At 58.0% G+C, this 440,000-nt stretch carries 393 protein-coding genes, 4 tRNA genes, 2 rRNA genes, 4 pseudogenes and 2 riboswitches; of the genes and pseudogenes, 186 read left to right on the top strand and 217 right to left on the bottom strand.

Translation table 11 applies throughout. From position 1 onward, the window contains the following. Positions 1-78 precede the first annotated feature (78 nt). From JOE34_RS02010 to rrf, 4 genes are all read left to right on the top strand, one after another. Positions 79-155: transfer RNA gene (locus tag JOE34_RS02010), tRNA-Ile, on the top strand. 54 nt (positions 156-209) lie between these two features. Next, a tRNA-Ala gene (locus JOE34_RS02005) sits at positions 210-285 on the top strand. Positions 286-527: 242 nt separating this feature from the next. Continuing rightward, positions 528-3,420, top strand: a 23S ribosomal RNA gene (locus JOE34_RS02000). A gap of 158 nt (positions 3,421-3,578) precedes the next feature. Next, positions 3,579-3,694, top strand: a 5S ribosomal RNA gene (gene rrf, locus JOE34_RS01995). Positions 3,695-3,826: 132 nt separating this feature from the next. On the opposite strand, the gene JOE34_RS01990 is transcribed toward rrf, so the two are convergent. The 4 genes from JOE34_RS01990 to mksB all read right to left on the bottom strand — a co-directional run bounded on the left by JOE34_RS01990 (position 3,827) and on the right by mksB (position 10,038). Then, complete coding sequence (locus tag JOE34_RS01990; protein ID WP_046267082.1) at positions 3,827-5,074, bottom strand: right-handed parallel beta-helix repeat-containing protein; 1,248 nt, start codon at positions 5,072-5,074, stop codon at positions 3,827-3,829. 173 nt (positions 5,075-5,247) lie between these two features. Continuing rightward, a complete protein-coding gene (gene mksF, locus JOE34_RS01985) occupies positions 5,248-8,067 on the bottom strand; it encodes an Mks condensin complex protein MksF (RefSeq protein WP_003391215.1) in 2,820 nt (939 codons plus the stop codon). Continuing rightward, positions 8,064-8,771, bottom strand: a complete 708-nt coding sequence (gene mksE / locus JOE34_RS01980) for an Mks condensin complex protein MksE (protein ID WP_003319438.1) — start codon at positions 8,769-8,771, stop codon at positions 8,064-8,066. Before mksE ends, mksF begins: the two co-directional genes overlap by 4 nt. After that, positions 8,761-10,038 (bottom strand): Mks condensin complex protein MksB, encoded by a 1,278-nt coding sequence (gene mksB, locus JOE34_RS01975; RefSeq protein ID WP_003404706.1) that lies wholly within the window; start codon positions 10,036-10,038, stop codon positions 8,761-8,763. The genes mksE and mksB overlap by 11 nt, the downstream gene beginning before the upstream one ends. A gap of 144 nt (positions 10,039-10,182) precedes the next feature. Here mksB and JOE34_RS01970 point away from each other — a divergent pair, with 144 nt between their 5' ends. Together JOE34_RS01970 and rimI are read left to right on the top strand one after the other, a co-directional pair. Beyond that, positions 10,183-10,989, top strand: a complete 807-nt coding sequence (locus tag JOE34_RS01970; RefSeq protein ID WP_003391221.1) for a hypothetical protein — start codon at positions 10,183-10,185, stop codon at positions 10,987-10,989. After that, a complete protein-coding gene (gene rimI / locus JOE34_RS01965; protein WP_003345934.1) occupies positions 10,982-11,437 on the top strand; it encodes a ribosomal protein S18-alanine N-acetyltransferase in 456 nt (151 codons plus the stop codon). Before JOE34_RS01970 ends, rimI begins: the two co-directional genes overlap by 8 nt. Positions 11,438-11,446: 9 nt before the next feature. Here rimI and JOE34_RS01960 read toward each other — a convergent pair whose 3' ends face one another. Beyond that, positions 11,447-11,851 (bottom strand): hypothetical protein, encoded by a 405-nt coding sequence (locus JOE34_RS01960; RefSeq protein WP_003345936.1) that lies wholly within the window; start codon positions 11,849-11,851, stop codon positions 11,447-11,449. A gap of 166 nt (positions 11,852-12,017) precedes the next feature. Here JOE34_RS01960 and can point away from each other — a divergent pair, with 166 nt between their 5' ends. After that, positions 12,018-12,656: a carbonate dehydratase gene (gene can, locus JOE34_RS01955; RefSeq protein ID WP_003345939.1), complete on the top strand. Its 639-nt coding sequence runs from the start codon at positions 12,018-12,020 to the stop codon at positions 12,654-12,656. A gap of 57 nt (positions 12,657-12,713) precedes the next feature. Here can and JOE34_RS01950 read toward each other — a convergent pair whose 3' ends face one another. The 3 genes from JOE34_RS01950 to JOE34_RS01940 form a co-directional block, all read right to left on the bottom strand. Next, on the bottom strand, positions 12,714-14,378 hold the full coding sequence (locus tag JOE34_RS01950; protein ID WP_065088317.1) for a methyl-accepting chemotaxis protein: 1,665 nt from the start codon (positions 14,376-14,378) through the stop codon (positions 12,714-12,716). A 119-nt stretch (positions 14,379-14,497) separates the two neighbouring features. Continuing rightward, positions 14,498-15,157 (bottom strand): HD domain-containing protein, encoded by a 660-nt coding sequence (locus JOE34_RS01945; RefSeq protein ID WP_003391228.1) that lies wholly within the window; start codon positions 15,155-15,157, stop codon positions 14,498-14,500. Between the two features lie 64 nt (positions 15,158-15,221). Continuing rightward, complete coding sequence (locus JOE34_RS01940) at positions 15,222-17,243, bottom strand: acyltransferase family protein (protein ID WP_046267085.1); 2,022 nt, start codon at positions 17,241-17,243, stop codon at positions 15,222-15,224. A 258-nt stretch (positions 17,244-17,501) separates the two neighbouring features. Here JOE34_RS01940 and JOE34_RS01935 point away from each other — a divergent pair, with 258 nt between their 5' ends. The 3 genes from JOE34_RS01935 to JOE34_RS01925 all read left to right on the top strand — a co-directional run bounded on the left by JOE34_RS01935 (position 17,502) and on the right by JOE34_RS01925 (position 19,863). Continuing rightward, positions 17,502-17,846: a zinc ribbon domain-containing protein YjdM gene (locus tag JOE34_RS01935; protein WP_032623634.1), complete on the top strand. Its 345-nt coding sequence runs from the start codon at positions 17,502-17,504 to the stop codon at positions 17,844-17,846. 108 nt (positions 17,847-17,954) lie between these two features. Then, positions 17,955-18,386 carry a thiol-disulfide oxidoreductase DCC family protein gene (locus tag JOE34_RS01930; RefSeq protein WP_003414902.1) on the top strand — a complete coding sequence of 144 codons (432 nt, stop codon included), beginning with the start codon at positions 17,955-17,957 and terminating at the stop codon, positions 18,384-18,386. 268 nt (positions 18,387-18,654) lie between these two features. Then, positions 18,655-19,863, top strand: a complete 1,209-nt coding sequence (locus JOE34_RS01925; protein WP_004419231.1) for a sugar transporter — start codon at positions 18,655-18,657, stop codon at positions 19,861-19,863. 65 nt (positions 19,864-19,928) lie between these two features. Here the strand turns inward: JOE34_RS01925 and pcsA are convergent, their stop codons facing one another. After that, positions 19,929-20,648: a phosphatidylcholine synthase gene (pcsA, locus tag JOE34_RS01920; protein WP_003421621.1), complete on the bottom strand. Its 720-nt coding sequence runs from the start codon at positions 20,646-20,648 to the stop codon at positions 19,929-19,931. Between the two features lie 86 nt (positions 20,649-20,734). Next, positions 20,735-22,747, bottom strand: a complete 2,013-nt coding sequence (locus tag JOE34_RS01915; protein ID WP_046267086.1) for an alkaline phosphatase D family protein — start codon at positions 22,745-22,747, stop codon at positions 20,735-20,737. A 256-nt stretch (positions 22,748-23,003) separates the two neighbouring features. Between JOE34_RS01915 and JOE34_RS01910 the strand changes: the two genes are divergently transcribed. Beyond that, the gene (locus JOE34_RS01910; RefSeq protein ID WP_209995071.1) at positions 23,004-24,644 is read left to right on the top strand and encodes a methyl-accepting chemotaxis protein; all 1,641 of its coding nucleotides are present in this window, start codon (positions 23,004-23,006) and stop codon (positions 24,642-24,644) included. Between the two features lie 8 nt (positions 24,645-24,652). Here the strand turns inward: JOE34_RS01910 and JOE34_RS01905 are convergent, their stop codons facing one another. Further along, entirely contained in the window at positions 24,653-25,090 is a 438-nt protein-coding gene (locus JOE34_RS01905) for a GNAT family N-acetyltransferase (protein WP_004402488.1), read from the bottom strand. 81 nt (positions 25,091-25,171) lie between these two features. Continuing rightward, positions 25,172-26,365 (bottom strand): diguanylate cyclase, encoded by a 1,194-nt coding sequence (locus JOE34_RS01900; protein ID WP_016567199.1) that lies wholly within the window; start codon positions 26,363-26,365, stop codon positions 25,172-25,174. A gap of 304 nt (positions 26,366-26,669) precedes the next feature. Here JOE34_RS01900 and JOE34_RS01895 point away from each other — a divergent pair, with 304 nt between their 5' ends. From JOE34_RS01895 to JOE34_RS01865, 7 genes are all read left to right on the top strand, one after another. Continuing rightward, entirely contained in the window at positions 26,670-27,983 is a 1,314-nt protein-coding gene (locus JOE34_RS01895) for a PAS domain-containing methyl-accepting chemotaxis protein (RefSeq protein WP_046267089.1), read from the top strand. 218 nt (positions 27,984-28,201) lie between these two features. After that, positions 28,202-28,603 carry a PAAR domain-containing protein gene (locus JOE34_RS01890; protein ID WP_010424930.1) on the top strand — a complete coding sequence of 134 codons (402 nt, stop codon included), beginning with the start codon at positions 28,202-28,204 and terminating at the stop codon, positions 28,601-28,603. Next, on the top strand, positions 28,603-29,169 hold the full coding sequence (locus JOE34_RS01885; RefSeq protein ID WP_024683507.1) for a PAAR domain-containing protein: 567 nt from the start codon (positions 28,603-28,605) through the stop codon (positions 29,167-29,169). The genes JOE34_RS01890 and JOE34_RS01885 overlap by 1 nt, the downstream gene beginning before the upstream one ends. Further along, positions 29,166-29,891: a VRR-NUC domain-containing protein gene (locus tag JOE34_RS01880; protein ID WP_010424928.1), complete on the top strand. Its 726-nt coding sequence runs from the start codon at positions 29,166-29,168 to the stop codon at positions 29,889-29,891. Before JOE34_RS01885 ends, JOE34_RS01880 begins: the two co-directional genes overlap by 4 nt. Positions 29,892-29,900: 9 nt before the next feature. Further along, positions 29,901-30,977 carry a type VI immunity family protein gene (locus tag JOE34_RS01875; protein WP_209995069.1) on the top strand — a complete coding sequence of 359 codons (1,077 nt, stop codon included), beginning with the start codon at positions 29,901-29,903 and terminating at the stop codon, positions 30,975-30,977. A 46-nt stretch (positions 30,978-31,023) separates the two neighbouring features. After that, entirely contained in the window at positions 31,024-32,103 is a 1,080-nt protein-coding gene (locus JOE34_RS01870) for a type VI immunity family protein (RefSeq protein ID WP_024684232.1), read from the top strand. Between the two features lie 46 nt (positions 32,104-32,149). Next, the gene (locus tag JOE34_RS01865) at positions 32,150-33,226 is read left to right on the top strand and encodes a type VI immunity family protein (RefSeq protein WP_010424922.1); all 1,077 of its coding nucleotides are present in this window, start codon (positions 32,150-32,152) and stop codon (positions 33,224-33,226) included. Positions 33,227-33,448: 222 nt separating this feature from the next. Here JOE34_RS01865 and ycaC read toward each other — a convergent pair whose 3' ends face one another. From ycaC to JOE34_RS01850, 3 genes are all read right to left on the bottom strand, one after another. Further along, entirely contained in the window at positions 33,449-34,075 is a 627-nt protein-coding gene (gene ycaC, locus JOE34_RS01860; RefSeq protein WP_010424920.1) for an isochorismate family cysteine hydrolase YcaC, read from the bottom strand. A gap of 154 nt (positions 34,076-34,229) precedes the next feature. After that, positions 34,230-35,801, bottom strand: coding sequence for an alkaline phosphatase D family protein (locus tag JOE34_RS01855; protein WP_046266955.1), 1,572 nt, complete (start codon positions 35,799-35,801; stop codon positions 34,230-34,232). Beyond that, entirely contained in the window at positions 35,798-36,361 is a 564-nt protein-coding gene (locus JOE34_RS01850) for a GNAT family protein (RefSeq protein ID WP_046266956.1), read from the bottom strand. Before JOE34_RS01850 ends, JOE34_RS01855 begins: the two co-directional genes overlap by 4 nt. Before the next feature lie 201 nt (positions 36,362-36,562). On the opposite strand from JOE34_RS01850, the gene JOE34_RS01845 reads away from it, so the two are divergent. From JOE34_RS01845 to JOE34_RS01810, 8 genes and pseudogenes are all read left to right on the top strand, one after another. Then, positions 36,563-36,970: a biopolymer transporter ExbD gene (locus JOE34_RS01845; protein WP_003345964.1), complete on the top strand. Its 408-nt coding sequence runs from the start codon at positions 36,563-36,565 to the stop codon at positions 36,968-36,970. 2 nt (positions 36,971-36,972) lie between these two features. Continuing rightward, on the top strand, positions 36,973-37,737 hold the full coding sequence (locus JOE34_RS01840) for an energy transducer TonB (protein ID WP_024663321.1): 765 nt from the start codon (positions 36,973-36,975) through the stop codon (positions 37,735-37,737). A 20-nt stretch (positions 37,738-37,757) separates the two neighbouring features. Next, complete coding sequence (locus tag JOE34_RS01835) at positions 37,758-40,040, top strand: TonB-dependent receptor (RefSeq protein WP_209995067.1); 2,283 nt, start codon at positions 37,758-37,760, stop codon at positions 40,038-40,040. A 25-nt stretch (positions 40,041-40,065) separates the two neighbouring features. Continuing rightward, positions 40,066-40,716, top strand: a complete 651-nt coding sequence (locus JOE34_RS01830; RefSeq protein WP_003414938.1) for a MotA/TolQ/ExbB proton channel family protein — start codon at positions 40,066-40,068, stop codon at positions 40,714-40,716. Positions 40,717-40,779: 63 nt separating this feature from the next. Beyond that, positions 40,780-42,021: a phospholipase D-like domain-containing protein gene (locus tag JOE34_RS01825; RefSeq protein WP_209995065.1), complete on the top strand. Its 1,242-nt coding sequence runs from the start codon at positions 40,780-40,782 to the stop codon at positions 42,019-42,021. A gap of 54 nt (positions 42,022-42,075) precedes the next feature. Beyond that, a complete protein-coding gene (locus tag JOE34_RS01820; protein ID WP_010424906.1) occupies positions 42,076-42,561 on the top strand; it encodes a GNAT family N-acetyltransferase in 486 nt (161 codons plus the stop codon). A gap of 250 nt (positions 42,562-42,811) precedes the next feature. After that, positions 42,812-44,023 (top strand): MltA domain-containing protein, encoded by a 1,212-nt coding sequence (locus JOE34_RS01815; protein WP_004419207.1) that lies wholly within the window; start codon positions 42,812-42,814, stop codon positions 44,021-44,023. 118 nt (positions 44,024-44,141) lie between these two features. After that, positions 44,142-44,607 (top strand): annotated as a pseudogene (locus JOE34_RS01810) (cell division protein FtsQ); the annotation flags it as partial. Positions 44,608-44,969: 362 nt separating this feature from the next. Here JOE34_RS01810 and JOE34_RS01805 read toward each other — a convergent pair. The 3 genes from JOE34_RS01805 to JOE34_RS01795 all read right to left on the bottom strand — a co-directional run bounded on the left by JOE34_RS01805 (position 44,970) and on the right by JOE34_RS01795 (position 48,217). After that, the gene (locus JOE34_RS01805; RefSeq protein WP_209995062.1) at positions 44,970-47,006 is read right to left on the bottom strand and encodes an S-type pyocin domain-containing protein; all 2,037 of its coding nucleotides are present in this window, start codon (positions 47,004-47,006) and stop codon (positions 44,970-44,972) included. A 303-nt stretch (positions 47,007-47,309) separates the two neighbouring features. Continuing rightward, complete coding sequence (locus JOE34_RS01800) at positions 47,310-47,771, bottom strand: RES family NAD+ phosphorylase (protein WP_209995061.1); 462 nt, start codon at positions 47,769-47,771, stop codon at positions 47,310-47,312. After that, positions 47,768-48,217 carry a DUF2384 domain-containing protein gene (locus tag JOE34_RS01795; RefSeq protein WP_003345986.1) on the bottom strand — a complete coding sequence of 150 codons (450 nt, stop codon included), beginning with the start codon at positions 48,215-48,217 and terminating at the stop codon, positions 47,768-47,770. The genes JOE34_RS01800 and JOE34_RS01795 overlap by 4 nt, the downstream gene beginning before the upstream one ends. 265 nt (positions 48,218-48,482) lie before the next feature. Here JOE34_RS01795 and JOE34_RS01790 point away from each other — a divergent pair, with 265 nt between their 5' ends. From JOE34_RS01790 to JOE34_RS01780, 3 genes are all read left to right on the top strand, one after another. Then, positions 48,483-49,487, top strand: coding sequence for a response regulator (locus JOE34_RS01790; RefSeq protein ID WP_004419200.1), 1,005 nt, complete (start codon positions 48,483-48,485; stop codon positions 49,485-49,487). 3 nt (positions 49,488-49,490) lie between these two features. Beyond that, entirely contained in the window at positions 49,491-49,973 is a 483-nt protein-coding gene (locus JOE34_RS01785; protein WP_003345989.1) for a PAS domain-containing protein, read from the top strand. Between the two features lie 96 nt (positions 49,974-50,069). Further along, positions 50,070-51,326: a 3-phosphoshikimate 1-carboxyvinyltransferase gene (locus JOE34_RS01780; RefSeq protein WP_004402530.1), complete on the top strand. Its 1,257-nt coding sequence runs from the start codon at positions 50,070-50,072 to the stop codon at positions 51,324-51,326. Between the two features lie 22 nt (positions 51,327-51,348). Here the strand turns inward: JOE34_RS01780 and JOE34_RS01775 are convergent, their stop codons facing one another. The 3 genes from JOE34_RS01775 to JOE34_RS01765 all read right to left on the bottom strand — a co-directional run bounded on the left by JOE34_RS01775 (position 51,349) and on the right by JOE34_RS01765 (position 52,947). Next, a complete protein-coding gene (locus tag JOE34_RS01775) occupies positions 51,349-52,011 on the bottom strand; it encodes a ChrR family anti-sigma-E factor (RefSeq protein WP_003408532.1) in 663 nt (220 codons plus the stop codon). After that, positions 52,011-52,523, bottom strand: a complete 513-nt coding sequence (locus tag JOE34_RS01770; protein ID WP_003345995.1) for a sigma-70 family RNA polymerase sigma factor — start codon at positions 52,521-52,523, stop codon at positions 52,011-52,013. Before JOE34_RS01770 ends, JOE34_RS01775 begins: the two co-directional genes overlap by 1 nt. A 235-nt stretch (positions 52,524-52,758) precedes the next feature. Then, positions 52,759-52,947 carry a hypothetical protein gene (locus tag JOE34_RS01765; RefSeq protein ID WP_024663313.1) on the bottom strand — a complete coding sequence of 63 codons (189 nt, stop codon included), beginning with the start codon at positions 52,945-52,947 and terminating at the stop codon, positions 52,759-52,761. Here JOE34_RS01765 and JOE34_RS01760 point away from each other — a divergent pair. Then, positions 52,946-53,521, top strand: coding sequence for a hypothetical protein (locus JOE34_RS01760; protein ID WP_024663312.1), 576 nt, complete (start codon positions 52,946-52,948; stop codon positions 53,519-53,521). The two genes, JOE34_RS01765 and JOE34_RS01760, sit on opposite strands and share 2 nt — an antisense overlap. 186 nt (positions 53,522-53,707) lie before the next feature. On the opposite strand, the gene vapC is transcribed toward JOE34_RS01760, so the two are convergent. The 11 genes from vapC to JOE34_RS26035 all read right to left on the bottom strand — a co-directional run bounded on the left by vapC (position 53,708) and on the right by JOE34_RS26035 (position 62,799). Then, complete coding sequence (gene vapC / locus JOE34_RS01755) at positions 53,708-54,112, bottom strand: tRNA(fMet)-specific endonuclease VapC (RefSeq protein ID WP_003345997.1); 405 nt, start codon at positions 54,110-54,112, stop codon at positions 53,708-53,710. Further along, on the bottom strand, positions 54,112-54,342 hold the full coding sequence (vapB, locus tag JOE34_RS01750; RefSeq protein ID WP_003421652.1) for a type II toxin-antitoxin system VapB family antitoxin: 231 nt from the start codon (positions 54,340-54,342) through the stop codon (positions 54,112-54,114). The genes vapC and vapB overlap by 1 nt, the downstream gene beginning before the upstream one ends. A 116-nt stretch (positions 54,343-54,458) precedes the next feature. After that, positions 54,459-55,340 carry an aldose 1-epimerase gene (locus JOE34_RS01745; RefSeq protein ID WP_209995058.1) on the bottom strand — a complete coding sequence of 294 codons (882 nt, stop codon included), beginning with the start codon at positions 55,338-55,340 and terminating at the stop codon, positions 54,459-54,461. After that, positions 55,315-56,286: a DMT family transporter gene (locus JOE34_RS01740; RefSeq protein WP_024665468.1), complete on the bottom strand. Its 972-nt coding sequence runs from the start codon at positions 56,284-56,286 to the stop codon at positions 55,315-55,317. The genes JOE34_RS01745 and JOE34_RS01740 overlap by 26 nt, the downstream gene beginning before the upstream one ends. Before the next feature lie 84 nt (positions 56,287-56,370). Continuing rightward, complete coding sequence (locus JOE34_RS01735; RefSeq protein WP_003421655.1) at positions 56,371-57,651, bottom strand: TRAP transporter large permease; 1,281 nt, start codon at positions 57,649-57,651, stop codon at positions 56,371-56,373. Further along, entirely contained in the window at positions 57,652-58,179 is a 528-nt protein-coding gene (locus tag JOE34_RS01730; protein WP_004402549.1) for a TRAP transporter small permease, read from the bottom strand. Between the two features lie 63 nt (positions 58,180-58,242). Beyond that, complete coding sequence (locus tag JOE34_RS01725; RefSeq protein ID WP_096113444.1) at positions 58,243-59,268, bottom strand: TRAP transporter substrate-binding protein; 1,026 nt, start codon at positions 59,266-59,268, stop codon at positions 58,243-58,245. A gap of 57 nt (positions 59,269-59,325) precedes the next feature. Further along, positions 59,326-60,210 carry an SMP-30/gluconolactonase/LRE family protein gene (locus JOE34_RS01720; protein WP_096113443.1) on the bottom strand — a complete coding sequence of 295 codons (885 nt, stop codon included), beginning with the start codon at positions 60,208-60,210 and terminating at the stop codon, positions 59,326-59,328. A gap of 42 nt (positions 60,211-60,252) precedes the next feature. Next, a complete protein-coding gene (locus JOE34_RS01715; protein WP_003346007.1) occupies positions 60,253-61,080 on the bottom strand; it encodes an NAD(P)-dependent oxidoreductase in 828 nt (275 codons plus the stop codon). Between the two features lie 179 nt (positions 61,081-61,259). Next, positions 61,260-62,528, bottom strand: a complete 1,269-nt coding sequence (locus JOE34_RS01710) for an OprD family porin (protein ID WP_046265881.1) — start codon at positions 62,526-62,528, stop codon at positions 61,260-61,262. 142 nt (positions 62,529-62,670) lie between these two features. Further along, positions 62,671-62,799 (bottom strand): hypothetical protein, encoded by a 129-nt coding sequence (locus JOE34_RS26035; RefSeq protein ID WP_269819798.1) that lies wholly within the window; start codon positions 62,797-62,799, stop codon positions 62,671-62,673. A gap of 226 nt (positions 62,800-63,025) precedes the next feature. On the opposite strand from JOE34_RS26035, the gene JOE34_RS01705 reads away from it, so the two are divergent. Continuing rightward, a complete protein-coding gene (locus JOE34_RS01705) occupies positions 63,026-63,790 on the top strand; it encodes an SDR family oxidoreductase (protein ID WP_017277969.1) in 765 nt (254 codons plus the stop codon). A gap of 63 nt (positions 63,791-63,853) precedes the next feature. On the opposite strand, the gene JOE34_RS01700 is transcribed toward JOE34_RS01705, so the two are convergent. Then, positions 63,854-65,776 (bottom strand): methyl-accepting chemotaxis protein, encoded by a 1,923-nt coding sequence (locus tag JOE34_RS01700; RefSeq protein ID WP_017277968.1) that lies wholly within the window; start codon positions 65,774-65,776, stop codon positions 63,854-63,856. A gap of 379 nt (positions 65,777-66,155) precedes the next feature. On the opposite strand from JOE34_RS01700, the gene JOE34_RS01695 reads away from it, so the two are divergent. Beyond that, entirely contained in the window at positions 66,156-68,036 is a 1,881-nt protein-coding gene (locus JOE34_RS01695) for a methyl-accepting chemotaxis protein (RefSeq protein ID WP_024664293.1), read from the top strand. Between the two features lie 165 nt (positions 68,037-68,201). On the opposite strand, the gene JOE34_RS01690 is transcribed toward JOE34_RS01695, so the two are convergent. Beyond that, positions 68,202-68,465 carry a hypothetical protein gene (locus tag JOE34_RS01690; RefSeq protein ID WP_209995056.1) on the bottom strand — a complete coding sequence of 88 codons (264 nt, stop codon included), beginning with the start codon at positions 68,463-68,465 and terminating at the stop codon, positions 68,202-68,204. Between the two features lie 131 nt (positions 68,466-68,596). Further along, positions 68,597-69,739: an FMN-dependent L-lactate dehydrogenase LldD gene (gene lldD / locus JOE34_RS01685; protein WP_010424871.1), complete on the bottom strand. Its 1,143-nt coding sequence runs from the start codon at positions 69,737-69,739 to the stop codon at positions 68,597-68,599. A 130-nt stretch (positions 69,740-69,869) separates the two neighbouring features. On the opposite strand from lldD, the gene JOE34_RS01680 reads away from it, so the two are divergent. Continuing rightward, the gene (locus JOE34_RS01680; protein WP_024662824.1) at positions 69,870-70,766 is read left to right on the top strand and encodes a LysR family transcriptional regulator; all 897 of its coding nucleotides are present in this window, start codon (positions 69,870-69,872) and stop codon (positions 70,764-70,766) included. Between the two features lie 152 nt (positions 70,767-70,918). Here the strand turns inward: JOE34_RS01680 and JOE34_RS01675 are convergent. Then, positions 70,919-70,995, bottom strand: a tRNA-Met gene (locus tag JOE34_RS01675). Between the two features lie 117 nt (positions 70,996-71,112). Next, positions 71,113-72,234, bottom strand: a complete 1,122-nt coding sequence (locus tag JOE34_RS01670) for a molecular chaperone DnaJ (RefSeq protein ID WP_209996824.1) — start codon at positions 72,232-72,234, stop codon at positions 71,113-71,115. A gap of 339 nt (positions 72,235-72,573) precedes the next feature. Here JOE34_RS01670 and JOE34_RS01665 point away from each other — a divergent pair, with 339 nt between their 5' ends. Next, entirely contained in the window at positions 72,574-74,631 is a 2,058-nt protein-coding gene (locus tag JOE34_RS01665) for a methyl-accepting chemotaxis protein (RefSeq protein ID WP_074996648.1), read from the top strand. 63 nt (positions 74,632-74,694) lie between these two features. Here the strand turns inward: JOE34_RS01665 and JOE34_RS01660 are convergent, their stop codons facing one another. The 3 genes from JOE34_RS01660 to gmd form a co-directional block, all read right to left on the bottom strand. Then, entirely contained in the window at positions 74,695-75,807 is a 1,113-nt protein-coding gene (locus JOE34_RS01660; RefSeq protein ID WP_024664697.1) for a glycosyltransferase family 4 protein, read from the bottom strand. A gap of 115 nt (positions 75,808-75,922) precedes the next feature. After that, on the bottom strand, positions 75,923-76,819 hold the full coding sequence (locus JOE34_RS01655; protein WP_016567224.1) for a GDP-mannose 4,6-dehydratase: 897 nt from the start codon (positions 76,817-76,819) through the stop codon (positions 75,923-75,925). Beyond that, a complete protein-coding gene (gene gmd, locus JOE34_RS01650) occupies positions 76,819-77,850 on the bottom strand; it encodes a GDP-mannose 4,6-dehydratase (protein ID WP_003414986.1) in 1,032 nt (343 codons plus the stop codon). The genes JOE34_RS01655 and gmd overlap by 1 nt, the downstream gene beginning before the upstream one ends. A gap of 532 nt (positions 77,851-78,382) precedes the next feature. Between gmd and JOE34_RS01645 the strand changes: the two genes are divergently transcribed. The 8 genes from JOE34_RS01645 to JOE34_RS01610 all read left to right on the top strand — a co-directional run bounded on the left by JOE34_RS01645 (position 78,383) and on the right by JOE34_RS01610 (position 89,480). Then, positions 78,383-79,177, top strand: a complete 795-nt coding sequence (locus JOE34_RS01645; RefSeq protein ID WP_004402601.1) for an ABC transporter permease — start codon at positions 78,383-78,385, stop codon at positions 79,175-79,177. Then, positions 79,174-80,391: an ABC transporter ATP-binding protein gene (locus tag JOE34_RS01640; protein WP_003345312.1), complete on the top strand. Its 1,218-nt coding sequence runs from the start codon at positions 79,174-79,176 to the stop codon at positions 80,389-80,391. Before JOE34_RS01645 ends, JOE34_RS01640 begins: the two co-directional genes overlap by 4 nt. Further along, complete coding sequence (locus JOE34_RS01635) at positions 80,388-82,232, top strand: class I SAM-dependent methyltransferase (RefSeq protein WP_010424861.1); 1,845 nt, start codon at positions 80,388-80,390, stop codon at positions 82,230-82,232. Before JOE34_RS01640 ends, JOE34_RS01635 begins: the two co-directional genes overlap by 4 nt. Then, positions 82,232-84,727, top strand: a complete 2,496-nt coding sequence (locus JOE34_RS01630) for a glycosyltransferase family 1 protein (RefSeq protein WP_024650055.1) — start codon at positions 82,232-82,234, stop codon at positions 84,725-84,727. The genes JOE34_RS01635 and JOE34_RS01630 overlap by 1 nt, the downstream gene beginning before the upstream one ends. Positions 84,728-84,785: 58 nt before the next feature. Continuing rightward, entirely contained in the window at positions 84,786-85,829 is a 1,044-nt protein-coding gene (locus JOE34_RS01625) for a glycosyltransferase family 2 protein (protein ID WP_003317157.1), read from the top strand. Then, on the top strand, positions 85,829-86,167 hold the full coding sequence (locus tag JOE34_RS01620) for a hypothetical protein (RefSeq protein WP_003317156.1): 339 nt from the start codon (positions 85,829-85,831) through the stop codon (positions 86,165-86,167). The genes JOE34_RS01625 and JOE34_RS01620 overlap by 1 nt, the downstream gene beginning before the upstream one ends. 49 nt (positions 86,168-86,216) lie before the next feature. Beyond that, on the top strand, positions 86,217-88,283 hold the full coding sequence (locus JOE34_RS01615; RefSeq protein WP_209995054.1) for a glycosyltransferase family 39 protein: 2,067 nt from the start codon (positions 86,217-86,219) through the stop codon (positions 88,281-88,283). Positions 88,284-88,376: 93 nt separating this feature from the next. Beyond that, positions 88,377-89,480, top strand: coding sequence for an acyltransferase (locus JOE34_RS01610; RefSeq protein WP_209995053.1), 1,104 nt, complete (start codon positions 88,377-88,379; stop codon positions 89,478-89,480). Positions 89,481-89,557: 77 nt separating this feature from the next. Here the strand turns inward: JOE34_RS01610 and rfbA are convergent, their stop codons facing one another. The 9 genes from rfbA to JOE34_RS01565 form a co-directional block, all read right to left on the bottom strand. Continuing rightward, complete coding sequence (gene rfbA, locus JOE34_RS01605; protein WP_003317153.1) at positions 89,558-90,439, bottom strand: glucose-1-phosphate thymidylyltransferase RfbA; 882 nt, start codon at positions 90,437-90,439, stop codon at positions 89,558-89,560. A gap of 8 nt (positions 90,440-90,447) precedes the next feature. After that, entirely contained in the window at positions 90,448-91,353 is a 906-nt protein-coding gene (gene rfbD / locus JOE34_RS01600; protein WP_209995051.1) for a dTDP-4-dehydrorhamnose reductase, read from the bottom strand. Next, on the bottom strand, positions 91,350-92,450 hold the full coding sequence (gene rfbB / locus JOE34_RS01595; protein WP_209995048.1) for a dTDP-glucose 4,6-dehydratase: 1,101 nt from the start codon (positions 92,448-92,450) through the stop codon (positions 91,350-91,352). The genes rfbD and rfbB overlap by 4 nt, the downstream gene beginning before the upstream one ends. A gap of 162 nt (positions 92,451-92,612) precedes the next feature. Then, entirely contained in the window at positions 92,613-93,548 is a 936-nt protein-coding gene (locus JOE34_RS01590) for a class I SAM-dependent methyltransferase (RefSeq protein WP_003345301.1), read from the bottom strand. Then, entirely contained in the window at positions 93,549-96,584 is a 3,036-nt protein-coding gene (locus tag JOE34_RS01585) for a rhamnan synthesis F family protein (protein ID WP_209995046.1), read from the bottom strand. It abuts the gene before it with no gap. 78 nt (positions 96,585-96,662) lie between these two features. Next, positions 96,663-99,053: a glycosyltransferase family 2 protein gene (locus tag JOE34_RS01580; protein WP_209995026.1), complete on the bottom strand. Its 2,391-nt coding sequence runs from the start codon at positions 99,051-99,053 to the stop codon at positions 96,663-96,665. Continuing rightward, entirely contained in the window at positions 99,050-101,497 is a 2,448-nt protein-coding gene (locus JOE34_RS01575) for a glycosyltransferase family 2 protein (RefSeq protein ID WP_017277954.1), read from the bottom strand. The genes JOE34_RS01580 and JOE34_RS01575 overlap by 4 nt, the downstream gene beginning before the upstream one ends. 146 nt (positions 101,498-101,643) lie before the next feature. Further along, on the bottom strand, positions 101,644-103,098 hold the full coding sequence (locus JOE34_RS01570) for a DUF4214 domain-containing protein (RefSeq protein WP_003317138.1): 1,455 nt from the start codon (positions 103,096-103,098) through the stop codon (positions 101,644-101,646). A 17-nt stretch (positions 103,099-103,115) separates the two neighbouring features. Beyond that, the gene (locus JOE34_RS01565; protein WP_010424838.1) at positions 103,116-103,934 is read right to left on the bottom strand and encodes a hypothetical protein; all 819 of its coding nucleotides are present in this window, start codon (positions 103,932-103,934) and stop codon (positions 103,116-103,118) included. An 813-nt stretch (positions 103,935-104,747) separates the two neighbouring features. Between JOE34_RS01565 and JOE34_RS01560 the strand changes: the two genes are divergently transcribed. From JOE34_RS01560 to JOE34_RS01550, 3 genes are read left to right on the top strand one after another with little or no spacing between them, the layout of a single operon-like run. Further along, complete coding sequence (locus tag JOE34_RS01560) at positions 104,748-106,511, top strand: type I secretion system permease/ATPase (RefSeq protein ID WP_029572108.1); 1,764 nt, start codon at positions 104,748-104,750, stop codon at positions 106,509-106,511. Between the two features lie 13 nt (positions 106,512-106,524). Continuing rightward, the gene (locus tag JOE34_RS01555) at positions 106,525-107,847 is read left to right on the top strand and encodes an HlyD family type I secretion periplasmic adaptor subunit (RefSeq protein ID WP_003345288.1); all 1,323 of its coding nucleotides are present in this window, start codon (positions 106,525-106,527) and stop codon (positions 107,845-107,847) included. Then, positions 107,844-109,250: a TolC family outer membrane protein gene (locus tag JOE34_RS01550; protein WP_004402649.1), complete on the top strand. Its 1,407-nt coding sequence runs from the start codon at positions 107,844-107,846 to the stop codon at positions 109,248-109,250. The genes JOE34_RS01555 and JOE34_RS01550 overlap by 4 nt, the downstream gene beginning before the upstream one ends. 43 nt (positions 109,251-109,293) lie before the next feature. Here the strand turns inward: JOE34_RS01550 and JOE34_RS01545 are convergent, their stop codons facing one another. Then, positions 109,294-110,442 (bottom strand): glycosyltransferase family 1 protein, encoded by a 1,149-nt coding sequence (locus JOE34_RS01545; protein WP_209995025.1) that lies wholly within the window; start codon positions 110,440-110,442, stop codon positions 109,294-109,296. Positions 110,443-110,720: 278 nt separating this feature from the next. On the opposite strand from JOE34_RS01545, the gene JOE34_RS01540 reads away from it, so the two are divergent. From JOE34_RS01540 to JOE34_RS01530, 3 genes are all read left to right on the top strand, one after another. After that, positions 110,721-112,139: a mannose-1-phosphate guanylyltransferase/mannose-6-phosphate isomerase gene (locus JOE34_RS01540; RefSeq protein ID WP_063313437.1), complete on the top strand. Its 1,419-nt coding sequence runs from the start codon at positions 110,721-110,723 to the stop codon at positions 112,137-112,139. Positions 112,140-113,193: 1,054 nt separating this feature from the next. Next, a complete protein-coding gene (locus JOE34_RS01535) occupies positions 113,194-115,011 on the top strand; it encodes an RNA-directed DNA polymerase (protein ID WP_192152101.1) in 1,818 nt (605 codons plus the stop codon). Between the two features lie 16 nt (positions 115,012-115,027). Then, positions 115,028-116,557 (top strand): DNA polymerase, encoded by a 1,530-nt coding sequence (locus JOE34_RS01530; RefSeq protein ID WP_245226975.1) that lies wholly within the window; start codon positions 115,028-115,030, stop codon positions 116,555-116,557. Between the two features lie 401 nt (positions 116,558-116,958). On the opposite strand, the gene JOE34_RS01525 is transcribed toward JOE34_RS01530, so the two are convergent. The 3 genes from JOE34_RS01525 to JOE34_RS01515 all read right to left on the bottom strand — a co-directional run bounded on the left by JOE34_RS01525 (position 116,959) and on the right by JOE34_RS01515 (position 120,700). Next, a complete protein-coding gene (locus JOE34_RS01525; protein ID WP_192152099.1) occupies positions 116,959-117,567 on the bottom strand; it encodes a hypothetical protein in 609 nt (202 codons plus the stop codon). 185 nt (positions 117,568-117,752) lie between these two features. Then, on the bottom strand, positions 117,753-118,235 hold the full coding sequence (locus tag JOE34_RS01520) for a hypothetical protein (protein ID WP_192152098.1): 483 nt from the start codon (positions 118,233-118,235) through the stop codon (positions 117,753-117,755). Between the two features lie 14 nt (positions 118,236-118,249). Next, positions 118,250-120,700 carry a DotA/TraY family protein gene (locus JOE34_RS01515; RefSeq protein WP_264381736.1) on the bottom strand — a complete coding sequence of 817 codons (2,451 nt, stop codon included), beginning with the start codon at positions 120,698-120,700 and terminating at the stop codon, positions 118,250-118,252. A 328-nt stretch (positions 120,701-121,028) separates the two neighbouring features. Here JOE34_RS01515 and JOE34_RS01510 point away from each other — a divergent pair, with 328 nt between their 5' ends. Continuing rightward, positions 121,029-121,613 carry a hypothetical protein gene (locus tag JOE34_RS01510; protein WP_054996228.1) on the top strand — a complete coding sequence of 195 codons (585 nt, stop codon included), beginning with the start codon at positions 121,029-121,031 and terminating at the stop codon, positions 121,611-121,613. A 5-nt stretch (positions 121,614-121,618) separates the two neighbouring features. Here the strand turns inward: JOE34_RS01510 and JOE34_RS01505 are convergent, their stop codons facing one another. From JOE34_RS01505 to mobA, 3 genes are read right to left on the bottom strand one after another with little or no spacing between them, the layout of a single operon-like run. Next, positions 121,619-121,996 (bottom strand): hypothetical protein, encoded by a 378-nt coding sequence (locus JOE34_RS01505; RefSeq protein ID WP_192152096.1) that lies wholly within the window; start codon positions 121,994-121,996, stop codon positions 121,619-121,621. 10 nt (positions 121,997-122,006) lie between these two features. Next, complete coding sequence (gene traI / locus JOE34_RS01500) at positions 122,007-124,418, bottom strand: TraI/MobA(P) family conjugative relaxase (RefSeq protein WP_192152095.1); 2,412 nt, start codon at positions 124,416-124,418, stop codon at positions 122,007-122,009. After that, positions 124,408-124,791 (bottom strand): plasmid mobilization protein MobA, encoded by a 384-nt coding sequence (gene mobA, locus JOE34_RS01495; RefSeq protein WP_199868957.1) that lies wholly within the window; start codon positions 124,789-124,791, stop codon positions 124,408-124,410. The genes traI and mobA overlap by 11 nt, the downstream gene beginning before the upstream one ends. Positions 124,792-125,616: 825 nt before the next feature. Between mobA and JOE34_RS01490 the strand changes: the two genes are divergently transcribed. Continuing rightward, a complete protein-coding gene (locus JOE34_RS01490) occupies positions 125,617-126,411 on the top strand; it encodes a hypothetical protein (protein ID WP_192152094.1) in 795 nt (264 codons plus the stop codon). Positions 126,412-127,086: 675 nt separating this feature from the next. On the opposite strand, the pseudogene JOE34_RS01485 reads toward JOE34_RS01490, so the two are convergent. Together JOE34_RS01485 and JOE34_RS01480 are read right to left on the bottom strand one after the other, a co-directional pair. Continuing rightward, a pseudogene (locus JOE34_RS01485) lies at positions 127,087-128,385 on the bottom strand (replication initiation protein); the annotation flags it as partial. Between the two features lie 503 nt (positions 128,386-128,888). After that, positions 128,889-129,089, bottom strand: a complete 201-nt coding sequence (locus tag JOE34_RS01480; RefSeq protein ID WP_192152093.1) for an AlpA family phage regulatory protein — start codon at positions 129,087-129,089, stop codon at positions 128,889-128,891. 640 nt (positions 129,090-129,729) lie between these two features. Between JOE34_RS01480 and JOE34_RS01475 the strand changes: the two genes are divergently transcribed. Then, complete coding sequence (locus JOE34_RS01475; protein WP_056843720.1) at positions 129,730-131,349, top strand: methyl-accepting chemotaxis protein; 1,620 nt, start codon at positions 129,730-129,732, stop codon at positions 131,347-131,349. Between the two features lie 139 nt (positions 131,350-131,488). On the opposite strand, the pseudogene JOE34_RS01470 reads toward JOE34_RS01475, so the two are convergent. After that, positions 131,489-131,824: pseudogene (locus tag JOE34_RS01470) on the bottom strand (DUF1264 domain-containing protein); the annotation flags it as partial. Between the two features lie 92 nt (positions 131,825-131,916). On the opposite strand from JOE34_RS01470, the gene JOE34_RS01465 reads away from it, so the two are divergent. From JOE34_RS01465 to JOE34_RS01425, 9 genes are all read left to right on the top strand, one after another. Then, positions 131,917-132,240 (top strand): DUF190 domain-containing protein, encoded by a 324-nt coding sequence (locus JOE34_RS01465; protein ID WP_192000392.1) that lies wholly within the window; start codon positions 131,917-131,919, stop codon positions 132,238-132,240. A 95-nt stretch (positions 132,241-132,335) separates the two neighbouring features. Continuing rightward, a riboswitch (Fluoride riboswitch) is annotated at positions 132,336-132,408 on the top strand. Positions 132,409-132,487: 79 nt separating this feature from the next. Continuing rightward, positions 132,488-133,834: a voltage-gated chloride channel family protein gene (locus JOE34_RS01460; RefSeq protein ID WP_192000393.1), complete on the top strand. Its 1,347-nt coding sequence runs from the start codon at positions 132,488-132,490 to the stop codon at positions 133,832-133,834. Further along, complete coding sequence (locus JOE34_RS01455) at positions 133,831-134,196, top strand: hypothetical protein (protein WP_056843722.1); 366 nt, start codon at positions 133,831-133,833, stop codon at positions 134,194-134,196. Before JOE34_RS01460 ends, JOE34_RS01455 begins: the two co-directional genes overlap by 4 nt. Before the next feature lie 80 nt (positions 134,197-134,276). Continuing rightward, on the top strand, positions 134,277-134,600 hold the full coding sequence (locus JOE34_RS01450) for a DUF190 domain-containing protein (protein WP_003425060.1): 324 nt from the start codon (positions 134,277-134,279) through the stop codon (positions 134,598-134,600). A 42-nt stretch (positions 134,601-134,642) separates the two neighbouring features. Further along, positions 134,643-134,909 (top strand): hypothetical protein, encoded by a 267-nt coding sequence (locus JOE34_RS01445; RefSeq protein WP_003317536.1) that lies wholly within the window; start codon positions 134,643-134,645, stop codon positions 134,907-134,909. Positions 134,910-135,003: 94 nt separating this feature from the next. Further along, complete coding sequence (locus JOE34_RS01440) at positions 135,004-135,345, top strand: hypothetical protein (protein WP_003317535.1); 342 nt, start codon at positions 135,004-135,006, stop codon at positions 135,343-135,345. Between the two features lie 73 nt (positions 135,346-135,418). After that, entirely contained in the window at positions 135,419-136,702 is a 1,284-nt protein-coding gene (gene eno / locus JOE34_RS01435; RefSeq protein WP_056843725.1) for a phosphopyruvate hydratase, read from the top strand. Positions 136,703-136,817: 115 nt separating this feature from the next. After that, positions 136,818-137,363 carry an inorganic diphosphatase gene (gene ppa, locus JOE34_RS01430; protein ID WP_003317533.1) on the top strand — a complete coding sequence of 182 codons (546 nt, stop codon included), beginning with the start codon at positions 136,818-136,820 and terminating at the stop codon, positions 137,361-137,363. Further along, entirely contained in the window at positions 137,363-137,965 is a 603-nt protein-coding gene (locus JOE34_RS01425) for a uracil-DNA glycosylase (protein ID WP_056843726.1), read from the top strand. Before ppa ends, JOE34_RS01425 begins: the two co-directional genes overlap by 1 nt. 8 nt (positions 137,966-137,973) lie before the next feature. Here JOE34_RS01425 and JOE34_RS01420 read toward each other — a convergent pair whose 3' ends face one another. Next, entirely contained in the window at positions 137,974-139,143 is a 1,170-nt protein-coding gene (locus tag JOE34_RS01420) for a TDT family transporter (protein WP_010428856.1), read from the bottom strand. A 117-nt stretch (positions 139,144-139,260) separates the two neighbouring features. Between JOE34_RS01420 and JOE34_RS01415 the strand changes: the two genes are divergently transcribed. From JOE34_RS01415 to JOE34_RS01400, 4 genes are all read left to right on the top strand, one after another. Further along, entirely contained in the window at positions 139,261-140,157 is an 897-nt protein-coding gene (locus JOE34_RS01415; protein ID WP_056843727.1) for a LysR family transcriptional regulator, read from the top strand. 157 nt (positions 140,158-140,314) lie between these two features. Next, positions 140,315-141,307 carry a YncE family protein gene (locus tag JOE34_RS01410; protein WP_056843728.1) on the top strand — a complete coding sequence of 331 codons (993 nt, stop codon included), beginning with the start codon at positions 140,315-140,317 and terminating at the stop codon, positions 141,305-141,307. A gap of 328 nt (positions 141,308-141,635) precedes the next feature. Next, entirely contained in the window at positions 141,636-142,016 is a 381-nt protein-coding gene (locus JOE34_RS01405) for a hypothetical protein (protein ID WP_010924793.1), read from the top strand. 495 nt (positions 142,017-142,511) lie between these two features. Continuing rightward, positions 142,512-142,703, top strand: coding sequence for a hypothetical protein (locus JOE34_RS01400; RefSeq protein WP_199868956.1), 192 nt, complete (start codon positions 142,512-142,514; stop codon positions 142,701-142,703). 28 nt (positions 142,704-142,731) lie between these two features. Here the strand turns inward: JOE34_RS01400 and JOE34_RS01395 are convergent, their stop codons facing one another. The 11 genes from JOE34_RS01395 to JOE34_RS01345 form a co-directional block, all read right to left on the bottom strand. Then, positions 142,732-143,694: a tyrosine-type recombinase/integrase gene (locus tag JOE34_RS01395; RefSeq protein WP_056843729.1), complete on the bottom strand. Its 963-nt coding sequence runs from the start codon at positions 143,692-143,694 to the stop codon at positions 142,732-142,734. A 511-nt stretch (positions 143,695-144,205) separates the two neighbouring features. Beyond that, the gene (locus tag JOE34_RS01390; RefSeq protein ID WP_209995012.1) at positions 144,206-145,066 is read right to left on the bottom strand and encodes a hypothetical protein; all 861 of its coding nucleotides are present in this window, start codon (positions 145,064-145,066) and stop codon (positions 144,206-144,208) included. Continuing rightward, positions 145,063-146,232: an integrase arm-type DNA-binding domain-containing protein gene (locus tag JOE34_RS01385; protein ID WP_192152089.1), complete on the bottom strand. Its 1,170-nt coding sequence runs from the start codon at positions 146,230-146,232 to the stop codon at positions 145,063-145,065. The genes JOE34_RS01390 and JOE34_RS01385 overlap by 4 nt, the downstream gene beginning before the upstream one ends. Before the next feature lie 212 nt (positions 146,233-146,444). Next, a complete protein-coding gene (gene ychF / locus JOE34_RS01380; protein ID WP_003421685.1) occupies positions 146,445-147,545 on the bottom strand; it encodes a redox-regulated ATPase YchF in 1,101 nt (366 codons plus the stop codon). A gap of 21 nt (positions 147,546-147,566) precedes the next feature. Beyond that, on the bottom strand, positions 147,567-148,151 hold the full coding sequence (pth, locus tag JOE34_RS01375) for an aminoacyl-tRNA hydrolase (RefSeq protein WP_003317127.1): 585 nt from the start codon (positions 148,149-148,151) through the stop codon (positions 147,567-147,569). 164 nt (positions 148,152-148,315) lie between these two features. Further along, on the bottom strand, positions 148,316-148,930 hold the full coding sequence (locus tag JOE34_RS01370) for a 50S ribosomal protein L25/general stress protein Ctc (protein ID WP_003317126.1): 615 nt from the start codon (positions 148,928-148,930) through the stop codon (positions 148,316-148,318). A gap of 124 nt (positions 148,931-149,054) precedes the next feature. Then, positions 149,055-149,996, bottom strand: a complete 942-nt coding sequence (locus tag JOE34_RS01365) for a ribose-phosphate pyrophosphokinase (protein ID WP_003317125.1) — start codon at positions 149,994-149,996, stop codon at positions 149,055-149,057. 45 nt (positions 149,997-150,041) lie between these two features. After that, a tRNA-Gln gene (locus JOE34_RS01360) sits at positions 150,042-150,116 on the bottom strand. Positions 150,117-150,153: 37 nt separating this feature from the next. Next, complete coding sequence (ispE, locus tag JOE34_RS01355; RefSeq protein ID WP_029572612.1) at positions 150,154-151,002, bottom strand: 4-(cytidine 5'-diphospho)-2-C-methyl-D-erythritol kinase; 849 nt, start codon at positions 151,000-151,002, stop codon at positions 150,154-150,156. A 2-nt stretch (positions 151,003-151,004) separates the two neighbouring features. Then, positions 151,005-151,622 carry a lipoprotein insertase outer membrane protein LolB gene (gene lolB / locus JOE34_RS01350; protein ID WP_003345270.1) on the bottom strand — a complete coding sequence of 206 codons (618 nt, stop codon included), beginning with the start codon at positions 151,620-151,622 and terminating at the stop codon, positions 151,005-151,007. 4 nt (positions 151,623-151,626) lie between these two features. After that, positions 151,627-153,354: a tetratricopeptide repeat protein gene (locus JOE34_RS01345; RefSeq protein ID WP_074907579.1), complete on the bottom strand. Its 1,728-nt coding sequence runs from the start codon at positions 153,352-153,354 to the stop codon at positions 151,627-151,629. 226 nt (positions 153,355-153,580) lie between these two features. Between JOE34_RS01345 and hemA the strand changes: the two genes are divergently transcribed. The 6 genes from hemA to JOE34_RS01315 all read left to right on the top strand — a co-directional run bounded on the left by hemA (position 153,581) and on the right by JOE34_RS01315 (position 158,979). Further along, entirely contained in the window at positions 153,581-154,858 is a 1,278-nt protein-coding gene (gene hemA / locus JOE34_RS01340) for a glutamyl-tRNA reductase (protein WP_003317121.1), read from the top strand. Next, positions 154,855-155,937 carry a peptide chain release factor 1 gene (gene prfA, locus JOE34_RS01335; protein ID WP_003317120.1) on the top strand — a complete coding sequence of 361 codons (1,083 nt, stop codon included), beginning with the start codon at positions 154,855-154,857 and terminating at the stop codon, positions 155,935-155,937. Before hemA ends, prfA begins: the two co-directional genes overlap by 4 nt. Then, positions 155,938-156,771, top strand: coding sequence for a peptide chain release factor N(5)-glutamine methyltransferase (prmC, locus tag JOE34_RS01330; RefSeq protein WP_003415040.1), 834 nt, complete (start codon positions 155,938-155,940; stop codon positions 156,769-156,771). It abuts the gene before it with no gap. Next, positions 156,765-157,535, top strand: coding sequence for a molybdopterin-synthase adenylyltransferase MoeB (locus JOE34_RS01325; protein ID WP_183134209.1), 771 nt, complete (start codon positions 156,765-156,767; stop codon positions 157,533-157,535). Before prmC ends, JOE34_RS01325 begins: the two co-directional genes overlap by 7 nt. Beyond that, complete coding sequence (murI, locus tag JOE34_RS01320) at positions 157,528-158,343, top strand: glutamate racemase (RefSeq protein ID WP_003421692.1); 816 nt, start codon at positions 157,528-157,530, stop codon at positions 158,341-158,343. Before JOE34_RS01325 ends, murI begins: the two co-directional genes overlap by 8 nt. Positions 158,344-158,460: 117 nt before the next feature. Beyond that, positions 158,461-158,979: an acyloxyacyl hydrolase gene (locus JOE34_RS01315; RefSeq protein ID WP_002552154.1), complete on the top strand. Its 519-nt coding sequence runs from the start codon at positions 158,461-158,463 to the stop codon at positions 158,977-158,979. A gap of 301 nt (positions 158,980-159,280) precedes the next feature. Here JOE34_RS01315 and JOE34_RS01310 read toward each other — a convergent pair whose 3' ends face one another. The 12 genes from JOE34_RS01310 to JOE34_RS01255 form a co-directional block, all read right to left on the bottom strand. Further along, positions 159,281-159,640 carry a YkgJ family cysteine cluster protein gene (locus JOE34_RS01310; RefSeq protein ID WP_044309893.1) on the bottom strand — a complete coding sequence of 120 codons (360 nt, stop codon included), beginning with the start codon at positions 159,638-159,640 and terminating at the stop codon, positions 159,281-159,283. Beyond that, positions 159,595-160,104, bottom strand: coding sequence for a DUF2878 domain-containing protein (locus tag JOE34_RS01305; protein WP_003318232.1), 510 nt, complete (start codon positions 160,102-160,104; stop codon positions 159,595-159,597). The genes JOE34_RS01310 and JOE34_RS01305 overlap by 46 nt, the downstream gene beginning before the upstream one ends. After that, positions 160,097-161,365, bottom strand: a complete 1,269-nt coding sequence (locus tag JOE34_RS01300) for a cyclopropane-fatty-acyl-phospholipid synthase family protein (RefSeq protein ID WP_003421694.1) — start codon at positions 161,363-161,365, stop codon at positions 160,097-160,099. Before JOE34_RS01300 ends, JOE34_RS01305 begins: the two co-directional genes overlap by 8 nt. After that, the gene (locus JOE34_RS01295) at positions 161,352-162,152 is read right to left on the bottom strand and encodes a DUF1365 domain-containing protein (RefSeq protein WP_209995010.1); all 801 of its coding nucleotides are present in this window, start codon (positions 162,150-162,152) and stop codon (positions 161,352-161,354) included. Before JOE34_RS01295 ends, JOE34_RS01300 begins: the two co-directional genes overlap by 14 nt. Next, complete coding sequence (locus JOE34_RS01290; RefSeq protein ID WP_209995009.1) at positions 162,149-163,396, bottom strand: FAD-dependent oxidoreductase; 1,248 nt, start codon at positions 163,394-163,396, stop codon at positions 162,149-162,151. Before JOE34_RS01290 ends, JOE34_RS01295 begins: the two co-directional genes overlap by 4 nt. Then, positions 163,393-164,181, bottom strand: a complete 789-nt coding sequence (locus tag JOE34_RS01285) for an SDR family NAD(P)-dependent oxidoreductase (RefSeq protein WP_016567262.1) — start codon at positions 164,179-164,181, stop codon at positions 163,393-163,395. Before JOE34_RS01285 ends, JOE34_RS01290 begins: the two co-directional genes overlap by 4 nt. After that, positions 164,178-164,600: a nuclear transport factor 2 family protein gene (locus JOE34_RS01280; RefSeq protein ID WP_003408652.1), complete on the bottom strand. Its 423-nt coding sequence runs from the start codon at positions 164,598-164,600 to the stop codon at positions 164,178-164,180. Before JOE34_RS01280 ends, JOE34_RS01285 begins: the two co-directional genes overlap by 4 nt. Continuing rightward, positions 164,593-166,041, bottom strand: coding sequence for a deoxyribodipyrimidine photo-lyase (gene phrB, locus JOE34_RS01275; protein ID WP_004402670.1), 1,449 nt, complete (start codon positions 166,039-166,041; stop codon positions 164,593-164,595). The genes JOE34_RS01280 and phrB overlap by 8 nt, the downstream gene beginning before the upstream one ends. 9 nt (positions 166,042-166,050) lie before the next feature. Then, positions 166,051-166,953 (bottom strand): MerR family transcriptional regulator, encoded by a 903-nt coding sequence (locus JOE34_RS01270; protein WP_003421700.1) that lies wholly within the window; start codon positions 166,951-166,953, stop codon positions 166,051-166,053. A gap of 3 nt (positions 166,954-166,956) precedes the next feature. After that, positions 166,957-167,919, bottom strand: coding sequence for a DUF523 and DUF1722 domain-containing protein (locus JOE34_RS01265; protein WP_003345239.1), 963 nt, complete (start codon positions 167,917-167,919; stop codon positions 166,957-166,959). A 117-nt stretch (positions 167,920-168,036) separates the two neighbouring features. Next, entirely contained in the window at positions 168,037-168,252 is a 216-nt protein-coding gene (locus JOE34_RS01260) for a TIGR02450 family Trp-rich protein (protein WP_003318221.1), read from the bottom strand. Further along, positions 168,249-169,235: an FAD-dependent oxidoreductase gene (locus JOE34_RS01255; RefSeq protein ID WP_209995007.1), complete on the bottom strand. Its 987-nt coding sequence runs from the start codon at positions 169,233-169,235 to the stop codon at positions 168,249-168,251. Before JOE34_RS01255 ends, JOE34_RS01260 begins: the two co-directional genes overlap by 4 nt. Positions 169,236-169,524: 289 nt before the next feature. Here JOE34_RS01255 and JOE34_RS01250 point away from each other — a divergent pair, with 289 nt between their 5' ends. Together JOE34_RS01250 and hemH are read left to right on the top strand one after the other, a co-directional pair. After that, complete coding sequence (locus tag JOE34_RS01250; RefSeq protein WP_209994999.1) at positions 169,525-170,427, top strand: TIGR01777 family oxidoreductase; 903 nt, start codon at positions 169,525-169,527, stop codon at positions 170,425-170,427. A 27-nt stretch (positions 170,428-170,454) separates the two neighbouring features. Continuing rightward, complete coding sequence (gene hemH / locus JOE34_RS01245) at positions 170,455-171,477, top strand: ferrochelatase (protein ID WP_003408660.1); 1,023 nt, start codon at positions 170,455-170,457, stop codon at positions 171,475-171,477. A 332-nt stretch (positions 171,478-171,809) separates the two neighbouring features. On the opposite strand, the gene JOE34_RS01240 is transcribed toward hemH, so the two are convergent. Continuing rightward, a complete protein-coding gene (locus JOE34_RS01240) occupies positions 171,810-173,087 on the bottom strand; it encodes a uracil-xanthine permease family protein (RefSeq protein WP_209994997.1) in 1,278 nt (425 codons plus the stop codon). A 4-nt stretch (positions 173,088-173,091) separates the two neighbouring features. Continuing rightward, entirely contained in the window at positions 173,092-173,730 is a 639-nt protein-coding gene (gene upp, locus JOE34_RS01235; protein WP_003346127.1) for a uracil phosphoribosyltransferase, read from the bottom strand. Positions 173,731-173,937: 207 nt separating this feature from the next. Between upp and JOE34_RS01230 the strand changes: the two genes are divergently transcribed. From JOE34_RS01230 to JOE34_RS01220, 3 genes are all read left to right on the top strand, one after another. After that, positions 173,938-174,495, top strand: a complete 558-nt coding sequence (locus tag JOE34_RS01230) for a hypoxanthine-guanine phosphoribosyltransferase (RefSeq protein WP_003421702.1) — start codon at positions 173,938-173,940, stop codon at positions 174,493-174,495. A gap of 66 nt (positions 174,496-174,561) precedes the next feature. Further along, positions 174,562-175,065, top strand: coding sequence for a hypothetical protein (locus tag JOE34_RS01225; RefSeq protein ID WP_209994995.1), 504 nt, complete (start codon positions 174,562-174,564; stop codon positions 175,063-175,065). A 66-nt stretch (positions 175,066-175,131) separates the two neighbouring features. Further along, a complete protein-coding gene (locus tag JOE34_RS01220; protein WP_209994994.1) occupies positions 175,132-175,419 on the top strand; it encodes a PA4642 family protein in 288 nt (95 codons plus the stop codon). 310 nt (positions 175,420-175,729) lie between these two features. On the opposite strand, the gene JOE34_RS01215 is transcribed toward JOE34_RS01220, so the two are convergent. Both JOE34_RS01215 and JOE34_RS01210 read right to left on the bottom strand, forming a co-directional pair. Further along, positions 175,730-176,563: an amino acid ABC transporter permease gene (locus JOE34_RS01215; protein ID WP_003318211.1), complete on the bottom strand. Its 834-nt coding sequence runs from the start codon at positions 176,561-176,563 to the stop codon at positions 175,730-175,732. Continuing rightward, on the bottom strand, positions 176,560-177,381 hold the full coding sequence (locus tag JOE34_RS01210; RefSeq protein WP_209994992.1) for an ABC transporter substrate-binding protein: 822 nt from the start codon (positions 177,379-177,381) through the stop codon (positions 176,560-176,562). Before JOE34_RS01210 ends, JOE34_RS01215 begins: the two co-directional genes overlap by 4 nt. A gap of 110 nt (positions 177,382-177,491) precedes the next feature. On the opposite strand from JOE34_RS01210, the gene JOE34_RS01205 reads away from it, so the two are divergent. Then, complete coding sequence (locus tag JOE34_RS01205; protein WP_004402690.1) at positions 177,492-178,388, top strand: homocysteine S-methyltransferase family protein; 897 nt, start codon at positions 177,492-177,494, stop codon at positions 178,386-178,388. An 85-nt stretch (positions 178,389-178,473) separates the two neighbouring features. On the opposite strand, the gene mqo is transcribed toward JOE34_RS01205, so the two are convergent. From mqo to JOE34_RS01190, 3 genes are all read right to left on the bottom strand, one after another. Then, positions 178,474-179,982 (bottom strand): malate dehydrogenase (quinone), encoded by a 1,509-nt coding sequence (mqo, locus tag JOE34_RS01200; protein WP_003346135.1) that lies wholly within the window; start codon positions 179,980-179,982, stop codon positions 178,474-178,476. A 362-nt stretch (positions 179,983-180,344) separates the two neighbouring features. Beyond that, positions 180,345-180,521, bottom strand: coding sequence for a hypothetical protein (locus tag JOE34_RS01195; protein WP_154635513.1), 177 nt, complete (start codon positions 180,519-180,521; stop codon positions 180,345-180,347). A gap of 182 nt (positions 180,522-180,703) precedes the next feature. Beyond that, positions 180,704-180,937, bottom strand: a complete 234-nt coding sequence (locus JOE34_RS01190; protein ID WP_003318207.1) for a hypothetical protein — start codon at positions 180,935-180,937, stop codon at positions 180,704-180,706. Between the two features lie 228 nt (positions 180,938-181,165). On the opposite strand from JOE34_RS01190, the gene JOE34_RS01185 reads away from it, so the two are divergent. Beyond that, a complete protein-coding gene (locus JOE34_RS01185; protein WP_003346137.1) occupies positions 181,166-181,747 on the top strand; it encodes a YajG family lipoprotein in 582 nt (193 codons plus the stop codon). A gap of 68 nt (positions 181,748-181,815) precedes the next feature. On the opposite strand, the gene JOE34_RS01180 is transcribed toward JOE34_RS01185, so the two are convergent. Both JOE34_RS01180 and JOE34_RS01175 read right to left on the bottom strand, forming a co-directional pair. Then, positions 181,816-182,022, bottom strand: a complete 207-nt coding sequence (locus tag JOE34_RS01180) for a hypothetical protein (RefSeq protein ID WP_003346138.1) — start codon at positions 182,020-182,022, stop codon at positions 181,816-181,818. A 298-nt stretch (positions 182,023-182,320) separates the two neighbouring features. After that, the gene (locus JOE34_RS01175; RefSeq protein WP_209996823.1) at positions 182,321-183,484 is read right to left on the bottom strand and encodes a 1-acyl-sn-glycerol-3-phosphate acyltransferase; all 1,164 of its coding nucleotides are present in this window, start codon (positions 183,482-183,484) and stop codon (positions 182,321-182,323) included. Between the two features lie 106 nt (positions 183,485-183,590). Between JOE34_RS01175 and JOE34_RS01170 the strand changes: the two genes are divergently transcribed. From JOE34_RS01170 to JOE34_RS01155, 4 genes are all read left to right on the top strand, one after another. After that, on the top strand, positions 183,591-183,773 hold the full coding sequence (locus JOE34_RS01170; RefSeq protein ID WP_003318204.1) for a CPXCG motif-containing cysteine-rich protein: 183 nt from the start codon (positions 183,591-183,593) through the stop codon (positions 183,771-183,773). Next, positions 183,773-184,033: a DUF2007 domain-containing protein gene (locus JOE34_RS01165; RefSeq protein ID WP_003318203.1), complete on the top strand. Its 261-nt coding sequence runs from the start codon at positions 183,773-183,775 to the stop codon at positions 184,031-184,033. Before JOE34_RS01170 ends, JOE34_RS01165 begins: the two co-directional genes overlap by 1 nt. Before the next feature lie 29 nt (positions 184,034-184,062). Beyond that, positions 184,063-184,692: an SOS response-associated peptidase gene (locus JOE34_RS01160; RefSeq protein ID WP_003365552.1), complete on the top strand. Its 630-nt coding sequence runs from the start codon at positions 184,063-184,065 to the stop codon at positions 184,690-184,692. Between the two features lie 183 nt (positions 184,693-184,875). Next, entirely contained in the window at positions 184,876-185,694 is an 819-nt protein-coding gene (locus tag JOE34_RS01155; protein WP_003346150.1) for a M48 family metallopeptidase, read from the top strand. A 54-nt stretch (positions 185,695-185,748) separates the two neighbouring features. Here JOE34_RS01155 and JOE34_RS01150 read toward each other — a convergent pair whose 3' ends face one another. Continuing rightward, a complete protein-coding gene (locus JOE34_RS01150) occupies positions 185,749-186,333 on the bottom strand; it encodes a TMEM165/GDT1 family protein (RefSeq protein ID WP_003408669.1) in 585 nt (194 codons plus the stop codon). A 22-nt stretch (positions 186,334-186,355) separates the two neighbouring features. Beyond that, positions 186,356-186,540: riboswitch (yybP-ykoY riboswitch) on the bottom strand. 39 nt (positions 186,541-186,579) lie between these two features. After that, positions 186,580-187,578, bottom strand: a complete 999-nt coding sequence (locus JOE34_RS01145; RefSeq protein WP_161421177.1) for a class I SAM-dependent methyltransferase — start codon at positions 187,576-187,578, stop codon at positions 186,580-186,582. 234 nt (positions 187,579-187,812) lie between these two features. Here JOE34_RS01145 and JOE34_RS01140 point away from each other — a divergent pair. The 5 genes and pseudogenes from JOE34_RS01140 to JOE34_RS01120 all read left to right on the top strand — a co-directional run bounded on the left by JOE34_RS01140 (position 187,813) and on the right by JOE34_RS01120 (position 196,870). After that, positions 187,813-188,452, top strand: a pseudogene (locus JOE34_RS01140) (LysE family transporter). Positions 188,453-188,609: 157 nt separating this feature from the next. Beyond that, positions 188,610-190,292, top strand: coding sequence for a fatty acid--CoA ligase (locus tag JOE34_RS01135; RefSeq protein WP_024661840.1), 1,683 nt, complete (start codon positions 188,610-188,612; stop codon positions 190,290-190,292). Positions 190,293-190,600: 308 nt separating this feature from the next. Then, positions 190,601-192,538, top strand: coding sequence for a DUF1302 domain-containing protein (locus JOE34_RS01130; protein WP_004406890.1), 1,938 nt, complete (start codon positions 190,601-190,603; stop codon positions 192,536-192,538). A 28-nt stretch (positions 192,539-192,566) separates the two neighbouring features. Further along, on the top strand, positions 192,567-193,931 hold the full coding sequence (locus tag JOE34_RS01125) for a DUF1329 domain-containing protein (RefSeq protein ID WP_004402712.1): 1,365 nt from the start codon (positions 192,567-192,569) through the stop codon (positions 193,929-193,931). Between the two features lie 209 nt (positions 193,932-194,140). Then, positions 194,141-196,870, top strand: coding sequence for a LuxR C-terminal-related transcriptional regulator (locus JOE34_RS01120; protein WP_209994983.1), 2,730 nt, complete (start codon positions 194,141-194,143; stop codon positions 196,868-196,870). 24 nt (positions 196,871-196,894) lie between these two features. Here JOE34_RS01120 and JOE34_RS01115 read toward each other — a convergent pair whose 3' ends face one another. The 6 genes from JOE34_RS01115 to rutA all read right to left on the bottom strand — a co-directional run bounded on the left by JOE34_RS01115 (position 196,895) and on the right by rutA (position 201,893). Then, the gene (locus JOE34_RS01115) at positions 196,895-198,088 is read right to left on the bottom strand and encodes an HD-GYP domain-containing protein (protein WP_209994981.1); all 1,194 of its coding nucleotides are present in this window, start codon (positions 198,086-198,088) and stop codon (positions 196,895-196,897) included. 220 nt (positions 198,089-198,308) lie between these two features. Beyond that, the gene (gene rutF / locus JOE34_RS01110) at positions 198,309-198,845 is read right to left on the bottom strand and encodes an NADH-dependent FMN reductase RutF (protein ID WP_003346162.1); all 537 of its coding nucleotides are present in this window, start codon (positions 198,843-198,845) and stop codon (positions 198,309-198,311) included. A 13-nt stretch (positions 198,846-198,858) separates the two neighbouring features. Further along, the gene (gene rutD, locus JOE34_RS01105; protein WP_024665529.1) at positions 198,859-199,638 is read right to left on the bottom strand and encodes a pyrimidine utilization protein D; all 780 of its coding nucleotides are present in this window, start codon (positions 199,636-199,638) and stop codon (positions 198,859-198,861) included. A gap of 41 nt (positions 199,639-199,679) precedes the next feature. Then, a complete protein-coding gene (gene rutC, locus JOE34_RS01100) occupies positions 199,680-200,063 on the bottom strand; it encodes a pyrimidine utilization protein C (protein WP_003317005.1) in 384 nt (127 codons plus the stop codon). A gap of 10 nt (positions 200,064-200,073) precedes the next feature. After that, positions 200,074-200,811 carry a pyrimidine utilization protein B gene (rutB, locus tag JOE34_RS01095; protein ID WP_017277829.1) on the bottom strand — a complete coding sequence of 246 codons (738 nt, stop codon included), beginning with the start codon at positions 200,809-200,811 and terminating at the stop codon, positions 200,074-200,076. Next, positions 200,811-201,893 carry a pyrimidine utilization protein A gene (rutA, locus tag JOE34_RS01090; protein WP_004419096.1) on the bottom strand — a complete coding sequence of 361 codons (1,083 nt, stop codon included), beginning with the start codon at positions 201,891-201,893 and terminating at the stop codon, positions 200,811-200,813. Before rutA ends, rutB begins: the two co-directional genes overlap by 1 nt. A 293-nt stretch (positions 201,894-202,186) precedes the next feature. On the opposite strand from rutA, the gene rutR reads away from it, so the two are divergent. The 6 genes from rutR (at position 202,187) to JOE34_RS01060 (ending at position 208,559) form a co-directional block, all read left to right on the top strand. Beyond that, on the top strand, positions 202,187-202,915 hold the full coding sequence (gene rutR, locus JOE34_RS01085) for a pyrimidine utilization regulatory protein R (RefSeq protein WP_024650086.1): 729 nt from the start codon (positions 202,187-202,189) through the stop codon (positions 202,913-202,915). 213 nt (positions 202,916-203,128) lie between these two features. Then, positions 203,129-204,220, top strand: a complete 1,092-nt coding sequence (locus JOE34_RS01080) for a BMP family ABC transporter substrate-binding protein (RefSeq protein ID WP_209994979.1) — start codon at positions 203,129-203,131, stop codon at positions 204,218-204,220. After that, positions 204,217-205,728, top strand: coding sequence for an ABC transporter ATP-binding protein (locus JOE34_RS01075; protein ID WP_209994977.1), 1,512 nt, complete (start codon positions 204,217-204,219; stop codon positions 205,726-205,728). Before JOE34_RS01080 ends, JOE34_RS01075 begins: the two co-directional genes overlap by 4 nt. Then, entirely contained in the window at positions 205,721-206,830 is a 1,110-nt protein-coding gene (locus JOE34_RS01070) for an ABC transporter permease (protein ID WP_024665525.1), read from the top strand. The genes JOE34_RS01075 and JOE34_RS01070 overlap by 8 nt, the downstream gene beginning before the upstream one ends. After that, positions 206,830-207,756, top strand: coding sequence for an ABC transporter permease (locus tag JOE34_RS01065; protein ID WP_003316999.1), 927 nt, complete (start codon positions 206,830-206,832; stop codon positions 207,754-207,756). The genes JOE34_RS01070 and JOE34_RS01065 overlap by 1 nt, the downstream gene beginning before the upstream one ends. 113 nt (positions 207,757-207,869) lie before the next feature. Next, positions 207,870-208,559, top strand: a complete 690-nt coding sequence (locus JOE34_RS01060; protein WP_003319364.1) for an OmpA family protein — start codon at positions 207,870-207,872, stop codon at positions 208,557-208,559. 108 nt (positions 208,560-208,667) lie between these two features. On the opposite strand, the gene JOE34_RS01055 is transcribed toward JOE34_RS01060, so the two are convergent. From JOE34_RS01055 to JOE34_RS01045, 3 genes are all read right to left on the bottom strand, one after another. Then, positions 208,668-209,573: an acyltransferase gene (locus JOE34_RS01055; protein WP_046719906.1), complete on the bottom strand. Its 906-nt coding sequence runs from the start codon at positions 209,571-209,573 to the stop codon at positions 208,668-208,670. Positions 209,574-209,636: 63 nt separating this feature from the next. Then, on the bottom strand, positions 209,637-211,727 hold the full coding sequence (gene pta / locus JOE34_RS01050; RefSeq protein ID WP_003346183.1) for a phosphate acetyltransferase: 2,091 nt from the start codon (positions 211,725-211,727) through the stop codon (positions 209,637-209,639). Positions 211,728-211,805: 78 nt separating this feature from the next. Next, positions 211,806-212,111, bottom strand: coding sequence for a DUF3565 domain-containing protein (locus JOE34_RS01045; RefSeq protein ID WP_003346184.1), 306 nt, complete (start codon positions 212,109-212,111; stop codon positions 211,806-211,808). 14 nt (positions 212,112-212,125) lie between these two features. Between JOE34_RS01045 and JOE34_RS01040 the strand changes: the two genes are divergently transcribed. From JOE34_RS01040 to JOE34_RS01030, 3 genes are all read left to right on the top strand, one after another. Further along, positions 212,126-212,611, top strand: a complete 486-nt coding sequence (locus tag JOE34_RS01040) for a peptidylprolyl isomerase (RefSeq protein ID WP_003346185.1) — start codon at positions 212,126-212,128, stop codon at positions 212,609-212,611. Between the two features lie 131 nt (positions 212,612-212,742). Further along, positions 212,743-213,231 (top strand): glutathione peroxidase, encoded by a 489-nt coding sequence (locus JOE34_RS01035; protein ID WP_003316994.1) that lies wholly within the window; start codon positions 212,743-212,745, stop codon positions 213,229-213,231. A gap of 157 nt (positions 213,232-213,388) precedes the next feature. Beyond that, a complete protein-coding gene (locus tag JOE34_RS01030) occupies positions 213,389-214,492 on the top strand; it encodes an NADH:flavin oxidoreductase (protein WP_209994975.1) in 1,104 nt (367 codons plus the stop codon). Here JOE34_RS01030 and JOE34_RS01025 read toward each other — a convergent pair. Continuing rightward, on the bottom strand, positions 214,461-215,681 hold the full coding sequence (locus tag JOE34_RS01025) for a glycosyltransferase family 1 protein (RefSeq protein WP_004419078.1): 1,221 nt from the start codon (positions 215,679-215,681) through the stop codon (positions 214,461-214,463). The two genes, JOE34_RS01030 and JOE34_RS01025, sit on opposite strands and share 32 nt — an antisense overlap. Positions 215,682-216,024: 343 nt before the next feature. Here JOE34_RS01025 and JOE34_RS01020 point away from each other — a divergent pair, with 343 nt between their 5' ends. Next, a complete protein-coding gene (locus tag JOE34_RS01020; protein WP_229636506.1) occupies positions 216,025-216,447 on the top strand; it encodes a flagellar protein FlhE in 423 nt (140 codons plus the stop codon). Between the two features lie 39 nt (positions 216,448-216,486). Here the strand turns inward: JOE34_RS01020 and JOE34_RS01015 are convergent, their stop codons facing one another. From JOE34_RS01015 to cysZ, 4 genes are all read right to left on the bottom strand, one after another. Beyond that, positions 216,487-216,987, bottom strand: a complete 501-nt coding sequence (locus tag JOE34_RS01015; protein ID WP_032658865.1) for a hypothetical protein — start codon at positions 216,985-216,987, stop codon at positions 216,487-216,489. Continuing rightward, the gene (locus tag JOE34_RS01010; protein ID WP_004402755.1) at positions 216,984-217,280 is read right to left on the bottom strand and encodes a hypothetical protein; all 297 of its coding nucleotides are present in this window, start codon (positions 217,278-217,280) and stop codon (positions 216,984-216,986) included. The genes JOE34_RS01015 and JOE34_RS01010 overlap by 4 nt, the downstream gene beginning before the upstream one ends. A gap of 340 nt (positions 217,281-217,620) precedes the next feature. Continuing rightward, positions 217,621-217,965: a hypothetical protein gene (locus JOE34_RS01005; protein WP_003346191.1), complete on the bottom strand. Its 345-nt coding sequence runs from the start codon at positions 217,963-217,965 to the stop codon at positions 217,621-217,623. Between the two features lie 183 nt (positions 217,966-218,148). Continuing rightward, a complete protein-coding gene (gene cysZ / locus JOE34_RS01000; RefSeq protein WP_010424709.1) occupies positions 218,149-218,910 on the bottom strand; it encodes a sulfate transporter CysZ in 762 nt (253 codons plus the stop codon). A gap of 375 nt (positions 218,911-219,285) precedes the next feature. On the opposite strand from cysZ, the gene trxB reads away from it, so the two are divergent. Next, complete coding sequence (gene trxB, locus JOE34_RS00995) at positions 219,286-220,248, top strand: thioredoxin-disulfide reductase (protein ID WP_003316986.1); 963 nt, start codon at positions 219,286-219,288, stop codon at positions 220,246-220,248. Positions 220,249-220,504: 256 nt separating this feature from the next. On the opposite strand, the gene JOE34_RS00990 is transcribed toward trxB, so the two are convergent. The 7 genes from JOE34_RS00990 to JOE34_RS00960 all read right to left on the bottom strand — a co-directional run bounded on the left by JOE34_RS00990 (position 220,505) and on the right by JOE34_RS00960 (position 224,405). Next, a complete protein-coding gene (locus JOE34_RS00990; protein WP_004402757.1) occupies positions 220,505-220,846 on the bottom strand; it encodes a HopJ type III effector protein in 342 nt (113 codons plus the stop codon). Continuing rightward, on the bottom strand, positions 220,839-221,138 hold the full coding sequence (locus JOE34_RS00985) for a DUF1244 domain-containing protein (protein WP_003346198.1): 300 nt from the start codon (positions 221,136-221,138) through the stop codon (positions 220,839-220,841). The genes JOE34_RS00990 and JOE34_RS00985 overlap by 8 nt, the downstream gene beginning before the upstream one ends. A 43-nt stretch (positions 221,139-221,181) precedes the next feature. Then, on the bottom strand, positions 221,182-221,553 hold the full coding sequence (folX, locus tag JOE34_RS00980; protein ID WP_003316983.1) for a dihydroneopterin triphosphate 2'-epimerase: 372 nt from the start codon (positions 221,551-221,553) through the stop codon (positions 221,182-221,184). Next, the gene (gene folE, locus JOE34_RS00975) at positions 221,553-222,116 is read right to left on the bottom strand and encodes a GTP cyclohydrolase I FolE (protein ID WP_003346200.1); all 564 of its coding nucleotides are present in this window, start codon (positions 222,114-222,116) and stop codon (positions 221,553-221,555) included. The genes folX and folE overlap by 1 nt, the downstream gene beginning before the upstream one ends. 21 nt (positions 222,117-222,137) lie before the next feature. Then, positions 222,138-222,848 carry a dihydromonapterin reductase gene (gene folM, locus JOE34_RS00970; RefSeq protein ID WP_004402761.1) on the bottom strand — a complete coding sequence of 237 codons (711 nt, stop codon included), beginning with the start codon at positions 222,846-222,848 and terminating at the stop codon, positions 222,138-222,140. A gap of 233 nt (positions 222,849-223,081) precedes the next feature. Continuing rightward, positions 223,082-223,648 carry a hypothetical protein gene (locus JOE34_RS00965; RefSeq protein WP_010424701.1) on the bottom strand — a complete coding sequence of 189 codons (567 nt, stop codon included), beginning with the start codon at positions 223,646-223,648 and terminating at the stop codon, positions 223,082-223,084. Between the two features lie 151 nt (positions 223,649-223,799). Continuing rightward, positions 223,800-224,405 (bottom strand): hypothetical protein, encoded by a 606-nt coding sequence (locus JOE34_RS00960; RefSeq protein WP_003421736.1) that lies wholly within the window; start codon positions 224,403-224,405, stop codon positions 223,800-223,802. 207 nt (positions 224,406-224,612) lie between these two features. Between JOE34_RS00960 and JOE34_RS00955 the strand changes: the two genes are divergently transcribed. Next, positions 224,613-225,065: a flavodoxin gene (locus JOE34_RS00955; protein ID WP_010424684.1), complete on the top strand. Its 453-nt coding sequence runs from the start codon at positions 224,613-224,615 to the stop codon at positions 225,063-225,065. A 110-nt stretch (positions 225,066-225,175) separates the two neighbouring features. After that, the gene (locus JOE34_RS00950; RefSeq protein ID WP_010424682.1) at positions 225,176-226,087 is read left to right on the top strand and encodes an SDR family oxidoreductase; all 912 of its coding nucleotides are present in this window, start codon (positions 225,176-225,178) and stop codon (positions 226,085-226,087) included. 522 nt (positions 226,088-226,609) lie between these two features. Here the strand turns inward: JOE34_RS00950 and JOE34_RS00945 are convergent. From JOE34_RS00945 to JOE34_RS00915, 7 genes are all read right to left on the bottom strand, one after another. Continuing rightward, the gene (locus tag JOE34_RS00945; RefSeq protein ID WP_024664531.1) at positions 226,610-227,413 is read right to left on the bottom strand and encodes a transglutaminase family protein; all 804 of its coding nucleotides are present in this window, start codon (positions 227,411-227,413) and stop codon (positions 226,610-226,612) included. Positions 227,414-227,494: 81 nt separating this feature from the next. Then, the gene (locus tag JOE34_RS00940; RefSeq protein ID WP_209994967.1) at positions 227,495-228,367 is read right to left on the bottom strand and encodes a hypothetical protein; all 873 of its coding nucleotides are present in this window, start codon (positions 228,365-228,367) and stop codon (positions 227,495-227,497) included. A gap of 31 nt (positions 228,368-228,398) precedes the next feature. Then, positions 228,399-230,363 carry a tetratricopeptide repeat protein gene (locus JOE34_RS00935; protein WP_209994965.1) on the bottom strand — a complete coding sequence of 655 codons (1,965 nt, stop codon included), beginning with the start codon at positions 230,361-230,363 and terminating at the stop codon, positions 228,399-228,401. Next, a complete protein-coding gene (locus JOE34_RS00930; RefSeq protein WP_003316971.1) occupies positions 230,360-232,480 on the bottom strand; it encodes a glycosyl transferase family protein in 2,121 nt (706 codons plus the stop codon). The genes JOE34_RS00935 and JOE34_RS00930 overlap by 4 nt, the downstream gene beginning before the upstream one ends. Positions 232,481-232,492: 12 nt before the next feature. Beyond that, positions 232,493-234,709 (bottom strand): cellulose biosynthesis cyclic di-GMP-binding regulatory protein BcsB, encoded by a 2,217-nt coding sequence (locus JOE34_RS00925; RefSeq protein WP_209994964.1) that lies wholly within the window; start codon positions 234,707-234,709, stop codon positions 232,493-232,495. Between the two features lie 166 nt (positions 234,710-234,875). Beyond that, entirely contained in the window at positions 234,876-236,126 is a 1,251-nt protein-coding gene (gene wecB, locus JOE34_RS00920) for a UDP-N-acetylglucosamine 2-epimerase (non-hydrolyzing) (protein WP_209994962.1), read from the bottom strand. A 701-nt stretch (positions 236,127-236,827) separates the two neighbouring features. Further along, positions 236,828-237,094: a YebG family protein gene (locus tag JOE34_RS00915; protein ID WP_003341670.1), complete on the bottom strand. Its 267-nt coding sequence runs from the start codon at positions 237,092-237,094 to the stop codon at positions 236,828-236,830. Between the two features lie 410 nt (positions 237,095-237,504). On the opposite strand from JOE34_RS00915, the gene JOE34_RS00910 reads away from it, so the two are divergent. Then, on the top strand, positions 237,505-237,993 hold the full coding sequence (locus JOE34_RS00910) for a phosphate-starvation-inducible PsiE family protein (RefSeq protein ID WP_003316964.1): 489 nt from the start codon (positions 237,505-237,507) through the stop codon (positions 237,991-237,993). Between the two features lie 61 nt (positions 237,994-238,054). Here JOE34_RS00910 and JOE34_RS00905 read toward each other — a convergent pair whose 3' ends face one another. From JOE34_RS00905 to JOE34_RS00880, 6 genes are all read right to left on the bottom strand, one after another. Further along, the gene (locus JOE34_RS00905; protein WP_198701369.1) at positions 238,055-238,387 is read right to left on the bottom strand and encodes a YXWGXW repeat-containing protein; all 333 of its coding nucleotides are present in this window, start codon (positions 238,385-238,387) and stop codon (positions 238,055-238,057) included. A gap of 261 nt (positions 238,388-238,648) precedes the next feature. Continuing rightward, on the bottom strand, positions 238,649-238,981 hold the full coding sequence (locus tag JOE34_RS00900; protein WP_024650108.1) for a DUF3509 domain-containing protein: 333 nt from the start codon (positions 238,979-238,981) through the stop codon (positions 238,649-238,651). Positions 238,982-239,830: 849 nt separating this feature from the next. After that, positions 239,831-240,259, bottom strand: a complete 429-nt coding sequence (locus tag JOE34_RS00895; protein WP_002552231.1) for an HPF/RaiA family ribosome-associated protein — start codon at positions 240,257-240,259, stop codon at positions 239,831-239,833. A gap of 273 nt (positions 240,260-240,532) precedes the next feature. Further along, positions 240,533-242,881: a TonB-dependent Fe(3+) dicitrate receptor FecA gene (gene fecA / locus JOE34_RS00890; RefSeq protein WP_209994960.1), complete on the bottom strand. Its 2,349-nt coding sequence runs from the start codon at positions 242,879-242,881 to the stop codon at positions 240,533-240,535. A gap of 609 nt (positions 242,882-243,490) precedes the next feature. Next, entirely contained in the window at positions 243,491-244,468 is a 978-nt protein-coding gene (locus JOE34_RS00885; RefSeq protein ID WP_209994959.1) for a FecR family protein, read from the bottom strand. Beyond that, on the bottom strand, positions 244,465-244,968 hold the full coding sequence (locus tag JOE34_RS00880; RefSeq protein ID WP_017277814.1) for a sigma-70 family RNA polymerase sigma factor: 504 nt from the start codon (positions 244,966-244,968) through the stop codon (positions 244,465-244,467). Before JOE34_RS00880 ends, JOE34_RS00885 begins: the two co-directional genes overlap by 4 nt. Positions 244,969-245,168: 200 nt before the next feature. Between JOE34_RS00880 and JOE34_RS00875 the strand changes: the two genes are divergently transcribed. The 3 genes from JOE34_RS00875 to JOE34_RS00865 are packed head-to-tail and all read left to right on the top strand — an operon-like array spanning position 245,169 to position 247,407. After that, complete coding sequence (locus JOE34_RS00875) at positions 245,169-245,513, top strand: DUF3649 domain-containing protein (protein ID WP_003316960.1); 345 nt, start codon at positions 245,169-245,171, stop codon at positions 245,511-245,513. Positions 245,514-245,533: 20 nt separating this feature from the next. Beyond that, positions 245,534-247,075: a PepSY-associated TM helix domain-containing protein gene (locus JOE34_RS00870; RefSeq protein WP_209996821.1), complete on the top strand. Its 1,542-nt coding sequence runs from the start codon at positions 245,534-245,536 to the stop codon at positions 247,073-247,075. Continuing rightward, entirely contained in the window at positions 247,075-247,407 is a 333-nt protein-coding gene (locus tag JOE34_RS00865; RefSeq protein ID WP_024959512.1) for a DUF3325 domain-containing protein, read from the top strand. Before JOE34_RS00870 ends, JOE34_RS00865 begins: the two co-directional genes overlap by 1 nt. Here JOE34_RS00865 and JOE34_RS00860 read toward each other — a convergent pair. After that, positions 247,396-248,271: an AraC family transcriptional regulator gene (locus tag JOE34_RS00860; RefSeq protein ID WP_209994957.1), complete on the bottom strand. Its 876-nt coding sequence runs from the start codon at positions 248,269-248,271 to the stop codon at positions 247,396-247,398. The two genes, JOE34_RS00865 and JOE34_RS00860, sit on opposite strands and share 12 nt — an antisense overlap. A 136-nt stretch (positions 248,272-248,407) precedes the next feature. Between JOE34_RS00860 and JOE34_RS00855 the strand changes: the two genes are divergently transcribed. Then, the gene (locus JOE34_RS00855) at positions 248,408-249,310 is read left to right on the top strand and encodes a DMT family transporter (RefSeq protein ID WP_003421755.1); all 903 of its coding nucleotides are present in this window, start codon (positions 248,408-248,410) and stop codon (positions 249,308-249,310) included. Positions 249,311-249,369: 59 nt separating this feature from the next. Here the strand turns inward: JOE34_RS00855 and JOE34_RS00850 are convergent, their stop codons facing one another. Further along, entirely contained in the window at positions 249,370-250,344 is a 975-nt protein-coding gene (locus JOE34_RS00850; protein ID WP_003316953.1) for a D-glycerate dehydrogenase, read from the bottom strand. Positions 250,345-250,431: 87 nt separating this feature from the next. Continuing rightward, positions 250,432-251,379, bottom strand: a complete 948-nt coding sequence (locus JOE34_RS00845; RefSeq protein ID WP_002552240.1) for a LysR family transcriptional regulator — start codon at positions 251,377-251,379, stop codon at positions 250,432-250,434. A gap of 183 nt (positions 251,380-251,562) precedes the next feature. Here JOE34_RS00845 and JOE34_RS00840 point away from each other — a divergent pair, with 183 nt between their 5' ends. Genes JOE34_RS00840 through JOE34_RS00825 form a run of 4 tightly spaced genes read left to right on the top strand, consistent with a single transcriptional unit; the run spans position 251,563 to position 256,321 of the window. Beyond that, positions 251,563-253,059 carry an efflux transporter outer membrane subunit gene (locus JOE34_RS00840; protein WP_096115498.1) on the top strand — a complete coding sequence of 499 codons (1,497 nt, stop codon included), beginning with the start codon at positions 251,563-251,565 and terminating at the stop codon, positions 253,057-253,059. Continuing rightward, positions 253,056-255,245 (top strand): FUSC family protein, encoded by a 2,190-nt coding sequence (locus JOE34_RS00835; protein ID WP_209994956.1) that lies wholly within the window; start codon positions 253,056-253,058, stop codon positions 255,243-255,245. The genes JOE34_RS00840 and JOE34_RS00835 overlap by 4 nt, the downstream gene beginning before the upstream one ends. Then, a complete protein-coding gene (locus JOE34_RS00830) occupies positions 255,232-255,435 on the top strand; it encodes a DUF1656 domain-containing protein (RefSeq protein WP_003316949.1) in 204 nt (67 codons plus the stop codon). The genes JOE34_RS00835 and JOE34_RS00830 overlap by 14 nt, the downstream gene beginning before the upstream one ends. A gap of 25 nt (positions 255,436-255,460) precedes the next feature. Next, complete coding sequence (locus tag JOE34_RS00825) at positions 255,461-256,321, top strand: HlyD family secretion protein (protein ID WP_004402815.1); 861 nt, start codon at positions 255,461-255,463, stop codon at positions 256,319-256,321. 74 nt (positions 256,322-256,395) lie between these two features. Here the strand turns inward: JOE34_RS00825 and JOE34_RS00820 are convergent, their stop codons facing one another. From JOE34_RS00820 to yaaA, 16 genes are all read right to left on the bottom strand, one after another. Beyond that, entirely contained in the window at positions 256,396-257,214 is an 819-nt protein-coding gene (locus JOE34_RS00820) for an SDR family oxidoreductase (RefSeq protein ID WP_032658824.1), read from the bottom strand. Positions 257,215-257,229: 15 nt separating this feature from the next. Beyond that, complete coding sequence (locus tag JOE34_RS00815; protein ID WP_032658821.1) at positions 257,230-257,694, bottom strand: hypothetical protein; 465 nt, start codon at positions 257,692-257,694, stop codon at positions 257,230-257,232. 128 nt (positions 257,695-257,822) lie between these two features. After that, positions 257,823-258,182 (bottom strand): hypothetical protein, encoded by a 360-nt coding sequence (locus JOE34_RS00810; RefSeq protein WP_032658819.1) that lies wholly within the window; start codon positions 258,180-258,182, stop codon positions 257,823-257,825. 312 nt (positions 258,183-258,494) lie between these two features. After that, the gene (locus tag JOE34_RS00805) at positions 258,495-259,946 is read right to left on the bottom strand and encodes a mannose-1-phosphate guanylyltransferase/mannose-6-phosphate isomerase (protein WP_003415201.1); all 1,452 of its coding nucleotides are present in this window, start codon (positions 259,944-259,946) and stop codon (positions 258,495-258,497) included. A gap of 118 nt (positions 259,947-260,064) precedes the next feature. Next, positions 260,065-260,733, bottom strand: a complete 669-nt coding sequence (locus JOE34_RS00800) for an alginate O-acetyltransferase AlgF (protein ID WP_003316943.1) — start codon at positions 260,731-260,733, stop codon at positions 260,065-260,067. 12 nt (positions 260,734-260,745) lie between these two features. Next, positions 260,746-261,921, bottom strand: a complete 1,176-nt coding sequence (locus JOE34_RS00795) for an alginate O-acetyltransferase (RefSeq protein WP_003415203.1) — start codon at positions 261,919-261,921, stop codon at positions 260,746-260,748. A 10-nt stretch (positions 261,922-261,931) separates the two neighbouring features. Continuing rightward, positions 261,932-263,488: an MBOAT family protein gene (locus JOE34_RS00790; RefSeq protein WP_003316941.1), complete on the bottom strand. Its 1,557-nt coding sequence runs from the start codon at positions 263,486-263,488 to the stop codon at positions 261,932-261,934. Positions 263,489-263,673: 185 nt separating this feature from the next. After that, complete coding sequence (locus tag JOE34_RS00785; protein WP_003421766.1) at positions 263,674-264,810, bottom strand: mannuronate-specific alginate lyase; 1,137 nt, start codon at positions 264,808-264,810, stop codon at positions 263,674-263,676. 8 nt (positions 264,811-264,818) lie between these two features. Continuing rightward, the gene (locus JOE34_RS00780) at positions 264,819-266,258 is read right to left on the bottom strand and encodes an alginate biosynthesis protein AlgX (protein ID WP_003408874.1); all 1,440 of its coding nucleotides are present in this window, start codon (positions 266,256-266,258) and stop codon (positions 264,819-264,821) included. 14 nt (positions 266,259-266,272) lie between these two features. Continuing rightward, positions 266,273-267,883: a mannuronan 5-epimerase AlgG gene (gene algG, locus JOE34_RS00775; protein WP_024649717.1), complete on the bottom strand. Its 1,611-nt coding sequence runs from the start codon at positions 267,881-267,883 to the stop codon at positions 266,273-266,275. A gap of 26 nt (positions 267,884-267,909) precedes the next feature. Then, positions 267,910-269,394 (bottom strand): alginate export family protein, encoded by a 1,485-nt coding sequence (locus tag JOE34_RS00770; protein ID WP_003316937.1) that lies wholly within the window; start codon positions 269,392-269,394, stop codon positions 267,910-267,912. Beyond that, positions 269,391-270,803, bottom strand: a complete 1,413-nt coding sequence (gene algK, locus JOE34_RS00765; protein WP_004419028.1) for an alginate biosynthesis TPR repeat lipoprotein AlgK — start codon at positions 270,801-270,803, stop codon at positions 269,391-269,393. Before algK ends, JOE34_RS00770 begins: the two co-directional genes overlap by 4 nt. Before the next feature lie 2 nt (positions 270,804-270,805). Then, positions 270,806-271,978 carry an alginate biosynthesis protein Alg44 gene (locus JOE34_RS00760; RefSeq protein WP_003316934.1) on the bottom strand — a complete coding sequence of 391 codons (1,173 nt, stop codon included), beginning with the start codon at positions 271,976-271,978 and terminating at the stop codon, positions 270,806-270,808. Positions 271,979-272,018: 40 nt separating this feature from the next. Beyond that, positions 272,019-273,503, bottom strand: coding sequence for a mannuronan synthase (alg8, locus tag JOE34_RS00755; protein WP_170846032.1), 1,485 nt, complete (start codon positions 273,501-273,503; stop codon positions 272,019-272,021). A gap of 97 nt (positions 273,504-273,600) precedes the next feature. Beyond that, on the bottom strand, positions 273,601-274,917 hold the full coding sequence (locus tag JOE34_RS00750; protein WP_003316933.1) for a nucleotide sugar dehydrogenase: 1,317 nt from the start codon (positions 274,915-274,917) through the stop codon (positions 273,601-273,603). Positions 274,918-275,732: 815 nt separating this feature from the next. After that, complete coding sequence (gene yaaA / locus JOE34_RS00745) at positions 275,733-276,512, bottom strand: peroxide stress protein YaaA (protein WP_003421769.1); 780 nt, start codon at positions 276,510-276,512, stop codon at positions 275,733-275,735. A gap of 202 nt (positions 276,513-276,714) precedes the next feature. Here yaaA and JOE34_RS00740 point away from each other — a divergent pair, with 202 nt between their 5' ends. The 5 genes from JOE34_RS00740 to moaE all read left to right on the top strand — a co-directional run bounded on the left by JOE34_RS00740 (position 276,715) and on the right by moaE (position 281,105). Further along, positions 276,715-277,893: a polysaccharide deacetylase family protein gene (locus JOE34_RS00740; RefSeq protein ID WP_003316930.1), complete on the top strand. Its 1,179-nt coding sequence runs from the start codon at positions 276,715-276,717 to the stop codon at positions 277,891-277,893. Between the two features lie 294 nt (positions 277,894-278,187). Then, the gene (locus JOE34_RS00735; RefSeq protein ID WP_003341739.1) at positions 278,188-279,582 is read left to right on the top strand and encodes a PhoH family protein; all 1,395 of its coding nucleotides are present in this window, start codon (positions 278,188-278,190) and stop codon (positions 279,580-279,582) included. Positions 279,583-279,925: 343 nt separating this feature from the next. Next, the gene (moaC, locus tag JOE34_RS00730; RefSeq protein ID WP_003341741.1) at positions 279,926-280,411 is read left to right on the top strand and encodes a cyclic pyranopterin monophosphate synthase MoaC; all 486 of its coding nucleotides are present in this window, start codon (positions 279,926-279,928) and stop codon (positions 280,409-280,411) included. Then, positions 280,408-280,653 carry a molybdopterin converting factor subunit 1 gene (gene moaD / locus JOE34_RS00725; RefSeq protein WP_003341743.1) on the top strand — a complete coding sequence of 82 codons (246 nt, stop codon included), beginning with the start codon at positions 280,408-280,410 and terminating at the stop codon, positions 280,651-280,653. The genes moaC and moaD overlap by 4 nt, the downstream gene beginning before the upstream one ends. 2 nt (positions 280,654-280,655) lie before the next feature. After that, the gene (moaE, locus tag JOE34_RS00720) at positions 280,656-281,105 is read left to right on the top strand and encodes a molybdopterin synthase catalytic subunit MoaE (RefSeq protein WP_003316924.1); all 450 of its coding nucleotides are present in this window, start codon (positions 280,656-280,658) and stop codon (positions 281,103-281,105) included. Positions 281,106-281,108: 3 nt separating this feature from the next. Here moaE and rhlB read toward each other — a convergent pair whose 3' ends face one another. Together rhlB and JOE34_RS00710 are read right to left on the bottom strand one after the other, a co-directional pair. Continuing rightward, a complete protein-coding gene (rhlB, locus tag JOE34_RS00715) occupies positions 281,109-282,566 on the bottom strand; it encodes an ATP-dependent RNA helicase RhlB (RefSeq protein ID WP_161420632.1) in 1,458 nt (485 codons plus the stop codon). Between the two features lie 115 nt (positions 282,567-282,681). Beyond that, the gene (locus tag JOE34_RS00710) at positions 282,682-283,341 is read right to left on the bottom strand and encodes an alpha/beta hydrolase (RefSeq protein WP_010424562.1); all 660 of its coding nucleotides are present in this window, start codon (positions 283,339-283,341) and stop codon (positions 282,682-282,684) included. Positions 283,342-283,826: 485 nt separating this feature from the next. Between JOE34_RS00710 and JOE34_RS00705 the strand changes: the two genes are divergently transcribed. The 5 genes from JOE34_RS00705 to JOE34_RS00685 all read left to right on the top strand — a co-directional run bounded on the left by JOE34_RS00705 (position 283,827) and on the right by JOE34_RS00685 (position 289,389). Further along, complete coding sequence (locus JOE34_RS00705) at positions 283,827-284,855, top strand: amino acid ABC transporter substrate-binding protein (RefSeq protein ID WP_003421775.1); 1,029 nt, start codon at positions 283,827-283,829, stop codon at positions 284,853-284,855. 70 nt (positions 284,856-284,925) lie between these two features. Beyond that, the gene (locus tag JOE34_RS00700; protein WP_003421776.1) at positions 284,926-286,107 is read left to right on the top strand and encodes an amino acid ABC transporter permease; all 1,182 of its coding nucleotides are present in this window, start codon (positions 284,926-284,928) and stop codon (positions 286,105-286,107) included. A 10-nt stretch (positions 286,108-286,117) separates the two neighbouring features. Continuing rightward, positions 286,118-287,215 (top strand): amino acid ABC transporter permease, encoded by a 1,098-nt coding sequence (locus tag JOE34_RS00695; RefSeq protein WP_004402865.1) that lies wholly within the window; start codon positions 286,118-286,120, stop codon positions 287,213-287,215. 10 nt (positions 287,216-287,225) lie between these two features. Further along, on the top strand, positions 287,226-287,990 hold the full coding sequence (locus JOE34_RS00690) for an amino acid ABC transporter ATP-binding protein (protein WP_003408905.1): 765 nt from the start codon (positions 287,226-287,228) through the stop codon (positions 287,988-287,990). A 169-nt stretch (positions 287,991-288,159) separates the two neighbouring features. Beyond that, positions 288,160-289,389 (top strand): CynX/NimT family MFS transporter, encoded by a 1,230-nt coding sequence (locus JOE34_RS00685; RefSeq protein WP_192874801.1) that lies wholly within the window; start codon positions 288,160-288,162, stop codon positions 289,387-289,389. Positions 289,390-289,431: 42 nt separating this feature from the next. Here JOE34_RS00685 and JOE34_RS00680 read toward each other — a convergent pair whose 3' ends face one another. Continuing rightward, positions 289,432-290,370 (bottom strand): aromatic alcohol reductase, encoded by a 939-nt coding sequence (locus JOE34_RS00680; protein WP_010424555.1) that lies wholly within the window; start codon positions 290,368-290,370, stop codon positions 289,432-289,434. Positions 290,371-290,418: 48 nt separating this feature from the next. Here JOE34_RS00680 and JOE34_RS00675 point away from each other — a divergent pair, with 48 nt between their 5' ends. The 4 genes from JOE34_RS00675 (at position 290,419) to JOE34_RS00660 (ending at position 292,773) form a co-directional block, all read left to right on the top strand. Further along, on the top strand, positions 290,419-290,862 hold the full coding sequence (locus JOE34_RS00675) for a helix-turn-helix domain-containing protein (protein WP_010424553.1): 444 nt from the start codon (positions 290,419-290,421) through the stop codon (positions 290,860-290,862). Between the two features lie 88 nt (positions 290,863-290,950). Continuing rightward, positions 290,951-291,442: a nuclear transport factor 2 family protein gene (locus JOE34_RS00670; RefSeq protein ID WP_010424552.1), complete on the top strand. Its 492-nt coding sequence runs from the start codon at positions 290,951-290,953 to the stop codon at positions 291,440-291,442. Next, positions 291,435-291,776, top strand: a complete 342-nt coding sequence (locus tag JOE34_RS00665) for a GIY-YIG nuclease family protein (RefSeq protein ID WP_003421784.1) — start codon at positions 291,435-291,437, stop codon at positions 291,774-291,776. Before JOE34_RS00670 ends, JOE34_RS00665 begins: the two co-directional genes overlap by 8 nt. A gap of 64 nt (positions 291,777-291,840) precedes the next feature. After that, entirely contained in the window at positions 291,841-292,773 is a 933-nt protein-coding gene (locus JOE34_RS00660) for a glutathione S-transferase family protein (RefSeq protein WP_010424551.1), read from the top strand. A gap of 61 nt (positions 292,774-292,834) precedes the next feature. Here JOE34_RS00660 and JOE34_RS00655 read toward each other — a convergent pair whose 3' ends face one another. Both JOE34_RS00655 and yejK read right to left on the bottom strand, forming a co-directional pair. Further along, the gene (locus tag JOE34_RS00655) at positions 292,835-293,185 is read right to left on the bottom strand and encodes a glutaredoxin family protein (protein ID WP_003316908.1); all 351 of its coding nucleotides are present in this window, start codon (positions 293,183-293,185) and stop codon (positions 292,835-292,837) included. A 5-nt stretch (positions 293,186-293,190) separates the two neighbouring features. Beyond that, a complete protein-coding gene (gene yejK / locus JOE34_RS00650; protein ID WP_004402875.1) occupies positions 293,191-294,192 on the bottom strand; it encodes a nucleoid-associated protein YejK in 1,002 nt (333 codons plus the stop codon). A 393-nt stretch (positions 294,193-294,585) separates the two neighbouring features. On the opposite strand from yejK, the gene JOE34_RS00645 reads away from it, so the two are divergent. Further along, entirely contained in the window at positions 294,586-294,867 is a 282-nt protein-coding gene (locus JOE34_RS00645) for an HU family DNA-binding protein (RefSeq protein ID WP_002552279.1), read from the top strand. Positions 294,868-295,055: 188 nt separating this feature from the next. Here JOE34_RS00645 and rlmF read toward each other — a convergent pair whose 3' ends face one another. Continuing rightward, entirely contained in the window at positions 295,056-296,042 is a 987-nt protein-coding gene (rlmF, locus tag JOE34_RS00640; protein ID WP_209994954.1) for a 23S rRNA (adenine(1618)-N(6))-methyltransferase RlmF, read from the bottom strand. A 157-nt stretch (positions 296,043-296,199) separates the two neighbouring features. Beyond that, positions 296,200-299,046, bottom strand: coding sequence for a valine--tRNA ligase (locus JOE34_RS00635; RefSeq protein ID WP_209994953.1), 2,847 nt, complete (start codon positions 299,044-299,046; stop codon positions 296,200-296,202). A 187-nt stretch (positions 299,047-299,233) separates the two neighbouring features. Between JOE34_RS00635 and JOE34_RS00630 the strand changes: the two genes are divergently transcribed. Beyond that, positions 299,234-300,346: an RHS repeat-associated core domain-containing protein gene (locus JOE34_RS00630; RefSeq protein ID WP_010424543.1), complete on the top strand. Its 1,113-nt coding sequence runs from the start codon at positions 299,234-299,236 to the stop codon at positions 300,344-300,346. 37 nt (positions 300,347-300,383) lie between these two features. Here JOE34_RS00630 and JOE34_RS00625 read toward each other — a convergent pair whose 3' ends face one another. The 3 genes from JOE34_RS00625 to JOE34_RS00615 are packed head-to-tail and all read right to left on the bottom strand — an operon-like array spanning position 300,384 to position 302,802. Then, positions 300,384-300,818, bottom strand: a complete 435-nt coding sequence (locus JOE34_RS00625; protein WP_198705694.1) for a DNA polymerase III subunit chi — start codon at positions 300,816-300,818, stop codon at positions 300,384-300,386. 7 nt (positions 300,819-300,825) lie between these two features. Continuing rightward, positions 300,826-301,254: a DNA polymerase III subunit chi gene (locus tag JOE34_RS00620; RefSeq protein ID WP_002552284.1), complete on the bottom strand. Its 429-nt coding sequence runs from the start codon at positions 301,252-301,254 to the stop codon at positions 300,826-300,828. 57 nt (positions 301,255-301,311) lie between these two features. Continuing rightward, positions 301,312-302,802, bottom strand: coding sequence for a leucyl aminopeptidase (locus tag JOE34_RS00615; protein ID WP_003316900.1), 1,491 nt, complete (start codon positions 302,800-302,802; stop codon positions 301,312-301,314). A 319-nt stretch (positions 302,803-303,121) separates the two neighbouring features. Between JOE34_RS00615 and lptF the strand changes: the two genes are divergently transcribed. Together lptF and lptG are read left to right on the top strand one after the other, a co-directional pair. Beyond that, complete coding sequence (gene lptF, locus JOE34_RS00610) at positions 303,122-304,249, top strand: LPS export ABC transporter permease LptF (protein WP_003316899.1); 1,128 nt, start codon at positions 303,122-303,124, stop codon at positions 304,247-304,249. After that, on the top strand, positions 304,236-305,297 hold the full coding sequence (gene lptG, locus JOE34_RS00605) for an LPS export ABC transporter permease LptG (protein WP_003316898.1): 1,062 nt from the start codon (positions 304,236-304,238) through the stop codon (positions 305,295-305,297). The genes lptF and lptG overlap by 14 nt, the downstream gene beginning before the upstream one ends. A gap of 139 nt (positions 305,298-305,436) precedes the next feature. On the opposite strand, the gene JOE34_RS00600 is transcribed toward lptG, so the two are convergent. From JOE34_RS00600 to gap, 11 genes are all read right to left on the bottom strand, one after another. Further along, positions 305,437-305,649, bottom strand: coding sequence for a cold-shock protein (locus JOE34_RS00600; protein ID WP_003316897.1), 213 nt, complete (start codon positions 305,647-305,649; stop codon positions 305,437-305,439). Between the two features lie 410 nt (positions 305,650-306,059). Beyond that, a complete protein-coding gene (gene gcvT, locus JOE34_RS00595) occupies positions 306,060-307,184 on the bottom strand; it encodes a glycine cleavage system aminomethyltransferase GcvT (RefSeq protein WP_104723961.1) in 1,125 nt (374 codons plus the stop codon). Between the two features lie 82 nt (positions 307,185-307,266). Further along, the gene (gcvP, locus tag JOE34_RS00590) at positions 307,267-310,131 is read right to left on the bottom strand and encodes an aminomethyl-transferring glycine dehydrogenase (protein WP_209994944.1); all 2,865 of its coding nucleotides are present in this window, start codon (positions 310,129-310,131) and stop codon (positions 307,267-307,269) included. Between the two features lie 10 nt (positions 310,132-310,141). Beyond that, a complete protein-coding gene (gene gcvH / locus JOE34_RS00585; protein WP_003316893.1) occupies positions 310,142-310,525 on the bottom strand; it encodes a glycine cleavage system protein GcvH in 384 nt (127 codons plus the stop codon). Positions 310,526-310,851: 326 nt separating this feature from the next. After that, positions 310,852-312,969, bottom strand: a complete 2,118-nt coding sequence (locus JOE34_RS00580; RefSeq protein WP_198705692.1) for an EAL domain-containing protein — start codon at positions 312,967-312,969, stop codon at positions 310,852-310,854. 9 nt (positions 312,970-312,978) lie between these two features. Beyond that, the gene (locus JOE34_RS00575) at positions 312,979-313,368 is read right to left on the bottom strand and encodes a response regulator (protein WP_003341793.1); all 390 of its coding nucleotides are present in this window, start codon (positions 313,366-313,368) and stop codon (positions 312,979-312,981) included. Beyond that, complete coding sequence (locus JOE34_RS00570) at positions 313,353-315,083, bottom strand: PAS domain-containing sensor histidine kinase (RefSeq protein ID WP_209994937.1); 1,731 nt, start codon at positions 315,081-315,083, stop codon at positions 313,353-313,355. Before JOE34_RS00570 ends, JOE34_RS00575 begins: the two co-directional genes overlap by 16 nt. Positions 315,084-315,253: 170 nt before the next feature. Beyond that, the gene (locus JOE34_RS00565) at positions 315,254-316,762 is read right to left on the bottom strand and encodes a sigma-54-dependent transcriptional regulator (protein WP_004402903.1); all 1,509 of its coding nucleotides are present in this window, start codon (positions 316,760-316,762) and stop codon (positions 315,254-315,256) included. A gap of 258 nt (positions 316,763-317,020) precedes the next feature. After that, entirely contained in the window at positions 317,021-317,377 is a 357-nt protein-coding gene (locus JOE34_RS00560; protein WP_003341799.1) for a DUF5064 family protein, read from the bottom strand. Positions 317,378-317,475: 98 nt separating this feature from the next. After that, the gene (locus tag JOE34_RS00555) at positions 317,476-317,934 is read right to left on the bottom strand and encodes a YbaN family protein (RefSeq protein ID WP_003314041.1); all 459 of its coding nucleotides are present in this window, start codon (positions 317,932-317,934) and stop codon (positions 317,476-317,478) included. 101 nt (positions 317,935-318,035) lie between these two features. Beyond that, positions 318,036-319,037: a type I glyceraldehyde-3-phosphate dehydrogenase gene (gap, locus tag JOE34_RS00550; RefSeq protein WP_003408944.1), complete on the bottom strand. Its 1,002-nt coding sequence runs from the start codon at positions 319,035-319,037 to the stop codon at positions 318,036-318,038. A gap of 219 nt (positions 319,038-319,256) precedes the next feature. On the opposite strand from gap, the gene edd reads away from it, so the two are divergent. From edd to JOE34_RS00500, 10 genes are all read left to right on the top strand, one after another. After that, positions 319,257-321,083, top strand: a complete 1,827-nt coding sequence (edd, locus tag JOE34_RS00545; RefSeq protein ID WP_003314043.1) for a phosphogluconate dehydratase — start codon at positions 319,257-319,259, stop codon at positions 321,081-321,083. Then, complete coding sequence (locus JOE34_RS00540; RefSeq protein ID WP_024664474.1) at positions 321,080-322,045, top strand: glucokinase; 966 nt, start codon at positions 321,080-321,082, stop codon at positions 322,043-322,045. Before edd ends, JOE34_RS00540 begins: the two co-directional genes overlap by 4 nt. A gap of 50 nt (positions 322,046-322,095) precedes the next feature. Continuing rightward, positions 322,096-322,833 carry a response regulator transcription factor gene (locus JOE34_RS00535; RefSeq protein ID WP_003341820.1) on the top strand — a complete coding sequence of 246 codons (738 nt, stop codon included), beginning with the start codon at positions 322,096-322,098 and terminating at the stop codon, positions 322,831-322,833. A gap of 61 nt (positions 322,834-322,894) precedes the next feature. Next, a complete protein-coding gene (locus tag JOE34_RS00530; RefSeq protein WP_003421804.1) occupies positions 322,895-324,301 on the top strand; it encodes an ATP-binding protein in 1,407 nt (468 codons plus the stop codon). 169 nt (positions 324,302-324,470) lie between these two features. Then, positions 324,471-325,757 carry an ABC transporter substrate-binding protein gene (locus tag JOE34_RS00525; RefSeq protein ID WP_024664473.1) on the top strand — a complete coding sequence of 429 codons (1,287 nt, stop codon included), beginning with the start codon at positions 324,471-324,473 and terminating at the stop codon, positions 325,755-325,757. 104 nt (positions 325,758-325,861) lie between these two features. After that, complete coding sequence (locus tag JOE34_RS00520; RefSeq protein ID WP_003314048.1) at positions 325,862-326,770, top strand: sugar ABC transporter permease; 909 nt, start codon at positions 325,862-325,864, stop codon at positions 326,768-326,770. Then, positions 326,763-327,608, top strand: coding sequence for a carbohydrate ABC transporter permease (locus tag JOE34_RS00515; protein WP_003341827.1), 846 nt, complete (start codon positions 326,763-326,765; stop codon positions 327,606-327,608). Before JOE34_RS00520 ends, JOE34_RS00515 begins: the two co-directional genes overlap by 8 nt. Before the next feature lie 2 nt (positions 327,609-327,610). Continuing rightward, complete coding sequence (locus JOE34_RS00510) at positions 327,611-328,780, top strand: ABC transporter ATP-binding protein (RefSeq protein ID WP_024664472.1); 1,170 nt, start codon at positions 327,611-327,613, stop codon at positions 328,778-328,780. 125 nt (positions 328,781-328,905) lie between these two features. Next, a complete protein-coding gene (locus tag JOE34_RS00505; protein WP_003408960.1) occupies positions 328,906-330,267 on the top strand; it encodes a carbohydrate porin in 1,362 nt (453 codons plus the stop codon). 108 nt (positions 330,268-330,375) lie between these two features. Further along, complete coding sequence (locus tag JOE34_RS00500; RefSeq protein WP_004402921.1) at positions 330,376-331,251, top strand: D-hexose-6-phosphate mutarotase; 876 nt, start codon at positions 330,376-330,378, stop codon at positions 331,249-331,251. Positions 331,252-331,297: 46 nt separating this feature from the next. Here the strand turns inward: JOE34_RS00500 and JOE34_RS00495 are convergent, their stop codons facing one another. Beyond that, positions 331,298-332,164, bottom strand: a complete 867-nt coding sequence (locus tag JOE34_RS00495) for a MurR/RpiR family transcriptional regulator (RefSeq protein ID WP_002552324.1) — start codon at positions 332,162-332,164, stop codon at positions 331,298-331,300. Between the two features lie 218 nt (positions 332,165-332,382). On the opposite strand from JOE34_RS00495, the gene zwf reads away from it, so the two are divergent. From zwf to JOE34_RS00480, 3 genes are read left to right on the top strand one after another with little or no spacing between them, the layout of a single operon-like run. After that, entirely contained in the window at positions 332,383-333,852 is a 1,470-nt protein-coding gene (zwf, locus tag JOE34_RS00490; RefSeq protein WP_003408964.1) for a glucose-6-phosphate dehydrogenase, read from the top strand. Then, positions 333,839-334,552, top strand: a complete 714-nt coding sequence (gene pgl / locus JOE34_RS00485) for a 6-phosphogluconolactonase (RefSeq protein ID WP_209994934.1) — start codon at positions 333,839-333,841, stop codon at positions 334,550-334,552. The genes zwf and pgl overlap by 14 nt, the downstream gene beginning before the upstream one ends. A 36-nt stretch (positions 334,553-334,588) precedes the next feature. Then, on the top strand, positions 334,589-335,263 hold the full coding sequence (locus JOE34_RS00480) for a bifunctional 4-hydroxy-2-oxoglutarate aldolase/2-dehydro-3-deoxy-phosphogluconate aldolase (protein WP_209994933.1): 675 nt from the start codon (positions 334,589-334,591) through the stop codon (positions 335,261-335,263). A gap of 126 nt (positions 335,264-335,389) precedes the next feature. Here the strand turns inward: JOE34_RS00480 and JOE34_RS00475 are convergent, their stop codons facing one another. Continuing rightward, on the bottom strand, positions 335,390-335,629 hold the full coding sequence (locus JOE34_RS00475) for a DUF3820 family protein (protein WP_080266311.1): 240 nt from the start codon (positions 335,627-335,629) through the stop codon (positions 335,390-335,392). 217 nt (positions 335,630-335,846) lie between these two features. Here JOE34_RS00475 and JOE34_RS00470 point away from each other — a divergent pair, with 217 nt between their 5' ends. After that, entirely contained in the window at positions 335,847-336,329 is a 483-nt protein-coding gene (locus tag JOE34_RS00470) for a PA2169 family four-helix-bundle protein (RefSeq protein WP_024662147.1), read from the top strand. Positions 336,330-336,387: 58 nt separating this feature from the next. Here JOE34_RS00470 and JOE34_RS00465 read toward each other — a convergent pair whose 3' ends face one another. From JOE34_RS00465 to JOE34_RS00445, 5 genes are all read right to left on the bottom strand, one after another. After that, positions 336,388-337,917, bottom strand: a complete 1,530-nt coding sequence (locus JOE34_RS00465; RefSeq protein ID WP_209994931.1) for a sensor domain-containing diguanylate cyclase — start codon at positions 337,915-337,917, stop codon at positions 336,388-336,390. Between the two features lie 205 nt (positions 337,918-338,122). Beyond that, entirely contained in the window at positions 338,123-339,487 is a 1,365-nt protein-coding gene (locus tag JOE34_RS00460) for a heavy metal sensor histidine kinase (RefSeq protein ID WP_080341388.1), read from the bottom strand. Further along, entirely contained in the window at positions 339,477-340,154 is a 678-nt protein-coding gene (locus tag JOE34_RS00455; RefSeq protein ID WP_003314062.1) for a heavy metal response regulator transcription factor, read from the bottom strand. The genes JOE34_RS00460 and JOE34_RS00455 overlap by 11 nt, the downstream gene beginning before the upstream one ends. A gap of 10 nt (positions 340,155-340,164) precedes the next feature. Next, the gene (locus JOE34_RS00450; RefSeq protein WP_209994929.1) at positions 340,165-343,269 is read right to left on the bottom strand and encodes a multidrug efflux RND transporter permease subunit; all 3,105 of its coding nucleotides are present in this window, start codon (positions 343,267-343,269) and stop codon (positions 340,165-340,167) included. Then, a complete protein-coding gene (locus tag JOE34_RS00445; protein WP_010424471.1) occupies positions 343,266-344,432 on the bottom strand; it encodes an efflux RND transporter periplasmic adaptor subunit in 1,167 nt (388 codons plus the stop codon). Before JOE34_RS00445 ends, JOE34_RS00450 begins: the two co-directional genes overlap by 4 nt. Before the next feature lie 280 nt (positions 344,433-344,712). On the opposite strand from JOE34_RS00445, the gene JOE34_RS00440 reads away from it, so the two are divergent. The 7 genes from JOE34_RS00440 (at position 344,713) to JOE34_RS00410 (ending at position 351,603) form a co-directional block, all read left to right on the top strand. Continuing rightward, entirely contained in the window at positions 344,713-345,105 is a 393-nt protein-coding gene (locus JOE34_RS00440) for a hypothetical protein (RefSeq protein WP_004402938.1), read from the top strand. Positions 345,106-345,437: 332 nt separating this feature from the next. After that, positions 345,438-346,022: a fimbrial protein gene (locus JOE34_RS00435; RefSeq protein ID WP_003314067.1), complete on the top strand. Its 585-nt coding sequence runs from the start codon at positions 345,438-345,440 to the stop codon at positions 346,020-346,022. Between the two features lie 63 nt (positions 346,023-346,085). Beyond that, positions 346,086-346,838: a molecular chaperone gene (locus tag JOE34_RS00430; RefSeq protein ID WP_209994927.1), complete on the top strand. Its 753-nt coding sequence runs from the start codon at positions 346,086-346,088 to the stop codon at positions 346,836-346,838. Positions 346,839-347,040: 202 nt separating this feature from the next. Then, the gene (locus JOE34_RS00425) at positions 347,041-349,503 is read left to right on the top strand and encodes a fimbria/pilus outer membrane usher protein (RefSeq protein ID WP_209996819.1); all 2,463 of its coding nucleotides are present in this window, start codon (positions 347,041-347,043) and stop codon (positions 349,501-349,503) included. Further along, the gene (locus tag JOE34_RS00420) at positions 349,500-350,285 is read left to right on the top strand and encodes a molecular chaperone (protein ID WP_046266792.1); all 786 of its coding nucleotides are present in this window, start codon (positions 349,500-349,502) and stop codon (positions 350,283-350,285) included. Before JOE34_RS00425 ends, JOE34_RS00420 begins: the two co-directional genes overlap by 4 nt. A gap of 1 nt (position 350,286) precedes the next feature. After that, the gene (locus tag JOE34_RS00415; RefSeq protein ID WP_004402946.1) at positions 350,287-351,285 is read left to right on the top strand and encodes a fimbrial protein; all 999 of its coding nucleotides are present in this window, start codon (positions 350,287-350,289) and stop codon (positions 351,283-351,285) included. A 93-nt stretch (positions 351,286-351,378) separates the two neighbouring features. Continuing rightward, positions 351,379-351,603 carry a hypothetical protein gene (locus JOE34_RS00410; RefSeq protein ID WP_003415292.1) on the top strand — a complete coding sequence of 75 codons (225 nt, stop codon included), beginning with the start codon at positions 351,379-351,381 and terminating at the stop codon, positions 351,601-351,603. An 18-nt stretch (positions 351,604-351,621) separates the two neighbouring features. Here JOE34_RS00410 and JOE34_RS00405 read toward each other — a convergent pair whose 3' ends face one another. The 3 genes from JOE34_RS00405 to JOE34_RS00395 form a co-directional block, all read right to left on the bottom strand. Beyond that, entirely contained in the window at positions 351,622-352,377 is a 756-nt protein-coding gene (locus JOE34_RS00405) for a YkgJ family cysteine cluster protein (RefSeq protein ID WP_004402948.1), read from the bottom strand. A 117-nt stretch (positions 352,378-352,494) separates the two neighbouring features. Further along, entirely contained in the window at positions 352,495-352,956 is a 462-nt protein-coding gene (locus tag JOE34_RS00400) for a GNAT family N-acetyltransferase (RefSeq protein WP_024649659.1), read from the bottom strand. A gap of 65 nt (positions 352,957-353,021) precedes the next feature. Next, a complete protein-coding gene (locus JOE34_RS00395) occupies positions 353,022-353,918 on the bottom strand; it encodes a chemotaxis protein (protein ID WP_003408993.1) in 897 nt (298 codons plus the stop codon). Between the two features lie 608 nt (positions 353,919-354,526). Here JOE34_RS00395 and JOE34_RS00390 point away from each other — a divergent pair. The 10 genes from JOE34_RS00390 (at position 354,527) to JOE34_RS00345 (ending at position 363,312) form a co-directional block, all read left to right on the top strand. Further along, complete coding sequence (locus JOE34_RS00390) at positions 354,527-355,036, top strand: disulfide bond formation protein B (protein ID WP_003314076.1); 510 nt, start codon at positions 354,527-354,529, stop codon at positions 355,034-355,036. Positions 355,037-355,287: 251 nt separating this feature from the next. After that, a complete protein-coding gene (locus tag JOE34_RS00385; RefSeq protein ID WP_003314077.1) occupies positions 355,288-355,488 on the top strand; it encodes a hypothetical protein in 201 nt (66 codons plus the stop codon). 10 nt (positions 355,489-355,498) lie between these two features. Next, positions 355,499-356,440, top strand: coding sequence for a ubiquinol oxidase subunit II (gene cyoA / locus JOE34_RS00380; protein ID WP_003421829.1), 942 nt, complete (start codon positions 355,499-355,501; stop codon positions 356,438-356,440). 3 nt (positions 356,441-356,443) lie between these two features. After that, complete coding sequence (gene cyoB, locus JOE34_RS00375) at positions 356,444-358,456, top strand: cytochrome o ubiquinol oxidase subunit I (RefSeq protein ID WP_003341876.1); 2,013 nt, start codon at positions 356,444-356,446, stop codon at positions 358,454-358,456. A gap of 3 nt (positions 358,457-358,459) precedes the next feature. Further along, on the top strand, positions 358,460-359,092 hold the full coding sequence (locus JOE34_RS00370) for a cytochrome o ubiquinol oxidase subunit III (RefSeq protein WP_003421830.1): 633 nt from the start codon (positions 358,460-358,462) through the stop codon (positions 359,090-359,092). Then, a complete protein-coding gene (gene cyoD / locus JOE34_RS00365; RefSeq protein WP_002552345.1) occupies positions 359,092-359,424 on the top strand; it encodes a cytochrome o ubiquinol oxidase subunit IV in 333 nt (110 codons plus the stop codon). The genes JOE34_RS00370 and cyoD overlap by 1 nt, the downstream gene beginning before the upstream one ends. Positions 359,425-359,434: 10 nt before the next feature. Beyond that, positions 359,435-360,322, top strand: a complete 888-nt coding sequence (gene cyoE, locus JOE34_RS00360; protein ID WP_003314082.1) for a heme o synthase — start codon at positions 359,435-359,437, stop codon at positions 360,320-360,322. A 255-nt stretch (positions 360,323-360,577) separates the two neighbouring features. Next, on the top strand, positions 360,578-361,462 hold the full coding sequence (locus JOE34_RS00355) for a glycosyltransferase family 2 protein (RefSeq protein WP_003341880.1): 885 nt from the start codon (positions 360,578-360,580) through the stop codon (positions 361,460-361,462). 37 nt (positions 361,463-361,499) lie between these two features. Next, complete coding sequence (locus tag JOE34_RS00350; RefSeq protein ID WP_046266768.1) at positions 361,500-362,141, top strand: CatB-related O-acetyltransferase; 642 nt, start codon at positions 361,500-361,502, stop codon at positions 362,139-362,141. A 151-nt stretch (positions 362,142-362,292) separates the two neighbouring features. After that, on the top strand, positions 362,293-363,312 hold the full coding sequence (locus JOE34_RS00345; RefSeq protein ID WP_003314085.1) for a branched-chain amino acid aminotransferase: 1,020 nt from the start codon (positions 362,293-362,295) through the stop codon (positions 363,310-363,312). Positions 363,313-363,368: 56 nt separating this feature from the next. Here JOE34_RS00345 and JOE34_RS00340 read toward each other — a convergent pair whose 3' ends face one another. Together JOE34_RS00340 and JOE34_RS00335 are read right to left on the bottom strand one after the other, a co-directional pair. After that, positions 363,369-364,367 carry a hypothetical protein gene (locus tag JOE34_RS00340; protein ID WP_046266767.1) on the bottom strand — a complete coding sequence of 333 codons (999 nt, stop codon included), beginning with the start codon at positions 364,365-364,367 and terminating at the stop codon, positions 363,369-363,371. Between the two features lie 117 nt (positions 364,368-364,484). After that, positions 364,485-365,273 (bottom strand): transporter substrate-binding domain-containing protein, encoded by a 789-nt coding sequence (locus JOE34_RS00335; protein WP_046266766.1) that lies wholly within the window; start codon positions 365,271-365,273, stop codon positions 364,485-364,487. Between the two features lie 146 nt (positions 365,274-365,419). Between JOE34_RS00335 and JOE34_RS00330 the strand changes: the two genes are divergently transcribed. From JOE34_RS00330 to sodC, 3 genes are all read left to right on the top strand, one after another. Beyond that, positions 365,420-365,728 carry a winged helix-turn-helix domain-containing protein gene (locus JOE34_RS00330; protein WP_017277782.1) on the top strand — a complete coding sequence of 103 codons (309 nt, stop codon included), beginning with the start codon at positions 365,420-365,422 and terminating at the stop codon, positions 365,726-365,728. Between the two features lie 63 nt (positions 365,729-365,791). Next, positions 365,792-366,802, top strand: a complete 1,011-nt coding sequence (locus JOE34_RS00325) for an NAD(P)-dependent alcohol dehydrogenase (protein ID WP_003365244.1) — start codon at positions 365,792-365,794, stop codon at positions 366,800-366,802. Between the two features lie 244 nt (positions 366,803-367,046). Next, positions 367,047-367,565, top strand: coding sequence for a superoxide dismutase family protein (gene sodC / locus JOE34_RS00320; RefSeq protein ID WP_010424448.1), 519 nt, complete (start codon positions 367,047-367,049; stop codon positions 367,563-367,565). A gap of 109 nt (positions 367,566-367,674) precedes the next feature. Here sodC and JOE34_RS00315 read toward each other — a convergent pair whose 3' ends face one another. Further along, positions 367,675-367,884, bottom strand: coding sequence for an HVA1 family protein (locus JOE34_RS00315; RefSeq protein ID WP_003320186.1), 210 nt, complete (start codon positions 367,882-367,884; stop codon positions 367,675-367,677). Between the two features lie 152 nt (positions 367,885-368,036). Here JOE34_RS00315 and JOE34_RS00310 point away from each other — a divergent pair, with 152 nt between their 5' ends. Then, positions 368,037-368,474 carry a GNAT family N-acetyltransferase gene (locus JOE34_RS00310; RefSeq protein ID WP_209994925.1) on the top strand — a complete coding sequence of 146 codons (438 nt, stop codon included), beginning with the start codon at positions 368,037-368,039 and terminating at the stop codon, positions 368,472-368,474. A 55-nt stretch (positions 368,475-368,529) separates the two neighbouring features. Here the strand turns inward: JOE34_RS00310 and JOE34_RS00305 are convergent, their stop codons facing one another. Further along, a complete protein-coding gene (locus JOE34_RS00305) occupies positions 368,530-369,492 on the bottom strand; it encodes a DUF6508 domain-containing protein (RefSeq protein ID WP_024683265.1) in 963 nt (320 codons plus the stop codon). Between the two features lie 132 nt (positions 369,493-369,624). On the opposite strand from JOE34_RS00305, the gene JOE34_RS00300 reads away from it, so the two are divergent. After that, positions 369,625-371,364, top strand: a complete 1,740-nt coding sequence (locus JOE34_RS00300) for a dipeptidase (protein ID WP_004402981.1) — start codon at positions 369,625-369,627, stop codon at positions 371,362-371,364. 86 nt (positions 371,365-371,450) lie between these two features. On the opposite strand, the gene JOE34_RS00295 is transcribed toward JOE34_RS00300, so the two are convergent. The 15 genes from JOE34_RS00295 to JOE34_RS00225 all read right to left on the bottom strand — a co-directional run bounded on the left by JOE34_RS00295 (position 371,451) and on the right by JOE34_RS00225 (position 387,373). After that, complete coding sequence (locus JOE34_RS00295) at positions 371,451-372,707, bottom strand: sensor domain-containing diguanylate cyclase (protein ID WP_024664452.1); 1,257 nt, start codon at positions 372,705-372,707, stop codon at positions 371,451-371,453. Positions 372,708-373,025: 318 nt separating this feature from the next. Further along, the gene (locus JOE34_RS00290) at positions 373,026-375,272 is read right to left on the bottom strand and encodes an EAL domain-containing protein (RefSeq protein ID WP_016567340.1); all 2,247 of its coding nucleotides are present in this window, start codon (positions 375,270-375,272) and stop codon (positions 373,026-373,028) included. Between the two features lie 476 nt (positions 375,273-375,748). Next, positions 375,749-376,237, bottom strand: coding sequence for an NUDIX domain-containing protein (locus JOE34_RS00285; RefSeq protein ID WP_080272546.1), 489 nt, complete (start codon positions 376,235-376,237; stop codon positions 375,749-375,751). A 6-nt stretch (positions 376,238-376,243) separates the two neighbouring features. After that, the gene (locus JOE34_RS00280) at positions 376,244-376,930 is read right to left on the bottom strand and encodes a GntR family transcriptional regulator (RefSeq protein WP_024664450.1); all 687 of its coding nucleotides are present in this window, start codon (positions 376,928-376,930) and stop codon (positions 376,244-376,246) included. Then, positions 376,927-377,322, bottom strand: a complete 396-nt coding sequence (gene hpxZ, locus JOE34_RS00275; RefSeq protein ID WP_010424436.1) for an oxalurate catabolism protein HpxZ — start codon at positions 377,320-377,322, stop codon at positions 376,927-376,929. Before hpxZ ends, JOE34_RS00280 begins: the two co-directional genes overlap by 4 nt. Continuing rightward, positions 377,322-377,999 (bottom strand): cysteine hydrolase, encoded by a 678-nt coding sequence (locus tag JOE34_RS00270; RefSeq protein WP_209994920.1) that lies wholly within the window; start codon positions 377,997-377,999, stop codon positions 377,322-377,324. The genes hpxZ and JOE34_RS00270 overlap by 1 nt, the downstream gene beginning before the upstream one ends. After that, on the bottom strand, positions 377,996-379,537 hold the full coding sequence (locus tag JOE34_RS00265; protein ID WP_198700218.1) for an ABC transporter ATP-binding protein: 1,542 nt from the start codon (positions 379,535-379,537) through the stop codon (positions 377,996-377,998). Before JOE34_RS00265 ends, JOE34_RS00270 begins: the two co-directional genes overlap by 4 nt. After that, entirely contained in the window at positions 379,534-380,220 is a 687-nt protein-coding gene (locus tag JOE34_RS00260) for an isochorismatase family cysteine hydrolase (RefSeq protein WP_057406396.1), read from the bottom strand. Before JOE34_RS00260 ends, JOE34_RS00265 begins: the two co-directional genes overlap by 4 nt. A gap of 4 nt (positions 380,221-380,224) precedes the next feature. Next, complete coding sequence (locus tag JOE34_RS00255; RefSeq protein ID WP_046271113.1) at positions 380,225-381,241, bottom strand: formamidase; 1,017 nt, start codon at positions 381,239-381,241, stop codon at positions 380,225-380,227. Between the two features lie 25 nt (positions 381,242-381,266). Then, positions 381,267-382,187, bottom strand: coding sequence for an ABC transporter permease (locus JOE34_RS00250; protein ID WP_003421850.1), 921 nt, complete (start codon positions 382,185-382,187; stop codon positions 381,267-381,269). Continuing rightward, complete coding sequence (locus JOE34_RS00245; protein WP_024662129.1) at positions 382,180-383,289, bottom strand: ABC transporter permease; 1,110 nt, start codon at positions 383,287-383,289, stop codon at positions 382,180-382,182. The genes JOE34_RS00250 and JOE34_RS00245 overlap by 8 nt, the downstream gene beginning before the upstream one ends. 9 nt (positions 383,290-383,298) lie before the next feature. Next, on the bottom strand, positions 383,299-384,408 hold the full coding sequence (locus JOE34_RS00240) for a BMP family ABC transporter substrate-binding protein (protein WP_004403015.1): 1,110 nt from the start codon (positions 384,406-384,408) through the stop codon (positions 383,299-383,301). 15 nt (positions 384,409-384,423) lie between these two features. Continuing rightward, on the bottom strand, positions 384,424-386,229 hold the full coding sequence (gene atzF / locus JOE34_RS00235) for an allophanate hydrolase (RefSeq protein WP_177231890.1): 1,806 nt from the start codon (positions 386,227-386,229) through the stop codon (positions 384,424-384,426). A gap of 222 nt (positions 386,230-386,451) precedes the next feature. Beyond that, complete coding sequence (locus JOE34_RS00230) at positions 386,452-386,832, bottom strand: glyoxalase superfamily protein (protein ID WP_046235019.1); 381 nt, start codon at positions 386,830-386,832, stop codon at positions 386,452-386,454. A 61-nt stretch (positions 386,833-386,893) separates the two neighbouring features. Then, on the bottom strand, positions 386,894-387,373 hold the full coding sequence (locus JOE34_RS00225; protein WP_044311883.1) for an Lrp/AsnC family transcriptional regulator: 480 nt from the start codon (positions 387,371-387,373) through the stop codon (positions 386,894-386,896). A 170-nt stretch (positions 387,374-387,543) separates the two neighbouring features. Here JOE34_RS00225 and JOE34_RS00220 point away from each other — a divergent pair, with 170 nt between their 5' ends. Beyond that, entirely contained in the window at positions 387,544-388,164 is a 621-nt protein-coding gene (locus tag JOE34_RS00220; protein WP_122255568.1) for a LysE family translocator, read from the top strand. Between the two features lie 48 nt (positions 388,165-388,212). Here JOE34_RS00220 and JOE34_RS00215 read toward each other — a convergent pair whose 3' ends face one another. Next, positions 388,213-389,634, bottom strand: coding sequence for a sugar porter family MFS transporter (locus tag JOE34_RS00215; RefSeq protein ID WP_024664442.1), 1,422 nt, complete (start codon positions 389,632-389,634; stop codon positions 388,213-388,215). Positions 389,635-390,013: 379 nt separating this feature from the next. Between JOE34_RS00215 and JOE34_RS00210 the strand changes: the two genes are divergently transcribed. Together JOE34_RS00210 and JOE34_RS00205 are read left to right on the top strand one after the other, a co-directional pair. Next, on the top strand, positions 390,014-390,430 hold the full coding sequence (locus JOE34_RS00210; protein ID WP_003339876.1) for an ester cyclase: 417 nt from the start codon (positions 390,014-390,016) through the stop codon (positions 390,428-390,430). A 96-nt stretch (positions 390,431-390,526) separates the two neighbouring features. Then, positions 390,527-391,153, top strand: coding sequence for a glutathione S-transferase (locus JOE34_RS00205; RefSeq protein ID WP_057406390.1), 627 nt, complete (start codon positions 390,527-390,529; stop codon positions 391,151-391,153). A 98-nt stretch (positions 391,154-391,251) separates the two neighbouring features. On the opposite strand, the gene JOE34_RS00200 is transcribed toward JOE34_RS00205, so the two are convergent. The 9 genes from JOE34_RS00200 to JOE34_RS00160 all read right to left on the bottom strand — a co-directional run bounded on the left by JOE34_RS00200 (position 391,252) and on the right by JOE34_RS00160 (position 399,320). After that, complete coding sequence (locus tag JOE34_RS00200) at positions 391,252-391,413, bottom strand: DUF2986 domain-containing protein (protein ID WP_065087521.1); 162 nt, start codon at positions 391,411-391,413, stop codon at positions 391,252-391,254. 63 nt (positions 391,414-391,476) lie between these two features. Beyond that, a complete protein-coding gene (locus JOE34_RS00195) occupies positions 391,477-393,222 on the bottom strand; it encodes an OPT family oligopeptide transporter (RefSeq protein ID WP_010424392.1) in 1,746 nt (581 codons plus the stop codon). A gap of 218 nt (positions 393,223-393,440) precedes the next feature. After that, a complete protein-coding gene (locus JOE34_RS00190; RefSeq protein ID WP_010424391.1) occupies positions 393,441-393,926 on the bottom strand; it encodes an ATP-binding protein in 486 nt (161 codons plus the stop codon). Positions 393,927-393,954: 28 nt separating this feature from the next. Continuing rightward, the gene (locus JOE34_RS00185) at positions 393,955-394,242 is read right to left on the bottom strand and encodes a YceK/YidQ family lipoprotein (protein WP_003314115.1); all 288 of its coding nucleotides are present in this window, start codon (positions 394,240-394,242) and stop codon (positions 393,955-393,957) included. 41 nt (positions 394,243-394,283) lie between these two features. Then, positions 394,284-395,237, bottom strand: coding sequence for an alpha/beta hydrolase (locus JOE34_RS00180; RefSeq protein ID WP_209994919.1), 954 nt, complete (start codon positions 395,235-395,237; stop codon positions 394,284-394,286). 48 nt (positions 395,238-395,285) lie between these two features. Beyond that, a complete protein-coding gene (locus JOE34_RS00175; protein WP_074952643.1) occupies positions 395,286-396,305 on the bottom strand; it encodes a transketolase family protein in 1,020 nt (339 codons plus the stop codon). Further along, complete coding sequence (locus tag JOE34_RS00170) at positions 396,302-397,150, bottom strand: transketolase (RefSeq protein ID WP_209994918.1); 849 nt, start codon at positions 397,148-397,150, stop codon at positions 396,302-396,304. Before JOE34_RS00170 ends, JOE34_RS00175 begins: the two co-directional genes overlap by 4 nt. Before the next feature lie 18 nt (positions 397,151-397,168). Next, entirely contained in the window at positions 397,169-398,470 is a 1,302-nt protein-coding gene (locus tag JOE34_RS00165) for an MFS transporter (protein WP_003415354.1), read from the bottom strand. Between the two features lie 100 nt (positions 398,471-398,570). Next, a complete protein-coding gene (locus JOE34_RS00160) occupies positions 398,571-399,320 on the bottom strand; it encodes an SDR family NAD(P)-dependent oxidoreductase (protein ID WP_003314121.1) in 750 nt (249 codons plus the stop codon). 187 nt (positions 399,321-399,507) lie between these two features. Here JOE34_RS00160 and JOE34_RS00155 point away from each other — a divergent pair, with 187 nt between their 5' ends. Next, entirely contained in the window at positions 399,508-400,425 is a 918-nt protein-coding gene (locus JOE34_RS00155) for a LysR substrate-binding domain-containing protein (protein WP_003409043.1), read from the top strand. 87 nt (positions 400,426-400,512) lie between these two features. Here the strand turns inward: JOE34_RS00155 and JOE34_RS00150 are convergent, their stop codons facing one another. Then, positions 400,513-401,457 carry a bestrophin family ion channel gene (locus JOE34_RS00150; RefSeq protein ID WP_004403052.1) on the bottom strand — a complete coding sequence of 315 codons (945 nt, stop codon included), beginning with the start codon at positions 401,455-401,457 and terminating at the stop codon, positions 400,513-400,515. A 332-nt stretch (positions 401,458-401,789) separates the two neighbouring features. Here JOE34_RS00150 and JOE34_RS00145 point away from each other — a divergent pair, with 332 nt between their 5' ends. After that, positions 401,790-403,247 carry a hypothetical protein gene (locus tag JOE34_RS00145; RefSeq protein WP_003421866.1) on the top strand — a complete coding sequence of 486 codons (1,458 nt, stop codon included), beginning with the start codon at positions 401,790-401,792 and terminating at the stop codon, positions 403,245-403,247. Between the two features lie 83 nt (positions 403,248-403,330). On the opposite strand, the gene JOE34_RS00140 is transcribed toward JOE34_RS00145, so the two are convergent. Next, on the bottom strand, positions 403,331-404,668 hold the full coding sequence (locus JOE34_RS00140; protein WP_209994917.1) for a pectate lyase: 1,338 nt from the start codon (positions 404,666-404,668) through the stop codon (positions 403,331-403,333). Between the two features lie 304 nt (positions 404,669-404,972). On the opposite strand from JOE34_RS00140, the gene JOE34_RS00135 reads away from it, so the two are divergent. The 3 genes from JOE34_RS00135 to JOE34_RS00125 all read left to right on the top strand — a co-directional run bounded on the left by JOE34_RS00135 (position 404,973) and on the right by JOE34_RS00125 (position 408,123). Next, positions 404,973-405,467, top strand: coding sequence for a CesT family type III secretion system chaperone (locus tag JOE34_RS00135; RefSeq protein WP_004403055.1), 495 nt, complete (start codon positions 404,973-404,975; stop codon positions 405,465-405,467). Further along, entirely contained in the window at positions 405,464-407,623 is a 2,160-nt protein-coding gene (locus JOE34_RS00130; protein ID WP_209994916.1) for a restriction endonuclease, read from the top strand. Before JOE34_RS00135 ends, JOE34_RS00130 begins: the two co-directional genes overlap by 4 nt. A 110-nt stretch (positions 407,624-407,733) precedes the next feature. Next, positions 407,734-408,123 carry a type III secretion system chaperone gene (locus tag JOE34_RS00125; RefSeq protein WP_003314129.1) on the top strand — a complete coding sequence of 130 codons (390 nt, stop codon included), beginning with the start codon at positions 407,734-407,736 and terminating at the stop codon, positions 408,121-408,123. A 60-nt stretch (positions 408,124-408,183) separates the two neighbouring features. Here the strand turns inward: JOE34_RS00125 and JOE34_RS00120 are convergent, their stop codons facing one another. Then, positions 408,184-413,553 (bottom strand): AvrE-family type 3 secretion system effector, encoded by a 5,370-nt coding sequence (locus tag JOE34_RS00120; RefSeq protein WP_209994915.1) that lies wholly within the window; start codon positions 413,551-413,553, stop codon positions 408,184-408,186. A gap of 218 nt (positions 413,554-413,771) precedes the next feature. Between JOE34_RS00120 and JOE34_RS00115 the strand changes: the two genes are divergently transcribed. From JOE34_RS00115 to sctL, 9 genes are all read left to right on the top strand, one after another. After that, positions 413,772-415,295, top strand: coding sequence for a lytic transglycosylase domain-containing protein (locus JOE34_RS00115; protein WP_017277763.1), 1,524 nt, complete (start codon positions 413,772-413,774; stop codon positions 415,293-415,295). Positions 415,296-416,369: 1,074 nt separating this feature from the next. Continuing rightward, positions 416,370-417,314: a transcriptional regulator HrpR gene (gene hrpR, locus JOE34_RS00110; RefSeq protein ID WP_004418833.1), complete on the top strand. Its 945-nt coding sequence runs from the start codon at positions 416,370-416,372 to the stop codon at positions 417,312-417,314. Between the two features lie 45 nt (positions 417,315-417,359). Further along, entirely contained in the window at positions 417,360-418,268 is a 909-nt protein-coding gene (hrpS, locus tag JOE34_RS00105) for a transcriptional regulator HrpS (RefSeq protein WP_003421872.1), read from the top strand. 92 nt (positions 418,269-418,360) lie between these two features. Continuing rightward, on the top strand, positions 418,361-418,687 hold the full coding sequence (locus JOE34_RS00100) for an Hrp pili protein HrpA (protein WP_003314134.1): 327 nt from the start codon (positions 418,361-418,363) through the stop codon (positions 418,685-418,687). A gap of 52 nt (positions 418,688-418,739) precedes the next feature. Continuing rightward, positions 418,740-419,768: a type III secretion system effector HrpZ gene (hrpZ, locus tag JOE34_RS00095; RefSeq protein ID WP_209994914.1), complete on the top strand. Its 1,029-nt coding sequence runs from the start codon at positions 418,740-418,742 to the stop codon at positions 419,766-419,768. A gap of 27 nt (positions 419,769-419,795) precedes the next feature. Continuing rightward, a complete protein-coding gene (sctI, locus tag JOE34_RS00090; RefSeq protein ID WP_003314135.1) occupies positions 419,796-420,170 on the top strand; it encodes a type III secretion system inner rod subunit SctI in 375 nt (124 codons plus the stop codon). An 8-nt stretch (positions 420,171-420,178) separates the two neighbouring features. Next, positions 420,179-420,985, top strand: coding sequence for a type III secretion inner membrane ring lipoprotein SctJ (sctJ, locus tag JOE34_RS00085; protein WP_003314136.1), 807 nt, complete (start codon positions 420,179-420,181; stop codon positions 420,983-420,985). Then, positions 420,985-421,512 carry a type III secretion protein gene (locus tag JOE34_RS00080; protein ID WP_074907448.1) on the top strand — a complete coding sequence of 176 codons (528 nt, stop codon included), beginning with the start codon at positions 420,985-420,987 and terminating at the stop codon, positions 421,510-421,512. Before sctJ ends, JOE34_RS00080 begins: the two co-directional genes overlap by 1 nt. Positions 421,513-421,545: 33 nt before the next feature. Further along, positions 421,546-422,148, top strand: a complete 603-nt coding sequence (sctL, locus tag JOE34_RS00075) for a type III secretion system stator protein SctL (protein WP_209994913.1) — start codon at positions 421,546-421,548, stop codon at positions 422,146-422,148. Positions 422,149-422,556: 408 nt separating this feature from the next. Here the strand turns inward: sctL and JOE34_RS00070 are convergent, their stop codons facing one another. Both JOE34_RS00070 and JOE34_RS00065 read right to left on the bottom strand, forming a co-directional pair. Next, positions 422,557-423,636 (bottom strand): FRG domain-containing protein, encoded by a 1,080-nt coding sequence (locus JOE34_RS00070; protein ID WP_010424330.1) that lies wholly within the window; start codon positions 423,634-423,636, stop codon positions 422,557-422,559. Then, positions 423,623-424,360 carry a hypothetical protein gene (locus tag JOE34_RS00065; protein ID WP_010424328.1) on the bottom strand — a complete coding sequence of 246 codons (738 nt, stop codon included), beginning with the start codon at positions 424,358-424,360 and terminating at the stop codon, positions 423,623-423,625. The genes JOE34_RS00070 and JOE34_RS00065 overlap by 14 nt, the downstream gene beginning before the upstream one ends. A gap of 1,254 nt (positions 424,361-425,614) precedes the next feature. Here JOE34_RS00065 and JOE34_RS26030 point away from each other — a divergent pair. From JOE34_RS26030 to JOE34_RS00055, 3 genes are all read left to right on the top strand, one after another. Beyond that, a complete protein-coding gene (locus tag JOE34_RS26030; RefSeq protein WP_010424327.1) occupies positions 425,615-425,746 on the top strand; it encodes a hypothetical protein in 132 nt (43 codons plus the stop codon). A gap of 462 nt (positions 425,747-426,208) precedes the next feature. Beyond that, positions 426,209-426,886 (top strand): DNA adenine methylase, encoded by a 678-nt coding sequence (locus tag JOE34_RS00060; protein ID WP_010424326.1) that lies wholly within the window; start codon positions 426,209-426,211, stop codon positions 426,884-426,886. After that, a complete protein-coding gene (locus JOE34_RS00055) occupies positions 426,886-427,719 on the top strand; it encodes a hypothetical protein (RefSeq protein WP_010424325.1) in 834 nt (277 codons plus the stop codon). The genes JOE34_RS00060 and JOE34_RS00055 overlap by 1 nt, the downstream gene beginning before the upstream one ends. A gap of 592 nt (positions 427,720-428,311) precedes the next feature. On the opposite strand, the gene JOE34_RS00045 is transcribed toward JOE34_RS00055, so the two are convergent. From JOE34_RS00045 to JOE34_RS00025, 5 genes are all read right to left on the bottom strand, one after another. After that, a complete protein-coding gene (locus JOE34_RS00045) occupies positions 428,312-428,917 on the bottom strand; it encodes a 7-cyano-7-deazaguanine synthase (RefSeq protein ID WP_010424323.1) in 606 nt (201 codons plus the stop codon). Beyond that, a complete protein-coding gene (locus tag JOE34_RS00040) occupies positions 428,914-430,125 on the bottom strand; it encodes a PfkB family carbohydrate kinase (RefSeq protein WP_010424321.1) in 1,212 nt (403 codons plus the stop codon). Before JOE34_RS00040 ends, JOE34_RS00045 begins: the two co-directional genes overlap by 4 nt. Before the next feature lie 20 nt (positions 430,126-430,145). Further along, positions 430,146-430,466: a hypothetical protein gene (locus JOE34_RS00035; protein WP_209994912.1), complete on the bottom strand. Its 321-nt coding sequence runs from the start codon at positions 430,464-430,466 to the stop codon at positions 430,146-430,148. 209 nt (positions 430,467-430,675) lie between these two features. Beyond that, complete coding sequence (locus tag JOE34_RS00030; protein ID WP_209994911.1) at positions 430,676-432,580, bottom strand: ATP-dependent helicase; 1,905 nt, start codon at positions 432,578-432,580, stop codon at positions 430,676-430,678. A 2-nt stretch (positions 432,581-432,582) separates the two neighbouring features. Then, entirely contained in the window at positions 432,583-434,565 is a 1,983-nt protein-coding gene (locus JOE34_RS00025) for an AAA family ATPase (protein ID WP_010424314.1), read from the bottom strand. Positions 434,566-434,851: 286 nt separating this feature from the next. Here JOE34_RS00025 and JOE34_RS00020 point away from each other — a divergent pair, with 286 nt between their 5' ends. From JOE34_RS00020 to JOE34_RS00005, 4 genes are all read left to right on the top strand, one after another. After that, positions 434,852-435,775, top strand: a complete 924-nt coding sequence (locus JOE34_RS00020) for a DUF4238 domain-containing protein (protein WP_010424311.1) — start codon at positions 434,852-434,854, stop codon at positions 435,773-435,775. An 81-nt stretch (positions 435,776-435,856) separates the two neighbouring features. Further along, complete coding sequence (locus tag JOE34_RS00015; RefSeq protein ID WP_209994910.1) at positions 435,857-438,100, top strand: hypothetical protein; 2,244 nt, start codon at positions 435,857-435,859, stop codon at positions 438,098-438,100. Between the two features lie 21 nt (positions 438,101-438,121). Beyond that, positions 438,122-439,060: a hypothetical protein gene (locus JOE34_RS00010; RefSeq protein WP_209994909.1), complete on the top strand. Its 939-nt coding sequence runs from the start codon at positions 438,122-438,124 to the stop codon at positions 439,058-439,060. 163 nt (positions 439,061-439,223) lie between these two features. Beyond that, complete coding sequence (locus JOE34_RS00005; RefSeq protein ID WP_010424307.1) at positions 439,224-439,658, top strand: hypothetical protein; 435 nt, start codon at positions 439,224-439,226, stop codon at positions 439,656-439,658. Positions 439,659-440,000 lie beyond the last annotated feature (342 nt).

Raw genomic sequence — 440,000 nt, 5'->3', positions numbered from 1 at the left:
CGACTCAGCTGCACCATAAGCACCCACACGAATTGCTTGATTCATTGAAGAAGACGATTAGAAGCAGCGCCCGAGTTCGGGTCTGTAGCTCAGTTGGTTAGAGCGCACCCCTGATAAGGGTGAGGTCGGCAGTTCGAATCTGCCCAGACCCACCAGTTTACTGGTGAGATAGCTGGTCAGAGAGACGCCTCCACGGTATGTAGAAATACGGGGCCATAGCTCAGCTGGGAGAGCGCCTGCCTTGCACGCAGGAGGTCAGCGGTTCGATCCCGCTTGGCTCCACCACTTACTGCTTCTGTTTGAAAGCTTAGAAATGAGCATTCCATTGATCTTGATGATCAGTGCCTGAATGTTGATTTCTAGTCTTTGATTAGATCGTTCTTTAAAAATTTGGGTATGTGATAGAAAGAAATATAGACCGGGCACCTCTTTCACTGGTGCGTGTCCGGGCTAAGGTAAAGTTTGTGAAATGCAAACTTTCGGCGAATGTCGTCTTCACAGTATAACCAGATTGCTTGGGGTTATATGGTCAAGTGAAGAAGCGCATACGGTGGATGCCTTGGCAGTCAGAGGCGATGAAAGACGTGGTAGCCTGCGAAAAGCTTCGGGGAGTCGGCAAACAGACTGTGATCCGGAGATGTCTGAATGGGGGAACCCAGCCATCATAAGATGGTTATCTTGTACTGAATACATAGGTGCAAGAGGCGAACCAGGGGAACTGAAACATCTAAGTACCCTGAGGAAAAGAAATCAACCGAGATTCCCTTAGTAGTGGCGAGCGAACGGGGACCAGCCCTTAAGTTGTATTGAGATTAGCGGAACGTTCTGGAAAGGACGGCCATAGTGGGTGATAGCCCTGTACGCGAAAATCCCTTTGCAATGAAATCGAGTAGGACGGGGCACGAGAAACCTTGTCTGAATATGGGGGGACCATCCTCCAAGGCTAAATACTACTGACTGACCGATAGTGAACCAGTACCGTGAGGGAAAGGCGAAAAGAACCGCGGAGAGCGGAGTGAAATAGATCCTGAAACCGTATGCGTACAAGCAGTGGGAGCCCACTTGTTGGGTGACTGCGTACCTTTTGTATAATGGGTCAGCGACTTATTTTCAGTGGCGAGCTTAACCGAATAGGGGAGGCGTAGCGAAAGCGAGTCTTAATAGGGCGTCTAGTCGCTGGGAATAGACCCGAAACCGGGCGATCTATCCATGGGCAGGTTGAAGGTTGGGTAACACTAACTGGAGGACCGAACCGACTACCGTTGAAAAGTTAGCGGATGACCTGTGGATCGGAGTGAAAGGCTAATCAAGCTCGGAGATAGCTGGTTCTCCTCGAAAGCTATTTAGGTAGCGCCTCATGTATCACTGTAGGGGGTAGAGCACTGTTTCGGCTAGGGGGTCATCCCGACTTACCAAACCGATGCAAACTCCGAATACCTACAAGTGCCGAGCATGGGAGACACACGGCGGGTGCTAACGTCCGTCGTGAAAAGGGAAACAACCCAGACCGTCAGCTAAGGTCCCAAAGTCATGGTTAAGTGGGAAACGATGTGGGAAGGCTTAGACAGCTAGGAGGTTGGCTTAGAAGCAGCCACCCTTTAAAGAAAGCGTAATAGCTCACTAGTCGAGTCGGCCTGCGCGGAAGATGTAACGGGGCTCAAACCATGCACCGAAGCTACGGGTATCATCTTTTGATGATGCGGTAGAGGAGCGTTCTGTAAGCCTGTGAAGGTGAGTTGAGAAGCTTGCTGGAGGTATCAGAAGTGCGAATGCTGACATGAGTAACGACAATGGGTGTGAAAAACACCCACGCCGAAAGACCAAGGTTTCCTGCGCAACGTTAATCGACGCAGGGTTAGTCGGTCCCTAAGGCGAGGCTGAAAAGCGTAGTCGATGGAAAACAGGTTAATATTCCTGTACTTCTGGTTATTGCGATGGAGGGACGGAGAAGGCTAGGCCAGCCTGGCGTTGGTTGTCCAGGTTTAAGGTGGTAGGCTGAGATCTTAGGTAAATCCGGGATCTTAAGGCCGAGAGCTGATGACGAGTGTTCTTTTAGAACACGAAGTGGTTGATGCCATGCTTCCAAGAAAAGCTTCTAAGCTTCAGGTAACCAGGAACCGTACCCCAAACCGACACAGGTGGTTGGGTAGAGAATACCAAGGCGCTTGAGAGAACTCGGGTGAAGGAACTAGGCAAAATGGCACCGTAACTTCGGGAGAAGGTGCGCCGGTGGAGGTGAAGCATTTACTGCGTAAGCCCCTGCCGGTCGAAGATACCAGGCCGCTGCGACTGTTTATTAAAAACACAGCACTCTGCAAACACGAAAGTGGACGTATAGGGTGTGACGCCTGCCCGGTGCCGGAAGGTTAATTGATGGGGTTAGCGCAAGCGAAGCTCTTGATCGAAGCCCCGGTAAACGGCGGCCGTAACTATAACGGTCCTAAGGTAGCGAAATTCCTTGTCGGGTAAGTTCCGACCTGCACGAATGGCGTAACGATGGCGGCGCTGTCTCCACCCGAGACTCAGTGAAATTGAAATCGCTGTGAAGATGCAGTGTATCCGCGGCTAGACGGAAAGACCCCGTGAACCTTTACTATAGCTTTGCACTGGACTTTGAATTTGCTTGTGTAGGATAGGTGGGAGGCTTTGAAGCGTGGACGCCAGTCTGCGTGGAGCCAACCTTGAAATACCACCCTGGCAACTTTGAGGTTCTAACTCAGGTCCGTTATCCGGATCGAGGACAGTGTATGGTGGGTAGTTTGACTGGGGCGGTCTCCTCCTAAAGAGTAACGGAGGAGTACGAAGGTGCGCTCAGACCGGTCGGAAATCGGTCGTAGAGTATAAAGGCAAAAGCGCGCTTGACTGCGAGACAGACACGTCGAGCAGGTACGAAAGTAGGTCTTAGTGATCCGGTGGTTCTGTATGGAAGGGCCATCGCTCAACGGATAAAAGGTACTCCGGGGATAACAGGCTGATACCGCCCAAGAGTTCATATCGACGGCGGTGTTTGGCACCTCGATGTCGGCTCATCACATCCTGGGGCTGAAGCCGGTCCCAAGGGTATGGCTGTTCGCCATTTAAAGTGGTACGCGAGCTGGGTTTAGAACGTCGTGAGACAGTTCGGTCCCTATCTGCCGTGGACGTTTGAGATTTGAGAGGGGCTGCTCCTAGTACGAGAGGACCGGAGTGGACGAACCTCTGGTGTTCCGGTTGTCACGCCAGTGGCATTGCCGGGTAGCTATGTTCGGAAAAGATAACCGCTGAAAGCATCTAAGCGGGAAACTTGCCTCAAGATGAGATCTCACTGGAACCTTGAGTTCCCTAAAGGGCCGTCGAAGACTACGACGTTGATAGGTTGGGTGTGTAAGCGCTGTGAGGCGTTGAGCTAACCAATACTAATTGCCCGTGAGGCTTGACCATATAACACCCAAGCAATTTGCGTCGAACGACCAGATTGCGGTGACTGTGAAGATGACACGAACCGAAAGTTTGCGTCACGAACGACACCTGAAACAGCTTGCTATCACATACCCGATTTGCTGAAGCGCGCCGCAGGGCACGATTCGGTACCCGAATTTCTTGACGACCATAGAACATTGGAACCACCTGATCCCATCCCGAACTCAGTAGTGAAACGATGTATCGCCGATGGTAGTGTGGGGTTTCCCCATGTGAGAGTAGGTCATCGTCAAGATTAAATTCCAGAAACCCTCATCGCTTACGCGTTGAGGGTTTTTGTTTGTCTGGGGTTCCAGAAACCTCTGCATTCTCTATCTGGCTCATCTCATTGCAATGCAGCCGCATTGGCGCCAGATACCCCCAAGGTTTAGTGAAACGCCCCCATCCCTGCCAGTCTGCTGCCCGCTCGCAGGTGGAAGCTGCGCAGCACCGGCAGGCTTCCGTCCGGCTGACGTGGCGCATCCCACCCCGTATCCGAGACATCCTCAAAGTCTGCGTCGGTTATCGACGTTGGCAACGTCCATGAGTTGTGTGCCATATCCAGTCCTTCGGTGTTGACGGTCAAGCGTCCCTTGTAAGCGATGTTGTTGGACAGGTTGCCGAGAGGGATCAGCGAACCATCCGGGGCGATACCTGCCATGTTGTAGTTCACGCCATTTGAAAAAGCCGTGTTGTTGATGAAGTCCAGTGCCAGGGTGTGGTGATTGGCATAGAAACCAGCGGACTTATTGTCAAAGGCAACGGAATTACGGACGATATGCTTCACGCCGTCAGGCACATACTTGCCTCCGTAGCCGCCGGCTTTGATGCCATTACCATTGCCTGCTTCAAGTTTTGTGCGCGTGCCAGGCAGGTAACCCTGCTGCCATGCCCACGAGCTCTCGATGGTCACTGGCGAAAAGGCATTGATCAGGTCAAAGCCGTCGTCGGAATTGGCCCACGCTCTGCAACCGCGGAATACATTACCTGGATGGCCTGCCTTGATATGTGCACCGAAGCCGTCTGCACTCTGACCTGCGCCGTTTGAGGTGTAAGGATCGTAGTTGTGGTGAGAGTCGGTATTCAGCACCAGGTTATAACCGCCGTTCTGAATGAACAGGCCGGGTCCCATATTGTGATGCAGATTGAGTTGCTCGAAGGTATTGTGGCTGCCGCTGTTCCAGATCCCCCAGGACTCGTGGTTGAGATGGTTTTCCGGCTGTTGCGGCACGCCTTTCACCTCCAGCCCCTTCAGGTGTAACCAACTACCGGTAACGTTGAAGCCTTTGACGCGACAATCGTCTTTCATGGCCGAGAAATCGAAAACCGGTGTTTCGCCCGGATAGGCCCAGTAGCGTATGGGTTTGTTTTCGCTGCCGCTGTTGTTCAGGGTGATGGCATTCACGGTGTCTGTACGGGTAGCGCAGCGGTTGACGCCTGCTGTGTAGGTATAGACGCCGCCGCGAAAGTACACCGTGTCGCCGGCTTTTGCGGCTTGCTGCGCGCGCATGATGGTGCGCAACGGTGCACCTTTGGTACCCGCAGCGTGATCATCGCCATTGGGGGCCACGTAGTAGTCAGTTGCATGCGCTGTTGCAGCAACGACCAGCAAGACCGTCAGCAATATCGTTCTCATGGGGTCACTCCAAGCTTGCCTGGTGTAATCGTATGCGTGTTCGCTGTACCTCATTATGAATTCGATGAATAAAGAGTCTGTCCGCCGGAGGCCTGCAACAGCGCCTCACCCAATTCAAAGACAATAAAAAAGGCCGCATTCTCATGCGGCCTTCTAACGACAACTTACAGCGCTTACGAGGCCAGTTCAGGAACTTCTGGTTTCACATCGTCACGACGCTGAATGTATTTCCAGTCCGCTTCATCAATGTAGATGCCGTTGGGTCCGCTGCCGCCTTCCAGGTCGATGGCAACGTGAGCCGAGACCTGTGGCTTCACACTGGCCAGAATTGGAACGAAGCCTAGTTGCAGGCTGGTTTCCAGCAGGGCTGCCTGATTCTTCTCGTCGATGTCTGCGGCTTCGTCGAGGTAGTAAGGCAAACGCACCCGACCGGCCTGGTCGCGATCCATCAAGTGCAACAGCAGGTACATGTTAGTCAGTGCCTTGATGGTCATCGTGGTGCCATTGGAGGCCGCGCCATCGATATCGGTGTGGATAACCGGCTGACCGTTGACCTTGGTGATTTCGAATGCCAGCTCGAACAGGTCCTTCAAGCCCAACTGGTTGTGGTTGGCAGCCACAAGCCGGGCCAGATATTCCTTGGCTTCTTCGTTCTTGTTGTCCTGCTCTGCGCTCTGGCTCAGGTCGAAGACCGACAGCGTCTCGCCTTCTTCGTACTGCCCGGCGCTGTGGATGATCTGATCGATGTGCTTGAGCGCTTCCTTGTTAGGGGCGAGCACAATACGGAAGCTTGCCAGGTTCGAGACCTGACGCTTGTTGATCTCGCGGTTGAACAGCGCCAGTTGATGCTCAAGGCTGTCATAGTCGCTACGGATATTGCGCAGGGTACGTGCGATATCCGTCACCGCAGCGCGACGAGCCTTGCCCAGCGTAAGTGCTTCGTCGGTACGGTGCGCGTAGGCATTGATCAATAGCTGCAGGCGACGCTCCATGTCGTCCTCGCTGTCGAACTTGGCCACACCCTTGAGGCGAACCTGTGCGTACAGCGCCTCGATCTGTCCATCGCTGCGCAACAGACCCTGCCAGCTGTCCTGGTAGTCGTTGAGCAGCGGCAACAGGTTATCCATGGAATCGTCGATCGGGTCCATGAACGGTGTGCCGAATGGCAGATCCGCAGGCAGCAACTGACGGCGACGTAGCGCATCGTCCAGCGTACGTTGCTTGGATTCCATATCGCCGATCTGACGTGCGATCAATTGCAGCTTGGCGGACAGTTGCTGAACGCGCTCGGTGAACGCGTCGCTGGAGCGTTTCAGTTCATCCTGAGCGGCTTCCATCTGCGCCAGTTCTTCCAGTTTGGTGGATTCCTCCGCGCTCAAGGTCTGGCAACGGCGGAAGTCTTCAAGCGCCTTTTGAGCATCCAGCACCTGCTGATACAGCGCTTCGGTCTGGGTCTTGCTCGCCGAACGGTCGGCGGCGACAGCCTGCTGGGTTTTCAGTTGTTTGAGTTCTTTCTCCAGTCGCTCTTTCTGATCGCGCAACGCGGCACGATCGGCCAGCGCCTGCAGGGCAGGAGGCTCGATGCTCGACAGGTTGATCGTCAGCCCCGGTACCGCGAACTGATCGCCCTTGAAGCCGTCCAGAATGGTCTCCAGCGATTTGACCCACGCATCGCCATCATCCAGCGCAATGCCTTGCTCACCCAACGGCAGGCTGAACAGCGCGCTGTTGAACAGACGCATCAGACGTTCTACGTCCGGCTGGGAAAACTCTTCACGCAGACGGGCATAGCTGTTGTTGTCCGCATGATCAAGCTGCTGCTTGACCGACTTGAGGCGTTTTTCCAGATCACGCAGACGCTCGTCCAGGTCTTCGGCGCTGAACTGCCGGGACTGGGCCAGCGCACCGGCCAGCTCATCGTGAGCGTCCTTGGCGGCGAGCAGCTGTTGCTCCAGCACCTTGACGTCATCGACCAGCGCAAAACGGTTTTTCAGTACCGACAGCTCGCCGACCCAACGCTGGATGCTGCTGATCTCGCGCTCCAGGCGCATCAGTTCCTGAGTGCTGCTGCGCTGATCGTTCTGCATCTCATCCTGCTGGGCACGGTAATGCTCGGCCTGAATGACCAGCTCTTCCTTGCGCGCACCGGAGTAATCCGACCAGGTGCCGAGCAGTGAATCGAGGATCGGTGACAGACGATGCAGCTTGCCGCGCAACACATCGCGCTGCTTGACGCCAGCGGCCAGCGCCTCGACCAGGGGACCCGCCAGCACCAGCGAGTTGTAGTCCTGTTCCATACGCCGCACATCGCGGAAGGCTTCTTCACAGGCGGCAATATAGTCGACGCTGCCCGAACGCAGGCTGTGCTCGAAAGCATCCAGAAACAGCTGCTTGAGTTTGGCGGCGGTGATTTCACGCATGTGCAGCAGGTTGATGAACAGTGCGCGGAAGGTCTTGAGGCTCTGCTCGCTGGTGGAGCGCAGCGGGATCAAGGTCAGGTCCAGCGGAATCGACGTGTGCCCGCCGACCAGCAGACGGCGCAGTTCGTCAGGCTTGAGCTCGTAGGCTTTCAGGCCTTGGCTTTCCAGGTTGCTGAACAGCTCTTTCTGACGCAGGCAGGTGTCGTTCTTCTGGTAATGACCCAGATCCAGCTCGCCGGCATAGGCGAAGAACTGGTGGCCGAAGCCGCCGCCCGGACCGCGACCCACGACGCCGATGACATGCGGGCCGTGAGGCAGGGAAACTTCCACCAGAATGTAGCTGGTGTCGGAGGCGAAGTAGAAGCGCCGCGATTGTTCCAGACTGTACTTGCCGAAGCTCATGTCCGACATGCGCGCCAGAATCGGGAATTGCAGGGCGTTGATCGAGGCGCTTTTACCGAGGTTGTTCGCGCCGTATACCGACAGCGGATTTTCCAGCGGGAACAGGCCAAGGCTGTAACCGGCAGTGTTCAACAGGGCAAAGCGGCGGATGCCATAACGTTCCTGGCTCATGTGTCCATCTCCTGTCGTTGCTCATCGGCGATTGCCCGGGCCAGCGCCTCTTCCTCGGTCTCTTCGCCGAATTCAGCCAGGTCCAGCGGGTCATCGGTTTCCAGCAGCTTCTCGTCGCTGTCGTCATCGATGAGCACAGGCGTCGGCAGGGGCAGGGCGCTATGCAGGCTGGCGGCCAGATCGCGGTCCTGTTGCACCGACAGGCACACATCGAGAAAACGGTGCATCGGCGGCAGGAAGCGGTAGATACCCACTTCCTCACTGGCAAAGCCCAACTGCGTCATGCGGCGCATGATCTTTTCTTCGAGCTCTTCCGGGGTCTGTACTTCAGCCTGGAGAAACAGGTCGCGGTACTTTTCCAGCATCGAAGGCAGCTCGTCGCGGCCCAGGCTGCCACCGTCGAGCACCGACATGGGGTCACGGCCCTGATCTGCCAGATGTTCAACGAGGATGAAGGTGAACAGCGCCAGGCGCTGGGCGGTCTTGTTGACCTGCGCAGCAGCCAGTTCAGGCACGAAATAATAAAAGCCACGCGTATCGCAGACCAGTTCGAAGCCCAGTGCCTTGAACAGCGTGCGGTACTGGTCCTGGCAATTGGAGAGCTGGGCGTACAGCTCCGGGTCGCGGCGGCTGATGTGATAGCCCTTGAACAGCTCGCGAAAGATCGGCGCGAGCTGGGACATTTCGGATAGATCAAGATGCATGAACGGTGCTCTCGGAATGCTCGGCCTGCTCGTCTTTTGCAGCGAGCAGGGCAAAGGAGCGCAGGCTGACGCGGTGCTCCCGGGTGAAATATTCGCGACGCTCGAGGCGTTCACGGGCGAAGCGCTTGTCCCGCGACAGGCGCGAGAACCAGTAGAGCAGCTCGTCGGTCTCGCCGGTCGGCTCCTGCTCCAGTAACCAGACCATCAGGTCAGGCATCGGCAAGGCGTCTTCACAGCGTTCGAGCATCTCCTTGACCGTACGCGGTGCGCGTGGCGCCTGGCCCTTGCGGGTGCCGCTGGCCTTGGGGAATCTCGCGGGTTTGGGTTCAAAGCGCGCCAGGGCATACACGTAGGCCTCGACCTGGCTGGCACTGCCCAGGAATGTGCTTTGCGGACGGGTGAACATCGGCATGGCAGCCTGAGGCACTGCATCCAGCCCTTTGCGGCGAATGGCAGACAAGGCCAGCGCCGCGCCGCGGGTCACCGCGTTATGGCGCCGCGCTTCCTCACGCAGTGGCAGCAGCAGTTCGCGTGCATGGCGCAAGGTCAGCTGGGCACTGGTCTGCATTTCCAGAATGCGCGCATGGGTACGCAGCAGCATGTCGTCGTCGACCAGATGACCGAGACGTTGTTGCTCGGTCAGCAGGCGCAGCAGGACGTTCTCGACCTTGCGTACGCCCTGTTCGAACGCACCGTCTGCGTTGACCAGTTGAATCATCGGCTCGACGTATTCGTCCCACGTCGCCAGCACTTCGGCATAACGCTGGCGCAACGGGATCTGCCGGTCACTGGTCTTGGCCCGGTCGGCCACGGCGACCAGCGCCTGTTCGTCGTTGGCGAGCTTCTTGAGTACGTCGCGCACGCGCATGTCCAGCAGGCGCAGCTGTCTGGCCAGGTCGTTGGCGTCGCGAACCTCGAACGCGTCTTGAATGTAGCCGGCCAGTCGCTCCAGGTGGCGCAGGTAGGCTTCGATTTCCAGGCACAGGCCCAGACGGTGCTCGCGGCGCAGGTACGACAGGAAGTCATGGATCTGTGCGTTGAGCTCGAAACGGTTCGGGCTTTTCGCGACGGGCACCAGAATGTCCAGACGGATCCACACGTCCAGCAGATTGGTGATGTCTTGCGGAGTGCTGTCCTGCTGCTGAGCGCCCAGTTGCAGGCGCAGCTCGCTCAGGCTCAACGTACCCTGGTCGAAATGTTCGCATAAGGGCTCAAGGAGCGCCCAGTGCTCGGCAAGGGCGCGCAGAACGCGCTTGGGTTCGATCATCGTTAGGCCGACTGTTGGCAAGTGAAAAGCGGCAATTGTACTGCATCAGCCGACTGATATTTCACCTGCGGGCGATATGCTGCAGCGCAAAAAGGCGAACAACGCTAGAATTGCGCGCTTAACTTATCCACAGGTGGCTGACCCTTGCTCAACGAGTCCCGTCGCCGCGCTTATTTGACTGCCATGCAGGTGGTCAACTGGCTGCCGCGCACAGAACTGCCATTCGCCGCGCCGTCGCGTCCACAACTGCTTGTGCCGTTGCCGCCGCCGGTCGAGGTGCAACGTGTCGCGCCTGCTGCTTCGCCAGCGGAGCACGCTGCGCCTGCCGAAACGTCGAATGTCGAGCCGGTTGCCCGCCAGCCCGAGCGCCCGAGGGTCGAGGTGCCTCGCCCTTCATTGGCCAGCACGCGAACAGCCACCCCGGCCGCCGAAGAGGCCGAGCCGGCGCCGCCCAAGGCGCCGGTGGTACCGCCACCGCGCTTTGCCCTGCAATTGTTGCGCGCCGGACGCTGCCTGTTACTGGTCGAACTCACCACGGGTCAGCCGTTTCAGAGCCGTGATCCTTCCTACCTGCTGCTCAAGGACATGCTGCGCGCCGCCGGTCTGCCCGACAGCCCGCAGATCATCGGCGAGCCCGTGCGCTGGCCGTTGCTGGTCCGCGGCCAGATGGACCAGGGCCCGGAGGCCGCGCGTGATTTCGTGCAGGGCTTCGTCGGCGCGCGGCTCGAGGACGAGCCTTGTGCCTGCCTGTGGCTGATCGGTCTGCCGTCGATGAAGTATGCCGGTGAAGCCGATGCCGAGTCTTACCACCGTGAACTGCAGATTGAAGGTCTGGGTACGGCCTGGGCGCTGCCAGGTCTTGAATTACTGATGGACGAGCCTGAGCGCAAGGCGGATGTCTGGAAAGCCATGCGTCGGCTGATGACGCGCTGGAAATCGATCGATGAGTGATGCCGTAACCTTCCGCCGCATGACCGAAGCCGACATGGACGCGGTGCTGAAAATCGAATACGCGGCGTTCAGTCATCCCTGGACACGCGGCATCTTTCTCGACGGGCTCAAGTCCTATGAGATCTGGTTGATGTTCGAGGGCGCGCAGCAGGTCGGACACGGCGTCATTCAGGTCATCATCGACGAAGCGCACCTGCTCAACATTACGGTCAAACCTGAAAATCAGGGGCGGGGTCTTGGCCTGTTACTGCTCGACCACCTGATGAAGCGCGCTTACCAGCTCAATGCACGAGAATGCTTTCTGGAGCTGCGTGACAGCAACCGCCCAGCCTATCGTCTGTATGAAAACTACGGTTTCAACGAGATAGGCCGGCGTCGTGACTACTACCCGGCATCCGACGGCGGCCGTGAAGACGCAGTGGTCATGGCCTGCACGCTGCTGGACTGAGTGTCCGGATCAGCGCTGGTTGCCGTCCAGCGGGTCGATGAGTGCCAGTTCTTCTTCGTCCAGGCCGTTGCCACCGCCAATGTCATCTTCATCGACGACCGTAACATCCAGGTCGGCCGGGAGGTCTTCGCCTGGCTCGTTCGGTGAGCGGGCGCCGTCTTCATGGATCAGGGTTTCCGGAGACAGATCATCGTCGGTCGAATGATGGTCATCGGTGGAAGCCCCCGTGAGGCCTGCTTCGCGCACTCGCTGATCCGGAATTTCATGTTGCAGCTCGCCTTCAGGGATAAGATCGCCGATACGGCCCGGTTCTTCCTCGTCGAAATCGAGTGTTTCCATGGAGCCCATGCGGTCTTCGTTATCGTCGATAGGTTCCGGTTCGGTAGCACCAAACGGGCGGCGTGAATCGTTCATGAGAAATCCTCATTTCAGGTGGTCGTAAAAAGTGGACCGACCATGACTTTGAAGATTCCTTTTTGTTGACGACAGGCATTCGTAACGCGTGGCATCACAGCGTGACTTGAAGGATCGGACACCAGTCCAAGGCTGGGCATCATTATCGAGATCGAGGCGTCAAAGCATGAACGAGCTACAAGACCTGATTGATAACAATGCACGCTGGGCCGATGCGATAAAGCAGGAAGACCCTGAGTTCTTCGCCAAACTGGCCCGCCAGCAAACCCCTGAGTTCCTGTGGATCGGTTGCTCCGACGCACGCGTGCCGGCCAACGAAATCGTCGGCATGCTGCCGGGTGATCTGTTCGTTCACCGCAACGTGGCCAACGTCGTACTGCACACCGACCTTAACTGCCTGTCAGTGATTCAGTACGCAGTGGACGTGTTGAAGGTCAAACACATTCTGGTCACAGGCCACTACGGTTGCGGCGGCGTGCGTGCGTCCATGCAGGACCGCCAGTTCGGCCTGATCGACGGCTGGTTGCGCACGATTCGTGACCTGTATTACGAAAACCGCGAGTTGCTGGCCAAGCTGCCGACCGAGGAAGAGCGCGTCGACCGCCTTTGTGAATTGAATGTGATTCAGCAAGTGGCCAACGTCGGTCACACCAGCATTGTGCAGAACGCCTGGCACCGTGGGCAGAGCCTGTCTGTGCATGGCTGCATCTACGGCATCAAGGATGGCCGCTGGAAAAGCCTCGACGTAACCATCAGCGGCTTCGAGCAACTGCCGCCGCAGTACCGCCTGCGTCCGCAGGACTGATAGCCGTTGTTCGCCAGCCAGCCTCTTGTTGCAGGCTGGCTGGCGAGTTTCAACCCATCACAACACGAAACGCTGCACCATCAGGTTCAGATCATTCGCCAGCATCGACAGTGCGTTACTCGCGACGGTGGTCTGCTGCGCGCCTGAAGCGGTCTGGCTGGACAGCTCGCGAATACTGCTGAGGTTGCGGTCCACTTCAGTCGCCACCTGGGCCTGCTGTTCTGCGGCACTGGCAATCAGCAGGTTGCGGTCGTTGATGGTGGCGGTTGAATGAATGATCACTTGCAGGGCTTCGCCGGTCGAGGCGGCCTGTTCCATCGTCAGGTTGGCCTGCGTCGCCGTGTGGCGCAGCGAGCTGGCGGTTTGCTGGGTGCTTTGCTGCACGCCGCTGATCAGCCCTTCGATTTCCGCGGTGGATGCACTGGTGCGTTGCGCCAGTGAGCGGACTTCATCGGCCACCACGGCAAAACCACGCCCGGCTTCGCCTGCACGAGCCGCTTCGATAGCCGCGTTCAGCGCCAGTAAATTGGTCTGATTGGCAATTGCGCGAATCACATCGAGGATGCTGCTGATGCTCTGGGTGCGTTCGGCCAGCCCTTGCGCCTGATGCGACGAGTCCAGCACATTTTCGGTCAGCTCCTTGATCGACAGAATGGTTGCCGAGAGCTTGTCCTGCCCTTGTGCTGCCGCCCGGGTCGACGCCTCCGATTCGGTCACGGTATTGCTGGCGTTGCCTGCCACCTCGATGGCCGCCTGACTCATCTGATTGACCGCGACAGCGGCCTGTTCGATTTCAGTGTTCTGCAATTGCAGATTGAGCGCACTGGCTTCGGCGATGCTGCCCATCTCCTGAACCGACTGCGACAACTGCGTCGCCGCTGCGTAGATCTGGTCGATCGTACTGTGCAGGTTGGTGCGCATGCGCCCGAGGGTGATCAGCAATTGCGCGGTCTCGTCCTTGCCGTCCGGTATCGGGTGCTCGCTCAGGTCGCCATCGGCAATGGTGCTGGCGATGTGTAAAGCCTGCCGCACCGGGTGGATGATGCTGACGCTCAGGCGCCAGGCCAACAACAGGGTCAGTGCCAGAACCAGGCCAATGGCGCTCAGCGCAATGATCCGCGTTTGCTCGTAGCTGGCACCTGCGGCCTCTACGGCGGCGGACGCACTCTGTTTGTTCAGCTCCCGCAACAGCTGCACCTGCATGTCCATCAGGTCGCCTTGCAGCGAGAGCATGGTGTTGGCCAGCATCCTTGCCTCGTCCAGCTTGTTCTGCTCGATCAGCGCGATCTGATCCTGCAAACCGGGCATGAAGGCCTTGTAGGCATCCTGCAACGCGACAATCGAGTCATGCTCAGTGCCCGACTGGACACGCGCCAGGTATTCCGAGAAGCCTTTCTCGACCTCGTTCCTGAGTTGCTCGACATTGATCTTGCTGTTGATGACGGCGCCCGGATCGTCGGCGTTGGCGATCAGACGGGTGGTTTCGCTGCGCAGCTTGACCAGGCCGATGGCGATGGCATCGGCGGTGGCGATACTGGGCAGGGCGCCGCTCTCGACTGCCTCGCCCTGTGTGCGGATCGCTTGCATCTGCAACAGGCAGAACGCGCCAAGCGCGACCATCAACAGGGAGGTTATGGCAAAGCAGATGACCAGGCGCAGGGTGATTTTGAAGCGGCGCAAGAGTGTTGTCGTTGTGGCTTGCCGGCGTAGGAAACGAGGCATCAATCTTTTCACGGCACACAACCCCTATAAACACGCGGACCTTCTCGGAGAGCCGTTTATAGGGCAATTGTGTGATGTCTTTATGACATCTGCTGAATGATGGATGTGCAGCCAATGACTCATGGCTGCGGGGGAGCAATTTCCTCCATCAGTTCATCCAGAAAGCGCTTGACCCGGTGGTGCCGGGCTTTCGCCAGTTGTGCGCCGGTAGCGGTCTGAAAACCGTCAGCCAGTTGCAGCAGCTTGGTGTGGAAGTGGTCGACGGCGAAATTCAGGTCGTCATAGGGGCGCTGGCTGGCATACGGATCATTCGGGTCGTAGAGCGCTCTGCCGAGGCGCCCTGACACGTAGAAGGTGCGGGCCACACCGATCATGCCCAGCGAGTCCAGACGGTCGGCGTCCTGCAGTATTCTGGCCTCGAGGGTCAAGGGCGTGATCGCCGCCGAGAAACTGTGCGCTTCGATGGCGTGGGCGACGGAGGCGATGCTCTGCTCATCCCACCCCATCTCGGTCAACAATTCGCTGGCCCGCGCCGCCGCCAGTCGCGATGCGCTGGCGCGAAACGGCGAGTCTTTCTCGACCGAAACGCAGTCATGCAGCAGCGTTGCCGCAATCAGCACACGGGCATCGCCGCCTTCACGGTCACGAATGGCGCAGACGTTCTTCCAGACACGCAGCAAGTGCGAGACATCGTGCGAGTCGTCGATTTTCTCTGCGTGGGTGTGGGGTATCAGCAGGTTGGCCAGGTCCTCGAAGGGGGTGAAGCTGGCGGCGGTCATGCGGTGGTCCTCGGAGGCTGGGCAGGCATCAGCATTACAGACAATGCCGCCTGATAAAACCCTGTCACTGGTCAAGAATATGGCTGATCTGGCCGGCAAGCAGCCCCGCACCTCTGGCGTTGAGGTGGTTGAAGTCCTTGTAGTACGAATGCAGGTCGCCGATCAGGCATTGCCTGTCCTTGCAGAAGGCGTCATCCAGCGTGATCAGGCTGATGTGTTTTGACTGGCTGGCACGCAGGAACAACTGGCGGGTGAAACGCTGCAACAGGTCGTGTTTTTCCACCGGCACCGACAGTTCGCTGACCCGCTGCAAGGCTTGCGCATCGTCTTCCGAAGCGTCCCGCGCCAAGCGATAGTAGAGACTTTCAGGGTTGATCATTTGCTGCGGCACCTGCGCGATGATGAACACCTCGGCGCCGATACTGCGGTAGGCCTCGATCGTGTGTTCAAGGGCCTGGCTGAATACCCTGCGCGAGGTTTCGCGACTTTTCTCCGGATCGGCGCGCGAGGTCAGGAAATACGTGCTCATCGTCCTCTCGCTGTAATCGTCGCCGGTATACAGCGTCCAGCGCGCCACCAGCACGACCTTTTTGATCCGCTGCCGCTTCACGTACTCGAATTCCCGATCGGCCAGCGCTTCGCAGACCCCGGCAGCGTAGTTGCCGTTAGCCACGTCCACGCCGAGCAAGGGCAGGCAGCCGCCCAGGCCGATGTGCGCGAGGGTCCTGCCCTGATCCCGAGCGGCGGCGTCGAACGTCGATAACAGCGCTTCGGAATGGCTGTCGCCGAACAGCGCCATGTCCGGTACTGCCTCCTTGTCAGCAAGGCCGAACAGGCAAAAATCGACGTTGCCGCTCTTGCCGTCCAGAGGCTGGTCGCATTTGTCGCGTATCAACGGGTCGGCGAATGCTTGATGCAGCTCCGGGTCGACAGCGAAGCGCTGGGGAAAGCCGTTATTCACATAGCCAACCAGCCCCAGCGTGATAAACAGCGTCGAGGCAGCGCCTGCCGTAGTGAAAATCTGACGGCGATTGAAGGTGCCGGCCTTGCGAAACGGCTGCTCGACGAAACGCCAGCTCAGCCAGGCCAGTGCCAGAGACACAAGGGTAAGCGCCAGCATGAGTGGCAGGCCTGGCTCATTCAGGTTGTACTGGCGGGCAAAGGCAAAGACGGGCTGATGCCACAGGTAAGCGCTGTAGCTGAGCATGCCGATCGCGACGGGCGCACGTGAACTCAGCGCGCTCCCCACCCAGGTCTTGCCATGGGCGAAGACGATGATCAACACCGCACCCAGTACCGGTACCAGCGCATTGAGGCCGGGGAAGGGCGTGCTGCTGTCGAAACCGACCACGGCATAACCGATCAGCAAAATCCCCAGTAAAGTCGCCGCCTGATCGACAACGCTCGCGCGCCCGATGCTGCGCGGTCGCCAGGCAAAGTAGAAGGCGATGAACGAGCCCGCCAGCAATTCCCAGGCACGTGCCGGCAGCAGATAAAACGCGTTGCTGGTGGCTTGATGGGCGCCCAGTTGCGCCAGCGCCAGGCTGGCCAGGGCAGCGACTATCAGTAGCACGATCAGCCACTTGCGGCCCAGGCCCCAGGCCAGCATCAAGAGCAGCGGGAAGAACAGGTAGTACTGTTCTTCCACCGCGAGCGTCCAGGTGTGCAACAACGGTTTGAGTTCTGCCGTGGCGTCGAAATAGCCGCTTTCCAGCCAGAACAGCACGTTGGATGAAAAAGTCGGCACCGCCACCAGACTCTTGGCAAAGTACTTCAGGTCAGATGGATCGAGCGTCAACCACGCGACAGGCAGGCAGATCAGCATCATCACGAACAGCGCAGGCAGGATGCGCCGCGCGCGTCGTTCGTAAAAGTTGATCAGCGAGAACCGGCCTCTGATCTTCTCCGCGATGATGATCGAAGTGATCAGATAGCCGGAGATCACGAAGAAGATATCGACGCCCACGAATCCGCCGCTGAACAGCGGCAAGCCCGCGTGGAACAGAATGACCGGAATGACCGCGAGCGCGCGCAGACCATCGATCTCGGGTCGATAGCCGAGTGCCGGGTTATGAGGGATGCCCATGTGATGTGCTCGATGCAGTAAGTGGCAAGAGACGGTAAATGCACGCTGCAATAGCTACCGCCAACGCGAGGCGCAGGGGTCGTGTAGGGAGAGGACGAAGAGGCGTTGCCGGACAGAGAGTGCTGTATTTTTTAGTTCAGGTCTTCGCTTCTGTCCAATGACGGAGGCAGGTTTATGACGGCAGATCAGTCTCTTCCCACCTGAAACAGGAAAAGCCCTTTATAATGCATGGTTTTACCCCTCCTCGATGCGAGAACCATTGTGAGCTTACCGTCCTGCCCGAAATGCAATTCCGAATACACCTACGAAGACGGCAGCCTGCTGATCTGCCCGGAATGCGCCCATGAATGGTCTGCCGACGCCGTTGGCGCCGATGCGTCCGATGACGTGAAAGTCATCAAGGACTCAACGGGCAATGTGCTGCAGGACGGCGACACCATCACGGTGATCAAGGACTTGAAAGTCAAAGGCTCTTCGCTGGTGGTCAAGGTCGGTACCAAGGTCAAGAACATCCGCCTGGTCGATGGCGACCATGACATCGATTGCAAGATCGACGGCATCGGCGCGATGAAACTGAAGTCGGAGTTCGTCCGCAAGGTTTGATTCTGCCGGGTAATGGCTTTAGCCTGAACGCCTCGCCGGTCCTTTGATTGGCGGGGCGTTCATGTTTCCGGGCGCGCCAGGGCTGTTTTTCCTGAACAGGTGAATACCGTGCCGAACACTCCCGCCCCGTATCTGAAACCTGATGAATGTGTCGTGCTGTTCGATGGCGTCTGCAAGCTGTGCAATGGCGTGGTGAAGTTTCTGATTCGCCATGATCCGCACCGGCGTCTGCGCTTGGCCGCCGTGCAGTCGGAGCAAGGGCAGGCGTTGCTGAAATGGGCCGGGCTGCCGCTCGACGATTTTCATACCATCGCGGTTATCGTCAACAATCGGGTCTTCGTGCGCTCGGACGCCTTTCTGCACATCATGGGGCTGTTGCCCGCACCGTGGCCGCTGCTCAAAGTGCTGGGGATTTTTCCGCGCTTTCTACGCGACTGGGCCTACAACCGTATCGCGCTCAACCGATATCGCCTGTTCGGGCGCTATGATCACTGCCTGTTGCCGTCGCCCGAGCACCGGCAGCGCTTCCTTGACGGCTGACGACCGGCGGTCAATTGCAAAGTCGGTTATGTGCACACGGGTTGTGATCCACTCTGGCGGTCCGTAGAATTCGTGTCATCTGGCTTCACTCCCCATATCCACAATAATCCACTCTGCACACTGCGCCCGATCCTTAAGGTCGAGCGGAGCGTTTTTGCGTTGGTTTTTCAGGGGAGCGAGCCGCGGTTTTCCATACAGGTGTCAGGCGTGCGTGTGCACGCGTGGCGGTCGGCCTTCGGGTCGGAACATTTTCAGGGCGTTGTGATTCTTGATAACTTCACCTCCAAACGAGCAGGCAGGTAGCTGGCTTGGCGTATTCGCGCTGGCCTTGGCGGCCTTCATTTTCAATACCACCGAGTTCGTGCCGATCGGTCTGCTGAGTAACATCGGTCAGAGCTTCGAGATGACCCCGGCCCAGGTCGGGCTGATGCTCACGATCTATGCCTGGGTCGTGTCGCTGATGTCGTTGCCGATGATGCTGGCGACGCGCAACATCGAGCGCCGCAAGCTGCTGATGTTCGTGTTCGGCCTGTTTGTGGTCAGCCACGTCCTATCTGCGATCGCCCCCAGCTTTGCGATCCTGCTGGTGAGCCGGGTCGGTATCGCGTTTGCACATGCGGTGTTCTGGTCGGTTACGGCGTCGCTGGCCGTACGCATCGCACCGCCCGGCAAGCAGGTTCAGGCGCTGGGCCTGCTGGCGACCGGTACGTCGTTGGCGATGGTATTGGGTATTCCGCTGGGCCGCGTGCTGGGTGAAGCCCTGGGCTGGCGGACCACCTTTCTGGGCATCGCCGGCATCGCTGCGCTGGTTGTCTTCCTGCTGGTCCGCGCGCTGCCTTTACTGCCCAGTCAGAACTCCGGTTCGTTGCGCAGCCTGCCGATCCTGTTCAAGCGCCCGCGGCTGATGGCGATCTATCTGCTTACCGCCATTGTGGTGACCGCTCATTTCACCGCCTACAGCTACATCGAACCGTTCACCCAGACCGTGTCACAGCTCAGCGGCGAAATGACCACAATTCTGCTGCTGGTCTTTGGCGGTGCCGGGATCATGGGCTCGATCATCTTCAGCCTGTTCAGCGACCGCTTCCCGAACGGGCTGTTGATCACCGCCATTGGGACGCTGACCCTGTGCCTGCTGATGCTGTTGCCGCTCTCCGGTGATGCCACGACGCTCGGCACGCTGACCATTATCTGGGGCATGGCGATCATGTGCTTCGGCCTGACCTTGCAGGCGCGCGTGCTGTCGCTGGCACCCGATGCGACCGATGTGGCGATGGCGCTGTTCTCGGGCATCTTCAATATCGGTATCGGCGGCGGCGCGCTGCTTGGCAGCGTGGTCAGCAGCCATCTCGGGGTTGCCAATGTCGGCATCGTCGGCGGCCTGCTGGCCCTCGGCGGGTTGGGGCTGTGCTGCTACACAACGCATCACTTCGGCAAGGTCCGGCCTGCTGCCGAGATGCAGGCCGAGAGCAAATAGGACGCGCATAAAAAAGCTCGCTGACGCGCAATGCGTTCAGCGAGCTTTTTGGTCTGGCTTGAGGGTCAGGCTTTAAGCCGACCGAGCCACTCCAGCGACGTTCTCCAGATACAAATCCCCAGGAAATACGCCGACATTGCCAGCCACAGCCCCATGACCACCGGGCCGTTGTGCGGATGGTTGATGATCAGCAGTGCGCTGGACAGCAACCATACGGTGGTCACCGCGATATTGAGCGGCATGAAGCGGCGCACGCGGAACGGGTGCAGGAACTTCATGCGGGTCATGGTCAGCAGCGCCAGGGCGATGATGGTGATGAACGTCAGCCATGGCGCCGGTGACAGAATGTAGAGGCACAGTGCAACGACGTTCCAGGCGGCGGGGAAGCCCTGAAAGTAGTTGTCCTTGCTTTTCATGTCGACGTTGCAGAAACAGAACAGCGACGAAACCAGAATGACCGAGATGCTCAGCAGCAGCGTGTAATCCGGCACCGGTATATAGCGGTAGATGAACAGTGCCGGGATGAACACGTAGGTCAGGTAGTCGATGACCAGATCCAGCACTGAGCCGTCGAAGTGCGGCAGTACCGACGTGGTGTTGACCTTGCGAGCCAGTGAGCCGTCGACTCCATCCACGATCAGGGCCGCGCCCAGCCACAACAGGCAGGCTTTGGGTTCGTTGTTGAACAAGGCAATGGTCGCCAGGAACGCAAGGACTACGCCGGTGGCGGTGAAGCCATGCGCCCCCCATGCGTTGAGTCTGGCTATGCGTTGATTGGTTATCACGGGGGCGCTCTCCAGGAAGTAATGCTTGCCAGGGTGTGCCGCAACCTGACCGGTAGCAACTATCGACCCGGCAATTGCCGATAAGTTTAGCGGTGACTATCCCTTGTTTCCCGGTTGTTTTCCAGAAAGCCACGCTCTTCGTCTGATCGCTGGTCTCTGTATTCTTCCGGTTCGACGAAACAGGTAGGCGCGTCACCGTTGGCATTGAGTTGGTTGATCAGGGTCGGCTGGCCCTGTTCATTGAACAGTACCTGCCCGACACCCGCCGAGTTCCATAAGCGTTCACCGGCCTTGCTGTGCTCGGGCGTGCGCGGAACAACCTTCATCAGGCGGCGCTTGGTGAACCAGTTAAGAGGTGAGCGGGGAGAGTATAACCAGCGATTCAGCCGATCAAAAGTGTCGAGTAGACGACGGGGGAATTCATTCTTGATGCCACTGCTGGTGATTTGCCAGATGTGAGGCCCGCCGCTGCGCTGGCGGATCAGGATTTCGTAGACGAACGAGTAATGCACATCGCCCGACAGGATCACATAATTGCCCGGGGTTCTGGAGTGGCGAAAGATGTTCAGAATCACGTTGGCAGCACCACGGTGCGCCATCCAGTTCTCCGCATCGACCAGCAACGGATAGCCACACCAGCTGAAGATACGTTGTATTGCCTCGATCAACTTGACACCGAAAACGGGGGCAGGTGAGACGATAATCGCCGATTTATGGTCGATCAGCTCCTGTTGCAGCTCACTGAGCGCTTCCCAGTCGAGCAGCCCGGACGGGTGATTGAAGTTCGACTCGCTGCGCCAGCGTCGGGTGCGGGTATCCAGTACCACCAGCGCCGGGCTGGTCGGTAGCACGTAATGCCATTGCTGAAACTTCAACAACTGATCAATCAACTGGTCCTGGGCCTGGCTGTCCAGCCAGTTGTCGTTGGACACGGCCTCGCTGCTCAGGGCATGAGCCTGTTTGACCAGCCCGTTGAGCGCATCCGGGTTATTGCCCCAGCCCTGACACAGCAGATAGGCAAGCAGGGCGTTACCGATGATGCGTTTGGAGAATGGATGGCCGTACGCCGTTTGCTCCCAGTTCGCCGACAGGTTCCAGTCATCGGTGATGTCGTGGTCATCGAAAATCATCATGCACGGCAGATGCGCCATCGCCCGTGCTACGCCGCCCAGGCCCTCGGTAAACACCTCGACCAGATGCTGCTCCCTGGCGTAGCGCTCGACTTCCCCGTCTTCCAGTTGGGGCCTGCCGGGTTCGATCAGGGTCCAGGGCGTCGGTGACCACACCAGCAGGTACATCGCCATGACTTCCGCCAGGGTGACCAGATGGTTATCCGCTGTGCTGCTGGTGAATACCGGCTTACTGGTGCCGCCGAAGAAGCGCTCGCGCAGTGTGTCGTTGCTTTTCAGGGCCGGCAACAGGTCGGCACGCTGGTAATAGCTGGCCGGATGCGCATAAAGACGAGGGCTGTCATCGACGATGGCACCGTCAAGTCGCTCGTCGAACAACCCCAGCCGTTCGATCAATACATGGATGGCGCGCAGCATCGGTCCGGCGACATCGTCGGCGTAGATCTGATCGCCGCTCATCATCAACAGCGCAGGACGTTGCAGCGGCTCCTGGATGTCGGCCAGCAGGCGGTCCACGCAGAGCAGACCTTCGGCCGCGCTGTGGTGCGGCTTGCGGCACGAGCCATGCAGCAGATGATCGATGCTGCTGCGCACCACGAAGTTCGGGTAACGGTGACCCTCGTACAGCAGGTGCGGCGCCCATTCGGCAATACCGCCTTCGCCGTCCACCAGCAGGTCGTAATCGATCCAGGTGTCACGGGGCAGTTCGGCGTCCAGTTGCAGGTCGATCAGGTGAATGAACGCATGGCGCCCAATTGCGATGACCTGACATTGACTGTCGTCGAGTACGTAATCGTTGAAGCCCGCAGTGGGGTCATCAGTAGCGGCATGACGCAGGCGCATTGTCAGGCGCAACGGACGAGACCCCACCAGCCACAACACCAGGCGGTCAGCTTCCTGACGGCGCAACAACGGGCCGGCAAGGATGGACGGCAGCGAAGTGAATGGTTCGATGGAAGAAGCGGACATCCTGACTCACGGCTCTGGGGGACACAGGCCGGGATGGTAACGCAACAGGCCTGGAAAGTTCTTGTTACGCCACGTGACTGCATGTTTCCGGACAGTGCAGGCAACGCGAAACGCCCGGCTCAACCGTGCTCATATGAAGACTTTGTTAACCGCCTGCAGAGTGCGCTGAAAATGCCGATATACACCTATGCAGAGGGCATCAGAATTCCATAAGGTTTTATGGCGTTATGCCATATTTGCTCATGAGGGTTCCGCTATGAAATGGTTTTACAACGCAAAGCTGTCCGCCAAGCTTTTTATGGCTTTTGCGCTGTGCGCGCTTTTCACCCTTGGGGTGGGCGTAATAGGCAGTCGCGGCATCAGTGCCTTGTCCGTCAGCCTTGATAACGTGTTTACCAACAGCCTGCTGTCGGTTACAAAAACAGGCGAGGTCAAGGCCTCGGTCATTGCTCAGAACCGTGATCTCTATCGTTTATTGGCTGCCATGGCAGGCAATGCGCCACAAAGCGTCAAGGACGATATTCTCGCGAGCATGACCGTTAACAGGACTCAGGCTGAAAAAAGCTACGCCACCTACCGGGCTACGCCGCTTGACGATGACGAGCGCGCTGCCGGTGATCAGATGGACAGAGACTGGCCTGGCTATCAGGCACTCATCGAGCAAGCCAAAGGTGTTGCCCTGTCCGGGGATATTGCAGGGGCAAGAGCGATCATCGACGGTGATGTACGCAGCGGTTACCTGAAGGTCATGGATGAGCTGAGCACCATCGTCAATTCCAATAATCGTCAGGCGGGCGAGGCCGCTGTAGCGTCCGACCAGACACAGGACGCTGCGCAACGAAATCTGTACATCGGCATAGGTTTGTCATTCTTTGCCGCGTTTGTGATGGGCCTGTTCATAAGTCGTGCCATCAGCACGCCAATCAACACTGCGGTGACCAATGCCCGGCGAATTGCAAGCGGTGACCTGACCCTGCCGATTGTCAGCCAGTATCACGACGAAGCTGGCATGATGCTGGTTGCCCTGAGCGATATGCAGGACAACCTGAAAAGCACGATCGGGCAAATATCCAGCGCTGCCGACCAGTTGGCCTCGGCTGCTGAAGAGCTGAATGCCGTGACTGAAGAAAGCAGTCGCGGTCTGATACGTCAGAACGATGAGATTCAGCAGGCCGCTACGGCGGTGAACGAGATGACCGCTGCGGTCGAAGAGGTCGCGCGTAATGCCATTTCGACGTCGGAAGCGTCCCGACAGACCAGCACCGACGCGGCTGCCGGTCGTGATCAGGCCCGCGATGCCGTGAATGCGATCAATACCGTCAGTGCCGAGATCAGCAGTTCGACCACCATGGTCGAAGAGCTCGCCGGGCGCGTCCGTGAGATCGGGCAGGTACTGGACGTGATCCGTGGGATCGCCGAGCAGACCAATTTGCTGGCCCTCAACGCCGCCATCGAGGCTGCGCGTGCAGGTGAGCAAGGTCGCGGCTTTGCGGTGGTGGCAGACGAAGTGCGGGCGCTGGCCGCTCGAACCCAGGCGTCCACCGGCGAAATCGAAACCATGATCGGCAGTGTCCAGGCCAGTGCCGATCAGGCCGTGCGGGCCATGGGCAACAGCCGCACCTTGGCCAGCAACACGCAAACCCTGGCTCAAGCCACAGGGCAGTCGCTGGAGCGCATTGCGCAGAGCGTCGCCGAGATCAACGACCGCAACATGCTGATAGCGACGGCCTCTGAAGAGCAGTCCCACGTTGCGCGTGAGGTTGATCGCAACCTGGTCAACATTCAGGATCTCTCCGCCCAGACCGCCGCAGGTGCCAATCAGACCAGTGCTTCAAGCCAGGAACTGTCGCGTCTGGCGATTTCCTTCAACAACCTGGTGGGCAAGTTCAAAGTCTGACGCAAGGCTCAGGCCGTTGTGTTCGGCAGGCGCTTCTGGAAAAAGAAGCGCTTGTTGCCGGGCGGATAGTCGTCAATCTGGCCGAACTCGGTGTAACCGTGGCGGCGATAGAAATCGGGGGCCTGGAAGTCGAAGGTATCCAGCCAGATTCCCGTGCAGCCCTTTTCAACCGCCAGATCCTCGGCCATCTGCATCAAACGCGAGCCCATGCCTTGCCCACGGGCTTGTTCCGGCACGACCAGCAGCTCGATGAACAGCCACTCATAAAAAATGCGAGCGTGCAGCCCGCCGAGTACTTCCCGGGTTTGATCATCGCGAATGAACATCGCCACTTTCTCGGACTTGCCGTCGCCCGCCTGCTCGGCGTTGAAACGTTTCAGTGGTTCCAGAATCGCCAGACGATCCTCTTCCGTAGGGTTGGTATTGACGTCAATGTGAACGCTCATGCGATGGCTCCCAGCCTGGGTGTGCACCGAGATTAAAGTGGCAGGGGCATGGCGTAAAGCAGGATCCTGCGGGATGTCATTTCACGCGAAGCACACGCAATTACGTCCGGCACGCTTGGCTGCATAGAGGGCATTGTCAGCCGCGCCAATCAGGTTCTCGGCACTGGTCATAGGCGCTGTCGCACAGGCCACGCCGAGGCTGACGGTGACCAGCGCGTTTTCGCCGAGCACCGGGTGCGGCAACTTGAGTTCGGCAACCGAGGTCTGCAGGGCCTCGGCCACTTCTCTGGCCTGCACGGGATTGCCGATCATCAACACCAGCACCTCTTCGCCGCCGAACCGGAACGCCACAGCACCATGCTCATGCGCGCTTTGCTGGACTTTCTGACAGAGCAATCTGAGGCAGGTATCCCCTTGCGGGTGCCCGTAGTTGTCGTTGTAGGATTTGAAGTGGTCGATGTCCAACAGGATGATGGCCACGTTCTCCGGTGTATTACGAGCGTGCTCCCAGACTGATGTCATCACTTCGTCCTGGTAGCGTCGGTTGAACAGCCGGGTCAACCCATCGGTACGCGCGAACTCCATCAGTTGCACTTGAAGCAGGCGTCCGCGAAGCGCAAACAGGTAGCTCATACGGCCTGCCCGCTCCAGAAAGTAGGAGGCCATCAGCAGCAATGCCACGGTCGAGACGAACAACACAGCGTTGGCCTGCCAGATCACAAAGTCGGCGAAGCTGGCAATGTAGGTAGTCGCCAACTGGATGATCAGCATGCAGGACATGGCGACAGCGGCATGGCGCAACGGCAATTGCTGGATCATGGTGCAGTAGACCATGATCAACAGCATGCCGAGTTGATAAAAGATTTGATAAGGGCTGTTGCTGTGAATCATCACCAGCAGTGGCATGAGCGAGCACGCTACCGTGGCGAATGCAGCGATGGTTTCCAACGCCCAGCGCGTGGAAACCCGTTGGGCCAGCATCAACAGCGCGATAAACATCGGCGTTATCAGGCACAGACGGCCCACGGCTACATAGAAAAATACATCCCGCAGTATCAGCCAGTCGCTGATCAGGAACAGGTTGTAGATCAGACAGCCGCCAATCCCTACAGCCGTCAGGAATTCGCGCCGCGGCAGCCGGGTTTCTTCCTGGTAGCGTTTCTCAAGAACACGGCTGAAGCGCAACGAGCCGACACCTGAAGTGATCGTCTGCTCGACCTCGGCAAGGAGTTGCGCATCTTCAAGGCTGGGGCGTTCAAGGGCAGAAACGAGCATGTGACACCGGGACATTAACATCGAGAAACATAGGACATCACGGATGATGTCTTAGTGCTATCAATGTATCGTGTGACCAGCCCAAAGTCGACCGGTGGTGGCTAACGGCGTGGCCTGGGTGACAAATGGCCGCGGGCTGTCATCACTGAAAACATCTCGCAGCAATGCGCGAGATGGCTTTTAGAGGGGCGTTTTTTTCGGTCGCAACCGCCCTGTAATTCAATCTGCCACCATCAGACGAAATGCCTTAAACCCGTCTACGCTTGTGTCGATATATACGTACAACCTCACTATGGGTGCCGTCATGTTCAACGCTCGCTTGAAAAAGGAATTACAGGCACAAAAGGCCGAGTTATCCATGTACCGGCAGATGCAGAAAGGGATGGATGCGCAAATGGTCTGTCTGACTCTGGACGCCAACCACCACATCGTCCACGCCAACGAGAACTTTCTCAATACGCTTGGCTACTCGCTCGAGCAATTGCTGGGTAAGGACCTGGACCACTTGGTGCCCACTTACGTCAAACAGCTTGATTGCTATCGCAGTCTCAAAGTGGCGGTGCAGAAGGGTGAGTCGGTCATCGACAGGTACCGTTTTCTGCATGCAGACGGCAGGCTGGTTTGGATTCGCGCCCTCTGGCAGCCGGTGCTGGATGAGCAGGGCAGGCTGATGACGTTGCAATGCTACGGATCGGACATCACCCAGATCGTCGAAACGGCTGCCGAGAACTCTGCGTTTATTCAGGCATTGTTGCGCTCCACCGCCGTGATCGAGTTCAACCTGAGCGGCCAGGTACTGACTGCCAACGATCAGTTCCTGCGCGGCATGGGTTACAGCCTGGCGCAGATCAAGGGTAAGCATCACAGTATATTCTGTGATCCGGCAGAAACCTCTCAAGCGTCGTACCGGGAGTTCTGGGCGATGCTCAACCGTGGCGAGTTCGTGGCCGGACGCTTCAAGCGTATCGATAGCAACGGGCGTGAGGTCTGGCTGGAAGCAACCTACAACCCGGTCCACGATGCTCATGGCAGGCTCTACAAAGTGGTCAAGTTCGCCACAATGGTGACCGACCAGGTGGCCCGCGAAGAAGAAGTCAGTCAGGCCGCCAGCGTAGCGTTTGAAATCTCCCAGCAGACCGACGTCAGCGCCCAGCGCGGCGCGGACGTGGTGCAAAACACTGTAAATACCATGCGCAAGATCTCCGAAGAGATGCAGTCCGCCTCCTCGGGCATCGAAGCGCTTGGCAAACAGTCATTGCTGATCAATTCCATCGTGCAGACCATTGGTGGCATTGCCCAGCAAACCAACCTGCTTGCACTCAACGCCGCCATCGAGGCCGCACGTGCCGGTGAGCAGGGCAGGGGCTTTGCTGTGGTGGCTGACGAAGTCCGCCAACTGGCAGGCCGCACCAGCGCTGCAACCGAAGAAATCGTCAGCGTCGTGCAGCAAAACCAGGCGCTGGCCGATGAGGCGGTACGCGGTATGGCCAACAGCCGCACCCAGGCGGAACAGGGACTGGTACTGGCCAACGAGGCCGGTGCGGTGATCGTCGAGATTCAGGAGGGGGCCAAACAGGTGGTGGGCGCCGTGGGGCGGTTTGCCAATCAGTTGAAGTAGCGCCCTCTGAGCACCGAGACTTCATTTCAATGGTTGCGTATTGAATGGACGAAGAGGCTTTTTCTCCACCCGGCGGAAAAGCCTTTTCCGTTGTGTCGGGATTTTCCTACAGTTATTTCGCTCAGCACGACACGTTCTCATCTGACGCCAAACCGCTGGCGTGATGCCTGTTTGCTTGGCAAAATCCCCTGCACAGACCATAACTGCAGGGAGCAACCATGAACGGCATGGAAGTCGATGGAAAACGCCTGGCCGACGAGTACATAGCGAAAGTCGCAATCAAACCCGTTAAAAAGCGCTTTCCGGTCGCAAGCGAAAGCTCTACCACGCAACGTGGTGGCCGCATCGTCGCCACCAGCAACATGCACACGACGGGCGGGCGCGTGGCGCTGGTGGGAGACCTTGCGCATTACCCCGATGGCAGCCAGTCACGCATTGTGTCTGGTGTTGGCCCTGCAATGCACCATGAAGGTCATCAAGTCGCTTTGGTCGGTAGCGTTTTTGAAAATGGCGACGTCATCACCGGTCCCGATCACAGCGGTATGGTCGTCGTGGAGTATGCCGACGAGTCGGCGGCTCCAGGCCTTCACGATCCTGTTTCGCCAACGGGAGCATGCTGATGCAGCCTCTTATCGTAGTTGGCGATATGACTTCCCACGGTGGCGTCGTTTTATCGGGCGCCCCCACTATGTTGATCGATGGCAAGAATTGCGCGCGTGTGGGCGATATGGTGACGTGCCCGCGTTGTAAAGGCGTGTTCCCGATCGCCGAGGGCGACCCCAGCCTGATCGAAGACGGTAAAGCCATTGCCTATCACGGCTGCCGGACTACCTGTGGCGCGATGCTCTATTCCAGCCAGGTCAGCACCATGACCGACCCTTCCAGCGGCGCGGCGTCGGGTGTCCAGGGCGGCTTGATCGATGGATTTGGCCGCATCAGTCCCGGCCTGATGGCGGGTTATCAGGATGAGCCGCTGGATTCATCCGCGAAGATCTTTCGCGGTCGCTTTCAAGTGCTGGATGCAGCGACTGGCAAGCCCATCAGCGGACAGCCAGTGCGCGTGCGTTCTAGTGACGGCCAGTACCTGACCGGCAGCACCGATGACGAAGGTTACACCCAATGGGTCGAACGCGACGCTGAGGAAGCGCTGGCGTTTGACCTCATTGATGAACCCGGCCAATCATGAGCGATCCTATAAAGCCCGGTGCGCCGTTGGCCAATGGCGCAATGTCCACAGAGGGCACCACCACACCGGTGAAGCTCAGCAAGCCCGAACTGGACTTCGCTGACAAGAAAGTACTGTGCTCGGCAATCTGCAAATGCAAGAGCACGCCCGGCATCGGCAAGGATGGGCGCTCGCTCAAGCAGTCCTGCGTCTCCGGGCAGCTCAAAGCGCTCGACGGCATCCTTCAGCACCGCAGCCCGTACAAGCCGGAGGTCAACTACGACATGACCCGACAACCGCCGGCGCCGATCATGGACCGGAACGTGGAAACCAAGGGGCACGACTGGCTGCCCGGCTGGATAAAAAAATGGTGGGATGCGCCGGATGATCAGGGGACACAACGAGGTTCGTTTAAAGCGGGTAGAGGGCTGATTCGCCGGCCTGATGTGGTTATTGTCAACGATCCAACTAGGCCACCCACTCAAGATAATATAAAGCAGGTCGTCGAGATCAAGTTTCCTCCTGACAAGATGAACGAAGCTCAACGGAAGGCCTACACCCTTATTTCCGGGGACGAGGACAAGCTCGTGGAGCTAGAGCCCAGTCATTGCGACTGTAATCAATCCGAACCTAATCGTTCCAAAATTCCGGTGGAGCACCTCGGCACCGCTGCTCTGGTTACTGGCATTGTGTACATGCTGTTGACTAAACGCCCGCCCCCCGGAATGGTGCCTGCGCTTTAAGGACTCGATATGACCGACTTACCGTTCGACCCTATTCAATTGATGCGCGAACATCCCGAGAAAATGCGTATTCCTGGCGGTCTGCTGACCAGACAAGGCCCGCAGGACTACGTAGGCGGCGTGCCTGCGATCACAGGCACGTTGTTCTTCAATGACGCTCATCTGCCCGAAGTGCGCGAGGCTATCTGTTTATGTTTCGACGAATATGAAGCCCTCGCCAAGGAACACCTGACCTGGTTGTGGCGTGAGGAGCCACCAGAGGGGCCGGACAAGTTTGCCTACTCCAAAGCTCCGGCAATGCGGACCATGATGAAACGCATGCATGAGGACGACTTGGTCAGCTTTACCTACATCAGCGGTAAGCAGGCTCATGACGCCGGTGACTGGGAGTTCAAGGTTTTCGGCATGCGCGGCTGGGAGGCGAAAATGATCGTGCGCGGCACTTCAGCTATGCGCTTCAGCATGCCGTTGCTTTACGTCGAAGAACATCCGGCTGCTTTTCAAGCGATGTTCGTGAGTTTTGCACAGCGCTTGAAGGCTATTCATGGCTATGGCGGTCATGGCCTGGTGCTGTCTGCCGTGCGCATGAGTGACAATCAGCCTTACGAGGCTTTTCTGGCCGAAAAGCTACACGGGCTTGATGTGGGTCATCCTGTTGCCGGGTCTACTCATGCCCACAAAGGCATCAAAACCGTCTCATGGCTGACGGCCTTGAACCATGAACTGGTAGAGAAAATAGGCGGGATAGGTGAAATTCAGGCCGAACTGCCGATGGACTGGTTTGCGCTCTATGACTACGGTTCAGGGCTGGTCATCCAGTCCGGGCCTACACCGGAAGCCGCGCCGACCGATCAACCAAAGCCCGCACGATTGGTATTGCCGAACAGATTATTCAAAGAAATTCGTTCCCCAAAGTTCAGCCTGCACTACGCCTCCAGGGACGGCGAACCGCGCATCGTCGGCTGGGCAGCCGAGCAATGGCTCAAACGCTTCGATATCGAAGAGGATGAGCTGATGGCTTACAAAGCCAGACTGCTGGATGAGCCCAGGCTGACCAAGGCCACTACGTTGCCGGACCGCTTGTGATGTCACCTGCTCATTATTCCTTGGTGCAAGACGGCAAGGACTCGATATGATTGATCTTCTGTCCGACCCGATTCAGTTGATGCGCGAGCATCCCGAAAAGATGCGTGTCCCTGGAGGGTTACTGACCAAACAAGGGCCGCAAGATTACATCGGCAGCGTGCCTGCGATCACCGGTACGTTGTTCTTCAATGATGCTCACCTGCCTGAAGTACGCGAGGCTATCTGTTCATGCTTTGACGAATATGAGGCCCTCGCCAAGGAACATCTACGTTGGCTGTGGCGCGAAGAGCCACCTGAGGGACCGAATAAGATAGCCAAGGCCAAGGCCAAGCCTATGCGCGACATGGTTAAGCGCATGACTGAAAACGATCTTTTCAGTTTTGGTTATACCAGCGGCGAGCAACCACACGACGCTGGCGATTGGGAGTTTCAAGTCTATGGACTGCGTGGCTGGAAAGCCAGGATGGGAACTTGGGGGCTATGCTCTCTACGTTTCAGTATGCCGATGCTCCACGTCGAAAATAACCCAACTTCTTTTCAGGCTATGTTTGTGAGCTTCGCCGCACGATTGAAAGCTGTTCACGGCTACGGCGGACTTGGGCTTGTTCTCTCTCTAGTGCGTAGCGACAACAACGAGCCCTTTGAGGCGTATCTCTCGGAGCGATTAAATGGACTCGATGTTGGAGGACCAATTGATATTTGCCGAGCGGCCGCAAGCGGTATAAAGACCGTATCCTGGCTTACTGCGCTCAACTACAAAATGATTGAAAAAGTGGGCGGGGTAGATGAAATACAGGCCGAGCTACCTATAGACTGGTTCGCGCTTTATGACTATGGCTCGGGATTGGTCATTCAGGCTGGTCCAAAACCTGAAGCAGCGCCCATTGATCAGCCGAAGCCTGCTCGATTGGTTCTCCCAAACATGATGTTTAAAAATGTCAGGATGCCGCAGATAGGTAGTTTGCATCGTAACTCCAGTGTTGGCGAACCGCGCATCACCGGCTGGTCTGCCGAGCAATGGCTAAAACGCTTCGATATCGAAGAGGATGAGCTGATGGCTTACAAAGCCAGACTGTTAGATGAGCCCAGGCTGACCAAGGCCACTACGTTGCCGGATTGCTTGTGATGTCAGTTGCTCTTTATTCCTTGGTGCGAAACAGCAAGGGCTCAACATGATTGATCTACCGTTCGACCAGGCACAGTTGATACGCGAGCATGCCGAGAAAATGCGTGTCCCCGGAGGGCTGCTGACCAAGCAAGGTCCGCAAAATTATGTAGGCAGCGTGCCTGCGATCACAGGCACGTTGTTCTTCAATGACGCTCATCTGCCTGAAGTGCGCGAGGCTATCTGTTCATGCTTTGACGAGTATGAGGCCCTCGCCAAGGAACACCTGACCTGGCTGTGGCGCGAAGAGCCGCCAGAGGGGCCAGACAAATTCGCTTACGCCAAGGCACCGCCCATGCGCAGTATGGTGAAGCGCATGAAGGAAAACGATTTGGTTGCTTTCACCTATATTAGTGGCAAGCAGCCACACGACGCTGGCGATTGGGAGTTTGATGTTTCAGGCATGAGAGGCTGGGAGGCAAAAATGCTTGTGTGCGGTACTTCTGCGCTGCGTTTCAGCATGCCGCGGCTTTACGTCGAAGAACATCCCACCGCTTTTCAAGCAATGTTCGTAAGTTTTGCCAGGCGCTTGAAGGCTATTCATGGCTATAGTGGCCACAGTCTGGTGCTGTCTGCAGTGCGTGTGAGTGACAATCAGCCTTTCGAAGCGTTTCTGGCTGAAAAGCTCCACGGACTTGATGTGGGTCATTCTGTTGCCGGGTCTGCTCATGCTCATGAGGGCATCAAGACCGTCTCATGGCTGACGGCCTTGAGCAACGAATGGATAGAAAAGATAGGCGGGATAGGTGAGATCCAGGCCGAACTACCGATGGACTGGTTTGCACTCTATGACTACGGTTCAGGGCTGGTCATCCAGTCCGGACCGATACCTGAAGCCGCGCCGACCGATCAGCCAAAGCCCGCCCGATTGGTGCTTCCCAACAGGCTGCTCAAGGCAATTCGTGCCCCCAAGGTCAGTCTGCACAACCCTTCCAAGAACGGCGAGCCACGCATCATCGGCTGGGCAGCCGAGCAATGGCTAAAACGCTTCGATATCGAAGAGGATGAGCTGATGGCTTACAAAGCCAGACTGCTTGATGAGCCGAAGTTGACTAAAGCCACCACGTTGCCGGATCGCTTGTGACATCGTCGGGCCAAGTAGGGTAATTATCGTTCCAACGCTCTGCGTAGGAATGCCTTTCGTGACGCTCCGCGTCACACATTTATGACGCGCCGTGCGTTCAAGATCGGACGCAGAGCGTCCTGAACTACATTCCCACGCTGGAGCGTGCGGAACGATAATCCGAACTATCGTGCCGTGGATTCGACATGGCATACCCGCGTCGAACCCCATTAGCGCCAGCCTCTACCGAGCAGTCAGCGCCGAATAGCTGTTCATCAGGTTGCGGTAGTTCGGGATGCGCTCGGAAAGCAGGTTGCCCAGCCCTTCGATATCGTTGCGCCAGTCGCCCTGTAGCTCACAGGCCACCGAGAACCAGTTCATCATTTGCGCACCCGCCTGCGTCATGCGCGACCAGGCGGCTTGTTGAACCGTGGTGTTGAAGGTGCCGGAGGCATCGGTGACCACGAATACTTCAAACCCTTCAGCCAATGCCGAAAGGGTTGGAAAGGTCACGCACACATCGGTCACTACCCCGGCAATGATCAACTGTTTTCGGCCGGTCGCCTTGATGGCCTTTACAAAGTCTTCGTTATCCCACGCGTTGATCTGACCCGGCCGGGCAATGTACGGCGCATCGGGAAACATTGCCTTGAGTTCCGGAACCAGCGGGCCGTTGGGGCCTTGTTCAAAACTGGTGGTGAGAATGGTCGGCAGTTCGAAGAAGCGGGCCAGGTCAGCCAGGGCCAGAACATTGTTCTTGAACTCGTTCGGCGAGAAGTCCTGCACCAGCGAGATCAGGCCTGTCTGATGATCGATCAGCAAAACGATGGCGTCATCTTTGTTCAGGCGGTTGTAGGTGGTGTGGGTCATGGTCAAGTCCTTTCGTTTGGGTAGGTGAGGTCTGGCGTGCAGCATGGGCTCAGGTTAGTAGCTCACCGGAAAGGGAAAAAGCGCCTGAAGCGGGTTTTACTGTCTCTTCACAGTGGACAATTTTGTCCAAAATATGGCCAATCCAAAACGTCGCCTACCCGGCAACAGCCCCCGCCTTGCCAGCCTCCACCACAAAACCCTTGAGCGTCGACACGCTCGCCGCAGGATCCAGCACATCCGACACCACTTGAAAGCGGGTCTGCATGTGCTGCTCGTTAAGGTCGACTGCCACATAGCCGCGTTGACGGCTGTCGAAGAACTTCACGTGTGGGTTGAGGCCGAGAATGCTGTTGAAGGCTTCGAACGGTGGCCCGCTGGAGGTTACCGAAGTGCCGACGAATTCGGTGGCGACGATGGCTGAATCCGGATTGCCCGCGTCGGCGTGCAGGTCGGTGGTCCAGAACGAATGGATATCGCCACCCCAGAACACCGGGTTGCGAGTCTGGTGGCGTTGCAGGGAGGCCAGCACGCGCTCGCGGGTGGTCATGTAGCCGTCCCAGCCGTCGGTCCAGTGGCCCTGCGCCTGTGTCTTGAGATCGCGCTGTTCCAGTGGCGCGACCAGCAAATCCTGGGCAATGACATTCCACTGTCCGGGAGACTCGGCGAAGCTGCGGTCCAGCCAGGCTTCCTGTTCCCAACCGAGCATGGTGCGTTTCGGGTCACGCAGATCCGGGCAGTCGCTGGGCGCGACATGACCTCGACGGCTGCCGTTGGCCTGGATGCAGGGTTGCTCGGAACGGTACTGTCGACCGTCCAGCACGTGAAAACGTGCCAGACGTCCATAGTCGAGGTTGCGGTAAATACGCATTTCCTGTCCTTTGGGCAGGCTGCTGGCGCGCAACGGCATATGTTCGTAAAAGGCCTGATAAGCGGCGGTCCTGCGGCGCAGGAAACTGTCCACCGGCACGTTGGGGTCCTGTGACCACTGGGCGGCGTAGTCATTTTGCACTTCGTGGTCGTCCCAGGTGGCGACGCTCGGCGCACAGGCATGCAGCGCTTGCAGGTCGGGATCGGTCTTGTACTGCGCGTATCGGTTGCGATAGCCCGCCAGGTCCATGGGGTCAGGTGTGGCGTGGTGACGCGGGAACCGAGGGTTTTCCGCGGACACGTTCATCTCATAGATGTAGTCGCCAAGGAAGAACACCAGGTCCGGGCGCTCCGCCGCCAGGTGTCGATAGGCGCTGAAGTATCCGGCCTCCCAGTGCGAGCACGACACGAAGCCGAACCGCGCCGAGACCATCGCGCTTGCCAGCGGTGCAGTACAGGCCTGCCCGACAGCGCTTTGCGCCCCCAGGCTCTCGAACTGATACCAATAAGGACGTCCAGGCTGCAAGCCGCTCACTTCGACATGCACCGAATGGGCAAGGCGCGGGTGGGCGGTGGCCTGTCCTGTGCGGACTACGTGAACCATGGCCGCATCGCTGGCGATCTTCCAGCGCACCTCAACGGGTTTGTTCAGCCCGCCATCGCCCGAGGGCGTCATCACCTTGGGCGCCAGACGTGTCCATATCACGAAGCCGTCCGGCAACGGATCGCCAGATGCCACGCCGAGCGTAAATGGATAATCGACCCCCGCGCTGCGCGCAAACGGGCTGAGGATCGACAGCAATGTTGCACCGGCCACTCCGGTGATGATGCGTCGACGGTCCTGGTTGAAATCGGTCATGACGTGGCCTCCGATGATTCGTATTCGGAGCGCAACAGCCCGAACAGCAACATATTCTTGAACACACCGTTTTTCAGAAATGCCTCTCTGGTACAGCCCTCATACGATAGCCCGCACTTCTCCAGGACCCTGGCGCTGGCCGGGTTGTCGCTGAAGCACTGGCCAGCGATGCGGTTGAGGTTCATGTCCGTGAAGCCATGCTTCAGCAAACCTTTAGCCGCTTCGCAGGCATAACCCTGATTTTGGTATTCCTTTCCTGTCCAGTAACCCAGATTGCCGCTGTGGTGCGACATCGAAAGGCGCAGCGAGACGATCCCGGTCAACTCTCCGGTTGCCTGGATGTGAACCCCGAGGCTCACCGTCTGACCGGCGGCGTATTGGTCGTGGGTCTGTGCGATGAATACCTGCGCATGCTCAAGGGTGTAGGGGCTGGGCAGTGCCGCGGTCATGGCCGCAATGGTCGGCTCGTCGGCCAGGCGTGACAAGGTAAGTGCCTGTTCAGGCTGCAACGCGGCGAGCAGCAGACGCGAGGTTCTGATAGTGGGCAGCGGGCGACTCATCCGTATTTTCCGTCGGGTTGAATGCTCAAACGCTGGCGCGTTGTTATGGCATTTCCGTGACGGCCTGAAGAATCATTTAAGTGCCATGAGATGTACAGGTAACCGCCATGTAACGGTCATGTATCGGTCTTGTAAAACAAGCCGGTCGGTCACGTTCGGTTGCTAGATTCTCGGCCTCTAAGAAGAGAGCGAGAGGCTGGCATGAGAACGTGGGACGAACCTAAAAAGCGCAAGGCGCACATCGAACTGATCCCCATGATCGACGTGATGATGTTCCTGCTGGTCTTTTTCGTATTGGTAAGCCTGAACGTGATTCCGGCGTTGGGGATGAAAACCCAGTTGCCGAGTGCCAGCAGTTCACAGCAGCTCAAGCCGCAGAACAAATCGATCCTGACGCTGGGGCTCAACGGCGAATTACAGCTCGACGGCAAGGCGACCACGGTCGACGCCCTGGTGCCTGCCTTGAAGGCGCTGGAAAAACCCGACAGCAAAACCACGATCATCGTTAACAGTGACAAAGGCGTGGAAGTCGCCCGTCTGGTCGAGATCATGGACACCCTGCGTCTGGGTGGTTTCACGTCGGTCTCCATCGCCACGCGCAAATCCTGATCATGTATTTCCTGTTTCGTGTACGTCAGTGGCTGGGAGGCTTGCCCGCGCTGGTGGCGCTTATCGCAATCGTGATCGGTGTGCAGACGCGTCCGCTGAAAATGGAGCCGGTCTACGACGAGTCGGCCGTGGAGCTGGCGCTGATCGAGCCCGAGCCGCCTGCGCCCGAGCCCGTCGTGCAGCCCGAGGCGCCTGCGGTACAACCTGACGAGCCGCCACCTCCGCCGCCTGTAGTCGAAAGCGAAGAAGCCGAGCCGGCGCCACCACCACCGCCGCCCAAGCCTGTTCCCAAGCCAAAACCCAAGCCGGAGATCAAGCCAGAACCAAGGCCTAAACCCTTGCCGAAACCGGCAGTGGCAAAACCCGTCGAGCCGGTTCAGGCACCCAGCAAGCCGATCGCCAGCGCCCCGGTTGCGCCGCCGTCACCGCCTGCGCCACCCGCAGCGCCGAAGGTCGACACCCAGGGTATGGAAGGTGGCTACCTCAAAGGGCTGCGCAGTGAACTGGACGGTTACAAACAATACCCGACCGGCCGCCAGGCCTCACTGGAGCGCCCGAGTGGCGAGGTTGTGGTGTGGTTATTGGTCGACCGCCAGGGGCGAGTGCTGGACTCCGGCATTCAGACCCAGGCCTCCAGCATGCTGCTCAACCGCGCAGCCGCCAACAGTCTGCGACGCATCAAGCAGGTCAAGCCGTTTCCCGAGCAAGCCTTTGGTGGACGCAGCGAACAGCGCTTCACCGCCACCTTCAACTACAGCGTGCAATAGCACTGACAAGGAACAAAGTGATGAAGTTTTCCAGAATTCACCTTGCGTTGGTCGCCGCGGGCATGAGTCACGGCATGGTTATGGCCGACTCGAGTGCCAGTGACGTCGGCACCATTGGTGTGCAGGGCAGGGCGACGGTTGGCGGTGGCTACATGGTGCAGGAGGAGAGCATCAAGGCGCGCTCCACGGTGACCAAGGAGGCGCTCGACAAGCAGACCGCGACAGGTAACGCGATCGACAAGCTCAAGTACACACCGGGCCTGAATATCTCCAGCGAAGACGCCACCGGTCTTTCTGGTTTCAGGTTCACCATGCGCGGTCTCAACTCCGATCAGGTCGGCATGTCGGTAGACGGCATGCCGATCAACGACTCCGGCAACTACGCGCTGTACTCCAACCTGCTGGGGGACCCGGAAAACATCGATCAGATTTTCGTGACTCAAGGCTCTGCCGAAAGTGACGGCCCGCATATCGGTTCCAGCGGCGGCAACATCGGTATCGTCACCATCCGGCCCACTAAGGAAACCGGCGCATTCGTCAAGCAGGTGGCGGGCAGCAACGGCACTTACAAGACCTTCGCGCGACTCAACACCGGAGAAATCAACGGGCTGAGCAACTGGCTGTCGATGTCTCACACCGAAGGTCAGAAATGGCGCGGCGATGGCGCGGTGCGCGCCGACAAGGTGGAGTGGAACAGCTTCTTCGACATGGGCTCGGGCAATACCGCCAACCTGATCCTCAAGTACCACGAACAGGACAACAACAGTTACAGCCAGCTCACCAAGAGTCAGTTCCAGCAGAACGGGCGCAAGTTTGACCCTTATCCTTCGACGCCAGCGCTGGGCAGCAACGGTAAATTGTCCAGCTACTACGAGCTGGCGCAGAACCCGTTCCAGACGTTCACCGGCGTGCTCAATACCCAATTCAAACTGGCCGACAACCTGTCTCTTTCCGTCATCCCCTATTATTTCTGGGGTAATGGCAGCGGCGTGAACAGTTCTTCCTATGCGCTCAACCGCGGCTCGAATCAGAACGGTGTATTCGACCTGAGCAACCTGCCGACGGCGGCGGCTTATAACGCAGACGGGTCATCGACCACTGGCGTGTATTACCGTCCTTCGCGCACCCAGACCTGGCGTCCGGGGATCACCACCAAGTTGAACTGGGACGTCAACGACGAACACAGCGTACAGGTCGGCTACTGGTATGAACGCGCGCGTCAGTCGCAGACTCAGCCCTTCATCCGCCTGAAGAGCAATGGCAAGCCTGAAAGCATCCAGCCTGATTCGGACTACATGGTCGATGCCAACGGCAATGAGATCCAGGGCCGTGACCGCTATACCGTGACGCCTGCACAAAAAGTCTGGGCTCAGGACACCTGGTATTTCGCCCCGGACTGGACGCTGGTCGGCGGCCTGGCCTTCATGAACGTCGAACGCGAAGGCACCAACCACGGCAGCCTGACCGAGCGGCCGGAAAAACGCGACCAGACTTACAAAAAGCTGTTGCCGAACGTCGGCCTCAAATACCAGCTGGATGAGCGCGACCAGTTGTTCTACAGCCTGTCACGCAACATGCGCGTGCCGCAGAACTACGTTCTGTATGACCCGGGCACCGGCTCCATCGACAGCAAGCCAGAAACCAGCTGGAACCACGAACTGGGCTGGCGCTACACCGAACAGGACATGACGCTGGCGGCCACACTGTTCTACCTGCAGTTCAAGGACCGTCAGGTGTCATCAAAAGACGTCAATGGCGACTTTGCCGACATCAACGCCGGTGCAGTCGACAACAGCGGTCTGGAACTGGAATGGAGTGGCCTGCTGCCGCACCATTTCAATTACTACACCTCGTACACCTACACCCGCGCCAAACAGAAAGATGACCTGACCGTCTTCAATAACGGCACCGCCATCGAGCTGCCGACCAGTGGCAAGCAATTTACCAACGTGCCGAAAAACATGCTGGCCGCCAACATCGGCTACGACGACGGCAGTTATTACGGGACCTTTGGCGCCAAGCTCACCAGCAAGCTGTATGGCGACCTGACCAACGACGAAAGCATTCCGGGGCGCACCATCTTCAATCTGGGCGCAGGGATCTACCTTCCGGTGGACAAGAAAATCGTCAAGGACGCCACCTTGCGTCTGAACGTCGACAACCTGTTCGACAAGGAATACCTGGACGGCGTGTACACCACCAAAACCAACGCGGGCACTTACAGCGGTTTCCGCGATGGCGACCCGGCCTACATCGTCGGGGTCGAGCGTACGGTCACCGTTTCTCTTGAAGCCAATTTCTAATCTTCATTGACCAGAGGGCCTTGCCATGGACATGAATCAGCTCCACGACATCACGTTCTATGTGATGTACGCCGCCATCGCGATAGCGATCTTTGTCGCGATCGAACGAGGCATCTACTTTGCCTACGTGCGTCGCCAGTCACGGGCGCTGCAAACGGCACTCGGTGCCTTGGTACACAGTGAAAAGGATCTGCCGGAGACGCTGACACGGCGGACCAGCCTGCCACTGGAAATGGTCCTGCCGGTGCTTGCGCAAAAAAATGCGCAGGGATCGCGCAGGGATCTGGATGACGTCATCGAAACCCAGTACCTGAGCACTCGCGCACCGCTGGCCCGCAGCCTCTGGCTGATCGAAACCATCACCACCGCTGCGCCACTGTTGGGCTTGTTGGGGACGATTCTGGGCATCATCGACACCTTCAAGGCCCTGGCCAGTGCCGGGGTGTCCGACCCCGGGCAGATTTCCGCCGGTATCGGTACAGCGCTGTTCGCGACCGGGCTGGGTATTGCCATCGCCTTGTTCTGCGTGGTCTTTCACAACTACTTTCAGGACAGCCTGGAACGTATCAACGACCAACTCAAGATCCTGCTGATCCGCGCTTCCAGCGGAGCACGTGTGCATGACGAAGCCGAGCATCCGGTTGCGTCGGCCCAACCGAAATACCGGACGGCCTGATCCAAATAGCGGCGCGTGCTCTGGCATGCGCCATCTTGTCTGTGTCTGGCGATGAGGCTCGCAATGCCCTTTTACCCTTCGTATCGTCGACTGTCCCTGAGCTACCGCGCCGTGATCGCAGCGTTACTGCTGGGCAGTTCGTGCGCGCAAGCAGACGTCGCCATCCCGGGTTTCGAACTGGTACACACCGTGCCGGTCGGGTCGGACCTGCAGACGCCTGACCTGCGAGCGCCCGGCGAGGTCTGGCGCGAGCTGTTTGACGGGGCTCGCCAGCGTATCGACATCGAACAGTTCTATGTCGCCGACCACGCAGGCTCGGTCATGGACAAGGTGCTTGAAAGCCTGACGGCAGCCGGGCAGCGCGGAGTGAAAATCCGTTTTCTGCTGGAAGAAAAAGGGCTGAAACTTTCCGACCCGCAGACCCTTGAGCGACTGCGCGCTATCCCCAACCTCACCTTACGCGTACTGCCCTACGCAAAGCTCACGGGCAGCGGCATCATTCACGCCAAATTCCTGGTCGTGGATGGCCGACAGGCGTTCATCGGCAGTCAGAACTTCGATTGGCGCTCGCTGGAGCATATCCATGAAACCGGCCTGCGCATTGACGAGCCGACCGTCGTACGCCAGACGCAGGCCATATTCGATCAGGACTGGCTTGCCCAGGCTGCCATTACCGAGGGCAAACCGGTTCCTGTACCGCGCCCCGTCGATAGCACTTTGCCCAACGGCAATTACCTGATCGCCAGTCCGCAGCGCTATAACCCGCCGGGGGTCGTCGACTCCCAGACCGAACTGCCTCGTTTGCTGGCGCAAGCCAAAAGCGAGGTTCGTGTCCAGTTGCTGGACTACGCGCCCCTGTCCTACGGGCCCGACAAAACCCGGCCTTACTATGCGGTCATCGATAACGCCCTGCGCAGCGCAGCCGCCCGCGGCGTGTCGATCAAACTCATGGTGTCCGACTGGAACACCGGTATGCCCGAAGTCGTCTACCTCAAGAGTCTGGCCCTGGTGCCCAACGTGCAGGTGCGCATCGTCACATTGCCGATGGCGGCTCAGGGTTTTATCCCCTATGCACGCGTGATCCACAGCAAGACCATGGATATTGATGATCAGGTTGCCTGGGTAGGCACTAGCAACTGGCTGGGCGGCTACCTCGACAACTCGCGCAATCTGGAAGTGGTGATGCACGACGGCTCGATGGCCAAACGCATCGGCCAACTGCACGAGCAGCTTTGGGATGGGCCGTACGCCAAGCCCATCGACATCAATCGCGACTACCCGGAGCCGCATCCGGGTAAGCCTTGACAGTAAGCAGATAGGCAGCCGAAAGGGCAGGGCAGCGTTAGTGAGGGGGCTGAAATGAGCTTGATCGTCCGTGCCATGGCAGACAGTGACTGGTCTTCGCTGGCTGATATGTTTGAACAGCCGGTATTCCGTTGGTGGACGCTTCGTATGCCGCACCAGTCAGCCAACGACATAAAAAAGCTTGTTGAAAGTCGAAGTGCTTCTGGACTGTCCCTGGTTGCCGAGCGGGATGGCATGGTTGTCGGCTGCGCCATGCTCTATCGTTTTCAGGGGCGCAGGCAGCACGTAGCTGATTTCTGGATGGGGGTTGCAGACAGTCATCATCGCCAGGGTATTGGTGACTTGTTATTGAACGAACTCACCGCCACTGCCTCTCGATGGATGAATTTAAAGCGCCTGGAGCTTACTGTTTTCGTTGATAACAAGCCTGCTATCGCACTGTACGAAAAGAATGGCTTTGTCATAGAGGGCACGCACAGGAAATTCGCCTATCGAGATGGCGAGTACATAGACGCTTTCAGCATGGCAGCAGTCTACTGACGTATTTCAAAAGACCCTCGGAATGCAGCCTGGTTGTTATCAGGTACGAAGTCGGGGCCGTGCAGCACCGGCCCAACGCGTACCACTCATGAGCGCTGACTTGCTCGACTCCATCTTTCTCTTACGCCGCGTCTCCACATCATCCAGGTCGACTTTTCAGACAAACCCTAGGCCCCTCTGCCCGCTTCAGCCACAATGACGCCTTTCACCCACCAGCCTGCTGCGGGCTGTAAACGGATTGGTGCTACTGATGATGCTCTCTTTCAAGCCATGGTTGCGGGGTCTGGCGCTGGTTTTGCCACTGGCTGCGTTGCTGACCGCGTGTGACAAGTCCGATAAGTCCGACAAGCCGGTGACGCCGCCTGCGCCGCCGCACACTACGTATAGCCAGGCTGGCTGGGACGCGCTGCCTGCGGTGTCCGACGCGGATTTGCAGGCCGGTTTTGCCTCTTGGCGCAGTGCGTGTGTGCGTTTGAAATCTGATGCGGTGTGGGGGCCGACGTGTGCGGCGGCTGCGAGTCTTGCGGCTGCGCCGGATGCTGCGCAGATCCGCACCTTTTTGCAGGAGCAGCTGCAGGTCTACAGCCTGCGCGCCGACGGGGGCAGTGCCGATGGTTTGATCACCGGCTACTACGAGCCTGTTTATCCGGGCAGCCTGACGCAGACCGCCACGGCCAATGTGCCGGTGTATGGCATTCCGGACGATCTGATCGTGGTCAATCTGGACAGCATTTACCCCGAGCTCAAAGGCAAGCGTCTGCGCGGTCGGCTTGAGGGGCGGGTGCTCAAGCCTTACGACGACGCTGCGACGATCAGCGCGCAAGGCTTGAACGCGCCGGTGATTGCCTGGCTGACTGACCCGATGGATCTGCAGTTCCTGCAGATTCAGGGCTCGGGGCGCGTGAGTCTGGAGGATGGCTCGCAGCTGCGTCTGGGCTATGCCGATCAGAACGGTCGTCCGTATCGCGCGATTGGTCGCTGGCTGGTAGAGCAGGGGCAGTTGAAGAAGGAAGACGTGACCATGGGCAGCATCGCGGCCTGGGCCAAGGCGCATCCGGAGCGGATCAGCGAGCTGCTGGCGAGCAATCCCAGCTACGTGTTTTTTGCCCGTAACCCCGACAGCAACGAAGGCCCGCGCGGCTCGCTGAATGTGCCGCTGACCCCCGGCTACAGCGTGGCCATCGATCGCAAGGTGATTCCGCTGGGCAGTCTGCTCTGGCTCTCCACCACGCGGCCGGATGGCAGCAGCGTGGTGCGTCCGGTCGCTGCCCAGGACACGGGCGGTGCGATTGCCGGTGAAGTACGCGCCGACCTGTTCTGGGGGACCGGCGATGAGGCGGGCAAGCTGGCTGGCGACATGAAGCAGAAAGGTAATATCTGGCTGTTATGGCCCAAGGGCATGCCGTTGCCTCAGTCCGCAGAAACAGTTCCTGCAACAACCTCGGCTGCCGCTAGTCACTGAAATCCCTTCACCTCGATAGCTACCGTCCTGCTCGATGGATAGGTAGCTATCTTCTTCATGCCCTCGTTTTCCTTCCAAATACGCCTGAGATAGCGAAATGCAATGGGGCGAGAGTGCTGCCAACAGCGCCGCCAGAGCCATCGGTTTGCAGGTGAAAAAAGCCGGCATTCAGGCCACTTCACAGCGTCAATTCCAGATTTAGACGTTACCCATTGCCGAGTGCCCCGGCGGACTCGACTGGTTGCCGTCGTCATTACAACCTGCGCCGTAAAGCGTGGCCGCCACGCAGATCACCGAGCTTGCCAATGAATCGACGGAGACAGCAAGCTGCCCAACGTCGCGCTGATCGGCACGTCGTTCTCGCGCAATTCGGGTTTTGTCGGGTTTCTACAGCGCGCACTCGGCGCCCCGATTGGCAACTTTGCCAAGGACTGCGGCGAGCTCTTGGCAACGTTGCCAACCTTTACTTTGACAACCCGGCCTTCCGCCAGACGCCGCCCAAACTGCTCATATGGGAAATTCCCGAGCGGGATCTGCAGACCATTTATGGGAGGATCGACAAGTTAGATGTACCTGTAAAATAAACCTCGGGCATACCCTGTTCGAGACAGGGTTACGATTATCAAGTCTCAGATGGAATAACGCCCGGCTGAAGCCGGGCGTTCTTTAGATAGTGTAACTTTTATTCAAAAGAATATTTTTTTCAGCGATGAAAGCGGGCTCCTTCCAGTTGGGTCCTTTAGACGTGCGACCATTTGCATCTAAAGCCAGAATTCCCTCACGGAAAAGTCGGGTGTAAGTTCCCCAAAGCTCACCGGACTGAAGCGCCTCAAATTTATAAGTGGTGTACAGTCTGTCTATCCGTGGTTGGGACGTAGTTAGAGCCAGGACTGCCAATACATCTGCCACGGTTTCGTTAATGATAATGTCTCTGATGTGGGTCATTTCATTGGCCTCCCAATGCGTCAGCATGATCTTGTTTGTCACCAGCCGATTGAGCCGCTTCGGTGTAAAGAAAATCACGATTTTCGTTAATTCTATAATCCTCAAGGGCTGCCGTATGAGCGTTATTCCATACGTTACCTTGCACGCCATCAGCCACCCCCAGTGCCCTGTAACGTTCTAATTCCCTGAGCTCGTGGGTGTAAAATCTTTTATCAGTATCCGTCACGGCTAACTCGCCGCGCAAAATTCTTTCCAGACGATCAATCATTATAGTATTCGCATCTGATGAGCCGAATCGGCCTGTGTGCAGCTTAACGAGATCAATGCCGTCCTGAGTGACTGAGGCGGTTGTCCAGTCAAGGTTTTGGGTGGGGCCGCCCGCTTTTTCAGGATCGTACATTCGACCGCTATGCTCTCCTTTGGTTGTTGCCCCTTCATAGGGGCTGTTGAACACCACATAGACCGGAGGCAGACCCGAATTTAACGGATAAACGTAAATGGCGTCCCGAATATCCATCTGGCTGGTGCCGGGTAAAGGTTCGGCCTTCACCTCGATAGGCTCCAGTGTAATTCCAGCGTACGCCGGAGTTTCGACTGGTTGCGCCACCGTCGTCGTTGAGCTGTTTCCAGGTGCTGCGATTGGAAACGTCAAGGTGATGGGCGGGGTGTCCGAAGTGGTAAAGGTGTAGGCGTTGGCCACTGGGTCCAGTATCAGAGCCCTCACAGGCACCTTGGGAGAAAATCCGCCTTCGGCTTGTGTTGCCACGACTGAATACTTCGACTGATCGCCGTAAATTCTATAGGGCATATCGACCGTTCCACCCGTTGCCGCCACGTCATTCAAGGCGTCGGGCAGATCAGGCATCAGAACTCTGGCCGGAAGGTCCAGCATTCTTTCCGTTAACTCTCCATTGCCAAGCGAAGGGGAGTACAGCAACGTGCCGATGCCTACGGCTGTGGTAGAGCTGACAGCCGTGCCTGCGAGAGCCGTTAATATTTCGATAGCGGCTTGAATGGTAGCGTCCAGAAAGAGACCGGATCCTGCTGTAACGGAAATGACTCCTGCAACTGCACCCAACTGCGGTGTACCAGCTTCCGGGAGCCTGAGCGTCTTGCCCGCTTCTAGCGCTTGAGCTTCTGCCGTCACGCGCGCGTGCTCGTCAGCGTCACGCTTGGCCTGCGTCTCTGCCTCCATACGAGCTTGTTCAGCCGCTTCGGCAGCTACTCGGCGAGCTTCTGCTTCGGCAGCAAGAAGAGCCTGCTCATCCGCTACTCGCTTGGCTTCAGCCTCCACTGCAACTCGGGCTTGTTCAGCGGTTTCGGCAGCAAGTCGAGCGTGCTCTGCAGCTTCAACGGCAAGCCTCGTCGACTCGGTTTCTGCCGCGATACGTGCGTCCTCCCTGGCCTGCGCTGCAGCAATAGTATGGCTCAGTGATACAGACCTCTCTGTGAGAATCCTGATTTTCTCTTCAAGAATTTTTGCTCTGTAGGCTGCTGTAACTGAGGCTTCCCAGCTTTTATAAACGTCAAGGGGAGAGCCCAGGTCTCTTCTTGTTTGAAAGATATTTAAAAAATCCACAGCGTTTTTTTTAATATCTACCGCCAATGCATGCCTGCCAAAGAAAGCATGAGCGCCTTCTTTGCTGTTGGCTAACTCAGCAGCGCGCTGTGAAATCAGGCTGTCCACCACGTTTTTTTCAATCGTAGACTTTTCTAACTCAGAGAAGGGGTAATCTCCTACGCCGGCAGAAATTTCCGCGTCAACGTCAGCCGGAAGGAGGGGCAAAAAGTCTATGTAAGACTGATGGATATTTTGCTGTGTTGAAGAGACCGTCACGATAATGGATATCGTGTACTGCTCGTTTCTTATACCCCTTTTACTGAAGAATGCATCCATCTCATGGTTTGCAGGAATAGTGCCGTCCCATCGCAGCGGTCTGGCGATTACTCCGGCTCCTGACAGCGGGCTTGATGGCCTGGGCAACGGCTGGCCAGGTGTTACGATTGTGGGTGGAAGAGTAATGACGTTTTGCGGCATGTGCTTATCCTTAAGGTTTAAATCGCCGAATAATATCTCCTTGATATTAGGTAGTATTAATAGTCGCGAAGTGCGGTACATAGGTATAGGTAGTTGTTTTTTTGTTCAGGCTTTCAGGCACGCAATTGAAACGCATGCTGGTGTAGGACTGGTCAGCGGCCGCACGTAGTGTTGCCGGTTTTGTAATCCATCGCAGTGTTAAGGCGTTACTTCTGGTGCTGAATGCATTGGTCGCGGCGTACGTTGCTTTGAACCCATGGGACAGCAAGAGCCCCCCATAATCGAGCTAACCGTTCAGCCAACTCACCCCCAACGCGGATCGACCACAAACTCCAGCTCTTTGGCAGTTGCCACAACCGCCCTGAATTCGGGGTGCTGGACGTTGAGCAGGTAGTTGGGCTCGCGCGGGATGATCACGCTGGGCACTGCCAGCGCCAGGCTCTGAGCGGAGGCCAGCCAGTCGTCGCCGAACGAGGCGGTTGCCGGTGGCGCGGGTTCTTCACGCCAGTCGCGGGGCAGTGTGTCCGGGCGCGCATTGAGGACGTGCTCCTCGGCAATCTGCAGTTCAAGCATCGTGTAGTGCTGAGCCACAGTGGCGTTGTTCAGGTGCACCAGCACTTCCAGCAGGGCCAGTGACTCGCTGCCCGCGCAGTACACGCAGGCGTTGCCCTTGCTGTTCCAGCGTCCGCCGTAGAGCTTGGCGCCTTCACCGTCGAAGGCCTGCGCCAGCCATTTGCGCTTGACCAGTCGATAGACCGCTATCACGCCACGACCCCGTGCTCCAGGCGGCCGATCAGGTCAAGCACTGCCTGAGCCTCGGCCGAGGTCGCGAGCATTTCCAGCGGCCTGCGATTGCCCAGCCCATAGACCGGGTTGGCCAGCCACAGACGAGTCGCTTCGGCGTCGTTTTCGAACAGGTCCAGCGTCGCCTTGTACACCGCCGCCAGGCGGAACAGCCGATCGCTTTCCTCGGCATTGAAGCGGCGTACCTTGAGGCGTCGCTGCAAGGTCGCCGGAGCGATGCCCAGATGTTCGGCCAGGGTCGAGCGGTTCAGGTCGGTGTAATGCGCCAGACGTTCGAAGACTTCATACGGCAAGCCGTCATGCAGCGCCGAGTACAGCCGCGCGCCTCGTGCAGGGATTCCCAGGTGTTGCCAGAAATCGTCCTGCCGGGGCACGGCCGGATGGTAGTCGCTTATGGGCAAAGACATGGCACACCTGCCTATCGAGTGATTACTATTAAATCTATCACTTGATAATAGGCACGTTTCCGACGTCGCGACAGTGATTTACAGCAACGGATAGCGAATAAAACTACAGAAACTCCAAAAATCACCGACTTAGGCTATAGGTTTAGTTTGAATGTTACTGATCTCGCGTTATAGGCTCGATGCCAGTCGCTTCCGATGGTGCCGCTAAACGTATACGTGCTGTCCGCCGTGGTCAGCCTGATTTTCCTGCAGTGAGAACCACACGATGTCCACGCTTGCGCTATTGATATGCGATGACTCGAACATGGCGCGAAAGCAGCTGTTGCGCGCGCTACCTGAAGACTGGGATGTGTCGGTCACGCTGGCCACCCAAGGGCAGGAAGGCCTGGAAGCGATTCGTAAAGGTCAGGGCCAGGTGGTCCTGCTCGACCTGACCATGCCGGTGATGGACGGTTACCAGACGCTGACGGCGATTCGTGCCGAAAACCTCGACGCCAAGGTGATTGTGGTGTCGGGCGACGTGCAGGACGAAGCCGTGCGTCGGGTCATGGAGCTGGGCGCGCTGGCGTTTCTGAAAAAACCTGCCGACCCGGACGAACTGAAAAGCACACTGGAGCGCCTTGGCCTGCTGGGCAAGCCTGCGGCGTCACCGGTTGCACTGCCGGCTCTTAACAACAAGGGCGGGGTGATCAGCTTTCAGGATGCCTTCCGCGAAACCGTCAACGTCGCCATGGGCCGTGCAGCAGCGTTGCTGGCCAAGGTACTGGGTGTGTTCGTGCAGTTGCCGGTGCCCAACGTCAACATGCTTGAAGTTGGCGAGCTGCACATGGCGCTGGCCGATGCGCACAGCGATCAGCGCCTGACTGCGGTGTGTCAGGGCTACATCGGTGGCGGTATTGCAGGTGAGGCGTTGCTGATTTTCCACGACTCGGAAATTTCCGGTATCTCGCAACTGATGGGCGGCGATCACTCCGACAGTTCCGACATGGAGATGCTGCTCGACCTGTCCACGATCCTGATCGGCGCCTGCCTGAGCGGCATTGCCGAACAGATCGACATTGCCTTTTCGCAGGGCCATCCACAGTTGCTGGGTGCGCAGGGCGGCATCGACGAGCTTATCCGCATCAATCAACAGCGCTGGAAAAAGACCCTGGCGGTCGAAATCAGTTACAGCGTGGAAGGCCACAATCTGCATTTCGATCTGCTGATGCTGTTCACCGAAGATTCGGTCGAGCTGCTTACCAAAAAACTCGCCTACATGATGAGCTGACCCATGAGCAACGCTATTGAAATCAACGAGCTTCATTGGTTGCTGGCCGTCACGCAGAACATTGACGTAGGCATCGTGGTGCTGGACCTGAACTACCGCGTGACGGTCTGGAATACCTTCATGGAAAACCGCTCCGGCGTGGTGCCTTACGTGGCAGTCGACAAGACCTTTTTCGAGATTTTTCCGGAGGTCAACGCGAAGTGGTTCAGCAAGAAAATCGACAATGTCGTGACCCTCGGCACGCCGGCGTTCACCATCTGGGAGCAGCGGCCGTATCTGGTGCGTTTCAAGAATTATCAGCCGATTACCGGGCAGGAGGAGTTCATGTATCAGAACACCACACTGTTCCCGCTGCGTTCGACCACCGGGGCGATCAGCCATGTGTGTCTGGTGATCTATGACGTCACCGACGTGGCGGCCAACCGCAATCAGTTGCTGGCGGCCAACGACAAGCTGCAGCAACTGTCGGGCTCAGCGAAAAGCTGACCCGCGCCCGGGCTTGGCGATGAATGAAACCGGCGCTGCGGGCTTGATCCCGCTCGTGCTAGGATCGCGATTTTTCCGCTGACGCTCAGGGACATCATGCGACCTCAAGCCACCCTCACTGTTTTGCCTGTCGAGCGCCCGCTGGTCGGGCGTGTCAGCCCGCCGGGCTCCAAGTCGATCACCAACCGCGCATTGTTGCTGGCCGGGCTGGCCAAAGGCACCAGCCGCCTGACCGGCGCGCTGAAGAGTGACGACACGCGCGTGATGTCCGAAGCCTTGCGTCTGATGGGCGTGCAGGTCGACGAGCCGGATGACAGCACCTTCGTGGTCACCAGCAGTGGGCACTGGCAGGCGCCGCAGCAGGCGCTGTTCCTCGGCAACGCCGGGACTGCGACACGCTTTCTGACCGCGGCACTGGCCAACTTCGAAGGCGACTTCGTGGTCGATGGCGACGAATACATGCGCAAGCGCCCGATCGGGCCGCTGGTCGATGCCTTGCAGCGTATGGGCGTGGAGGTCAGCGCACCCAGCGGTTGCCCGCCGGTGGCGATCAAGGGCAAGGGTGGTCTTGAGGCCGGTCGTATCGAAATCGACGGCAACCTGTCCAGCCAGTATGTGTCGGCACTGCTGATGGCCGGTGCCTGTGGCAAGGGGCCTGTGGAAGTTGCATTGACAGGCAGCGAGATCGGCGCGCGTGGCTACCTCGACCTCACGCTGGCGGCCATGCAGGCGTTCGGTGCCGAGGTTCAGGCCATCGGCGATGCCGCCTGGAAAGTCTCGGCTAGCGGTTATCGCGCTACGGATTTCCACATCGAGCCGGATGCCTCGGCGGCCACTTACCTGTGGGCTGCGCAGGCCCTGACCGAGGGCGCTATCGATCTGGGCGTGGCCAGCGATGCGTTCACTCAGCCCGATGCGCTGGCCAGCCAGATCATCGCCAGCTTCCCGAACATGCCGGCCGTGATCGACGGTTCGCAGATGCAGGACGCGATTCCGACGCTGGCCGTACTGGCCGCCTTCAATCGTCAACCGGTGCGCTTTGTCGGCATCGCCAACCTGCGGGTCAAGGAGTGTGACCGCATCTCGGCACTGTCCCACGGCCTGTGCGCCATCGCACCCGGCCTGGCGGTCGAAGAGGGTGACGATCTGATCGTCAACGCCAACCCGGCGCTGGCAGGCACTACGGTCGATGCCTTGATCGACACCCACTCCGACCATCGTATCGCCATGTGCTTTGCGCTGGCGGGCCTGAAGATCGCCGGCATCCGCATTCTCGACCCTGATTGCGTCGGCAAGACCTACCCAGGCTACTGGGATGCGCTGGCCTCATTGGGCGTCACCGTTCAGCGCTGACCGCAGGCGCAGCGGCCGTTTTTCAAATCCCGAAAAACGGCTGCATCATCCGCGCAAGCAGTCCCTGAAAACGCAGCTTCGATTCAGTGGCCAGTACGCAAATGCATTCCCGGTCAGGGTAGGCGATGGGCTGGTGATGGATATGGCTGTCCAGGTCGGCGACATCGTTGAGTCCGAATTCTCCCTGTACGTCGTAATACGCACCCTTGAGGACCATGGTCATCTCGCCGCTTTCGTGGCTGTGGACCGGCATGCTCACGCCGGGGGCGATCTTCAGCAGCATCAGGTTGCCCTGTTCGATGCCTTCGGCGCGTACTCGTTGTACGCCGGGGATCAGCGTCTTCCACTTCAACGTACTCAGGTGTCGACCAAAATGCGCCTGCATGCAGACCGGCATCAGGTCCGGGTCCTGATTGGCCGCCGGCATCGAGTGCAGGGCGGGCACAAGCCCCGCTTGCTGCTCATCAAGCCGCGCCAGCATGGCCGATCTGCCCTTGAGCGGCACCACACTGCTGGTGTGCTGCTGCATCAACACACCCCCAATCGCCTCGGCCTGCCTGAGCCGCGCCCGGCACTCGGCGCAGCGCTCCAGATGCGCGGCAGTGACTAACGAGATGACCTGCGACAGCGCCCCTGCGGCATAACTGACCAGCGTGGCGTCGTCCGGATGATGTTGTGGACCCATCATGATTCCTCTATCCGCGAGCGCAATTTTTGAAACGCCAGTCGCAGGCAGGACTTCACCGTGCCGAGCGGCATACCCAGGCGTTCGGAAATCTCCCGGTGGCTGAGCGCTTCGAAATACGACATTCGCAACACTCGGGCCTGATCGGCGGGCAGGTTCTGGATGGCGATGTTGAGTTGTTGCTCCTGGCGCTGGCTGTAATCGAGTGTTCGATCTACCGGAGCTTCCAGACGCTCGAGTTGTTCCAGCGAATTCTGCACCTGCACCCAGCCACGGTCCTTGCGCACACTGTCGATGTACAGGTTGCGTGCGATGCGAAACAACCATGTCCCCAGGCTGGCCTTGGCCGGGTCGAACGAATCGGCCTTGTGCCACAGTTTGAGCAGCACCTCCTGCACCAACTCTTCGGCCTGACCTTCTGGCACATTCAGCCCGGTGAGGTAGCGCAACAGGCGCGGAGCGAAGTGATCGTAAATGCGCATGAAGCTGTCGCGGTCCCTCTGGCGGGCCACGGCGGTGACTTCATCGATCCAAAGTCGGGTGATTGTCGATTCGCTGTGAGAGGGGGACAAGTGACAGAAGGTCCTGAGACTGGCAGTTATGCGCATGATCCACCTTCTGATCACCATTGTGTGGGTTTGGTTCGCTATGCAGAGGTGTTACGTAACGGGGTGGGGGGTGGATCATAGGATGTGACGAGCGGCGCATCCGTTCAGGTGCAAGAATCCTTGGACTTGGAAGGTGTGTTTAGCGAGTTGCTCGGTCATCCAGACGAAGACCATCAGTGCGCTGAAATTCTCGCAGGTTGTGGGTGGCAACGATCAGCCCAGGAGAACGGGCCTTACGACCATTAGCTGTCATTTCTGACAGTAGAGTGAAAAATGCTTTTTGCTTAATCTGACTTTTGGAGACCATCAACGTCAGGGAGACAATCATGGATACTCATGTCACGCACGCTTCGTTCTCGCAGGTCCGACTCGCCAGCCTGTTGTTATTGGTCATCGTTTGCACGGGGCTTTTTTTCGCGCCAGAGCGATCACAGGCTGAGGTTGCAAACCTGGCGACTTGTCCGGTAGGAACTCACACCGCAACTTGGTCGCCAGGAGTGACCAATACCGCCAAGACTACCGACGTGGTGACGACAAGCAATTGGGGACCGTGTGTTTTACCTTCATTTCCCCTGGTAGTCAGCGCTTCGTCCATACAAAGTTTTCAGGCCCCTTTATCCTGTCAGTCTTTACTGCTGCAAACGTCCAATGTGGTATGGATCATCACCTGGAGCGATGGGGTGACCAGCACTTACACGTTCAATACGAGTTTCAATACTGTGAACGGTCTGATTACAGCCGTTCTGGGTGTCGGGACAATTACAGATGGCCGTTTCAAGGACGCCACTGCGTTGAGTACATTTGAGCTTGTTAATTTTCAGGCCGCGTTGAATAACAGCTGCGGCACTACGACCGGTGTCACAGGTGTCAGCGGCCTTTCAACGCTGGTCATTACCCCGTAATGACAGACGCCAGGCTCGCACGCATGAGGCCTGCTACAAACTCTTGTCTTGCAGGCCGACCCCCAACCTCATCTACCCCCCATGCCTTAAAAAGGCTCAATCCCGGATGCCTCGACAGGTGATGGGCGTTCACCGGGTGGCTGACGGGCTCAAAACATAAGAGGCGTTGCAGTTATCGTGTTGAGGTCATTGGCTTACCCAGTCTTCTACCCTCAGCCCCTCGACGCGTCGGAATTCACGCTGATTATTAGTGATCACCACCAGGCCTAGAGAGCGGGCGTGTCCTGCAATCATTTGATCGTACGGGCCGATCGGTGTGCCCGATCTAGCCAGTTCGGCTCTGATCATGCCGGTATGAGCCGCAGCGTCGCTGTCGTAAGGGAGCACTTCAAGACGCGCTGTGAAACCCTCTACAACGGCAAGGTTTCTTTCGGGGCTCAAAGACTTTTCTGCGCCGTAGACAAGCTCCATCAACGTGATCGCGCTGATACATAGCTGTCCGTGATGGAGGTTGAAGGCTTCACGCACCGAAGTTGGCTTGTTCTTTATAGTGAAAATGCAAATATTGGTGTCAAGCATGTACTTGAGCATCAGAGCGATTCGCGCTGCTGTTCGGCTGGTTGTCCACGCTCTGCCATGAAATCATCACTGACACTTTCACCATCGAACCAGCTGTTCCACATTTCACCGGCAGGGGAAATAATGCGGGTTCTGCCCACGGCTACGACATCGACACGTTTCACGTCGTCTGGCAAGGCCACCGCTTTTGGCAGTCGGACAGCCTGGCTTCGATTGCTTTTGAAGACTGTGGATTGTTCCATGCGTGATTCATCCTTGGCTGATGTATCGGATGAATAAGAATATGTTTTTTTGGGGATATGTCAACGGGATATCCCGGCCCGTTCTGTAACTTGAAATGAGGCACCAGTACACTTATTCATGACCCCCGCTTCAGGTCTTTGTAACGAAGACTGAACTCCAGCGTCACTGACTCCCCCTCCCGCAACAGCTTCAACCCCGGCCGTCCTGGCAAATGATGGGCGTTGACCGGATGGCTGACCGGCTCGAAACAGAAGAAGCCCAGCCCCGGTGGGCAGAACACCAGAAAGTATTCGCTGCCGGTGGCCTGGCAGTGCAATTCGTAGCCCAGATCCGGCTGGCTGATGATGCTCTGGCCATCCCAGCCGGTGAAACCGTTGTCCAGACGTGTGTCGGGCAACGCGTTGCCGTGACGGAAGTCCCACTCGGCGGGCAGGTCCTGCAAGGCGCGGGGCAAACCGGCTTCGTCGCACAGCCAGACCTGCGCAGCCCTGGCCTGCAAACGAGTGTGGGCCGTGCGTGGCAAGTACGGGTGCAGGCCCAGCCCGTGCCAGATGGCGCGGCTGTCCTGATGGGTGGTGGTCAGTTCGATGCTCAGCGTGCCCCCACGCAGGGTGTAGCGCAGGTGCGCGCGGTAGGCGAAGGGCGTCTGGCTGTCGAGTTGCAGGCAGACCTGCTCTGCGCTCTGTTCGATGACGGTCCATGCCTGCTGCCAGGCGCTGCCATGGATCGGCAGCGGGTCGTTGGCGCTGTTTGGTTCCAGGGCCAGCCAGCCGTCTGGTGTCTCGAAACCGCCGTTGCCGATCCGGTTCGACCACGGCGCCAGCGGGTAGCAGGCCAGCCGACGGGGCGTCCCGGCCGCCAGAGCCTGTTCGTCACTCGGGCGCAGCAGCGGTTGCCCGCTGGCCAGGTCGGTCCAGTTGACGATACCGCCGCCGATGTCGGGGGCCAGTGTCAGACGGGTCAGGCCATCTTCAAGGGTCAGTACGTTCGTGGACATGCTTCAAAGCCTTTCTGGATGATTGAGAGTCAGGCGACTGGGCGCGACGCCAGGTCAGCAGCACGATACCGCTGACGACGATCAGCCCGCCGACCACCTGACCGCTGCTGAGCAATTGATCGAGAATCAGCCAGCCAAACAGCAGGCTGGCCACCGGCTCTATGTTCATCACTGGCGCGTTGCGGGCGATGTCCAGCCGTGCCATGCAAATGAACAGCAGCGAGAAACCTAGCCCGTACAAAACCACCAGGCTGGCCAGTGCGGTCCAGCCGACAGAACTCGTCGGCAGACCCACGCCGCCGGGCAGCACGCCGCTGCTGCCGGCGATGGCCGCGACGACGAACACCACGGCCATGGTCAGCATGCTGCGCACGCTGCCGCGCATGCCCGCCAGTTTGTTATCGGTAATCCACAGCGCAAAGGCGAACACCACCGCAGCAGTCGATGCGTAGGCGACACCTTCCAGCCATTGCGGCTCGCTGCTGCCGGAGTTCGACAGGCGCTGCGGCACGTCCAGCGCCAGCGTCAGGCCAAACAGAATCAGGCCCATCAGGCCTGCGGCACGCCGCGTCGGCCGGGCACCGCCCAGCGCCCAGGTCAGTAACGCCAGCAGGATCGGCGAGACATTGACCACCAGCAAGGCCAAGGCCACCGGAATACGCGCCACCGCCGAGTAGATGCAAAAGCTCTGAGTGGCGATCAGCAACCCCAGAAGCAGCTGCCAGCGCCAGGTGCTGGCGGGCAGACTGAGCCTTTCACGCTGCCAGAGCACCAGACTGGTCAGCACCAGCAAGGTCACACCGGAGCGACAGAGAATAGCCAGCAGCAGGCCGGTGTCATGATCGAAGGCAATGCGTGCCGCGATGTGGTTGCCGGCAAACGAACAGGCCAGCAGCGCGAGGATCAGCACGGCGATGTGGCGCGGAAACAGGGTAGGGGCGGACATACGCAAACCAGCCTCCTTGGCTGGATAACAGAGGTGCATGCCGGAGCGCTTTCAAGCGCTCCGGCAGCCTTGCAACGGGAGACGTCAGAGCACGACGCTCGGCAGCCACAACGAGATGGCAGGAATGTAGGTCACCAGCATCAGCACCAGGAACAGCGCGACATAGAACGGCACCAGTGCTTTTACCGTGGCTTCGATGGTGACTTTACCCACCGCGGCACCGACGAATAGCACCGCGCCCACTGGCGGGGTAATCAGCCCGATCCCCAGATTGACCAGCATGATCATGCCGAAGTGCACCGGGTCGATGCCGACACCGACGATCACCGGTAACAGAATCGGGGTCAGGATCAGAATCAGCGGCGCCATGTCCATGACCGTGCCGAGCAGCAGCAACATCACGTTGATGCACATCAGGATCACGTAGCGGTTGTCCGACAGGGTCAGGAACGCGGTGGTGATCTTCATCGGGATTTCCATCAGCGTCAGGATGTAACCGAAGCTGGCGGCAAAACCGATCAGGATCATCACGATGGAAATGGTGCGTGCCGCCCGGTGCATCAGTTTGGGCAGATCGCGCCATTTGTAATCGCGGTAGATGAACATGGTGACGAAGAACGCCCAGAGCACGGCAATGGCTGCCGACTCGGTGGCCGTGAAAATCCCCGACAGAATGCCGCCGAGAATGATGACCATGGCCATCATGCCCCAAAGCGCTTCACCGGCAATTTTCAGTGCCTGGCGCAGCGGGATCACTTCACCCTTGGGGTAATTGCGCTTGCGCGCGAAGATCATGCACAGGCCCATCATCACTGCGCTGAGCAGCAGGCCCGGGAGGATGCCGGCCATGAACAGCGACGCGATCGACACCGTGCCACCTGCCGCCAGCGAATAGAGCACCGAGTTGTGACTGGGTGGCGTCAGCAGCGCCTGCACCGAGCCGCTGACGGTCACGGCCGTCGAGAAGTCCCGCGGGTAGCCGTTGCGTTCCATTTCCGGGATCAGCACCGAGCCCACCGAGGCCGTGTCGGCCACCGATGAACCCGAAATCGCGCCGAAGAAGGTCGAAGCCACGATATTGACCAGCGACAGGCCGCCACGCACGAAGCCCACTAGCACCGCGGCAAAGGCGACCAGGCGTCGCGACATGCCGCCTTCGGCCATGATCGCTCCGGCCAGCACGAAGAACGGAATCGCCAACAGCGAGAATTTGTTCACGCCACCCGCAATCTGGATCATCAGTGCATCGGCCGGGATGTCGATCCACCAGGCACCGATCAGGGCTGAAAGGCCCAGCGCGTAGGCCACCGGCATGCCGATCAGGATCAACGCGATAAAGCTGCCCAACAGTATAAAAGCGTCCATTTATGCTGCACCTTCGCTTTCTTCAATGACGTCGAAACGCATGACCGCGCGATGACTCTGGTCACCCAGCAACAACCTTTCCAGGACGAAGACCAGGGTTACGAGGCCGCCGAGGGGAATCGGCAGATAAGAGATACCGACACGCAGAAACGGCAGTTCGCCGACGAATTGATTCCAGGTGGTGGCGCACAGCTTGAAGCCCTTGAAGATCATGAACAGGGCGACGATCGCCATCAGAATCTGCACCACCACGCCGGCAACTCTGCGCACCTGTTGCGGCATGCGGTCCACGGCCATCGACACGGCCATGTGCGCACCGGCACGGTAACTGGCCGCTGCGCCGAAGAAGGTAAACACCACCATCAGCAGGATGGCGGTGGGTTCCGGCCAGCTGGAGCCGCTGCCGAGTATGTAGCGGGCAAAGATGCCCCAGGGGATGATCAGGGTCATGATCAACACCGACAGGCCGGCAATGCCGATGCAGACCCGGTAAAGCGTATCGTTGATGCGCAATAGCGTATTTTTCATAAGGCTCACCACTGCGGCGGCGAACGAGTTGGTGCTCGTTCCCGCTGCTTGATCGGGACAGGCTTATTGGGCCGCTTGGGGGGTGCTCGCCGCCAGTGCAGGATTGGTCTGGACCGCTTCGATGCGGCTGATCAGATCCTTGTAAGGCGCGCCGAATTTGTCGCGTACCGGCTGGGTCGCGTCGTAGAAGGCTTTCTTCTGCTCAGGCGTCAGCGTGATGAACTCCACGCCAGCAGCCTTGAGCTTGGTCTCGGCTTCGGCCGACGACTTGTCCCAGAGCACGCGTTCTTCCATCTGCGCTTCACGCGCCAGCTTTTTCACCAGCGCCTGCTGCTCGGGATTGAGCTTTTGCCACGTGGTTTTCGACATCACGATGGGCTCGGGCAGAATCAGGTGTTCGGTCATGGTGAAGAACTTTGCGTTCTGGTAGTGGTTGTGCTGGAAATACGTCGGCGGGTTGTTTTCCGCACCGTCAATGACGCCGGTCTGCAGGGCGCTGAAGATCTCGCCGGTGGCCATGGCGATGCCGTTGCCGCCCATGTCGTTAATGGTTTCGATGAACACCGGGTTGCCCTGAACGCGGATTTTCATGCCTTTGAGGTCGGAAATCTGACGTACCGGCTTCTTGGTGTACAGGTTGCGGGTGCCGCCATCCATCCAGGCCAGGGCGACCATGTTGAATTCGGAGTTGGTGATCTTGTCGAGGATTTCCTGACCGATCTCGCCATCGATGATGGTGCGCATGTGCGCCTGATCACGGAACACGAACGGCAGGTTGAAGACGTTGACGTCCGGCACTACCGGGCCGACGATGCCGAGGCTGACGCGGGTCATCTGCACGGCGCCGCTCTGCACCTGTTCGACGACCTCCTTCTCGGAGCCAAGCACACCGCCCGCGTACATCTTGAAACTGATCTCGCCTTTGGATTGATGTTCGAGTTTCTTGCCCATTTTCTGTTCTGCCACGACCGGCGCATAGCCAGCGGGATGAACCTCGGCGAATTTGATTTTGATGTCAGCGTGGGCCATGCCTGACACACAGAAGGCCAGCGGAAGTGCTGCGATGAGAAGCTTGCGTTTGAAATCCATGGATATCTCCGATTTTGTTATTTTTGGTCGAGCTACGGGATTTTCGGTAGGGCGCTGTCAGCCTTGAAATGTGGGTTCCTCCAGGCCCTGGACGCCAGGTCGCAGTGCGAACACGCCACCGGCCAGTGGCTGATCGCCAATATCGCCACCCGGGCGAATGGACGTCACGAACAGGGTGTCCAGGTTAGGGCCGCCAAAGGCGCACATGGCTGGCTTTTTCACCGGCACGACCAGAGAGTGGTCGAGTTTGCCGGCGGGGGTGAAGCGATGAACCAGGCCTTCGTCGTTGCCACAGATCCAGTAGCAGCCATCGGTGTCGATCGCCGCGCCGTCGGGACGACCCAGGTATTGGTTCATGTCGACGAACAGGCGGCGATTGCGCGGCGTGCCGCTGTCAGTGTCGTAATCGAACGCCCAGATCTGCTGCACGCTGGGGTGCGAGTCGGACAGGTACATGGTCTTGCCGTCGGGGCTGAACGCCATGCCGTTGGGGACGATGAAATCCTTGAGCTGCGCGTCCAGCGTGGTCTGGCTGGCGCTGTAGCGATATAACGCCCCCACCCTCGCACCGGCGGCCATGTCCATGAACATGGTGCCTGCCCAGAAACGACCCTGTCGGTCGCAGCGGCCATCGTTGAAGCGCATGCCAGCCTGCGCGTGTTCGACGCTGGCCAGAAGCGTGCTGATCAGGCTGCCGTCTTCGCAGGGCTGCAAATGAAAGATTCCGTTCTCCATCCCCGCCACCCAGCCGCCCCGGCTATCGGCGGCGATACAGGCAAGCATTTGCGGCGCTTTCCAACTGCGTGTGCTGTTCTGCTTGAAATCCCAGCGATGCAACTCGCCCTTGGGAATATCCACCCAGTACAACGCTTGATCACGCACGCTCCAGACCGGGCTTTCGCCGGTGGCGTTCTGTGCATCGACAATCAGTTCGGCATCCATGACGGTTCGTGTCTCCAGAGTGCTGCGAGAGGAAAGCGCTGCTTATTGGTCGCCGAACGGTCCTGACGCCACAAAGGCTCCGCCCTGGTACAGCATTGCCGGGTCATCGGCTGCCGGCAGCGGCTGGGCTTCGACCTTCTCGCGAAAAACTTCCGAGCTGTCTTTCGGGGTGTAGTCCAGTTTGCTGGCCAGGCGGTTGTCCCACCAGACGGTCTTGTTGTCCGAGACGCCGTAGACCACGGTATGGCCCACGTCTGGCGTGTACAGCGAGCGCTCGATCAACTGGGTCAGGTCAGCAAAGCTCAGCCAGGTGCTCATCATTCGGCGGTTTTGCGGTTCGGCAAACGACGAGCCAATGCGGATGCTCACGGTTTCGATGCCGTAGCGATCGAAGTAGAAGCTGGCCATATCTTCGCCGTAGGACTTGGACAGACCGTAGTAGCTGTCCGGGCGGCGAGGGGAGTGCGCGTCGATGGTCTCGGTCTGCTTATAGAAACCGATCACGTGGTTGGAGCTGGCGAAGATCACGCGTTTCACGCCGTGCCGGCGGGCGGCTTCGTAGATGTGGAACACGCCGCAGATATTGGCGCCGAGGATCTCCTCGAACGGTCGCTCGACCGATACACCGCCGAAATGCACGATCGCGTCGACGCCTTCTACCAACTGGTGTACGGCATCCTTGTCGGCCAGGTCGCAGACCTGAACTTCTTCACGGTCGTCGACAGCGGGCGCCATTTCGGCAATGTCGGAAAGCCGCAGCACGTTTGTGTAAGGGCGCAGTGTTTCGCGCAATACCTTGCCCAGGCCACCTGCCGCGCCGGTCAGCAGGAGGCGATTGAAGGGAGTTTGAGTGGTATGAGCCGATGCCATGAGAGAAGTCCCGATTGTTATTTTTGTCATCTGTTGTCGTATGACTTGCCGGATTATCGGCACCGCATACGCTGATTGTCAACGCGGCCAAGGTCTAAAAACGGGCTGGGCACGCACTTGGCCGGATACATTTGTAACAAGGCAAAACCTGCCGCTGCCGACAGGCTCTGCCACCGGTTTCAGAGCAACGAAATAGGGTAGCTGACGAACACGCGGTTCTCGTCGAATTCGTTGGTGCTGAAATCACGACGCAGGCTGGAGTTGCGCCATTTGACGTTCAGATTCTTCAGCGCACCGCTTTGTACGGTATAGGCCAGTTCAGACTCCCGACCCCACTCCTTGCCGTCAGTGATGTTGCCGGTGTGTACATTGTCGCCGCTGATGTAGCGGTTCATCAGGGTCAGACCGGGTACGCCCAGCGTCGCGAAGTTGTAGTCATGACGCAGCTGCCAGGATTTCTCTTTGGCGTTGTCGTAGCTGGAGTTGTAACTGTCGTTGGCCAGCGTACCGCCACTGGTGCCGTTGACGCGCATCCACGCCGTGTCGCCCGTCAGCTTCTGCAGACCGACATAGAAGGTGCTGCCGCCGTAGCGGGCAGAGAGCAGCGCGTAGGCCGTCTTGTTATCCAGATCGCCGGCCAGTTTGTTGCCGTCTTCCTTGCCGATGAAGTAACCCAGGTTCGCGCCAAGGGTCCAGTCGCCGAGCGGCTGGCTGTGCAGCAGGTTGAAGAATTGCTGTTGGTAGATGTCCTGCAGCTCCGAGTACCAGACGCCTACCTGAGTGCGCTTGTCGTTGAAGACGTACTCGCCGCCGCCGAAGTTGAAGCGGTCCGAAGTGAATGCGCCTCGCCCGTTCAGCGACATGTCTTCCATGCTCGCATCGTTGCGCGGGCTGTTGCCGCGGAATTGCCCGCCGTACAGCGTCAGGCCGTCGATTTCCTTGGAGGTGACCTGGCCGCCGCGGAACGTCTGCGGCAACGAACGACCGTCATCGGAGCGCAGGATCGGCAGCACCGGCATCCACTCGCCGACCTTCAGTTCGGTCTTGGAAATCCGCGCCTTGCCCGCCACGCCCAGACGCCCGAAATCATCGGCTGGACGACCGTCGCTGTGGATCGGCAGCAACTGAGTGCCACCCGTACCCTTGCCGCCATCGAGCTTGAGCGAATACAGGCCCAGCACGTCAACCCCGAAACCCACCACACCCTGGGTGAAGCCCGACTTGGCGTCGAGAATGAAGCTCTGCGTCCATTCCTCGGCCTTGTTCTGTGGGGCCGCACTGTTCGGGAAAGCCGGGTTGGTGAAGTTGCGGTTGAAGTAGGCATTACGCAGGTTGAGCGTGGCCTTGGTGTCGTCGACGAAACCTTCGGCCATGCCAAGCATCGGGAATATCAGCGTCATGCCGCCGACGCCCAGCAGGATGCATGAGCGGGTAGTGTGAGATGTCATTATTGTTGTGCTCCCTTGTTTAGTGAAACCGTCCCCTTTCCTGGCCGCGCGCGAGCGGCGGCCGACACCTTCGAGGATTACGTGATGCCTGTCGCCAGGCATGGCCTCGACCTGCAGGCGGCCGAGTACCGTTCGCTGTGTTTCAGCGAATGTTGTGAATCGAGAAGGGTGTCTGGTCGTGCGAGTTTTCAGTAAACGAGGCGTCACTGATCAAGGCTTCGATGATTGAGCCCTTGCTGATCGAGCGGGCACGCGCGGCGTGAGTGTTCATGATGGACTGGCCTCGGTGTTGTTTTTATTTTTGGCGTTATAGGTTGTCGTACAACTTCGAGGATTATTTGCAGACCGTCGCCGTGTTGTCAACGCACCCATGGTCGAGGTTTAACGATTCACCGGCCATTTAAAGCGCCACTGAAAGCAAAATTAAATGCGAGTGAACGCTGCGGGCGGGTGTGCAGTCCACCCGGTAATCCCGTTCATTTTTTGGAGACTGCCGAATGAATCGTTTCACCCAGAAAGTCATCGTCGTCACAGGTGCCGGTTCCGGAATCGGCGAAGCGACCGCCAAACGTTTTGCCGAGGAAGGCGCAAGCGTCGTGCTGGTCGGCCGCAATCACGACAAGCTGGCCAAAGTAGCCGCCCAACTGAAGGGTGAGGGGCACTTGATCAGAGCCACGGATGTGGCCGACCCGAGCGACGTGGAAGCGCTGTTCAAGGAAGTGGCGACCCGCTTTGGGCGCCTGGATGTGCTGGTCAACAATGCCGGCATCGTCAAGTCCGGCAAAGTGACCGAGCTGGGCATAGAGGACTGGAAAGAGCTGATGTCCGTGGACCTGGACGGCGTGTTCTATTGCACCCGCACCGCCATGCCGGCACTGATCGCCAGCAAAGGCAACATCATCAACGTCTCGTCGGTGTCCGGTCTGGGCGGCGACTGGGGCATGAGCTTCTATAACGCGGCCAAGGGCGCCATCACCAACTTCACCCGTTCGCTGGCCATGGACCATGGTGCTGACGGCGTGCGCGTGAATGCCGTCTGCCCCTCGCTGACCCGCAGCGAGCTGACTGAAGATATGCTGGGTGACAAAGCATTGATGGCCAAATTCATGGAGCGCATCCCACTGGGTCGCCCGGGCGAAGCCGAAGACGTCGGCGACGTGATCGCCTTCCTGGCCAGCGATGACGCGCGCTTCGTGACCGGCGTCAACCTGCCGGTCGACGGTGGCCTGTCGGCGTCCAACGGGCAGCCGCCACAAGCGTGACTGTCAGGAGTGCAGAAACAATCAAGCCCGGTAAAGACCGGGCTTGATGTCAACGCAGGGTGATCAGATCCGGAAGTGGCTGACCATCGTCTGCAACTGCCCGCCCAGGCGCGCCAGCTCGACGCTGGACGCAGCGGTTTCTTCGCTGGCCGAAGCGGTCTGCTCGGACACATCGCGCACGTTGACGATGCTGCGGCTGATTTCCTCAGCGACCGCGCTTTGCTCTTCAGCGGCGGCGGCAATCTGCTGGTTCATCGCCTGAATGCTCGACACCGTTTGCGTGATGCTGCCCAGCGACGTGCCAGCCTTACGGCTGAGGGTCACGCTGCTGACGGTCAGTTCGCGGCTGTTAAGCATGATGCTGGACACCTGGCGCGTACCGCTCTGCAACGCAGCGACCAGTGTTTCGATCTCCACGGTGGATTGCTGCGTACGTTGTGCCAGGCCGCGGACTTCGTCGGCAACCACCGCAAAACCACGTCCGGCTTCACCCGCACGGGCCGCTTCGATGGCGGCGTTGAGCGCCAGCAGGTTGGTCTGTTCGGCCACCGCCTTGATGACGTCCATGACCTTGCCGATCTTGTCGCTTTCCTGCTCCAGCTGAGTCATGGCATCGGCGGAGCGACCCACTTCGTTGGCCAGACGCTCGATCTGGGCGATCGCTTCACCTACCACCTTGTCACCGTCACGCGCTTCGCGGTCAGCGTTGGAGGCGGCCTGCGAGGCCTGTTCGGCGTTGCGCGCCACTTCTGCAACCGTCGCCGACATTTCGTGCATGGCGGTGGCGACCTGATCGGTTTCGACTTTCTGGCTGTTGACGCCAGCGCTGGTCTGTTCGGTAACCGCCGACAGTTCTTCGGCGGCACTGGCGATCTGTACGACGCTGTCGCGAATACCGCCAATCAGCTCGCGCAGGGTGCTGCCCATGCGCTGGATGCCTTGTTGCAGAACGCCGAGCTCATCACGGCGCGTCACGGCCAGGGTCTGAGTCAGGTCACCGGAGGCAATACGGTCGACCACCGCCAGGGTTTCCTGCAGGGGACGGGTAATCTGCCGGGTGATGATCACTGCGGCGATGATGCCCAGAATCATAGCCAGCAATGTGCAGGTGATCTGGGTGGTACGCGCCTGTGCGCTTTCCTGATCGCGGCGATCCAGTTGCAGCTTGTACATGTCCTCGCTGATCTTGACGATATCCTGCCCTTGCGTGGTCATTTCCTTGCGCGCCTGGACAATCGTGCCCGTGGCCGCCTTGAAGTTTTGCAAGGTCGTCCGATAGGCCATCAACGAGGTTTCCAGCTGCCTGAGCTGATCGGCCTGAGTGCCGCTGAAGGTCGTCTTGAGCGCGTCCAGATCCTTGATGGCCGAATCCAGTTTCGAAACAGCTGCCTGCTCGGTCTCGGGCGTGGCATTGGTGGTGTAGCCGCGCACTTCATAGCGCGCGACTCTCAAGTCATCTTTGGCATCGGTGACGAGTCGGTACTGCTCGAATCGGTTGGCGTCAGCCGGGTCCATGTTTCTGACTTCAGTCACGAGTTGCTCGAACACCGCGAGGCTTTTGCTCGCGTGGGTGGTCAGTTCATCGCGTGCAGCGGTGCTGGCCTTATAGCCACTGCGCATGTTGTTGAGGGACTTCTGGTAGTCAGCGATCACGATGCCCAACTGATCGAGCATTTTCAGGTTTTCGGGACTTTTGAACGAGGCCCGCAGTTTTTCCTGATACGCCTTGAAGCTGTCCAGCGAGGTCTGCACGGTTTCGGCAACCTTCTCGTCGCCGTCGGCCACCATGTACTGCAGGCGCGTTACGCGCAGTTTGGTCAACTGTGCATTGAGTGAAGTGATGTCACTCATCCAGTTGCTGCGATTGATCAGCCCGCCCATGCTGGTCCAGCCAGTCAGTGCAAGAATGGCTGTGAAAACAAGTACCAGACCGAAGCCAAGAGCCAGTTTCATATTCACGCTGATGTTTGCAAACCAGCTACTCATTAAATTCTCCAACAACTGCCATTAAAACGGTTTTATCCCTGAAAGGCACGGCATACAGGTCAGGGTGAGGTTAGGTACACAGACACTATCGGCAGGGAATGGCCAAGCTGAAATAAAAAATAAAGAAAGTTCCTACACGCTCCGAATATTTTTCCCCGGGCATATCATTTGCGCCGGCACAGCGTTATAAAGCAACGCGTAAGTCATTGAATTAGAAACGCCGCATTCCAGGAGGAGCGGCACACTGTCGGCTGTGTTTGCGAGATTAAAACCCTATCCGTTGCAGGCTCATTGTGGGTGCAGGGCATGACATTTTTTGTGTCGTAACTTGCTTTGACATTCGAGCCTGCTTCCAGCAGTCCTGTTGAGATGCCTTGTCATGAATTTGAAGTTTCGTCATAAGATTCTGCTGGCCGCGGCCGGTGTAGTGGTGCTGGCGTTTGCCTTGTTCACCTTTTACAACGATTATCTGCAACGCAAGACCATCAACCAGAACCTCGAGTCTTCCGTGGGCCAAGCGGGTCAACTGACTGCCAGCAGCGTCCAGAACTGGCTCAGCGGGCGCATTCTGGTGCTGGAAAATCTCACCCAGAACGTAGCTTTTCAGGGCGTCAATTCCGACCTCAGCGGGCTGGTATCGCAGTCTGCGCTGGTATCGACCTTTCAGTTCACCTATGTCGGTGACAGCAAAGGCGCGTTCACCCAACGGCCCAATGTGGACATGCCTGCGGGTTACGACCCTCGCCAGCGGCCGTGGTACAAGTCCACCGTCGACGCAGGCAAGACCATTCTCAGCGCGCCGTATCTGGCTTCCGTGGGTGGCCTGGTGGTAACGATCGCCAGCCCGGTCAAGGCGGCAGGTCAAGTCACGGGTGTCGTCGGCGGCGACCTGAGCCTCGACACGCTGGTCAAGATCATCAACTCGGTCGAGTTCGGCGGCCTGGGTTACGCCTTTCTGGTCAGTGGCGACGGACAGATCATCGTCAGTCCGGACAAGGAACAGGTAATGAAAAACCTCAAGGACGTCTACCCTGGCCAGACCATTAGCCTGGACGCGCGCCTGCGTGAGGTGACCCTTAATGGTCAGCAAAGGCTGCTGTCATTCACCCCCATCACCGGGCTGCCCTCGGCTGACTGGTACATTGGTCTGTCGATCGACAAGGAAAAGGCCTATGCGCCGTTAAGCCAGTTTCGCAGCTCGGCGATGGTTGCCGTGCTGATTGCAGTCGCCGTGATTGCGTTGCTGTTGAGCCTGCTCATTCGTGCGCTGATGCGCCCGCTGACCGACATGGGCCGTGCGATGCAGGACATCGCCCAGGGCGAGGGTGATTTGACTCGGCGCCTGAGTATTCAGGGCAAGGACGAGTTCGCCGCACTGGGCGGTTCGTTCAATCAGTTCGTGGAGCGCGTGCACGCGTCCATCGTCGAAGTGTCCTCCGCGACGCTTCAGGTGCATGACCTGTCGCAACGGGTGGTCAACTCCTCTAACTCGTCCATCGTCGGTTTCGATGAGCAGAGTGCCCGAACCAACAACGTCGCTGCAGCGATCAACGAGCTGGGTGCTGCAACCCAGGAGATTGCCCGCAACGCATCGGACGCCTCGATCCAGGCCAGTGAGGCCCGCAACCAGGCAGAAGACGGTCAGGTAGTGGTCGAGAAAACGATCCACGCCATGAGCGCGCTGTCGGCCAAGATCAGTGATTCCTGCACGCAGATCGAGCAACTCAACGCCAGCACCGAAAACATCGGCCATATTCTGGATGTCATCAAAGGCATCTCGCAACAGACCAACCTGCTGGCCCTTAACGCCGCCATCGAAGCCGCCCGCGCGGGTGAGGCCGGACGCGGTTTTGCGGTAGTTGCCGACGAGGTACGCAACCTCGCGCATCGTACCCAGACCTCTGCCGACGAGATTCACAAGATGATTGGCGGTCTGCAGACCGGTTCTCAGCATGCAGTGCTCAACATGAATGAAAGCCAGACGTCGAGTCAGGAAAGTGTCGAAGTTGCCAATCAGGCGGGCAGTCGGCTGCGCGAGGTAACACGGCGCATCGGCGATATTGATGGCATGAATCAATCGGTCGCCGCTGCGACAGAAGAGCAGACTGCTGTTGTGGAAACACTCAATATCGATATCAATCAGATCAACACGCTTAATCAACAAGGCGTGGCCAACCTTAATGAAACGCTCAAGGATTGTGCTGCGCTTTCGCAACAGGCCGGGCGTTTGAAACAACTGGTCGACAGTTTCAAGATCTGACCGTATATCCAGTAACAAAGGTCGGGCCACTGACACTTGGTAGTTGGCCCGGTCTTCAAAAGCGAAAGAGTAACAGCACCAGTGCGTGGATGTTTCAGCAGCCCTGCTGGACCGTCCAGCGCAATCCGCCCATGAAAAAAGCCTGCTCGGTGGCAGGCTTTTTGGTCAGAGATCCTTTTTAACCTCTTTATCGATGTGCTTGTCAGCCTTGTGACGCTCTTTGTCGTCATGCTTCGCACCTTTGTCGACTTCGTCGGCGTCGTGCTTCACGCCCTTGTCCACTTCCTTGGCGTCATGATCGACACCTTTATCCAGCTCACGGTTATCGTGCCGGACACCCTTTTCCAGTTCACTCTCTGCAAAGGCGACTGGCGCTACAGCACCTGTCAGGAAGAAGGCGGCAGTCATTGAGAGTACAAGTTTACGCATGCTTTGCTCCGTCATGAGAAATGCTGGCTCGTCTTGAACCATCATTTTCGAGCATAGACCAGACATTCAAAGTGAAAAATGCAGTTCGTCGAAAGGCCGACTCAAGTCACGATCCAGTCCAGCAGCGGCTGTCAAACAGCTGATTTAACCAGAATGCTTTCGTCGATCTGTTCAATCGAAGTCACCCCGGTCAACGTCATCGCCACATGCATTTCCCTGGCGAAAATATCCAGCATATTCTCGACGCCACGCTGCCCATCGGCGCCCAGCGCATAGGCCATCGAACGTCCGAGCAATACGCCCTTGGCGCCGAGGGCGAGCATGCGCACCACATCAAGACCCGAGCGAATGCCGGAGTCGGCCAGCACCGTCAGGTCACTGCCGACCGCCTGAACAATAGGCGGCAAAGCCTTGGCGGTGGACAGCACGCCATCCAGCTGGCGTCCGCCGTGGTTGGATACCACAATGCCGTCCGCGCCAAAACTCAGCGCATCCCTGGCATCCTGCGGATCGAGAATGCCCTTGATGATCATCGGGCCTTGCCAGAACTCACGAATCCACTCCAGATCCTTCCAGCTGATGGACGGGTCGAAGTTGTTCGCCAGCCAGCCCACATAATCTTCCAGGGTGGTGGCCTTGCCCAGGTATCTGGAGATATTGCCCAGATCATGAGGGCGACCGAGCAGGCCGACATTCAGCGCCCAGTCCGGCTTGGTCATGGCTTGCAGAATGCGTCGAGGCGCGGCATAAGGCCCGGACATGCCCGAGTGCGCATCGCGATAACGCGCGCCGGGCGTTGGCATGTCGACGGTAAAGACCAGCGTCGTGACGCCCGCCGCCTTGGCACGCTCCAGAGCGTTTTTCATAAAGCCACGGTCTTTGAGCACGTAGAGCTGAAACCAGATCGCCTGCTTGCTCTGCGACGCTACCTCTTCAATCGAACACACCGACACTGTCGACAGGCAGAATGGAATCCGCTTGTTCGCCGCGGCCTTGGCTGCCTGCACTTCACCCCGGCGCGCATACATTCCGCTCAGGCCCACGGGGCTGAGGACAATCGGCATGGCCAGGGATTCGCCAAACAGCCTGGTTTCAAGACTCACGTTATCGACATTTTTCAGGACGCGCTGGCGCAGGCTGATATCGGCCAGGTCCGAACCATTGGCACGCAGCGTGTGCTCTGCATACGCACCGCCGTCAATGTAATCAAACAGAAAACGCGGGAGTTTGCGTTTGGCCGCTGCACGGTAATCGGATGCCGAAGAAATAATCATGACGTTTTCCTGAGCGAATAAATCTACGAACCAAGGCCGCCAGGGGGGAGCGGCAGGTTCAGATTACGGAAAAACCGACTATGATAAAAACAACTAATACAACTTGAATTCAGTCGGAAATCGAATACTTGTGAACCTTCGAACATTACGCACTTTTGTCGAAGTGGTACGTCAGGGTAGCTTCTCCCAGGCCGCTGACGTGGTATCGCTCACCCAGTCCACCGTCAGCAAGGCCGTCAAGACCCTTGAAGACGAATTGGGCGCGCCGCTGTTGAGCCGTATTGGCCACCGCAGCGAACTGACCGCCGCCGGCGAAATCGTCTACCGCCGCGCCTTGACCCTGTTGGCCGAGCGCAGCGATCTGCTGACCGAGCTCAACGACCTGCGTGGTTTGAAGGGCGGCGTGTTGCGCATCGGTCTGCCACCCGTCGGCAGCGGTGCGCTTTTCGCCGCCATGTTCACTCAATACCGCGCCCGCTATCCGGATATCGATATTCAGCTCACCGAACACGGCGCGAGCAAACTGCATGAGTGCCTGGCTTCGGGAGAAGTAGAGCTGGCAGCACTGTTGAAGATGAACTCGTTCAGTGAAGAGTTCGATTACCAGGATGTGCGTATCGAGCCCGTGGTGGTGGTCATGGCAGCGAACCATCCATTGGCCAAGCGCAAACGAGTCGTCATTGAAGACCTGGCCGAAACGCCGTTTATCCTTTTCGAGGCGGGGTTTGCACTGAACACCATGATTAAACTGGCCTGCGACCGCAAGGGTGTGACGCCCAAAGTGACTGCACGCAGTGGTCAGGTCGACTTTATTGTAGATCTGGTCTCGGCAGGGTTGGGTGTCGCATTCTTGCCGAGAATGCTGGCGCAGAAGCACTATCACGACGGGATTCGATTGGTTGCGCTGAACGAGCCGGATACGGATTGGCATATGGTGTTGGCATGGCGCAAGAACGCGCACTTGTCACCTGCGGCCGAGGCCTGGTTGACCCTCGCCAGGGAAACCCGTCTCCCGACGACGTCCTGAATTTGCGCGGATCATCCAGGAGGCGTGATTGAAGCATGCGCAGGGGGGCATAAGAGTGGTGACAAAACAGGAAGGCCAGAAACAAGAAAGCCCGCACGAGGCGGGCTTCTTGTTGATTCACAGTTATCAGAAGAAAACTGTGAATCGGTACTTGGTGGCTACACAGGGACTTGAACCCCGGACCCCAGCATTATGAATGCTATGCTCTAACCAACTGAGCTATGTAGCCAAGTGGCGCGCATTATTCTCGGAGAACGCATATGTGTCAAGCGTTGTTGTGAAAAATAATTGCGTGCGATCAACCGGTTAGGTCGAAGCCCGGGTTGGAGTCAGGTTTTTCGGGCTTTCAGCGCAACAGGGTCTCCAGCATTTCCAGGTCATCGAATTCTTCTACTCTCTCCAGCATCTCGGCCATCTCTCGTTGATCCCTGAGCCAGGCTTTAAGGCTTTTCGGGTCGGTCAGTAACTGCAGTTTGTCCTGTTCCTCGTCGAGATGCTCCCGTATGGCTTTGACCTGCCTGGCACATTTTGTGTTGGCAGTCTTGGGTTTGAGGTCCTCGTACGGGTCCATCAGGAATTGTTCCCGGATCAGCATCTTGCGATCGTGGATCTCGTCTTCCAGCTCTCTGAGCTGTTCGCTCAGGATCCGGTTGAAATGCTTGAGGCGCTTGTCGGAGATGCTGTCGATGTGGCTCTGATCGATTTGCTCGATCTCCATTTGCATCTGTAGCAGCGCCAGCAGGTTGTCATTTTCATAGGCCTCGTTGACGCGTTGCATGAGCGCCGTTTTTCGCTCGCGCTCATCGGCATCCTGTTCACGATCCGGGTGCAGCGCGCTGGCCAGCTTGCGGTAAATTTCGCGCACTGACTGGCTGCCTTCCGCCTCTTCCTGCTCACGACGCAGTTCGCTGGCCGTCGGTTTTTTCGGCTCCTGTGCGCCTTGCGCCTGCTCGGCCTGATCTCTCAGCTTCTCTTCAATATGCCGGGTCACGTCTTCGAGAGAGTCCAGGTCGACATCGTCGTCCAGTTCCACGCCCAGATCTTCTTCCAGCGATGATTTGAACCGCTGTCTTTGCAGGCGCTCCTCCTCGTCGTAGTCGTTGCCGGTGTATTTGAAGTAGAGATGCTTGAGTTCTTCATCGTGTTCGCCGCCAATGAGCGATGTGGTCAGGTCGCAGATAATATCGAGTAGCGTGGCTCTGTCTTTTTTGGCCAGGCGGAACTGATCGAAAGCTACGTCAAGCAAGCGCAGCTTGTTCATCTCGTTCGCGGCCTGCTCACTGAGCATCGGAACCAGTTCTTCGATCCACAGCTTTTCGCAGGTGGCTGAAATCGAGAGCCACTGCTGCAAAAGCTTGCGCCTGGCTTCGAGCTTTTCCATCAGCGTGTTGAATTTCTTCTGACCGGCGCTCAATTGCGGCCTGGACGGTTGCGCGACGATGCGTGGCGAGGCGGGTGGGGTGGTCATGAAGACCTCCTTGATGGCGAGAGCACTGCTGCGTGGTGGTCGATTGTCGTTCTCCAGTCTACTTTTTTCGACCTTTTTGCGGGATGAATAAATGGCTGCCGTAAAGCACTCTTTTCGTCTGCCGAGCGGTCCGGTTCTTGCTTGGATGTGCCTGATAGCTCGTTTGAGAAGCTTTTTGACGCCAAAAACAATGAATGGCGACACTTTGCGTACCAATCTGAGGCGACGCGTATCGCCATTGAAACAAGAACATGGCATTTTGCTGTTAGTGTTTTTCCAACAAAAGGCATCGCCTCTGTTTTTGCAGATCTGGCAGGTGTTCACCGGGAGTCGCAGGACATGAACAGTCTTTTGTCACCAGGCATGCGCCTGATGGGACATTTTGGTTTTGCTCGCAAGTTTCAGGTCTTGTTCCTGCTGTTCATGTTGCCGCTGGCGGGCAGCGCATGGGTCATCACCAAGGAGTACAGCAACAAGCTCGATGTCATTTCCGGGGAGCAATCCGGCGTGCGTCAGTTGCTGGCGCTCGACGATCTGAACGTCGAGCTGTCCGCCCAACGCGATCATGCCGCACGCTGGAAAGCCGCCGACATCCTGCGCGAGCCGACTCCGGCTGCAAAGGCTGCCATGGCCAGCGTCGATGCAGGTATCCCTCGCATTGCCAAGGCGCTTGAGGGCGTTCAGGCGGTACTGGTCGAAGAAAAAGCACCTGCCGATACCATGAACCGTTTCAAGGCGCTTCAAGCCGCCGTCACCGGTCTGGACACGGCATCATTGCGCACGGTGGGCTGGTGGCCTGATGGCTACGACCGATTCACTACGGTGCTGAACCTGGTGCAGGCACTGCGCGAGCAGATCGCGATGGACAGCGGTTTGATTCTCGATCCCTGGCTTGAAACCTACATGCTCATGCAGCTCTCCACCCAGCAAGTGCCGGACCTGATCGAGCGTATCGGTCGTCTGTCGAGTGTGGGGCAGACGTCGGTGGCATCGGGGCAGTTCAGCTTGCAGAGCCGTCTGCAAATGCGCGACCTGCGTGGTCGCATCGATGATTCCAAGGACCAGATGCAAAAGGCTGCCGGCCTGCTGCTGTCCAAGCTTCCCGAGCAGTTACAGCCTTGGGCCGACAAGTACGCTGCAGTAATGCAAGTGCTGGAAGCACAGCTTAAGGTGATTGATGACGGTGTTTTCGGCGGCAGTATCAAGCTCAAGCCGGAAGAGTTCGAAAAGAGCATCGACACCCTGACCGGCAGCACGACGGAGTTACGCAGGCAGTCGCTTGAGGCGCTCAACGGACGCCTCGATTACTACCATGAGAGCTCCAACACGGAGTTCATCCCGATGGCGTTGGTCTTCTGTGTTCTGGTGATCATGGCGATCTATCTGTTCGCCTGTCTGCAATCCTCGATTCGCAACAGCGCCAGAGGCATCACCACGCTGGCTGAATCCCTGCGTGACGGCAATCTGTGTGTGGAAGTGGCTGTGCAGGGCCGTGACGAGCTGGCTGCCATCAGCCGCGCGCTGAATGTCGCGGTGGTGCAATTGCGCACCAGCCTGCTGGGCGTCAATCAGGAAACCGTTCGCGTCGGCGATGCGGTGCTGACGCTGAATGCCCAGTCCAGTGGAACGCTGAGCGAGGTCGAAGACCAGCAACAACAGATCAGTCAGATCGCCGCCGCAGCCACCGAGCTGGCTGCCACTTCTCAGGGCGTGGCCAGAAGCTGTGAGCAGGCATCGGAAAGCGCCAGGCAGACCCGTCAGATTGCTCAGCAAAGCAGTCAGGACAGCCAGCGCACCACTGACAGCATCCAGCAACTCAATCAGCGGCTGACCGAGACTGCCGCCGCGCTGGGCCGGGTCAGCGAGCAGGGCCAGCAGATCCAGTCGGTGGTGGATGCCATTCGCGGCATCGCCGAACAGACCAACCTGCTGGCCCTCAACGCAGCCATCGAGGCGGCGCGCGCCGGTGAGCAAGGCCGCGGGTTCGCGGTGGTTGCCGATGAAGTGCGCAGCCTGTCCCAGCGCACCCAGGCCTCGACCGCTCAGATCGCCGGAACGGTCGACAGCTTGCGCTCCACCGTGACGCAGGCAGTCAACCTGATGGAGGCGGCCTGTGGACAAGCCGTCAACGATGCGCAGTCGGTGACCGGTCTGGGCGTCCGCCTGGGAGAAATCGCCATAGCAGTGCAGGGTGTGACCGATACGCTGGCGCAGATATCGACCGCCGTGGAAGAACAGGCGACGACCGCCGATGAAGTGAGCAGCAACATCCAGCAGGTCGATCAGGCCGCAGGGCGTTTGCTGGAAGGTGCCCGTGCGGTCAATCAGGCGGCGGATACCTTGAGTCAGGGCAGCCGGGCGCTGAATGACAATACGGCGCGGTTTCGCTTGGGGTGATACGCCAGGTGGTCAGTAAAAAGCCCCAGTGATGGGGCTTTTTTATTCGTCGAGAGACGACATTCATTTCAGCAGGTCGTGATAAACCTGCACCGTCGACGCGCACATTCTTTCTGCGGTGAACACCTCGTGGAAACGTGCCAGCGCGTTCTCGCCGAAGCGGGCCGCTTGCTCCGGGTCTTCCCACAAGCGGCGCATCGCTTCGCGCAACGCCAGCGGATTTTCCGGTGGTACTGCCAGACCGGTTTCTTCGTTGATATTCACGTAGGTAGTGCCGGTGCCGATCTCGCAGGAGATCATCGGCTTGCCATACATCGAGGCTTCAAGCAGCGAGATGCCGAACGCTTCCGAGCGTAGGTGGGAAGGGAAGACCAAGGCATAACACATCTGCAGCAGACACGCCTTGTCTTCATCGTCCAGTCGACCGAGAAACAGCACGTTGCGCAGTTGCAGTTTCTCAGCCTGCTCCTTCAACTCGGCCTCCTGAGGCCCGCCGCCGAGGATCACCACCGGGTAATCAACGCCCTCCAAGGCACTGAGCAGTGTGTGCAGGCCCTTGTAATAGCGCAGCACGCCGACGAACAGAAAGAACTTGCCCGGCACGCGCTGCTGCCATTCTGATCGCTTCTGCGCCGGGACCACCGGATAGGCCGACTGATCCAGCCCGTAGGGCACGACCACGGTCTTGTCGGCGAAGGGCTTCAGGGTCTCGCTGGTCTGCAAATAATTGGGCGAGGCCACCAGAATGCGGTCCATGCGTTGGAGAAACTGGTTCATCAACGGGCTATAGAGCTTCAGCAGTGTGCGCTGCTTGATGATGTCCGAGTGATAACTGAGCACCGTGGGCCGGCCATGGCGGGTGGCGAAATGCACCAGATCCATCAGCGGCCAGGGGAAATGAAAATGAACCAGATCCGCTTCTGCGGCCATCTCTCTGAACTGACTGAAAACGCTGGCAGAAAAGCCCGTGGACGCCAGATTGAAGTTTTCCTTCACGCGCGTGACCTGGTGGTCGGCGACCTGCAGGCGAGCGGGTGAGGGGGATGGGCTAAGCGTCAGCACCTGGCTTTCTACATCCAGCGCACGGCAGCCCTGAGCGAGCTGGAAAATGACCTGCTCTATCCCGCCGGTGGTGTCCGGGTAATAGGTTTTGAAGAAGTGAAGAACCTTGATCATCGTCTGCCTGATTCAGCCATGCGTGCTGAGTCGTTCACCACGGGCTTTAAGGGTGTTTAAAAAGGAAAGGCCTGTCTACCAGGTAGACAGGCCTTATTTTGTAACTGCCCACCAATCAAGCGGAGGGCAACATCCAGCTCAGGGTTTCCCGAAGCGGCGGGGTCTCCCAGTCGTGGACCAACGCGCGCAGGCGAGCGTTGTTGCCGCACAAGGTCTTGACCTCATTGGCCCGGACAAACGCAGGGTTCACCTGAACGTCGATATCCTGGCCCGTGATGTCCCGGCACATGTCGATCACTTCGCGCAGCGAGTGGGTCACGCCAGAGCTGACGTTGATCGTCTGCCCGACCGGGCGGGCTTCCAGCAGACCGCGGTAGGCGCTGACAACAGCGCGCACGTCACTGAAATCACGCCACACATCAAGGTTGCCCAGTTCGATGGTGCTGGCCTTGCGTGCGAAGTGCGAAACGATCTTGGGCAGCAGAAAGTTCTCTGCCTGCCCGACGCCGGTGTAGTTGAACGGCCTGGCGATGACGATGGGCAACTTGGTTTGCCAGAGGCTCGCCATGTATTCCATCGCCAGTTTGCTCACGGCATAGTCGTTGGCCGGTGCGGGCGGAGTCGTTTCATCCAGCATGCCGGATGAAGCATTGCCGTAGACATTGGCGCTGCTCGCCAGCAACACACAGTCAGGCACCTTGCCGCAGGCATCGATCGCTTCGAGCAGGTTGCGGGTGCCGATCAGGTTGACCTGATAGAAAGCATCCGCTGCCCCGTGCCCGACGAACGCCAATGCTGCGAGGTGCACGACGATATCCGGCTGAGTGTCTGCCAGCAGCTTGCGAAGACCTGCCACGTCTGCCAGATCCACCTGGTAGTAGCCTGGACTGTCCGAAGGCTGACTGCCGACGCCAAGGACTTCACAGCCCTGGGCGGCAAGCTCGTTCGCCATGAAACGGCCTGTAAAGCCGTTGATTCCGGTGATCAATGCGCGCTTGCCAGCAATACTCATCAGAACGAAAAGCCTTTTTCATTACGACGCAGATCCGCTTCGACCATCATGCGGCACAGCTCTTCCAGATTGGTCTTTGGTTCCCAGCCCAGGACTTCCTTGGCTTTTGCAGGGTTACCGATCAGCAGCTCGACTTCGGTTGGGCGGTAGAACTTCGGATTGACCGAAACCAGTACCTTGCCAGTGTCTGCACAAATGCCTTTTTCCGACTCGGCTTCGCCTTCCCACTTGATGGTCACGCCAGTGGCCTTGAATGCCATGCTCACGAAGTCGCGTACGGTTTCGGTGCGGTTGGTGGCCAGGACAAAGGTGTCCGGCTCATCAGCCTGCAGCATGCGCCACATGCCTTCGACGTATTCCTTGGCAAAACCCCAGTCGCGCTTGGCGTCCATGTTGCCCAGTTCGAACGACTCGATCAGGCCCAGTTTGATCTTGGCAACCGAATCGGTGATCTTGCGGGTCACGAACTCACGGCCACGCAGTGGCGACTCGTGGTTGAACAGAATGCCGCTGGTGGCGAAGATGTCGTACGACTCACGGTAGTTGATGGTCATCCAGTGCGCGTAGAGCTTGGCGACGCCGTACGGGCTGCGCGGGTAGAACGGAGTGCTTTCTACTTGCGGGATGGCCTGGACCTTGCCGAACATCTCGGAAGTCGATGCCTGGTAGAAACGGATCTTGGTGTTGACGATGCGGATGGCTTCCAGCAGGTTGACTGCGCCGATGCCGGTGATTTCGGCAGTGGTCAACGGCTGTTCGAACGACACGCCCACGAAGCTTTGTGCTGCGAGGTTGTAGACCTCGGTAGCGCCAGTGGTTTGCAGCAAGCGAATGCTGGCAGACAGGTCAGTCAGGTCATACTCGACGAGATGCAGATTAGGGTTGTTCTGGATCCCGAGCTCTTCTATACGCCAGAAATTGACGGAGCTTGTACGGCGATAGGTGCCGTAAACGGTATAGCCTTTTTCGAGCAGCAGCTCAGCCAGGTAAGCGCCGTCTTGACCAGTAATGCCGGTAATGATTGCTTTCATGCTAGATTTTTTAACTCCATCAAAGATCGGGTGCCCCAGCTTGTTCACGGGGGGCTAGTGCTGTATTCGAGGCGTGCCATGATACAGGTTAGCAAGCGTGTAGACGACTGTTGCACCTTGTTGTGTGGCATTTATTATGCCCGTTCGACGGCTCGCCGGCTCGGCTCTCGAGTGACTACCGTGATAGCAGAGGTGGCGAAAGGGTATCATTGCATGTGAGCCGTTCGTAAACGTCCATGACATGGCCGTTAAGCAACGGTTCCGCAATTGCCTGATTTTCAGAAGAATTTCATGATTTTCCGTCTGCTGGGCTCATGAATAATTCGTTTTGAACGTGCCGATTTAAAGACTAAACGGTGACTATTCCAGCGAAGGCGATATAGTGCGCCCCCAGAAACCTTTTTCTGTTTTTTTTGCGTTTCGTAGCTCGGTGAAACCAGCGCTCCGCCCACTGCGGTGGGAGTTGGGTATTAACTGTACGGAACAGGAACACTCAGGGTAAGCACGACTTCACCCTCTTCAGGAGTCACCAATGTTGGAGCTGTTCAGAAGCCTTTGGGGTTACCGGGGATTCGTTTTTTCATCTATACGCAATGAGTTTTCCGCACGATTCGCCCGCAGCCGCCTGGGTGGCCTGTGGATGATCATCAACCCGCTGGCACAGGTTGCGATCTACGCGCTGGTTCTCTCCAACGTTCTGGCTGCCAAACTACCGGGCATCGACAACAAGTATGCGTATGCGGTCTACCTGATGGCCGGTATGCTGGCCTGGAGCTACTTTGCAGAAATCATCGGTCGCTGTCTGACGTTGTTCATTGATCAGGGCAACCTGATGAAAAAGATGCGTTTTCCACGCATCACTTTGCCCGTGATTGTCACAGGTTCATGTCTTCTCAATTATGTTCTGCTGTTTGCCGCGATACTGCTTGTCTTCGCTGCACTGGGCCTTTGGCCGCACTGGCAAATGCTCTGGCTGATCCCCCTGACTCTCGTAGTGACCGCCCTGGCTGTAGGTCTGGGCCTCATCCTTGGTGTATTGAACGTATTTGTGCGCGATGTCGGTCAGGTCATTCCGATTCTGCTGCAGGTGTGGTTCTGGTTCACGCCGATCGTGTACCCGGTCAATATTATTCCCGAGCAATTCAAAAGCGTCATGGGCATCAACCCAATGTTTCCGATCGTCAGTGCCTACCACGACGTTCTGGTTTATGGGCGAGCGCCTGATCTGCAAAGTATGGCCATCACCGCCGCTGTCGCAGCAGGTCTGATGCTGTTGGGCCTATTCATGTTTCGCCGGGCGGCGCCGGAGATGGTGGACGTACTATGAGTCTGTTGAGCGTTAGTAATCTGGGCAAGGCCTATCGTGTCTATGCCTCCGAGTTTCAGCGTATTGGTCGCTGGTTCGGCATACCTACCAAGCCAAGCGAAGAGCACTGGGTCCTTAAGCACATCAGTTTTTCAATCGAGCCAGGTGAGGCGATAGGAATTGTTGGGCAGAACGGCGCGGGTAAGTCGACGCTGCTCAAGATGATAACCGGGACTTTGCAGCCTACTGAAGGGCATGTTCAGGTCAACGGCCGTATCGCCGCTATTCTCGAGCTGGGGATGGGGTTTACTCCCGACCTGACCGGGCGTCAGAACGTCTATCACGCCGCCGGCCTGATGGGGTTCAGTGCTGATCAGATCAACGGTGTTATTGATGAAATCGAGGCATTCGCAGAGATCGGGGAGTATTTCGACGAACCGGTGAGAATGTATTCGAGTGGCATGCAGATGCGTGTTGCGTTTGCGGTTGCCACAGCGATCAGGCCTGAAATACTTATTGTTGATGAAGCGTTATCTGTCGGTGACAGCTACTTCCAGCATAAAAGCTTCGAACGCATACGTCAGTTCCAGGCTCAGGGAACGACATTACTCATCGTGTCTCACGACCGAGGTTCCATTCAGGCGCTTTGCAGCCGAGCGATACTGCTTGAAAAAGGCACGGTGATAAAAGATGGCAAGCCCGAAGAAGTCATGGATTTCTATAATGCCTTGATTGCCGAAAAGGAAAACGCAACGGTACAGCTCCGAGAGCTCGAGGATGGTTCGGTACAGACTCGCTCAGGCAGTGGAGAAGCCACCATCGGCGCTGTCAGTCTGCACAATGCTGCCGGTGAGCGTATTGAGTACGTTTCCGTCGGCGAGCCAGTGTCCTTGCGCATCAATGCTCAGGTTAACAGTGCAATTCCCGAGCTGGTAGTGGGGTATCTCATCAAGGATCGCCTGGGACAGCCTGTTTACGGCACCAACACGCATCATATGGGCTGCAAGGTCGTTGATCTGCAGGCAGGAGAGTCTCTGGATTACTCCTTCAACTTTCCAGCCAACCTGGGGGTGGGCTCGTATTCAGTTGCGGTGGCACTCCACACAACAGATAGTCATTTATCACGCAATTATGAATGGGTGGATTTAACGCTCGTGTTCAATGTAGTCAATATTTCGCAAAGCGAGTTTGTTGGGTTGGCATGGCTGCCGCCTGTTGTGGAGTTCAGTCGATGACCGTTCCCTTCTACCGTGCCTTTGAAGATCGTTATCGCGGCTCGCGCGAATTGATCCATGAACGCCAGCAGGTTTACGTGCCGTTCCTGAAGCCGCTGCACCAGCTTTACCCGGATGGCCAGGCGCTGGATCTTGGCTGTGGTCGAGGCGAGTGGCTGGAAATCTTGATCCAGAATGGCTTTCAGGCGCTCGGTATCGATCTTGATGTGGGCATGCTTGAAGCCTGTACGGCTTTGGGATTGCCGGTCGAAAACGTTGATGCGCTGGAAAAGCTGAGAAGCTTGCCAGATGAAAGCATGACGGTTATCTCAGGTTTTCATATCGCCGAGCATATCCCGTTTGGCGATCTTAAAGTGTTGGTTGCCGAGGCGCTGAGAGTACTAAAACCTGCCGGTCTGCTTATTCTGGAAACGCCCAACTCGGAAAATCTTGTGGTGGGCACGCAGACATTTTATCTGGACCCTACCCATACTTGCCCCATACCGCATTTGCTGCTGAGCTTTCTGACTGAATACTCTCGGTTTAGTCGCTCTCAGCTGCTGCGTCTTCAAGAGCCCGTCGCGCTGTCCGAAGGCGGGCCTGTCGATTTATTCAGCGTGCTGCACGGCGTCAGTCCGGATTACGCGATCGTCGCGCAAAAAGCGGCAGCTCCCGAACAGCTGGAGATATTCGACGCCGTTTTCGGTAAAGAGTACGGCATGTCGCTGGAGTCACTTTCGCGCCGCTATGACTCCCAGGTGGCAGGCTGGGTTGAAAAGAGTGACGCTACATGCGCTGAGCTGCGTGAGCAGTTGAATCAGGTTCAGCAACGCGGTCAGGAACTTGAGCAAATTGTGCGTGCGCTTGAAGAGTCAGGTACTGCGACCGAGACTGAACTGCGTGAGCAGTTGAACCAGGTTCAGCAACGCGGCCAGGAACTTGAGCAAATTGCGCGTACGCTGGAAGAATCGGGTGCTGCGACCCACGCTGAACTGCGTGATCAGCTCTCTCATGTTCAGGAGCAAGGCAAGCACCTCGAGAGCAGTGTGCATGCGCTGCAAAATAACGACGAAGTTGAAGCCAGGATACGTGAGGTGACACTGCGTGCCGAACTGGCTGAGTCGCGCGTTCATAGTTTTCAGTTGGGTCAAGAAGCTGCACAGTTGCGTATGAATGAATCGGAAGCGCGCTTGAATGAAGCGTTTTCTTACCTGAAAGAGCTTCAGGCGCAGGTTACGCAATTGCAGCAGGATACCGGCGTTACTAAAGTGACAGACGCAGTCTCTGCGCAAGCGCGGGTCGATGAGCTCCAGGCCCGTCTCAAGGAATCGTTGGATAATGCGCATCACTGGTGGCTGAAAGCCAACGAGAACCAGGTCGAACAAGCGCAGATGCATGAGATTCAAGCTCAACTGGATCAATCGCTGAACAATGCGCATCATTGGTGGCTTACAGCGACCGCTTATGAGGCACGTATTGCACAGTTTGAAAATAGTAGGTCATGGCGGATAACTCGGCCGCTTCGCACGTCGGCCAGTTTATCCAGCAAAGCGTCCAGAGTACCTTCGAGTCTCTTCAAGCGAGTGGTACGTTCTGTGTTGGCCCGCTCGATACGCTTTGTTTTGAACAGGCCGCGCCTACGCACGCGTCTTGTCAATAAAGCTCAGGCATATCCCAATTTTTTGAATAGCGTCAGGCAATTTGCCTTGCGTCACGGAATTATTCAGCCCCGGCCTCATGAAGTGACTCCTGTTACGGCTGCAACAGAGGCGACTGACGATGGTTTTCCGACAGCAAGCCCAAGGGTGGCGCGTGTTTATTCCGATTTGAAGCTGGCTTTTGAGCGCAAGGAAAACCGTTAATGCGTATTGTCATTGATCTACAGGGCGCTCAGTCCGAAAGTCGTTTTCGCGGTATTGGTCGCTATTCTCTGTCATTGGCTCAGGCCATCGCACGAAATGCCGGGAGCCATGAGATATGGCTGGCCCTGAACAACTGCATGTCGGAAAGCATTCCTGACATAAGGGCTGCCTTTGCTGGTCTTATTCCCGAGAGCCGCATACGTATATTTGACGTGCCGGGTGATGCGAACCCGACTCCTTGGGTGGCGAGAGCATCTGAAGTCATCAGAGAGTCCTTTTTGTCCACGCTGAAACCCGATGCGGTAGTGGTCAGCAGTCTGTTTGAAGGCTATTGGGCGAACGCAGTGACGTCCGTTGGGGCTGTGCCGGCAACGCATCAAACCGCAGTAATCCTCTATGACCTGATTCCGTTCATGAACGAGGATGTCTATCTTCCTACTGCAGAGCTGAAAGACTATTACCACCGTAAAATAGACTGGTTGAAGAAAGCCGATACTTTGCTGGCCATTTCCGATTCCTCGCGTCAGGAAGCGGTGACTCACCTAGGCATTGACCAAGCAAAGATAGCCAATATTTCCGCGGCTATTGGTGAGCAGTTTATTCCGGACGAAGTGAATCTGAGCAAAAGCTCGGCGATACTTGAGCGTCTGGGCGTGAAAAGCGAGTTCATTCTTTATGCGCCGGGCGGCTTTGACCCCAGGAAGAATTTCGCTCGCTTGCTTGAAGCCTATAGCACGCTGCCCAGCGCGCTTAAAGCCAGGCATCAGCTGGTTATCGCCAGCAAGCTGCATGCTCAGCAGCGAATGGAGCTGCTCGCCTTCGCAGAGCAATATGGCGTCAAGACTTCGGAGTTGGTACTGACGGGCTACGTCAATGATGCAGACCTGATTGCCCTCTACTCGTTGACCAAGCTGTTTGTCTTCCCGTCGACCCATGAAGGCTTTGGTCTTCCGGTGCTGGAAGCCATGGCATGTGGCGCTGCTGTTATCGGTTCTAACTGCAGCAGTGTTCCGGAAGTCATAGGGTTCGACGAAGCGCTGTTCGACCCGTTCTCGGTAGGCTCCATCGCTGCGAAAATGCTAGAAGGTCTAGAAAGCGATGGCTTCCGCTCAAGGTTGCTTACCAATGCAGGGGAGCAGTGCAAGAAGTTTTCGTGGGATGAGTCTGCGAAAAAAGCCATAGAAGCTTTGGAGTCGAGGCATTCGTCGGTTGCTGCTGATCAGCCTGACCTACCTGATCCTGGAGCTGCATTGCTGGAGCGACTGATTTCACTCTCGGACACTGCGCCTACTGACATCGAGCTTTTTCAGGTTGCGAAAAGTATCGCATTCGACTTTGCAGGCGCTGATCACAGGCAATTGTTGCTTGATGTATCCAGCATCGTTCACAGTGATGCCAAATCAGGTATTCAACGCGTCGTACGTAGTCTGCTCCACGAGTTCTTGAATGACCAACCAGCAGGCCTGACTGTTCGTCCGATCTACTTTGCGGATGGCCAGTATTATTATGCTAATGCCTTTGCCTCCCGCATCTATGATCAGTTTTCCGAGGCGACAGACGCAATTATCGACTTCGCCCAAGACGATATCTATCTGTCTCTGGACTTGAACATGCACTTGGCAAGTCAACTCTATCCGCTGCACAGTCAGATGCGGCAGATGGGCGTACAGGTCAGTTACATCGTGTACGACTTGCTGCTGTTCCACCGCCCTGACTGGTGGGTGGCGCCGAATGCCGAGTTGTTCAACGACTGGCTGCAGAAAATCAGCATGGTCGCTAGCAGTCTGATTTGCATATCGGGTGCAGTTGCGGATGAATTGAAGCAGTGGCTTGCTGACAATGTGGACAAGTGCGCAGGCAACAAGCCAAGTGTAAAAAGCTTCCACCTGGGGGCCGATATCGACAACAGCCTGCCTTCTGCAGGTCTGCCCGATGATGCAGGGGAGCTGTTGGCACGTCTGGCGCAGAAGCCAAGCTTCCTGATGGTCAGTACCGTAGAACCGCGCAAAGGGCATGCGCAAACGCTCTCTGCTTTTGAAAGTCTATGGGAGCAGGGGCAGGACATTAATCTTGTCATCGTCGGGAAACGGGGCTGGCTTGTGGACGAGCTGGTCGCACGCCTTGAAAACCATCCCGAGAAAGGCAACAGGCTTTTCTGGCTGGAAGGCATCAGTGATGAGTACCTCGAAAAGATTTACTCAGCGTCGACGTGTCTGATAGCGGCATCGGAAGGCGAGGGGTTCGGCCTGCCATTGATCGAAGCAGCTCAATATAATCTTCCAATGATTATTCGTGATCTGCCTGTGTTCAAGGAAATCGCAGGTACCCACGCATTTTATTTCAGCGGCTTGCACCCTACTGACATGAGTGAAGCAATAGCGGCCTGGTTAGAGTTACACAAGGACTCAATGCATCCAGATTCAAGTGACATGCCTTGGCTGACGTGGGAACAGAGCGCCAGGCAGCTGCAGGCAGCACTCATATTGAGCAACTGATTACTGCCGAGTCGCAGACCCACTATCAGAAGATTTGGACCAACAGGTAATTTTATATATGACAATCGGTCAGCAACACCAGGTCAAGCCAGACGTAATCCCTACCGTCGATGTCGAGGGACGTAGCAAGATCGCTGTCTTGATCCCTTCCTATAAAGTGGTCGCGCACATACTGGGTGTGATCGCAGACATTGGACCAGAAGTCGACAGAATTTACGTCGTTGACGACTGCTGCCCGGATCATTCTGGTGCTTACGTCGAACAACACTGTACCGACCCACGTGTGGTTGTTCTGCGTAACCCTCAGAATCAGGGCGTTGGTGGCGCGGTCATGACCGGCTACAAAGCGGCGATTGAAGAAAATATGGACGTTATTGTAAAGATTGATGGCGACGGTCAGATGGACCCTGCGTTGATCATGAACTTCATTAATCCCATCCTTGCCGGTGAAGCGGATTACACGAAAGGCAATCGCTTTTTTGATCTCGAGGAGATCCGGGCAATGCCGCGCGTTCGCTTGTTTGGGAACGCTGTACTGTCTTTCATGACGAAATTTTCGTCGGGCTATTGGGATTTGTTTGATCCCACCAATGGCTATACAGCGATTCATCGAGATGTTGCGAAACATCTGCCTCTGGATAAAATAAGCAGGCGCTATTTTTTTGAGACCGACATTCTTTTTCGACTCAACACGTTGCGTGCTGTCGTTGTAGATATTCCCATGCATGCCAAGTACGGTGATGAAGTCAGCAACCTGAAAGTATCCAAGGTCGTTGGCGAGTTCTTCGTCAAGCACGTTAGAAATTTCGGCAAACGAATATTTTATAACTACTACCTGAGGGACATGTCGCTTGCATCTATTGAACTTCCTGTGGGCCTGACGCTATTGTTGTCCGGTAGTGTGTTCGGTATTTCTCATTGGATCAGCTCAATTTATACCGGTGTCCCTAACTCGGCAGGCACTGTCATGCTTTCCGCGTTGCCTATTATATTGGGCATTCAACTGATATTGGCATTTTTGGGGCAGGATATTGCGTCGGTTCCCAGAAGGCCTTTTCACCTAGCTAAAACCAAAGTCAAGTCCAAGGCAGGGGCAGTGTAATGGTGTATGCGATTGCTGTCCTGTGCGTGCTGGGAATTGCTGCTGGACAGATCATGTTCAAATTAAGCGCTATTTCCTTGCAACGGGCGGGCACTTTTTTTGACATCAAAACTATCATGATACTGGGCTCTGCTTTTGCCCTCTATGGACTGACTACTATCGCATGGGTATGGGTACTTCAGAAAATAGAGCTTGGTAAAGCCTACCCCTTGATGGCAATGGCATTTGTATTAGTGCCTATTGGTAGCCATTTTATTTTGGGCGAGCGCTTTCAGGTTCAGTATTTCGTAGGCGTTCTGTTTATCATGTTTGGTATTGTATTGGCCGTCAAGTCATAGCTGTTTTGCGTATGGCACATGGCATTAAATTTGTAGAGTGGGAAGCGGCATGCAATTTAAAAATGGAATAAAGTTAGGCGCTCCAGCAGCGGTGGCGGGTATCATGGTCATGACCTTGATCGTGCTACTGGTGCGATCCATTGGGCTGTACCCAGGCGTTCTGGGTGATGAGTACACGTACAGCTCGATGGCGAGATTGATGCCTCTGTCTGCCGCCTATATTCCGGATTATCTCTACCTTGCCATCTATAAGTCCACTAACCTGTGCGGCCGCGGGTTTATGGAGTGTTCGAAGCTTTTCAATACGGTGTTCTTCGTCGCTGCTGCGCCGTTTATATACATGACCGCTAGACGCTTTTGTGGCAGTCGGTTGTCCGTGTTGATTGTATTTCTCAGTATGCTGGGGCCGATAAATAGCTACACTGCTTACTTCATGCCTGAACCGTTGTTTTTCCTGTCCTTCTGGGTCGGGATTTCTTACTTCTTGAGTCTAAATGCTCAATCCTCCTTGAAAGAGTGGGCTTTGTTTGGCTTTATCATGGGCTGTTCATCGCTCGTTAAGCCACACGCGATGTTTATGATTCCGGCATTTTGCCTGTGCATAATTTTCTTTGCCTACAAAAGCATGAGTACGTGGCTAGTCACGGGACTCAAAAGCAGTGCTGTGTTTGTAGCGGTGATGCTGGCGACCAAGTTTGTCGTGAGCTTCATCATTGCCGGCACTTCAGGGTTAACGCTTTTTGGTAATTTTTATACCTCGACGTTCGAGTCAAGCGCTTCATCTCTGCAACGATACCTCGATATCTTTTCAACGGCACCACGTATTATTGAGGGCCATCTATTAGCCATTGTTATGATGTTTGGTACTTCAGTGGCAATTATCATATTTGGCTCTATAAAGGCTCTGGCAAAAAAGTCTATTTCGTCGGAAGATAAAGTTGTTTTTTGTACCTTGGCTTTGTTGCTCAATTTGATTGTGATCGTTGGTTTGTTTTCAGCATCGGTTGCAGGCACGAACGTGGTCGAAACGGCGTTCAGGCTTCATATGCGGTATTACGATTTCATGCTGCCGTTGTTATTCATTGCTGCGGCGACTCAAATTAACGCTGTGCACACTGCCTCTTTAAAGTATTGCCGATTTATTATTGCAATTCTTTTATTGGCCATGATCGGCTATGCCGCGATGACACTGATGCATCCATTCACACCCAGCTATGTTGACAGTGCGGAGTTGCGTGGTTATACGCTAAATGTAAACTGGTTTATTGCGTTGGCCGTTTTCTCAGCGATCGCAGTTGTCGTGTGGTGTTTGTCGGCCAGTTCTGGGACTATCGTATTCCTGCTTTTCTACTTGCCGCTTTCTGTGGGAGTTACTGCTGTCCACAGTAATGCAGAGGTCAGACAGAGAATGGTGATCGATGCATACGATAGAGCAGGGCTCTTTGCAAAAAGCTATGTCCCCGCGAATGAGCTGTCTAGTCTTGTTGTGGTTGGCAATAGCGTTGCGGCAACGCTAAGGTCCCTGGTCTACATCGACGACTTGGGCGCTTCACGCGATCTTTCCTTTGTCGAAGGTGTTCCTTATACCGCGGCCCAGACGCCAGCTGACAAAAAGTGGATTTTGGCCGTTGGGGACATCGAATTCGCAAAAGATGAATTTGAAGTGATGAGGTTCAATGGTTTCTCCTTGGCAAAAAAGATGACCAGTGTTTATCCGTTGAATATCAATTTCAGGCATTCCTCATTACCTGATACGGTGATAAAAGCATCAGGGCTTTCGCATCCTGAAAGCTGGGGCGCTTGGTCGGATCGTGGCGATATTGTGTTCAGATTCGCCAAACCTTTACCGTCCAAGTTTCAACTTGTGCTGACGGCCAAGGCATTTGGTCCTAATGTCGATAAGCCGTTTGAGGTGTTGGTAGGTCACCGAAGTTATCCGGTCAAGCTGACTGCAGACAACGCGTCCTACACACTGGATATCGTCAATGTTGATAGCGCCGACGTATTAACCATCAAGGTGCCCCTGCCTACGTCACCTAAGCAGCTCGGTATGAGTAAGGATGATCGCACCCTTGGCATTGGCCTGGATCAGCTTGAGATTCGTAAGGTCGAGTAATGTCTATTGGCTGGCGGGAACTAAAACACCCGCCAGAACTCTGGAATGCTCACTCATTGAGTTGACGGAGCGTAGCTTGAAAAAAAGGACGCCATGAGCGAACAGATCGGCCAGTCAGAACGTATTTACACGCTGGATGTGCTACGTGGTATCGCAGCCTTGTCAGTGGTGTTCTGGCATTGGCAGCATTTTTTTTACGTAGGGGATCAGCCGGCTCTTTTCGAAGTGGCCCGGCAACCCTTTTTCGCTTACCTGACCATGTTATATAAGTACGGCGCGCTGGCAGTCGAGCTTTTTTTCTGTATATCAGGATTTGTATTTTTCTATCTTTTTTTTAATGACATCTCATCGCGTAGAGTCAGTGCTTCTCGATTCTTCATGAATAGGTTCAGTCGATTATACCCCCTGCATATTTTCAGTTTTGCCGCTGTCGCTCTATTTCAATTCATCTATTTTCAGCAGAACGCTGTTTATTTCATATATCAGTTCAATGACGTTTATCACGCAATTCTGAATATCCTGATGATTCCAGCCTGGGGGTTGGAAAAAGGCTGGTCCTTCAACGGCCCTGTGTGGTCCGTGTCGGTTGAAATCTTTTTGTACGGACTGTTTTTTACAGTATGCCTGATGGGACGGTGCCGCTACCTTCTCGTTCCCCTTTTGATCTTCATATCTTGGCTGGCCTACCCCGAATATCATAAACTTTCAGCCGGTGTTTTTTCCTTCTTCAGTGGCGGGTTAGCGTATTTAATCTTTGCCCGTGTCCGTAGCTTGACAGGTCGCAACACAAGCTGCATCGCCGCACTGATCGCAATGCTGGCGGCATGGAGTGCGGTCTGGCTATCGCCGACATTGAATATCTATCTCCTGATGGGCGTCGCTTTTCCTGCGTCTGTGATGTTTATTGCATCCGTATCTTATGTGCAGCCGACGCTGATGAAACGTTTTGGGGTTATCGGTGACGTCAGCTATTCGTCCTACCTGCTGCATTTCCCGCTGCAGATACTCTTTGCGATGGCTTTCGATGCGCTGGGCTATAACCGTGAGATCTTCTATAACACGTGGATGCTGTTATTGTTCATGGCCGTGCTGATTCCGTTAAGCTTTGCCAGTCACCGGCTGTACGAAGTTCCCTTGCAGCATTGGTTACGTCGTCGCTTTAACGTCTGGAGCACTAATCGTCGGGAAATTCCTTAACGCTTGAAAGGAGGCGCTACGGTAAACATTGGTATCGCATCCTTTCGCACGTAGTTAGTCGAGATCCATGGCGCGGATCAGAAAATCTTTTCCTTCAGCACGTTCTTCAAATACTGGCCGTAGCCATTCTTGATCAACGGCTGTGCAAGCTTTTCAAGCTGCGCACCATCAATCCAGCCCGCGCGGTAGCAGATCTCTTCCGGGCAGGCGACCTTCAAGCCCTGGCGCCTTTCCAGCGTGGCGATGTACTGGCCGGCCTCTAACAGGCTGTCATGCGTGCCGGTGTCCAGCCAGGCATAGCCACGGCCCATGATCTCTACGTGCAGCTGTTTCTGCTCCAGGTACAGCGTGTTGAGATCGGTGATCTCCAGCTCGCCGCGTGGGGAGGGCTTCAACTGGCGGGCCAGATCGACCACCTGATTGTCGTAGAAGTACAAGCCGGTGACGGCATAGTTCGACTTGGCTACCTGCGGCTTCTCTTCCAGCGACAGCACTCGGCCGCTGGCATCGAATTCGGCTACGCCATAACGCTCGGGGTCCTGCACGTGATATGCGAAGACTGAGGCACCCGACTCACGGTTGCTGGCATTGAGCAGCAGCGACTGGAAGTCATGCCCGTAGAAAATGTTGTCGCCCAATACCAGTGCCGATGCATCGTTGCCAATGAAGTCCGCGCCTATGGTGAACGCCTGAGCCAGCCCATCCGGGCTTGGCTGTACGGCGTAGGTCAGGTTCAGGCCCCATTGGCTGCCGTCGCCCAGCAACTGCGAGAAGCGCGGCGTGTCCTGCGGTGTGGAGATGATCAGAATGTCACGGATCCCGGCCAGCAACAGCGTGCACAGCGGGTAGTAGATCATCGGCTTGTCGTACACCGGCAACAACTGTTTGGAGACAGAGAGCGTGGCCGGGTGCAAACGGGTACCCGATCCACCAGCCAGAATGATTCCTTTACGAGCCATGAGAGTCCTTAGCGCTGGATTTCGTCCAGCATGCGTTGTGCGCCTTGTTGCCAAGACGGCATCTTCAATTGAAAAGCAGTTTCGAGTTTACTCAAAGCCAGCCGCGAATTGCGCGGGCGCGGTGCCGGCACTGGATACGCTTCTGTGGGGATGGCGCCGATCTGGTCGGGCGCTACCTTCAATGCCACGCCATTACGTGCGGCGTGTTCCAGAACGAACTGTGCAAAGCCGTGCCATGACGTCTCACCGGCAGCAGCCAGGTGATAGATACCTGCCAACGCTGCCGGGTTTTGATCTGCGCGTACTCGATACAGAATCTGCGCAGTGACGTCGGCGATCAGCTCGGCACCGGTGGGGGCGCCATATTGGTCCGCTACCACGTTCAACGAGTCGCGTTCGGTGGCCAGGCGCAGCATGGTCTTGGCAAAGTTATGGCCGCGCGCCGCATACACCCAACTGGTGCGCAGTATCAACGCCTTGGCACCGCTGGCCTGAATCGCCTGCTCGCCCATCAGCTTGCTGCGGCCGTAGACCGACAATGGGCCGGTAGCCGCGTCTTCGCGCCATTGCTGTTCGCCGCTGCCATCAAACACATAGTCAGTCGAGTAGTGAATCAGCCATGCGCCCAGTGCGGTAGCCTCTCTAGCCAAAACGCCCGGAGCTTCGCCATTGATCAACATCGCCAGGTCCGGCTCGCTCTCCGCCTTGTCCACAGCCGTATAGGCCGCTGCGTTGACGATGACGTCAGGCGCCAGCGCACGAACCGTGGCAGCCAGGCGCTCCAGATCTGCCAGATCACCGCACAGGCCATCGGCACCCTGACGATCCAGCGCGATCACCTCGCCCAGCGGTGCCAGAGCGCGCTGCAGTTCCCAACCAACCTGCCCATTCTTGCCCAGCAGCAAAATCTTCATGCGTCGCTGACCTCATACTGTTGCACGATCCAGTCACGGTAACTTCCGTCCATGACACCAGTCACCCATTTCTGATTGGCCAGATACCATTCCACGGTCTTGCGAATGCCGGTCTCAAAGGTTTCTGCAGGCTTCCAGCCCAGCTCGCGTTCAATCTTGCGCGCATCGATCGCGTAGCGGCGGTCATGGCCCGGGCGATCGCTTACATAAGTGATCAGCTCGGCGTAAGCGCTGACCGGCTGACCGGTCTTCTGATTGATGACCTGGCGCGCGGCGGCGGGAGCCAGTTCATCGAGCAGGGCACACAGGGTCTGGACAATATCGATATTGGCCTTCTCGTTCCAGCCGCCAATATTGTAAGTCTCGCCCAGCGCACCGGCTTCCAGAACACGGCGAATACCTGAGCAATGATCTTCGACGTACAACCAGTCGCGGATCTGCTGGCCATCACCGTAGACCGGCAGCGCTTTGCCGGCCAATGCGTTGACGATCATCAGCGGGATCAGCTTTTCCGGAAAGTGGAAAGGCCCGTAGTTGTTCGAACAGTTGGTGGTCAGTACCGGCATGCCGTAGGTGTGATGGTAAGAACGCACCAAGTGATCACTGGCAGCCTTGCTGGCCGAATAGGGGCTATTCGGCTGATACGGCGTGGTCTCGGTAAAAGCCGGATCGTTCGCGCCCAGCGTGCCATAGACCTCGTCTGTAGACACGTGCAGGAAACGGAACTCAGCCTTGACGACCGCCTCCAGACCGTTCCAGTACGCACGAGCCGCTTCAAGCAAACGGAACGTACCCATCACGTTGGTCTCGACGAATGCCTCGGGGCCGGTAATCGAACGATCTACATGCGATTCTGCAGCGAAATGCACCACCGCGCGCGGACGATGCTCGGCAAACAGCCGCTCCAGCAATGCCGCATCACCGATATTGCCGTGGATGAAACGATGCTGCTCGTTGCCTTCCAGCGACTGCAGGTTGGCCAGATTGCCAGCGTAGGTCAGCGCATCCAGGTTCAACACCGGCTCGCCATTACGAGCGCACCACTGCAGAACGAAATTCGAGCCGATGAAGCCGGCTCCGCCTGTGACTAGGATCATAGTGTAGGTCTCAGTCTATAAAGTAGACGTAAATATTATGTACCTAAATCTAGAAATAAAATACGTTGGATCTAAGTACGGTATGCCCGGTTTGCCAAAAAATGAGGAGACTAAAAGTATCCGATATTCAGTGGTCGCAAAACGTGTCATTGCTTGAAAAAGTTAGCCATTTTTGGGCTGGGCTTCGTTAAGCAATCGTTTGAGCTCCGATATTTCTAGGGTCAAGGTCGCGATTTTCTTGTCTTTTTCACTTTCAAAATTCGATGAGCTCTGAACGTGAGATTGTTGAGGCTCTGGAACCAAGAATCCACCATTCGCGAACTTGTTTTTCGCAACCAATTCTTGAGATCCGACCACATGGCGCACACCAAGAACATTGTTCTGAGGTTGATTTTTAGTAACGATACACATGGAGTTGATAAATTCAATAGAATGAATTTCCGATAGAAGACCCTCGGTGTCCACGTCGGCCGGAATGTTGAACTCAGCTAACAGCTGGGATTTATTTATGGGCACTCCCCAATGTTCATAGTTAATGATGTCTGTCAGTGATTTTAAAAAATTCATTGACGAGCTTTTGTTGAACAGCCCACCCTCAAATGATTGCCAGTAGCTGCAGTGGAGGTCTTCAATAATATAAATTCCACCGGTATTCAGTTTAGGAAAAAGCAGGAAGAACGAAGTTATTATGTCGCTGCTGGTGTGCGAACCGTCGTCAATGATGATGTCAAACTCATTTGATATCGCGTCAAGCTGTCGTTGAATGTTCGAATCATTTATGTTGCCGATGAGAAGCTTTATTTTTTCACTTTCGTAGTTAAGTTGCGCACAGTCAGGGTTTATGTCGCAACCCACTATTATTTTGAAGTGAGAGAATAATTTGCTCCAGATTTCAAGTGAGCCTCCATTTTGAATACCTATTTCGAGCAAGCTTACCGCTGAGGTTTCAAGGTTTTTAAATAAACGATCATACGTGTTTAAATAGATATCCCATTTATCAGATACATAGCCCTCATGCCCTGCGTAGATGTCCATTAAAGAGTGTCTGGTTTTCATGAGGACCTCTGTATTTAAAAAGTATTCCTGAAGCTTTTGCATTTACGATGCGCTTTCAGACTCTGGGTGTGTGACGTCGAAGGCACGTTTGCAATTTTCGGAATCCATAAAACGAAAAAAGGCTTTGGTTGACGATTTGTGATTTTTGTACTGCTCTGGGCGAAGCGACTTGATCACTGATTTTATATCAAGGCATTTAGGCCCTGGTATGATTTTCTCGAAAAGGCTGGTAGGTACGTAATGGCCTTTGATAAATTTCTGTGGCATGAAAAATATAGGTGCTCTTTTTTTGTAGTAGGCAAAATCGTAGCCCACGGAGCTGTAATCAGTAATGAGGTATTGTGACGTGTTGAAAATGTGGTTGAACGTAGATGTATCATTGTTGTTCACAAAACGAATGTTGCTACTGTGTGCTCTGAGAATAGCTGCCAGGCACTCTACGTGTTGAGCAGGAATAGAGTTGTGAATGAAATAGTATAGCTCCAGCTTGGGACGGCTCTTGGCGATCGCTTTTACAAGTTCTACAATGGTTGTGACATAATCAGAGCTCAAAAACTCTGCAAGCGTCGCTTCGTAAAGACTTCGCCGCCAGGTGAAAAATATGACCGCAGCGTTAACATCCAGCGGGGCGTCATTGCACCACTTATCCATTCTGGGGTATCCGCCGAGATAGATAGTGTCATGACCAAGAAGCTTAAAGTTTCTTTCTTCATAGGTGGAGCAGGCGAAAATTCCATCATTGCGGTTGCCGTTGTAGGACGCTATTTCATAAGAGTCTTTGTCGCCAGCGGAAACGCCGTGCCACATAAGGTAGAGTTTATATTTGAGCGCGCTGATATGTATGTCTTTGAGTCCGGGAAAAATAATGCCGGGAAAGCCAAAGGAGCAGAAAAGAGATTTTGCATTCAAGAAGAGCTCCTTATGCTGGGCTGAACCTAGAATGGCTAAGTGTTTTTTGATGTGCTCATCCTTTTCACGATCAACCACTTCCTTGCTTGTAATATAAAAACAAGAATCGTCCGACTTCAGCGCGTATTTAAACGCTTCATAGGCATTGTCGCCTGTCAGTGACGCTCGCTCTGAGTAAAGGCTGTACTTGGCTTGTATTTCGTTGTTAATGATCGAGGCGTACAGGGATTTGTCAGTCTGGCTGTAGTTGTTTGAGAGCATTATTGAAATAATGGATTGTTCTTTGTTTTGCAGGTGTAAAGTGTTTTTTTCGATGCGCGGGTAGAGCCCTGAATTTTTGTGATTTAATAGGTTGTAGCACGGGATATCTCCGTAGACGTATTGTAAGTCTACGGGTTTGCCTCGCTCGCTGAATGTCAATCCAGCATTTTTTTCAATGTGCTTTTTATCGAATTCAAATATGAATAGGTGAAGGCCCTGGGTAAGGTAGCTGTCAGCAAGGCCAGTGTAAGTATCTTTGCCTGCTTCTGTACGGCTCGTAGCGGATGTAGATGTAAACTCCGAATCGTTTGATATTATGAGTTCCAGGTTTACATAGCTGTGTTCGGATACAGTCAGCAGGCTAACCATGTTGCCGGACGTAGCGCAGTCTACAATTCTTAGTTTTTTGCTTTTGATGATTGGAGTGTGAGTATTCTGATTGTCGTTTGAAACAATCTTGTTATCTTTTAGCTGGAATGGAAAATTTTTGGATTTGAATATCCCATTCACAATGCCTGCCCTTTCTGGCGACAAACCAGGCAGCATGCTTTTTTTGATAAATAATGCAGTGTTCAATACGTCCATGCATTCACGGGCTGCAGGGTTCAGTCCCGCAATGGATTTGTACATTGAATGAGGTGGGTAGCCATGTGAGCTTAATAGCTTGGACATGCCCATTTCATAGTTGATAATGATATCTGTTTTGTGCTCCTCATGTTTTACAGAGTAGATAAAATCTCGCCAGAACGTGGCATTGAAAACGCTTTTTGCTATAGAGAGAAAGTAGCTCTGTATGTGAGGGGAATACAATGAGTTTCCATGCGACTGGATATTACGGAAGCCAAAATTGTTAATGGTTGTTCCATAGAACTCAGGATTGCCGTCCTCCTCCCTGCACTTGAAAAAGTCATTAATGTCTCCGCATGGACCAACGACAGAGTCATTGCATATGAGAATTTCATCAGCGTTTTTAAGCAGTCCATTTTCGTCTGCGTACGCGAAAGCTCGTTTGTAAGATCCAAAGTCGTATTCGCGATGGCGCACGAAATGTGCGTGACATACAAGGTGTTCTATCTTCCGGAACTCATCGGGCTGGATGCCGCAATCCCCAATCAATACGATCGCATCACACACGGATCTTACTTTTTCCAACAAGAATATAGTCTCGTCAGGTATTGCTCCGTCACCCATGTAACACGCGAATAAACACACGCGTTTGGTGGCGTGGGAAATATTTGAATTGTTTTCATATGTCAAAAATTTTGCAAGCGGATTGCTCAGGCCGGCTGTTCTGTTCTCTTTCTTTCCGTGGAGTTCAAAGTGCAAAAGCGGCATGACGCCATCTTCTTTGACGTCGGGATAGCTCTCTAAGTAAGTATCAGCATCGAAGTGCTCGGATGGATTGCGAAGATTATCTTTGCAGGTAATGTAATCTAAGGCAGAGGCAAGCCTGGAGGTGCTTTTGCCATTGTGGTTTTTTTGATAATAGGCGTCGTCGAAATACGTTGAGTTGTAGATTGCTTCAACAGCATAGGGGATTACATACCTCTTCTCTTTTTTTCCATAGGTCTCATAGTGAAGAAGTGGATTCATATCTATTGTTTTTACATCAGGGTAGGCCGCTAGGTACATATCTCCGCTAAAGCCAAAGGAAGGAGATTTTCCTTGCCGCCATCCGTAGTTAAAATAATGTAATGCAAAATCTATGTTAAGATTTTTTAAGTCTCTGTGGTTGCTTCTGTACCAGGCTTCATCATAGAAATCTGAGTTTCTTATCTTTTCTAAAGCGGCCATGTCCACATCGTTTTTTTCGGCGCTAGCTATTTTAATCGTCGTTGAGCTGGTCGCTGATTCATCAAGGCTTTCATTTTTTTTTGCGCTGTGTTTATTTGTTTTAGGTTTGGTCACAGTATCTTTCTCATAATTTAAATCAAGCTGGGGCGCAACCTGATGGCTACGCCTAAAAGTATTGACTGATGTCTTGAGCTAAGTGCCTACGCGTCGCAACTGCCTGTGTCTTGGCGGCATCGCCAAGCCCCCATAAGGCCCACTCAAATAATCCAGACTCAGCGCCGGGTGATAGTACGGATCGCTTTGGCCCGATTGGGACCAGCGTTCGATAAAGCCTTGCTGTTCGCGCTGGCCGCGGGCTCGCTTTTCCGGAGTCAGGTCTTTGCCGCGGCTGGCCGATTCGGCGTGGATGAGTTCGGCGAATGGCGTCCATATGATGCTCAAGCCTTGTTGTCGAATACGCAGGCACAGATCCACGTCATTGAAGGCCACCGGGAAAGCCTGTTCATCCAGGCCTTGCAGCGTATCGAAGACCGATTTGCGCAGCAGCAGGCATGCCGCCGTAACTGCGCTTTGGCGTCTGGTGATCTGATTCATACCCAGGTAGCCGGGGTCGCGTTGTTCCAAGTGGTTGCCAGTGTGCGCGGCCAGTCCATTGACACCGACCACCACGCCGCCGTGTTGCACCATGCGGTTGGGCCACAGCAGTTTGGCTCCCACTGCGCCGACGTTCGGGCGCAGCAGTTGGCTGACCATTTCCTTTAACCAGTCGGCCGCTATGATTTCGATGTCGTTGTTGACCAGCCCGATCAGTTCACCGGAGGCGTGGGTGGCGGCGTAATTGTTGATGGCCGAATAATTGAAAGGGTGAGGGTAGGGCAGAACCTTCACACCGCGCCCAGACAACTGTTGCAGATAAACCAGGGTGTGCGGGTCGCTGGACTGGTTATCGACAACGATGATTTCCAGGTCAGGATAATCAGTCGCGGTCAGCAGGCCTTCGATACAGGTGCGCAGCAACCCGAGTTGGTCGCGGGTTGGAACGATCAGGCTGACGCGGGGCAGGGTGGCCGGCAAGAGCCACTGCGTACGCAACAGCGCCGGGAATTCCGGCAACTGAGTGACGATGGCACCTGATGCAAGGCTCTCGCTCAGCCAGGCAATCGCTTGCAGGCGTGGCGCAGAAGGTTCGGCTTGCTCCGGGCTGGCGGCTGCTAAATGGCTGCGGTGATAAAGCACGTGCGGCAAATGCGCGACGACGGCCTGGCTGGTCTCAGTCGCAAGGGCGATAGCAGCGGTCAGATGATGCCAATCGAGAGTTTGTTGGCCGTCAGTTGTAGCTATCAGGGCCAGGGCCTTGTCGATGATTGCAATACTGAAGATCGCCCCGGGGGTGAAGATATCGGCCCCCATAAACAGGTCGATGTCCCATACCGGTTTCAACCACGGCAGGCTGCGCTCACCTTGCGTACCATCGCGATCACAATCTGCATAACCCCACGCGCAGCCATCTTCGAGCAGGGTGCTCAGGTGTTCCAGTGCGTGCATTCCCAGATGATCGCCGGCCATCAGCGGGACCACTGCATCGCAGCCGGCTTCAAGTAACTGCTTGAGTGCGGGCAGCAGGTCAGCGGCGCCTGCTTTGACTGACTGATCAGGCGCTGTTCGCTGGGCGTTCAGGCTCGCGAGGCTGATGGCTTCGAGCTGGGTGTCGCCGTCGCTGATCAACAGCACACCGGTCCTGCATTGCTGCGGGTGATCGTCTTTTGGCGCAGCAGGACGGAAGCGTTCAAACCACTCGGCGTAATGATGAAAGCCTGCGCTTTTCGGCAGGCGCATTGCCTGGTCCGCTGCAATCCGGGTCAGCAATGTCAGATTTTGCTCGGTGGGCGTGCGCTCATGCTGCTTGAGCAGACCTTCCAGCCCGTCGTGCCAGCAGCACAGGGTTATCGGGCTGCCGGAAAGCGTATGGCCGAGGTCATTTTCGATGTCCAGCGTATGTGGCTTACCATCAGCCAGTTCCCAGGGCAGATCAAAACTGAAGCCGTGATCGCTGGTGGCGCGATAGACCAGCGCCTGGTGATGAACATTGCACGTAGCCTGGCCCAGTACCCGACTGCCTTCACGCACGGTGATTTGCACATGCCGCTGCGGAGCATCCGGGTCCCAAGACCAGCCGCCGAGCCGCAGGCCACCGCTGTGCCAGACCTGAGACGCGATGGGCGCCGGCTCTGCGCTGGGCGTGGTCGGTAATTGCAGGTCGCCCGCAAGCCAGCAGTCACTGTTGGCCACCCGGGCGCTAATGTGCTTTGCATTATCCAGCCAGCCTTGGCGTAGCTGTACACCAAAGCCATGGAATGGATCATCCGCACCGGCACGGGGATGAAACTGGTCGGCCCGCACCAGTGAAACGCAGGCGCCGTCGACGTAGACCTCGACAACCAGGCGTTCATCCGCATGCAGGGTATCGAGCGCCCAGCCTTGCAGCACGTCACCATACAAACCGGTGATAGCGCCATTGAATCGTGTATTGCCGGGGGGCTGAGCGGTCGGGTCGGAGTTAACCTGTGGGTGTTCTGAGATCATGTCCGACTCAATAAAGTAAGCAGTGTGTTGATCGGTAATGCTCCGGCTTCATGGGCGAGCGGCCCTGGCATCGCGTACAGCGGCAGACCCAGTTCGACGGCAAGATCCGCAGCGCGCCAGCATGCACCCGGGCTGCGCTCCAGGCTCAATGCGGCTGTGCATCCGGCAAGCAGAATGCAGTCGGCCTGGCTCAAGCCTTGCGCAATGGGTAATGCATGAATTGCGCCAGTGGCGAGCAGGGGATTGACCCATGGGCCGTCCTCTGCAACGAGCAGTACCAGAGATTGGTTTTCGTGTGTGATGCGTCTGCCCAGTTCCAGCCACTGTTTGGCGATGTCAGGGTCTGAAAGGTGGTCGGCAATCAGCAGGGTGGTTGGCACAGAATCGTTGTTCGGCAGCGCTTGAGGGGCTGACCGGATCAGAATATCGGCCTGTGGAAGAGCGGCGGCGTAACGCTCGCGCAGGGCCTGCCACGGCAACTCGATGCTCTGCGCCTTGCGTGCGAAATCCGCCGAGTCGAATCGGCTGTCTGGCGTGAGCAGCGCGTCATCGCGGCAAACGATTCGGTAAGGTCTATCCAGTTGCTCGGCCAGTGCGCAGAGCGCTTCAGGGCAATTGGCGAGGTTCTGATAGATCAGTTCGTCCAATGGCAGGTTGCGCAGGTCTTGCAGCAGTTGCTCGGTGTCGGCAGGCAGTTCGTAATCAAGGCTGAACGCCAGCGGCAGCACGTTGGCCTGCAGCGTTGCCTGCGCATGCTGCCCCTTGTTCCGCCACGTGAGGCTTAAAGGCGCTTGCGATCCTGTGCTGTTGGCGATATGCAACTGCCGTAATGCCGGTGTCGACAACTGCTCGGGCAGTTGCGCAAGGCGCGCGCGTTGCAGAGCCTGACGCGCGGGCCTGATGGGGTCGCGCAGGCAGAAGTTTTCATAGCGCGATGACGCGTCCGGGTAGCGACGCTTGAGGATGGCGTTATTGTGCGCCACCCGCAGCGCCTTTTCGGCGCCGAACGAAATCCCGCCCTGATGCGCAACGAACACATTGGGCGCGCCCACATGACGCCAACCCAGGCCGCGTGCCCTCAGGCACCAGTCAGTTTCCTCGCCGTAGCCACGCAACAGTTCGACCTCATCCAGATAACCCACGCTGTCCAGAGCGCTGCGTTTGATGTACAGGCAAAAGCCGCAGCCGGTTTCGAGCTCCATGGCCGGGCTGCCAGTCAGTCGCGCCAGATCGTCCAGGCGGGCCTGTTCTGCTGCGCTGGGCATCGGATGGCTGAAGCGGCTTTCAGGAAAACTCATCAACTCGCCGTTGTTGGTGAACGGGGTGACCGAGGCGCTGGTTTCGTCGGCATAGGCAGTCGTGCGCAGCCGGTCCAGCCAGTCACCCTGCACACGGGTGTCGGCGTTCAACCAGACCACATCCTGCTTCGGGCTCAAAGCCATCGCCCGGTTCATGCTGCGGATGAAGCCCAAGTTGATGGGGTTCTGCACCAAAGTAATTTTGCCTTTGCCCGCGAGAACCTTGAGGGCTTTGCGCAGCGCGGGGACCGGCGTTGCGTCTTCGATCACCACCAGACGATGAGGTGTGCGATTGCGTTTGCGCGCTTCCAGCGCACTGTTGATGCACTCAAGGGTTTCTTCCAGGCCGTCGTAAACAGGGATGAGTACATCCACCGGCTGCTTGTCACCAACCTTCAACGCCGCAGGCGGAGCAATGAAAGTCGGCATTGCTGACAGCGGGCTGCCCAGCAGCGCGGTACCGTTATCGAAGCGCACATGCACGGCAGGGGTGGCGTTGGGTACCTTGATGCGAATACCGCCGTGAGTCGCAGGCAATCCTGCCGCAGTCAGTAACGGGTGCGGGGCGCTGGCAACCATGCTGATCAAGTGACCGTTGGCTTCCAGTTGCAACGACACAGGCGTCTGCACGTTGTGCACGTCGATGGCCCAGCCGTGGATCTCCTGCACATCAGGCAGGTAACGGACCACGCCCAGCGTGCCTGGCAATCCAGTCTGCGCAGCCAGCAGTTTGAGTACCAGAGCGAGTTCGTTGGCAGCGGTAATATCAGGAAGGTGCGCGAGAATAATGCGGCGCAAGTCTTCGGGTGTTTCCGACAGGCTGCGTGCCTGCCACAGCATCATGCGTAGCGAAGCGTCGGCAGGCAGCTTTTGCCAGGCATTACTCATGTAACGGTTGGCCAGTAGCGGCTGACCCTGGGCAATGATGCTGCGCCCGAGCAGGGCGTGAATGTCCGCACGCAAAGGAAACGCGTGCGCGGCGTTGAGCAAATAAATAAAGGCAAGCTTTGGGTCTTGCGGCAGGGCCTCGATACCTTTCCAGACCAGTGCTTCCGGACGGTATTCAGGGGTCTGCAGCGCACACTCGAGTGCCACGGTGGCAAGGTCGTGCTCATCGGCCTGGCGGTGGCGATGAAACATATCCATGAGCGTTTCTCGCCCACGGTCGAGGTGTCTGGACATAAGCTGGCGTGTTCACTTTAAAAATAAAAGAGGGGCGACCCGAAAGTCGCCCCTTTTTGCATACGATCCGGCCTTGCGGCCGGGCGTATTTGTTACAACGACGGGGCTAGTTACACCGCGCCGTGCAGCACGATAACGTTGTCGTTATGTGCTACTGCTTCTACCGAACCAACGATGCCGATAGCGACGTCAGCTTGAGTGCCGCCGTTAGCCAGGATGTCGGTAAAGGTTGCCTTGCCAGCAGTATCAGAAGCACGGCCGGTGGCGGTCAGGTACAGGTTGTCGATGAAATCGCTGTCTGCCTTGAGTGCAGCTTCATCGGAGTTCACGATCGCCTTGGCTACGTCTGCACGAGTAGAGCCGTTGAACAGGTTATTCACCCAGTTATCCAGACCAGCCTGATCAGCATTACGACCCAGTGCGGCGGCGTAAAGATCCTGGACGAACTCAGCGTTTGACTGGTCAAAGCGTTGTGCTTCGGCAGAACCAGCGATGCCTGCAGCTACGTCACCAAGCGTACCGCCATTTGCCAACAGTGTTTGCCAGGTTTGCAAGCCACCACCATCTGCGCCAGTAGTACGGCCCAGCAACTCGTTATAGAGCGTGTTGATAGGAGCCAAAGTCGAGGTGTTGACGAACTCGTCAGAATTCAAGAACTCGTTGGCTATATCGGTCAGCGAAGTTCCTGCATTGACTTGGTTAGCGAAGTTCTGAGCGCCGCCCAGATCCGCATCGCGACCGAGCAGCCCGTCATACAGACGCAGGGCTGAAGCTTCAGCTTCGCTTTGTGCCAATACGACCGTTTCAGTGCCAGCGGTGCCTACGAAGGTCAGGAACTCAGCGCCAGTAATCGCTGCAGTTTGCGCGCCGGTCAGGTTGACGTTGAAGTTGTTGCCAGCGGCGAAGGTGTAGTCAGCAACCGAACCGTCCAGCTGTACAACGTCGTAGCCTGCGCCAGCGTTGACAACGTCTGCATGGTTGGTGCCACTCAGAACAATGGTGTCGTTGCCGCTACCAGTGATCACGTTGTTGTTGCCAGCACCAGCGATAACAGTGTTGTTACCGTTGCCAGTGATGATGGTGTCGTTGCCAGCACCAGCGTCGATGAAGTTGTTCTGATCGCCACTGACGATGATCAGGTCATCGCCCGTACCAGTGGTCAGCACGAACTGAGTGATAGCGGAAGCATCAGCCGAAACAGCGATGCGAGCCTGCGAGGAAACATCGGCAGCGGCGTCGGTAGCAACGGTTGGAGTGATGTTGACGTGCAGGTTGGCCTGGCTGTCCAGAATGATTGCTTTGGCAGCAGCCACATCGGGAGTCACGTTCAGGGAGACCAGATCGCCAGGCGCACCCGCGATGGTGCCAGTGATCACGTCGGTAGTACCGGTTTGGCCAGTAGGAATCTCAAGAGCATTTACACCATCCCAGCTAGCCAGGTTTACGGTGGAAGCGCTGTCCAGAGCCAGCAGAGTGCTGATTGCGGCAGTGGTGCTGTCGGTCAGGCTGGTAGCGGTCAAGAACGAGCTGAACTCGGTTGCTGTTACCGGGGCATCATATTGCATGGGAAATTCCTGTTACTTCAAGCCATCTGGCCTGTGCTGCTAATTTTCTGCGTCAATGCAGAGTTTTCCCACGGAGACTTATAGCGGGCAGCGTTCATCTTCGTAGCGGGTGCGATGCAAATGTGTAACGCCACCAGGGGCTCTGTGCCGGTGGGGCCATACATCATCTGGTTGGCGACAATGACCTGCGGCGCAGCGCCGCGAAAGACAAGGTGGCCAGACAATTCGTAAAAATGCCGATCGGGTCCGACCAGGCTGAAACCTGCTGAAACCAGAGGCAAAGACTTGCCACGGGTACCGGTGAAGGCTCCCGTAGCGACATTAGGGCTAGGGCCGGAGCCGGCGACAGTGGAGGTGTAAACCAGGTCCACGCCTGCCGGCTTGTCGTCCCACAGGATGGAAAACCCTTCAAGGCGCCGGGTGCCGTCAGGTTCACCGGTCCAGCCTTCCGTAGACATCACATCACCTTCGCCTTGCAGATGCGCGACCAGCTTCAGCGCAACGGGCGTGAGAGTCGACGAGATTGCCGCGCTCGGTTCGGCAGTCGCAGCGATCGTGAAATTGCGCATGATGGCGGTGGAGGTGTCGATTCGGTCGATGCGCAAGTCGATAGGGTCGATGACTGCGTCGAACATATGGTATTCGGTGATCAGAACCGTGGTGATGCCGCCCTTGACGCGAGCAACGATGGTATCGCCCAACCGGGTCAGCATGTTCTTGCTGACACCTTCGGCTGGAAAGAAATCAATAGAACCTTTACCCAGTGGGGCTTGCTGCAGTGCGATGCACACAGGCTTGTCTGCGGGTGGCTGCGAGGCATAACGGAATATGTACATTCCTGGCTCGAGCAGCGTCACGCGAGAGCTGATCTTTAATCCATCAAGTTCTGGAGACTGCACCCAACAAGATTCCTTCTTATCCTGAGCGGCTATGCCGTTAGTCCATTAAAGGGCTGTAACACACTACTCGGGTACTGCTACGTATGGTCGATGGCTGTGTTGGCCAGACTGCGAGACTAGTCCATTTGTAGGAAAAGTCAATTCTAATAAGTTCGATTTTAGGCGTGGTCTGTAGGAATTTTCCGATTGGTCAATTTCCCTCTAGAACGTACTTCTCAGGCCTTTGGGTGGCAGAGTGCTATAAATCTTTTTGGTCTTTGCTTATGCGTGTTTGATTGATACAAGATGTTTCGTAGTTGGTTGATCAAATGTGAGTGGGGCCTGTCGCGTCAGCGGTGCCAATCAAGATCGATTCTGAGTAATGTCGAAGTTCTATGTAATGTGGAAGTTCTATGGCTGCGCTGTTTAGGTGCGTTAATCGTTTCAGCAAAAAAAAGGGCGCACCGCGTCGGTGCGTTTGTATGCCGTTCATCTGTAACTCAGCGACGCTTTTGAGGCATTGCCGCTCAAGCTGCCTGTTCTTTATTGCGCTCCTTCATATATTGCACTTTTTAAAAAGTTGAACTTTAAGCCGTTACGTGAATGCTCGGCAGTTCAGCTTCCGTCACCGTTTCCCCCTTGGATGCATAAAAAGTATTCACCTGCACGCGTTCATATTTGCGTGTTTTGATCGTGCTTTGATGCTGTGGTGGGCCAAAAGCAGGTGCTACACTGCCGCGCGTTTACCGATTTCTCATCAGTACGGATTCTATGAGTCGTTCACACGAAAATAATTTGCAGGTAGCCCTTAAGGCTTGCAAAGGCAGCTTTATCTCAGTCGGTTTCTTCAGTCTGTTCGTAAACGCCTTGATGCTGGTCCCCACCCTTTACATGATCCAGGTCTCTGGGCGGGTGGTGCCCAGTAGCAGCACTCCAACACTGATCATGCTTACCCTGATCATGACTGTTCTGATGATCACCATGGGCTCGCTGGAGTGGGTCCGATCCAGAATCATGGTCCGTATCAGCAACAAACTCGACGTTTTGCTAAGTCGCGACGTCTACCAAGCCAGTTTCAGGAAAGCGTTGAGAAGTGGCGGCATGGATGCGTCGGCCCAATCACTCAATGACCTGACTTCACTGCGTCAATTTCTCACGGGCAATGGCCTGTTCGCATTTTTTGACGCACCTTGGCTGCCGATTTACACCGCGGTCATGTTCATATTCCACCCCTGGTTTGGCTGGATGACGGTGGGTTCTGCCATTGTTCTGGTGGTATTGGCTTACTTGAACCACCGTTTTACTGGCAAGGCACTGACCGAGGCTAACCAGCAAAGCCTGACTGCAAACCTTCTGACTACCAAAAACCTGCGCAATGCAGAAGTTATCGAGTCGATGGGCATGCTTGACACCTTGATGGCCCGTTGGGGCAAGCGGCAGCGCAGGGTCCTGGTTCTGCAGTCTGATGCCAGTGACAAAAGCGGGACGATCAGCTCTATTTCAAGAACCTTCAGAAACTGGGCGCAATCAATCATGCTGGCGCTGGGGGCTTATCTGGTGATTACTCATCAGATCAATCCGGGCTTAATGATGGCCGGCTCGCTTTTGTTGGGGCGCGCTCTTTCGCCCGTTGACCAGATAATCAATACCTGGAAAGGTTTTGTTGCTGCCCGCGTGCAGTACAACCGTCTGAACGAGACGCTTGAAAAGCTGCATAACGAACCGGATCGCATGGCTTTGCCTGATCCCGAAGGGCATATTCAGGTCGAAAACCTGGTAGTCACACCGCCGGGTGGCAAGAACCCGGTTATTCGCAACATCAGTTTCGTAACGCCGGCTGGCACCATTGTGGGTATTGTCGGGCCGAGCGCAGCAGGCAAATCGACCCTGGTAAGAGCCCTGTTGGGCATCTGGCCGGCACAACACGGTACGGTGCGTCTGGACGGTGCCGACATCAGTGCCTGGGATAAACAGAAGCTTGGCCCGCACTTGGGCTATCTGCCACAGGACATCGAACTGTTCGAGGGCAGCATCAGCGATAACATCGCTCGATTTGCCAAGGTCGACCCCGATAAAGTCGTTCTGGCGGCGCGCACCGCGGGCGTGCATGAAATGATCCTGCAGTTGCCTGACGGCTACGACACCGTGATTGGCAGTGATGGCGTCAACCTGTCTGGTGGACAGCGGCAACGCATCGGTCTGGCCAGGGCTATTTACGGCAGCCCGCGGTTGATTGTGCTGGATGAACCCAACTCCAATCTCGATGAAGTCGGCGAGCGCGCTCTGAGCGTGGCGCTGCAACTGATAAAGGAGTCAGGTGCCACGGTATTCATCGTCTCTCACCGTCCCAATATTCTGTCGCGGCTTGACCGGGTCATGGTCATGAACGCCGGCACCATCACTTTGTACGGCGCGCGTGATCAGGTCATTGCCGAGCTGGCACAGCAACAGGCGAAGGCGCAGCAGGCTCAGCAGCGGGTGGCTCCGGCAGCCACCGGTGTTGCACCGGCGCAACCTGCGCAACCTGGCGCGTGAAAGGAATTCATGAATGAGCATTAAGACAATATCCACGCTCGAGGCGGATGCAGATGACATGCCCACCTCTGATCGCGGGGTTCGCCGGATCGGTGTGGCGATCGTACTGGTTACCTTCGGTCTTTTCGGCACCTGGGCGGCATTCGCTCCACTGGGCAGTGCGGTGTACGGCTCAGGTGTGGTGATGGTGCAGAGTTATCGCAAGACGGTTCAGCATCTTGAAGGCGGTATCGTCAAGGAGCTGCTTGTCCGTGATGGGGACACCGTTCAAAAGGGTGATCCGCTGATCGTGCTGGACGACTCGCAATTGCGCTCTCAATACGAGTCGACCCGCAACCAGCTGATTTCGACCCAGGCCAGGGAGGCACGACTGCGCGCGGAGCGCGACGAGCTGCCCTCGATTCCGCCACTGACCATCAGTGGTACGGACAGCGTGCGCGCCAAAGAAGCCATAGCAGGCGAGCAACAGGTATTCAGCACCCGGAAAAATTCCCGCCTGACCGAGATATCGGTACAACGCGAACGCATCGGGCAATTGAAGCAGCAGATCAGTGGTCTGCGAGACATGATCCGCACCAAGATCAGCCTTGAAAAATCCTACAGCAGTGAGATCACCGAGCTGAAGGATCTGCTGTCTCAAGGCTTTGTCGACAAGCAGCGCTTGCTTGAGCAGGAGCGCAAGCTGGACATGCTCAAGTCCGAAGTGGCCGATCACGAGTCCACGATTACCAAGACTCAGCTACAGATCAGTGAGACCGAGCTGCAGATCATTCAGTTGAACAAGAACTTCAGCTCTGACGTGGCGAAAGAGTTGAGCGATGTGCAGGCCAAGGTATTCGATTTGCAGGAGACCGCTACCGCGCTGCAGGACCGTCTGTCTCGCGTGGTCATTCGGGCTCCTGAGGACGGTATGGTTCTGGACATGAAAGTTCATACGGTGGGCGGCGTAGTCAGCGCCGGTACGCCATTGCTGGATATCGTGCCGGAATCTTCCGAGCTGGTCGTTGAGGCTCATGTCGCTATCACGGACATTGACCGGATTTCCATCGGCAAGCTGACAGACGTTCGCTTCAGTGCCTTCAACAGTGCTACCACTCCTGTCATCGAGGGGGAGGTGACGCGCATCTCCGCTGACCGTTTGAAAGACGATGCCGGTGAGCCGTATTACCTGGTTCGGGTAAAGCTGACCGAGAAAGGCATGAAACGTCTTGGCGACCACAAGTTGCAGCCGGGCATGCCTGCCGAGGTGCTGATCAATGCTGGAGAACGGACCATGCTCCAATACCTGTTGAAGCCGGCGTCCAATGTGTTTATCAAATCGATGATCGAGGAATGATCGTGCTGCGCTTCGTTCCTGTGTTCCTTTCTCTCGGGCTGGCCAGCGTTCAGGTCCATGCAGACCCTACGCAGCCCGCTGCACCCCAGGTCACCAGCGCTTCGGCATACGCCGTGGATCTGATGAAGCTGTATCGCGAGGCGCGTCTGGAAGATCCGCGCATGCTGTCCGCCTATCTGCGTGCCCAGTCTGCAGTCGACAGCGAGCGCGATGCGTTCGGCGGGCTGTTGCCGCAGGTCACTGCAAACGGCAGTTACAACCGGATCCTGCGCAAGGACGACACGCAGCGCGAGATCTATAACAACTCCAGTTATTCGCTCAACCTGACCCAGTACCTGTACAACAAGCAGGCCTGGGAAACCTACCAGAAGGCCAAGAGCACGACGGAGCAGAAGGGGCATCAGGCCGAAGATGCCCAGGCTGAGGCCACGGTTGATCTGGCCAAACGGTATTTCCAGGCGCTGTCTGCCGACGATGAACTCGAGCTGATCATGGCCGAGCGCCGGGCGACGCAAAAGAGCCTGGATCGGGTCAGTGCGATGTACGAAAAAAAGATGGCCGTGGTCACTGATCTGCTGGACTTGAAGGCGCGTGTCGATTTGCTGGCCGCACAAGAGGTTGATGCCCGCAACCAGATCAGGCTCAGCCGTGCTGCGCTCTCTGAAATTGTCGGCCGGCCGATCACTGAGCCGCTGAGCCGCATCAGAAACGACATTGCGCTGCAGGTGCCGTCCAAATCGATGGACACCTGGGTGGCGCAGGCCATCGACAGCAACCCGTTGCTCAAGGCGCGGGAAAGCAGCCTCGACGTCGCCAACGCGGCGGTACGTGAAGGCAAGGGCGGGCATTATCCGACCCTGACCTTTACTCTGGGTGCCCAGCAAAGTGACGTGGGCTATGACAACACCCTGTCACCGCGCAGCGACAGCTATGTGGCGACGATCGGTGTGCGCGTGCCGATTTACAGCGGCGGCTCGACCTCTGCGCGGGTGCGTGGACTGTACAACGAGCAGCTGGCTACCGAGCAGGATGTGGAAAGCGTGCGCCGTCAGGTGGTCAAGGAAACCACCAACGCCTACCTGACGGCGTTTTCCAGTGTCGAGAAGATCCGCGCCAACAAGAATGCGCTGGCATCGTCAGAGCAATCGAGCATTGCTGCGCAAAAAGCCTTTTCTTATGGTGTCGTTAACGCGGTCGATGTGCTGACCAGCGTGCAGAACGAGTTCAAGGCGCGGCGTGACCTGCTCAAGGCGCAGTACGACTTCATCACCAACCTGTTCATCCTCAATCGATGGGCAGGCCGCCCGCCACAGGAGAGTGTCGACAGCGTCAATGTCTGGCTGGGCGGTACCAATCCGGCAGTCGAGAAGGCTGCGGACTCGGCCTTGAAAAAGACGCCCTGATCGCACCTGCGGCGCGCTTCAAGGCTTGTGCCTGGTGGCTCTTCTAGCGACGAGCCGCCAGCACCTTGCGGTAGATATCCAGCGTGTTCTGCGCACAGGCATCCCAACTGAAATGACGCGCACGCCCAAGCCCTGACTGAACCTTGCGCTCACGTTCTTCAGGCTGTTCCAGGACGGCGAGCATTGCAGTGCTGATGCTTTCTGCACTGTGCGGGTCGACAGCCCATGCTGCATCGCCTGTCACTTCCGGCAGTGAAGAATTATTGGATGCGATCAGCGGGCACTGTGCCGCGAATGCCTCGATGGCCGGCAGGCCGAACCCTTCATACAGCGAAGCAAACACCAGTGCTCCGGCACTTTGCAGCAGCGCCAGCACCTCATTCTGTGGCAGGTAACTTAGCCAACGGCCTTCGCCACGTTGTTGTAGCGCCTCAAGCTGCGGTAACAGTTCTTCGTTGCTCCAACCGTCACGCCCGACAATCACCAACGGATGCTCTTTACGTACCTGTGCGGGCAGTCGCTGGAAGGCTTCAAGCACGCGCTGCAGGTTCTTGCGAGGCTGCAGTGTGCCGACTACCAGAAAGAAACCAGGTTTGAGGCCATGGGTGGCCAGCACGCGGTTGCGCTCGGCAATGTCTATGCGCTCGAAATACACAGGGTCCACGCCCAGGGGTGTGACGCTGATGCGCTCTGGCGCGATGCCCAGGTGGCTAACCATGTCCTGCTTGCTGTATTCGGAGATGGTGATGATGTGATCGGCACGTTGGATGCTAGTGGTAAACAGCCAGCTTTTCAGGCGCTTGAGGTCTTGCTTGATCCATTCCGGATACAGCACCGGAATCACGTCCATGATCGTGGCGACGACAGGTACGCCTTTGATCCGCGGGATGTGATGATCCGTCGCATGAAACAGCTGGACGTCTTTGGCGATGCTTGCCGAGCAGCCTAATGGCAGTTTGAGGACGCCACTGAGCACAGCATGAATACGGTAGTCGCTGGACAACCGTTGCGGCCTACCACACGCCAGCACTGGCAAGTGCTTGCCGAAAGCGTAAGGCTTGACGTGGATATCTTCCGCCTGACTCAACCTGTCCATGCCTTGCCAGAGCGCTCGGGAGTAGATTCCGATACCGTCCAGGTGCCCGGCACGTTCGCCGTTTGCCCAGACCGTGCAGCTCAAGCCTATATCCATGTTCTGTCGTTCTCGATGTCGATCAATTGCATCACTTCTCAATGGCATGCTCAGGCAGCGGATTTGCGCTTGCTTGCTGTGGATACGTAGGGGCAGGTATGGAATCGGGCGCGAAGACTAACATGGGGCAGCTCGGCTCGCACGGCGGGCGGAGCTGTTGCCGCGAGTGAGTTGCTGAATGGTAGGCATATTGTAATGGCCATCCTGTTGCATAGCGACTGGAGCACCCGGATAATGCGGTCTTTGCTACGCCTTCGTGGCCCAAGAATGGAGCGTCTATGTTCACCCCTGTAATTCTGGCTGGCGGTAGTGGTTCGCGGTTGTGGCCTTTATCGCGGCAGAGTTTCCCGAAGCAGTTTCTTGCCCTTGATGGCCAGGATCAGGGAACCATGTTTCAACGCACGCTGGGCCGCCTGAAAGGCCTTGAACACGCGCCTGCGGTTGTTGTGAGCAACGAAAATCACCGCTTCATTGTCGCCGAGCAGCTACGTGTTGCGAAGATGGGCAGTCGTCGTGTCATCCTCGAGCCGCTCGCCCGTAACACTGCGCCGGCCATCGCTCTGGCTGCGCTCGAAGCAACGGCTGATGGCACCGACCCGATTCTGCTGGTACTGGCTGCCGATCACCATATCCACGACGAAGAAGCTTTCCGACAAGCGGTAGCGGTTGCTCAGGTGCACGCCGAGGCGGGCCGTCTGGTGACGTTCGGGATTACCCCGACTCACGCTGAAACCGGTTTTGGCTACATCCACTGTGGTGAATCCATTGCCCAGGGCGGCTTCGCGATTGAGGCCTTCAAGGAAAAGCCTTCGCCGGAAATGGCCTCCGAATACCTGTCCTCGGGTGCTTACCTGTGGAACAGCGGTATGTTCATGTTCCGTGCCTCGGTGTTCCTGGCTGAGCTGAAAAAGCATCGCTCCGACATCTTGTCTGCATGCCGCGTAGCCTTGGCTGACTCCGATGCCGACAGCTACTTCCTGCACGTATCCTCCGAGAAGTTTGCCTTGTGCGCTGATGAGTCAGTGGACTACGCGGTCATGGAGCACACCGATCTCGGTCTGGTCGTACCTTTGGACGCAGGCTGGAACGATCTGGGCAGTTGGGCTGCGATCTGGGACGTGGGCCCGCACGACGAGAACGCCAACCGCCTTGAAGGCGACGTGATGGCCATCGATACGCGCAACTGCCTGGTGCAGTCGCACCATCGACTGGTAGCCACTGTCGGCGTCGAGGACTTGATCGTCATCGAAACCAAGGACGCCGTTCTGGTTGCCAACAAGCACAACAGCCAGCAGGTCAAGGACGTGGTCAAGCGTCTGCAGGCAGAAGAGCGCCCTGAGTTCGTCACTCATCCACTGGTCAACCGCCCGTGGGGCCACTACGACACGATCGATCTCGGCGAGCGTTATCAGGTCAAGCGCATCAGCGTACTGCCAGGCGAGTGCCTGTCGCTGCAGATGCACTACCACCGCGCCGAGCACTGGATCGTTGTATCTGGTACCGCGAAGGTTATCTGTGACGATCAGGAACTTATCCTTTCCGAGAATCAGTCCACTTACATACCGCTGGGCGTCAAGCACTCGCTGGCCAACCCTGGCAAGGTGCCGTTGGAGCTGATCGAAGTGCAGTCCGGCTCGTACCTGGGCGAAGACGACATCGTGCGCTTTGAAGACCGTTACGGTCGTCTGAAGAAGTAATCCGGCATCCGCTGCATGCTGGTCCGAACGCCCCGCAAACCTGTTTGCGGGGCGTTTTTCGTTGGGGAAGGGCCGGTTGTCCTGTCTATGTGCTTGCCGCCTGAGTTGGAGGCGTCCTCAACACCTGCCCATTCGATGACGTTACCCGGAAATATCATCAGGGATGTGACGCCTCCCCAAGTGGAGGGCTGACCGGGGAGGGCGTGAACCTGTCTTGCGATAGAGCTCCAGTGCCTGGGAGTGATGACGTACCGTGAGCGTAGGATGATCGATAATCTGTGGTAGCTATGCGGTAGCTGTCACAGGAGCGCCGCCCCAAAACGATAAAACCGCGCCAGGGCGCGGTTTTATCGAGGTGTGCAGTTCGAAGTGTTTCAGGATGCTCCTGAAACCGGATACTCAAATCAGACGTTAAACCGTCTATATCTGTCTATGTGCTTGTTTATTAACGATTAATTGATAAAAAGACAATTTTGTACTCGATTTTATACTCATCTGCCACTTCTCTGCTTCATTCGGCCACCAGATAGCACCGAATCATTCCCATGTAGTATCGACCGATAACCGCTGATTCGCGTCAGACGAACCATTAGGCGTCCGCACGTCACTCGGTGGTCGACGCGTGGAAGGACAAAGTATCGCTAAAGCACGGTTGACCCTCCCGGTTGTTACTACGGCCTAGTGCAGAGGTTAGCTACGTGACTGAGATGACGGACGCAGATGTGAATGCATTATGGTGCGAAAATGTGGGTTTCCCGGCAAAATCAATTGTTGAGGCATCGGACTGTGGCCATGCGTCGTTTACCGCCTCGTCCTGGAGGCTCAGAACGCACCAGCGGGTCCTCGCCGGTCCAGGGGGACATCCTGGTATAGGGGTGTCCGGAGGCAATTCAGAGGTTCGTGGCCATCATAGCCATCTTTATGGAAGATTTTTAGATGCCTGATTAAACGCGATGCTACTCATCGTCAAAAGCTCTCCTGTCTCGCTTCACTATACGGGCATGGCAGAGACACGGAACGGTCATGACTACGAGATGGAATCAAGGAGATTAAAATGGTCGACCAATCCTCTATTCCAGAAGATGCTAATTCTTTAATCAAAAAAATTGATGACCTGATAAGTTCAATTGCAAATAATGACTCACTTGTCAGAGGAAAGTCTGTTCGCTCGAAGCTCTCAAAACTAGTTGATGAGTGTAACGCTCGACACCTCAGAGCTAAGACAAAAATTGAGAGCTTTGAACTGTTGGCATTTACCATAAATACAGAAGCCGTGCTACAGCATCTGAACCAGGATATGAGAAGTGACTGGTTCGTAGATGCGATCCAGCATCGAGATTTATTTGAGAATAAATCATCGCTTAGTGATACTTTGAGAATGCTGTTGTCAGCTGATAACGGTAGATATTTGGGAGGCGATAGAAAGATTTATGACATACCCAAAAAAGGGCTCGGAATCCGATACTCATTAGAGACGGATTTTTATGATCGATTCATATACCAAGCAATCTGCTCCTATTTGATGCCTTTTTTCGATCCCTTACTCTCCCATCGGGTTTTGAGTCATCGCTATAATAAGCACAGAACATCCGAGCGATACATATTTAAAAGCAGGATTGAGCTTTGGAAAACCTTTGAGGGGGTAACAAAGACGGCGCTAAAAAACAATCAGAGCCTACTGGTCACTGATCTGTTGAATTATTATGAAAATATTACTGTTGCTTCGATAAAAAGCGCATTCGAAGAGCTATTGCCGAAAGTTAACGCGACAGGTCCAGAAAAATCTTTGATACGAAACGCTATACATACGCTGTGTGAGCTTTTAGCTAGATGGAGCTATGATGACCTTCATGGGCTTCCCCAAAATAGAGATGCATCATCCTTCGTCGCTAACATTGTGCTTAATTCTGTTGACCAGGCCATGGTCACAATGGGGCATGACTATTACCGCTATGTGGATGATATTAGAATAATATGCACATCACCGCGCTCCGCGAAAAAAGTTCTAACGGAGCTCATTAGTCAGCTCCGAACGGTCGGTATGAATATCAACTCCGGAAAGACTATAATACTTACTAAGGATAATTCAGACACGGAAATAGCAGAGCACTTTCCCACAACCGATGATCGCACCATGACGATTGATACCATGTGGCGCTCTAGGAGTCGAAGAGTCATCGCTCGCTCTGCAAAATATATTTACGATCTTCTAAAGGAATGTATAGATAATAGGCAGACGCAGTCCCGACAGTTTCGGTTTGCTGTGAACAGACTCATACAATTAGCTGAATCAAACCTGTTTGACGTCCATAACTCTGTAGCTACAGATCTCAAAAAATTGCTAATTGAAACGTTGGAAGAACATGCTGCATCAACAGATCAGTATTGCAGAATACTCGGAGTGTTAGCACTCAATGAGAATGATCTAGATCAGATTTCCCAGCACCTTAGTGATTATGAAAAATCTATACACTCTTGGCAAAATTTCCATCTGTGGTTGCTGCTTTCAAAAAAATTGTATAAGTCTGAAAGCCTGATAGAACTTGCACTTGATCGGATTCGCCTTGACCTACTCCAGCCCGAAATTCCCGCAATATTTATATATCTTCGCTGCGTAGGCAAGAGTGTGTTGCTAGTGCCGCTGATAGAAAGGTTCAGCTCAGCCTGGCCCTATTACCATCAGCGAAATTTTCTACTGGCAACTAGTGACCTAGATAGGGATACCCTTAAGCCACTGATCCCTGAGTTATCCATTAAACTCAAGGGGACAGTTGATCGAGCTCGATCACACTATAATAATGGCTTGCCTCTTCTTGATAGGGAGCCGCGAAGCCCACTAGACCTATATGAAGAAATAACTCCCTATGATTAGAGCAAAGAAAGTGCTTATGTTTGTCCGGGATTATACTGACTCAGGAAATGATAAGTTTTTCTTTTGGGGAGATAGCACGCTGAGTAGTGTTACTATTCAGCAATTGGTGCTCGAAGAAGCTGAAATAGTTTGCCATGATTATTGGCTGATAGCTCCAAGGATATTTGCGTCTGCTCGTAGATTGCCGAAAACTGTAACCGATTTGGAGGAACTTAGAATAATGTCCTCAGGCGTAAAGGGTGATCGTGAAAAACGAGAAAAAATAGATATTTCGAGTGCGCTTCAAGATTTCGCTGATAGCGAGGTGATTAAATCATACATTGATATATTTCAGAAAAAATCTCCAATTGACGAGGTTATATTGCAGACGATTGGGGAAGCTCTATTCAATCTATCGGTGAAGGCAGAATTAGTTGCTAAAGATAATAATGAATGGGCAAGGTATACAACAGTAGAGCGCCCTGTTGCTGACTACCTGATTAGTTCCGCAGCGGCGGGAATTGCAATTGACACGACAAGGCTTCGGATTCATAAAGAGAATATCGAGTTCGATTATTATATGGCTCTGAAGCAGTTCTCCGCAAAATACGACGTACCCCTTGAGCTGCCATCAAATGACGACATAATTCGCCGGCTTGAACCTATGGGTTACGATTTTTTGGGCGTAGATGTTGAGTATGTACTCAACTTTGTTCCGATGAATGATAACTTCGCGATCGATCTCCTAAAATTGAGAAAAATCGCAAAATCTCGAAGTGTTCTCAACGCTATCCCGCTGAGCCAAAAAAGAATTTATCCCATAGTTGATTGCTTCGGCTCCATTACATCGAGAATTTACTTTAAAGATCCGTCTCTGCAAAATCTAGCAAAGCATCATAGAGATATACTTGTTCCCGATGAAGGCCGCGCTTTTTCTTATGTGGACTATGAGCAATATGAAGCGGGAATTATGGCTGCTTTATCCGGCGACGAGAAGTTGTTAGAATTGTATGCGGATGGCGACCTTTATAAGCAGGTGGCCAAGGATATATTTGAAGGTGAGGGCCGGCGAAAAGAAGCCAAACGGCTTTTCCTCTCTTACGCCTATGGTATGAAAAATAGACATCTAATAGATGCAGCTTTCGGGTATGGCGCTGATCGGCGTGCAACCAAAGCCTTTTTCAAGCAATTCTGCAAATTTGAAGAGTGGAAAATTTCCGTCCATGATTCATTTGGTACAGATCAGAGAATCGGCACAGTACTAGGTAATTACCTCAAGCGAGATCGAACGGGTCCTCTAACAGACAAAGAAAAGCGATCTGCTGTGAGCCAGTTAGTGCAAGGTACAGCGTCTTTAATTTTCAAGAAATCCTTGATGAAACTTCGGGACGAGGCGGGGGCAGGCTTAAAAGTTCCTATGCATGATGCTGTCCTATTCGAGCACTCACTAGAATTCAACCCTCAAGTTGTCGCCGATTTATTTTCGAGCACGATGACTGACCACTTTAGTGGCAAGATTATCGGTAAGGCGTCGCTTAGCCCTTTCTCATCTAAATTAAACTCATGATTCTACTTCGGCGTTATCCAGTTTTCGAATAGCTTTAAGGACTGAGCATATCTGTTCTGAGTGAAAGCCGGGTCAAGGGCCGCCGCACCGGCTCGTCGGGCTTGCCCGTCGAACGGAGCGCCGGGGCGAAGCCTTCACCCTTGATGCGGTTGGAACGACCCAAGCCTATGCAAGGAAGGTGATGGGCGCTCTTCCCATCACCTTCCCGCCGCGTCGCAAGGCAGACTTGGGCGTCCAGAGGGGCAAGGCCCCTTTGGCCCGAGCGGAGCGGATGGCATTGTCTCGGCGGGATTTTCGAGACGCGGCCTCACGAGCCAAAAACTGATCGGCAGCGTATTCCAGTGCCGCCCAATAGGCTGAATCTAAGATCACCAGTTCGCCTTGGACAAACTTATGCGCAATCATGCCTCCACCCCTGGAAGCCAAAGCCCACGCTTCACAAACTGCTTGAATGCGCCTTCGACGTACAACGTTCCGGTGAGTACCTGCCAAGCTCGATAGCTCCACTTGATAGCAAGGATCGAGAAAGGCACTGCCATCGACAAGATGCTGATGCAGGTCATCGCCATGCTGCCTGTTGCGAGGCTGTACAAGGCGATCAAAGGACAAAGCGCAGCTAATACCCAAAACATCCGAGATTGTCGTGTGTGTGATTTAATCAAGCCCATCTGCTCTTCTTCACTCATGCCATTGAGGCGGGCACGACCCTTTTTACTAATAAGGGGAATCAGCACCTCATTGATTGAGTTTTGATCGCGCTTGGTAAAAACGCCGAAGCCACAGCCACCCGAACAAGTCCATGGGTAAATCGCATTTTCGTCTGGTTCTGCGTCTTTGTGAACGAACATCACCCCCTTGTCGCACACAGGACAATGCGGGTTCCTGATCGTGTTCACCAAGTCTTTTAAATGTTGGTGGTTCGTTGAAATACTGCGCCACCCAAAGATCGAAAGAGGCATGGAAACGCACATGAATTTTGCAGCCTTCTTTGCAGTTTTCACAATCTTCATTTCAAAGCACCTTACTCGCACGACGGCGACGTTTCACAGAGATATTGGACAGAACTTTTTCAGCTACAGCGATAAGCACCGCCATGATGTCCTGAGAGGGGAGTTCTTCTACCTTGCATCCTTGTTTCATGGTTCCGACTTCCGGGGTCAGTGGTACAAATTACCGGCCCGCAGGGGCCGGATAATTACAGCGACGGATCGCTGTCACCCTTATTATTTGGGGTTGCTGGTTTCGCGGCTTCTACCGTCTGATCCCACCATTTTTTCATGAGCGCTACCGTGTGGGGCGTGAGTTCTTGCAGCACAGGCTCATCAGCCGGCAGCACTCGGATATGTTTACCGCTTAACCAATTTTTAGACAGATCGTAGTAATGCAAAACAAGCTTAGTGATCGTATCTTGTGGAGCATTTTTTAATACTTCCATTGTGCTCATGGAAATAATCGAAAGGCTAGATATTGCATAGTTTGCTTCTTGTATTGTCACCAATAGATTAGCGTTCTCTTTTTGCAATGCGGCATAGCCAGCCTTCCATTTATTGTTTACCTGAATCCATTGGCTATTTGCGTCTTCAAACCCTGCGTCATAACCTTCATTATGCCCCTTTTGATAACCCTGCCTGCGGCCAATAATTACCCCAGTGGTTTCTGCGTTAAAGTCATAAGACATAGTTACAGTCCCCTTTAAGTAATAATCGGCTTGTCATTGTTAACGTTGCCATCTCGGCCACTAGTCTTTGGTGAAGTTTCAGAAGCAAACGATCCGCCACCAAATCCGATAGGCCCATCATCATCAGCCCCGGACGGGGCGACCCCCTGCGGGCCTGAACTAAGTAACTTAGATGCACCGCTCTGGCCACTACGGCCACCACCATCACCATCACCAACTTTATGTTGAAGGCCAGACGTCCCCCCACCGGGAATTGGCTTTTTCCCGCCACCGGTAGAGCCATTGCCCAAGCTGCTTGGCCCAAATTTTTCTGTGTTGCTTCGCATCTCACTAGTGGCCTGTGTCGATCCCATAGAATCGATGCCGATGCCGATCCATTTCAAGACCACATCTGGCAAAGTCTGCGACAACCCAAAGATCATGTAGATAACAGGCAGCAATAGCAGGCCATACATGATTAACCAGTTGCGCCATTGGAAGAACTCAACAAACCAGCCCAAAGATTCCGCACTGGTCACATTGGCCGCGTGCATTGCCCAAAACGCTTTACTGATATACAGCAGGATTGGATTTGCTATTGCCATCGCTGCAAACAAACCGAAAACGATCAGTACAGGTCTAGCAAACAGCGATAACAGCATTAAATAACCTTGTATCTGCGAACCGACAAAAGAACGCTCTGGCGTCATGTGCATCAGCGCCCAAAGTGGCGCAGCCACAACTGCTTGCAGAACACCAAGAACCCACCCGACCACGGCAATAATGAAAATGGTGTAGGGCAGAGATGGCAGAAAAACACCAAAGTAAAATGCTAGTATTCCTACCCAGCTAGCAACTTCAACAAGTGGCTTTAAGAAATTATAGACAACCCATTCAAGCAATGTGTCAGCCAACGGAGTTGCATCAATACTAGTTCCGAAAAATGATACTGACCCAACCCCAGCAGCTACCGCTTTAGCGCCTGATAGCGCAGTATGCACGATGCGATTTGTTGTGATGGCGGATGCCTGCATAAGTGCCAGAACATCACCAGTCGTCTTGATCCGCGCAATTGCATCAACATCACCGTCTGTACCAATTAGCGTGGCCGTAACTCGCTCCATACCCCAGCCGATAAAGTTGCTCATAATGCTGTCGCCACGACTACCCAAGGTATCGATGTTCAAATCATCCAGCGATGCCGGCGCTAAAGCCGCTTTAATGTCTGCTGCATTGGGCGTGACGGGCTGCTTATAGTTTGAGCCATCAAGCGACTTGCTAATGATTGCCTGATATACAGTCTGATAGCTGTTTAACGCTAACTGGCCCCCCGGGCCTCTAGGCAGCATGTTCAGGTTCGGCTGCGTTGCAACCGCAACAGGCTCTGCAAACATAGCTCCCATCTCTTGCCGAATTCCAGAGAGGCGCTGATAAAAACCCCCAGCCATCGCCCAACCGTCTTTAGTCACATCCTCGACGTACTTCGCCATTATTTTTTGTAGCGTCTTATCATTCGTCATTTGCGACGTTAGATTTTGAGTAAGCGTATTTTGGGCTTGATTGATAATGGAGTTAAAGCGGTCACTCTTAACAGCATCCCATCCGGTCTTGGTTATATCCGTGGGCCAGGTGTTAACCCATGCATCAATATCGGCCATCACCTTGTTCATGGCGGCGATCTTGGCGTTAAGCGTGGCATGGCGTACTGCCTGCATCGCGGCCTTGTTGCTGGTAATCGTAGCAGGATCGAAAATTGAACTCGTAGAGGTTGAGGTCGTCACCAGTTCCGCAGGGACGCTAAAGCTATAGACCTTAATCGACCCACAAATTGGGGTGCCACCGCCAAGGTTGGTGGCCGCATTTCTATCTTTGATGAGGTAGATCGCAGCCTGTCGTCCTATGCCGTCCTGTACCTTGGAGTCAGGCTTGGAAAGCGCCTGTACAGCGGTAGGCTGGTCAAGCGACCTATAAATTGCATTGAGGGATCGGGCGCACCAGCTCGACGCCAAATAGGCTTGGCCGAACTGGCGAATGTCGTACAACGGATAGTTGGGGTTCGGCTTCGCGCCACTACCAAATCCAAGCTGGCTACTCACGCTGCTGAGCGAGCCGTTAACAATCCCGTTCTCCACACCGGCTTTGAATACGCCGTTGGCAAAACCAATCCCCCAAAGTCCAATTGTCAGTACGATGATCTGGATAATCGAATAACCGCTTGAAGCGGGCAGTAAGACTCCACCACCGAACACGATGCGCAGCGGAGTCCAAAGCGAACTCCATGCCTTGCCCATCGCTTCGCCCTCATTAGCCGTGTTGGCGACCCCGACAATGGCGATATACGAAACGAATAAAGACGCCAGTATCAGCAGACCAGAGTTGTACTGCACGAACATCGAGGCCAGCACGTTAGAGCTGGTAGTAACAGTTTCAGGGTCATTGCCTTGTGCCAAAGCGTCAATGACCGGCCCAAAGACTGCTTTAAGCACTCCAACACTTGCGTCTGAGCAACTGCTCGCGCCGTCCGTTGTGTCACACGGTGAAAAGGGCATTCCTGCCATCTGGAAAATCTCGCGGGGGAATTCACGAGAGAGTCTATAGGCCCACTGCATCCTTTAAAAGGCAGGCAAAAATGGGACATGGACTATAGTCCATCTATTATGGACAACGCCCTATCAACTCATTGTTTTTAAAATAGAAAATATATTTTTTAGTACTGAAAATATTTCTAATAGGCGATAAATAATAATGTTTATTTAACAAGGTCTGTCACGTAGACTCCAGCATCCCGAAATTTGCCAGCAGATACGGTGAAAAGTGAGATTCAAGCTCAAGTATCAAGACAATAAAACATTAGGTATCCAGTACATTGGCAACCCCGTAGCTTGCGTACGCCTTCTCGATGAAACGACCGAGAGCGGCAACCAAAAGCAAAGCTATGTCTGCACGATCAGCCGATGGGATACCAAGCTGCCAGAACACGCAGTCCAGTTGCTGACAAAGGTTGAAGTCGAGGAGTGGAAGGCATGGAAGGCAGCCCATGATGCTGCGTTCAGACGTAAGCAGCTCGAAGCATCACTGGATGCCTTACCTCTTACGTTGAGCTATGCAGCTACCGCCTTGACTGAGGAAGCGTGTACCGTCGATGAGGCACAGAAAACCGCTATTTGGTTGGCCCTGGACGCATTCAATCGTGCCATGGTGAAAGCTGGAATAGATCGTCCTACAAGGGGGCGCGGTCGGCCATCTTCGACAAAATTGGCTTCCCCAGAAATAGGAATGCCCATAATGCCGAACCTAGAACAACTTGGCTCCCCGCTTGAGTGTGCCTATCGGGGGATAGTGGAACGCTACAAAGCGTTACAGGCACGCTGCGTCGCCGAAAAATCAGATACTGATTAGATGCCTTAGAATCTTTTACCTAAGACAGCAAGCCGCTCTTTCATCAATTGGCCGTCACGCCGCATTTCTGCACGCAGGTCGTCCAGCTCCTCTGGGGTGAGCGAATAATACAGCGACCTCGTGGGTGGTTCTTCAGTTGTGCGCTGCCCATCGACCCCGTCCGGGTCGAACTGCTCTCTATCGAATGTCATACCGCATACCTCTACATATTCAAAATTCGCATGGCACTCACGCCCCCAAGGATCATGCACCCACAAGTCACCAAAACCGTCCCGAACGACGTAATACGCGCCGGGGTCGTTACGAACCACGAGCGGCAAGACATCGTCGAAATCTTGCGTTTCCGGGTTGAACCGCCACACGTACTTCATTCTATCGAGCATGGTGCCACCCTCACATATCCAAATCCGGCGAGTCCCTGTTCAATGAGTTCTGACGCTCACGCTCTTGCTCTTCCTTACGCTGCTGCAACCGCTGAGCTTGGGTCTGCCGTGCTGCTCGCTGATCGTCCTGATTCGGTGCTGTTGGCTCACTATCCACGTGCGTATTCATCAACGTTTGCCTCGCATAATCGCACTTTTCTGTCCAAGCATTTACTGATGAACCATGCGTTTTTAAAGCCTGACTCCAAGCATCGTCTCTTAACTTAATAGCGTCGGGATGATCGCTGTTCAAGTGATCGCGCCGAGCCTCGGATGGTCGCTCTACGTTCTTGCCAAAATCATTGTCCCACTGCATGGCCTTGCCCTTCGCCATGTGTTGGCCAATGAAGCCGACCGCCTTCTCCAGGTCTGGCCGCTCACCCCATGACTCCCGGTATGTGCAATCCAGCCTGGACCGATACTGAGCCACATCAGCCTCGACAGCATCCATCTCAACATAATCACGGACTGGCCGAACCGGTGCTGGCGCTGATAGAGCCTGGTGGGCCTCATCTCGCGCCATAGCGGCCTGCCAGGGCGCTTTGTTGGCATCGTGCTGACGGATAGCATCGAGCTGCTTTTGATCCTCCACGAAGCGCTGACGCTTTTGATCAATGTCTGCCTCTATTGCTTCTTTGCGTTGCTGCTCTAACTCAGGATTGGCAAACCGCACATCCAGCCGTCGCTTCACCGCCGTCGCAAGCACTCGATCCATGAATTCCTGGCCACCGTGTACCGCTACAGCGCCGAACTTTTCTTTCGCCAGCAGCAACCCCATCTCGATACTATCTGCATCGTTTCGACTGTCCTTGTTGAAGGTGATGCGCCGTCCTTCATCACGGAACGCCAGCCGGTCATTTACCGAATAGTTCACCGCACCAGTCGAACGATCAACAGCCCACGTAACGCGCGCCGAAAGCCTTGCAGGCCTAGCCGGGTCAAGATCGCTATCCGAAGTAGTCGTGAAGTAGGGTCGCCGTACGTCCGCGACATCTGGCTCTTGCGGATGTTTGCCTGTGCGTTTTTCTGCGTAGGAAAAGCCTCGAAGTTGCGCTATAGCTGCTGAATCGCCAGCCTCAGCACAATCTGCAACCCATTCCCGATAAGAAGGATGTTGCTCTTTTCGTAAACTGGCATTTTCAGCTTTAAATATGACTTTTAATTCGTCTCGTTTGGCCGCAGCGGTAAACGCTGCGACCGACAGAAGTGCTCTGCGATGGTTGCCGTCTAGCCCACTTCGACGGATGCCTTCGCGTTCTGCCCTAAGTAGATCGGTGAGGGCCTTACGCCGCAACTTCTGGGTGCGGGCTAGCTCAACCTTAGCCGGAGCTTTCATCGCCTTCCACTCAACGACAGAACCTTCATATTTGGCGCGCAACTCTGCGCGTTCTTTGGCGCGCTTCTCGCGGTTGTCGGCACGCTTGGTTGGATCGCGCAATGGGCGATGTTTGCTGTAGGTCTGATTCTCTAACGCTTCCCGGTCAAAATACCTGGTTTTAAGTGGCTCGTATGGGCCAAGCTGCTTTATGAGTTTTCCCCCACCCAACCCCATCTCAGATGCCTTGATCGGAGCCTGGGCGAGATCACTTACCGACGCCACGTAGAAAGCGTTGTTTCGGTCATTTGCTGGTCTCAACTCAAGTCCATGAGTGGCAAGTATCGTATGCAGCTCCTGCCACGAAGCTTTCGCGGATTCCATTAGCGCCTTGGCATCATCTTTGGGCGGTCCTTTGGCATAGCTCGCTAACGACTCATTACCACTGTGAACTTCAAGCTGCCGGGCCTTCTCTGGCAAATCAGCGCGACTCCCTTCCCGTGCCTTGAGCCGGTGTGCCGCACTCGTATAAGTCCAATCTATAGACTTCTTACCGTCAACCTCTTTGACAGAAAAAGGCCCATTGTCGTGTTTCCACCCTTGGTCAATTTCGATCTGCCGCATTGCCTTATCCAATGTGAATTTCGAATACGACATTTTCGGTACTCGGTGTCTATCTGGATGAACCTTATTCACCATGATATGCAAGTGCGCATTGTCGGTATCACGGTGTATGGCCGACAGATACTCATGACCGTTAAGTCCAATAGCAGCGAGCGCAAATTTACCCGCATCAAAAGCTTGATCATCGGTTGGGCAGTCTCCTTCTGACCAGCTCAGAACGAGGTGCATTACCGGATCTTTCGTGCGCTTACTTCGAACCGAAGTACCCCACATTTCAATCCATGCGGTGTCCTCAGAAAGGCAGTTTGTTTGCACTGCCACAGCTCCTTCAGTGACCTCACCGGTCTCAGGATCAATACCATGCCGAAAACTATTTATGTACTTGGATAGACTACGGAAGCTTGTCTTTCCATCGCTTCGTCGGGCAACGATCTTAGCGATCATCGCTATCCACTTCCTCGACGTCAGGCGCTATACGTTTGAGTGCCCTTGTTGCCTCGTCAACGGCATTCTTAAACGCAATCAATAACTCAGATGTTTGCTGTGAATGCGCACCACGGCTGCTATTAAATAAATCTTTTTGCAGTCCACCTAAACTACGAAGCTGAGCTGCAAACGTCTTTATGTCTGCACAGATGATGCGATCTGATTGGTTCCTTATGCGGCGACTCAATCCAGCACAACGAATAAACATCGACAACGATATGCCTGCATCCTCAGCTTTAGCTTTCAATGCATCTGCCTCTTCGGGCAAACAGCGAGTGTGAACGACCACAGTTCGTTTCCTTGTATCCGAACCAGAACGACCATTGACCATAACAAACTCCGACTCTAATGGCCGCACGGCGGCAGGGGCCTCGGGGCGGAGCCCTGAGCAGGGCAGGTTAGGGGGGATGACGAGCGAAGCGAGGAAGAGCTCCGGTGAGATACCAGCACGAAGTGCGCGGTAGCTCAAACCACACCCTGTCCTCGATCATCATGACTTCCACGGAGAAGGTAGCTTGGAGTTTTTATATGGTCAAATACGGCTCGGCGCCTAGAGAAAGTACGTACTTACACAATGTTCGCACCATGATGCCACAGAGTTGCCACAGAGTTGCCACAGAGTTGCCACAGAGTTGCCGCAATATGTACACAATCTTACCATGCAGTTACCACATTGCTACCACATTGCTACCACAATGGTTACAGGCTATAGCCACAGAGTTACCAGCTTGTTAGCACAGTCTTACCATACTAGTACCACTATTTTTTGGCACGATATATGGGTCGAAATTTTTCGGTTTTTTCATAAAATGACTTGGCGCGTTGAGGCGCTATACAAAAAAGCAAAGGGCTTTTTGAAGGGGAAGGTTGATCAGCCTTCAGAACGGGCCGTGGTTTCCGATCCGCCGCATAGGGGCTTTGCCCCTCTGGACTCCCCACACTCGCCCGCGTGGCGTCGGGAGCCTGGGATAGAAGCGCTCCCAGTCACCCTAGCGAAGGCTATTGGCCTCGAACGCGTCAAGGGGCCGAGTCCTCGCCCCTTCGGTGCTGCGGGCCGCACCAACCCCTTGACTCGACCATTAGACTTCAGACATTTTCAAGATATGATGAGCGACGCGTAATGAAAAAGTCAGTATAAAATTAAGAGGGGGTTGCGGTGCAGATTTTGACAGTTTCAGATTTTGAAAAAGTGGCCGTTAGATATTCAACTTTGTTCTATTCAAGATCTCTCAAGGATGGTCCGAAAAATATCGCGTATTGGATATCAGTTTTTTTCTTTGTGCTAACAATATTTTTTATGTTCTACAGTTTGGTTGAGTTAGCGTTAGGGCGGGATGCGAACACAGGCCTAGCAATGATAGCTGTTCTTTTTGAAATCGTCGGTTTGGCAGTTTGGATTGCTTTTTATGAGCCTGCTTACAGATATGACAAGCTAAAAAGGTCAGGCTTAAATATTTCCGATGTGCTTTGTAAAAAACAAGATAGAGAAATTATCAAAGGCATTTGGCGTAAAAAGAATTTATCTGTCCCGCCTGATAAGTATTTTGAGTTGGCCAAGAATTTGTATGAGGTTCAGGGTATGCTCTCCGAGTCTAGAAAGAATAAGCAGCTGGGCGATCGTTTTTTGAGTAGCTTTTTCAGCCTTAAGCCGTTTCAGACCTTGCTTTCAATTCCAGTTATATTGGCTATGATAAATTTCGCATTTAAAATACCTGGCGTGGAATTCAAAGTGTCGAATATTAACCTCTCGGTTTTCATGATAACTGCTGCGAAATATTCGCTCACCCTTTTTCTTATTTCACTAACTCTAGTTTTGATTGTTAGGTTGTTGTTGACGATGTCTATAGGTGTTTTCGAGCTGGTTAGTGAAACCTACAGAGGCAAATGCTCAGATTTGACTAAGAGAAGGTTTGTTAGAGCTTTGCTTGAACGAGCCGACTTGGTGGGGTGAGTGTGGCGTGCTGATGTGATCTATGCTCGTAGTGTCCGAAAACTTACGATGTATGACTTGGCTCACTTTGGTTGATCTAATTTGGCTAATAACAATTAGTTTGTGTTTTGGGTATCTGGATGGTGCATTTTTTGAAGGTTTTCTGTGGAGTTTTCGAGAGCGCCTATCTAAGGTAGGACCCAAGTGAAAAGCGCTCTCTGAATTATTTGTTAGGTATTTAACTCTCTCCGAGTAGCCGATTTGTGAGTGAGTGCAAAAGCAGATTTTGGAGAATTGGCAGTGGATGTGAACTGTTTGACTATCAGGTCGACTACCATCCGCGCATCATGAATCAGTGTTTTTTGCGCAATGGCCTGGACGAGCGCGTTGTGGACGTCGATCCGTTTGCTAGGCGGGGTCTCCGACAAATCGAACGGCGTTGCCCCCTAGTGTCGTGTTTTCTTTTAGTACTTTCTGTTTAGGTTGGTAGTTGGTGTTATCTACAACGCTTCCCGATACGGTATCCATCCCATATTCATCAGGTATCGCAGAGGTATCATCGTCCGAGCGCGGCATAGCCTTGTCTATCCAAGCTTGCTTCTCTCTGTTAGTTAATCGAGAGTTCGAATTAGTGACGAAATCCTCTTTCCACTCGGGCGGAACGTTCATGTATAGGAATTTCAAAATGCCTATGGATGAACCATCCTCATGTTCTCTCTTTAAAGACTCTCCGGCTTGCGGCCCCTGCGGGACCGCAGATATCTGATGTACACCGGATTGCACCCCCAGAGCGCGACTATTTGCAGCCTGGCTCGGAGTGGGTTGTGGGGAAGCTGAATCGACTTGGCCACGTGTCCCAGGCGCAGCCTCGGCAGGCCTGAGAACTCTCACAGTGGCCGGTTGTGATATTTCCCTGAGAATGCGCTTGTAGCTGGCCACCGTTCTCACCGAAACGCCGGCGAGAGTCGCTATCGCAGAACGGACCAGTGCCTTGCCCTGGTCTTGAAGCTGCCTGCAAGCAGCGCGTATTTTGGATTCTGTGGCTTTGTGCCGCAGCTCATTAGTGCGCTGCGCAGCCAGGCTCTGCCGCTCTGTGAGCGACAGGCTGCCATCGAGCTGCATTGCGCCTCGATGGCAACGACGATCACCGGTGTACCGATCCCACGTCCAGCGACCTACGGATTTGACCGTGGAGCGTATCGACGACAGCGGCAGGTTTTCCGAAAAACCCTGTTTGAGAAAGCTGTTGTGGTTGTACGCATACGCATCGAGCGAGCGCATGAACGACTCGAACGACCCCAGCTCACGCTCGCGATTGACGATGCTGTACGCAAAATAGCGCAGTTGCTCGAACAGGATGCAGTGCCGCGAATGGCTGACCTGATCAAGCTTCGGACCTGTGGCCCAGGGTTTGACTGTCAGCTCCACCGCGTTCGCCAGTTCGCCCAGTTCATACACGTGGCTGTGAAATTCGGTCGTCTCCCACCAGGGGTGACCGGGTGTTTTGGCCACCGGGCCACCGTGGTAGTCCATGTCCGCGTCGAGGCGAGCCGCAAACGCGGTATAGATCGCTTTCATGTACTGAATCGGCTTGGCCCGTGCGTTCTCTGTGGTGCACACGGACGGCACGGCATAGAACAACTGGGAATGGCCGCTTTTGCGGTTACGCACCATCAGGTTCGGCGCGGGCAACCCGGCATCGTCCCAGGCCAAGGCGTTGGCATGGTCCAGGTCGAACACCAGCCAGGACACCATGCCGAGGCGATTGACCTGCATATAGGGATAACGCAGCGCGTATTCACGGGGACGAACGCGGGTCGCGGTTTTGTCGTCACTGCACCGCGCCATGTACGGCGCTTCCAGCAATAATCGGTTGAGCGCAGTGCCGTCTTCGAAAACACGCGCCGGAGGCATGTGGGTGCTGGTGGCCAGCGGATCGACCTTGGCCGAGGGTGAGGTCGAGTGGGCAAGACTGATCGCATTGTCGTGGATCATGCTTCACCGCCTTGGCCAGCAGGTTGGCCAACGGCGTGAAAGGGTGTGACACAAGGGGTCAACTGGCGGGGCAGGGTGCTGTCATCAAGGACGCACAGCCGCTGGAGAATTTTTTCCATAAGTCCACCGTTCAGCGGCGAACTGAAGACTTCACTTTTGACGGCTTGAAGATTTCCTGCCTTGTCCGCGCTCGTAGCTTGGGTCTCAATACCTGAGACGGGTTGTGGTGATCCCACCAGACATACACCCAGACGACCATTTTCTGACGGTCAAACCTAGCGAGGTCTGCTTCCTGGAGGCGTACTATTACTTGAAGCGATTGGTCCGCTCTCCAGCCGATTTCTGCTCCAGTAATAAGAGGACGTATTGAGTAGATTCCAGTGATATTGCTCACCGGACCAGCCAGAAGGTGCTGAAGTGCCACCTTATCTTCTGTCGTGCAATTGCAAGGCTTCGGTGAGTGCCAAAAATTTTGATCATTGATCGTGCGCTGTCGGCCCATCTCAGCTTCTCCCTTGCGTGGTATTGCGGGCTGCTGCACGGGCCTCCAGCCAATGATCAATCTCGTGCTCAAGAAAACCGATTACACGTCCGCCTCCGATGCTGATCGGTTGCGGAAAGTCATCTTGTTTGCACAGCCTCCACAAAGATGTCCGGCTGACAGCAATTTTTGAGCAGGTATCTTGGATACGAAGAACTCTCACGGCACACCCCGAAACGTTGTGGAATCGTGGCCATGGTCATTTGATCTGCCGTCTGGAGCACGGACATCATTTGTTCCTTTTTCGATGATTTTTTGTCCGTGCACTGAGAATTTGGCGAACCCTCACCCGGTATATGGCATGCCTACGGTTCGCTATCTCAGGACTGTTGCGATGGCTACTGTGCCGGCGACGCACCGTCCCGATAGCACTTAATATTCGGGTAGGTCGCTGTAGAACGCCGTTCGCACGTTTATGCTGCCGACCTTGGCGGGCCAGGCTCCTCTAATATTCTTAAATCAGAGGGAATATGGCTTCGAGCAACGGGAAGCAGTTGGGTACACGAACAGCAGCTTTGGGTCGAAGCAGCCGCGCGCGCTCAAGGCCTTTTTAAAAGCGCAGCGCCGTGTGCTGGAAGATGCTCGGCGACGCTAGGTTATTCAGGAAAGTAGTGACTCAGTGAGGACATAATTGGTGATAACGTATTTCTTACATTGGTAAGTAACGGCCATAACCGACAATGGTACGCATGCGCCGCCGGGGGACGTGGTGTCAACGAGCTGACGAACAGCCATAATCCTTCACGATTTCTAGCCGATAGCTTCAAGACCAGGCCTCTGGCCATCTTGCAGTGGGAAGTCCTATGCGGCTCAGAAATATAAACCTCGCTCCACGCGCCACCTTGTTTTTTTCGGCCATCATTTTGCTGGTCGTGGTCTTGGGCGTCATCGCCATACTGCAGATGGGCAAGCTTCGCGATACGGAAAAGGATGTCGAACTGAATTGGCTACCCAGTATTCGGCAAACCGCGATGATGAACTCCACCGTCCTTCGCGTCCGGTTGGAGACCCAGCGGGCCGTTGCCGATCCTCAAACCGTTCAGCAGACCATCGTCAAATTTCCTGCCTACCGGAAAGCCATGAAGGATGCGGTCTATAACTATGAGACCCTCATTGCGAGTGACCAGGAGCGACAGTTGTTCTTGGCCGTGAAAAAGTCCTACGACGATTACGCAAGCCAACTGGATCTGCTGGAACCTTTGTTGAAGGCAGGCGACACCGCTTCGATTGTCAAACTCGTCGCTACCGGTATACGTCCCCTCACGAACCAAATGGAAACTCAGGTCGAGGAATTAACACAATTCAATAACAAAGGCGCTGCGCTTGCCGGTGTTCAAGCGACGCAAGTTTATGATTCAGGTCTTTACATCGTCATCGGCCTGATTATCTTCGTCGCGCTCCTGACTCTTTGTTTGGCAACTCTTCTAACCAAAACGATTACGTCGCCCATCGGGAGCGCCCTTAGCGTCGCCGAACGCATTGCCTCAAGCGACCTGACGAAGGAGGTTGAGGTAAGCGGTACCGACGAGGCAGGCAGGCTTTTGAGCGCGTTGGCCACGATGCAGCAGAACCTTCGAAGCACGATCATGCAGATCGCTGACTCCTCATCCCAACTGGCTGCCGCCTCGGAAGAAATGACCGCGGTGACTGAGCAATCCAGCCTTGGCCTAGTGTCGCAGAATGATGAAGTAAATCAGGCTGCAACTGCTGTCACCGAGATGAGCGCTGCAGTGGACGAGGTAGCACGCAATGCCGAATCAGCTTCCGAAGAGTCCAGGAAAGGTCAGGGCTATACGGAGGTTGGTTTGGAGCGTGTATCGCAGACGCTTAAGTCCATCGAAAAGCTGTCGAGCAACGTGCGCGACACCAGCGAGCAGATCACTGGCTTGTCCAATCGTGCACAGAACATTTCCAAAGTGGTTGAGGTGATCAGAGCCATTGCTGAGCAGACCAATCTGCTTGCGCTCAATGCCGCGATCGAGGCCGCTAGGGCGGGTGAACAAGGCCGAGGCTTCGCAGTCGTTGCCGACGAAGTTCGAGCCCTCGCTCACCGCACGCAAGTGTCTACGCAAGAAATTGAGCAGATGATTCAGGCCATTCAGAACGATTCTGACCAGGCCGTGAAGGCGATGGCCACCAGCAGAGAACTGGCTGCAGAATCCCTAAGCGTCGCAGGCGATGCCAGCAGTTCGCTTGACCAGATCGCGACAGCTATTACGGGCATCAACGAGCGTAACATTCTCATCGCCACCGCTTCGGAAGAACAGGCGCACGTCGCCCGGGAAGTCGATCGCAATCTGGTTAGCATTCGCGAGCTGGCCTCCCAAAGTTCTGCAGGTGCAAGCCAGACTGCAAGCGCTTGCAACGAGATGTCGAAGCTTGCGGTTAATCTGAATCAGCTGGTCAATCGTTTCAAGGTTTAAGGTATTCACGTACGTCAGCGGACTCGTCCGATGTCCTTGGATATCGGACCTAGACTGTCTGGCGATATACCGTCCTCCCTGAGCCTGAGCCTGAGCCTGAGCCTGAGCCTGAGCCTGCAGGGATTGCACAGTCTATTGGCTATTGGGTTGATCGGCTGTTTGTGTTTTGTGGGGTGGGTGACGTTGCGGGCCCGTGAAGATGTCCCGTAGGATCATTGATCTGAATTGTCTTCCCATGCTGCCATCCATCCGCACCTGGATCTGCTTTGGGGATCTGAATATCGGCTCGTTGAGCTTTGATTGCCGACTTGACGATTCCCAAGCGTTGGTTGCGTTGTTGCTGCATTGCGGGATCAGCCTGGCCGTCAGCTGTGATCCCCATCATCAGTTGTGGAACACCTAGGGGAAGTGTTTTGTCTTGATCGGTGTGCCAGGTGTGCCACGTCTTGCCATAGGTATGAGCCAGTCGCTCCACCCGGTCAGCAATACACGTCGTGGGCTCGCTGGTAATGACGGCTGCCGGGCTTCTGTCCTATCAAATAATCAGCACGCGCTGAGGAGAGGAATATGAAAGGTTTTCTGGTGACTTTCTTTACTCAACAGAATCGTCGCTATCAGGGAAAGATGCTCGGCGACTGGGTCGTTGATTTGGCGAAAGAAATGGGACTGCGGGGTGCGACCCTGTCCACAGGTATCGAAGGCTTTGGGCATACCGGCCGGCTGCATTCCTCGCATTTTTTTGAACTGGCGGATCAGCCTACCGAAATTCGTATGGCCATTACCGAGGACGAATCTGAACAGTTATTCAAGCGATTGGAGCTTGAACATATCTCGTTGTTTTACATAAAAACCCCAGTCGAGCTGGGCTTCGTCGGAACAGAGGTCACCTAGTTTGGCCCTCTTTCATAAGCGGTGACTCGAAGACGCCTTCGCTTGCCTCGTAATCCGAAACACGATTTTACATTTTGGACAGACCTAGCTAAGCTCGGCGCATTGGAGATGGCATTCCTCCATTAACCAACCGCTGCGCCCGTAGCAGCTGATGATGCCTACAGAAACCTGATCAATCAGGTCTGTAGGCGTTCGCGCTCAGATTCCCTTTTTGGTCAGGCCCACTTACTTTTTTGTGGCTGGCCAAATGTCTAAATTTCGACGACCTGAACAACTCGACTTACTGCCCTATATAGCGAAATGGCTTGCGCTTGCAGGTCTTGTAGCTCTTTTGGCAGGCTCTGCTTCTGCGTTATTCCTCCTTTCCTTGGATCATGCCACCCAGTGGCGAGAAACCCATCCTTTGGTGATCTGGCTCCTGCCAGTGGCTGGCTTTGCTGTGGGACTTGCATATCACTTGATAGGCAAACCCGTTGATGCCGGAAACAACCTGATCATCGATGAAATCCATGATCCTAAGAAGATCGTGCCTTTGCGCATGGTGCCGATGGTGCTGATTGGAACCGTGGTTTCCCACCTTTTTGGTGCATCTGTGGGACGTGAGGGGACGGCGGTGCAAATGGGCGGTGCCCTTGCCGATCAACTGACGCATGTCTTCCGTCTGCGCCGCGAAGACCGTCGGGTGATTCTCATGGCCGGTATCAGTGCTGGCTTTGCGTCCGTCTTCGGCACCCCTCTTGCCGGGGCTTTATTCGGACTTGAAGTATTGGCCATTGGACGTATGCGTTACGACGCGCTTTTCCCTTGCGTGGTTGCGGCAATCGTTGCTGACCAGGTGGGGCAAGCCTGGGGCGTGGTTCACACGCATTACGTCATTGGCGAAGTGGTTCCGGTGCAGCTGTGGAGCGTCATGGCTGTGGTGGCAGCTGGGATTATCTTTGGCCTTACCGGCCTGCTATTCGCGACTGCAACCCACAAGCTCGGAGCCTTCGTTAAGCGGCTTATCACCTATTCACCATTAAGACCCTTCGCCGGCGGCCTGCTGATCGCAGTCTCAGTGTGGGCGCTCAGTAGTAACCATTACATCGACGTTGATAAGTACATCGGGCTAGGCATTCCGAGCATCGTCCAATCCTTTCAAATGCCAATGGCCCCTTGGGATTGGCTTGGAAAGATGGTGTTCACCGTTGTCTCCTTGGGCACTGGATTCAAAGGCGGTGAAGTGACACCGCTGTTTTACATCGGTGCCACCTTGGGGAATGCGCTGGCTCCCGTCTTGCACCTTCCCTTCGGCATGCTGGCTGGTATCGGCTTTGTCGCCGTCTTTGCCGGTGCAGCTAATACGCCACTGGCAACCATCGTTATGGCCATGGAGCTCTTCGGGCCCGAAATTGCTCCGCTTGCAGCCATTGCCTGTATCGCAAGTTACCTCGTATCCGGACACACCGGGATCTATCACGCCCAGCGCGTCGGCCACAGCAAGCATCACCGTCCTCTTCCGGAGGAAATCCGGCTCTCTGATATCAAGCAATTTCATGCTCAAAGTGAATCCGCCAGCGAGCGGAAAGTGACTCTTGCGGGGGAAGAGAAATGATTGAACATCACCAAGATCGCCTGACAGCTTTGCAACTCTATTTTCCTGGCGCTAGCCGGGCTCGCGTGACCAGCTTCTGGCACCACCTAAGCGCACTTGCACTAGCCCAGCACCTCCTTAAAGTTGCTCAAAAAGCAAAAATTGAGCAGGTCATGCTCAAGACGATTTCTGCAGGTTATTTGCCAGGCTATCGCATCTCCCATCATCACCCGGAGCTTGGCGATATGCGTCATCCCCAGTGTCTGGAATTGCTAGATACAGAGGACAAGCTGCGCGCATTCCTGCGCGACCACGCTGACGAGTTACGCAAAGTGCGAGCAGTTCTTCTCTTATGTGAGTTACCGCTCACTGACGCGTCGTAATTCAGTTTGAAAACAGCTCGGAAATGAAGAGGTAAGGCCGACCGAAGCGTCGGTCACTCGCGACATTAGAGGATGTAGCTATGAACGGCTTTCAACTGACGTTTTTCACCGAACAGAGTACCAACTACCAGCACCTTCCACTGGGAGAGTGGTTGGTCGAGTTCGCCAAGCGAGAGGGCGCGTTGGGTGCGACGTTGGTGAGCGGTACAGAGGGGCTAGATCATTTGGGGCATTTGCATACGGCGCATTTCCTCGGCGGTGCCGACCATCCCGTCACGGTGACTATATCCACTGATGAAATTGGGTGCGACAGGTTGCTGGAGGCATTGGCCAAGGAGTCGTTTTCACTGAGCTATATCAAATTGCCCATCGAATACGGTCGAGTGGGCCAGGCGAAAAACTAAAAAACGCACCTTGTTGGACAACCAATAAAAAGGATAAACGCCATGTACCGAGTTTATAACCTACGTCCACAGCCAGCCCCCGCTAACTGGGCTCATGACAACAGGCAGCTCCTCGTAGGACTGGTTTTTTGGTCGCTTTTTCTGGCGGGCATCGCAGACAATCAAAAGATTTCGAGCGAGGGGTGGTACGTCGTCACCCCGCTCGAAGGCGCATTAGTCACGATGCGTATGCCCAGTGAAAAGTCCTGCAAGGCCGACGTAGCCCAGACCTGCGTACCGGGCTACGAGCTGAGAGCACAGCAACATTGAGCGCGATGGCGGTTGGCAATCCAAAGATGAGATCGCGAAATGGAGCTCACCGACGTCGGCTCATCAAAATCATTTTAGAGAATTGGGAGACCACATGAGCGCAGTGACGCTGAGCATCGTATTCGGGCTTGTGATGGGCAGGTTTTTCACAGGATCCGTCTATGAGTTCGCCGCGCTTTTCATCGTAAGCGTTGGAGTGTCCTTGCTGACCTTTCATCTGCTAAATCAAAGGCGCGTCAGGCTACAAGCCCAGACGGCGTATTGCTGCTCTGTAATGGTTGCTTCAAACCAAATGATGGAGCTTTTCCAGATGGCAAAAAGAGGGCAGTTCATGCCCTTGGTGGGAGAGATTCCTGAACTAATTATTGGAGGCTTCTTGGTTCCCGCAATTGCGGTGTCGGCAGTGCAGCTGTTCAGGATACTCATGGAGAGCTGACGTCCGACATAGAGGCCTCTCAACGGATTCAAATGGTTAATGACGCTCCCGAATCGTTACTTGGAGAAGATCAATGAAAACGCAAATCCAGGCCATTCATGCACGTGAAATTCTCGATTCACGCGGTAACCCTACCGTTGAAGTCGACGTCACCTTGGAGTGCGGCGCCATGGGCCGGGCTTCAGTACCGTCCGGTGCCTCTACAGGCGCTCACGAAGCAGTTGAGTTGCGTGACAAAGATACACAGCGGTACTCCGGCAAGGGAGTGTTAAAGGCCGTTAGCAATGTGAATACCGAAATACTTGAGTCTCTGAGGGGCATGAATGCGATTGACCAGGAACAAATTGATCATTTTATGATTAAGCTGGATGGAACCTCTGATAAATCCAGGCTTGGAGGAAACGCGATCTTGGGCGTGAGCCTCGCCGTTGCCAGAGCGGCGGCTTCTGCGCTGAACTTGCCCTTGTTCCAATATCTGGGCGGCGAGCAAGCAGCAAGAATGCCCGTCCCGATGTTCAATATTCTCAATGGAGGTGTCCACGCCAACTGGCAAGGCCCTGACTTTCAGGAATTCATGATTGCACCTACAGGGGCTGGCAGTTTCAAGGAAGCCTTGCGATGGGGCGCCGAGGTGTACCACGAGCTGAAAGCGGTGCTTAAGGACGTCGGCTATTCAACTGCGGTCGGAGATGAGGGCGGCTTTGCGCCGGCACTCAAGAAAAACTCAGACGCCATTGAGCTGATCATCAAGGCAATCGAAAGGGCTGGTTACGCGCCTGGATCTCAGATCGAGATCGCTATCGATCCAGCATCCAGCGGCTTCTATGAAAACAGGCTTTACCATCTGCGCTCTGAGGGTCGTAAGGTCGATGCTCAAGAGCTGATTAGTCTCTATTCCTCCTGGGTCGACAAGTATCCGATTGCGGTACTGGAAGATGGCCTCGCGGAAGACGATTGGTCAGGTTGGAAGCTATTGAATGCTGCTCTGGGTGACCGGATCGAGTTGGTTGGAGATGACCTATTTGTCACCAATGTCGAACGGATTCAGCGAGGCATCACAGAAAACGTCGCCAATGCCGTATTGATCAAACCTAATCAAATCGGAACGCTGACTGAGACCAAAGCCGCCATCGAAATGGCCTATGGGGCAAATTGGGGGGCGATGGTTTCTCATCGTAGCGGGGAGACGGTGGACAGCTCCATCGCTGATCTGACTGTCGCGATGGGGACTGGCCATCTCAAGACAGGAGCTCCATGCCGGGGGGAGCGGGTCGAGAAATACAATCAGTTTCTGCGAATAGAAGAGTATCTTGGCAGCCGTGCGTTTTATGCAGGACATGATGCATTCGTGCGCTGACGGCCTATCGCCGGTAAACCTGTTGGACTGGTGACCGTAAAAAAACGAACCACGTATAGCTGTTGGCAAAAACGTCAGTGGCATTGGCCTTTCCTAGACGCTTGGAGATATGAGCATGAGCTACACGGATATTCCAGCTGGTAACGCGATCCCCGATGACTTCTTCACCGTTATCGAGATTCCTGCAAACCACTCGCCGATCAAGTACGAGGTGGACAAGCCAAGTGGACAGATCTTCGTTGATCGCTTCCTCAGCACGCCGATGTTCTACCCGGCTAACTACGGGTTCATTCCAAATACCTTGAGCGATGACGGCGATCCTTTGGACGTCCTCGTGATTTGCCCTTACCCGGTATCACCTGGCGTTGTCATCCGCAGTCGCCCAGTAGGTGTGATGTACATGACGGACGAAGCTGGTGCGGATGCCAAGGTAATCGCAGTGCCTCATGAAAAACTCAGCTCTATGTACAGCAATGTAAAGGAATGCTCTGACCTCCCTGCGTTACTCCTCGCACAGATTCAGCACTTCTTCGAAAACTACAAAGCGTTAGAGCCGGGTAAGTGGGTGAAAATGGGCCGCTGGGGGAGCGCAGACGAAGCGCGGGAAGATATTCGTAAATCGGTAGCGGCCTATAACCTGAAGAAGGAGGCTTCCAAGTAGTGTTACTCAATCAGAAGAGCGCAGAGCAGGAAATTTCTCTGAAGGCAAGAGAAGACTTTTTGCTGCTGCCGAAAACTGCTGAATTGACGCGCTGGGTAATGGCCCAGTCCACGGGCGAAAGAACATTACCGTATTTCGATCCACTGGATGGCGGCGTCTTCGCAAGGGTATTGATCTTGTTGGAATCGCCCGCTCGAACGGTCAGTCTTCCACGGTATGTCTCAAGAGACAATCCGGGGCCTGCACAACGCAACCTGAAAGGTTTCATTGAGCAGGTTGGACTGGCACGTCACAAAACCGTCCTTTGGAATTTGTACCCTTGGTTACCAGATCTCGATAAGCCCAAGGGTCCGCTCCGCAGAGCGCAAATTGAGGAAGGTATCGAGATGCTGATCACGCTACTGACGCTTTTCCCTGATCTCGTCACTATCGTGTTTGCCGGACGTGTTGCCCAGAAAGCCATACCGCGTGTTCGGCTCGCCTTCCCTAATTTTTCATTGCTGGAAATGCCACACCCAAGTCCCCTTTCTGTTTGCACTCACCCGAATGTTAGGCAGCGCATTTTGTCCACACTGCGTCACGCCAAACAGTCGATCAAGTAGCCAAAGGCTCAGGTTTTGCTCGCCTTGCTCAGCGAGTGGATACACGGCGAGACGAACAAGTTGCCGCGATAGGCACCAGCCAGGGTTTTAGCCGCGACGATCATCCACATGACAGTCAGCATCAACACCAGCACCACGCCAAAGAAGCTAAAGAACGTGAGGTGCAGCATAGAGCCCAATTTGAGGGTTGTTACGGCGTACACTCCCAGCGGAAAGGTGAAGCCCCACCAGCCGAGGTTGAAGGGAATGCCCTCCCTGAAGTAGCGCCCGGTAATTAGCAGCGCCAATACCATCCACCACAATCCCAGCCCCCAGAACAGCACACCACCGATCAAGCCAATGCCCTCGGCTACGCCGCCGATGCTTGCCATTCCATGAGCAGCAAAGATTGCTGGAGCATCGTTGCCCAGCAGCAACATCCCCAAAGCCCCGGTACCGATCGGCCCTAAAGACAGCCAGCTCGATGCTGCCATGCTTTCATGAGGTAGTTTGTGCAGCGCCATGCGCAGTAACAGGATCACCAGTATGCTCAAGGCGACGGGCACCGAGTAGGCCCACAGCACGTAGCTGGTGATGAGCATGGTGAACTGTGCGCTCGCATCAGCGAGGTGCGGAGCCAATAGACCGCCACTGGCGGCAGCCACCTCAGCCGCAACTACTGGCAGCAGCCATACCGCTGTCATCTGATCAATGCTGTGCTGCTGGCGAGTAAACATCATATACGGGATCAGCACCCCGCAGGCCAATGCCATGGTGACATCGATCCACCACAACACTTCGGCTAAAGCGACTACCCCACCCCCCCAGCGTGGCAAACCATAAAGGAGAAAACCGTTGATGATGGTCGCCAATCCCATGGGGATAGTTCCAAAAAACATCGATACAGTGGAGTGGCCGAAGATCTGTTTGGCCTCATCGAAGAACAATACCCAACGGCTCGCGTACATCAGCGTAAACAGGCAAAACAGCACGATATTAAAAAACCACAAGGCTTCCCCTAACGCTTTGGGCCACTGCGCAACAAAGGGCAGTTGGCCCAGAGCCAGCGCCAGAATCCCGGTGCCCATCGTGGCGGCGAACCAGTTGGGTGTGAACTGCCGGATCGCTTCTCGTGGATTGGACAAAGCCGCCAGTGGATGGCTGCCGCCCATTATAGCTGCGAGTCGTGTCTCACTCATTTTCGCGCTCCCGCTTCAGTGTGCCTTCGATATGACATGGTTGAAGTATAGCTTGATGGGAATAGCGGTAAAAACGGATAGTATAGGTTTATATGACCTATTAAGAAGGTAGATTACTTGAAGCTAAGCCTACGCCAGCTACAAATTTTCTGCGCCGTCGCGCAGCACGGTAGCACCACCAGCGCCGCCATTTCGGTGTCACTGTCCCAATCTGCAACCAGCGCCGCACTGAACGAGTTGGAAAGCGCCTTGGATACCAGGCTGTTCGACCGTGTAGGCAAGCGTTTAGTGCTGAACGATAACGGCCATGCCTTACTGCCTCAAGCCAGAAGGATGCTTGAGAATGCACAACAGATAGAGGCCAGTTTCTTACCCGGCCATGCCGGGCTGAAGACACGCTTGCGGGTAGGATGCAGTACCACGATAGGCAATTATGTTCTGCCATTGATTCTCGGTGAGCTACGTCAATCAACACCACATTTGAGGGTCGATGTCGACATGGCCAACAGCATGGCTATCGCAAGAAGAGTCGCTGATTTCGAGATTGATATGGGCCTGATCGAGGGGCCTTGCCACCTGCCCGAACTCAGTGCCGAGCCTTGGCTAATTGATGAGTTGCTTATTGTCGCAGGCCAACGGCACCCCTTGGCACTAAAGCAGCAGGTCACACTTGATGATCTTCGTACCGCTGAATGGCTACTGCGCGAGCCAGGTTCTGGTACCCGTGAAGAAGTCGAACAATTGCTGCTGCGTCATTTGCACGATCTCGCCGAAACGCGCCAGATCGGCAGTTCAGAGGCCATCAAGCATACCCTCGCACAAGGCATCGGCATCAGTTGCCTGTCCCGCTGGGTCGTTCGGGATCTACTGGCCTCTGAAGTCTTGGTTGAACTGCCGCACGCGTTGCCTGCACTGACCCGACGTTTTTTTCTGATCCGCCACCGGGACAAATACATCTCGCCTGGGCTTGAGCGATTCTGGGAAAAATGCAGTCAATTCGTGAGCCAGGAATAGCTGGACCTATTTATAAAACAGGTAAGAGCTACCAAAACAAGTTGTTTCCGGAATTTATCAACGACGCATAAAGTCAACTCATTGCCCTGCAGCGATGAACGAGTTGTATATGCCAAGGCGCGACTGGGTGCCTTGCTTACCCTATGAGGAAATTCTGATGAATGTGATAAAGAAAACCGTCACAGCCCTGACGTTGGGTGTTGCGTTGGCCGCATCGATGAGCGCGTGGGCCGCGCAAGATCGCTGGACGTTTGACGGCGATATTCACAACAACTCGCTGGCCGTCAGCCCTGATGAAACGACGGCGGTGGTCTCTTACAGTCAGCGTCCAGATGTAGTGGTTTATGATTTGAAAACCGGTAAGGTTCGCCAGGTTCTCACCGGCTACGTCACGCCGCGAAATATTGTGTTTTCGCCAACTGGCGATGTGTTCTACCTCTCCGACAGCAGTTTGGGGGTCGTGCGCAAGATTGACACCAAGACTTTAAAAGTGATCGCAAATATTCCGTTGGGCGCAGGTGCTTTTGGTACCACACTCAGCAAGGACGGAAGCCTGCTCTACGTCAACAATGAAGCGGCCAGCACGCTGTCGGTCATTGACCTTGATCACCAGCGGCCAGTAGCTGTGGTACCTGGCTTCTCCCAACCGCGCCAGGGCATCCGAGTAAGTCCTGACGGCAAAACCGTCTATGTCACCAACTTTCTTGGGGACAAAATTACCTTGGTCGACAGCAAGACCAATACGATTGAAGGTGAGATCACTGGCTTCAACAAGTTGCGCGCCATCTCCATATCGGCGGACGGCAATACGCTGTACGCGGCTAACAGCGGCAGTAACAGCATCGCAGTTGTCGACACTCAAAAACGCGCCATCACAACCACCGTCATGGTTGGCAAAGACCCCTACGGCGCAGCCCTCACTCCAGACGGGCTGCACGTCTACTCGGGTAACCTCGGTGACAACAGCCTTTCAGTGATCGACACCAAAACGCTGAAAGTGACCACCACTGTGACCGGTTTGAAGGCACCCCGCCAGGCCATTGTCTTCACCAAAGACAAGTCGAAGGCGTATGTCCTCAATGAGGACTTGAGTATCTCCACAGTCGATCTCGCCAGCAACAAGGTGGTGTCGACGCTCAAGGCCGACTGATTGAACAGCGCAGGCCTTCATGGGGGCCTGCTGATACTCCACGACCAAGTGAATAATAATGAGTGAAAATGATGAGTCCTGGATGATGGATCGCCGTCGCTCATTGAGATGAGCCAGTGATGCGTGACCGTGAGCGTCGCTTTGCTCAATTGAGGAAGGCATAGGGTCCGGGGGGGGGGGAGCCCAGCATTCCAGCAAAAAATGATATCGGGACGTTTTTTCTACGGAATTGAATTAACCTGTTTGTGGCTCGTCTACTGTCTGATCGCTTGCCGTTTCAAAAGCAGGTGGGTCTTTTAAAAATTAAAAATGACCAAAGGAAATACATATGTTCAAAAAGATGATTCTCACCGTCGCTGTTGCCGCCAGCTGCATGTCGGGTTTGGCGCTCGCCGATGCGCCAGTCAAGCTTGCTGAAACGGACAAGGGAAAAGTACTCGTAGACGTGAAAGGAATGACTCTTTATACCTTCGGTAAGGACACCTCGGGCAAGTCGGTCTGCAATGGGCCATGCGCTTCAAACTGGCCACCTTTACCGGTATCCGCAGACGCGAAAGCGGGTCATGATTACTCTGTCGTCACTCGAGACGATGGCACAAAACAATGGGCATACAAAGGCATGCCACTTTACAGCTGGGTCAAAGATACCAAGCCAGGGGATACAACCGGTGACGGCGTCAACCAGGTCTGGCACGTTGCCAAGCCGTAACGTCAAATAATTAATAGGCTGGCTTACGCCACTGGCTTTGTCAGTGGCGCAAACCAGAAGAATACACACCTGATATTTTCGCCAACATGTAGCCGCCGCGCCTCATAAATCTTTGATGGATCATTTCAACGAAAAATGGGGCCGAGGTACGGTACACCTTGGACGTATTCCCGTAACGCCAGCCTGAGGATTTCGTTTGGCCGGGAGTCTGTGACGATGCGCATGGTGGTTCCATCCAGCCGCTAGTGGACCGATATTCTGAGGCAACGCCAATTAGAACGGTAGGGCATCGTAGATATGCGGGCGAAGGTCTGCTTATGGCCGAAAGCTGCCGTTAATAAGCCGACCAACAGGCGTCGCTTTATTGGTTGGTGCGCATAGCTTACAACTCAAACAAGGGTATGGTTTTGGGCGTATCAAACCGGCCCGCACAGCGCTACTTTCAGCATCTAACAAACGTACGCTGAGGAGTCGAAACAGTGGAGACTGAACGAGGTGTTGAGGAATGGAACGGTCGATGGTCGATCGTTGCCGGACGTGCTGTATGCACTGGCTGCATGGAAAGCCAAGCGCTGGAAGACTGCGAAAGCCCCTTTCTACATGCCGACACCTGTCCAGCCAGCGATGTGGAAGGTCATCATCCAAGGGGCAGCGTTGCACCACATCCTCGGCAGTGCGCGTGGGTGAGCTGCCGCTTAGGCCTCGATCACTTCAATTAATACTTCACTTTATAGGTGGGTGAATCCTCCGGCCGGTTCTCCCGCCGATCGTAGATCTTGGTCGTGCTGATGTTGGCATGACCCAGCCAGGCCTGGACCTTGGCGATATCGGCTTCATGCTCCAAGGCGTTGGTGGCTGCCGTTGCTCGGAGTCCATGAACCCCAAGGCCTTCGACCTCAATCCCAGCCATCTTCGCGTAGGCCGCCACCACGGTGTAGATGCCGTTGGCCGTAATGCCGGCACCGGTCAACTTGCCGCGCAGTGGGATGAAGACCGGCACCTTCCTGTCCGCCAAATGATGCCCTGAGCTCTCCAGGTACTGGTGAATGCGTCCAGCCGCCACCGGGTGCAACGGCAGGTAGCGCACCTTGCCGCCCTTGCCATGCACCTTCAAATGCTGAATTCCGCGGCGATCCTGAATGTCGCTCACCTGCAGCAGCGCCGCTTCTTCGCGGCGCAGCCCGTGATAAAGAAGAACAGCCAATAGCGCCCGGTCGCGTTGCCCTTTGAGGGTCGTTTCATCCGGGGCTTCGAGCAGCGCTTTGGCCTGGTGATCGCCCAATGCCGGAGTCTTGCCTTCGTTGCTTTCGATCTTCGGGCGTTTCACGCCGTGCACGGGATTGCCCCCGGCGATCGCATTGCTCTCCAGGAGGTGATCAAAGAGGCTGGCCAGCGCCGCCAATTTGCGCCGGATTGTGGCGCCCGCCAGACCGCGATGCTCGAGCTGAGCGCGCCAAGCCAAAACATGTGATCGGGTGACGACGCGAAATTCATCGGCCGAAGCCAATCCGACAAAACCGCAGAAGTCTTCCAGGTCATTTTGGTAGGCACGTCGTGTCCGAGGATTGTCCAGGTTGGCAAACCACTCGACCGCGGCCGGAACTTGGGCCAGCGTCTGAAATTCGACCGACGTGAGCCGACGCTGATCATTCTGATGGGCACTGGTCAGTTCCTGCATATATTTCTCATCATTGGCTCACCGGCGATCGTTGGCCACGTCTTTGGTCACGAAAGCAACGTCAAGTATGGAAGCCGCCTTCGAAACCGATAAACGGCAATAATTGGTGATAACCCATTTTATCGGCAGTTATCTAGAGCAGTACAGGTTCGCTAAGGTAGTGGTTACCGGTATCTGAAAGAGCTGCTTCTGGCCGCTTTTGTTAAAAAGTCGGCTTTCTCAATTTCAAGAATCTGATAAGTGAAGGACCCAGTTTTGCTTGCTGTTACGTGAAATCTGGGGCCGAATGACCTATGCGATGTTTAAAGATTTCAATCTCATGCGGGTAATCTCCGCTTTGAGAACTGGTTTTGGTGATACACAAATTGCCCTTTTGAGCGGGCCCTCAGGTTGCGCGAGCCATGAGTTCGGATCTGCGCCTGAACGCTATCGCTCACGCATGAGCTATGGTTGGTTCAAATAGGTGAGCTGCCAAGATCTGCAAGTGGGTCTCAGACCGGACGAAGGCCCTTCACTCGCAGGGTGGAGGTAGAGTCTCCTTTGGAATGAAATTGGGTAGCTCCGCAAGCAGCTTTAACGAGTCACTTACGCTTGTCTTGAGCGAAATTTCATAGTGTTCGCACTCCTCATAAGCGTCATCCGCGGTGCCATAGGTATGGACAACAGCATGTTGGGTAATTTTGCGTAATGATCGAAGTGCAGTGTTCGCATGTGTGAACGAGCGTGCCGAAGGTGTTCCCGAAAACTCAAAAATGGCTGCCAAACAGATCACAGCGTCAGATGGCACCGGAAGCCGCCTGTTTTTGCTTTCCGATCCACCATTTGCTACCTGTACGTTGGACCAGCCCATCGAGTGGCATAGGCGGACGAACTCCAGCGATGTCCACCGTTCAGCAGCCTGAGACCGACGGCCACGACTTCGCGCACTGGAAGCGCCATTGGCAGCTTTTTGGATGGCTTCCAACTCTTGGATTTGGAGCCGCTCCATGATCGATAAGTGCGGTGAAGGGGTTAAGCAATGCTGCCGAAGGGTCTCCTCAGTCTCACCGCTTTGGCGATTAGTGATATGTATTAACGCCTCAATTCCATCTGGATCCAGCGTTTGTAGTGCGATCTGAAGGTCTGAGCATGCACGTGCAATATTTTGAAGCGCAGGACCTCTAGCTTGCTTCAACTTCTCATGTTCTTTTAGTCGGGTGTAGTCGGCCGCAAGTTGTAATATTTGCATGCAGAATGGCTGGAGTTGGCAAATGGTGGGCAATCCGGCTTCACGACGTTTGTAGGCGATCCCGGCCACGATATTGATCAACTTAGCCTCTTGCTTGCTCAAGCTGCTGGCAAAACCCTCGGGTAGATATCGCGGCTCGTTCATTCCTTACTCCAGGCGTCAAGGTGATCTGCCCAATCCTGCATCATCGAGCGTCGTTCGTCGAAGTATGTCGCATGGTTATAGGCTCGACGAACGTTGTTCTGGTCAGCGTGAGCAAGTTGAGCTTCGATGGCATCGGGTCTGTATCCGAGCTCATTTAGCCGAGTACTGCCAGTCGTCCGCGTACCATGGGGGCTGTATTTGCCGCTCCACCCTAACACCTTCAAAGCCTGACGCATCGATGCGACGGCCATTGGCATTTGCCGATTATCTCGGCCGGGGAATAAATGCGTCCGGTTGCCAGTGATGCCGTTAAGTACGTTGAGCATTTGGATTGCTTGGTGGGGCAGGGGAACAATGTGTTCCTTTCGTGCTTTCATTCTCCGTGAAGGTACTCGCCAAATCGCTGCTTCAAGATCAAACTCCTCCCATTCGGCTTCGGCTACCTCGCTGGGCCGCCCTAGCGTCCACCACATCAGTCGGATGCAGTAATTGAGCTGGAAGCTGCAACGGTGGTTGTCAAAATCACGTAATAGCTTGCCGATCTGATCCGTGGTTAGGGCAGTCTTATGCTGTGTTTTGTTGGTGGGTAGTGCTTTACGAACCGGCCAGACTGGATCGCTATCGGCTCGGAGCGTGGCGACGGCATATTCAAATACCGCAGACATGGTGCGACGAGCCTCTGCTGCTACGCTCGGAGCGCCGCGCTTGAATGTTGACTGGAGGATGTTAAGTATCTGAGCTGAGGTAACCTCGCGGACAGGAAGTTTTCCAATGTTGGGAAACACCACTCGCTCCAACATATCGAGGCGTCGATTTTTGGTGATGTCCTCCCAGTCTTTGGTCTGCAACCACTCTTTGGCTATGACATCAAACGTATTGGTCGCTTCGTTTGCTTGCCTAACCCGGTCGAGCTGCCTTTGGCGGGCTGGATTTACGCCCTCCTTGACCAGCTTGCGTGCCGCTTCACTTCGTTCTCTTGCTTCTGACAGCCTCACGGTTGGGTAATCGCCTAGTCCGATCATGCTGGACTTGCCATTCAGCGCAAAGCGATACCGCCATGCTTTCACGCCTGTAGGTTTGACCTCAAGGTACAGACCACGTTGGTCATTGAGCCGATATAGCTTTTCCCTCGGCTTGGCGCTGCGGCAGTGGGCATCGGTTAGCAAACTCAGGTCTCCGTGGGCTGAGAACCCACTGTACTCACCGCTTTGGTGCTTGGCAAATTCCTGTACTCAGAAACCTACTCACCTTTTGGATGGAACCGGCAGAAACAAAATGGGACGTTCTGAAACAGTAAAACCGCGCAAAGGCGCGGTTTTACTGGGGGTCGATCAATTTCTCGGTGTTTCAAAAAACACCCTGAAACTTAATATGCCGATCAGACGTTAAACCGGAAATGCATCACATCACCGTCTTTAACGATGTATTCCTTGCCTTCCAGACGCCACTTGCCGGCTTCCTTGGCGCCTGACTCACCCTTGAACTGGATGAAGTCGTCATACGCCACCACTTCGGCGCGGATGAAGCCTTTTTCGAAGTCGGTGTGGATCACGCCTGCGGCTTGTGGTGCGGTGGCACCGACGCGGACGGTCCAGGCGCGGACTTCTTCGACGCCTGCGGTGAAGTAGGTCTGCAGGTGGAGCATTTCGTAGCCAGCGCGAATCACGCGGTTCAGGCCGGGTTCTTCGAGGCCCAGGGCTTCGAGGAACATGTCCTTCTCTTCGCCGTCATCGAGCTCGGCGATTTCGGCTTCGATCTTGTTGCAGACCGGCACCAGCATTGCGCCTTCTTCTTCGGCGATGGCACGAACCACGTCCAGCAGCGGGTTGTTCTCGAAACCGTCTTCGGCGACGTTGGCGATGTACATGACCGGTTTGGTGGTCAGCAGGTGGAAGCCACGGATGGTGGCTTTCTCGTCGTTGCTCATGCTCTTCATCAGGCTGCGTGCAGGCTTGCCTTCGCTGAAGTGTGCAATCAACTGTTCCAGCAGGCCTTTCTGGACCACTGCTTCCTTGTCGCCGCCCTTGGCGTTGCGGGTGACCTTTTGCAGTTGCTTCTCGCAGCTGTCGAGGTCGGCGAAGATCAGTTCCAGATCGATGATCTCGATGTCGCGCTTGGGGTCGACGCTGTTGGAAACGTGAATCACGTTCTCGTCTTCAAAGCAGCGCACCACGTGGGCGATGGCGTCGGTCTCGCGGATGTTGGCGAGAAACTTGTTGCCCAGGCCTTCGCCCTTCGAAGCCCCTGCCACGAGGCCGGCGATGTCGACGAACTCCATGGTGGTCGGCAGGATGCGTTTCGGATTGACGATGGCTGCCAGGGCCGCCAGGCGCGGATCGGGCATCGGCACGATACCGCTGTTCGGTTCGATGGTGCAGAAGGGGAAGTTCTCGGCCGCGATACCAGATTTGGTCAGGGCGTTGAACAGGGTGGACTTGCCGACGTTAGGCAGGCCGACGATGCCGCAATTGAATCCCATGGTGTTTCCCCTCGAGTGATGTCAGGCCTTCTGGCTGTGCAGGTTTTTCATCGCCCGGTTCCATTCACCGGCGAAGATATCCGGCAGCACGCCGAGGGCAAAGTCGATACTGGCGTCCAGTTTTTCCTGTTCGGCGCGTGGCGCTCGACCCAGGACAAAGCCGGATACCTTGCTGGCATCGCCCGGGTGGCCAATGCCAAGCCGCAAGCGATGAAATGTGTTCTGGTTGCCGAGCTGCGCAATGATGTCGCGCAGCCCGTTATGACCGCCATGGCCGCCGCCCACTTTGAGTTTGGCAACGCCCGGAGGCAGGTCAAGTTCGTCATGCGCCACCAGAATCGACTCGACCGGAATGCGATAAAAGCCGGCGAGTGCCGCGACAGCCTGGCCGCTGCGGTTCATGTACGTGGTGGGAATCAGCAGACGAACATCCTGACCCTGGTGCGTGAAGCGCCCGGTCAGGCCAAAGAATTTGCGCTCGGGAACGAGGTTGACTCGTTGCGCCGCAGCAATACGCTCAACAAAAAAAGCCCCTGCGTTATGCCGGGTCTGTTCGTATTCGGCGCCTGGATTTCCCAGGCCCACGATCAGTTGTATGGCGGTCACGACAGGGGCTCTTCCTTTGGAGTTGAGGGTTGAACCGCTGACGACAGCGGCAATGTGGACGAAAACTGCTCATTTACCATGATGTAAACTCAGCGATCTCGCCCGCTTTGCCTGCTATCGCTCGCGATGTTCCCTGAGCAACTCCGACGTTACCAAGTAATGAATTACTCGGCAGCGCCTTCTTCAGCTTCACCTTCTTCTTCGTCTTTGACGATACGCGGTGCGTGGACGTTGGCGATTGCCAGGTCAGTACCGTGTGCCAAAGCGACGAACTCAACGCCTTTAGGGGCTTTCAGTTCGGACAGGTGAACGTTGTCACCTACTTCCAGCGCGCCCAGATCAACTTCGATGAACTCAGGCAGGTCTTTCGGCAGGCAGGTCACTTCCAGTTCAGTGGTAGTGTGCGAGATCTCGCCGCCTTTCTTGACCGGAGCTTCTTCGTTCAGGAAGTGGATCGGCACGATTGCGGTCAGTTTCTGGCCGGCAATAACGCGCACGAAGTCAGCGTGCATCACGTGGCCTTTGGCCGGGTGACGTTGCAGCGCCTTGATGATGACGTTTTGCTTCTTGCCACCAACGTTCAGCTCGATGATGTGGCTGTAGGCCGCATCGTTTTCCAGCAGTTTGGCAACTTCTTTGGCCAGCATGCTGATGGACTCGGGGGCTTTGTCGCCACCGTAGACGACAGCTGGAACCAGGCTAGCGAGACGACGCAGGCGGCGGCTCGCACCTTTCCCCAGGTCGGAACGCTGTTCTGCATTCAGGGTAAATTCGTTCATGTTGTATCTCCAAATTAACCACATCCACCGTTGCGTTTGCGACCAGCGCTCGGATGGTATGGGCAAAAAAGCCCCGCCCTGACCGGATGTCAGGGCGGGGCGCTTTTCGTCTGCGTGATGTCAGTTAACGGAACATCGCGCTGATCGATTCTTCGTTGCTGATGCGGCGAACCGCTTCGGCGACTACCGGGGCAATATCCAGTTGACGGATACGGCCACAGGCTTGAGCAGCGGCGGACAGCGGGATGGTGTTGGTCACCACCAGTTCGTCCAGCACGGAATTTTCAATGTTTTCGATCGCCCGACCCGACAGCACAGGGTGTGTGCAGTAGGCGAAGACCTTGGCAGCACCATGCTCTTTCAGGGCCTTGGCCGCGTGGCACAGCGTGCCGGCGGTATCGACCATGTCATCGACCAGAATGCAGGTACGCCCTTCGACATCACCAATGATATGCATCACTTCGGAGTGATTGGCTTTCTCACGGCGTTTGTCGATGATACCGAGATCGACACCCAGGGATTTGGCGACAGCACGTGCACGCACGACACCGCCGATATCCGGGGAAACGATCATCAGGTTTTCAAAGCGCTGATCTTCGATGTCATCCACCAGAACGGGGGAGCCGTAGATGTTATCTACCGGAATGTCGAAGAAGCCCTGAATCTGGTCAGCATGAAGATCAACCGTGAGCACACGGTCGATTCCCACTACGGTCAGCATATCAGCGACAACTTTCGCGCTGATGGCCACACGTGCGGAGCGCGGACGGCGATCCTGGCGGGCATAACCAAAGTAGGGAATCACAGCAGTGATTCGGGACGCTGAGGAGCGACGGAAGGCATCAGCCATCACGACGAGTTCCATCAGGTTGTCGTTCGTGGGTGCGCAGGTCGGCTGAATGATAAAGACGTCTTTACCGCGGACGTTTTCATTAATCTCAGTGCTGATTTCGCCGTCGGAGAATTTTCCAACAGAAACATCACCCAGTGGGATATGCAGCTGACGTACTACACGCCGAGCGAGATCGGGGTTGGCATTCCCCGTAAAGACCATCATCTTGGACACGCGCAGTACCTAGAGGCTGAGGGTAACCTGGATGAGTATAGAAAATGGCAGGGGCGGCTGGATTCGAACCAACGCATGGCAGGATCAAAACCTGCTGCCTTACCGCTTGGCGACGCCCCTGTATTGAATCAATCGAGTGCCTGGCACTCAATTCCTGCTACAGAATTTGCAGCTTGCGATGCAACATCGAGATGTTGCTTCCTTTCGCTACGAACCCCGTAAGGGTCTCTGTAAGAAGGGCCGAGACTTTATCAGCTTCAGCTTTGTTTGGGAAGGCCCCAAACACACAACTTCCAGTTCCGGTTAATTTTGCTTCGGTAAATTTACCTAACAAATTCAAAGCGTTACGTACTTCTGGGTAACGCCTCTCTACAACCGCCTTACAGTCATTTCGACTGTTTCCCTTGGGAACGGGGCGCACTTTAATGGGCGGCGTGTCGCGTGTCAACAACGGATCTGAAAAAATTTCTGCTGTACTTACAGATACTTGCGGAACGAGCACCAAATACCACGGTTCTTCCGGGTCAACCGGGGTGAGAATTTCGCCGACGCCCTCAGCAAAAGCGGCATGTCCACGCACGAAAACCGGTACATCGGCGCCCAGCGTCAGCCCCAGTTGCGCCAGACGATCCTCATCCCAGCCGAGCTGCCATAAATGATTCAGGGCGAGCAGGGTGGTCGCTGCGTCCGAGCTGCCGCCGCCGATACCGCCACCCATGGGCAGGCGTTTTTCCAGCCAGATGTCCATGCCCAGTGTGCAGCCGGACTGTTTTTGCAGGGCTCGGGCGGCTTTGACGATCAGGTTGCTGTCGTGCGGGACGCCGGGAACATCGGTCTGCAGGCAAATCTCGCCATCTTCGCGAACGCTAAAACCCAGTTCGTCGCCGTAATCGAGAAACTGAAACAGGGTCTGCAGTTCGTGATAACCGTCAGGACGACGTCCCAGAATGTGCAGCATGAGGTTGAGTTTTGCCGGGGCAGGCAAAACCAGCTGTGGCGTGCTCATGGTCATTGCCCCAGTTTGCGAGGCTGCCAGTCCTTGATGACCAGCGTGACATCAAGGTCCTGTCCGTGCAGCTTGACGCGCTCCGGCAGCCAATAGCCGTTCTGCTCGACGTAGCTGAGGTATTCCACCTGCCAGCCATCCTGTTCAAGGCTGGCCAGCCGGCTGTCGCCATCGAGTGTCAGGTTGCTTTTGCTATCCGGTGCGGGCAGACCGCGTACCCACCATACAAGGTGAGACACGGGCAGTTTCCAGCCCAGTTGATCCTGCAGCAGTGATTCTGGCGAGGTGGCTTCGTAACGGCCCTGATTGGCGACTTCGAGCACCACGGCGCCGGGCCTGCCGGTCAGGCGCGCTGCGCCACGACCGAGCGGGCCGGACAGGCGGATATCGTAGTAATCCTGGCGCTGCAGCCAGAACAGGGTGCCGCTGCCGGAGTCTTTCGGCGCGCGGATACCGACCTTGCCGTTGATCTGCCAGCCATCGAGGCTGCTCAGTTGTTGTTTGTGCTCGCGCCATTGCGCGGGGTCACCCTTGCCCTGAACGGCTTCGCGGGAGGTGAGGCCGGCGCAGCCGGTGAGCAGGGCGATGAGGCTGAATACTAATACGTGGCGCAAAAACATAACGTCAAAGGGTCTCTGATCCGGTCAGGCGTCGCAGTGTGCTGCGCAGGACGGTGCTGTCGGGTTGTTGTTCCAGGGCCTTGGCCCAGACTTTTTTGGCTTCGCGCTGCTCGCCCTTGGCCCAGAGTACTTCGCCCAGGTGGGCGGCGACTTCGTGGTCGGGGAAGCGCTCGAGTGCCTGACGCAGGTAGCGCTCGGCATCGTCCAGATTGCCCAGGCGGTAGTTCACCCAGCCAAGGCTGTCGAGCACTGCCGGATCGTCAGGGCTGATCTTGTGGGCTTTTTCGATCAGTTCGCGGGCTTCGGTATAACGCGTGGTCCGATCGGAAAGCGTGTAGCCCAGCGCATTCAGCGCCATGGCATTTTCCGGTTCGCGCTTGATGATGGTCCGCAGGTCTTTTTCCATCTGCGCCAGATCATTGCGTTTTTCAGCCAGCATGGCGCGGGTGTACAGCAGGTTGGCGTCGTCCGGGTATTGCTTGAGCGCTTGATTCAATACCTGCCAGCCACGATCCAGCTGATCATTGCTGGTCAGTGTTTCGGCTTCGATCAGGTACAACTGCACAGCATAATCGGGCTCTTCGGCGCGGGCTTCGGACAGCCGTTTGGCGGCTTCGGCACCGTTACCGTTGCTGACCAGAATATCGGCCTGGCGCAATTGCGCTGCCAGGAAGTCCGGGCCGGGGCCTACCTGAGCGTATTCGTTGAGCGCGCTTTGCGGGTCATCGCGCTCCTCGTGGATGCGGCCCAGATTCAAATGCGCCGAATCGACATGCGCGCCACGGGCGATAAGCTCTTCCAGATAACCCGCTGCTTCGTCCCAAGCCTTGGCTTCAAGGCACACCAAGGCCAGCGAGAAGCGCAGCTCGTCGTCATCCGGATACTGCTGCAAGAGCGCAGAAAACTGCACTTTGGCGTCTTCCATACGGTTCTGCTCGACGAGCATGCGCGCATAGGTCAGGCGCAGGCGTTTGTCGTCGGGGTATTTCTTGATGCTTTTTTCCAGCAGGGGCACCGCTTCCTTGCCTCGGTTCATGCTTTGCAGCAGACGGGCGTGGAGCAGGATCGGCGCGATTTCACCTTCTTTAGGCGGGTTGTCTTCGAGCAGTTTCAACGACTGTTCGGAATCGCCGTTCTGTTGCAGCAACAACGCCTTGCCGAAAATCAGCTGGCCGTTGTTCGGGTATTTGCCCAGCAGCCGGTCAAAGCTCTTGAGCAGACCATTGCGGGTGTCCGGATCTGTTTCGGCCGCCGACAGGGCCAGGAAATCGAAGTGCGTGTCGCCCTGGCCTTGCAGGACCCTCTCCATGTACACGAGGGAGTCATCGTAACGTCCGGCGCGCGCCAGTTGAATGGCGGCGGCTCGTTGCGCTTCAAGATTGCCCGGTGCGTTCCTCGCCCAGATCAGCGCGGTATCCAGCGCCGACTGATCGGCACCCATGTACTCGGCAATCTGATAAGCGCGCTCCGAGACCCCCGGGTCCTGAGTCTTGATCGCCTGGGTCACGTAGTTGTCCAGGGCGATGTCGAAGCGGTTGCGCTGGCCAGCCAGCTCCGCACTCAACAGGCTGACCAGGGTGTCCTGAGTGAACGAGCCATAGACCTGCGGCTTGGCTTCAGGCGCGGGCGGGGCGTCCTTTTGAGCTGGCACAGGCTGTGACGAGGCGGGGGTCATGGACTGACAGCCGCCTAGAAAGGCAAGAGCAAGGAACAACGCGGAGGATCTATTCATATATAAGAAGGGCGGCTTACCTGCGGTGGGAGCATCATGACACAAGGCTGTTGGCAAAACCCACAGCCGTCGGAAAAACTGATGCAATGCGTGTGTTTGCAGTGTCGCGGACCGAAAAGCACGGTCTGCGACGAGCGATTGTAGTGGGACAATAATATGTGGTGGTTGTTCTGAGCTTATCGAAGTAGGACAATTACCGGCTTCACGTCACCACCTGCGACCCTGAATGGCCTTCCTTGCACTCGGTATCAACCATAAGACCGCCTCGGTCGACGTTCGCGAGCGTGTGGCATTTACCCCGGAACAGCTGGTCGAGGCATTGCAGCAGCTCTGCCAACTGACGGAAAGCCGCGAGGCTGCGATCCTTTCGACCTGCAACCGCAGCGAGTTGTACATCGAACACGAGCACCTCGGCGCGGACAGTATTCTTGCCTGGCTCGCCAATTATCATCACCTCAGCCTTGAAGAGCTGCGCGCCAGTGCTTACGTGCACGAAGATGACGCTGCCGTGCGGCACATGATGCGTGTCGCCTCGGGGCTCGATTCGCTGGTGCTCGGCGAGCCGCAGATTCTCGGTCAGATGAAGTCCGCCTACGCGGTTGCCCGCGAAGCCGGCACGGTCGGGCCGTTGCTCGGTCGTCTGTTCCAGGCGACGTTCAGCGCCGCCAAACAGGTGCGTACCGACACCGCCATCGGCGAGAACCCGGTCTCTGTGGCCTTTGCCGCAGTCAGCCTGGCGAAACAGATTTTCAGTGACCTGCAACGCAGCCAGGCCTTGTTGATCGGTGCAGGCGAGACCATCACGCTGGTCGCCCGGCATCTGCATGATCTGGGCGTCAAGCGTATCGTGGTCGCCAACCGCACGCTGGAACGCGCCAGCATGCTTGCCGCCGAGTTCGGTGCGCACGCCGTGCTGTTGTCGGACATCCCGGCGGAACTGGTCAACAGCGATATCGTGATCAGCTCGACGGCCAGCCAGTTGCCGATTCTGGGCAAGGGCGCCGTGGAAAGTGCGCTGAAGCTGCGCAAGCACAAACCGATTTTCATGGTCGATATCGCCGTACCGCGGGATATCGAGCCTGAAGTCGGCGAGCTGGACGATGTTTACCTGTACAGCGTCGATGACCTGCATGAAGTGGTGGCAGAGAATCTCAAGAGCCGTCAGGGCGCGGCGCTGGCCGCCGAGCAACTGGTCAGCGTGGGTGCCGAGGACTTCATGTCGCGCCTGCGCGAACTGGCTGCAGTCGACGTGCTGCGTGCCTATCGTCAGCAAAGCGAACGGCTGCGTGACGAAGAGCTGAGCAAGGCGCAACGTATGCTGGCCAACGGCAGCAATGCCGAGGACGTACTGATCCAGCTGGCGCGTGGCCTGACCAACAAATTGCTGCATGCACCCAGCGTGCAGCTCAAGAAGCTGTCTGCCGAAGGCCGCGTCGATGCGCTGGCCATGGCCCAGGAACTATTTGCCCTCGGTGAGGGCTCGACGGATAAAACCCCGCAATGAAAGCTTCACTGCTCAATAAGCTGGATGTGCTCAGCGACCGTTTCGAGGAACTGACCGCGCTGCTTGGCGACGCGGAAGTCATCAGCGATCAGACACGCTTTCGCGCCTATTCCCGTGAATACGCCGAAGTGGAGCCGGTCGTTACGCTCTATGCGCAGTTGCTCAGGGTGCAGGGTGATCTGGAGGGCGCACAGGCGCTGCTCAAGGACAGTGATCCGGACATGCGCGAAATGGCCGTCGAGGAAGTTCGCGAAACCAAACAGCAACTGGTCGAGCTGGAAGCGCAATTGCAGCGCATGCTGCTGCCCAAGGACCCGAATGACGGTCGGAACGTGTTTCTGGAAATTCGCGCGGGCACCGGCGGCGATGAGGCGGCGATCTTCTCCGGCGACCTGTTCCGCATGTATTCGCGTTACGCCGAGCGGCGTGGCTGGCGGGTCGAGATTCTTTCCGAAAACGAAGGCGAGCATGGCGGCTACAAGGAAGTCATTGCGCGCGTCGAGGGTGACAGCGTCTACGGCAAGCTGAAATTCGAGTCCGGCGCGCACCGTGTGCAGCGTGTCCCGGAGACCGAATCCCAGGGCCGCATCCATACCTCTGCCTGTACGGTGGCGGTGTTGCCGGAGCCTGACGAGCAGCAGGCGATCGAGATCAACCCTGCCGACCTGCGTGTCGACACCTATCGCTCTTCAGGCGCTGGTGGTCAGCACGTCAACAAAACCGACTCGGCGATCCGCATCACCCACTTGCCGTCGGGTATTGTCGTCGAGTGTCAGGAAGAGCGTTCGCAGCACAAGAACAGAGCCCGGGCAATGTCCTGGCTATCTGCCAAACTGAATGATCAGCAGACCAGCGCGGCGGCCAATGCCATTGCCAGCGAACGCAAGCTGCTGGTCGGCTCGGGCGATCGGTCCGAGCGCATACGTACGTATAACTTCCCTCAGGGGCGAGTGACGGATCACCGCGTGAACCTGACTTTGTATTCGCTGGATGAAGTTCTGGCGGGCGGAGTCGATGCAGTGATAGAGCCGCTACTCGCTGAATATCAGGCTGATCAACTTGCGGCACTGGGTGAGTAAATGACCATCATCGCAAGTGTACTCAGAAGCGCCGAGCTTCCCGATTCACCCACTGCACGGCTCGATGCCGAGTTGCTGCTGGCGGCAGCGCTGGGCAAACCGCGCAGTTTCCTGCACACCTGGCCCGAGCGCATCGTCAGCACCGAAGCCGCAGTGGCATTCGCCGGCTACATGGAACGCCGCCGCAAAGGCGAGCCGGTCGCTTACATCCTCGGCCAGCAGGGCTTCTGGAAACTTGACCTGGAAGTCGCTCCGCACACGTTGATCCCGCGCCCCGAGACCGAAATGCTGGTCGAGGCGGCACTGGAACTGGTGCCTGCCTTCGCGCCGGCTCAGGTGCTGGACCTCGGCACCGGCACCGGCGCGATTGCGCTGGCGTTGGCCAACGAACGCCAGCAATGGAAGGTCACTGCGGTTGACCGTGTGCCAGAGGCCGTCGCGCTGGCCGAACGCAACCGGCAGCGCTTGCAACTGAACAACGCCGAAGTCTTCGAAAGCCACTGGTTCGGTGGCCTGCAAGGTCGACAGTTCGACCTGATCATCAGCAACCCGCCGTACATCTCTGATGCCGATCCGCATCTGTCGGCTGGCGACGTGCGTTTTGAGCCGAGCAGTGCGCTGGTGGCCGGTTCCGACGGGCTGGATGACTTGCGCACGATCATCGAACAGGCGCCTGCACACCTCAACGCGGATGGCTGGCTGCTGCTGGAACACGGCTACGATCAGGGGCCAGCGGTGCGTGAGCTGCTGATTCGCCAGGGCTTCGAGCGCATTCAGACCCGCCGTGATCTGGGCGAGCATGAGCGCATCACCTTCGGATGCAAGCCGTGCTGAGTGACCAGGAGCTGCTGCGCTACAGTCGCCAGATTCTGCTGCAACACGTTGATATCGACGGCCAGCTGCGACTCAAGCAAAGTCGTGCGCTGATCGTGGGCGTCGGCGGGCTTGGCTCGCCGGTGGCTCTTTATCTGGCCGCCGCAGGGGTCGGCGAACTGCATCTGGCGGATTTCGATCACGTCGACCTGACCAACCTGCAACGCCAGATCATCCACGACACTCAGAGCATCGGACAGGCCAAGGTAGACTCGGCCATCGCCCGGCTCACCGCGATCAATCCCGAGATCACCCTTGTCGCTCATCGTACGGCGCTGGATACCGACTCACTGGGCGCGGCGGTGCAGGCTGTCGATCTGGTGCTGGATTGCTCGGATAATTTCGCCACTCGCGAAGCGGTCAATGCCGCCTGTGTCGCTGCCGGCAAGCCGTTGGTCAGCGGGGCGGCCATCCGGCTCGAAGGGCAGTTGTCGGTGTTCGATCCGCGTCGTGCGGACAGCCCTTGTTACCATTGTCTGTACGGGCATGGCAGCGAAGCCGAACTGAGCTGCAGTGAGGCCGGTGTCATCGGGCCGCTGGTCGGTCTGGTCGGCAGCCTGCAAGCGCTGGAGGCGTTAAAGCTGCTGGCCGGCTTTGGCGAGCCCATGGTCGGTCGGCTGTTATTGATCGACGCCTTGAGCACGCGTTTCCGTGAACTGAAGGTCAAGCGTGACCCGGCGTGTAGCGTCTGTGGTTCGGCCAGCGTGCAGGGCGAGCATGCGTGACGTGCATATGAGCCATGGCAGCGATGCACCGGTCGGAATCTTCGATTCCGGGGTCGGTGGTCTGTCAGTGCTCAATGAAGTCCGTCAGTTGTTGCCCAGTGAGTCGCTGCTGTATCTGGCGGACTGCGGGCACATTCCCTACGGCGAAAAGACTCCCGAATTCATCATAGAGCGGTGCCTGACGATTGCCGGGTTTTTCCGCGAGCAGGGTGCCAAGGCGCTGGTCGTCGCCTGCAACACGGCCACGGCAGCAGGTGTGTCGCACCTACGTCAACGCTACCCGGATTGGCCGATTGTCGGCATGGAGCCAGCGGTCAAACCGGCTGCCGAGGCGACCCGCAGCGGCGTTGTCGGTGTGCTGGCGACCACCGGAACGCTACAAAGCGCCCGCTTTGCGGCCTTGCTGGACCGTTTTGCCAACGATGTGCGGGTCGTGACCCAGCCGTGTCCCGGGCTGGTCGAACTGATCGAAACCGGCGACCTGTTAAGCCCGCAAATCCGTCAATTGCTGCAGCATTATGTCGAGCCGCTACTGGCAGCGCGCTGTGACACGATCATTCTGGGCTGCACGCACTATCCGTTTCTCAAGCCATTGCTGCGCGAAATGCTCTCCGAATCGGTCACCCTGATCGATACCGGAGCCGCGGTGGCGCGGCAGCTGCAGCGTCTTTTGGCGCGGTCCGGCCTGCTTGCCAGTGGTGTCTCCCGAGACACTGTGTATTGGTCTAGTGACATACCGGACAATTTCAGAAAAATCCTACCTTTTTTGTCGCAAAGCGTCGGCAATGTGAGAAGCTTCCGTTTGTAAAAAAAACGTGAAAAAGGCGCTTTTAGGGTGAACTAACGTTGCCCCCGCGGCTTCTATAAAAGCGGCTGATGAATTCCAACACTTTTCGTACAATTTAATATATTTAGGACGTTTCTCATGAAGAGACTCTTTTGCCTGGCCGTGATTGCGGCCGCTTTGGCAGGGCAAGCTTCAATCGCGCAGGCTGATGGTGTTGAGTTTTCGGTCGGTCAGACCGGCGAGTCCACCATGACTTATCGTCTGGGCGTGCAGTTTGATTGGGATAAAACCTGGCTGCAAAGCGACATCGGTCGTCTGACCGGCTACTGGGATGGCGCTTACACCTACTGGGATGGCAAGGACTACAAGGATAACCACAGCCTGTCGTTCTCCCCGGTTCTGGTCTACGAATTCGGCAACGGCAACGTCAAGCCATACGTAGAAGCCGGTATCGGCGTCTCGGTGTTCTCCAACACCCAGGTTGAAGACCGCAAGTTCGGTTCTGCCTTCAACTTCGAAGACCGTATCGGTTTTGGTCTGCGCTTCGCGGGCGGGCATGAAGTCGGTATCCGTGCGACCCACTACTCCAACGCCGGCATCAAAGAGCCGAACGATGGTATAGAAAGCTACGCACTGCACTACAAGATGCCGTTCTGATAAAACAGCTGCCTCTCATGCCAGCGCCCCGCGTTGGCATGCATTTCGTGACGCTCCGCTCCGGACCATCCCCCCCCGCAGAAGAGCCCGTGTGACGGCGCTTTCAGGCTTCTGCCCGCAGGGCGTAGGAGCGAACTTGTTCGCGAAAGGGCCGGTATATTCACCGAAAATACTTCGTCTGAACTGACGCCTTCGCGAACAAGCGAAGCGTCGCCCGGTCCGCTCCTACGGCCTTCGGCCAGAATCAAGAACAGATTTGTGTATAACGCTTAGCACAGCGCGTGGGGACGATAGTGATGAATCAAAGATAAGCCGTCGCAATCCCTTTGCGTTCGTTCAGGCAATCTTCCGCACCCGCTTCGAATTCACGACAGATCAACGGGCGTTTCTCGTAGATCGTGCACATCATCGTGTTGCGATCCAGTGCAGCGCACCAGCCGTCATCCAGACGCAGCATGACCTCGCCACCCCACTCATCAGTATCGATGTAACGCTCAGGCACGCCCGTGTCGGTGATCAGCATCACTTCCAGCTGGCAACAGCAGGCTGCGCAGGTCGAACAAGTGACTGCCGGTTCTTCGCCGTGGATCTCTGCGAGCGGAATGAGTGTAGCGTTCAGAGCGGTTCTCCCGAGTGTCTGGCGGCGCGGGCTGCCAGCCATTGCAGCAGGGGAAATACACCCGCCCAGACCAGCCCCAGCACCAGCATGCCTGGCCACACTCCGAGGGGAAGATGGACCTGTGCCAGTTGCGAGCCGGCATAGTACGACATCGGGCCGCCAATAGCGCCCAGCACGACTGCGCGCCATAGGGGCTTCGCTGTCCAGGCCAGGCAATGATTGAGCGTGGTGCCCAGCACCGCCCACAACAGCGCCAGCCACAGCGGCAAGAGATAGCCGCCCGTGCCGAAATCAAAAACGCCGAGTGTCATCAAGGCACTGTCCAGCACGATACCGATCAAGGTCACGGTCAGAATCAGCCGGCCTTCGGCTGCCCATGAGCTGATCCACAGAAAATGCACTGCCAGGACGCCGACAGCGATCAGCAGCCAGAAACTGTTGCCGCCCAATACGCAGGCGAACCAGCCGATCTGAAACAACAGCGCATTGGCGATAGATTTAAGCATTGAAGCGGCCAAGCAAGGGTTCGCGCAGCGCTTCGGGTTTGGCGAGCAGCAGCTGCGCGGTGCCAATGGTCCGCTCCAGGAAGCCGCCTTCGCAGTAACACAGGTAAAACTCCCACAGGCGCAGGAAATGCTCGTCGTAACCCAGTTCGGCGAGTTTGCCGTGGGCGTCTTTGAAGTTGTCGTGCCACAGGCGCAGGGTGCGCGCGTAGTGCAAGCCGAAATCTTCCATGTGCAGCAGGTTCATGTCGGTATCGCTGCCGACGATGTCGAGCATCTTCGCCACCGAGGGCAGCGCGCCACCGGGAAAAATGTAACGCTGGATGAAGTCCACATTGCTTTTGGCCTGCGCGTAACGCTGCTCGCGGATGGTGATCGCCTGCAGCAGCATCATGCCGTTGCTTTTCAGCAGGTTCGCGCATTGCTTGAAGTAGGTGGGCAGGAAGCGATGGCCGACCGCTTCGATCATCTCGATGGACACCAGCTTGTCGTACTCACCGGTCAGGTCACGGTAGTCGGTCAGCAGCAGCGTCACGCGATCCTGCAGGCCCAGTTCGATCAACCGTCGCTCGGTGTAGGCGAACTGTTCCTTGGACAGGGTTGTGGTGGTCACCTGGCAGCCATAGTGCTGCGCAGCGTAAATAGCCATGCTGCCCCAGCCAGTGCCGATTTCCAGCAGGTGATCGGTGGGTTTCAGGGCGAGTTTCTGGCAGATGCGCTCGAGCTTGTTCAACTGCGCCTGTTCCAGCGTGTCGTCTTCGCTGAGGAACTGCGCGGCCGAATACATCATTGTCGGGTCGAGAAACTGCTCGAACAGCGTGTTGCCCAGGTCGTAATGGGCCGCGATGTTTTTCTGCGAGCCTTCGCGCGTGTTGCGGTTGAGCCAGTGCAGCGCATGAATCAGCGGGCGGGTCAGGCGCGCCATTCCGCCCTCCATCGCATCCAGTACATCCAGATTGCTGACAAACACCCGGACCACCGCCGTCAGGTCTGGAGTCGTCCAGTAGCCATGAATGAAGGCCTCGCCCGCACCGATGGAACCGTTGCTGGCGACCATGCCCCAGGCTGCCGAGTCCAGAATATGGATTTCAGCCTGAATCAGCGCGCCGTTCTTGCCGAACACATGGCGCTCACCCCGTTCGACAATCACCAACTGGCCGTTGCGCAGTCCTGCGAGTTGCCGCAGCACACCTCGGCGCAGGAGGTTGGCAGTCAAACCATTGGTGCCCAGATTGGCAGAAAAACTACTGCTACTGCTTTTCATGGAGTGAGTCCTTGGATTGCACGGCGGCAGCACGGTACTCGCCGTCAGCGGCCTGATGGGAAAAGATCGGTATGCGTTTGACCAACAGGCGCATGGCCTGCCAATAAATGGCCAGACAGGTTTTCGCGGTCATCCATGGATAAGCGATCAGATAGCGATGCAGCGTCTTGCGGTTCAGATTCTGGCGGGTCAGATTGAGCGTGGCGTCAAACATCTTCAACTCGCCTTGCCAGTCAGCCATGTGCACACCGATCCGTTCGGCGGGCTGGCTGAAGCTCATGCGGTATTCGAGATCACGTGGCAGGAACGGTGAAACATGAAAGGCCTTGGCCACGGCAAAATGCTGATGGCCTTCACCCGTGGCGGGCAGCACGTAGCTGTAGCGCTCGCCCCACGGGGTATTGGTGACTTCACACAGAATGCCGGCCAGTGTGCCGTCGGCCTCATGGCAGTAGAAAAAACTCACCGGGTTGAACGACAGGCCCCAGCTGCGTGCCTGGGTCAGCAGGCAGACGCGACCCGAGGGAATGCGCCCCAATGCTTTGCCGACCCGCTCGCGGACCGCCTCGATGAGCGTCAGCCCTTGCCCGGTCAGCTCTGGCAGATAGTCTCGCTCACGAAACGAGAACGGCGCAAAACGCCCCCGACCTGCCAGTGGGGAAAGCCCCAGCACGCTGTCCTGTTCATCCAGATCCAGATAGAGCAGGCCTATCCGATAGGTGAACTGATGGGCGCGCGGCGCAAACCGCCGGTGGCTGATCCAGCCACTGTAGAGCGCGCTATTCACAGCGTTTCACCAAAGGCCTGGGCGACACGCAGGCCGCTGACCACGCCGTCTTCGTGAAAGCCGTTGGCCCAGTAGGCGCCGCAGTACCAGGTGTTATCCACACCATTGATTTCCTCCCAGCGCGCCTGTGCCGCGATCGCCTCTAGGCTGTATTGCGGATGGGCGTAGCGGTAGCGGCCGAGGATTTTGGCCGGGTCGATGGCCGCAGTCTGGTTGAGGCTGACGCAGAACGTCGTGTCGCTCTCGATCCCTTGCAGAATGTTCATGTCATAGGTGACGGCGGCCGACTGCTGTTCGCCGCCGCCCAGGCGATAGTTCCAGCTCGCCCAAGCCAGTTTGCGCTTGGGCAGCAGTCGCGTGTCGGTGTGCAGCACCACATCGTTTTCGGCATAGCGCAGCGCGCCGAGAATCGACTGCTCGGCACTCGATGGCTGCGCCAGCAAGGCCAGGGCCTGATCGCTGTGGCAGGCAAACACCACCTTGTCGAAACGTTCGCTGCCCATGGCGCTATGCAGCGTCACACCTTCGCCGTCACGCTCGACACGTGTGACCGGGCACGACAGACGAATGCGCTCGCGGAACGAGGCTGTCAGCGGTTCCACATAACTGCGGGAGCCGCCCTGAATCACGCACCATTGCGGGCGGTGGGTGACCGAGAGCAGACCGTGATTCTTGAAAAAGCGCACGAAGAACTGCAACGGGAAGCCGAGCATGTCGGCCAGCGACATCGACCAGATCGCCGCGCCCATGGGCACGATGTAATGATCGATGAAGCGCTGGCCATAACCGCCGGTCTTCAGGTACTCGCCCAGCGTGGTATCTGCCGCTATGCGCTGGTTTTCCAGATCATCGACCGATTGGCGATTGAAACGCAGGATATCGCGCAGCATGCCCCAGAACCGCGGCGACAGCAGATTGCTGCGCTGGGCGAACAGGCTGTTGAGGTTATTGCCGTTATATTCCACGCCAGTGCGCGGATCATGCACCGAAAAGCTCATTTCCGCAGGCTGGAAGCCGACACCCAGCTGGCCTAGCAGGCGAATGAAATTGGGGTAGGTCCAGTCGTTGAAGACAATGAAACCGGTGTCAATGGCGTAGGCGCGGCCCTCGACCTGCACGTCCACCGTGTGAGTGTGCCCGCCGATCCAGTCCGAAGACTCGAACACGGTCACCTCATGCGCGCGGTTGAGCAGGTAGGCACTGGTCAGGCCAGCGATCCCGCTGCCAATGACTGCGATCTTCATTGCGCGTCCTTATTCGACGATTCGCTGCGCGCCATGCGTTTGCCGAGGGCGAGTCGGGCGCGTGCCGGAAGCAGGGCCAGTAAGCTCATGCTGAAGATGAACAGCGCTGGAAAGGCGATATCCAGTGGGCGTTTGTTGCGCCCGAGTTTGCTGGCGATGTGCTTGGCTGCCTTTTCGACAGGCCAGCGCATCGGCATGGGGAAATCGTTTTTCTGCGTCAGCGGTGTGTCGACGAACCCAGGGCTGACCACTGTCACGTCGATGTTTTCGCTGGCCAGGTCCAGACGCAGCGCTTCGAGCAGATAACGCAGGCCGGCTTTCGACGCGCCGTAGGCTTCGGCGCGGGGCAGGGCCAGGTAGGTCACCGCACTGGCCACGCCGACCAGGTGCGGCTGATGACCTTTGCGCAGCAGCGGCAACGCGTGCTCGATGCAGTAACTGCTGGCCAGCAGGTTGGTACGCACCACGCGTTCGACCATGGCCGCTTCAAACTGCCGGGCATCGATGTACTCGCAGGTGCCGGCGTTGAAGATGGCGGTGTCCAGGGCTCCCCATTGCTGGGCGATGTCGTCGGCAATCGCCTTGACTTGCTCGGGGTCGGTGATGTCACCGGTCACCAGCAGCACCTGCGTGGGATAAACGTTCGCAAGGTTCTGCAATGGCTCAAGCGTGCGGGCGGTCAGCGCGAGCCGATGACCGGCGTTGAGCAGTTCTTTGGCCAGCGCCAGGCCAATGCCGCTGCTTGCGCCGGTCAACCAGATGCGTCGTGCAACAGGAGTGCTCATCCCAACCTCTTCTTCAACCAATGGATGACTCGACCCATGATGGGCAGATGTTCGTAGAGCAATGCACCGGCATCGAAGTAGTCCCGGTGTCGATAAACCTTGTCGCGCCACTTGAGGTGCGAACAGCCTTCTACCTGAATTGTCCGGCCGGCGGCCAGACGCGGATGCGAATAACTCATGGTCCAGACCAGATAGCCCTCGCCGGGGCGCACTTCGTCGAAAGCGTGGAAGTCGAAACGCAGGTCCTCGACGTTGGCGTACAGCTCGCCGAAATAGCGGCGCATGGCGGCAAGGCCATGGATATCGTGCATCGGGTCGCTGAACGACACGTCTTCGCTGTACAGCTCGGCAACCTGGTCAAGGTTGTCCTTGTTCAGCGCGGCAAAACCTTCGGCGAAGCGATGCAGGAAATCAGCCATGTTCGACTCCGGCGGCCGGCTGTCGAGCCGGGAGCGCCTTGAACGCTGCCAGGGCGCGGGCGCGGCTCTTGCTCAGGTCGACGATGGGTTTCGGGTAGTCGGCAGCGCCAAACAGGTCACCGATTAATGACGGGTCGTGAATCTGCTTTTTATTCATATCCGCCAGTTCCGGCAGCCAGCGCTTGATGAACACGCCTTCGGGATCGAAGCGTTCCGACTGCGACAGCGGATTGAAAATACGGAAGTAGGGCGCCGAGTCGGTGCCGGTGGATGAACTCCACTGCCAGCCGCCATTGTTCGACGCCAGGTCGCCGTCGATCAGGTGGCGCATGAAAAAGCGCTCGCCCTCACGCCAGTCGATCAGCAGGTTTTTGGTGAGAAACATCGCAACGACCATCCTTAGCCGATTGTGCATCCATCCGGTTTCCAGCAACTGGCGCATCGCTGCGTCAATGATCGGCAGCCCGGTACGTGCCTCTTGCCAGGCGCGCAGTTCTTCTGGGGCGTCGCGCCACTTCAACGCCTCGGTTTCCGGGCGAAAGGCGCGATGACGCGAGACGCGCGGGTAGCCGACCAGCGTGTGTTTATAGAACTCTCGCCATAATAGCTCGTTGATCCAGGTCACGGTGCCCACGTCGCCAGTCTCGAACTCGCCCTGATTACTGGCCAGGGCCGCGTGCAGGCACTGGCGTGGCGAAATCACCCCAGCCGCCAGATAGGCCGACAGCTGGCTGGTGCCGGGCTTGGCCGGAAAGTCGCGTTCGGTCTTGTAGTAGCTGATCTGCTCGTCGGCGAAGGCGTCCATGCGCCGTCTGGCTTCCGCCTCTCCGGCCGGCCACAGGTCACGCAAGGTTTTCGAGGGCGTGGCAAAGCCCTTCACCTGATCGGGAACCGCATCGCTTTTAATCGACTGCGCCGGTTGCGCTTTCGGGGTGCGCACCGGGTGCGGCATGGCCTCGTGCAGTCGGGTATAGCAGACCTTCTTGAACTGGGTGAATACCTGAAAATAGTTGCCGGTCTTGGTCAGGATGCTGCCGGGCTTGAATAACAGCTGATCAAGGTAGCTATTGAAGTGCACGCCGGCTTTTTCCATCGCCTTTTGCACCGCCTGGTCGCGGCGAGTTTCGTTGATGCCGTATTCCTGATTGAGGTGCAGGCCCTCGACCTTGAACTGTGCGCACAGCTTTGCCAGCACTTCAGGCGCCTGGTCCCAGCTGTCCGCCTCGCGGATCAGCAAGGGAACATTCAACGCGCCCAGCGCCTTCTCGAGCTCGACCAGATTGCGCAGCCAGAAGTCGACCTTACAGTCGGCATCGTCATGGCTGCGCCACTGCGCAGGACTGAGCAGGTAGACCGCCAGCGTCGGACCGCGCTCCATGGCGGCGGTCAGGGCAGTGTTGTCTTGAGCGCGCAGGTCACTGCGCAGCCAGATCAGTTGCATGAGAAGTCCTTAGATAAGTCCGAGCTTGCCCAGCTCGATCTGAGCGCTGAGTACGTCGTGGGCAAGGGTCAGTCCAGATATCTCCTTGGCCTGTACGAGCAACTCGGCATTATGGATCTGCACCGTTGGTCCGCCCAGCACGACAGGGCAGGTGATATTGGCCAGCAATCTGGGCAAATGGGTCACGTTCAGCGACTTGCTGGAATACAGCAATATGCCGCGTGGCTTGAGGTATTCGGCTGCCAGCGCCAGCTCGCCGACCGGCAACGGCCAGTCGAACACTTCGACCGGACAGTCAGCGCTGCTCACCAGCCAGGCCGCGAGCCACAGATGCGGCTCCAGCGGCAGATCGGACTGATTGACCAGCAGCAACGGGCTGCCATTGAGCTGACGGTTATTGTGATAGATGCGCGCGCCGAACTTGCTGCGCAGCCAGGAGTAGAAAAACGTGCGCTCCAGTTGTGCGCCGAACTTGCCTTGCCAGCGTTGTTCCAGTTCGGCCAGCAGCGGCAGCAGCAACTGTTCACACAGCGTGCGCGGCGGGTACAGCGACATCGCCTGATTGAACACATCATCGACCCGGCGTTCGGCCAGCTCGCCGATCGCGACCAGCAAGGTCTGACGCAAGGCGTCCCAGTCGTTGGTCGGCGGCAGGGCGTCCTGGCGATTGTCATCGATCAGGCCCTTGACCTGACTGACGGACACGCCACGGTTGAGCCAGGTCAGAATCTTCATGACGCGCTGCACATGCTCGTCCGAATACAGCCGATGACCTTTGGCGGTGCGGTGCGGGACGATCAGTCCGTAACGCCGCTCCCAGGCACGCAGGGTGACGGCGTTGACGCCTGTCTGCCGTGCGACCTCGCGGATCGGCAGCCAGTCGCCCGGCACCTCTGTGTCTGTATCATTCATGAGTCAAATCGCATTGCGCAGGCTGAGGTTTTCCGGGTGGGGCTGCATGTACACCTGCAGTGCCACATACGGGTCCGGATGTTGGCGAAAATGATGCTTGAGCAGCGTCAGCGGCACAATCAGCGGCACGATGCCCTGATGATACTGGGCGATGACCTGCTGGATTTCCTGCTTGTCCTCACTGGTAATGGTTTGTTTCAAATAACCACACAGGTGCTGCAGAACGTTGGTGTGAGTACTGCGCGTGGCGCACTTTTTCAAGGCAGCCATCAGTTGGCTGAAATACAGCGGCGCGATTTCATTCGGGTCGGTGCGGCCCATGCTGCCGAGCATCTTGCCCAGCGCCTTGTATTGCACCGGGTCATTGGCCATCAGTTGGTATTTGTAGCGCGAGTGGAATTCGGTCAGGGCGCGCCGGGTGACGCCTTCTTTCAGCAGCTGTTGCCAGGCCGCGTAGGCAAACACGCGGGTGACGAAGTTTTCGCGCAGCACGGCATCGTTGAGCCGCCCGTCTTCCTCGACCGGCAGATCAGGATGACGTTCGCAGAAGGCCTGCGCATAGATTCCGCGACCACCGCCATCGACCGGGGCGCCGTTTTCGCGGTAGACCTTGACGCGCTCCAGGCCGCAGGACGGGGATTTCTGCATGAAGATGTAGCCGCAGATATCACCCAGCTCAGCGGCCATCTGTATGCCGTAATCTGCCAGTGCCTCGGTAACGTCCAGGTCACGATTGACCGTGCCGAGCGCCTTTGGGTTTTCTGCGTCGCCTACCAGCCTGATCGGCTCGCGGGGGATGCCCATGCCGATAGCAACTTCAGGACACGCCTGGACGAAATCGAAATACTTGCTCAGCGCCTGTGTACACAGATGAGATTCCTTGTGTCCGCCATTGAAGCGAACCTCGGCACCCATCAGGCAGGCACTGATGCCGAGTTTGGGTTTTTCGATTACGGACGCCGCCATCAGTCACCTCTACAGAAGACTTGTACAGATAGTTCGTGCTGTACAACTTGTCTTCATCATAGGGGTGTAACTGTACAAGTCAAATTCTTTGTAGAGGGCGGTAAGGGCTGATTCCAGCTACTTCCAGCCCATCCGCCACGTATCCGCCTGTTGCAGCACTTGCCACGGCAGTCGCTCGCTGCGCTGGGTCAGCACGGCCTGCAGCTCGACTTCCAGAACGGTGCCTTCTTCGTCCTTGAACAGTTCGGTCACCAGGAAGTGCTTCTCCCGGTTGAGCGGGGTGGCGGCTGTCCATTTCGACAGCAGCAGCTTGCGCGGGTTGATCTGATTCATTGCACATGCTCCAGCAGTCGGCGCGCTGCTTCCTGGCCACTCAGCCAGGCACCTTCCACACGCCCGGACAGGCACCAGTCTCCGCACACGTAAATGCCCAGATCGGCGTCCGACAGGGCGCCCCATTCGTGAGAGCCGGCAGGCCGTGCATACAGCCAGCGATGCGCGAGGCTGAACACCGGCGCCGGCATGGTGCAGTCGATCAACTCCGCGAATGCGCCGTGCAACTGTTCGGTGACCTGTTCTCTGGAGGCGTCGATATTCTGCTGGCTCCACTGGCTGGTGGCGTGCAGTACCCAAGTATCGAGTGTGGCGTCGCGCTGAGGCTTGCTGCGGTTGCGGGCCAGCCAGTCCAGCGGGCTGTCCCGCACGAAACAACCCTGCATGGGCGTCTGCAACGGGGTTTCGAAGGCTAGCGCCACGGCCCAGGTCGGGTCCATCTTCACGCCAGCCACGACGCTGGCCAGTTTCGGCGCGGCAGCCAGCAGGGCAGTGGCCTGAGGGGCCGGGGTGGCGATGATCACATGGCTGAAAGGGCCGTGGCTTTCGCCTTCGGCATCCAGCAGGTTCCAGTGTTGTTCGCCGCGAAACACTTCAGTGATGCGGCACGAGAACGACACCGGCAGATCGCCGCGCATTGCCCGCGTAATGGCGCTCATGCCTGGCGTGCCGACCCAGCGTACTTGCTCGTCCGGTGAAGGGCTGAGCCTGCCGTCATGAAAGTTGTAGAGTGAGGGTGTCCACTCGGCGACATGGCCCTGGGTTTGCCACTGCTTGACTGCGGTGGCAAAGCGCCGGTCACGGGCGGTGAAATACTGTGCGCCCATGTCCAGCGAACCTGCGTCGCTGCGCTTGCTGGACATACGACCGCCGCTGCCGCGGCTCTTGTCGAAAAGGTGCACCTGATGCCCGGCGGATGTCAGCGCCTGGGCTGCTGAGAGTCCGGCGATACCGGTACCGATGATTGCGATAGGGACAGTCATAGGGGCCTCGTTACCTTGTCTGTACAGACTACGCCGTAGTTAAAACCTGTACAATCTTCTTGTTTGGTATAACTTGCAGTGGTTTTGGCATTTAGCGATTGAGTCACATTGCCACCGGCAAGGTCGAACCGTTCAGCGACTCGGGCAAAGGCCTCGGAGGCTGCGTTTCATTCTGCTGTGGCCTATGGTTCAGCTAACAGTTTCGTTTTCCGGACCAACGTCACGGACAGCGTTATTGGTAAAAATAAGACTACCCAATTGTCACCTACGCCACGCGAGGTTATCTGCCATGCACATATTGCTGACCGGTGGTACTGGTTTGATAGGACGAGCGCTCTGCCGTTCCTGGTCTGCTCAAGGCCATGAGTTGACGGTATGGAGCCGAAAACCCGCCGACGTCGCCGAGCTGTGCGGCCCCTCGGTACGTGGCATTGCCAGCCTTGATGAGCTGGGTGCGCAGCCGGTGGATGCAATCATCAATCTGGCAGGCGCGCCCATTGCGGATCGTCCCTGGACCCGCAAGCGCCGTCTGTTGCTGTGGGAAAGTCGCGTCGGCCTGACCGAGCAACTGCTGAAATGGCTAGGCACTCGCGAGCAAAAGCCTGCGCTGATGATTTCCGGTTCCGCAGTCGGCTGGTACGGCGACAGTGGCGAGCGCGAAATCGACGAAACCTCGCTGCCTGCCAAGGAAGACTTTGCCAGTCAGCTGTGCAACGCCTGGGAAGAAACCGCGCAACGCGCCGAGGCGCTGGGTGTGCGCGTGGTGCTGATACGCACGGGGCTGGTGCTGTCCGATCGTGCCGGTTTTCTGCAGCGTCTGTTACCCCCTTTCAAATTCGGCATGGGCGGGCCGATCGGCAATGGCAGGCAGTGGATGCCGTGGGTTCACATCCAGGATCAAATCGCCGCAATTGATTTTCTGTTGAATCTGAATGAAGCAAAGGGTCCTTATAATGTGTGTGCGCCTTCACCGGTGCGCAATCGTCAGTTTGCCAAGTCCCTGGCCGGCATTCTGCACAGACCGGCATTCATGCCCATGCCTGCGCTGGCCCTGAAGGTATTGCTGGGTGAGCTGTCGGTATTGCTGCTCGGTGGTCACCGTGCGCGGCCGGAGCGTTTGCAGGAAGCTGGTTTTACATTCAAGTACACCGAACTCGACATTGCCCTGCAGGATTTGCTGGGTCGCCACTGAACGCTGTTGAAATGAATAGGATGTTGCATGACCGATCACGCTTTGTTGCTGGTCAATCTGGGTTCGCCTGCTTCTACTCAAGTGGCAGACGTGCGCAGCTATCTGAACCAGTTCCTGATGGATCCTTATGTGATCGACCTGCCATGGCCCGTGCGCAGGCTGCTGGTCTCGCTGATTCTGATCAAGCGGCCCGAGCAGTCCGCACACGCCTATGCGTCCATCTGGTGGGATGAAGGTTCGCCCCTGGTGGTGCTGAGCAAGCGTCTGCAGCAGGCGATGAAAAAGGAGTGGTCGCACGGGCCGGTCGAGCTGGCCATGCGTTATGGCGAGCCGTCCATTGAAACGGTGCTGACGCGGCTGGCAGAGCAGGGCTTCAAGAAAGTCACCCTGGCCCCGCTGTACCCGCAGTTTGCCGACAGCACGGTGACCACGGTCATCGAAGAAGCCAAACGGGTGGTGCGCGCCAAATCGTTGAAGATGCAGTTCTCGGTTCTGCAGCCGTTCTACGATCAGCCCGAGTACCTGAGTGCGCTGGTGGAAAGCGTGCGGCCGCATCTGGAGCAATCTTATGACCATTTGCTGCTGAGCTTTCACGGTCTGCCTGAGCGGCACTTGCACAAGCTCGACCCGACCGGCAAGCATTGCCTGAAGGACGACTGCTGCATGACCGCACCCGCCGAAGTGCTCGCGACCTGCTATCGCGCGCAGTGCATACAGTCGGCGGCGGCATTCGCCAAGCGTATGGGCATTCCTGACGGCAAGTGGTCGGTGTCGTTCCAGTCACGTCTGGGGCGCGCCAAGTGGATCGAACCCTACACCGAAGCGCACCTGGACGAACTGGCGGCGAAAGGCGTCAGGAAGCTGTTGGTCATGTGCCCGGCATTCGTGGCTGATTGCATCGAGACGCTGGAAGAAATCGGCGACCGCGGTGCCGAGCAGTTCAAGGAGGCGGGCGGAGAGGAACTGATCCTCATCCCTTGCCTGAACGACGATCCCAACTGGGCGAAAGAGCTGAACAGGCTGTGCGAGCGTGCGCCGTTGATGTTGTGACAAGCAGAAAACCAAAGGCGGACGCAGAGCGTCCGGAAGTGCATGCCCACGCGGAGCACTCATCGTTATATATAAGTTCGCTTTTGATTCTGGCCGAAGGCCGTAGGAGCGAACTTGTTCGCGAAATGGCCGGTATAGTCGCCAAAAATGCAGCGCCTAAAACATCGTCTTCGCGAACAAGCGAAGCGTCGCCCGGTCCGCTCCTACGCCGTGCGGGCAGAGGCCTGAACGCCGCCATTTTCCAGGCTTTTCAGGGCTGCGTATAACGATGAGCACGGAGCATGGGCACGATAGTGGTCCTGCAGACGTCTCTCGTTCCCCACGCTCAAGTCTTACGGCAACTGATCATCCAGTTGCTTGTTCTTCCAGCTGTCATTGCCCGGCAGGATCAGGTTCAGGACAATGGCAGTCACGGCGCACAGGGCAATGCCTTTCAGGCCGAAATCGTTCGGGCCGTTGCCGGTGCCGATCAATACGCCGCCAATCCCGAATACCAGAGTGACCGAGATGATCACCAGGTTGCGCGCTTCGGCCAAGTCGATCTTGTGGCGGATCAGGGTGTTCATGCCCACCGCTGCAATCGAACCGAACAGCAGGCACAGAATGCCGCCCATTACCGGCACCGGAATGCTCTGCAGCAGCGCCCCGAACTTGCCGATGAACGCCAGCGTAATGGCAAAGAACGATGCCCAGATCATGATCTGCGGGTTGTAGTTCTTGGTCAGCATCACCGCGCCCGTCACTTCGGCGTAGGTGGTATTGGGTGGGCCGCCGAACAGACCGGCAGCAGTGGTGGCGATGCCGTCGCCGAATAGCGTGCGATGCAGGCCCGGCTTTTTCAGGTAGTCGCGTCCGGTCACGCTGCCCACTGCAATCACCCCGCCGATGTGCTCGATGGCCGGGGCCAGAGCGACCGGTACAATGAACAGAATCGCCTGCCAGTTGAATTCCGGTGCAGTGAAGTGCGGCAAGGCCAGCCAGGCGGCGTCAGCGATTTTTTTGGTATCGACCACACCAAAGTAGAACGACAGCGCGAAGCCCACCAGCACGCCGGAGATGATCGGCACCAGACGGAAAATGCCTTTGCCGAACACCGCCACGATCAGCGTGGTCAGCAAGGCCGGCATCGAAATCAGCATGGCGGTCTGATAAGGAATCAACTGCGCGCCATCGCCGGACTTGCCCATCGCCATGTTGGCTGCAATCGGAGCCATGGCCAGACCGATCGAGATGATGACCGGCCCGATCACCACGGGAGGCAGCAGGCGGTCGATGAAACCGGTGCCCTTGATCTTCACGGCCAGGCCGAGAAAGGTATACACGAAGCCTGCCGCCATGACGCCGCCCATGGTCGCGGCCAGACCGAACTGGCCCTTGGCGAGGATGATCGGGGTGATGAAGGCAAAGCTCGAGGCCAGAAAGACCGGCACCTGACGCCCGGTGACGATCTGGAACAGCAGCGTGCCCAGGCCTGCGGTGAACAGTGCCACGTTCGGATCGAGCCCGGTGATCAGCGGCATCAGGACCAGCGCGCCAAAGGCCACGAAGAGCATTTGCGCGCCGGATAGAATCGTGCGCCACAGTGGATCGTTGAACTCCTGCTGCGTCATCGGGTTACGCGTCCTTCTGCTTGGTGCCGAAAATCTTGTCACCGGCATCGCCCAGGCCCGGAATGATGTAACCGTGTTCGTTCAGACGCTCATCGATGGAAGCGGTGTAGATCATCACGTCCGGGTGCGCTTGCTCTACGGCAGCGATGCCTTCGGGCGCAGCGACCAGAACCATGGCGCGGATTTCCTTGCAGCCAGCCTTCTTCAGCAGATCGATGGTGGCGACCATCGAGCTGCCGGTGGCCAGCATCGGGTCGATGATCATCGCCAGACGCTCGTCGATTTCCGGGACCAGTTTTTCCAGGTACGTGTGCGCCTGCAGGGTTTCTTCGTTGCGGGCCACGCCGACCGCGCTGACCTTGGCACCCGGAATCAGGCTGAGCACGCCGTCCAGCATGCCGATACCGGCGCGAAGAATCGGCACGACGGTGATTTTCTTGCCCGCGATCTTCTCGACTGACACCGTACCGGCCCAGCCTTGAATGTCGTAACTTTCCAGGGTCAGGTCGGCCGTGGCTTCATAGGTCAGCAGCGCGCCGACTTCCTGAGCCAGTTCACGGAAGTTCTTGGTGCTGATGTCGGCGCGGCGCATAAGGCCGAGCTTGTGGCGGATCAGTGGGTGACGGATCTCACGAATGGGCATGGGGAAAGGCTCCAGCGGGGCAAAAATCGGTCTAGGTTAATCTATTCAGCTGTTACTGTCTTAAAGCACGTGCAGTATCGTTACGAAGCTTCGACGTTCGCGGCTTTTGCAAGACACTCGCAACGTTAGTCCAGAATCGCTTGCTCTGGCTTGAACGGATGCGTACCTTTGCCCGCTTTTCTCAAACTGCTTTACCTGGAGAGCGTCATGTCCGCTGATCTCGAGCATATCCGTCAAGTCATGCGCGAAGCTGACTGCCTGTACACCGAGTCCGAAGTGGATGCGGCCATTGCCCGCGTCGGCGCGCAGATCAATGCCGAACTGGCCGAGCGCAATCCTGTTGTGTTCTGCGTCATGAATGGCGGCCTGATTTTCTCCGGCAAGCTGCTCACCCACCTGAACTTCCCGCTGGAAGCGTCCTACCTGCACGCAACGCGCTATCGCAACGAAACCACCGGCGGCGATCTGTTCTGGAAAGCCAAGCCGGAAGTCTCGTTCATGGACCGTGACGTGCTGATCATCGATGACATCCTCGATGAAGGTCACACCCTGGGCGCCATCATCGACTTCTGCAAACACGCCGGTGCCCGCGCTGTGCACACTGCCGTGCTGATCGACAAGGACCACGACCGCAAGGCTCGCCCGGACCTGAAAGCCGACTACGTCGGCCTGCCGTGCATCGATCGTTACATCTTCGGCTTCGGTATGGATTACAAAGGTTACTGGCGTAATGCTGCCGGTATCTATGCGGTCAAAGGGATGTAAGGCATTCTGACGACCGCTTCTGCGAACAGGGGCGGTCGTCGATTGGCAATTATATGGAAACCCTCAATGAAGCTACTGATTCCCGGCGCTGTGGCGTTGGTGCTGTTGTCTGGTCTGGCAGTTGCCGCACCTGCTGCGCCGGTATCGGCCAGCCCCATGCACGATCAATACCTGCCGCCTGACGATCTGAGCCTGCGCGAAGGTGTGCCTGAACAGCAACAGTTGATGCGGGTCACCGAATACACCATCGTTGCCGGTAACCAGCGGCAGTCGAGTCAGCAGCCGATTCCGGTCACCTCGCCCTTGTCGCTGCGCCTCAAGGGCAAGTCGCTGAACAAGGGTGCGTCCATCTCCCAGGTGCTCGTGCACTTCGACGGCGGTGATAGCAAAAGCCTTAAAAAGTCGACCTATGATGAGCTGTCGAGCACGTTGACGCTTTATTACCCGCTGTCCCAGTACCGCGTGCTGGTGGACTTGCTGCGCAACGAGAAGGTCTATTGCCAGTTCCTCAGTTATGCCAACGGGCACATCTGGGCTGATCTGCACACCACCTCTGCACGTGCGCGTTGAGCGCGGCGCTCGCCGGAGGGTAAACTGCCCGCCCGTGAAAGTGTCTGCGACCTGCTGGAGCCTGTAATGCGTAAAGATAAGAAGCAGTTGATTGGCGATGAGATCGGCGATGAGCAGATCAAACTGTTCCTCAACTTCGAGCCGTATGATGCTAGCTCGCCGTCGCTGCACAAGCTGATCAAGGCCTACCGTGGGCTGCGCATCAACGATTTCGAACGCTTTCTGGTGTTCTTCAAGGAAGCGGGCCATGACTTTGATGGCAAGGACGAGCATGGCAACGACTTCATCGCCCTGATCAAGGATCAGCGCAATGCTGATGAATACATCGAACTGATCGAGAAAGCCCGTACGTAATTGCCGTTTGACTGTCGTGCCAATGCTCCGCATTGCCAGAGCTGGACGCAGAGCGTCCGGAACTGCATTCCCATGCGGAGCTCTCAGTCGTTATACACACGTCCTAGAGCGCCCGGAATAACGGGCTTCCGAGCTTCTGCCCAGAGGGCGTGGGAGCGAACTTGTTCGCGAAGACGGTGTTTTAGTCGATGCATTTTCGGCGATTATACGACCCCCTTCGCGAACAAGTTCGCTCCCACGGCCTTCGGCCAGAATCAAAAACAGACTTGCGTATAACACTGAGCGCAAAGCGTGAGGACGAACGCTGCAGTTATTTGCGCGCCTGATACGCCTTGCCGTAATGCCGCTCCAGTCGTGACTGCAACAACTCCAGCCCGATCGACATGATCCAGTACAGCACCGCTGCGGTGGTCAGCATTTCGATGTATCGATAGCTGGAGCGGCCGTAAGACTGGGCCAGAAACATCACTTCCCAGACGCCCATCACTGAAATCAGTGAAGAATCCTTGAGCATGGAGATGAACTGGTTGGTGGTCGGCGGAATGATCGTGCGCATGGCCTGGGGCAGTGTGACGCGCCAGAAGATCTGCGCCGGGCGCAATGCCAGGGCCAGTGCGGCTTCACGTTGTCCTGCAGAGACGCCGATGATGCCTGCACGGAAAATCTCGCTCAGGTACGCCCCGTAGTTGAGCGACAGCGCGATCACTCCCGCCGTGATGGCTCCGGGCACGATGCCGAGTTGTGGCAGACCGAGATAGATCAGCAGGATCTGAATCAACAATGGCGTGCCGCGAAAGAACGAGGCGTAAAAGCTGGCGATGCCGAACGCCACCGCGCTGCTGGAAAGCCGCGCGAGTGCCGTGACAAAGCCGAGTGCGACCGAAACCACGATCGAGCACACCGACACGAATAATGTCAGCGCCGCGCCCTGCAGAAAGCCGTTGGGGGCCAGATGCAGCCCGATCAGGTTCGGCAGCTTGTCGAGGATGATCGACAGCTTCAGGTCGAAGCTCAGGAAGAAGCCGGCGAACAGGACGAACATGACCAGCCAGGTCAGGTAAAGCCGTGTGCGGAAGCCGAAAACTCGCTTGAGCAGGCTCTGTTCGGCCTGCTCGGGTGGGCGCTGGGGCTGAAAGGAAGTCATTTGCTGATGTCAGCACCGATCCACTTTTGCGACAGCTTGCTCAGGGTGCCATCGCTCTTCAGTTCGGCGAAGACTTGGCGAACCTTGGCGTCCCATTCCGGATCGTCTTTTTCGATGGCCACCGAGTTGGGTTCTTCATACAGCGGCTCGCCTGCCAGTTTGAAGCGCTTGTCCTGATCCAGGCGCGGTTTTGCGGTCACCAGATTGGTAAGTATCGCGTCCAGCCGCTTGCCGGCACCCAGCCCGAGGTCTTGAAAGGCCACGTTGTCGTTGTCGTAGGGAGCGATCTGCACGTCTTCGAACGGGTACTGCAGTGGCTTGTCTTCGGCGCCATCGATAACCAGATTCTTGTTCAGGTAGCTTTCGTAGCTGGAGGCGCTGGTCAGGCCGACCTTTTTGCCGCTCAGGTCCTTGGCCGAATGGATACGATCATCCGTGGCGTTGACCACGATCACCGCAGGCGAGGCGTAATACTCCACCGGGAAATTGAACACTTCGGCGCGGGCCTTGCTCGGCGTCATCGAGCAGACGCAGATGTCATAACGGCCGCTCCAGTGGCCCGCGGCGATCACGTCCCAGGAGGGCGTCTCGAGGCGCAGTTTGACGCCCAGCTTTTGCGCCAAGGCCTTGGCGACGTCGACATCGAAGCCGTCCAGTTCATTCTTGTCATTCAGGAAAGAGAAGGGCGGGTAACTTTCCATCAGAACGTTGACCAGCTCTTTGTTTTTCTGCACGCGATCCAGCGTGGCGCCGGCCAGAACTTGCGTGGAGGCCGCCAGAGTAACCAGGCCGATGCCCAGCAGAGCGCGATAGTTCACAGATATCCCCTGAAAAAGTGTTTGTAGTTTGATGAAAGGGCCGTATTAAATACGTTATACAAGACTGACTCATAATGAGTTTTTTTCATATACATATAAGCAGATCACATATGAAGCAAGGCACAACTGTAATTCTCGATGGCGGCATGGGCCGTGAGCTGCAGCGTCGCGGAGCCCCGTTTCGCCAGCCTGAATGGTCGGCGCTGGCATTGAGTGAAGCGCCCGAAGCGGTGAGTGCGGTGCACGCCGCTTATATCGAAAGTGGTGCTCAGGTCATTACCAGTAACAGCTACGCCGTCGTGCCGTTTCATATTGGCGAAGAGCGTTTTGCCCGCGAAGGTCAGGCATTGGCAGCACTGGCCGGGCAACTGGCGCGCGAGTCGGCCGATGCCTCTGGCGGACGCGCCCGGGTGGCCGGCTCCATTCCGCCGCTGTTCGGTTCCTATCGCCCTGACCTGTATCAGCCGCAACTGGCTGCCGACGTTCTGAAACCACTGGTTGCCGGGCTGTCGCCGTATGTCGACCTGTGGCTGGCCGAAACCCAGAGCTGCATTCTCGAAGCGCAGACCATCCGCGCCGGGCTGCCCAATGACGGTAAACCGTTCTGGCTGTCGTTCACCCTGCAGGATGAGGACACTGACGAGGTCCCGCGTCTGCGCTCAGGCGAGCCGGTCGCCGACGCCGCCAGGGCTGCCGCAGCAATGGGCGTCGCCACGCTGCTGTTCAACTGCAGCCAGCCAGAGGTGATCGGTGGCGCAATCGATGCGGCCCGTGAGGTGTTCACGTCGCTGAACGTCGACATTGCCATCGGCGCGTACGCCAACGCCTTCCCGCCGCAACCCAAGGACGCCACCGCCAACGACGGCCTGGACGAGCTGCGCGAAGACCTTGACCCGCAGGGCTATCAGCAGTGGGCGGCAGACTGGGTCAAGCGCGGCGCCACGCACATTGGCGGCTGCTGCGGGATTGGCCCGGAGCACATTGCCGTACTGTCCAGAAGCCTCTGACCGGCGCCTGAAATAAACGCAATAAAAAGCCCCGTGGCTATTAAAGGCTCACGGGGCTTTTTGTTACAGCACACCAGCAGTTTGGTCAGGCGAAGCTGTGTTCCTGGCTGCTTTTCTCGACCAGTTCCAGCGCCTCGTCGTTCTGCGCGCTGATGCGCTCATAGAGCGGCGCATCGGTTTCGAGGATCTTCTCCCGGGCCGGGAAAATCTCTTCGAGCTTGGTCGCCCATTCCGTGCGGGTTTTCTCCGGGAAGCAGCGCTCGAGCAGTTCAAGCATGATCGACACAGTCACCGAAGCGCCGGGCGAAGCGCCGAGCAGTGCGGCCAGCGAGCCATCCTGCGCAGAGACCAGCTCGGTGCCGAATTGCAGCACGCCGCCTTTTTTCGCGTCTTTCTTGATGATCTGCACGCGCTGACCGGCGATTTCGAGACGCCAGTCTTCGGCTTTCGCTTCCGGATAGAAGCGGCGCAGCGATTCCAGGCGTTGCTCCATCGATTGCATCACTTCGCTGACCAGGTACTTGGTCAGGTCCATGTTGTCGCGCGCCACCGCCAGCATCGGTTTGATGTTGGCCACGCGGACCGACAGCGGCAGGTCGAGGTACGAGCCGTGTTTCAGGAACTTGGTGGTGAAACCGGCATAAGGTCCGAACAGCAGGGACTTCTTGCCATCGACCACGCGGGTATCCAGATGCGGGACGGACATTGGCGGCGAGCCAACGGCAGCCTGGCTGTAGACCTTGGCCTGGTGGTGTTTGACCACTTCCGGGTTGTCGCAACGCAGCCACTGGCCGCTGACCGGAAAGCCGCCAAAGCCCTTGCTTTCTTCAATGCCCGACAACTGCAACAGCGGCAACGCTGCGCCACCGGCACCGAGGAACACGAACTTGGCATCTATCTCACGCGTGCCGCCGCCATTCACGTCCTTGACGCTGACGGTCCAGCCAGCACCGTTGCGTGTCAGGTTGGTCACCCGGCTGCGGTACTTGATCTGCGTCCCTGGAGCGCTGGTCAGGTGGCCGAGCAGTTGGTTGGTCAGCGCACCAAAGTTGACGTCGGTGCCGTTCATCATCCGCGTTGCAGCAATTTTTTCGTCCGCAGGCCGACCAGGCATCATCAATGGCATCCACTCGGCCAGCGTTGCCTTGTCCTCGGTGTATTCCATCGAAGAGAAGGCGTGATGCTTGCTCATGGCTTCAAAACGGGTCTTGAGGAACGAGACGCCTTTTTCGCCCTGCACGAAGCTCAGGTGTGGAACCGGGTTGATGAATGATCGGGCTGAACCAAAGGTGCCCTTGCGTGCCAGGTAGGCCCAGAACTGTTTCGAGACTTCGAACTGGGTGTTGATGTGCACCGCTTTCTTGATGTCGATGGAGCCATCAGCCGCAGGCGGCGTGTAGTTCAGCTCGCACAGACCGGCGTGGCCGGTGCCGGCGTTGTTCCACGGGTTGGAACTCTCCGCAGCACCGGAATCCATCAGCTCAACGACTTCCAGCGTGATGCCGGGGTCGAGCTCTTTTAGCAATACCGCCAGAGTGGCACTCATGATGCCCGCTCCGACCAGTACTACATCAACTGCTTCGTTATGCGCCATTAACGCGTCTCCAAAATCTGCAGCACCAAATTGACGGCATACGATCCTGAGGCTGGTTGCCAGGTGTTCGTGGGCTGAATCAAGCGTCTACCCTCGTTTGCCTGGCCAGGATCGCCTCACCGATTCTTCGCAATTTTTCGCATCCAAAGCGCAGGTCCCGGTCAGGCCCGGTCATGGTTCATCAATGCTTCATGAACGCATTTCCAAGCCTGCGAGGCCATTCGACCATCGTCAGGGAGCCCCTTTTGCAACGGGCGCCTGTCGATGGCGTCAGGCTCCGGTCATGGAGGCGCAGTCGCGGTCAGTCCTGTTCAAGAGAGCCGGTTCAGACGCTGATGGTGCATTTACAAACGCGTACCTATTCATTTGCTCGCCACACTCTTGTGAAGTAGTGAAACCCGTTTTTCACGTCCTTTTGGGAACGCGAACCAAACCTCGAAATGGCTGCGATGACAGCGCTGGCAGGTCAGGCGCATAAAGAGTGAGGCGCTGGCCGGCGAGAAAGGTTCGATATGATTCGAGCATTCTTCACCTTTCATCGAGCACACTCGTGCGCAAATGACCTGTGTGGGCGGCTCTCTGTGGGCATTACGAAGGCGCTAATACGGCGATTAGCAGTGCTGCGAGGCCCGATCAGGAGACGTCCTTATAATCGGGGGGAGATTATAGCGATGAAATGGCAGGAATTGATCGCTTTAAATGACTTTTATTCGCTCCCCGGTCAGGCGGTGAGCAACTGGCCGCGCGTTGAGCGTTCGCTACGCTGCGTCATGCGTGCGCTGGCGGGCAGTGGCTGATTCAGCCAGCTGAGCCGTTGCTCGGTCACTTCAACCCATTCCACACCGGTAGGACGTTGTGCGCAGTGTTTGAACGCACGGCAGACGCCCGCCTGATCGATACGCGCGTAGTGGCGATGCTGGGGACGTGCAGTGAACAGAGACCGGAACAGATTCATGGCGCAGCTCCTGTGACGTGAATGAGCGTCTGTGCGATGGAGGCGAGTCTGCCGTGTGGATGTGACGCGCTGATTACACCGTGCCGGATGAATCTTGCCCTGCGTTGCGGCGTGAACCCCGATGCGTGGAAAATGTCCGAGGCTTAACGGTCAGTGGCCTCTGGTTAGCGGCTGTGACAGGCCGCTATACTGCGGCTCATTCAGTGTCTGGCCCATGGAGAAATGAGCATGCTGCGTCGCATTTTGTTCGGTTTGCTTGCTGTAAGCAGTTTGACCCTGGTGGGCTGTGCCCACAGCCCACAACAACTCAGCCCTACGCCCAAGCTCAATGCGCAGTTGGCGGCGGTAGGGCGTGGTCAGCCTGTGGTGGTGCGTGTCGTCGACGGCCGTCCTGGGCCGACGCTGGGCACGCGCGGTGGCATGTACCCGGAAACCAGCGCAATCAGCGTCACCGGTGCCGACATCGTTCCCAAGCTTCAGGCTCAGGCTGAAGCCGCCGTACGCCTGCTGGGCTTTACACCGACCCAGGGCGGCAGCGCTCCGCAGTTGACCGTGACCCTGGCAGACCTGAAGTACCAGTCGCCGAAGGAAGGTCTGTACGTGACTGAAGCCACCATCAGCTCGACGTTCCGCGCTGACGTGCGCAATAACGGCCGCACCTACAGTGGTCGTTACGCCGCATCGCTGGACCAGCGTTTCGGTATGGCGCCGAATCAGGAAACCAACACCAAGCTGGTGAGCGACGTGTTGAGCGACGCACTGACCCGCGTCTTCCAGGACCCGACCATCGGTTCGACCCTGTCGCAGTAAGCATGCGATAAAAAAAAAGCCCGGCCCCTGTTGAAGGGGCCGGGCTTTTTGCTGTTCAGGGTTTGCTATCAGGCTGCCTGTTGGTAAAAGTCGAGGAAACTCAAACCCGTGTCCTGATCCAGATCCGGCAGATCATGATGAACATGCCCGCCCAGTGCACAGTAGACCAGCCAGTGGCGGTCCTGAACATTGAAGGCCAGGCCATCGATCAACTCCTGCTGCTCATCGCTTGGGGCAATGAGATAAAGGCGATCCTGATTTTTTGCATGCAGCATGACAAGCTCCAAAGAGAGGGAAGTCCGTTTCTCGAGGAGCCACACAATGCAGGTGAAGTATGACGCTGGGGTGACAGCGGCAGAGAATTGTCGTGCAGGATATTTCGGGGGGGCATGACCACGCGTAGCCTGGGCATGATACGTGCTCGCCCGCATACCTGTCGTTTCTCACGCTCCAGCGTGGAAATGCCTTGGGTGACGCTATGCGTCAAGGCGCGTTGACGCGCTCCAGACTGGACCCAGAACGTCCAGAAGTGCGTACCCACGCGTAGCATGGGCACGATAGGCGTTCCAGGTCTTAAAGCGCCAGCCCTGCCTTGACGCGGTACTGGTTGCGCACCGGGGTCGCGTATTGCTGAATCATGTAAGGGCGGTGCTCGATCGGCGTGCCTGCCAGGCGGGTTTCCCACTCTTCCCTGGCGCGCTCAAGCTCATCGGCCGGGAACAGCGCTTCAGCCTTCGGCACTTCAAGCGCCGGATCGGCGTCGTTCCACTGCGCGTACGCCAGGTAATGCACCGGGAACAGCCGATAGCCGCCGAGAATCTGCCGATCCATCTCGATGGCCAGTTGCTTGGTGTCCTCGAAATGCTCGGTGATCGGCGGTGCGAAGTTCACATGCACACGGCCTTTATAGCCGGTGATCCCCAGGGCAATGCTCACGTCGTCTTCGCCCGGCGTCTTGGTGTAGGCGCCGGTTGTCGCACGAATGTACAGCTCGCGGGCCTTGGCGCTGTCGCACGGATCATACTCATAGCTGATCGACACCGGGATCAGGTTCAGCGAACGAATCACGTCGCCAAATGGCTCATCCTTGCGGCTCATGTGGAACATCTTGAGGATCGCCGACTCGGTACGGTCGTCACCGTCCTTGGCGCGGCCTTCGGCCTGAGCGATCCAGATCGACTGGCAGTCTTGGGTGATCGAGTGATTTATGTACGCCGACAACAATTGATAAGCCGCCATTTTTTCGCGCCGCCCGGTGATCGAGCGGTGCACGATGAAGCTCTTGTTCAGACGCATCAGGTCGCTGACGAATGGCTTTTGCAGCAGGTTGTCGCCAATCGCGATGCGTGGTGTGGGCAGGCCTGCGTGGTACACGGCGTAGTTGACGAACGCCGGGTCCATGACGATATCGCGATGGTTGGCCAGAAACAGGTAGGCGCTACCGGACTTCAGCTGTTCGACGCCGGTGTAGGTGACCCCGTCGGTGGCGCGTTCGATGGTGTGGTCGACGTAATATTCGACTTTGTCCTGCAGTGTGGCCACCGAGTCGATACCGGCAAACTCGCGGCGCAGCTTGCGCGCCAGGGTTGGCTGCAGCAGCCAGCCGAATGCGCCTGCCAGGCGTGGAAAGCGGAATCGGGTCAGAATGGCGAGAAAGGCTTTGTCGCTCAGCAGACGTGCCAAGACGGCGGGGACTTCTGCATCGTTGTAAGGTCGGATGGCATCAAATTCGCCCATCATGCTCTCTTGTTTGAATCGAATAGGGTAAAAAGAAGACGGATTTGTTAAAACTGCCTTCTGAAGAATGGGTCAATTATACGCATAACTGATCCCGGAGACCGTGATGCAGGAATTACAGAGTTACGACTGCCCTTATTGCGGCGAACCTGTCGAAGCCGTACTGGACCTTTCCGGCGGCGATCAACAGTACATTGAAGACTGTCCGGTCTGTTGCCGCCCGATCGTTTTCGACCTGCAGACCGACGGCGAAGACTGGAATCTGGACGTTCGCAGCGAGAACGAGTGATGCAGAAGATCTACGAGCCCGAGAACCTGATGGAGGCCGAGTTGCTGCTGGCAATGCTTGCCAGCGAAGGCATCAACGCGCATCTGGCCGGTCGCGATCTGCTCGGGGCGATGGGCGAGCTACCGGGGCTGGGGCTTCTGGCACTCAAGGTCGAAGATGCGCAGGTCGCGCGCGCACGAGCGTTGATCACTGCGTACAATAGCGCTTCGCCCCTGTCTGGCGATGAGCCGGACGACTTCCCCGATGTACTGGTGTGCTGAGCACCTTCAAACGAGTCTGATTAGCCCCCATGTGTGGACGCTACGCCCTGTTTCGCTGGACCCCTGCCTTTGCCGCCTTGCCCGGTTTTCCTGCCGATCAGCAGGCGCAATGGAATATTTCGCCAGCCGACTGGGTGTTGATCATGCGTGCCGCCGAAAACGCGGACGGTATCGAACTGGTGCGCGCGCGCTGGGGCCTGACCCCGGCTTGGCTCACCGACCTGTCGAAAACGCCTGCCCACGCCCGCGCCGAAACCGTGGCCGAGCAGCCGATGTTTCGCGATGCCTTCACCCATCGCCGCTGTCTGCTCCCCGCCAACGGCTTTTACGAATGGCGTGGCACGGTGCGCAAGCGTCCTTTCTGGCTGACGCCGGGGGAGGGCGCCGCGCTGTTTTTCGCCGCGATCTGGGAAGCCTATCCGGTGCAGGGGCATACCTACCTGAGCGTCGCGGTGGTCACCCAGGCGGCTGCGACCCAGCGTCGGCCGTTGATTCTGGATGCCAAGGGTCAGAAAGACTGGCTGGCCGCCGACACGCCGCTGCCGACCCTGCAAGCGTTGCTGGCTGCCCCGCAGACGGCGCTGCGCGAACGGCCTTTGGCCAATCTGGTTAATGATCCGAAGCTGAATGCCCCCGAGTGCCTCACGCCGCTAAGTTAGTAGGGCAAGGCAAAAAACACCGAATCGGACAAATCCGATATCCGCGTTGAAGTACATCTGATACAAACTGGACACACCTGCGGGAACCATCCACCCCTGTCAAAGACCAAGATGCCAGTTTGCCGGTATCTGGCGCAGAGGTCTGCCCCGGGACTGACCGTTTCATACACAAGGAGATACACCATGCGTCCTTCATTTGCCTTCTGTGCCTTGAGCGCTGCGTTGCTGCTCGGCGGGTGTCAGGCAGTCAATACCACGAGTGGCGACTCGGTCGGTGTGGAGCGCAAACAGTACATGTTCAGCATGCTCTCCACGGATGAAGTCAACAAAATGTACGCCCAGTCCTACCAGCAGACCGTTGGCGAAGCGACCAGCAAAGGGGTGCTGGACACCACCAGCGCCAATGCCAAGCGGGTTCATGCAATCGCCGATCGACTGATTGCCCAGGCGCCCAAATTACGGCCGGATTCGGCGCAGTGGCAGTGGGAAGTCAACCTGATCAAGAGCGACGAGCTGAACGCCAACTGTGGTCCTGGTGGCAAGATCATTGTCTACAGTGGCCTGATCGATACCCTCAAACTGACCGACGATGAAATCGCGGCGGTCATGGGCCACGAGATCGCCCATGCCCTGCGCGAGCACGGACGTGAAGCGATGTCCAAGGCATACGGTGTTTCAATGGCCAAGCAGGGCGCAGGTGCCTTGCTGGGATTGGGACAGGACAGCCTGGCGTTGGCAGATACCGTGGTCAACTACAGCCTGACGCTGCCCAACAGCCGCAGTAACGAGAACGAAGCCGATCTGCTCGGTCTGGAACTGGCCGCACGCGCCGGTTACAACCCGAATGCGGCGATCACCCTGTGGCAGAAGATGACCCAGAACTCCGGTGGTTCGCAGCCTGAGTTCATGAGCACTCACCCGGCATCAGAGAGTCGCATCGCTTCGTTGCAGGCTGCGATACCGAAAGTCATGCCGCTGTATCAGAAAGCCGCTAAATCCTGAGTGGATGAGTCGCCCGTAGCGTTGCGAGGGTTTTCGCGACGCTACGGGCCAGCATCACACCCAGCCGCTGACTTGCATTGCCTTGTAAACCGCCACCAGCGCCAGCACGAAGAACGCGCAGGCAGCCAGTCGGCGGATCAGGGTCAGCGGCAGCTTCTCGGCGGCGAAATTGCCCGCCAGCACCACCGGCACATTGGCCAGCAGCATGCCCACCGTGGTGCCCAGAATGACCAGCCACAGATAGGAATACTGCGCCGCCAGCATCACCGTGGCGATCTGCGTCTTGTCACCGATTTCAGCGATGAAGAACGTGATCAGCGTGGTCATGAACGGGCCGAACTTGCGTGCCGTGCTGGCTTCGTCGTCGTCCATCTTGTCCGGAACCAGTGTCCACAGCGCCGTGGCGGTAAAGCTGGCGGCGAGGATCCAGTGCAGCACTGCGTCTGACAGATAACTGCTGAACCAGGCACCTACAGCGCCGGCTGCCGCATGGTTGGCGAGGGTTGCTGCAACGATGCCGGCAATGATCGGCCATGGCTTGCGAAAGCGCGCGGCGAGAACGAGCGCGAGCAACTGCGTCTTGTCACCGATTTCGGCGAGCGCGACCACTGCGGTAGGGACTAAGAATGATTCCAGCATCAGGTTTCCTAAGGGGCGGGTCAACACGGCTATGACACGTACAACCTCCCCGCCCCGGGTAAGGTGTTCGTGTCATAGGTCTTGTCAAACCACCGATCCGTCTGAGCGGATTCCGGGTCGCACGTACCATGGTCTGAGGACCAAGTATGTTGATACGTGCCGGACGAGCATGGCGCTCGTGGGAGACTACTCCCCTAGGACGGAGCGGATTCTGCCTCCGCGAAAACGTTTCGGCAAGTGCTTATTTCAGGGGCGTTTGGCGCTGTAGATTTTGAAACCGTTGCCCTGCGCCCTGACTTCGCACTGGCCGACGTGCTCTTCGATCAGCGGCTGATAACGCAGGAAGTTATTCGCCACCAGGCGCAGTTCGCCGCCTGATTTGAGATGTTGGCGTGCTTTTCTCAGCAAGTTTTCCGTTGCCATGTAATCGGTATGAACGCCGACATGGAACGGCGGATTGCTCAGAATGGTGTTCAAACCCATCGGTGCTGCGTCGATGCCGTCACCGGTCAGCACTTGGGCTTGCAGGCCATTGGCGGCCAGGGTCAGGCGTGAACTGGCGGTGGCGAAGGCATCGACATCGAGCATGATGACTTCGTTGTGCGGGTAACGACGCTTGATCGCCGCCCCCAGTACTCCGGCGCCGCAACCGAAGTCGAGCAGGTTGCCGCTGGGCAGCTTGTCGATGTTTTCCAGCAACAGGGCTGAGCCACGGTCGAGGCGGCCATGGCTGAAAACGCCGGGCAGGCTGACGACGGTGAGCGGTCCGTCCTGCAATTCGATCTGGTAGGGCCTGGCGAGGCTTTCCAGGCTGACGGCTTGCGGTGCGTGCTCGACGGTGACCTGCCACAGCTGGCAGTGGCGAGCGCTGTCCAGCTTGCGCGCGCGGCCGAAAGGGCTCAGTTGCCTGGCAGCCGCTTCGATGCCGCCACGTTTCTCGCCGACCAGAAACAGCTCGCGTCCAGCCAGTCGCGAGGCCAGTGCATTGAGCAGGTAGTCGGTCAGGTCACGCGCCTTGGGCAGGAACAGCACAGCGGCTTCGAAGTCAGTCTGTGGCGCTTCGACACCGAAATCCACGCGCCCTTCAAAACGTGCGTCCAGAGCCGCCTGATCACCGGCGTGCCAGCACCATCCACGGGCATCCGGCAGTTTTCCGAGCAGGTCATCGGCGGGCAGCCCGACCAACAACAGCGAGCCCTGAAACAGCTCAGCCTGACGGAGTAACACTTCACTGCGCGGGTCCATGGAATGGCTCCTGAAAAAGCGCGCAGTCTAACAGGATATGGGCCAAGAGGACGCGGAGCGTCCAGAACGGCATGCGACGCGGAGCGCCGCACGATAGTTGCGATCGTTCCGCATGCTCCAGCGTCGCACCATAGTTAGAGCAAGCTCTGCAGCGTATCAATGCCGGCATCTGTTGCGAGGACATCAGACAGCGTAATCTGCCGGGTCAGACGTCAATCCTCCAGGAGGTCACACATGTACTTGGCAGAGTTTCTTACCGTTGCGCTGATTCACCTGCTGGCGGTTGCCAGTCCCGGTCCGGATTTTGCGGTGGTGGTGCGTGAAAGCGTCGCTCATGGGCGCAAGGCAGGGACATGGGCGGCGTTGGGCGTTGGGCGTTGGCTCGGCGATCTTTCTGCATGTGGGCTATTCGCTGCTGGGGATCGGAATTATCGTTTCCCAGTCCATCGTGCTGTTCAACGCGCTGAAATGGGCAGCCGCTGCTTATCTGCTGTACATCGGCATCAAGGCGTTGCGCGCCAAGCCAGCCGCCGCGACGGACGATGCCGCCATCAAGGCTACTCCCTGCGAGCGCACGGCGCGCGGTGCCTACATCAGCGGTTTTGTCACCAATGGCCTGAATCCCAAGGCGACGCTGTTCTTCCTCTCGTTGTTCACCGTGGTGATCAATCCGCACACCCCATTGCTGGTGCAGGGCGGTTACGGCGTGTACCTCGCAGTGGCGACGGCGGCGTGGTTCTGTCTGGTGGCGCGACTGTTCAGCCAGGCCCGGGTGCGCGCAGGATTCGCGCGCATGGGGCACTGGTTCGACCGGGCCATGGGCGGCGTGCTGATCGCGCTGGGCATCAAGCTGGCGCTGACCGAGGTCCACTGAACGCTGAATTCAGGCCTGCATATGCAGCAGTCCGGACGCCCCTTGCAGACAGCGCGGGGCGTCTCGGCAAATCATCCCTTTTACTGATTTCACTGGCAGCCCGAGGCCCTAGAGTGCATATTTTCAGCACGCCTATGGACTTTGAAAAGGGCTTCATATGTTACAGACTCGCGTTCTTGCGCCCGCCGATGGCGCGTATCAGTGCCCTCTGTTGATCAAGCGCCTGCTGTTGTCGGGCGGTCGCTATGAAAAGACGCGCGAAATCATCTACCGTGATTCGGTCCGCTATACCTACGCGACCCTCAACGAACGCATCTGCCGCCTGGCCAACGTGCTGACGGCGGCAGGCGTGAAGGCCGGCGACACGGTGGCGGTGATGGACTGGGACAGCCACCGCTACCTGGAGTGCATGTTTGCCATCCCGATGATTGGCGCGGTCATCCACACCGTCAATGTGCGGCTTTCTCCCGAGCAGGTCGCCTACACCATCAACCACGCCGATGACCGTCTGGTGCTGGTGAACAGCGAGTTCACGGCGCTGTATCAGGCCATGTCCGGACACCTGAACACGGTCGAAAAGACCCTGTTGCTGACCGACTTGCCAGACAAGAGCGCCGACCTGCCCAACCTGGTGGGCGAGTACGATACCCTGCTGGCTGCGGCCAGCCCCGAGTACGTGTTCGAGGATTTCGACGAAAACTCGGTCGCCACCACGTTTTACACCACCGGCACTACCGGCAACCCCAAGGGCGTGTATTTCACCCACCGCCAACTGGTGCTGCACACCATGGGCGTGGCGACCATCATGGGCTGTATCGACAGCACCCGGCTGCTGGGCACCGATGACGTCTACATGCCGATCACACCGATGTTTCACGTGCATGCCTGGGGCATTCCCTATGCGGCAACCATGCTCGGTCTGAAACAGGTGTACCCCGGCCGCTACGATCCCGAGTTGCTGGTAGAGCTGTGGCGCAGGGAGAAAGTCACCTTCTCCCATTGCGTGCCGACCATCCTGCAAATGCTCCTGAACGCCAAGTCTGCTCAGGACGTCGATTTCGGCGGCTGGAAGATCATCATTGGCGGCAGCTCCCTGACTCGCAGTCTGTATCAGGCCGCCAAATCCCGTGGCATCCAGCTCACTGCCGCTTACGGCATGTCCGAAACCGGACCGCTCATTTCCGTAGCGCACATCAACGAAGAGTTGAAAGCCGGCAGTGAAGACGAGCGCATCACCTACCGGATCAAGGCCGGCGTGCCGGGGATGCTGGTGGAGGCCGCCATCATCGATCAACAGGGCAACTCTCTCCCGGCCGACGGAGAAACCCAAGGCGAGCTGGTCTTACGTGCGCCCTGGCTGACCGGAAGCTACTTTCGCGAGCCCGAAAAAGGCGCCGAGTTGTGGGCGGGGGGCTGGCTGCACACCGGCGATGTGGCAACGCTGGACGGCATGGGTTTCATCGACATTCGCGACCGCATCAAGGACGTGATCAAGACCGGTGGCGAATGGGTTTCCTCGCTGGAACTCGAAGACTTGTGCAGTCGCCACCCGGCAGTGCGCGAAGTGGCAGTGGTCGGCATCGCCGATCCGCAATGGGGCGAACGTCCGTTTGCCTTGCTGGTGATTCGCGATGGCCACCAGCTCGACGCCAAGGGTTTGAAGGAACACCTCAAGCCGTTTGTCGAGCAAGGTCACATCAATAAGTGGGCCATTCCCAGCCAGATCGCGCTTGTTACCGAAATTCCCAAGACCAGCGTCGGCAAGCTGGACAAGAAACGCATGCGCCGGGACATCGTGGAGTGGCAAAGCAGCAACAGTGCCTTTCTCTCGACCCTCTGACACCTCGGACGTGCCGTATCGGTCGGTGACGGCACGTGTCTGCGCTGCAGGTCCTGCTCTGTGACTTGCCAAATTTGCAAATTACGCCATCCTCCCCGCACATGTTTTTTGGCGGCTTCCCGGAAACGGGCGGTCCAGAGGCGTTGGTCGTGCAAATCACACTTTAGAGGGATCTAGCGTCAGAGCGTGCTGGCTATAGTCTGCACCGGGAATGGCAAGAACGGACCTGGCGCGTGTGTTGATTCGATGACTGATTCGTTTCTGGATTTCCCCACCGCCATAACAATAAAACACAAGGAGTAGCGTCGATGACAAGCACATCCCCCTTCTGGCGTCGGGCCAGGCTGCCTCTGGCTGTCAGCCTTGCCTCTTCGCTCGCCGGCCCGGCTTTTGCCGTGACCTTCAACGTCGGCGAGATCGAAGGCAGTTTCGACTCGTCGCTGTCGGTGGGCGCGAGCTGGTCGACGGCCAATCCCAACAAGAACCTGATCGGCGCCAACAACGGCGGGCGTGGTTTGTCGCAAACGTCCGATGACGGTCACTTGAACTTCAAGCGTGGGGAGACGTTTTCGAAGATATTCAAGGGCATTCATGATCTGGAACTTAAGTACGGCGATACCGGTGTTTTCCTGCGCGGCAAATACTGGTACGACTTCGAACTCAAGGATGAAAACCGCGAGTTCAAGGACATCAGCGACTCGGGCCGCAAGGAGGGCGCCAAGTCGTCCGGGTTCCAGTTGCTCGACGCCTTCGTCTATCACAACTATTCGATTGCCGATCAGCCGGGCGCGGTGCGCTTTGGCAAGCAGGTCATCAGTTGGGGGGAAAGTACTTTCATTCAGGGCGGCATCAACAGCGTCAACCCGGTCGATGTCTCGGCCTTCCGGCGACCCGGTTCGGAAATCAAGGAAGGCCTGATTCCGGTCAACATGTTCTACCTGTCGCAGAGCCTGACCGACAACCTGTCTGCTGAAGGTTTCTACCAGCTGGAATGGGACCAGACGGTCGTCGACAACTGTGGCACCTTCTTCTCGCAACCCGATGTGATTGCCGATGGCTGCAACAACAACCTCGCGGTATTGCGCAGCCGCAGCGGCCTGAACAGCTCGCTGACGGCGGCCGGTCTGCCAGCCGGGGCGCGCGGTGCGGTGTTCAATTCGCTGTCGCAGCAGGGCGTGGTGTTCGGTAACCCGGATGAGGGCGCGGTGGTGCGCCGAGGCCCTGACCGCGATGCCCGTGACAGCGGCCAGTTCGGTTTCGCCTTGCGTTACAACTTCGAACCGCTGGACACCGAGTTCGGCGCGTACATGATGAATTACCACAGCCGTGCACCGATTTTCAGCGGGCGCGGCGGCTCTGCTGCTTCGTTCAGTCCGCAAGGGCTGGTCGGTTCGCTGGTTCGCAATGGCATTCCTGCCAGCACTGCCGCCGCGCTGGCCCCCAGCCTGTTGCCGGTGGTGGTGGCAGGCAACTCCAGTTACTACGTCGAATACCCCGAAGACATTCGTCTGTACGGCCTGAGCTTCTCGACCACGCTGCCCACCGGCACGGCGTGGAGCGGCGAGATCAGTTATCGCCCCAACGCGCCGATTCAGGTCAATACCACCGACATCCTCTATTCGGGCATTTCGCCGCTCAACCCCAACGTGTCGCTACTCAGCGGGCAGCCGAATACGGATCAAGCCGGTTATCGCCGCAAAGAAATCACCCAGATGCAGACCACATTTACCCAGTTCTTCGATCAGGTCATGGGCGCCGAGCGTCTGACGGTGGTCGGTGAAGTGGGCTGGACTCATGTGGGCGGGCTCGAAAGCACCTCCAAAATCCGTTACGGACGCGATCCGGTGTACGGCCCGGGGCCGCTGCCTGGCGGTCAGTGCGCAACGTTGAACGCCGGCACGCTGACCGGTGCCGAGCAGAACAACCTGACCCGCTATTGCGAAGACGACGGCTTTACCACCGCCAACTCCTGGGGCTACCGCGCCCGTGCCATCTGGGATTACAACAGCGTGTTCGCCGGGGTCAATCTCAAGCCGAGCGTGGCCTGGTCGCATGACGTCAAAGGCTATTCACCCGGCCCAGGCGGCAACTTCGAAGAGGGGCGCAAGGCCGTCAGCCTGGGGCTCGATGCCGAGTACCAGAACACCTATACCGCGAACCTTTCCTACACCAACTTCTTTGATGGCAAGTACACCACGGTCGATGACCGGGACTTCGTGGCGCTGAGCTTCGGCATGAACTTCTAAGAACATGGTTTTCAGGATGACGACGAACATGAAAATAACAAAAAATCTGTTGCAGGCCGGGGTTCTGGGGATGTCGCTGCTGGCGACCGGTGTGATGGCTGCGGTGTCCGAGTCCGAAGCGGCGAAGCTGGGCACCTCGCTGACGCCGATGGGCGCGGAAAAGGCCGGTAATGCGGCCAACACCATTCCGGCCTGGAGCCCGATGCCGAAAAACGCCGGGGCGGTGGACAGCAAGGGTTTCCTTGCCAACCCGTACGCCAGTGAAAAACCGCTGTTCATCATCACCGCGGCCAATGTCGAGCAGTACAAGGACAAGCTGGCGCCGGGCCAATACGCGATGTTCAAGCGTTACCCGGACAGCTACCGGATTCCGGTCTACCCGACCCATCGCGGTGCTACCGTGCCGGATGATGTGTTCGCCGCGATCAAAAAGAATGCCACCACCACCAAGCTGGTCGGTGGCGGCAGTGGTCTGGAAAACTTCGATACGGCCATCCCGTTCCCGATCCCGGCAAGCGGTGTCGAGGTCATCTGGAACCACATCACCCGCTACCGGGGCGGCAGCGTCAAGCGTCTGGTCACCCAGGCCACGCCACAGCCCAACGGCTCCTACAGCCTGGTGTATTTCTCCGATCAGTTCGTGTTTCGCGACAAGATGAGGGATTTCGACCCGAAAAATCCAGGCAACGTGCTGTTCTACTTCAAGCAGGAAGTCACCGCCCCGGCGCGTCTGGCCGGTGGCGTGCTGCTGGTGCATGAAACCCTCGATCAAGTGAAGGAGCCGCGCTCGGCATGGCTGTACAACGCCGGTCAACGCCGCGTCCGTCGTGCGCCGCAGGTGTCCTATGACGGGCCGGGTACTGCGTCCGACGGGCTGCGCACGTCTGACAACCTCGACATGTACAACGGTGCGCCGGATCGCTATGACTGGAAACTGATCGGCAAGCAGGAAATGTACATCGCCTCCAACAGCCACAAGCTGGACGATCCGACGCTCAAGTACGCCGACATCATCAAGGCCGGCCATATCAACCAGGACCTGACCCGCTACGAGCTGCGCCGCGTCTGGCACGTGACCGCCACCCTCAAGGAAGGGCAGCGTCATATCTATGCCAAGCGTGACTTCTTCATTGATGAAGACACCTGGCAGGCCGCGGTCATCGACCACTATGACGGGCGTGGTCAGCTGTGGCGCGTGGCCGAGGCGCACTCGGAAAACTACTACGACAAGCAAGTGCCGTGGTACGCGGTAGAAACGCTGTATGACCTGCAATCGGGTCGCTACGTGGCGCTGGGCATGAAGAACGAAGAGAAGAAAGCCTACGAGTTCGGCTTCACGGCAGGCACCAGCGACTTCACCCCCAACGCGCTGCGTCAGGAAGGGGTTCGTTGATGTCTGATCGATACACGCTGTAGCTCAGCGTCTGCCTCGTGCTCCTGAAAAGCCCCTTGAACGGGGCTTTTTCAGTTGTGGAAAGTGGCCTTATAAGTCGTAGGAATTTTGTTACAGTCTTTTCGGTGATGGCCTTTCAAAAGTAGCGATTTACCCGCTAGTCTCCGAACACCGCGATGCCGAAACAACGATTCCTACACGAGCCGGCCATGACTGATCTGTCCCGAATTCAAGGGTTTGCAGACGGCGCGATTCCTGCGTTGGAAGGGCGATTTTTCCGTCCACCTCTGCCTGAGGGTTATGTTCCCCGTGCGCGCCTGTGTCAGCGTCTCGATGCAGGGCTTGGCGGCCGACTGCTGCTGATCTGCGCCCCGGCCGGGTTCGGCAAGAGTTCGCTGGCTGTCGAGTTCTGTCAGGGGTTGCCGGACAACTGGCAAAACGTATGGCTGGGTCTTAGCGCGCGGGACAGCGACCCGGGCCGTTTTCTAGAGCGGTTGCTGGCCAGCCTTCAACAATTCTTCCCGCAACTGGGCGCGCAGGCGATGGGCCTGCTGAAGATGCGCCAGCGCCACCAGCCGTTCGCCTTCGAGGAGTGGCTCGACAGTCTGCTCGACGAACTGGCCATGCACCTGATGTTGAGCAAACCGTTGTTGCTGGTGCTCGATGACTATCATCTGGCCCAGGGGCCGGTACTCGATCGCTGCCTGCAGTTCCTTCTCAATCATCTGCCGGCCGGGCTGGTGGTCATGGTGACCAGCCGACAGCGCCCGGACTGGCATCTGGCGCGCTTGCGTCTGACGCGGCAGCTGCTGGAAATCAACGAACAGGACCTGCGCCTCACGCACGCCGAATCCATGGCAGTGCTGGGGCGGCACAGCGGCTCGCTCGACAGCGAGGCGTTGCAAAGCCTGATTCAGCGCAGCGAAGGCTGGGTCGCCGGGCTGCGCTTCTGGTTGCTGGCGGCGTCCGAGGCCGGTGATGAAAGCGCCTTGTCCCAGGCGCTGCGCGGCAGTGAGGTGCTGATTCGCGAGTACCTGCTGGAAGAAGTGATCGACTGCCTGCCTGCCGACGTTCAGGCGTTTCTCTACGACACCGCCTGCCTGGAACGCTTTTGCGCCGAGCTGTGCGACGCCGCGCGGGATGGTCACGACAGCGCCGGGATGCTGGGTTATCTGCAGGCGCATCAGGTTTTTCTGGTGCCTCTGGACGAGCAGGGCCACTGGTTTCGCTATCACCATCTGTTTTCCGATCTGTTGCGCGCTCGTCAGGCGGCCGGCGCACCGCCGACCCGCCTGCACCTCAATGCCTGCCGCTGGTTCAGCGCTCAGGGCCAACTGGACGAAGCGGTCGAGCAGGCCTTGCGCGCCGGGCATCTGGATGTGGCAGCCAATCTGGTGCAGAACCTCTCGGAAGAACAGCTGCTGGCCGAACAGAACGTCGGCATGCTGCTGCGCTGGAAGATGGATTTGCCGGATGACCTGCTGACCAGCACACCCCGCTTGATCGTGCTCTACGCCTGGGCGCTGGGGCTGGCCTGCCAGCTGGATGCCGCCGAAGAGCTGGCCAATCAGCTGAGCCGGTTTCTGCCGGCGCCCTCGGCAACCGCTCAGAAATCCATGCTCGCCCAATGGCTGGCACTCAGCGGCATCATCGCCCGCGGCCGCGGAGACAGTGATAAGACTCAGCGCTATTGCACCGAAGCCCTGCTGAGCCTGCCGGAAAGACGCTATGGGCAGCGGCTGGTATGCCTGTCGACACTGGCCAACCTCGCGGTCGCCAACGGTGATCTGTGGCGCGCCCGCGTGTTGAATCGTGATGCGCTGGAACTGGCTCAGCGGGTCGCCAATCCGTTGTTCGAGGCGCTGGCGCATTACGACCGCGCCCGAGTCCTGCAGGCCCGGGGCGAAATTCTCCGCGCGCTCGAGGAAGTACGGCAGGGGCAGCAACGCCTCAAAGGCTTGTCCACCATTCGGCTGTACGCGGTCCGCGCGCGTCTGACGCTGTATGAGGGCTACTTGCTGACCCTGCGTCTGCAGGTTGACGAGGGGCGGGTGTTATTGCTGGCCGGCCTGGCCGAGGCGCGCGCCTGTCGCGACATCAGCGTACTGATCGGCCACTGCGTGATCGCTACCATGGAAGGCTGCGCCGGCCGCTTTGCCGAAGCCTTCGCTGAACTCGCCGAAGCCGAACGGCTGATGCACATCTGGGACGTGCCGCCGATCTATTATCTGGCGATGATTACCCTGGTCAAATGCGAGCTGTGGCTGTTGCAGGGGCGCATGGACCTTGCCGAAGCGTGGCTGCTGCGCCTGACGCAGACCTACAACGGCGGCCTCGGCGCTGCGGCCCCTGAGTGCCATCCACAGCTGCCGCAGCACATCGAGTTGCAGCGTGCTGTACTCGAGCGACTGCAGGGTGACGGCGTTGCCTGCGAGCAGCGCTTGCAGGCGCTCGAACGGCACGCTCAGGAGGTGGGGGCGAAACTGCTTGGACTGATCGCCATGACCCAGCAGATCGGCCTGCTGCTGAGCCAGGCGCGATGCGACGAGGCGCGGGCATTGTTGCTGCGCAGCCTGCCCGCAGCGTCCGGCGGCGCACTGATACCGTTCAAGGCGCTGATTGGCGAGCACCCCCGGTGGCTGCATGAGCAACTTCTGCACCTGCCACCCTGTCGGGTTCAAGCTGCATTGCTGGAAAAGCTCCCGGCCTGTTGCACGCCGTCGCCCGAGCCGGCACATGGCGGCGATTGCCTCAGCGTGCGCGAACTGGGTGTGCTGCAACTGATTGCACAGGGCTGTTCCAATCAGGAGATCAGCGAGCAGTTGTTCATCTCCCTGCACACCGTCAAGACCCACGCCAGCCACATCAACAGCAAGCTGGGGGTCGAGCGTCGCACTCAAGCGGTGGCGAGGGCCAAGACGCTGGGCTTGCTGGCTTGACGACGATGGAGTTTACCGGGCCACTCAGGCCGGACTGCCCGCCCACAGCGTATCGACTTCTTCCAGCCCCCAGTCGGTGGTTTTTTCGATTCTGAGGATTCCGTCCGGGTCGGAAGGGCAGTCCAGGTCGATGACTTGTGCGGCGAACGTCTTGCCGGTGCGCGCCGACATGAAAACCTTCACTTTCGGTTTCAGCAGCGACGCCTCACCTTGTTCGACCACCACGCCGAGACGCCCGCTTTCCAGGCGTACCAGTGTGCCGATCGGGTAAATACCCACGGTCTTGACGAAGCTTTGAAAAACCATATCGTCAAAATGCCCCTTCCATGACGCCATCTCGCGAATCGAATGGGCAACGCCCCAGCCCTTTTTGTAAGGGCGGTCGGAGGTGATGGCGTCATACACGTCGCACACCGCGCCCATGCGCGCAAAGATGCTGATCTGGTCGCCTTTCAGGCCGTGCGGATAGCCCGAGCCGTCGACTTTCTCATGGTGATGCAGGCAGACATCGATCACCGACGCGGCCACGGGCTGCGTGTCCATGAGTATCTTCACGCCCAGCTCGGGGTGGGCCTTAATGATCTCGAATTCGTCGCGGGTCAGGCGGCCCGGTTTGTTGAGCACCGCCGAGGCAATCATCATTTTGCCGACATCGTGCATCAGCCCGGCCACACCGGCCTCACGGACCTGATCGTCAGGCATGCCCATGCGTTTGGCCAGCGCAACCATCAACGCGCAGACCGCCACCGAGTGCATGTAGGTGTACTCGTCGGAGGTCTTCAGGCGGGACAGGCTGATCAGCGCGTGCGGATGGCGCAGGATCGAATTGGAGATTTCCTCCACCAGCAACTGCACATTGCCGACATCCATGGCCCGGCCCATGCGCGCTTCGGTAAACATGGACATGACCGCGTCTCTGGCCCGTCCGCAGATCAGCCTGGCGCGTAGAACTTCCGTTTCGAGACTGGCCGGAGTTGTATCCTCGCTGGCCGATGGCGCTGCCGATGCGGCTGAGGTCTGGGGTGTCACTACACGGCTTTTACCGGTTTCGATCCAGACTTCTTTAGTGCCCGATTGCTGAATACGCTTGAGCACTTCAGCGTCATCGAGCATGACTTCGACCAGGCCTATCCAGAACGGATCATTGGTCCAGCGGCGGCAGATTTTGTGGATGTACATGCCCAGGGCAAGCTCAGCCACAGGTATTTTTTTCAGCATGCTCAGCCACCTGCGTGCGTAGGCATGCCAGGCAGCGGGTAAGCGCAACGAGCATACGAAGGGCTGCTGGCGGGTATCAGCAGAATGCAGGCGCTATTGATCGACATGACGTCACCCCGTTGACTGCAAGGATTGTTCTAATCTCACAATGCCAGTATACGGGGCTGTCGCAAAAAATCATGTCTATTTGGTGCATTCTGGCGAGTTCATTCTCAAGCCTTCAGGCCACTGGCGTTTCGCTCGGCAGGTGATGATAGCGACGGCCGAAGTAGACCAATGCATCTGCACCGCTCTGATGCCTGATATCCACCACCTCGCAGAACAGAATGTCATGCGTGCCGACGCTGACCGACTGACTCACCTTGCAGTCGAGCGCCAGCTTTGCGCTGTCGAGGATCGGCGCGCCGGTCACTCCGGCCTCCCACTGGCCGCAGGCAAAGCGCTCCTGCTGGGAGCTCTTGCCGCCGAACAGGTTGGACAAATCCTGCTGACCATTGCCCAGCGTATTGACGCACAACCTGCCGTTTTCGATGAAGGCGTCATACACCGATGCACTGCGGTTGATACACACCAGCAGCGTCGGCGGTTGATCCGTCACGCTGCACACGGCGGTCGCGGTAAAGCCGGCGCGTCCGCCAGGGCCGTCGGTGGTGATGACGTTGACGGCGGCGGCCAGGCCGGACATCGCATCGCGAAACGCCAGCTGGCTGACAGCAGCGATGGGCAGAATGGCGGGAGCTGCAGAGGAGGTAGGCATGGGATGAGTCCTTTCAGGGTTGTGTGCTGAGAAAAGCGAGCAGGGCGCGTTGGAAGGGCTGTGGATCGGTAATGTTCGAGGCATGGCCGCCATAGTCCAGCACCACCAGCGTTGCGTTCGGCAGCGCATTGGCCAAGTGCCGGGATTGCTGCCAGGGCACCAGCATGTCGTCGCGGTTGGCAATCAGCAGGGTCGGGGTGTGGATGCGCGTGAGATCGGCCTCCACGTCGAAGGTTTCCAGCGCATGGATGCGCCGCAGCAGGTTGTCGGTGTCGGGAAAGTGCGCCAGAGCGTGGGCTTCGTCGTCGGCCAGCCGCGGGCCGTTGGCGGCGATCCAGTCTGCAGGGTAGAGGAACAGCGCCTGAGCCTGCACGTAGGCCTCCGGTCCGCTGTTCAACAGCAGTTTTTTGCGCACTGAAAAGCAGCGCGCGCTGTGCGGGTTCGGACTGCTCCAGGCATTGATCAGTATCAGACTTTGCAGCAGTTCCGGGCGCAGCAGGGCCAGTTCCAGACCCACCAGGCCGCCCAGCGCATGGCCCATGAAATGGCAGCGCTGGATGTCGAGCGAATCAAGCAGGGCCAGCAATTCCACAGCCATGTGCCGGATCGAATAATCCCCTGGCAGCACCGCAGGACTGCGTCCGGTTCCGGCATGGTCGTAGACGAGCACGCGGTAGTCGCGGGTCAGCAGTGCCAAGTCATCTGCCCAGTAGCGGCCAGACCCGCCCAGCCCGGAACTGAGCACCAGGGTCGGTGCATCGGCATGCTGGCAGGCATGAAACTCATGGAACATGGGTTTTCTCCGGGTGGGCGTCAACGGCCCACGGTCGCGATTCAGCCGATGTGGGCGATGCTGGCGATTTCGATCAGCGCCTCGGGTTTGACCAGGCCGCACTGGATGCAGTAACGGGCTGGCTTCTCGCCCGCGAAATACTCGGCATACACTTCGTTGACCTTGGCGTAGTCGGCCCAGTCCCGGATCATGATCATGTTGAACGTGACATCGTCCATCGTTCCGCCCGCGGTCTCGACCACGCTTTTGATGGCTTCCAGCACGTGACGGGTCTGTGCGGTGGCGTCGCCGACGTGTACCACGTTGTTGTCCTTGTCGAACGGCAGTGTGCCCGAGACATAGAGCACGCCGTCGGCCATGGAGCCCGGTACGAACGGCGCGATGGGCTTGCTGGTGCCGGCAGGGATGATCGCTTTTTTGGTCATGCTGGTGTCCTCACGAAAGTTGCCCGACAGGGCTGAAAGTGGTGCAGAAGTCATCGACGCTGGATACCCAGCCAAAGAAGGTTTCGATGTTGAACAGCGCGGCTTGCTGAGCGAATTCGGGGCCTGCCTGATGGGTCGCGTCGGCCAGCACCACGCCGAAATATTCCAGGTGAAAACCGTCGCGCAGGGTCGATTCGACACAGACATTGGTGGCGATGCCGGTGAACACCAGATTGCGAATGCCGCGGCTGCGCAGCACGCTGTCGAAGCTGGAATTGAAGAAGCCGCTGTAGCGGATTTTCGGCACCACGATGTCGCCAGGCTGCGGCGTCAGTTCGTCGACAAGCTGGTAGTCCCATCCACCCTTGGCCAGCAGTTGCCCTTCGAGTTCCGGGCGCTTGCGCATGGTTTTCAGGGCGTTGGACTTGTGCCAGTTCGGTGAGCCGGGGCCACCGGCCTCGACGTAGGCCGGGTCCCAGCCATTCTGGAAAAAGATCACCGGAATGCCTGCCGCACGCGCTGCGGCACAGGCCTTGTTGATGTTGGCGATGACCGGCCCGGTGCTGCTCACATCGAACCCGGCGAGGTCCAGATACCCGCCGAGCGACGCATACGCGTTTTGCATGTCGACCACCACCAGCGCGGTTTCGCCGGGTTTCATGCGCAGCGGTTCAGGACGGGCGGGTAGTTCGCGGGCGGGTTGCACGTCCGGCAGGTCAACGCCTGCGACGGTTGCCGAGGTCGTCATCAGACCACCTCCTTGAGCTGCGCAATGTGCTTGCGGCTGGTCATCAGTGGCTGGATCTTCTCGCCGAAATCTTCGACGCCTTTGACGAAATCATCGAACGTCAGCATCACGCCTTGAGTCCCCGGAACACTGGCAACCTCGTCGAGCATTCTTGCCACTGTGGCCCACGACCCCACCAGCGTGCCCATGTTGATGTTGACTGCTGAGGTCGGGTCGGCCATCTGCCGCAGGTTGGAGCCGGCGCTTTTATCTGCCGAGCCTTTTTCGCTCAGCCAGGCGATGGCTTCTTCATCGGCACCGTCCTTGATGTGCTCCCAGCGAGCCCGTGCAGCTTCGTCGGTGTCGTCGGCGATGATCATGAACAGCACGCAGGAAGTGACGTTGCGGCCGGTCTTTTCGTTGGCTTCGAGCAGTTTCTGTGCAGTCGGCGCGAACGCTGTGGGTGTGTTGACGCCTTTGCCGAAGCAGAAGTTGTAGTCGGCATATTGTGCCGAGAACGCCATGCCCGCTTCACTTTGACCGGCGCAGATCAGCTTCATGTCGCCCTGTGGGCGAGGGCTGACGCGGCAGTCCTGCATGCTGAAATGTTCGCCCTTGAAGTCGCTGCTGCCGGTGGCCCACAGGTCACGCAGAACCTGAGCATATTCGGCCAGGTATTCGTAGCGAGTGTGGAAGAACTCGTCGCCCGGCCACAGCCCCATCTGCTCATATTCCGGCTTCTGCCAGCCGGTGACGAGGTTGATCCCGAAGCGGCCATTGGAGATCGAATCGATGGTCGATGCCATGCGCGCGGCAATGGCGGGCGGGATGGTCAGGGTGGCGACGGTGGCGAACAGCTGGATCCGGCTGGTGACTGCGGCCAGGCCGGCCATCAGCGTGAACGACTCCAGGTTGTGTTCCCAGAACTGCGTCTTGCCGCCAAAACCACGCAGTTTGATCATCGACAGCGCAAAGTCGAAGCCGTAGCCCTCGGCCTTCTGCACGATCTGTTTGTTCAGCTCGAAGGTCGGCATGTACTGCGGAGCATTGCTGGAAATCAGCCAGCCGTTATTGCCGATGGGGATGAAGATACCAATGTCCATATGAGGCCTCTCTGCGTGGGTCGATGCGTGCCGAAGCGCGACTGGCGGCACTTGAATCGTCTTTCAATCGTCTCTCGATGATCTTTTGCATTAAGCGGGCCAGAAATATTTATCGTTTTTATTCAAGGGTTTGTGGATTTTTAATGTTTGTTTCAGACCATTTGGTCCGAATCAGAGCACTTGGTTTGTGCAGGGCGCACGCAGATGGGGCAGGGCGGACGGCGCAGGCAATCCGTATCGACAAAACAGCTGCGCCCGTTAAGATGCCCGCTCATTTCGGCATCACTGGATGGATGTGCGTGAACAAGAAACCTCCCCTGGCTGACCCGGCGAAGAAACGCGTACGCAAGGCCAAGCCAGAGACCGTGGTCAAGACGACCCGCGAACCCAGTGCGACGTCCCTGAAGCGGCGCATGCGCCTGATGGAAGGCAAGCGCACGCTGATTCTCGATGCGGCGCTGGAGATATTCTCTCGCTACGGCGTGCACGGCAGCAGCCTGGATCAGGTCGCGAGCCTGGCGGACGTCTCCAAGACCAACCTGCTGTATTACTTCAGCAGCAAGGACGACCTGTACCTGAATGTGCTGCGTCAGTTGCTCGAGGTATGGCTGAGCCCGCTGTTGCACTTCACCGCCGACAAGGACCCGGTGCAGGCGATCAGCGCCTATATCAAGGCCAAGCTGGAAATGTCCCGCGATCACCCGGCCGAATCGCGGCTGTTCTGCATGGAAGTGATGCAGGGCGCACCGCTGATTCAGGGCGAGTTGCAGCACCCGTTGCGTGACACGGTGCAGGCCAAGGTGGCGGTGATTCAGCACTGGATCGACAGCGGCCAGTTGGCCCCCGTCAACCCGCACCATCTGATTTTCACCCTGTGGGCAACCACTCAGCATTACGCCGACTTCCGCACTCAGGTCGAGGCCGTGACTGGCAAGACCCTGGATGATCCGGGGTTTTTCGAAGAGGTGCTGGCGAGCCTGCGCAGCATGGTTCTGGACGGGATCTTGCCGCGCAAGGCGTGACCGGGCTTCGGCGGACCTGACCCGCGCACCCCGCTCGCGCAGTGCGCGGGCGTCCTGCACAAACCAAGTGCTCCGATTCAGACCATTTGATCTGTTTTATTCGTCTCGATGGCGTCAGGTCGTTGTTCCATAGCGCTTTTCCTGTAATGGCATGGATGCTGCTAATGCCTGCCTGTGCGGTCCTCATCGGCCATTACCCTCAGGAAAACGTCTATGTACAAGAAACTGTTGCCCGGGACATTGTGTGCGGCCGTAGCGTTGGGAGCGGTCAGCCTTGCTCAGGCTGAAGGATTGACCCTCGAAGGGAAGCCGAAAATCGCCATGGTGTATATCAGCCCGCGCAATGATGGCGGCTGGACTCAGGCCTTCGACGAAGCGCGCGTGAAGCTGGAAAAGGATCTGGATACCAAGATCCAGTACGTCGAGAGCGTGCCCGAGAACGCCGCGGCCATTACGCCGGTGGTCGACCGACTCATCGCCCGCGGTGCCAACATCATCGTCGGCACTGCATTTGGCTACTCCGACACCTTTCTTGCGCTGGCCAGGAAATACCCGAAAGTCGCGTTCCTCAACGGCTCCGGCACCACCAATGCACCCAACCTCGAATCGTTTTACGGGCGTACCTACGAAAGCCAGTACCTGTGCGGCATGGCCGCAGGCGCGGCCTCGAAGACCGGCAAGCTAGGGTTTGTCGCCGCCAACCCGTTTGGCCAGGTCAACTGGACCATCAACGCCTATGAACTGGGCGCCCGGCAGATCAATCCGAAGGCCACCGTCAACGTGGTCTATACCGGTGCATGGAACGACCCGGTCAAGGAACGCGCAGCAACCATGGCGCTGATCGACAACGGTGCCGATGTGGTCGGTCAGCACGTCGACAGCCCGACACCGCAGATCGTCGCACAGGAGCGCGGCATTCACGGCACCGGCCACCATCGCGACTTGAGCGAGTTCGCCCCCAAGGCGACGGTCTGCTCGTCGCTGTGGGTCTGGGATCGCTTCCTGGGGCCGGAGCTGAAGAAAATCATTGCCGGCAACTGGACGCCGCCCGCCAACGGCGCGCTGCTCTCGATGCAGCAGGGCGGCACCGATATCAAGCTGACTGCGTATGCGATCATTTCCGATGCGGACCGCAAGAAGATCGAGACCGAGCGTGCCGAGCTGCTGGCCGGCAGAAAAATCATCTACAGCGGCCCGCTGGCCGATCGTGACGGCAAGGAGCGGGTCGCGGCCGGTCAGCAATTGTCTGACCCGGACCTGTGGAAAATGGACTGGTTCGTCGAAGGCGTGAAGACTCAGCAATGAGCCAGGTCAATGCGCTGCAACTCACCGGCATCAGCAAGTCGTTCGATGGCTTCAAGGCGCTGATCGATGCCGACTTCACCGCCTGTTGGGGTGAAGTGCATGCCCTGCTGGGCGAGAACGGTGCAGGCAAGTCCTCGCTGATGAATATCGCCGCCGGGCTGTACGCACCGGAAACCGGCACCCTGCTGCTGGACGACAACCCGGTTCAGCTTCAGGGGCCCAGGGACGCCAGCCGTTATCGGATCGGCATGGTCCACCAGCACTTCAAGCTGGTGAAGCCATTCACAGTGGCGCAGAACATTCTCCTGGCACTGCCCGAGCAACCCGGCGAAGGCAGCTATCGCAAGCGTCTGCGTGCGCTGGAACAGGAGATCGTCGGCAAGGCCGAGGCGCTGGGGTTTGCGATTGACCCGGCGCGCACCGTCGACAGTCTGTCAGTCGCTGAGCAGCAGCGGGTCGAGATTCTCAAGGTGTTGCTCGCCGGTGCGCGGATTCTGATCCTCGACGAGCCCACGGCAGTGCTGACCGATCAGGAGGCCGAGCGTCTGCTGGTGACTGTTCAGGCATTCGCCCGGCAAGGCGCGGCTGTGGTTCTGGTCACGCACAAGATGGCTGACGTCAAGCGCTATGCCGACCGGGTAACCGTGATGCGTGGCGGGCGAACCGTGCAGACCCTCGACCCGCAGAAGGTGAGTGTCGAGCAACTGGTGCAGCTTACGGTAGGCGAATCGGTGCCGGTTGCCGAGCATCAACCAGCGACGCCCGGCGAGGTGCGTTTGCAGGTCAAGGACTTGCGCAGCGTCGGCAGCAGTACGCTCAACGGCGTCAACCTGAGCCTGCACGCCGGGCAGATTTACGGCATTGCAGGCGTGGGCGGCAACGGTCAGGCCGAGCTGGCCAACGCCCTGATGGGGCTGCCGCAAGCCACTGAGGGTGAAATCCACATGGCCGGGTTTGGTGATTTGCGCGGCGCGTCGGCCGACCAGCGTCGGCAGTTGCGCATTGCCTCGATCCCGGCCGACCGCTACGGCGCGGCGCTGGCCGGGTCGCTGTCAGTGGCCGAGAACTTTGCCATCGGCAATATTCACAGCGGGCAATACGGTTCTTTCTGGCGTCTCGGCTACAAGCGTCTGAAACAGGATGCGCAGCGCGCCGTGGCGGACTTCGACGTACAGGGCGTGCGCTCTCTCGATCAGAAAGCTGCGCTGTTGTCGGGAGGCAATGCCCAGAAACTGGTGATCGCCCGCGAATTCAGCCGCGACCCGCAATTGGTGCTGGTGCACAGCCCGAGTCGGGGCCTGGATGTGCGTGCCACCCAGGCGGTGCATGCCCGTTTGCGGGCGGCGCGGGACGCGGGGGCTGCGGTACTGGTGATCAGCGAGGATCTGGACGAAGTATTGGCCCTGGCTGACCGTGTCGGCGTGATGAACGGCGGGCGCATTGTCGCCGAGTTCGCGCACCCTGCCGACCGGCAAGCCATCGGCAAAGCGATGGTGAGCCATGACTGAATCAGCGCAACCAATGAAATCCGCACGGCAACCTTTGCTGGCGCGGCGCTACACCCTGGAGCTTCGTCAGCAAACCGGCTGGCTGTTGCAGGCGCTGATCATTGCCCTGGCGTTGCTGATCGGACTGACGATCTGCACTGTGATTCTGATTCTTGCCGGCGTGCCTGCCGACGAGCTGCTCAACGAGTTCGTCGTGCAGACAGTGTTCGATGCACAAAACTTCAAGGCAGTGTTGTTTCAGGCATCGCCGATGATCATGGTCGGGCTCGCCGGGTGCATGGCGTTTCGGGCACGTTTCTGGAACCTGGGTCTGGAAGGTCAGATGATCTGGGGGGCGATTGGCGCCACGGCGATCTCGCTGTTTCAGGTGGGCCCGGAGGCGTTGCGTCTGCCGCTGATGATGGCGGCAGCCGTTATCTGCGGATTGTTGTGGAGCCTGGGGCCGGTGCTGCTGAAGCTCAAGTGGCAGGTCAACGAGATCATCTCGACGCTGATGCTCAATTACATCGCTGCCAATTTCCTCCTGCACCTGGTGTACGGCAGTTGGAAAGACCCGCGAGACAACTTTCCCTATTCCCCCGCGTTTCAGAGCTTCGAGCGGCTGCCCGATCTGTTTGCCGGGTATAACGCGGCGATCCCTCTGGCGCTGCTGGTCACCGGTCTGACCCTGTGGTTCGTCGGTGTTTCGCGGGCCGGGTTGTACCTGCGCTTCGTCGACGCCAATCCGAAAGTCGCCGGCGCGGTGGGCGTGCCGGTGCGCAAGATGATCATCGGCACCGTGCTGCTGTCGGGCGCGCTGGCTGGGCTCGCAGGTTTTGTCGTGACCTCGGGGCAGGAAGGGCGCCTTACTCAGTCGTTCTATCAAGGCTACGGGTTTTCCGGGATTCTGATCGCCTTTCTGGCCCGCAACAATCCAGTGGCCGCAACCGTGGTCGCGCTGCTGATCGCCATGCTGTTCGTGGCCGGACGCAACCTGCAGGTGTTCTATCAGATTCCGTTTTCGATGGTGCAACTGATCCAGGCGATTCTGGTGATCTGCGTCGCGTCGTCGGACTTTTTCATCCGCCATCGCCTGCGGCGCATTCAGGCAGGAGAACGTTGATGGAGCTTATTTCCCACTGGCTGGGCAGCGCACCGGATTTTGCCGTGCCGTTCGCCCTGGCAGCGCTGGGCCTGATCCTCATCGAGCGCAGCGGTGTACTGGCGCTGGGCGTCGAAGGGCTGATGCTGGTCGGCGCACTGGCGGGCATTGGTATGCAGTTGAGCCTCGGCTCGCCTGGCCTTTCGCTGCTGGCGTCGATGGCGGCGGCAGGTCTGGTGTCGTTGCTGTTTGCGCTGATGGTGCTGGTGCTGCGGATCAATCAGGTGATCGCCGGGCTGGCGCTGGTGTTCTTTTGTCAGGGCTTGACCGGGCTGCTGGGCACGCTGCTGGGCTGGACCAACCGCCCGGTCAGCGGCTTGCAGGCGGTCGAGCTGTGGCCGTTGTCCGAGCTGCCCGTGGTAGGCCGGGTATTTGTGCAGAATCCGCTGGTGTACCTGACCGTGGTTATTTTCATCGCGGTGGTCTGGCTGCTCGATCGCACGCGCACCGGGCTGCGCCTACGCGCGGTGGGCGAGAACCCGCAGGCCGCCGATGCCGCAGGTATTTCCGTGCTCGGTTATCGCCTGGCGGCGATTGTCGCCGGTTCCGCGTTGATGGGGCTGGCCGGCGGTTTCATCGCCGTGCTCAGCACCAAGATGTGGATCGCCGACATGACCGGCGGGCGCGGCTGGATTGCAGTTTCGCTGGTGATCTTTGCGCGCTGGTCGCCCTGGCGCGCGTTGGCCGGCGCTTTGCTGTTCGGCGGTATCGAGGCGCTGATTCCGCAATTGGCGGCAACCGGCGTGCGCCTGCCCCAGTATTTCGTCTTGATGACACCCTACGCGGTAACCCTGTTGGTCATGGTCTGGGTGGCGAGCGGCAAGCGTCAATCGAGCAGCCAGCCCGGTGCGCTGGGCGAACCTTACATTCGTGAGGAGCGCCGCTGAGCGGTGCGCGCAGAAGCCCGCAATACGGGCGGTTCAGCACGGGTTAAGGAATTTTTGATAGCGTGTATGCTCTAATCCGGTTATTAGCGTTCGTCAAAACCAGGAGCTCCTGAATGTTTACCTCGCGTCGTTTGATCATTGTCGCCACCGCCGTAGCCATGCTTTCCGGCTGTGCAACATCCAATCCCTATGACAATCAAGGCCAGGCGCAAAGCTCCGGTGGTATGAGCAAAACGGCCAAGTACGGCGGACTGGGCGCATTGGCCGGTGCGGTAGCCGGTGCGGCCATCGATCACAATCATCGCGGCAAGGGCGCCCTGATCGGCGCTGCAGTGGCGGGTGCCGCATCGGCGGGCTACGGCTACTATGCAGACAAGCAGGAAGCTGCGTTGCGCGAGAGCATGGCCAACACCGGTGTCGAGGTGCAGCGTCAGGGTGACCAGATCAAACTGATCATGCCGGGTAACATCACGTTCGCGACGGACTCTTCGGCCATTGCCAGCAGCTTCTATTCGCCGCTTAACAACCTGGCAAGCTCGCTCAAGCAGTTCAATCAGAACAACATTGAAATCGTCGGTTACACCGACAGCACTGGCAGCCGCCAGCACAACATGGACCTGTCGCAACAGCGCGCCCAGAGCGTCGCGACTTACCTGACCTCGCAAGGCGTCGATCAAGCGCACCTGTCAGTGCGCGGTGCAGGTCCTGATCAACCGATTGCCAGCAACGCCGACGTCAACGGCCGCGCCCAGAACCGCCGCGTAGAGGTCAACCTCAAGCCGATTCCGGGTCAGCAGTACTGATCGATGCCGCTCCGCTCGCAGACGGGTTGAATGCGGGCAAAGTGGGAGCGAGCTTGCTCGCGAAGGCGATGGTCTCTTCGCGAGCAAGCTCGCTCCCACCAGTCAATATCAATGCCGCGCTGGATACTGCTCATGCAGGCTGTCCAGCAGCCGGTCCTTCTCTTCCCATAGCGTATTGATCCACTGCTGGAATTCCAGACGGTATTCGCCGTCCTGGTCGTAATTCTTGCCGAGAAACTGCTGCGGGATTTTGATCTCTTCGAAGTACGCAACCACTTCCTTCACATTCCCGCACAGCAGGTCCCAGTAGCCGGGTTGTCCGCCAGGGTAGTGGATGGTCACGTTGATGATCGATTCCAGCTGTTCGCCCATCGCATCGAGCACGAAGGCAATGCCGCCAGCCTTGGGTTTAAGCAGGTGGCGGAACGGCGAGTTCTGTTGCGCGTGTTTGCCGGCGGTGAAGCGCGTGCCTTCGGCGAAGTTGAAAATCCCCACCGGGTTATGGCGAAACTTCGCGCAGGTGCGGCGCGTGGTTTCCAGGTCCTTGCCTTTCTTTTCCGGGTGTTTGGCAAGGTATGCCTTGGAGTAGCGCTTCATGAACGGGAAGCCCAGCGCCCACCAAGCGAGACCGATCACCGGAACCCAGATCAACTCCTGCTTGAGGAAAAACTTCAGTGGGCGAATACGTCGGTTGAGCACGTACTGCAAGACCATGATGTCGACCCAGCTCTGGTGATTGCTGGTGACCAGGTACGAGTGATTGTAATCCAGCCCTTCAAGACCGCTCAGGTGCCAGCGGGTGTGGCACAGCAGTTTGATCCAGGCATTGTTGTTGCCGATCCAGGTTTCATGGATGTGGCTCATCAACCAGTCGGTGAAACGCTGTGCCGCAGAGAAGGGCAGACAGATCTTGAGGATCGTGACCGCGAACAGCACTGTGCAACAGACGATGGTGTTCAGCGCCAGCAACAGCGAGGCAATGACGCCGCGTAACGGGGCAGGCAGAAAATCCATGAAGAAGACGGCTCCGCAAGTTATCGGAAGCCGCAGATTGCTCTGCGGCACTCGGGTCAGGCATCAGGACAGCGTGTCGGCCTGTATGGCTGTCAGCGCGATGGTGTAGACAATGTCGTCGACCTGCGCGCCGCGCGGCAGATCGTTCACCGGTTTGCGCAGGCCTTGTAGCATCGGGCCGAGGCTCACACAGTCGGCACTGCGTTGCACCGCTTTGTATGTGGTATTGCCGGTGTTCAGGTCCGGGAACACGAACACGTTGGCGCGTCCTGCGACCGCGCTGTCCGGAGCCAGCTGCCGGGCGACCTGTTCGTTGGCGGCCGCATCATACTGCAGCGGCCCGTCGATCAATAGATCGCGGCGGGTTTCGCGTGCCAGCTGCGTCGCTTCGCGGACTTTCTCGACTTCTTCGCCGCTGGCCGAATTGCCGCTGGAGTAGCTGATCATCGCCACACGCGGCGAGATACCGAAGGCAGTGGCCGAGTCGGCGCTCTGCAAGGCAATCTCGGACAGCTCGCTGGCACTCGGATGCGGGTTCATGATGCAGTCGCCGTACATCAGCACCTGCTCGGGAAAGAGCATGAAGAATACTGAAGACACCAGCGTGCAGCCTGGCGCGGTCTTGATCAGCTGCAGGGCCGGCCGGATGGTGTTGGCGGTGGAATGAATGACGCCGGACACCAGCCCGTCGACCTCGTCCAGCGCCAGCATCACCGTACCGATCACCACCGGGTCTTCGAGCTGTTGCTCGGCCATGGGCGCGTTCAGGCTTTTGCTTTTGCGCAGTTCCACCATCGGCGCAACGTAGCGTTCGCGAATCAGGTCCGGGTCAAGAATTTCCAGCCCCTGCGGCAGCTCGATGCCGTGCGCCTGCGCAACGGCGTGCACTTCCTCGGGCCTGGCCAGCAACACGCAACGCGCGATACCGCGTGCCTGGCAGATCGCGGCAGCCTGAATGGTCAGCGGCTCGTTACCTTCAGGCAGCACGATGCGCTTGTTGGCCGCTTGCGCGCGCTGGATCAACTGATAGCGAAACACCGCGGGCGACAGGCGCAGCTCGCGGGGGGTGCCGCAGCGCTGGTGCAGCCAGTTGGCGTCCAGATGACTGGCAACGAAATCGGTGATGTTTTCCGCGCGCTCGCGGTCATCGATGGGGATTTCCTTGTTCAACTGATTCAGGCGATTTGCCGTGTCATACGAGCCGCTGCTGACCGACAGCACCGGCAGCCCCGCCTGCAGTGCGCCGCGGCACAGCTCCAGGATGCGTGGGTCGGGCACGGTATCGCTGGTCAGCAGGAGGCCGGCGAGCGGTACGCCGTTTATTGCCGCGAGGCTCACCGCCAGGATGATGTCGTCGCGGTCGCCCGGCGTCACCACCAGCACACCCGGCTTGAGCAGTGGAACCGTGTTGAGCACCGTCCGCGCACAAATGATGATTCTGGTCATGCGGCGCTGATCGTAGTCGCCTGCGTTCAGCACCTGCGCACCGAGCAGCTCGGCCACATCGCGGGTACGCGGCGCGTTGAGTTCGGCGCGATACGGGATACAGCCCAGCAGGCGAAAGTCGCCACTGCGCAGCAACGGCGAGTGTTCTTTGAGGCGCGAGGCGAAGACTTCCATGCTCTCTTCGGTGCGCACCTTGTTGAGTATCACCCCCAGCACCTTGGGGTCCTTGGGGCCGCCAAACAGCTGGGCCTGCAATTCGACCCTGCCCGACAGATCGGCGAGCACTTCGTTTTCCGGGGCAGAGACCAGAATGACTTCGGCGTCCAGGCTCTTGGCCAAATGCAGATTGACCCGCGCGGCGTAGCTCGCGCTGCGGGTCGGGACCATGCCTTCGACGACCAGCACGTCCTTGCCGACAGCTGCCTGCTGATAAAGATTGATGATCTCTTCGAGCAGTTCATCCAGTTGACCATCACCGAGCATGCGCTCGACATGCGCCAGCCCCAAAGGCTTGGGCGGCTTGAGGCCGTGGGTGCGAGCCATCAGCTCGGTCGAACGCTCGGGGCCCAGATCGCCGGGGTGTGGCTGGGCGATCGGTTTGAAAAAGCCGACTTTCAAGCCGGCGCGCTCCAGCGTGCGCACCAGTCCCAGGCTGATGGAGGTCAACCCCACGCCAAAGTCAGTGGGGGCGATAAAAAAAGTCTGCATACTGGCTTCTCGATTGAGCAGTGCAAGGGGTCGCAGCACATAGGGAACCGCCGTCGACCGAAAAAGTCCGGAAACCGTCTAGCGCGATTTCTCTGCGGCAAGACTATCGTTATCTGTGGCATTCGCACACCAGCCGCAACAAAAGGCCTGACCTCTCATCTGACTGCGTTGCAGCGGGTCCAGCACCCAGGGGCGTGACTGCCACGGAGGGTCATGACGCAGGTGCTGGGTATGGCCGCACGATAGCAGCGCAAACCAGTGACCGTGCTCGTCCTGTCTCAAATCGATAACGATTGAACCTTTCAAAGCGGGCCGTCCGTCAGAGTTGCGTTCGCTTTCGGGCGATTGCTTGGTTAAACTTGCCCGTTCTTCAATCTTAAGCAAAAGGTCTTGTCCCCATGCCGATCGCCGCCAATAAGGCTGTCTCCATTGACTATACCCTGACCAACGACGCTGGTGAGGTCATCGACAGTTCTACCGGTGCTGCGCCGCTGGTTTACCTGCACGGTGCAGGCAACATCATCCCGGGCCTGGAAAAGGCACTGGAAGGCAAGGAAGTAGGCGACCAGCTGAACGTTGCCGTCGAGCCCGAAGACGCCTACGGTGAGTACTCGGCCGAACTGGTCAGCACCCTGAGCAGCAGCATGTTCGAAGGCGTCGACAAGCTCGAAGTCGGCATGCAGTTTCACGCTTCCGGTCCGGATGGCGGCATGCAGATCGTGACCATCCGTGATCTGGAAGGCGACGATGTTACCGTTGACGGCAACCATCCGCTCGCGGGTCAGCGCCTGAACTTCGACGTGAAGGTTGTGGCCATCCGTGATGCCAGTGAAGAAGAAATGGCTCACGGCCATGTTCACGGTGAAGGCGGTCATCAACACTGATTTGTACTGCTAAGCTCAGGCACTGAAAAGGCGCCCTGGCTGTTCTGCGATGACGACTTTCGTTACGCGTGCGGTCACGGTGCCTTTTTTCGGGTTATAGCCTGGGGCGACTTGTTTCAAAAGGGGTTCTCATGAGTGCTTTTCACGACATCAAATTGAAAGCGCTGGGTGGCCAGGAACTGCCGCTGGCGAATTTCAGGAACAAAGTGGTTCTGGTGGTCAACGTCGCGTCCAAATGCGGGCTCACACCGCAGTACGCAGCACTTGAAAACCTCTATCAGCAGTACAAGGACAAGGGCCTTGAGATACTGGGGCTGCCGTGCAACCAGTTTGCCGGGCAGGAACCGGGTACCGAGCAAGAGATCGCCGAGTTTTGCCAACTCAACTACGGCGTGACGTTTACGCTGGGTGAAAAACTCGACGTCAACGGCCCTAACCGTCACTCGCTTTACCGTTTGCTCGCGGGCGAGGGTGCCGAGTTTCCCGGGGATATCACCTGGAACTTCGAAAAGTTTCTGGTCGGCAAGAACGGTGGTGTAAGCGCACGTTTTTCTCCGCGTACCACTCCGGATGATCCTGCCGTGATCCAGGCCATTGAAAAGGCCCTGGCGCAAAGCTGATCATGTGGCCGGGGTAGCATTTTGCGTTCGCCCGGCTTTCTTGCGCGCTCGTCGCTTCTGAACTCAGATCAGCCAGATCAATAGTACTGGGCCACCGCTGACGCCCGGCGATATTCTGCGCGCCTGGTGGCAATCGACCATTTCACAGGAGTTGCGCATGTCGGCAAAAGCCTTGTTCACGCCTTTCCGTCTGGGCAGCCTGGAGCTGTCATCGCGTGTGGTCATGGCTCCCATGACCCGCTCGTTCTCGCCAGGGCACGTGCCCAACTCGAAGGTCGTCGAATACTACCGGCGGCGCGCTGCTGCAGGTGTCGGGCTGATTATCACCGAAGGTACGACGGTCAATCACAAGGCCTCCAACGGTTATCCGAACGTCCCGCAGTTTTTCGGTGAAGCGCCACTGGCCGGCTGGCGCAAGGTGGTCGAGGCAGTGCATGCGGAGGGCGGCAGGATCGTCCCGCAACTCTGGCACGTCGGCGCTGTTCGCCGTCCTGGCACCGAGCCGGACGGCAGCGTGCCTGCCTATGGGCCGATGGAAAAGGTCAAGGACGCTCAGGTGCTGGTGCATGGCATGAGCAAGCAGGACATCGACGAGATAGTGGCTGCCTTTGCCCAGGCTGCCGTCGATGCCAAGGCGATGGGCATGGACGGTGTCGAAATTCATGGCGCCCACGGTTACCTGATCGATCAGTTCTTCTGGGAGGGCAGCAATCAACGCAGCGACGAGTACGGCGGCAGCCTCGCCAACCGCTCACGTTTTGCTCTCGAACTGATCAAGGCCGTGCGCGCCGCTGTGGGCCCGGATTACCCGATCATTTTCCGTTTCTCACAATGGAAACAGCAGGATTACACCGCGCGCCTGGTGCAAACGCCCGAGGCGCTGGGCGCGTTTCTGCAGCCTCTGGCTGATGCTGGTGTGGATATCTTTCATTGCTCTACCCGGCGTTTCTGGGAGCCTGAGTTCGAAGGCTCTGACCTGAACCTGGCGGGCTGGACGCGCAAGCTGACTGGCAAACCGACCATCACAGTCGGCAGCGTCGGACTGGACGGTGAGTTCCTGCAATTTATGGTCAACACCGACAAGGTCGCTCAACCGGCCAGCCTGGAAAATCTGCTGAAGCGGCTGGGCAACGACGAGTTCGATCTGGTGGCGGTGGGGCGTGCGCTGCTGGTCGATCCGGATTGGGCACTGAAAGTGCGCGAAGGCCGCGAGCAGGACATCCTGCCTTTCAGTCGAGACGCACTGGCGACACTGGCCTGATCTTCTTGCTGGCTACCGGCCTGATCTCTTTGACGCTTGCCGCGTTCTGGCTCGGGCAGGCCTCGCGCAATTGACGCTCGAACTGATCGATGACTGCTGTCCAGCCCTGGCGACTGGCATGTTGCCGGGCATTGAGGCGCACGCGGCGCAGTGTCTCACTGTCCTCCAGCAACCAGCGCGCCGAGTCGATGAACGCCGCCTCGTCCCCCGGCATGGCCAACGCACCGTTGTGGCCGTGGCGGATATGCTGCCCGGCTGCGGCTTCATCGTAGGCGACCACGCCCAGGCCTGAGGCGAGTGCTTCGAGAACTACGTTGCCGAAGGTTTCGGTGAGGCTGGGGAACAGAAACATATCGGCCGAGGCATAGTGCGTCGCCAGCACCTCGCCGCGCTGGGTGCCGCAGAAAATCGCATCCGGGATTTGCTGCTCCAGCTGCGGGCGTTGAGGCCCGTCGCCAACCACCACCAGTTTCAGATTACGTTGCGGGTAACTGTCTTTGAGCGCCTCGAAGCAGGCTTTGAGCAGGCTCAGGTTTTTTTCTGGGGCAAGCCGGCCAACATGCAGGACCGCAACATCATCGGCTTGCAGACCCCAGCTCTCGCGCAGAAGCTGCGAGCGTCTGGACGGGCTGAACAATTGACTGTCGACGCCACGCGACAACAGCTCGATCCTCTCAAAGCCACGTCGCTCCAGCTCGACCTTCTGACTGATGCTGGGTACCAGCGTCATGCGTGACCGATTGTGGAACCAGCGCAGGTAGTGCGTCAGCAAGCGGGTGATGAAACCCATGCCGTACTGCTGCGTGTACTGCGGGAAGTTGGTATGGAAGCCACTGATCACCGCAATCCCCAGCCGCCGCGCTGCGCGCAGTGCCGAGAGCCCCAGCGGACCTTCCGTGGCGATGTACAGCACATCCGGCCGACGCCGTTGCCAGCGCCGCAGCAGCTTGTGCATCGAAGACTGACCCCACTGCAACCCCGGGTAACCCGGTATCGGCCAGCCCCGGCAGAGCAGCAGATCCTCTGCAGTGCCCGCGCCGATCTCGTCGTTCTGACGTGGCCGGACCAGCTCGACCCGATGCCCGCGCAACCGCAACCCTTCACACAGCCGCCCCAGGGTATTGGCGACGCCGTTGATCTCGGGAGTAAAGGTTTCAGTGATCAGGGTGACATTAAGAATTTGGCTCATGAGAGCAGTGTCGACTGATTACATTTCGGTTATGTGGCGGTTATGTGATGGATTGGTGATAGGGCGTCGGTAAGGCGGGCAAGTTGGCGTGAGACTGCGCGGGATAGTTAATAGGTAAACGCATAGGCTGTACAATGATTTTAATAAAAATTACGATAAAGTTAATTGGCTTCCTACAGGTGTTCACATCGTTTCCTAAAAGCGCGTGGTCTGTTCTGATACGTGTTGATATTATCTGTTTGCCTAGTAATGTCGGGTTATCGAACTGTGTGGTTCGTTAACGTTGGTTTGGAATGGCTGGATTTTTAGTTGTTCCTGCTTATCAATATACTAGGGAAGTAAAATGAAATTTAACGACAATAAATTGAAATGGGCTCTTTCGGCTTCAGGAATTGCTTTGGCACTGTTAGCCTTTTCGAACCTTGCACTGGCTGGGAACTATCAATCGTCGGTTGCTCTGCCGGTTATTCATTCAAAAAGCTATGTTCACACCGCTGAGCTGCCAGTAAGCAGGCATGCGCCTGTGACAGCGACGATCAAAAGTGTCAGTTGGAACTGGAACGTGGTGGGCTGGCCTCAGGGGCTTGAGGTCTACTTGTGCCAAGGTGTCAGCGTATGCCTGAACGTATCACGTCAGCGAACGGGGTCCACAACGTTTTTCGGTAATCAGTCGGCAAGTCGCAAGTTCTATTACACGATGAAGGTTGGAGATGCGGGAAGGGTGCCAGTCGCTGGACAGCAAGGGCGAATAACTGTCGATTGGTAATCTCACAAGCGCCTCCCCCCGACAGGGAGGACGCTCAGGCTACCAATTTGCCATGTCACGAAATGCGAGAGGAAGAGCGTCGTTAAAGTTTAGTATCTTTTCAAGTATCCTGGCCGCAGGCGTACCTTTCAAATATTCTTCTTCATAAAGGGCTGTTCGCTCTTTTTGCATACACCCCCCGATTTTCTGAAAGTAAGCGCTCGACTCGGGTGTGACTATCTTGCCCGTGGCGCAGTAACGAATCACGGGGTAATCAGATAGATCGACTCCCTCGCCAGTCAATGAATTGTACGCATAGTGTCTGGCCAGGAAGCTCGCTTCGACCGGGCTGCTTTGAGCCTGTTCCATCAGCTTGTGCCTGAGTTCTCCTCCTCGCAGGATTGTCCTTGCGCAATGAGGTGTATCTTTTTCGCGGACGGCTTCTTGAAGTACGTTAGCGAAGCTTTCAGGTGTTGATGCCGGGGGGCGTGGTGTTGTTTTGTACCGTACACCTAACGGTGTGACGTTCAGGAATGGCGAAATATTGTCGGTATGGGTCATTTGAAAGTCCCTCGCGCACGTTCCATTGCCGCTGGCATAGGCACGAAGTCTTTATCCTCCACAATGGATCTGCGTTGTTCGATAGTCATGCTATCCATGAAGCGATTTGAGCGGGACATTACCGAGCTGCCGAGTGTTGCGGGTAATGCGACTGGAGGTTTTTTCTCCGTCTGTGTGATGGCAGCGTTCAACAGGCTTGCAAACTGATCTGAACGGTTTTCCGGTAGTCTTTCGAGGGATGCCGGTCGGTAGGAGGAGAGTTGTTCTGCGGCAGATTCTGTTTTTATTTCCATAGCGATTACTCCTGTTTTTTTTAATCAGGAGAGCAAGGATAATGCCATATTTAATGTATTGGTTGTTCCTACGCCTTTGCAGTCTTGTATTAGAGGTCGGGAAGATATGTCCTACACAATATTCCTACGTGTAATGTTTTTTCATATCTCGGCAAGCAGTGTCTGGTTGTGGCAAGTCGTTGCCGTTACACGGAATGGAGTTCTATAAGCTGCTTGTAAGAATGCTGGTATATCGCTGTAAGAAGTTTCCATTTTAATGCTGAAGTGCCGAACAGATAACTCGTTATCTGTTCGGCACGCTCTCAGGCGTCGTCGTCACTCAGCCGGTCAAGCAGGGCACTCAGCCCAGATCACGAACCAGTTGGCCGATCACTTCGCCCACTTTGGCCAGATCCGGTGCTGCCAGACGATGTTCATCGGCGTACGAATACGCCACGGTGAACAGGCCGGCGGTGCGGGTGGAATAGGCAGGGATGTCTTTTTCGAAAACACGGTTAGCGGCTTCGGCAGTCAGCGAAGTGGAGCCGATGACGATGCGTTCTTCGGGGTCGTTCACGCCGTTGATGTAAACTTCGTCCGGGTTGATCGACCATTCGGCCAGCTCGCTGACCAGAAAGGCGCGGATCTTTTCCTGAACGGTTGCGTTGTCAGCGGCCAGTGCAGCAGGGTTTACTTGAGTATTCATGATTTAACTTCCTTGTTAAGTTCATGTGTCGCCGGGTTTCATGGAAGCTGGCTTCACATGAACGGATTGATTGAGGCCCTATTTAGCCTCAGCCGGCAGAGTGAGTTGCGGTACATATTTATATGCGTGTGATTTTTTCTTCGGGTGTGCCGAACCGCTTTGCGCGGTCCGGCAGGTTGGCATTCAGCCGCGTGCGTGGGTCACCGGCAACGCATCCGCGCCACGTTCGCGCACCCAGAACAGCGTTGCAGCGGCCACTGCAGCAGGCATCATCAGCAGATTGACCACCGGGATCAGCAAGGCAACGTAGACGATGCCGCCAAAGCTCAGGCTCTGCCAGCGTTTGCTCTTCAGCCAGCCGAGCATTTCGTTCCAGCCCAGTTTGTGGTTATCGGCGGGGTAGTCGATGTACTGGATCGCCATCATCCACACCCCGAACAATAGCCATAGCGGGGCGGCGATGATGTTGGCGACCGGGATGAACGACAGGATGAACAGGCCGAGCATGCGCGGCAACATATAGCCCAGCTTGCGTGCTTCGCGGGCCAGGGTGCGGGGCACCATGGCGACCAGTTCGGCCCAGCTGAAATCGGGCGATTCGTCTACACCGCGAATCACGGCTTCGACCTTTTCGGACAGAAACCCGTTGAACGGTGCGGCGATGATGTTGGCGACCATGGTGAAGGTGAAAAACACCATCAGCAGCACCAGCGCCACGAACAGTGGCCAGAGGATGTAACTGAGAAAACTCAGCCAGTGAGGCAGGGTCGGCATGAAGGTGTCGACCCACAGCTCGAACTGGTGCACCGCCAGATAGATCAGGCCGCAAAACAACACCACATTGATGCTCAATGGAAGTAGAACGAACAAGCGCAAACCAGGGCTGAGGACCAGTTTCAGGCCCTCTCTCAGGTATTGCGGGCCAGTAAGGGCGGGAGCGGGCATGGGAGTCTCCGAGTGCTTGAAAGGCGTGACCTTACCGGCTTTGTGATGGCCATGAAAGAGCGGAGCGCTGACGGTTTTTGAGCATGCCAGACTTGTGGCGTATCCTTGGCGAAGGAAGACTATCCGATTGGCTCGCCACTCATGCGCCGCTTCCAGGCGCCTGCGCTATAGAAGTGACCTATAGGGTGGATTGTGAAACGATATTTCCTTAACCTCTGCGGCCCCGATAGGCTGTTCGGCAATCTAAGACCTGTCCTTAAGGTCAGAATTTTCAGGACCTGCCGAACCAAATGACGCTTCCCCAAGCGTTTCGGTGGTCCTTTTTATCCAGCCGTCCCGACCGCGGCGTAAACGGTCGGTCGATAGGAGTGTGTCATGTCAGACGTACGTCATTCCCGAGTGATCATTCTCGGTTCCGGCCCTGCCGGTTACAGCGCTGCGGTTTACGCCGCTCGCGCCAACCTCAAGCCCCTGCTGATCACCGGCATGCAGGCTGGCGGCCAATTGACCACGACTACAGAAGTTGATAACTGGCCAGGCGACCCGCACGGCCTGACCGGTCCTGCGCTGATGGAACGCATGCGTGAGCATGCCGAGCGTTTTGAGACTGAAATTGTCTTTGACCACATCAATTCCGTTGATCTGGCCGGCAAGCCGTTCAGTCTGCAGGGCGATAGCGCAACCTACACCTGCGACGCTCTGATCATTGCCACCGGCGCCAGCGCCCGCTACCTGGGTCTGCCTTCGGAAGAAGCGTTCATGGGCAAGGGTGTTTCTGCCTGCGCCACATGCGACGGTTTCTTTTATCGCAACCGTGAAGTCGCGGTGGTCGGTGGTGGTAACACGGCGGTTGAAGAGGCGCTGTATCTGGCCAACATCGCCAGCAAGGTGACCCTGGTTCACCGTCGTGAAACCTTCCGCGCCGAGAAGATCCTGATCGACAAGCTGCACGCACGTGTCGCCGAAGGCAAGATCGAGCTCAAGCTCAATGCCACGCTGGACGAAGTCCTGGGTGACAACATGGGCGTGACCGGTGCGCGTCTGAAGAACAACGACGGCAGCAGCAGCGAGCTGAAAGTCGACGGTGTGTTCATCGCGATCGGTCACACGCCGAACACTTCGTTGTTCGACGGCCAGCTGGCCTTGAAAGACGGTTACATGGTTGTGCAGGGTGGCCGCGAAGGCAACGCTACGGCGACCAGCGTCGAAGGCGTATTCGCTGCCGGTGACGTGGCTGACCACGTGTATCGCCAGGCCATTACTTCGGCTGGTGCAGGCTGCATGGCGGCACTGGACGTCGAGCGCTACCTGGACGGTCTGGCTGACGTATCGTTCTGATTTGCTCTCGTGCCCAAGCGCTCAGCGCTATACACAAATCTTATGGGAGCGATCCGCATTGCTCGCGAAGAGGTCAGTACATCCCCCAAAAACAGGGTGTTTGAACCGATGCCTTCGTGAGCAAGCTCACTCCCACAGTGGGCTGTACTCTGCCTCATGCTGTGTTTAACCCCGTTTTCCGGGCTTACCAGGACGTGTGTATAGCGTGGAGTGCCCAGGTATGGGCACTAGAACGATGTGATTTCAACCCAGCCGATCAAGCCTTGCGCTTGAGCGGCTCGCCTTCAAACTTGACACATGCCAGACCCTTCGCGATCAGCGCACGGATATTGCCGTGATCGCTGCCTTCAGGCGTGGCTTGTACCGAGCGGTAATGCTCGCCGAACGCCAGCAGTGCCTCTTCGTCAGTCAGGCCTTCCAGTAATGCCAGGCCCAGGGTTTTGCACGACCCTTCGTTTTGCCCGGCAGCATTGTCGACGTCGCCGTTTCTGAAGGCCTGAGGCTGGTAGTCGTAGCCTTCGGCGATGAACGCCAGGGTATCGGCAAACGCATGCTCGCCGCTGCGCAGGCGGGTGCGCAGGGAATTCAGATCAGTCATGTTGTTTGGTTTCCTTGACGAACGCCGCCTGTTGTTCGGCGTTCGCTTCTTTCTGGTAGCGGGCTTTCCACTCGCTGTACGGCATGCCATAAACCACTTCACGCGCATCATCGAGGCTGAGGTCGATCTGCTTTTCGTCAGCGGCGGCCTTGTACCACTTGGACAGGCAATTGCGGCAAAAGCCGGACAGGTTCATCAGGTCGATGTTCTGGACATCCTTGCGGCTGTCCAGATGCGCGACCAGTCGGCGGAAGGCTGCAGCTTCGAGTTCGAGGCGTTCTTGCTCGGTCATGACGGGCTCTTTTCAGTAGGCGGTTGGCGTCATGATAAGAGTTTCAGCGTTGACCGGCGAGCGTGATCGACACCGATTCGGCAAAGCGCAGGGCATGCGGCTTGTCGACTTCCACTTCAGCGTAGGTCACCGCCTCGTGGCTCATCACCAGATCCAGCACTTCCTGGGTCAGTCGTTCCAGCAGGGCAAAGCGATTGCCCTCGACATGCTGGATGATGGCCTTGGTGATGGTGCGATAGTTGAGGGCATGCTCGATGTCGTTATCCCGAACGGCTTCCTGAGCGGCATAGAGAATCGTCAGGTTGATCAGCACGTCCTGTTTGTTGAGGATTTCGTCCTCGTTGATGCCGATGAATGTGCGCAGGCGCAGGTCCTTGACCCGTATGCGCGCGGTGCCAGGTTCGAGTCTTGCCATTATTGTCTGCTCCGTCCGATCAATTGCAGAAACTCCATGCGCGTGGTGCTCGAGTCACGGAAGGCGCCCAGCATCACTGACGTATTCATGGTCGAATTCTGCTTTTCGACGCCGCGCATCATCATGCACATGTGCTGGGCTTCGATGACCACGGCGACGCCGGCGGCTCCGGTGACTTTCTGAATTGCATCGGCAATCTGCTTGGTCAGGTTTTCCTGAATCTGCAGACGTCGGGCAAACATGTCGACGATGCGTGCGATCTTCGACAGGCCCAGAACCTTGCCGGTCGGAATGTACGCCACATGCGCCTTGCCTATGAACGGCAGCAGGTGATGCTCGCAAAGCGAGTACAGCTCGATGTTCTGGACGATGACCATTTCATCGTTGTCGGAGGCGAACAAAGCGCCATTGACGATTTCTTCGACACTCTGGGTGTAGCCGTGACACAGGTACTGCATGGCTTTGGACGCGCGTTTCGGGGTGTCCAGCAGACCTTCGCGGTCTGGATCTTCACCAAGGCCGAGCAGAATGTCTCGATAGTGCTGTGGCAGGGACGAACTCATCAGAATGATCCTCGGGGCGGCTTACTTGACGTGCCGTCCGCCGTTTACGGTCAGTGTTGTGCCGGTGACATAGGTGCTGTCCAGAAGATAGCGCAGGCTCTGGTAAATCACCTCTGCACCAGGCTCTATGCCCAGGGCCGACTTGGCCAGGGCGTTGGCGCGGTAGGCCGCATCGTCCTTGGGTTGAAACATCAACAGCGCCGGTGCTATGCCGTTGACTTTGACAAGCGGGGCGAACCTGGCAGCGAAGGACAGCGTCAGGCTTTCCAGGCCGGCCTTGGTTGCGCAGTAGGCGATGTGCTTGCTGCTGCCCTTGCGGGTCACGTCATCGCTGATATGCACGATGTCAGCGATCTCACTGGCGGTCAGCAACGACTCGCAATGCAGATTGATCAGGTAGGGCGCGAGCATGTGCACGCTGAACATGCGGGTGAAGTTTTCGGCTTCATCGCCCGGTGTTTCTGCCAGCCACTCGGAAGCGTTGTGGACGATGGCCCGCAGGCTCGAGGTCTGGGTTTTCAACAGCTCGACAAACGCCATGATCCCGGCCTCACAGGAAAAATCCCCGTGGATGGCCACTGCTCCCGCCTGGCGCAGTTCCGTCACACTTTCGTGCTCGGTGCGATAACTGATGATCACCCGCTGCCCGTGTTCCAGCAGACGCAAGGCGCAATGCAGGCCCACGCGCTGGCTGGCGCCGGTGATCAGGATCGGTGCAGAAGACATTGCCATCGACAGCTCGCGTATCGGTTATCCGTAGTGGACGGGGATTGTACGGTCGATTGTTTCTTCCGGTTTACAGGCAAAGTTATACCAGAGAATTTTTTTGTACAACCCTGGGTATCATGAAACTCGCCGACGCAGTGCTCGCAGGCGCTGAGCACAGGGAGGTTGAGGAAACGGGCGGGGCTGGGAAGCGACCAAGACCTGTACCGAGGTGTAAAGGTGTACAGGTCTTTATGAGCTTAACGAGGGGAAGGTGATTGCGTCGGGCGTGCCGGTGCAGGCGTGCTCTGCAGCCAGGGTGCCAGCAGGCGCGTGGACAGCGGGATGAACAGGTAGACCATTAGTGGGGTGAGCACCGCCGTGCTGATCATGATGCGCGGCAACAGGTCCAGATGGTTGAGCAGGGGGCCGAGTAGAAAATTGAAGATCAGCGACACGGGGAAAAACGCCAGCCAGATTGCGACAGCCTGTTTCCAGCGTGGCGGACGCTGGTCGATTGCGCCGAACCAGCCGTCGATGCCGCTGACCCGATGCTCCGAGGGTTGTGCGAACAGACCGCTGCCGCGCACCAGCCAGGAGCGTCGAGAGGCGGAATGCTCCCAGGCGTGCATGGTGTGCTCATCGGTAAAGCGGAAAATGATCTGAAATTCGTCATCGCCGGGCGGGGGAGCCAGTACCCCTGAACCCAGATACCCCGGAAAGTCCGTGGCCAACTGTTCGCCTTCGTGCAGCCAGGCCATTATTTCATGGTAGCGACCCTGCGCCACGCGGCGGGCAACCATCAAGGTGACGGGTGAGGTAGACATTGTATATCTCCGGTAGAGGCGTGAAATTCCCGGGTAGGGAGGTCACGTGCCGCGATCCGGGATGGTGGATCGCGACAGCTTCACGTGAACAGCAAGCAAGGATTATTCCTGAAACGCTGAGAGACCGGTAGAGCGTTGCCGGGCAGGCGGATTACTTGTGTAAGGATGGATGTTTGCGACGATGCTCTTGCAGGATGTACTGGCGCAGGCGTTCGGCATCGTCTTTGCCGTGCTTGCTGAAATGATAGGCGCCGACGTTCTGCCCGATCATTCGCTCCAGCTTGCCGCGCATCGGAATGGGCGCTTGCCCTGGCGGGTTGAACCAGGCGGAAAAGTTTCTCGGCAGCTTGCCTTCCTTGCGGTACTCGAGCAGCGCACCCTTGAACGACAGCTCATGAACCCAGAGCGCCGTGAGTGCGCCCTTTTCGGTTTCGAGAGGGATCGGCTCTTCCAGCACAAGCCGCCATGGGCGGATCCTCGGACCTTCCTCGAAAATACTCGGCGCGCCGAGCTCCAGATGCAGCGCGTGGAATTCGTCCTCGACCAGGTGCAGAGGGAAATTCATCTGCTGATTCTCGAACTGCGCATGGATCGTGACCTGCTCATGAGCGGCCAGCTTTGTCAGCAGATCCTGGATCTGGATGCCGCCATTGACCAGCAGACTGCGCGTACTGTCACGTACGTTCAACTGGGGGTTGCGCTGCATGCTCTGGATAAAATCCAGCTCAGCCTGGGTGAGAAGTGAATCAGGTTGCATGGGCGGAGGCTCGGTCTAACCGGTTATTGAGAACAAAGACCATTGATTCCGCAAAGTGTTCTGGCCATCCGTCATATTTTTTCATTCAAGTGTTTCAACTCTGCTGTGCTTCTTCGGGCATATCCGAAGGCAGAATGGTCCGTAGAAAATTCAGACGGCATTCTAAGGCATAATGTTTCACTTTTTTAAGCTGCTGCAGGAATAACCATGAAAGTCGCCATCGTGTGTGGAACGGTCTACGGATCGGCCGAGGAAGTTGCCAGACACGCCGCTGCACTGTTGCGTGCCGCCGGCCATGAGACCCTCGTCAATCCGCGCCTCATGTTGCCGGAGCTGCTGGCCTTCGAGCCTCAGGCGCTGCTTGCTGTGACGTCGACTACCGGGATGGGCGAGTTGCCCGACAACCTCATGCCTCTTTATGCAGCGCTGCGCGACGGTCTGCCGGGAGAACTGCGTGGATTGCCTGGTGGGGTGATTGCACTGGGCGATGCCAGTTACGGCGACACCTTTTGCGCCGGCGGTGAGCAGATGCGTGAACTGTTCGTTGAGTTGGGCGTTAGCGAATTACAGGACATGTTGCGTCTGGACGGAAGTGAAAGCGTCACCCCGGAAACCGACGCCGAGCCGTGGCTGGAAGCGTTCATCAAGCACCTGGGCTGAAAATATCGCGCTCCTTTATGGGGAATGATTCAGCACTGCGGGTGTTGATTGTGGCTGTGCAGGGCGTGGACGACACTCATCGCACGTATTCTTGAGGCATGGAGCCAGCGATGAGCGAGTCAGTGCGTTTTGACGATAAAGTCGTGATTGTGACCGGCGCAGGGGGTGGGCTGGGTCGGGCTCATGCGCTGCTGTTTGCGAAACACGGTGCGCGAGTGGTGGTCAACGACCTGGGTGGTTCGGCGCATGGCGAAGGGGCCAGCGCGTCTGCCGCCGATCGCGTGGTGGCCGAGATTCGCGCGGCAGGCGGCACTGCGATAGCCAACCATGATTCGGTGACCGAGGGCGGCCGCATTGTGCAGCATGCGCTGGACGCATTCGGGCGCATCGATGTGCTGGTCAACAACGCTGGCATTCTGCGTGACAAGACCTTCGCCAAAATGGAGGACGCCGACTGGGACCTGGTCTATCGCGTCCATGTCGAGGGGGCCTATAAGGTCACCCATGCCGCCTGGCCTTATCTGCGCGAGCAGAATGACGGACGGGTGATCTTCACGTCATCGACGTCCGGTATCTACGGCAACTTCGGGCAAGCCAATTACGCGACGGCCAAGCTGGGGCTGTATGGACTGACCCGCACCCTCGCGCTGGAAGGTCGCAAGCACCGCATCTTCGTCAACGCCATAGCGCCAACGGGCGGCACACGCATGACCGAGGGGCTGATTCCCGCCAATGTCTTCGAGCTGCTCAAGCCCGAGCTGGTCAGCCCGCTGGTGGTGTACCTGTGCAGCGCACAATGCCAGAGCAGTGGCGAGCTGTTCGAAGTGGGCGGTGGCTGGATCGGCAAGGTCCGCTGGCAGCGCAGTCAGGGAGCCTGTTTCGACCCGCAGACGGGTTTCAGCCCGCAAGACGTTGCGGCGCAGTGGCAGGCGATTGGTGATTTCGCCAACGCAGTGCACCCTGCCGACACTGGCGAGGCGTTGAAGGAGATGATGGCCAATCTGCAGAAATACGTTAAATAAACAGCCTATGGCCGTTAATGCAAGACACGAGTGTTCGTTGAACTTGCGCACCTGTTTAAGCGGGTTGCTTGGTTGTATAAGGGCGTTTCGCCGATTTATGTAAGAACTGTCTTTTGCCTCTGTAGGACGAGTATGGATTTTTGCAGACCTATTCATTAAGCATTTTCCACTCCGATATGAAGTCCGAACACATTCATATCTGGAGTGACACATGGCCAGATTAATAGGGGGCGAGCTTCCTCAGGTAAGCATTGCGGCGCCTCCTGAACGGGTCAAGGTCAAGCAGGCTGCGGCACGCTGCACGGCATAAGCGCGGAAAGCGTTAAAACCTGCGGGCAATAAAAAAGGCCGCTGCACAAATATCTGCACGGCGGCCAAACAAAACGCAGGATCAAGGGAGCTTGCAAATCCACGTCGATTTAACGCGCGCAGGTTAACCGCCATCACGCGTCTGAAAAATCCCCGCGCAGGATATGCAGCATTACCCGGCAGGTAACAATTCGCTGCGAATGAGCAGGATGCTCAATGAACGCGGTGGTTTACCGGTAAATGGCTCAGGCGCTCGGCGAGCAGGAGTCTTTGCAGTGGGTCTTCACTGAGCAGCAGCGCGCGTTCCAGATCGAAGCGTTCGGCCTGTGGGCATTCGAGATACTGGTACAGACTGGCGCGGGCCAAGTGATCGCTGCTGGTGGCCTGGCCCAGTTCGACGATGCGGTCGGCATCCTTGAGCGCCGCGAGCACATTATCGTTGATCTGGTGCAGGTGCCGCAGGTTGCGCGACAACCGTTGCATCATGCTGGTCGGGTTGGCGCGTGTCATATGCTCGGCGCGCAGTTGCATGGTCGGGCCGAACTGCCTGATCAACAGCTCGCGGCAGTCGGCTGGATAGAGCCTGCGCCCGCTGCAGGGGTCGAGCAGGTGATCGGCACCCGGCACGCGCAACAGGAAGTGGCCCGGGAAGTTAACGCCTTCCATGGCGATGTCCAGGCGCCGCGCGATCTCCAGCGCGATCATTGCCAGCCCCAGTGGCTGGCCTCGACGCTGCTCCACGATCTTGTGCACAAGGGCCGAATCGGGTTTGGGAGGGTTCCAGTCATCCTGCTGAAAACCCAGGGCGTTGAGTTGGCGCAACAGCGGCTGGGCGAGTTCAGGCGCAGGCAGAACGGGCAGCGCTGCGTTTATCTGGCGCTGCAACCGATCCATTTCGCTCATCACCTCATGCCACGCGAAGTTCGCGTCATGTTCGGTCGACACCCATAACGCAGCTTCAAACACCGAGGGCGGTGTCTGTTGCAGGCAGGCCAGGCAATGCTGACGTGGCGTCATGGACCACTCCGTGCGGCTCGAAATCCAGTGCGAAGACTCTTTGTAGCCCTGTGCGCGAATTTCGTCCAGCGCCACTTGTTTCTACTTGTTCAGGGCTTCTATCAGGTCGGGTGTCACATAGTGCGGACCGTCGAACAGATACAGCGGATAGCCATCGAAGGCGGCGATCTGCGGTTTCAGTTCCGCCGCCGTTGCCGGGCGGAAGCCGCCGCCTAGCTGCGGGCGAAAGGCTTCGACGATGATTCTTACGCGATTCTTGCCCAGCCGCTGGCGCAGGGCGTCGGCGTAGGTCCGGGCGACCGGAGCGGTGCGCGCATAGACACCCACGCCATCCTGAAAGAACACGCCGATATCGTCCGGCAGCCAGGTTTTCAGCCAGTCCGCCGTGGCAGCGGGCCCGATATTGGCGCCATCGTAGACGCTGATCCACAACGGTCTGGGCAGTTTCGCCAGCAGTGCCGGTAACTCCTTGGCACGACTCCAGCTGGGATCGACCTCGGCGGGGAAGTACCAGCCGGTGACATTGAGCGGCGTTTTCACCTTGGCCAGTTGTGCCGAAAGCACCGCCAGTTGCTCGATATTGTCCCGTGAGCGGGTTTCGCTGAAGTACCCGGCCAGCCCGAGGATCACCTCCTGCGCCCACGGCTCCTTGCCGATGCGTGTCCAGTCCGGCAACACCGGCACGCTGGCAATCGGGGTACCCGGTATGAATGACTGATCATCGACCGCCGTCCACTGCACGAGCAATTGCCGTGCGCCGAGCCTGTCCCAGTTGCCGCTTATGCCTACCGTTGCGTTATCCGGTTGCCAGACGATGCCGACCACGCCCGGCCCCTTGGGCTGAATCAGCACATACAGCTCGCTGGTGCCGAGGGCGATTGCCCCGACCAGCAAGGCGGCCAGCGAGGTCTTGATCAATGTTGCCTGTCGCAGCAGTGCGGCCAGAGCCTTCAAACATTACTCCCTGATGGATGACGGGCGTGGATCACCACGAGAACGTCATGCGTGCGAAAACGCCTTCTGCGCGGTCATCGCCAAACACTTTCTCGCGATACTGCACGGAGAAGTCGACATACGACTGCGGCGCCTTGTATTTATCCTCGCGGAACCAGTAACGCACGCCCGTGCCGACACCAAGCCCGCCAGCATTGCCTGATGATGTGCTGCTACGGCCCAGACTGTCGACCTCGCTGCGCATCTTCGAATCGTAGTCCACTGCGGCGACCACATGGGGAAACACCACCAGCCGCGGGCTGATGCTGTCCAGACGGAAGCTGCGCCCGACCTGCCACTCACTGTTGAAGTAGTTGCGCTTGTCCTGCAGATAGCGCCCGCCTTCAGCGTACAGCTGCGAAGTCCACCAGCTCGGTACATCGACGCGCAGGTCGGTGCCGATGCTCGAGCCGTAGCCCAGGCGCACCAGCCAGTCGCCGTCGGCATTTGAGTTGCCCAGCGGAAAGGTGCGTTCGAAGGCGCCGATCACGTTGACTGCGCTGAACGGCTTGACCCGGATACCGAGCGCGCCCTGCAAGGCGTCCGCGCCTGTGTCGGAGTCGCCTTCCTTGCTCCACAGCGTGTCGGTGACGCGTCCGTAAAGCTCGACGAAGCGCGCGTTACGGTAACCGAAGGGGCGCCAGAACACTTCGGTGCTGTTCTGCACGCTGTCATTGCTGCCGCCGGGTGCGCCGCTCAGGCCGCTGCTGGTGCTGGCACCTCGATAAGTCGTGGTGTTGGTCAGGCCCCATTCACGGGACAGATCAGACACGGCACGTCGGGTGTCGAACACCTGTTGCGCGGGCATCTGCAGATCGCCGGTCTGCTGATAATCGAGCACGCGCTTGAAGTAGGCGATGGCCTGCGCATCGTTCGACGTGCGCATCGCGCTGTAGGCGGCATCCTGTACTTCGCGGGGCTTGAGACCGGACTGACGGTCAACACGCTTGAAGGTATCCAGCGCACCTTGATCATCGCCCGCCTGGCTGAGGAAATAGGCAATCTGCACTTCATCGCCGGGTTGCAGTTGGCCTGCATCGCGAGCTTGCTGCAGACATTGCAGCGCCTCACTCGGCTGGCCCATGGCGGCATACAACGATGCCTGTTCACGCAGGGGCAGGTTGCCGACCGCCATTGCCTGGGCGAAGTCCTGACGTGCACCGTCCTGATCGCCCAGGCGTTGACGCATTTGTCCGCGCTGGACGAGCAGGGTGGCGTCGTTGCCATTCAGCGCCAGCGCTTCGGTGGCCGCAGAGCGCGCTTCGGCATACTGCCCTTGGGCAATCAGGGCGCTGACCAGCAGCTTGCGGTAAGCCATCTGTTTCGGAAAACTGCGAACAGCCTCCCGCGCCTCGCTGACTGCGGTGTCGTTATCGCCGCGTGCCAGTGCCTTATAGCCGGTGGCTGCCTTGTCGACCGCTACCTGTTCCTGAATCGCCTGCCGACGACGCGTCAGGACCTGTTGCGGCCCCAGTGCCTGCTCGGCGTCGTTGATGGCTGCCTGTGCTTCATCCAGACGCTGCTGACGTTGCAGCGCCTCGATCAGCATCATGCGGTAATCGAGGTTCTTCGGTGCCTGGGCAATGGCCTTGCGCGCATGACTCGCCGAGCCGTCGTAGTCGTGCCTGGCATAGGCGCGCAGTGCCTGATTGCCTTCCAGGTAGCCAGGCTTGGGCCGTGTCTTGTAAGCGCGTTGCGGGTGATCGCGGCGGTACTTGTCGCGTTCGGCCAACGTAATGAGGTCACGCAACTGCTGAGCGTCACCGCGCTGGCGCAACGCTTCGTTGGCCTTGGCAATGGCCAGGTCGTAGTCCTTGCGGTTGTAGGCCATGTAGGCTTCGTTGGCGATGGCATAGGCGGGTCCGGTCAACGGCAGGGGCAGTGTGTCCGCCTGGCTGAGCGATGCGACAAGACCCAGGCCGCTCACCAGCAGCGACAGGATGAAGGGGCGCTTCATAGTGGCTGCTCCGTTTGATCGTCAGATCGGTAATGGTTGTGCTGACGTGCCACAGCCTGTTCGATGGTTTCTCTGGGCAGCACGCCGATGTCGACCAGGTAATCGCCGATCCGGCCATGCACATGCGGGCGGTAGCCGAGCATGGCTTTCTGGAACACGTCGCGGTCCAGCAGGCCTTGCTCGATGAGCAGATCGCCCAGCAGTGGCGCTCTGGCTGGAAGCGGCTGACCCTCGACCACCTGAAGCTGACGCAACTGCGCGACGATGTCGCTTTCACGGGCAATCAACTGCACCGGCTCGGCACCCAGCTGTTCGGTAATCTGCTGCAGGCCGTCAGGCGGCAGGGGGCTGGCCACTGCAATTTCCTGGCGACCCAGCGCATTCATCTGCAACGGCACGACACGCCAGCGCAGGCAGAACTCATCGGCCAGCACACGGCTGTCGGCACGCTTGCTGGCGATGTCGAACACCCGCGGCAGGTCGTTCTGAAAAGCGATGGCCTCAGCAAGGGTTTCATCGTCGAGCCAGCCGTGGCTAAGCAAAATCCTGCCCAGTGGCACCTGACGGGTTTGCTGTTCAGCCAGTGCGGTCTGCAGTTTTTCGTCGTTGATGGCTTGCCAGGACAGCAGCACGCTGCCCAGGCGGCGGGGTGCGACGGCAATCAGATCGGAAGACGGAAAGTCGTGCATGGTCTTGTCCCAGACCAGCTTGCGGTTGAGCACCTTGCCCACCAGAAACATCCGCCAGGCCCGCGCCGCAGCCATGAAGTTGACGAAGTTGCCGACCACCATGCGCGGTATCGACAGCAAACCGTGCTGCCAGCCGTAAAGCACGGTGGTGAAGTAGCAGCGATGCAGGATCCGCCACAGCAACGCAATGCCGTTGGCCACCAGCAGATATTGAATCAGGCCGGTGGTTTCAAAGGGGGTCGGAAAGCTGGTGTTCCAGACTCCGCTGGAGCGCAGCACAATCAGCGCCAGCAACTGAATGAGGATTGCATAAGCAAGGATGCTGACGAATGACGTGACCACACCCTTGCGGTCCCGAAACAGCAGGTATCGGTTGGCCAGCGAGCCGGTCCAGCCCATTTGCTCCCAGCCTTGCAAGCCGATACCCAGCGTCCAGCGCGCTTTCTGGCGAAAGGCGGTGCGGAAGGTGTCCGGGAAGAATTCGCGTACGCACAGCGGCATTTCCAGTGTCGATTCATAAGGCTTGCGGAACCACGATTTGCGCAGCACCCGAAATTGCACCGGGAAACGTACGAAGATCGCCTGCATGCCGTATTTCGCCAATCGCGCGCCGACGTCGTAGTCCTCGGTCAGGCTTTCGGTATTGAACGGCTGGTTCTGGTTTTCATCCGCCAGCACCATCAGCGCACGTCGCGAGAAACAAGTGCCGACGCCAGCCGAAGGCACGGTGTCAGTCATGCTTTCGCGTACCACCAGGTCCTTGCCGTGCCATTCGGCGAACTCGTCCATGTAGGTGCCGGCCACCCATTCGTACCAGTTGCGTTCCAGCGACACGACCGGCAACTGGATCATGTCCTTGCGTGGCAGCAGGTAATTGAACAGGCGCAGTTCAAGCGGGTGCAGCACGTCTTCGCTGTCGTGCAGGATGGTCCCGGCGAACTGTACGGAATGAGTCTTCTCGTACAGAAAAATCGCCTGGATCACCCAGTTCAGGCAGTCGGCCTTGCAGGTCGGGCCGGCGTGCGGCACCTCCACGCGGTGCAACTGCTTGTAGCGGCGACGCATACGCTCCACTTCATCGATGGTGCGCTGGTCGTTGATGTAAGTGCCGACGAACACCACGTAGTTCTGATAGTCGAGCGTCGACACCATGTTTTCGATCATCGGCGCGATGACGTCGTATTCCAGCCAGGCCGGGACCATGATCGCCAGCGGCTGCTCGTCGCGGGCAATCAACTGCTCGGCAGTCAGCGGCCGGTAGCGGCGTTCGGCGGTGAACTTGCGGTACAGCCGCCGCGACCAGTACCAGATATCGATGAACAGGTCATCGATACTCGATACCAGGATGATCAGCCCGACAACGATCGTCGCGACTTCCAGCACACTGTAGTAATGGGCCAGCCAGTAAGGCCAATAGAGCGACGTCATTGTGGCGGCCTGTTACGAGCGATTGCGACGGGCGCTACGGCCAGCCAGCAACAGAATGAGAAAAAGTACGATGCCGCCCGGGATCAGCCACAGCAGCGAAGGTTTGCGCCAGGCGTCGATGCCGGTGCTTTCCTCCTCCCTGATCATCTGGCTGCCGGTCGGGTCCTTGGCGTCGAAGGTGGCGATCGGGCCGCTGTCAGCCAGCACCGCGGCGTTGCCACGTTCCAGCAGTACCGGACGTTCGAAAACCGGGGTCTGACCGCCCAGCGTGCGATAGATCATGCCGTGCTGGCCGCCGGCTTCGATCACTTGCAGCGAAGCCAGGTGGTTGAGCGACTTGAGGTCGAGCAGCGTCTGCTCTTTGTGGTTGATCAGCAGGTGTCCGTCGTTGCTGGCCTTGACCGACTCGGCGCCGTCCTTGATGGGCAGTTCGAAGGCCAGGAAAGACTTGGCCGGTGTCACGGCTACGCTGGCGTCATCGCTGACGCTGAGCTGTGCGCGCAATGGCGAGACGCCGGAGGCGCTGGCGATACGGATGACTTGCGGCAGGCTGCTGGCCGGGTGCTCAAGGTAGCCCTTGGGCACCATGATCTGCGTGTTGGTGGCGAAGCGTGCCGCCATGCCCGAGAAGTTTTCGTCAGGCGTGACCTTGTCCAGCACGATGTGGCTGGTTGGCAATACCGAGATCGGGAACGCCTGCGGCGTCTCCAGGCACTGGTTGCTGACCGGCTGACGCTGGAAGGACACGCGCAGTACATTCTGCGCCGCCAGTGCGTACTGCGGAATGCGAGCTTCGATGCGCTCTTTCTTGCCGTCGGCCGTCAGTTGCATCGCGCCGATCAGGTAATCGTTGAGGAACAGCGTGGCAACCGGCGGGGTACCCGATGCGCCGGGGGCGGCAGCGATATCGATCATCGCAGTCACCGGTACACGACCGTCATAGGCAACGCTGCCCAGCGGGAACGAGGCGCTCCAGTCGGTTTTTGCCAGCACATCCACCGTGCCGGGCTTGCCGCCCAGTCGGGTCAGTGCGACGCGACCGTCTTCGCTCAGAGGCATGGCGGCCTCTTCGCCGATGGTCAGCTGGCGATTGCGCGCCAGTTTGTTCCACGCCGAACTGAACAGGCCGATAGCTTTGTCGGCCGACTCCGGCTTGATCATCAGCAGTGCGCGATTGCCCAGCAGGGCCAGACTCACGTCATCCCCAGTGCTGTTGGCGAGCGGCTTCTTGATGTGGCGTTCGCGCCATTGGCCCAGTGCGCTGGCCGCCGAAGCATCCAGACCCTGCACCTGCGCCTGGAGAGCGTCCATGGCGTCGTCGATTGCCTTGAGCAACTGCGGATCGCTGATCGCCAGGTCGGCCTGCAACGCAGGTGTCTGGCCGAGCATCAGCAATGCACCGATTTCCGCCGGGTCGCGCAGGGTGTACTGGCCCTTGCCTTCGAGCCCTGCAAACGCCGGAATCTGTTTGAGTTCAGCCGGAATAGTCAGGCCGCTCAGGTCCACGCTGTCCTGCACCGCAGGGAACGGCAGAATGCGTGCCTGCTTGCCGATGCGTTCCAGCGCTACGCCCAGACGCCAGGCGGCATCGTAGCTGGCGTTCGACAATGTGCCGGGTGCGACCAGCAGGCCGGGTTTGCCGGGTAGTGCGTTCCATACCGCGCCGACGTCCTGCAACTGGCTGGCGTCATAGCTGTACGTCAGGCGCGTGTGCGGATCGATGCGCAACACGTTGCCGATCGCGCGTTCGTCTTCGCAGAGCACTTTCGAAATCACCGACGACCAGGCAATCCCCAGCCGCACCGAGCCGTTTTCGCGCGCTGCCTTGTCGACGCCCAGCGTCGCACTGGCGTTGCCCTGTTCTTCATTGAGGCCCAGCGCACGTACCGGATAACCGTCCAGCGACAGCAGCAGCGTATTGCGGCCTGCCTCGCCGTTCAGGTAGCTGGCATCGAAATTCAGCGTGGCCTCGGTCAACGGCACACTGGCTGGCACCGGCAGGTACAGCTCGCGGCGTGCATCGGTGGCATTGAGGATGATCGGGCGATCGATACCCAGCTCCTTCAGCTCGACCACGCGCTCCTGGCGATTGTCGGCAGTGATTCGGTTGATCGCCTGGGTCAGCGGGCTGTCGGCAGCCAGGGCGAATGCAGGCATCAGAGCCAGCAGGCTCATCCCGCAGGCAAGTACGCCAAACGCGCCCATGTTTACGGCAACGGAAGATTTCATCGTGCAGATCTCGGTAAAGGCTCAAGGCCATTGGGTCTTGATACAGGCTGCCGGTCTGCTACAACGTTTTTCGGGCACTCGGTCTGAACCGGGTGCCCGTATTGTTTGCGGACTGCTTCCTGCGGATTTTTTAGGGTGTGTCTGCGCTATCTGCGCGACCGTTGTGCTAGCTGGCCATCGAGCGCAACTCTGCATGTTCGTGCTGCGGCTTGATTCGTGTATCCATGTGCCTGTCCATCGAGTCCTGGCGCTGACGCGGCAGCTCGGCGACAAACTCATCCACCGGACGGCCCATCAGCGCATCGACGATCCGTGAACTGGCTTTGCCGTCGCCATAAGGGTTGGCGGCGCGGGAGGCGTTGTGCCACAGGGCGTCATCGTCAAACAGGGCGTTCACGCCACGAATGATGGCGTCCGTTTCGGTGCCAACCAGGCGCACGGTGCCTGCCGCGACCGCTTCCGGGCGCTCGGTGACATCGCGCATGACCAATACCGGTTTGCCCAGCGACGGCGCTTCTTCCTGCACGCCACCGGAGTCGGTGAGGATGACGTGAGCGCGTTGCATCAGGCGCACGAACGACAGGTAGTCCAGCGGTTTGATCAGGTGCACGTTGGGCAGCTCACCCAGGTGTTCGGTCACCGGCCCCAGTACGTTGGGGTTCAGGTGCACCGGGTAGACGATCTGTATGTCGTCGCGTCTGGCAAGCTCGCCCAGCGCCTTGCAGATATTCAGGAAGCCGTCGCCGAAATTCTCGCGACGATGACCGGTCACCACCAACACCCTGCGCTCGGGCACCAGGAACGAAAACTGACGATCAAGGGCATGGCGCAGCTGACGGTTGCTGTCGATTCGTTGCGCGGTCAGGTGCAGGGCGTCGATCACGGTATTGCCGGTCACGAACGAAATGCCCTGCAAACGCTCGCCCAGCACGTTGCGGCGCGACTCGGCGGTGGGAGCGAACAGGTGATCGGAAATCAGATCGATGCAACGACGGTTCATCTCTTCAGGCCATGGCTGACGGATGTCACCGGTGCGCAGACCCGCTTCGACGTGGCCGATGGGGATGCGGCGATGAAAGGCCGACATGGCCGCCACCATGGCTGATGTGGTGTCGCCGTGAACCAGCACTTTGTCCGGCTTCAGCTCGTCCAGAATCGGGTCGATCGCCGCGTAAAGCGCAGCGGTCAGCGAGTTCAGTGTCTGATCGGGGCGCATCACATCGAGGCTGTAGTCGGCTTTGAGCTCGAACATGTCCAGCACCTGTTGCAGCATGCTTTGATGCTGCCCGGTAATGCAGATTCTTGAGTCGATACTTGGCTCTGCAGCCAGTGCTCTGACCAGGGGAGCCATTTTGATGGCCTCCGGACGAGTACCGAAAATGGAAAGGACCTTCATTCTGGGGTGCAGACCAGCCATTATTTCCTCCCGCGCACTTAGCGCGTCGCACAGCAGCAAGAACCAGGCTGAGAACAGCTTGGTCAGCTAGCGAGTTGATGAGTTTCTCGGGCGGAAAGATCGGAGTTTGTGGCTCGATGTTCACTTCAGTGTGAATGTAGCAATATGCCTTGTTACCCGGAGTTGTCGGGATTATTAACAGAACAGGATAATAAAGCAAAATGTTTTATTAAGTATTTTTCAAAGTAACAATGAGTATGAACTTTAGAATTTCACCACGGTCAGTACAGGGTTAAATTTTTTAGGAAGGGCCTTTTGGTCAATGAATTCCGGGCTTTTGAGGGGGGTTGGAACGTTTTTCCAGCTGTTTTGAATGCCTGTTTGCCACGCGTAGTTATGAGTGATGGCAAAAAGTTCCAACAAAAATAGTGGCGCTGAGGCGGGCGTTACTACAGCAGAATCCTGACGCCTGTTTAATGACAGGAAGAGAGAAGGGGTTCACAAAAATGACGCTAATATAATGACGGTTGGCAACTTTGATTAGGTGTCGAGTTTGACACGCTGACGAGCGGGCGGGAGGTTAGGAGTTCGCTTAGATGCTGTTCAAGTTGTACGGCATATACAGTATTGAGTTGTAGCAGCAATACGGGCGATTGCCCAGTCATTAAATGAGAATGATTGGCGACCCCCTCGCATGAGGGGAGTCGCAGCTCACAGCGAAATCAGCCTTTCGCCTCGGCCGGTTCCGACAGCTCGCTGAGCGCGGTCGCGTTGTTCTTGAACGCCGCTGCGAACACGGCGCGATTCTTCGCCATGTAAATGCTCGCATCCTCTGCATGCTTCTCCGAGATCCCCGGCACGTTCTTGATCAGGACGTCGGTGAGAAGCTCGGCCAGCTCGAGCATTTGGTCGTGCGCATCGGCGAGTTTACGGTCCACGAAAGTAGTCTCCAGATCGCGGGTACTGCGGTAAAGGGTTTCAACAGCCATTTTGGCCTCGTCGTCTTATCCAGTGTTGAAAGGGCTAGACCCGGGCGTTCAGCGCTTTGTGCTCTGACCAGCGGGTATGCAAAGCATTGATCGTGCATGACCAGCGCGCCGGTCAGGTGTAGCGGGGCACTGCGTGAAGGCCTTTAGTGAGGCCGGCCTGCGACGCAACAGGGAAAGCGATTTCTCGATTACTGTGTTTTTATACAGTAAAAGCCATGTACCAATCAAGCCCTGCCTGAATAGTGGCGTTTACGCATCTTTTTACGCTGCAAATGTGCCTTGCGACAACCCGCCGCGCTCTCAACCATAGCCTATGGCCCTGTTCCTGCTTTCAAAAGCAGGCCACAAGGGTGTCACGAGTACCCGGCATCATCCGGTCGGCATAAACGAAGGTTCAGAGGTAACGCGTCATGGGAAACAAATGGGCAGTAAAGATAAGACACCGCGTGCATGCGCAGGCCGAGTCACTGGGCAACCTGTGTGTGGAGAGCTTCCACTTTCTGGCGCTGTTCGCAATCGGCGCGATCACTGCCTGGGCGTCGGTGGTTGCATTTCTGGGGATGGTCGAGAAAGGCAACGTCACGGTCGATGACATCCTGCTGCTGTTCATCTATCTCGAGCTGGGGGCGATGACCGGGATTTATTTCAAGACCAACCACATGCCCGTGCGCTTCCTGATCTATGTGGCGATCACTGCACTGACGCGCCTGCTGATTTCCGACGTGTCCCATCACAACCCACCGGACATCGGCATTATCTACCTGTGTGGCGGCATTCTGTTGCTGGCGTTTGCGATTCTGGTAGTGCGCTATGCGTCGTACAAATACCCGTCGGCGAAGATTCCCGATTCGTCCAGCACCGTCAAAGGCGCGGTGACGGAAGAAAAGGGCGAAATCTGATCGAGGCAGCGGCGGCATCTGTGCACGATGCCGCCAGCACGCTGCTTATAGAAGAAGGCAATCAGTTCAGCCAGACCCCGGCACGCCAGTGCCAGCCGTCACCAGCGCTTTCCCAGTGCGGATGCACATAGTGATAGCCGGGTCGTTCGGTTTCCCAGTGGCCATGTACCGGCACGAAACGCTGGCCGTTCCAGTGCCAGTAGCCGCGTGCCCATATATAGCCGGGACGAGGGGCCGGTTCCACCTCGACGACGCGTTCCGGTGGCGGTTGCGGCGCGATTACTTCTTCGACGTATTCATGATGGACGTGCGATCGTTCATGGACCACACGCTCCTCGACACAGCCTGACGCTATCGCAAGTGATGCGATCAATACCCCATAACGTAAATACATGTTGCCTCCTCGGAATCACCCGCAGGTGCAGTGGCGCTGAACTCGGTGCCCAGTCGCTCGAATGTTTCTGCGCAAGGATTGTTGTAGCAGGATGTATCTGTACTTTTGCTGAAGAGGAGGGAGGGGGGATGGTAGCGAAAGGCCGGTTTTACTGGGGGGAAAGCCCGATCAGGCAGGCTGGAGGGTATTGAACGGCATCAATCTGTTTTTGCTTTATGCAGCGCCGACAACGGCACTGCATAAAGGGGAAGGGCCGGTGCATCAGACCCCGGCACTGGCCGTTGCCTGACTCTGCGGCCACAGACCATTGGCCGGGACAGGTGCCTTTTTCAGGGTCGCGCCGTCGGTCAGCGCTGCAAGGATCTTGATCGCGCTGTCGCCACGTTCGATAGCGATGCCGAATTGCACGCTTTCTATCAGCTTGCGCAGGCGTTGTGGGTCATTGCGTTGGGCAGCGCTGATCAAACGCTTGGCAACGACGCCGCATTCGTTGGACAAGGTCAGCATGATGCTGCCGTCCAGCCCTTGAATGCTCAGATTCACCCGATAGTCGGGGTGAAACGTGTCCGTGATCATCTGAAAAGGATTGTCCATATCATTCACCTGCTCAATGGTCTGCATAAGTTGACCGGGTAGTAGTCCTTTTGGTTCTCGACGACTGATCAGCGGTTGCGTTACTCCTGCGCTGGGTGCTGACGGGGTTGCTGTCGTCTTCCGCGTAGATGACAGGGTTTCTTTTCGAGAAGCTTTGACGCATTCACGACGTTCAGATCGCGCCAGAAAGTGGCCGTCCTGATGGCCTGCCTCGTGGCGCGTACTACAGGGCTTTGCATGGTTCGGGCCATATTGCAGGGGCGATGCGTTAGAAGGCGCCGAGCGGGAGCACTGCGCAGCCGCTTCGTGGTTGGCTTTGCTGCAGGACGAGCCGTTCAGTTCGGTTGAAAAAAGTGCTCTCCAAAGCGGGCGAAAAACAGCTCCCGTACATGGCCTGCTCCTCTCGCGAAAGCGTTTTGCTCATGACTTTTTCGAGTGATTGTCTGACACTCCGACAACCGAATCTTGACGTCAGAGATTCGTAAAGACGGGGTCGAAACCGTGATCGCCCACTGTCCAGTTTCTGACGTTGTGCGTTGTGCTGCTGAGCGGCTGGATGAGTGTTGAACACCTGTCGGTATGAACGGCAGACCCGCACCCTCATCGAGGGGACGCGGGATGATTTTTGCTCGCCGATGGCGGTCAGGTGCAGCGCTCGGGCTGCGCGGCGCTGGCTGTTAAATTCGATGGACGGCACCCTGCGATCAAAATGGCTGCGAGGCGAGGGAAGGGTCAAGGTGGCCAAAACTGTGCAGCGACCGTTTGTGGTGCGCTTGCCGGCCCGTGGCAAACAAAAAGGGCGAACCGTCTCCGGTTCGCCCTTTTCTTGCAAAACGTGTCAGTGAAGCATCAGGTCAGACGAGCGGCTTCTTTCTCCTGCTCTTTTTCCAGAAATTCTTCTTCGAGCAGCGCGTCCGGGCTGACCGGATCTTCATCCTGTTCGGCAATGATCGGTGCGGCGCCTCGTTTGCCGCGCAGTTTGCCAAACAGATGCTCGAGGGCGTGATCGAGTTTTACAGCAGCGCCATCCACAGCCTGATCTACCGTATCAGCCTTGTGGGAAACAGAAATGGGTTGGTGTCCTTTAGGGCGAGCTTCCATCTGGCACTTGATGTCGTGCGGGCCAGGCTTGTCGCCGTTTTCGTCGCGGATGTGGACTTCCACGCGGGTCAGGTTTTCATCGTAGTGTTCGAGCGTGCTTTCAACGGTGGTACGAACCCACTCCTCCAGTCGGATACTGCTTTCGATGTGATTATCGCTATTGACCTGGATTTGCATAGTTAATCCTTATTAGGGCTTGCTCGTGCGAGGCTGGACTGCATGATTCCTGTCGGAATCGTTTTCGTTTGCGCTCATTCACAGTGTTGGCGGCAATGGCCTGACAATTCAACCCCAATGTGTAAGAAATATTTCGCAGCAAAAAAGGGATGCCTTGGCGCGAGGCTGCGAATCAGCAGCGGACGCAGAGCGTTCAGAACGGCATTCCCATGCGAAGCGTGAGGAACGAGAAGTGTCCGGGAGAACACTTCTCTTGCGCTCTGGCGTCCGAAACTAGAACGCGACCGACGTCTGTACGTACACCGTGCGCGGTTCGCCGACGTATTTGCCGCGGTTGTTGTCGTCGAACGAGCGGGTGTAGTACTGGCGGTTGAAGATGTTCTTCATCCCGACCGCGACGTTGAGGTCAGACAGTTGCGGGCCGAAGTCGTAGTTGGCGCGGGTGCTGAACAGCATGTATCCAGGGATCTTGCCGGTGCTGCCGTCGGCGCTTTCAGCTGAGGTATTGGCGTTGTCGGCAAACTGGTCGCTCTGGAAGGAGCTGTCGAAATTGAGCTTCCACGGCCCTTCGGTGTAGCTGACGCCCATCGTGCCCTTGTGCTTTGACGAGAACGGCACGCGGTTGCCCTTGTTCGGGCCGTCTTCGCGGATCGTGGCGTCGACAAAGGCGTAGGTCGCGTAGACATCGTAGCCGGCCAGCACCGGGCTAAGGCCCTCCAGCGCATAGTTGACGCTGGTTTCGATGCCCTGATGACGCGTCTCGCCGCGTGCGATCACCGTGTCGTTGGTCTGGTTGCTGTCGTACTGGTTGTCGAAATTGATCAGGAAAGCGCCGATCTCGGCCCGCAGGTTGCCATTGTCGTAGCGTGTGCCCAGTTCCCAGGTGCGGGCTTTTTCCGGTTTGACTTCATCGCCGGTGACGCGGTTAGGCATCTGGCTGTACTGCACACTGCCGAACGAGCCTTCGGTGTTGGCGTACAGGTTCCAGGTGTCGGTCAGGTGGTAAAGCACATTCAACGCGGGCAGCGCAGTGCTGTAGTCGCCCTGGTATCGGGCGTCGGTCAGGTTGTTGTTCTGCGCGGTGTCGATCATCTCGTAGCGAATGCCCGGCGTGATGGTCCACTTGCCGATATCGATGCGGTCGTCGATGTAGAACGCATGCGCTTCGGTCGCTCCGCGTGTGTCGCGGTCATTGCGGCTGGCGGTGGTCGGCAGTTCGCCGGTGACCGGCTCGCGATAGCGCAGTTCGTGACCGGCCTCGTTGACGTAACGGTAGCCAACGCCGACTTCATGCCAGGTTTCGCCCAGCGCAAAGCCTTGCGAGAAGCGTGTTTCCAGGCCACGCACCCAGTATTCGCGGGGCGACAGGGAAACGAAGCTACCCTGATCCAGATAGCCGCTGCGCAGGGTCTTGGTGAAGAACGTATTGGCGGTGAAGACGCGCGCGTCCTGTTCGTAGCGATAGCCGAAGTTGAACATGGTGCGACGGCCCCAGAACTTGTCCTTCAAGCGTGTCGACTGGTACGGATCGGCATCGTAGTCCGCGACGCTGAGGCCGCCGGGCATCTGCGCTTCGCCATCGTAGTATTGCGCCATGGCGTTAAAGCTGTTGGCGTCGTCGATCTGGTATTTACCCTTGAGAATCAGGTCGTCGATTTCGGTGTCGCTGTGCTCGCGCCAGTCGCCGCCGCGTACGCCGGAATACAGAATCGCGCCGCCCAGGCCGTTGTCCGCGGTGCCACCTGCCAGCAGGTTACCGGTGGTCTTGAAACCGTCGTGGCTGGACGACGGGCTGGTCTCGGTTTGTATGCCGCCCTTGAGAGTGGGGGCGTCGGGGATCGCGCGGGTCACGAAGTTGACGATGCCGCCCACGTTCTGCGGACCGTAACGGACTGCGCCACCGCCACGCACCACATCGACTGCGTCCATGTTGCCCATGCTGATCGGCGCAAACGACAGTTGCGGCTGGCCGTAGGGCGCGAATGGCACGGGGATACCGTCCATCAACACGGTAGAACGCGACGCCAGGCGTGGATTGAGGCCGCGAATACCGAAATTCAGCGCCATGTCATGGCTGCCAGTGCCATTGTTGTCCGGCGCATTGACGCCCGGAATACGATTGAGCACTTCACGCGCCGATGTCGCGCCGACCCGCTCGAACTCCTCACGGCGAATCACGTCACGTGCGCCTGGATGTTCGAAAACGTTGGTTTGCTGGGCAGCGCCCAGCCAGTCACCGACCACCGTGGAAACCCCCAGCTCGATCGGCGCGCCAGCCGTATTTGCCGATTGCAGGGTGAAGCCGTTATTGCCATCGGCCATGGCCTGCAGGCCGGTGCCTTCGAGCAAGGCATTCAGGCCCTGCTCGGGTGTGTACTGACCTTCCAGGCCACGGCTTTTCAGGCCGCTGGTAATCTGCGAACCATAGGAAATCAGCACGCCGGACTCACGACCGAACTGGTTCAGCGCCGCTTCAAGCTCGCTCGGCGCAATGTGATACACCTTGGGTGCGACCTCGGCGGCCTGCACCATCGACAGGCTGCCGACCGAAAGGCTCGCGCCGAAAATGACATGGCGCAATGTGCGCACCAGCGGTGAAAGTTGAGTAGGGCGGGCTGACATGCGGGAGTCCTTTGACCGGAAGGTTGAGAGAGGCTTTCCCTGTCTGTCACGCGAGGATCGAAAAACAGCTCACGCTTTTTGAAAAATTTTAGCCGGCCAGCGCAAATCCACCTGTCATCGTGCCGATGCTCAGCGTCGGCATGCAGTTCGTGACGCTCTGCGTCGTGCTACAGCGATCACTGCACACAAAGCGCTTTTCTACCCCGATGGCACAGACGACGCAGAGTGCGACGTAAGTGACGGCTGAGTCCTGGCGCTGATCCGGGGGTAGCCTGGCAGGACGCCAGGCTAGCCGCACCGCGCCATGGATGGCGCGTTGCGGCGACCCCCGGATCAGTGACAGGGCGAAGGAACCCGACGAAGTCGGGCCGGAAACGGAGCCAGGGGGTTTGGTTACTTTGGCCCCATCAAAGTAACTCGCCGAGGGGCGAAAAGGTGACTTGAGCCGAACCTCAATCCACCTGACATCGCAGAACCGCTGTGTGACGCAGAGCGTCACGAACTGCATTCACACCAGAGCGTGAGGAACGATAGTCAGCGTAGTGTCAGCCCTGTATTTCGGGCTTTCCAAGAAGATACGTCACCATGCGCTGGAACGAGCAATCACGATCAAACCCGCGCCTGCACGTTCACCCAATACCGCGTGAAGCGCTGCACGCGCACCGGGAGGGCGAGTTCGAGCATGTCGAGGATGCGCTCGCTGTCGGCCAGCGGGTAGCTGCCGGAAATCAGCAACCCTGCAACCCTCGCATCGCAATTCAGACGACCGCGGCGGTAGCGGCTCAACTCTGCGAGAAAATCGTCCAGCCTCATGCGCGACGCCACCAGCATCCCGTCCACCCAGGCACCACTGCCTGCGTCCAGCGGACGAACCTTGTCCCAGGCATCACGGCTGAACGTCACCTGTTGGCTGGCCTGCAGCATCAAACCGGGGCCGCTCTTTCCGGCAGGGGATATTTCGAGGGCCCCGGCAAACACGGCCAACTGCGTGCGCCCATTCAGTTGGCGCAGGTTGAAACGACTGGCGCCGGTCGAGGCCCTGACCGTGCCTTCGGCACTTAACAGGTTCAGCGGGCGCGTGTCTGCCGAGGCTGTCATGAGGATTTCGCCCTGCAGCAGTTCGATCAGGCGTTGTTGTGCATCGAAACGCACATCCACCGCGCTGGCAGTATTCAACTGCACCTGACTGCCGTCGCTCAACGCCACTTTGCGCTGTTCGCCCACGCCACTGTCGTAGTCGGCCAGCAAGGGTTGCAGGGCAATCTGCTCGCGCAGGCCCCAGCCCGCTGCCGAGCCTGCGCCGAGCAGCAACAGCAGTTTCAACGCATGCCGACGGCTGGCGGACTTCGGCGCATTGAGTGCCGCATGTGCCAGCGGCGAGGACAGTCCACTCAAGCGCTGGTTGACCCGCTGCATGTGCGCCCATGCCCGTTGGTGCTCGGCGTTGCCATTGAGCCACAGCTGCCAGGCGTGCTGACGACGGGCATCCAGCGTGCCTTCCTGCATTTCCAGCAGCCAGCCAACGGCCTGCTGTGCCACGGCAGGCGAGATGTCGGATTTGTTCAGGGACTCGTTGTTCGGATTCATAGGGCGAAATAGCAGCGCAGGGCAGCCTTGTGCAGATGGCGCTTGACCGTCGCGATGGAAATATCCAGTTCGGCAGCGATCCGGCCATGGCTCAAACCGTCGACCTGCGACAGCAAAAACGCCCGCTTGACCAGGGGCGGCAGGCCGTCCAGCAGTTGATCGAGTTCGACCAGGGTTTCGAGAATGATCGCCCGCTCTTCTTCCGAAGGCGCCACGCGCTCCGGCAGTTCGGCCAGTGCCTGATGGTAGGCGTGCTCCAGGTCCTGACGCCGGTAGTGATTGCACAGTACGCGTTTGGCAATCGTCGTCAGAAAGGCACGCGGCTCGACGATTTGCGCTGTATCGCGTGCGCCCAGCACCTTGATGAACGTGTCCTGCGCCAGGTCTGCCGCGCTGTGCGGGCAGCCGAGTCTGCGTCGCAACCAGGTCGTCAGCCAGGCGTTGTGTGCCCTGTACAGGCCTTCGACAGTGTGATTGAGAGCGGAGTGGGCGACGGGTATCACGGGGAACAATCCACGGGGACTCATTGGTGGCGTGGATTCTGGCAGACTCTTTTGCGTATGAGAATATTTATCATTAATATTGCGGTTCATTTGTCCCGTTCAGGATCAATGGCGCATACCGCCGGCTTTTGTTGCGACCGCTTCACGGTCGCCCATGAACGGCTTCCCAGGTTTCCTGAATCAATGCAGACCCTCTGATGGATGTCACCAGCGCAAGCCGCCCTCTGCCGCAAAAACGCACGGCAAAAGCCAGAGCCAGGGGCGTGACGGCGGCCTATCGCCTTGCCATTGCCTCGCGGGCACTGGCTGCGGTATTTGCCGGTTACCTGCTGGCCTCGTTGGTCAGCACCTGCATCGCTCAATGGCTGCCGATTACCCGCGCCGAAGCGGTGGTGACGGGGATGATGTTCTCGTTTCTCGCCTATCTGGGCGCAGTGCTCTGGTGTTTTGCCTGCCGTACGGCGCTGCAGGCGTGGATCGGGGTGCTGACGCCCTGTGCGTTGCTGGGGGCGGCCTACACCTGTGGTCGGTGGTTGCTGTGAAGGAGGGTTTTCGCCAGTCGATGGCCTGGCTGCACACCTGGGTCGGCTTGCTGTTTGGCTGGCTGCTGTTCGCGATTTTTCTGACCGGCACGCTTTCCTATTTCAAGGAAGAGATTACCCACTGGATGCAGCCGGCGATTCCGGTGCGCGCGCTCGATGCAGGCGCCAGCGTGCAACAGGCTCAGCATTACCTGCAAAGCCATGCAACCGGGGCCACGCGCTGGTTCATCAGTCTGCCCGATCAGCGCACGCCAGGCCTGGTGGTCGGCTGGCTGCCCGAGGGCAAGCAGGGCCAGCGCAATAACTTCGTGCGCAAGCTGCTCGATCCGCAGACCGGCAGCGAGGTGCAGGCGCGTGAAACACGCGGTGGTGATTTCTTCTACCGGTTTCACTATCAACTGCAGATGCCTTATCCCTGGGGCCGCTGGCTGGCAACCAGCGCCGCGATGGTGATGCTGGTCGCACTGATTACCGGCATCATCATTCACAAGAAGGTTTTCAAGGAGTTCTTCACCTTCCGTCTGCGCAAGGGCCAGCGTTCCTGGCTGGACGGGCATAACGCGCTGGGCGTGCTGGTGCTGCCGTTCCACCTGATGATCACCTACAGCAGTCTGGTGATCTTCATGTCGATGGTGATGCCCGCGAGCATCCTCAGCCAGTACGACACAGTCCAGGCCTTCTACAGCGAAGCCTATCCGTTTCCGGAAACGGTCAAGCGCGAAGGCATCGCTACGCCGCTGGTAGCGCTTGCGCCGTTGGTCAACGCTGCGAACGCGAAATGGGACAGCGGCCAGGTCGGTCGGGTCATCGTCAACAATCCGGGCGACAGCAGCGCCTCGGTTCTGCTGACGCGTGATGACAAGGGCAGCATCGTGCCGGACCGGGGCGGGGCGCTGACGTTCAGCGGTGTCAGCGGCGAGCTGTTGAACGAAGTGCCTGAGCGGCCGCTGGCGTTGCTGATTTCCAGCGGGATGTACGGCCTGCACGTGGGCCATTTCGCCGCGCCGCTGCTGCGCTGGCTGTACTTCATTTTTGGTGTCGCCGGGACTGCAATGATCGGCACCGGGTTGGTGATGTGGCTGGGCAAACGTCAGCTCAAACACGCAAAGACCGGTGTGCTGCCACTGGAATTGCGGGTGGTTGAGGTGCTGAACATTGCCAGCATGTCCGGGTTGATGCTTGCGGTGGCCAGCTTCTTCTGGACCAATCGCTTGCTGCCTGGCGGATTCGCCGGGCGTGCCGATTGGGAGGTCAGCGTGTTCTTCACGTTCTGGGCCTTGTCATTCATGCACGCTGCGCTGCGCAAGGGGCGTAATGCATGGCGAGAGCAACTGGGGCTGGGCGCGCTGCTGTTCGCCGGGCTGCCGTTGCTCGATCTGCTGATCTGCGGTCGCTATCTGCTGGATTCGTTAATGTCAGGAAACTGGGTACTGGCGGCCTTTGACCTGACGGCGCTGGTCACCGGGCTGTTTCTGGGCTGGGCGGCGCTGAAGTTCAAGGTTGTACCTGCTGATAAAAACGCCCGCGTCTCGTTGCCGGTTGCTGCGCAGGAGGCGCCCTGATGCTGCTGGTGGCCTTGCTCTGCTATGTGGGGTTTACGTGCCTGTGCCTGTCCATGGCCCGGCATTACGGCGAACTGCTCAAGGGCCCGTTGACTGAACAGAGGCGTCGCGCCCTCAAGCTGGCCGGCTGGAGCGCGCTGTTGCTGTCGTCGTGGGCGGCGGTTGATGACCATGGCTGGATGATGGGGACGGTGCACTGGTTCGCTGCACTCATGGGCAGCGCGGTGTTACTGGTTGCTTTGCTGTCGTTCCGGCCGCGTTGGGTGCTGGCGCTGGCGGGGTGTGGCGCGCTGCTCAGCCCGTTGGCAGCGTTGAGTCAGCTATTGGCCTAGCGCCGTTCTGTACTCACCCGGTGTCGCCCCCGTGGCCTGACGAAAACGGTTGCTGAAATGGCTGGCGCTGGCGAATCCACAAGCCAGCGCGATTTCGCCCAATGGCTTGCCGGTGCTGCGCAGTAACTGGCGCGCCTGCTCGGTACGCCGCGCCAACAGATACTGGTGCGGCGGCAAACCGAAGCTTTCGCGAAACATGCGTGCGAAGTGATATTCCGACAGCGCACACAGGCCGGCCAGTTGACCAAGGCTCAACGGGTCGGCGAGATGCATTTCGATGAAGTCCACCAGATGCCGGCGCAGGTGCGGCGCCAGACCGCCTTTCAGGCGCAGCCCTTCGCGCAGGCCTGCCTGATTGAGCAGCGCATGGCTGACCATCTCGTGCGCCAGGCTGCTGGTCAGCAGGCGCTCGCCGGGTTCTGCCCAGTTCAGGCGAATCAGCTGCCAGAAGCGTGCGGCTTGTGCGGGGTCTTCCAGAAAGGTGTTTTCCCGCAGTTGCATCTCGCGTGGCTCGCGATCCAGCAGGGTCACGCAGCCCAACGCAAACTGTTCCGGGCTGAAATACAGATGCGCCAGACGGATCTCGCCGTTCACCACCCAGGCGGACTCATGGCCGGCAGGCAAGATGCACAACTTGCCCGGCGCGCCTTTCTGGTCCGGTCTGCCGCGGCGAAAGGTCCCGGTACCGTCCTCGATATAGCACGACAACGTATGATGGGTCGGTGCGTGATACTCCTGCGAGTCATGCCGATTGTTCCACAACGCCGCCACTAGTCCGTCGCCCAGCGGCGCGCTCTGCTCCAGATTGGCATTGGGTGAACTGTTCAGGGCCTGAAAGACCTGGATGGATTCAATGGCGGGCATGACGATTCCTCTAGGATTTGTATCCTACTCGCTGGCGACGTCGCTGCCAGTAACGCTTGAAGCAAATGCGCAAGATTGTGCAAGCGCGGGCAGGCCGGCACGCAGCAGACTGATGGTTCATCAAGGAGCCTGCACCATGAACCTCTCGCTTTATCTGCTGACCGTGCTGATCTGGGGCACCACCTGGATCGCCCTGAAACTCCAACTCGGCGATGTCGCGATTCCAGTCTCAATCGTCTATCGCTTTGCCCTGGCAGCATTGGTGCTGTTTGCATTCCTGTTGCTGAGCAAGCGTCTGCAGCCGGTCAATCGTCGCGGCCAGTTGATTTGCCTGGCGCAGGGCGTGTGCCTGTTCTGCGTCAACTTCATGTGCTTCTACACGGCCAGCCAGTGGATACCCAGCGGCCTGATCGCGGTGGTGTTCTCGACCTCGACGCTGTGGAATGCGCTGAACGCACGGGTGTTCTTTCGCCAGAAAATCGCCAGCAATGTGCTGGCCGGTGGCGCCATGGGTTTGATCGGTCTGGCGTGTATGTTCTGGCCTGAAATGTCCGGGCATGGCGCGAGCCGGCAAACCCTCATCGGCCTGGGACTGGCCTTGCTGGGCACGCTGTGCTTTTCGGCGGGCAACATGCTGTCGAGCCTGCAGCAGAAAGCCGGTCTGCGTCCACTGACCACCAATGCCTGGGGCATGTTCTACGGGGCGACGATACTCGGCATGTATTGCCTGCTGAGCGGCACGCCGTTCAGCTTCGAATGGAACACGCGCTATGTAGGCTCACTGCTGTTTCTGGTTATCCCCGGCTCGGTGATTGCGTTCACTGCCTATCTGACCCTGGTCGGGCGCATGGGCCCGGAGCGCGCCGCTTATTGCACGGTGCTGTTTCCGGTCGTGGCGCTGAATATCTCCGCCTGGGTGGAGGGCTATCAGTGGACCCTGGCTGCCTTGCTGGGGCTGGTACTGGTGATGGTCGGCAACGTGCTGGTGTTCAGGAAGATCAGGCCGGTTGCCGTCGTGGTCGGCGGCAAACTGGCCTGAGTCGGTGTTGATCGTGTCTATCCTGCACAGCGGCCCTGCACTGCGAGAGAGGCGGGGCCTCAGCCTTTCCACACCTGCGGGTTGACCAGATCCTGCGGTCGTTGACCGAGCAGCGCGCTGCGCAGGTTGCCGTAGGCGCGATCAGCCATGGCCTGGCGGGTTTCGGTGGTGGCTGAGCCGATGTGCGGCAGGGTTACCGCGTTCTTCAACTGGAACAGCGGCGATTCGCTCAGCGGCTCTTTTTCGTAGACGTCCAGACCGGCGCCGCGAATGGTGCCGTTCTGCAGCGCTTCGATCAGCGCAGGTTCATCGACGATCGGGCCGCGGGCGATGTTCACCAGGATGGCGCCGGGCTTCATCAGGCTCAACTCGCGGCGGCCGATCAAGTGTTGGGTCTTTTCGCTCAGCGGTACGACCAGACAGACGAAATCCGCTTCGGCCAGTAACTGATCCAGGCTGCGAAATTGTGCCCCCAGCTCCTGTTCGAGTTCGGTCTTGCGGCTGTTGCCGCTGTACAGAATCGGCATGTTGAAGCCCAGACGACCACGGCGGGCAATCGCTGCGCCGATGTTGCCCATGCCAACAATACCCAGCGTCTTGCCATGCACATCGGTGCCGAAGTGCGGCGGTTCGATGCTGCGCGTCCACTGTCCGGCCTTGGTATAGGCGTCCAGTTCAGCCACTCGGCGGGCGCTGCTCATGATCAGCGAGAAGCCCAGATCAGCGGTGCTTTCGGTCAGTACATCCGGCGTATTGGTCAGCAGAATGCCGCGCTCGCTCAGGTACTCGACGTCGTAGTTGTCGTAGCCCACCGAGATGCTGGACACCACCTCCAGTTTGGTGGCGTTCTGCAGCTGTTCGCGACCCAGCTTGCGGCCTGCGCCGATCAGCCCGTGGGATTCAGGCAAGGCTTCTGCAAACTGCGCGTTGATATCACCCTGCTTGGGGTTGGGCACGATCACATTGAAGTCTTGCGCCAGGCGCTCGGCCATTTCAGGAGAAACACGGCTGAAGGCGAGTACGGTTTTTTTCATTGGGCAGTCACTCTTGAGCGGTTGAATGAGTAGCACGCTAACATTCCTCCCCGCTCTTTGGCAGCCGCTTTTTGCAGTTGTACGATGTCAGAACGATGACTTGAGGGCCTGCACATGCAGATCCGCTTCATCGGCAGCGAGAATTTCCGGCAGGGAACCGCGCAGGTATTCAACCCAGGTTCTGATCTTCGCATCCAGATACTGGCGTGACGGGTAGATGGCGTACAGGTTCAGCTCTTGCGAGCGGTAATCGGACAGCACGCGCACCAGTGTGCCGTTGCGCAGCCCCTCGATCGCCGAGTAGATCGGCAGGATGCCAATCCCCATGCCGCTGGAAATCGCGGTCTTCATCGCATCCGCAGAGTTGACCAGCAGCGGCGAGCTGTTGATGGTGACCATCTCCTGGCCTTCAGGACCATCGAACAGCCATTTGTCCAGCGGGAACACCGGGCTCACCAGACGCAGACATGCATGATTCAGCAGGTCGGCAGGCTTGTGGGCCATGCCGAACGTTTTCACGTACTCGGGCGACGCGCACACGATGCTGTAAGTAATGCCCAGGCGCTGGGACACAAAGCCCGAGTCGGCCAGTTCGCTGGCGAGCACTATCGACACGTCATAGCCTTCTTCCAGCAAGTCCGGCACGCGGTGGGTCATGGTCAGGTCGAACGCGACGTCCGGGTGGTTGCGCCGGTAACGGGCAATCGCATCAATCACATAATGCTGGCCGACGCCGGGCATCGAATGCACCTTGAGCTGTCCGGCCGGGCGGGCATGAGCGTCGCTGGCTTCGGCCTCGGCTTCTTCTACCGAGGCGAGAATCTGTTCGCAGCGCAACAGATAACGCTTGCCTGCTTCAGTGAGGGCAATGCGTCGGGTGGTGCGATTGAGCAGGCGCGTTTGTAAATGTGCTTCAAGGTTGGAGACCGCACGCGAGACGTTGGCGGTGGTGGTATCCAGCACGGCGGCGGCGGCAGTGAAGCTGCCCGCTTGCGCCACGCAGCTGAAGGCACGCATGTTTTGCAGGGTGTCCATGGGTACTTCTCTGAGTAGATGGCAAATTGTGACATGAAGTAACGGATGCATGTATCCAGACCAAAGGATTATCGCCGTTTCAGTAACAAAGATTCACAAATCTCCCCGCTTATCGCCGCGTCGAGTGCCGCCTAGAATCGCCGCCATTCAAGGTGTTTCACCTTCGTTCGGGAACTTGCAGCTGTGCCGCGTCGCATCATCAGAGGGCTCTGGCCCGTAGGTCTTCTGGCTTTTACGCTGGTCCTCAGCGGCTGTATCGGAACACATGGAATCACACCGCAGGGCAGTGTTCTGCACGCTGACAGCCTGGCCACCGATCAGGCGATTCAGAGCGCTTCCCTCGACGCCCATTGGCCCGCAGCGCAATGGTGGCGTGCCTACGGCGACGCGCAACTGGACCGCTGGGTCGACATGGCGACGCTGGGCAGCCCGAGTCTGGCACTTGCCGCTGCTCGTGTGCGCCAGGCAAAGGCGATGGCACAGGTGGCCGAGTCCGCCGAGTCTGTGCAAGTGCAAGGCAACGCCAGCCTGATGCGTCACGACTGGCCAGAGGATCAGTTTTATGGCCCCGGAGCGCTGGCCGATACTCGCACCTGGGACAACAATGCGTCGCTGGGCCTGAGCTACGCACTGGACCTGTGGGGACGTGAACGCAACGCCAGCGAGCAGGCCGTTGATCTGGCGCACGTGAGTGCTGCCGAGCAGCGCCAGGCGCAGCTCGAATTGCAGGAAAACGTGGTCCGCGCCTACATCCGGCTGTCCCTCGACTACGCCCGACTGGATATCGCCGAGGCGGCCCTGGCCCAGCAGCAACAGATACTCGACCTGGCGCAGCGTCGCCTCAAGGGCGGGATCGGCACGCACTTCGACGTCAGTCAGGCCCAAACCCCGCTGCCTGAGGCACATCGGCAGATCGACGCGCTGCATGAGGCCATCGCGTTGAGTCGCAACCAACTGGCCGCGCTGGCAGGCAAGGGACCGGGGCAGGGCGCGGGGGTGCAGCGGCCTGCGCTGTCGTTGCACACCGCACTGACATTGCCCTCGGCACTGCCCGCCGAACTGCTCGGTCAGCGACCTGACGTGGTGGCTGCGCGCTGGCAGGTGGCGGCGCAGGCACGTGGTATCGACGTTGCACATGCGGGCTTTTATCCCAATGTCGATCTGGTTGGCAGCCTGAGCTACATGGCCACGGGCGGTGGCATGCTCGAGTTTCTGACCGGCAGCAAGCTGGGTTACAAGGTCGGGCCGGCCATCAGCCTGCCGATTTTCGACGCTGGACGCTTGCGTGCGGAGCTGGGGCGGGCGTCCGCTGCTTATGATCAGGCCGTGGCGCATTACAACCAGACGCTGGTCATGGCGTTGAAAAATGTCTCCGACCAGTTGATTCGGCGCGCCTCGATGGACAAGCAGCAGGCACTCGCCGCCGAGTCGGTGGCGTCGGCGCAAAAGACCTACGACATTGCCCTGATCGCCTGGCAGCGTGGCCTGACCGATTACCTGAACGTGCTCAATGCGCGCACGCAGTTGTTTCGCCAGCAGCAGGTTCAGCAACAGGTCGAGGCCGCGCGACTGGAAGCCTACGCCGGACTGGTGGTGGCCCTGGGCGGTTACGCTGACGGGAATAACAATGGCAATGGTCATTTCGCACACACCGTCGCCGAGTCTGAGGGCGGGCAATGATCGCCTCGCTACAGCGCATCACCGACCTGCCGTGGCGTCGCGAATTGCACAGCTGGGCGCGCAGTGACGGGGTGATCTGGGTTTACATCTTCAAGGTGCTGCTCGCCGCATTTCTCACCTACTGGCTGGCGCTGCGCCTGGAACTGCCGCAGCCGCACACGGCGATGATCACCGTGTTCATCGTCATGCAGCCACAGAGCGGGCAGGTGTTCGCCAAGAGTTTTTATCGCCTGCTGGGGACGCTGGCCGGGTCGGCGATGATGGTGCTGTTGATGGCCCTGTTTGCGCAGAGTCCGCTGCCGTTTCTCGGCAGTCTCGCGCTCTGGGTCGGCCTGTGTTCGGCCGGCGCGGCGCGCTATCGCAACTTTCGCGCGTATGGCTTTGTGCTGGCCGGGTATACGGCAGCCATGGTCGGGCTGCCTGCGCTGGCGCATCCGGAAGGTTCGTTCATGTCGGCGGTGTGGCGGGTAGTGGAAATTAGCCTGGGCATCCTGTGTTCCACGGCCATCAGCGCAGCGGTGCTGCCGCAGAGTTCCAGCGCTGCGATGCGCAACGCGCTGTATCTGCGCTTCGGCGGGTTCGCGCGCTTCGTGGTCAACGGCCTGCGCGGCGATATTTCACGCGCTGAATTTGAAACCGGCAATGTACGCTTTGTGGCCGAGGCCATCGGCCTTGAAGGGCTGCGCAGCGTCACGGTATTCGAAGACCCGCACATGCGTCGCCGCAACGGTCGACTCAACCGTTTGAACAGCGAATTCATGGCGGTCACCACGCGCTTCAATGCCCTGCACCAATTGCTCGAGCGTCTGCGTCTCGAACAGGCCGATCAGGTGTTGAAGCATATCGATCCCGGCCTTGAAAACCTTGCGCAACTGCTCGACGGGTTCGCCGATCGCGCCTTGACCAACGATGACGCGGCGCTGCTGGTCACGCGCCTGGAGTCGTGCAGGGCGTACTTTCCCGAGCGGGTCAGAAGCCTGCGCGCCGAGCTGGAGCGCACCTTGCCCAGTGACGCCGAACGATTGGACTTTCACACCTCGTTCGAGCTGCTGTACCGCCTGCTCAGCGAGTTGCTCGACTACGCACGAACCCATGCATCGCTGGCCGACCACAGCCATGAGCGTGAACAGTGGAGGGGCTCGTTCGTACCGCGTACCCACTGGATGACCGCGCTGGCAGCCGGTGCCCGGGCGGCCTGTGTGGTCGGCCTGATGAGTGTGTATTGGGTGCTGACGGCGTGGCCCAGCGGCGCGAGCATGGTCCTGGCCTCGGCGGCCACCGTTGCGCTGTCGTCGACTACCCATAATCCCAGGCGCATGTCGCTACAGATGGCCGGCGGTACATTGCTCGGTGCGCTGTCAGGTTTTATCGAAACGTTTTTCCTGTTCCCGCACATCGACGGTTTTCCGTTGCTGTGCCTGCTGTTGGCCCCGGTGTTTGTGCTCGGCGCGTATTTGGGCTCACGTCCGCAGTGGACGGGATACGGCCTGGGGCTGCTGATTTTTTTCAGCCTGGGCTCGGTGCCGGACAACCTCACGGTTTACAACCCTTACACCTTCATCAACGATTACATCGCGATGGTCGTCGGCATGCTGATCTGTGCCGCTGCCGGGGCAATCATCCTGCCGCCCAACAGCCGCTGGATGTGTCAACGCCTGGAACAGGCCTTGCGCAATCAAGTGGTGTTTGCGATCAGCGCACCGCTCAAGCGTCTGGGCTCAAGCTTCGAAAGCCAGACCCGCGACCTGATGCATCAGGCATATGGCCTGGCGATCGGCAAACCGCTGGTTCAGCGCGAGTTGTTGCGCTGGATGTTCGTGGTGCTGGAAATCGGCCACGCCATTATCGAGCTGCGCCATGAACAGGCGCTTCTGCCGATTCACCCTGCCTACGCCGAGTACCAGCCCTGGCGCATCGCGCTGCGAGTCATGGGGCGCGCCTTGGTGCGGCTGTTCATCCAGCCTGATGCGGTCAATCTGCAGCGCTGCCTGTCTGCAGTCGATCAGGCCATCAAGCGGGTGCAGGAGGCCGATGAACCCTTCGCCTCGCATTTCGATACGTCGGTGCTGCGCCGGGTAAAAAGCTACCTGCACTTTATCCGCTCGTCGCTGCTGGACCCGCAATCGCCGCTGGCCGCTTACGGCGTTGCGCGAACCGTTTCAGGAGTCGTCCATGCCGCCGCGTGAAATAGCCTTCCACGGCCTGTACATGCCGACCCTCACGCTGATCTTTCTGCTGGCCGTGGTTCTGGCATGGGCGCTGGATCGACTGCTGGCCGGTTTTGACCTGTATCGATATTTCTGGCACCCGGCCTTGCTGCGTCTGAGCCTGTTTATCTGCATCTTCGGCGCGTTGGCGCTGCCCCTTTATCGTTGACGCCTGAGTCGGGAAAAATCTCTGGATGAAAAAGTTTTTCAGTCTGTTTGCCACGTTGCTGGTGCTGGCAATCGCGCTCTGGATCGGTCGCACGCTGTGGGTCGACTACATGGATAGCCCATGGACCCGCGATGGCCGGGTACGTGCCGATATCATCAACGTGGCGGCCGATGTGTCCGGCACCGTGGTCGAGGTACCGGTGCGTGACAACCAGTGGGTAAAGCGCGGCGATCTGCTAATGCAGATCGACCCGGAGCATTACCGGATCGCCGTGAAGCAGGCGCAGGCATTGCTGGCTTCACGCAAGGCGACCTGGGAGATGCGCAAACTGAATGCCAGGCGGCGTGCCGACATGGATGAACTGGTTATCTCGGCGGAAAATCGTGATGACGCGAGTAACGTAGCCACCTCGGCCCTGGCCGATTACCAGTTGGCCCAGGCGCAACTGGAGGCGGCCGAGCTCAACCTGTCACGCACGCGGGTACTGGCGGCGGTGGACGGTTACGTCACCAACCTCAATGTTCATCGCGGCGACTATGCGCGCGTCGGTGAGGCAAAGATGGCCGTGGTCGACATGAACTCGTTCTGGGTCTACGGCTTCTTCGAGGAAACCAAGTTGCCGCACCTGAAAGTGGGTGATCCTGCGGACCTGCAACTGATGAGCGGCGAGGTGCTCAAGGGGCATGTCGAAAGCATCGCACGCGGCATCTACGACCGTGACAACCCGCAAAGCCGCGAATTGATCGCCGACGTGAACCCGACCTTCAACTGGGTGCGTCTGGCCCAGCGCGTGCCGGTGCGTATTCATCTGGATCAGGTACCGCAGGATGTATTGCTGGCGGCGGGGATGACCTGCACGGTGATTGTCAGGCCGGTAGACGGCTGATCAACGCGGAGGACGCAGAGCGTCCAGAACGGCATGCCAACGCGGAGCATTGGCACGATAGTGACAAGGCTCGGCTACAGATCGGCGTTCAGCCCAAAGCGTTTTCTCAGGGCCATATCCAGTAGCCCTTTGGGTAGCAACCACGCCATCAGCGGCAGTAGGCGTGAGCCGTTGCCCAGGCGCAGCAGGCGTGGCGGATGGGTGTGTTGGACGGCCTTGAGCAAGTCGCGAGCGAATTCGGTGACGGGGGTAGGGCTGTCCAGAGAGGCCCTGGCGCGTGCACGAATGCCTTCGCGAATCGGCCACCAGGGCGATTGTTCGCTGATCAGTTGCTCGGCTTCGTGGCTGGCATTCTTCGCGAAGCTCGACGCAATCGCGCCGGGCTGAACCTCCATCACCTGGACGCCGAACGGCGCCAGCTCCAGACGCAGCGCATCACTGAGCGCATGCACCGCCGCCTTCGACGCACAGTAAGCCCCCGCAAACGGCGTGACCAGCACACCGGATACGCTGCCGATGTTCACCACCAGCCCCTTGTTGCGGCGCAGTGCCGGAAACAGCGCCCGGGTCACCCCGACGACGGAAAACACATTGGTTTCGAACTGCCGCTGCAAGGCCTGCACACCGCCGTCGAGCAGGGGACCCATCGCGCCATAGCCAGCGTTGTTGATCAACACATCCAGGCCGCTGTGCTCCAGACCGGCGGCCAGTTGCTCCAGCGCCAGGCTGTCGTTGACGTCCAGTTGCACGGCGATAAAACCGGCTGCACTGAGTGCCGCGACATCGTCGGCCTTGCGCGCAGTGGCCCAGACTTCATAGCCGGTGGCCTTGAACGCGTCGGCCAGAGCACGGCCGATTCCGCTGGAACAGCCTGTAATCAAAGCGATGGGCATGGGAGATCCTTGTGGTCAGTCCGAGAAACTGCCTTGTAGATGTTCTGCGCGAAATTCCAGGGTCTGCGGGCGGTACCCGTTGCGCAGTGCCGGCACCGGCACGCAATCCTGCCACGTGCCTTTGGCCTGAAGTTCACCGGGGCCGCGATAGCGTGCGGACGCGTAGGTGTTGTCGGTCAGATTCACTGAATCACCGGGCGCATAGGCCGCGATTCGCCAACGCAGTTCCTGCAGGGTCACCTGATTGGTGTTGGTGATGCTGACCTGCAACGGACGATCTGCCGGGCAGCCTTGCGGGTCGTAACTCAGGCGGATATCCAGGCGCTCAAGCTGGCGCGTTTCCCGACTGTCCTGCCAGATGACGATGGCCGCCACCGCCCCGAGCGCGACCGCCGCAGCCAGCGAGACAGGCAAGGCCTTCGCCGGATAACGGAGCAGAAGGATCAGCCAGGTGAGGATTAACAGGATGCCGATCAACATGCGGGTCTCCAGCGAGGGCAATGCTGGACATCCTACAGAAACCGAAGAGGGATTGACCAATGACTGGCCTGAGACAGGTCGAAATAAACTTCGATGGTCACTGAAGTCTTTGTGACGCCAGACTGATATTACTGAACCAGGCTGTAAATGGCAGATTCCGGGGTATCGGACCACGTGTCCATGCCCGTCACCTGCACCGAGCCGGTAATCCTGGCTTTTTGTGTCGGTTGAAAGATCATGGATGGGTCCGTGCCTGTATTTTCAAGCGTTATGGTGGTCGGATGACCTGAGGTTATGAGCGACGAGCCTGTTAACAGCGGACGGTTGCTATTGTCTGCGTTGACCAGGTTGAGTATGACGAACGTGCAGCGTGGGTCTTTGAATGCGGGCAACTCCAGAACGATGCCTTTACTCAACGAGATTTCGTTTGTTGCTAACGCTCCTTTTATAACCGGGATCGGGAGGGTTGGTGCAGATGGCGTAGCCATATCTGATAACTCCTGTTTGAAGGCGTAGATTGGGCGTAAAGAGAAAGCCGATTACGTTCAAACATCCTAAAGATGCCGGGCAAAGGTATCTACTGACAGATATGACAGTGACCCTTGGCGGTGCATTTTCAGAAGGCGGTTACTTGAGGATTGCAACGCAGAGAGCAGCATGCCTTCCATGAATGGATAAGCATGAATGGATAAGCATGAATGGATAGAGCGGAGCCATAAAAAAGCCCCCGGCAATAATGTGCGCATGACACTGCGCAAAGAATTACCGGGGGCTGTTTCACTTGCAGCTAAAAGCGTCTGTCAGCGAGCGATAGTCTGGGTCTTCACACCCGCTTCAAGCGCGTTCGAACGACCGTAGATGTCTTCGAAACGCTCGATGTCGTCTTCGCCCAGGTAGCTGCCCGATTGCACTTCGATGATTTCCAACGGGATCTTGCCCGGGTTGCGCAAGCGATGGACCGAGGCGATCGGGATGTAGGTGGACTGGTTCTCGGTGAGCAGGAACACGTTCTCGTCACAGGTGACCTGCGCAGTACCGGAGACCACGATCCAGTGTTCGGCGCGGTGATGGTGCATCTGCAGCGACAGGCAGGCGCCCGGCTTGACGGAGATACGCTTGACCTGGAAACGACCGCCCATGTCCACCGAATCGTAGGAGCCCCACGGACGGTACACTTCGAGGTGGTTCTGGGTCTCGGTGCGGCCCTGTTCGTTCAGGGTGGCGACCATCTGCTTGACGCCCTGGACCTTGTCCTTGTGGGCAATCATCATCGCGTCCTTGGTTTCGACGACCACGATGTTGTCCAGACCGATCACCGACACCAGTTTGCCGTTGCCGTGGATCATGCAGTTGCGGCTGTCCTGGATAACGACATCGCCCTTGGTGACGTTGCCGTTGGCGTCCTTGGCGTTGACTTCCCACAGCGACGACCAGCAGCCGACATCGCTCCAGCCGGCCGACAGCGGTACAACGCAGGCACGCTGGGTTTTTTCCATGACCGCGTAGTCGATGGAATTGTCCGGGCAGCAGGCGAAGGTCGAGGAGTCGATTTCAAGAGCGTCGCCGTCCTGTACGCTGCGCTCGAGGGTCAGCAGGCAGGTGTCGTAGATGTCCGGATCGTGCTTTTTCAGTTCTTCGAGGAAGCGGCTGGCGCGGAACAGGAACATGCCGCTGTTCCAGTAGTAACCACCGGCTTCGACGAATTCCTTGGCGCGTTTTTCATCAGGTTTTTCGACGAACTGCGACACGCGGCTGACGCCTTCCGGCAGCAGGGCATCGGCGGTGGACTTGATGTAGCCGTAGCCGGTTTCCGGCTTGTTGGCCGGCACACCGAACAGCACCATCTCGCCGCGTTCTGCGGCGACGGTTGCCAGAGCCAGTGCGCGTTGCAGGGCTTTCTGGTCTTCGATGACGTGGTCGGCTGGCAGCACCAGCATCAGGCCGTCATTGCCTTCGTTGACCAGCTTCATGGCGGTCAGTGCAACGGCTGGCGCCGTGTTGCGGCCGAACGGTTCCATGAGGATCGCCTGGGTTTCCAGGTTCAGTGCAGCGAGTTGCTCGTTGACGATGAAACGGTGGTCCTTGTTGCAGACCACGATAGGCTCCTGCATGCCCTCGAACACCAGACGCTCCAGGGTTTGCTGGAACAGGGTGTGCTCGCCGGTCAACGCCAGGAACTGTTTAGGGAATTGTTTACGCGAAAGCGGCCAGAGTCGTGAACCACTACCGCCTGACAAGATAACTGGAATCATTTTGTTTCTCCAAAAGCATTCAATTAGGGCCGTACGAGGTGTCTGTCGTTTCTGTCTTGTTCTTGTTCCGCGCTGGCCGGTTCAGTGCTGACGCCCTGAACCGACCGGCATAATCCGTTTAGCGGGTAGCGACCGGTGGCTTAACCCACACTGGCGAGAGGCTGCTGCCACTGCCGGTGATGTAGAGCACAGCGGCTTCGCCACGCTCCAGTGCCACAGGTTTCACATCGGTGACTTTCTTGTCGCCGTCGTACAGCGCCAGGCTGACCTTGACCGGGTTGATTTCACGCTCGCCGGTGCCTTTTGCCGCTACAGCCTTGACCACGTCGGTCTTGCCATCAGCGGTTTTCAGGGTCAGGGACTTGTCGCTCAGGTTTTGCACACGAACCAGGGATTTCTGCTTGTTCTTGAACGGTGGCTCTTCGACCAGCTGTGGTTTGCCGCTGGCGTTGTTGACGATGGTGTAGTAGTGATCACCCGCCAGTTTCACTGGCAGGCTCTGGCTGCCCAACTTGGCGGTGTAGTCGCCCTGCGGCATGAAGCTGAACGCAGTGCTGCCCAGTGGCGCCACTTCGTTAAGGTTGGTGTTGCCAACGGTGGCGCTAATTTCGGCGTTGCTGGCGTTGTAGACACGCACGAAGGTCGAGCCTTTCGGTGCGGTCGGGCCGTACAGGGCGGAGTCACCGGCGAAAGCTTGCAGGGACATCAGGCCCAGACCTGCGGCCATTGCGCAGGTTTTGAACAGGCGTTTTGCGGCCGAACGGTTGGCAGTAGTGTTAAAAGTCATGAGTCAGTCCTCTCAGTTTTGCGCCCGGTTGGGCGACTCGGATTGTTTGGCGTTGAGCGCCACGTTTTCTTGGGTATCACGCGATTTCTTCAGCTCGGCGATCCACTTCGGATCGAACTCGCCAAGGTCGTTGTGTGCCGGCAGGTAGCGCTCCGGGAATTCCCAGATCACCACTTGCGGCGGGGTGTTCTTGAAGGCATCGGTCTGCAGGTACTTGAGCATCGGCAGGATCGGGCCATGGCCGTCTTCGGCGTAGTTGACGACATCGCTGCGCAGCGCTTCTTTCAAGGCGCCGACGAAGTTCCAGTTAGGGTTGGCGCTGTAGCTGGTGCCCACCAGACCCACCGGGATGTCGCTGTCTGCGAACAGCGCGTCACCGCCTGCCGCTTCGCCTGCGACCGGATCGGTACTGCGTTTCTGCAACTCGTCCGGCTTGGGCAGCATGTTGCTGAACAGCGGGTCGAGCGGCAGGAATGTAGTCAGGTCACCTTTGTAGGCTTCGGTTCCCTTGGCTTGTGTGACGAACTGCTCAGGTTCGCCTTCCAGTGGCGTTTTCTGGGCAATCGCGGCGCTCAGTTGCTGCGCGGCGACTTCGGCACCCATTGGCGTCCAGTGAGTATCGGTGCGCAGGAAAACCTGGCCCTGTTGCTTGGCAGCTTGCAGCGGCGCCAGCAGGTCCGGGGCGAAGATCCCGGCCTTGGCGACCTGAGCGTGGAACTGCTGATACAGGTCGGTGTGCAGGCTGGCAGGCTTGCTGTCACCGATGTGCTCCGGGTACAGACGGGTCTTCGCCGGAACGATCGCCAGGACCAGTTTGGTGCCCTGTTTTTCCAGTGCGTCACGCACACCCTGAATGATCGCCAGGTTGTCGGCTTCGTTCTGCTCGCCGTTGGCAACCGCGTCGAACTCTTCGTCGGTGTACAGCCACTGGTCCTTGCCGAGCACGACGCCCGGACGACCTTCGTTGAACAGTTTGAAGTCCAGCGCCGCCCAGAGGTTGGTGCCCAGACGCTTGATGGGGAACTCATCGTCATAATGAGTTTCCGCCGCCTTGGTCCATTTGCCGTTGAGCACAGTGGTCTCGGCCGACGTCGAGAAGGTGCTGAAACTGCGCAGCGACCAGATCCCCAGGACCAGCAGAATGGCCAGGAAGAGGGCGATGTAGAGGATTCGTAATGAACGGGTCATGTCAGTCTCCTCAGAACTGGAAGTAAAGGAACGGCGAGAAGCTTTGCGCCGAAAGTTTGAGAATCGAAGCCACGAACAGCAGCAGGATCAGTGCGCGCATGGCGTAACGTGGCCAGTCGGCTTCCCAATAGGCCGGTTGCACCTGAGCTTCGCTGCCCACGGTGTAGCCAGGCATATGCAGGCTGCCAGGCGCGTCGCCAGGAACCGCTTTGATGGTGCCCGGTTGTGCGGTTGCAGGACCGTCAGCCTTGGTGCTCTTGCCGGTGTCTTTTTCGCGGTTCTGGTAGAAGTCGCGCAGACCGAAGAACGCCAGTGTCAGATAAGCCACCACCAGCGTTGCGACTTGCAGACCGGTCAGGCTGGCGCGGTTGAGCTCGGACAATTGCCATTCGCCGAAGCTGAACATGGCGCCGTACATACGACCGGCGACATGCAGGTTTTCAGCGCGGAAGATGACCCAGCCGATGATCACGAGCAGGAAGGTCAGTGCCCAGCGGATCGGGTTGAAACTGTAGGGTTTGGTATTGATACCGACCGCTTTTTCGATCGCCAGCCACATGCCGTGCCAGGCACCCCAGATGATGTAGGTGACGTTGGCTCCGTGCCACAGACCGCCAAGCAGCATGGTCAGGAACAGGTTGCGGTAGGTTGCGACTTTGCCGCCTCGGTTGCCGCCCAACGTGATGTACAGGTAGTCACGCAGCCAGGTGGACAGGCTGATGTGCCAGCGACGCCAGAACTCGGTGATCGACTGGCTGATATAGGGCTGTTTGAAGTTTTCCATGAAGCGGAAACCCATCATCAGACCCAGACCGATGGCCATGTCGCTGTAACCGGAGAAGTCGAAGTACAGCTGCGCGGTGTAGGCCAGCGCACCCAGCCAGGCATCGCCGGTGGTCGGGTTCTGCAGAGCGAAGCAGTGGTCGGCGACCACGGCCAGGGTGTCGGCAATGAACACTTTCTTGATGAAGCCCTGCATGAAGCGCGTGGCACCTTCAGAGAACTTGTCCAGCGTGTGGGTACGGTTGTTGAACTGGTCGGCCAGATCACGGAAACGCAGCACGGGTCCGGCGATCAAGTGCGGGAAGATCGCGACGAATGCAGCGAAGTCGATCAGGTTGCGCGTGGCCGGGGTATCGCCGCGGTAAACGTCGATGATGTAGCTGATGGACTCGAAGACATAGAACGAGATACCGATCGGCAACAGCACGTGAGTCAGGATGAACGGTTCCAGACCCATCGAGGTCATGGCTGCGTTGATGCTGTCCACGCCGAAGTTGGCGTATTTGAAGTAGCCCAGAATACACAGGTCCACGATCACGCCAAGCAGCAGCCATTTCTGTGCCGGCTTGGTCCGCACACCTGCTGCGCCTACCTTGAGACCGATCCAGTAGTTCCAGACGGTCACGCCGACGAACAGCGCCAGGAAGTCCACTCGCCACCAGGCGTAGAAGACATAGCTGGCAATCAGCAGCAGCAGATTGCGATAGCGTTGCCCGCTCAGATAGTACAAGCCGAGGAAGATCGGCATGAACAGGAACAGGAACACGTTGGATGAGAAAACCATCCTTATCTCTCCGTTTGTCCAACATTCAAGGGCTCACAGCCCCCCCAAACCCCCCCGCAAAAAAAGGAGGGGCAAATCACTTCACAGCGTGTTCGCGAAGCTGGCCAGGCGAGATCCGGTTTTATGGATGCATCGCCTGGACATAGGTCTTCGCGGACAAGTCCGCTCCTACAACCAACGGCGTATCACTCGCTGACGTTGTCGCCCTTGTCGCCTTTTTCGTGCGACGGGTCGAAGACCTTGGTCAGGTCACCGCCCAGGCGGAATGTCTTGAACGGCTGCTTTTCGTGTTTCTCTTCCAGCACATCCGGGCTGCAGTTGTAGAGCGAGCAGTACGGTTCGAGCCAGGCGAATTTCGGGTCTTTCTTCAGGTCCGTCATGTCCTGCTTCTCGCCGTTGTGGTCAGCGAATATCGAAGGGTCTTTGACGCCGGCCAGAACCCGGTCACCCAGACGCTTCAGGGCACCATTGTTTTCCGGACGCAGGTCCACGCCGTTGGCCTGGGCGAAGCTGGCAATCATCGCGAGCGGTGGCAATGCGTAGTTGTGATACGACAGTGCACGCTGACGACGCTTCATCTCGTTGGGCAGGAAACCGTCCTTGTCCACTTGATTGGCAGCGACCTTGTATTCCTTCACGGCCCAGTCGAACAGGTCCTGACGATTGGTGGCGACAGCGGTTGCCATCACTGACCAGGCAGCCCAGTACGAGTGGTTGTTGATTTTTTCCAGCGGCAGATTGCTCCAGTCGCTGACCACCTGATCGGCCAGCTTGCTGAACCAGGTCTCGATGATCTTTGCATCCTGCTGACGGTTGGCCAGCGGATGCGACTCGGAGAACTTCAGGCGCAGGTAGGCGGAGGACATACTGCCCAGTGCCCATTTGCGCATGGATTTGCCGGTGTGGTTGAACTCGCGCGACTCCAGCGCATCGGCCTTGGCCCAGGTGGTCATCATGTTCAGCGCGCAATCGAGTTGTTCCGGACGACCGTCGCGCATGTACTGCATCACGACTTTGCTGACGCCACGCTCAAGGGTGGTGATGTCCTTGGTCGCATCGCGGAACGCTTCTTCGGATACCGCGTTGAGCGTTGCGCGCGCCTTGTCCGAACCCTCGTACTTGCTGCGGAACACCAGCTTGTCGGTGTAGGGCTTTGGAATGGCTTCACAGCTGAAGTTGTGATCGCCAGTCTTCATTTTTTCGATCGGGGCGTCATAGCCCTTGGGTGGAACCAGTGCGGCGGACGCACCCGTGGCCCAGGCCATCGATGACAGGATTGCCATCGACAGCAGGGTAGGGCGTATCAGTTTAGGAGTCTGCATAAGTCACCTCATAGTCCGGCTTGAGCGGTGTGTGTCGCAGCGCTCGGGAACACGTTGCGTTTGCATACTTTGGCTTCGACTTTTTGTGGTGCCGTGCCTGCTTCCGGTCCCTGGATTTCCAGTGCCAGCAGTTGCTGGTTGGCCCAATCCTCATCCTCGCGCAATTCAAAGGCGAAGCGTCCATCGGTGTCTGACGTTTCAGGTTTCTCGATTTTCAGATCCTCGTGGCGACCGTTCATGTACCAGAGTCTGGCCTGAAGGACTTTCACCGAGGTGTCGTCAAACTTGATGTCGATCTGATTGCTGCCGTTGCGGATGTCCTTGATGCCATTCTTGCCGTTGACCAACACTTCGTTGGTGCCCGGCTTGAGGGTGGTGCTGGCGCTCATGACGGCAGGCTTGCCTTCACAGCCGTTGTCCAGCAGCGACATCATCTGGCGATAGATGGTCTCCTGATCCAGGCGATACAGCGGCGAGAATTCCCAGATGAGAATCTTCGGCGGACGCTTCTGGAAGTCTTCACTGCCCAGGTACTGCAGCATCGAACCTTCCAGGCCACCACCAGGGAACGCTACGTTCAACACGTCGGCACCCATGTACTCCTGCAGGAAGCCAGCGAAGTTGTAGTTCTTGCCGCTGTGGCTGGTACCGACCAGGGTGATTTCCGGGTTACCGGAATCGCCGAACAGGTCGCCGTCGCCCGCCTCACCCTTGGGCTCGGTGGTGAACTGGTCCATGTACTGGATCGCGTAGCTGGTGCCGCACAATTGACCCGCCATATTGTGCAAAGTGCCCGTCTTGCCCATGCGTCCGGAAATATGGCTTTCGAACTCACGCTTGGGGATATCGCTGTAGCCCGGAACTTTCTTCACGGTTTCGGCAACGATTTTCGCCGTACGCTGCGCGCCATACGGCGTCCAGTGCTGGTCACCGCGGAAGTAGAAGTCGTGCGCCTGCTGCTCGTTGGTCAACGGCGACAAGTCAGGGACCCAATAGCCCATCTTGCTGAAGCGGCCGAGCATGGCCTGATAGTTTTTCAGCGCCTTGTCGTAGTCGAACTTGTCACGTTCGGCGGGGAACAGCTTGTTGCGATCCACCAGACCACGGGTAGGCTGATACACCACGACCAGCTCGACGCCTTTGCTCTTGAACGCATCGTGCAGTTCTTTCATGCGGCGATAGCCGGCAGGCGTGGTGTCGAACTCGGTGCGCAGGTCTTCCTGAGTCCGGAACAGCCAGTCGCCCTGGGCCTGGACCAGCGTGGTGAAGTTCTGCTGATAGCGCGTGGTGTAGTTTTTCGCGTCATGCGCGGCCGGGCACAGCGAGCAGCAGGGCTCGGCCTTGAACGTCGGTGCTTGCGAGTCGTCTGCCCGAGCGACACCCGCGGCGGCCATCAAGGCGGCGGTGAGGCTGGACAGGCTCAACAGCTTGATCAGATGTGCGTGCATAACAATACCCTTCCTCATTCCCGCAGCTCGGTCTGGCTTTCGACGGGGTCGATCAATACGGCTTTCTTCTGGCGTACCAGCAGGTCGAGGATTTCGTCCTGGCGCTCACCGAGGACGCCGTTGAGGCTGATACCGACTTCTTTGGTAGGCATCAGCATCGAGACGCGATACAGCTCGACACTCAGTGGCGAGTCGATGGACAGCGGGCCGGAGCCATTGCTGGACAGTTCGCCGCCGACCATGATCAGCGAGACCTGAGCGTCGAACGGATCGAGCTCGATGTCGCGGTCGGTGTCGCTCAGGTCCTTGATGTGGCCGTAGACGCCCATCAGGCCGTTGCCCATGGCGACGTTCTCGTACAGCTTGATGTTCACACTGTTACGTACGCGGATACCGTGGCGGCGGTTGGCGATCACGCGATTGCCCCACAGCAGGTTGTTGCCGCTTTCGTACAGGGTGATGCCGTCGGTGTGGTTCTGGTAAATCTCGTTGTAGGCGACGATGTTGCCGACGCTGTTACGGTCCAGAACCACGCCGGACAATTTGTTGTTGTGGCTCTTGTTGCGGAAGATGAAGCTGTTGTCCACTTCCCGGGAAATGATGATCCCGTGCTTCTTTTTGGTCCCGTAAACGTCGTTTTCGGCGATGATCAGACCGTGCGAGCGGTCGTGCGGGTCAATGCCGTAAATGATGTTGTCGCGGTAGGTGTTGCCCTTGACCACGAAGTCGCGGGTTTCATAGCAGTAGAAGCCGTACCACATGTCCGAGAACTCTGAATCGATGATCCAGCCCGTCGGTTCGGGACGCTTGAGCACCTTCGCGGTGTTGGGCGTGTACTGGGAAATACTGATGCCGTAGGACTTGCTCTGGTCGTAACCCAGGCTCGCCATTTTGGTATTGGCGATCCAGGTTTCCGAGCCACCCCAAGTCAGCAGGAAAGGGCGAAACTCGTCAGGCTTGCGATAGGTCGCCAGGCTGTTGCGGGTTTCACTCCAGCCATTGACCTGAGTGTGAGTGATCAGCATCTTGCCTTCACTGACGATGAACGAGCCCTTTTCCTGAGACAGACGCAATTCCTTGGTCTTGCTGTCGATCTCGAAGGTCCCGGTTTCCTTGATCAGGATCGGCAAGCGCGCCACGTAGACACCTGGCGAGACCTCGTTGAGGAACTGCTTGGGCACCTTCTTGGCCAGGTCCTGCAGGTTCACGTAGCCATCGGAAATCATGATCGCTTGCGGGATACCGCGCTGGCGGTTCACCCATTCGGCCATCTTGTTGTCACCGCCGATGAATTCCTTCAGGCCGGTTTCTTCCATCATCCGTGAAACAGTGACCTTGCCCGGCTTGTTGCGCACGATCTTTTTCAGGGCGGCTTCGGCGGTGTAGCCCTTGAGGTCGGGCAACACCGGCTTGGCCATTTCCAGCGGCGCGGTCGGCGGGCTGGTGATGGTGTAGGTCTTGGCCTGATGCAATTCCTTGACCAGCGCCTTCTGTGCGTCGGGTACGACAGGCGCGTTGGCCAGCGCCACACCGCTGGCCATCAGCAGGGCGCTGGTCAGCAGTGCGCTTTCGAGCAGGGCGTGCGGCCAGTGCCGGCTACGCCCGTTGCTTGTATGACTGTTCATCTCTGGCACTCCTTTGGCGGTTCGCATCAGAAGCGCCAGATGACGTCGACAACAGCGCGGTGCATGTAGCTGTCCACGTTGCTCTGATACGCGTCGCCTGGCTTGAAGACACCTGCGCGCAGGCGCACCAGTGCCGAAGGTTCATCGAACGACTGGCTCAGCGAGGCGGGCAGCAGGCCTTGCTTGAAGTACTTGGTCACGACCAGGTCCATTTCCTGACCCAGGTCCTTGCTGCCGTCTTCCAGTGGCAGCGAGCTGAAGGTACCGTCCTGATTGTCGTTCACCGCATTGATGCCCGAGCCGCCGATACCGGTGTTGCCGTCCACGCGACGGAACTTGTGGTAGATCAGCGACGCGTCGTATTCCTCGTTCATCTGCCAGGAGGCGAACAGCGAGCCGGTTTCCACGTTGGCCATTTCACCCTGGAAGGCTTCACCGAAGCGATGGATGCGCGAACGCGTGCCGGTCCAGTTGGAGCGGTTACTTTCCAGACCGTTCTGGACGTAGTCTTTGCTGGCGCGCGAGTAGGCGGCGCCGACTTGCCATTGCGGGTCCAGACGCAGACGCAGGCCCAGGTCGGTGGCCCAGCCGTTCATGTCACGGCTGTTCTTTTCGCCGGCGATGAACTGGTCGTTGGCGGCGGAGGTCACGCCGATTTCGTCGCGCGTTCCGTTCAGCCAGGTCAGGCTGCCCCAGTAGTTGAGCTGATTGGTGTTGCTGCGATAGTTGTAGGCATCGCTGTCAGCCTGCAGGCCGACCCAAGTCAGATCGCCATTGGAAGTCTTGTCCAGATCATCCAGCACCTGGCCCTGCGACTTGAGCTTACCGTCGTCAGCACTGTGGTGAGCGCGAATGCCGGCCCAGTTGCCCGGTGTCCACTGATAGCTGACCGAGCCGAACAGGTGCTTGCGATCTTCGTCGTCAGGTGCCAGTTCGGTCAGGTCGGTGCGGTACTCGCTGAAACGCTGGGCAGCACCCAGTTCAGCGCGCAACAGTGTGGTATCGAACGACCAGTTGATGGCCTCGATGTTGGTGTCATGCCATTGACCGTCGTCGTTGCGCAGACGCTGACGACCGATTTTCAGGATCTCGCCAGGGTAGGGCGTGAAACCGCTGTAGCCGATCCAGAATTCACGCAGTGCCGCGTAGGTCTTGTCGGTTTCGCGCTCGCTGGCGGTGCCGCGCGAGGTCTGCGTGCCGCTGCCGTCGCTGTTGCTCTGCTCCAGCGGGTCGGTCTGAATGATGTCGGTGGCGGTGACCACCTGGCCCATCGCGTAACCGCTCCAGTCGCCGCGTTCGCCATAGACCCAGGGACGCAGGTCCAGGCCCACACCGTTGACGTCGCCGCCCGAACGGGTGCCCAGATCGCGATCATCCTCAGCCTGCGCCGTGGCTTTGATTTCGATACCGAAATTTTGCGGTTGTTCGGTCAGCGCTGCCAGCGTCGGGCAGGCCCACAACAGGGTGAAGCCAAGGCCCATGCCGGCGGCCATCAGGGGATTCAACTTCATAATGCTTCCTCACCGTCTTTTTCTTCTTGCAGGGCCTGCAATGCCATCGCGTTCTGAGTGGCGTTAGCGCCCCGGACTTTTTGCTCGCGTGCCAACAGGTCTTTGGCGGTGGCGAGCTTTTCAGGCGGCAGTTGTGTGTTGAGGGCCTCGGCAAGCTCGGTCGCTTGCGGGGTCTGACTGGCCAGCGCCAGTTGCGCGAACACCCAGGCGTTGACCGGGTCGGGCATAGTGCCCTTGCCCTGCGAGAACAGTTGCGCAAGGGCGAAGTCGGCGCTGTTCTGGCCACCACGGGCTGCAGTCAGCAGCTCGTCCACGGCTTTTTGCGAGTAGACCTGGCCCAGGTAGCCGCGGCGGTAGATCTGACCCAGGTAGTAATGGGCAGAGATTTCCGTTGCGGTGGCTTTCTTCAGGTGCTCCTCGGCCTTGACGGCATCGGGAGTGACCCATTTGCCTTCGTAGTACAGGCGGCCAAGCAGCAGTTCGGCGCGAGGCTGGTCCGCCGCGCGGCCGTTGTTCAGGTATTCCATCATCTTGTTGACGTCGCCCAGTTCGGGGAAGTCGTAAAGCAGTTTGGCCAGCGTGACCCACGAGACCGGGTAGCCCGGCGCAACGCTTTCCAGCAATTGCTGAGCGGTCTTTTCGTCCGGCGTACCGATGGTGGAGTCACCCAGTACGCGCGCGACGCTGTCCACTCGTTGTGCATTGACGCGGCCAGCGGCGTATTCGCTCTTGAGCTTTTCGATCAAGGCCGTGCGTTGCTCGGCCTGGCCGCGTGTCTGGTAGACAGTGGCCAGTTCGACGTAGCAGATATCGGTGGCCGACAGCGCCTGTTTGCAGATGCTCTCGACTTCATCGAGGTGTTGAGCATAAGTGCCTTGGGTGCGATACAGCAGCACTTGAGCCAGACCTGCTTCCGGATAACCGGCGGCGCGCCACTCACTGATCTTCTGCTGCGCATTCACTTCAGGGAAGGTGTGCGGGTATTGCAGATAAAGCATCGCCAGCGGGATCAGCGTGCCGGATTCGCCATTGGCGAAGGCCTTTTTCAGCAGGCCTTCGGCTTCGCGGTGTTCGGCTTCGGTAGCGTCGGGCTTGGCAGCCAGCAGACGGCCCAGGCGCGACTGCGCCCGGGGGGAGGTCTGCGCGGCAGCGCGGTAGGTCGCTTCGGCCTGCTTGAGCTGAGCCGGGTCGCGAGTCGCGACCTGAATATCAGCCAGGCCGACTTGTGCGTCGCTATAGCCCAGGTCCGCCAGCTGCCGATAGTTCTGCTCCGCCAATGCCGTGTCGCCGTTTTTCAGGGCTTCATTGGCAAGGCGTTGATCAGGCAGGCCGGCACAGCCGCTCAGGCCGAGCGCGACGGCGAGGCTCAATAGCGTGGGGGTCGACAGGCGTCGTAGTGGGCTGTTCATGGTTACAGACCCGCAGCCATGGCTTTATCGATCAGCCAGTTCACGGACGGGCCGCGATCGCTGACTACTTCAACAGGGCGACCGGCAAGCGAGCTGCTCAGGCTTTCGTCAGGCTTGATCTGCACGCGGATGTCGGTGGACAGGTCGGCGTCGCTCAGGTTGGTGCTGCTGACGATCTGACCGGTACGCAGTTTGTCTTCGCCAGCGATCTGGAAGCTGACACGTGTGCCTGGCTTGACGTCGTTGAACTGGCGATAAGTGAAGCGTGCTTCAACGGTAGCCGGCGCGTTGCGTGGCACCAGTTGGAAGATCACCTGACCTTTGGACGCGAACTGACCGTCGGCAACCAGCTGGCGAGCCACGACGCAATCGCACGGGCTGGTCATGGTGCCGCTCATCTGCTTGCCGTACAACTCTTCGATCTTGGCTGGCTGCAGGTCTTCACCGGTCAGGCTGCCCTTGAGCATTTCCAGCATGCTGGTGTTGAAGGACGCCAGTGGTGCGCCTTTGGCGGCTTCGCCGTTCTGGGCGACCAGGCTTTGCACGGTACCTTCACGCGGCATGGTCACATCCATGCTTGGAATGGTGACCAGACCAGCCGATGCATGGCTGACGAAGTACAGGCCGTAGATCGTCTTGAAGATAAAGCCGAAGGCGGCCAGACCGACAATGAACACGCCCAGGCTGAAGGTCACAGCGCGCAGGCGACCCATCGCGCTCATGCCGCTGTCCTTGCCCTTGACCTTGCGTGCCTTGGTGAAGTTGTCGCGCTGCAGCGTGGCCAGCACTTCGCCCAGGGTCACGACTTCGCCGGACAGGTGCGAGGTGATCAGGTGGCGCAGGGTCGCAATGTCCTGCGGTTCCAGGTTCTGGAACTGGCAACCGATGCGGTTGCTGGCGTTGTCGATCGAGCGCACTTGCAGGTCGACGTCCATGGCCAGGCCAAGGTTGTCGATGATGAATTGCAGGCGTCCCTTGACGATCTGACCTTCGCTGAATTTCTGCCCGGACGGAGCAACGAAGCTCAGGCCGCCGGCCGACAGGTCTTCGACACGTACCAGTGGCGCGTTAGGCTGATCATTCAGCAGGCGCAGCTTGGCAGGGATCTTGATCCGCGCGTGTTGGCGCTGGGCTTCGGATTCATGTACGACGTTCGCATTCACGGCTGTATTCATGGCTATTTTTCCTACTTAAGCAATTAATCCGTTGGCCCGGTCAAACCATCGTCAACAGCACAGCGACGAAGATGGTGCCAGCCGAGAAAGTCATGGTTCGGGACGACCACGTGTTGAACCAGCCCTGAAAGCTGGCCATGTCGCGGCTTAGTTTGGTGTCCTGGCGAGTCCAGGACTGGCGGTCCAGGCGGAAGAAGACATAGATCTTCATCAGCGCGCCGACGATCTGGTTGTAATAGAGAATGATCGGGTAGGCAGGCCCGATCCTGTGTCCCGACAGGGACAGCAGCAGGGTGAGGATCAGGCGGGTCATGCCGATCCACAGCAGATACATCAACAGGAACGCGCCGCCATACTTGAAGCTGGCGATCAGTGCGACGGTCAGACCGAGAATGGAGGTCCACATCGACACACGCTGGTCGAACAGCACGATGCTGGTGAAGATCCCCAGGCGACGTACGCCCAGACCCAGTGCACGCGAGTTCTGACGCAGGTTGTTGCCGTACCAGCGATACATCAGCTTGCGGCTGGCTTTCAGGAAGCTCTTCTCGGGCGGGTGTTCCACGGTATTGATCGCTGCGTCCGGCACGTAGAACGTGTCGTAACCCAGGCGCATCAGGCTGAACCAGCTGGACTTGTCGTCGCCGGTCAGGAAGCGGAAGGTGCCCAGACGCCAGTGATTGAGCGAGTCGCTTTCCACGTCGGCAATGAACTCGGGGTCGGTTACCACGGTTGCGCGGAACACCGACATGCGACCGGTCATGGTCAACACGCGTTTGGACAGGGCCATCGAGCACATGTTGATGTGACGCTGAGCGAAACGCAGCTTGTGCCACTCGCTCATGATGTAGCCGCCACGCACTTCACAGAACTCGTTGGTGGTCAGGCCGCCGACGTTGTCGAACAGCTGGAACCACGGCACGGTCTTGGCGACCACACCTTCGTTGAGCACCGTGTCGCCGTCGATCACCGCAACCACGGCGCGGCTGTCGGGCAAGTGACGCGAGATGGCGCGGAAGCCATAGGCCAGACCATCGCGCTTGCCGGTGCCCGGAATGCGTACGAAGTCCAGCTTGACGCGCTCTGGCGGATTGAACTTGGCCCACATGCTCTTGACCAGCAGTTCATCGGACATTTCCACCAGCGAGCAGACGATCGTCGTCGGCAGGCCGCAGTCGATGGCTTCGCGGATAACCGAGTTGTAGACCTGTGCGGTGGTCAGCGCGTCGATACGGAAGCTGGTGACCATCAGAAACACATGGGACGGGTCTGCTGCACTGCCCAGCTTGCGAACCTTGCGGCGCAAGTGCGGGTAGACGATGTACAGGAAAATCATCCCGCGCACGAAGTGCGTGATCCCCATCGAGTAGCGCCAGATACCAACGGCGCCAATCAGGAATATAAAGTTCTTCGACTGCGAGTCGAAGATACTGGTAGGCAATGCCGCGGCAAGGCCCATGAGTAAACTTAAATAGAACAGCCAACCTGCGGCCTGTAACAGGCCGTGCTTGAGCCTCTGCATAATCGTATCCCTAAGTCAGTTGCGAGCCTCAAGCCCCAGGCTGCAAGCACATTGCTTGAGCCTGTGGCCTGGAGCCTGGCGCTTGTGGCTTGCGGCTGATTTACCAGCAGATACCTTCGGCACGACCGTCTTCGCTAGTGGCGTTGGCCATGAAGCCCACCAGATCGATGACACGCTTGCCTTCAGGGGTCTTGTTGGCGAGGGCGCGGAAACGCTCATCGCGGTTGCCGAGGATGATGACGTCGGAGTCATTGATGACCTGGTCGAAGTCCGAGTTCAGCAGCGAGGAAACGTGCGGAATCTTGGATTCGATGTAGTCCTTGTTGGCACCGTGAACGCGTGCATATTCAACGTTGCTGTCGAAGATGCTCAGGTCGAAACCCTTGCCGATCAGCATTTCGGCCAGCTCTACCAGCGGGCTTTCACGCAGATCGTCAGTGCCGGCCTTGAAGCTCAGACCCAGCAGTGCAACCTTGCGGGTGTCGTAGCTGGCAACCATGTCGAAAGCGTTCTGCACTTGCGAGGTGTTACTGCGCATCAGCGAGTTGAGCAGGGGCGCTTCAACGTCCAGGCTGCTGGCGCGGTAAGTCAGGGCGCGAACGTCTTTCGGCAGGCAGGAGCCGCCGAATGCGAAGCCAGGGCGCATGTAGTACTGGGACAGGTTCAGCGCCTTGTCCTGGCAGACCACGTCCATCACTTCACGGCCATCGACGCCGACGGCCTTGGCAATGTTGCCGATTTCGTTGGCAAAAGTAACCTTGGTGGCGTGCCACACGTTGCAGGTGTACTTGATCATCTCGGCGACGGCGATGTCCTTGCGGATGATCGGTGCATCGAGTTCTTCGTACAGCGATTGCAGAACGTCGCCCGACGCTGTGTCGAACTCGCCGATGACGGTCATTGGCGGCAGGTCGTAGTCCTTGATCGCAGTACTTTCGCGCAGGAACTCAGGGTTGACGGCGACACCGAAGTCAACACCGGCTTTCTTGCCGGAGCAATCTTCCAGAATCGGGATAACGACGTTGGCAACAGTGCCCGGCAGGACGGTACTGCGAACCACGATAGTGTGGCGGGTGGCTTTGTCACGCAGGACATAACCAATTTCGCGGCACACCGATTCAATGTAATCCAGTTCCAGATCGCCGTTCTTCTTGCTCGGCGTACCGACGCAGATCATCGACAGATCGGTGGCGCGAATGGCTTCGGCGAAGTCGGTAGTGCCGCGCAGTTTTCCGGTACTGATACCTTTCTGCAACAGCTCTTCCAGACCCGGTTCAACGATAGGTGATTTGCCGTTGTTGATCAGGTCGATCTTGGTGCTGGAAATATCCACACCCACTACTTCGTGACCGCGGGCAGACAGGCAACCGGCACAGACTGCACCGACATAACCCAAACCAAATATGCTGATACGCATCGTATTCTCCTCGATTTTTCACGCCATAGATTGGCTGGATATTAATTTTGGCCAGCAGATGTCACGCGCTATCCCTTACGGCTAACAACGCCGTAGAACTAACGCAGGCATATTTAATGAGTGAGTGCCCAAAACAAGTAAGGCGAACTCAAATGACACTATGTGCAAGCGGCAAGTAACCTGTCCTTTTGGTCAGGGCCCTGCTCTCCTTGGATGCAGTAAACCACTCCTTGTTCGACGATTGACGGCGGACCTCGGTAAGCCTGCCGCTGGCGCTAGCCAGGGCCGTCCTGTTCGAATCCTGCGCGTCGCACCGGGCTGGCGCTTCGCCTGTCTACAACATCAACTAGTGATGTGAGTTTATTTCTGGTACCTGACGCCAGGGTCATGTGGGCCTGGTTTCCTTGTCGGTAACTTCCCGTTCTTCAAGGCGACCTGTAAGTGATCTCTTACAGGTCAGCCCAGAATTGTTACGGGATGTAGGAGCGCACCAATTCCCATTTAGTTCCTGGCCACTCGTCCTGATTTGCAGATTTTGATGTATCCGGTTTGTCACGGGGACAATATCGAGGTGATGGCTTTTTTCTTAAAGGCCTCGAATTGTAAGGGGTTTGGCGGGGTGGTAATTAAAGTGCCACTACTGCAAAAAGCTGAAACGCCACTACTTAAAAAAATGGATTTTTTTTTCAGAAAAAAACGCACGTGAGTCAACCGCCTGAAAGTTGACGTTTGGCTGGCGTCATGAAGTTGTCATTCGTTGTTGGATCGTAGGACAGGTCGTGTAACAGCGCGCCGTTACACGACGGTTACAGCAGCTAGTCTTCGGCGACGTTGCGCAAAAACACTAACTTGTCGGGGGTCGACTGTTCGCGGTTGTAACGGTAGCCCTGTACATCGAACGCTTGTAATGCCTGGGGATCGTTGATGCGCTCTTCTATAACGAAGCGGCTCATCATGCCGCGGGCCTTTTTTGCATAGAAGCTGATGATCTTGTACTGGCCGTTCTTGAAGTCCTTGAACTCGGTGTCGATGATCCGCGCCTTGAGCGACGAACGTTTGACGGCAGAGAAGTATTCGGTCGAGGCAAGGTTGAGCAGCAGGTCGTCGCCCTGATCTGCCAACGCTTCATTGAGCCATTCGCTGATCCGCGTGCCCCAGAAGGCGTAGAGGTCCTTGCCGCGAGCGTTGGCCAGCCGGGTGCCCATTTCCAGGCGGTAGGGTTGCATCAGGTCCAGTGGGCGCAGCAGGCCGTAAAGACCTGACAGCATGCGCAAGTGGCCCTGTGCGTAGTCAAGCTGCGCTTCGCTCAGCGTTTCCGCTTCCAGGCCCGTATAAACATCGCCCTTGAAGGCCAGCAGTGCCTGCTTGGCGTTGTCGAGGGTGAAGTCCGGGTTCCAACTGCCAAAACGTGCCGCGTTCAATCCGGCCAGCTTGTCGGACAGGTGCATCAGTTCGCTGATCTGCGCCGGCGTCAGTTCACGCAACTGGTCGATCAGCTCCTGGGAATGCTCCAGGTACTGCGGGTGAGTGAAGCGGCCGGTCGTAGGCGGTGTCTCGAAATCGAGGGTTTTTGCCGGGGAAATCACCATCAGCATGAAGTCGTCTCCTTTTATCGTTCGCAGATTCTAGGGGCTGATAGCCTGCGACTCCAGCTATGGTGGCGATAGAGGTCGCTTCGCTGGTAATGGTCGTAGCGCCTGCGGCTTTGTATGCGCGCCAACATAAGAAGCCTGGCGCATATCAGCTATAGTGGCGCGCTGGTCATGACGTTAATGGTTGATCGAGAGGGCATCGGGTTTGCGTATCGTTTTAGCAGTGTGTGCAGGTCTGTTCTGGCTTCAGGCGCAGGCGGCAGCGCCGGTCATTGCCACCATTGACCGCAGCGTCTGGCCCGAGCGTCTCGAGACGCCGGGGTTGTTCGACGTCGCGTCGCGTGCGGAGATCCTCGCCTTTGCCCACGAGCTGTACCTGAGCGAAAAGCTCGACGAAGAGGGCCTCAAGCAGCGCCTCGGCCTGCGCTTCGTCAATGTGCCGTCGTTGAATGTGGTTCGTCATCGGCTGTGGCTGCGCTTGCTGGAGAACTACCAGAACGCGCAAAAGAGCTGCGAGCAGGACGCCAATTTCTGTGTGCTGGTCGAGGACATGGACCAGTTGCGACAGCGCGCCGAGGAATATCAGGTATCGAACGATTCGTTCTACGCCAACTGGGCCAGACCCGGCGCCGCATTCCACCAGCGTTATCTGAACGAGCTGCTGTTCATGGCGGCCCTGTTTCCGCAGACCAGCAGCGAGATCGAGCGCTACAACTCCGATGAGATGAGCGGCGACGAGATGCCGGATCGCACGTTCATGCTCAACTTCGAAAGTGGCCCGAGCCCTGCCGACGGTGGCACCGACTGGCTGGCCGACTTCATGCGCCAGCAAAAAATGACTGCCACCTTCTTCGTGCTGGGCAAGAGTCTTCAGGAGCGTCTCGACAGCACGTCGGTTGCAGGTGTGCAGGCGCTGTATCGCCAGCAGTGTGTGGGCATTCAGGGCTGGGAGTACCGCTCGCACAGCCAGTGGCTGGACTGGCAGGACTCGGTGCGACGCAGCGCGGCACTGGTTCAGCAGGTGTTGCCGGACAACTTCGTGCCGCTGTTTCGCCCACCTTATGGCCATCGACGTGCCGACAGCGGCGACTTCTTCCGCGCCGAGCATTTGCGCGTGTCGTTGTGGAATATCGACGCTGAAGACGACACCGGGCGGCTTTCGGCGGAGCAGGTGGGCGACCGTGTACTGACCCTCATGCTGCTCTGGCGCAAAGGAACGGTGGTATTTCACGACGTGGCCAACAAGGCGCAGTCGGCGCTGCCATTGCTGCTGGCCAATACCGCGCAAAGCGAGTTGATCTGGGACGATTGCCGAAATATCTCTGAAGCGCCCGAGGAACAAGGGCTGCAGAGCAGTGAAGAGGCTGCGCCGGAAGGGGAATGAAGGCAGATTCGGCGTGGGCGGACTTCCGACTTTAAACGTGACGGGTACGTCCGCCAAGCCCTATTCGTCAGGCTGTGAAATAAACTTCAAAAAACTGTCAAAGAGCTTTTTTCTGTCATCCCTTTTGCTGTATTACGAATACAGACCGCCGAAACCTGCAACACAGGTGGCGTCTTCCAAGACCCACCTTGAGCGACATTTCTGCCCTGCCTGAAGGGGAGAATCCGGCGGCCTTTTCGTGGCGCAGTACTGTCGTGGTTCTGCGTCGCCCGGCTTCTACAAAGGTGAGCGAGTATGGATGACCACGGACGCACCCCTTCCACCAACCAGCCAATCCTTTACGTGCTCGATACCAACGTATTGATTCATGATCCAAACGCACTGCTGAACTTCGAAGAACACCACGTCGCCATCCCCATGACGGTTCTGGAGGAACTGGACAAACTCAAGGCCGGTAAACATTCAGTTGCTGCCGAATGCCGCCAGGCCATCCGCCTGATCGACAAGACCCTGGGCGAAGCTTCGCCGGAGGAAGTCGAGAAGGGCGTGCCCATCGACCGTGGAACAGGCGTCTTCAAGGGCTACCTGTCGATTTTGATGAGCAAGCGCGAGGAACCCAACAGCCTGCTGCCCGAGCACCTGAACGACAACATCATCATCAACCAATTGATTGACCTGCATGCGCGCAACAAGGACTTGAGCGTCGTGCTGGTGACCAAAGACATCAACATGCGCCTCAAGGCGCGCGCCTGCGGCATTGCTGCCGAGGATTACAGCACTGACCAGCTGGTCGACGACGTTTCACTGTTGTCGCGTGGCTACCATGACATGACCGGTTCGTTCTGGGACCGCGTCAGCAAGGTCGACACCCGTCAGGAGCGCGGCCGTACCTGGCACCGCGTGCAGCTCACTGAAATGCTGCCGGCGGTTCATATCAACGAGTTCATTGTCGATGAGCAGGGTTTCGTCGGCTGGATCAAGGGCGTCAAGAACGACGAACTGCTGATTCTGGACATGCATCAGGAGCCTTTGCTGCATCAGGAGGCCTGGGGGCTGAAGCCGCGCGATATCTATCAGGGGCTGGCGCTGTTTGCGTTGCTCGACCCGGATATTCATCTGGTCAACCTGTCGGGTGCCGCAGGCTCGGGTAAAACCATTCTGGCCCTGGCCGCTGCCATCGAGCAGACCATGGTCACCAAGCGCTATCGGCGCATCATCGCTACCCGCAGCGTTCAGGGTCTGGATCAGGAAATCGGTTTCCTGCCCGGTACCGAGGCGGAGAAGATGGAGCCGTGGCTCGGCGCGATCACCGATAACCTCGAAGCGTTGCATATGGATGACGAAAACACCCATGGCAGTGTCGATTACATCCTCAGCAAGGTGCCGTTGCAGTTCAAATCCCTCAACTACATTCGAGGTCGCAGCTTCCAGCAAAGCCTGATCCTGATCGATGAATGCCAGAACCTGACCCCGCACCAGATGAAAACCATCATCACCCGTGCCGGCGCCGGTTCCAAAGTGGTCTGCCTGGGCAACCTGGCGCAGATCGACACCCCTTACCTGTCAGCCACCAGTTCCGGGCTGACCTACCTGACGGAGCGCTTCAAGGACTTCCCGAACGGCGTGCACATCACCCTGCAGGGCGTGCCACGCTCGATACTGGCCGAATACGCGGAGAGTCATCTTTAGCTGAAAAGCAGCTGTAAGCTTCAAGTGGGGGACTTCGGTGTACGAGAGCCCTCGCTTGCAGCTTTTGATTGTCGCGCCCATGCGCCAAGCTTATCGTCACACACACAAGTTCGCTTCTGGCCGAAAGGCGTAGGAGCGAACTTGTTCGCGAAGGCTATATTGTGGGCGATAAATCATTTGTGCATGTACAGCCCTCTTCGCGAACAAGTTCGCTCCTACGCCCTCCGGGCAGAAGCCAGGATTTTCGTACGCTTTAAAACCTGTGTAAAACGCCGGGCACTTTCAGCTTGTAGCTTGCAGCTTGCAACTGCCACACTTCTTGCTTCTGCCAAGGAGTAACGTTGTGCTCACTCATCTCGATTCCCAGGGTCGCGCCAATATGGTTGATGTCACGGATAAAGCCGTGACGTCCCGTGAGGCGGTGGCCGAAGCCTTCGTGCGCATGCTGCCGACGACGCTGCAAATGATCGTCAGCGGTGGTCATCCCAAGGGTGACGTGTTTGCCGTCGCGCGTATCGCCGGCATTCAGGCGGCTAAGAAAACCAGCGATCTGATCCCGCTTTGTCATCCGTTGATGCTCACCAGCATCAAGGTTCACCTCGCCGCCGAGGGCGATGATGCCGTGCGCATCACCGCGAGCTGCAAGCTGGCCGGGCAGACCGGTGTGGAAATGGAAGCCCTGACGGCCGCCAGCGTTGCTGCGCTGACCATTTACGATATGTGCAAGGCGGTAGACCGCGGCATGGTCATCGAGTCGGTTCGGCTGCTGGAAAAATTGGGCGGCAAGAGCGGCCACTTCATTGCCGATCAGGCACAGGTTTCCTCATGAAGGTTCAGGTTCAGTATTTCGCTCGTTACCGTGAACTCCTGGGCCTCGACAACGAGTATGTCGAAGGCGAGTTCGCCACGCTGGACGCGTTGCGCCAGACGCTGCTGCAGCGTGGCGAGGCCTGGCAGGTGCTTGCCGAGCAGAACCTGATGTGCGCTCGCAACCAGGAGCTGTGCAAGCCGAGCGAGCCTTTGTCCGATGGTGATGAAGTCGCGTTTTTTCCGCCCGTGACCGGAGGTTGATAATGAGCGTTCGCGTCCAGGCGGCAGCCTTCGACCCAGGCACTGAAGTCAACGCGCTGCATGCTGCCAACCTGGGCATCGGCGCGGTGGTCAGTTTTGTCGGCTATGTTCGGGATTTCAATGAGGGGCGTGACGTGTCCGGCATGTTTCTGGAGCATTATCCGGGGATGACCGAGAAGGCACTGGCAAAAATCATTGCCGAGGCCGAACAGCGCTGGCCTTTGCTGCGCGTTGATGTGCTGCATCGGGTAGGGGCGCTGGAGCCCGGCGAGCCGATCGTGTTCGTCGGCGTTGCCAGCGCGCACCGTCAGGCGGCGTTCGAAGCCTGTGACTTCGTCATGGATTACCTCAAGACCCGCGCGCCGTTCTGGAAGCGTGAAAACACGTCAGAAGGTACGCACTGGGTCGAAGGTCGTCACAGCGATCACCAAGCGGCTGATCGCTGGAAGTAAGCATCAGGCGTTGCTGCGCACCACAGCCCTGAGCAGATGAGTCGGCGGCGTCTCGCAGCTGATCTTGCGGCCCAGTTTTTCCTCGATGGCGGGCAACTGGTAAGAGTCATCCTCACCGGCAAAACTGATCGACACGCCATCGGCGCCGGCGCGGCCGGTACGGCCGATGCGGTGCACGTAATCGTCCGGCACTTCGGGCAGGGTGAAGTTGATCACGTGGCTGATGCCGTCGATGTGAATACCGCGACCGGCCACATCGGTGGCGACCAGCACGCGTATCTTGCCTTCGCGGAAGCCTTCAAGGGTCTTGATGCGCTTGTGCTGAGGCACATCGCCTGACAGCTGCGCCGCGTTCACGCCATCGCGCACCAGACGCTCTTCGATGCGTCGGACTTCGTCCTTGCGGTTGGCGAAGACCATCACCCGTTCCCAACCATTGTCGGTCACCAGGTTGTAGAGCAGCTTGTACTTGTCGGCACCGGCGACGGCATAGATATGCTGTTCGACGTTGTCGCTGGCAACGTTCAACGATTCGATCTCGACGATCGAAGGGTCCGTCGTCCACTGCTTGGCGAGGTTCATCACGTCTTCGGTGAAGGTCGCAGAGAACAGCAGGGTCTGGCGCTCACCCTTGTGCGGCGTCTGACGGATGATCTGACGTACCTGCGGGATGAAGCCCATGTCCAGCATGCGGTCGGCTTCGTCGAGGACCATCACTTCGACCATGTCCAGATGCACTTCGCCGCGCTGGTTGAAGTCCAGCAGGCGGCCTGGCGTGGCGACCAGGATGTCGCAGTGCCGTGCTTCGAGTTGTTTGAGCTGCTTGTCGAAGTCCATGCCACCGACGAACGTCATGACGTTCAGGTTGGTGTACTTGGTCAGGTCGGCGGCGTCCTTGGCGATCTGTACCACCAGCTCGCGGGTCGGAGCGATGATCAGCGCGCGCGGCTCACCCATGTAGCGTTCAGCAGGCGGCGGCGTCTGGGTCAGCTGCTCGATGATCGAGATCAGAAACGCAGCGGTCTTGCCGGTGCCGGTCTGGGCGCGTCCGATTGCATCCTTGCCCTTGAGGGTGAAGCCCAGTACGCCCGCCTGGATCGGTGTGCAGTACGGGAAACCCAGGTCCTGAATCGCGTGCATCAGTTCAGGCGCGAGGTTGAAATCGTGGAAGCGGGTCTTGCCTTCCTGGGGTTCGACGACGAAATCTTCGAGTTTCCAGGCCGGCGCTGACGGTTTTGTCACGCGCTCGCGACGCGGGCGCTCGGCCCTCGGCTTATCGGTGCGCGGCGCTCTGGCTTTGGAGGGCTCGCTGGTCGTGTCCAGAGCCTGAGTCTGGACAGCATGATCCGGTGTGTCGCCTGTGGCAGCGGGAGAGGCGGGAATAGAGGTTATCGGAGTAGGCGCAGGCTGCTCAGCCTCGCTCTTACCGAACATCTTTTTAAGTGCTTTGAGCACGGTCATCTCATCAATTGGTTAAGGAATGTACGCCGAGCAGTGTAAAGCAAGAACCGTGCTCGGCGTAGTGCCATCCATGGCGAGCTACAAAAGCGGTCCGTCGCAAGGGGTCAAGAGCGCTTCAGCGAAGCCTTTCAGCCAGCCAGACGCCGATATCGCGAATTTCCTCCGGTAACACTTGATGCTCCATTGGGTATTCCTGCCATTCAACGGTTACACCCTGGGCGGTGAGATGGTCGTAGACGGCGCGGCCCATCGGATAAGGCACGACTGCGTCATGCTTGCCGTGCAGGCAGTAGGCCGGAATACGTTGCTGACTCGCCGACAGGGTCATTTCGCTGCTGAATGTGGGGGCATAAGTGGACAGCGCGAGTACGCCGCCCAACGGGCCTTGCCAGCGTCGGTAGCCGGCGTGCAAGACCACCGCGCCACCTTGGGAGAAGCCGGCGAGGAAGATTCGCGCCGGGTCGATGCCGCTGTCGCGCTGCTGCTCGATCAGGTCCAGCACCTTCTGCGCCGAGGCCTCCATCTGATCATGGTCAATGGCCCGGGCCTCTGAACTCATGGACTTGATGTCATACCAGCTGGGCATTGCATAGCCGCCATTGACGGTCACAGCGCGTGTCGGCGCCTGAGGCAGTACGAAGCGGGTGCTGCGCAACGACTCCTGCAGTGCTTCGGCGACCGGCAGAAAATCATAGCGGTCAGCGCCCAGCCCATGCAGCCAGATAACGCAGGCGTCGGCGGGACTGGAAGGTTCGATGATCAGAGAATCGCTCATGTCTGCTCCATTTGTGTGCGCGGGCTCTTTTTGAGCGCATTAATTAGGTGCGCGGGTAGATTAAAAATGAAAGAAGATGTCGCAAGGTTACAAGTTTTTGTCTTGACCTGTCGCTAATTCGACTTAGCCAGCATGCTGGTACGGGCTTTGCTACAGCAGGACTGGAGCCGAGTCGCTCACCTCGTTCGGTAACACTATAAGGCTATTACTTATAGCGATCGAAAAGCAGCTCGGGAGTCCATGCGTCAGGATTCGCGGCACGATTCAACCTGGACCGCTCAGGTCCGGGAAAATCATGGAGTTTCAGTCCACGGGGCCGATTCTGAATGATGAACACGCATGACGGGATGATCCTGCAGGCAATTCATGATTCAGGCCCAGCGTCGCATGACCCAAAAATAAGCCAGCACGGGTCATTAGCGCCTCACAAAGGTGCGACGCGACTGAGACCCCTACACAACAAAGAGCAAACTGGAGGTTTTTGAATGAAGATGTTGAAATCCACCCTGGCTGTCGTCACTGCCTTGGCCGCATTTGGTGTGATCGGGGCTGCAAATGCCGGTACCACCCTTGACGCTATCAAGAAGAAAGGTTTTATCCAGTGCGGCGTCAGCGATGGCCTGCCAGGGTTTTCCGTTCCAGACTCCACCGGCAAGATCACCGGTATCGACGCTGACGTCTGCCGCGCAGTAGCCGCCGCAGTATTTGGCGACGCCACCAAGGTCAAGTTCAGCCAGTTGAACGCCAAGGAGCGCTTCACTGCACTGCAATCGGGCGAGATCGACATCCTTTCGCGTAACACCACCTGGACCAGCTCCCGTGATGCGGGCATGGGCCTGGTGTTCACCGGCGTGACTTACTACGACGGTATCGGCTTCCTGGTAAACAACAAGCTGGGCGTCAATAGCGCCAAGGAACTGGACGGTGCAACCATCTGCATCCAGGCCGGTACCACTACCGAGCTGAACGTCTCCGACTACTTCCGCTCGAACGGCCTGAAATACACCCCGATCACCTTCGACACCTCCGACGAAAGCGCCAAGTCGCTGGAAGGCGGCCGTTGCGACGTACTGACTTCCGACCAGTCGCAACTCTACGCACAGCGCAGCAAGCTGGCCAAGCCGGACGATTACATCGTTCTGCCTGAAGTGATCTCCAAGGAGCCTCTGGGCCCTGTCGTGCGTAAAGGCGACGAAGAGTGGTTCTCGATCGTTCGCTGGACCCTGTTCGCCATGCTCAACGCCGAAGAAGCCAAAATCACTTCCAAGAACGTTGAAGCTGAAGCCAAGTCGACCAAGAACCCTGACGTAGCCCGTATGCTGGGTGCTGACGGTACTTATGGTCAGGACCTCAAGCTGCCGAAAGACTGGGTCGTGCAGATCGTCAAGCAGGTCGGCAACTACGGCGAAGTGTTCGAACGCAACCTGGGCGAAGGCACCCCGCTGAAAATCAAGCGTGGCCAGAACGCTCTGTGGAATGCCGGCGGCATTCAATACGCTCCACCTATTCGCTGATTGACCCGGCGCCCGGCAGGCTTCCCAGCCTGTCGGGCGTTGTTCTGTTGGATTTTTCCTGGGGCATTTCATGGAAAAGCAAATCGTCGCACCCAAGCAAAAGCTCTCTCTGAGCGATCCGAAAGTGCGCGCGTGGTTATTTCAGATCATCACTGTCGTGGCGGTGATCGCGTTGGGCTGGTTTATCTTCGATAACACCCAGACCAATCTGCAACACCGTGGTATCACCTCGGGTTTCGGTTTTCTTGAGAACAGTGCCGGTTTCGGTATCGCTCAGCACCTGATCGACTACAGCGAAGCGGACAGCTATGCCCGTGTGTTCGTTATCGGTCTGCTGAATACCTTGCTGGTGTCGGTTATCGGTATTGTCCTGGCGACCTTGCTGGGCTTTGTCATTGGTGTCGCTCGCCTGTCTCCGAACTGGATGATCAGCAAGCTGGCCACCGTGTATGTCGAAGTCTTCCGCAACATTCCGCCATTGCTGCAGATCCTTTTCTGGTACACCGCCGTATTCCTCACGCTGCCTGGTCCGCGTCAGGCGCATGGCTACCTGGACATGTTCTTCGTCAGCAGCCGCGGGCTCAACATGCCCAGAGCATTGCCTGCCGAAGGCGCCTGGGCATTCCTGGTCAGTCTCGTTGTTGCCGTGATCGCCATCGTCATGATGGTGCGCTGGGCCAACAAGCGCTTCGAAGCCACCGGCCAGCCGTTTCACAAGTTTTGGGTCGGCCTGGCGTTGCTGCTGGTCATCCCTGGCCTGAGCGTGCTGATCTTCGGCAGCCCGGTGCATTGGGAACTGCCACAACTGAAGGGCTTCAACTTCTCGGGCGGCTGGGTGCTGATCCCTGAACTGATCTCCCTGACCCTGGCACTGACTATCTATACGGCGGCGTTCATCGCCGAAATCGTGCGCTCCGGCATCAAGTCGGTCAGCCATGGCCAGACCGAAGCTGCTCGCTCATTGGGCCTGCGCCCTGGGCCGACGCTGCGCAAGGTGATCATCCCGCAGGCGCTACGCGTGATCATTCCGCCGCTGACCAGTCAGTTCTTGAACCTGGCGAAGAACTCTTCGCTGGCAGCCGCCATCGGCTACCCGGAAATGGTTTCCCTGTTTGCCGGTACGGTGCTCAACCAGACCGGGCAGGCCATTGAAGTCATTGCCATCACCATGAGCGTGTACCTGGCGATCAGTATCAGCATTTCCCTGCTGATGAACTGGTACAACAAGCGCATTGCGCTGATCGAGCGGTGAGGAAAAGCGCATGACAACTCATACTTTCAAACCTGATATGCCACCACCGGGCAAAGTGTTCGGTCCGGTAGCGTGGATGCGGCAGAACCTGTTCTCCAGCTGGATCAACACCCTGCTGACCCTGTTCTCGCTGTACCTGATCTATCTGGTCGTGCCGCCGATCATCAGTTGGTCCCTGCTGGACGCCAACTGGATCGGCACGACCAAGGCAGACTGCACCAAAGCGGGCGCCTGCTGGGTGTTCATCGAGCAGCGCTTCGGTCAGTTCATGTACGGCTACTTCCCCAATGAACTGCGCTGGAGGGTCGACCTGACCGCCATTCTGGCGATCGTCGGTGCTGCGCCGCTGTTCATTTCGAAGTTTCCGCGCAAGGCTGTCTACGGTATTGCCTTCCTGGTGATTTACCCGGTTGTCGCGTTCTACCTGCTGCATGGCGGTGCGTTCGGTCTGACCAACGTACCGACCAGCCAGTGGGGCGGTCTGATGCTGACTCTGGTGATCGCCACCGTGGGTATCGTCGGTGCGTTGCCGCTGGGTATCCTGCTGGCGCTCGGTCGTCGTTCCAACATGCCGGCCGTGCGTGTGGTATGCGTGACGTTCATCGAGTTCTGGCGCGGCGTGCCGCTGATCACCGTACTGTTCATGTCGTCGGTGATGCTGCCGCTGTTCATGCCAGAGGGCATGAACTTCGACAAGCTGCTGCGTGCGCTGATCGGCGTCATCCTGTTCCAGTCCGCTTACATTGCTGAAGTAGTCCGTGGCGGCATGCAGGCTATTCCCAAGGGCCAGTACGAAGCAGCCTCGGCGATGGGCCTGGGTTACTGGCGCAGCATGGGTCTGGTGATCCTGCCGCAGGCGTTGAAGATGGTCATTCCCGGCATCGTCAACACGTTCATTGCCTTGTTCAAAGACACCAGCCTGGTGATCATTATCGGCCTGTTCGACCTGCTCAACAGCGTCAAGCAGGCTACCGCCGACCCGGCATGGCTGGGTATGGCCACTGAAGGCTACGTCTTCGCGGCCCTGGTGTTCTGGATCTTCTGTTTCGGTATGTCCCGCTATTCCATGCATTTGGAACGTAAGCTGGACACAGGCCACAAGCGTTAGGAGTTTTGTGATGAGTGAAGTTATCAATAAGCCTCTGGGCGCTGAAGGCATGATCCGCATGGAGGGCGTACACAAGTGGTACGGCCAGTTCCATGTACTCAAGGACATCAACCTGAATGTGCGCCAGGGTGAACGTATCGTGCTGTGCGGCCCGTCGGGCTCGGGCAAGTCGACCACCATTCGCTGCCTCAACCGTCTGGAAGAGCACCAGCAGGGCCGTATCATCGTTGATGGCACCGAACTGACCTCGGACCTCAAGCAGATCGAAACCATCCGCCGTGAAGTCGGCATGGTGTTTCAGCACTTCAACCTGTTCCCGCACCTGACCATCCTGCAGAACTGCACCTTGGCACCGATGTGGGTGCGCAAGATGCCGAAGAAGAAAGCCGAAGAAATCGCCATGCACTATCTGGAGCGTGTGCGGATTCCGGAGCAGGCCCACAAGTTTCCGGGTCAGCTTTCCGGTGGTCAGCAGCAGCGTGTGGCGATTGCCCGTGCCTTGTGCATGAAGCCGAAAATCATGCTATTCGATGAACCGACGTCGGCCCTTGATCCGGAAATGGTCAAGGAAGTGCTCGACACCATGGTGGGCCTGGCTGAAGAAGGCATGACCATGTTGTGCGTGACCCACGAAATGGGCTTTGCCCGTACCGTGGCAAACCGGGTGATCTTCATGGACAAGGGCGAAATCGTCGAACAGGCTGCGCCGAACGACTTCTTCGATAATCCGCAGAGCGACCGTACCAAGCTGTTCCTCAGTCAGATCATTCACTGAGTGGGCTTCTGCTGAACAAGGAAACCGGGCCATGTGCCCGGTTTTTTTTTGTGCCGGCCGTCGCGGTGCGGGTTGTATGCAATTGAGCTGAACCTTGTATTCGCGATGATTCTCCAACAGGATACCGCCCCCCTGAAAAGGGTCGACATACCTGATGACCGAGAAACTGATGACTGCCAAGGCTCAACCCAGCCCCCAACCGACTACCGATCAACCTCATTCCGCTTTGAAGCGCCCCTGGCTGTTGCTGCTGGGCCTGGTGCTGGTCGCCCTCAACCTGCGCCCGGCGCTGTCCAGCATCGCGCCACTGCTTGACACGGTGTCCGACAGCCTGGGCATGTCCGCTGCCGAAGCCGGACTGCTGACCACATTGCCGGTTTTGTGCTTGGGCCTGTTCGCGCCGCTGGCACCGATCCTCGCCCGCCGGTTTGGCAGTGAGCGGGTGGTTATGGTGGTGCTTCTGACACTGGCCGCAGGCCTGGCAGTGCGCAGCCTGTTCGGTCAGGTCGGGCTGTTTGCCGGCAGCCTGCTGGCGGGTGCAAGCATCGGGATCATCGGCGTGTTGCTGCCGGGTATCGTCAAACGTGATTTCCCGCACAAGGCCGGAGCCATGACCGGTGTCTACACCATGGCCTTGTGCCTGGGCGCGGCGATTGCAGCCGGTTCGACGGTGCCGCTGAGTCAGTACGTCGGTGGTAGTTGGCAGATTGGCCTGGGTTTCTGGCTGGTTCCGGCACTGATTGCCGCCGCATTATGGTTTCCGCAGGCGCGTGAAGTGCATGGCACGCATCGCGATGTCTACCGGGTCCGCGGTCTGTTGCGTGACCCGCTGGCCTGGCAGGTCACGCTGTACATGGGCCTGCAGTCGTCGCTGTCGTACATCGTCTTCGGCTGGTTGCCGTCGATCCTCATCGGTCGCGGCCTGACGCCGACCCAGGCCGGTCTGCTGTTGTCCGGCTCGATCATCGCGCAGGTCATCAGCGCGCTGGCGGTACCTTATCTGGCCACACGCGGCAAGGATCAGCGCCTGGCGATCATGCTGGTCATGTCGCTGACCCTGACCGGTCTGTTCGGCTGCCTGTACGCGCCGCTTGGCGGGCTGTGGGGCTGGGCGATCCTGCTGGGGGTCGGGCAGGGCGGCACGTTCAGTCTGGCGCTGGCCTTGATCGTCCTGCGCTCGCGCGACTCACATGTCGCCGCCAACCTGTCGAGCATGGCGCAAGGCGTTGGCTACACCATCGCCTCGACCGGCCCGTTTGCCGTGGGCGTGGTGCATGACATGACCGGCAGCTGGAGCGCGATCGGCTGGATCTTCGCGGTGCTCGGGCTGGGCGCCATCATCGCGGGCATGGGCGCCGGTCGGGCGCTGCAGGTGCAGGTCAGTAGCGAGAAGGTTTGATTTTCGATGATTGTTGGTCATTCGGACCAGGCTTGAGCTGCTTCAGGTCTGAGTCAGATTGGCCAGTGCCCATTGTTCGGCACGGGTGACGCTCAGCCCTGATTTCGCGTTGTAGGTACTGGCGACGTCCCATGCCACGCCTCGGCCCATGGCAAAGACTGCCCGGTATTTGCGCAGATTGTCATCCGGCATTTCCGTCAGCTCGGCCTGCAACTGCGCAACACTCCATACGTGCCGCTCGATGTCGCGCCCCGTGACACGCTCCACAAGATCGGCCAGCCCGGCGTAGGTCAATGTGTCGCCAGCGGTGTACACCACCTGATTCACGATGCGCGGCTCGTGCATCACGATGGCAGCAGTCAGCCTGCCAATGTCCTGTGTGGTGGTGACTGTGACGGCAGTATCGAGGCTGCCCAGCGCATTGATCCGCCCGCCTTGCAGATCGACGACACCGAACGCTGGCTCGAACAGGAAGCTTGTAAACATGCCGGTCGAAACGATCACCCATTCGGTGCGCTGCTGGGTGCGCAGCATTTCCCGCACATCGAGTTGCTCATCGAACAGATCCTGAGGGCTGCCCCGGCCGATAAGGTCGTAGTCAACGCCGAACTGCCAGGGCAGGTAGCGTTTTATGCCGGCCTTGAGCGCCGCATCCGTCAGTTTGCGTTGAGTGCCCCGGCCAGCGGCAAACCCCACACAACTGATTACCGTGTCGTAGCGCGCCATGACAGCGGCAAGTTCGTCCACGGTGGCATCGGCCAGATCGGCTGTTTCGATGGCAATGCCCAGCGCGCGGACTTCTTCGATTTCCACACGCTTGGCAGGCGCCTGAGTACTCAAGCTGCTCTGGCGTAGCAGCACGGCAATGCTCAAGCCATGTGCCCCGGCTTTCTCGACCAGCCCTCGCAACACAGCGAGCCCAAGCTCTCCTGCACCTATTACCAGAATGCGTTGTTTGACGTTTGCGTTATCGGCTTGCATGGTGACCCCTTTGGACAGCCTTTCAATTCAGGCGGGAGAGATGCTGGCATGCCTGTCGACATACAAAAAGTAGGCACATCGGTGATACCGGGCGGGCTGGACGCGCAGGAAGTGGTCAAACGCTCCGAAGCGGCCTGTGCTGCGCTCAGCGATGATGAGGATGGTCTCAAGCGCGACATTCTCGGCCACGCCGGTAACCGATGGTCACTGGGCGTGGTACATGCTCTTGGCGTCAGCAGCCCTTTGCGCCATGCCGAATTGCGCCGAAAGCTGCACGGTGTCACCCAGCGCATGCTCACTCATACCTTGCGCCAGCTTGAACAGGACGGGCTGATCACCCGCCACGACTACCATGAGAAGCCGCTCAGGGTGGAATATTCGTTGACCGACCTGGGCATGGGGCTGCTGGTACAAATGATTCCGCTATGGACTTGGGTGATTGAAAATTCGGAGGCGTTCAGTGCGGCGCGAAATCGTTATCTGGACAGGTAAAAGTGATGGCTGATGCGCCATCAACCCCTCGCCATTTTCCGCAGCGCCGCTTATCGTGCACGGATAATTCGCCAAGGGATGTGCACGCATGAACTACGAAGAACAAAGTCAGGCCAACAGCGCACTGATCACGCGCTTTTATGAGGCATTCGCGCAGCTCGATGCCGAGGCGATGAGTGCCTGCTACACCGATGACGTACTGTTCAGCGACCCTGCCTTTGGTGAATTGCGCGGCGCTCAGGTCGGCGATATGTGGCGCATGCTGACTTCCCGGGCAAAGAATTTCTCGGTGGTCTTCGATCAGGTGCGGGCCGATGACCAGACTGGCAGTGCACACTGGGTGGCGACGTATCTGTTCAGTCAGACCGGGCGCACGGTGGTGAACGATATTCAGGCTCGCTTTGTGTTTCGTGATGGCAAGATCTGCGAGCATCGTGATCATTTCGATATGTGGCGTTGGTCGCGTCAGGCCCTGGGTTTGAAGGGCCTGTTGCTTGGCTGGACGCCTCTGGTGCGCAATGCCGTGAGGGCTCAGGCGCTCAAGGGGCTGAAAACCTTTTCAGAGAGCCGCCGTGCCTGAGGTCGCCAGCACTTCGAGTGCGTCGACTGCCGAACAGGTGGCCGGCAAACCCTGGTTTGTCTATCTGGTGCGCGCTGCCAACGGCGCGCTGTACTGTGGCATCAGTGATGATCCGCAGCGGCGATTCGCTGCGCACCAGAGTGGCAAGGGCGCGCGCTTTTTCTCTTCGAGTCCGGCGATGGCGCTGGTCTACGTTGAACAATGGCCCAGCAAGGGCGAGGCGTTACGCCACGAGCGGCTGATCAAGAAGCTCAGGAAAAGCGCCAAAGAGGCGTTGGCTGCCAGCTACGCAACGTCATCGATCCATGAGCGTGATGCCGTCCCATCAGTTTGAGGCTGTGTGCGGGCAGGGTGGTGCGGGTTAAGCTGTATTTTTCCCACGTGCACAGAGGCTGAACATGTCCGAGTTGATTCTTCACCACTACCCCACGTCGCTGTTCGCCGAAAAAGCCCGTCTGATGCTGGGTTTCAAAGGCCTTGCATGGCGTTCGGTGACTATCCCTTCGATCATGCCCAAGCCTGACCTGACTGCATTGACGGGCGGCTACCGCAGGACTCCGGTATTGCAGGCCGGTGCGGATATCTACTGTGACACGGCGCTCATGGCTCGGCGTCTGGAGCAGGAAAAAGCGTCGCCAGCGTTTTACCCAAAGGGGCAAGAATTTACGGTTGCCGGCCTGGCCGCCTGGGCCGATTCGGTGTTGTTCATGCATGCCGTGAGCCTGGTGTTTCAGCCAGAATCAATGGCTGTGCGCTTTGCCAAGGTGCCGCCAGACGCCGCCAAGGCGTTTGTGGCTGACCGTTCGACGCTGTTCAACGGCGGCACTGCGTCGCGCCCGCCCGTGGAACAGGTCAAACACCAATGGCCTACCCTGATGTCGCGCCTGGAGCTGCAACTTTCGCACGGCGGTGACTTCCTGTTCGGCATACCGTCGATTGCCGATTTCTCGGTCGCCCACACATTGTGGTTTCTCAAGCAGACGCCGGTCACCGCACCCTTTGTCGATGATTATCCGAGTGTCAGGGCCTGGCTCGACCGCGTTCTGGGTTTTGGTCATGGCACGTTCAGCGACCTGAGCTCGGCAGAGGCCATCGAAATCGCCAGAAACGCTACGCCTGCGCCATTGCCCGCTGAAGCTATCGTCGATCCAAACGGCTTCAAGGCAGGTGACAAGGTCGCGGTTTCTGCAGTCGACTATGGCGTCGAAGCAGTTGAGGGCGAGCTGGTATTTAGCGGCCGCGAAGAGCTGATCCTGCGCCGCGAGGACGAGCGTGCAGGCGTCGTGCACGTACATTTCCCGAGAATGGGTTATCGGATCGAGACGCGCTGAGGTTCAACGATGCTCTACGTCGCACTGACGACGCAGAGCATTGGCACGATAGTCTGGCGGGCTACTTCAATGCCGCCAGTATCTGATCCGGGTCAAACCCCCGGATCAGTGTGCCGTTGACGTCGATCAGCGGGATGCCTCTGCCGCCCAGCGCTTCATACGCCTTGCGGCCTTCTTCCGACTTCTCGATGTCGAACTCCTGATACGCAATCCCCTTGCTGTCCAGAAAACGCCGGGTCTGCTTGCAGTAGCCGCACCAGTCGGTGGCGTACATCACCACTTTTGCCTGGCTGTAGCTCTGTGCGACGTCTGCCGGGGGCGGGTTGATGAAGTTCTCGATCCTGCCCCAGTTTTGATAAATCACCACCACCAGCATGATCAGGGCAAACTTCTTCAGGGTGCGCAGCAGCATGTCGGTTACCGTCGCTTCAACTGGTCGGTCAGCTGCGTCGGCAGCCCTTTGATGATCAGGGTGCCGGCGGTTTCGTCGTATTCGATCTTGTCGCCCAGCAGGTGCGCTTCAAAACTGATCGACAGGCCCTCTGCGCGGCCGGTGAAGCGGCGGAACTGGCTGAGGGTGCGCTTATCCGCCGGTATTTCCGGCGACAGGCCGTAGTCCTTGTTGCGAATGTGATCATAGAAGGCGCGCGGACGCTCTTCGTCGATGAGTTCGGACAGCTCCTCCAGGCCCATCGGTTCGCCCATCTTGCTCTGACTGCTGGCGTAGTCGACCAGGGTCTTGGTTTTCTCGCGGGCCGACTCTTCCGGCAGGTCTTCGCTTTCCACGAAATCACTGAATGCCTTGAGCAGGGTACGGGTTTCACCGGGCCCATCCACGCCTTCCTGGCAACCGATGAAGTCGCGGAAGTACTCGGAAACCTTCTTGCCGTTCTTGCCCTTGATGAACGAGATGTATTGCTTGGACTGCTTGTTGTTCTGCCATTCGGAAATATTGATCCGGGCAGCGAGGTGCAACTGGCCAAGGTCCAGGTGTCGGGACGGGGTCACGTCCAGCTCGGCATTCACTGCCACGCCTTCGCTGTGGTGCAGCAGGGCGATGGCCAGGTAGTCGGTCATGCCTTGCTGATAATGGGCGAACAGCACGTGGCCACCCACTGACAGATTGGATTCTTCCATGAGCTTTTGCAGATGCTCGACAGCCACCCTCGAGAACGCAGTGAAGTCGCTGCCACCGTCGATATATTCTTTGAGCCAGCCGCTGAAAGGGTGCGCGCCGGACTCGGGATGGAACAGGCCCCATGCCTTGCCCTGTTTGGCGTTGTAGCTTTCGTTGAGGTCGGCCAGCATGTTCTCGATGGCCTGGGACTCAGCGAGTTCGGAGTCGCGTGCATGGAGAACAGCGGGCGTACCGTCGGGTTTCTTCTCGATCAGGTGGACGATGCAGTGACGGATCGGCATGGGCTTCTCGGCTGAAAAAGGTGAAGAGCGTGCAGCTCGTTGCAAGATGCCCAGTGTAACGCACGCATGCGCCTGATGGCCCCGGACGGGCTGGTTTTCGCCAGCAGCGAGTGTTTGCTGGGTGTTTTTTGTGCAATTAGCATTAAAACCTGACCAAAAGGATAGGTAGAGGCGGATATTTGCCCGGCTCTGTGCTAGTTTTGCCCGGTCTTGCGCACTTAGCGCGTCAAGCGTGCAGTTAGCGCACACGTAGGTCGAACCATTACCCGGTTTCAGTATCTACACTTTCGCGATTAATCGTGGCTGCTAGCGGGTGGCCAGGTTCATTGCCTGGCCACGGGCCGACGTTGCGCTCTGCAATCCAAATGAATTTGATAGGGAAGGAACACCACCATGGCTCTTACTAAAGACCAATTGATCGCCGATATCGCTGAAGCTATCGACGCGCCAAAAACCACCGCGCGTAATGCTCTTGAGCAATTGGGCCAAATTGTTGCCGACCAATTGGAAAACGGCGTGGAAATCACTTTGCCAGGTATCGGCAAACTGAAAGTTGCAGAGCGTCCGGCTCGCACTGGCCGCAACCCTTCGACTGGCGCTGCCATCGAAATCGCTGCCAAGAAAGTTATCAAGTTCGTTCCAGCCAAAGTGCTGACCGACTCGATCAACAAGTAAGCAACCGCTTGCTGTGAAAAAGCCGTGCACCGGTTAACCGGGCACGGCTTTTTTGTGGGCGCTTGGTTCTGCGGACGTCTATCGTTTCTCACGCTCCGCGTGGGACCGCCGTTCGTGACGCTGTGCGGCACATGGCTGAGCCGCACTGCATACTCTGGACCGGACGCCGAGCGTCCGCAGCATGCCAGTCAAAACTGTGCGCGTTGAGCCTTGTCGAGAAACGTCCAGGCCACAAAACGGCTTTGCTTCTGGCCCTGGCCCATTTCCACCACCTTCACTTCAAGCACGCCGGCTTTTTTCAGGGCGCTCTGGATCGGCGGCAGGTTGGAGGCCTTGGACACCAGTGTGCTGAACCATGCCACCTGGCTCGGCAGCAAGGCGCTTTCCTGGATCAGTTGGGTCACGAAGCCGATCTCGCCGCCGTCGCACCACAACTCTTGTGACTGGCCGCCGAAATTGAGCACCGGCAGCTTGCGCTTGGGATCAGCCTTGCCCAGCGCGCGCCACTTGCGCTGGCTGCCACGCTGCGCTTCTTCCAGCGAGGCATGGAAGGGCGGGTTGCAGAGGCTGGCGTGGAAGCGTTCGCTGCTGTCGAGCAGCCCGAGCAGGATCTGCTTGCGATTGCCCTGCTGGCGCACGCTGATGGCCTTGCTGAGGCCGTTAGCCTTCACAATCGTAGTGGCTGCGGCGATGGCGGTGCTGTCGATGTCCGACCCCACGAACTGCCAGCCATAGTCGCTATGCCCCAGCAACGGGTAGATGCAATTGGCGCCAGTGCCGATGTCCAGCGCCTTGATGGAGGCGCCGTGTGGTATCACGCCTTCGTTATCTTCGGCCAGCAGGTCGGCAAGGAAGTGCAGATAGTCCGCACGCCCCGGAATCGGCGGGCACAGGTAATCGGCCGGAATGTCCCAATGAGCGATGCCATAGAACGCTTTGAGCAGCGCGCGGTTGAACACCCGTACCGCCTGCGGATTGGCGAAGTCGATGCTTTCCTTGCCGTAAGGATTGAGGATCACGAACGCTGCCAGCTCGGGGCTGGATTTGATCAGCTTCGCAAAGTCGTACTGGCCCTGATGCCGATTGCGCGGGTGCAAGGTGGCCTTTTCACGCGGTGCAGCAGGTTTGGCTGGCCGCTGAGGCTTCTTGCGCGGTGGTTTGCGGGTATCGGTCATGGATTCGATTGTCAGCCGTGAGGTTGAGTTGCCTGGCTTATTCGCGAGCAAGCGCAGCGTCGCCTTTGGCGTAGTACGCGTTGCTCGCGAATAAGTCAGTACAGAAGTTCAGATAACAAAAAGCCAGCCCATGATCGGGCTGGCTTTTCTGGCCACCTTACAGGCTGGCGATGCGTGCGTGTTGCTCGGCCAGCTTGCCCAGCGCCTGTTCGGCTTCGGTCAGCTTGGCGCGTTCCTTGGCGATGACTTCAGGCGGTGCCTTGTCGACGAAGGCGGCGTTGGACAGCTTGCCGCCGACGCGTTGCACTTCGCCTTGCAGGCGCTGGATTTCCTTGTCCAGGCGCGCCAGCTCGGCCCCTTTGTCGATCAACCCGGCCATCGGCACCAGCACTTCCATGTCACCGACCAGCGCGGTGGCGGACAGCGGTGCTTCTGCGCCTTCGGTGAGTACGGTCATGGATTCGAGCTTGGCGAGCTTCTTGAGCAGGTAATCGTTTTCGCTCAAACGACGCTGATCTTCGGCGCTGACATTCTTGAGGAACAGTTGCAGCGGCTTGCCCGGACCGATATTCATCTCGCCACGGATATTACGCACGGCGAGCATCAGGCCCTTGAGCCATTCGATATCGTCTTCGGCGGCCTGATCGATGCGTGCTTCATTGGCCACCGGCCAGGGTTGCAGCATGATGGTCTTGCCTTGCGCACCGGCCAGCGGCGCGAGGCGCTGCCAGATTTCTTCGGTGATGAACGGCATGAACGGGTGCGCAAGACGCAACGCGACTTCCAGAACGCGAACCAGCGTGCGGCGTGTGCCGCGCTGACGCTCGACCGGCGCTGTTTCGTCCCACAGTACGGGCTTGGACAGCTCCAGATACCAGTCGCAATACTGGTTCCAGATGAATTCGTACAACGCCTGGGCGGCGAGGTCGAAGCGGAACTGGTCCAGCTGGCGGGTCACTTCGGCTTCGGTGCGTTGCAACTGCGAGATGATCCAGCGATCAGCCAGCGACAGTTCGACCGTTTCGCCGTTCTGACCGCAGTCTTCGCCCTTGTCCAGCACGTAGCGCGCTGCGTTCCAGATCTTGTTGCAGAAGTTGCGGTAGCCTTCGACGCGGCCCATGTCGAACTTGATGTCGCGACCGGTGGATGCCAGCGAGCAGAAGGTAAAGCGCAGGGCGTCGGTGCCGTAGCTGGCGATGCCGTCGGCGAACTCCTGGCGGGTCTGCTTCTCGATCTTTTTCGCCAGTTGTGGCTGCATCAGGCCACTGGTGCGTTTCTCTACCAGCGTTTCGAGGTCGATACCGTCGACGATGTCCAGCGGGTCAAGCACGTTGCCCTTGGACTTGGACATCTTCTGGCCCTGGCCATCGCGCACCAGACCATGCACATAGACAGTCTTGAACGGGACTTGCGGCGTGCCGTCCTCATTCTTCACCAGGTGCATGGTGAGCATGATCATCCGCGCGACCCAGAAGAAAATGATGTCGAAGCCGGTGACCAGCACGTCGGTGGAGTGGAAGGTTTCCAGTGCCTTGGTCTTTTCCGGCCAGCCGAGCGTGGAGAAGGTCCACAGGCCCGAGCTGAACCAGGTGTCCAGTACGTCATTGTCCTGCTGCAGCGCGACTTCCGGCCCCAGCTTGTTCTTGGCACGGACTTCGGCTTCGTCGCGGCCGACGTAGACCTTGCCGGACTCGTCGTACCACGCAGGAATGCGGTGGCCCCACCAGAGCTGACGGCTGATGCACCAGTCCTGGATGTCGCGCATCCACGAGAAGTACATGTTTTCGTACTGCTTGGGCACGAACGCGATGCGGCCGTCTTCGACAGCGGCAATTGCAGGCTCGGCCAGCGGCTTGGTGGAGACGTACCACTGATCGGTCAGCCACGGTTCGATGATGGTGCCGGAACGGTCGCCTTTCGGCACCTTCAGTGCGTGATCATCAACGCTGACCAGCAACCCGGCGGCGTCGAACGCGGCAACGATCTGCTTGCGCGCTTCGAAGCGGTCCAGCCCGGCATAGGCTGCAGGCAGGCTGCCGTCGATGCTTTCGTTCAGCGTGCCGTCTAGGTTGAACACCTGAGCGGCGGGCAATACGTTGGCATTCTTGTCGAAAATGTTCAGCAGTGGCAGGTTGTGGCGTTTGCCGACTTCATAGTCGTTGAAATCGTGGGCCGGGGTGATTTTCACGCAGCCGGTGCCGAACTCGGGATCACAGTAATCATCCGCGATGATCGGGATAAGGCGGCCTACCAGAGGCAATTCGACGAACTTACCGATCAGCGCCTTGTAGCGCTCGTCCTGCGGGTTCACCGCAACGGCGGCATCACCGAGCATGGTTTCCGGGCGGGTGGTGGCTACGATCAGGTAATCCAGACCTTCAGCGGTCTTTGCGCCGTCAGCCAGTGGATAACGCAGGTTCCACAAATGACCCTTCTCGTCGTGGTTCTCCACTTCGAGATCAGAAATAGCGGTGTGCAGCTTGGTGTCCCAGTTGACCAGACGCTTGCCACGGTAGATCAGGCCGTCTTCATGCAGGCGCACGAAAGCTTCCTTGACCGCTTCGGACAGGCCGTCGTCCATGGTGAAGCGCTCGCGGCTCCAGTCGACGGACGAGCCCAGGCGGCGGATCTGACGGCTGATGTTGCCGCCGGACTCGGCTTTCCATTCCCAGATCTTGTCCAGAAACTTCTCGCGGCCCAGTTCATGACGGCTTACGCCTTGCGCTTCGAGACGACGCTCGACCAGCATCTGCGTGGCGATACCCGCGTGGTCGGTGCCCGGTTGCCACAGCGTATTGCGGCCCTGCATGCGACGGAAACGGATCAGTGCATCCATGATCGCGTTATTGAAACCGTGGCCCATGTGCAGGCTGCCGGTGACGTTCGGCGGCGGGATCATGATGGTGTACGAGTCACCCACGCCTTGCGGAGCGAAGTAGTTCTCGGACTCCCAGGTCTGGTACCAGGAAGTTTCGATGGCGTGCGGCTGGTAAGTCTTGTCCATGCGCGGCGGGAACCTGTGGCATTGATTCGGAAACCGGTAAGTATAGACCTGACGACCAGCGACAAGCCACAGGAGTAGCTGTGAGCTTCAAGCTGCAAGCTGCAAGCTGGTAGTTCTGTCAGTAGGAGGCGTGTCGGCCAGACGGCATGATCGGTATTCAGACTTTACTTGCAGGGCGGACGCTGCCATGGACGATACGCCTGAAACCAGACGCGTGCTGTGTCGCTATCGCTATGACGCGCTGGACCGTATTGCCGTTGTCGACCCCGAGGCGCAGGAGGCGTTGTCGCGGTTCTATCAAAAGAACCGTCTGACGGTCGAGATACAGGGTGCAACGCGCCGTTGTGTGTTTCACGGTGAGGACCGTTTGTTGGCGGAGTATGAGGCTGACGGCGCTGCCGAGCGAGTGGACCTGCTGGGCACCGACAGGCAAAACAGCGTGCTGCAGGCTGTGGGTTCGCAGGAACGGCAGCCGCTGGCTTATAGCCCTTACGGACATCGCGCACAGGGCGGCCCGTTTTCCGGCTTCAACGGCGAGCGCGCGGACCCTGTGACCGGGCATTACCTGCTGGGTAACGGCTACCGCGCGTTCAACCCGGTGCTGATGCGTTTCAACCGACCAGACTCGCTGAGTCCATTTGGACGGGGAGGCCTGAATGCGTATGCCTACTGTCAGGGGGATCCGGTTAACAGGAGTGATCCGGGCGGGCATATCTCATCGTTCAGGGTGCTTGGGCTGACCATGTTTCCCAAGAAAACTCTTTTCCAACGTCTCCCCAACGAAGTATTGGCAAAGATAATCGAAAACCTACCGTTAAAAGCTGCGAACAATTTGGCGGAAACATCCCGTTCAATGCGTGAAAAGGTATTCGGGCTGATAAAAAAGCCGTGGATTAATGTAGGCGATCCAGACGAACTGTTGACTATTCGCAAGATTTTGAGCAACAAGACAGACCTTTCGCCTGCCATGCTCAAAAATGACACCTTCACAGCACAGTTCGAACGCTCAGCGGCGAACATCAAGCAAGGAATGGACAAAGAGATCAAAAGCCTTGGTCGCCGAGCACAATCAATTCTTGATGACGTGGCGCGCGTGCCGGGCGCCAGTTATTCCCAATTTCAAAATGCGGTAGCTCGAAACCGACGAGCCCATGCAGCCTCCATCGAAATACTGGAAAGTATTGATGGAGTAGTGGGCGAACATAGGCGACTGGACGAAAGCTTGAATTCACTTATTCATCGTGAGGCAGACATGGGGCGGTTGGTAGCCAGCATCCGCGCTGAATTGAATCGACGCTAGCAGAGTGCCCAGACATTTAAGCGCCAGGTTCCAGGCTTCACTTCCGCTGCTGCGCCAATAACCGCTCCAGCCTTGCCTCCAGCCGGCGCTTGATCTCGTTTTCGATATGTGGGGCGAAGTCGTCGATCACGTCCTGCATGATCAATTGCGCGGCTGCGCGCAATTCGCTGTCCAGATGCAGCAGCGCATCAGGGTTGGGCAGCGCTTGCGGCTGATCTGCCTGCTGCACCTGCGGGGCGGGCGCTGTATGGACATCAGGTGTCAGTGTCGGAATGTCGTCTTCGTCGAAGTCCTGTTGATACGCCGCGTCGGGGCGAGCGCCGACGACATCGAACAACAGGGGAATCTGCCCTTCGGGACGAGCGGCGTCGTTCGACTGGGGAGAATGTGCGGGGTCATCGCCGAGCAATTGGCGGATCGACTCGAGATCGTTCAGCAAATGCGCGGATTCAGCTTTTTTTGAAGTATCCATCGTGTCCTCAAAGGCGCTGCAGTCGGTGATCTTGCGGAGGATAGCCCTGTTCGCGGTAGGAGCGGAAACTCTCGCGTGCGGCAAGACGTATCGCCGGGTCTTCGACAACGACTTCGGCCACGCGGGCGAAGCGTTTAAAGAAGGCCGGAATGCTCAGGTCGAGGTTGACCAGCAGGTCGCTGTGTTCGCCCGAATCGTCGCCCAGGCCCAGCACCACGGCAGCATCGTGATCGCTCTCGGCGTCGCCATGGGGTAGAAATACTTCGCCTCTGAAACGCCATAGCCGGGCATCGAGGTCCTCACGCTGCGCAGCATCGCTGCAATGCAGATAGACCTTGTGACCCAGGCGCCAGGCCTTTTCCGTCAGCTTGCAGGCAAAGTCCAGGCGGGCCGCAGGATCGGCGCTGGGCAAAATGTAGAAGTCGACTTGAGTCATGTGGGTTCCAGAACCGGAGGCGTATCGACTGTGCTGCCGATACGCCAGGGTCTCTTTTTATACGCCGGCGCGGTCGAGCAGGTATTGGGTCAGCAGCGGAACAGGACGTCCGGTGGCGCCTTTTTCCTTGCCGCCGCTCAGCCATGCAGTGCCGGCGATGTCCAGGTGAGCCCAGTGGTAGGCCTTGGTGAAGCGCGACAGGAAGCAGGCCGCGGTGATGGTGCCGCCTTTCGGGCCGCCGATGTTGGCGATGTCGGCGAACGGGCTGTCGAGCTGCTCCTGATACTCATCGAACAACGGCAGCTGCCAGGCACGGTCATCGGCCTGTTTGCCCGCGTCGAGCAACTGATTGATCAGCGCGTCGTTATTGCCCAGCAGGCCGGAGGTATGGCCGCCCAGTGCAACGACGCAGGCGCCGGTCAGGGTTGCGATATCGATGACCGCCTGCGGCTTGAAACGCTCGGCGTAGGTCAGTGCATCGCACAGCACCAGACGGCCTTCGGCGTCGGTGTTGAGGATTTCGACGGTCTGGCCGCTCATGGTCGTGACGATGTCGCCTGGACGTGTCGCGGTGCCGCTCGGCATGTTTTCGGCACAGGCCAGAATGCACACCAGATTGATCGGCAGCTTCAATTCGAGCACCGCACGCAGGGTGCCGAACACACTGGCTGCGCCGCACATGTCGAACTTCATCTCGTCCATGCCAGAGGCAGGCTTGATGCTGATGCCGCCGGTGTCGAAGGTGATGCCTTTACCGACCAGCACAAAAGGCTGGTCGCCTTTTTTGCCACCCTGGTAGTTCATGACGATGAGGCGCGGCGGCTGGGCGCTGCCCTGTGCTACCGCGAGGAAAGAACCCATGCCCAGGTCGGCCAGTTTCTTCTCGTCGTGGACTTCCACTTTCAGGTTCTTGTGGGCCTTGCCCAGCGCCTTGGCTTCTTCGCCCAGGTAGGTCGGGTGGCAGATGTTCGGCGGCAGATTGCCGAGGTCGCGGGTCAGCGCCATGCCGGTGGCGATTGCCTGAGCGTGAGTCGAAGCGCGTTCGACGTCAGCCGCCTTGATCTTGTCGGTCAGCAGGGTGATTTTCTTCAGGGCGCGAACGTCGGCTTTCTGGGTCTTGAAGCGGTCGAAGACGTATTCGCCGTCGGCCAGGGCTTCGACCAGCAGGCGAGCCATGCCATAGGTGTCGCGGTTTTTCACCGAGAGGTCATCGAGCGCAATCGCTGCATCGGTGCCGCCCAGGCCCTTGAGGCAGGTGAGCGCTGCGCCGACGATTTTTTTCAACTGACGGTCCGACAGCTCGTCTTCCTTGCCAGTGCCGACCAGCAGGACGCGCTCGGCCTTGATGTTGGGCAGGTTGTGCAACAGCAGGCTCTGGCCGACCTTGCCGGCCAGATCGCCGCGCTTGAGGATCAGCGAAACGGCTCCGCCGCTGAGGATATCCACAGTCCTGGCAGCACCGGCCAATACACGGCTTTCACCGACGGTGACCACCAGCGTTGCGGTTTTCAAGGTTTCTGGGCTTACGCTTTTAACAACCAATTCCATGTGGGGTCCCCGAATAGACGATGAGAGTCGCAATATGAATGTCGTACGCGGCATGGCCTGAGTGTTTTCAGGGGCGATGCCTGCGCTAAGCCTTGCAGTTTGACCCCGCTGCACGACTGCTGACAACCCCGCAGAGCTGCCTGTCTGGCGTCTATGTGCGAACTATCCCCGGTGCGCAGTGACAGAAACACACATTCACAGGATAATGCCGCATATTTTTTGAGGCCCACGCCTTTTTTCGGCGTGAAGCTCTGGTTGCCGTGGCTCACAAATTTTCCCTGTTTGGCTGCCTGAGCCTGACAACTCTGGAGTGTCTGGTTTGATTGTCTTCCGTTATCTGTCCCGAGAAGTGCTGCTTACCTTGAGTGCGGTCAGCGCCGTACTGCTGGTCTTCATCATGAGCGGGCGCTTTATCAAGTACCTGGCGCAGGCTGCGTCCGGTGCGCTCGATCCTGGCGTGCTGTTTCTGATCATGGGCTTCCGTCTGCCAGGCTTTCTGCAGGTGATTCTGCCGCTGGGCCTGTTCCTCGGCATCCTCATGGCGTACGGGCGCCTGTACCTGGAAAGCGAGATGACCGTGCTGGCCGCAACCGGCATGAGTCAGCAGCGTCTGCTGGCCATCACCATGGGGCCGGCCACGCTGGTCGGGCTTCTGGTTGCCTGGTTGAGCTTCAGCCTGGCTCCGCAGGGCGCTACGCAGTTTTCGCTGCTGATCAATCAGCAGGACGCCATGACCGAGTTCGACACGCTGGTGCCGGGCCGTTTTCAGGCGCTGCGTGACGGCACGCGTATCACCTATACCAAGGAGCTGTCGGAAGACCGCTCGCAACTGGCCGGTGTGTTCATCTCGGAAAAACGCATGTCCAGCGACAAGAGCAAGGACAACGGCATCACCGTGCTGGTCGCGGAGAAGGGCCACCAGGAGGTACGCCCCAATGGCAGTCGCTTCCTGATCCTCGAGAACGGCTATCGCTATGACGGTAATCCGGGGGCGGCCGACTATCGCGTGATCAAGTACGACACCTATGGGGCGATGCTGCCCAAGCCGGAAATCAGCGAAGAAATCACCGACCGTGAAGCCATTCCGACCAGCGAACTGATCGGCAACCCGGCCCCGCGTTCAGTGGCCGAGTTGCAGTGGCGTATTTCGCTGCCGCTGTCGGTGTTCATCGTGACCTTGATGGCCATTCCGCTGTCACGGGTCAATCCGCGCCAGGGCCGTTACTTGAAACTGCTGCCGGCGATCCTGCTGTATATGTCGTACCTGGCCATTCTGATTTCGGTGCGCAGTTCGCTGGAGAAAGGCAAGTTGCCACTCAGCCTGGGGATGTGGTGGGTGCATGCCATCTACCTGTCCATCGGCCTGCTGTTGTTCTATTGGGAGCCTCTGCGTCTGAAGATGGCGAGTCGTCGCAGCGTCACGGAGGTGACTCGTGGTCAAGCTTGATCGATACATTGGCAAAAGCGTCCTGCTGGCGATTCTCGCCGTTCTGGGCATCATTCTGGGGCTGGTCTCGCTGTTCGCATTCATCGACGAGATGGGCGATATCAGCGACACCTACACGCTGGCGGATGCCCTCAGCTACGTCATGCTGACGGCGCCACGTCGCGTCTACGACACTTTGCCGATGGCCGCCCTGATCGGTTGCCTGATCGGTCTGGGCACGCTGGCCAGCAGCAGCGAGCTGACCATCATGCGAGCGGCGGGCGTGTCCATCGGGCGCATCGTCTGGGCGGTCATGAAGCCCATGCTGGTGCTGATGATCGCAGGCGTGCTGGTCGGCGAGTACGTTGCTCCCTATGCCGAGAACCAGGCTCAGGCTGCGCGATCGCTGGCTCAGGGCTCAGGTGATGCGCAGAGCGCCCGCCATGGTCTATGGCACCGCCAGGGCGATGAATTCATCCACATCAACACGGTGCAGCCCAATGGCCTGATGCTCGGTGTGACGCGTTATCGTTTCGACGACCAGCGCCACATGCTGACGTCCAGCTTTGCCAAAGAGGCCCACTTCAAGACCGATTACTGGGAATTGAAGGACGTCGCCACCACGCACTTCAATGACGGCAGCACCGAGGTCGTCAATACGCCGGTAGAGCGCTGGGACGTGGCATTGAGCCCGCAGCTGCTGAGCACGGTGATCATGCCGCCGGAGTCGCTGTCCATCAGCGGCCTCTGGAGTTACGCGCATTACCTGGCTGATCAGGGCTTGAGCAATGGCCGCTACTGGCTGGCGTTCTGGACCAAGGTCCTGCAACCGGCGGTGACCGTCGCGTTGGTGCTGATGGCAATCTCGTTCATCTTCGGCCCGCTGCGCTCGGTTACGCTGGGGCAGCGCGTGTTCACCGGTGTAGTGGTGGGCTTTACTTTCCGCATCATTCAGGACCTGCTCGGCCCATCGAGCCTGCTGTTCGGCTTCCCGCCGTTGCTGGCAGTGCTGCTGCCTGCCGCAGCCTGTGCGCTGGCCGGGATACTTCTGTTACGCCGTGCCGGGTAATGCACCGGCAGGACTGAAAAAGCCGACCCCCTGGTCGGCTTTTTCATGGGCGCTTTCTCAGCCGTGAAAATCCCGCATGCAAAAAAGCCTCTGGCATCGCTGCCAGAGGCTTTCTTGTATTTGCGTGGTTGCGTCGTTATCAGCCTTCGGCTTGAACTTCGTCAGCCTGCATGCCTTTCTGGCCTTGCACCGCAATGAAGGTAACTTTCTGACCTTCTTTCAGGCTCTTGAAGCCGTTACCCTGAATGGCGCGGAAGTGTACGAACAGATCCGGCCCGCTCTCAGGAGTGATAAAACCAAAACCTTTTTCGTCGTTGAACCACTTGACGGTACCGCTCTGACGTTCAGCCATTTTCTTATTTCCTTGACGCTTGACTTGAATTGGTTACAGCCTCTTTCACATGAAAGAGCACTGGGGCTGGTTGCAGGAAGTAAGAAACGTAGAACGGGTTGTAGCAAACCTTGAGCTACTGCCCAGGTCCAGATTCAGCGACCCATGCAAACACAGTTCGGAAACTCTACGCCAAGTCCCGTTACAAATACAACCCCCTTGCCTGGCACCCTGTTTCCGGGGCTTTGGCCTGATAAACGCAGTGTTTGCGCAGCGTGCACGGTGTTCGGTCTGTCATAACATTTTGCACTTTATAGGTGCATTTTTGGCATATATGACAGGCTGTTCATGCGGGTGAAACATTGACGAAACACTGCGGGGAACAGTGCTACAGCAACACCGAAGTGTTGCTGTTTTTTTGACGCCGCTATTTAACCGCGGAAGTAACGTTGCGCAACGAAAGGCATTTTTGCGACGAGCATGCGCACTCTCTTGCCGCGCACCAACGCCCACACAGGTGTGTTCAGCGCCGTGTAATCGTTAGGCAGATAACCCATGGCCAGCGGGCCAGCCAGCGAAGGGCCAAAACCGCCGCTGCATACCGTACCGATAACAGTGCCTTGTTCATCGACGATCTCTGTACCTTCACGCACGGGCGTGCGCTCTTGGGGGAGCAGGCCGACTCGCTTCTTGCTAACGCCGTTCTGTTGCTGGGCAAAGATTCGCTCGGCTCCAGGAAAGCCGCCTGCACGCGCACCGTCGGCACGACGCACTTTGGAAATGGCCCATAACAGGCTGGCCTCGATCGGCGAGGTCTGCGTGTCCATATCATGGCCGTACAGGCACAGGCCGGCTTCCAGTCGCAGCGAATCACGTGCGCCCAGGCCGATCGGGGCCACTTCCGGTTCTTCCAGCAGGCGGCGCGCCAGGGCCTCAGCCTGTTTGGCAGGTACTGAAATTTCATAGCCGTCTTCGCCGGTATAGCCCGAGCGACTGACGTAGCATTTGACGCCGAGCAGCGTGACGCTGGCGAACTGCATGAAAGTCATTTTGGCGACTTCCGGGGCCAGGCGTGCCAGCACGGTCACAGCGGCCGGCCCTTGCAGCGCGAGCAGGGCGCGTTCTTCAAACAGCGGTTCGATCTTGCAATGCCCGGCCAGGTGCTTGCACAAGTGCGCCAGGTCCTGATCCTTGCAGGCTGCGTTGACCACCAGCATCAACTGGTCGTTGCCGAGGTTGGCAACCATCAGGTCATCGAGAATGCCGCCGTTCTCATCGGTGAACATCGCGTAACGCTGCATGCCGACCGGCAGGTCAATGATGTCCACCGGCACCAGGGCTTCCAGGGCTTTGGCGGCGTCTGCACCGGTAAGGCGAATCTGGCCCATGTGCGAGACATCGAACAGACCGGCCAGCGCGCGGGTGTGCAGGTGCTCTTTCATTACGCCAGCCGGGTATTGAACAGGCATGTCGTAACCGGCGAAGGGCACCATCTTCGCGCCGAGTTCGCGGTGCAGGGCATGCAGGGGAGTGGTCAGCAGTGATTCTGTGGACATGTTCGATTCCTTGTTGAGCGGGCCGTGCCAATGGGCATTACCTGTGCGCGCAGCGCGATCAGGCAATGCCAGGCAGGGGCTGTCACGCTTCCTGATAGTTCTCGATGGACGGGCAGGCGCAGACCAGGTTGCGGTCGCCGAAGACGTTGTCGACACGACCGACCGGAGGCCAGTACTTGTTCTCGATCAACGAATCGACCGGGTACACCGCCTGTTCGCGGCTGTAAGGATGGCTCCACTGGCCGACGATTTCGGCAGCGGTGTGCGGCGCGTTTTTCAGCGGGTTGTCATCCTTGTCCAGGGTGCCGTTTTCAACCGCGCGAATTTCCTCGCGGATCTTGATCATGGCATCGCAGAAGCGGTCCAGTTCTTCTCTGGACTCACTCTCGGTCGGCTCGATCATCAGCGTCCCGGCGACCGGGAACGACATGGTCGGGGCATGGAAGCCGAAGTCGATCAGGCGCTTGGCCACGTCGTCGACGCTGATGCCGCTGCTGTCCTTGATCGGGCGCAGGTCGAGGATGCATTCGTGGGCGACCAGGCCGTTGCTGCCGGTGTAGAGCACCGGGTAATGCTCCTCCAGACGGCGCGAGATGTAGTTGGCGTTGAGAATCGCCAGTTGCGAAGCGCGTTTGAGGCCTTCACCGCCCATCATGCGGATGTACATCCAGGTAATGGGCAGAATGCTGGCGCTGCCGAACGGTGCTGCGCAGACTGCGCCTTCCTTGCGCTCCATGCGTGCATGGCCGGGCATGAACGGGGCGAGATGTGATTTCACGCCGATCGGGCCAACGCCCGGGCCGCCACCGCCGTGGGGGATACAGAAGGTCTTGTGCAGGTTGAGGTGCGACACGTCGCCGCCGAACTTGCCCGGTGCGCAGAGACCAACCATGGCGTTCATGTTTGCGCCATCGATGTAGACCTGGCCACCGTTGTCATGAACGATGCCGCAGATTTCGCGAATGCCTTCTTCGAACACGCCGTGGGTCGACGGGTAGGTGATCATGATCGCCGCCAGCTGGTCCCGATGCTGAACGGCCTTGGCGCGCAGGTCTTCGATGTCGACGTTGCCGCGTGCATCACACGCGGTCACCACGACGCGCATACCGGCCATATTGGCGGTCGCCGGGTTGGTGCCGTGCGCCGAGGAAGGGATCAGGCAGATGTCGCGATGTTCGTCGCCACGGCTCTGGTGATAGGCGCGGATAGCCAGCAGACCGGCGTATTCACCCTGCGAGCCGGCGTTCGGCTGCAGCGAGATCGCGTCGTAACCGGTGGCCGCACAGAGCATGGCCTCCAGCTCATCCGCCAGCTGCTGATAACCGGCGCTTTGCTCGGCCGGGGCAAAAGGGTGCAGGTTGCCGAACTCGGCCCAGGTCACCGGGATCATTTCGCTGGCCGCGTTGAGCTTCATAGTGCACGAGCCCAGCGGAATCATGGTGCGATCCAGCGCCAGGTCTTTGTCGGCCAGCTTGCGCAGGTAGCGCATCAGTTCGGTTTCCGAGTGATAGCGGTTGAACACCGGGTGACTGAGGATCGCGGTCTGACGCAGCAGCCCGGCCGGCAGGCGCGACTGCACGCTGTCTGCCAGCGCGGCGAAGTCCGGCAGGCTCTGGCCGTCGCTGGCGAAGATTGCCCACAGGGTTTCGACTGCCGACTGCGAGGTGGTCTCGTCCAGGGACAGACCCAGACGCTGCTCATCGATTTCGCGCAGGTTGATGTGCCTGGCGCGTGCGGCGGCATGCAGTGCAGCGGTTCTGCCGCCGGTGTGCAGGGTCAGGCTGTCGAAGAAAAATGCCTGCTCGGCCTTCAGGCCCAGCGTGCTCAGACCTTCGGCAAGAATCGCGGTCAGTTGGTGAACGCGAGTGGCGATCTGTGTCAGGCCGCGCGGACCATGGTAGACGGCGTACATGCTGGCGATGTTGGCCAGCAGCACCTGTGCAGTGCAGATGTTGCTGGTGGCCTTCTCGCGACGAATATGCTGTTCGCGGGTCTGCATGGCCAGGCGCAGGGCCTGCTTGCCGTGACGGTCCACCGACACGCCGACCAGACGGCCCGGCATGTCACGCTTGAACGCATCGCGGGTCGAGAAGTAGGCCGCATGCGGGCCACCGAAGCCCAGCGGCACACCGAAGCGCTGGGCGCTACCGATTGCCACGTCAGCGCCGAACTCGCCTGGCGGGGTCAGCAGGGTCAGGGCCAGCAGGTCGGCAGCCACGGCGACCAGGGCGTTGGCCGCGTGGAAGCGTTCGACCAGTTCGCGGTAATCGAACACATCACCATTGCTGGCCGGGTATTGCAGCAGCGCGCCGAAGTAATCGCTGACATCGCCCAGCTCGTGCTCATCGGCCACGACCACGGTGATGCCCAACGGCTCGGCGCGAGTACGCAACACATCCAGGGTCTGCGGGTGGCAATGGCTGGACGCGAAAAACTGCTGGCTAGCCTTGTTTTTGCTCAAGCGTTTGCAAAAGGTCATTGCCTCCGCGGCTGCGGTGGCTTCGTCGAGCAGAGAGGCGTTGGCAATCGGCAGGCCGGTGAGGTCGCTGATCAGTGTCTGGAAATTGAGCAGTGATTCCAGGCGGCCCTGGGAAATCTCTGGCTGATAGGGTGTGTAAGCGGTGTACCAGGCCGGGTTTTCCAGCAGGTTGCGCAGGATCGGTGCTGGCGTATGGGTGTTGTAGTAACCCTGGCCGATGTAGGTCTTGAACAACTGGTTCTTGCTGGCGATCGCCTTGATGGACGCCAGCGCATCGGCTTCGCTCTGCCCGGCAGGCAGGTTCAGAACGCTGGTGCCCTTGATGCTTTCCGGAATGACACTTTCGCTCAGCGCATCAATGGAATCGAAACCCAGCGTTTGCAGCATGGCCTGCTCGTCGGCCGCACGCGGGCCAATGTGCCGGGCAATGAATTCGTTGGCAGTGGTCAGTTCAATACGGTCAGTCATGGCGTGCTCCTCAGGCTTCGGCGTTGGCTTTGATCAGGCGGTCGTAGGCGTCCTGATCCAGCAGGCCGTGAATGGCGTTGGCGTCTTGTGGGATGAAGCGAAAGAACCAGCCCGCACCGAGGGCATCTTCATTGACCAGCTCGGGCGTGGCGTCGAGGGCGGAATTGACCTCGACGACTTCACCGTCCAGCGGCATGTTGATGCTGCTGGCAGCTTTCACCGATTCCACCACCGACACTTCAGCGTGTTGAGTGTAGGCCTGTAATTCCGGGAGCTGCACGAAGACCACATCGCCCAGCGATTCCTGCGCGTAGGGCGTAATGCCGACCGTAACGCTGCCGTCGGTTTCGGCACGCAGCCATTCGTGGTCAACGGTGAATCGCAAATCGCTCATACAAACTCCTCGGAGAACAGGGCTCGCGCAGCACGCGAGCAATATGAGTCATGACTTAGCAATTTAGCGGCCATGTTTTATTTTTATAATTAAATCAAAGGGTTGGGTGTTTTCTAGATGTGCCTGCCGATTCTGGCTGTAGCGAAATCGCTACAGTCTTCGGGTATTCGAAAATACCTGACTGATCAAGGCCTTGATACGTAGGGAGTGAGGTGTTTTGGAGTGAAATCGTTACGGTGGAGCGTTTTCGTTACGTTCAGGTCGGAGTGATTGCATCTGACCAGCACTGGCTATCACCGCTAAACACAGCGGTAGCGCGTCGGCAGTTAACCGACGCGGCTTGCCGGTGAGCGTAAAAACGTTTCGAGCTCGTCAAGCGGCAGCGGCTTGCTGATCAGATAGCCCTGGATTTGATCGCAATGGTTTTCGCGCAGGAACGCCAGTTGCTCGGGGGTTTCCACGCCCTCGGCGATCACCAGCAGGTCGAGGCTGTGAGCCAGCTCGATGATGGCTCTGGCGATGGCCGCGTCCTGTGGGTTGCTGGTCACTTCGCGAATAAATGCGATGTCGATTTTAAGCTTGTCGATAGGGAAGCGGCGCAGGTACGCCAGGCTTGAATAACCGGTGCCGAAATCGTCGATGGAAATACTCACGCGACTGGCCCGCAGCGCTCCAAGAGTGGCGATGGTGTGCGCGGTGTTTTCCATCAACGAACTTTCTGTCAGCTCGACCTCAAGCCAGTGCGGCGCAACATTGTGTTTTTCGAGTGCCTGGCGGATGTCGGCGACCAGGCTGCTGTTGGAAATCTGTTGCCCTGAGATGTTGACCGCGACCTGAAACGAGCCCAGCCCGGAGCGTTGCCAGCGCGCGATCTGCGCGCAGACACTGTCGACGACCCAGTTGCCGACTTCACCGATCAGGCCGAGGCTTTCCAGCACCGGGACAAATACGGCGGGCGAAACGCCTGGATGGCCAGGGCGTGGCCAGCGCAACAGCGCCTCAAGCCCGCATATGCGGTCATTGTTCAGGTCCAGCTTGGGTTGGTAGACGATTTCGAAGGCCTGGTTGCGCACCGCTTCGCGCAGCGCGGCCTCAAGGTCCAGGCGGGCCGAAACGTCGGCGTTCATCTGCGGCGTATAGAACCGGTAGTTGTCCGGCCCGATCTTTCGCGCGCTGTTCATGGCGGTGTAGGCGTGCCTGATCAGTTCGCGCGAGTCTTCGCCGTCCTCCGGGTACAGGGCAATGCCGATGCTGGCGGTCATGACCAGGCTCTGGCCTTCTATGTGGAAAGGCACTCGCAATGCGTTGCGGATGCGCTCTAGCGTCTGCCGGGTACCCGCCTGTCCGTCACGCAGCATCAGAATCATGGCGAACTGATCGCCGTCCACGCGGCCAAGGGTATCGCTGGCATTCAGGCAGTTGGACAGTCGGCGGCTGACTTCCAGCAGCACCTCATCGCCCAGCACATGCCCCCAGGTTTCGTTGATATTCTTGAAATCGTCGAGATTGATCGTCAATGCCGCCAGCTTCCAGCGACTGATGGCCGCTTGGGTCATGCCCATTTGCAGGCTGGTAAAAAACAGGTCCCGATTGGGCAGGCCGGTCAGCGTGTCGTAGTGGGCCATGGTCAGCAGGCGTTGGTCGCTTTCCTTGCGCCGGGTGATGTCGCGCACGATACCGACGATGACCCAGTCCTCGCCGGTCCGGTAAGCCTGACGATGGATTTCCACCTCGACATCGCGGCCGCTCTTGTCGCGAATCTGGGTTTCCAGGGGCTCGCTGGGGCCTTTGCCGGCAATGATCCGGTCGTACACGACCTCAAGCTTTTCCATGGACGTTTCGCCCAGTTCGGCAGGCGTCTTGTGTGACAGCTCTTCGGCGGTGTAGCCCAGCAACTGGCAGGCCCGGCGGTTGAATTCGATGAGGCTCATGGTATTGCGGTTGATCAGGAAGATCGCGTCTTCGGAAGCGTCCATCACCGTGCGAAAACGCTCGAGATCGATGGTGCGCTGCTGCAATTGATCTTCGAGGATCAGGCTGTGGTTCTTCAGGTAGTCGCCGAACGCCTTGAGGCGCAGCATATTACGCACGCGCAGCCACAGTTCGGCGCTGTCCACAGGCTTGTTGAGGTATTCCTCGGCGCCCGCTTCCAGTCCTGAAAGACGCGAGCTTTGGTCGTCGAGAGCCGAGAGCATGATGATCGGTATATTGGCGGTGTTCTTTTCGGCCTTGAGCTGGCTGGCGACTTCATAGCCGTCCATCCCCGGCATCATGATGTCCAGCAGGATCAGGTCGGGTGCCTGTCGTTTGATCATGGCCAGCGCCAGCTCGCCTGATTCCGCGGTCAGTGTCCGATAACCCTGGTTCTGCAAGAGCACCTCCAGCAGGTCCCGGACATGGACATCGTCATCGATAATCAGGATGGTCGCGGCGCTCTGGGTCATATCGAATGCTCAGGTAATGGGCTGTTGAGGCAGATTTTTTTCCAGCAGTGTGTCGATGACCCTGTACAACTCCTTGTAGCGCAACGGCTTGATGACATAAGCGTTGCAGCCCGCCAGGCGGATCTTCTCTTTGTCTTCCTTCATGGCCATCGCGGTCAGTGCGATCACCGGGATCGCAGCTGTGCTGGCGTCTTTCTTCAACAGCGATGTGGCGGTCAGGCCGTCCATTTCCGGCAGATGGATATCCATCAGGATCAGGTCGGGCTGGCGCTCGCGAGCCAGTTTCAGGCCGCTTTCGGCATCGACGGCCGACAGCACAGCGTGCCCGGCGCTGGTCAGCAACAGCTCTGCCAGACGCATGTTCGCCGCATTGTCTTCAATGATCAGGATTTGGGCCATCGTGCCTCCGCTGATTCAGGTGAGCGGATGGGCAGCCAGACCACGAAGCGTGCGCCGAGGTCCTTCACGCTGGCGACTGCGACGCAGCCGCCGTGCAGTTCGGTAAGCTGCTTGACCATCGCCAGACCCAGTCCGGTGCCCTCGAATTTGCGTGCCAGGCCACTGTCGATCTGGCTGAACGCCTTGAACAGCTTGTTCATGTCGCTCTGGGCGATGCCGATTCCGGTATCGCTGACACTCAGTTCCAGAAACTGCTCACAGTCACCGGATGGAAGCGCAAACCCGTAGGTGGGCCAGTCACCGTCGATAAGACCTGCCTGTGAAGCCGGTACTAGACGCACCGCCAGCGTCACCCAGCCACCGGGCTCGCTGAATTTCACGGCGTTGGCCAGCAGGTTGTAGACGATTTGCTTGGTCTTGCGCCGATCAAGCTCAAGCTCACCAAATTCGGCCTCTGTTTCCAGCTTCAGCTGAATATGTTGCAGGGCGGCTTGCTCGCGCACGATCAGCAGGCTGTTGCTCAGCAGTTCGTCCAGATCGACCGACTCGAGCTCCAGCGTCATCATGCCGGCCTCGACCTTGGACAGGTCAAGAATGTCATTGATCAGCGACAGCAGGTGCTGGCCGCTGTTGAAGATATCGCCGATGTAGCGTCGCTGGGCATCGGTCATGTCGCCGACCATGCCGTCCCTGAGTGCCTCGGAGAAACCGATCACGGCGTTGAGCGGCGTGCGCAGCTCGTGCGACATGGTGGCAAGAAACTCGGACTTCATGTGGCTGGCGTGTTCCAGCTCGATATTCTTTTCTTCCAGCGTCCGCTCGAAACGCTTGCGCTCGGTCACGTCGCGGGCTGCGGCGAAGACACCCTTGAGCTTGCGGTCCCGGTCATGAAAGGTCGCAGCGTTGTAGGACACCACGGTTTCGGTGCCGTCATAGGCGCGCACGGTGAGTTCGTAATCACTGACCTTGTGCTCGCTGAGCACGCGCTTGATCGCGGCATCGGCGCTCGCCGGGGCGGTGAAGAAGTTTTTGCAGGGCGCACCGATCAACTCGTCGCGGGTGCGGCCCGTCAGCGCCATCATCTGCTTGTTGACGTCGGAAATGATGCCTTGCGGATCAGTCATCATCAGCGCATCGATGTTCGACTCGATCAGCGAGCGGGTATAGAACTGTTGGTCCCGCAAGCGCTGATCGAGCAAGGCCTGAGCCTCTTCCTCCTGCTTGCGTGCAGTGTTGTCGGTGCCGATCAGCAGATAACCGATGATGGTTTCGGCGCTGTCGCGCAGTGACGTGACCGAGACCATGGCCGACAGTCGGCTGCCATCCTTGCGGATGTAGGTCAGTTCGTAGATGTCTTCAATGCCGCGCGAAGCCTTGAACACCAGCGCCTCGAAGCCCGGCGTGATGGGCGTGTTGAGTTCATGGCTGAGGGCTGCTGCGCGGATGATGAGCTCGGCGGGGTCGGAGATGTCCGCAGGTGTGATTTTGTCGACCACGTCCTCGGAGTGATAACCGAGCATACGTTCGGCGCCGACATTGAATATCTGGATAACGCCGTGTTCGTCGGTTGCGATGCTTGAGAAGTAAGCGCTGTTGAAAATTGCATCCTGCAGTGCGCCGGTCTTGAGAAGAATTTTCTGACGGCGAGTTTCGACGATTTTTTCAGCGCGAGACTGAGCGTCGACGAGCGGGCGGTCCACTGGCGAGGTTGGCATATGACTTCCCGGTACTACCTGACCTTTTTGCCATTACGGCCGTAATAACACTACGGACATCCATTCAAATGGATGATAAGAGGTTTATGGACGATACCAGATCGTTATCGGCAGATTAGTTATTAAATAAAACTTTTCGGAATATATTTTCGAGACACGACATTAAGCGACTAGCGCTTGTCGGGAATTCCATATTTTCGAAGGCGATGAGCGATGGCGGTGTGCGAAGTGTGCAGGCGATTGGCCAGTTGGCGAGTGGAAGGGTAGTCCGCATAAAGCTTTTCCAGCAGATTCCGCTCAAAGGCTTCGACGGCATTTTCGAGGCTGTCTATCGAGCTGTCGTTCTGACGAGCCACGGCAGTGCCGGCGATATCCAGGTCACCTATATCCACTTGAGTGTGTTCGCAGATGGCGGCCGCGCGAAAAATCACGTTTTGCAATTGCCGCACATTGCCTGGCCAGCGGTTGCCGAGCAGCGCAGGGTAGGTGCCGGGTGCCAGCCTGCAAACCGGGCGCTGAATCTGTGCGCAGGCCTGCTCCATGAAGTATCTGGCCAGCAACAGAATGTCCTGACCGCGCTCGCGCAACGGCGGAACCTCAAGATTGAGGACGTTAAGGCGGTAGAACAGGTCCTCACGGAAGGTGCCTTCGCTGACCATTTTTTCCAGATCGCGGTGGGTGGCGCTGAGAATACGCACATTGACCCGCACTTCGCGATCGCCCCCGACGCGCCGGAAGCTGCCATCGTTTAGGAAGCGCAGCAGTTTGGCCTGCAGATAGGGTGACATTTCGCCGATTTCATCGAGAAATACGCTGCCCTGGTTGGCCAGTTCCATCAGCCCCGGTTTGCCGCCGCGTTGCGCTCCGGTAAAGGCCCCCGGGGCGTAGCCGAACAGTTCGCTTTCGGCGAGGTTTTCCGGCAGCGCTGCGCAGTTCAGAGCCAGGAAGGGTTCGCCGTGGCGAGCGCTGCTGGCATGACAGGCCCGGGCGACCAACTCTTTGCCAGTGCCGGTCTCGCCCTGAATCAGCAGTGGGGCGTCCAGCGCCGCCACCCGTTGCGCTCGCGCCTTTAGGGTGCGGATAGCGGCTGATTCGCCGAGCAGGGCGTCGAAACCTTCGGCGTGATCATGGTGCAATGCCGACAGGCGTTCGCCGATTCGGCTGGGCAGGTACAGGGTAATCAGCGCGCCGGCTTCGGTGATGGGCGTGGCATCCAGCAGCAGCGCTTCACCGTTCAGGGTGATCTCGCGCAACGGCAGGCGAAAGCCGTTTTCCAGCAACGCGACGTGCAGGCTGGGGTCGCTGAACAGCTCACCGATGGACTCGCCCGCCGGCTCCCGGCCAATCAGCGCGATGAGTGCCGGGTTGGCCAGCAGCACATGCCCAGCGCTGTCGAGTGCCAGTACCGGGTCGGTCATGGCGGCGAGCAACGCGTCCAGCTGCAGGTGGCGACGCTGCCCCGGAAGGATATCGACCACAGTGATCGCTTCCACGCCTCGGACCCGAAACAGCGCGTCCTTGAGCTCTTCGAGCATCTGATGGCTGAGCGTTGGCGCATCGATGTACACGTTGGGCGGCACCATCTCCACCGCATCCAGATTCAGATTGCGTCCACCCAGAATCGCCAGCACTTCCTGGGTGATACCGACGCGGTCGATGAAGCTGACATGGATGCGCATGAGGCGTTGACGGTTCGCGAATGAGAAGGCGGCAAGTATGCCTTGTGGCGACAGGTTTGGTGAAATCCGCTGGTGTACTTCGGAGCCTCGTTCCTCACGCTCTTGCACACACCTATCGTTCTTCACGCTCCAGCGTGGGAATGCCGTTCGTGACGCTCTGCGTCATGGATTCACGCCGTTCCGCCTATTCAGAAGAGGACGCAGAGCGCCCAGTACGGCGTGATCACGATGGCGTTCTCCGGCCTCGACAGCGCTGGCTTACTCCAGATGCTCCGGCTTCACCGGGTCGCCTGACTTGGCGTGGAGTTTGTCGCGAATGTCCGCGAACATTCGGTCGTAGTCCTTGTGCTGGGCGATGGGCAGTGCGGCCGAGTTGGGCAAGCCGTGCCTTATCGCGATGCGACTCGCGTCGTGGGCGAAGTTGAAGGCAAGGTCACGGGGAAGCTGGAATTGCTCTTCAAACGACTTGCCATTGATTTCGCCCTGCATGGTGAAGTGCATGGACGTGCCTTGTTTGGGATCTTCCTCCACGTTGTAGCGCAAGTGGATGTCATAGCTGATATCCGACGGTTGGAGCGCCACGTGGGTGAGGTGCAGATGGCCTGGCTCGTACATGAAGTGACTCCATCAAGGGGTGAGTGTGCTCAGTCAGACACTGACCGCGACCTTACGGTTCAGCCTTGCGCAGGGTGCCGCGCACCGCATGCCTGCGCTCAACGGTCGATCTTGTCCGGTTCCGGCCTCGACCAGATCCATAGATTGCCCAGCGCCATCCCCGTGAGTGCCAGGTACAGCCACCAGGCATGACCGATCAGGCTCAGCATCACCACGGCGCAGACAAGCATGCTAATGGTTGCGCTGATCTTGGCCTTGCGCGCGACCAGTCGGCCGTTACGCCAGTTGTGCAGTATCGGCCCGAACACCCGGTGGTTTTCCAGCCAGGCGTTCAGCCGCGGCGAACTGCGTGTTGCCGCCCAGGCAGCCAGCAGAATGAACTCGGTGGTTGGCAGGCCGGGAACGAAGATCGCAACGATGCCTATGCCCAACGCGGTATAGGCGAGGATGCCGTATAAAAGGCGTGAAAGTCTTGAACCGGGTGGTTTGTACGTCATGGTCTCTACAGGCAGGTTCGGGGAGCCCGGCCAGCTTAACAGCACCGGGCGCTTTTTCATGCCTGCACAGTTTTAGCCACCGCAGTGCATCGATCTGCCATGCGCTGAGCATGGTCGCGAGCGTCATCTCTCGCGCCACATGCTCCAGCGCACTTGCGCCGTTACTGCGCGTTATGCAGTGCCAGGCAGTTGTCGAGCATGCGATTGGAGAACGCCCATTCGTTGTCGTACCACGACAGTACCTTGAGCAGCTTGCCGCTGACCTTGGTGTGGTTGGCGTCGAAGATCGACGACAGCGGGTTGTGGTTGAAGTCGTGGGAGACCAGGGGCAGCGTGTTATAACCGAGCACTTTGGAGTGCTGACTGGCTTCTTTCATCAGCGCGTTGACTTCATCGACGGTGGTTTCGCGCTTCAGGGTCACGGTCAGGTCGACCAGCGAAACGTTGATGACCGGTACACGCACAGCCATGCCGGTCAGTTTGCCTGCCAGCTCAGGCAGCACCAGACCTACCGCTTCTGCAGCGCCGGTCTTGCTCGGGATCATCGACTGCGTGGCCGAGCGGGCGCGGTACGGATCGGTGTGATAGACATCGATCAGGTTCTGGTCGTTGGTGTAGGCATGAATGGTGGTCATCAGGCCGTTTTCGATACCCAATTCGCGATGCAGCACTTGAGCGACCGGGGCCAGGCAGTTGGTGGTGCACGAGGCGCTGGAGATGATCTGGTGCGATTGGCGCAGCGTGTCGTGGTTGACACCATAGACGATGGTGGCATCGGCACCGCTGGCTGGCGCGGAGATAATCACCTTGCGGGCGCCGGCGGTGAGGTGCGCAGCAGCCTTGTCGCGGCTGGTGAACAGACCGGTGCATTCGAACACCACGTCGATGTCCTGCGCTTTCCACGGCAGCTCGGCCGGATTGCGGATGGCACTGACCGAAATACGGTCACCATTGACGGTCAGGCTGTCCTTGTCACACTCGACCGTGCCGCTGAAAGGGCCGTGTACGGTGTCGAAGCGCAGCAGGTGTGCGTTCATTTCGCTGTCGCCAAGATCGTTGATGGCGACGACCTGCAGGTCCTGACGGTAGCCTTGGGTATACAGTGCGCGTAGGACGTTGCGGCCGATTCGGCCAAAACCGTTGATTGCGATACGAAGAGTCATACAGCCGTCCTTCTGAATTTGTTGTTGGAATTACAAGATTATTCTCATAGAAATAGAAAACAAGCCTTTTTAGTGGCAATATTTTGTTTTATCTACAACTACAAGCCTGAAAGGCACTCCCAGTTGATCGAGATCAGGGTTTTGCTCCCTGGCAGTCACTGCTCGAAAACCGGAGCCGTCTTTACGGGTGACCTTAGACGTTAGCCTGGAGTTCATCACATGCATCCCCGCGTCCTTGAAGTAACCGAGCGTCTCATCGCCCGCAGTCGCGATACCCGTCAGCGCTACCTTCAATTGATTCGCGGCGCAGCGAGCGATGGCCCGATGCGCGGCAAGCTCCAATGCGCCAACTTTGCCCACGGCGTCGCTGCCTGCGGCCCGGAAGACAAGCAAAGCCTGCGTCTGATGAACGCCGCCAACGTGGCCATCGTCTCTTCCTACAACGAGATGCTCTCGGCGCATCAGCCCTACGAACACTTCCCAAACCAGATCAAACAGGCTTTACGTGACATTGGTTCGGTCGGTCAGTTTGCCGGCGGTGTGCCGGCCATGTGCGATGGCGTGACCCAGGGCGAGCCGGGCATGGAGCTGGCCATTGCCAGCCGTGAAGTGATTGCAATGTCTACCGCTGTTGCCCTGTCGCACAACATGTTCGACGCCGCGATGATGCTGGGCATCTGCGACAAGATCGTGCCCGGCCTGATGATGGGCGCGTTGCGGTTCGGTCATCTGCCGACCATTTTCGTGCCCGGCGGACCGATGGTTTCAGGCATCTCCAACAAGGAAAAAGCCGATGTACGGCAGAAGTATGCGGAAGGCAAGGCCACCCGTGAAGAGTTGCTCGACTCGGAAATGAAGTCGTATCACGGTCCGGGAACCTGCACTTTCTACGGCACCGCCAACACCAACCAGTTGGTGATGGAGGTGATGGGTATGCACCTTCCGGGTGCATCATTCGTCAATCCCTACACACCCTTGCGTGACGCACTGACCGTCGAAGCGGCTCGCCAGGTGACGCGTCTGACCATGCAGAGTGGCAGCTTCATGCCGATCGGCGAGATCGTCGACGAGCGCTCGCTGGTCAATTCCATCGTTGCGCTGCATGCGACAGGCGGCTCGACCAACCACACGCTACACATGCCGGCTATCGCCCAGGCTGCGGGCATTCAACTGACCTGGCAGGACATGGCCGACCTGTCGGAAGTGGTGCCGACCCTGAGTCACGTCTACCCCAACGGCAAGGCCGATATCAACCACTTCCAGGCGGCAGGCGGCATGTCGTTCCTGATTCGCGAGCTGTTGGCTGCCGGTCTGCTGCACGAAAACGTCAACACCGTGGCCGGTTACGGCCTCAGCCGTTACACCAAGGAGCCGTTCCTGGAAGACGGCAAACTGGTCTGGCGTGAAGGGCCGCTCGAAAGCCTCGATGAAAATATCCTGCGCCCGGTTGCCCGTCCGTTCTCGCCGGAAGGTGGTCTGCGGGTCATGGAAGGCAACCTGGGCCGTGGCGTGATGAAAGTGTCCGCCGTGGCTCCGGAGCATCAGATCGTCGAAGCGCCGGCCAAGGTGTTCCAGGATCAGAAAGAGCTGGCCGATGCCTTCAAGGCGGGCGAGCTGGAGTGCGATTTCGTCGCCGTGATGCGTTTCCAGGGGCCGCGCTGCAACGGCATGCCCGAGTTGCATAAGATGACGCCGTTTCTGGGTGTCCTTCAGGACCGCGGGTTCAAGGTCGCGCTGGTCACCGATGGACGCATGTCGGGCGCGTCGGGCAAGATCCCGGCGGCGATTCATGTCTGTCCGGAGGCGTTTGACGGTGGCCCATTGGCTCTTGTGCGTGATGGCGATGTGATTCGCGTGGATGGTGTAAAAGGCACGTTACAAGTTCTGGTCGAAGCGTCAGAATTGGCCGCCAGAGAACCGGCCATCAACCAGATCGACAACAGTGTCGGCTGCGGTCGCGAGCTTTTTGGATTCATGCGCATGGCCTTCAGCTCCGCAGAGCAAGGCGCCAGCGCCTTTACCTCTAGTCTGGAGACGCTTAAGTGAAGTTGGCCCTGGTCGGTGATATAGGCGGTACCAATGCACGTTTTGCCATTTGGGAAGACGACACGCTGCATTCTGTCCGGGTGTTCCCGACCATTGACTATGCGGGCCCGGAGAAGGCCATTGAAGTCTATCTGCAGGACCTGGAGCTGCAGCGCGGTGATATCGGCCATGTGTGCCTGGCGGTGGCCGGGCCGGTCGATGGCGATTTTTTCCAGTTCACCAATAGCCACTGGCAGTTGAGCCGCAAGGCGTTCTGCGCCGACCTGCAGATCGATGAGCTGCTGCTGATCAACGACTTCACCGCCATGGCGCTGGGCATGACCCGGCTCAAGGACGATGAATACCTGACGGTCTGCCACGGTGTCGGCAAGCCTGATCGGCCGCGCGTGGTGGTGGGGCCGGGGACCGGGCTGGGCGTCGGTACGCTGATCAAACTCGAAGGCAATCGCTGGATGGCGTTGCCGGGTGAGGGCGGTCATGCCGATCTGCCCATCGGCACCGCACGTGAGGCGCTGCTGTGGACACGGCTGATGGCCGAGCACGAGCATGTCAGCGCCGAAGTCGTGCTCAGCGGTGCGGGCTTGCTGTTGCTGTATCAGGTCAGCTGCGCGCTGGACGACATCGAACCGGTGCTCAAGTCACCTGCGGCGATCACCACGGCTGCGCTCTCGGGTGACCCGGTAGCTGCGGCGGTGCTTGAACAGTTCTGCGTTTTTCTCGGCAGAGTGGTCGGCAACCATGTGCTGGCTCTGGGCAGCCTGGGCGGGGTTTATATCGTTGGTGGCGTGGTGCCGCGCTTCACTGAGTTCTTCATCAACAGCGGGTTCAAGCGCGCCATGGCCGAGAAGGGCGTCATGAGCGACTATTTCAACGGCCTGCCGGTGTGGCTGGTCACGGCCGAATACCCGGGCCTCATGGGTTCGGGCGTGGCCCTGCAACAGGCGTTTGGTGCGCAGATCTGAGTGATATGGCATAACAACAAAAATTTACAGCCAGACAAGGACGCTTCAACTTGAGCCCAGTCAGTAAATCGATCCTGTTGGTGGACGACGATCAGGAAATTCGCGAGTTGCTGGACACCTACCTGAGCCGCGCCGGTTTTCAGGTACGTACGGTGGGCGATGGCGCGGATTTTCGTCGGGCGTTCAATGACGAACCGAGCGATCTGCTGATCCTTGACGTCATGCTGCCCGATGAAGATGGTTTCAGCCTGTGTCGCTGGATCCGCCAGCATCCGCGCCAGCCGCATGTGCCGATCATCATGTTGACCGCCAGTTCGGACGAGGCCGACCGGGTCATCGGTCTGGAGCTGGGGGCCGATGATTACCTCGGCAAGCCATTCAGCCCGCGTGAGCTTCAGGCCCGCATCAAGGCGCTGTTGCGGCGTGCCCAGTTCGGTCAGGAGCGTCCGGGTGGCGACGTGATCCTGTTTGATGAGTGGCGACTGGACATGGTCAGTCACCGGTTGTTTCACAGTGACGGCGAAGAGGTGATTCTGTCCGGCGCCGACTTCGCACTGCTCAAACTGTTTCTCGACAACCCGCAGCAGATCCTCGACCGCGACACTATCGGCAATGCCACACGTGGGCGTGAGCTGATGCCGCTGGAGCGAATCGTCGACATGGCGGTCAGCCGCCTGCGCCAGCGTCTGCGCGACACCGGCAAGTCACCGCGTCTGATCCGTACCATTCGCGGCAGTGGTTACCTGCTGGCCGCAAACGTCAACTCGCAAGCGGGCAACGGCTATTAAATCGACAGGGGCAGGCGCGAAGAGAACCGGCCTGCCGCTGCCGCGCTCGTTGCTGGGGCGCATGTTGCTGCTGACCTTGCTGGCGGTTTCGCTGGCTCAGGCACTGTCCAGCGTGATCTGGCTGTCACAGCTGCGTGCCACGCAGATGGAAGGCCTGGTGACCAGTGCGCGCAGCCTGGCGTATTCAATGGCGGCCAGTGTCAGCTACTTTCGCTCATTGCCGCTGGCCTACCGGCCCATGGTGCTCGACCAGTTGCGCAGTATGGGCGGCACACGGTTCGTGGTGTCACTCAACGATCACCCGCTGGATATGCAGATCATGCAGCCCACCCCTCGCAAGCAGGCGGTGCTGGACGTGGTGGGCGAGGTGCTGCGCCAGCGTCTGGGTAGTGGGCCGGACATCACCGTATGGTTCGCGCGGCCCGAGGAACTGAGGATTTTCAACAGCGGCCTCAAACTCGATGAGCTGCCGCGTTCGTGGGCGCATTACGCGCTGACACTCGAGCCGGTGAACCCGCCGGTGCTGGTCACGCAAATCGAAATGGCGCCTGGCGAGTGGTTCTACATCGCCTCCCTGCTGCCCGAACCCTACACCTCGCTGGAGGAGCAGGAACTGCCTCTGCAGCAGGTGTCGTTCATTGTCCTGACCAGCGCATTTCTGCTGTTGTTCATCGGGTTGCTGGTGCACTGGCAGAGCCGCCCGCTCAAGCGTCTGGCGCGGGCCGCGCGAGACATGTCGCTGGGGGCGGATGTCGAGCCTGTGGTCGAGGGCGGCGGCAGCGAAGTCATCGAGGTCAGCCGGGCGTTCAATGCCATGCGCACGCGGATCAGTCGCTACCTGACCGAGCGGGGGCAGTTGTTCAGTGCCATTTCCCATGATTTACGTACGCCCATCACCCGTTTGCGCTTGCGGGTCGAGCTGCTCGAGGATGAGCAACTGCAACGCAAATTCAGTCGTGATCTGGATGAACTGGAGCTGCTGGTCAAAGGCGCGCTGCAGTGCGTCAAGGACACTGATATTCATGAAAACATCGAGCCGGTAGACCTCAACGCGCTGCTTGAATGTCTGGTCGAACCCTGGCTGCGTGCTGACGGCAATGGGCGGGTCACGCAGCAGGGTGAGGCTCAGGCTGCCTATTCAGGCAAACCACTGGCGCTCAAGCGCTGCATCGGCAACCTGATCGATAACGCGCTCAAATACGGTGATCGCGCGCATCTGAAAGTCGAGGACGATGCCCAGGCGTTCGTACTGCATGTCGATGACGAAGGTCCTGGCGTTCCCGAGCAGCGTCTCGAACACGTTTTCGAACCGCATTTCCGTCTGGCAGGCAATCAGCAGCAGGGCTACGGTCTCGGCCTGGGCATCGCTCGCAACATTGCCCACAGTCATGGCGGCGAAGTCAGCCTGCAGAACCTGCGTGACGGGGGGCTGCGGGTAACCTTGTACTTGCCGAGAACTGCGGAATGACGCGCTGGGCAGTGACTTTTGGCTAGAAATTGCACAGGGATTTCAATTGTCACCATCCTGTGACATTCGCGCGTCCCTTCGTTACTGTTGCCGCGTCAGGCTTGGTTAGACTCCCACGAAGCGCAAGCACCAGACTTGCTCATGCATAACAACAAGAAAGGTCAATTCGATGAATTCCATGTCACGTCTCGCTGTTGTCATCTCTCTCGCTTCGTTGTTCCCTCTGAGCGCTAACGCCGCTGACTCCAAAGGCACCGTAGAAGTCGTGCACTGGTGGACGTCGGGTGGCGAAAAGGCTGCAGTCGATGTTCTGAAAGCTCAGGTTGAAAAGGACGGCTTTACCTGGAAGGACGGCGCCGTTGCAGGCGGCGGCGGCTCCACGGCCATGACCGTGCTCAAGAGCCGTGCGGTTGCCGGAAATCCTCCCGGTGTGGCCCAGATCAAAGGCCCGGATATTCAGGAATGGGCCTCTACCGGCCTGCTCGATACCGATGCGCTGAAAGAGGTCGCCAAGTCCGAGAAGTGGGACTCCCTGCTGGACAAGAAAGTCTCCGACACCGTGAAGTACGACGGTGATTACGTAGCAGTACCGGTGAACATTCACCGCGTCAACTGGCTGTGGATCAACCCTGAAGTCTTCAAGAAAGCCGGTATCGACAAGGCGCCTACAACGCTCGAAGAGTTTTACGCGGCAGGCGACAAGCTGAAAAAAGCCGGCTTCATCCCGCTCGCCCACGGTGGTCAGCCTTGGCAGGACAGTACGGTCTTTGAAGCTGTCGTGCTCTCGGTGATGGGGGCTGACGGCTACAAGAAAGCTCTGGTCGATCTGGACAACGGCGCGTTGACCGGCCCAGAAATGATCAAGTCGCTCACCGAACTCAAGAAAGTCGCGACCTACATGGATGCCGACGGCAAGGGCCAGGACTGGAACCTGGAAGCTGGCAAGGTCATCAATGGCAAGGCCGGCATGCAGATCATGGGTGACTGGGCCAAGAGTGAATGGACCGCAGCCAAAAAGGTCGCTGGCAAGGATTACCAGTGCGTAGCCTTCCCGGGCACCGAAAAAGCCTTTACCTACAACATCGACTCGCTGGCCGTCTTCAAGCAGAAAGACAAGGGCACGACTGCCGCACAGCAGGATCTGGCCAAGGTCGCCATGGGCGAGGACTTCCAGAAGGTCTTCAGCATCAACAAGGGTTCGATCCCGGTTCGTGAAGACATGCTGTCCGACATGAGCAAATACGGTTTCGACTCGTGTGCACAAACCGCTGCGAAGGACTTCCTGGCTGATTCGAAAACCGGTGGTCTGCAGCCAAGCATGGCGCACAACATGGCAACGACGCTGGCAGTGCAGGGCCAGTTCTTCGATGTGGTGACCAACTACATCAATGACCCGAAAGCTGATCCGGCCGAAACAGCCAAAAAGCTGGGCGCTGCGATCAAGTCTGCCAAGTAATTCGTTCTGAACCGCCTTTAACCGTCGTCCGCAGTGTTGAAATCTATGGTTGATTTCACCTGCGGCTGCGGCCTGGATTCGATATACCGCATGGGATACTCCCGATGAGCTCTGTCGCTGCGAACAGCAAAGCCTCGCCAATGGATGCGCTGCAACGCTGGCTACCAAAACTGGTGCTGGCCCCCAGCATGTTCATCGTGCTGGTGGGTTTCTATGGCTATATCCTCTGGACATTCGCACTGTCGTTCACCAACTCGACGTTCCTCCCTTCCTATAAATGGGTCGGTCTGGCGCAATACGCGCGTCTCATGGACAACGATCGCTGGTGGGTGGCAAGCAAGAATCTTGCGGTCTTTGGCGGGATGTTCATTGCAATCAGCCTGGTGATCGGGGTCCTGCTGGCCGTCCTGCTGGACCAGCGGATTCGTCGCGAGGGCATGATTCGTACTATCTACCTGTACCCGATGGCGCTGTCGATGATCGTCACCGGTACTGCCTGGAAATGGCTGCTCAACCCGGGTCTGGGTCTGGACAAGATGCTGCGTGACTGGGGCTGGGAAGGTTTTCGTTTCGACTGGCTGATTGACCAGGACCGCGTTGTGTACTGCCTGGTTATCGCGGCGGTCTGGCAGTCCTCCGGCTTCGTCATGGCGTTGTTTCTGGCAGGTCTGCGTGGCGTCGATCAGTCGATCATTCGCGCGGCCCAGATGGATGGCGCGAGTCTGCCGATGATCTACTGGCGCGTCGTGCTGCCAAGCCTGCGTCCGGTGTTCTTCAGTGCCGTGATGATTCTCGCGCACATTGCGATCAAAAGTTTCGACCTGGTAGCCGCGATGACCGCCGGTGGCCCCGGTTACTCATCCGACCTGCCCGCAATGTTCATGTATTCGTTCACCTTTAGCCGCGGCCAGATGGGCATGGGTTCTGCCAGTGCGATTCTGATGCTCGGCGCGATCCTGGCGATTCTGGTGCCGTATCTGTATTCCGAGCTGAGGACCAAACGCCATGACTAGTCATGTTGGCAAACCGGGCATCAGCTTCAGTCGTGTTCTGATTTACGCCGTGCTGATGCTGGCCTGTCTGATTTATCTGGTGCCGCTGGTGGTGATGCTGTTTACCAGCTTCAAGACCCCCGACGACATCGGCACCGGCAACCTGTTGAGCTGGCCGAGCGTAGTGACCGCAATCGGCTGGATAAAAGCCTGGGACCTTGTCGATGGTTATTTCTGGAACTCGATAAAAATCACTGTGCCTGCGGTGCTCATCTCCACCGCAATCGGCGCGCTCAATGGCTACGTGCTGTCGATGTGGCGCTTCAAGGGCTCGCAGCTGTTCTTCGGTCTGTTGCTGTTCGGTTGCTTTCTGCCGTTTCAGACCGTTCTGCTGCCGGCATCCTTCACATTGGGCAAGATGGGCCTGGCCAACACGACCACCGGGCTGGTGTTTGTTCATGTGGTCTACGGGCTGGCATTTACCACGCTATTCTTCCGTAACTACTACGTGAGCATTCCCGACGCGCTGGTCAAGGCTGCACGACTGGACGGTGCCGGTTTCTTCACCATCTTCGGGCGCATCATTCTGCCGATGTCCACGCCCATCGTGATGGTCTGCCTGATCTGGCAGTTCACCCAGATCTGGAACGATTTCCTGTTCGGCGTTGTGTTCTCCAGCGGCGATTCTCAGCCGATCACTGTGGCTCTGAACAATCTGGTCAACACCAGCACAGGTGCCAAGGAATACAACGTTGACATGGCGGCGGCGATGATTGCCGGCCTGCCGACACTGCTGGTCTACGTACTGGCTGGCAAGTATTTCCTGCGTGGGCTCACGGCCGGCGCGGTCAAGGGGTAATCATGGCGACTCTCGAATTACGCAACGTCAACAAGACCTACGGCAGCAACCTGCCGGACACACTCAAGAACATCGATCTGTCGATCAAGGATGGCGAGTTCCTGATCCTGGTCGGTCCATCGGGCTGCGGTAAATCCACCCTGATGAACTGCATTGCCGGTCTGGAAAGCATCAGTGGCGGGGAGATTCTGATCGACGGCCAGGACGTAAGCGGTACCAGCCCCAAGGACCGTGACATTGCCATGGTCTTTCAGTCCTACGCGCTGTATCCGACCATGAGCGTGCGTGAAAACATCGCGTTCGGGTTGAAGATCCGCAAGATGCCGCAGGCCGACATCGACGCTGAAGTGGCGCGCGTTGCCAAGCTGCTGCAGATCGAGCACTTGCTCAATCGCAAGCCGGGTCAGATGTCCGGTGGCCAGCAACAGCGTGTCGCGATGGGCCGTGCCCTGGCACGTCGACCGAAGATCTACCTGTTCGATGAGCCACTGTCCAACCTTGATGCCAAGCTGCGCGTCGAGATGCGTACCGAAATGAAGCTGATGCATCAGCGCCTCAAAACCACCACCGTTTATGTGACCCACGATCAGATCGAGGCCATGACGCTGGGTGACAAGGTGGCGGTGATGAAGGACGGTATCGTCCAGCAGTTCGGTACGCCCAAGCAGATCTACACCGATCCGGCCAACCTGTTCGTCGCCAGTTTCATCGGTTCGCCGCCGATGAACTTCATCCCGCTGCGCCTGCAACGCAAGGATGGCCAGTTGATCGCTGCGCTCGACAGTGGCCAGGCACGTTGCGAACTGCCGGTGGGCGTGTCCGATGCAGGCCTTGAAGATCGAGAAATCATTCTCGGTATTCGCCCTGAACAGATTATGCTGGCCGGCGCTGAATCGACCGGGCTGCCGACCATTCGTGCCGAGGTCCAGGTGACCGAGCCGACCGGTCCGGATACGCTGGTGTTCGTCACGCTCAACCAGAGCAAGGTCTGCTGTCGCCTTGCCCCGGATGTCGCGCCACAGGTGGGCGAGAGCCTTACCCTGCAGTTCGATCCTGCCAGAGTGCTGATTTTCGATGCTCAAAGCGGTGAGCGCCTTGGCGTGCTGGGAGCGCGGCAGGCGGCCGAACGGGAAAACAATGTGTCACCGCTCGAGCCGCAAGTGATAAATTGATTCAGCAACGAGTATCGCTGGCTGGCCGTTGGCTGCCAAAACGCGCGGCCGACCAGCGAACACAGGGCAGTGAATGAAGCAACACGTTTACCAAAGCTAATAACAATAAAACGAGGATTGATGGGATGAAGAAGATCAACAAAGGTAAATCGCTTTCCCGGCTCCAGTTGGTATGCAAGCTGTCGGCGTTGGGTGCGATGGGTCTGGCAGGCAGCGTTCACGCCGCCGAGCCATTTGCCGCAGATTCACCCTGGATGACGGGTGACTGGGGTGGCAAGCGCACCGAGTTGCTGGACAAGGGTTACGACTTCTCGCTGGAATACGTTTCCGAGATGGCCAGCAACCTCAAGGGCGGCTACAACGACGACACCACCGGTCGTTACAGCGACCAGTTCGCGCTGGGCATGAAAGTCGATTTGCAGAAGGTTCTCGGCTGGCAAGACGCAGAGTTCAAGCTGGCAATCACCGAACGTAGCGGTCGCAACATCTCCAATGACCGTATCGGCGATCCTCGCGCCGGTACACTCAGCTCCTCCCAGGAAGTCTGGGGCCGTGGTCAGACCTGGCGCCTGACGCAGATGTGGATCAAGCAGAAGTACTTCGACGGCGCGCTGGACGTCAAGGCCGGCCGTTTCGGTCCGGGCGAAGACTTCAACAGCTTCCCGTGCGACTTCCAGAACCTGTCGTTCTGCGGCTCGCAGGTCGGTAACTACGTAAGCACCTGGTACAACTGGCCAATCAGCCAGTGGGCGTTGCGCATCAAGTACAACATCACGCCTGAAGTCTATGCACAGGTCGGTGTGTACGAGCAGAACCCGTCCAACCTTGAAACAGGCAACGGCTTCAAGCTCAGTGGCAGTGGCACTGAAGGCATGATTCTGCCGGTCGAGCTGGTCTGGACTCCATCCTTCAACTCGTTGCCCGGTGAGTACCGCGTCGGTTACTACAAGAGCACGCCGAACGCCAATGACGTCTATGAAGACGTGAACGGTCAGCCGCAGGCTTTGACTGGCGCAGCGTTCAAGTCGCACAGCAGCAAGCATGGCTGGTGGGTCGTAGCTCAGCAACAGCTCACCACTCATGACGGCGATGCGTCGCGTGGTCTCAGCATCTTTGCCAACGCCACCGTGCATGACAAGGCGACCAACTTCGTCGACAACTACCAGCAGATCGGTTTCACGTACAAAGGTCCGTTCAACTCGCGTCCGAAAGATGACATCGGTATCGGTATCGCCCGTATCCACGTCAACGACGATGTGCAGGATCGCGTGCGTCTGGCCAACCAGATCAGCGGTATCAATGACTACGACAACCCTGGCTACCTGCCGGTCCAGAGCACTGAGTACAACTCTGAAATCTACTACGGCTTCCATGTCACCAACTGGCTGACCGTGCGTCCCAACTTGCAGTACATCAAGCATCCTGGTGGCGTAGATCAGGTTGATGATGCGCTGGTAGCGGGCATCAAGATCCAGTCGAAGTTCTGATTATTGACTGACGCGTAACGCGATCAAGGGTCGTGTGTGCTTTGCGGGCAGCCTGGCTGCCCGTTTTTTTTGGCTTGATCCTTTTATTTTTCAGGGACGCGATTGGCGATGACCACTCACGACGCGCAACTGCCTGAACATCCATTGCAACGCTTCTTCCGATCCCGACGTGCCAGACCGACTTTCGAGTGGGAGCGCCATCAGCTGCGCGATGTACTGGTTATCGACCACCCGCAATGTCAGGCCGTATTCAGTCGCCAAGGCGCGCAATTGCTGCATTTCCAGCCTCAAGGCCAGAAACCCTGGCTATGGTGTGCCGCGCAGTGGCCACAGGTGGGCGCCATTCGTGGAGGCGTGCCGGTCTGTTGGCCTTGGTATGGCCGGCATCCCGGCGAGAGCGGCTGGCCGGCGCACGGCTGGGGGCGTTTGCTGGACTGGAAACTGATTGACAGCAGTGAGTGTGAAGAAGGCGTGAGCCTGCACTGGCGCTTGCAACTGTGGGACTGGCAGGTCGATCTGCATGCCGAACTGGGGCAGGGCATGGAACTGCGTCTGAGCACGTGTCACGAGGACAGCGAACCGTGTCACTTCAGCCATGCGCTGCACGCGTATTGGCGGATCGGCGATGTGGCTGAAGTCGCACTGGAGGGACTCGACGGCGCGCAGGGTTATGACGAACTCAGCCGACAGGCGTGTCAGCAACAAGGCGAACTGCGCGTGGCAGGCGCCTGCCAACGCGTATTCGAACACGCCGGCGCCGTACAGCTCCAGGACCCGATCTGGCAGCGCAGGCTCAACATCGACACCGGCGACAGCACCAACACCGTCGTCTGGCACCCCGGCAGCAGACCACTCCTCGGCGTATGCGGCAGCGAGACCACAGGCTTCGTCCGCGTCGAAGCCGCCTCAGGCTCCGGCGACACCTTCAGCCTACGGCCCGGAGAACAGGTGCAGCTCAAACTGCAAGCCAGCCTGGCAGGGTGAGTTGCAGATGACGCGGAGCGTCGGCACGATAGTCAACGACACCCAGTCAGCCCTGATCCTCGATCGGATAACGGCTGTCATTCAGACTTTCCTTGATCTTGCGCAAATGCGGCTGAAAATCGACGCCGCGGCGCAACGTCATACCCGTTGCCAACACATCGAGCACCGTCAACTGAATGATCCGCGACGTCATCGGCATATAAATATCCGTATCTTCCGGCAGAGGAATGTTCAGGCTCACCGTACTGGCCTGAGCCAGCGGCGAACCGGCTGCCGTCAGCCCCAGCACCGACGCGCCGTTGGCCCGCGCGATACGCGCCACCTCCACCAACTCACGGGTACGCCCCGTATACGAAATGATCACAAACAACTCGCCGGTATGCGCCACCGACGCAATCATCCGCTGCATCAGCACATCGGCATGCGCCGTCACCGCCAGATTGAAGCGGAAGAATTTATGCTGCGCATCCAGAGCCACCGGTGCAGAGGCGCCCAGTCCGAAAAAATGGATCTGCCGCGCCTGAATGAGCATGTCCACAGACTTGCTGATCAAGGCCGGGTCCAATTGCTGGCACGCGCTGTCCAGTGACGCGATGGCACTGCCGAAAATCTTCTGGGTATAGGCCTCAGGATTATCATCCGCTTCCACCGCACGGCTGACATAGGCTGCGCCGCTGGCCAGGCTCTGGGCCAGTTGCAGCTTCAATTCCGGATAGCCGCTGACACTGAACGAACGGCAGAAGCGATTGACCGTCGGCTCGCTGACCTTGGCGGCCTGGGCAAGCGCTGCAATGCTCAGCCGCGTTGCCATCTGCGGGTTGAGCAGGATGACCTCGGCCACTTTACGTTCGGCCTTGTTCAGCTCGTCGAGTCGGCCCTGGATTTGCTCCAGGAGGTTTCTTACGCGGTCCATTCAAAGTCCTTGTCGGGGCTGATTTACCAACGGTTTTGCCTTGAGCTTTTATTAGCCCTTTAGCCTGTAGCAAAGGTGGCCTATCGTACTGAGGGCCTGTGTTGATCACCACTGGAATATGCTTTTAGGCAGAATGTTGTGGTTATTACTACATATGGCCTTGAGTAACGCCTTTAAAAAAGGTATTTGTAGCCTAACTTGATAAAAGAACCAACATTATGCCCTTGATTACGGTTGAACCGTGCACATTTGCCCTGTTTGGTGCCCTGGGGGACCTGGCGGTACGCAAGCTGTTCCCGGCTCTTTATCAGCTTGATCGCGCTGGACTGCTGCATGAAGACACGAAAATTCTTGCCCTGGCGCGTGAGCCAGGCGACGAAGAGTCGCATCTGGCGTACATCGAAAAATCCATGCGCCGCTTCATTCCCGAGACGGAACTGGAGCCGGACAACCTGGGCCGCTTTCTGGCGCGCCTCAGCTATCTGCATGTCGACTTCCTCAAGGCCGAGGACTACGTCGCCCTTGCCGAGCGCGTCGGCAATGCCGAAACCCTGATCGCCTATTTCGCCACACCGGCCTCGGTCTACGGCGCTATCTGCGAGAACCTGGCGTCGGTCAACCTCGCCGAGCGCACGCGTGCCGTTCTGGAAAAACCCATCGGCCACGACCTGGCCTCTTCGCGCCGGGTCAATGACGCCGTCGCGCAGTTTTTCCCGGAAAACCGCGTTTATCGCATCGACCACTATCTGGGCAAGGACACGGTACAGAACCTCATCGCTCTGCGCTTCGCCAACAGCCTGTTCGAAACCCAGTGGAACCAGAACCATATTTCCCACGTGGAGATCACGGTGGCCGAGAAGGTCGGCATCGAGGGCCGTTGGGGTTACTTCGATCAGGCCGGCCAGTTGCGTGACATGATCCAGAACCACCTGCTGCAACTGCTCTGCCTGATTGCCATGGACCCGCCAAGCGACCTGTCGGCCGACAGTATCCGTGACGAGAAGGTCAAGGTGCTCAAGGCATTGGCACCGTTCACCCCGGAGCGTCTGGCGACCCAGGTGGTGCGCGGCCAGTACACCTCCGGCTACAGCGAAGGCAAGGCGGTGCCTGGCTATTTGGAGGAAGAAAACTCCAATACCCAGAGCGATACCGAAACCTTCGTCGCGTTGCGCGCCGACATCCGCAACTGGCGCTGGTCGGGTACGCCGTTCTATCTGCGCACCGGCAAACGCATGCCGCAGAAGCTGTCGCAGATCGTGATCCATTTCAAAGAGCCGCCGCACTACATCTTCGCGCCTGAACAGCGTTTGCAGATCAGCAACCGCCTGATCATCCGTCTGCAGCCTGACGAAGGCATTTCCTTGCAGGTGATGACCAAGGATCAGGGCCTGGACAAGGGCATGCAGCTGCGCAGCGGTCCCTTGCAACTGAATTTTTCCGACACCTACCGCAGCGCTCGTGTCCCCGACGCTTATGAGCGGTTGTTGCTGGAAGTCATGCGTGGCAATCAGAACCTGTTTGTCCGCAAAGATGAGATCGAGTATGCCTGGCAATGGTGTGATCAGTTGATCGCTGGCTGGAAGAAGGCGGGCGATGCGCCCAAGCCTTACCCGGCCGGAACCTGGGGGCCGATGAGCTCCATTGCCCTGATTACTCGCGACGGGAGATCCTGGTATGGCGACATGTGACCTCAAGCTGCCAGCAGGGCTGGTAGCACACGATTTCGACACAGCGCAGCAACTGGCCGATGCACTGGCTGAAACTGTCGCCGAACGCCTCAAGCAGGCGATCAGCAAGAACGGTCTGGCGACGCTGGTGGTGTCCGGTGGACGCAGCCCGGTGGCCTTCTTCCAGCGTCTGGCGGCACAGCCGCTGGAGTGGTCGAAAGTCGTCATCAGTCTGGCGGACGAGCGCTTCGTGCCGACCGAACATGCCGACAGCAATGCCGGCCTGTTGCACCGCCACTTGTTGCAGGGGTCTGTGGCGAAGGCGAAGTTTCTCGGCCTGTACAGCGTGGCGAGCAGTGTCGAGGAAGCCGCGCAGGCTGCCGATCAGGCACTGGCCGAGCTGCCACCCATCGATGTACTGATTCTGGGCATGGGCGACGACGGGCATACCGCGTCGCTGTTCCCCAACAGCCCGAATCTGAACGAAGCCCTTGACCTGCAAGGTGAGCGCCGCTGCCTGCCCATGCTCGCACCGAGCGTGCCGCACCAGCGCCTGACCCTGACCCGCCGCCTGCTGGCGTCGGCACGTTCGCCGATTCTGTCGGTGTCCGGTCAGGCCAAACTCGACACCCTGCGCACCGCGCTGGCAGGCGATGACCTCGCCGAGATGCCGGTACGTGCCTTTCTCAACCCGTCTCTCGAGATTTACTGGTGCCCATAAGCTCCGATAAGCCCCACAAACAAAGGAACCGTCGCCATGACACAGAATGAAAATAATCAGCCGCTGACCAGCATGGCGAACAAGATTGCCCAGATCGACGAACTCTGCGCCAAGGCGAAGATTCTGCCGGTGATCACCATCGCCCGTGACCAGGACGTACTGCCGCTGGCCGATGCACTGGCCGCTGGCGGCATGACTGCGCTGGAAGTGACCCTGCGCTCGGCGTTCGGTTTGAGCGCCATTCGTATCCTGCGTGAACAGCGCCCCGAGCTGTGCGTGGGCGCAGGAACCGTTCTGGACCGCAAGATGCTGGCTGACGCTGAGGCGGCCGGTTCGCAGTTCATCGTCACCCCTGGCAGCACGCAAGACCTGCTGCAAGCTGCGGTCGACAGCCCTTTGCCGCTGTTGCCGGGCGTCAGCAGCGCTTCGGAAATCATGATCGGTTACGCCATGGGCTATCGCCGCTTCAAGCTGTTTCCGGCTGAGATCAGTGGTGGTGTGGCAGCGATCAAGGCTCTGGGCGGGCCGTTCAATGAGGTGCGTTTCTGCCCAACGGGTGGCGTCAACGAGCAGAACCTCAAGAGCTACATGGCCCTGCCCAACGTTATGTGCGTGGGCGGCACCTGGATGATCGATAACGCCTGGGTCAAGAATGGCGACTGGGGGCGTATCCAGGAAGCGACTGCGCAGGCAATGGCGCTGTTTGACTGATTTTCAGGATTTCGGAGTCAGCCCCTGCGGCTGATTCTGACAAGGAAGTTGTTGTTGGTTGTATGGCTTTTCGGTGCTCCCTGGTCCGGAGCACCGTTTTTTTCTCCCCGGACCGTCTCTTCGCTTTTACCCTCTGTCCTTGAACGACTGACGTGGACGCGTACGCAGCGGGTCCAATAGCGCGCCAAGGCCGTTGTGATCGATTTCCTGCATGAGCGCCAACAAACCTCCCAGCTCTCCTTTGGGAAAGCCTTCCCGCGCAAACCAGTTCAGGTAATGCCCCGGTAAATCAGCGATCAGCCGGCCTTTGTATTTGCCGAACGGCATTTCCTGTGTCACCAGCAACTTGAGTTTTTCCGGATTCATTCGCTATTGGCCTGTGTTCCACTCTCAGTCAGTACGATACGTGCATTCTGCATGCAGGCCAAACGTCCGATCATGCAGAAGTCACGAACGGGCAAATGTGAAAATTTCATAACTTATTGATTTTTATAGTTTATTTGAATTTCTAAAACTGGCACGGTGTCTGCAATTACTTATACATCGAACACTTTCGTATCACCTGCCATTAGGAAATTATCAAATGACTGATATCAACAAAGAAACGATCTCTATCCTGAATGACTTGGTCGAAACCAGCATCGACGGCAAGGAAGGCTTTGAAACCAGCGCAAAAAATGCGAAGGGTTCAGATGTAAAAGCGTTCTTCACAAGCCGTGCTATTGAAGTTGGCCAGGCAGTTACTGAGCTGCAGGCGCACGTAACGCGTCTGGGCGGCAAGCCTGAAGATTCCTCCAGCGTATCGGCTGACATCCACCAGGCGTGGGTCAAGCTGAAAACTGCATTCACCAGCAATGATGATCTGGCTGTCCTGGAAGAAGCAGAGCGTGGTGAAGACGTCGCCAAGAAGGCTTACAGCAAGGCGCTCGAGAAGTCGCGTGAGAAAGGCGTGGACCCAGCTGTGATCGCCGTGATCGACAAGCAGTATCAGGGCGTTCTGGAAAACCACGACAAAGTAAAAAAACTGCGCGACGCAGCACGCGCCGCAGCGAAACACAATGCGTAAGCGGTAACCGAAAAAACGCCAGCCAGTCTGGCGTTTTTTTATGCCCGAAGGCAGCCCCTCAAACCTGATCCATCACCTTTCGGGCAACCGAACTGCGGTACTCGACCCGGTTACGCCCATTGTCCTTGGCCTGATACAGCGCCTTGTCGGCCACCCCGAAAAATGCCTCCAGTTTGTCGCCTTGGCGAACGAACTCCGAAGCGACCCCGATGCTCACAGTGATGGGATGCTCGGCATTCCTGAACAGAGGCAGTGACTCTGCGGCCTTGCGGATTTTTTCCGCGATCAACATGGCGCCCGGCAAGTCTGTTTCCGGCAGTACCACCACGAACTCTTCGCCGCCATAGCGTGCAATCCGGTCGCCTGGACGGCGGATGCAATATGAGATGGTCTGCGCAATCAGACGCAGCGCCTCGTCCCCGCCCTGATGGCCATGACGCTCATTGAATGCCTTGAAATGGTCTACGTCGATCATCAGCAATGACAGCTGTTTGCCAGAGCGTTGCGCTCGCGCCCACTCAATTTCCATGGCTTCGTCAAGCTGACGGCGGTTATCGAGCCCGGTCAGACCATCTGTCGCGGCCAGGCTGGCCAGTGCATCTTCGGCACGGTGGCGTCTTCTCAGTTCGCGACACAGCAGCCAGGTCAGCCACAGAATGCCCAGACACAAGACGCTGGTGGCCGAGCCGACCAGCCAGGCGTTGCGCCGCCAGACGGCATACACCTCATCCTCTGACTGCCCGATGACGACGATCAGCGGCAGGTTGCCGACTCTGGAGAAGGTATACAGCCGGCGAGCGTTCAACTGCGTCGACATCGCGGCAAAGCTGCCATCGCCTTCCTGAAGAATCCGCTGAAAGTTGGGGCTGTGGCTGTAATCTTTGCCGATCAGTTCCTGGCCTTCCATTTCCGGGTAGCGAACGACCAAAATGCCTGAGGTATTGATCAGGTTGATGCTGCTGTCAATGCCCAGATTCTGGCTCATGAACAGGTGCTTGAAATACACCAGACGCATCTCTGCGCTCACGATCCCCATGAACTCGCCGTTGGGCCCTGATAGGCGGCGGCTGAAACTGATACACCAGTCCTTGTAGCCCCAGCGAGTCTTGTACGGTGCACTGACGTGTAGCGTCAAAGAGCGATCTACGGCATGGTCCTTGAAATAGGCACGGTCAGAAAAGTTGTCGTGTCGAGGGGTGACAGACAAAGAATCAGCCAATAGTTCGCCGCGGTTATCGAGCAATACCAGATCGCCCTTGTAAGAGGCGGCAGTGGCGCGATCGAACAGAACAAGTTGGCGCAGTTCAGGTGACAGTTGCTGAAGGTCCGGACGCTGCCACGCGCTGATCATGCCTTGCAGTGAAGAGTCGTAAAGTTCTGCGTTACGCATGACGTCGGCATCGATCAAACGCACGATATTGGACGCTGCGCGTGCTGCTGTCTGTGCTGCGTCGTCGCGCTCCTGGGCCAGTAGAGACGCCACGATCGCCAGAATGGCGAGCATTGAAGCGGAGCTGCCGAAAATCAGTATCAGCTCCGGACGGGTCCATCTGAGCCGGGCTCGCCGAGAAAACGCAAACACCATCATCGGTTGTTCTACCTGCAGACGAATGATTCTTGATAATCGGTTAATAAAATTATCATTTATTTGGGGAACTTATTGGCGCGTGTATAACACGCTCCTTATAGCCTCATATGAATGGAATGTGAATAAAGCAAGTGTATTTAAAACGCTGCGAACAGACGCACACTGAGGGCCGTGAAAATGGTCAGTGTAGTCAGTATTTTCGGTGTCAGCGGGGCAACTGGATGCCGAAGGTATTGGCGCCCTTGGCGCTGTTCACGAACACGGTGCCGCCGTGCATCAAGGCAATCGCCTTGACGATGGCCAGCCCCAGGCCGTGATTGGCGCCGCTGTTGCTGCGTGAGGCATCCACCCGATAAAAGCGCTCGAACAGTCTGGGTAAATGTTCCTGGGCGATTTGTACGCCCGGATTGGTCACGCTGACAGTGACATGGGCATCGCGGGATTCGATGTTGACTTCAATGACTTCGCCAGCGCGAGTGTGCTGAACGGCGTTGTGTAACAGGTTAATCAGCGCGCGGCGCAGGTGGGGCTTTTCAATAGGCGCGCTGGCGTCGCCGTTGACACGGACTTGCACGTGCGCGTCTTCCAGAATGAAGTCCAGGTAATCCAGCGTCGTAGCGACTTCTTCAGCCAGTGAGGTGCAGGTCTGCGCCTTGACCTTGGTGCCCTGATCGGCGCTGGCCAGAAACAGCATGTCGTTGATGATCGAGCGCAGGCGCTCCAGCTCTTCCAGGTTCGACTGCAACACTTCGAAATAATGCTCGGCAGAGCGGCCACGGGTTAGCGCTACCTGGGTCTGACCGATCAGGTTGGTCAGCGGCGAGCGGAGCTCGTGCGCCACGTCAGCATTGAACGACTCCAGCCTTGAGTAGGCTTGCTCGACGCGTTCCAGCGTGGAGTTGAACGAGGCGACGAATTGTTCGAGTTCCGGCGGCAGCGGCGACAGCTGCAAGCGTCCGGATAGCCGCGGCGGGGCGAGCTTCTGGACTTCCTGCGAGAGGCTGGTCAGCGGTCGCAGGCCAATTCGCGCGACCCAGTAGCCCAGCGCCGACGCCAGCAGAATGCCCAGCGTGGCGAGGCTGATCAAGGCGACCAGCAGCGAGTGCTGCGTGTGCCAGAACGTCTCGGTGTCGATGGCGGTCAGAAAGCGCAGTGCCGGACGCTGTTCCTTGGCGGGAAACTCGCTGACCAGCACTTTGAACGAAAACGGGTGATCCGCCAGTTTCAGGTCGTGCATGCCCAGCGGCCCCTGCGCAAAACGACGAATCTCAGCGCCAGGGTTGCCGAACTCGTAGAGCGGATTGTCACTCACCACCCAGAAGCGCAGGCGTTTATCCTCTTCACTGAGCAAGGTGAGCTTGGTCTTGATCTTGCCCCAGTGCTCCGGGTTGCCGAAACGATTGACCGCCGATTCCAGCACGCTGTAGCGCGCATCCACTTCCGCGCGGGGCAGCAGGTCGAGGCTCTTGTCGACCTGAAGGTACAAGGCCCAGCCGATCAGCAGAAAGACCACCAGCGCCACCAGCGCGAACAGCCCGCTCAGGCGCAGGGCAATCGAATCAACCCGCACTGCGGTTCTCCAGCACATAGCCCATGCCGCGAATGGTGTGCAGCAGCTTGTGCTCGTGAGGGCCATCGAGCTTGGCTCGCAAGCGCTTGATCGCGACTTCGACCACATTGGTATCGCTGTCGAAGTTGATGTCCCAGACCATCTCGGCGATGGATGTCTTGGAGAGAATGTCGCCCTGACGCCGGGCCAGCACGCTGAGCAGCGAAAACTCCTTGGCGGTCAGGTCCAGGCGCAGGCCGGCGCGGGTCGCCTTGCGGCTGATCAGGTCTATCCACAGGTCGGCGATGGTGATCTGCACCGGTTCGTGGCCACCGCTGCGCCGGGTCAGGGCCTGCAGGCGGGCGACCAGTTCCAGAAAGGAAAACGGTTTGCCCAGGTAATCATCCGCGCCTTCGCGCAGGCCGCGAATGCGGTCGTCGACCTGCTCGCGCGCGGTCAGCATGATCACGGGTGTCTGTTTGCGCGCACGCAACGCACGCAACACACCAAAACCATCCAGGCCTGGGAGCATCACGTCGAGAATGACGATGGCATGGTCATTCTCCAGCGCCAGGTGCAGGCCCTCGATCCCGTCGCGCGCCACGTCCACGGCATAGCCCTGTTCGGTCAGGCCCCGACGCAGGTAGTCGGCGGTTTTCTCTTCGTCTTCGATAATCAGCACGCGCATCGGGCGACTCTCACTTGTGCAGGGCCAGCGCCGGTGCGTCGGGCGCCGGGTGACGTCGATGAAACAGCCGCTCCAGTTGCAGATAAATGACCGGCGTCGTGAACAACGTGAGCATCTGGCTCACCAGCAGGCCGCCGACCACGGCAATGCCCAGCGGCTGACGCAACTCGGAACCGACGCCGAAACCGAGCATCAGCGGCAGCGCGCCGAGCAGCGCGGCGAGGGTGGTCATGATAATCGGTCGGAAGCGGGTGATGCAGGCCTCATAAATGGCTTCGTGGGGCGTGAGGCCCTGCTCGCGCTGGGCCTGCAGGGCAAAGTCCACCAGCAGAATACCGTTCTTTTTGACGATACCGATCAGCAACACCACGCCGATCAAAGCCATGATCGAGAAGTCCTGCCCCATCATCCACAGCAGCAACAGTGCGCCGATACCTGCCGAGGGCAGGGTGGAGATGATGGTCAGCGGGTGCACGAAGCTTTCATAGAGCACACCCAGAATGATGTACACCGCCACCAGCGCCGCAAGGATCAGCCAGGGCTGGTTGGCCAGCGAACTCTGGAACGCCTGTGCTGCGCCCTGGAAGCTGCCGATGATCGAGGCGGGCATGCCGATTTCGTTCTTGGCCTGATCGAGCATGCGCACAGCATCACCCAACGCGACCCCGGGAGCCAGGTTGAATGACAGGTTCGCCGCCGGGAACATCCCGTCATGGCTGATCGATAACGGCCCCATGCGCGGCGCACTGACTTTGGCCATTGCCGACAGCGGCACCATTTCGCTGGTCAGCGGTGAGCGCAGGTAGAAGTACGCCAGGCTTTCGGCCTTGCCGCGCTGCTGGGCGTCCAGTTCAAGGATTACCTTGTACTGGTTGACTTCCGTCTGATACTCGCTGATCTGCCGCTGGCCGAACGCGTCGTACAGCGCCTGGTCGACATCGGCCGTGGTCAGGCCGAAGCGCGCGGCAGCACTGCGGTCGATGTCGATGTGCGTGACGCTGCCGCCCAGTTGCAAGTCGTTGGACATGTCACGAAACGCCGGGTTGCTGCGCAGCTTTTCAGTCAGCCGTTGTGTCCAGGTGTTCAGTAGTTCGCCGTCGTTGCTCTTGAGCACGTACTGGTACTGACTGCGGCTCGGCCCGGAACTGAGGTTGATATCCTGCCCGGCGCGCAGATACAGAACGATGCCCGGGACTTTGGCCAGTTTGGGGCGCAGGCGGTCGATGAACTCGCTGACCGACACATCGCGTTCGGCGCGTGGTTTGAGCGAGATCCAGAAGCGGCCGTTGGCGATGGTCTGGTTGCTGCCCGAAACACCGACCGAATGCGAGAACGCCAGCACGGCAGGGTCCGCGCCGACGATCTTTGCCAGCTCCAGGTGTTTTTCCACCATGTCCGGGTAGGAGATGTCGGCAGCGGCCTCGGTGGTCCCGAGTGCAAAAGCGGTGTCCTGGACCGGGAAGAAGCCTTTGGGTATGAGGATGTAACCGACCACTGCCAGCGCCAGGGTCAGGCCGAACACGCCAAGCATCAGCCGCTGATGGGCCAGGGCCTTGCGCAAGCCACGCTCGTAGGAGGCGAGCAGGCGTTCACCGAATCCCGGTTTCTGATGCGGGTGATGGGTGGGCGCGCGCATGAACAGCGCGGCCAGGGTCGGCGCGAGGGTCAGGGAGACGACCACCGAAATAAGAATGGTCGCGGTTGCGGTCAGTGCGAATTCCTTGAACAGTCGCCCGACCACGCCGCCCATGAACAACAGTGGAATGAACGCCGCCACTAACGAGAAGCTGATCGACACCACGGTAAAGCCGATTTCCCCGGAGCCCTTTATCGCGGCTTCGCGCATGCCCTGGCCGGCTTCGAGATGACGGTGGATGTTCTCGACTACCACGATGGCGTCATCCACCACGAAACCGACCGCGACCACGATGGCCACCAGTGTCAGGTTGTTCAGGCTGAAGCCGAACAGGTACATCATCGCAAAGCTGGCAATCAGCGAGACCCCGAGTACCGCACTGACGATCAGGGTGGCTGACAGTTGGCGCAGGAACAGCGCCATGACTGCGACCACCAGCAGCACCGCGATCATCAGGGTCAGTTCCACTTCATGCAGCGAGGCACGGATGGTGCGGGTGCGGTCGTTGAGTACCGAGACATCGACGCTGGCCGGGAGCATTTCCTGCAGGCGTGGCAGTTCACCCTGGATACGGTCCACGGTGTCGACAATGTTGGCGCCCGGCTGGCGGAAGATGGCGATGTTGACGCCTTGCTGATCGCCGGACCACGCCTTGACGTAGGCGTTTTCCGAGCCCGCGACCACCCGAGCCACATCCTTGAGCTGGACGGGCGCGCCGTTCTTGTAGGAAACGATCAGTTGCGCGTAGTCCTGCGGCTTGAACAACTGGTCGTTGGAAGACAGGGTTGAAATACTGTCCTTGCCGTACAGGGCACCCTTGGCCAGGTTCAGGCTGGTCTGTTGCACCGCCTGGCGAATGTCCGCCAGAGTCAGCCCCAGCGCAGCCAGCTTCTCGGGAGCGGCCTGGACACGAATCGCCGGACGCTGCTGACCGGTGATGAAGACCTGGCCCACCCCTTCGATCTGGCTGAGCTGGCGCGCCAGAATGGTTTCGGTGACGTCGCTCAGCTCGGTGCCGGGGATCAGGCTGGAGCTCACGCTGAGAATCAGCACCGGGCTGTCGGCCGGGTTGACCTTGCGCCACGTCGGCAGGTTGGGCAGATCGGCCGGCAAGCGTCCGGCTGCGGTATTGATGGCGGCCTGGACTTCCTGCGCCGCAGTGTCGATGCTTTTGTTGAGCGTGAATTGCAGTGTCAGGTTGGTGGAGCCCAGTGCGCTGCTGGAGGTCATCTGGGTCATGCCCGGTATCGCGCTGAACTGCACTTCCAGTGGCGTGGCAACCGAAGACGCCATCGTCTCGGGGCTGGCGCCGGGCAGCTGCGCTGTGACCTGTATGGTCGGGAATTCCGCTTCCGGCAACGGCGCGATCGGCAGCCGCGGAAAGGCAATGACCCCCAGCAGGACCAATGCAAAGGTCAACAACAAGGTGGCCACCGGGTGGTCGATGCACCACGCCGACACCGAGCCCCGGCCGTTCATCGTGCAGGCTCCGCTTGCGCGCTGGCGACATCCGCAGCAGGCGCAGTGATCACTTCGACCGTTGCTCCCGGGCGTAGCCGCGACTGGCCGTCGCTGACCAGTACATCGCCAGCACGTGGTCCGCTGATCAGTGTCTGTTCGCTGTCCTGATAGAGCACTTTGACGGGTACGACTTCCACCTTGTTGTCGGCAGTGAGCCGATAGACGAAGTGCAGGTCAACACCGCGCTGCACCACTTGTGGCGGCACTTTCAGCGAGTTGAGTTCGATACCGGTCTGGATCTTCACGGTCACCAGTTGCCCTGGCCAGAGTTGCTCGCCGGGGTTTTTGAACTGAGCCTTGGCGCGGATCGTACCGGTGCTTGCCGACACCTGATTGTCGATCAATGAAAGCGTACCTTCACCCAAAAGCAGTCCGTTGGCCGCGCCGTCGCCCTGATACGCCTTGACGGTCGCAGCGTTGCGCTCGGCAATCAGCCCTTGCAGGGTCGGCAACATCTGCTGTGGCAGGGAAAACTCCACGGCAATCGGGTCTATCTGGGTCACTGAAAACAGCCCGGTAGCATCGCTGACGCGCAGGAAGTTGCCTTCATCGACATTGCGAATACCGACCCGTCCCGTCACCGGCGAGCGAATCTGAGTGTAGGACAACTGCACCTGTGAGGCGTTGATGCTCGCTTCGTTGCCTTTCGCCGTGGCTTCGAGCTGCCTGACCAGTGCCTGTTGCTGATCGAACGTCTGTCGCGAGATGCCATTTTCCTGGGTGAGCTGGCGATAGCGCTTGAGGTCCAGTTGCGCGACGTCCAGCTGCGCCTTGCTATGCGCCAACTGGGCACGCGCCTGTTCCAGTGCAGCCCGGATAGAGCGGTCATCCAGCGTTGCCAGCAGGTCCCCGGCCTTGACCTGCTGACCCTCCTTGACCAGCAGGCGCGTCAGCACCCCATCCACCTGAGGGCGGATCACGACGCTTTGCAGCGACAGCACCGAACCGATCCCAGTGACGAAACGCGGCACGTCCTCAAGACTGACCGTGATCACTTTGACGGGCACAGCGACAGCGGCATGTTTGGGGAGTGTGGCCGGGCGGGTCAGTTTCCAGCCGGCAATTGCCGCACAGGTGATCAACAGGACGACGGCGGTGACGGTCAGGGTCTTTCTGCGCATATGAAGAAAACGCCAAGTGTCGGTACGGAAGTAATGTTTTTTACAGCTTCCTTATAGCCTGCAAACCCGGTCAACAAAATGACTTTCAGCTGTCAGGTTTGTCAGAAAGCCTCCAGCGGGTGTGGCGTGCAATCAAGAAAAGTCGGAATTGGACGATACCTATGTTGAAGAGATAGTTGTCCAGATGTTTATAAAGTCCTAGGAGTTTTCCTACATTTTCCTAAGTAGGTTTCTGGCAGGTTATTCTCTCATCAACTTAAATTATCGTATGAGTCAATGAATGGAGTACGCCATGAGCAGTCAGAAAATGAACGGAAAAGTGATGTGGAAGTTACGGACCCTTGATAAACGCTTGTGGGTCGTAATCCTGTCGGCGCTGTGGCTGACTGCTCCCGCTGTGTCATGGGCAAAGGACGGTGCAATAACGTTGCGTGGCAGTATCGTCAACAGCAGTTGCAAGGTTTCCAGTACAGAGATGACGGCGCCCGGTGTTCAGTCGAGAACGCTGGAAGTTGCACCCGGGGTCACTATTCATGTGAGCACCGAACGTAATGTCTGTGGTGAGCAGGCAATGCCCTTCGTGACGCAGTATCAGGTGCTGCCTGCCGCCGTGGTCATCGACGGAGAAGCCCTGCAGGCGCGCGCTGCGGTGGTCACGTTGAGCTATCAGTAAATACCGGTCTGTCGTGTTTTTTTCGTCCGGACTGTCACGTTCTCAAGTGGCAGTCCAGTGCCAGTTAAGTTTGAGCGATAAATAATCTCGGCCACAGTGAAGGCGTCGGTAGTCTGTACCTGAGTAAGGGCGCGCTTCTGTGTGGAAAAAGGGTTTTTATCAGTGTGCCCGGCACGACTTATAATTATTCCTACAGACCTGTCCTGCGTGTCGTGTTGTGTTGTCTGCGGGGTGAAAGTTACCGAGCTGACAGCACTGAAATAGACCTGGCTCTATAGTGCTCACCGTCCGATAGCGGGCACACACGAAATAACACAAGGAAGGTCGTTAGCATGAAAAAGCTTTCTCTTACATTGGCAGTTCTGGGCGTAATGGGCGTTGGCATGGCAGGTACCGCCAGTGCGGCGAACAACGGCACAATGGTCTTCAACGGAACACTGACCAATATCTCCTGCGATGTGGGGCCGGGCACGGGTGTCAGTGCGGGGACCAACCCTGGCGAAATCAATATCGACCTGGGCAACGTGTCCTTCTCCGATATCGGTGTATCGAGCGAAAGCCGATTCGAGACGGCTGCCCCCATCCAGTTGCTGGTCAACTGCAGTGCAGGTGCAGACCAATACAACATGGTGAAGATGCGCCTTATTGCCCGTAACGGCAGTGGCCTGGACAACAACGACGCGAAACTCCTGCGCACCACCGGTGCGGCAGATGGCGTCGGTATCGGCCTGCTCAATGCGTCCAGTGTGCTGATGGATCTGAGTGGTGACGAAACCGTCGACACCACGCTGATCAAGGATGGCGCCAACGGTGCCACCGCTGAAATCAATTTTGGCGCGGTGTATGTGCTTAACGGCACGCCCACCAATCCTGGTAATGCCGACGGCTTCCTGCCGTTCGTGATGGATTACGAGTAATCGTGTCGGACAGGGCGGGCAGCGCTCGCTCTGTCCTTTACCGAATTCAAGGTGAACGTCAGCATGTTTCCCGATTTTTTCCGCTACACGATGCTCGCCGCGTTGTTGTTCTGCGCATCCACTGCTCAGGCGGGCATCGTATTGAATACGACGCGAGTCATTTACCAAGGCACTGATAAAGAGGTCAGTCTGGGTGTTCACAACAGTGGCGGGGGAGAGATTCTCCTGCAGTCCTGGCTTGAATCGCCTGTGGCGGCGGCCGGCACTCACGAAAGTCTGCCGAACTTGCCGTTCATTGTCACACCCGCACTTACGCGTATGGCCGGGGGTGGCAGGCAACTATTGCGGATCATTCATTCCGGTACCGACATGCCCACCGATCGTGAGTCGGTGTTGTGGCTCAATGTTCAGGAAATACCCCAGACCGCAGCAGAAAACACGCTGCAGATCGCGGTACGTCAGCGCATAAAAGTCTTCTTCCGGCCTGATGGTTTGCAGGGTGATCCACAGCAGGCTCCGGAAAGACTGAACTGGCAGTGGATCGATGACACCGGTGTACAGGTCGAAAATCCCGGCCCCTACCATGTATCCATGCTCCGGATTTCCATACGCCAACACGACACTGAACTTGCCCATCTGGACAGTCAGATGCTGGCGCCGCATCAGCGTCTGAATATCCCGTTACAGCACACCCCGGCAAGTGCACCGTTGCTGCTCAGTTTCGTCAGTCTCAATGACTACGGCGGACAAGTGCCTTATCAGGCAACCCTTATCCATAAACAACCGGTTAACGCCGGCAAGGCGTCGCCCCGATAAGCTGGCTTATCCACTGTCAGCGTTCACTATTCAAACCGTCGGGCCTCAGTGACAAGCAGCCCGGCAGACCTGCGTCTGTGTAAAAGGATTGCGCGGCGCGCGCGACAGCCGAAGTAGAGTGAAGACCGCTATGGAATGGCGCAAAGAAGTTAACAAGGGAGCCATTGCCCAGTGCGCGCTCCCTCACCCCCGACGCTGTGCGCTGGGTATCGGTTTCGGATTGACGTTGATGTTTGTACTCAACGCGTCAGCCGCCTCGTCGGGTAGCGACGGGGCAGCCAGATTCAATACGGCTTTTATCCAGGGAAGCGATCAGCCGGCTGACCTTCAGGAGTTTCTGCGCTCCAATAGCGTGCTGCCCGGTACTTACCGGGTTGATATCTACGTCAATCGCAAGCTGAGCGGCAGGCGGGACATCCGCTTTTTGAAAAATCCTCTGTCGGGCCTGATCGAGCCCTGCCTGTCGCTCGAGATGCTACAGAGCTTTGGTCTGGACTTGAGTCGTCTGCCGTCAGGTGAGGTATCTGCCCAAGCCTGTTTCGACCTGCCTGCGCGTGTCGAATTTGCTCGCGTCGACTATCAGCCCGGTGCGTTGCGACTGACGATCAGTGTGCCGCAAGCGGTGATGTCGCGCGGTACCCGTGGTTATGTGGCGCCGGAGCTTTGGGATCAGGGCGAGACCGCAGGCTTTATCAATTACAACGTCAATGGCAGCCGACGGCGTAACAAGGGCCTGGAAACGGATCAGTACTACGTGGGGCTGCGAAACGGTCTGAACGTCGGCGCCTGGCGTTTGCGCAACGAGTCCTCTCTAGTCGGCGGCAGTGACAGGCCATGGCGTTATCGCAGTAATCGTACGTTCGCGCAGCGCGACATCATTACCCTGAAAAGCCAGTTCACGCTGGGCGAGACGTTTACCGATTCGCAGGTCTTCGACAGTGTCCGCTTCAGGGGCGCGGCCCTGGCCTCTGACGATGGCATGCTATCTGACAGTGAGCGCGCCTATGCCCCGGTCATCCGCGGGATTGCCGAAACCAATGCGACCGTGGAAGTTCGCCAGAACGGTTTTCTGCTCTACAGCGGCAGTGTGTCGCCCGGGCCTTTCGAGATTGCCGATATCTATCCCAGTGGCTCCAATGGCGACTTGTCGGTGTCTGTCATCGAAGCCGACGGGCGCGTACGAACCTTCACCCAGGCCTATGCGTCGCTGCCGATCATGGTTCCCGCAGGCTCGTTGCGCTACAGCCTGGCCGGCGGGCAGGTCGACAACAACGACGACCAGCAGGCCTCTCCGGCGTTTGCCAGCGCAGCTCTGATCTATGGTCTTTCCGAACGGATTACCGGGTTCGCCGGGGCACAACTGGCCGAGGATTATCAGGCCGCGAATATAGGCACCGGGGTCAACACCGGGCTGGGCGCGGTGTCGATGGACCTCACCCGCTCGGTCAGCAAGGTGGATCGGCAGGCGCGCAGTGGGCAGAGCCTGCGGGTGCGTTATGCCAATACGCTGGACGTCACCGACACCACGCTGGCAGTGGCCGGTTATCGTTATTCGACCGAGCAATACCGGACCCTGAACCAGCACGTCAGCGACAGCGGCGCGCAGCGGCGAGTGTTGTCCTCCGGGCTGGCGCGGGATCGGCTGGAACTCAGCATCACTCAGATAGTGCCCGGCCAGTCGGCGTCGCTGAGCCTGACGGCGTCCGAGCAGCGCTACTGGAACCTGCCCGGCAAGACCCGGCAACTTTACCTGTCCTATAACGCCGCCTGGCATTCGCTCAATTACAGCCTGTCCATGGAACGCAACGAGGATTTCGGGCGAAGCGGTGACCCGAGCACCGACAATCGTATTGCCCTGAGCGTGACCCTGCCGCTCGGATCCAGCCCCGGCTCGTCGCGATTGTCTTTCAACGCGGTACGCGACAGCCGTGGCGAGTACAACGCGCAGGCCGGCCTCAATGGCCAGGTGCTGGGCGACCGCGACACGTTCTATTCGGTACAGGCTGGACGTGACAGCACCTCCGGCAGTTTCGGTGCCGGCAAGGTCAGCACCAGCACGGCATTCGGCCGTTTCGAGGCCGGTTATAGCCAGGGCCAGGACTACGATGCATTCAGCCTGTCCGCCGCAGGTTCGCTGGTGGCGCATGCCGGAGGCGTGAACCTTGGGCAGGCCTTGGGAGAAACCTTTGCGCTGGTTCAGGTGCCGGATGTCGGTGGCGCCCGCTTGAAATCGTTCAGTAACGTCGAGACCGCCGGCAACGGCTATGCGGTTCTGCCTTATGCGCAGGCCTACCGCACCAACTGGGTCAGCCTGGATACCCGGCAGCTGGGCGCTGATGTCGATCTGGAAAATGCCATCACCCAGATCGTGCCGCGCAGGGGCGCGATACCGGTGGTGCGCTTCAAGGCCAATGTGGGCCGCCGGGTCCAGTTCGAACTGGTCCGCACCGATGGTAGCAAGGTGCCGCTGGGCGCCAGTGTCGAAGATGAGCAGGGCAGGGCGCTGGCAGTGGTCGATCCAGGCAGCCAGGCGCTGGTGCTCAGCGAGCAGGATGCCGGCAGCCTGTGGGTGCGCTGGTCCGATCAACGATGTCAGGCGACATTCTCGCTACCGCCCAGAGACCCCTCGCGTGCCTACGAGCGGATCAGGGTGATATGCCGATGAGCGCTTTCGCTGGCTCATGCAAGGCGCTGTTGACGGCTGTGCTGTTGACGAGCGGCCTGGCGGCGCAGGGCGCTGTTTCGCTGAGTGGAACGCGGCTGATTTTCGACGGGCAGTATCGCGAAGTCACGCTCGAAGTGCGCAATCGCGGCACGTCCGAGGCACTTGTACAGGCCTGGCTCAGCGACGCCGCGGATGACGACGACACCCCGGGTGAGTTGCGCAAGGCCCTGTCATTCGTGGTTACACCACCACTTTCACGCCTGCCGGTGGGCGGCAGGCAGGCCTTGCGCGTGCTGTATCAGGGCGCAGGCATGCCGCAGAAATACGAGTCGCTGCTGCATCTTTACGTGCTTGAGATACCCCGACGCCAAGACGGTGCGGGGCAGTTGAACATCGCCGTGCGCCAACGCATCAACGTGTTCTACCGGCCCCCCGGCCTTGACGGTGATCCGGCCGACACCCCCGCGCGGCTGCTGTGGACACTGACTCATGACCCGTCGCACGCCTTGGTGCTGACGGTCAGTAACCCGACGCCCTATCACGCCGCTCTGCAAGCGCTGCGCATCGACGGGGTGCAGCTCGGCGATCATCTGCTGTTGGCGCCGGGCGTCCAGATTTCGATGGTTGTACCGGCGAGTGTCGAGCCTTCTGCCACACATCGTTTTTCATACCAGGCGCTGACCGACTACGGCGGCCGACGGACCCATTGCGCACAGCTCACCGGGCAGACGGCCACTACCGCCAGGCTGCCGAAAAACAATTCCATTCAGGACGAATGCTGATATGAAACATCTCTCTGCCAGAGGCTGGCTGCGATCCCTTGCCGTGTTGCTGTTACTGCAGCCGGCTTCCACCTTCGCAGTGGTTTGTACCACTCAAGGGACGGGCGAAACCGAAATTCACGATGATCTGAGCAGTACGGTGGCAATCCCGGAGTCGATGCCTGACGGGGAAGTGGTATGGCGTTCCGAACCTCTGACTGTTCAGATCGAGTGCGCCAGAGAGGGCTGGCAGTCCGAAGCGGAGGAAGTTTTTATCTACCTGAATCCGGACAATCGCTCGATCGGTCAGGGGATTCGTGCCGGAATGACGTTGCAGGGCATCGATCACCTGCACGGCAGTGGTCGGGTCGGTACCGGTAGCTACGTGCCGGTGTGTCGCGAGGGTGAGAGCACGCTCGAAAACTGCCCGAAAGTGCGCTTTAGCCTGGCGTTTTCGGTATTTATCCAGAAGTTCGGCGCTACACCGTCCTCCGGCGTGGCCAGTGATTTGCTCGATTACCGGTTTTTTCAGCTGGGCGGCGCGACAGACCCGAGTCTGCTGTCAGGGCGCAGCCTCAGTTATGTGATCAATAACCTGCGGGGACTGAGGTTCGTGGCCTGCGATGCCGATCTGCAAGTGCTCCCGGAAACCGTGGAATTTGGCGACGTTGCGATACACCAGGTGGCCATTGGCAAAGTGACTGCCACCCAGACATTCTCTCTGCTGACCAGCCGCAGCTGTGATTCGCCGTTCAGCATCGATGCGCGTTTCAGGCCGGTGACAGGCAATCTGTCTGGCGAGCTGCTGATCCCCGTCGGTAATGATTCATTGGGGATACGCATTACCAGTGCAGTCAACGGTCAGCTGCTACGTTACAACGAGCCATTCCATCTGGCGGAATTGCTCGGCGAAACCAACACGGCCAGGGCGGACTTCAATGCCGAACTGCTGTGGAACACCAACATTCCACGGCCCGGACCGTTCAATGCCGAGGTGATGGTCGATCTGTTCTACAAATGACGGCGACAGGAGGCTCGGGCGGTTGTGCGGCGATTGATGTATGCTGCGCGGCCGCGGGCATTTGCCCGGCCAATTCGACTTTCTGGTGACACCATGACCACGCCTGAACAACCTCCTGTTCAAGACGCCGCAGCCGACTCCGTCGCAGACACTGAAAACAAGGCTGTCATTGCGCCTTTCAGCTTTCCGTTCAAGCCTTCGGAGTTTGCCCAGGCCAAAAAGGAGCCGGCGTGGCATCAGAAAAACAACAAGCACGGCCACCACAAGACCCCGGGCGTCGCGCCGGCTGGCACCCGCAGGTCGATGGGCAAGCGCTGATCGCCTGAATGATCCTGCTCAGGCCGCCTGCAAGGGAATGAACAGGTAGGAAACCGGCTGCCGGTCAGTCACCTCGGCACCTTCCTGTTGCAGGGTGTCCAGAACGTGCTGGCCGGCGACGTGAAACGCCCACTTCGAACCTTGGGTCCGCTCATCCTGCGCAGGATTTGCGACCTCTTCGATGGCGGCGGCAAACGCGCCCATGTCCGGCAGGTAAGCGACGAAACCGTTGCCCTTGAGGGCGGTAGTACGGATGCCGAGCTTCTGGCAAATCAGTTGTTTGGTCTCTATTTCATCCCGGTCGGCCTGACGCGACTGTTCGATCAGGTCTATCAGTTGCCTATCGACCAGCCTGTCGTTGACGATAAGGTCAGGACCCTGCTCCCAGGACTCTGGCGGACAGCCTTTGTTCTCCGGGCGTAACGGGATGTGCGGGTTGATCTCCATCGGATAGATTCGGCACACCAGTGGCCGGCGCTCGTAGATGCGACACAGGTTTTTCTCGTCAAGATTCCGGCAGCGCCCCACGTTGTAGGCCGCGAAGGTGATCGCCACAAAGGCTGTGGTGCTGCCAGTGCTGACCTCGGCCGAGCGACGGCTGGCATGGGTCAGCTGCGTCTCGGAAACCCCATAGCCATTGCTCAGAAATGCCTCGGTCAGCACGATCACGTTGCCGCCATCGGCCGCCCACTGCGCGGCTTCGTCGAGCGTCAGCGGTACGTGATGGTCGGTGCAGCAGCCGCCACACCCTACGCAGGAAAACTTGGTGTCCATTATCTCGATGACCCGTCCAACAGGTAGGCGGCAAGCGACAACAATTGGTCACTCACTCGCTTGATGTGTCTCGGGAAGCAAGTTGCGCGCCAGACGTTGGCCGGGTCGGTCGCGGGTTCAGGCTGCAGGGATGTCGAAACGCTTGAGATAGACCATTGCGGATTTTTCATAAAGCCGCCGCGCCGCCAGGTTGTTTTCCATGACGTGAAGGTCGACCGATGCTTCATTACGCGTACGCAGATGGGTGAACAAATGATTGAGCAGGGCGTGGCCGATCCCGCTGTGTCGCACATCAGGGTGCACCACCAGGTCCCTGATGAATGCGCTGGTCCAGCACACGATCACACCGACTACCGTTTCGTTACGCATGGCCAGAAAGCACAACGACGGATCGCATTCGGGATCGTGTTCGAATGCAGCCAGCCAGTCCGGATAATCCGCTACGCAACCTGCCGCGCTGCCATACCCCAGGGTCAGCAGGCTGTGAATCTCTGCGGCTCGCTCAAGCGTAAGGGGATGTGGCTGGATGCCAGGCGGCCAGGCCGGGATGGGCACTGGCACTGCAAGATCCCGACGCATCAGCCAGTAATGCGCGGCGGATGCATCGGTCATGTTCGGACGTTGTGTCGCTGTGCGCTCAGGGATCAGAGCCCTTGGGCGACCACCGTACGTGCGGCCTCGATCAGGCATTTGGTCAACTCGGGTGACGAGAACTTGGTCAGCACGGCATTGGCCCCGGCGATCTGCGACTTCTCGCTGTTCATCGCGCTGTCGAGCGAGGTGTGCAGCAGGATGTACAGGTCACTGAAGTCCGGGGTATCCCGAAGTGTGCGGGTCAGGGCGTAGCCGTCCATCTCTGACATCTCGATATCGGACACCACCACGTTGATCTGCCGCGCAGTACCCTGCAGATCGAGCAGAACATCGATGGCCTCTTTGGCACTGCGCGCCGTGTGGCATTCGAGACCGAGATTGCGCAAGGTGATGATCGATTGCTGCAGCGCAACCTGACTGTCATCGACGACCAGAATCCGCGCTTTGCTCAGCAGTTCCGCATCCTCCTTGGCCAGCTCTGTGGACTGCACGACGATCTGCGCAGGGGCGATACCGTGGATAACTTTCTCGATGTCCAGTACCTGCACCAGCACGCCATCGACCTGGGTGACCCCGGTGATGAACGACTTGCTGCTCGACCCGTAGGGTGGCGGACGGATATCGGTGGTCAGGCAATGCACAATCTTGCTCACGGCCTGAACGTGCAGGCCCTGTTTCGAGCGGCTGACATCCGTGACGATCAGGCAGCCACCGTCGGGATCGGCCAGCGGCCGCTCGCCGATCGCACGACTCAGATCGATAACCGACAGCGACGAACCACGTAACGTCGCGATGCCTTTGACGTGTGGGTGCGATTCGGGAAGATGGGTCAGAGGCGGGCAGGGAATGATCTCGCTGACCTTGAGCAGGTTGATCGCCATCAGCTTGCCGCTGCGCAACGTGAAGAGGAGCAGCGAAAGTGAATCTGCTCGGACGTTCTTGGACATATGAACCTTCTGGCTGTAGGTGTTTCGTCGCCTGGTAGCGGCAAACAACTTTCTATGACAGGTTATCGACCTGAGGCGCGCTGGCTTGAGGATTTTTAACCGACAGCCGAGCGTGCCGTTCGCTTGCCATTGGACGTCGTTGCACTGCACCGTAGCGCGCCCGACAAGCGGACTGCCCACGTGCCGATGGTGGCAGTCTGGCTTCGGTTGCGTCAAACCTGGGGAGGGCGGCAGATTGTCGCGCTCTGTATTCCGACAACCTGCGTAGCGGGTTCCCACGCCATAGTGCTTTGCCAGAAAGGCGCCCTGCGACAAAATACCGCAGCTATATATAGAAGAAGAGCTGCGACAAACTGACGCACCCTTCTATATATAGAAGGGCTTTGCATCCGGCCCCTGCAAAAAACGTCCTGGCGGTCGTGGATCTGCTGCCATGCAGACCACCTGGCCGGCAAATGCGTCCGTATGGCTGGCCAATGCTTGAGTTGCCGAATCAGACAGATGATCATCGCGCACGCCTCGGCCCAGTCAGGCCGTCCCCACCCGTTGAGGCTGCGCACGCTGCACGGCGCAGGCCAACCCTTTCATCAGTTCAGTAAGGTATGTGAATGAGCGACAACACGTTGTACCTGAGACGCGAAAAGCGCTTTCTGGTTTTGCTGGGCATCATCTGCCTGGCCCTGATCGGCGGCGCCCTGTACATGCAGATCGCCCTGGGCGAAGCGCCGTGCCCGCTGTGCATCCTGCAGCGTTACGCACTGTTGTTCATCGCCATTTTTGCGTTCATCGGCGCCGCCATGCCCGGACGCCGCAGCGTTACGGTGTTTGAAACCCTGGTCACCCTCAGCGCCCTTGGCGGCATTGCTGCTGCCGGCCGGCATGTCTGGATCCTCGCCCATCCGTCCGACAGCTGCGGCATCGATGTGCTGCAGCCGATTGTCGATGGCCTGCCATTGGCTACACTGTTCCCTACCGGGTTTCAGGTCAGCGGTTTCTGCACGACGCCATATCCGCCGGTTCTCGGATTGTCACTCGCGCAATGGGCGCTGACAGCGTTTGTCCTGACTGCAGTTCTGGTACCGGCGTGCATCATCCGCAACCGCCGCAACCCTTACTAACTACAGGGGCTTTCGCAAAAATGCCCCGTGAATGCGGGGCTTTTTTCGCGTGTAATGATGCGTTTGAAGAGCGATTGTTACGCATATAGAGAATAACTGTTACAAAATTAGGCATAGTCATTAAAAATTTACGTATCTACAATCCCCGTCAGTTGTCGTTCAGCTTGGCCGAACGATCAGCATTTTGAGGCTTGGAGCGTCCCCTGTGCACTCTGAACAGGCAGCGCAACGCTTGCCTCTGAGGGCGTATAATGGCCGCGTCGAAAGCGTCTGCCCGAAGTTTTGGGCAGTTCCAGCAACTCAAAAAACAAGAATCCATAGCTAAACCCGGACTTGTCGATACGCCGCTGTGCGTACTGGCGGCCCTTGTTCAATTCAAAAAAATTAGCCGGCACTGGCAGGGCGAAGTGTTGGCGGTCGAAACCCAACTGCACCGCGCAAGCTGCTTTTAGAGGTCGTGAAATGAGTAAAAAAAGGTACCCCAGGTTTTTTGGCTTCTTGGCCCTTTTCTGTATGCTTTTGCTCAGTGGATGCGATGGCGTACCTCTGCTCGATCCAAAAGGGCAGGTGGGTATCGAGCAGCGGAACCTGATCATAATCGCAACGCTGCTGATGCTGATTGTCGTGATCCCGGTCATCCTGATGACCCTGATCTTCGCCTGGAAGTATCGCGCATCGAACAAGGCTGCCAAGTACACGCCGGACTGGTCTCACTCCACCAAGATCGAAATCGCAGTCTGGGGCGTACCCATGCTGTTGCTGGTCTTTCTGGGGTACATCACTTACGTCTCGACGCACTCGCTGGACCCTTACCGTCCGCTTGATTCGGACGTCAAGCCGGTCACCATCCAGGCGATCTCGGTTGACTGGAAGTGGGTGTTCGTCTACCCGGACTACGGCATTGCCACGGTCAACAAGATCGTGTTCCCGGCCAAGACGCCGATCAACTTCCAGGTCACTTCGGACAGCGTGATGAACTCGTTCTTCATCCCGGGTCTGGGTGGTCAGATCTACGCGATGGCGGGCATGCACACCAAGCTGCATTTGATCGCCAACGAGAATCACGAATTCAACGGTATTTCGGCCAACTACAGTGGCGCAGGCTTTACCGGCATGAAGTTCAAGGCCATCGCTACCAGCCAGGCTGATTTCGACAGCTGGGTCAGCGAAGTCAAGAGCTCGCCCAAAAAGCTTGGCACGGCCGAATACGCCGAGTTGATCAAGCCGAGCGAACGCAACCCTGTCGAACTCTTTTCCTCGGTCACCCCGAACCTGTTCCAGATCGTCATCGACAAGTATGAAGGTATGAATCCAGGCAAGAAGGTTGTTGCTGGTGAGAAGGAAGTAGCCGGTGAGGCTGGTGCGGAAAAAGGCAAAAATTCAGCTGCTGGGGCAGAGGAGTAAACGATGTTTGGCAAATTAAGTCTGGAAGCGGTGCCGTTCCACGAGCCCATAGTCATGGTGACACTTGCCATGATCGCGCTCGGCGGCATTGCGGTTGTCGGGTTGATCACCTATTTCCGCAAGTGGACGTACTTGTGGTCTGAGTGGCTGACCTCTGTCGACCACAAGAAAATCGGCGTGATGTACATCGTCGTTGCCATGGTCATGCTGCTGCGCGGTTTTGCCGACGCGATCATGATGCGTACCCAACTGGCGATGGCCCAGAACGGTGCTGAAGGGTTCCTTCCGCCTGAGCACTATGACCAGATCTTCACCGCTCACGGTGTGATCATGATCATCTTCATGGCGATGCCGTTCTTCACGGGCCTGATGAACATCGTTCTGCCTCTGCAGATCGGCGCTCGCGACGTGGCGTTCCCGTTCCTGAACTCCCTGAGCTTCTGGTTGCTGGTAGCAGGCATGCTGCTCATCAACCTGTCTCTGGGTGTCGGTGAATTCGCCAAGACCGGCTGGGTTGCGTATCCGCCTCTCTCCGGGCTGCAATACAGTCCTGGTGTCGGGGTTGACTACTACATCTGGGCGCTACAGTTATCCGGGTTAGGTACGACGCTGACGGGGGTCAACTTCCTCGTGACCGTTCTGAAAATGCGTACGCCTGGCATGAAACTGATGGACATGCCGATCTTCACCTGGACCTGCACCTGGGCAAACATCCTGATCGTGGCTTCGTTCCCGATCCTGACCGCTACCCTGGCGTTCCTGACCCTTGACCGCTACCTGGACTTCCACATTTTCACGAACGAAATGGGCGGTAACCCCATGATGTACGTGAACCTGTTCTGGGCGTGGGGCCACCCTGAGGTGTACATCCTGATCCTGCCGGCATTCGGCGTGTTCTCGGAAGTCATCTCAACGTTCTCCGGCAAGCGTCTGTTCGGCCACAAGTCGATGATCTTCGCCTCCGGTGCGATCTGTATCCTGGGCTTCATGGTCTGGCTGCACCACTTCTTCACCATGGGTGCGGGTGCCAACGTCAACGCCTTCTTCGGCCTGGCGACGATGCTGATCGCGATCCCGACGGGTGTGAAGCTATTCAACTGGCTGTTCACCATGTATCAGGGCCGTCTGCGCTTCACTGCGCCGGTGCTCTGGACCTTGGGCTTCATGGTCACCTTCTCGATCGGCGGCATGACCGGCGTTCTGTTGGCGATCCCAGGTGCTGACTTCGTGCTGCACAACAGCCTGTTCGTAATCGCTCACTTCCACAACGTCATCATTGGCGGTGCGGTATTCGGTTACATCGCCGGCTTCGCGTTCTGGTTCCCTAAAGCGTTCGGTTTCACCCTGAACGAGAAGTGGGGCAAGGCAGCGTTCTGGTTCTGGATCGTCGGCTTCTTCGTCGCATTCATGCCGCTTTACGCGCTGGGCTTCCTGGGCATGACCCGTCGTCTGAACGCTACTGACATGCCAGAGTGGAACATCTACCTGGACGTCGCGCTGTTCGGCGCCGTGCTGATCGCCATGGGTATCGCTTCGCAGCTGATCCAGCTGTTCGTGAGTATCCGTGACCGCGACAACAACCGCGATCTGACCGGTGACCCATGGAATGGCCATACCCTGGAATGGTCCACTTCATCGCCTCCACCGTTCTACAACTTTGCCGAGCTGCCAAAAGCTGACGACGTCGACCCGTTCACCGATGCGAAACGTGCCGGTACCGCTTACAAGGTTCCTGCCCGCTACTCGGCGATCCACATGCCTAACAACACGGCGACCGGCCTGTACATGGGTATGTTGCTGACGGTCTTCGGCTTTGCATTCATCTGGCACATCTGGTGGCTGGTAGGCGCAAGCCTGGTTGCGACCATTGCCGTCTTCGTTGCTCACGCCATGCGTGACGACCAGGGCTACATGGTGCCTGCTGAAGATGTAGCGCGTATTGAAGGTGAGCATCACAAGGTCCTGGCGGCCAACGGTGCATACACTCCTGTCAAGTCCTCGCTGGAACAGGTTTAAACAATGTCAAATATTGCAATCAACTCCGGAGCCCACGATCACGGTCACGACCATGATCATGGGCATGACGATCACCACGACAGCGGTGGCATGACGGTCTACGGCTTCTGGCTGTACCTGATGACCGACTGCGTGTTGTTCGCCTCGTTCTTCGCGGTGTACGCCGTGATGGTCAACAGCGTCGCGGGCGGCCCGTCGGGCCAGGACATCTTCCTGCTGCCATTCGTGGCTGTGGAAACCGCGTTCCTGTTGGTCAGTAGTATCACTTACGGCTTCGCCATGCTGGCACTGTACAAGGGCAATAAAAGCCAGGTACTGGGCTGGCTGGCACTGACCTTCCTGTGTGGTGCTGCGTTTATCGGTATGGAAGTCTATGAGTTCCATCACCTGATCGAAGAGGGCTTCGGTCCTAGCCGCAGCGGCTTCCTGTCAGCGTTCTTCGCGCTGGTAGGTCTGCACGGCGTGCACGTGACCAGCGGCCTGATCTGGATGGCGATCATGATGTTCCAGGTCCAGAAAAAGGGCCTGACCAACACCAACAAGACGCGCCTGAGCTGCCTGAGCCTGTTCTGGCACTTCCTGGACGTTGTCTGGATCGGCGTGTTCACCGTTGTCTATCTGATGGGAGCTTTGTAATGTCGAATTCGCATCACTCCGCTGAAGACAATAGTCACGGCTCAGTGAAGTCGTACATCATCGGTTTCGTACTGTCGATCATCCTGACCGCCATTCCGTTTGCCCTGGTGATGTCACCTTCGCTGCCGAAGGACATGACGATCGCAATCGTTCTGGTCTTCGCGATCATCCAGATTCTGGTGCACCTGCATTACTTCCTGCATCTGGACTTCACAAGCGTGCAGCGTAACAACGTGATGGCCTTCGCCTTTACCACGATGGTTATCGTCCTGCTGGTCGGCTTGTCGCTGTGGATCATCTTCAGCGTCCACCGCGAAATGATGGCGCATTGAGGAATACCAGATGTCACTGAAGCACTTTATCCAAATCACCAAGCCGGGGATCATTTTCGGTAACGTGCTTTCGGTGGCAGGTGGCTTTTTTCTGGCTTCCAAGGGAAATATCGATTTCGGCGTGTTCCTTGCGGCGGTCATCGGTACTTCCCTGGTCGTTGCGTCCGGTTGTGTGTTCAATAACTGCATCGATCGCGATATCGACCAGCGAATGGAAAGAACCCGTAACCGGGTTCTGGTGCAGGGCCTGGTTTCTCTGAAACTGGCGCTGCTCTACGCAACCCTGCTCGGTATTGCAGGCGTTGGCCTGCTGTACACCGAGGCCAATCCGTTGGCCGCACTGTTTGCAGTGATCGGGTTCGTGATCTACGTCGGCCTTTACAGCCTGTACCTGAAACGCAGATCCGTTCACGGCACGCTGGTGGGCAGTCTCTCGGGGGCCATGCCGCCGGTGATTGGCTACTGCGCAGTGAGCAACAGCTTCGACTTTGCGGCACTCACGCTACTGGTGATGTTCAGCCTGTGGCAGATGCCGCATTCGTATGCGATCGCCATCTTCCGCTTCAATGATTACCGTGCTGCGAAGATTCCGGTTCTGCCGGTCAAGCGCGGCATTCTGGTTACCAAGCGCCACATCATGCTCTACATCCTGGCGTTCCTCGTAGCGACCCTGATGTTGACCGTGGGTGGCTATGCGGGCCTCAACTACCTGGCTGTTGCAGCGGGTATGGGTATGTACTGGCTGTACATGGCCTGGAAGGGCTACAAGGCCGTTGACGATACTGTCTGGGCTCGCAAGCTGTTCGTGTTTTCGATCTTCACCATCACTGCCTTGAGCGTGATGATGTCGGTCGACTTTCAGGTGACAAAAGAATTGCTGGTGACTTACGCTTTCTGATTCCACTTGATGCGCAACATGAAAACCCCGTTCTGCGAAGAACGGGGTTTTTTTTTGAGTGCCGATCTACACTGAATGAAAGACAGGGCATGTCGGCAGTTTTTCCGCGGCTATAAATGCCTGTTCACAGGACGTTTTTGACCTTTCATGGAAAATCAGGAGCGCTTGCCGCATGATGTGCCGTTTTCAAGCGACCTGTTACAGATATTCGGTTTCCGAGCCCGTCAGGGCTGATCATGATTATGGCTGCTACCCATGATGTCTTCAGAAAGTCAGAACCCCACGCCCAGCCCTTTGGTTTCCATCGTTGCCCCTTGCTACAACGCCGAGCGATTTCTCGAGGTCGCGATTCAGAGTATTTTTGCTCAGGACTACGAGAATTTCGAGGTGATCGTCGTTGACGATGGCTCGACCGACAACAGCATCGCGATGCTGGAGTCCCTGCAGCAACGCTATCCTTTCCAGCTCTATCGCCAGGCCAATCAGGGCGTCAGTGCTGCCCTCAACCATGGTCTGCGTTACGCCAAAGGCGTGTACCTCTCTACGCCGGATCTGGATGACATCATGCTTCCCTCATCGGTGCGGATTCGTGCCGAGTATCTGGACAATCATCCCGCGGTAGGCTGTGTCGGCGCACTGGTCAGCTACATGGATGGCGACGGCAAGGAAATCAAACGTCAGTCCCGCGATCACATCGAGCGGCTGACGTTCGATGACATATTGCGCGGAGCGGTGGTCGTTGGCGCGCCGGTCGCTCTGTACCGCATGAAGGCCATTAAGGATGCGAACGGCTATGACCCGCAGATAAGGGTGCAGGATTTTCAGGCAACACTGAAAATCGCTCATCTGGGCTATGAAATTCATGTGCTCCCCGAGATCGTCACGCGCTATCGACGTCACCCGAACAACCTTTCGCGCAAGTACAAGGTGTTGCTTGAGGCTGACCTGAAAAGCATCGAGCCCTATCGGGATCATCGCGAATACCAGAGCGGTCGTACTCAGGCCATCAACAAAGCCTTGAAATATGCCGCGGTCGCGGACAAGCGGTATGCCTGGGGGCTTTTGTTTTCCATCCCATGGAGGCAGATCAACAGAACGACCTTGCGGCGCTGCAAGCGTTTACTCCTGAGCTATCGGTAAGTCCTGCCTGACTGTCCAAAAAAATGTGATTGAAGATATGAAATTTATCGAGCTGTTGAAAAATAGAAAAATACGCAAGCAGTTGCGCAAGATGGACAAGCTGGACAGGCACGCCGAAAAAATCAGATTGAAATACCCGCGTGCGGTCGTTGGCGTGGGGACTTACGGCATTCCGGATATTGTCGACTTTGGTGACGATTCGGTGTTCAGGGTCGGTGCTTATACCTCCATTGCCGGGGGTGTGAAAATTCTACTGGGCGGTGAGCATCGCACGGACTGGATTACAACGTACCCGTTCCCGGCGATGGTCGCGCAAGTCGCGGATATTCAGGATTACGCGCCGAGCAAGGGCGATGTGGTGATCGGCAGCGACTGCTGGATTTGCGCCAATGCAACCATTGTGTCGGGTGTCACCATCGGCCATGGCGCCATTGTCGCGGCAGGTGCGATGGTCGTTCGGGACGTGGCTCCCTATTCGGTGGTGGGAGGCAACCCCTGCAAATTCATCCGTTGGCGATTCGACGAAGACATTCGCCAGTTGCTGCTTCAGGCGGCCTGGTGGGACTGGCCTGTCGAAGAGGTCAAGTCCGTTGCACGAACGTTGTGCAGCTCGGATATGGACACGTTTATCGACTATATCCGCGAGCGCCAGGTAGCGCCTCCGCTCCCGGTCGGGTGAGCTCTGGACTCATGAGGCTCCTGCCCGCAAGCCTGCTTCAGAAATGCCATGTCGGTTTGCATTTATTTCGAGCCTCATGGCCCGAATGATCTGGCAGAATAAGGCATTGGCCTGACTCGACCAGGCAGTCGCTAAAATGATAGAGGGCGTTATGAGTCAAGAAAGCATCAACTGGGACACTCTGGGTTTTGATTACATCAAGACCGACAAGCGCTACCTTTCTCATTGGCGCGACGGTGCCTGGGATCAGGGCTCGCTGACCGAGGACAACACGCTGCATATCAGCGAAGGGTCGACCGCGCTGCATTATGGTCAGCAGTGCTTCGAGGGCCTCAAGGCTTACCGCTGCAAGGATGGCTCGATCAATCTGTTCCGTCCCGATCAGAACGCTCAGCGCATGCAGCGCAGCTGCTCCCGCCTGTTGATGCCCCACGTCCCGACCGATGTATTCATTGAAGCCTGCAAACAGGTGGTCAAGGCCAACGAACGTTTCATTCCGCCTTACGGGTCCGGCGGCGCGTTGTACCTGCGCCCGTTCGTCATCGGTGTGGGTGACAACATCGGCGTGCGCACGGCGCCTGAGTTCATCTTCTCGATTTTCTGCATTCCGGTGGGCGCCTATTTCAAAGGTGGCCTGAAGCCGAACAATTTCGTCATCTCCGGCTACGACCGCGCTGCGCCCAACGGCACAGGCGCGGCCAAGGTCGGCGGTAACTATGCTGCCAGCCTGATGCCCGGTTCTGAAGCCAAGAAGCACAGCTTTGCAGATTGCATCTATCTCGATCCGCAGACCCACTCCAAGATCGAGGAAGTGGGTTCGGCCAACTTCTTTGCCATCACCAAGGACGATGTGTTTCTGACGCCCAAGTCGCCATCGGTGCTGCCGGGGATCACCCGCCTGTCGTTGATCGAACTGGCGAAATCCCGTCTGGGCCTGACGGTCGAAGAGGGTGATGTGTTCATCGACCAGCTCGGCGAGTTCAAGGAAGCGGGCGCATGCGGCACGGCTGCTGTCATTACTCCGATCGGCGGGATTTCCTACAAGGACAACCTGCACGTGTTCTACAGCCAGACCGAAGTCGGTCCTGTCACTCAGCGCCTGTACAAGGAACTGACCGGCGTTCAGTCCGGTGACATCGAGGCGCCAGCCGGCTGGATCGTCAAGGTCTGATGAGCTGACCCGGATCGTTCCAGCGTCGAACGCTGGAACGATCCTCGGCCCAATGCTCAGGCTTCAGGTGTTTTCCCTTCCTCAAGCGGCTCCTTCGCCGGCCCCAGCACGATCGCCAGATGCCGCAAGTCGTCGACCTCCAGGCCATAGCTTTTGCCTGACGGGCTCTGTGTGACCGTTCCCAGCGCATACACCGTGAAAAACTTCACGTCCTCCGCATGGCTCAGCAGCTCACTGATGTAGCGGCTGGAGCGATAGGCCTGCATCTGCGCGGGCGATACGTAGAGCGTCACCAGTTTGCCGTCCAGACGGTCGAAGAACCTGAACTTGAAACCCAGCCCGTACCGCTGCTCCACCAGACCGCCTCCGAACAGCACCCGGCCGTTATCGCCTGATTGCGCGTATTTGATATGGCGAAAATACGAGCGCAACGAAACCTCGCCCTGCCCCGGAATTTTCAGCTTCAGCAGCTTGAAGTCTTCCAGTGACAGCTCGGCCTTGGCCTGCCGATAGCTGTCCACCAGCCGCTCAAGATTGTTGGTGCGGGTTTCGCTGTAGCGAGCAGTTGGTGGCTTGGCTGGTTCTGTGACTGGAAGCGTTGCAGCAGGGCGCTGGGCGCCAGCATCGGGTTTTTCCGGGCCGGACGTGTCCTTGGTCGGCGCCTTGATGACCGGGTCGAAGATATCGATGTAGTCGTCCAGCTTGCGTTTGGCCTTGCGCAAGCGTGTCTGTACATCGGTTTCTTCGACCGGATCGTTCGATTCTTCCTCTGCTTCTGCGCGCTCATCCACCCATTCGCAGCCCGAGTGATGGTCGTAATGCGGGTTGGCGCGAAAGTGCGCGGCGACGAAGGTTGGGTTGTCCTGTGGCTTCACGTCATAGCGAACCCCGGTAACCTTCGCCCCCATTGTCCTGCACGCCTCGGTCGAGCAGAGAAACTCGAAGCGTGCGCGTGGCGGCTCCTGAGAGAAGTATTCGCGTCGGGCAGCGGCGATCGACAGCTCCTGCTGCAGTTCGACACAGTACGCACGGGTGATGGGTTTGCTGGGCTTCATGCTCGTTTGGCTGCCTTCCAGTGAGAGTTGCCGTAACACGCTATTTCACCCGGACACGCCTTGCAACCATTGCACAGCAGGACGTCGAAGGCAGTGCCCGGCAACACCGCTTCATACTCACTCGGCGGGCACTGCCAGCCATTCTCCCAGCGCCTGCTGATACTCGCCGGTGGCCTTGCTCAGGTGCAGCCATTGGTCCACGTAGCCTTTCCAGGTCACATCATCGCGTGGCAACAGGTAGGCCTTTTCGCCGTATTGCATGTACCGGGTCGGATTGACCGCACACAGGCCGGGCATGCGTTTCTGCTGGTAGAGCGCTTCGGAAGCATCGGTGATCATCACGTCAGCTTTCTTGTCCAGCAGCTCCTGGAAGATGGTCTTGTTGTCGTGAAATGCAAGGGACGCCTTTGGCAGATGAGCGCGAGCGAAGGCTTCATTGGTGCCACCGGCGGGTTCGATCAAACGCACAGAGGGCTGGTTGATCTGCTCGACAGTCTGATACAGGGCCTGATCGGCGCAGCGCACCAGCGGGATTTTGCCATCGACGTCCAGCGTGTTGCTGAAAAACGCTTTTTTCTGGCGTTCCAGACTCACCGAGATGCCGCCCATACCGATGTCGCATTTACCGGCGACCATGTCCGGCATCAGGTTTTTCCACGTCGTGGGCACCCACTGCACATTCACCCCCAGGCTCTTGGCCAGTGAACGGGCCATGGTGATATCAATGCCTTCGTACTCACCGTCTTCGCGCAGCAGGGTATAGGGCTTGTAGTCGCCAGTGGTGCAGACAGCCAACTGGCCAGTTTGCAGCACCTTGTCCAGATGCGAGGTGTAGTCCTGAGCCTGAGCCATGCCTGTGATGCCCAGCAGCAGGGCGGTCAGGGCGCTGTATTTAAGATTCATCATGAGTCTGGATGCTCTCAGCGGTGCGGTCGATTTTATTGGAGTCGACAGATTGCTTCATTTGTCACGTCGATGTGAAGCTGTAATCAAAACATGCCGTTGGCCGGAGGAGGGTAAATCAGGGGTTGAACATTTCGTAAAAAAGCGTAATGTTGTGCCCCATGATTCTTGAGCAAATCAAAGCGGTCGGCAATGACACTCGCATGTTGATCATGGAGTGGCTGAAAAACCCGCAAGCCCATTTCCCTCCCCAGGACCACGGTGATCCGGCGATAGGCGTGTGCGTGTCGCACATTCAGGCCAAGGCCAACCTGTCGGCTTCTACCGCGTCTGCGCATCTGGCCATCCTGCAACGTGCCGGGCTGGTTCAGGCAACGAGGATTGGCAAGTGGACCTATTTTCGCCGTGATGAGCAGGCCATCGACCGGTTTGCCGACAGGCTCAAGAAAGAACTCTAGGCTTTGAGCGTTATTTACACATTTCGTCATTTTGCGTAATGTTGAATTGATAGGAGATTGACCATGAGCAATACAACCATCTACGTGCAGGCTGGCGGCGGCTACGATCAGGTCAGCGTTGGCGAAAGCGAAGTGCTTGCACCTAAAGCCGGTGAGATCACTGTGCGTCTGCACGCCAACTCGCTCAACTATCACGACTTCGCGGTCGTCACCGGCATGTGGGCACCGACGGAAAAACGCATTCCCATGGCCGATGGTGCAGGCGTCGTCACCGCAGTAGGCGAGGGCGTCAGCGAGTTCGCGGTTGGCGACTCCGTGGTCAGCACGTTCTTCCCGGAATGGATCAGCGGCGAGCCACTGGTTGAAGGTTTTGTCACGGTGCCGGGTGATGGCGTCGACGGTTATGCCCGCGAGCAGGTCACTGCCCGTGCCACCTCGTTCACCCTTGCGCCAAAGGGCTACAGCCATGCCGAAGCGTCCACGCTGACCACCGCTGGCCTGACCGCGTGGCGTGCGCTGATGGTCGATGACGCGTTGAAAGCCGGCGATACTGTCCTGGTGCAGGGCACTGGCGGTGTATCGATTTTCGCGTTGCAGTTCGCCAAGATGGTCGGTGCGACCGTTATCGCCACGTCGTCGAGTGATGAAAAACTGGAGCGTCTGCAAGCCATGGGCGCCGACCACCTGATCAACTACCGCAAGGACAGCAACTGGGGCGAGACTGCCCGCAAGCTGACCGGCGGCCGTGGTGTGGATCACATCATCGATGTGGGCGGTCCATCGACCCTGCAGCATTCCATGAATGCGGCACGGGTCGCTGGCCACATCTCGGTCATCGGCATTCTGAGCGGTGTTGCCGGTCAACTGGAGTTCGTGCCGGCGCTGGTCAAACAACTGCGCATGCAGGGCGTGCTGGTCGGCAGTCGCACCCAGCAACAGGACATGATCCGCGCCATTGATGCCAACGGCATGCGTCCGGTCATGGACCGTTCCTTCCCGATGACCGACATCGTCGAAGCGTTCCGTTATCAGGAAACCAATCAGCATTTCGGCAAGATCTGCCTGGATATCTGATCCGCACCACTGTGCTGTTAACTGAGCACAGGTGAACAGCGCTGGCCTGCCGACCTTGGTGTCGGCAGGCCAGTCGTGATGTTTTGCATTACTTTCCCCGGCGACCCCCGTTCATTTCCTTGCATCAAGTTCGCAGGTCTGTGGTCACATCCTCTGTGGCATGAAAGACGTTCGTGCTGTGCAGCCTCCGCGCTGCCTGGTGCCACGTTCAATTCGATTATCAGATCAGGGACGCATTGAAATTATGAAACCTCATCTTTTGCTAGGTCTGCTTGGCGTTTTCTCTTTCGGTGTTCAGGCTGCATCGCTGGACGTTCCGATCAATCTGGTCAGCGCTGATGGCGCGCCCAAACCTATCGGCAGCGTTACGGTGAGCGAAACGCAATACGGTTTGCTGTTCACTCCGAATCTGAAAGAGCTGCCTGCAGGCATCCACGGTTTTCATGTGCATGAAAACGGCAGTTGCGAAGCGGGTACCAAGGACGGCAAGAAGGTTGCAGCCCTCGCGGCTGGCGGTCACTTTGACCCGGCCAAGACCGGCAAGCATCTTGGGCCTTACGCCGATGGCCATCTAGGCGATCTGCCTGCGCTGTACGTGGCTGCTGACGGCACTGCGAGTTATCCGGTGCTTGCCCCACGCCTGAAGAAACTCTCGAAAGTCAAAGGCCACGCGCTGATGGTTCACGCCGGCGGCGACAACCATTCCGACCACCCCGCACCTCTCGGCGGTGGCGGTGATCGTGCTGCCTGCGGCGTGATCTGATGCCGCGTGCCTGCATCCGTTTCGGATGCAGGCACGCCAATGGTTACAGCTTTCTCGCGTGAGTGAGAAGGGCGCTACACCGTTCTCTCCACGACGCGGCGCAGAGCAATCACGCGTGCTTGAGCGCATCCCCATGATGCATCGCCGAATGACCGGTCTTGTCGCTTTTCACTTCGTACTGCGGATCGTCCTTTGAAGCGGGCCGATGTTTGCCCATGAACTCCACGTCCTGCACATGTACTTTGGTGACTTTGCCATGCACCTGGCCTGCCTCGGAGTTCCAGTGTACGGCGTCGCCAACTTTGAATGCGGTGGTCATTGAGATGTCCTCGAGTGGAGAGCGACTGATCTGCGGCGTTCGCTCGGTACTGTTCGGAGTGTTCGGCGGGGGAAGAATTCACTGTGTTTGATCGGGTGGTTGGCCTTTATCTTGCTCATGTATCTGCAGTTCGTTAAGAAGGAAGTGCTGACATGATGAAGTGGCTTACAGGTGCCCAGATTGCTGATGATCAAACTCGGGTTGTGGCTGACGGCGTCTTGCAACACGGCCGCGCATTGTCCGAGGCGAAAGGGGGAATGGCTGATCCTATTGCCTGCATGATCATGGAGAACGATCTATTGATTGGCAGCGCCACAGGCCGAACCGAGTTCCAGCGGCTGTTTGTGAGTTACCTCTGGATCGATGCCGGGTCGCGCGGAAAAGGGCTCGGGGCGCAGACCCTGCACAGGCTTGAAGCGTTGGCCATCGAGCGAGGCTGTACTGACGCTCTGATCGAAACGCTGGATGACGATGTCGCCAGATGGTACGCGCGTTGCGGTTATGTGCCGATCGCATGCCTTCCACGCTACTGTGGCCACTGGAGCCGGCATACGCTGTTGAAGTCGTTCGGTGCACAGGAGCGCATGTGAAAGAAGTACGATGGGCGCTGCCATCGCCCGGCACACCGCCTGCTTGCCGCGAACTTCAATCTTCGCGCAACACCGCCAGCCTGCGCAGGATCTTCAGCACGTAGCCTTTTTCAATCATCGCGCCATGGTGTCCATCGCAAAAACGCTCGCCTCTGATGCAGTACGTCAGCAGCGTTTGCATATCAGCGAGGTTTGCCTGGGCGATATAGATGTCGTCATTGAGCATGTCCGCCGCGCCATGATTAAGGTAATCAATGTCACACCAGCAGTCTTTGGCCACCGCGCGATAAAACGCTTCGACTACCGGAAAGTAGTCTGGCCAATAGGTGTTTTCCTTGATGATATAACTCTTGATCGCCACGCCGTCTGGGTACAGCAGTGGCAGGTAGGAGAGTAACTGGTCAATATCGTCGGCCCCCGGCGAGGGTTCATCAGGCAAACGTGTTTCGCTTGAGGGATGTGGCAGAAATGTCCTGACCTGTCTTGGCGTATGTTCGGCCACATAAATATCAAACGCCCATACTTGCCCGGCCGTCAGTCGCTGGTCTTTGTAGTGCTGCACATATTCTTGATAGCGTTGAAACGCGTCCGATTGCGCGCCGTCGGCAAACAGCGAAGCAATAGCAGCGGATTGAGTCAGCCAATAAACATCCGGCGAGCTTTCGGCTTTTGACGTAACGATGTCGATTGCCGCTGACTGCAGCTCTCTGGCCAACTGCCGTCCTGTTTCACGGCATGACTCGTCCTGACTGGCTGGATCAGCCTGTTCCGTTTGCGCAACGTAGGCGTGGTAGCGGGCTCGCAGCGGTTCGTCCTGTTGCCTCAATGGGGGGCAGGCAGGCGGCTGCAGACGCAGTGGCTCCGGCTCTCTATAGACTGGCAGCCAAGCCAGATTTTCCTGCACGCGTGACATGGATTCTTGCTGATCGGCAGGCTGCGCAGGCGGCAACCGATCAGACTGCTGCCCCTTGGACTTTCGGTCGAAGCGCGCTTTCAGGCGCATCAGCAGCTTGATCATATGGGCACTCCAGTGCATCGCCTCGATTCAAAAGGGGATTCTCGCATCATTGCTCTTGGTGTAAGTTGAAATGCTTCCTGATCAAACGATCAGAAAAATTCGCGCTTTGCCTGCCAAGGAATGCCTTCAACCATGAACCTGTCACTCAAAAAACTGGCTGCTTCCACCTTGATACTCGCCAGTCTATCGTCGTTCACCAGTCTGGCAAACGCCACTGTCACTGCACAACAGAGCGCCGTTATCCTCAAGACATTCAATGATGCATCGGTAAAGGATTTCAGGCAGTTTCTGAACAATCTTGCCAGTGCTGATGTGGTTAAAACTGCCGATTTTGGCTCGGCCATCAGTGCCTTTCTCGACAACAAGCAACTTTCCGCAGCGCAACAAAACGACATTCATCGCTTGCTCGGTTTGTATACCCGCATGAAGTACGGCAGCGCGGCCACTGAAACCCTGCGTGAGCTAGTGGCTATTCCCACGGTTCGTGTCGACGGCGTTGCCCAGCATGAAAACCCGGCGTTCATAAAGATCGCCGACACGATCAAGCGCCTGGCCGAGGGCTTCAATCTGAAGTTTCGCAACGTCGATAACCGTGTGTATGAAGTCTCGCTCGATGGCGCTGGTGATGAAGTAGTTGGCATTCATGTGCATGCCGATGTTGTACCGGTCACGCCGGACAACTGGGTCTTGCCTGACGGCACTCGTCTGGACCCGTTCAAGGTGACGCTGATCGGTGATCGCATGTATGGACGCGGCACCGAGGACGACAAGAACGGTATTGTGGTTGCGCTCTATGCCATGAAAGTCATCAAGGAAGAAAAGCTGCCGCTGGCCAGAAACTTCAAGTTGCTGATCGATACCACGGAAGAAACGGCCGGCGACGCAATCCCTTACTATTTTGAGCGTAACCCGACGCCCGCCTACAACCTGGCGCTGGATGGCGGTTACCCGGTCGTGATTGCCGAAAAAGGTTACGGCACGGTCATGGCCAGCTTTGCCCGACGCGAGGCTGAAGGCGAGGGGGCCGAGATTGTTTCAATGACCGGGGGCATGGCCACCAATCAGATTCCGTCGAAGTCGGTCGCCACTCTACTGACTGACAAACCTGCCGAGCTGGCTGCAAGCTTGCAACAGGTCAGTGCCGAGTACGTGAAAAGCAATGGCGGTGACTTCGAGGTCGATGCCAGGGTCGACGGCAAGGACGTCAAGCTGACTGTGACCGGCGTGTCCGCGCACTCATCGGCACCCCAGTCCGGCGTCAACCCGGTCGCGAGGATGCTGGACTTCATTAACAGTCTGCAGGGCAAGGTTGCGCTTAAACACAACCAGATCACCGATGCTGCTCGCTATGCCGCCGACAACTGGGGACTCGATTACCTGGGAAGCAAGTTGGGCGTGGGGTTCTCCGACGACTTCATGGGGCCTCTCACAGCATCCTTGACGTACGTCGCAATGGATGAAAAGGCATTCAAACTAGCGGTCAATCTGCGTGTGCCGAAAGGCAAGTCCCCGCAGGAGCTCAAATCCGAAATCGCCGAAAAGCTCGCCGCCTGGAGTACGAAAACCGCTATCAGGCCAGTGTTCGACTATTCCATCGCCGAGCCGATGTACCGCAACCCCGAGGGTGAGTGGGTCAAGGCGCTGCTCGCTGTGGCCAGTGAAAATCTCGGTATGGAACACACCTTTGGCACGTCGGCTGGCGCTACGTCGGTCCATTCATTGCCCAACGGGGTGCAGTTCGGTTTGGCGAGACCCGAAGTCAAATACACCGGTCATACGGACAACGAGTTCAAGACCACCGGCCAGTTCTTGCTGGATCTGCAGATCGTCACTGAGATGATGGGGCGTATCGGACAACTGCCGAAGCTCTGACACGACGCCCGGGCCTGTCGAAATGACAGGCCCGGGTTCAATGCGCAGGCAAACGAGGCGGGCAACGAGTAAAACCGAGTCTTGGTCTAAGCGCATTCCACCCGGTTGCGGCCCAGGCGCTTGGCCTGATAAAGCGCCTTGTCTGCACGCTGAATGAGGCTGGCGGCCGTTTCCCCGGCGCTGAGTTCTGCAACGCCCAGAGAAATGGTCACCGATCCGGTTTCCGGAATCACCAGGCTTTCAACGCTTTTGCGAATGCGCTCCGCGAGTTCGGCCGCCTGTTTCAACGAGCTGTCGGGCACCAGGATCAGAAACTCTTCTCCTCCCCATCGAGCGGCGACGTCCAACAGGCGGATACGTTGTTTGAGGATGGCCGCAACGCTGGTGATTACGCTGTCCCCGGCAGGATGGCCGTACCGGTCATTGACCGCCTTGAAATGATCGATATCGCAGATGATCAGGCTGAACGGCTTGCCCGACATACTTACCGCAGGTATCTGTCGCTCAAGCGTATGCTCGGCTGAGCGACGGTTATCCAGCCCGGTCAGCGGATCGCTGTGAGCAATCTCCAGCAACTTTTGTTCGCGGCCCAGGCGTGTGGTCACATCCTGGCTGATGCTGACATAGTGGGTGACTGCGCCTTCAAGGTTACAGAGCGGCGAAATGCTGTGTTCCGCATAGAACAGCGAGCCGTCCTTGCGCTTGTTGATGAAGGTCGTGCGAAGCGGGGCGCCACTCTTCAGCGCTTCCTTGAATTGCACATAGAACGCCTCATCGTGTTTTCCAGAGCTCAGCATCCGCGGGTTTTCGCCGAGGATTTCGCTGCTGCTGTAGCCAGTGATCTGCTGAAAGGCTTCATTGGCAAACACGATGGTGGAATTGCAGTCGGTGATGATAATCGGATCAAGCGCAGCGTTCAGTGCCTGCGCCAGCAGGTGTTGCTCACGCTCGGCGCGGATGCGCGGGCTGATGTTCTGCTGCACAGAGACAAAGTTGCACACCGTACCTGCATCGTCGCGCACGGGAGAAATTTTCCACTCGACGATGTAAGGACTTCCGTCCGCGCGGTAATTGACCGTCGACCCTTCGAAAAAAAGACTTTCGCTCAGGCATTCGCGCATCCGCTCGATCACTTGAGGATCGGTGTCCGGGCCTTGCAGGATCCGTGGTGAGGCACCGATCAATGCCTCTGCCGTGTAGCCGGTCATGGAGCAGAAGGCCGGATTGACGTACACGATGAAGGGGCCGCCATTGGCCAGATTGGCGTCGGTGATCAATACGGCATTGAATGACTGTTCAACAACGGCTTCAAGCAAGGCAAGACGCTGGCTGGATGAGGTCATCTGATTTCCTGTCGAGTGATCCGTTAATTGATCGCGGCTCTGATCAGATAATGTGTGACGCAATGCCGGTTGGACAATGGATGCAGTAAGTTGGACCGCAGGCACCGAGCACTGGTTGCACAGGCACTATACCGCCATGAATAAACGGGTGCATGACGCCCATCACGACGGTATTCAGTACGCTGCGCAGAGCTTCCTGGATCAGTTACCAGGTCATTGGCAAGATTTTACAGGTAGAGACACATTACAAGACAGCATGCTCACGCTCAGGCTGCGCAATGGCCGGGAGTCATTCCGGCCCATCAACGTCGGGGTAGATCAGGCCGTGCACTCGGCAGCGGACTTGATGATGTGCAGCAGTGCCTCTGAGCGCATCGGCCTGTTTAGCAGATAGCCCTGAAAGTAAGGGCAGCCCATTTTGCGCAGCAGGTTGTATTGTTCCGCTGTCTCCACGCCTTCCGCCGTGATATCCAGATTCAGCGCTCGGCCCAGCGACAGGATGCTGCTGACAATGGCTTTGCTGCGCTCATATGTCATCATTCGGGACACGAAGGACCGATCGATCTTCACGGCATCGATCGGGTAACGGTCAATGTAGCCGAGCGAGCTGTAACCCGTGCCGAAATCATCCAGCGCCACTCTCACGCCAAGCTGCCTGATCTGCCGGAGAACCTCGGCGATCGCGTCAGGCTGATAGAGAAACACTGATTCGGTGACCTCGATCTGAAGCTGGCCCGCGGGCAGGCCGGTGGTGGCGATGATCCGTGTCACCTGATCGACGAATCCAGGGTGGCTCAGCTCTTTCCCGGACACATTGACGTTGAGCCTCAGGTCCAGGTGAGAGAACTCCTTGCGCCAGGCCTGCACTTCGCTACAGGCCTGATGCATGACCCAGGCCCCCAGCTCATGAATGATCCCGAGGTCTTCGGCAATCGGGATGAACGCATCGGGAGAAATGATGCCCATGGTGGCATGGTTCCACCTGACCAGCGCCTCGACCCCGACCAGGTGCTCACAGTTACCGCTGTAGATCGGCTGATAAAAGACCAGGAAATCCTTGTCTTCAAGTGCCTGGCGCAGCGCGTTCTGAATCACCAGCGTGTCGATCGCCGCTTCGCGCATCGAGGTGTTGAAGATGCTCCAGCGCCCTCTGCCCTGTTTTTTTGCGGAGTACATGGCAACGTCGGCGTCACGCAGCAACTCTTCGGGTTTGGTATGGCTGTCACCTGCGGTGACGATACCGATGCTGCACGAGATGAAAATGTCCTGGTTTTCGATCTGTATTGCCGTGTGCAATTGACTGACGATACGTTCAGCCATCTTTACGGCAGTCTCCGGCTGATCCTTGCCCATCAGCAGGATCGCAAATTCGTCGCCGCCGATTCGCGCTAAAACGTCATTAGAGCGAACGCAGGTCTGCAATCGATTCGCGACCGCCTTGAGCAACTTGTCACCGGCCAGGTGCCCCATGCTGTCGTTGACTACCTTGAAGCCGTCCAGGTCCAGAAAGAGTACCGTTGCCCGTTCGTATCGGGGGTCGCGGATTTCAAAGGCCGTGGTCAACTCGTTCATCAGGTAAGCGCGGTTGAACAGTGAGGTCAGCTCATCGTGAAAAGCGATATAGGTCAGCTCTTCGGAAATGCGTTCGCGCTCCTCCAGCCGGCTCTGTAGCGCAAGCTTTTCCTCCCACTCCAGACGGGCTCGCTGAGCCAGTTGCTGAGACTCCTTGCGCTCGGTGATATCGCGCTGCACGGACACCCAGTGGGTGAACCAGCCTTTTTCGTTGGCCACCGGCACAATGCTCAACTCGACCCAGAACTTGCTGCCATCCTTGCGGGTGTTGAGCAGTTCGACCTCAACCGCCCGCCAGTGACTGAGTGCCTCACGAATAACGTCCAGTGTTGCCCGACTGGTTTCCTCGCACTGCAGGATGCGGGGCGTGCGACCTATGACTTCCTCTTCAGTGAAGCCGGTGATCGCCAGAAACGCAGGGTTGCAATAGACGATACGCGGGCCTGGCAGATCGATGGGTTCCGCTTCGGTGATAAGAATCGCGTCATTGGCGTTGATGACCACAGACTCAAGCAAGCGCAGGCGTTCGAACGAGGTGACCAGCGGGTTATTGGCTTCGGGATCACGTCCCGGTTGCAGGTAAGTACGAATATGAGCCGCCTGGGCCTGCAGCGCATAGCGTTGCGCAGCGCTCAGCACCATTGCTTGATCGCTGTTGCGCAACAGCATTGCGCCGAGCAATTCATGCCTGAAGCCACGGATAGCAACGTAGATCAGCGTAGACCCCGAGCTGTTGGTTTCCATCGTATTCGCCGGGCTGTCCTGACCGACCAGCACCACGTCGCCATACGACGAGATCATCCTCAACCATGCCTCATCCGCTTTGGGCAGGCTTTGACCGGAGCTGACCAATTGCTCCCAGCCTGTTGCGCTGGATACCATCAGCAAACCGGCGGTGCACGAGGCGGAGTGAGCAGCGGCCTGCAATACCTTGGCAACATCTTCAATATTCGTCGGTATGACGTGGTCGTGCTCATAGCCCTGTGGGTTCATCGATCACTATTCCTGAGTGGTGCGCATGTGTGGCCCGGATCATGTTTGGCAGCGCATAAGCGGCGGATCCGTCCTGTGGACCTCTTCCAGCTGCGCGCAGACATGGCCTGGTTGACTTAGCAGTTTTCAGCTGCGACTACGTACAGACTTGAAGTTGCTCACGATGTTTGGTCGAGGCGACGACTGACCCATTGCATAAAGAGCCAGACGGTCATTCACCGGCGAATCTGCAGTAGGGAGTCATGTGTCAATACATCGAATACGAGATGATGGTTAAGTGCCATTATGTACTAATGGCTAGGACAGGGCTGGTTTGAAAAGGTTGCATGGGATCATATCTATCCGCATGGAGTGCTAGCGCTACTGTGGCGTGATAGCGTCAGACGGAGAGTCGAAGTTGGCCTGCTCATATGAATAGCCAGTATGGGGGAGTTGGAGTCGTTCGCAGCCATGCTATTTGTAGCGTTACGGTGCTCCTAACGCTCAGCTTTAAAGACACCCGCTTTCTCAAGCGTTCTGACTAGATCATCCGGTTTGATGATTTCCGTCGTCGAGTTCAGTTCATGGGCGGACCACCACCGATGCTCCGTCATCACCTGGGTTTCCTGCAGCGTCCATTCTGATCGAGAGAGTACCTGGCTCTCTGCATATACAACGTAATAGCGTTCAACAGCGAGTACGCTCTCACCACTAGGGAGCAGCATTGGAAAACGTCTGTTGGCAATATGCTCAGCGACCGAGTTGACCCTGATACCGGTTTCTTCGCGCAATTCACGTATGGCGGCGGCCTCATAAGTTTCGCCGTTTTCGACGCCTCCACCAGGCGTTGCCCAATAATTGCTGCCGGCCAACGCCCCGTTTGTGTGCTGAAATCTGAAAAGCAGTATTGTCATCGACGGGCTGACGATTAACAGCCTCGATGATTTGCGCTCACGCAATGGTTTGTCTACCTGGAAATTTGACATGAAACCTCACGCCTCATACCGCCGCCGCGCATCACTGAGCATGGAAATCGTCAGTTTGCGTACTTCCAGTTTGCTGATCTCTACATGGGAGCGCAGCAGCAATAATGCTTCGTCACGCTTGCGCGCCTGAAGGGCATTGAGGATCGCGGCGTGTTCGAGGTAGGTATGTTCGATACGCGCGCTTTTGAAGAAGTCCAGACGGCGCACGATCCGGATGCGCTCGGTCACTTCCTGGTGGATGCGGGCCATTTCCAGGTTGCCTGAAGCGGCCACCAGTTGGGTATGGAACTGTTCATCGAGGTCGGCGACTACTTGCATGTCTATCTGCCAGCTATCGCGATCAATCAACCAGTGTTGGCGCAGAACAGTGAGTTCCGGATGCACTTCGGCCGATGCACAGATGCGCTCGACCGCTGCGCACTCCAGGACGATGCGCAGATCGTAGAGCTGGTCGATCTTGTTGAAGTCCAGAGGCTTGACTGACCAGCCACGCCGGAACTCGACATCCAGATAGCCTTCGCGCTGCAGGCGGTAGAGCGCGTCACGCACTGGTGTTCGCGAGACCTGATAACGGTCGGCCAGTTGGGTTTCGGTGAAGCGATCGTAGGGCAGCAGGTAGAAGTCGAAAATCTCCCGCTTGAGCCGCCGATAGACGTCTTCAGCCAGCGCGTTGGTGGTGTTCGGGGAATTCAAGGGCGTGGCTCCAGGCTGCTCAGGTCAATGCTGACATGTGCAGCAACGACTTTCCAGCCGCCCTCCAGTCGCGCCCAGGTCTGCATCTGCCGACCAAGGCGCTGGGTGACGCCATCATGAAACTCGGTACTGACCGTGGCGAAGTCTTCACCGAAGGTGCTCACCACGGTACGCAGCAGCGTGCGTCCCGGTCCGACCGGCTGACACTGGCGTCGATAGCGAGCGATCGTGTCCGCGCCCAGCAGGTTCTCCGCGACGCCGTAGCGGACGGTCTGTTCGGAATTCCAGAAATACGCATCCAGCGTGCTCAGCTCATTGGCCAGCAGGGCGCGTTCGTAGTCGTGAAAGGCGTGGGTCACTTCAGCGACCACGTGGGGGAGGTTGATGTCCATCAAAGTGTGCTCCTTGTCAGCAGCGCCTGCTCCAGGTCCGTCAATGAGGCAACCCGGCCGACAATCCCGCCCTGTGCGGTGATCATCTCCAGCGTGGCCTGTTTGAACGCGGGAAAGTAGCTTTCGGTTGCGTCCTCGATCAGCAGGCAGCGATAACCCCGGTCATTGGCTTCACGCATGCTGGTCTGCACGCAGACTTCGGTGGTGACGCCGGCAAAGATCAAATGGATGATCCCCGCGTCGGTCAGCCGTTGTTGCAGGTCGGTGGCGAAGAACATGCCTTTGCCGGGTTTGTCGATGACCCACTCGCCAGCGCGCGGCGCCAGGGTGTCGATAATCTGATTGCCGGGTTCGCCGCGAATCAGGATGCGTCCCATCGGACCGGGATCGCCGATGCGCAGGCCCGGCGAGCCATGGTCACGTTTGGCTTGCGGGCAATCGGCAAGGTCCGGACGATGTGATTCGCGGGTATGGATCACTGCCATGCCCTCGTCGCGGGCCAGCGCCAGCAGGCGTTGCACGGACGGAATGATGGCCTGCAACGGTGCGACATCGTTGCCCAGCGCGGCACCGAAGCCGCCGGGTTCGAGGAAATCGCGCTGCATGTCAATGATCACTACAGCGGTACGGGATGTATCGAAGGCGAAGCGGTCAGGGCGCGCATTGACCTTGATCATGCCGGTTCCCCCGCGAGATGCTCGGCCCCGGCCATGTGTCGGCCCAGCTCGGTACGGTCGGCGTCCGCTGCGCGGGTTTCAAACACCAGCTCGCCGTCGTGAATGACCACGATACGGTCTGCCAGGCTCAGCAGTTCGTCAAGGTCTTCACTGAGCAGCAGGACCGCTGTGCCGCTGTTGCGAGCGTCGATCAGGCGCTGGTGAATGAGCGCGACACTGGCGAAGTCCAGACCGAATACCGGGTTGGCGACGATCAGCACCGCGACGTCGTGGGTCAGTTCACGGGCCAATACAGCGCGCTGTACGTTGCCTCCGGACAAGGTGCCGATCGGCCGGTTCGGGTCGTTGGGCGATACCTGAAATTGCTCAATCAGGCTGCGTGCCTGGACACCTGCTGCGCGACGATCCAGGCGCCAGCCCTGGCGGCAGAGCGGCGGCTGGTCGAAATTGCGCAGGGCCAGGTTGTCAGCCACGCTGAATGTACCGATGCAGGCGTTGCGCAGGGGTTCTTCGGGCAGGCTGAACACGCGCAGGCGCTGCATCTGTTCACGCCGCGCGTGGTAAGGCTGGCCGTCGACCGCTATCTGCCCGGCGCTGAAGGCGCGCTGGCCGAGCAGCGCTTCGGTCAGTTCGCGCTGACCGTTGCCGGAGATACCTGCAACCCCGACGATCTCACCCGGGTGAACGGCCAGAGACAGGTTTTTTACCGCCAGCGTGCCTTTGTCGCCAGGCACATCCAGGCCTGCCACCTGCAACTGCGGCGGGCGGGGCGCCATCGCCGGGCGCTCGGTGCTCACCCCGCGTACCTGTGCCTCGCCCATCATCCACGCCGCCATCTGTTGCGTGGTGGTGTCAGCCACTGCCGCGCTGCCCACCCAGCGACCCTTGCGCAACACAGTGACGTCATCGGCGTAGGTGCTGACTTCGCGAAACTTGTGGGTGATCATCAGGACGGTCAGTTCGCCACGATGCGCCATTGCCTGCATCAGCCCCAGCACTTCGTCGGCTTCCTGCGGCGTGAGCACCGAAGTGGGTTCGTCGAGAATGACCAGTCGACGCTCCAGATACAGCTGTTTGAGGATTTCCAGTTTCTGCTTTTCGCCGGCCGCCAGGCTGCTGACCGGCCGATGGATGTCCAGCCGAAAAGGCATTTTTGCCATGAACGCTTCCAGGCGCTGGTGCTCGCCGGCCCAGTCGATACGCCACGGCAGATCGCCGCGCGACAGCACCAGGTTTTCCGCCACGCTCAGGCCCGGCGCGACGGTGAAGTGCTGATACACCATGCCGATCTGCAACTGATGAGAGTCGCGCGGGGTGCGAATCTCGTGTTCGCGGTTGTTGATCAGAATGCTGCCCGACTGCAGCGGGCTGTAGCCGATGATGCCTTTGACCAGTGTGCTCTTGCCGGCGCCGTTCTCGCCGAGCAGGGCGTGAACAGTGCCGGCGCGGACCTTGAAGGACACCTCGTCGAGTGCGCGAAACGCACCGAAATGCTTGCTGGCACCAATCGTCTCAAGGCTCGGGGCGCGCATGTTCATGCTCCCAACAGGTCGCGAAGCATCGAGGAATGGCCCACCGCACCGAACACGCCACCCTGCATTTTGACCATGCTCAGGGCCGCCGCATGGTTGCCAGGGTCGGTCGCCCCGCAGCAGTCTTCCAGCAGCAGGCACTCGAAGCCACGGTCATTGGCTTCGCGCAGGGTGGTGTGCACGCAGACGTCGGTGGTGATGCCGGTCAGGATCAGATTGTCGATGCCGCGGGTGCGCAGGATAAGTTCCAGATCGGTGGCGCAGAAGGAGCCTTTGCCTGGCTTGTCGAGCACGATTTCGCCGGGCAGCGGTGCCAGCTCGTCGATGATTTCCCAGCCCGGCTCGCCACGTACCAGAATCTTGCCGCACGGACCTGGGTCGCCGATTCCCGCGCCGATGCGCTGCGAGCGCCAGCGTTTGTTGGCGGGCAAGTCACTGAGGTCTGGGCGATGGCCTTCGCGGGTGTGGATGATGGTGAAGCCCAGCGGGCGCATCACGGCGAGCAGCGCCTTGATCGGCTCGATGGGCGCACGGGTCAGTGCCAGGTCGTAACCCATGCTGTCCACGTAGCCGCCGACGCCGCAGAAATCGGTCTGCATGTCGATCACGATCAAGGCTGTGTTGTGCGCATGCAATTGACCGTTCCAGGGCCAGGGGTAGGGCGCCGATGCAATATGACGTTCGTTCATGGCGTTACTCCTTCCAGCTGCTGGGGGTGGGTTTGAAGTCGCGCTCGGGGGCTGCAAAACCACACGAGCTGCCATCGGTATGCACGACGTCGTCTTCCCACGGCAGACGGTACTGGCCTGCGCTCAGATCGTGCATGTAGGTGTAAGGACAGTCGCGTGCGCCGCCCTTGACCGCCACATAGCCGCGATGCCCGAATTGATAGATGTTGTTCTCCACGCCCCAGTGCACACGGGCTTCGCGGACCAGATCGGGGCGCAGTTCGCAGCAGACGATTTCGTCGGCCCGGCCACCCCCTTCAGCCATGATCGTGCCGTCGAAGTCGACAAACATCGCTTCGCCCATGGAGTCGAACGTGCCATCGGAGCCGCACATGCAGACGCTTGCGGTCTGCATCAGGTTGGTGAAGGCGTTGCTCTGATTGGTGATCTTCCACGAGTGGCGGATCGGTGCGGTGTAACCCGCAGTGCGCAGCATGATGTCGGCGCCCTTGTAGGCGCACTCGCGGGCCATTTCCGGGAACATGCCGTCATGGCAGATGATCAGCGCCAGCTTGCTGCCGCGCGGTCCGTCGCAGACCGGAATACCCAGATCGCCCGGCTCCCACGGTTCGACCGGCACCCACGGGTGCAGCTTGCGGTAGTACAGGCGAATCTCTCCAAGGTCATCGACGATCAGGCCACTGTTGAAGGGGTTGCCGTGCGGGTTGGCTTCCATGATCGAGAAGCAGCCCCATATCCGGTGCGCCTTGCACGCCTCGCGCAGCGCGATCACTTCCGGGCCGTCGAGGCTGCACATGATCTCTGGTGCCGTGCTCATCGACAGGCCGTGCAGCGAGTATTCGGGAAATACGATCAGGTCCATGCCCGGGTTGCTGCGTCGTGCCTTGGCAACCATGCCGACCACTTTCTGCGTCTGTGCCCACAGCGCCTCGCGCGTATGCGGATCGGGCAGCGCCAGTTGCGCCAGGCCGATCACCACGCCATTGGGCGACTTGTTCAAACCACCAAGACCACTGGCCATGCAATGCCTCCTCGAAAAGATCAGTTCATCGCGTCAGGCTGAGTTCGCCAGGCGCGCCGTTCAACGTGCGACCACGGCGACAGGTGGCGTACATCACCACCAGCGTCAGCGCATAAGGTGCTGCGGCAAACAGGTAATAGCCGCTGCTGATACCGACCGCTTGCAGGGCCGGGCCGATGGCTCCGGCCGCGCCGAACAGCAACGACGCCCACAGACATGCCAGCGGACGCCAGCGGGCAAAAATCACCAGCGCCACGGCCATCAGCCCCTGACCGCTGGACAGCCCTTCGTTCCAGCTGCCGGGGTAGTAGAGCGACAGGTAGGCGCCGCCGATACCGGCCAGCCCGCCGCCGACCGCAGTGGCCACAATGCGTACCTTGAGCGGTCGATAGCCCAGCGCCTGAGCGGTTTCGGCATGGTCGCCGACCAGACGCAGCATCAGCCCCCAGCGCGTGGTGCGCAGCCCCCAGTGCAGAACGAACGCCAGTGCTGCACCGACGAAGAACAGCACATTGATGTTCAATGCCGAGCGCACGCGTTCTTCGCTGCTCCAGGCGCCCAGCGCCAGTGAAGGCAGCATGGGCGCCTGTGGCTGGATAAAGGCTTTGCCGAGAAAGAACGCCAGGCCGGTGCCGAGCAGGATCAGTGCGATGCCGAACGCGATGTCGTTAACCCGTGGCAACGAGCACGCCAAACCATGCAGCAGGCCCAGCAGAACGCCGACCCCGGCAGCCGCACCGACGCCCAGCCACGCCGAGCCGCTGAGGCATGCGACGGCATATCCGGACATGGCGCCAGCCACCAGAATGCCCTCCAGCCCCAGGTTGATCCGGCCGCTCTTTTCGGTCAGGCATTCGCCCAGGCTGACGAACAGAAAAGGTGTGCCGACGCGGATGGCTCCGGCCAGCAGAGCGAGCAGAAAGGTAGTCAGGTCGATATCAGCCATGTTGCAGTGCTCCCTTGTCGAGCGGCGCAGGCGCCGCCGTCAGCCTGATCTTCCAGGCGGCGATACGCCCACCCAGGGCTTCCCAGAGCAGCAGATTGGTGAACAGCAGACCTTCAAGAATCAGCGTGGTGGCGTCCGGCAGACCGAGCCGTCGCTGCAGCAGTCCGCCACTGGCTTCCAGCCCGCCGAGCAGGATGGCGCAGACGATAATTGCCAGCGGATGATGGCGAGCGGCGAAGGCCACGAGGATGCCGCTGGTGCCATAGCCTGCGATCAGCGCGGCGTTGGCGCTGCCTTGCACTGCGGTGACCTCGAACATGCCGGCCAGACCCGCCGCCGCACCGCCCAGCAGGCAACTGAGCATGATCAGCCGGTCCACGGGCAAGCCGATCATCAGCGCAGTACGCACGTTGCCGCCGACCACGGCGAGGGCAAAACCCTTTACGCTGTGGCGCACCAGCACATACGCCAGCAGGCAGGCGACGACGCCCGCCACCAGGCCCCAGTGCACCTCGAAACTGTCGCTGATCGTGCCGATCATATAGGCATCGTCCAGCGGCGGCGTCGAAGGCTTGTTCAGGCTTGCCGGGTCGCGCAGGGGGCCTTCCACCAACTGCCGGAACAGGGCCAGGGCGATGTACGAAAGCAGCAGGCTGCTGATCGTTTCATTGACCCCGCGCCGCTGGCGCATCCAGCCACTCAGGCCGATCCACAGGGCGCCCACGGTCATTGCCGCGACGGCCATGCAGGCGAGCATCAAAGCGGCTGGCAGATGGCTGAGCCACAAGGGTGTCACTGCGGCAGCCAGGCCGCCCAGTACCAGCGCGCCTTCACCGCCGATGATGATCAGCCCGGCCCGCGCGGGCAGGGCGACGCACAGCGCGGTCAGCATCAGCGGCGCGGCGCGTTGCAAGGTGTTTTCCAGCGCGAACCACGAGCCGAACGCGCCTTCGCCGACCAGCTGCAGCGCCTGCCAGGCAGGCTTGCCCTGAACCGCCAGAAACAGCCCGAACAGCATGCACGAGGAAAACACCGCCAGCACTGTAGGCAACCCTGGCAACAACGCGCTGGCCAGGCGGCGCAGACTTGTCGATGAACTCATGAACGTTCCTCAGAGCTGGCCAAGCACGCCTTCGACCAGGTAATTCATGCTCTCCAGAGCAATGTCGGTCTGGCCTTGGGCAACACCATCGGCAATCACCACGTTGCCCTTGTTGTCCTTGAGCGGGCCTTTGAAAATCACGAACTGACCGGCCATCATCTGCGCCTTGATGGCATCGGCTTTCTGCCTGGCGTCGGCCGTGACAGCAGGCCCGTAGGCAGACGTTTTCACGAAGCCTTCCTTCAGCCCGCCGCGCAGGAAGTTGATCATCGGCGCGCCGCTCTGGGCTGCTGCGACGTGAGCACGATAAGGCGTCTCCCAGTTCCATTCGGCACCGGTCAGGTAGCCCTTGGGCGCCAGCGCAGCCTGGCTGGCGTGGTAGCCACAGGTCATCACGCCGCGTTTTTCAGCCGTCTCGACGATCACCTTGGGCCCGTCGACATGGCAGGTCAGCACGTCACAACCCTGGTCGATCAGGCCGTTGGCAGCTTCTGCTTCCTTGACCGGCAGCGACCAGTCACCGGTGAAGATCACTGTGGTGACGATGCTCGGGTCGACCGAGCGGGCACCCATGGCGAACGCGTTCAGGTTGCGCAGCACTTGCGGCACAGGTTTGGCGGCGACGAAACCGAGCTTTTTGCTCTTGCTCATGTGCCCGGCGATCACGCCGTTGAGGTATTGCGCTTCGTCGATGTAACCGAAAAAGCTCCCCGCGTTCATCGGGTCGCGACCTTTTTGCCAGAGACCGCCGCAGTGCGCGAAACGGACGTCGGGGTACTTTTTGGCGACCTTGACCACGTGCGGTTCGAAATAGCCGAACGAGGTCGGGAAAATCAACGTGGCGCCGTCCTGACGGATCATGGCTTCCATGGTCTTCTGTACGGCCACGGTTTCCGGAACGTTTTCTTCCTCGATCACTTTGACGTTGGGTAGCGTCTTGATGATGGCCGCTGCCTGAGCGTGGGCCTGGTTGTAACCAAAGTCGTCGCGAGCGCCGACGTAGATGAAACCCACTACCAGCGGCGCATCGGCTGAATAGGCGCGACCGAAAGGCAGCGCTGCGCTCAGGCCGATAATGCCCGCCAACTTGATGAAACTGCGACGATCAACATTCGACATGTGTGCTACCTCGGGTCATTGAGCGATGGAAGATGTGTGCGCGGCGCGGTAGGCGCGCCAGCCTTTGTAGTCGGTGATGTCCAGCGCGCTTTCAAGGCCGCCAGGTTCACAGATGAAACCCTTGACCCACTGGCCGTCGGCCAATTGCAGGGAACCGATGCCCAGTGGCGCTGGAATGGCCGCGACGAAAGCGCCGAACTGGCTCAGCGGCATTTCCCAGACTTCTATCTCGATGCTCGCGCCCTGTTCAGCGACGCGCACCAGTCCCGGCTTCGGCGGCGTCGTTGCTGCCAGCGCATACAGGCGGTAATCCGCGCTGGTGGTCGTGCTGCGCAGCAGACGCGCGCCGCCTTCGAGCAATTGCCAGTTGAGTGGCTGGCCAACGAGGTGTGCACCGACCACCGCAACCTTCACGGTCGGGCTGTTATAGGGCAGGGGGGCCATCGCCACGGCGTCACGCTGGTCAGCCTGGCCAAACAGCGGCTGCCAGGCCGCGGCGATCTCTGCCAGGCGCTGATCGGCACCGGCCGGGCCAATCAGCGTGATGCCCGCGGGCAGTCCGTCCGCGCGACGATCTGTCGGGATGGCGATGGCGCACATGTTCATCAGGTTGACGAAGTTGGTGTAATAGCCGAGCTGTGAGTTAAGCGCGACCGGGTTGCCGAGCACCGCTTCGATGGTCGGCATGCACGGCGCGGTCGGCACCACCAGCACATCGATGTCGGTCAGCAACTGCTGCGCAGCGCGGGTCAGCTCTGCCAGGCGATAGCGCGCGTTGAACGTGTCCACGGCGTCGAATGAATCCGCGCTCTGCACAATGCCGCGTACCACAGGATGAATATCGGCCGCGTTGCTGGCGAAGAATTCGCCGATCGCAGCGCGGCGTTCCGCCACCCACGGGCCTTGATACAGCAGGGCAGCCGCCTCGGCGAACACGTCGAACTCGATGGTGCTGACCGTCACCAACGGGTCGTTCTGCAGGGCTTCAAGGGTTTTGAGGTAAGCCGCCTTTGCCTGCTCATTGCCGAAGAACTCGCAGTGCCGCGCGACGGCGACACGCCGAACCCTGCGCTGCACCGGCAATGCCTGCACGGGCACACTGGACGCATCCAGCGGGTCGTAAGCTGCAATGACCTGCGCTACCTGCCAGGCTTGCATGACATCCTTGGCAAAGATGGATGGGCAGTCCAGCGTGCGGCAGGCAGGCACGACCCCGCGGCTGCTGAACAGGCCAAGGCTGGGCTTGAGCCCGACGATGCCGTTGAAGCCGGCCGGCACGCGGCCTGAACCTGCGGTGTCCGTGCCCAGTGCAAAACTGACGTAGCCACGCGCTACCGCCACTGCCGAGCCGGAACTCGAGCCGCCGCTGACGTAGGCCGGATCATGCGCATTGCGCACCGCGCCGTAGGGCGAACGGACGCCCACCAGGCCAGTAGCGAATTGATCGAGATTGGTCTTGCCCATCAGGATCGCGCCGCTGTCGAGCAGCAGTTGCACAACGTGAGCATTGTCCTCGGGCACGTAGGCGAACGCCGGGCAAGCAGCCGTGGTCGGCATGTGCGCCACGTCGAAATTGTCCTTGACCGCAAAGGGCACGCCGAACAGCGGCAACCGGTCATACAGCGCATCGCCCAGTTGTTCGGCGATACTCTCCAGCGCCTTTGCCCGCTCGACAAGCTGTGCCAGCGGGACGCGATGAATCCAGACCTCTGCCCGGTCATCCGCATCGATGTGTGCGGTCAGGGTCTGCACCAGTGTCGTCAGGGTGGTGTCGCCCGAGCGGAGCGCCGACTGAAGTTCAGGTATATCGAGTGCAGTCATGGTGGTGTTCATTCATGTATACAAGATGAACTGACGGGTTTGCACGTTACGGGCCAAGCTTGGTCCGAGGGCGATTTACAGGGAGGTTACCGGCAATTGGCAGGGTGTTATTCAGCAGTCATGCGTCATGTTTGCGCTTGAACGTGTCTGTGTGCACAAAGATGGGTCGTGTCAGCCGCAGGGCGAATGTATCGCCGCACGGCTGACATCAATGCAGGTTTCTCAGCTCTCGCAGAACCTGAGCCGGTTACCGAACGGGTCGCAGACTTCCAGGGTTTTCCCCCAACCTTGCTGGACGATGTCCGGGCGGGCATAGCCGTACTGCTTGCCGATCAGCTCATCGCGCAATTGCTCGATGTTCTGCGTCGGGATGAACACCGCCGCACCTGGACAGGCATCACCGTGATGCTCGGAGAGGTGCAGGTTCAACCCGTTACGGCTGATGCCCAGATACAACGGCAGATCCGCTTCGAAGCGGTGCTCGAACTCGATGCTGAAACCGAGAAAGTCGATGTAAAACTCACGCGCCTTGCGTTCATCGAACATCCGCAGGATCGGGATGGCGCTGGTGAAGGTCACGGTTGCTGGCTCCTGTGCAGACATTGCTATTCCTTTATTTGAAATGATGGGCGTGCAGTCATTGATGCCGATGCACGCATTTATGCTATGCGGGCTGCTTTACCGGGAACGAGACGAACGGTTTTATTTCCTTGAGCACGAACATGCTCTGCATTTCCTTGATGCCGGGTAATCGTCTGACCACGGTCATGGCGAAGTCAGCAAAGGAATCCAGATCGGGCGCTACGACCTGAAGCAGAAAGTCCGCATCGCCACCGATGCTGTAGCACGCCACGACATCCTCCAGTTGCATGACTTCCTTCTCGAACTTTCTGGCCTCGGCCTCACTATGACTGTCGATGCTGATACGAATGAACACCATGACGCCAAGCCCTATCTTGCGGCGGTCCAGAACGGCTCGGTAACCCTGTATATAGCGATGTTCTTCAAGCTGCTTGACCCTTCGCCAGCAGGGCGAGGCAGACATGCCGATCTGATCGGCCAGGGTCTGATTGGTGATACGGCCGTCCTGCTGCAGAGCCGTGAGGATCCTTACATCTATCGGGCTTAATGTCGGCTGGGTCATAAATACCGTTACTCCTCATGTTGCAGGAAATTTATACCGGTTTTAGCCGCCCAGCCAGTAAGAACAGATAATTCTTTCCGCGTTGAAACACGTAATATTTTTCGACAGGGGTTTGCCTGCTGGATCTCAGGCAAGCTCTTCAATCAGCGTCAAGTCTCAAGGAGTGCAACATGCTTGATCTGACTCAGGTTCTTACGTATTCGGCAGCGTTGGGTATTGCCGCCGCCATTCCTGGCCCCGGTATTGCAGCGCTGGTCGCACGGAGTGTCAGCGGCGGGGCGGTGTCAGGGTTCTGCCTGCTGTCCGGGCTGATTCTGGGTGATTTGACCTATCTTTCATTTGCAGTGTTTGGTCTTGCCATGATCGCCGAGCACTTCAATGCGTTGTTTCAGGTCGTGCGATGGGGGGCGGCGATTTATCTGTGCTATCTGGCCTGGCAGTTCTGGTTCGCAGATCATCAAGCCATCGAAATCGGAAAATCAGCGAAGAAAAAAGAGTTGCTGTCCGCGGCCGCGTCCGGACTGACCATTACCTTGGGCAACCCCAAGACCATTGCCTTTTATCTGGCGCTTTTGCCGTTGGTCATCAATCTTGAAACGGTCTCTTTGCAGACGTGGGGGCTGGTTCTGGTGCCGCTGACGGTGCTGGTACTGCTGGCGGTCGGGGCCGTGTTCATATTTGCCGCCTTGCGCATTCGACATTTGCTGTCGAGTGAGAGTGCGCAAAGAAAACTGTTTCGTGGTGCGGCGGCAATCATGGTAGCGGCGGCAGCTTCGATGCTGGTGCGCTGATCTGCCTGGAGGGTGGATGAGGCCGTTGACGACCTCATCCGGTCGCCGTTACAGCTCCTTCTTCAAATGCTTTTCGATCTGCTCCAGCGACTTGCCCTTGGTTTCCGGCAGGCACAGGAACACGAAAATCAACGAGCCAATGTTGATGGCGGCGAAGATGAAGAACGTCGGGTTGCCGATGGTATCCACTGCAATCGGGAATGTGAACGCTACCGATGCGTTGAACAACCACTGCATCGATACCGCTGTGCCGGTCAGCAAGCCGCGCACCTGCATGGGGAACAGTTCTGACATCAGCAGCCAGTAGACCGGCGAGATGCACATCTGCATGAACAGCAGAAACACCAGAATGCAGGCGAGGGCGGTGTAGCTCTGGGTCATGTTCTGCGGCATGAACTGCAACACGCAACCGAGCGCTGCCTGCATCAGAATGACGATGACCAGACCGGTCATCAGCAAATGCCGACGCCCGTAACGGCCGATGGCCCAGATGCCCAGCAAGGTCGCGATGACTGACACCACGCCGTTGCCGATTGTCGCAGTCAACGCAGCGTTGGTGCCCATCCCGGTGTTTTTGAGAATGATCGGCGTGTAGTACATGAACGCGTTCACCCCGGTGAACTGCGCGGTAAAGCCCAGACCTACGCCGATCAGCAGCAACTTGATGACCCAGCGCTGACGCAGCAATTCTCTTGCTTTGGGACGATGGCGAGCTTCTTCGTCCTGCGCTTTCATCTCGTCGATTTCACGCTGCGCGTCCTGTGTGCTGGGGCGCAGTTGCTCCAGCACATCCTGCGCTTCGTCGAAACGGCCTTTGGAGGCCAGCCAGCGCGGCGACGCAGGTACGAAGAACGTACCGACCAGCAGCAACACCCCTGGCACCATGGCGACGGCCAGCATGTAACGCCAGATCCCCGGTGTATGCAGCAAGGCCGCCATGACCGCACTCAGCACATAGGCGAGTAACTGGCCGCTGACGATCATCAATTCGTTACGGCTGACCAGCCGCGCACGCCGTGACGGGCCTGCGATCTCGGCGATGAACACCGGCACTGTGGCAGAGCCGCCGCCCACTGCGATACCCAGCACGAAGCGCGCTGCAATCATGAACGGAATCGACGGCGCAATGGCGGTGCCCAGTGCGCCGGCGATAAACAGCACTGACAGCAGGCGTAAGGTGAGGCGGCGTCCGAAGCGGTCGGAGATATAGCCGCTGGCAAGCGAGCCGAACGCGGCGCCGACAATCAGTGACGCGGTGACCATCCCTTCGCTGTACGCATCCAGACCCAGGCCTCCCTGATCGGCGGGCAGGGTCATGAACGGCAGGGCACCGGCGATGATGCCAGTGTCATACCCGAACGCCAGCGCGCCCATGGTCGCCACAAGCACAGAGATAAAGATGAGTCGATTCGATGCAGCGCGTTGCCGGCCTTGCTGACCCGCCGCTGCTGAGGTGCTACTAGAAGACATGAATCTGAAGTCCTTGGCTTGAAACCAGCGTTGCGCCAGTACGTGGATGTCACGCTTAGGGCGGTGTCGGCCGTGCTAGTTCCCTACAAACCCGCTCAGGATTGTTTTCCTGGCGAAAGCCTTGAGCGTGAGACTGCTGAAACGATTAACTTTTGCTTGTCATAACGCCCCTGTTTTCCCCTTTTGCTGTCAATGAAATTCAGTTTTTTTGACTGGTAAAAGATGCTTTTCATTGATTTACAAGCCGTTTTTATCTGGCACATACGCTGCTGTCATTACTCACTCTCTGCGCCGCTCATAAGCGCTACAGTAAGGCCGCAATTGTTCGCAGCCTTTTCAACGAGGCTGCGTCGGTATCGTTTGAAAAGGAGGGTGCCATATGAACCTGGCTGAGCAGTACCGTGCCTACATCGCCTGCCTCAATGACCGTCGCTGGCAGGACTTGGGCAATTTCGTCGACGACGGCGTGCACTACAACGGCGAGCGGATCAGTCTGGCCGGTTACCGGGCGATGCTGGAAAACGACGTGAGGATCATCCCCGACCTGCGTTTCAATATCGACCTGCTGGTGGTCGAAGCACCACAGGTTGCCGCCCGTCTGCTCTTCAACTGCTCGCCACAAGAGCGTTTTCTCGGGCTGGAGGCGCTTGGCAAGCGCATTGCCTTCAGCGAAAACGTGTTCTACACCTTTGGCGACGGCAAGATCGTCGGCGTCTGGTCGATCATTGATAAAGCGGCAGTGGAGCGCGAGCTTCGTGGCGAAGCGGCGAGCGTTTCGAGTGATAGAGCTACCTGAACGATTCCACTACGTTCATCGAAGTAAAATCATTTCAGGGCACTCCGGGGTGGTAGCGCAGTCTTTTTTAGACACTCTCACCCGGCGGAGCCCGACATGATCACTGTCCATCACCTGAACAACTCACGTTCGCAGCGTATTCTGTGGCTGCTCGAAGAGCTCGACCTGCCCTACGAAATCAAACGTTATCAACGCGACCCGAAAACCAACCTTGCGCCACCCGAGCTCAAGGCGGTGCATCCGCTGGGCAAATCACCTGTCATCGAAGATGGCCCGCATGTGGTCATCGAGTCCGGTGCCATTGTCGACTACCTGATTCGCCGCCATGGCGACGGTCGTCTGCAGCCGGACCCTGCCAGCGCAACCTACGACGAATACGTGCAATGGCTGCACTTCGCGGAAGGCTCGGCGATTCTGCCGCTGATGCTCAACCTGTATGTCGGGCGCCTGGGCGACGCCGGTGCGCCACTGCATCCGCGTATCCAGTCGGAACTGGCCAACTACCTGGGCTATCTGAACGAGGCCTTGGGGCTGACTCCGTATCTGCTTGGCGACGAGCTAAGTGGTGCGGACATTCAGATGAGCTTCATCGGCGAGTTCGCCAAGGCCCAGGCAATGCTGCAGCCGTACCCGAACGTGACCGCGTGGGTTGAAAGACTGCAGGGCAGACCTGCGTACCGCAGGGCTTTGGAGCAGGGCGGGGAATATTCTTTCGCCAAGTAACCGCGGTGCCTGATATTCGGGCTGATCCTTCCTCACGCTCCAGCGTGGCAATGCAGTTCCGTACGCTCTGCGTCGCACGACCGCGCTCACGTGGCGGGTCAGCCTTCAGACGGGCTGTTGGAGTCCTGATCCGCTTCGGCCGCCAGCTTCACGCGGTCGGCCTTGCTGATGTATTTTTCCTTGCTCTGCGGGGCCAGTTTGGCGCTGGCCTTTTTGGCATGGGCCTTGAGCAACTGCTGGATTTTCTTGCGACGATTCATGTTCTTCAACTCGCTTGCACAGGCGCGAAGCATAGCAGTTTGCCTGTCGCGCCATGCATGCGACTACCCGCCGTTCTGAACCATCTGCCACAACGAAGCACCGACGCCGGTAATGCTCTCGCCGGCAATCAGGCCAGCCGCTGCGGTGATGGCGAAGCGTTCGGTAAGCGATGGCCAGCGACAGTTCACCAGCCAGGTGAGCACTGCACCGAGCGCCATCATCAACGACACCGAGGCGGGTAGTACGAAGGCCAGGCCCAGTGCTGCGGCGCTGGGCAGGTACCGGGCGCGGTGCGCGGGCAGTGTGCTGTCGAGGATGCCCAGCAGCAAACCGGCCAGACCACCGATGAAAATTGCCCAGCGGATGCTCGCCGACAGCGAGTCCAGACCGTGCGTCAGCGTCTGCGCCACCGCTTTCCAGGTCGCCACTGCCGGGGCTGGCCACTCTTCGGTGAGCAGCATCGATTGCGGGTCCGGGATCAGCGCCATATAGGCCAGGACCCCGACGATACTGCCGACGAAAATCCCCAGGGTCTGGGCAATCAACTGTTTGCGCGGCGTGGCGCCAATCGCCCGGCCTACCTTGAAGTCGTTCATCAAATCGGTGCATTGCCCGGCTGAACCGCCGGCCGTGTTGGCGCTCATCAGGTTGATCGGCACCTGACCTGGCGCGACGATGCCGAAGCTCAGTTGCGATAACTGCCCGATTGCGCCGATGGGCGGAATACCCGTGGCACCGACCACGCGCGCCGCCACGGCTGCCAGGCAGATCGCCAGAGGAATGGTCAGTAGGGCCATCCACAGGTTGATACCGAACAACAGCGCCTGCAGGCTGACGACCAGCAGGATCGCCAGCGCAAAACCGGCGGCCGGCCCGGGCTTGGGCATTGACCAGGGTGTTCCGCCGCTGGCTTTGGTAGAAGCGTGCAGTGTCCACAGGCGGATGGCCAATGAGGCCAGCGTCGAACAGACCATCAGGCTAACGCCCGGCCACAGCAACCATTCCACCAGCGCGGCGAACTGCGGGCCGCTGCTGTCGGCCGGTAGCGTCACCAGCCCCTGTTCCAGCAGCCACGGCGCTAGGCCACCCCAGGCTAGCAAGGCTCCGATCAGCAGGGTCAAGCCGACGCGAATACCGATAATCGCCCCGAACCCCACCAGCAGCAGAGAAGGGTCAGCGGTAAAGGTCAGGCGCTCCAACTGAGCGCTCGGCGACCAGCGCGGGAACGCCCATACGAACGTGTCGACCCACTTGGCCAGCGCCGACAGCAACGCAGTACTGAGCAGCACCTTGAGGCGCGTCGCAGCTTCACGGCCATGATTGTAGATGTGCAGGAGGGTTTCCAGAGTGGCCATGCCCTCGGGAAATTTCAGCGATGTGTCATTGAGCAGTGACGGCCGCAAATACCAGGCAATCCAGATCCCCAGAAAGCTCACCGAGAAGACCCAGGCGATCATCGGGATGGCATCCAGTTGCTGGCCGGTCAGCAAGGTATAAGCCGGAATCGGCGCGACCAGCCCGCCTGAAATGATAGACGCAGCGGCGGAGGCGACAGTCTGATTGATGTTGCTCTCATGCAGCGTCCACGGCAGCTGCGCGGACGAGCGCTTTGACAGCCCTTGCCAGATCGCATAACCGATCAACAACGCAATGATCGACATGTTGAACGACCAGCCGATCTTCAACCCGGCGTACACATTGGAAGGCGTCAACAGGATACCGAGTACGACCCCGGTAATGACCGCGCGTAGACTGAGCTCACGCTCGACAGGGCTGGCAAGAGGGGGCGCTGGTGAGGTCGAAAGCATGCGAATTCCTTTCGGCAATGAGACAAGGCAACCTATAAAGTGAGCGCCATATCGGCCGAAGGTTCATATGGCAGGCATCGTTGGGTAGTGGCGTTAAGGCATCCGTTTGCTCCGGTTTTCGCCGACCGGTTACGCAGGGTGCCTGTTGCAGGAACCTCAGAAATCAGAGTGCCGGAAGGACATCGCCACGCACCCTTTGGTGAGTTACAGGCGGTGAGTTACAGGCCGTGAACCAGAATATCCAGCCCCTCGTCAGTGTGTGGAATCTGGAAGTAGCGGGTGATGAGCCTGAACTGCGCATCTGTAGCCGCAAAGTCATGCTCGGCTCTTTCGTTGCGGGCATGCAGTCTGGCAAGGCAAATATCGTCCTCCACATCAAGATAGTGCAGTCGATGCTTGACCTGCGCGTCATCAGCCAGGCTGCGAAGCCACCGGCGGTCGGCGAGCGTATTGGCAGGGAAATCCAGAACCACGCACATGCCCGAATTCAGCATGTCGATAACCAGAGGGCCGATGATGTCGCGAATCCGATGGGCCAGGCGCACGTAGTCCGCCACTGATGTGATCTCGTCAGGGTAGAGCCGAGAGAGCCATTGATCTTCACTCAGCAGGATCGCTGAATGTTCGGTCGCGATTGATTTTGCCAGTGTCGATTTACCGGATGCGATCTTGCCGCACAGGAGGTGAAGTCTGGTGGCGAGCATCAACGTGTCCTTACTCTATGGGTGCCTGTCAACCAAGCACATTCAGCCCATCATTGAAATGGCACTCGCGATCATCACCGCCAAGGTTTTCCGGCAGGAAAGCGGTGAGGTCGTAGGGCAAAAACAGCGTATCCAGCGCCAGAGAGAACGGCACGTCTATCAGCCATGGCCAGGTCGATGTCACATCTTTAGTACCCCATGCCCAGCCGTGTCGTGTGCCGGGATAGACGCAACGCTCACCATCGAGGTGATACATCAGGCTCCAACAGCCGCTCAGTGAGATGGCCGTAGCGAGTAACAGGCATTGTTTGAACATACATTCCTTTGTTTCCGAGTTGATGCAACATGCGCGTCATTCTAGTCGCATAACCCGGCGGCGATCATCCTGCGCATGGCGCGGGCCATATCTTGCGCAGCCTGCGCGGTCTGCTCGCCTGGCAACTGATCGAACATATGCGGCACGCCTGGGTAGACATGCAATTCCACAGGCACCCCCGAGCGCGACAGGGCCAGCCCGAATGACAGGTCCTCTTCCAGAAACAGATCGAGTGCGCCGACGCAGATGAAAGTGGGCGGTAGATCGCTCAGGTCGGTGGCCAGTGCGGGGGAGAACAGGGCCTTGCGATCATCGTCCACTGCGTAGGCACCGCGCAGGCATTCCCAGCAAAAATGATTGGCCTGACGCGACCAGCTGAAAGTGCCGGTAGTCGGGTTGGCTGGCGGAGCGTCGGGTGTGCCTGTGCGGTGATCCAGCATCGGGTAGATCAGCACCAGGCCGGCGATGGTCCGCAGACCTCTGTCTCTTGCCAGCAGGGCGAGCGCGGCAGCAAGCCCGCCGCCGGCGCTGTGGCCCATGATCACCAGATTGCTGGTGTTCATGCCCTGCGCCGCTCCGTTGCAGAATATCCATTCCAGCGCTGCGTAACAGTCCTCCAGCGGGATCGGGAACGGATGCTCGGGGGCAAGCCGGTAATCGACGGCAATGATGATTGCCTGGAGCTCGACGGCCAGCTTGGCCAGGTCATTATCGGCCATCTCCGGGCTGCCCAGTACAAAGCCGCCGCCATGGATATACAAAATGACCGGGAGGTCAGTGTGAGGGTGTGAAAGGTCCGGGCGATAAAGACATAGCCTGATGCCATTGTCCGAATCGGAGGAGGTCCAGTGTTGCTCGCCGCGCGCTGTGGCGGCGGTGGCCCAGGTGGCGCTGACGCGAGCCCTGATGTCGGCAAGGGTGTGCAGCGTCCAGTTGCTCGACGGCTCGTCCATGAACCAACGATAGGCCGGGTCCAGTAATTCATTGGCGTTCAATACGTGCTCCCGAGGCGCAGGGAGATCAGCCCCTGCGCCTGCCAGTGCTTAAAGCCACGCCTTGATTTGCGTACAGACGGCGGGCGTGGAAATGCCATAACGGTCATGCAGTGTAGGCAGCGCGCCAGCGTCGAGAAAAGCGTCTGGCAGGGCGATCTGCCTGAACGTGGGCGTCACGCCATTGCGCAGCAGCACCGTCGCCACTGCCTCGCCCAGCCCGCCAATGACCGAATGGTTTTCGGCCGTCACCACCAGCCGGCCCGGTTTTCTGGCTTCAGCGAGTATGGTCTGCTCGTCCAGCGGTTTGATGGTGGGGACGTGCAGCACTGCCACGTCGATACCGTCAGCCTGCAGCTGCTTGGCAGCTTCCAGTGCACGCATGGTCATCAGGCCGGTGGCAATGATCAGCACGTCGTTGCCAGTGCGCAGTGTCTTGGCTTTGCCGATCTCGAACGTGTAGCCGTACTCGTCCAGCACCAAGGGCACGTTACCGCGCAGCAGGCGCATGTAAACCGGGCCTTGATGCGCTGCGATCGCGGGAACCGCCTGTTCGATTTCCAGTGCATCACAGGGATCGACGATCATCAGATTGGGCATGGCGCGAAAGATCGCCAGGTCGTCGGTGGCCTGATGGCTGGGACCGTAACCGGTGGTCAGGCCCGGCAGGCCGCAGACGATTTTGACATTGAGGTTGTCTTCGGCAATCGCCATACAAATGAAGTCATACGCGCGTCGGGAGGCGAATACCGCATAAGTGGTCGCAAACGGTATAAAACCCTCCCTGGCCATGCCGGCCGCTGCGCTCATCAGCAACTGTTCGGCCATGCCCATTTGATAGAAACGTTCGGGATGCGCCTTGGCGAAGATGTGCAGGTCTGTGTATTTCGACAGGTCAGCCGACAGTCCGACGATGTCCTGACGTTGCTCTGCGAGTGCCGCCAATGCATGGCCGAACGGAGCCGGTCGAGTGGCCTGACCCTCGGACGCAATGGACGCGATCATCGCCGAGGTGGTCAGTTTTTTCTTCGTGGTGCCGGACGGAGCCGGTGTGTGATTGGCAGAGCTCATACGGTTTTCCCCTCGTCGAGGTTATTCAGTGCGACGTCCCATTCATGCTCATCCACACGGATGAAGTGGGTCTTTTCGCGGGTTTCCAGAAATGCCACGCCCTTGCCCATTTTTGTGTCGCAGATGATGACCCTGGGCTGCGTACCGGCGTGCTGGCGCGCGTTGTCGAAAGCTGCAACGAGCGCGTCCAGATCGTTGCCGTCGACCCGTTGGGTAAACCAGCCAAACGCCTGCCAGCGATCGACAATGGGTTCAAACGCCAGTACTTCACTGGAGTGGCCATCGGCCTGCTGGTTGTTCACATCGATGATCGCGATCAGGTTGTCCAGCTTCCAGTGCGAGGCGGACATCGCCGCTTCCCAGGTGGAGCCTTCGTTCAGCTCGCCGTCCGACAGCAGGTTGTAGACGAAGGCACTGGAGTTCTTGCGCTTCAAGCCCAGACAGGCCCCCACCGCAATGCCCAGCCCATGACCCAGTGAGCCACCGGTGATTTCCATGCCGGGGGTGTAGGTGGCCATGCCGGACATGGGCAATCTGCTGTCGTCCGAGCCGTAGGTTTCCAGCTCATCGAACGGAATGATTTCCGCCTCGATCAATGCCGCGTACAGCGCAATGGCGTAGTGGCCGATCGACAGATAAAAGCGGTCACGCTGTTCCCATTCAGGGTCTTCAGGGCGATAGTTCAGCGCGTGAAAATAGGACACGGCGAGCAGGTCCGCAGCGCCCAGCGCCTGTCCGACATAACCCTGGCCCTGAACCTGGCCCATGCGTAATGCGTGCCGGCGAATGTTATGAGCGCGCTGCGCCAGCGAGGTGGAAGGCGCAGATAAAATAGTGGCTGTCATGGTGATTGCTCCGTTGACTCAACGATTGACCGAGGCGGCAGGGATGCGCAGCACCAGATACGCGCCGATGAACAGCACGCCGGTAATCAGGTACATACCGATGGCGCTCGAGCCGGTCGTGGTGGTGATCCAGCCGATCAGATAGGGCGAACAGAAGCCCGCGAGATTGGCGAAGCTGTTGATTCCGGCGATCCCGGCGGCCGCCGATACCCCGCCCAGCAGAGTGGTGGGCAGCATCCAGAACATTGATGATGCCGAGAGAATGCCCGCTGCAGCGAGGCACAGGCTGAGCACCGACAGCAGCAGATTGCCGCCGAACAGCGCCGCCAGACTCAGCCCGAGCGCGCCTGCGATCATCGGGCCGACCAGGTGCCAGCGGCGTTCTCGATGCTTGTCGCCGCTGCGCCCCATCAACAGCATCACGACGATTGCGCACAGGTAGGGAAGGCTGGTCATCAGACCGATATGCAGCGGGTCGGAAACGCCTGCATTGCGAATCAGCGTCGGCAGCCAGAAGGTGATCGCGTACTGGCCCATCACCACGCAGAAGTAGATGCACGCCAGCAGCCATAGACGCTTGTCGCGAATGAAGGCGCCTACCGACGCGTGTACCACTTTCTGGCTGTTGTCCTCTCGCAGCTCTTTGTTGACCAGTTCCTTTTCTTCAGCGGACAACCATGTCGCCTGATGCACGCCATCCTTCAGATAGCTGAGTACCAGCAAGCCGACGATCACCGTCGGGATCGCTTCGAGGACGAACATCCATTGCCAGCCGGCCCAGCCATGAACGCCTGCGAAGCGGGTCATGATGTAGCCCGACAGCGGGCCGCCGATCATCCCCGACAGCGGGATGGCGATGAACCACAGCACGGTCATGCGCGCGCGGCGATAAGAGGGGAACCAGTACGTCAGGTACAGCAGCAGCCCGGGTGCCAGACCGGCTTCCGCCACCCCGAGCAGAAAGCGCAGGGCGTAGAACTGCCAGGCAGTTTCGACAAAGGCGAAGAGCGCGGAAATAATCCCCCAGGAGATCATGATGCGGGCGATCCAGCGTCTGGCACCGACCCGGTGAAGGATCAGGTTGCTGGGCACCTCACAGAGGAAATAGCCGATGAAAAACATGCCTGCACCCAGCCCGTAGACGGTTTCGCTGAAGGCCAGGTCGTTCATCATCTGCAGCTTGGCGAAGCCGACATTGACCCGGTCCAGGTACGCGCACAGGTAGCACAGCATCAGGAACGGCATCAGTCGCCAGGCGGTCTTGCGGTAGGCATTGGCGCGCGTGGTCGACACCGCGTCGAGGGTCATGGTGGTTATCATGATGGTCTGATCTCTTGTTTTTATAGATCGCCAGGCAACCGCCTGGCGTATCGTCGATCCAGAACAAACACAGGCTGTTTGCCAGCCCGTCCACTCGCGGTCAGTGAATCAGCATGCCGCCGTTCACATCCAGCGTTATACCGGTGAGGTAGGACGACAGGTCGCTGGCCAGAAACAGCGCAGCATTGGCCACGTCCTGCGCCGCGCCCAGACGACCCAGCGGGATGCCATCGATGATCGCGTGACGTCGCTCGTCCTGCATCAGACCGCCGGTGATATCGGTATGGATCAGGCCGGGGGCGATGGAGTTGACACGTACCTGATCGGGTCCGAATTCCCGCGCCATTGCCTTGCCAAGTCCCAGCACGCCGGCTTTCGCTGCGCTGTAATGAGGTCCGCCGAAAATGCCGCCGCCGCGCTGGGCGGAAACCGAAGACATGCACACGATACTGCCCGAGGACTGGGCACGCATGGTCGGGATCACCGCTTGCGACATGAGCAAGGTGCCGCGCAGGCTAACGTCGAGCACCTTGTCGTAATCGGCAGGGCGGATGTCCAGGGTCTTGATGGGCTGTGTGATACCGGCGTTATTCACCAGGATGTCAATGCGACCGTAGTGCGCGATGATTTTGCTGACGGCCTCGTGAACCTGGTGTTCGTCGGCGACGTTGGCTGCCAGGCCCAGATGACCTTCGCCCAGTGCGGCGGCGGCATCGCGTGCTGCGGACTCGTCGAGATCGATGATCACCACACGTGCGCCATGGTTGGCGAAGGTGATCGCGGTTGCGCGACCGATACCGCGCGCCGATGCCGCACCGGTGATCACTGCAATTTTGCCTTGAAGAAGCATGAGGGTTACCTCTGATTATTGTTATGGGTTCGATTCGGGTGATCGATGACTTCAGAGTGTTCCCGGTGTCGGTCCTGAGCAATGCCGCAAAAATCACTGGATGCTGAAAAAAATTCACCTCTCGTCAATTCGGCAGGTGAGTGGTTGAATGAACGAAATTCAAATAATCGGACACAGCGGAGCATCCATGCGGCCTGATGACGAGGCACCTCTGAGCCTGCCACCGCTGAAAGCGCTTCAGGCCTTCGAGCAGACGGCGCGTTTTGGCAATCTGGCCAGAGCCGCCGAAGTGCTGGACCTGACGCCGTCGGCAGTTAGCCACCAACTGGCTCGTCTGGAGGCCTTGATTGGTCGCCAGCTGTTCGTTCGGGCCGCCCGTGGTGTGACCCTTACGCCGGTGGGTGAGCAGTATCTGAAAGATGTCTCTGGAGTGCTGCACAGCCTCGCCGTCGCCACCGAGCGTGCCGCCAGCGATGTCAGCCTCGATTGCCTGCGTCTGCATTCTGCGCCCAGTTTCGGGCTGCTGTGGCTGATGCCGAGGCTGGAAGCCTTTCGGGTAAGCCACCCGGACATTCAGATCAACCTGTCGTGTTCTTACGAGTCGCTGCATTTCAGCAGGGACAAAATCGACGTGGATATCCGGCATGGCAGGCCGAACTGGCCGAGTTATGAAGTGCGCACCTTGCGTGACGAGAAGTTCGCTGTGCTGGCGTCTCCGCAATTATTGGCGCGCCGTCCGGTGGAGAGCGCCGCTGGCTTGCTCGACCGCGAATTGATTCTGTCCGAGGCCACACTGCTGAAATGGCCTGAATGGTTTGCCCGGCATGGCCTGGCTCGCCCGGAAAAACCCTACGCGCTGAGTTTCGACCGCTCATACATGACACTCGAAGCGGCCAGCCACGGGCTGGGGTTCGCGCTGGAAAGTACGCTGCTGGCGCAAAAGTACCTGGCCACGGGCGAGCTGATCGAAGTTGCCCCTCAAGCCCTGACTGCACCGGTCGCCGCGCACCATCTAGTATTCCCCAAGGCGCACTCGAGCTTCCCCAGAGTCAGGCGATTTCTTGAATGGATGGAAGGCGAACTGGGGCAGGGATTTGTGTTTTGAACTGTGCTGCCTGTGGTCTGGCAATGTGATGCTCAATGTCCCGGATGGCGTGCCAACGTGGAATGTAGGCACGCCAGTCAAGCGCTTCTAGACCACCAGCCGATGCGGTTGCCAGGCGCTGCCCTGCTGGTCTTGCGCGTCAATCACCAGACTTTGCCTTGCCGGTGCGTCAAACATCGAGCGCAGGTTTTTTTCGATGGTGTTGCACAGGTCTTCCATGCGGATCCGGTGCTGGCTGGCGCCGAACGGAGCTTGCAGGTCAGTGCCGATGCGGTCCATTGCCAGCAGCATGCAGCCGACCACCGTGGATATCGCCGGGGTGAACCAGCCCAGAGTGGTCACCATGCTCAGCGGCATGATGATGCAGAACAGCGTACTGAACAGTCTGGGGAAATAGACATACGGGTAAGGCAGCGGCGTATTGGCGATACGCTCCATGCCGCCCTGGCAGTTGGACAGTTCGACCATGGTCGACTCCAGTCGCGCCAGACGGATGCTGTCGATTCGCCCTTCGGCAAATTCTTCGGAGATCATGGCCGCCGAGCCATTGAGGATGTCATTGGGAAAGTTATTGCTCTCCTTTGCGCGCTGAATCTCGGAAACCGGTAACAGCCCTTCGAGTTTTGCTGTGCTGACATCGCCTTTCAAATGAGCGCGCAGTACCCGCAGATAAGCCACGTGACGATTGAACAATACTTCTTTCACCGGGTTGCCAGGCTCGTTGGCATTGCCTTCAATCAAGGTCAGCACCTGGCGGCCATAGCTGCGCGAGCTGTTGACCATCGCGCCCCATAACGTGCGAGCTTCCCACCAGCGGTTGTAGGCGCTGGTGTTGCGAAAACTGATCAGCACGATCAATGCCGAGCAAAGCAGCGTGAGCGGCATCAGTGGGAGATCTATCCCCGCACCCTGGATCAACATGAAGTCCATGGTCACGGCCACGTCCCAGAGCAGAAGCCAGAACAGTGACCAGCCAACGTAGGTGACCGTTCTGCTGATGCACCGCCATTTTTTTTCAAAAGGACCAGGCATTGCGGCACTCCTTTGCTGGGTTGGAAGAGGTTTGGCGCGGTCAATCAACACACCACGCTGCAAACTTACTGACCGAGGCTTAAAGCTCGCTTAATTCTCCATGGTGGCGAAACAGTTACGCCTGTCTTGACCATTTCAACAGCTGGAACCCCCGGCACCCTTGCGACCACACAGCCTTGTCGGTCCTCTTCGCTGACGGGCTCCCGGACGTTTGCAATTGTTACCACTCTCGGACCGACGCCCCATTGCCTTGCCTGTTCGCAGGCCAGTCGTCCGGCCAGACCCGTCTCGTCGCGTTGCTACGCAACTTACGCAATAGAGAGGGAGTTTCAATGCACATCAACCGAACCGGCAGCCCGCAGCCCAGCATTGAGCTGGAGCTGGAGCGCTTTTATTCCGCATCGCAATCATTGGCCTCCAGTTCCGTACGCGAGCTCAGCCCTGCCGAGCAGACCATGTTGGATTCCATTACCGATTACCTGAAAGATCATGTGTTCGCTGCGCACAAACTGCCGTTGAGTGAGTCGTCCGTTGACCAGGACGCCGTTCATGCGCACAACGAGCAGATCGACAACATTATCGACTCTCGCGCCAGACGTTTGCTGGACGAGGGCGAAACGCCTGCCACCATTGCCGACACCTTCGCCAAGGCGGAGAAGTTCGACAGGATGGCAACCACCGCTTCGACCGCGTTGCGCGCCACGCCGTTTGCCGCTGCGTCAGTGCTGCAATACATGCAGCCTGCCATCAACAAGGGCGACTGGCTGCCGACGCCGCTCAAACCCCTGACGCCATTTGTGTCCGGAGCGCTGTCCGGGATCATGGATCAGGTCGGCACCACGGTCATGAATCGCGCCACGGGCAACCTGCACTACCTGAGCACCTCGCCTGAGAAACTGCATGATGCGATGGCGGCTTCCGTGAAGCGTCATTCGCCGGGTGTCATGCGTCAGGCGGTCGATCTGGGCATTGCCGTTCAGACTTACAGCGCGCGTAATGCGGTGCGTACCGTACTGGCGCCAGCATTGGCATCCAGACCCGCCGTGCAGGGTGCGGTCGACATCAGCGTGTCGGCGGCAGGCGGCCTGGTGGCCAACGCGGGGTTCGGCAATCGGATGCTCAGTGTGCAGGCGCGTGATCATTTGCGCGGCGGTGCATTCGTGCTCGGCATCAAGGACAAGCAACCCAAGGCAGACTTGAGTGAAGAAACCGACTGGCTCGATGCCTACAATGCGATCAAGTCAGCCAGCTACGCCGGCGCGGCGCTGAACGCCGGCAAGCGGGTGGCGGGTCTGCCGCTGGACGTCGCCACCGACGGCCTGAAAGCAGTGAGAAGCCTGGTGTCGGCCACCGGTCTTGCGCAAAACGGGCTGGCCCTGGCAGGCGGCTTTGCCGGCGTGGGCAAATTACAGGAGATGGCGACCAAAAATATCACTGACCCGGCTACCAAGGCGGCGGTCAGCCAACTGACCAATATGGCCGGCTCGGCAGGCGTTTTTGCGGCCTGGACCACCGCAGCGGTCGCAACCGATCCCGCAGTAAAAAAAGCCGAGTCGTTCTTGCAGGATACGGTTAAATCGGCGGCGTCGAGTTCGACCAGCTATGTCGCTGACCAGGCTGTCAAGCTGGCCAAGGCGGGCATTGACGCGAGTGGTGAAGCGATTGCTGCGACGGGGGCATCCTTGCGTGACACATTACGTCGTCGCAATGCTCGTGAGCCGGACATCGAAGAGGGTGGCATTGCAGCGGGTTCACCGAGCGCGGTGCCGTTCCAGCCAGGACGCGCATAAGCGTTTTCCACCATAGCCAGTAAAGGAAAGGGGCGCCCTACACGGAATGCGCCCCTTTGCTTGTTCCTCATGTATGCGTCGTATCAGAGCTCGGTGTGCTGGGTAGACGCCTTGGTCTTGTCATAGGCGTGCTTGACGTCGGTCATGGCGATGTCGCCAGTGGCCAGTTTCAGATCGTCACTGTCGCTTTTGACGAGTGCGAACTTGCCGTGGGTTGCGTCCACGCCATTGAGCTCGACACTCATGTCATCAAACTGCTTGCCACCATTGGTACGGACCAGCGTGCCGAAATCGGTGGCCTTGAAACCGTCGACTTTCAGGTGGGTATCGGCATTGAGCTGAATGACCTTGTCATCGGCACCGTTGGCGCTGCTGTTAGTGATGTTCAGGTTGGTCACTTTTGCGCCTCCTTCGCCCTTGACCGTGATCATGTCTTCACCGACGTTCTGGGCGTGCACGTTATCAATGGTGACTTGCTCCGAGTTTTTGGCATTCACGTGGATGCCGTCGGCTTCGTTCTCACCCAGGTTCACGTTTTTCAGCACAGCGCCTTCGGCCAGTTCGAACAGGGGCTTCTGATGTTCGTCCTGGTCGCCGGTGCCCATCGACTTGTCGGCGGTAAAGGTTGCACCGTGACCGTCAAACACCTGGCCAGCACCTACTTTGATGGTGTCTTTCACGACATTGACGTTGCCGGATTGCTCAAGGGATCCCGTTGTATCCGAAACCGTGCCGTTGCCCGAGCTGCGGCCAGGGTTGGCCAGTTGCGGGGTGACTTGAGGCGTTACGCCATCACCGCCACCGCCACCGCCACCGGTTCCGTCCTCGGTCGAAGGCGTGCCGCTGCCGTCTGCGCCAGTCGACGCATAACTACCGCCGCCGTCACCTTCAGTGGTCGGGGATGTACCGCCACCATCGCCACCACCCGTCGCCGCCGTTGTACCGCCGCCGCCCTCGTCACCGCCTGAAGTCGCCTCAGTACCGCCTCCGCCGTCGTCCCCGCTTGAAGCCGCCTCAGTACCACCGCCACCGCCTTCGGTCGATGGCGTACCGAGTCCGCCATTGTTTTGAAACGGGTCTTGCCACTCGTTGGCGTCCTGACCCGTGTCCTGTTTTTTATTAAGGTTCATGAGCATTTGCAGCAGCGATGTGACGAGCGCGCTGAGCAGCTTGACGACGTTGGATTGAGGGTCAGTTGCAGCACTGCTGTCGGTGGGGCTTTGAACCGTATTGTCGGGTTTTCCGAAACTGACGTCTTTCTGGCTGGCAGTGTCGAACAGCAGGGCACTCGGGTCGACGGCCTGTGCAGTGCTCTCCTCGCTGAACGTATTGGTCTGCGGGCTTTTGCCGCTCAGCGCCGACAAGTCCAGCTGGGTTGAAGCGGGTTGGTAGGAGGTGGAGGAGTTGATACCGATGCTCATGGTGCTTTACCTCGATGGGATGGACATATGAACCAGCGTCGTCTTCCGGAGTTACCGGCGTTGATCGCCGCGTCCTTGTCGGGTTCTATAGGTCGATGAGGACTCTGCCTTGGCGTTGCCCGAAGTGAGTGGCAGCACGGGGGGATGGGTTCCCGTTTGTGTGCGTTGACTGGCGATGACTCCGCTGCACCGGGCTGGAGAGGGCGACTCGCGCCAAGGAACCAAAACGCCTTGCCCTCCGACTCAGTGCGCACACGCCAGCAAAAAAATGGTGTGGACCCACAGCGCACCGAGAGGCTGTTAAATGAACAAAAATGATGAATATCAGACACTTATCAATGAGATTTGCACGCTCAGCCTGATCTCCGAACCCGAACGTTTTTACGAGTCAGCCAATTTCAAAATCAGCGACGTCGACTTCACCCTTCACTATCAGGACCGCGACGAGGGGCGTGCGATTCTGATCTACGGGGATATGGGCGCGCTGCCCGCGCGCAATCGTGACAGCGCCTTGCTGGCGTTGATGGACATCAACTTTCATATGTTTGCGGGTGCCCACAGCCCGGCTTTCTCCTGGAATGCCCAGACCGGCCGAGTGCTGCTGATGGGATCGGTAGGCCTTGAACGAGCGACAGCCGAGGGCGTGCTGCTGCTGATGAAGTCCTTTGCCGACCTGGCCAGAGAGTGGCGCGAGCACGGTTTCATGGGACCGGTGGGTACTGCGAGCGCCTCGGTCAGTACGCCTGCTTCCAAGGCAACCATGCGTGATACGCCTGCGAGCTCCGGGAGGTTCCAATGACTGGCATACGAGTCGGCGGATCAGGCAGTACCGAGATCGTTCAGGCGAACCAGCCGCAGCCGTCTGCCGCTGTCACCCAGGCTCATCCACACGCGGTAAGCCCGAGCAGCAACCCGCCGCTGACCGCCAGCCAGTCAGCCGCACAAGCGCCGGAAAGCTCGGCGGCCGGTGCCGCTCGCCTGCCAGTCGCGCCGCGACATCTGCCGACATTGGAGAAGTTTCGTGCCGAACAGCCCACCGTAAAGGGCACCTCCACGCCGACCATCAGCGCTAACGCGGCGCTGCTGATCGGTAGTTTGTTGCAGTCTGAAAAACTGCCCTTCGAGGTCATGGCCGCCCGTTTGTCGCCTGAGCGTTATGCGTTGCAACAGTTTCACGGCTCCGACCTGCAGCAAGCGCTCGGACGATTCGCTGAGCCAGGGCATCAGCCAGGCAAGGCCGAGACCGAACAACTGATCAAGGGCTTTGCCCAGTCGCTCGCAGACCAGCTGGAACACTTCCAGCTCATGCATGACGCGACGGCTGATGCATTCGGCCCAGGAGGGCTGCGCGACCGCAACACGCTGGCGGTCAGTCAGGCGGCGCTTGGCGAATACGCCGGTCGGGCGAGTAAGTCCATCGAAGCGGGGCTGAACCACAGTCTTGCAGTGCTGGACGAACGCATCGCCGCGCTGGACAGCCAGTTGGAGGGCGGCACTGAGGACAGCAGACCGGGTCTGCTGATGGACCGGCAGGCGCTGGAAACGGCCAGGGCGATGCTGAGCGACCTGCACGCCGACTTCTGCAAATCGCCTGAAGCCAAGCGGCTGAATGCCGTTGCCGCTCACACGCAAATGGATGCTCTGATCGACAAGCTGAACGTTGATCGCAACTCGGTCGGCGGCTGGAAGGGGTTCGGTCCGATCGTCGCGGCAGCGGTGCCGCAGTTTATGGTGTCCATGCTCCACCTGGGGTATATCCGCACGGCCACCGGTGACGCGATGAAAGATGCCGTTCCCGAAAAAAGCGCCGACGCGAGCATGAAGAGGGCCTTGGCCGTAGGACTGACTGCCGGGGTGGCTCACGAGGGCGTTACCAACCTGTTGAAGCCTATGGTTCAAGCCGGGTTTCAGAAAGCCGGCCTCAACGAGCGGCTGAATATGGTGCCGCTCAAGGGGATTGATACTGACTCGGTGATTCCCGACCCTTTCGAGTTGAAGAACGACAACGGCGCACTGGTCAGAAAAACGCCTGAGGAAGCCGCTGAGGACAAAGCCTTCGTCGAAAGCGAGCGAGCGGTTTTGAATCAGAAAAAGGTTCAGGTTTCGTCTACCCATCCACTGGGTGAGATGATCCCCTACGGCGCCTTTGGTGGCGGGCAGGCGGTACGCCAGATGCTCAATGATTTCAATCTGCTCAATGGCCAGACCCTGTCGGCCAGAGCGGTGACCTCCGGGATCGCCGGGGCCATATCAGCCACCACCCAGACCATTGCACATCTGAACTCGACCTATGTCGATCCGCGCGGGCGCAAGATCCCGGTCTTCACCCCGGACCGCGCCAATGCCGACCTGGGCAAGGACCTGGCCAAAGGCCTGGACCTTCGCGAACCGGCGGTACGCACCGCGTTCTACAGCAAGGCTGTTTCAGGTGTGCAGAGCGCAGCGCTGAATGGCGCGCTGCCACCGGTTGCCGTCCAGCCCCAAGGTGCATCCGGCACCCTCAGCGCGAGGAATATCCTGCGCAACATGGCGCTGGCGGCAACCGGTTCGGTGTCTTACCTGTCGACCCTGTATGCCAACCAGTCGGTCACGGCCGAGGCCAAGGCCTTGAAAGAGGCGGGCATGGGTGGCGCAGTGCCGATGCTGCCGCGTACTGAAAGCGCCTGGAACACTATTCGCCATCCGGACAGAGCTTCACTGCCGCATACGTTCCAGCCGGATACCCTGGGTGGTGTCCCCAGAGCCGTTGAAAGCGCTTATCACATGGGCAGAGGGGCGTTGCAATTACCGACCCAATTGGTGGTGGATACACTCCGCGGGGTGGAGGACGGCGTATCGAAAGGTGTTTCGGCCTTGCGCAATTCACGCAACGCGCCAGAGACACCTTTGCCTGCGGACAACGCTGACCCCGTCGATGTCGAACTGAGTTCGATGGAGGAGGGCCGTCGAGGCTGATAAATACACGGGGGGGCTGTGTCCCTGGCGGCCCCTTTTTGTGGAACCGACAACGCCAGGCAGCCACTCACTGCCTGGTCAGCTCAGGCTTTTCTTAAAGGACTATGACGATGAATACCTCGCAACATGAGTTTTCCCGTTTCATCACTGCGCTGGGTGCCCAGCTTGGCACTTCGCTTACCTGGCAGAACGGGGTATGCGCGCTGTATGACGGCCAGGACAACGAAGCCGCCGTCATCGAGTTGCCCGAGCACAGTGAGATGGTCATCTTTCATTGCCGTGTCGGGCGCTGCCCTGAACGCTCTGCCGATTTGCAGCACTTGTTGAGCCTGAACTTCGACGTCGCCCGCTTGCACGGTTGCTGGTTTGCCGTCGATCAGGGCGATGTACGCTTGTGTGCGCAACGTGAGCTGGTGTCGCTCGATGAGCCAGCCTTTTGTGACGTGACACGTGGCTTTATTGCTCAGGCACGCGAAGCCCGCGCATTTCTGCACGCCTGAACAGGCGGGGCTGCACGTAAAAGCGCCGCTCCATGCTGCGCTTTTGCGTTGTTTCAGCTATCAGCTTTTGACTTCGAAGCCCGACAGTTTCAACTCGCCTGCCGCCTCTTTCAGCGACGCCGAGGGCCGCGACAGCTCCCCGTCGAACGTGTAGCCGATGGGTTTGTCCTGGTCTTCGCCATAGATGAAATTGATCCGCCCGAGGGTCTTGTTCACGCTCAACGATGCGCCGCTGTTGTAGCTGATCAGTGGCGTGGGTGACGTGAAATTCTCGGTCTGCGGTGGGGCATGGAACACCACCAGCCTTTTGATCCTCATGTTATTGCGATTTTCCAGAAGGCCGGAGAGTTGGGTCTGCGTCAGCGTACCCCTGCGGCTGCCTTCGTCGATGTCGTCGATCAGCGAGTCTTTCGGTTCAAGGCGTACCCGGGCGAGGGTGCCCTGGCTGTTTTCAAGCTGCTTGACCATGGCGCTGAGCGTCGGGTCCTGACGCATGTACTCGGCGACCCTCGCCGCGTTGCCGGGCGCACTGGCTTCGCGTATCGACCCCATGATTCTGGTGAGGATGCTTTCCTTGCTCAGGCCTGACAGGCTGGTCTTGCTGGTTTCGAAGCGGGCATTGTCCAGCACGCTGTGATTGTTGACCGACGCTTCGTGTTGCACGACCGCCCGTTTCAGGTCTCGAAGCGCCTTGTATTGCGTATCGTTCTGCGACGGCTTGTCGGCAAACAGCGCTTTGAGCCCGTCAAGTCGAGCCTGAATGGCCTGCTCAGGGTTCATGTCGGCGTAAAGAGGGTTCAGCGGATCCTTCAGGTTTGCAAGGCGGGCGGTCGTGGCTTTATCCTTGAAGGCCGCACCGAGACTTTTCGATAGTTTGTCCAGGCTCTCGGTGGTCATCGGGGTCGCTACGTTAAAGCGGAACTTGACCCGTTTGACGGTTTTGTCATCAATGGTCACGTTCGCTGCGACCCCCAGGTTATTGGCTGCCGATTGCGTCGCTGGCGTCGGCCCGGCAGCGGAGGCGGGTGTCGCTGTGGCGTTGGTATGCGTGCCACCGATCTGACCGCGTACCTGTCCGCCGACGTTCAGGCTGTTGAAAAGACGCGGCCGGTTCTTGCCGCCTTCGCGCAGCTCTGTCTTGTCGTTCTTCTGGGTCAGTGAGTAATCGGTGTAGCTCAGCAGGTTGACCGTGACATTCGCCGCCACGCCCAGACGCGCAACTGCGGAGAGCGGCGCGCTGTCGGCCTCCGACAGACCGAAGCCGACGCGCATATCAGCGCTGAAGCCTGTTGTGATATCGAAATTGAAGCGCCGCGCTTCATAGGTTTCGTGGTCCTTGACCTTGTTCAACAGCTGCAAGGGGTTGAGCTTGCCTTCGAACAGATCGTCGACGAACCCGTCGATTTCGTCGTCCGCCACATTGAAGATCACCCCGGCACGCTGGCTGGCGGCAGCGGTTGCGGTCACGTCTCCGCCAAGACGGAAGTTCGGGGTCATCTTGCGGTTGTTGCCGATATCGACGCTGCGGGCAGGGTGGTTGTCGTCGAAGAACCCCGGCCAGTAGTCCTTGCCGCCGCCCACGCCGCCGCTGATATTTCCGGCCGCTTCTCTCATCAGGTACAGGGTCACGCCACCTTCGCAACGTTCGGCACTGAAGAGATAGTTGCGATTACCGGTAGCCCCGGCGGTCGGCCACGGGCCTGTCGACTTGTCGGCAAGGACGGCGAACGGGCTGGTCAGGTTCAGCCCGTAACTGCGTTGTACGCCGATTTCATCGTCGCCATGCTCCAGGTTTTTGAGCATGGCCTTGAGCGTGTCGGCCAGTTCGGACTGATCCTGGCTGCCGGTTGCCGCGCGCATATTGACGCTGACAGCGTGGTCGGATTTCTTGAGCGCGTTCGAGAACGCCTTGACTGCGTCATACGCGCCTTCCAGTGCTGCGTTATCGGTAAAGCCCATGTCGGTGACCTGCTTGACCGGGTTCTCGCCATAGGTCACATCGCGTAACGAGGTCAATTCCGCTTGCAGCCTGGGCAGGTCGCTGCTGCGTGTCAGCAGCTCAACCTTGCTGATCAGCGCGCCGAGGTCTTTCAGGGTGACCAGATCCAGCGCCAGACGGGCCTTGCTTAGCCCGTGATCTTCGTTGGCATCGCGGCGCTGGCCCAGACCGATATCGGTTTTGGTGTGAGAAAGCTTTACCCCGTTGTCTTTCAGCCGCTTGAGCGTTGTGGCCGTCGGGTTTTCTGCGGATGGGGCGACTTGCGTCAGGGCGTTATCCAGCTCATTGACGAAGTCATGGCCGGAGCTTTTGAAGTTGAGCATCGACCCCAGTTCAGCCAGCTTCTTGCCGAGCTGAGTGCGTTTCGACGACTTCGCCACTGCGCTGTGCTGGTTGAGCACACCGTCGTTCTGCCTGAGATTTTTGAGCTTGCCGTAGTCCTTGCCAATGTTCTCCAACGCAGTTCTGGCGTGCTTTTCCAGTTCGTCGCGGAAGACTTCGAGTTCTTTTGCCAGCTCAGCGCCCTCAGGGCCAAGCTGCAGGCGCGCAATGCGCGCTTTCATATCGTTACCCGGGGTCGGCGGTGCGCCGCCGGCTTCATGAATCAGTTCGAGTTGTTTGAACGCGATCAGCTCTTTCTTATAGAGCTCCTTCAGGCCCTCGCGACCATGATAGCGATGCTGGATGTTGTTGCCGACGTTCTTCATCCAGCGAGGCGGTTCCAGCGTGTGCTTGTAAACGTTGGCGCGAATGGCCTCGCTGGCGGTGGGGCGATTGCTTTTCTCCATGCCGCTGCGCCCGAATGCATTGATGTCCAGCTTTGCTGTCAACCCGGTGCCTGGAATCCGCCAGGTCTTGTGCGCGCGCGTGATGCGGTTGTAAACGTCGTTCAAGCCGTTTTTTTCTACGGGACGCTGTTCGAACGCTTGCCACTGCCCCTCTTTGAGTTGCATCAGGCCTTGACCGGCGGCGTCCTCGACCTGGACGCTCAAGCGATTGTCATCATTGCTGTACAGCGCTTTGACCGGTTGGCCGTCAGGCGCTGCAAGAGGCGTCCATTTAGCGGCCAGCTGGCCTCCGAATCGGGTTGCCTGCCATGCCTCTCGCGGCATGCGATACAGCTTGCCGGTGCTGCTCAGAGCGTAAAGGTTGTGCTTTTCGTCCAGTGCCAGTTCCTTGATGTCACCGTCAATTGCGGACGTATCCAGATCAATGGGTTTGTGGTCCTTGCTATGGGCCGTCAACCTGTTCTGATCATCGAGCGCGACAAAGCGCTTGTCGCTGACCATGGCAAAAGCGGTCACGACCCGATTCTCCAGCCCTGCGATTTCCTTGCCCATCGCCACTTTGGTCGAGCGCGCTATCTGGGCCAGTGCCGTATTGTGGTCGAAGGCGACATTAGGGTGTTTAGGGGCCACGTCGAGCCTGAGCAACTTGCCACCTTTCAACACGTAGGCGTTGCTGTCGGCTCCGCGTTGCAAGCGATCGACATCCTTGATGCCTGCGTCTTTCCAGCACTGCGGCGTCGCGTCCCAACGCTGGATGCGACCGGCGCTCAAACCGACCAGACCGGCACGGTCGAGGTGCAGGCGGTCGGCCCCGACGGGCGCTGGCATAACCGTCAGGCCGCGTGTGTTGTCCAGAACCAGCGCATTGGTCAGGTTCCAGCCGCTTTCCAGCTTCGCACCCTGCTCGTCGAGCGCATGGGAGTGCACCTCCCCCTGACGATTCCTGATCAGTGCGTGCACGCGACCGTCGTCGCCGCTGATGAATCCGCTGACGCTGTTGTGGCCGCCCATTGGTTGATCGTCCAGCCTGTAGCCGGCTCGTTCGGGCATCAGGCGCAACGTTGCGTCGTTGCTTTCGAAGGCGCTGCGATCAGTGCTGTAAAGCCTGCCCTGCGTGTCGGCAATAAATAGCCTGTCGTTGCTCAGGGCGACTTCGGCGGCCTGTGCCTGACCGCCGTCGAGTTCCAGGGTTTTGGTTTTTTTCGGGGTCAGCCCACCAATCACCGGACTCATGTCGGTCAGCAGGACGGTCTGCACGTCCGAGCCGCTGAGCAGTGCCGCGGTATCGTCAGGCGCGACCGAAAATGACTTCAGGTCGTTGAACTCGGCGTGCGGCATGAACGGGCTGGAGAGATCGACGACGACATCGTCACTTTTGGCGTAGACCGAGCCGTTGCCTCCGGTTATCAGGCGGTTGAAAGCGATGTTCTCGATTTCATCCACCGGCCTCCAGCGTGCGGCGAGCGGTTCGAACTGGTACAGCCGGTCTTCGTGCACGCGCAGGCGGTCGCCGTTGGTGGTCTGATGGACCTCGGTGAGGTGAGCGATATGGGCCTTGCCTGGCAACTCCTGGCTGCGCCGCCCGTCAAGGGTGTCGATATGAATGTGGTTTTCTTCACGCTGCATGTTCACCGGCGGAGGTTTTCCGCCCGGTACCGGCAGTGTTGGCTCACTGCTGCGGATGACGGCCAGCGAGCTGTCGCCCTGCGCCAGATGCAGCAGATGCCCGTTGGCTTGCAACAGTTGGTGGCCCTGCACGCCTTGCTCACTCTGCTGCGCCAGATAGGTTTGTCCGGGCTTGGCGAGTATGTCGTTCAGCAACGCGGCCATGCCGGGCGTCTTGAACGAAGAGAAATCCGGCTTGCCCTCGGCACTCAAGCCGACAGTGCCCTGTGATTGCACGCTGCGCATCAGTTGCTCGTTCTTGAACTCGAAACGACCGCCGCTGCTGCGTTCCAGACCCGGATTGCGAGCGGGGGGTGGTCCCTCTGAATCATCCGCCTTGGTACCGGAACTGCTTGCCGCATTCGGGTCGACAGGCTGCATGGACTGGCGCGTGTCATCGCGGCCTTTCAGGCGGCCGCCGGGGGTACGGCGTTCGCGCATAGCGCTGGCGACCGCCTCTTCGTCAGTCATGGGCTCTGCGGAGAGCTGCTCCGAAGCGCTGCGCGTGAGCTGATCCTGCGGAAGATTGAACGTGACACGGCGATTGTTACGGGGGGCAGTGTCTGTCCGCGTCGATTCTTCTTCTATTTCATGCGTCGTCGTTCCTGAAGCGTTCGCCCTGTTCGTACGGGTGCGCAGAATGGACTTGGGGAGATGATCGCTGTGCGGTGGCGGGTTATCCGGCAAACGAGTGCCACGAGCGGTGTTTCTGCTGGCCTCGCGACTGGAGCGCGGCGCTGAGCTTGAGTTGGGTTGTGTACTGGGCGGCCTTGCTGCCGACTGCCGGGGTGTCCTGGATTTCTGGAAAACCTTGCCGACACTTTTCAGCAGCCGTTTTCCCATGCTCCCTAGGGAATGTGAGGAGCGCTGGGTCGGCTGTTCGGTTTGCTGCCGGAGATTTGAAGGGTTGTCGGCTCTTGCTGTCGCTTCTGGCGCAATGACGTTTCCGGTATTGCGTTTGACCGTTGGTACCTGCACGGTGCATCTCCCTTTCCTTTTGCCGCCCGACGACGGCGATTGTGTAACCCTTTGAAAAGTCCTTCAGTTCCTGTGTGGCATGGGAAAGGCACCAGTTCCAAAGAAAAATAGCTGGCTGAAACGTTTCAGGCTCGTGCGTATGCAAGCGAAATATGCCTTGCAGGGAACTGGAAAGGCGGGCTTGCCACGTAGGGGGACACGTTCAGGACATTCCGCACATGGCCGCCGTTGCCCTCCACGTTTCGTCTCCTCGCTTGCTGGCGCGTTCGGTACAGATCGCCGTTCTGGCCCTGGGGGCGCTGTGCGTGGGCTGTCAGTCAGTCGATGACTCACAGTCGCGCCTTGACCGCTTGCCGCGACTGGTCGCCGGGCTGGGGCACAGGTCTGACGACGCGCAGGTCGACCCTCGAGCTGTAACGACTGTTTCCGATTTGCCCGTCTACAACGGTGAAGACGTTTGGCAACGGGTGGCGCAGCGATGCCGGCTGGTGGACGGGCAGGGCGTTAATGAACGTATCGCTCGCCAGCGTGACTGGCTGCTGAACAATCGCGGCTTCCTGACCGGGGCCAGCAAGCGTGCCACGCCTTACCTGCATTTCATTGTCGAACGTCTGGATGAGCGCAACATGCCATTGGAGCTGGCGCTGCTGCCCATGATCGAGAGCTCTTACAATCCCTTGGCCAACTCCCCGGCGGCCGCAGCGGGCCTCTGGCAGTTCATCCCGTCTACCGGTCGCCAGTTCAACTTGAACCAGAGTGCTACCTACGACGCCCGCCGCGATGTCGTCGCGTCAAGCAAGGCGGCGATGGACTATCTGACTCGCCTGCATGATCAGTTCAATAACGACTGGCTGTTGGCACTGGCGGCCTATAACGCAGGCGAGGGCACGGTTGCACGAGCGATCGACGCCAACCGTCGACGTGGCATGCCTGTCGACTACTGGCATTTGAATTTACCCCGGGAAACCCAGGACTACGTTCCGCGCCTGCTGGCACTTTCGCTGGTGGTGCGCAATCCAGGCGCCTACGGCGTGCAACTGACGCCGGTCGCCAACATGCCGTATTTCGATGTGGTTGAGCTCAACCACACCGTAGACCTGACTCAGCTCGCCGCCACCACCGGGGTAGACGAGGCACAGTTGTTGCGCCTCAACCCGGCATTCCTGCGAAAAAAGACCCCGGATGGGCCGGGACGTTTGCTGATTCCCAAGACCCACACGCAGGTCTTGACGGCAGGTATCGAGCGGATCACCGGAGAGTCGCCGACAACCGCTGTGATCCCGGCAAGCCCCGGAAAGCGTGTGATCGAGCGTCAGCCAGCGTCACAGGTGGCCGAGCGCGCTCCGGTGCCTGGACCGTTGCAAGCAGCAGGGCGCGAGCAGACGGCAGGCCTGAGGCAGGTGCTTGAGCGCGAGCCTGCACCGGAGTCGGTACAACCGGTCAGACGTGAACCGCAACCGAAAGTCGTCCAGGTTGCCAGGCAGGAGCCTTTGCCCGGCCCAGCGCAACCCGTTCAGGCTGCCGAACAGGTGACTGTGTCCGAATCCATCCAGCCAGCGCGTCAGGCGCCACCGCAGGCGACAAGCGAGCGTTCGCTGCTGGACCGTCGTATACAAAAGAGGCTGTACATCGATGACCGTTCGTCGCCACGCAAGCGCGACGAGATCGCGTATCGCGATGAGCCGCGTGAGCTGCCGAACGGTCCTCGTGTCGTGGTGTACGCAAGCGATCCACGCCAATAACCTCTCGATTTTTTTCTCCTGAGCGCTTAAAGCACCTGAAAATTGCCTTTTTTTAGTGCTTTTTCGCGTTACCAGCGCGTGCCCGAAACCTGCGAATGAAAAATTCTGCTCCTTTTTTGCCTTTATAGGGGCGTAAAAAGGGGGGCGGACCAAGCTTTACCAAATATGTTTCTCAATGGCTCACGCAAACTTTGTAAAGAATTGTAAGGAAATACTTACACATTTTTTGAAACAATCTCAGTGATGATGAGGTATCAGCACTGCTTATGGCGGTAGGCCTTCACAGCGCTATAAGCGTGGATTGCCAGATTGTCCTACAGTGAATCCTTTCAGCTAATTAGCCATTTTCATAACCTGCAAATCCGCATTCTGAAAAGGCGCCGCGTTCGGATTGCCGAATGCGAGGGTGGCAAAAAGCTATCGCGAGATGCCCCCAAAAACTGGGACACTTCAGGATCCAACCAAGCCAGAGATGCGACCTCGTTCGGAAATCCGACTGAACTCTTGTTTATATCAGCCCAGTGGTCGAGTACTGTCTGGCCACCGGTACTCCCTATTCTAATGTGTGGAATAAGTTAAACTTTTACAGGCTTTTTGTTTGAGTGAATTAGTTGTGAGTGTCATGAAAGTTAATACAGTCAGTTCGTGTGGCTGGCTCTCCTGTTTTGGAAAAATATAGTGCCGTGAATAATTAAGGTGCTGCGGCGCCTATTAAGTTCACCAGCAGGTTCGCGGAGTGGCTATCTGTTTTTTCTGCGATTGGCAAGTTACAAATTTTTCGATTTCATTATGACCCATGATCGGGCATACGGCTGGATTCCCGTGCAGCCACGGGGGCTGCAGCGACGATTAGCCAGCGTAAGTCTATGATAATTTTGGAATAAGGATATATTAATAGGGTCATTTCAAAGCGCTTGCGCTATACCGAGTGGATCTTAAGGCACTGGCGCTACTTGATAGTGATTCTCGAATTTGTGAAATTTTTCACAGTCGCTGGGGAACTAAATGGCTATATGTGTGCCTTGTAAGACGTGGTATTAATATCCCGCCTCCCTCCCGCTATGAGAGTGATCGATGAGCACAGACATTGATAACGACGTTCGAACGTGTTGGAACGTAACTGCATTATCGGCTGGTCATCAAATTGCAATGAACAGTGCGCTACTGGATATGGACTTGCTTCTTTGCGGGGAAACCGGCACCGGCAAAGATACCCTGGCCAGCCGGATTCACGAGCTGTCGAGCAGGACCGGGCCCTTTGTCGGCATGAACTGTGCGGCCATCCCCGAATCGTTGGCAGAGAGCCAGTTGTTCGGCGTGGTCAATGGTGCGTTCACCGGCGTGTGCCGGGCTCGCGAGGGCTACATCGAAGCCTCCAACGGCGGCACCCTCTATCTGGATGAAATCGACAGCATGCCGTTGAGCCTTCAGGCCAAGCTCTTGCGGGTGCTGGAAAGCAGGGGCGTCGAGCGGCTAGGCTCGACCGATTTCATACCACTGGATCTGCGAGTGATTGCTTCGGCCCAGCGTCCGCTGGATGAACTGGTGGAACAAGGACTTTTTCGTCGTGACCTGTTTTTCAGGCTCAATGTGCTGACACTGCAGTTGCCAGCCTTGCGCAAGCGTCGCGAGCAGATTTTGCCATTGTTCGACCAGTTCACCCAGGACGTCGCCGCAGAATCCGGCCGCTCCGTTCCAACGCTCGACAATCGACGTGTACAGATCCTGTTGAGCCATGACTGGCCCGGCAACGTGCGCGAACTGAAGTCGGCTGCCAAGCGATTTGTCCTGGGGTTGCCGTTGCTGGGCGCTGAGCCGGTCGAAGCGCGTGACCCGGTAACAGGGCTGCGCATGCAGATGCGCGTCATCGAGAAAATGCTCATTCAGGATGCCTTGAAGCGACATCGGCACAATTTCGACGCTGTGCTCGAGGAGCTCGAACTGCCCCGGCGCACCCTCTACCACCGCATGAAAGAGCTGGGTGTTGCTTCGCATATCGACCTGGTAGCCGAGTCCTGAATCGCTGCTGCGCTCGCGCAACGCTGATGCCATTGGAGTCATGAAATGAATCTCGACGATGAGTTTGACGATCACCTGGATGCGGAGCGCGTACCCAATCTGGGGATCGTCGCCGAAAGTATTTCGCAGCTCGGCATTGATGTCCTGCTGTCGGGCGAGACCGGTACCGGTAAAGACACCATTGCCCGGCGCATTCACAACATGTCCGGGCGCCAGGGTCGTTTCGTCCCGATGAACTGCGCAGCCATTCCGGAATCGCTCGCCGAGAGCGAGCTGTTCGGAGTGGTGAGTGGGGCCTATACCGGCGCCGACCGCTCCCGAATGGGCTACATCGAGGCGGCGCAGGGCGGAACCTTGTACCTGGATGAGATCGATAGCATGCCGCTCGCCCTGCAGGCCAAGCTGCTGAGGGTGCTTGAAACCCGTGCACTGGAGCGTCTGGGTTCGACCTCCACGATCAACCTGGATATCTGTGTGATTGCCTCGGCCCAGGCCTGTCTGGACGACGCCGTCGAAGAAGGCAAGTTTCGGCGCGACCTGTACTTTCGCCTGAACGTGCTGACCCTCAAACTGCCGCCGCTGCGCGATCAGCCCGAGCGTATCCTGCCGTTGTTCACCCGATTTGTGGCGGCGTCGGCCAAAGAACTTAACCTCGCGATTCCCGATGTATGTCCGTTGCTTCAGCAGGTACTGACGGGGCATCACTGGCCCGGCAATATCCGCGAGCTCAAGGCCGCTGCAAAGCGCCATGTGTTGGGCTTTCCTCTGCTCGGGGCAGACTCGCAGACCGAAGAGCACCTGGCGTGCGGGCTCAAGTTCCAGCTGCGAGCGATCGAAAAGGCCTTGATTCAGCAAGCGCTCAAGCGCCACCGCAATTGCATAGACGCGACCAGCCTGGAGCTCGATATCCCACGTCGTACGCTCTACCGCCGCATCAAGGAATTGAGCATCTGATTTTTTGCAGAAGTTCTGGAACCGATTCGCGGACGCATGCCACCTAGCTGTACCAAGCAATTACGCTGGTACAGACGAAGGGGTATGACGTTATGACTATCATGAGTTCTCTGGCGGGTGCAGGTCGCGGTGTCGTCAACACGATCGGTGGTGCCGCTCAAGGCATCAACAGCGTAAAGAGCAGCGCCGACCGTAATGCTGCACTGGTGAGCAACACCGGCAGCACTGACAGTATCGACGCGACCCGTTCCAGCATCAGCAAAGGCGATGCAAAAAGTGCCGAGCTTGATGGTACTGCGAACGAAGAGAACGGCCTGCTGCGCGAATCGAGCATGCTGGCGGGCTTTGAGGACAAGAAAGAGGCGCTTTCCAACCAGATCGTCGCAAGCAAGATCCGGAACTCGGTCGTCCAGTTCTGATTTCTTGAAGCCCCTTCGCACCTGAGGGGGCTGCTACTTTGAGGAGGTTGTGATGCAGAGTCTCAGTCTTAACAGCAGCTCGCTGCAAACCCCGGCAATGGCCCTTGTCCTGGTACGTCCTGAAACCGAGACGACTGGCGCCAGTACGTCGAGCAAGGCGCTTCAGGAAGTTGTCGTGAAGCTGGCCGAGGAACTGATGCGCAATGGTCAACTCGACGACAGCTCGCCATTGGGCAAACTGCTGGCCAAGTCGATGGCCGCGGATGGCAAGGCGGGCGGCGGTATCGAGGATGTCATCGCTGCGCTGGACAAGCTGATTCATGAAAAGCTGGGTGACAACTTCGGCGCGTCTGCGGACAACGCCTCGGGTACCGGACAGCAGGACCTGATGACTCAGGTGCTCAGTGGCCTGGCCAAGTCTATGCTCGATGATCTTCTGACCAAGCAGGATGGCGGGGCAAGCTTCTCCGAAGACGATATGCCGATGCTGAACAAGATCGCGCAGTTCATGGATGACAATCCCGCACAGTTTCCCAAGCCGGACTCGGGTTCTTGGGTGAACGAACTCAAGGAAGACAACTTCCTTGATGGCGACGAAACGGCTGCATTCCGCTCGGCACTCGACATCATTGGCCAGCAACTGGGTAATCAGCAGAGTGGCGCTGGCGGTCTGGCGGGGACGGGTGGAGGTCTGGGCACTCCGAGCAGTTTTTCTAACAATTCGTCCGTGACGGGTGATCCGCTGATCGACGCCAATACCGGTCCCGGTGACAGCGGCACTACCAGTGGTGAAGCGGGGCAACTGATCGGCGAGCTTATCGACCGTGGCCTGCAATCGGTATTGGCTGGCGGTGGGCTGGGTACACCCCTAAACACCCCGCAGACCGGCACGGCGGCGAATGGCGGACAGTCCGCTCAGGATCTTGACCAGTTGCTGGGCGGCTTGCTGCTCAAGGGCCTTGAAGCGACGCTCAAGGACGCCGGACAAACCGCTACCGACGTGCAGTCGAGCGCTGCGCAAATCGCCACCTTGCTGGTCAGTACGCTGCTGCAAGGCACCCGCAATCAGGCTGCAGCCTGACCGACAACCGCCTGACGGAGAACTCACGTGACCATTTCCCACCTTGGTAATGTTAAAAGCATCTCGCCGGAACTTGGGCAGGATGTGCCACAGGGGCTCGTTTCAGAACCGGCCCAGGCGGATGTCGACATCTTCACCGCTGCCACGCAGCCGGACGGCGTTTCGAGCGGAGCGCCGCTTTCCGAACATATCGCCAGCGCAATTTCCGGCGGTCTGGGCGAAACCGAAAAAATGTCTCAGCAAGCGATGCGGTCGATGAAAAAAGCTTCCGGCACGGGAGACGCGCTGGATATCGCGGCGATGACCAGGACCCTGTCGCAATGCTCTTTGCAGACTGCGCTCACGACCAAGGTGGTGAGCAAGACTGCGCAGGCGCTCGACAAGCTGACTAACTTGCAGTAGAGGTTTCCGTGAAATTTCTGAGCGCAGGGCTGCTGCTGATTTGCATGGTGTTGCTCGGCGGCTGCAGTGATGAAACCGATCTGTTCACCGGCTTGTCCGAGCAAGACTCCAATGAAGTCGTTGCCCGTCTTGCCGATCAGCATATCGACGCGCGCAAACGCCTGGAAAAAACCGGCGTTGTCGTCACCGTCGCGACCAGCGATATGAACCGCGCCGTCAGAGTGCTCAACGCTGCCGGCCTGCCACGGCAGTCTCGCGCCAGTCTGGGGGATATCTTCAAGAAAGAAGGGGTCATTTCGACCCCGCTCGAAGAGCGCGCCCGCTACATCTATGCCCTGTCTCAGGAACTCGAAGCGACGCTTTCGCAGATAGACGGCGTCATCGTGGCCAGGGTGCACGTGGTACTTCCGGAACGCATCGCACCGGGCGAGCCGGTGCAACCTGCCTCTGCCGCGGTGTTCATCAAACACTCTGCAGCGCTTGACCCGGACAGCGTACGTGGGCGCATTCAGCAGATGGTTGCCAGCAGTATCCCCGGCATGTCGACGCAATCGGCAGAGTCGAAAAAGTTTTCCATTGTGTTCGTACCGGCTACCGAGTTTCAGGAAACCACACAGTGGGTCAGTTTCGGACCGTTCAAGCTGGACAGCGCCAATCTGCCGTTCTGGAACCTGATGCTTTGGCTGGTGCCGGTTGGCTTGGCGGTGTTGCTGCTGATCATCGCACTGCTGTTGCGCAGTGACTGGCGCGCCTCGGTGCTTCGGCGGATCGGTTTTGCCGGCCGTAGCCGCTCGACCGTACCGGCGCGCGCGTGATGGACTTGACCGCCGAGGACTATTGGACTCAGTGGTGGTGCAATCCCTGGCCATGGGCGCATGCGGGCTGGCAAAGCCGGTTCGCCGAGCGCTGCGGACTGACCGTCAGCGACTGTGAGGCCCTGATGGTCAGCCGTCACAGCGTGTTCCTGCAGAGTGTCGGCATCACGCCAAGTCAACCGCCGATGCCTGCAGCGCCGGTGTTGAGCTGGCTGGCACTGACGACCGTGCAGCGTGATCAGGCGCTGGATCTGGCGCAACGCATCTGTTTTTCCCGTAACGAAAGCGACGGACATGAGGGACAGTGGTGCTGGTCCCTGACCAAGGCGTTGCGCCCCGGTGTCTGGCTGGATCTGGAGCATGAAGATGCGCGTTTGCTGTTGGGTGCCTGGCTCGGGCCTGAGTATTGGCCGCGATTGCGTCTGGCCTGGGCGCCCGATGAGGTCGCCGACAGCCCTTGCTCGGCCCCCGAAAATAAACTTCAGACGCTGTGGCAGGCTGTTCTATGGCGTGTCACTGCGGCCTGAATATCCGCTTTCCTCTGCACCAGGAATTTCCCCATGCTTGCCAAACGCAGTATTACCTTGACTGCCGACGCGGTGCTGCCCGAGCCGGTATTGCGCCGTGAAGACATCGCCAACAGTCTGCTGGCTCGCGATATTCTGACTGACGCGCAACGTCAGGCGGAGCAGATGCTGGCACTTGAGCAGGCTAAAGCCGATCGTCGGCATCAGGAGGCGCTTGCGCAGTTCTGGGAGCGTGCCAATGCCTTTCTGGACGAGCTGCACGTCCAGCGCGAAGCCTTGCAGCAGCAAGCCATGACTGCTGTCGAGGAGTTATTGACTGAGGGATTGCGCCAGTTGCTCGACGAAACGACCCTTGCCGAGCGCGCTCGGGCACTGGTCAGGAACCTGGCAGTCAGTCAGCTCAACGAAGCAGTGGCCACGCTCAGCGTTCATCCGGAGATGGCCGAGCCAGTCGCCGAATGGTTGGCAGAGAGTCGTTTTGCCGAGCACTGGGCGCTCAAACGTGATGCGACGCTGGCCACTGAAAGCCTGCGCCTGAGCGACGCCAACGGCGCGTTCGAAATCGATTGGGCAACGCTGCGCAACGGGCTGGCAGGCGCGGAGCCGGCTGCCTGTGTAGGTTCACAAAATAGATGATTCGGGAGGCCCAGCAAACACTGCGAACAAGTCATCTTTTCTGTGAGTGCGGAGCAGGGGAGTCACAGAAAAGATGAGAAAAGCCTACTGGACTCACAAAATAGATGATCTATCGGAACACAGATAGTCTTCCCCGCTTGGCCGTTCATCAACGAGGTTTGTGCACTCAGCCAAAGTGAACAGGCAGTACTAACGGAAGGTCATCAGGTCGAAGTGATACACGCAATCGGTGGCGGCTAACGCTGCCCTGCTTTGAAATGCATTATTGATCACATGACACGATCAAGCCCGCATCAGCGGATGCGAGCTTTCTAGTTACTCCCCCTCGATCAAATAACATGTGCATCACCCACAAAATCATACCGCCGGTGAACAATAGTTATCGTGCTCGGAGAGGCACTCTATCACTCAAGGGACGTGATAAATTTTCGCGAGCAAGTCTTGGACGACGGGCAGCTTCAGCTCGACCTTGCGCTCCAGGAGGAACCGTAGGAACTCGTCGTCCTGCGGCTTTGGAAAATAGTGCGAAGGCTGGAAGTCAAACTTCCAGTTCTCATGTCCCACGAGTTTCAATGCGACATAAATCCGTTGGGCGGCGTTGTTCGGCGCCTGACCCCAGGCGGTGGAAAAGAACATAGCTGATTGGGCGGCCGGCCGTGTGCACAAAAGGCGTCTCGGTGCCAGATCCTCATCTTTGTGCAGCTCGTGTTGGGTGAACCCGCCTAGGCCATAGACGATCGGCGCAGCAGTAGCGGTTGCGCGTGTGGCCGTCATAATTCCCTCGGCATTTGTCTTGAACGTATGAAGAGCAAAAAACAGGGCCACATCAATATCATGCGTGACGTCTAAGCCTACGCTTGGAAGGCCGTAGTGCTGTGCTGTGGCGAAGCCCCACATCCTGTAACGATAGGAATTGACGAAGTTCAGCAGTTCCCGCTGCATCCCCTGTTCTTGAACCCGCTCGTGAACATATAGATCTAGCAATGCGGACCATGCACCAAAGCTGTCCGGGAAGTACAGATTGGTTCTCACTGCGGAAGGCAGCAAAGAGGGCTCATTTACGTCCTCCGCCCCATACAGCCGGAGCAGTTCATCCTTCGTGCGTCCCGCTTTCTCCGTCGTGTAATGGTTGGACTGTCCGCGCCATACACCGCTGAAGTTAGAGTCACCTGATTTCACGCTACCTGCGAGAGCGCGAACCTCCTCAATGGAACCGACCTCGATGACAGGTACTCGGCGGAACGGTACTCGTAAAAATGTTCCATTGGCCAGTTCGTCTAAGGGGCCAACAGGCAGATTTTCCGTGCGCCCGTAAACGGCAGCGCCGTGAGATGGAGTCCAGCTCCAGCAGTTTCCGTAAAATGGATCTACGTAATCAGGCGTTCCTGCGCTCTTGTTGACTTGTCCGATGTCACAGGCAGGGGAGACCCGATCCGCAATCGGATTGACGTTATGCAAGTGGGCGAATAATTGGTCAGCGGAGCGCATCGAGCATTCTCTGGCCGGCCTGGGTTGCGGCTCCCAGCACGGCCGGGTCTACTGGAGGGAGCGTTTGAACATTCACGGCCCGGTAAGCAGTGTCGATGTTGGCGTGGCCTGGCGAGGCAAATTGTGTTCCCACATCCAAGCCAAATACATAGAAACATGCTGCTTCAACGAAGCTGGGCAGACAAGCGTCTGCATAGGGCCTATGAAAAATCTTGGGGCTTCCCCCTGTTTTCTCTTCAGCTTGGGTAACTATGTCGTGCAAATTCTTGGTGAATTCGTACTTATCTAAATAGAGACCCATGAGGCAGTTCAAGGGTGCTCGTATAAGCTCAATCACCGCAGGCTCATCCTTAATGCGGAATGCCAGCTTGCCGCCGATGCTGCTAATCCGGACAACCTGAATGGTGGGTCTGAAACGCAGCGACTGCAAGGCTATTGCAGTCGCCTCAGTAATCTGTGGATCCAGAGCGCGACAAACGGCAACCTTTTGAGGAGGCACTATGTATCCATCTATCAAGTACTTAAGCAGGATTGCGAAAATCTGCTTGAACTCAGGTTCTGCATATTCAAGAGGCAGCAACAACAGGCTGTCAGGTTGGTCGCCCGGTACGGTTCGTTCCTCAAGAATGCGCGCCGCGACCATAACGTCGGCTACGGACGTCCAAGCAGAAAGCTCGCCCAGTATTTCGGCGCTCCTTGCTTTTGGAAAATGCTCGTCGCTCATCAAATTCTCCCCGGGTGTTCACTGTCACGCTGCAATTCTTGCTCTGTGCGCCTAGCTTGCTTAAAACCTTGGCACGCGAAGTACATAAGTCTTGAGTCGATGGTCTCAGCCACAAATTGATCGCAGCTTTTGGCCGCACACTCGGGCTTAGGCGCACATGCAACTTTATTTTTCGATACAGAGAAAAAACAATGTCAACGTCAAGAGAGTACCATGGAAAATCAAGTGCCTAGGGCCTTACATGAGCACCACGTAGGCCTCCCCACTACCGTTCGCTGCTTAGGTTTCAGTGACGTTCTGGCCTTTTTTACAGGACTCTGCGATGGCCCAAACGGTATGAGTTTCCGACGCAGCCTGAAACTTGGTCGCGGATCTCTCAGCGCTCTCGGGCTTTTTTTGGTCACCGCATTGCGGCCACTTGGAGAGCCCCAGTAAAGTAAGGCATGGCAGATCCAGTCGTGAAGTATGCGCTCCAGTAGTGCCAAATCGGTGATGCGCCTTGGCTATTGGTTCGCAGCGCAGTGCTTGCCATTCGATCAAGCTACGAGCTAATCTCGTGTGCACTCTGCGTTAGCAGAGGCCGGGCGTTTTCAAGCCCCAATGTCTGGCCGTAAGGCCCATACCGAGCAGTAGTCCTCATCCAGTTGAGTTTCTGCATACGGACGACACCTTAGCTGTCCGATTGGACGCAAGGAACACATCACGGCCCGCGCACTTTGGTGCTGCGTTGCCAAATAAAAAAGCTTGTACGCTTCTAAGGATCAGATCGCGTAATGGCACGTTTAGAGCTCATGAGGCTCGATGCACTGTTGCCCATTGAGGCGTCAGCAGAGCAAAGATGCTGCCCCCGACACTCATGATCTCGAGGGTAAGACTGGCAAGTACTAGCCAGGAATTTTGGTGTGGTTTTTTGCACATGAGCCCGCCCATTTTCTGCCCCACCCTTACCTTTCAGGTGAGGTACCCGTAACGGTGTTTGTGCGACCTTTAGACGGTCGAACAAATGGCAGATCAAATATCAGCGCCGGCAATCGAGGCGCAAAATCAGCTCAGCGCGCAAATAGGATTTGTGACGACTGCAGCAGGCTTCACTAGGCGTGGCTTTGATGCACTGGAGCATTGGCCACAGCCGAAGCGCAATCAATGTCACGGGGATAAACACCTGTGACGTATCTGGATCCTGCCATCGGTAGGACCAATAAACATTGGCTGAAACACGCCCGCAAAAGAAAGTTCTTCTATTGAGGATCTCTTATGAGCGGATTGCGCGGGCAACCTGATTGGCTGAAAAAGATTTTTCCTTCGATTGTGAAGGAAATTCTGCGTCTGATTTTTCGCAAGCTTGTTGAGTGGGCCTGGGAAAAAATGCGCGAGATGATCAGTTAGCCTTCAAAAAGCGGCCCACCGAGTGGGCCGCTTCCGCCAATGTTGTTCAAAACGTTCGTAACAACCCTATGACTATGTCCAAGGTTGTTTGTCGACTGAAGCGTCAACTTCCACCTTCACTGCACTCATTTCGAAACTTGGGCCTAGGCGCTTTCGGGTCAATTCGCTCATGAACAAGCCGTAGATAGCCACAGCCCGTACTGGTACGCTTTTCGTTAAACTGAAGCGTCAAACTGCCCCCACAGTTTCCGCTGATGCAGTTTTGGCCTGGGCTATCGGCAACCGCCGATATAGCCGAATTCTCGGTAAAGTCCCCAGCTTGGGTGGCGATGCCGCACGAACACACAAATGGCTTCAGGGCCCATCTGAATTTTATGACTCCACCTTCAACCGAACTACACACATGGTGGCCGTTCGGCGCTTCGCCTTTACATCATCGTCATTTCTGACGATGCTTGAGACATGAGATATCCAGGCGGAAAAGGCAAGTGCTACCAGCGCTTTATCAATCTGATGCCACCGCATCAGACATACATCGAATCCCACCTTGGTGGCGGGGCAGTCATGCGCAACAAAAAGGCTGCGCAGAGGAACATTGGCTTGGACCTCGACGCCAAAGTCATTGAGCTTTGGCGAACGAAGTTTCCAGATACCTGCGAACTCCACCAAGTCGATGCAGTTGCGTTCCTTGAAGGGTATCCGTTCGAAGGCCAGGAGCTGGTCTATGTTGATCCGCCCTACGTCCCTGAAACCCGCCGCCGAGCGAAGGTCTATCGATGCGATTACTCGGAAGAAGACCACATCCGCTTACTGCGGTGCTTGGTCGCATTACCTTGCAATGTGATGCTTTCAGGCTATGACTGTGATCTCTACAACCGCGAGCTCATCGGGTGGCGCAAGGTGAGTTTTCCAGCTAAGACCCATGTAGAGCTGCGCGAGGAGACGGTGTGGATGAACTTCGAACCTCCCAGCAGTTTGCACGACAGTCGATACATGGGCGAAACATTCCGAGACCGCCAAACCATTCAGCGTCGCCAAACCAGGCTCCGTACTCGTATCGAGAGCCTAGATCCCATTGAGCGACACGAGTTACTGCAATGGATGCAGGAACACTACGGCATTGCCGAGGAGGCCGCCTGATGCAATTAGGCGCTATTTTCATGGACCAAGCGGTCTTCAATGTCGAGCTGCCCAAAGCAGACGCCGAAGTTATTCCGGGCGTCCCGTGGGGAGCCATGGAGGCGTTCCCAACTCCTGCCTACTGGGCATACCAAGTGTACGCACGCCGTCTCACTGGCGATCGGATCAACTACAAGCTCGGGGTAACGCTGAAAGAAGAAGTTGGCGCGTGCTTGTTGGGGGGGCATGGCATCCCCGCTAGCGTTGGGCTCGCCGCCTTTCACCACGTCAAAGAACGCGGTGCCTTTGGCGACCAACCACCTTCAGAAGAAAGCCTGCTCGAGTGGCTGAAAGAGCCCCTTGTTATCGATGGTCGCCAAGTGCGGTACCGCTTCGCCACACAGAAGGCTCGCTACCTCAGCGCGGCTCTTCAGAAGCTGTCTGCTGAACGGCCTCCGTTAGGCTCTGGCAAAGCGCTGCGCGACTGGCTGCTGGATATTCCAGGCATTGGTTACAAGACCGCATCGTGGGTTGCCCGTAACTGGCTGGATGCGGACGACGTAGCAATCCTGGACATCCACATTCTCCGTGCCGGGCTACTGGGTAGGTTCTTCGAGAGCAACTTGACCGTTGAGCGACACTATCTGGAGCTGGAAGAGCAGTTCATCCGCTTCAGTAAAGGACTTGGCGTCAGGGCATCGGAGCTCGATGCCCTGATGTGGTTGGAGATGATGTCATCGCCCGCCACGGTGCACAGCATCATGGGCATGGGGCACCACGCACCTGATTCAGGTTCTCGTAGCAGACCCAAGAAGAGCAAGGCCAACCCCAGCCAACTTTCCCTGATCGGCTAGGGTACTGGCCCAAGGCTCACCGGTGATACCCAGCGGACAGAAGTTGAGTCCCTGGGCTGTCGCAGTTAATGCCATGACCGCGAGTAGCACCCCAGCGTCACGCCAAACAAGGCTGCATCCATCTTGGTATTTACCCAATGTTTTTCCGGGCTCGGCCAGAAACAGAATTCGTGTTGCCTCATCACCGCCCAGAACCCGCAGACTGAGTTCATAAAGGCCTGCAAGCTTGCCGGTCGAATGTCGGAGCTCTACCAGTTGGTGGGCCCTAGGCTCATATATCCACCATCGATCATCTTCGGGCCGCTTAACGACGATATGTATAGGGTGGATCGCTCCAGCCGAGGGGGCCGCTCGATGCTCCAGATCAAAACCTAGGTTTGACGTACCGGATCCTCGAGTTCTGCATGCATGCCAGAGGAAGGCTCCGAGCTGCAGGTCATAGACGACGCCGAACTCGCGATGCGACGCACGCGCATCCAAAACCTCGCCGAACGGCCGGTCTAATGCCTCCGATGAACCAGGGAGCGGGCAGACATCACCAATTTCCCACTCGAGAGGCTCATACCGCTCAGGAGCCACCCTTGGAATAGGGTCACCCAAGTCGATCCAAGTCATACCCCACCTCTTGAAACACCTCCATGTATTTGTTGCAACCCCGGCAGTTGCCACACGCGACATGCGACTTATGGCAGCTGTGCGCCCAGGCCAGAAGACTCGCAGGGATGCCAGACTCACGGACAAGCTCGGCAGTAGAGAGCTCAATTGCTGGTGCCTCAACCACCATCCCGCCCTCTTGGATGGATACAAGATGGCTGATCGCCGACATGAACTCGGGCGAACCATCCCTGTGGAAACCATCCGATTTCACGGTGCCCAACCACAAGTGCGTCACGCCGAATGAGATTGCCTTCATCGCCGCCAGCGTAACCAGCATCTGGTTCCGGTACGGCCACCAATCAGAGGCTGGAGCCAAGCTGTCGGCTTGGGTACCTGCCATGTCTCCCGAGCCCAGCTGGCGGCAGTCGACCTCAATTACATGATGTGGGATTCCCAACTGTTGGCAGATCGTCCTTGAAGCCTCGATTTCGGCCTGCGCCGCGAGCTGACCGTAGTTCAGGGTGAACGCGATGTCCGGCCGCTTCCACCAAGCAATCGTCAAGGAATCCATACCGCCGGACAACAACAATCCGGTCTTCATAGCACCACCGCTTCCCAGACCGTCTGATAGATCGCACTGACGTAGTCATCGGTGATGCGGCAGTCGGAGCCTTCCATCATTTTCTTATCCTGTTCGGACTCATTTTCCGCGTAAAAAACGACAGGTTTGTTCAATGCCCGAGCGTAGCCAATCTCGTAGATTGTGCCCGAGTCGAGCCCGTCACCAATCGCAAACAAAACGTCGCAATCGCGCACCCCTTCAAGGTCCTTTTCGACCACTTCCTCAGCAGAGCCAAGACCGACGTCATGATATGGGGAAAATACATCCAGCCCCATTGCCTGCAGGTCTCTACGAGCCTGCCCGACTATCCACAGCTCTGCGAGGGTGAAGAATGGTCCTGCGAGGTACACCTTAGGGGCGTAGCCATCGCGATACCGAGCTGACGGTTGCAGCGGGTTCGGCTTGAAGCCAGCAAGCAAAGCCTGGTCGGGGAAGCCTTGATTCTCGCAGTAAAAGGCTGTCGCAATGGATGCAACCGCGGCTGCATCATGAGCCGAAAGATTTTTATCTATCCAGCCCAACGCGAAGTGGGCGGCGAAGGTATCTCCCGAGCCGATCTTCCATACTCGCTCAGTGCGGTATGCAGGTATCGTAGAAATTACGCCGTTGTCATACACCAAGGCACCCAGCGGCCCCATCTTGATAACAACCACCTCAGCGCGCTCCTGCTCGGCAAGCATTATTGCGAGTTCTTGTGGGGTCAACCCATTGGAGGTAGGCACCAACAGATTGGCCTCGTGGCGGTTCAAGACCAGAGCCAGGTGCTTTGCTTCCGAGCCATTGGCCCTGAAAGACTCTGTATCTTCGGCATTCTGTGGATCAAACACTGCGTACTCAGCATCAACTACTGCGGTTCCATCGATCATGCCGAATCGAAGCACCTTCTCGGCGCTAACCTGCAGTTCCGATTTGATGTGAGTACCACGTCGAATATCTGGGTTGGCGAGGCCATGGATGTACTCGAAAGTCACCCCTGCCTGTGTAGCTGTGGCATTGAACTGGAAACCTTCGGCAGCTGCACGGGCATCAACGACGATCTGAGTGCTGCTATCTACACAGGCGTGTAATTCCGCCTGTCCACCGAAACGGGCAATTGCCGTCGCTGCCCGACCTGCCGACCCATAAATATCGTCCCACGCCGGGCGCATGCACCGCTCTCGGTAGACGCCACCTACGATGCTGATCATAGAGCTCTCCTTGCTCGCAGTTAGATGTGGTAAACGCGAAGACGTACTTGCCCGCCACCGACGTGCAGCACACGTGCCTGGTATTGTTCGCCTTGGCTCATGCAGCTCCGCAATTGGTTCAGATGTGGGTCGACAATTCCGCCTGCCTCAGCGCCTTTCCAAAGTGCGGAGACAACCTGCTGATTGCCAGACTGCGAAAAAACAATGTCGAGGACATCGTTGACGCTCAGCTGCCCAACCACCTGTGCTTTCGGTGAAGCTAGCTGGGCATCAAACTGAAGTGCCGCGCAGGAAGTGGTGGGTGTAGATGGACCCAGATAGCTACCGCCAGAACCAGACATTCGCATCTCCTTCGCGAGTCAAATTGAGTGCAAAGCAATATCACATCGGGAAGGCAAAAGGCCATAACATCCTCATCCTCATCCTCTAGCGGCGACCGGCACAACTAAGCATCGTCCCGTATCTGGATCAACGATTTCTCGGCAGCTGGGTGATTTTTCATCAGCGCCAACACACGATGCCCTTGTCTGGAAGTGTCACCTGGAAATGATCAACTCGATCCAGTCGTGATTTGGACTCCGGCTTTGGTAAGCAGCTCGTACAGGGTCGCAATTTTTGTTCGCGTGCCCCGCGAAGCACAGTAAGTGAATATGACCCGCTGTTTAGCACGGGTGAAAGCCACAAAAAATCCTGCCGTAGCCTCAATTTCATCCTGAGAAAAACTCCACCAAGCGCCATCATCCAGTCCGACAAAGATAACGGTGTGATACTCAAGGCCCTTGCTCTTGTGGATCGTCATTAAAGGAATTGCGTGCACGCCTTCGTACATGTCGAGGGTGTGGGACCAGTCCTTACTATGGAGCGAGCTGGATAAAAGATGTTCCGCCGTTGCGTCTAGCACCTTTTCTAGCCAGCTCCCTTGGCCATAGGCGGCGTTGAAACGGATCACATGCTCTACACCCACGAAATTTAGGATGTCGTCAACAAGTGCGCGTGAGGCCACCTTACTTCTCGGGGGGAGGGAGTAGCGTGCGGCCAGTTCGGTTGCATAGGTGTCCAACACACGAGCGAGCCTACTCTGCCTGATTGAGTCATCGGCATCGATCCCTCTCATTGAGGCGAGCCAATTCTGGCAAGTCGACCAATAACTTCCCGCTCTCGGAGTCATTGATAGGCAGAGAAAATTGACCACCAACTTCGAGATTTCCTCTGTCATCAGCTCCTGCAGCATTACTTTGCCGACCATTCCAGCTTCGTTACGCAGCGCCAGATTTTCGTTCGCGAAGGCAGGTTCCAAGAGTTCGGCATATTCTCCCGCCTTTTGTCGAACCAGTATGACGAAGTCTCGAGGAGTCAGTTTCAGGTCGGCAATGTATGACGCTACTGATTGCGCTAACTGACGCGCTTCAGTTTTTGGACTCGGGAAGTCGAGTATTGAACAGCTTTCTCCGTCAATTGTGCCGTCAGTCTGAGATACCGGCTGCACAGCTTGCACATCTAACGCCTGGGCCAACACATGCTGGATACGTACCAAGTCCGGCGAAGATCGGTAATTGTTGAAGAGCGAAGTCCGGACACCTCCGAAATCAGCATCAAAGGCAGAGAAAGGAGCATCCATTGCCATTGCCCAACGCATGATCTGCTGCTTGTTATCTCCGACAGCAGTCACGATGGTTTCTGTGCCTCGAAAAATCGTGCTTACCAGATCGTACTGAACCCTGGTGGTGTCCTGGAATTCGTCCATGAACAAATGCGAATAGGTGAGGCGCAAGGCATCCCGCGCCATCGGATTGACTCGCAGCAGCAATTCAGCGAGACGGCCAATCATTGGGAAAGACAGCACACTTTTGCCACCGCCGTGGAGCGACACTCGCCAGAACGCATCTGCCGCCCATTGCGCGACAGTTGGGTCTGGCCATCCTTCTACAGGTAACGGTGAGCCGAGCAGGTGCCGACGCTCAAAGGTTTTAGACCCTATCTCACGCACATCATTTCTTGTTCCGATTTCCGCAGGTGGCGGTGGAAGGTCATGGAGGTACTCGCGGAAATCTCGCTCCGTATGAGTCGTGATCTCGTAATCGGGCCTTGGCCTCCAGCGGTCAGGTAATGCCTGACCGAAGCGGTCAACCAATCCTTTTGCAAACGCATCAAACGTCATGGAGTCGAAGCGGCTCGCATGGGAGTGGTGACAGCGCTGGCGTACGCGTGCTGCCAGATTAGATGCCGCATCACGTTTGAAGCTGATAGCCAGAATACGCCGTGGAGATGGCGCAGTGTCCGTCTGAAGGAGAAAGGCGGCGCGCTGCGCAAGCAGTTCTGTCTTGCCAGCGCCTGGTCCGGCAATAACGGACCGATTTTTTTTTGAACGAACCACTTTCAGCGCATTCGCTTCCAGAGCTTTAACCCCGACGGGTTTCCAATCCCCTCGAGCTATTCGGCGTGACGAAACGGCCATGATCAGTCTCGCCTCAGGGAGCTTGCAATATGTCGAACGACCTCAGCCAGAACTACAGGCATATCTGCGGTTAGGCTCGCTTTACTAACACGCGTCAATGCCGCCAGATGCGTGGCTGGTTTGCTATGGGTGAGGAAGTGGTAACGATAGCTCGGAAACAACGCCGGGTAATCCTCATAGGGTCCCGTGTATACCGAAAGTCCTGGACCTGACGTCCCCAGCACAACCTCTGCTGCCTTGTCTGCGGTCATACGTGGACCACCCCCTTTTGGAATTACGGCGGCATAGTCATCGGGGAAGGCATTAAGCATTGCGAGATCAAGGTCGAGCGGAGCGGAAAAGTAGACCCCGTACTCCTTCAGCCTATTGATCCAGCTCAACTGAGTGGAGTGATTTGCTACATTGCGCCATCCGTGCATCCCTTGCAGTTCTTCGTCGGTCAAACTGCCGGTTGATGTTTGTAGCAATTTGGATTTAGGTGCACCGAACTCAATAAGCTTCTCTAGGGCTGTCTTTACTCGCCCCCATCCTCCACCATCACGACCGAGATCCAAGTCCAGAAGAGTTGCGTAGGGAATACCTAGCCCCTTAAGCAAGCGCCAGAAATATTGGACGTGTCGTCCTCCTAGAGGGACGATCGCGACAAAAGCAGGATCGATGAGGAGGTCAAGAGCTTCAGCGAGTTGAGGCAGGACGATTCTTTCCGAATCACCCTCAACGAGTAGGACAAACCTCGCGAAGTAAAGCTCGGGATAGGCCAATATGGCACCACGCACAAACTTGCTGGCCTCCACATCATCAGTTGGCAGCTCAATTCGCTTCACATTAGATACGCGCGTCTTTGCGTTACAGCGGCAGTACCGGACCTCGCTTGGCTCGACTCGGCTAAGAACCGCCGGCGAATGACTCGTGATTATGGCCTGCGCACCGCTAGCCTCAGTCAACGATCGAACCTGTCGGATGATGCGAGCAAGAAAGTAGGGTGAAAGGTGGTTTTCTGGTTCCTCAAGAGCAAACAGTGTGAGAGCGGGAATATGGAGTGCATCCTCTCGAAATCCGGCCACAGAACCTTCAACGACCTCGCGCTCTAGGTCAAAAACGGCGGCGGCCAATGCAAAATAGAATAGCGACTGCTGTCCGTCGCTGAGGGCTTCAATACCTCTTTCTCGCCCGTCGGGTCCCTGCTCAAATATGACCGCGATCTTGTTGATCACTTCCTCAAACCGTCGGCTCACCAGACTGAGCCTAGGCTTGGTATTGGAAACGTCGTCATGCAGGTCTGCCCAGCGTGTTTGCAGAGCCTCGGTGATTGCGGCGATCGCACACTCGCCTTCAAACGCAGCGGTAAGGCTCTCAGTCGCCTCTTGCACTTTGTCTTCGGTGTCGGAGGACCATTCAATGGCCCTCAGGAGACGTGCGGCCAGCGTACCGGCAGTTGCTCGGATTTGGCTGGCGGCGTCTCGACTTGCCGGGGTGTAATAAAGTTGTATGAGGCCCCGATCGGTCACTGCCACCGGTTGGTATTTGTCCTCTGCGGGCTCGTCATCTAAGCAATCGATCCAAAAAAGATTCTGTGACACCTCGCCCTCAAGCGTACCGTCGTCATCCCACTGTGCTTCAAGCCGCATTCGGCAAACGGGCGCCTGGGCTGCTCTCGTAATCAGCATGTGCCGAAATGAAGGGGCGATGGTTTCCGCGGTTGCAGACCCGTCCAGCAACTCGGGGAAGGCAACGATCGCCTCGATGAAGAGCTCTTTGGAATCGCGGCTCTCAGGATCCTGTCCAGGAGCTAGGTGGAAATCGGAAAGTGATACGGTGCGCTGCGCCCGCGTAACCCCAAACAGCTTCGACATAGCCTGCAAAAGCGCAGTTTTACCCGCGGCGTTAGGGCCAACGATCGTAGTGACCTCATCCGAGATCGGAATGGAAATCTCATTCGGGCCGAAACAGCGAAAGCCAGAGATCGTGATCGACTCGATGCGCACAGGTTCCTTCCTCAATGCGGTAAAAGGCACATGCCCATTACTATTGGGCGAGGTTAGCGCAGTAATTGTTCGCGCACAGCCCTTGAACCCGGATTTTTATGCCATTTTCGCTTGTCAGGCCAAAACGTCGGGCTAACTGCGTGAGAGCAGCAAGCTGATTCCAGGGCCCCGAACAGCAAGCGAGAACACCCTTAATCCATTAATGAGCGTTTCGATAACCATCTTCACCTGATCTAATTATGGGCCGACCTGGCTTCGTACTACTCGTACTAGAGAGCTCTACTAAATGCCGAACCCTCCACGCAATCATCACTTCGTCCCTCAACATTTCCTCAAAGCTTGGCAACACAAAAATGGCAGAATTTACCGTTATCGCCGGTTGCCTTCGAGCGGTGCGATCGAAATCAAGTCAGTGGCCATAAAGCATACTGCTTCGATCCAAGACCTTTATCGGCTCGACTTTGCAGATGGAGGATTTGAGGTCGAATCCAGCTTTATCACCCCTATGATTGATGAAGCGGGTCATAAAATCATCGAGAAGGCGCGTGACAGCAGTGTTCAAGATTGGGAATTGGACGACCGTCGGCAATTGGCAAACACGCTGACACTGATGGAGGCTCGCCACCCAGACATCCTCAAAGCCATGGATGTCCGCCAAGAGCTTGAGCTGTTCAGGAAGGAGATGAAAGACGGACAGCGGTCCTCGCATCGCTCAATTGATGAAGTTATCGATTACCTCAAAGCAAGCAGCTCTCTGGGTGTGCTGTCATTACTTTTGCTTGCCCAGAACGAACAAGTCCCGTTGATTGACGAGGCGTTTTCAGATGGCCTTGTGGCAGCGAACATGCGGGAATATAGCTGGGAGCCACCTTGCTTGCTCGCGTCAGATTACCCACCATCCCGCTGGGGGCATTATCTGAAAGACCTGCTGCTCATCATCGCAATCGCGCCAGGTAAAGGATTGGTGTATTCCAGCGATCCTAACGTTACGGTTTACGATCGACTTAAGCCGCACACACGTGCTCGGCTCATCAACCTATACACGTTGGCGAAGGCACGTACGGCTTACTACATCGACGATACGCAAGGTGAGTTTGTAGACACGCATCTCGGCTGGGCTCACGACTGTACTACCCTCAAAGAGCAGCAGGAATATATCTCAAACTTCTTGATGGGCGAAGATGCCTGGGATCTTGAATGCCTCGACTGAGTGTGGATCCTATTTAACCTGGCGCCGCGTCACGGTATACATAGTCAATAACTGCCTACGCCTCACCAAAAAGGACCCCACGTGATGCAGATGAAGGCTGAAGATAAGGTCGTCTCGCCCTCCCAGTTCATGCGTCAGATCCGGCCCGAGCTCTATTCCGACTCTACCCGCAAGATCAAATACCAGCTCAAAGCTGAGGTCCTGTCTCATCACTTGGAGACCATCACCGAGCGTAATCAGACGCATGACTTTGAATTGTTCTGTCGCAAGCTTTGCGAGCGGACGATTTGTCCGAACCTGAGGCCGGCGACTGGGCCGGAGGGCGGTGGTGACAGCAAGGCCGACACCGAGACCTCTCCAGTTTCTGACGAAATAAGCACCCTGACTTTTGTTGGTACGGCAAATAGCGGCACCGAACGGTGGGCTTTTGCTTTCAGCGCAAAAAAAACCTGGGCCGACAAGGCCAGATCCGATGTGAACGGTATCGTGGCCACCGACCGTGGATACACCAAGATCTTTTTTGTGACATCGAGAGCTGCGCGTGCGAAAGATCGTGCCCGCGTAGAAGATGAGCTGAGCCGTTTATACGGTGTCCGGGTAACCATTCATGACCGAGCGTGGATTATCAATGAGGTTATCGATAAAAACCGCCTGGACCTCGCGGTCAACTATTTGAAAATCGGTGACGAAACGGACGATCTAGCTCTAGGCCCATCAGACTATTCCCGTAAGCAGCAGCTTGCAGATATTGAGCGAGAGCTTGAGGATCCTTCTGCATTTGTTGGGATGAAAATGCAGCGCGCGTCGGAGGCACTTTTGGCAGCAACTCTGGCGCGAGGGCTGGAGTTGCCGCGAACGGATGTGGATGGCAGATTTCTTCGTGCTATCCGGCTGGCGGACGAGGGGGGGACGTACCGACAGCAGCTCACCGCACGTTACGAGTCTCTCTGGACTGCGTTCTGGTGGTTTGATGACATCAAGGCGATTCTCGATGGGTATGAGGGGTTCGAGACTCGGGTCATCGATGATGAGAATGCGATAAACCTCGAGATGCTCTGCAACCTCTTGCAACTCCTGTTCAATATGGTCATTCACCGTCATCGCACACCGGAAGAGGTAAGACTTGAACCCCGGATAGCCCGACTGTCCTCTCGTCTTGCCGAAATGGCGAGCGATAGCAGCCGCCCGAACAACGCCCTTGAGGCAAGGACTTCTCTGCTCACGATCCAGCTCAACGAAGCTTTTATCTTCGGACACCCAGAACAGGTTTCATCGCTGTGGCCAAAGTTCTCCGACACTCTCTTGGAGGCTGATGGTTTAGGGGAGTTTAACGCCAAGCGACTGGTAAGGCTTATCGAAGTGTTCGGCGAGGCAGCAGGCAAAGATGGCGGTTACCGAAAGCTTGTAGACCAACTATCTGACTTCGTGGCTAAGCGCTCAGGAGAAGTTCAAGGGGCAGTGGTATTGCTCAATCGCGCTAAGCAGCTCGACTTCGACGAAAAAATGGAGGTGATCCGGCTTCTCGGTAAAGCAGTCCGGCTGCTTTCCAAAAAGGAGAACGCTGGAGATCTCGCCGACGCACAGCTTCAACTGGCGCTTGCTTACCAAAGTGCAGGCTTGCTTTGGGCAGCACGCGCGGGCTGTACCTCAGCAGCGGCGACCCTCTTCATCGAAGGTGAAAAGGATGGAGAGCCACCGCTAATAGTGTTCCCGGCGCTCATGAACGCAGCATGGCAAGCAGCCCAGCTTAAGCACTTCCCCGAATTGCTTGAAACTATCCAGATTGCGCGGGGATGCCTGGCCTCTCTGCCTTTCAGTGATAGCGCAAAGAAGCGCGCCGCTGAACAGCTGAAAGACTATGACATGGTCCTTGCCTGTCAGTTGGCAAACCTGTCCAGGGATCAGATTCCAAGGCTGAAATCGATCCCTGATGTCCTCGCAGGATTAGGACTGGATGTAAGCAGGACTACGCTGCTATACCTCTTGGGATATGAGGACGTACTGAGAAAGGAAGGTTGGGTACCCGAAAGCGAAACTACTGAGGCTGTTGAGACTTTTTTCAATCAGTTAGCAGGACAGCCGGCGGGCGATGCGAGCTGGCGACCGCCAATTTTCAACGGCCCGGATGCTCAAGAGTATGTCACCTCGGTATTGGGCGTTCAGGTGCATGTTCGGCATGAACCTACCGATGTGAGTATCACCGTCGCCGAAGCCATCGTCGGGACGATCGAGGCCTTCTTCGCAACAGCGTTTGAGCTAGAAGCTTTCGCTCATACAGAGCGTTTCCAAATCGAGATCATCGAAACGGAAATCGCGTCTTTCTAGATTGCTGCTGATTTGGATCGAATGAGCGTGACCGTCCGCTGGCCTAAGAATATGTTCCCGTGGAACCCGGCGGTTCACAGCGATTTTCTCTCCATGCTGCTAGAAGTCGCAGCCATAGTTTTCTCTGCGACTTGCACCGCAAAGAATTTCGAAGATGCCGTTGACCAGCTATTCAAAGCAGATGCCGCAATGGAACGGGTCGCGATGATCGGTTCGCTTTGTTTTAGTCGGGAGCGCATTTTCAATGGTGTGGCACGCCTTGAGTTGTGGGAAAAGCATGCACTAAAAACGTTCGAAGCCACTCCAAGTAGGCCGCAGGTTAGACGAGATCCGAAGGCAGCCAGAGCAGGCGTGCAACCCGAGAAACCACTACCCACCGATGCAGAACCTCCGAAGTTTGCGGACCATCGCGGTGTAGCAGTACGATCAGTGATCGACGTTCACCTTTGGGACCGCGCTCGCTGGACAGGCGTGGCTTATGGGGCGCTCGATCTAGCAGCCCCGCCCTTCATGGCGCTAATGTTCAGACATCGGGATGCGGCCGTAAAAATTTTTGAGCGGTGGCGAGAGCGATTCGGGACAATAGATAAGAACGATGAGATCCTCATCGACATAGTTCGCAATTTTTCCTCAGAGCATCCATCGCATTACGGAATGGCTATCACTTCAAACATCCAAAGGGATGAAGAAGATCAACGAACGCCGATGCTCACTGTACGCTCCATAACAATGGAGCCTGCAAGTGAGGTAAATCTTTCAAGGTTTTTGGCAGACTACAAGAAGGCCGGGGCTTACCTGTTAATGCCCATGGTCCTACTCCCAGGGCATCCACCGCAACTCATCAAAGAGGTATACCTTCTGAAGAAGTCGTTGACCGTCAGTGAGGCTTCTGACGTAGGTCCAAACGACTTAGGGTATATGTTCCTTTACCCCCGAGGCTTCGACCGAAGCCCTGGATGAGCGTGAATCATTCGATAACTTCGGAGGCAGATTGAAACGGATCGCTTGCCTGGGATGGGGCTCTCTGATTTGGGAGCCTAGGGATCTCCCTATTCGTGGCCCGTGGGCAGAGGACGGACCTTTGCTGTCGGTTGAGTTCGCTAGGCAATCACAAGACGGGCGGATGACGCTGGTGCTGGTCGAAAACGAGCGTCTAGTCCCTTCGCAGTGGGTGTTCATGGAGTCGGCGGATCTTGCATCCGCCGTCGAAGCATTACGTCTGAGAGAGGGCATTCCCGCTAAGAACGTGGGTAAGCATATCGGCCAGTGGTCTCGCGGTGAAGCCGCACCAACATCTATACCTTCCTTGACTGGATGGGCGGATGCGCGCGGTATTACCGACGTCGTTTGGACCGGCTTACCGCCGAAATTCAGTGGGCAGGAAACCACACCGTCAGCTGACCAGGTCGTCGAGTATTTGCTCAAGCTCTCTGGCGAAAAACTCCAACGTGCTGAGCGATACGTTCGCTTGGCTCCTGCGCAGATTGATACTCGATACCGGAGCCAAATTGAATTAACGCTTGGCTGGTCTCCTTATGTTGCAGATAGCAAACTTTAGCCTGGATTTGAGTTGAGCAGGACGTTGTTAATCCTTGGGACGGGCTCTCATCTGGCGGCCGAGCGCCGACGCTGCGTCAAAAAACCAAGACGCAGGGCAGGCGTAGCGGCGCCTTTCGACAGGCAACACTGTGCCGTCGAGTAGTCTCGCTAAGGTCGAAAAGATGAGGGAGGATTGACAGCCGCTTTGAAAAAATAGACATTGCGGGTTCTCAGGACGCAAGTCTGCTTCGCTAAGCGCGGTCAGTCCTCTCAGGATTGGCCGCGTTTTTCTACATTTTGGGCTCTCCTTTTCTGCTCATAGGTCATGATATTTATGACTGATCAGAATCTCAAGCAAACG

This window comes from Pseudomonas sp. PvP028 (genome assembly GCF_017832255.1).
In the GTDB taxonomy this organism is placed as follows: domain Bacteria; phylum Pseudomonadota; class Gammaproteobacteria; order Pseudomonadales; family Pseudomonadaceae; genus Aquipseudomonas; species Aquipseudomonas syringae.
The sequence above is the reverse complement of the archived record's forward strand: the minus strand, read 5'-3'. Positions and strand labels throughout refer to the sequence as shown.

Bases quoted from the DNA above. Each gene is read 5' to 3' on its own strand.
- JOE34_RS01990 (WP_046267082.1), bottom strand. From the start codon at position 5,074: ATGAGAACGATATTGCTGACGGTCTTGCTGGTCGTTGCTGCAACAGCG.
- mksF (WP_003391215.1), bottom strand. From the start codon at position 8,067: ATGAGCCAGGAACGTTATGGCATCCGCCGCTTTGCCCTGTTGAACACT.
- mksE (WP_003319438.1), bottom strand. From the start codon at position 8,771: ATGCATCTTGATCTATCCGAAATGTCCCAGCTCGCGCCGATCTTTCGC.
- mksB (WP_003404706.1), bottom strand. From the start codon at position 10,038: ATGATCGAACCCAAGCGCGTTCTGCGCGCCCTTGCCGAGCACTGGGCG.
- rimI (WP_003345934.1), top strand. From the start codon at position 10,982: ATGAGTGATGCCGTAACCTTCCGCCGCATGACCGAAGCCGACATGGAC.
- JOE34_RS01960 (WP_003345936.1), bottom strand. From the start codon at position 11,851: ATGAACGATTCACGCCGCCCGTTTGGTGCTACCGAACCGGAACCTATC.
- can (WP_003345939.1), top strand. From the start codon at position 12,018: ATGAACGAGCTACAAGACCTGATTGATAACAATGCACGCTGGGCCGAT.
- JOE34_RS01950 (WP_065088317.1), bottom strand. From the start codon at position 14,378: ATGCCTCGTTTCCTACGCCGGCAAGCCACAACGACAACACTCTTGCGC.
- JOE34_RS01945 (WP_003391228.1), bottom strand. From the start codon at position 15,157: ATGACCGCCGCCAGCTTCACCCCCTTCGAGGACCTGGCCAACCTGCTG.
- JOE34_RS01940 (WP_046267085.1), bottom strand. From the start codon at position 17,243: ATGGGCATCCCTCATAACCCGGCACTCGGCTATCGACCCGAGATCGAT.
- JOE34_RS01915 (WP_046267086.1), bottom strand. From the start codon at position 22,747: ATGTCCGCTTCTTCCATCGAACCATTCACTTCGCTGCCGTCCATCCTT.
- JOE34_RS01910 (WP_209995071.1), top strand. From the start codon at position 23,004: ATGAAATGGTTTTACAACGCAAAGCTGTCCGCCAAGCTTTTTATGGCT.
- JOE34_RS01905 (WP_004402488.1), bottom strand. From the start codon at position 25,090: ATGAGCGTTCACATTGACGTCAATACCAACCCTACGGAAGAGGATCGT.
- JOE34_RS01900 (WP_016567199.1), bottom strand. From the start codon at position 26,365: ATGCTCGTTTCTGCCCTTGAACGCCCCAGCCTTGAAGATGCGCAACTC.
- JOE34_RS01895 (WP_046267089.1), top strand. From the start codon at position 26,670: ATGTTCAACGCTCGCTTGAAAAAGGAATTACAGGCACAAAAGGCCGAG.
- JOE34_RS01890 (WP_010424930.1), top strand. From the start codon at position 28,202: ATGAACGGCATGGAAGTCGATGGAAAACGCCTGGCCGACGAGTACATA.
- JOE34_RS01885 (WP_024683507.1), top strand. From the start codon at position 28,603: ATGCAGCCTCTTATCGTAGTTGGCGATATGACTTCCCACGGTGGCGTC.
- JOE34_RS01880 (WP_010424928.1), top strand. From the start codon at position 29,166: ATGAGCGATCCTATAAAGCCCGGTGCGCCGTTGGCCAATGGCGCAATG.
- JOE34_RS01875 (WP_209995069.1), top strand. From the start codon at position 29,901: ATGACCGACTTACCGTTCGACCCTATTCAATTGATGCGCGAACATCCC.
- JOE34_RS01870 (WP_024684232.1), top strand. From the start codon at position 31,024: ATGATTGATCTTCTGTCCGACCCGATTCAGTTGATGCGCGAGCATCCC.
- JOE34_RS01865 (WP_010424922.1), top strand. From the start codon at position 32,150: ATGATTGATCTACCGTTCGACCAGGCACAGTTGATACGCGAGCATGCC.
- ycaC (WP_010424920.1), bottom strand. From the start codon at position 34,075: ATGACCCACACCACCTACAACCGCCTGAACAAAGATGACGCCATCGTT.
- JOE34_RS01855 (WP_046266955.1), bottom strand. From the start codon at position 35,801: ATGACCGATTTCAACCAGGACCGTCGACGCATCATCACCGGAGTGGCC.
- JOE34_RS01850 (WP_046266956.1), bottom strand. From the start codon at position 36,361: ATGAGTCGCCCGCTGCCCACTATCAGAACCTCGCGTCTGCTGCTCGCC.
- JOE34_RS01845 (WP_003345964.1), top strand. From the start codon at position 36,563: ATGAGAACGTGGGACGAACCTAAAAAGCGCAAGGCGCACATCGAACTG.
- JOE34_RS01840 (WP_024663321.1), top strand. From the start codon at position 36,973: ATGTATTTCCTGTTTCGTGTACGTCAGTGGCTGGGAGGCTTGCCCGCG.
- JOE34_RS01835 (WP_209995067.1), top strand. From the start codon at position 37,758: ATGAAGTTTTCCAGAATTCACCTTGCGTTGGTCGCCGCGGGCATGAGT.
- JOE34_RS01830 (WP_003414938.1), top strand. From the start codon at position 40,066: ATGGACATGAATCAGCTCCACGACATCACGTTCTATGTGATGTACGCC.
- JOE34_RS01825 (WP_209995065.1), top strand. From the start codon at position 40,780: ATGCCCTTTTACCCTTCGTATCGTCGACTGTCCCTGAGCTACCGCGCC.
- JOE34_RS01820 (WP_010424906.1), top strand. From the start codon at position 42,076: ATGAGCTTGATCGTCCGTGCCATGGCAGACAGTGACTGGTCTTCGCTG.
- JOE34_RS01815 (WP_004419207.1), top strand. From the start codon at position 42,812: ATGATGCTCTCTTTCAAGCCATGGTTGCGGGGTCTGGCGCTGGTTTTG.
- JOE34_RS01805 (WP_209995062.1), bottom strand. From the start codon at position 47,006: ATGCCGCAAAACGTCATTACTCTTCCACCCACAATCGTAACACCTGGC.
- JOE34_RS01795 (WP_003345986.1), bottom strand. From the start codon at position 48,217: ATGTCTTTGCCCATAAGCGACTACCATCCGGCCGTGCCCCGGCAGGAC.
- JOE34_RS01790 (WP_004419200.1), top strand. From the start codon at position 48,483: ATGTCCACGCTTGCGCTATTGATATGCGATGACTCGAACATGGCGCGA.
- JOE34_RS01785 (WP_003345989.1), top strand. From the start codon at position 49,491: ATGAGCAACGCTATTGAAATCAACGAGCTTCATTGGTTGCTGGCCGTC.
- JOE34_RS01780 (WP_004402530.1), top strand. From the start codon at position 50,070: ATGCGACCTCAAGCCACCCTCACTGTTTTGCCTGTCGAGCGCCCGCTG.
- JOE34_RS01775 (WP_003408532.1), bottom strand. From the start codon at position 52,011: ATGGGTCCACAACATCATCCGGACGACGCCACGCTGGTCAGTTATGCC.
- JOE34_RS01760 (WP_024663312.1), top strand. From the start codon at position 52,946: ATGGATACTCATGTCACGCACGCTTCGTTCTCGCAGGTCCGACTCGCC.
- JOE34_RS01765 (WP_024663313.1), bottom strand. From the start codon at position 52,947: ATGATTGTCTCCCTGACGTTGATGGTCTCCAAAAGTCAGATTAAGCAA.
- vapC (WP_003345997.1), bottom strand. From the start codon at position 54,112: ATGCTCAAGTACATGCTTGACACCAATATTTGCATTTTCACTATAAAG.
- vapB (WP_003421652.1), bottom strand. From the start codon at position 54,342: ATGGAACAATCCACAGTCTTCAAAAGCAATCGAAGCCAGGCTGTCCGA.
- JOE34_RS01745 (WP_209995058.1), bottom strand. From the start codon at position 55,340: ATGTCCACGAACGTACTGACCCTTGAAGATGGCCTGACCCGTCTGACA.
- JOE34_RS01740 (WP_024665468.1), bottom strand. From the start codon at position 56,286: ATGTCCGCCCCTACCCTGTTTCCGCGCCACATCGCCGTGCTGATCCTC.
- JOE34_RS01735 (WP_003421655.1), bottom strand. From the start codon at position 57,651: ATGGACGCTTTTATACTGTTGGGCAGCTTTATCGCGTTGATCCTGATC.
- JOE34_RS01730 (WP_004402549.1), bottom strand. From the start codon at position 58,179: ATGAAAAATACGCTATTGCGCATCAACGATACGCTTTACCGGGTCTGC.
- JOE34_RS01725 (WP_096113444.1), bottom strand. From the start codon at position 59,268: ATGGATTTCAAACGCAAGCTTCTCATCGCAGCACTTCCGCTGGCCTTC.
- JOE34_RS01720 (WP_096113443.1), bottom strand. From the start codon at position 60,210: ATGGATGCCGAACTGATTGTCGATGCACAGAACGCCACCGGCGAAAGC.
- JOE34_RS01715 (WP_003346007.1), bottom strand. From the start codon at position 61,080: ATGGCATCGGCTCATACCACTCAAACTCCCTTCAATCGCCTCCTGCTG.
- JOE34_RS01710 (WP_046265881.1), bottom strand. From the start codon at position 62,528: ATGACATCTCACACTACCCGCTCATGCATCCTGCTGGGCGTCGGCGGC.
- JOE34_RS26035 (WP_269819798.1), bottom strand. From the start codon at position 62,799: ATGAACACTCACGCCGCGCGTGCCCGCTCGATCAGCAAGGGCTCAATC.
- JOE34_RS01705 (WP_017277969.1), top strand. From the start codon at position 63,026: ATGAATCGTTTCACCCAGAAAGTCATCGTCGTCACAGGTGCCGGTTCC.
- JOE34_RS01700 (WP_017277968.1), bottom strand. From the start codon at position 65,776: ATGAGTAGCTGGTTTGCAAACATCAGCGTGAATATGAAACTGGCTCTT.
- JOE34_RS01695 (WP_024664293.1), top strand. From the start codon at position 66,156: ATGAATTTGAAGTTTCGTCATAAGATTCTGCTGGCCGCGGCCGGTGTA.
- JOE34_RS01690 (WP_209995056.1), bottom strand. From the start codon at position 68,465: ATGCGTAAACTTGTACTCTCAATGACTGCCGCCTTCTTCCTGACAGGT.
- lldD (WP_010424871.1), bottom strand. From the start codon at position 69,739: ATGATTATTTCTTCGGCATCCGATTACCGTGCAGCGGCCAAACGCAAA.
- JOE34_RS01670 (WP_209996824.1), bottom strand. From the start codon at position 72,234: ATGACCACCCCACCCGCCTCGCCACGCATCGTCGCGCAACCGTCCAGG.
- JOE34_RS01665 (WP_074996648.1), top strand. From the start codon at position 72,574: ATGAACAGTCTTTTGTCACCAGGCATGCGCCTGATGGGACATTTTGGT.
- JOE34_RS01660 (WP_024664697.1), bottom strand. From the start codon at position 75,807: ATGATCAAGGTTCTTCACTTCTTCAAAACCTATTACCCGGACACCACC.
- JOE34_RS01655 (WP_016567224.1), bottom strand. From the start codon at position 76,819: ATGAGTATTGCTGGCAAGCGCGCATTGATCACCGGAATCAACGGCTTT.
- gmd (WP_003414986.1), bottom strand. From the start codon at position 77,850: ATGAAAGCAATCATTACCGGCATTACTGGTCAAGACGGCGCTTACCTG.
- JOE34_RS01645 (WP_004402601.1), top strand. From the start codon at position 78,383: ATGTTGGAGCTGTTCAGAAGCCTTTGGGGTTACCGGGGATTCGTTTTT.
- JOE34_RS01640 (WP_003345312.1), top strand. From the start codon at position 79,174: ATGAGTCTGTTGAGCGTTAGTAATCTGGGCAAGGCCTATCGTGTCTAT.
- JOE34_RS01635 (WP_010424861.1), top strand. From the start codon at position 80,388: ATGACCGTTCCCTTCTACCGTGCCTTTGAAGATCGTTATCGCGGCTCG.
- JOE34_RS01630 (WP_024650055.1), top strand. From the start codon at position 82,232: ATGCGTATTGTCATTGATCTACAGGGCGCTCAGTCCGAAAGTCGTTTT.
- JOE34_RS01625 (WP_003317157.1), top strand. From the start codon at position 84,786: ATGACAATCGGTCAGCAACACCAGGTCAAGCCAGACGTAATCCCTACC.
- JOE34_RS01620 (WP_003317156.1), top strand. From the start codon at position 85,829: ATGGTGTATGCGATTGCTGTCCTGTGCGTGCTGGGAATTGCTGCTGGA.
- JOE34_RS01615 (WP_209995054.1), top strand. From the start codon at position 86,217: ATGCAATTTAAAAATGGAATAAAGTTAGGCGCTCCAGCAGCGGTGGCG.
- JOE34_RS01610 (WP_209995053.1), top strand. From the start codon at position 88,377: ATGAGCGAACAGATCGGCCAGTCAGAACGTATTTACACGCTGGATGTG.
- rfbA (WP_003317153.1), bottom strand. From the start codon at position 90,439: ATGGCTCGTAAAGGAATCATTCTGGCTGGTGGATCGGGTACCCGTTTG.
- rfbD (WP_209995051.1), bottom strand. From the start codon at position 91,353: ATGAAGATTTTGCTGCTGGGCAAGAATGGGCAGGTTGGTTGGGAACTG.
- rfbB (WP_209995048.1), bottom strand. From the start codon at position 92,450: ATGATCCTAGTCACAGGCGGAGCCGGCTTCATCGGCTCGAATTTCGTT.
- JOE34_RS01590 (WP_003345301.1), bottom strand. From the start codon at position 93,548: ATGCAAAAGCTTCAGGAATACTTTTTAAATACAGAGGTCCTCATGAAA.
- JOE34_RS01580 (WP_209995026.1), bottom strand. From the start codon at position 99,053: ATGATCTCAGAACACCCACAGGTTAACTCCGACCCGACCGCTCAGCCC.
- JOE34_RS01575 (WP_017277954.1), bottom strand. From the start codon at position 101,497: ATGGATATGTTTCATCGCCACCGCCAGGCCGATGAGCACGACCTTGCC.
- JOE34_RS01570 (WP_003317138.1), bottom strand. From the start codon at position 103,098: ATGCAATATGATGCCCCGGTAACAGCAACCGAGTTCAGCTCGTTCTTG.
- JOE34_RS01565 (WP_010424838.1), bottom strand. From the start codon at position 103,934: ATGTACATATTCCGTTATGCCTCGCAGCCACCCGCAGACAAGCCTGTG.
- JOE34_RS01560 (WP_029572108.1), top strand. From the start codon at position 104,748: ATGAGTCGTTCACACGAAAATAATTTGCAGGTAGCCCTTAAGGCTTGC.
- JOE34_RS01555 (WP_003345288.1), top strand. From the start codon at position 106,525: ATGAGCATTAAGACAATATCCACGCTCGAGGCGGATGCAGATGACATG.
- JOE34_RS01550 (WP_004402649.1), top strand. From the start codon at position 107,844: ATGATCGTGCTGCGCTTCGTTCCTGTGTTCCTTTCTCTCGGGCTGGCC.
- JOE34_RS01545 (WP_209995025.1), bottom strand. From the start codon at position 110,442: ATGGATATAGGCTTGAGCTGCACGGTCTGGGCAAACGGCGAACGTGCC.
- JOE34_RS01540 (WP_063313437.1), top strand. From the start codon at position 110,721: ATGTTCACCCCTGTAATTCTGGCTGGCGGTAGTGGTTCGCGGTTGTGG.
- JOE34_RS01535 (WP_192152101.1), top strand. From the start codon at position 113,194: ATGGTCGACCAATCCTCTATTCCAGAAGATGCTAATTCTTTAATCAAA.
- JOE34_RS01530 (WP_245226975.1), top strand. From the start codon at position 115,028: ATGTTTGTCCGGGATTATACTGACTCAGGAAATGATAAGTTTTTCTTT.
- JOE34_RS01525 (WP_192152099.1), bottom strand. From the start codon at position 117,567: ATGAAGATTGTGAAAACTGCAAAGAAGGCTGCAAAATTCATGTGCGTT.
- JOE34_RS01520 (WP_192152098.1), bottom strand. From the start codon at position 118,235: ATGTCTTATGACTTTAACGCAGAAACCACTGGGGTAATTATTGGCCGC.
- JOE34_RS01505 (WP_192152096.1), bottom strand. From the start codon at position 121,996: ATGCTCGATAGAATGAAGTACGTGTGGCGGTTCAACCCGGAAACGCAA.
- traI (WP_192152095.1), bottom strand. From the start codon at position 124,418: ATGATCGCTAAGATCGTTGCCCGACGAAGCGATGGAAAGACAAGCTTC.
- mobA (WP_199868957.1), bottom strand. From the start codon at position 124,791: ATGGTCAATGGTCGTTCTGGTTCGGATACAAGGAAACGAACTGTGGTC.
- JOE34_RS01475 (WP_056843720.1), top strand. From the start codon at position 129,730: ATGCGGCTCAGAAATATAAACCTCGCTCCACGCGCCACCTTGTTTTTT.
- JOE34_RS01465 (WP_192000392.1), top strand. From the start codon at position 131,917: ATGAAAGGTTTTCTGGTGACTTTCTTTACTCAACAGAATCGTCGCTAT.
- JOE34_RS01460 (WP_192000393.1), top strand. From the start codon at position 132,488: ATGTCTAAATTTCGACGACCTGAACAACTCGACTTACTGCCCTATATA.
- JOE34_RS01455 (WP_056843722.1), top strand. From the start codon at position 133,831: ATGATTGAACATCACCAAGATCGCCTGACAGCTTTGCAACTCTATTTT.
- JOE34_RS01450 (WP_003425060.1), top strand. From the start codon at position 134,277: ATGAACGGCTTTCAACTGACGTTTTTCACCGAACAGAGTACCAACTAC.
- JOE34_RS01445 (WP_003317536.1), top strand. From the start codon at position 134,643: ATGTACCGAGTTTATAACCTACGTCCACAGCCAGCCCCCGCTAACTGG.
- JOE34_RS01440 (WP_003317535.1), top strand. From the start codon at position 135,004: ATGAGCGCAGTGACGCTGAGCATCGTATTCGGGCTTGTGATGGGCAGG.
- eno (WP_056843725.1), top strand. From the start codon at position 135,419: ATGAAAACGCAAATCCAGGCCATTCATGCACGTGAAATTCTCGATTCA.
- ppa (WP_003317533.1), top strand. From the start codon at position 136,818: ATGAGCTACACGGATATTCCAGCTGGTAACGCGATCCCCGATGACTTC.
- JOE34_RS01420 (WP_010428856.1), bottom strand. From the start codon at position 139,143: ATGAGTGAGACACGACTCGCAGCTATAATGGGCGGCAGCCATCCACTG.
- JOE34_RS01410 (WP_056843728.1), top strand. From the start codon at position 140,315: ATGAATGTGATAAAGAAAACCGTCACAGCCCTGACGTTGGGTGTTGCG.
- JOE34_RS01405 (WP_010924793.1), top strand. From the start codon at position 141,636: ATGTTCAAAAAGATGATTCTCACCGTCGCTGTTGCCGCCAGCTGCATG.
- JOE34_RS01395 (WP_056843729.1), bottom strand. From the start codon at position 143,694: ATGCAGGAACTGACCAGTGCCCATCAGAATGATCAGCGTCGGCTCACG.
- JOE34_RS01390 (WP_209995012.1), bottom strand. From the start codon at position 145,066: ATGAACGAGCCGCGATATCTACCCGAGGGTTTTGCCAGCAGCTTGAGC.
- ychF (WP_003421685.1), bottom strand. From the start codon at position 147,545: ATGGGATTCAATTGCGGCATCGTCGGCCTGCCTAACGTCGGCAAGTCC.
- JOE34_RS01370 (WP_003317126.1), bottom strand. From the start codon at position 148,930: ATGAACGAATTTACCCTGAATGCAGAACAGCGTTCCGACCTGGGGAAA.
- ispE (WP_029572612.1), bottom strand. From the start codon at position 151,002: ATGAGCACGCCACAGCTGGTTTTGCCTGCCCCGGCAAAACTCAACCTC.
- lolB (WP_003345270.1), bottom strand. From the start codon at position 151,622: ATGTTTTTGCGCCACGTATTAGTATTCAGCCTCATCGCCCTGCTCACC.
- JOE34_RS01345 (WP_074907579.1), bottom strand. From the start codon at position 153,354: ATGAATAGATCCTCCGCGTTGTTCCTTGCTCTTGCCTTTCTAGGCGGC.
- hemA (WP_003317121.1), top strand. From the start codon at position 153,581: ATGGCCTTCCTTGCACTCGGTATCAACCATAAGACCGCCTCGGTCGAC.
- prfA (WP_003317120.1), top strand. From the start codon at position 154,855: ATGAAAGCTTCACTGCTCAATAAGCTGGATGTGCTCAGCGACCGTTTC.
- prmC (WP_003415040.1), top strand. From the start codon at position 155,938: ATGACCATCATCGCAAGTGTACTCAGAAGCGCCGAGCTTCCCGATTCA.
- murI (WP_003421692.1), top strand. From the start codon at position 157,528: ATGCGTGACGTGCATATGAGCCATGGCAGCGATGCACCGGTCGGAATC.
- JOE34_RS01315 (WP_002552154.1), top strand. From the start codon at position 158,461: ATGAAGAGACTCTTTTGCCTGGCCGTGATTGCGGCCGCTTTGGCAGGG.
- JOE34_RS01310 (WP_044309893.1), bottom strand. From the start codon at position 159,640: ATGGCTGGCAGCCCGCGCCGCCAGACACTCGGGAGAACCGCTCTGAAC.
- JOE34_RS01305 (WP_003318232.1), bottom strand. From the start codon at position 160,104: ATGCTTAAATCTATCGCCAATGCGCTGTTGTTTCAGATCGGCTGGTTC.
- JOE34_RS01300 (WP_003421694.1), bottom strand. From the start codon at position 161,365: ATGAAAAGCAGTAGCAGTAGTTTTTCTGCCAATCTGGGCACCAATGGT.
- JOE34_RS01290 (WP_209995009.1), bottom strand. From the start codon at position 163,396: ATGAAGATCGCAGTCATTGGCAGCGGGATCGCTGGCCTGACCAGTGCC.
- JOE34_RS01285 (WP_016567262.1), bottom strand. From the start codon at position 164,181: ATGAGCACTCCTGTTGCACGACGCATCTGGTTGACCGGCGCAAGCAGC.
- JOE34_RS01280 (WP_003408652.1), bottom strand. From the start codon at position 164,600: ATGGCTGATTTCCTGCATCGCTTCGCCGAAGGTTTTGCCGCGCTGAAC.
- phrB (WP_004402670.1), bottom strand. From the start codon at position 166,041: ATGCAACTGATCTGGCTGCGCAGTGACCTGCGCGCTCAAGACAACACT.
- JOE34_RS01270 (WP_003421700.1), bottom strand. From the start codon at position 166,953: ATGAATGATACAGACACAGAGGTGCCGGGCGACTGGCTGCCGATCCGC.
- JOE34_RS01265 (WP_003345239.1), bottom strand. From the start codon at position 167,919: ATGGCGGCGTCCGTAATCGAAAAACCCAAACTCGGCATCAGTGCCTGC.
- JOE34_RS01260 (WP_003318221.1), bottom strand. From the start codon at position 168,252: ATGAATCAGATCAACCCGCGCAAGCTGCTGCTGTCGAAATGGACAGCC.
- JOE34_RS01255 (WP_209995007.1), bottom strand. From the start codon at position 169,235: ATGACTGTCCCTATCGCAATCATCGGTACCGGTATCGCCGGACTCTCA.
- JOE34_RS01250 (WP_209994999.1), top strand. From the start codon at position 169,525: ATGCACATATTGCTGACCGGTGGTACTGGTTTGATAGGACGAGCGCTC.
- hemH (WP_003408660.1), top strand. From the start codon at position 170,455: ATGACCGATCACGCTTTGTTGCTGGTCAATCTGGGTTCGCCTGCTTCT.
- JOE34_RS01240 (WP_209994997.1), bottom strand. From the start codon at position 173,087: ATGACGCAGCAGGAGTTCAACGATCCACTGTGGCGCACGATTCTATCC.
- upp (WP_003346127.1), bottom strand. From the start codon at position 173,730: ATGCCCATTCGTGAGATCCGTCACCCACTGATCCGCCACAAGCTCGGC.
- JOE34_RS01230 (WP_003421702.1), top strand. From the start codon at position 173,938: ATGTCCGCTGATCTCGAGCATATCCGTCAAGTCATGCGCGAAGCTGAC.
- JOE34_RS01225 (WP_209994995.1), top strand. From the start codon at position 174,562: ATGAAGCTACTGATTCCCGGCGCTGTGGCGTTGGTGCTGTTGTCTGGT.
- JOE34_RS01220 (WP_209994994.1), top strand. From the start codon at position 175,132: ATGCGTAAAGATAAGAAGCAGTTGATTGGCGATGAGATCGGCGATGAG.
- JOE34_RS01215 (WP_003318211.1), bottom strand. From the start codon at position 176,563: ATGACTTCCTTTCAGCCCCAGCGCCCACCCGAGCAGGCCGAACAGAGC.
- JOE34_RS01205 (WP_004402690.1), top strand. From the start codon at position 177,492: ATGAAGCAAGGCACAACTGTAATTCTCGATGGCGGCATGGGCCGTGAG.
- mqo (WP_003346135.1), bottom strand. From the start codon at position 179,982: ATGGCGCATAACGAAGCAGTTGATGTAGTACTGGTCGGAGCGGGCATC.
- JOE34_RS01195 (WP_154635513.1), bottom strand. From the start codon at position 180,521: ATGAAAGGTGAAGAATGCTCGAATCATATCGAACCTTTCTCGCCGGCC.
- JOE34_RS01190 (WP_003318207.1), bottom strand. From the start codon at position 180,937: ATGAATCTGTTCCGGTCTCTGTTCACTGCACGTCCCCAGCATCGCCAC.
- JOE34_RS01185 (WP_003346137.1), top strand. From the start codon at position 181,166: ATGCTGCGTCGCATTTTGTTCGGTTTGCTTGCTGTAAGCAGTTTGACC.
- JOE34_RS01180 (WP_003346138.1), bottom strand. From the start codon at position 182,022: ATGCTGCATGCAAAAAATCAGGATCGCCTTTATCTCATTGCCCCAAGC.
- JOE34_RS01175 (WP_209996823.1), bottom strand. From the start codon at position 183,484: ATGGGCGAATTTGATGCCATCCGACCTTACAACGATGCAGAAGTCCCC.
- JOE34_RS01170 (WP_003318204.1), top strand. From the start codon at position 183,591: ATGCAGGAATTACAGAGTTACGACTGCCCTTATTGCGGCGAACCTGTC.
- JOE34_RS01165 (WP_003318203.1), top strand. From the start codon at position 183,773: ATGCAGAAGATCTACGAGCCCGAGAACCTGATGGAGGCCGAGTTGCTG.
- JOE34_RS01160 (WP_003365552.1), top strand. From the start codon at position 184,063: ATGTGTGGACGCTACGCCCTGTTTCGCTGGACCCCTGCCTTTGCCGCC.
- JOE34_RS01155 (WP_003346150.1), top strand. From the start codon at position 184,876: ATGCGTCCTTCATTTGCCTTCTGTGCCTTGAGCGCTGCGTTGCTGCTC.
- JOE34_RS01150 (WP_003408669.1), bottom strand. From the start codon at position 186,333: ATGCTGGAATCATTCTTAGTCCCTACCGCAGTGGTCGCGCTCGCCGAA.
- JOE34_RS01145 (WP_161421177.1), bottom strand. From the start codon at position 187,578: ATGGACCCGCGCAGTGAAGTGTTACTCCGTCAGGCTGAGCTGTTTCAG.
- JOE34_RS01135 (WP_024661840.1), top strand. From the start codon at position 188,610: ATGTTACAGACTCGCGTTCTTGCGCCCGCCGATGGCGCGTATCAGTGC.
- JOE34_RS01130 (WP_004406890.1), top strand. From the start codon at position 190,601: ATGACAAGCACATCCCCCTTCTGGCGTCGGGCCAGGCTGCCTCTGGCT.
- JOE34_RS01125 (WP_004402712.1), top strand. From the start codon at position 192,567: ATGAAAATAACAAAAAATCTGTTGCAGGCCGGGGTTCTGGGGATGTCG.
- JOE34_RS01120 (WP_209994983.1), top strand. From the start codon at position 194,141: ATGACTGATCTGTCCCGAATTCAAGGGTTTGCAGACGGCGCGATTCCT.
- JOE34_RS01115 (WP_209994981.1), bottom strand. From the start codon at position 198,088: ATGCTGAAAAAAATACCTGTGGCTGAGCTTGCCCTGGGCATGTACATC.
- rutF (WP_003346162.1), bottom strand. From the start codon at position 198,845: ATGCCTACCTCCTCTGCAGCTCCCGCCATTCTGCCCATCGCTGCTGTC.
- rutD (WP_024665529.1), bottom strand. From the start codon at position 199,638: ATGTTCCATGAGTTTCATGCCTGCCAGCATGCCGATGCACCGACCCTG.
- rutC (WP_003317005.1), bottom strand. From the start codon at position 200,063: ATGACCAAAAAAGCGATCATCCCTGCCGGCACCAGCAAGCCCATCGCG.
- rutB (WP_017277829.1), bottom strand. From the start codon at position 200,811: ATGACGACCTCGGCAACCGTCGCAGGCGTTGACCTGCCGGACGTGCAA.
- rutA (WP_004419096.1), bottom strand. From the start codon at position 201,893: ATGGACATTGGTATCTTCATCCCCATCGGCAATAACGGCTGGCTGATT.
- rutR (WP_024650086.1), top strand. From the start codon at position 202,187: ATGTGCGTGAACAAGAAACCTCCCCTGGCTGACCCGGCGAAGAAACGC.
- JOE34_RS01080 (WP_209994979.1), top strand. From the start codon at position 203,129: ATGTACAAGAAACTGTTGCCCGGGACATTGTGTGCGGCCGTAGCGTTG.
- JOE34_RS01075 (WP_209994977.1), top strand. From the start codon at position 204,217: ATGAGCCAGGTCAATGCGCTGCAACTCACCGGCATCAGCAAGTCGTTC.
- JOE34_RS01070 (WP_024665525.1), top strand. From the start codon at position 205,721: ATGACTGAATCAGCGCAACCAATGAAATCCGCACGGCAACCTTTGCTG.
- JOE34_RS01065 (WP_003316999.1), top strand. From the start codon at position 206,830: ATGGAGCTTATTTCCCACTGGCTGGGCAGCGCACCGGATTTTGCCGTG.
- JOE34_RS01060 (WP_003319364.1), top strand. From the start codon at position 207,870: ATGTTTACCTCGCGTCGTTTGATCATTGTCGCCACCGCCGTAGCCATG.
- JOE34_RS01055 (WP_046719906.1), bottom strand. From the start codon at position 209,573: ATGGATTTTCTGCCTGCCCCGTTACGCGGCGTCATTGCCTCGCTGTTG.
- pta (WP_003346183.1), bottom strand. From the start codon at position 211,727: ATGCAGACTTTTTTTATCGCCCCCACTGACTTTGGCGTGGGGTTGACC.
- JOE34_RS01040 (WP_003346185.1), top strand. From the start codon at position 212,126: ATGCCGATCGCCGCCAATAAGGCTGTCTCCATTGACTATACCCTGACC.
- JOE34_RS01035 (WP_003316994.1), top strand. From the start codon at position 212,743: ATGAGTGCTTTTCACGACATCAAATTGAAAGCGCTGGGTGGCCAGGAA.
- JOE34_RS01030 (WP_209994975.1), top strand. From the start codon at position 213,389: ATGTCGGCAAAAGCCTTGTTCACGCCTTTCCGTCTGGGCAGCCTGGAG.
- JOE34_RS01025 (WP_004419078.1), bottom strand. From the start codon at position 215,681: ATGAGCCAAATTCTTAATGTCACCCTGATCACTGAAACCTTTACTCCC.
- JOE34_RS01020 (WP_229636506.1), top strand. From the start codon at position 216,025: ATGAAATTTAACGACAATAAATTGAAATGGGCTCTTTCGGCTTCAGGA.
- JOE34_RS01015 (WP_032658865.1), bottom strand. From the start codon at position 216,987: ATGACCCATACCGACAATATTTCGCCATTCCTGAACGTCACACCGTTA.
- JOE34_RS01010 (WP_004402755.1), bottom strand. From the start codon at position 217,280: ATGGAAATAAAAACAGAATCTGCCGCAGAACAACTCTCCTCCTACCGA.
- JOE34_RS01005 (WP_003346191.1), bottom strand. From the start codon at position 217,965: ATGAATACTCAAGTAAACCCTGCTGCACTGGCCGCTGACAACGCAACC.
- cysZ (WP_010424709.1), bottom strand. From the start codon at position 218,910: ATGCCCGCTCCCGCCCTTACTGGCCCGCAATACCTGAGAGAGGGCCTG.
- trxB (WP_003316986.1), top strand. From the start codon at position 219,286: ATGTCAGACGTACGTCATTCCCGAGTGATCATTCTCGGTTCCGGCCCT.
- JOE34_RS00990 (WP_004402757.1), bottom strand. From the start codon at position 220,846: ATGACTGATCTGAATTCCCTGCGCACCCGCCTGCGCAGCGGCGAGCAT.
- JOE34_RS00985 (WP_003346198.1), bottom strand. From the start codon at position 221,138: ATGACCGAGCAAGAACGCCTCGAACTCGAAGCTGCAGCCTTCCGCCGA.
- folX (WP_003316983.1), bottom strand. From the start codon at position 221,553: ATGGCAAGACTCGAACCTGGCACCGCGCGCATACGGGTCAAGGACCTG.
- folE (WP_003346200.1), bottom strand. From the start codon at position 222,116: ATGAGTTCGTCCCTGCCACAGCACTATCGAGACATTCTGCTCGGCCTT.
- folM (WP_004402761.1), bottom strand. From the start codon at position 222,848: ATGGCAATGTCTTCTGCACCGATCCTGATCACCGGCGCCAGCCAGCGC.
- JOE34_RS00965 (WP_010424701.1), bottom strand. From the start codon at position 223,648: ATGTCTACCTCACCCGTCACCTTGATGGTTGCCCGCCGCGTGGCGCAG.
- JOE34_RS00960 (WP_003421736.1), bottom strand. From the start codon at position 224,405: ATGCAACCTGATTCACTTCTCACCCAGGCTGAGCTGGATTTTATCCAG.
- JOE34_RS00955 (WP_010424684.1), top strand. From the start codon at position 224,613: ATGAAAGTCGCCATCGTGTGTGGAACGGTCTACGGATCGGCCGAGGAA.
- JOE34_RS00950 (WP_010424682.1), top strand. From the start codon at position 225,176: ATGAGCGAGTCAGTGCGTTTTGACGATAAAGTCGTGATTGTGACCGGC.
- JOE34_RS00945 (WP_024664531.1), bottom strand. From the start codon at position 227,413: ATGACGCCACGTCAGCATTGCCTGGCCTGCCTGCAACAGACACCGCCC.
- JOE34_RS00935 (WP_209994965.1), bottom strand. From the start codon at position 230,363: ATGAAGCGCCCCTTCATCCTGTCGCTGCTGGTGAGCGGCCTGGGTCTT.
- JOE34_RS00930 (WP_003316971.1), bottom strand. From the start codon at position 232,480: ATGACGTCGCTCTATTGGCCTTACTGGCTGGCCCATTACTACAGTGTG.
- JOE34_RS00925 (WP_209994964.1), bottom strand. From the start codon at position 234,709: ATGAAATCTTCCGTTGCCGTAAACATGGGCGCGTTTGGCGTACTTGCC.
- wecB (WP_209994962.1), bottom strand. From the start codon at position 236,126: ATGGCTGGTCTGCACCCCAGAATGAAGGTCCTTTCCATTTTCGGTACT.
- JOE34_RS00915 (WP_003341670.1), bottom strand. From the start codon at position 237,094: ATGGCTGTTGAAACCCTTTACCGCAGTACCCGCGATCTGGAGACTACT.
- JOE34_RS00910 (WP_003316964.1), top strand. From the start codon at position 237,505: ATGGGAAACAAATGGGCAGTAAAGATAAGACACCGCGTGCATGCGCAG.
- JOE34_RS00905 (WP_198701369.1), bottom strand. From the start codon at position 238,387: ATGTATTTACGTTATGGGGTATTGATCGCATCACTTGCGATAGCGTCA.
- JOE34_RS00900 (WP_024650108.1), bottom strand. From the start codon at position 238,981: ATGGACAATCCTTTTCAGATGATCACGGACACGTTTCACCCCGACTAT.
- JOE34_RS00895 (WP_002552231.1), bottom strand. From the start codon at position 240,259: ATGCAAATCCAGGTCAATAGCGATAATCACATCGAAAGCAGTATCCGA.
- fecA (WP_209994960.1), bottom strand. From the start codon at position 242,881: ATGTCAGCCCGCCCTACTCAACTTTCACCGCTGGTGCGCACATTGCGC.
- JOE34_RS00885 (WP_209994959.1), bottom strand. From the start codon at position 244,468: ATGAATCCGAACAACGAGTCCCTGAACAAATCCGACATCTCGCCTGCC.
- JOE34_RS00875 (WP_003316960.1), top strand. From the start codon at position 245,169: ATGGATGTCACCAGCGCAAGCCGCCCTCTGCCGCAAAAACGCACGGCA.
- JOE34_RS00870 (WP_209996821.1), top strand. From the start codon at position 245,534: ATGGCCTGGCTGCACACCTGGGTCGGCTTGCTGTTTGGCTGGCTGCTG.
- JOE34_RS00865 (WP_024959512.1), top strand. From the start codon at position 247,075: ATGCTGCTGGTGGCCTTGCTCTGCTATGTGGGGTTTACGTGCCTGTGC.
- JOE34_RS00860 (WP_209994957.1), bottom strand. From the start codon at position 248,271: ATGCCCGCCATTGAATCCATCCAGGTCTTTCAGGCCCTGAACAGTTCA.
- JOE34_RS00855 (WP_003421755.1), top strand. From the start codon at position 248,408: ATGAACCTCTCGCTTTATCTGCTGACCGTGCTGATCTGGGGCACCACC.
- JOE34_RS00850 (WP_003316953.1), bottom strand. From the start codon at position 250,344: ATGAAAAAAACCGTACTCGCCTTCAGCCGTGTTTCTCCTGAAATGGCC.
- JOE34_RS00845 (WP_002552240.1), bottom strand. From the start codon at position 251,379: ATGGACACCCTGCAAAACATGCGTGCCTTCAGCTGCGTGGCGCAAGCG.
- JOE34_RS00835 (WP_209994956.1), top strand. From the start codon at position 253,056: ATGATCGCCTCGCTACAGCGCATCACCGACCTGCCGTGGCGTCGCGAA.
- JOE34_RS00830 (WP_003316949.1), top strand. From the start codon at position 255,232: ATGCCGCCGCGTGAAATAGCCTTCCACGGCCTGTACATGCCGACCCTC.
- JOE34_RS00825 (WP_004402815.1), top strand. From the start codon at position 255,461: ATGAAAAAGTTTTTCAGTCTGTTTGCCACGTTGCTGGTGCTGGCAATC.
- JOE34_RS00820 (WP_032658824.1), bottom strand. From the start codon at position 257,214: ATGCCCATCGCTTTGATTACAGGCTGTTCCAGCGGAATCGGCCGTGCT.
- JOE34_RS00815 (WP_032658821.1), bottom strand. From the start codon at position 257,694: ATGTTGATCGGCATCCTGTTAATCCTCACCTGGCTGATCCTTCTGCTC.
- JOE34_RS00810 (WP_032658819.1), bottom strand. From the start codon at position 258,182: ATGGCTACGCCATCTGCACCAACCCTCCCGATCCCGGTTATAAAAGGA.
- JOE34_RS00805 (WP_003415201.1), bottom strand. From the start codon at position 259,946: ATGATTCCAGTTATCTTGTCAGGCGGTAGTGGTTCACGACTCTGGCCG.
- JOE34_RS00800 (WP_003316943.1), bottom strand. From the start codon at position 260,733: ATGACTTTTAACACTACTGCCAACCGTTCGGCCGCAAAACGCCTGTTC.
- JOE34_RS00795 (WP_003415203.1), bottom strand. From the start codon at position 261,921: ATGACCCGTTCATTACGAATCCTCTACATCGCCCTCTTCCTGGCCATT.
- JOE34_RS00790 (WP_003316941.1), bottom strand. From the start codon at position 263,488: ATGGTTTTCTCATCCAACGTGTTCCTGTTCCTGTTCATGCCGATCTTC.
- JOE34_RS00785 (WP_003421766.1), bottom strand. From the start codon at position 264,810: ATGCAGACTCCTAAACTGATACGCCCTACCCTGCTGTCGATGGCAATC.
- JOE34_RS00780 (WP_003408874.1), bottom strand. From the start codon at position 266,258: ATGCACGCACATCTGATCAAGCTGTTGAGCCTGTCCAGCCTCACCGCC.
- algG (WP_024649717.1), bottom strand. From the start codon at position 267,883: ATGAACAGTCATACAAGCAACGGGCGTAGCCGGCACTGGCCGCACGCC.
- JOE34_RS00770 (WP_003316937.1), bottom strand. From the start codon at position 269,394: ATGAAGTTGAATCCCCTGATGGCCGCCGGCATGGGCCTTGGCTTCACC.
- algK (WP_004419028.1), bottom strand. From the start codon at position 270,803: ATGAACAGCCCACTACGACGCCTGTCGACCCCCACGCTATTGAGCCTC.
- JOE34_RS00760 (WP_003316934.1), bottom strand. From the start codon at position 271,978: ATGAATACAGCCGTGAATGCGAACGTCGTACATGAATCCGAAGCCCAG.
- JOE34_RS00750 (WP_003316933.1), bottom strand. From the start codon at position 274,917: ATGCGTATCAGCATATTTGGTTTGGGTTATGTCGGTGCAGTCTGTGCC.
- yaaA (WP_003421769.1), bottom strand. From the start codon at position 276,512: ATGCTGATGGTGATTTCCCCGGCAAAAACCCTCGATTTCGAGACACCG.
- JOE34_RS00735 (WP_003341739.1), top strand. From the start codon at position 278,188: ATGGATGACCACGGACGCACCCCTTCCACCAACCAGCCAATCCTTTAC.
- moaD (WP_003341743.1), top strand. From the start codon at position 280,408: ATGAAGGTTCAGGTTCAGTATTTCGCTCGTTACCGTGAACTCCTGGGC.
- moaE (WP_003316924.1), top strand. From the start codon at position 280,656: ATGAGCGTTCGCGTCCAGGCGGCAGCCTTCGACCCAGGCACTGAAGTC.
- rhlB (WP_161420632.1), bottom strand. From the start codon at position 282,566: ATGACCGTGCTCAAAGCACTTAAAAAGATGTTCGGTAAGAGCGAGGCT.
- JOE34_RS00710 (WP_010424562.1), bottom strand. From the start codon at position 283,341: ATGAGCGATTCTCTGATCATCGAACCTTCCAGTCCCGCCGACGCCTGC.
- JOE34_RS00705 (WP_003421775.1), top strand. From the start codon at position 283,827: ATGAAGATGTTGAAATCCACCCTGGCTGTCGTCACTGCCTTGGCCGCA.
- JOE34_RS00700 (WP_003421776.1), top strand. From the start codon at position 284,926: ATGGAAAAGCAAATCGTCGCACCCAAGCAAAAGCTCTCTCTGAGCGAT.
- JOE34_RS00695 (WP_004402865.1), top strand. From the start codon at position 286,118: ATGACAACTCATACTTTCAAACCTGATATGCCACCACCGGGCAAAGTG.
- JOE34_RS00690 (WP_003408905.1), top strand. From the start codon at position 287,226: ATGAGTGAAGTTATCAATAAGCCTCTGGGCGCTGAAGGCATGATCCGC.
- JOE34_RS00685 (WP_192874801.1), top strand. From the start codon at position 288,160: ATGACTGCCAAGGCTCAACCCAGCCCCCAACCGACTACCGATCAACCT.
- JOE34_RS00680 (WP_010424555.1), bottom strand. From the start codon at position 290,370: ATGCAAGCCGATAACGCAAACGTCAAACAACGCATTCTGGTAATAGGT.
- JOE34_RS00675 (WP_010424553.1), top strand. From the start codon at position 290,419: ATGCCTGTCGACATACAAAAAGTAGGCACATCGGTGATACCGGGCGGG.
- JOE34_RS00670 (WP_010424552.1), top strand. From the start codon at position 290,951: ATGAACTACGAAGAACAAAGTCAGGCCAACAGCGCACTGATCACGCGC.
- JOE34_RS00660 (WP_010424551.1), top strand. From the start codon at position 291,841: ATGTCCGAGTTGATTCTTCACCACTACCCCACGTCGCTGTTCGCCGAA.
- JOE34_RS00655 (WP_003316908.1), bottom strand. From the start codon at position 293,185: ATGCTGCTGCGCACCCTGAAGAAGTTTGCCCTGATCATGCTGGTGGTG.
- yejK (WP_004402875.1), bottom strand. From the start codon at position 294,192: ATGCCGATCCGTCACTGCATCGTCCACCTGATCGAGAAGAAACCCGAC.
- JOE34_RS00645 (WP_002552279.1), top strand. From the start codon at position 294,586: ATGGCTCTTACTAAAGACCAATTGATCGCCGATATCGCTGAAGCTATC.
- rlmF (WP_209994954.1), bottom strand. From the start codon at position 296,042: ATGACCGATACCCGCAAACCACCGCGCAAGAAGCCTCAGCGGCCAGCC.
- JOE34_RS00635 (WP_209994953.1), bottom strand. From the start codon at position 299,046: ATGGACAAGACTTACCAGCCGCACGCCATCGAAACTTCCTGGTACCAG.
- JOE34_RS00630 (WP_010424543.1), top strand. From the start codon at position 299,234: ATGGACGATACGCCTGAAACCAGACGCGTGCTGTGTCGCTATCGCTAT.
- JOE34_RS00625 (WP_198705694.1), bottom strand. From the start codon at position 300,818: ATGGATACTTCAAAAAAAGCTGAATCCGCGCATTTGCTGAACGATCTC.
- JOE34_RS00620 (WP_002552284.1), bottom strand. From the start codon at position 301,254: ATGACTCAAGTCGACTTCTACATTTTGCCCAGCGCCGATCCTGCGGCC.
- JOE34_RS00615 (WP_003316900.1), bottom strand. From the start codon at position 302,802: ATGGAATTGGTTGTTAAAAGCGTAAGCCCAGAAACCTTGAAAACCGCA.
- JOE34_RS00600 (WP_003316897.1), bottom strand. From the start codon at position 305,649: ATGGCTGAACGTCAGAGCGGTACCGTCAAGTGGTTCAACGACGAAAAA.
- gcvT (WP_104723961.1), bottom strand. From the start codon at position 307,184: ATGTCCACAGAATCACTGCTGACCACTCCCCTGCATGCCCTGCACCGC.
- gcvP (WP_209994944.1), bottom strand. From the start codon at position 310,131: ATGACTGACCGTATTGAACTGACCACTGCCAACGAATTCATTGCCCGG.
- gcvH (WP_003316893.1), bottom strand. From the start codon at position 310,525: ATGAGCGATTTGCGATTCACCGTTGACCACGAATGGCTGCGTGCCGAA.
- JOE34_RS00580 (WP_198705692.1), bottom strand. From the start codon at position 312,969: ATGACCCAGAGCGCCGCGACCATCCTGATTATCGATGACGATGTCCAT.
- JOE34_RS00575 (WP_003341793.1), bottom strand. From the start codon at position 313,368: ATGGCCCAAATCCTGATCATTGAAGACAATGCGGCGAACATGCGTCTG.
- JOE34_RS00570 (WP_209994937.1), bottom strand. From the start codon at position 315,083: ATGCCAACCTCGCCAGTGGACCGCCCGCTCGTCGACGCTCAGTCTCGC.
- JOE34_RS00565 (WP_004402903.1), bottom strand. From the start codon at position 316,762: ATGCGCATCCATGTCAGCTTCATCGACCGCGTCGGTATCACCCAGGAA.
- JOE34_RS00560 (WP_003341799.1), bottom strand. From the start codon at position 317,377: ATGTACGAGCCAGGCCATCTGCACCTCACCCACGTGGCGCTCCAACCG.
- JOE34_RS00555 (WP_003314041.1), bottom strand. From the start codon at position 317,934: ATGAAAAAGCGCCCGGTGCTGTTAAGCTGGCCGGGCTCCCCGAACCTG.
- gap (WP_003408944.1), bottom strand. From the start codon at position 319,037: ATGACTCTTCGTATCGCAATCAACGGTTTTGGCCGAATCGGCCGCAAC.
- edd (WP_003314043.1), top strand. From the start codon at position 319,257: ATGCATCCCCGCGTCCTTGAAGTAACCGAGCGTCTCATCGCCCGCAGT.
- JOE34_RS00530 (WP_003421804.1), top strand. From the start codon at position 322,895: ATGTTGCTGCTGACCTTGCTGGCGGTTTCGCTGGCTCAGGCACTGTCC.
- JOE34_RS00525 (WP_024664473.1), top strand. From the start codon at position 324,471: ATGAATTCCATGTCACGTCTCGCTGTTGTCATCTCTCTCGCTTCGTTG.
- JOE34_RS00520 (WP_003314048.1), top strand. From the start codon at position 325,862: ATGAGCTCTGTCGCTGCGAACAGCAAAGCCTCGCCAATGGATGCGCTG.
- JOE34_RS00515 (WP_003341827.1), top strand. From the start codon at position 326,763: ATGACTAGTCATGTTGGCAAACCGGGCATCAGCTTCAGTCGTGTTCTG.
- JOE34_RS00510 (WP_024664472.1), top strand. From the start codon at position 327,611: ATGGCGACTCTCGAATTACGCAACGTCAACAAGACCTACGGCAGCAAC.
- JOE34_RS00505 (WP_003408960.1), top strand. From the start codon at position 328,906: ATGAAGAAGATCAACAAAGGTAAATCGCTTTCCCGGCTCCAGTTGGTA.
- JOE34_RS00500 (WP_004402921.1), top strand. From the start codon at position 330,376: ATGACCACTCACGACGCGCAACTGCCTGAACATCCATTGCAACGCTTC.
- JOE34_RS00495 (WP_002552324.1), bottom strand. From the start codon at position 332,164: ATGGACCGCGTAAGAAACCTCCTGGAGCAAATCCAGGGCCGACTCGAC.
- zwf (WP_003408964.1), top strand. From the start codon at position 332,383: ATGCCCTTGATTACGGTTGAACCGTGCACATTTGCCCTGTTTGGTGCC.
- pgl (WP_209994934.1), top strand. From the start codon at position 333,839: ATGGCGACATGTGACCTCAAGCTGCCAGCAGGGCTGGTAGCACACGAT.
- JOE34_RS00480 (WP_209994933.1), top strand. From the start codon at position 334,589: ATGACACAGAATGAAAATAATCAGCCGCTGACCAGCATGGCGAACAAG.
- JOE34_RS00475 (WP_080266311.1), bottom strand. From the start codon at position 335,629: ATGAATCCGGAAAAACTCAAGTTGCTGGTGACACAGGAAATGCCGTTC.
- JOE34_RS00470 (WP_024662147.1), top strand. From the start codon at position 335,847: ATGACTGATATCAACAAAGAAACGATCTCTATCCTGAATGACTTGGTC.
- JOE34_RS00465 (WP_209994931.1), bottom strand. From the start codon at position 337,917: ATGATGGTGTTTGCGTTTTCTCGGCGAGCCCGGCTCAGATGGACCCGT.
- JOE34_RS00455 (WP_003314062.1), bottom strand. From the start codon at position 340,154: ATGCGCGTGCTGATTATCGAAGACGAAGAGAAAACCGCCGACTACCTG.
- JOE34_RS00450 (WP_209994929.1), bottom strand. From the start codon at position 343,269: ATGAACGGCCGGGGCTCGGTGTCGGCGTGGTGCATCGACCACCCGGTG.
- JOE34_RS00445 (WP_010424471.1), bottom strand. From the start codon at position 344,432: ATGCGCAGAAAGACCCTGACCGTCACCGCCGTCGTCCTGTTGATCACC.
- JOE34_RS00440 (WP_004402938.1), top strand. From the start codon at position 344,713: ATGGAGTACGCCATGAGCAGTCAGAAAATGAACGGAAAAGTGATGTGG.
- JOE34_RS00435 (WP_003314067.1), top strand. From the start codon at position 345,438: ATGAAAAAGCTTTCTCTTACATTGGCAGTTCTGGGCGTAATGGGCGTT.
- JOE34_RS00430 (WP_209994927.1), top strand. From the start codon at position 346,086: ATGTTTCCCGATTTTTTCCGCTACACGATGCTCGCCGCGTTGTTGTTC.
- JOE34_RS00420 (WP_046266792.1), top strand. From the start codon at position 349,500: ATGAGCGCTTTCGCTGGCTCATGCAAGGCGCTGTTGACGGCTGTGCTG.
- JOE34_RS00415 (WP_004402946.1), top strand. From the start codon at position 350,287: ATGAAACATCTCTCTGCCAGAGGCTGGCTGCGATCCCTTGCCGTGTTG.
- JOE34_RS00410 (WP_003415292.1), top strand. From the start codon at position 351,379: ATGACCACGCCTGAACAACCTCCTGTTCAAGACGCCGCAGCCGACTCC.
- JOE34_RS00405 (WP_004402948.1), bottom strand. From the start codon at position 352,377: ATGGACACCAAGTTTTCCTGCGTAGGGTGTGGCGGCTGCTGCACCGAC.
- JOE34_RS00400 (WP_024649659.1), bottom strand. From the start codon at position 352,956: ATGCGTCGGGATCTTGCAGTGCCAGTGCCCATCCCGGCCTGGCCGCCT.
- JOE34_RS00395 (WP_003408993.1), bottom strand. From the start codon at position 353,918: ATGTCCAAGAACGTCCGAGCAGATTCACTTTCGCTGCTCCTCTTCACG.
- JOE34_RS00390 (WP_003314076.1), top strand. From the start codon at position 354,527: ATGAGCGACAACACGTTGTACCTGAGACGCGAAAAGCGCTTTCTGGTT.
- JOE34_RS00385 (WP_003314077.1), top strand. From the start codon at position 355,288: ATGGCCGCGTCGAAAGCGTCTGCCCGAAGTTTTGGGCAGTTCCAGCAA.
- cyoA (WP_003421829.1), top strand. From the start codon at position 355,499: ATGAGTAAAAAAAGGTACCCCAGGTTTTTTGGCTTCTTGGCCCTTTTC.
- cyoB (WP_003341876.1), top strand. From the start codon at position 356,444: ATGTTTGGCAAATTAAGTCTGGAAGCGGTGCCGTTCCACGAGCCCATA.
- JOE34_RS00370 (WP_003421830.1), top strand. From the start codon at position 358,460: ATGTCAAATATTGCAATCAACTCCGGAGCCCACGATCACGGTCACGAC.
- cyoD (WP_002552345.1), top strand. From the start codon at position 359,092: ATGTCGAATTCGCATCACTCCGCTGAAGACAATAGTCACGGCTCAGTG.
- cyoE (WP_003314082.1), top strand. From the start codon at position 359,435: ATGTCACTGAAGCACTTTATCCAAATCACCAAGCCGGGGATCATTTTC.
- JOE34_RS00355 (WP_003341880.1), top strand. From the start codon at position 360,578: ATGATGTCTTCAGAAAGTCAGAACCCCACGCCCAGCCCTTTGGTTTCC.
- JOE34_RS00350 (WP_046266768.1), top strand. From the start codon at position 361,500: ATGAAATTTATCGAGCTGTTGAAAAATAGAAAAATACGCAAGCAGTTG.
- JOE34_RS00345 (WP_003314085.1), top strand. From the start codon at position 362,293: ATGAGTCAAGAAAGCATCAACTGGGACACTCTGGGTTTTGATTACATC.
- JOE34_RS00340 (WP_046266767.1), bottom strand. From the start codon at position 364,367: ATGAAGCCCAGCAAACCCATCACCCGTGCGTACTGTGTCGAACTGCAG.
- JOE34_RS00335 (WP_046266766.1), bottom strand. From the start codon at position 365,273: ATGATGAATCTTAAATACAGCGCCCTGACCGCCCTGCTGCTGGGCATC.
- JOE34_RS00330 (WP_017277782.1), top strand. From the start codon at position 365,420: ATGTTGTGCCCCATGATTCTTGAGCAAATCAAAGCGGTCGGCAATGAC.
- JOE34_RS00325 (WP_003365244.1), top strand. From the start codon at position 365,792: ATGAGCAATACAACCATCTACGTGCAGGCTGGCGGCGGCTACGATCAG.
- sodC (WP_010424448.1), top strand. From the start codon at position 367,047: ATGAAACCTCATCTTTTGCTAGGTCTGCTTGGCGTTTTCTCTTTCGGT.
- JOE34_RS00315 (WP_003320186.1), bottom strand. From the start codon at position 367,884: ATGACCACCGCATTCAAAGTTGGCGACGCCGTACACTGGAACTCCGAG.
- JOE34_RS00310 (WP_209994925.1), top strand. From the start codon at position 368,037: ATGATGAAGTGGCTTACAGGTGCCCAGATTGCTGATGATCAAACTCGG.
- JOE34_RS00305 (WP_024683265.1), bottom strand. From the start codon at position 369,492: ATGATCAAGCTGCTGATGCGCCTGAAAGCGCGCTTCGACCGAAAGTCC.
- JOE34_RS00300 (WP_004402981.1), top strand. From the start codon at position 369,625: ATGAACCTGTCACTCAAAAAACTGGCTGCTTCCACCTTGATACTCGCC.
- JOE34_RS00295 (WP_024664452.1), bottom strand. From the start codon at position 372,707: ATGACCTCATCCAGCCAGCGTCTTGCCTTGCTTGAAGCCGTTGTTGAA.
- JOE34_RS00290 (WP_016567340.1), bottom strand. From the start codon at position 375,272: ATGAACCCACAGGGCTATGAGCACGACCACGTCATACCGACGAATATT.
- JOE34_RS00285 (WP_080272546.1), bottom strand. From the start codon at position 376,237: ATGTCAAATTTCCAGGTAGACAAACCATTGCGTGAGCGCAAATCATCG.
- hpxZ (WP_010424436.1), bottom strand. From the start codon at position 377,322: ATGGACATCAACCTCCCCCACGTGGTCGCTGAAGTGACCCACGCCTTT.
- JOE34_RS00270 (WP_209994920.1), bottom strand. From the start codon at position 377,999: ATGATCAAGGTCAATGCGCGCCCTGACCGCTTCGCCTTCGATACATCC.
- JOE34_RS00265 (WP_198700218.1), bottom strand. From the start codon at position 379,537: ATGAACATGCGCGCCCCGAGCCTTGAGACGATTGGTGCCAGCAAGCAT.
- JOE34_RS00260 (WP_057406396.1), bottom strand. From the start codon at position 380,220: ATGAACGAACGTCATATTGCATCGGCGCCCTACCCCTGGCCCTGGAAC.
- JOE34_RS00255 (WP_046271113.1), bottom strand. From the start codon at position 381,241: ATGGCCAGTGGTCTTGGTGGTTTGAACAAGTCGCCCAATGGCGTGGTG.
- JOE34_RS00250 (WP_003421850.1), bottom strand. From the start codon at position 382,187: ATGGCTGATATCGACCTGACTACCTTTCTGCTCGCTCTGCTGGCCGGA.
- JOE34_RS00245 (WP_024662129.1), bottom strand. From the start codon at position 383,289: ATGAGTTCATCGACAAGTCTGCGCCGCCTGGCCAGCGCGTTGTTGCCA.
- JOE34_RS00240 (WP_004403015.1), bottom strand. From the start codon at position 384,408: ATGTCGAATGTTGATCGTCGCAGTTTCATCAAGTTGGCGGGCATTATC.
- atzF (WP_177231890.1), bottom strand. From the start codon at position 386,229: ATGACTGCACTCGATATACCTGAACTTCAGTCGGCGCTCCGCTCGGGC.
- JOE34_RS00230 (WP_046235019.1), bottom strand. From the start codon at position 386,832: ATGTCTGCACAGGAGCCAGCAACCGTGACCTTCACCAGCGCCATCCCG.
- JOE34_RS00225 (WP_044311883.1), bottom strand. From the start codon at position 387,373: ATGACCCAGCCGACATTAAGCCCGATAGATGTAAGGATCCTCACGGCT.
- JOE34_RS00220 (WP_122255568.1), top strand. From the start codon at position 387,544: ATGCTTGATCTGACTCAGGTTCTTACGTATTCGGCAGCGTTGGGTATT.
- JOE34_RS00215 (WP_024664442.1), bottom strand. From the start codon at position 389,634: ATGTCTTCTAGTAGCACCTCAGCAGCGGCGGGTCAGCAAGGCCGGCAA.
- JOE34_RS00210 (WP_003339876.1), top strand. From the start codon at position 390,014: ATGAACCTGGCTGAGCAGTACCGTGCCTACATCGCCTGCCTCAATGAC.
- JOE34_RS00205 (WP_057406390.1), top strand. From the start codon at position 390,527: ATGATCACTGTCCATCACCTGAACAACTCACGTTCGCAGCGTATTCTG.
- JOE34_RS00200 (WP_065087521.1), bottom strand. From the start codon at position 391,413: ATGAATCGTCGCAAGAAAATCCAGCAGTTGCTCAAGGCCCATGCCAAA.
- JOE34_RS00195 (WP_010424392.1), bottom strand. From the start codon at position 393,222: ATGCTTTCGACCTCACCAGCGCCCCCTCTTGCCAGCCCTGTCGAGCGT.
- JOE34_RS00190 (WP_010424391.1), bottom strand. From the start codon at position 393,926: ATGCTCGCCACCAGACTTCACCTCCTGTGCGGCAAGATCGCATCCGGT.
- JOE34_RS00185 (WP_003314115.1), bottom strand. From the start codon at position 394,242: ATGTTCAAACAATGCCTGTTACTCGCTACGGCCATCTCACTGAGCGGC.
- JOE34_RS00175 (WP_074952643.1), bottom strand. From the start codon at position 396,305: ATGAGCTCTGCCAATCACACACCGGCTCCGTCCGGCACCACGAAGAAA.
- JOE34_RS00170 (WP_209994918.1), bottom strand. From the start codon at position 397,150: ATGACAGCCACTATTTTATCTGCGCCTTCCACCTCGCTGGCGCAGCGC.
- JOE34_RS00165 (WP_003415354.1), bottom strand. From the start codon at position 398,470: ATGATAACCACCATGACCCTCGACGCGGTGTCGACCACGCGCGCCAAT.
- JOE34_RS00160 (WP_003314121.1), bottom strand. From the start codon at position 399,320: ATGCTTCTTCAAGGCAAAATTGCAGTGATCACCGGTGCGGCATCGGCG.
- JOE34_RS00155 (WP_003409043.1), top strand. From the start codon at position 399,508: ATGCGGCCTGATGACGAGGCACCTCTGAGCCTGCCACCGCTGAAAGCG.
- JOE34_RS00150 (WP_004403052.1), bottom strand. From the start codon at position 401,457: ATGCCTGGTCCTTTTGAAAAAAAATGGCGGTGCATCAGCAGAACGGTC.
- JOE34_RS00145 (WP_003421866.1), top strand. From the start codon at position 401,790: ATGCACATCAACCGAACCGGCAGCCCGCAGCCCAGCATTGAGCTGGAG.
- JOE34_RS00140 (WP_209994917.1), bottom strand. From the start codon at position 404,668: ATGAGCATCGGTATCAACTCCTCCACCTCCTACCAACCCGCTTCAACC.
- JOE34_RS00135 (WP_004403055.1), top strand. From the start codon at position 404,973: ATGAACAAAAATGATGAATATCAGACACTTATCAATGAGATTTGCACG.
- JOE34_RS00130 (WP_209994916.1), top strand. From the start codon at position 405,464: ATGACTGGCATACGAGTCGGCGGATCAGGCAGTACCGAGATCGTTCAG.
- JOE34_RS00125 (WP_003314129.1), top strand. From the start codon at position 407,734: ATGAATACCTCGCAACATGAGTTTTCCCGTTTCATCACTGCGCTGGGT.
- JOE34_RS00115 (WP_017277763.1), top strand. From the start codon at position 413,772: ATGGCCGCCGTTGCCCTCCACGTTTCGTCTCCTCGCTTGCTGGCGCGT.
- hrpR (WP_004418833.1), top strand. From the start codon at position 416,370: ATGAGCACAGACATTGATAACGACGTTCGAACGTGTTGGAACGTAACT.
- hrpS (WP_003421872.1), top strand. From the start codon at position 417,360: ATGAATCTCGACGATGAGTTTGACGATCACCTGGATGCGGAGCGCGTA.
- JOE34_RS00100 (WP_003314134.1), top strand. From the start codon at position 418,361: ATGACTATCATGAGTTCTCTGGCGGGTGCAGGTCGCGGTGTCGTCAAC.
- hrpZ (WP_209994914.1), top strand. From the start codon at position 418,740: ATGCAGAGTCTCAGTCTTAACAGCAGCTCGCTGCAAACCCCGGCAATG.
- JOE34_RS00080 (WP_074907448.1), top strand. From the start codon at position 420,985: ATGGACTTGACCGCCGAGGACTATTGGACTCAGTGGTGGTGCAATCCC.
- sctL (WP_209994913.1), top strand. From the start codon at position 421,546: ATGCTTGCCAAACGCAGTATTACCTTGACTGCCGACGCGGTGCTGCCC.
- JOE34_RS00070 (WP_010424330.1), bottom strand. From the start codon at position 423,636: ATGCGCTCCGCTGACCAATTATTCGCCCACTTGCATAACGTCAATCCG.
- JOE34_RS00065 (WP_010424328.1), bottom strand. From the start codon at position 424,360: ATGAGCGACGAGCATTTTCCAAAAGCAAGGAGCGCCGAAATACTGGGC.
- JOE34_RS26030 (WP_010424327.1), top strand. From the start codon at position 425,615: ATGAGCGGATTGCGCGGGCAACCTGATTGGCTGAAAAAGATTTTTCCT.
- JOE34_RS00060 (WP_010424326.1), top strand. From the start codon at position 426,209: ATGAGATATCCAGGCGGAAAAGGCAAGTGCTACCAGCGCTTTATCAAT.
- JOE34_RS00055 (WP_010424325.1), top strand. From the start codon at position 426,886: ATGCAATTAGGCGCTATTTTCATGGACCAAGCGGTCTTCAATGTCGAG.
- JOE34_RS00045 (WP_010424323.1), bottom strand. From the start codon at position 428,917: ATGAAGACCGGATTGTTGTTGTCCGGCGGTATGGATTCCTTGACGATT.
- JOE34_RS00040 (WP_010424321.1), bottom strand. From the start codon at position 430,125: ATGATCAGCATCGTAGGTGGCGTCTACCGAGAGCGGTGCATGCGCCCG.
- JOE34_RS00035 (WP_209994912.1), bottom strand. From the start codon at position 430,466: ATGTCTGGTTCTGGCGGTAGCTATCTGGGTCCATCTACACCCACCACT.
- JOE34_RS00030 (WP_209994911.1), bottom strand. From the start codon at position 432,580: ATGGCCGTTTCGTCACGCCGAATAGCTCGAGGGGATTGGAAACCCGTC.
- JOE34_RS00020 (WP_010424311.1), top strand. From the start codon at position 434,852: ATGCCGAACCCTCCACGCAATCATCACTTCGTCCCTCAACATTTCCTC.
- JOE34_RS00010 (WP_209994909.1), top strand. From the start codon at position 438,122: ATGAGCGTGACCGTCCGCTGGCCTAAGAATATGTTCCCGTGGAACCCG.
- JOE34_RS00005 (WP_010424307.1), top strand. From the start codon at position 439,224: ATGACGCTGGTGCTGGTCGAAAACGAGCGTCTAGTCCCTTCGCAGTGG.